A 461,373-nucleotide genomic window follows, 5' to 3' on the forward strand; every position below is an offset into this window, starting at 1 on the left:
TTTGCGATCGTCACTCATGACTCTTGCCCTCCGTCGCGGTTATTCTGCGTCAGTGATTAGGGTGCCTACCCCGGCGTTGGTAAAGATTTCCAGCAGTACGGCGTGGGGTACCCGGCCATCGATAATATGAGCGCTGTTAACACCGCCTTTGACAGCATCCAGCGCACAGCGGATTTTCGGCAGCATGCCGCCGTAAATGGTGCCATCGGCAATCAGGCCGTCGACCTGAGCGGTGGTGAGCCCAGTCAGTACCTTGCCTTCGCTGTTCATCAGGCCTGCCACGTTGGTCAGCAGCATCAGCTTTTCGGCATTCAGCGCTTCGGCAAGCTTGCCGGCCACTAGATCAGCGTTGATGTTGTAGCTATTGCCTTTGTCATCCACGCCAATCGGCGCAATCACCGGAATAAAGTCTCGGGCGGCGAGCATTTCGATCAGGTCGGTTGAGATCGACTCTACTTCGCCCACGTGACCAATATCGATAATCTCGGGGGCGGTCATCTCCGGGCTTTGGTGCTCAACCTTCAACTGGCGGGCGCGAATTTGTGCGCCGTCTTTGCCGGTTAAACCAATCGCCTTGCCACCGCTTTGGTTAATCAGGTTGACGATGCTTTTGTTCACCAAACCGCCCAGCACCATCTCTACAACGTCCATGGTTTGCGAGTCGGTGACGCGCATGCCGTTCACAAAGCGGGATTCGATATTGAGCTTTGCCAGCAGGCTGCCAATTTGCGGGCCGCCGCCGTGTACCACCACCGGGTTAATGCCGACTTCCTTCATCAGCACGATGTTACGAGCAAATGAGTCGATCAGCGTGTCTTCGGTCATGGCGTTGCCGCCGTATTTGACCACGACGGTTTTACCGGAAAATTGCTGGATGTAGGGAAGCGCTTCTGACAGCACCTCCACAACGACCTGAGGGTCGCGGCTAGCTGAACTCATGACGATGTCCCTTTGCTCTTTTTTAATGTCTGTTGCGTCACTGTGTGCGGGCAGCAATCACAGCCTTTTTAACACGTCGCGCGTTCTAAGGGCGCGATCATGCTGTTGTGGTGGCCGGTATGGTGAGTGCAGGCGCTACGTTGTGCAGCGCTTGTTCAAAACGCTCACGAATGCGTTCCAAGGCAGCGAGATCTTTTCCCTCGAAGCGAAGGACTAGTGCAGGCGTTGTGTTGGAGGCGCGGCACAGCCCCCAGCCGTCGGCGTAGTCAACGCGGATGCCATCCAGCGTGGTTTTGATACCTTCGCCGAAGTCGCCCTCTCTGGCAAGCGTCTCGACAATGGCGAATTTTTCTTCGTCAGTGACGCTGACATTAATTTCGGGCGTACTAACATCCTGAGGAAACTGGTCAAAGAACGCATCGGCGTCGCCTGGGTACTGGGAAAGAATCTCCAGCAGTCGTGCCGCTGAGTAAAGCCCGTCATCAAAGCCGTACCAGCGCTCTTTGAAAAAGATATGACCACTCATCTCGCCGCCCAGCAGTGCGCCGGTCTCTTTCATGCGGGCTTTGATCAGCGAGTGCCCCGTGCGCCACATCTCCGGCTCGCCGCCTGCTTCGCTAATCACGCGAGCGAGATGGCCTGTGCACTTAATATCAAAAATGACCTTCGCGCCGGGGTTGCGCGACAGCATGTCGGAAGCAAACAGCATCAGCAGGTGGTCGGGGTAGATCATCCGGCCGCGGGGCGTGACCACGCCCAGGCGGTCGCCATCGCCATCAAAGGCAAGGCCGATGTCCGCTCCGCTCTGCTGCACGTGCTGAATCAAATCCTGCAGATTTTCAGGCTTGCCGGGGTCGGGGTGATGGTTGGGAAAGCGCCCATCAATCTCAGCGAACAGCGGCGTGGTCGAAACCCCCAGGCGTTCAATCAACTGCGGGCCAAGCTCGCCAGCGACGCCGTTGCCGCAATCCACTACCGCGCTTAAGGTGCGCGTTAGTTTGATGTCGCTAAGAATGCGGGCGAGGTAAATCTCCCGCAGGTCGCGGGTGTGTAAACGGCCTTCACCGTGGGTGAGGTCGTTTGCCTGAATGCGTTCATACAGGCGGGTAATGGCATCGCCCGACAGCGTTTCGCCGTTGAGAACGATTTTAAAACCGTTGTAGTCCGGTGGGTTGTGGCTGCCGGTGAGCATCACCCCTGAGCAGCTTTCGGGCTGGGTGTGAGTGGCGAAGTACAGCACCGGAGTGGGCACCATGCCAATATCGATGACATCCTGCCCAGCCGCCCGCAAACCGCGAATCAGTGCGGCCTGTAGGCGTGGCCCCGAGGTTCGACCGTCCCGCGCTACGATCACGGTGTGCTCACCTCGCGCGGCGGCTTCTGAGCCCACTGCATGGCCAATCAGTTCGGTGGTGGCTTCACTTAAGGTGTCATCCACAATGCCACGAATATCATAGGCACGAAATATCGAAGCGGGTACGGTCATTATCGATCCTTGAGCAACACGTTAGCGTAAGGCGAAGGGGGCTTATTGGCGGCCGGTGCTGCCGAAACCGCCGCTGCCGCGGGCGGAGTCGGTAAAGCTATCCACCAGCGTGAGTTCAGCCTGCACCACGGGTACCAGTACATACTGAGCGAGCCGCTCAAAAGGCGTTATTGTGAAGCTGTCCTGGCCGCGGTTCCAGACCGATATCATCAGCTCGCCCTGGTAGTCGGCGTCGATTAACCCCACCAAGTTGCCCAGCACAATGCCATGTTTATGGCCCAGGCCAGAGCGGGGCAGAATCATTCCCGCTAAACCCGGGTCTTCAATATAGATGGCAAGGCCGGTCCGTACGAGCTGGCATTCGCCGGGGGCAAGTGTTAACGGCTCATCCAGCAGCGCCCTTAAATCCATGCCCGCAGAGCCTGTCGTGGCGTAAGAGGGCAGGTAGTCGTGCAGGCGCTCATCCAAGACTTTGCACTGCAGTTGTGGGCGGGTACTGCTCATGATGAAGCTCCAGAAGAAATCAAAGAGAGTTGCGCCAGCGTCTGATGAATAATCAGCGCGGCTAGTTGCGTTTTCGGTTGCGGCGGCGCGCTAAGCTGCTCATTGCCCTGCGGCGTACGCCACAGTAGTAGCGCCGCATTATCATCGCTGCCAAAGCCCAATCCCTGTTGGGAAACATCGTTGGCGACGATCATATCGAGCCCCTTACGGGCCAGTTTATCTTGGGCGTAGCGCTCTACGTCCTGAGTTTCCGCTGCAAAGCCAACTACAAAAGGCCGCTGGCCGCTTGGCAGTGCGGCCACGTCGGCAATGATGTCGGGGTTTTTGACTAGGGTCAGCGTTAACGTATCGCGGTCGTCGGTTTTCTTGAGTTTGTGCTCTGCGGCGCTTTCCGCGCGGTAGTCGGCGACCGCGGCGCAGCCGATGAATACCGTGGCCTCAGGGGCTAAGCGCAGCGCAGTGGCGTGCATTTGTAAGGCGGTTTCTACCTCAATGCGCTCAACGCCCGGTGGTGTGGGCAGGCTTACCGGCCCGCTGATCAGCGTCACCCGAGCGCCTTGGGCGGCGGCTTCGGCTGCTAAGGCGTAGCCCATTTTCCCGGAGCTGTGATTGGATAAGTAGCGCACTGGGTCTAATGCTTCCCGGGTGGGGCCAGCAGTAATCACCACATGTGGGGCATCTTGGGAGGCAATGGGCGGTGGGGCAAAATGGCGGCGAAGCGCCTCAATGATCTCCTCAGGCTCGCTCATTCGCCCTGGGCCAACGTCGCCGCAGGCTTGATCACCGGCGGCGGGGCCGATTAACTGCCAGCCATCGGCGGCGAGCTGAGTCACATTGCGTTGGGTGGCGGGGTGGCGCCACATGGCCTGATTCATGGCAGGGGCGATCAGTCGGGGCGCTTCAGAGGCCAGGCACAGCGTGGTCAGCAGGTCGTCGGCCATGCCGTGTACTAGCCGTGCGATTAGGTCAGCGGTGGCTGGCGCAATCACAATGGCATCTGCCCAGCGGGCCAGTTCGATATGCCCCATGCCTGCTTCCGCTTCAGGGTCTAGCAGCGACGTACGCACTGGCTCACCGGAGAGTGCTTGAAGGGTGAGTGGCGTGATAAACGCCTGGGCTCCGTCGGTCATCACTACCCGCACGTCACAGCCTGCCTGCTTCAGCAAACGCACAATGAGCGCACTTTTATACGCCGCGATCCCCGCGCTGACGCCTAATAGCAGGCGTTTACCGGCCAGTGACGATAGACAAGATTGCGCTAGTGATGCCATGGGAAGAGTCCAATGTGACCAACATGAAAGGGGCTTACCATACCATTTGGCTGTTTATTTTGGCATGCTCAGGCGAGCGCTAATAAAGCTAGGTATAGTGAGGCGTGCGGTAGGCATCACTCATTAAGTGAAGAGGCAGGGAGGCGTCGATGGGAATTAATCACTGGCCTGAGGGTGAGCGGCCACGGGAAAAGCTGCTGAATATGGGCGCTCAGGCGCTTTCGGATGCGGAGCTTCTGGCTATTTTTCTTCGCGTAGGCGTGCAGGGGCGCTCTGCGGTGGATTTAGCGCGGGACCTGCTGACCAGCTTTGGTGGTTTAAGGCAGTTGCTGGAAGCCGACCAAACCCAGTTCTGTGCTGCCCGGGGGCTGGGGAGCGCTAAATTTGCGCAACTGCAGGCGACGCTTGAGCTTTCAAGACGGCATTTAGCCAGTCAGCTGGCGCGTGGCAATGCGTTAACCTCACCTGCGCTAGTGCGTCACTACCTAAGTTCACAGCTGCGTCATTTGGGGCATGAAGAGTTTGCGGTACTTTTTTTGGATACGCAGCACCGAATTATTCGCTATGAATCCCTGTTTCGCGGTACCCTAGACAGCGCATCCGTTTACCCCCGCGAAGTTGCCAAGCGTGCGCTTGAGTTACACGCTGGCGCTGTCATCCTGGCCCACAATCACCCATCGGGTGTGGCTGAGCCCAGCGATGCTGATCGACGTATCACCGAACGTTTGAAAGATGCCCTCGCACTCTTCGATGTGCGGGTACTCGATCATTTTGTGGTGGGAGACGGTGACGTGGTGTCATTTGCCGAGCGTGGCTGGCTATAGCAGTAATTTTCAGCAGCAGAAGACGTGTGCTCGACCCTCAGGTCATTGCCCTTTTTCTAAGTAAATTGTCCAAAAACGCGCTTTTTTGGCCTTTTTGGGCGGTTTCGCTTGCTGGTAGCTAGGTGCTCTGGTATAAAGTGCCACCTTTGAACTTGGGTTGAATAACGGATTTGGGTACAGCTAGGCGGTTAACTGCGTCGACTCCCTCCCTGCTCCGGTTTGCCCGACAGTTTTGAACAACTCGCCAAGCGGTTGGAGGCTCTCATGTCCAAAGTATGTCAGGTTACCGGCAAGCGTCCGGTAACTGGTAATAACGTTTCTCACTCCCAGCGTAAGACACGTCGTCGTTTCTTGCCGAACCTTCATACCCATCGTTTTTGGGTTGAATCTGAAAACCGCTTCGTCAAGCTGCGCGTTTCCTCTAAAGGAATGCGTATCATCGACAAGAAAGGTATCGAAACGGTTCTGGCTGACATCCGCAAACGCGGCGACGCTATCTAAGCCAGCTTTTTACAAAGCATTTTGGGAGAGTTAAACCATGCGCGATAAGATCAAGCTGGTGTCTAGTGCCGGTACAGGCCACTTCTACACCACTGATAAGAACAAGCGGAACACTCCGGATAAGTTCGAATTCAAGAAATACGACCCGGTTGTCCGTAAGCACGTTATCTACAAGGAAGCCAAGATCAAGTAATCGCGATTACGATGATCGGCTTTCACCGCAGGCGAGCGCCTGTTGAAAAACCCGGCCCAAAGCCGGGTTTTTGCATATCTGATCGTTAGGGTTCTACGGCGCTGGCATGCGCAGATTGGCCGTTTGGCAGTGACATGCCGGGTCGTGGGCATCCCTGTCACTGTGTCGTCATCATAGGCTTTCATCATGCCCGAATTGCCTGAAGTGGAAACCACACGGCGTGGTATCGCCCCCTATATTGAGGGCCAGGAGATCACCGAGGTGCTGGTGCGCCAGCCGCGTTTGCGCGTACCGGTGCCCGAGGATTTAGCGGAGCGCTTAGTGGGGGCTTCAATAGGTCCGCTTGCCCGCCGAGCAAAGTATCTGCAAATTCCCCTCGCGGACGGTAGTGCGACGCTATTGTGGCATTTGGGTATGTCGGGCAGCCTGCGCATTGCACGCCTTGGCGACCTGCCAAAAAAGCATGATCATGTCGATGTGGTGACCGCCAGTGGCTACGTGCTGCGCTACCATGACCCGCGCCGATTTGGATTTGTCGATTGGCAGCAAGGCGATGGCAGCAAGGACAAACGCTTAGCCCACCTAGGCCCAGAGCCGCTTGATGATGCCTTTAATGGCCAGTGGCTGTTTAACCTGTCGCGCAATAAGCGCGTGGCAGTGAAGCCCTTCTTGATGGACAACCAAGTGGTGGTGGGGGCTGGCAATATCTATGCGGCAGAGGCGCTGTTTATGGCGGGTATCGACCCACGCCGTGCTGCAGGTCGCATTTCGCTGGCGCGCTATGAAGCGCTGGCAGTAGCGGTTAAAGAGGTGTTGGCAGCGGCCATTACCCAGGGCGGCACCACGCTGCGTGATTTTGTCAGCGGGCAGGGCGAGCCGGGCTACTTTGCCCAGCAGCTCAATGTGTATGGCCGCCACGGCCAGCCCTGCTTACGCTGTGGCAGCGAGCTGCGACGTATAACACTTGGCCAGCGAGCGAGCGTGTTTTGCCCTAGCTGCCAGCGTTAATGACCGCCTTGGGCGGTGAACTGTTTTGCTTACCCTTACTGGGCCTGTGTGCTTGGTAAGCTGGCTCTTTTGGAGATTGTTGTGACCCAACGCCTGCGCTTGAATAAAAACGCTGATCGCCGCTTGAAAGCTGGCCATCTATGGATCTACTCCAACGAAGTAGACATCAAAGAAACGCCCCTGAAAAATTTCGCAGCGGGTGAGCCTGTGCTGGTAGAGGCGTCCAACGGTAAAACGTTAGGCGTTGCTTATGTTAACCCTCACTCGCTGATCTGCGGCCGCATCATGTCCCGCGACCCGGAGATGCGCCTGGATCGCTCGCTGTTTGTTCACCGTTTTAATCAGGCGCTGGCGCTGCGTCAGCGTATGTTTGATCAGCCGTTTTACCGTCTTGTTCACGGCGAAGGTGACCTGCTGCCTGGGCTGGTGATTGACCGCTTTGGCGACGTGCTGGTGGTGCAGCTCAACACCGCCGGTATGCAGGCGCTGGCAGAAGATATCGTTGATGCGCTGGAAAAAGTCGTGAAGCCTAGCGCGATTGTATTCCGCAACGATACCGGTGGCCGCCGTCAGGAGGGCCTGGAAGCCCACGTGGAAGTCGTTAAAGGTACGCTGCCCGACGAAGTGCTGCTGGTCGAAAACGGCGTGACCTTTGCGGTGCCGGTAATGAACGGCCAAAAAACGGGTTGGTTTTATGACCACCGCGTTAACCGCGCTTGGCTCAATAGCCAAGTAGCCGGTAAGCGCGTGTTGGACGTCTTTAGTTACGTAGGTGGCTGGGGCGTTCAAGCGGCGGCTAGCGGTGCGTCTGAAGTGTTGTGCGTTGACTCCTCGGGCGCTGCGCTGGAGCAGGTGGCGCGTAACGCCGAGCTCAACGGCGTCCAAGAGCAGGTAGCTGTCAGTGAAGGCGATGCGTTTGAGGCATTGGCGGCGCTGAAGGCAGATGGCGAACAGTTCGACGTAGTGATTCTGGATCCGCCCGCGTTTATTAAAAAGCGTAAGGATATCCCCAACGGTGAGCGCGCCTACTCGCGTCTTAACCGTGAGGCGATGCGTTTGCTGGGTCGCGATGGCCTGCTGCTGTCGGCCTCCTGCTCCATGCACCTTGCGACTGATCGTTTGGTCGATGTGGTGCGCGGTGCAGTGCGCCACCAGGACCGCCAGGGCCAAGTGATCTTCCAGGGCCACCAAGGGCCGGATCACCCGGTACACCCGGCCATTCCGGAAACGTCTTACCTGAAGGCGCTGGGCGTACGCGTTTTCCGTGACTAAGCACGGCCATTAGCGGTTAACGGATGCGAGGTCGTTACAGAAAGGAGATAGCCACATGGAGTGGGCGTTGCCAGACCCGTTTGTCATTGACCTAAACGTACTGCCTGAGGCGATAGACGCCTACCAGCACGTTAATAACAGCGAGTATTTGCGCTGGGTTGAGCAGATTAGCTGGGCGCACTCCGAAGCGTTGGGGCTATCCCTTGAGCGCTACCAAACCCTTGATCGGGCGATGGTGGTGCACCGCCATGAGCTGGACTATCTCGCGCCCGCCTTTGCGGGTGATGCGCTGCAGCTGGCGACGTGGATCGTGGCGTGCGACGGCCGTTTTAGCCTCACGCGCCGCTTTCAGCTCAAGCGCGTTGCGGATGGTAAAACGCTGCTGAACGCCCGCACTCGGTTTGCCTGTGTCGCGCTCTCAAGCGGCCGCCCGAAACGCCTGCCTGAAGAGTATCAGCGTATTTATGGTGGGGCAGTCGTGGTCGAGGGGTAACGCAATTCAGGGCGTTGATTTTTTCGCCTAACGCCCTTAACCGCTAGATTCTTCTGCTAAAAAACGCCTTAAGCGGCGTTTTTTTTGTTTTTCTCTCCGGGGGTGGTGGTTCTTGTTTGCTGTGCTGTAATGCACTTAGCAACGTACGACATGTGCCTGAATCAGGAGAGCCAACCATGAAAATTGCCGTCCCCAAAGAGATCAAAAACCATGAATACCGCGTTGCACTGACGCCCACCGGCGCGCGCGAGCTAACCGGGCGTGGCCATACGGTGAGCGTGCAGACTGGCGCTGGAGAAGGCGCTGGCTTTCAAGATGGCGATTACCAACTGGCAGGCGCGACTATCGAGCCAAATGTTGATGCGCTGTGGCAAAACGCCGAGCTGATCTTGAAAGTCAAAGAGCCGCAGCCAGAGGAAGTCGCGCGTCTCACCCCTGAGCATACGCTGTTTACCTATCTGCACTTAGCCGCTGAAAAGTCGCTCACCCAAGGGCTGATGGAGAGCGGTGCTACCTGCATTGCTTACGAAACCATCACCGATGCGAAAGGTGGCCTGCCGCTATTAGCCCCCATGAGCACCGTGGCGGGCCGTATGGCGGTGCAGGCAGGGGCACATAGCCTGGAAAAGGCGCAGGGCGGCTCTGGCGTGCTGTTGCCGGGCGTGCCGGGGGTAGCGCCAGGGAGTGTGACCGTCATTGGCGGCGGCGTGGTGGGTGAGAACGCGGCACGCATGGCGCTGGGCTTAGGGGCGGATGTCACGATTTTAGATAAATCGATTGCCCGGCTGGAAGTGCTGGATGACCGCTACCAGGGGCGCATCAAAACGGTTTATTCCACGGCGGATGCGCTGGATCACGCGGTAAGAACGGCAGATATGATTGTCGGTGCCGTGCTGATTCCAGGCGCCGCTACGCCGAAGCTGATTACTCGCGCCATGCTGGCGGATATGAAGCAGGGCAGCGTGCTGGTGGATGTGGCGATTGATCAGGGTGGCTGCTTTGAAACCAGCAAGCCCACCACCCACGCTGAGCCCACCTATATCGTGGATGGTATTGTGCACTACTGCGTGGCCAATATGCCCGGTGCCGTGGCGCGTACCTCTACCTTAGGGCTGACCAACGCCACGCTGCCCTTCGTGCTGGCGCTAGCGGATAAAGGCTGGCAGAAAGCATTAGCCGACGATGCACACTTCCTGCCCGGTCTTAACGTCCATAGCGGGAAGGTCACCTATCGCGCCGTGGCGGAGGCCTTTGGGCTAGAAAGCGTCGATCCGGCCAGCATCGTGAAATAGTTGGTGAAATAGTTCGTGAGGTACCCCTGCAGCGGTTAGGCGGACAAGAAGCCGCTTGCCGTGGCTTCGTGACGTGGCTTCGTGACGTGGCTTAGTAGTGAGGCGGGATGTCGTCTTCTGGGCGGAAACTACCCTGAGAATCGCCCGCCTGGAGCGCCTGATGCTGCTCGCGTAGGCGTTCGCGCATCAGCGCGCTTAGCTGCTCCAGTTTTTCCAGGCGGCGCTCTTGCTGGGCTACCGCTTGATCAAGGGTATCCAGCCAGTGCTCTTGGTAAGCCAGCCTGCTCTCCATCGATTCAAGACGTTGAGAGAGCTCAGCAGGCGATAATTCGTTTGTCATGATAACATCGTCACCTTGTGTAGTATGCTCGGTACTGTTAGGAATGGGCCTGGTAGTTCGAGTATTGTCCTTCGTCTGTTACCCATACAACAAGAGAGCTTTTACCATCTATGAACCCAAAAGTTGTTTTTCGCTGTTTCTTTATCAGTATCTTACTGGCCGCCCCCACGCCGCTTCTTCTGGCGGGGATTGTTCATTTAACCAATGCACCTCTGGCTGAACAGTGGTTAGCCGAAGCTGCTTTCAGTGTGTATGCCGCTGTCGCGGTTGGCTGTTTTATCATGTTGTTGATTGGCACGTTAGCGGCGGCTGCTCTGGCACCTCCCATGGTAGTGAAAGCCGATGTAGCACGCGTGAAACCAGCGCCGCGTCAGCCTCAAGCGGCACCTGCGGTGGAAGATGATGAAGAAGAGGAAGATATCATCGACCCCAACGATGGCCGTGAAGAGGGGGAGGTAAAGTGGTTTAACACCAATAAAGGTTATGGCTTTATTACCCGCGATAACGGTGAAGATGTGTTTGTTCACTTCCGTGCGATTCGTGGTCGTGGCCCGCGTATGCTGGCCGAAGGCCAGATTGTTCGCTATCACGTGATTAAAAATGATCGCGGTCTTCAGGCCGATGACGTCAGCATTATTGAGTAAACGCTTAGGTACTGTCGTGCGAAATTAGCTGTGATAGTGCTAAAGAAGAAAACCCCCGCGCCTGCGGGGGTTTTTGCGTTTAACGGCCTGAGTCTGGCCATTCGATGGCTTTTTCTTGGCCATCGGGCAGTACCTGCCAAAAGCGGTCCGGGTCGTCGCCAGGGTGCCAGCCACCTAACGAGCAGCGGACTTCTACCTGCAGGGCTTCAGCGGCGTGTTGGGCGCACTCTTGGTCGGTGTGCCAAGGGGTATGGCTGCTGTCGAACCAGAGGCTGGCAAAGCCATCGGCGGCTTTGTCCACCAGTAGCACCGGGACGCTATCGCCCTGGTGCTGGCCGCGGGTTTTCCACTTGCCTTTGCCAGCCGGGCTCAGGGGCGGTGCACTCAGCACATCGGCCAACCAGGCGTTAACGTCATCCAGCGTGATCTGCGCTAGATACACCTCTATATCCGGAAACCGCTCCATCATACGCTTACCTCGTCGGTGGTCAGCAGCGCTTGAAGGGTCGCTTCGTAGATACGGCTCAGCGCATCCAAGTCGCTAGCGCGCACGCGCTCGTTCACCTTGTGAATGGTGTCGTTCAGCGGGCCAAGCTCTACCACCTGCGCGCCCAGAGTGGCAATAAAACGGCCATCCGAGGTGCCGCCGCTGGTAGAAAGTGCTGGGCGTTCGCCAGTGACGGCTTCCACTCCACGAATGGCCGCCTCCACTAGCTCACCTTCGGCCGTCAGGAACGGTTCGCCGTTCAGCGTCCAGTCGATATGGTACTCAAGGCCGTGCTTGTCCAGAATCGCTTCCGTGCGCGACCGTAATTCGTCATGGGTGACTTCGGTGGAGTAGCGGAAGTTAAACACCACCTCCACGTCGCCAGGAATGACGTTAGTCGCCCCGGTACCGGCCCGCAGATTCGAGATCTGAAAACTGGTCGCAGGGAAGAAGTCGTTGCCGGCATCCCAGTGCTCGTTAACGAGCGCATCCAGGGCGGGCATCGCTTGGTGGATCGGATTGCGCGCTAAGTGAGGGTAGGCCACATGGCCTTGAATACCCTTAACATGCAGCACGCCGCCCAAAGAGCCACGACGACCATTTTTGATCACATCGCCCAGGCGTGAGGTGGATGAGGGCTCGCCAACGATGCAGTAATCCAAGCGCTCGTGACGTTCGCGCAAGTGCTCGACGACAGCACGAGTACCGTCGACGGCGGGCCCTTCCTCATCGGAGGTGATTAAAAACGCAATGCGACCATCATGATCAGGGTAGCGCGCGACAAAACGTTCCACCGCTGTGAGCATGGCGGCAAGGCTACCCTTCATATCGGCCGCGCCGCGCCCGCAGAGCATGCCTTGGTCATCGATGCAGGGCTCGAAAGGCGGAAATTCCCAGTTGGTGTGTGGCCCGCTGGGCACTACGTCGGTGTGCCCCGCAAACGCCAGCACCGGGCCGTGGTGGCCACGAATCGCCCAAAAATTCTTCACATCGCCAAACGGCAGCTGCTCAATATGGAAACCGAGCGCTGTTAAGCGCTCGATCATCAGGTCCTGGCAGCCTTCGTCGTCGGGTGTCACCGACGCCCGGCCAAGCAGCTCGAAGGCCAGCTTCAGCGTAGGCGACAGTGAGGCAGGCTCAGTTATGGGCATGCAGTGCCTCGTTCAGCGCAATGGCGCTTTTATTGGTCAGGCACTCGATGCGGCCATTTTGTGAGTTGCGGCGCAGCAGCAAGTCGTCTTGGCCCGCCAGCTCGCGGGCGGCAACGGTGTTCACTTCCTGGCCCTGGTCATCCAGCAGCGTCACTTTGGAGCCTGCGGTGATGTAGAGGCCAGCTTCCACGGTGCAGCGGTCGCCCAGCGGAATGCCGATACCGGCATTGGCACCAATTAGGCAGCCTTCACCCACTTTAATGATGATGTTGCCGCCACCCGAGAGCGTGCCCATGGTGGAGCAGCCGCCGCCCAGGTCAGAGCCTTTGCCGACCATAACACCTGCGGAAATACGGCCTTCGATCATGCCTGGGCCTTCGGTGCCTGCGTTGAAGTTAACAAACCCTTCATGCATGACCGTGGTGCCTTCACCCAGGTAAGCGCCCAGGCGCACGCGAGCGGCGTCGCCGATGCGGATGCCGGTGGGCACTACGTAATCGGTCATTTTGGGGAATTTGTCCACGCAGTCGACAGACAGCGTGCGGCCCGCTAGGCGCGCTTTCAGGCGGCGCGTGGGCAGCTCTTCGATATCGATCGCGCCTTCGTTGGTCCAGGCGATGTTACGCAGCAGGCCGAACATGCCGGTTAAGTCCAGGCCGTGAGGCTTCACTAAGCGATGCGACAGCAGGTGCAGCTTCAGGTACACCTCAGGTGCGGTTTGCGGCGGCTGGTCGCTCTCCAGGAACATCGCCACCAGCGGGCGCTGGCTAGCGGCCAGCGACTCGGCCAGGGCGGCCTGCTCGGAGTGGCCTGCCGCTTCCAGCGCTTTGGCCAGGCGGGTGCAATCTTCCGGCAGGAAGCTCACCGGTGCATTGCCTGCCGGTGCATCCAGCGCTTCCTTGGCGGCGGCGACCAGGCTCGCGTCCGGATTGAGCAGCGGGGCCGGGTAGTAGATTTCCAGCCAGTCGCCCTGGGTGTTTTGGGTGCCGATTCCAAGCGCGAAGCTCAGCATAACGCGTATTCCTTAGAGGTTAGTGAGAGAAAGTGAGTGAGAGAATGTGAGTGAGAAAGTGAGTCAGGGTTAGCCGCTTAGCTTGTCATAGTCGCCGTCGCGGTAGCCGATCTGAAGGGAGCCGTCGTCTAGCTCCAGTAGCGGCCGTTTCAGCAGCGTCGGGTAGGTGAGCAGCAGCTGGCGCGCCGAGTTGGCATCGAAATCTTTCTCTTCGTCAGAAAGATCGCGCCAGGTTTTGCTGCGCTTGTTGATCACCTCAACCAACGGTGCGCGATTCAAGATGTGTTCCAGCAGCGCCGCAGAAAGGCCATCTTTGCGCAGGTCGTGGGTTTTATACATCAGCGCTTTGTCGTCCAGCGCTTTGCGCGCTTTGCGGCAGGTGTCGCAGTTATGAATCATGTAGAGCGTCAGCATAGAGCCTCCTTTCGTCGTCTTCAGCGGCGCGTTAGCCGCGCTCGACCAGTTGGCGAAGGCGCTTGGCCGCTTCTAAGGTCGGCTCAAGCTCCGCCACTAACGCTAAGCGTAGCCGACCCGCGCCGGGGTTAAGGCCGTTTTGCCCTGGGCGACCCATCAAACTGCCGGGCAGTACGCTCACGTGCTGTTCGCTAAATAGCCGCTGGGTAAAGGCGATATCGTCGCCACCCGGCACCGCAGGCCAGAGGTAGAAGCTCGCTTCCGGAGTGGGAAAATCCATCACTGGGGCAAGCACATCCGTCACCGCGCTGAATTTTTCGCGGTAGGCGTCGCGGTTGGCGCGCACGTGGGCTTCATCCTGCCAAGCGGCAATGGAGGCGTGCTGCAGCGGCAGCGACATGGCACAGCCGTGATAGGTGCGGTAGCGCTTAAATGGGGCGAGTAGGTCGGCATCGCCTGCCACAAAGCCAGAGCGTAGGCCCGGCAGGTTGGAGCGCTTGGAGAGCGAGTGGAAGACCACGCAGCGGCGGTAGTCATCGCGGCCAAGCTCGGCGCAGGCTTGCAAAAGCCCTGGCGGTGGCGTGTTCTCGTCTAGGTAAAGCTCGGAGTAGCACTCGTCGGAGGCGATGATGAAGTCGTGCTCATCGGCCAGGGCAATCAGCTGTTTGAACTCGGCCAGCGGCGTGACGGCCCCGGTCGGGTTACCCGGCGAACAGATGAATACGATTTGCACGTCGCGCCAGGTGTCGGCGCTGACCGCTGAAAAATCGGGGCGAAAGCCGTTCTCGGCGGTGCAGTCTAGGTAGAGCGGCTCGCCGCCTGCCAGTAGCGTCGCGCCTTCGTAAATTTGGTAGAACGGGTTAGGCACGGCCACGCTGGCCGGGCGAGTACGATCTAGCGCGGCCTGCACAAAGGCGAAGATCGCTTCGCGGGTGCCGTTCACCGGCAGCACTTGGCGTTCGGCGTCCAGCCCCGCGAGGCCAAAGCGCTGGGTCGCCCAGGCGGCGATGGTGTCGCGCAGCGCGGGCAGGCCGTTGGTGGCCGGGTAGCGGGCCATTTCTAGCTGGTGAGCAATGAGAGCGTCCAGCGCGCCTTGATAGGGGGCATGTTGGGGCTCGCCAATGGTAAGCGGAATGTGCGTCAGTCCCGCCGGTGGCGTTAGGCTCGCTTTGAGAGCGGCCAGCTTTTCAAACGGATAGGGATGTAGGGCATTGAGATCAGCGTTCATGGTGCGTCCGTTGAGAGCTTAAGGGCGGGAGCGGTAGGCAAAACCATTTATAGAACCGCCGATTATAGGCAAGCCCTGGTGCAGGCTCAAACCTAACCACCAGGACGTGCCTTTATTCGAAGTTAAACCCCCAATACCTCAATCAGCCGTTCACGAAGCTGCTGCTGGCGTTCGGGGTCGGTGAGCGGTTCACCTGCTTTGGTGGTGATGAAGAAAACGTCCTCAACCCGTTCGCCTAGCGTGGCAATTTTAGCGGCTGAGAGCGAGATATCCTGCTCCATGAAAATGCGCCCCACCCGAGCCAGCAGGCCGGGGCGGTCGGGGGCGGTGAGCTCTAGCAGGGTGCGTTCATTGGCCGGGTCCTGCTCGATCACGACTTCGGTAGGCACTTTGAAGTGCTTGAGCTGGCGCGGCGTGTGCCGGGTGACGATCTCGGGGTAGTCGTCCGGGTCATCCAGCTCTTCTACCAAGTGGCTGCGCATCTCTTCGATGCGCTCTGAGTCGCGAATCGGCTGGCCGTGGCTATCCAACACAATAAACGTGTTGAGCGTCCAGTCGTTGTGCGACGTGGCGATGCGGGCATCGTGGATCGAGAGCCCGAGCTGTTCCATGGCGGCGGCAGTGGCGGCGAACAGGTCATCCACCGAGCGAGTGTGGATGAACACCTTGGTGCCGCCTTCGGCCATGTCGGCGGTGGGAGCACTGATCAGCACCAGCGGCAGCGGTGACGGCTGGTGCGCCAGAATGCCCTGGGTCTGCCAGACAATTTCGCTGGGCGCGTACTGTAGGAAGTAATCTTCCCCCAGCGACTCCCAAAGCTGGTCGATGTGCGCGCTATCGACGCCGACCGTTTGCAATAGCGAGCGCGCTTCGGTGCGGGTTTCGCGCACCCAGTCGTCCCGGTCCGGCGGATTTTTCAGCCCGCGGCGCAGGGCCCGCTTGGTTTCTGCGTGGAGCTGGCGCAGCAGCGAGGCCCGCCATCCGTTCCACAGCGTCGGGTTGGTGGCGTTGATATCGGCGACGGTGAGCACGTAGAGGTAGTCCAGGCGTGTTTCGTCGCGCACGATCAGCGCGAAGTCGCGGATCACATCCGGGTCGCTGATATCGCGCTTCTGGGCGGTCATGGACATCAGCAGGTGGTGCTCCACCAGCCAGCTGACCAAGTTGGTATCGTGCTGAGACACATGGTGGCGTTGGCAGAACTGCTCGACATCCCGCGCACCAATCTCCGAGTGGTCGCCGCCGCGCCCTTTGCCGATGTCGTGGAACAGGCCAGCAATCCACAGTAAGTCGAGCTTGGGCAGTTGGTGAATCAGCGTCGCGGCTACAGGGAAATCGCCTTTGGCATCCGGTTTGCGGAAACCGTGAAGAAACTTCAGCAGGCGCAGGGTGTGGGCATCCACCGTGTAGATATGGAACAAGTCGTGCTGCATTAGCCCCACGGCGCGGCCAAACTCCGGCAGGTACTTGCCAAGAATGCCGTAGCGGTTCATGCGGCGAAGCTGGCGAGGAACGTTGCCCGGTGCCCGCATGAGGGCCATGAACAGCCGCTGGTGGCGCGGGTCTTCCCGGTAGTGGTCGTCAATCTGGTGGCGATGATCGCGAATCAGCCGAATAGTGTCCGCACGCACGCCTTCGATTTCCGGATGCTTGGCCATCAGCAGGAACAGTTCCAGCATGGCCGCTGGGCGCTCGCGGAACAAGTGACGAGAGCGTACCTGAATATAGCCGCCTTTGGTTTCAAACCGCTCGTTCAGCTTGACGGTTTCCAGCGACTCTTTGCCGCGCAGAATCACTTCATCGAAGTGCTGCAGCAGCATGTCGTTGAGCCCGGCAAGGGCCGTCACGTGGCGGTAGTAGCGCTTCATGAATTGCTCGACCGCGAGACGTTCGGGGGTGTCCTTGAAACCAAACATTTCGGCAATGGTGCGCTGGTGATCAAACAGCAGGCGGTCTTCGGCTCGGTCGGTCAGCATGTGCAGGGCGTAGCGCACCTGCCAGAGAAACGCTTGGCCTTGGCTAAGAATGCGCAGCTCAGCGTCGTTCATAAAGCCGTTGGCGACGATGTCAGTGTACTGCTCGGTACCGAAGTGACGCTTGGCCACCCAGCCAATCATCTGGATATCCCGCAGGCCGCCGGGGGAGCTTTTTAAGTTGGGCTCCAAGTGGTACTCGGAGTTGTTGTAGCGGTAGTGACGGGTAATTTGCTCTTGCCACTTGGCTTCAAAAAAACGGTCGGCGGGCCACAGGTTCGGTGTGCTTAGGCGTTCGCGCATCTTTTCGCGCAGACTTTCCGGTCCGGCGATGAGGCGCGATTCCAGCAGGTTGGTAATCACCGTCACGTCTGCTTCGGCTTCCCGCTCGCAGTCGTTGAGCGAGCGCACGCTGTGGCCGATTTCCAGGCCGATATCCCAGAGAAAGGTGATAAAGGCGCTGAGGGGTTCTCGGTAAGGCGTGTCGTCGTCGTGCTCAAGCAGCAACAGCAGGTCGATATCCGAGTGAGGATGCAGTTCACCACGCCCGTAGCCGCCCACGGCCACCAGCGCAACGCCGTCATCGGGCCAGGCATGTTGGGCCCAGGCGATGGCGAGCAGCTGGTCAAGATACCAAGCCCTGCCGCGTACCAGGTCGCGAATATCGCTACCGGCGCGAAAGCGTTCATCCAGGCGTGCCTGGATTTCCCGCAGCGCGGCTTTAAACGGGGCGATAGGGGAGCGCAACCCGGCAAGCTCGGTGCGAAACAGGTCTAGATCATAAAGCGACGTGTCCGGCTCGAACCGGTAGTGGTGAAGGAGCATCAGGCGTTCAGAAAGCTAAAGTCTTCGTCGCTGCGTGCGGTGAGCACGTCAACGCCGGTGTCGGTGACCAGCAGGGTGTGTTCCCACTGGGCCGATAGGCTGCGGTCTTTCGTCACGGCGGTCCAACCGTCGCGCAGCACTTTGGTTTTGTAGCCGCCCACGTTAATCATCGGCTCAATGGTGAAGCACATGCCCGCTTCCAGGCGGATGTCGGCATCTGGTGCATAGCCGTCGTAGTGCAGGAACTGCGGGTCTTCGTGGAAGTCCGCGCCAATGCCGTGGCCGCAGAAATCACGCACTACTGAGTAGCCGTTCGATTCCGCATGCTGCTGAATCACACGGGCAAGCTCAGAAAGGCGCACGCCGGGTTTGACCAGCTCAATGCTTTTATACAAGCACTCTTGGGTGATGCGGCACAGGCGTTCGCCCTGAATGGTGTCGCCCACCACGAACATCACGCTGGAGTCGCCGTGGTAGCCGTCTGGCGTGCGGACAGTAATATCCAGGTTCATGATGTCGCCGTTTTTCAGCTTTTTGGCGTCATCAGGAATACCGTGGCAGACCACGTGGTTAATAGACGTGCAGGTCGCTTTGGGAAAGCCGTGGTAGTTCAGCGGTGCCGGAACAGAGCCGAGTTCGTTAACAATGTACTCGTGGCACAGACGGTCGATCTCGCCGGTACTGACACCCGCTTTAACGTGGGGAGTGATCATTTCGATAACGCTGGCCGCCTGGCGACCGGCTTCGCGCATTTTCTCGATTTCAGAAGGCGTCTTGATAGGAACGTTCATGAATTCTCGATGTGGCTTCTGGGTAAGTGATGGGTCGCAAATTAAATACCGAAACGCGGCCGCGACTTCATCTTGGCAATGATCTATGGTATAAAGCCGCGCGCTTTCCTGCAATCGCCATCCAATGCTTCTTTACTGGGCGGCGGTGCGTGAAAGGGCAACGACATTGCAATGCAGCGACGCTGTATTGCCTAACAGCAAGCCTTGAAAACACACATGCACCGGCACATGGTCCCGGGTGCCTCTGATAACGCCTAGCGCTGTCATTGGTCGGATCCATGGGGTGCGTGGAGGCCTAACCCGAGTTTCAGGAGTTTTACCATGTCTCACGTTAATATGCGTGACCTGCTGAAAGCAGGTGCTCACTTCGGTCACCAAACCAAGTACTGGAATCCGAAGATGGGTAAATTCATCTTCGGCGCGCGCAACAAGATTCACATCATCAACCTCGAACACACCCTGCCGGCGCTGAACGAAGCGATCGACGTGGTCGAGAAGATGGCGGCATCCAACAACAAAATTCTGTTTGTTGGCACCAAGCGCAGCGCTAGCAAGATCATCAAAGAAGAAGCCAACCGCGTTAACCAGCCGTTCGTCAACCATCGCTGGTTGGGCGGCATGTTGACCAACTTCAAGACCATTCGTCAGTCCATCAAGCGTCTGCGTGATCTGGAAGTGATGCGTGAAGACGGCACCTTCGAGAAGCTGACCAAGAAAGAAGTCCTGATGGCTACGCGTGAGCAAGAGAAGCTTGAGCGTTCTATCGGTGGTATCAAGAACATGGGCGGCCTGCCGGACGCACTGTTCGTGATCGACGTTGACCACGAGCGCATCGCGATCAACGAAGCCAACAAGCTGGGTATCCCGGTCATTGGCGTGGTAGATACCAACTCTAACCCAGATGGCGTTGATTACGTTATCCCGGGTAACGATGACTCCATCCGCGCTATCCAGATCTACGTGAAGGCAATTGCCGATGCGTGTGGTCGCGCGAAAGAAGGTCGTCCGGACGAGTTTGTTGAAGAGACTGAAGAAGCCGCTTCTGCCGACACTAACGCTGCTGCCGAGTAAGGCTGCAGTGGTGCGGCGGGCAGGTTGAGCCGCATCGTGTTAAGAGGGGGCCTTATGCCCCCTTTTTCCCGCTTTGGGTTCGCCCAGGCGGGCCGAACATGCCGGATCAATACCGGCAAGCGCTCTGCACAGTGATACGCAACGGTCATCTATCGTGCTTATACTCTGTAGCGCGTTAACTCTCAGTTAAAACCATTTCCGAGGTGAAATCTCATGGCAGCTATCAGCGCCTCTCAGGTTAAGGAACTGCGCGAACGTACCGGTCTTGGCATGATGGAGTGTAAAAAAGCACTCACCGAAGCCGACGGTGATATCGATGTCGCGATCGAAAACCTGCGTAAAAGCTCTGGTCTTAAAGCCGCGAAGAAAGCGGATCGTACCGCTGCAGAAGGTGCGGTGGTTACTCGCGTAGCAGAAGATGGCAGCTACGGCGTTATGGTCGAAATCAACTCTGAAACTGATTTCGTTGCCCGTGACAACAACTTCATCGACTTCTCTAACAAGATCGCTGATGCGTTCTTTGCAGCGAAGACCGAAGACGTTGCTGCCGTGATGGCAGGTGACCTTGAGTCCGCTCGTGAGCAGCTGGTTCAGAAAATCGGCGAAAACATCGGCGTGCGTCGTGCCGTTGTTGTGAATGCCGCTGAAGGTGGTCTGGTGGGCGAATACGTTCACGGCGGCCGCATCGGCGTTCTGACCGTTCTGAAAGGCGGTACCAGCGAAGCAGCCAAAGATGTTGCCATGCACGTCGCAGCCATCAATCCGGCCGTTGCGCATCCTGAAGAGATGCCGCAAGAGCAGCTGGACCAAGAGAAAGCGATCATTCTGGCCCAGCCGGACATGGCCGGTAAGCCTGAGCAGATTGCTGAGAAGATGGTTCAAGGCCGTCTGAAGAAGTACCTGGCTGAGAACAGCCTGACCGAACAGCCGTTCGTTAAAGACCCGAACCAGTCCGTTGCTGAATTTGTTAAAGCAGCTGGCGGCGAAGTGGTTAGCTTCACTCGCTTTGAAGTGGGCGAAGGCATCGAGAAAGAAGAAGTCGACTTTGCTAAAGAAGTCATGGAACAGGCTGGCCGTCGCTAAGGTCAGAGGTTCTAGCAATAAGATGGCGTGCGCGCGAGCGCACGCCTTCGTGTATCCGGCCCCTGTGAAATACAGGCGCTAGCTCGCCCACCTGTGCCCAGGTTTGCCTCAGGAGAGATGCCATGTCACGTGAGATTCAAGAGCCCACCCCTACTGCTGCCACCAAAATCGATAAGTCGAAGTCGAAATACAAACGTATTTTGCTGAAACTGTCGGGCGAAGCGCTAATGGGTGAGCACGATTTTGGTATTGATCCGAAAGTGCTGGATCGTATGGCGCTAGAGATCGGCCAACTGGTCGGTATTGGCGTACAGGTAGGTATTGTGATTGGGGGTGGTAACCTGTTCCGTGGTGCGGCGTTAAACGAAGCCGGCATGGATCGTGTTACGGGTGACCACATGGGAATGCTGGCAACGGTAATGAATGCCCTCGCTATGCGTGATGCCCTGGAGCGCTCTAATATTCGCTCACGGGTGATGTCAGCGATTCCCATGAGCGGTGTGGTGGAGCACTATGACCGCCGTACCGCCATCCGCTATTTAACGTCTGGCGACGTGGTGCTGTTCTCTGCAGGCACCGGTAACCCTTTCTTCACCACTGACTCTGCTGCCTGCTTGCGCGGCATTGAAGTGGACGTAGACGTTGTCATCAAGGCCACTAAGGTGGACGGCGTGTACAATAAGGATCCGGTGAAGTACCCCGACGCCGTGAAATATGACCAGCTTTCCTATGACGACGCTCTGGAACAGAAGCTGGGAGTAATGGATTTGACCGCAATCTGCCTGGTACGTGACCATAATATGCCGGTGCGGGTATTTGATATGAACAAGCCTGGTGCCCTGCTGAACCTCGTAGTAGGGGGCAAGGAAGGCACGCTGATAGACAGAGGGTAACAACGTGATCAACGACATCAAGAAAGATGCAGAGTCTCGCATGAAGAAGAGCGTTGAGGCGCTGCACAGCAACTTCAACAAGATCCGCACGGGTCGTGCTCACCCTAGCATCCTGGATGCAGTGACCGTTGAGTATTACGGTGGCCAAGTGCCGCTAAACCAAGTGGCTTCTGTGAACGTTGAAGATGCCCGCACCCTGGCGGTGGCTCCTTGGGAGCAGTCCATGGTGGCCAAGATCGAAAAAGCGATCATGACCTCTGACTTGGGCCTTAACCCCTCAAGCGCAGGCAACGTGATTCGTGTACCGATGCCGATGCTGACCGAAGAGACGCGCAAGGGTTACATTAAGCAAGCGCGTAGCGAAGCAGAAAATGCCCGCGTAGCCGTGCGCAATGTACGCCGTGACGCTAACGGTGATTTCAAATCCTTGCTCAAGGATAAAGACATTACTGAAGACGATCAGCGCCAGGGTGAAGACGAGATCCAGAAGCTGACCGATAAGTATATTGCTGAGATCGATAAGGCTCTTGCCGCAAAAGAACAGGATCTCATGCAGGTATAACACCTGCATTCACTTAACCACGGGCAGTGTGACTGCCCGTGGGCCATCGCTTGGCTTACTTATGACTGATCTTTGGTGCGAGAACCCATGACGTCTCCGCAGCTTCCCCAAGAGCAGCCGGGCGGCACGACGCTTTCTCGATCCGAGGAAGCATTGCCGTCCCATGTTGCTATCATTATGGATGGTAACAACCGCTGGGCGCGGGCACGTGGTCTTTCTGGCGTGCGCGGCCACCGTGCGGGTGTTGAAACCGTGCGAGCGGTGATTGAGCGTGCGGCGGAGAGAGGGATTAAGACCCTGAGCTTGTTTGCGTTCTCCAGTGAAAACTGGAAGCGCCCGGCCGCCGAGGTGAATGCGCTCATGGAGTTGTTTTTGATGGCGCTTAAGCGCGAAGTCAAAAAACTCAATGAGCGTAATATTCGCCTATCGATTATCGGCGAGCAGCGTGGGTTTTCCCATGCGATACAAAAGCATATTCAGCGTGCTGAAGGGCTTACGGCCGGTAATACCGGCATGCACCTGGTGATTGCTGCCAATTACGGCGGCCAGTGGGACATTGCCAGGGCGGCGCGTCAGTTAGCCGAGCAGGTGGCTGCCGGTGAGTTAACGCCGGATGCCATTGATGAGGCGCGCCTGGACGCGGCGATGAATACCGAGCAGGTGCCGCCCGTGGATCTGTGTATTCGTACCAGCGGCGAGCAACGGCTTTCGAACTTCATGCTCTGGCAGCTCGCTTATGCTGAGCTGCACTTTTCGCCCTTGTTATGGCCAGACTTTGATGGGGCGGCCTTCGACAAAGCGCTCGACGATTTTTGCTTACGACGTCGCCGTTTTGGAATGACCGACGAACAAATAGAGGCGCAAGGTGCTTAAACAGCGGATGATCACCGCAGCCTGGTTAGCTCCTGTCACGCTAATGGGTCTGTTTGGATTACAGGGAGGTGCCTTCGCGCTGTTTACAGCGCTGATCGTACTATTAGGTACCTGGGAATGGACGAACCTAGCGGGGGTTATCGCCACGCGCATGCGCTTGGCGTTAGTCGCCGCTATGGCGGCGCTGATGGCATTGCTGTGGTTCAGCGGTGCGGCCTTTGCGGTATGGCCGCTGTGGCTGGCCGCCGCTGGCTGGTTGCTGAATCTCTATTGGGTGACGCATTACCCAGATAGCAGCCGGCAGTGGCAAGCCTGCTCACGTCGTCTGCTGATGGGCGTTTGGGTGCTGCTGCCATGCTGGGTAGGCTTTAACGTGCTGCGCGAGAGCGGAGCGGTGTGGCTGTTGTTCGTATTATTATTGGTATGGACGGCAGACATTGGCGCTTACTTCGCCGGACGCCGCTGGGGTAAGCGCAAGCTGGCCCCGCGGGTTAGCCCAGGTAAGTCCTGGGAGGGCGTGTATGGCGGGCTTGCGGCGACAACGCTGCTAGCGCTGATATTCGCCTTTTGGCAGCCTCTTGGGCTAATGGGCGGTTTTGCGTTGGTCATTATTACCGCCGTGGTGACGCTCACCTCCGTACTGGGCGATCTGTTTGAAAGCATGCTAAAGCGCTATCGCGATATCAAAGATTCTAGCCAGCTGCTGCCGGGCCATGGCGGTGTGCTGGATCGCATCGACAGCCTCACCGCGGCTATTCCCATCTTCGCGCTGTTTTATCTACAGGTGCTGCATCTTCAGGTGAGTGCGCTATGAGCCAGCCCACGGTTCAGTTGGTTACCGTGCTGGGCGCGACGGGCTCCATTGGCAAAAGCACCTTGGATGTAATTGCTCGCCACCCTGAGCGCTACCGGGTGTATGCGCTAACAGCACACACTTCCAAAGAGGCGCTGTTGGAACAGTGCCGCACGCACTGCCCTCAATTTGCCGTGTTGGATAGCGAGGCGGATGCGCAGTGGTTACAGCAGGCACTGAACGACGCAGGACTGCCTACTGTGGCTACCGCAGGGCCGGAGGCGCTTTGTGATGTTGCCCGTGCGCCTCAAGTCGATGCTGTGATGGCGGCTATTGTAGGGGCGGCAGGCCTGTTGCCTGCACTGGCGGCGGCCGAGGCGGGTAAACGCGTGCTGCTGGCCAACAAAGAGGCCCTGGTGATGAGTGGGGCACTGTTTATGGATGCCGTGGCGCGCTCCGGTGCGACGCTTCTGCCGATTGATTCTGAACATAATGCCATTTACCAGTGTCTACCCAGCGAGCATCGTGGTGGGTTAGCCAAGCACGGCGTTCGGCAGTTGCTCCTGACGGCATCGGGTGGTCCATTTCGTGGCTGGTCAGCGGAAGAGATTGCCAGCGCCACGCCAGAACAGGCCTGCGCACATCCCAACTGGTCCATGGGTCGTAAGATCTCAGTTGACAGCGCGACGCTGATGAATAAAGGCCTTGAGCTTATTGAAGCGTGCTGGCTGTTTGACGCCACGCCCGAGCAAATTCAGGTCGTTGTACACCCGCAAAGCGTGATCCACTCCATGGCGGCCTATGACGATGGTTCCGTAATCGCCCAGTTGGGTAATCCCGATATGCGTACACCGATTGCCTATGGGCTTGCTTGGCCCGAGCGCATTGACGCGGGTGTGGAGACACTTGACCTGTTTCAAGTGGCGCGACTTGATTTTGAAGCTCCCGATGAAACGCGGTTTCCCTGCTTGCGGTTAGCGCGTGAAGCGATGCAGGCGGGCGGGGCAGCCCCGGCAGTCCTGAATGCTGCCAATGAAGTTGCCGTTGATGCTTTTTTGTCCGGTGATATTACGTTTGGTGCAATTCCAGACGTCGTAGCGAAGGTCATGGCGATGCCTTATCCCGGGCAGGCGGATTCCCTTGAACGTGTGCTTGCTGCAGACCGCTGGTCGCGAGAGCAAGCGGCACTCACCATACGCCAGTTAACCGCTTAGCTTCAGCTATCGTTGAGCAACGCGTCGTGCAAAGGAGCAACAAGTGGGCCTGATACAGAATATTTTAGCCGTCATCGTCGTGCTGGGGCTGCTGGTGACGTTTCATGAATTTGGCCACTTTTGGGTCGCACGCCGCTGCGGCGTTAAAGTACTGCGCTTTTCCGTCGGTTTCGGCAAGCCGTTATGGTCGACGGTGGATCGACACGGAACCGAGTTTGCGGTGGCGGCCATTCCGCTGGGCGGCTACGTCAAAATGCTCGATGAGCGCGAAGCGCCCGTGCCGGAAGAGCAGCTAGACCAAGCCTTTAATCGTAAAACCGTATGGCAGCGCATTGCCATTGTGGCAGCTGGCCCCATTGCCAATTTCTTGCTGGCTATTGTGGCCTACTGGGCGCTGTTTGTGGCGGGTACGACCACCGTAGCGCCGCTGGTGGGCGACATTACTCCCAGCTCGCCTGCAGCAGAAGCGGGGCTTGAGCAGGGCAGTGAAATCACCGCTATCCAGGGCGATGCGATGCGCTCCTGGGAAGAGATTAATTTAAAGCTTGTATCGATGATTGGTTTTAGCGGCGACTTAACCATTGAAGCGCTGCCTGAAGGGGCCAGCGCCTCGCGCAGCTATCAGTTGCCTCTGAGTAACTACATGGTTCGCCAGGATCCGCCGCAGCCGCTTCAGAGCCTTGGGTTCTCGCCTTGGCGTCCTGACGTCCCACCCATTTTGGGGCAAGTGGTGGCGGGGCAGGCCGCCGCAGAAGCGGGGCTTCAGGAGGGGGATCGTATACTCTCTCTCAATGGCGAATCCATCAGTGACTGGATGCAGTTTGTGGCAGTGATTCGCGATAGCGCCGGTGAGACGCTGACCGTGGGTTACCAGCGCGATAGCGAGCAAGGCTCCCTTTCGCTCACCCCAGGACGTAATACGCTGGAGAGTGGTGACGAGGTTGGGTACATTGGTGCTGGTGCACAGCCGTTTAGCTGGCCTGAGTCATTGCAGCGCGAAATCCGCTACGGGCCAATTGAGGCCGTAGGCCAGGCGCTGTCACGTACCGGAGAGATGGTACTGCTGACAGTGGATGCGATCCGCAAGATGTTGGTGGGGCTCATTTCACCCTCTAATCTGTCTGGGCCGATTACCATCGCGCAAATTTCGGGTGATTCGGCGCGCGCTGGAGTAGAAGCCTTTGTGGGCTTTCTAGCGTATCTTTCGATTAGTTTAGGTGTGCTGAATTTGCTGCCCATTCCGGTGCTCGACGGCGGTCATCTGCTTTACTATTTTGTCGAGGTATTGCGTGGGCGGCCGGTATCTGAGCAAACACAAGCGATAGGGCTGCGCATCGGGCTTGCCATGGTTGGCACCCTGATGCTGATGGCGCTCTATTTCGATTTGATGCGCCTGTGGTAATAACGCGTGTAGCGCGCAGGATGCCTTGTCATCTGCCTGCACAAATGTATATGGTGCCTGTCTCAACCGACGGGCAGACCAACGCGAGCGAACTGACTGCATGAAAATCAAGACCCTTGGAATGGCGGCACTCTTGCTGGTAGGCGCCAGCGGCGCCCAAGCACAATCTTTTGATGTTTCAGACATTCGTGTGGAAGGACTGCAGCGGGTTTCCGCCGCCTCGGTCTTTAATGCGTTCCCCGTTAGCGCTAACGACCGCGTTGACGAGCAGCAGCTAGCCGCTGCCGCTCGCGACCTGTTCGCCACCGGGCTGTTTGAAGATGTCTCATTAGCCCGGGAAGGCGACGTGCTGGTGATCCAAGTGGTCGAGCGTCCAACCATCGCGCGCTTGAACATTGAAGGCAACGACCAGATTTCCGATGAAGACCTGCGCAACGGTCTGCGCCAATCCGGCTTGTCCGAGGGCCAGGTTCTACAGCTCTCGACGCTAGAAGAGATCGAGCGTGAGCTTGAGGGCGTTTATCAGTCCCAAGGCCGCTACAGCGCCAGTATCAATGTAGAAGTCGAAGAAATTGATGAAGGCCGGGTTCAGGTCAACATCGATATCAACGAAGGTGAAGTGGCCAAAATTCGCCAAATCAACATCGTTGGTAATCAAGATTTCGATGATGACACGCTGCGAGAAGTGTTTGAGTTGAATGACCGTCCGGGTCGCATCTTTGGCTGGTTCTCAAAAGATGAGTACTCTCGTGAAGCGCTCTCCGGTGATATCGAGCGTTTGCGTTCTTTTTATCTAGATCGCGGTTATGTCAATTTTGATGTCACCTCCACTCAGGTATCTATTGGGCCTGAGAAATCAGAAATCTTCATTACTCTGAATATTGATGAAGGCAGTCAGTATCGCGTGGGTGATATTCGTTTTGCGGGCGACCTGCAGGTCAGTGAGAACGAAGCGCGTAGCCTTTTGGAAATCAATAGCGGCGATATCTTCTCCCGCGGTGACGTCAATGCCTCCACCGAAGCGCTGCGCCAGCGTTTAGGGGCTGAGGGCTTCGCGTTTGCTGAGGTGCAAGGCATTCCTGAAGTGGCGGATGACGGTGAAACCGTCGATCTTGTTATTGCCGTTAACCCAGGGCAGCGCGCTTACGTTCGCCGCATCGAATTCTATGGCAACACCACGACTCAAGATGAAGTGCTGCGCCGGGAAATGATTCAGTTAGAAGGCGCACCTGCTTCGACCGAGTCGATCACCCAGTCCCGCCAGCGTCTGGAGCGCCTAGGCTTCTTCAGTCAGGTGGAAGTGGATACACAGCCGGTACCGGGCGAGCCTGGCCTGCTGGATGTCACCTATAACGTGGAAGAGCAGCCCTCTGGTTCGGTCTCGGCCAGCGTCGGCTTCTCGCAAAGTGCGGGTGTCATCTACGGGGTTGGCCTAGCGCAGAACAATTTCTTGGGAACCGGTAACCGCGTCAATATCGGTGCTCAGCGCAGTGACACCTTTACCAGTGTCAACTTTGCCTTCACCGACCCCTACTGGACGCTGGACGGCATCTCTCGCGGGTACAACCTGTTCTACCGCGAAACCGACTACGCCGACTCCGATATCTCGACCTTCTCGACCGACGCGTACGGTGCCGGTATCAACTTTGGTTACCCCATCAGCGAGCTGTCTCGTCTGAACTTTGGTGCCAGCGTTGAAGATGTCACGGTGAAGACCTACTTCGACACTGCTTCGGAGATCCGTCGCTATGTGGAAGACCAGGGCGAGAATGCGCAAAGCCTCAAGCTGACCGCTAGCTGGACGCGTAACAACCTGAACCGCGGCATTATGCCTACCGCCGGTAACTACCAGCGCGTATCGCTGGAAACCGGCGTGCCGGGCAGCGATGCGGAGTACTACAAGCTCCAGGCCCGCGCCCAACAGCTCTTCCCGTTTAACAATGACGAAACCTGGGCGATGAAGTTTAGCGGTAACCTAGGCTACGCTGACACGCTGGGCAGTAACGACCCTTACCCGTTCTATGAAAACTTCTACGCGGGTGGTTTAGGCTCGGTACGTGGCTTTACGTCGAATACGCTGGGCCAGCGCACAACACCTGCCCGTGAAGGCGGTCGTGACCGCACTCTGGGTGGTAACGTCATCTTAGAAGGCACGGCGGAAATACTCTTCCCCATGCCGTTTGTAGAAAACCAGCGCTCGGTGCAGCCCTCGCTGTTCCTGGATGCAGGTAACACCTTCTTAAGCTCTTGCTACGACGTGTTGGAAGAAGATGCAGGTCGTCAGCAGTGCAGCTCCGGCGTAGACCTTGGCGACTTGCGCTACAGTGTAGGCATTGGCCTCTCTTGGCTGACGCCAGTGGGCCCGCTGACGTTTAGCGTGGCTGAGCCGTTGAACGACGAAAGTGGTGACGATACGCAGTTCTTCCAGTTCTCGCTGGGTCAAACGTTCTAATTTAAGGAGTAACACAATGATGCGTAAACTGACCGCCGCTGTGTGTCTGTTTGGGGCGATGACCCTACCTGCCTACGCTGCTGAAGTCGCCGTGCTGGACTGGCGCGCTGCGCTGATGAATACCCAATCGGCCCAGTCATCACTGAGCCAGTTGGAAGGTCAAATCGGTAGCCAGCAGCGAGAAGCTGAAGCGCTAGGCGGCGAGTTGCAGCAGCTGCAAACCCGCCTACAGCAGCAGGGCGAGACCATGTCTCAGTCGGAGCGTGATTCGTTGATTGCCGAACTTCAGCAGAAGGGCGGCCGCTTTGAGCAACTGCGTCGTGAAGTGCTGCAGGCACAGCAGGCCTCTGAGCAGCAGTTTCTTGAAAGTGCAGAGTCTAAGTTGGAGCAGGCGGTTGAACAGGTGCTCGAGCGTCACAACATCGATGTGCTCGTTGAGCCACAGGGCGTACTGCACTCCTCAACAGACCTGCCCAACGTGACGAACGAAGTCACTCAGATTTTTGACTCGCTGAACTAATTTAATGACTGTTGGTGCGGCTTCGCCGCACCACTGCTTCCTTGGGCTCCCATGACGCACGCTTCTCACTACCTCACCCTTGCGGACATCGCACGCCATCTGGACGTTGATTTCGAGGGCGACGCCAATCAGCCCATTCGCGGTTTGGCAACGCTCAAGGAAGCAGCGTCAGATCAGGTCGCTTTTCTCGCTAACCGTGCCTACTTAAAAGATCTGGCTACTACCAAAGCGGCGGCCGTATTGCTACATCCGGAGCATGGTAAAAACTGCCCGGTGCCGCGCCTGGAAATGAGCAATCCCTACTTAGGCTATGCCAAGCTTTCTCAGCTGTTTGATCCGCTACCTGCACGTGACGTGCCGGGCATTCACACGACCGCTGTGGTAGCTGACGGAGTCACGCTGGGGGAGGGAGTGTGTGTCCAAGCCCATGCGGTGATTGAGACAGGCGTCGTTCTGGGTGACCGTGTTGTCGTTGGTGCTGGTAGCGTCATTGGCGCTGATAGCATTATCGGCGAGGATACGCGGCTGCACGCCAATGTGACGGTATGTCACGGCGTCGTGGTGGGTAAGCGCGGGATTTTGCAAAGCGGCTGTGTGATTGGCGGTGACGGTTTTGGGTTTGCCCACGATGGCGCTGGCTGGCACAAAATTGCCCAGTTAGGCGGCGTAGTGCTTGGTGACGATGTGGAAGTGGGCAGCTGCTCCAGCATTGATCGGGGCGCGTTAGGGGATACCGTGATTGGCAACGATGTCAAAATCGATAGCCAAGTACAGATTGCCCATAACGTGACGATTGGCGACCACAGTGCCTTGGCGGGCTGTGTGGGTATTGCCGGGTCGACCAAGGTAGGCAAACACTGCATGCTGGGTGGCGGCGTGGGCCTGTCGGGCCACCTGACGATCTGTGATGGGGTTCAAGTGACGGGCATGAGCCTTGTCACCAACTCCATTCACGAACCGGGGGTTTACTCCTCGGGTACCGGTGCCATGAGCAACACGCAATGGCGTAAGAACGCGGTACGTTTTAAGCAGCTCGACGATATTGCCAAGCGGTTGGCACGCGTGGAAAAAAGCCAGCGAGAATCGTGAAGAAAGAAGGATTTCCAGAGGCAGTGGCTTGAGGCTGAATAGCAGCAGGTTATAATCCACTGCCTTTTTACCAGTAGGCATACTGGTGCGTGCCTGATACTGCTCAGGCCTTTTGTCATTTTAGAGGTCGTTACGATGGTTATGGATATCAACGAAATTCGCGAATACTTGCCCCACCGCTACCCATTTTTGCTGGTGGATCGAGTCACGCAGTTAACCGTGGGCGAATCCATCGTTGCGTATAAAAATGTGAGCATCAACGAGCCTTTTTTCAATGGCCACTTTCCTCATCACCCCATTATGCCGGGTGTGCTGGTAGTGGAGGCGTTGGCACAGGTGTGCGGTATTTTAGGCTTTAAAACCGTCAATAAACTGCCGGCTGATGGCTACGTCTATTACCTTGTGGGCAGTGACAACGTGCGCTTTAAGCGTCCTGTGATGCCTGGCGATAAGCTCACGCTGGAAGCCAACGTCATTCGTGGTAAGCGTGGTATTTGGAAATTCGCTTGTCGCGCCACGGTAGACGGTGAGCTGGCGTGTGAAGCAGAAATCATTTGTGCTGAGAGGAAGGTGGCTTGATACATCCTACTGCACTGGTTGACCCGTCGGCTCAGCTTGCTGACGACGTTGAGGTCGGCCCGTTTAGCGTGATTGGGCCCGGCGTCACGATTGGCGCTGGTTCGGTCATTGGTCCCCACGTGGTGGTGAAAGGCCCCACGGTGCTGGGTGAGCGCACGCGTATTTTTCAATTTGCCTCGGTAGGGGAAGATTGTCAGGACAAAAAGTACGCAGGCGAGCCAACGCGCCTGGTGATGGGCGACGATAACGTGATTCGTGAGGGGGTAACCCTGCATCGCGGTACCGTCCAAGACCGTAGCGAAACCACCATTGGTTCACGCAACCTGTTTATGGCCTACGTGCATGTGGGGCATGACTGCGTGATAGGCAATGACTGTATTCTCGCCAACCAAGTGACCTTGGCGGGGCACGTGACCCTGGGCGACCACGCTATTTTGGGCGGCCTGGCAGCGGTGCATCAGTTCTGTCACTTTGGCGACCACGCCATGGCAGGCGGTGGTTCGATCATCACCAAAGATACCCCCGCTTTTGTCATGATCAACGGCAACCCCGCTGAAGCCCGTGGACTTAACTTGGTCGGTTTAAAGCGTCGTGGGTTTAGCCGCGAAGCCATTGCCGGACTCACCGCGGCTTACAAGCTGGTGTACCGCCAAGGGTTAACGGTTGAGCAGGCCATCAGCGATATGCGTAGCCGCTTTGACATCCCTGAAGTCACTCTGTTTGCTGACTCTATTGAGCGCTCGACACGCGGCATTGTGCGTTAACACTTACACCTAATCGGTTTCCCCGTCACTATGACATTGCAGCGTGTATATCTTGTGGCAGGCGAGCTCTCTGGCGATATCTTAGGCGCTGGGTTAATGCGTGAGCTGCGTGCCCGTCATCCTACGGTGGAGTTTCGCGGCATGGGCGGCCCGCGTATGGAAGCGCAGGGCCTTGAAAGCCGCTTCCCGCTGGAAACCCTCTCGGTGATGGGGCTGGTGGAGGTGCTTAAGCACCTTCCTGAGCTGCTGCGCGTGCGTCGTACTCTGCGTGAGGAAGCTTTGGCTTGGCAGCCGGATATCATGATCGGTATCGATGCTCCCGACTTCAATATTGGGCTGGAAAAGCAGCTACGGGAAGCAGGGCTGAAAACGGCACATTACGTTAGCCCATCGGTATGGGCATGGCGCCAGGGGCGAGTGAAAAAAATCGCCAAGGCCGTGGATCTCATGCTCACGCTGCTGCCTTTTGAAGCCGACTTTTACCATCGCCATCAGGTGCCGGTGTCCTTTGTTGGTCATCCGCTAGCCGATGAATTGCCCCTAGAGAATGATCGCGATGGTGCTCGACAGGCGCTAGGTTTAGCACCAGATACGCCGGTGTTAGCACTGCTGCCGGGCTCCCGTGGCAATGAAATTCGCTTTATGGGCGCTACGTTTTTAGACGCGGTCACGCTGCTCTGCCTGCGCCATCCAAGCTTGCAGGTGGTCATTCCAGCGGCGACCGCGCAGCGTCATGCCGAGTTAAGCCAGCTACTGGCAAAGTATCCCGCATTAGCCCAGCAGATAACGCTTTTAGAGGGGCAAGCCCGCGAGGCGATGGTGGCCAGCGACGCAGTGCTGTTGACCTCAGGCACGGCAGCACTAGAAGCTATGTTGTGCCATCGCGGCATGCTGGTCGCGTATAAAATGGCCCCTGCCACCCACTGGCTCGCCAAGCGGCTGGTGAAAACGCAGTGGATCTCGCTGCCCAACCTGATTGCCCAGGAGAGCGTGGTGCCCGAGCTGATCCAGCATGCGGCCACCCCAGAAGCGATTGCCGAGCAAATAGGCCAGTTATTCAGCGATGCCGAGATGCGCCATGCCCTGGAAGCACGCTTTGCCGCGATGCATGCGAACCTACAGCGCTCGGCAAGTGAGCGCGCCGCGCAGGCCATTACGGCCCTGGTAGCAGGCGAACCGCTGGAGGCGACAGCCGATGGCGCTTAAGCCGAGTGATTTTCCACCGCTGGTGGTGGAGTACACGGGTGACTTCCTGGCCGGTGTTGATGAAGTCGGCCGGGGGCCGCTGGTAGGCAGCGTGGTCGCTGCCGCCGTGATACTGGACCCCAGGGCTCCCATTGACGGCTTAACAGACTCTAAAAAGCTCACTGCCCGCAGGCGCGAAGCGCTGGATGTGCAGATTCGTGAGCATGCGCTGGCCTTTGCGGTGGCAGAGGCCAGCGCAGAAGAGGTCGACTCGCTCAATATCTATCATGCAACGCATCTGGCCATGCGCCGCGCAGTAGATGCGTTAGCGCCCCAGGCGGAGTATCTGCTGGTCGATGGCAACCGGCTACCGGGACACGCGCTGCCGGGCCAAGCGGTGGTGAAGGGGGATGCCCGACATCCGGCCATTGCCGCCGCGTCTATTCTGGCGAAAGTCGTGCGTGACGCACAGATGGTGGCGCTGGATCTGCGCTATCCTGAGTATGGCTTTGCCCGCCACAAGGGCTATCCGACGAAAGAGCACCTAGCGGCCCTGCAAGCCCACGGCCCGTTGGTCGAGCACCGTAAAAGCTTTGCTCCGGTGCAGCGCCAGTTAGCGCTGCTGTAAGCTTTTTTCTATTTATCTAGCGTTTTATGCTGAGAGTCTCATGACGGTTCCGTTCGTTCATCTTCGTTTGCACAGTGAATACTCCCTGGTCGATGGCTTGGTTAAGCTCAAGTCGCTGGTCAGTACGACCGCTGAGCGCGGGATGCCAGCGCTGGCGCTCACCGACGAGACGAACCTGTTTGGTTTAGTAAAGTTCTACAAAGCCGCCCAGGGCGCAGGGCTCAAGCCCATCATCGGCAGCGATTTATGGCTCTCGAACCCTCACGATGAGGCGCACCCGTACCGTATTACGCTGCTGGCGATGAACGATGTGGGTTACCGCAATCTCACCGAGCTGATCTCTAAAGGCTGGACCGATGGGCAACGCCAGGGGCGGGCGATTCTTGATAAGCAGTGGGTGCTGGCACAAAGCGAAGGGCTCATCGCACTGTCGGGTGGTCGAGAGGGCGAGATTGGCCGCCACTTGCTCTCCGAGCATGAGCGGGAAGCACGGCTACTGCTAGAAGAGTGGCAGCAGGCCTTTCCCGACCGCTTCTATTTAGAGCTGATTCGCACCGGTCGCCCGCTGGAAGAGGACTGTGTGCATGCCAGCGTTCAACTGGCTATCGAGACGAACACGCCAGTTGTTGCCACCAACGACGTGCGCTTCCTGGAACGGGAAGACTTCTGGGCCCACGAAACCCGCGTGTCGATTGGCGAGGGCAAGGCGCTGGACGACCCCCGTCGCGAGCGCCGCTACACCGAAGAGCAGTACCTGAAAAGCCCAGAGGAGATGGCGGCGCTGTTTGCCGATATCCCCGAGGCGCTGGAAAATAGCGTGATGATTGCCGAGCGCTGCAGCGTCAATGTGCGTTTGGGAGAGATCTTCCTGCCAGAGTTCGGTATCCCCGAGGGCATGACCCAGGATGAATTCTTCCGCAAGGTCTCCCACGATGGCCTCACCGAGCGGCTCGATTTTCTGTTCCCTGCCGAGCAGTACCCTCGTGATAGCGAAGCGTTCCGCGAGATTGACCAGCGCTACCGCGACCGGCTGGAGTTCGAGCTGAACGTTATTATCCAGATGGGCTTTCCTGGCTACTTCCTGATCGTGATGGACTTTATCCAGTGGGCCAAGGATAACAACGTGCCGGTGGGGCCGGGGCGTGGCTCCGGTGCAGGCTCTTTGGTGGCCTACGCGCAAAAAATTACTGATCTAGACCCTATTGGCTACGACCTGCTGTTTGAGCGCTTTCTTAACCCCGAGCGTGTCTCCATGCCCGACTTTGACGTCGATTTCTGCATGGAGAAACGCGATAAGGTCATCGAGTACGTGGCCGACCGTTACGGCCGTAACGCAGTGTCCCAGATCGTCACGTTTGGCACCATGGCCGCGAAGGCGGTGGTGCGAGATGTGGCCCGTGCCCAGGGCAAACCCTATTCGCTGGGCGACAAGCTCTCGAAGCTGATTCCTTTTGAAGTGGGCATGACGCTGGCCAAGGCCATTGAGCAAGAGCCCGCGCTTAAAGAGTTTATTGGCAACGACGAAGAGGCCGAAGAGATCTGGGAAATGGCCCTCAAACTTGAGGGCACGACCCGTGGCACCGGTAAGCACGCGGGCGGCGTGGTGATTGCACCGACCAAGCTCACCGACTTTTCACCGCTGTTGTGCGATGAAGACGGCGCGGGCTTAGTGGTGCAGTTCGATAAAAACGATATCGAAGACGCCGGGCTGGTCAAATTCGACTTCTTGGGCCTGCGTACCCTCACCATCATCGACTGGGCGCTTGAGATGGTGGACAAGGTACGTGACGTGAACGGCCAAGGGCCGCTCAATATTGACGCCATCCCGCTGGATGACGGCAAAACCTTTGAGATGCTCAAACGGGCAGAGACCACGGCGGTCTTCCAGCTGGAATCCCGCGGTATGAAGGAGCTTATTAAGCGCCTGCTGCCCGACTCCCTGGACGATATGATCGCCCTGGTGGCGCTGTTCCGCCCTGGCCCGCTGCAGTCGGGCATGGTGGATGACTTTATCAACCGTAAGCATGGCCGGGCAGAAGTCTCTTATCCACACCCGGATTACCAGCACGACCTGTTAAAACCGGTGTTAACGCCCACCTACGGCATCATTCTCTACCAAGAGCAGGTCATGCAGATTGCTCAGGTGATGGCCGGATATACCCTGGGGCAGGCCGATATGCTGCGCCGTGCGATGGGTAAGAAGAAGCCCGAAGAGATGGCCAAGCAGCGGGCAGGCTTTATGGAGGGCTGCGCGGCCAACGGCATTGATAAAGATCTGGCCGGTAACATCTTCGACCTGGTAGAGAAGTTTGCCGGTTACGGCTTCAACAAGTCGCACTCGGCGGCCTACGCGCTGGTGTCGTATCAAACTGCGTGGCTGAAAGCCCACTATCCAGGGCCGTTTATGGCGGCGGTCATGTCCACGGAGATGGATAACCTGGACAAGGTAGTGCCGCTGATTGAAGAGTGTCGCCACCTAAAGCTCACCGTGACGCCACCCGACGTCAACGTAGGTGGCTATAAATTTACCGTGGATACGGAAGGCCGCGTGGTTTACGGCCTAGGGGCTATCCGTGGCGTTGGTGAAGGGCCGATTGGCGCGATTGTGGAAGCGCGACAAGCCGATGGCCCGTACAAAGATCTGTTCGATTTCTGCCGTCGCATCGACCCGAAGCGGATGAACAAGCGCACGTTGGAAGCGCTGATTCGCTCTGGCGCGCTGGATAACCTGGGCCCCAACCGCGCTGTGCTATTTGCGGCGATGGAAGATGCGCTCAAAGCCGCCGCTCAGAATCACGCCAACCAGAATCTGGGCATGCTGGACATGTTTGGCGATGCCTTTTCTAACGAGGAAGAGGCCAGCGATGTCTACGCCGAGTACCTACATGCGCGTGAGTGGACGGATCGTGAACGCTTATCCGGTGAAAAAGACACCCTGGGGCTGTATCTCACCGGGCATCCTATTGATGAGTATGAGCGCGAGCTGAAGCGCTTTGTCTCCACACGTATCAGCGACTTAAAACCCTCCCGCGAGCCTCAGCGTGTCGCTGGCCTCGTGGTCGCCATGCGCACGATGAAGTCCAAGCGCGGCGATACCATGGCGTTTATCACCCTGGATGACCGTACTGGTCGCATTGAAGCGTCGCTGTTTGGTGAACTCTTTGAACAACTGCGCGGCCAAATTGAATCTGATCAAGTCATCATTGTAGAGGGCGAAGTCTCCAGCGATGATTTCTCCGGTGGCCTGCGCCTGCGTGGCAAAGATGTCACGCCCATGGTGACCGCGCGGGTACGCTACGGCCAAGCCGTTGAGCTGGCCCTCGATGCCGGGCAGATTAACGGGCGTTTGGTAGAGAGCCTGCGAGATAGCCTCACCCCCTTCCGGGATGAAGCAGGCTTACCCGTTCGCCTTCAATACCGTCACCCAGATGCCGTGGCCTGGTTAGCGTTGGCCGATGAGTGGAAGGTGTCGCCCAGCGATGACCTGCTGCTGGCCCTGCGGGATGTGCAGGGCCAAGTGGGCGTGCAGCTTCGCTATCGTTAACGACGCCGCGCGAGCCCTGCCACAGGGTTCGCGCGTGAATTGAAGAGCCAGTGCCTTGCGTGGCGGGGTCAGGGTGCGATAATACCCTCCATTGAATGCTCATTTACAGGCAGAGCCGATGAATCCAAATTATCTTGATTTTGAACAGCCCGTTGCCGAACTCCAGGCAAAGATTGAAGAGCTGCGTTTGGTTAGCTCCGACAGCCAGGTGAATCTTTCTGATGAGATTTCACGCTTAGAAGAGAAGAGTCGCAAGCTAACCGAGTCGATCTTCAAAGACTTGACGCCCTGGCAGGTGTCTCAGCTGTCGCGGCACCCCCAGCGCCCCTATACGCTGGATTACCTGGAGCATGTCTTTACCGATTTTGATGAGCTTCACGGTGACCGTAATTTCGCCGATGACGCCGCCCTCGTTGGCGGCGTTGCGCGCCTAAACGATGCGCCGGTGATGGTAATTGGCCACCAAAAAGGCCGCGATGTTAAAGAAAAAGTGCGCCGTAATTTTGGCATGCCGCGCCCTGAAGGCTACCGCAAAGCGTGCCGCCTGATGGAGATGGCCGAGCGTTTTAAAATGCCCATTCTGACGTTTATCGATACGCCCGGTGCGTATCCCGGTATCGATGCGGAAGAGCGTGGCCAGTCAGAAGCCATCGCCTATAACTTGGCCGTCATGTCACGCCTGAAAACGCCGATTATCTCCACCGTGGTGGGCGAGGGCGGCTCTGGTGGCGCGCTGGCCATTGGCGTTTGTGATGAGCTGCATATGCTGCAGTACTCCACCTACTCGGTCATTTCGCCGGAAGGCTGCGCTTCGATTTTGTGGAAGAGTGCCGAAAAAGCCTCCGATGCCGCCCAGGCCATGGGGATTACCGCTGAGCGCTTAAAAGAGCTGGGCTTTGTAGACTCGCTTATCAAAGAGCCGCTGGGCGGTGCCCATCGGCATCCGGTGGATACCGCAGCGCGTGTGAAAGAGGCGCTGACGGCAAGCCTTGGCCGCCTGCAGGCGCTGGATACCGATGCCCTGCTTGAGCGTCGCTATAAGCGCTTGATGAGCTATGGCGCCCCAGCCGCCTAATCCGCTTTCAAGCCTGCTGAACGACGCCCTGGCGGAAACCCCGCCGGGGCGTCGCGTTTGGGTCGCGCTCTCCGGTGGCTTGGACTCCTCGCTGTTGTTAACGCTAGCCGCTGAGGCCTGCCAAATCAGCGGCCATCGCCTGCATGCGCTCCACGTCAATCACGGATTACAAGCCGCAGCGGCTGGCTTTGAAACCCACTGCCAGCAGCTGTGTGAGCGGCTGAGCGTACCGTTGACCACGGAGCATGTGGCGGTTGAAGTGCAGGGCGACGGCGTAGAGGGCGCGGCCCGGCGTGCCCGCTACGCTGCCTTTCAACGCCACATCGCCCTCGGGGAGGCGCTCTGGCTTGGTCAGCATCAGGATGATCAGGCGGAGACCCTCTTACTGGCAGCGCTGCGTGGTAGTGGTATTCGTGGGCTGGCAGGCATGCCGTATCGCCGTGAGTGGCAAGGCATCGTGCTGCTGCGCCCTTGGCTGAGCGTCAGCCGCCAAACCCTGGCGGATACGGCTCACGCCTTATCGCTTAGCTGGTGCGAAGACCCTACCAACCGTGATCTTGCGTTGGATCGTAACCGCTTACGCCATGACGTGCTGCCAACGCTGACTCAGCGCTGGCCGGGTGCGGTGCGCTCGCTGGCGCAGAGCGCTGGCTTGGCCGGTGAGGCCGATGCGCTGCTCGCCAGTTATGCGAGCGAGGAGCTGGCAACGCTGACGCTGAGCCATGGTTGCTTAAATGCAGCGGCGCTGGCCGCATTGCCGTTGCCCCGCCAGCGGCTGCTGATACGCACGCTCTGCCAACAGTTAGAGTTGCCCACGCCGCCCCAGGCGCGTCTTGATAGCCTGATTCGCCAGCTCATGGCGTCCCAAGATGCTCAGGTATTGGTAGAGTGGCCCGGCGTTCAGGCGCGGGTGTGGCGGCGCAGGCTGTATCTTATGACGGCGTTGGCTGCGTTGCCGGATTGGCAGACGCCTTGGAACGGAGAGCCGGGAGTGAGCACTCCGCTTGGGCCGCTGCAGCTTCGTCTGGAAGGCGGTGCGTTCCAAACAGAACCGCTCATGCTGCGTTGGCGTCAGGGTGGGGAGGTGCTTGTGCTGCCTGGCCGTGGTCGGCGCGATCTAAAGCGCTTGTTACAAGAGGGCGACATACCGCCCTGGGAGCGCGAGCGGATGATGGTAGTGATGGCGGGAGAGCGCTGTCTTGGCGTGCTCCAACCGCCTGCCAACGTGCGGTGGCAGGCGGAAGGGGCTACTTTTCAAGTTCACGTTTCAGGTTGAGCGCTAGGAGGCAGTCTCTAGGTTGAGCGTAAACCCTGCGCTGGTCATAAACGCCTGTTCCTGCTCTAAATCGGTGCTAAGCAGGGTCGGCTCTTCGCTGGGTGGCAGCGTAATGGTCAGCGCATCGCTGCTGCTGTCGGCAGCGATAGCGGGGAGGGAGGGCGCGCCTTCTGGACGTGAATGGTTGATCAAAACGGCCAAGCGTAGCAGCCGGGCCAGTTTAGCCGCGCTGTGCTGCTGAGATACGGGCAGCGCCTGCCACTCCTTCAGCGGAAATTTACGCCGGTGAGCGCGCACTAAAAACGCCAGCAAGCGCTGCTCTGGGCGGGAGAACCCGGCGAGATCCGAATGCTCTAGCAAGTAAGCCCCATGGCGATGGAACTGGCTATGGGAAATCGCCAGCCCAATTTCATGGACATGGCTCGCCCAACTGACGTAATGGCCCTGTTCAGTGGTTAAGCCCCATGGCTGCTTTACCTCGGAAAACAGCCGTTTAGCGGTTTCCGCCACGTTTTCTGCTTGGCGGGTATCGACGTCATACACCCGCTTAAGCATATCGAGGGTTTTGGAACGGGTGTCTTCGGCGCTGTTGCGCCCCGCCATGTCATACAGCACGCCTTCACGCAAAGCGCCGTCGGCAAAGCGCATCTGATGCAGGTCAAAGGCTTCAAAGATAGCGCTCAAGATCGCAATGCCTGCGGGGAATACGCGGGCACGATCTGGCTTAAGACCATCCAGCTCGACCTTATCCAACTGCTTGCACTTTAACAGCCGCTCGCGCAGCTTTTTCAGCCCGCTGCGGGTAATGACCCCTTCTTGAGGCGTGTCACCGTACGCGTAAAGCACGCTGGCGGCGGCTTTAATGGTGCCGCTGGAGCCGACGGGGTCATCCCACCCCAGGCGCTGATAAGGGCGCTGAATATTGGCAAGCTCAGAAAGCGCGGCCAGTTCGGCGCGACGCATACGCTTTTCGGTCAACTCGCCGTCGGCAAAAAAGCGCCCGGTAAAGGTGACGCAGCCCATGCGCAGGCTTTCCAGCGCCTTGGGTTCAAAGGCTTCACCGATAATGAACTCGGTGGAACCGCCGCCAATATCCACAATCAAGCGGCGACCGCTTTCCGCTAGGGCGTGGGCGGCACCTAAATAAATCAGGCGTGCCTCTTCGCGCCCGGCAATAATTTCAATGGCGTGACCAAGCTGGGCTTCTGCCCGCTCAATAAAGGCTTGGCTGTTATGGGCATCGCGCAGGGCGTTAGTGCCCACGACCCGCAGGTTGGGCCCTTCAATATCGGTTAAAAATGGCGCAAAACGGCCCAGACAATCCAGCGCACGCTGCATAGCGGCTTCGCTGAGGTAACCGTTCTCGTCAAGGCCTGCCGCCAACTGGACTTTTTCACCCATTCGAGCAACAACCTGTAAACGCTCATTTTGGTAGTTGGCAACGAGCAGGTGAAAACTGTTGGAGCCCAGGTCAATGGCGGCTAGGCGCTGCGGTTCACCGCTCTCAAACTCGGCGATGGGGGCAGCGATGGGGAGCGAAATGTCCTTGGGCATGAGCTATCCTTCAAATTGGCTACGCCAAGGTTGCGGCGCACTCTGACTATTGTCAATTGCCAAAGGCTTGCGTTTGTCGCGGGGCTTGACTACCATCGAGCTACTGGCTTGATCCGAGTTGGCTTGTTCGTCTAACAAGCGCACTGACTCGGGCGTCCCGAGCAGTACGTATCCAGATGGCATCAGCCAGATGTCCAAGTCGTCAGATTACCCGCTAAAACACTGTTTTCTGAAACACTGCTTTCTGTGCCAATCAGATTAACTAGTTTATTTGCACCCTCATGCCCAGCAGTTAACGATGCCATTTACTACGCTTTAGGCATTGTAGAGAGACTGCCAAGCACTGTTTACCTGAGCGCGTGCCTAGACGGGGTTCTGAACGCATCACTCGGCGCTTAGCCCTATTATTTAGGCCACGCCTCCTGTCTTATTCCCGGCGCTTAGCGCCTAGCTTTCATGAGCAATTTTCTAACACACCGATGAATCTCACTGAACTCAAGCAAAAAACCGTTCCCGAGCTGCTCGATATCGCCCGCGAAATGGGTATCGACAACCTCGCCCGTTCGCGCAAGCAGGACATCATTTTCGCCATCCTCAAGAAACACGCCAAAAGCGGCGAGGATATCTATGGCGACGGTGTGCTGGAAATTCTTCAGGATGGCTTCGGCTTCCTGCGTAGCGCCGACAGCTCGTACCTCGCCGGACCGGACGATATCTACGTATCGCCTTCACAGATTCGTCGTTTCAATCTGCGCAAAGGCGACTCCATTTCCGGCAAAATCCGCCCGCCGAAAGAAGGCGAGCGCTACTTTGCCCTGCTCAAAGTCAGCCAGATCAATTTTGACCGTCCGGAAAACGCCAAGCACAAGATTCTCTTTGAGAACTTAACGCCGCTGTTCCCGGACGACCGTCTGCGCATGGAAATCGGCAACGGTTCAACGGAAGATCTGACGGCTCGGATCATCGATCTGACTGCGCCGATTGGTAAAGGTCAGCGTGGCCTGCTGGTGTCTCCGCCCAAAGCGGGTAAGACGCTGATGCTGCAGAACATCGCCACGTCCATTACGCGTAACAACCCTGAGTGCCATCTGATCGTTCTACTGATCGATGAGCGCCCGGAGGAAGTCACCGAGATGTCGCGTACCGTGCGCGGTGAAGTGGTGGCCTCTACCTTCGATGAACCGCCCGCCCGTCACGTACAGGTGGCTGAAATGGTCATCGAGAAGGCCAAGCGCCTGGTAGAGCACAAGAAAGATGTCGTGATTCTGCTCGACTCGATCACTCGTCTAGCGCGTGCCTACAACACCGTGGTACCCAGCTCTGGCAAGGTGCTCACCGGTGGTGTCGATGCCCATGCGCTTGAGAAGCCGAAACGCTTCTTTGGTGCAGCGCGTAATATCGAAGAGGGCGGCAGCCTAACGATTATTGCCACCGCGCTGGTGGATACCGGCTCGAAAATGGACGAAGTCATCTTCGAAGAGTTCAAGGGCACCGGCAACATGGAAGCGCACCTTGACCGCAAGCTGGCCGAGAAGCGCGTGTTCCCGGCGATCAATATCCGCCGTAGCGGTACGCGTCGCGAAGACCTGCTGGCCTCTGAAGATGAAATGCAGCGCATGTGGATTTTGCGCAAGCTGCTTAACCCGATGGAAGACACCGCAGCGACCGAGTTCCTGATTGATCGTCTGAAAGACACCAAGACGAACCTGGAATTCTTTGAAGCGATGAAGCGCCGCTAAGGCGCTGCATTGTTGCTGCACTAGCAAGACAGCGTCTGACAGCCGGGTTAAGGAGAGTGCTTTGAAGTATAACGACTTGCGCGACTTTATTGCGGCGCTAGAGGCCCAGGGTGAGCTAAAGCGCATTAAGGCAGAAGTTGACCCCTATCTAGAAATTACCGAAATCTGCGACCGTACCCTACGTGCTGGCGGCCCTGCGCTGCTGTTTGAAAACGTGAAGGGCCATGATATGCCGCTGCTGGGCAACCTATTCGGTACGCCGAAACGGGTAGCCTTGGGGATGGGGCAGGATTCGGTGGAAGCGCTGCGAGAAGTGGGTAAGCTGCTGGCCTTCTTAAAAGAGCCGGATCCCCCCAAGGGCCTTAAAGATGCCTGGGATAAGCTGCCGATTTTCAAGCAAGTGCTCAGCATGGGGCCGAAAAACGTTAAGCGTGCGCCCGTCCAGGAAGTGGTGTACGAAGGTGATGATGTTGATCTAGGCCGACTGCCGATCCAGCACTGCTGGCCAGGCGATGCGGCACCGCTTGTCACTTGGCCGCTGGTGATTACCAAAGGCCCGCATAAAAAACGCCAGAACCTAGGGATCTATCGTCAGCAGAAAATCGGCAAAAATCGCCTGATTATGCGTTGGCTCTCCCATCGCGGCGGTGCTTTGGATTTTCTTGAGTTCCAAAAAGCTCACCCCGGCGAACCTTTCCCCGTTGCGGTGGCGCTGGGCGCTGATCCGGCGACCATTTTAGGCGCGGTGACGCCAGTACCCGATACGCTGTCGGAATATGCCTTTGCGGGCCTGCTGCGCGGTTCGCGCACCGAGCTTGTGAAGTGTGCGCATTCAGATCTTGATGTCCCCGCTTCCGCTGAAATCATTCTCGAAGGGTTTCTCTACCCCGACGACATGGCACCAGAAGGTCCCTTTGGTGACCATACCGGTTACTACAATGAGGTAGACCACTTCCCGGTGTTTACCGTCACGCGGATGACCATGCGCCGCGATGCGATCTATCACTCCACCTATACCGGCCGTCCGCCCGATGAGCCTGCCATTTTAGGTGTCGCACTGAACGAAGTGTTCGTGCCTATTTTGTGCAAGCAGTTTCCTGAAATCGTCGACTTCTACCTGCCGCCGGAAGGGTGCTCCTACCGTATGGCGGTGGTGACCATGAAGAAGCAGTACCCCGGCCACGCCAAGCGCGTGATGATGGGGGTATGGAGCTTCTTGCGTCAGTTTATGTACACCAAGTTTGTGATCGTACTGGATGACGATGTCGATGCGCGTAACTGGGAAGACGTGATGTGGGCGATTACCACGCGCATGGACCCGGCACGGGACACGGTGATGGTAGAGAACACCCCCATCGACTACCTCGACTTTGCGTCGCCGGTCTCCGGACTGGGCTCCAAAATGGGGCTGGATGCCACCAACAAGTGGCCGGGTGAAACCGACCGTGAGTGGGGCACCCCCATTGTCATGGACGACGCGGTGAAAACCCGCGTTGATGAGCGCTGGGACGAGCTGGGTATCGACATTCCGTTGCCCACACCGCGCCATAGTTAATGCGCTGTGCGGGTTGAACGATTTTCCACAAAGAGGCTTTCATGAGCGCTAGGACGTTAACGTGTAAAACGCTAACCTGCCAAGTTACCGCCGTTGAGGATCTAAATCCTGACGTGTTTATGGTAACGCTCGCTGGGCGCGCCGAGGCAATGCAGCATGCCCCTGGTCAATACCTAGAAATAAAACTAGATGACGCCACTTGGGTGCCGTTCTCGATTGCTAGCTGTGATCGCGGCGATGGCACGCTGGAGCTACAGATTCAGCACTGGCCAGAGCGGGATAACTCGCAGCGCATGCGCCAGTTGCTACAGGTGGCTAACCAGCTCACCGTGCGCCTGCCTAGTGGCGATTGTGTGCTGGATACTCAAAGCGAGCGTCCGCTGCTGTTGATTGCAGCCGGTACCGGTTTTGCCCAGATGAAAGCCATTGTTGAAGCAGCGCTGCGTGACCAACCCTCACGGCCTATTTCGCTCTGGTGGGCAAATAGAGAGCATCGCGATCTCTACGCAGAAGACCTTGCCTGTGAGTGGGCGCAGCAGCATGACCATGTTGCGTTTCATGCAGTGACAGAATTTCCGCTGACCGAGCCCTTAGCGCCGGGCGAACGTATTGCCCATCATCAGGGCCGCGTTGATCTGGTGTTAGAGAGTGAGCTTGCCAACGCCCCGGTAACGCCCAGCGACTGTGATATTTATTTATCGGGTTCCCCGGGTATGGTGTATGCCTGTGTTGATATACTGGAACGGCTTGGGGGCAGCAATGAGCGAATGTTCTCGGATGTATTTGCCTATGCCCCGCGCCCTCACTAAAATAATCCATCTCTTTTTGGCGTGCGGCGTTAGCCGTGAACACTACTGATAACGAGGAGGCTGCCATGGCCCATCACGACGACAATTTTAAAGACGAGTCAGGCATTGTGCCGATTATCGTGGGCATCGTGATCCTGGTCGGCATGAGTGCACTACCGGCGACTATTGGTTGGATTCAGGCATTTGGTAATTAATAGGCTGAGCGTCCGGCGGCTGAACCATTAATTGCTAGTTGCCATTTAGCGTTCAGGCAGGCAGGATTAAGCGAGTTCGTTGTTAACTTTTGAGGAAGTACCTATGCCACATGGCAAACACTTACCAAGCATTGATGCCAAACCGGAAACGGTGGCACGCGCTTGGGCGAGCGTGGGTGCAACTCAACACTTTTACTACGCAGCGTATTGGTTTAGCCACGGTGTGCCCCTGGCCGACGCCTAACGTCGCGCCAACAGGCACACCACCTCGGTTGCCTGCCGCACGCAAAGAAGCCTCGGTGGGTAACTCCACCGGGGCTTCTTTCGTTTTACCCATACTCATTTTCATAGGTCATTTATTAAGGAGCTGCACCATGTCTTACCGCGCCCACTTCATCGCTAGCCTCAACGTCATCCGTTATATCGGTTATGGCTATAGCTGGCGATTTAGCGACGCGCGGTTGGTGCAAGCGGCCACCTCCGACCGTGCCCGCCTGGGTGGCAAGTTGTTGATGCGATGTCACGCGTTATGTCATACGAATTCGGAGAGTTAACCTATGAATGCCCCTATCAATACCGCTTGTTCCTCTATGTCTCAGGCCGCCACGCTGATGTCTGCAACGGCGCTACCGCTACCCACTGAGTTGCGTCAACGGGTGGTGGTGAACAGCACTCTCAGCGAACAAATTGACCAGCAGCGCCAAGCAGTACAGCGTATTCTCAATGGCCAGGATGACCGCTTACTGGTGGTGGTGGGGCCGTGTTCTATCCACGACCCAGATGCTGCCCTGGAGTACGCGGATCGTCTAGCCGCTCTTAGTGATGAGATCAGTGAACAGGTTCTGCCCGTGATGCGAGTGTACGTTGAAAAGCCGCGCACCACGGTAGGTTGGAAGGGACTGGCTTACGATCCTGATCTCGATGGTAGCGGCGACATGCCGCGCGGCATCGCGCTTTGCCGTGAGCTAATGCACGCCGTCGCATCCCGTGGCCTGCCGGTAGCCACCGAACTTCTACAGCCCATGTTGGCCCCGTACCTAGATGACCTGCTGAGCTGGGTAGCCATTGGAGCGCGCACGACGGAATCCCAATTGCACCGGGAGCTGGCCAGCGACCTCAGCGCCGCCGTAGGTTTCAAAAATGCCACCAGCGGCGATGTGCAGGTCGCCATTGACGCTATGCAGGCCGCTGCTCACTCCCATCAGCGCTTCGCGATGGATAGCCAGGGCCGCCCCATCATGCAGGAGACCGCCGGCAACCCGCATACCCACGTGGTGCTGCGCGGTGGCCACGGCGAGCCCAACTACCAAGCGCACCATGTACGCAGCGCGGTCAATACGCTGCGCGAGGCGGGCCAGAATCCGCGTTTGATGGTGGACTGCAGCCACGCCAACGCCCGCAAAGATCATCGCCGCCAAAGCGAAGTGATGCTGGATGTATTAGCCCAGCGCCAAGCGGGTGATGCCAACTTGGTGGCGCTGATGCTGGAGAGCCACCTGTTCGAAGGCAAGCAAGCGCTTGCACCCAGCGCGCTACGTTACGGCGTGTCGGTGACCGATGCCTGCGTAAACTGGGAAACCACAGAGCGACTGCTGAAAACCGCCGCTGAGCGTATTGCCTAGTTTTCGCACACCTTCTAGTGCGTTGACTGCCCCGGCCAGCCCCGTATCATAAGGGTTCCCTTTGATCTTGAGGTTGGCCATGGCTTTTTCCCTTGAACAGCACGATCCTGAGACCTACCGACGTAAAGCCCGCATGATCAGCGTGGCGATGGCCGGGCAGCTGATTGTTTTTGGCCTGCTGTTTTCTATGCTGCTGACCACCACATTTGGCAGCAGTATCTGGTTGAATGCGCTAGGCGTACTGCTTGGTCTGCTTGCCACGAGCGCAATGTTTGCTGCGCTCAGAGAGCGCCCTTGGATGACCGAGATGCGCTATGTCTGGCAGCTTAAGCACCACCTGTCGCGGATTAGCAGCTACTTGCAGCCGCTGCGCCGTGCGGTGGAAGAGGATAATCGCTTAGCGCTGGATATTTTGACCTTTTACCACCAGGGCATGGCCCAGTTGGCGGAACTGAACGGCCGCACCACGGATGACGATGCCGAGCGTTTAGCGGAAAAAATGCAGGTTAAGGTCAAGCGCGAAGCGTTAGGCTTACCCAAAGAAGTGACTTCTTTCGACCCTCAGGACCTGAGTGCCTTTAAACAAAAATGATCAAGGCGCTGGGCTTATGACTGATGAGGGACACAACAGGGAGCGTGTTCAATGAGTACTAGTGTAACGTCACTACCATTCGCCACGGCGGCAGCCGCCGCTTTACTGCTGGCAGGCTGCGCAACCGGTACACCTGCCCCAGAGCAGCCGGTAAAAACTACCGTGCAGAGCAGCGCGCCGCTGCTGCCTTCGGTGCTGTTTCCCGGTAGCGCCGAGCGCTTTCAAGCCTGGAATTGCCAGCCAGCCAATCAAGACTTAGTCACGGCCATTAATGGTGAAGAGCTGCGTCTATGGTCGCTCCACGGCGCATGGCGACTGCCTCAAGCTGTGGTCGCCAGCGGTGCTCGCTACCAGGATGGGGATATCAGTTTTTGGAATCGTGGCGATCAAGCGCAAATCGAAACGCCGCGTGGGCAGCTTCAATGCCAGCAAGGCATCCAGCGTGCTATTGCGACGCGTACCAGCCACCCAGGCGTGATGTTTTTGGCGCGAGGCAACGAGCCGGGCTGGTCGATTGAGCTGGCAAATGATGCGCCGGTCATGACCTGGACGACCAACTACGGCAGAGAGACGAGCACTCTGCCCTACATGGTCAGCGTGATGGATAATGACGCGGGCAGGGTAGTGATTGAGAACGCCAACGCTGAACAGTTTTTCCGCGTCCGTATTGAGTCAGGTGCCTGCTTTGATGACATGAGCGGAGAGCCTTACCCCGCTCGTGTCACGCTTACCGTGGGAGGCGAGCAATATAAAGGGTGTGGCCAGGGCATCGCACCCTAGCCACCGTCCGTTAGCAGCGGTACAGAAACGGCTCTGCGCGCCACTGGGGTTCCACGTAATCGCTGGCGCATAGGGCCGATATATCACCACCGGCTCGGGCGGCTAGCCGCGCTAACGTCGCCAAGTGAATACCTCGCGGACTGCGTACTTCTTCGCTCATCTCTACGGGTACCCACTGATCGCCTTCTCGGGTTGCCAGGGTGAAGTTAAATGGGTGAAAACCGGGAAAGCCTAGCCGAATATCGGTGGCGATCAACGTCTCTTGCCCGTTGATATAACGTGTTTCAAAGCGTAAAAACGGCCCGGTAAACCAGGTCAGTCGCTGACCTAGTGGGCCTTCTAGCGCGCTTGCTTCCAGCGCCACGTTGCGGCGCAGCGGCTCAAGGGCGGGTAGTCGATCACGATCAAACACGCTGATTAAGCTCTCGTAGTAGCGATCCTCATCGATGACCGTAGCGCGCCACAAAGCAATGTTAAACGGCGTGGGTTGGATCAATACGGGAGCAGACTGTAAGTCAGCATCGGCCAGTGCCGGTGCCAAGCGTTGTTCAACGCTCCACTTAGCCCCTGCCGCCAGTAAAAGATAAACGCAAGAGATCGCTAGGCCAGTGCGGCAGGCGTTATGCACCTTGTGAGAGAAGCTACCAATAATCAGGGCTATCAGCAGCGGTAAGGTATAGAACGGATCAATAATAAAAATGATAGGCCAAGCTGCGGGCGGTGCATCCAGCGGCCAGAGTAACTGAGTACCATAGGTAGTGAGTGAATCAAGCAGCGGGTGGGTCACTAAAATCAGTGTAAAAAAGCACCACCAGCGTCCCAACGAAATATCTCTGGCAGGGGCAAAGCGAGCACACAGTACGGCCAGTAGTGTTGCTAAACCCGTCAGCACGAACAGCGAGTGGCTGAAGCCGCGATGCTCGGTGACATTGGCAATCGCATCGCCATAATCCAGCGCGACATCCAAATCAGGCAGGGTGCCTAACAGCGCTCCTATTAGAATAGCTTTACGGCCCAGGCGCTTACCCAGTACCGCGCCACCTACAGCAGCCCCAAGCGCCGCTTGTGTAATCGAATCCACAGACCTCTCCTCGACATGCGGGTGACTAAGCGTGTTAGCGACCAAGCACGTTTTTCCTAGGTGAACCGCCGTGACACCATTATACAGCGTTTCTATTTTCTATTTTACTGTCGCAATCTTGTCTATGTTTTAATGGTTCTATGTAGCCTGCTCGGCAACGCTCAGGCAGGAGCCGCGCGTACTTTTTACCACCCTTCAATGAAGAGGAAATGACATGCAGTTTTTACATACCATGGTTCGTGTCAACGACTTAGATGCTTCGCTTCACTTTTATTGTGACCTGCTCGGCCTGAAAGAAGTGCGCCGCAAAGAGAACGAAAAGGGCCGTTTTACGCTGGTGTTCCTGGCGGCTCCTGAAGATGAAGCGCGCTCCGAGCGTCTCACTGCACCTGAGTTAGAACTGACCTATAACTGGGACCCAGAAGAGTACACTGGGGGGCGCAACTTTGGTCACTTGGCTTATCGTGTTGACGACATTTACGCCCTTTGCCAGCATCTGCAGGATAACGGCGTGACCATCAACCGTCCTCCCCGCGATGGTCACATGGCCTTCGTTAAGTCGCCTGACGGCATCTCCGTTGAACTGCTGCAAAAAGGCGACGCGTTGTCACCACAGGAGCCCTGGGCCTCTATGGAAAACAGCGGTAGCTGGTAAGCTACTCGCGGTGGCGCTCTTTGTAGATGTCGCCACTGAACTCCATATGAAGCTCAACCGCCTCGCCATAGGGATTGATCGCCCGTAGCTCCACATGGCGAGGCTTGTACTCAACGCCTCCCAACGGTTGATAGCCTGCTTGCTCGGCACGCGCCAAGAAAAAGGCGTCACTATCTGGGCGCTCGGCCATCGAAGGGGCCGTGACAGGGGCGGATCGGTTTAAACGATTCCCCTGTAAGCGGGTGGTGTTGGGTTCGTCTATTTCGGTGAGCGTCTCGCCAGTCACTAGCCAGCGTGCTTGCATGCGTTGTCCCTCTGGCACGCCAAAGACGCCGACTTCATCGCCCACTTCCACGGTGAGTGCTGCACGCCCCTCGGGCCAGGTATCAATCAGCAATCGGCCGCTGTCATCCTCCAGAATAAAGCTAGTGCCAAACCGCTCACTGACACGACCTTTCAGGTATATTCCTGCGCTTTGCGCGGTGGCAATGGGTGTCGCGGGTGTCTCTAGGGATGGTGGGTCGGCAAACGCTGGCGATAGGTTTAGTAGACTCACCGTGAGCGTGCCGAGCAGCCATGAAGTGACGGTGCTCAACAAATATGTCCGTTTTAATGCTACGAGAGAAAAAAGCATGGGTCGGGCCTCACTTAGCGCCAATGCCATCAGTATACAATCCTAAAGCTGACGGTAACTTGAATGACCCATGACGCTGCTTGTTCAGTGAAGGTTAAGGCTCGGGCCGCTAGTCTATTGAGCTACTCTTAGATCGTAACGTTTACCAGGAGCCTTTTATGATCCTTGATCATGTTAGCAGCGTGCTACGCTGCGCTCTGCTGAGCACTCTTTTACTCTTAAGCGTTACATCTTCTGTGGTCGCCCAGGCGGTGCTGAGCGTAGATGAGGCCATCGCGGTTGTGCAGCAGCGTTACCAGGGAGAATTACTCGATATTGAAATGAAAAGTGGGCGTGGCTGGGAAAATAGCGAACAGGTGTATGAGCTGCGCCTGCTGACCGCCCAGGGAAACGTGCTCAAAATACGCATTGCCCGGGAAGATGGCCGGTTTTTAGAAATTGATGGCAGAGGCCAAATAGAGGCGCGCCTGCCGCCTCCCATTGATAATGGCGGAGCCTAATCATGCGTGTGTTAGTCGTCGAAGATGAGCAGCATCTAGCGGCTCAAATGCGTGACGCGCTGGAAGGTAACGGCTTCGTAGTGGATGTGATTCATGATGGTAACGAAGCTGTCTATATGGGCAATAACGAAACCTACGACGCGGCGGTGTTGGATTTGGGCCTACCTGGGCGAGATGGGTTAAGTGTGCTGCATGACTGGCGACACAATGGCCGCACGCTGCCAGTGGTGATTTTGACCGCGCGAGACGGCTGGAGTGAAAAGGTGCAGGGTTTCCGCGCCGGGGCGGATGACTACGTCACCAAGCCCTTTCGTATGGAGGAAGTGATCATGCGGCTGCGCGCGCTGATTCGTCGTGCGTCGGGCCATGCCGATGTGATGATTCGTAGCGGCGCGCTGGAGTACGACACCCAGCTTGGGACCTTTCATCTCGCGGGCCTGCCGTTAAAACTCACCGCCTTTGAAAACCAGCTATTGGTGTATTTGATTCATAATGCTGAGCGGGTGGTCAGCCGTACTGAACTTTCCGAGCACCTCTACTCTTACGATAACGACCGTGACCATAACTCCCTCGAAGTCATTATCAGCCGTTTGAGACGCAAAGTGGGCGCAGAGCGTATCGAGACCCTGCGCGGCCAGGGGTATCGGCTGTGTGATCGCTCGTGAATCTTTCGCTGCGGGCGCGTTTGTTAGGATCCGCTGGCCTATGGAGTGCCATTGCGCTGGTGGGGGTGGGGCTGTTTATCTACTGGCTGTTTAAAGATCATGCCGAGCGTACCTTTGACGCTCGTCTGGAGGCCAACCTACTGGGGCTGATGGCCTCTGTGGAATTTAATGAGCAGGGGCAGCTGATCAAAACCCGCGACATTGGAGGCCCTCAGTTTGACCGGGCCTACTCGGGTTGGTATTGGCAAATTGCCCACGATGGTGACGTGTTAATTGCCTCGCGCTCGCTGCTGACTGCCAGCCTGCCCACGTTGCCCCATGATACCTCCCGAGCGTTGGCGTTGATCGGACCGGAAAGCGACGTGCTACGCGCTCGAGGCCGACACTTTTCAGCACCGGGCAGTGGCCCGCCGCTCAGCATCACCGTAGCCGGGCCGCAAAGCGAGATTGATGACGCTCTGTCACGCATTGTGCTTCCTTTAGTGGCCTCATTGGCTCTACTAGGCGTGGGTCTCGCGGTGGCGGTTTGGTGGCAAGTGCGCTGGGGGCTGAAGCCGTTGACTCGGCTACGCCGTGACCTCCTCGCGGTACGTCAGGGCCAACGCGACCAGTTAGCCCATGCCACGGTGGAGGAGCTACAGCCGCTGGTGGATGAGATCAATGCCCTGGTGCAGCATAACCGCGAAGTGATTGCCCGCAGCCGTCAGCACGTGGGTAATTTGGCCCACGGGCTTAAAACGCCTCTCGCCATGCTGGCGAATAACCTATCAGCGCAGCAAGCCCATAATGCCACCATTGATGAAGCAATGACGCGCCTGCAGCGCTTGGTTGACCATCACCTGCGTCGCGCTCGGGCTGTGGGGGCGGGCTACCACATGGGCGAGCGCACTCAGGTGGCTGCAACGCTGGAAGGACTGGTGAGCGTAATGCGTCATGTGTATGCGCGTGGCCCGGCTCCCATTCGCATTAGCGTGCAGTGCGCTGACGAGCTGGCATTTCGAGGCGAGTCCCAGGATCTCGATGAGCTGTTAGGGAACCTGCTGGATAACGCCTGTAAGTGGGCGCGTCAGCAGGTGTGTATCGACGCTCACAGGGTGTCGGCTGAACAGCTGGCCGTCGTGATTACCGATGATGGCCCAGGCATGCCCGAGGCTCAGCGGCTGAAAGCCGTGGAGCGTGGGGAGCGCTTCGATGAATCCACCCCAGGCGATGGTTTGGGGCTTGCCATTGTGCATGATCTGGCGCGGCTTTATGGAGGGCACCTGGCGCTTGCCGCCAACTCCCCCAGCGGGTTACGCGTCGAGCTGACGCTACCTGTCGCCGAAAGGCCGCCAAAGGGCGACCTTTCGAACTCATTGTAACGCCGCAAGGGCAGTGAATTTACTCAGCAGGCCACGCGGGCAGGCGTTTTTCGCGGTAAACATCGCCGCGGTAATCCACGTGCAGCACGACCTGCTCTTCGGCGTCATTCTCCGCTAGCCACTCCATATGGCGGCCTTTGAAATCGGCCAGGATGGCATTGCGGTAGCCCTGCTCGCTCAGCGAGTTCTCTACATCGCTTTGGTCCAGGCCCGACAGGCTATCATCACGATGGGGACGGTCGTGTCCTGGGCGCTTGATGTGCCACTCGATAAGCTCTCCCTCAGGAGAAAAATAGCTACGTACGTCATAGCCTTCTTCGTTAATACTGGTAATGCGATAAACATCGTCGCGGCGCTTCAGCTCCACCATTTCCCCAAAGCGTCGTTCTGATAATTGGCGCTGCAGGTCTGCAACATCTGGAGCAATCACGCGGCCTTGCCGCGGAGCATTCGCTGATGATTCGCTCTCGGGGTGACGAAGCGACGAGGCGGTGACGGTATCGCCTTCCAAGCGGCCTTCCACCATAATATCGTCGCCTATTTGGAAGCGCTCCCCACTGCTTCCTTCAGGGCGAATCAGCAGACGACGATCACCTTCATCGACCACCAGCAGGTCATTGAAACGTTCAACGACTTCACCGTTGATGCGTACCTCTTCCTGTGCTGCCAGCGGTGCAGAGAGGGCGAGGGTGCAGATGGCCGCAGCCAGTGCTTTGAACGGAGTCGGTTGCATAGCGGTTTCCTCTTGTTGGCATGTTGGGGCAGGCTTGTGAAGAGATAGCCCCGCAAGTGACAATGCCAAGCCTACGCAACCGGTGCTGAACCCAGACTAAATCACTGGTTCAAGTTTGATTCAGGTTAAATACGTTGATTAGAGAGTGGAGTGGATATGAAGCAACAGGGCATGAAGTGGTTGATGGCCACCTTAGGCGTGGCCATGCTGGCAGGCTGCAGCAGTGCACCTCAGCAGGAACGAATCGACGCGCCGCAAGGTGGTACGCTCTCTGGGCCAGTGGTCGAGCAGCGCTGGAACTTGCTGTTAGTCGGTACTGATGAACGGCTATCTATGCCCGAAACGCCGTTCTTCCGCATTGGCCGCGACGGTAAGGTCAGCGGCTCGGATGGCTGTAACCAGTTCACTGGCAAGGTGAGCCTGGGCGAGAGCCAGCGCATCGAGTTTAGCGAGCTGGCCTCTACCCGCATGGCGTGCCCCAATATGGAAGATGCCAAGCGGGTCACCGATATGCTGGACACTGCCTACCGCTACCTGATCGACCACGACCGTTTGGTGTTCTTTGGGCCAGATAGTCGTGTCCTCGGCGGCTGGCGGGAAGCTAACTAAAGTAGTAGGAACGGCTTAGTCATTAAAAGGCGGATTGAAGCGGGCGATAAAGCGCGCATCAATCCGCTTTTTCCATTGCCATACCCAGCGCCCCGAAAAGCCCATGGCTCCACGGCTGGCAATCGCCCGGCCGTCGCCGGTGCCTATGAGTGCCAGCACGCGACGCGGAGGCTGCCACGGGGTGAGCGGTTTGCCGTGGCAGGCGGCCCGCAGGTTCTCTGCTAATACGGGCCCCATGCGTACCGCATAAACGCCTGCCTTAGGGAGTGGTGACGAGCGCAGCGCAGCGCAGTCGCCAGCGGCAAAGATGCCCGGTTGGCCGGTGACCTCAAGTGACGCATCCACCGGGATAAAGCCTTGCTCGTCCAGCGGCAGCGCCGTTTGCTGCAGCCACGTTTGGCCCACGGCCCCGGTCGCCCAGAGCAAGATATCCGCTTCGATGTGTTCGCCAGTGTCGGTCTGTACGCCGCCGGGTACCAAGGCGCGCCCCCGCACGCCTGTGTGGACGCGCACGCCCGCACGTGTGAGCGCTCGCGCCGTTAACCAGCGGGGCAGCCAGCCCGCGCCGGGCAGCAGCGTATCTGCGGCGCTGATCAGCTCCCCTTGCCAGTGAATGTCCGGGCGCTGTTGGTGAAGCTGTGCGAGGACGCTCATCAGCGTCTCGCAGCCTGCTGCGCCGCCGCCTACGCTCACTACGCTCTGGCGCGCGCCCGCAGGCAGTTGGGCCACCTCTTCGCGTAATGCTTGCCAGCGGTGGTGTAGCGAGCTGAGCGGGCGCATGGCCAGCAGCGTGGGCAGGGCACTCGCCCCGATACCTGCATCGCCTTGTGGGTCAATTACTTGCGGTAACGTGAGCGTCGAGCCGACGTTGAAGGAGGCCACGTCAAACGCAATCACGCTGCCATCTGCCAGCGTTACCTGGCGCTCGCTCGTGCTGAACTCCACGGCTGGGGAGGCAATAAAGCGCGCCCCCGCCCGCTGGCAGAGCGCCGCGATATCCATCTGAGTTTCCCGCAGCGTGCACTCCCCAGAGAGCCACGCAGGCACACTGCCCGAGTAGGCGGCGAAGGGGCTGTCGCTCACCACGGTGATCGACACCGTTTTATCCGGGCGCTGAGCAAACGCCTCCAGCACAAAGGCATGGGCGTGACCCGCGCCTATGAGCAGTAGCTGTCGTGTCATTGGCGCTCACCGCGCCGCCAGCGAAAGTACTTCTTCAGCAGTGCCAGCACCCGCTCCGGCTTATGGGCGTTTTTCCAAACGCCTGCGGTGGCTTTGGCCGCTTCGCCCAGCGTGGGGTAGGGGTGAATGGTGCCGAGCAGTTTATTCAGACCCAGCCCGTGCTTCATGGCGATGGTGAACTCGCCCAGCCACTCCCCAGCGTTTTCCGCCACGATCGTCGCTCCCAGAATCTTGTCTTTGCCCGGCACGGTAAGCACTTTGATAAAGCCTTCGGGAGCCCCTTCGGCAATGGCGCGGTCGCTTTCGCTCATGGCGTAGCGGGTCACTTCAAAGGCCACGCCTTTCGCGGTGGCCTCTTTTTCGTTGAGCCCCACTCGCGCTACTTCCGGCTGAACATAAGTAACGGCGGGCATAAAGCGGTAGTCCACCGCAAAGCTTTTCAGCTCGCCAAACAGTGCATTCACGGCGGCGTGCCACGCCTGATGGGCTGCCGCGTGGGTCAGTTGGTAGGGGCCCGCTAAGTCGCCGCAGGCCCAGATGTTGGGCAGGCGCGTTTGCAGCCGCTCGTTGAGGGCCAGCGTGCCGCCTTCGGTGGTGGTAATCCCTAGCGCCTCCAGTCCTAACCCTTCCACGTTGGCCTGACGACCCGCGCTCACCAGTAGATAATCAAACGCTAAGGTGCGGCGCTCACCCAAGTGTTCAATAACAAGCTGATGCTCCCCGTCGACTTGGTTTACCTCCAGCGCTTTCGCACCGGTCATCACCGTCACGCCCTCTTGGGTGAGCGTGCGCTCTACGTGCTCGCCAACTTCATTATCTTCCCGGCCCAGCAGCTGCGGAGCGCCCTCTACCAAGATGACGTGGCTACCTAAGCGGGCAAAGCTTTGGCTCAGTTCGCAGCCAATTGCGCCGCCTCCGAGCACCACCAACCGTTTGGGCAGCTCGGTGAGCGACCAGAGGTTTTCAGAGGTGAGTAGCGGCGCGTGCTCGATGCCGGGTAGAGAGGGCACGCGAGGGCGCGCCCCGGTGGCCAGCACGATATGGCGAGCGGTGAGGGTTTGATCGCCCACGCGAATTTCCCATGGTGAAACGAGGGTGGCGTGCTCTTGATATACCTCCACACCGAGCTTGGTGTAGCGCTCCACGCTGTCGTGGGGCTCGATATCACGGATCGCTTGATGCACATGCCCCATCACCTTGGCGAAATCCACGCTGGGCTCGCTGGCGCTCACGCCAAAGCGGTGCGCCGTGCGAATTTCATGGGCCGCGCGGGCCGCCCGGATTAAGGCTTTGGAAGGCACGCAGCCAGTGTTAAGGCAGTCGCCGCCCATCTTGTGCTTTTCGATGAGAGCCACCTTGGCTTTCACAGCGCTGGCGATATAGCTGGTGACCAGCCCCGCCGAGCCGCCGCCAATCACCACGATGTCGTAGTCAAAACGGCTAGGGCGCGTGAAGCCTTTATAGGCGTTGCGCTTTTGCACCATCAGCGCAATGCGCCGGGCCACCCAGGGGAACACCGCCAGCAGCGCAAACGAGGCGATGAGCCCAGGCGAGATAATGCCGCTCAGGCTTTCCAACTCGCCGAGCTGGCCGCCCGCATTCACGTACACCGCCGTGCCGGGCAGCATGCCGAGCTGGCTCACCCAGTAAAACGTGGTGGTTTTAATCCGCGTTAGGCCCATCACGAGGTTGATCATGAAAAATGGAAAAATGGGCACCAAACGCAGGGTGAACAGATAAAACGCGCCATCTTTCTCGACGCCCCGGTTCACCGTGTGGAACTGGCGGGGAAAGCGTTTTTCGATGGGCTGACGAAACAGAAAGCGGGAGAGTAGAAAGGCGAGCGTCGCGCCGATGGCGCTGGCAAACGAGATGATCACTAGCCCCCAGCCCAACCCAAACAGCGCACCGCCCAGCAGCGTTAACAGCGACGCGCCGGGCAGCGAGAGTGCAGCCATCGCCACATACACCGCAAAGAAAATGCCCGCCACCTGCCAGGGCGACTGCTGAAAAGCTGCCTGAAAATCGCTGCGGTAGGCCTGCAGGGTATCTAGAGTGAAGAACGTATGGGCGCCGCTAACGTAGAAGCCCATCACGGCCAGTAGCAGTAGGGCAATAATCAGCAGGCGCTGACGGTTCATGGCAGGCTCCTTGGGAAAAGGGATTCGTACTCAGTGCTAAAACGGAACATTTCCTTACACGCTGGCGTGACGCAACTGTTGCCAGCGCTGCCAATCTTCGGGGCGGTCGATGTCCCACATTGTGTCTGGATAGGCGGCTTCCAGGCCCAACGCCGCAAGGCGCGATTGCGTCACGCTCAGTACCTGCTCGGTGCCCCAGGGAATGCCTTCAAATAGGCTCGGGTGGTCGTGATGGCTGCCAATCAGCCCGTAGCCGCCATCCTCGGCCGGTAGAATCACCACGGCAAAGGTGCTCAAGGCCGCTCGGCAACGTTTGAGCATGGCACTGGTAATGCTGGGGCAGTCAGTGCCCATCACCATAGCGGGGCCATCGGTGCTGTTTAGCGCGTGACGAACGCGCATGCCCACATCGCCCTGCTGCTGGGCGGCCAGGGCAATGCCGTGTTGGGTCTGAAGCTCTAAAAATAGCGGGTGGTGGTGGTCTAACGAGGTCCACAGCGTGACATTCTCCGCCCCCAGCGCTTCGCAACCGGTGGCGACACAGTGGCGCACCATGGTGGCGTGGGCCTCGGCAGCGCCCTGAGCACCTAAAAACGGAATCAAACGCGTTTTAGCCTGCCCTGGCAGCGGCGCTTTGGCCAGCAGATGCAGATGGGGTGCGGTGGGCTTAACGTGCATGGCGGTACTCCTTAGCCAGTTGGTTGGCGCTGACGCCGCGCCAGTAGCGGTAGCGTAGCCGCCACATGAGGCAAATGGTGGGCCAAGCGCCAAACTCGTCCCAGCGCCTGCCCGAGCTTATCACCTTCTGGCGCAGGCAGGCGGGGGGCGAGTGTGCCTTAAGGCGTTTGCTAAGTTCGATGTCTTCCATCAGCGGCTGATCGGGAAAGCCACCCAGCGCGAAAAACGTATCGCGGCGCACAAAGATACCCTGGTCGCCGGTCGCGATACCGCTAATCCGCGAGCGCAGGTTCATCAAGCCCGCGACCACCGGCAGCCAGCGGCTTCGCCCTGCGAGCTGAATATCAAACCGCCCCCAGGCGCGGTGGGCCAGTGCCTGCTGTAGATTCGCCACCGCATGCTGCTCTTCGCCGGGGGGCAGTTGGGTATCGGCATGCAAGAAAAGCAGCGCCGGGGCGTGGGCGTGCTGCGCGCCAAGGTTCATCTGCTGCGCTCGTCCGGGGGCGCTATTCAGCACTGCATCGGCCAGTGGGGCTGCGAGATCTACGCTGGCATCGGTGCTGCCGCCATCCACGACGAGGAGTTGAACGCCTGAGGCGCGCAGTGGTTGCAGCCGCGTGAGCGTTGCCTGAATACCCGCTGATTCATTGAGCATGGGAATGACGATGCTCAATGACCAAGGCACTGGGTGTGGATTAGCCAAGGGCAATGATCTGCCCCCCTGCCGCCGTCGCATCGTCTTCGTCATGGGTAACGAGCAGGGCAGGCAGGCCCGCCTCCCGCAGTTGGCCGAAGACCAGCGTGCGCATCTCTTGGCGCAGCGCCGTATCGAGTTTGGAGAAGGGTTCATCCAGCAGCACGGCGCGGGGCTGGGAGAGCAGCAAACGCATCAACGCTACCCTGGCCTGCTGCCCGCCGGAAAGCGTGGCCGGATCACGGGCTTCAAACCCTGCAAGCCCAATCTGGTCGAGCGCTTTGGCAACCTGTGCACTCTTCTGCGGGCTTCGATGGGGCAAACCAAAGCGCAGGTTGCCGCCGACGCTCAAGTGAGGAAACAGCAGCGGGTCTTGAAACAGCAAGCCAACGCCGCGCTGCTCGGCGGGCAGGCGTAGCACGTCGGTGTCGCCAAGGCGAACCTGCCCCTGGGCGGTGAACGTGCTCTGTAAAAAACCGGCAATAAAGGCCAGCAGCGTCGACTTGCCGGAGCCCGAGGGACCCATCACGGTGAGCACGTCGCCGGGGGCCACCGTGGCATCCACATGCAGCAGCGGGCGGCCAGCTAAGTGAATCCTCACTTGCTCTAGGGTCAGGGCGTTGGCAGCGTTATTCACGGGTTTCCTTATCCACAGGGCGTCTTAACCTTGGCGTTGAACGTTGAGAGGGGCGCGGCGTGGAGCGCCTAGCCACCGGGGCAGGGCGACAGCGGCCATAAAGCCCACAAGTGGCAGACCCGCTTGTACCAGCGCCCACACGCCGATTAAGCGGCGGTTTCCTCCCGAGGCCAGCGCCACGGCTTCGGTGGTCACCGTTGAGACTCTGCCTGCGCCTAACAGTTGAGTCGGTAAATATTGGCCAATACTGACCGCCAAGCCCACCGCCACGGCGGTGAGCAGCGGTGCGATCATTAGCGGCAGCCGCACACGCCAAAACGCCCTGCGGCGAGAGACGCCCAGTGACTGCGCGATATACAGCCAGCGCGGATCTAAGCGGCGGTAGGCCTCGGCTAGCGAGAGGTACACATAAGGCAGCACGAACAGCAGGTGGCCCGCCACCACCAGCGCCAGCTGGGGGCGAATGCCCAGACGCTCGGCGGCCACCACTAGGCCATATAAAAATGCGATTTGCGGCACCAGCAGCGGCAAATAGAGCAGCCAGAGCGAGCGGGTAGGGTGAAGCTGCTGGCGCTGCTCGTTTTCAAGGGTGGCGACGACCAACACTGCCGCCAAGCCGGTCGAGAGCAGCGCAATCAGCGCGGTATTCACCAGCGGCCCGGCCAGCATGTCGGCGCTGCGCTGCCAGTGGTCGAAGGTAAACGACTGCGGCAGCAGCTCAGGAAAACGCCAAAACCCGGCCACCGAGAAAAGCCCTAATCCAACCAGCGCCGCCAGCGCGGCTAGGCTTGCCAGGGTTAACCCCGCGCGGCCTGTCACGGTGAAGAGGGCCTCCCCCCGCTGTCGGTCGCCGTTGGTCAGCCAGCGATGGCTAAGCCTGCGGGATAGCTGCTCTAACAGCCACCAGCTCAGCAGCGCGGCGAGCGTCACGCCCAGTTGCAGCACCGCGGCGGCTGATGCCATAAAGCGGCGGGTAATATCCGGGTCGTTAAACCAGCCAAGAATCGAGACGCTCAAGGTAGGCGGCAAGCGTGGCCCCAGTATCAGCGCCATATCCACCACGGAGGTCGCGTAGGCGATGACCGCATACACCGGCAGGCGAATCAGCGGATAGAGCGAAGGAAGCACCACTTTGAGCCAGGCAAGCGTGGGCGCATAGCCCAGCGACCGCGCCAGCCGCAGGCGCTGTTCCGCCTGTAACTGGGGCAGCGCCGCCAGGCTCATCAACAGCAGAAAGGGCGCTTCTTTGAGTACCAGGCCAAAGGTGAGCGCAAGCCCCCAGGGGTCGTTCACGATCAGCGCATCGGGAGGCGATTCCCAGCCGGAGAGCCAGGGGGAGATGAATCGCGCCATCAGCCCGGAAGGCGCGATCAAAAACGCAAAGCCGAACGCCACCGCCGCGTGGGGAATCGCCAGCAGGGGCGACACCAAGCGGCGCAGGCTGCGGTCCAGCCAGGTGCCTTGGCTGGCGGCTAAAAACAGCACGACGATCAACAGCGCCAGCGCCGTACTGGCCAGGCCGCTGGCAAAGCTGACCGCCACCGAGCGGCCAAGCCCCGGCTGGGCGAACAGCATTTGCCAGGCGGAGAGGTTGGCCTGCTCGCTGCCCAGCACCGGCAAGTAGCCAAAGGCGGGCAGCAGCACCATGCCGAGCCCCGCGGTAACGGGAATCACCAGCAGGGCAATGATCAGAAGAGGCGCTAGTCGCAGCATGGTTCAGTGAGTCGCATGCGGGTGTGAGTCGTGCGTTTAGTTGACACCGTAACGCTCAAGCCAGGCATCTTGTAGGGCGTTCATCCAACTGGGGTGGGGTTCAGCAAGGGTGTTGGAGAGCGCATCGGCGGGCAGCGCTGCTGGGTGGCTCTCGCCCTGCTCAAAGAGCGCCTGGTCACTCGGCTCAAGCTGCTGGATCGCTAACACGCTGCGGTCGCCCCACATGCTGAGCGACTGCTTCTGGGCCTGTGCTTCCGGGGAGAGCAGGAAGTTGGCTAGCGCCATTGCACCCGCTTTATGGGGCGAGTTATAGGGAATCGCCACGAAGTGCACGTTGCCCAGCGTGCCGTCTTCCAACACATAGCTACGCACGCTTTCCGGCAGCTCATACTCCATCACCGCCACGGCGGCATCGGTGGGGTAGAACGAGAAAGCGAGGCTGAGTTCGCCGTCGCTCATCAGCGTGCGAAGGTTAGGGCCGGATTCGGGAAAGCTGCGCCCGCTGCGCCATAAATGCGGGTGAAGCGCGTCTAAGTAGGCCCACAGCGGTGCGGTGATCTCCTCGAAGGCGGCATCCTCGACCGGCGCGTAGAGCGCTTCATCTTGATCGGTCAGCTCAATCAGCGCCTGCTTGAGGAACGTGCTGCCGGTGAAATCCGGGATGCGCGGATAGCTAAACTGGCCGGGGTGCTCTTTGGCCCAGGCGAATAGCGCCTCAATGCTTTGAGGCGGCGTGTCGGTTTGGGCGCTGTCGTAGTAGAAGGTGATTTGCGCCTTGCCCCAGGGGGACTCGTAGCCCTCGGTGGGCAGAGTGAAATCGGTGACGACTTCGGGGTTCTCTTCAGGATAGGTGAGGGCGAAGTTCGGCAGCGATTCTGCAAAAGGCCCAAATAGCAGATCTTGCTCGCGCATGGCGGCAAAGTTTTCACCGTTGATCCAAATAAGATCAATACTGCCCTCGCTGTCGTTACCCGCCTGCTGCTCACCCAGCACCCGCGCCACGGCGCTGCTGGTATCGTCGAGTTTTACGTGCTCCACGCGAACGCCATAGCTCTCCTGCATCTGCGCTGCGACCCAGGCAATATAGCGATTGGTGCGCGCATCACCGCCCCAGGCATTCCAGTACACGGTTTGGCCGTCGGCAGCCTCCAATACACTCTCCCACTCTTGCGGGTCGGGGGCTGCGACCGCCGGCGCGGTCAGGGTGATTAGAGCAAGCGCCACGGCGGTGGCCAGAGCAGAGCGTGGTTTCATCGCACACCTCATAAAATCAGTTGGTTATAGAGCAGTTTGCAGGCACTGAAGTTCACTATGAACGTGTTCAATAATAGGCAGCGAGAGGTAGTGCTCGACACGGTCGCGCACGTGGTCGATCACTAGCGCGTCGGTCAGCTCTGCGGACCAATCCTCTCCCCGGCGCTCACTATCCTGATGGTGGAGGTGCTGAGCGCGCCACTTGGCACACCAGGTGAGCGACCACAGCCAGGTGGCGCGTCGGCAAGCAATCAGCGTATCGACGCTGGGCAGCATCATATCGGGTGCGGTGGCCATGGCGGCCTGCCAGCGACGATAGAACCCAACAACCTCCTCCAGACTCAGCACCGCTTGGCTATTGAGATCCCAAGTGGTCGAGGTGTAGAGCGAGGTGTGGGCTAAATCAATGCCCGGCAGGCCATAGCGACACTTCTCAAGATCCACCAGCACCGCACGGCCATCGTCGGTGATTAAAAAGTTGCCGGGGTGGGTGTCAAAGCTAATCAGCGTAGGCGTTGCGCTATCCAGGGTGCGGGGCAGTAAATCCAGCTCCTGCTGAATACGCAGATGGATTCCGCTGGGGAGTTGAGCATCGCTCAGCCATTTAGCCTGCTGCGCCACTTCATCCACCATGGCCTGCCACGGCGCTTTAGGAGCCAGCAACGGCGGGCGCTGGCGAGGCAGCGGCTGGCGGTGCAGGCTGGCAAGCGCATCCGCAATGGCTGGCAGGTCCTGGGGGAGTTCGGCCAAGCGCCCGCGAATCGCCTCGACCAGCAGCGCGCCGCGTGGCAGCGACTCGCTGGGCGGCAGTACGCTATGCAACCGAGGTGTATGTCCGCCTTGGCTGGCCCGTTCATAGCAGGCGGCTTGATAGGCCAAGTTCTCTTCTGGCGGAAGGTTCATCTGGCTCTGTTTGGGCAGCCGCGCCACCCAGTCATCCCCGTCGCGGTGAATCCACACGTGGTCATGGGCCAGCCCGGTATCGGCCATGGGCGACAGCGATTGGTAATCAATCTCCGCTTGCTGCAGCGTGTTGTCTAACGCCTGCAGTCGAGTCTCAGAGAGGGTGGGCATAGAGCGTTCCATAGTGTGAGAAACGGGGCTGAGCGTTCAGTGTTGCTACTCAGTGGCAGAATCATGACCAACCTTACACGGTTCGTCATAAAAAACGATGACGATGGGGGCTACGGCGGTGAGTCAGGGGGTGTATGAACGACAACGGCACCCATGGGGTGCCGTTGATGCTGCAGTGAGCGTTGATTTATCTAGCGCTTACATCGCGGCAATCTTCGCCTGCTGCTCTTCGAGCAGTTTTTTGGCTGACTGGAATTCCGCCAGTTTGCCGCGCTCTTTTTCGATCACGGCGTCGGGGGCTTTGGCGATAAAACCTTCGTTGCCCAGCTTCTTCTCGATGCCGCCGATCAGCTTGTCCTGCTTCTCGATCTCTTTAGCGAGCCGCGCAAGCTCTGCGTCTTTATCGATCAGATCCGCCATCGGCACCAGCACTTCCATATCGCCGACCAGCTGGGTAGCCGAGAGCGGGGCGTCTTCTGGGTTGGCCAGCCACGTCACGCTTTCTAGTTTCGCTAGCTTGGCCAGGAAGCGGCGGTTCTGCTCCAGGCGCTCGGCGTCTTCGGGCTGGCCTTTGGTCAGCAGCACATCCAGCGGCTTACCGGGGGCAATGTTCATCTCGGCGCGGATGTTGCGCACGGCGATGATCACGCCTTTCAGCCACTCGATGTCGCGGGTGGCCTGCTCGTCGATCTTGATCTCGTCGGCTTCCGGCCACGCCTGATGCATGATAGAGGCGCCGTCGCCTACGTAGGTGCCCGCCAGCGGTGCCACGCGCTGCCAAATCTCTTCAGAGATATAGGGCATCATCGGGTGGGCCAAGCGCAGAATGGTTTCCAGTACCCGCACCAGGGTGCGGCGGGTGCCGCGTTTGGCTTCGGCGCTGGCCGCTTCGTCCCACAGTACCGGCTTGGAAAGCTCTAGGTACCAGTCGCAGTACTCGTTCCAAACAAACTCGTACAGCGCTTGGGACGCGTGGTCGAAGCGGTAGTCATCCATGGCTTTGGTGACCTGCGCTTCGGTTTTCTGTAGCTGGGAGATGATCCAGCGATCGGCTAGCGACAGCTCAACGTCTTCGCCGCTGGTGCCGCAATCTTCGCCTTCGGCATTCATCAGCACATAGCGCGAGGCGTTCCACAGCTTGTTGCAGAAGTTGCGGTAGCCGTCCAGGCGGTTCATATCAAACTTGATATCGCGCCCGGTGGTGGCTTGTGAAAGGAACGTAAAGCGCAGCGCATCGGTGCCGTGGGGCTCGATGCCGTCTTTAAACTCCTCTTTGGTGGCTTTGGCAATCGCCTTGGCCTGCTTGGGCTGCATCATGTTGCCGGTGCGCTTTTCCAGCAGGTCATCCAGCGTGATGCCATCGATTAGGTCGATGGGGTCCAGTACGTTGCCCTTGGATTTGGACATCTTCTGGCCCTGGCCGTCGCGCACCAGGCCGTGTACGTAGACGGTTTTGAAGGGCACTTCGCCGGTGAACTTCAGCGTCATCATGATCATCCGGGCGACCCAGAAAAAGATGATGTCAAAACCCGTCACCAGCACGCTGGAGGGGTGGAAGGTTTCCAGCTCCGGGGTTTTTTCCGGCCAGCCGAGGGTGCCAAATGTCCACAGGCCTGAGCTGAACCAGGTATCCAGCACGTCTTCGTCTTGAGTTAGCACGACGTCAGCGCCCAGGCCATGCTTCTCGCGGGCTTCCTCTTCGCTTCTGGCCACGTAAACATTGCCGTCGGCGTCGTACCAGGCGGGAATACGGTGGCCCCACCACAGCTGGCGAGAAATACACCAGTCCTGCAGGTCACGCATCCAGGCGAAGTACATGTTCTCGTAGTTTTTCGGCACGAACTGAATGTCGCCGTTCTCTACCGCTTCAATAGCGGGCTTGGCGAGGCTCTCCACCGCCACGAACCACTGATCAGTGAGCAGCGGCTCGATGACATCGCCGGAGCGGTCGCCGTAGGGCAGGGTGTTGTTGACGCTCTCTACCTGCACCAGCAGGCCGAGGGCATCCATATCGGCGACGATCTGTTTGCGCGCTTCGAAACGATCCAAGCCCGCGTATTTGGCCGGCAGGGTGGCGTCTTCATCAGGCTGCGGCTGACCTTTCAGGTCGAAGATTTCCGCCTGCTCAAGAATCGTCGCATCTTTGGTGAAGACGTTGATCAGCAAATGGTTCTGGCGCTTGCCGACTTCGTAGTCGTTAAAGTCGTGGGCTGGGGTGATCTTCACGCAGCCGGAGCCTTTCTCCATATCGGCGTGCTCGTCCGCCACGATAGGAATACGGCGACCCACCAGCGGCAGTTCGATGAATTTACCTACCAAGGAGGCGTAGCGCGGGTCTTCCGGGTTAACCGCCACGCCGGTATCGCCCAGCAGGGTTTCCGGGCGGGTGGTGGCGACCACCACGTAATCGTTGCCGTCGTCGGTTTTGACGCCGTCGGCCAGCGGGTAGCGGAAGTGCCAGAAGCTGCCCTGCTGCTCTTTGTTTTCCACTTCTAGGTCGGAAATGGCGGTGTGCAGGGTAGGGTCCCAGTTCACCAAGCGCTTGCCGCGATAGATGAGCTTCTCTTCATGCAGGCGCACGAAGACTTCTTGAACCGCTTTATAGAAGCCGTCGTCCATAGTGAAGCGCTCGCGGCTCCAGTCCACGCTGGCGCCCATGCGGCGCAGCTGGCGGGTAATGTGGCCGCCAGACTCTTCCTTCCACTCCCACACTTTATCGATAAACGCATCGCGGCCGAGGTCGTGGCGGGTTTTGCCCTCTTCGGCGGCAATTTTACGCTCCACCAGCATTTGCGTGGCGATACCGGCGTGGTCGGTGCCTACCTGCCACAGGGTGTTGTTGCCCTGCATCCGCTTCCAGCGCGTCAGGGTATCCATGATGGTGTCCTGGAACGCGTGGCCCATGTGCAGGCTGCCGGTCACGTTGGGCGGCGGAATCATGATCGAGAAGGGCTTGCCGCGGCCAGAGGGGGCGAAGCGGTTATCGGCTTCCCAGCGTTCGTACCAGCGGGTTTCGATCTGTTCGGGTTGGTAGGTCTTTTCCATGGGGAGTCGGCTCACGGCTTGCAAAAAATGGGGGCAAGTATAGCGCGAACGCCCCGCACTCGTCAGGGGCGTTGCGTCTTGCTGTGCGTTGGCGCTTTAGGGCATTAGTCGCGCAGGGCGCGATCGCGGACTTTCACCACGGGCTCCATCAGGTAGTCCAGCACGCTGCGCTTGCCGCTGAGAATATCGATCTCTGCCACCATGCCCGGCATGATGTCTAAGGGCTGGCTGTCAGCATCGTAAAGATAGCCGTCGGTACGCACTTCCACAGGGTACATCAGCTCGCCACTTTCCGGCATTTCTACCGCGTCGGCGGCGATGGTGACCAGCTCGCCGTCCAAACCGCCGTAGCGGGCAAAGTCGTAGGCGGTCAGTTTCACTTTGACCGGCTGGCCGGGGTAGAGAAAGGCGATATCGGACGGGCGAATATGCGCTTCCACCACCAGGGCATCATCGGCAGGCACTACTTCCACTAGCGGCTCGCCAGAGCCAGCCACGCCGCCCACCGTACTGATGTGTACCTGATTGACCACGCCATCCACCGGCGAGCGAATCGTGGTGCGGGCGACTTGGTCCGCACGCCCCGGCAGGGTTTTTTGCAGCTCAGCGACTTGAGAGGTTGCTTCGGCCAGCTGGGCTAACGCATCGGCCTCAAAGGCGTTGCGTGCCGCCACCTTGCGATCTTCGATTTCCGCAATCGACGCCTCGGCGCGCGCCACGGCGCTCTGCTGACGGGCCACTTCGCCACGCAGCTCATTGAGCGATTGGCGTACCCGCAGCAGCGAGGTTTCCGGTTCGATGCCGCGCTGGGCTAGCGGCTGGATAATCGCTAGCTCCTGTTCGGCAAGCTGTACGCCTGAGCGCGCCGTGCTGAGGGCGGCTTCCTGCTCGGCTTTCTCTTGGCGTCGCTGGTAGCCCTGCTGCTCTAGCACCTGTAGCTCTGCATTCAGCTCTAACTGCCGGCCATGAAAGAGCCGTGTTTCGCTGGCAGCCACGCTGGGGGCGGCTTGGCTCAGGGCTTCATCCAGCGCTAATGGGGTTTGGTTAATTTCTGCTTCCAGGCGCTGCAGGCGCAGCTGTAGGGAACGCAAGCGTTGGAGGCTCTCTTCGTAGTCGCCCTCTAGCGTGCCGCCGCTGAGCACCATAAGGGTATCGCCTTGGGCCACCGTATCGCCCCTGCGTACGTTAATTTCCGTGACCACACCGCCTTCCAGGCTTTCGACCACTTGCAGGCTGCGCGAGGGCACCACTTTGCCCTGGCCGCGGGTGACTTCATCGACTTCCGTGAGATAGGCCCAAATAAAGCCAATCAGCAGAAACGCGATGATCGTGAGCAGTAACAGGCTACTGCCGATAGGGCGTTTGGCACGTCCGTGTCGAACGAAGTGCTCAAAATCCAGTTGAGAGTTAGGACGGTTCACGGAGTGGTTCCTTCACGCGAGCGGTGGGGGGCGGCTTCCACAGGTCGCATGACCTGAGCTTTGGGGCCATCGGCCACAATTTGGCCCTGGTCGAGAATCACCACGCGGTCCACCAGCTCCAACAGGCTGGTGCGGTGAGTGACCACCACCAGTGTCTGCGTTTGGCTCGCGGCTTTCAGGCGCGCAATCACCTCTTTTTCGGTTTGAATATCCATGGCGCTGGTGGGTTCATCCATCAGCAGAATGGGCGGCGCGCCCAGCAGGGCGCGGGCCAGACAGATCAACTGGCGCTGACCGCCAGAGAGCCCCTCACCGCGCTCGCCAATCGGCATGTCATAGCCTTTTGGGTGGCGGGCAATAAACTCATGGGCTCCGGCGAGCTTGGCGGCGTTAAGAATCTGCTCATCGGTGGGGTGGTGGGCACCAATGGCAATGTTTTGCCGCACGGTACCGGAGAAGAGCCAAGCCTCTTGCAGAACGCTGCCAATGTTGTGGCGTAAATCCGCAGGGTCGATTTGGCGAAGGTCGGTATCGTCGACCAGGACAGCGCCCTGTTCCGGTGGGTAAATGCCCAGCAGCAGGCGTGCCAGCGTACTCTTGCCGGAGCCGACGCGGCCAAGCAGGGCGACTTTCTCGCCGGGCTCGATGGTCAGGTTGATATTCGCCAGCGCTGCGGTGGTTTGCTCGGGGTAGCGAAAGCTCACGTCCTGCAGGCGCAGCTTGCCTTCCAGCGTGGGTCGGCTGAGGTAGTGGCGGCCTGCCGGGCGCTCGGAGGGCATGTTCATCAACTGATCGAGCGCACGGTAGGAGGTACGCGCTTGGTTGATGCGGGTCATGGTTTGCGCCAGCTGTGCCAACGGCGCAAGCGCGCGCCCGGTGAGAATGACGCAGGCGATCATGGCCCCCATGGAGATCGTGCCATCGCCCACTAGAAAGACCCCGTACACCACAATGCTGACCTGAGCGGCCTGCTGGGCAAAGGCAGTGGCGTTGAGGGCGAACTGCTGAATCGCGCGCCCTTTACGCCCTACATTCGACTGTTGGTGAACGCTCTCTTCCCAGCGTTTACGAATCATCGGTGCCGCGCCGCTGGCCTTGATGGTCTCCAAGCCAGCAACGGCCTCGATCAACACGCCCTGCTTGGAGCGGCTCTCTTCAAAAGCTTGACCAGAAAGACGTTTGAGAAACGGCTGAACGGCAATGCCAATCAGCAATACGAGGGGGACGGCGATCATCGGGATGATGGCCAGCGGCCCGCCGATTAAGTAAATCACGCCAATGAACAGCAGGATAAACGGCAGGTCGACAATGGCAACCAGCGACGCCGAGGCGAAGAAGTCGCGCAGCGTCTCGAACTCTCTGAGGGTATTGGCAAAGCCGCCCGTAGAGCCACGCTTCGCGCTCATTTGCAGGTTGAGCACGTGATCAAAAATACGCCGTCCCATGCGCAAGTCCGCTTCCTGGCCAGCCCGTTCGATAAACAGCTGGCGCAGGGTTTTTACCGCAAAATCGAACAGCAGGGCGATACTCACGCCAATCGTGAGCGCCACCAGCGACTCCACCGCTTCGTTAGGCAGTACGCGGTCGTACACCACCATAATGAACAGCGACGTGGCTAGACCTAAAAAGTTGGTGAGCGCAGCGGCAATGATCACTTGGGTATACACCCAGCGATTCGAGGAGAGCGCGCTCCAGAACCAGTGGCCGCCTTGAATCGCTGGTTCGCTATGCAGGCTGACCGGGCGGTAGCGGGCGCGTACGGCAATGAGGTGGCCGATATACGCCTCTTCCAGGGCGCTCACGTCGGTTTCCACCGGCTGTTTTCCCAGGGCCGGATCAAACAGCGCAACGCGCTCCTCATTGATACGCTCGATAAGGACCACCGCGCGGCCATTTTTCAGCAGCGCCACGGCAGGCAGCAGCGAGTTACCCAGCGTGGCGAGAGTATGCTCGCCCAGTGCGGCCACCATGCCGTGGCGTTCGGCGGCATCAATAAAACCGTCTGGTGTCAGCGGTGATTCGTTGCCCACCCGGTGAGCACGCACGGCGGCTTCGGAAACGGGCAGCTCCAGGTGGGCGGCTACAAAGGTCAAGCACTGCTCTAGATCGTCCTGATAGGGCTTAGCGGCGTTCAAGGTGAATCTCCATCACATCCAACAGTTCACCAGTGACCGCAAGCTGCTGGAAAGCGGCCTGTTCCCAGCGCACCCGGCGGTTAATCAGTTCTAGCGCGGTTTGAAATAGGTCACGCTGGGCGTCGAGCAAGTCATTGATGCTGCTGCGGCCAACGGCAAACTGGTCGCGGTAGGCCAGCAGGGCCTCCTCTTCGGCGGCGAGCGTGGCAGTTTGCGCTTCCAGCTCCGCGCGTCGGGTGCGGGTATCGGTGTAGGCCGAGCGTACTTCGCGCTCCAGCTCGCGGCGCAGCGCCTGCTGCTCGTACTGGCTCTGCTGCTGGCGTTCGACCGCTTGGGCGACCCGCGAGGAGGTAGCACCGCCGCTGTAGGGGGTGTAATCCACGTTAAAGAGCAGCGCCACGTCGTTATCGGATTCGTTGAAATCGTTTACATCGAACTGGCGGCCCTCTACCGCCACGCTTAGGCTGGGCAGCCGGGCGTTCCGGGTGGCTTGTGCCTCGGCGTCGCTGGCTTCACTGGTCAGCGTTTGGCTACGCAGCGCGGCGTTTTGCGCCAGCGCTCTGTCTAGCAGCCGCTCGGCAGTGGCATCGCTTAGCAGCGCAGCGCCCTGTGGCAGCGCCAGCACATCCGGCGTGGTGAAAAACGCTTCCTGATACACGTTGATTGCGCGGGCCAGCTCGCCCTCTAATGTGACCAAGCGCGATTCAGCATCGCTCAAGCGGCTTTGCGCGCGCAAAACGTCGGCTCGTGAGCCTGCACCCGCTTCACGGCGAAGGCTCACGTCTTCAAAAATACGTTGGTGCTGCTCAAGGTTATGCTCGGCCAACTGGCGCTGGGCGGTCAGACGAGCCACATCCAGATAAGCGTTGACTGCGTAGAGGACTTCCTCTTCAACGCTGGACTGGGACTGCCAAAACGTCGCCTCGGCGCTGAGGTCGGCGGCGCGGACACGCTCACTGCTCGCACCAAAATCCAGCAGTAGCTGGCTCAGCGTAACCACGGCATCGACGCGGGAGCCTCGGTCGGGCAGTGACTCGGTACGCTGGAGGTCGTTGCGGTACTCAAGGCCCGCGTTCACTTGAGGGCGGCGCACCGCGCGCACTTCGTCAATGCGCAGCACGGATTCTCGCTCCCGAGAGCGCTGAGCCAAAATGCCGGGCTGCTGCTCGATGGCCTGTTGAATTTTTTCACGCAGCGCGACCAGCGCCACAGAGCTGCCTGCCGTTTCACTAGGCTGCCAGCGAAAGCGGTTGAGGAGCTCTTTTAGCTCGGGTGAAAAAGCCGGGCCTTCCAGAGAGGAGGCGGGCAACGGGGCCACCGCAGTTAGCGGCTCCTCCGGCATGGGTTGGGCAATCAGTGCGGGGCTTACCAGCAGTAGGCTGAGCATTAACGACCTGGTTACGTTCACGTTCATCATCTTTCCTGAATACCATCGGTACTTAGCGCGTTTAGGTAGCGCTCGGCCAGTCATATTCGGCTTCGCTGCTCAGTGCTTCTTGCCACTGGGCAAGGGGATCTGAGGGCGGCACGGACGGCTCTGCCGTCGCCTTGCGTTGCTGATAGAGCTGCAAACGGCCAAGCTGCTGTTGAGATTGCAGCTGAGCGTACACCAAAGGCACGGCGCCCAATTGCCAGAAAAGCCCTACTTGTTTGGTAGAAAGTGCCTGCCAAGCGCGCTCATCGATTTGATACAGCGGCGCGCTGCCTTGATAACCGTGTGGCTGCCAGGGAGTCAGCAGTGTCGCCTTGGCCAGCGTGGCAATACGCGTGGAAAGCCGCTGACAGCCTTGTTCACGCTGCTGTAGAAATGTAAGCACCTGGGCGGGAAAGCGGGCAAGCTCGCCGTGCTGGTTGAAAAAAGGCTCGGCATCTAAGCGTTCAACGACATAAGGCGAGTGCTGGTCAATACACAGCCTGCCAGGATAGTCAGAATGTAGGCCAAACGGGTGGCTGCGCAGCGCGGCAGGCACATAGGCTGCCCGCCAGCGTCCCTGATCGTCTACCAGAAGGTTCTGGCCGTCTTCCAACCCGTCTTCCAACCCCAGCAGCGCAACGGCCTGCCAACCTTCGTTAGTTTCCGTCAGCGCTATTGGAAAGTTCGCCGCCGCATGGCGAAGCTCAGCGTCTGCCAGTGCGACCTGGGTAGTGGTTTTCGCGAAGTGGTAGGCAGTAAAACGCTGCCACATTAAACCGCCGTGGTGCTCTTGGCTGAGTGGCACCCAGTGGGCAGCGTGAGTCATGACAGACACCTTTTTGATGCGATAAGGGCGATGATGCGATAGGGGCGAGAGAGGGCACCTTACCAAACGCAGCCGCCACCGTCAGCGGATGACCAGCCTGCGCATGGTGATTAAACCAATGATAGGCCCAGGCAGTAGCCACCAAATGACCCAATGCCCTTGGCTAGCCCATAGCGCCGTGACTAGCGCAATGGAGGGAATCGTGAGGCCAAAACCAATCGCATTCATCATGGCCAGCGCCGCGCCCAGCCGCTCGGGCGGCGCGCTGGCAGACGCCAGGGCAGAGAACTGGGCGGAGTCGGCAATCACGCTCACGCCCCATAGGGCGAGCAGCGCCAGCAGCAGCCAGGGGGAAATGCCGCCTAGCAGCGGATAAATAAGGCACAGCGTGCCAGATACCGCCAGCGCGATAAACGCGACCCGCGCGCTACCCATACGTCGGCTCCACCAACCTGCCCATACGCAGCCGGGAAGTCCCAGGGCAATCACCGCAAAGCTTAGCCACGGCTGCAGGCCCGGGGCCGCGCCTAAGCGCTCCAGCTCTCTGGCGACCAAAAAAGGCACCAGTGCCCAGAGAGCGTAAAGCTCCCAGCAGTGGCCGAAGTAACCCAGTGCGGCGGCGCGGAAGTTCTTCTCTTTAAATGCGGCCAGCCCCGCCCATGGACGACCGCCGTTGGCCTTGGCAGGCAGGTGTGGCCCAACGCCTAGCTTGAAAATCATCAGCGCTGCCAGAAGAGCAAGAGCAGAGGCCAACAGCAGTGGCCACTGCCAGGGCAGGTGCAGGGTAAGCCCGCGCAGCAGATGTGGCGAGGCAATGCCAAGGGTGAGCATACCCACCAGCCAGCCAAGCGCCGAGCCTGCGTGAGTGGGTGTCCAGCTCACCACCAGCTTCATGCCCAGCGGATAAATGCCCGCAAGACAGAGCCCGACTAAAAAACGTGCCATTGCCGCTAAGGTGACGCTATCTGCGACGCTAATAAAGGCCGCGTTAATCAGCGCACCGAGTACAGCAGACATCGCAAACAGGTGGCTGGCGCGCACGCGGTCGGCCAAGCCAGTGGTCGCAATCAGCAGGGTGCCGGTAATAAACCCCGCCTGCACGGCGATAGTCAGCAGCCCTAGGTCGCTTTCGCTAAGGCCCACGGCTTCCTGCAGCGCTAAGCCAACGCCGTTAACGCTAAACCATAGCGAGGTGCCAAATAGCTGGGCGATGACGATCGTAACAAGCGGGTAGCGCGTGAACACGTTGACGTCTCCATGAGTACAAAGGGCGCGGCTAGGTTCTGCTCATGGTAATCAACAATTTGCCGTTACGACGAATTTTTCGAAAACAGCACTGTCGGACCACATAACCCGTCAGGATTGCGTCGGGTAGGAAATACACATTTGTAAGACATTGGAGTCTTTAATGCAGTTAACAAAGCTTTTCGTCCCAGCCGTAGCCGCCCTAACGTTCAGTGTGCCCGCGATGGCTCAGCAAATGGGTGGTGGTGCCCCCAGTATTGATGACCAAGTTAACCAACTCGACGAAATGGTGAATCTGGATGAGGGGCAGAAGCAAGAGCTCACCAACCTTCTGACCCAGATGCAAAATGACATCGGTGCTAATGAGCAGGAAGCCCAGCAGCTGCAACAGCAGCTTAGTGAACACGTTCAGTCTGATTACGATGAAGCCGCCATTCGCGCGGACGCAGAGAAGCTTGGTGACCTGACGGCTGAGATGACCGCTGATAGCATCATCATACAGTCGCAAATTGAAGGCGTATTCACTCAGGAACAGCAAGACCAGCTGGATGAGGCCATGGCTCAGCGGCAGGAGCAGATGCAACAGATGCAAGAGCAGATGCAGCAGCAGATGGAGCAACAGGGAGGCTAAGGCAAAGACAGACTGCAGTGATTGCCCTACTCTTTTGATGACCCCGCTAAGTGCGGGGTTACGCGTTTATAGCGGATGATCTTTTCGCTTATTTACCCCAGCTTATGTGGCACTACTTCATGCCCCAGTGCTTTATAGCGCTGCCAGCAGGCGCGTTTAGCAACCAGCACGTGTTGGTGTTGATTGATAATTTCAGCAATCCGGGCGAAATGCTCAATACCTTCGGGAATATCGGGGTGCAGGTTCAGCAGCGCCGTCTCTTCAGTGGGCACCGGTAGCTGCTGCCAGCCTAGTGTGATGGGCACACTGTCGGCCAGCTCGCTATCTTCTAGTGCATGAGGCAGGTAAGCATCATCGCGGAACTGCCACAGCGCTTCGTCGGCCTGTTCGGCCAGTGCTTTGTCTTCGCAGTGCAGGTGCAGTCGGTACCCTTTGCGGTGGATCGTCTCGGCGAGCTTGCAGGCGAACTGTAAACGCGCTTCTAGGGTGGTATCGGGCAGAATATAAAAATCGATGCGTGCCATCGGTGGCTCCAGCGGGGTCAACGCGCTTGGCAGCCTGGCCGCTACGGTGAGTGGCGGCCAGGTGTTGAGTAACGCTAGAGGGTTATACCAAGCGGGTCAGCCAGCCGTATTTGTCTTCGCTGCGGCCATATTGAAGGTCGAGCAGGGTTTTGCGAATGCGCTTGGCCACTTCGTTGTTGCCATCACCCTGAAGACGAATACGCTCGTTTTCCGTGACCAGTTCGCCAACCGGCGTAATCACGGCAGCCGTACCGCAGGCGAACACCTCGGTAATCTCGCCGGAGGCGGCACCTTCGCGCCACTCGTCGATGCTGATCGCGCGCTCTTCTGGGGTGAGGCCCGCGTCTTTGGCCAAAGTGAGGACAGAGTTGCGGGTCACGCCTTCCAAGATGGTGTCGGTCAGGCGAGGTGTGACGATGCGGCCATCTTTGTAAACGAAGAATAGGTTCATGCCGCCCAGCTCTTCGATCCACTTGTTTTCAGCAGCGTCCAAGAAGGCGACCTGGCTGCAACCGTTGGCGGCGGCTTCTTTTTGGGCAGCCAGCGATGCGGCGTAGTTGCCACCGCACTTGGCAAAGCCGGTACCGCCAGGGGCCGCACGCTTGTAGTGGGAGGAGAGCCAGATAGAGACCGGTTCAATGCCACCTTTGAAGTAGGCCGCCGCCGGGGATGCAATCACGTAGTAGTCCACTTCGTGAGCCGGACGCACGCCAAGGAAAGCCTCAGAGGCAATCATAAACGGGCGCAGGTAGAGACTGCACTCGTCGGCGTCGCTGGCCGGGGTAGGTACCCAGGCGTGGTCTTGCGCCAGCAGCGCTTTGAGTGAACCGATGAAGTCGTCATCGGCAAGCTCGGGCAGCGCTAAGCGACGAGCACTGCGGCGGAAACGCTCGGCGTTTTTCTCTGGGCGGAAGGTCCAGATAGAGCCATCGGCATGGCGGTACGCTTTGATACCCTCAAAAATTTCCTGGCCGTAGTGCAGCACGGAAGCGGCGGGGTCCAGGGTGAGTGGGCCGTAAGGGCGTACTTGGTGGCCGTGCCAGTCGGCATCGACAGTCCAGCGCACGTGCGCCATATGGTCGGTGAAGTATTTACCAAATCCTGGGTTTTGCAGGATGTTGTCACGAATGTCATCGGCCGTCGGCTGGTTGGACGGCAGAATTTCAAAACGCGATTCAAGTTGAGCATCTGAAGCTGTGGGCACGGCGTATTCTCTCCGCTAGAGCCAAGCCCCGAAGGGCATATATAAGCGTATCGTTTGGGTAGCGTGTGCCTACCTAGCAGCGGCACACGCTCATGCTTTCAGGTTTAACGGTTGCGTTAACGAAAGGCAACCATTGTTGGCCTGTTTGTGGGGTTAGGCGTCGCTATTTTCGACTTGAGCGTCGGATTCACGATCAAGCAGATACTGGGTAAGCAGACCCACCGGGCGGCCAGTAGCGCCTTTCTGTTTGCCGGAGTGCCAAGCGGTGCCGGCAATATCAAGGTGCGCCCAGGGGAAGTGGTCGGCAAAGCGCGATAGGAAACACGCGGCGGTAATCGTACCGGCCGGACGCCCACCGATGTTGGCCAAGTCGGCAAAGTTGGAGTCCAGCTGCTCCTGATACTCATCCCATAGCGGCAGGTGCCACGCGCGGTCCCAGGCGGTTTCACCGGCATCCAGTAGATCAAGCGCTAGGTCATCGTCATTGGAGAGCAGACCGGTAGCGTGATGGCCAAGGGCAATAATGGCCGCACCCGTTAAGGTGGCGATATCGACCACGCTGGCCGGCGTAAAGCGCTCTGCGTAGGTGAGGGCGTCGCACAGCACCAGGCGGCCTTCGGCATCGGTGTTGAGCACTTCAACCGTCAGGCCTTTCAGGGTTTTAATGATGTCGCCCGGTTTGGTGGCGGCGCCGTCGGGCATGTTCTCGGCAGCGGCAACAATAAACACGGCGTTGAGCTTGGGTTTGATGGCCAGCACGGCTTTCACCGTACCGAAGACGCTGGCCGCGCCGCCCATATCAAACTTCATTTCATCCATGCCTTCGCCGGGCTTCAGCGAAATGCCGCCGGTATCGAAGGTGATGCCTTTACCTACCAGTACATGGGGCGCTTCTTCAGGGTTCTCTGCCCCCTGGTACTTCATCACGATGAGTCGTGTGGGCTCAACGCTGCCGCGGCCCACTGACAGCAGTGAATGAGCGCCGAGCGCTTCCAGTGCTTCTTCGTCTAAGATTTCAACGTCGAGCGCGCCTTGGGAATCGCGCCCCAATGCTTCTGCCTGTTCGGCTAAATAGCGCGGTGTACACACATTGCCCGGTAGGTTGCCGAGCGTGCGGGTGAAATTGATGCCCTGACCAATGGCGGTGCCAAGGGCGGCACCTTGCTTGGCCAGGGGGGCGTCGCTGGCATCGCTAACGATCAACGTGAGCTTGGCCAAGCTAGGCGCTTTGGCAGGCGATGACTTAAATTGATCAAAACGGTAAATCGCGCGTTCGGCGGCTTCCAGCGTTTTGCGTGCTTTCCAGACTGCATCGCGGCCTTCAAGCGGCACATCGGTAAAGGTGGCGCTGGCTTCATCGATGGGCAGTTTGGTCAGCGCCACCATCGCCGCATCTAGGGCTTTAATAAAGGCCGCTTCCTGGCATTTTGCGCGCTCGCCCAAGCCTACTAACAGGATGCGCTCGGCGCCTAGCCCCGGTGCGAAGGGCACGAGTTGAACGTTGCCCAGGGTGGCATCGAAGTCACCGCGCTCCAGCAGTTGGCCGATTAACCGCTCGCTGGCGTCGTCTAATTTGGCGACAGAGGGCAGTAAGTCGCTACCTTTATAGACAGGGAGAACGAGGCAAGCCGTTTCGGCTTTGGCTGGGTTCGCGGTCTGAACGGAAAATTCCATGACGTCTCCAACAAGACAAGCAACGAGTGATTCGGGATAATGCCCCGTTATTGAGTGTTTGCTACCAGTTTGATTAGTGTACCCAAGCCATGGGCGCATTGCATGGCAACCTGCACCACTAGTCGGAGAGTGCGTTGATTTTATTTCGGTACTTAACTCGCGAAGTGTTACTGACGATGTCTGCCGTGGCGGGCATTCTGCTGCTAGTCATCATGGGCAGCCGTTTTATCCGCTACTTCTCAGATGCCGCTGAGGGTGACTTTCCGGTCACGATTTTAGGCAGCCTGATGGTGTTTCACCTGCCCGGTTTTATGGAGCTGATTCTGCCGCTGTCGTTTTTTCTCGGCATCCTGCTGGCCTATGGGCAGCTCTATATGAACAGTGAAATCACCGTGATGGTGGCCTGCGGCATGAGCCCGACGCGTCTTTTTCGCGTGACGCTACTGCCTGCTTCTGTGGTGGCGGTGCTGGTGGGCCTGTGTAGTCTGTGGTTGACCCCGGCAGGAGCGCTGCAAACCGAAGCCGTGCTCGAAGAGCAGCGAAGCCGTTTAGATGTCTCGGTGCTCGCTCCTGGACGTTTCCAGGATTTTGGCGGTGGGCGCACGGCCTACATTACCGATTTCAGCAGCGACGGCACGGAAATGCAGGAAGTGCTGGTGCACGAGCAGCCCATGGCCGGGGCGGAAAAGACCCATAGCTATATCACGCGGGCGGGGTCTGGGTACCAAGAGACGCGGGTGGATACCGGTAGCCGCTTCTTGGTGTTGGAAAATGGTGAGCGCTACGGCGTGACGCCCGGGCGGCAAGATGCTGAGCGTTTAACGTTTGAGCGCTATACGCTGCGACTGGGGCTTAGCCGGGATCGTCAGGAGCTGAATTCGCTGGAGTACGCGACCACCGCGGATCTGTGGCAAAACCCCGACCCGCGCGCGCAGGCGCAGTTTCAGTGGCGGGCAGGACTACCTCTCATGGTGTTCGTCCTTGCACTCTTGGCGCAGCCACTGTCGCGGGTGAACCCGCGACAAGGACGTTTTGCCAAGCTGCTTCCGGCGGTATTTCTTTATGTCGCCTATTTAAGCCTGCTGCTCGCCGCGGTGGATGCGATTGGCAGCGGCGCGCTTGCCGTAGGATTGGGCGTGTGGCCCGTGCATGGCTTGTTCTTAGGGCTTGGATTGCTGCTGCTGTGGCACTCGCAACGTAAGGGAATGCGCTAATGCTGATCAGAATGGATCAAATGGATCGCTATATTGCTCGTAACGTACTCGCAGCGATTGTAGTGGTGCAGTTTGTACTGCTGGGGCTGGATATCACCATTGCTTATATCGGTGATTTAGGTGACACCCAAGGCGACTATAGCGCACTCGACGTGCTGATCTACCTCGGGATGCGACTCCCCTGGCGCTTTTATCAGTATGCGCCGGTGGCCGTGCTGATTGGCGCGCTGATTGGCCTGGGTAGCATGGCGTCTAGCAATGAGCTAACGGTAATGCGGGCCGCTGGCCGTTCGCTGGCGCGGATTGTGTGGGGCGTAATGAAGCCCGTACTGCTGGTCGTGGTGGTAGTGCTGCTGGTGGCAGAATTCGTCAGCCCACGGACCGAACAGTACGCCGAAGCCTGGCGCTTAGAGCAGCGCCAAGGCGAGGGAGCCATGCTCACCACGCGCAGCGGCTGGCAGTTTGAAGGCGACAGCGTCTATCGTTTTGGTGCCATTCGGGCAGATAACGTCGTGCTGGATTTAACCCGCTATCGTTTCGATGAGCGCCGTTTAATCGAAGCCACCCATGCCAACCGTGCCCATTGGGAAGAGGGCGCTTGGCTGCTGGAGGGCGTGACCACCACGCGCATCTTTGATGATCGTACCGAGTCGGACTACCAGCAAGGTGCGGCTTGGGAAACAGCGCTCACGCCGACCCAACTAGAGCGGCTACTGCGCGATATTGAAAGCCAAGCGCCTAGCGAGCTGTGGGCCTATGCCAACTTTCTACAAAGCCAAAACCTGCAGGCAGACCAGCCGCTGCTCTACTTCTGGCAGAAAGTACTGATGCCACTCACCATGGGGTCGCTGGTGCTGATTGCCGCCTCGTTTGTGTTTGGCCCGCTGCGTTCGGTGGCGGCGGGAACGCGGGTGTTTTATGGCGTGGTGACCGGCTTGGTCTTTAAGTACGTTCAGGATTTGCTAGCGCCTGCCTCTACCATTTTTGGTTTTTCACCCGTGTGGGCTGTCTTAGTGCCAACCCTTGCCTGCGCGGCAGTAGGGATTTACTTCCTGCGTCGTAATGGCTAGTGACGGCGCAGGGGTTAATAAAGAGGAAAGAAGTAGTGACGAACACGCGACGCTTTACCCAGTTAGACGACGTTTGTCCTGCAGGGCTGGCTCGCCGATTAGGTGCCATGTTGTATGACGGTTTCTTAGTCACGGCGATCTGGATTGCCGTGACGGTGGTGCACCTGGCGTTGTTCCGCTTTGTGTTTGGCCAAACAGCGGAAGAGATTGGTACCACTGCCTTTGATATCTGGAGCCTGCGGGTAATGCTGCTGTTTTTCGTTACGCTGTTCTTCGTGTATTCCTGGCGTCGTGGGGGCATGACGCTCGGCATGCAGGCGTGGCGTTTGCGTGTGCAAACACTGGATGGTCATGCGATTACGCTACAGCAGAGCCTGATTCGCTGCGCGACCGCGTGGCTCTCCCTGGCGGCATTCGGTATCGGCTATTGGTGGGTACTCTTTGACGGGCGACGCAGAAGCTGGCCTGATATCGCCTCTAAAACTGAAACCGTGGTATTGCCGAAAAAATAATTTTTTAGCGGGTAATACGAAAATAGCCGCCCAACCAACCGGTTAGCGCACACTGTAGTTGCCTTAAGGCGAATCGATACTAAAGAACAACGTTTTCTACTTGAAAAGATGTATGCGAATCATTTACATTCACCTCATGATTTTTATGAGGTGTCGCCATGTACGTATGTGTGTGCAAGGGAGTAACCGATCATCAGATTCGCCAGCAGGTTAGCGACGGAGCGCGCAGCTGGCGAGAAGTCCGCGAAGCCACCGGCTGCGCTACCCAATGCGGTAAGTGCGCCTGCTTTGCCAAATCGCTCACCCGCGAGGCCGTTCAGGCCGCTCGTGTAGAGTCTGATATGAGTCTCGCTTACGCCGTATGACGCGAATCACTCTTGTTAGGCTTATCGTTAGCAAATAATTGATTTACTTGAGTTTTAATCTCTCTGGCTGATACTCTCAACATCGTTGGGAGTTAGTCTTTTTATGACCTATACTCCTTGATTAACGTGATGGTGCTTTCCATAACAGCGCTTTGTAGAACACTAATGAAAAAACGTTCTGTGCAAGGTATGGTTAAGACGGCACGCAATTACTGTATTCAAAAGCGGTACGCAAAAAAGGTGACGGCATGAAAGGCGATCCGAAGGTACTTCAGCATCTGAATATTGCGCTGGGTAACGAGCTGGTAGCGATTAACCAGTATTTTCTACACTCCAAAATGTACAAAGATTGGGGTCTGAAAACATTAGCGAAGTGGGAATACGACGAGTCCATCGAGGAAATGCAGCACGCTGATAAGTTGATTGAGCGTATTCTGTTCCTGGAAGGTATTCCGAACCTGCAAGATCTCGGCAAGCTCCACATCGGCGAAAACGTTAAAGAGATGCTGGAGTGCGATCTTAAGATTGAGCACGACGGCCGCAACGACTACATCGAAGCCATCACCTACTGTGAGAGCGTCAAGGATTACGTGACGCGCGATCTGCTGCGTGACCTGCTGGCGGATGAGGAAGGCCACATTGATCATATCGAAACGCAGCTCAAACTGATCGAGCAAGTGGGTATCCAGAACTATCTGCAAACGCACATGGCGCTGGCCACTGACGAAGGGTAAAGCGCTGTCTGCTAGGCAGCCGCCGATTAAGGCACCTGCCAATGAAAACGGGCAACCCCTAGGGGCTGCCCGTTTTGCGTTTTAAAGCGAGGGTTTTATTAGCATTTACCGGCTGCTGGTCGCCAGCGTGGCGTCTTGATCCAGCGCGCTAGGTACTGGCTCGTCTACGCTAAAGGTCGTGCGGCTGAGGCGGCGTACGCGCTTCATAAAGAGCGCAATACAGATCAGCGTGCCGAGTGCTGCGACGATGTAGCTGGTTTGCAGCGGCAGGTTAAAGCCAATCGGTGCGTAGGCGAGGTAGGTAAAGGTCGCCATGGTCATAAACACCGCAGGAATCGAAGTGATCAAGTAAGGCTTACGCGATAGCACCAGATACATGGTGCCGGTCCAGAGCGCGATCACGGCGGTAGTTTGGTTGGCCCAGGAGAAGTAGCGCCATAGCAGCGTGAAGTCCATATGCGTTAGCGCGTAGGACGCCACAAACAGCGGCAGTGCAATCAGAATGCGCTTAACGATGGGCTTCTGCCCTACCTTCAAATAGTCGGCAATGATCATACGTGCACTGCGGAACGCCGTATCACCCGAGGTGATGGGCAGCACAATCACGCCCAGTACGGCCAACGTACCGCCCACAGCGCCTAGCATGGTGGTAGACACTTCGCTGACCACGGCGGCCGGGCCACCCGCTGCCAGCACATCAGAAAGCGACTGGTCACCGTAGAAGAGGCTCATGGCGGCGGCTGCCCAAATCATGGCAATCACGCCTTCGGCAATCATCATACCGTAGAAGATTTTGCGTCCGTTGGTCTCGTTTTCAGTGGTACGCGAAATAATCGGTGTTTGGGTGGCGTGGAAGCCAGAAAGCGCGCCGCAGGAGATGGTTAAGAACAGCAGCGGGAAGATCGGGGCGTTATCCGGGTGCATGTTCTGGAACGACAGCTCGGGAATAGGCGCGCCTGTGACGATTAAACCGATACCGATGCCAGCGGCGCTAAACAGCAGCAGCGCACCAAAGTAGGGGTAAATACGCCCAATCACTTTATCGATGGGCAGCAGCGTGGCGATCAGGTAGTAGGCAAAAATCGCCAGGATGATCAGCGTTAGCGAAAGCGAAGTCATGTTGGCCAGCAGTGCTGCCGGTGAAGTGACGAACACCGTACCGACTAACAGCAGCAGCAAAATCGCAAAGCCATTCACCACGTGCTTCATTGTTTTGCCCAGGAATTTACCCGCTAACTGGGGCAGGTGGGCACCGTGGTTACGGATAGAGATCATGCCGGTTAAGTAGTCGTGAACCGCGCCAGCGAAAATACAGCCAATCACGATCCAAACAAACGCCACCGGGCCATATAACGCACCCAGGATAGGGCCAAAAATCGGCCCCACACCGGCAATGTTAAGCAGCTGAATAAGCGAGTTGCGCGTGGAATTCATCGGCACGTAGTCGATGTCGTCGCGCATACTGAACGCCGGTGTTTGACGCTTGCGATCGGCGACAAATACGCGCTCGACAAACTTGCCGTAGGTAAAGTAACCCACGACTAATAGCACTATCGAGAGGATGAACGTAATCATGTAAGGCACTCAACTGGTCAGGGAGGGTGTAATGCGGGCCGCTGTGCCGCGAGCCACGCTTATTTAGCCGGGGTGAATGTACAGAGACGGGCCACTAAGTGCTTTACGACTTTAGTGGCCTGCGACGTTAGTCGCTGATCCGTCAGCAAAAAAATGGGCAGCCCTGAGGCTGCCCAACGCTAAAAACGGCATAAATAGAGAGTTAAGAAGACACGACGCCGCAGGCCATGCGAGCACCGCCGCCACCCAGGTGTGGCTCATCCGCGTAAGTATCGCCCCCAGCGTGAATCATTAGGCTGCGCCCAGGCATGTCTTCCATGCTGAGGCGCGGGGCCAGCACCGGCAGGTTGGCTTCGCCATCGTCATTCACGGTCATGACGGGCAGGTCACCCAAGTGGCCTTCACCGTAGGGGCCTTGGTGGGTGCCGGTTTCTTCAGGGTCGTAGTGGCCGCCTGCTGACAGCGCGGCGGTCATCTCACCGCTGTCGTTCTCAGCGGGCTCGCAGCTGCTATTTTGGTGGACGTGAAAGCCGTAAACACCAGGCTCTAAACCGGTCAGCGATGGAGTCAGTAGAACACCATGCTCGGTATGCTCAATGGCCACCGTGCCGATGGATTCTTCCACACCGTCGGCACTGACCTTATGCATCTCGACATCCAGCGACTCGTTAGCGTGAACCGCCGTGGCCAGCAGCATGCTCGCGGCAATACCGGTAAGGGGTAATGAATAGCGCATCTTGGTTGCTCCTTTCCTTATCCATGGAAGCCCTAAAAAGGGGCGCTATTACAGGGTAGCTGCCCACCGCTTAACCCGCCAACGTGAGCGTTTGGTCGCACACTTTCTCAACCAGTGCTGGGTCGTGGCTGACGAGCATCACCGCACAGGCCTGCTCGCGGGCCAGTTCCACTAGCAGGCTGAGCGTCTGCTGCTGGGTGACAGGGTCGAGCCGCGAGGTAGGCTCATCGGCAAATAGAAAGCGCGGCTTGAGCAGCAGTACGCGCAGAATGGCAAAACGCTGCAGCTCGCCACCTGAGATCTCACCCGGTCGGCGGCTCAACAGAGGCTCGTTGAGGCCCAAACGCTGCATCAAGGGGGCAATCGCGCGCTGCTCGAAGCGGTGGCGGCGCTGCAAATCCTCCAGCAGTTGGGTCAGGCTCCAGTGGGGTGAAAAGGCGGCGGGCGGGTCTTGGTAGAGCTTTTGGCGGCCAAGCCTCGGCATCTCGCGGGAGATGTCAACGCGGCCAGCATTGGGTCGTGTCACGCCGAGTAGAATATCGCCCAGCGTGCTTTTGCCACAGCCGGAGGGGCCGACAACACCGACGATTTCGCCGGGGCGCACGCTGACGGAAAGATCGCGAAACAGCTCGCGCCCGCCACGCTCTATGCGCAGCGCATCCGCACTGATCACCGGTGCCTGGGCGCTGCCCGTGAAAGAGGGCGGGTCCGGCCAGCGGCTAGGCTCCGCCCCTAATAAGCGCTGGGCATACGCCGTTTCTGGATGGTTGAGCAGCACGTTCGCCGGGCCACGTTCAACGACCTGGCCCTGACGCAGGATGATGACTTCGCCCCCTAACCGCCTGGCGACCTCGATATCGTGGGTAATCGTCAGCAGTGCACCGCCTCGGTTGGGCGTGTGGGCAAGCAGTTCGACCACTTCATCCCGGCGCGGGGCATCCAGCCCCTTCGTGGGCTCATCGGCAATCACGATGGGCGCACCTGCCGCACTGGCAGCGGCAAACGCCACCCGCTGGGCCATGCCGCCGGAAAGCTCCCCCGGCAGCTTGTTAAGCGCCTGGGCTAAGCCCAAGCGGCTCAACTCTGCGCTGGCGGCCTCGTTGGCGGCTGGCGCTGTTTTGCCCGCTACAAAACGGTGCGTTTCCGCGACTTGCGCCTGTGCGCGCATGGTGGGGTCGAGCGCATGCCAGGGCTCTTGAGGCAGCAGTGCCAGGGTTCGTCCCCATAGGGAATGGCGGGTAGCGGGTTCTGCTGCCGCAAAGCGCTTTCCGGCGATTTCCAGCGCGCCTTGGGCGCTAAGCCCAGCAGGCAGGGTGCCCATAATGGCTTGAGCAATTAGGCTCTTACCGGAGCCGGTTTCGCCTAGCAGCGTTAGGCGCTGACCGGCTTCCAAGGTAAAGCTGATAGGGGCAATGGTGACGCCGTCCCCACTGATTGCTAAATCACTCGCCTGCAGCAGCGTGGTGGTTAAGGTCATCGATGTCATCGCGGGTCCTTCCCAGCCAGTAGGTTTAAGCTCAGTACCACCACGAACAGAACGATAATCGGCTGTGCCATGGCCCAGGGGGCTTCGTGGTAGTAGGGCAGCAGTTCGATCATCATCAGGCCAAGCTCGGCGGTGGGTGGGCGCAGCCCAACACTCACAAAGCCAAGCGCCGCCATAGCAAGAATGGCGCTGGCTGCGCCAAAGGCTGCCAAGGTAAACACTTGGGGGGCCAGCTCCGGCCACAGATGGCGGCGAAACAGCATCACCGGGCCAAAGCCGAGCAGGCGGCTAGCTTCGATTTGTGGCGAGGTCACCAGCGCCTGGGTGCGGGCACGCACCACGCGGAAATACTCGATCCACAGCACCAGCGAAATGCCCACATAAAGCGCCCAGAAATTGCCGGGCGCAATGGCCACCAGCAGAAGTACTAACAGCAGGCCAGGCAGGGCGAGACAGGCATCCGCGATGCTACCCAGCACACGGTCACACCAGCCGCCTCGCCAACCGGCCATGACACCCAGCAAAACGCCAGGAATGGCAGCGGTGGCGACGCTCAGTAGCGCCATGCCCAGCGAAAGCTGAATGGCTGACGCCAAGCGTGCCAGCATGCTGCGGCCCAGGTGGTCGGTGCCGAAAGGCTCGGCCAGCGAAGGTGCCTGCAATATGCGCGTGAGCTGCTGACGGGCAGGGTCGGCATCGCTTAACCAGGGCACGAGCCAGGCAAAAGCCAGTAGCAGCAGGAGTAAGCCCGCGCCCCACCGCTGACGAACCGTGAGTGAAGTGAAGTAACGGCGCAAGGGTGATGACGCCTTACGCGACGCCGTGGAAGATGATGAGAAAGCAGGCATCATGCGCGGCGTCTCCGTGGGTCGAGTAGGTAGCAGGTAATATCCACCGCTGTATTGAGCAGCACGAACAGCAGCCCCATCACCAGCGCGGTGCCTTGAATCATCGGCACATCCCGAGCCACAATGGCGTGAACCAGGGCGTGGCCGATACCCGGCCAGGCAAACAGGGTTTCCACCACCACCACGCCTTCAATCAGGTAAACGAACTGCACGCCCAGGTACGCCACTACGGGCACCGAGGCGTTGCGCAGGCCGTGGCGCCAAAAGCTTTGCCGTGCGCTGAGGCCTTTGGTGTGAGAAAAGGCGTAGTAGGCGGAGTGGGACACTTCTGCCATGGCGTTACGCGCCACGCGGCTGGAGACGGCGGCTAAACCTAGCGCCAGCGTCAGCGCAGGAAGCACGGTGTGCGCGGTGCCGCCATGGCCTGCGGCGGGTAGCCAGCCCAGCGTGACCGCAAACAGCATGATCAGTAACAGCCCCACAGCAAAAGCGGGCAGGGCGCGCAGCACGCTGGCGGCTACTTCACTCACGCGATCCAGCACGCCACCGGGTTTACGCCCTGCGGCCAGGCCCAGCGGTGGCCCAATCAGCAGCGAGAGCAGCACCGCGATCACGGCCAGGCTGAGCGAGTGGCCTAGCTGGTGGGAAAGCTCCTGGATCACCGGGCGGCCGCTCACCAACGAGCGGCCTAAATCCAGCTGCAGCAAGTCCCACAGCCAGCCTACATACGCGCTCAGCCCCGGCTGGTCGAGCGCCAGCTCTGCTCGCACGGCTTCCGCCGCCGCTCCGTCGACCATGTCGTGACCATAGCGCCCGGCCGCAATGCGGTAGGCCATATCCCCCGGCAGGGTGCGGGTGAGAACGAAGGTCAGCGTGCCGACCAGCCACGCCACTAACCCCGCCTGAAAAAGCCGCGACAGCAGCAGGTGGCTAAGCCCTTGGTTTGCGCGTGAGATCACTCTGCCCACTCCAGTTGGTCAATGCGGTAGCTGCGCTCCAGCGGGTCGATAGAGAAGCCCTCCAACTGCTGGTTCACCGCTGCCGTTTGCTGATACCAGGCGATGGGAATGAGCGGCATTTCTTGATGCAGGCGTTCGGCCACGAGCGGCGCGAGATCTGTAAGGGCCTGCTCATCGGTGGCTTGGCGAAGGGTATCGAGCCACTGAGCAACATCCTCATCGCGCCAGTTCATGGTGCCCCAGTCGCTGCCCATGGCGTCTGGGTCGCTGCCAATATCGTCCAGCAGCGAGCCCAGCGGGTTCGGCACTAAGCCATAGTTGCGGCCCGATAGACCCACTTCCAGGCTGTCGTCGTGGTGGCCAGAGGGGATCTCGCTGGCGTTGGTTACAGCGACTTCCAACGCCACACCAATTTCCTGCCACTGGCTTTGCAGAGCCGTGGCCACCAACGGAAGCTCGGGGCGGTCGGCGTAGGTGCGCAGGGTCAGGGCGAAAGGCTCGCCATCGCGCTCCAGCATACCGTTGCTGCCCGTCTGCCAACCGAGTTCCGCCAGCAGCGCTTTGGCGCCCTCTATATCTTGGGCAGCGGTGGCCTCCAGGCCCAGGTGCCAAGGCCCTAGGCTTGCTGGAAAGAGTTCAGCCGCGGCAGCCTCTGGCGTGCGAAGCAGGCCGGCGGCAATGCCTTGCCGGTCAATCGCCATGCTCAGCGCTTGGCGGGCGCGGGCATCGTCCAGTAACGCGTGCCCTGCGTTGAGCTTCAGCATGATCGTGCGCGGCAGCGGTTCGCTATGCAGCGTTAGGCGGGCATTGCGGGAGAGCCGCGCTTGGCTGGCGGGGTCGAGGGTAAACACGATATCCGCATCGCCGCTCTCCGCCATTAACGCGCGGGTTTCACCACGGCTCACGGCGAGATAGCTGGCGCTGGCAATGGCGGGCGCGCCGCCCCAGTAGTTATCAAACCGCGTCACGGTCAGGCGCTGGGGCGGGCTTAGCTCCTCGACTTGGTAAGGGCCGCTGCCGATCATCGCGACGACATCGCCCTGCGCATCGAACGCAGCTTCCGCGAGAATCAGCGCCGTTGAGTGGGCCAGCAGCGCAGGCAGCGGTGAGAAGGGGCTATCAAGCGCGATCACCACGTCACGTCCATCCGCGCTCATCTGGCGAATGGGCGCGCTGTCGAGAATGCCGGGCTTGGCCAGCGCGGCTTCCAGGCTTGTCAGCACGGCGTTAGCCGTAACCGCGCTGCCGTCATGGAACGTTGCGCCTTCGCGAAGGGTAAAACGCCACGTCAAACCGTCGTCGGAGACCTGCCACTCAGTGGCAAGCCCAGGGGCGAGCTGGCCTTCGGCATCGGTGTCCACCAAGGTTTCCGCTACGCGCATACGGCCAAATACGTAGCCGGAGGTGGCCGGGTCGGCGCTCTTGATTTCCCAAGGGGCGACGATATCCAGCCGTTGATCAGCCGCCCAAAGCGTAGAGGCGGTCGGCAAGGCAAGCAGTAGGGTAACCCCCGCAGCGAAGGCGCGCTTCATAAGGAACTCCTGATGGATTTAAAAAGTTATCTTATAACATAACGATTGTCTTGGGTAGGTTTGTGAATGTCATTCTCATTTACCCAGTGGATGACATTAGCGCGCCAAGTCGCGACAATAGCCCGCGATTCCACATCTCTGTTTTATGCCCCTGTTTCATGTTTCTGTTTCATGTCCAAATGCTCTGCCTATGTATCAAGGAGTTCCATGCAGCCACTTAACATCCTTTATCAGGATGAGCATCTTGTAGCGGTGCATAAGCCGTCCGGCCTGTTAGTGCACCGCTCAGCGCTGGCGCGTGGGGAAACCGAGTTCCTGCTTCAGCGCCTGCGCGACCAGCTCGGCAAACGGGTCTACCCGGTGCACCGGCTGGACCGGCCTACCTCCGGCGTGATCGTGTTTGGCCTCTCCTCCGAGGCCGCCGCCCTGCTGAGCGAGAGCTTTAGCGAACGCCAGGTAGAGAAGCGCTACCTAGCGGTGGTGCGCGGCAAAGCACCGGAGCAGGAGCGGTTGGATTACCCGTTACGGGAGGAGGACGGCACGCGCCCCAAGGCGGAAATGCCCGCCATGCCCGCGATGACCGATATTCGCCGCTTGGATAGCGTAGAGCTGCCGGTACAGGTAGACCGCTATCCCGTCGCGCGCTACTCGCTGGTGGAAGCACGGCCGCTGACCGGGCGACGGCACCAAATTCGCCGCCACTTATCCCGCCGTGGCTACCCGATCATTGGCGACGCCAAGCACGGAAAAAGTGTCCACAACCGCTTTTTTGCCGAGCAGCTGGCCGCCCCGCGGCTGCTGCTTGCCGCGACCTATTTAGCGTTTGATCACCCGCTGCTGGATAAGCGTATTCAGCTCAGCTGCGCCGTGGATGAGACGATGAAAAATCTGTTCGAGCAGTTTGGCTGGCAGGGGCATCTACCCCTAGATAGCGTGCGAACGCCGCCCATTGCCACGCCTTCTGCCCTGCAAGCACTGTGAGCCTGCCCATGTCATTGAATGAATCCACGACTGCTTCTAGCGATTATGACTTCCGCTTTGGCGGTATTCGGCGCCTTTACGGCCAGCGTGCGGCGCAGGCATTTCGCCGTGCCCACGTGGTGGTGGTCGGGGTCGGAGGTGTGGGCAGCTGGACGGTCGAGGCGCTCGCCCGCTCGGGCATCGGCAAACTCACGCTGATTGATCTGGATGACGTGTGTGTCTCTAACGTCAACCGCCAGCTCCATGCGCTGGATGGCACGATTGGCCAGCCCAAAGTAGACGTGCTGGCCGAGCGCTGCCGCCTGATTGCCCCCGAGATCGAGATTGTCGCGGATACCGCCTTCGTCACGCCCACCAACCTGGCTGACCGCATTCCTGAGGATGCCGACCACGTGGTGGATGCCATTGATAGCGTAATTGCCAAGGCCGCGCTAATTGCCTGGTGCAAGCGGCGCAAAATCCCGATTACCGTCACCGGCGCGGCGGGCGGGCAAACCGACCCCACGCGCATTCAAGTGGCGGATTTAACCCGCACCGAGCACGATCCGCTGCTCTCCAAAGTGCGCTCGCGGCTGCGCCGGGACTACGGCTTCTCCCGCAACCCCAAGCGGCGCTTCTCGGTGGAGTGCGTCTACTCCGACGAGCAGCTGGTCTACCCCAGTGCTGACGGCGAAGTGTGCCTGCAAAAGCCCGGCAGCAACGAGGCTACACGGCTCGACTGCGCTTCCGGCTTTGGCGCGGCGACATTTCTCACCGGCACTTTTGGCTTCGTGGCCGCCTCCAAAGTGCTGGAGCGCCTCGCCAAGAAAGCGAATCAGCCCGCCGCCACTCAAGCCATTCAAGAGGAAAACGAATGACCACTCCCGTTCCCGGTATTTACCGCCACTACAAAGGCAGCCTGTACGAAGTGGTGGGCACCGCCCAGCACAGCGAAAGCGAAGAGCCGCTGGTGGTCTACCGCGCGCTCTACGGCGACTACGGCCTCTGGGTGCGCCCGCTAGCGATGTTCACGGAGAGCGTGACGAAAGAGGGGAACACTCAGCCGCGCTTTGCGTTGGAGAAGGCGTTTTAAGGACACACCACCCGGCCAGCGAGTGGTGTGCAAGTCATGCAGGTTAAGGAAGTGCGGCGGAACTGAGCTTTAAATGCAGCAGCTCGGCGGCACTTTTGCCAGCCACTGCGCCCAGCACCACGGCGCTCAGCAGCCCGTTGCCGGAAAGATAGCCACTGTCGTTGGAACCCGACACTCCACGCGCCGCACCACCTGCAGCAAACAGGTTGGGTAGCGCCTGGCCGTGGGTATTGAGCACGCGGGCCTTGCGGTTCACCTCTAAACCGCCCTGGGTATGGAACAGTGCCCCGGTGACGCGAATGGCGTAGTAGGGGGCTTTCAGTAGATTGGCGGGTTCGAAACGGCGGCCAAATGCATCGGCCGTTTGCTGTTGGGCATGTTGCTGCATCTGGGCGATGGTGGCTTGCAGTGCGCCAAGGGGCAGTTTCAGGCCAGTGGCCATCTCTTCCAGGGTTGAGAAGCTGCGTACTGCGCCGCTCTCCTGGGCGTTGCGGTAATCTTCAAACGCCTGGGCGGACTCATGAATGCGGGCATCATAAAGATTCCAGGCCACTTGCTCCGGCTGCGCCAGCACCTTGGCGGCCTGTTCGGAGTAGCCGCCGTGCTCATTGGAAAAGCGCTCGCCCTTGATATTGACCTGAATGCCCCCTTGCATCATGAGCGCCCAGCTAATCAGCGTTTGATGGGGCGTGGCGAGCGAGCCGTGGCCTTGGCAGGCACCTAAGTCTTTGGTGCTCGCGCCCATTTCCTGGCCCCACAGCAAGGCATCGCCCTGGTTGCCCTCGTGGCCGTAATACAGCGCGTGTTTCAGCGTGGGCAGATAGCGCTCGACCAGCTCTGGGTTGCCGCCATAGCCGTTGCAAGCCAGAACCAGCGCATCGCAACCAATGCTTTCGCGGCTGCCGTCTGGGCGCTCTAGGGTGACGCCGCGCACGCGTTGGGTGCTGTCCACGTGTAGATCCACTACCCGGGCCTGGGTCAGAATGTCGGTCCCTGCGGCTTCGGCGGCGTTAAGCAGCGCGCCCATCAGCTCTTCGCCGGTACGCCGGGGCGTGGCGTGCATGCGCAGGTGGCGGTGGCCGGGGTAGAGAAAGCCTTCCACCAGCTCGAAAGGCACACCGTGCCGGTCTGCCAGCCACTCGATGGTGGGGCCGGACTGGCTGGCCAGCAGCTCGACGATGGCCGGGTCTGCCTCAAAGCCATTCTTTTTCTGAATATCTTCCGCCATGGCCTCGGCAGAGTCTGTGACGCCCAGCTCATGCTGAAAGCGCGTATTGGCCGCGGGAATAAACCCTGACGACATCGCCGTGCTGCCACGGGGCAGGGAGTCGCGCTCTAAAACAGCCAGCTCAACGCCCGCTTCCTGGGCGGCTAAGGCCGCGACCAGCCCGCAGGCTCCCGCGCCGATAATCAGCAGCGGCAGGTGGGCATCAAAGCCGTCGTGTGTGTAGGGAATGATCGCCATTACGCCTGCTCCGCTGCTTGGTGGAAGGCATCCAGAATCTCACCCGCCGGAGCCTGCCATACGTCTGGGTGCCCGCTGATATGGGCCAGCACCTCTTCTAAGCAGGCAATCCGGTGAGGCTGGCCGACCAACCAGGGGTGCAGGTTCAAGGCAAACAGTCGCCCGCCCTGCTCGCGGGACTCTTCCAGCAGAAAATCGAAAGCGTCTTTTACCTGAGTTACCCAGGAATCTTCCGAGTGCAGGTTCTGGCTCATCACAAACTGGTCTTCGATCTCGGTGGCCAGCGGCATCATGGTCAAATTGCCTGTCTTGGTTTCACAAGAGTAAGGCAGGTCGTCGTTCACCCAGTCGGCGCAGTACGCGATGCCGTTTTCCGCCAGCAGGTCCAGGGTGTTGAAGCTCTGGTGTTTGGCGGGGCTTAGCCAGCCGCGTACGGGTTGGCCGGTCACTCGCCGCAGGGTGTCCACAGAGCGCTTGACCAGCTCGGCCTCTTCTTCGATGGGCTGGCCGCCGTAGTGCAGGTGATCCATGTTCCAGCCGTGGGCGATAAATTCACCGCCGTGCTCTTTCAAGCGCTGCACCAGATAGGGCGTCTGCTCCGCCAACTGGGCGTTAATCGCAAACGTAGGCGTGATGTTGTGCGCGGCCAGGGCTTTCAGTACGCGATAGATACCCACGCGGTTGCCGTAATCCCGCAGCGAGAAGTGGCGCAAATCTGGATAGGGCATGGTCATGCCGTTGGGCACCTTGAACGGCTCGCCGCGCTGGTTGAGCGGGTAGAACTGCAGCGAGATGTTGATCCACACCGCTAGCGTCTTGCCACCGGGCCAGCTAACGGGGGCGCGTTCACTTAGCATCGACCATTCGTAGCGGTCGTGGTCGTAGCCGTGGCGACGCAAGGGGTAGTCGAGATAGTCGTCGTTGAGCGCCATGTCTTTGGATGCCATAGGATTAGCCCTCCCTGCGTGCGGTGGCGGCCTGGGCCTGGATGCTGTCGAGGGCAGCATCGTAATAGTGTGCCAGGTAGTAATCGGCAATCTCGCGGCCCGTGGCGACCCATACATCCGGGTGCCCGGTGATGTAATCCAGTGCCTCTTCAAACGCCTTGATGCGGTGGGGGCAGCTCACTTGGTAATTGTGAGTGGGAATGCACATCACCGTGCCGGACTCCGCGCCCTCTAAATACAGGCGGTCAAAGTGGCGTTTGAGCATGGTGGCGTACTGGCGCGGCTCAACTTTGTTTACCGCATAAACGATGGTGTCGTTCATCTCCAGCGAGTAGGGCATGGAGATAAACCGCTTGCCGGAGCGAACGCTGACCGGCGTGGGTTGGTCGTCGTGGAACAGGTCGCAGGTGTAAATCCCGCCTTTGTCGCCGAATAGCTCTTCGCCCACTTCGGCAAATAGATCCAGTGTGCGCTCCGAGTGGGAGAGCGCAGGGGCCAGATAGCCCGCGCAGGCCTGGCCGGTATGGCGATGGATGGTTTCCATACTGTCGCGAATCATTGCCCGCTCTTGGGCTTCGCTCAGCCCATAGGTGTAGCGGGTGTTGTAGATGCCGTGGCTGAAGAACTCCCAGTCGCGCTCTTTGCACATCTGGATGATTTCTGGGTGGTGCTCGCAGAGCGCCACGGAAAGCGATACCGAACCACGAACTCCGTACTTATCCAGCAGGGCCATTTGGCGCTGGTGGCCCACTCGATTGCCGTAATCGCGAATGCTGTAGCCGGGTACCGAGGGGTGTGGGTGTGGCCACGGCTTGCGGCTCGGGTTCTGCGGCGGGTCGAGTTCGTAATACTCGATATTGGGGGCCACCCAGAAGGCCACCTTTGCACCGCCGGGCCAAGTGATTTTGGGGCGCTGGTCGTAGGCCCAGTAATCATAAACGCCAAGTGACTCTTTCATCGCTAGCTCCTCGCCTTATGCATCGCCCTCAAGCCACGCCAGCACGTCAGCCACGGGCATGACATCGGCGTACTTGAGGTGCAAGTCGGTCAGGTTGGCGTAGTGGTAGCTTTCGTGCTTATCGGAGACGCACTCCATTGGCACGATGGTACGGTAGCCACGGGACAGGCTCTCCACGGCGGTGGCGCGAATGCAGCCGGAGGTGGAGCCGCCGGTGATGATCACCGTATCGACCTGGTGCCATACCAGCAGGGACTGCAGCGGCGTTTCAAAAAAGGCCGAAGGCATACGCTTGGTGTAGATCACGTCGCGGTTGCGGTCGATCTCGCAGCGCTCGTCGAACTCGGCGCGCTCGGAGCCGTACTTGATGTTTTGCAGTGAATCGGGGGTATCGGTGCGGGTGCCCCACACGCCCGCATCTTCGGCAGAATCCAGAAAGGCGACGTGAGTCCATACCACCGGCCAGCCCTTCTCCCGGAAGCCGCGCGCCAACTGGTTCGTATACGCCAGCTGTTTGGGGTCGGTTTCGTAGGCGGTCTTGAAGAGATCGGTACGGGTGTAGGCCTTTTGTGGGTCCACATTGACCAACACGGCTTTCTTGCCAAAGCCAAAGGGCACCCGCTGAGGGTTGGCCATCACGTCGTGAAAGATCTCTTTTGCCGTTTTATCGGTGGTCTGCATCGTCGTCTCCTGAAGTGTCGTTATTAGTGGCTAAGCCGTCAGTGCCTGGATACGGTTTTAGCGATTGTCGTACTGCTCGCCAAGCTCCAGCATCGCCTGGGTGCCTAGGTAGTCGTTGAGCTGTTTGAAGTCGAGCATCTGGTCGCGGAAGGCATCGGTAGTGCCGTCCTGTTTCAGCGTGGCAAAGAAACGGCTGGCCATGTGGGTAATCGCCCGCACCAGGGCGCCGGGGAAAATGACCAGCGAGAAGCCTAGCTCTTCTAGCGCCTGGGCGTTCTGCAGCGGTGTGTCTCCACCCTCGACCATGTTGGCCATAATCGGCACTTTGCCTTTGAACTGGGCCATGATCTTGCTGATATCGTCGTCGCTACGAATACCTTCGATAAACAGCATGTCCACGCCCGCCTCATAGTAAGCCTGGGCGCGCTCAATGGCGCTGTCGGTGCCTTCCACGCCTAGCGCGTCGGTGCGGCCAATAATCAGCGTGCTGTCGCTTTCACGGGCATCCAATGCGGCATGCAATTTGCCAACCATTTCGCTCTTGGAGACCAGCGTTTTACCACGCAGGTGGCCGCAGCGTTTAGGGTAGGTCTGGTCTTCCAACTGAATAGCGTTAGCGCCTGCGCGCTCTAGCAGACGCACGCTGCGCATCACGTTCATGGCGTTGCCAAAGCCGGTATCGCAATCCACCACCACGGAAAGATTCGTGCGTTCGCGGATATGCGACATGGCGGTGCAAATTTCGGTAATGCTCAAAAGGCCAATATCGGGCCGCCCCAGTTGGGTGTACGCCAAGCTGGCACCCGAAAGGTAGACGGTATCAAACCCTGCCTGTTCGGCTAGCGACGCGCCGAGGGCGTCAAATACGCCAGGCGCGACCACGATAGAGGCGTCGTTCAACTGCTGTTTGAGTTGGGCGGGCTGATGCGCCGAAAGCGGTGAAGCGTGTTGTGGTGCGTCGGGTGACAACAGGTGTTGGCGTGTCATAGCGGTCTCATCATTTTTTGGGTAAGGGCCAAGTCGTTCCAAACGTCCTGACGGGCGATCAGGCCATCGATTAATACAAAGCGATCAATAAAGCGCACGCCGGATGTGGTGCTACCGTCTAGCCACTCCACGGTGAGTTCGCCGTGGCAAATAACGACGCTTTGGCAAGGAGTAATGCAGTGATCCACGCCATGAAACGTTTTGCTCACACGGAGATAGCGGCTTTGCGCCCACTCCACCACCGACTCAAGCTGATGCATGGCGGGCGCGCCAGGAAACTGCATGACGGCATCATCCGCGAGGCAGCTTTGGGCAAGGGGGAGATCACGGGATGCCATGGCCTCTAAAAAGGCCAATACGTGGCGTACGTCGCGAGGCTGCGTGTCAGGAAGTTGCGTATTATTCATGGCGCATTACTCTTGTTGATATGGCAAATGCGGTATGCTGATACGGCAGTTTATATGTATTATATTTAATACATTTTTATGTCTATTGCTGTCGCTTCGTCAAGCGCGGCGTGAAGTTTTTTTGGAATAGACCCTGAGGAGGGGCGTGAATGAGTGAGGCACAGCCCTCTGCGGTAGGCGGTACCAAGTCGCACCGGATTTATCTGCTGCTTAAAGATGCCATTCTCAGTGGGCGACTGCCTGCCGGTAATAAACTGCCGGGCGAAAACAAGTTAGCCGAGCAGCACGGTGTGTCACGAGTAACGGTACGACGGGCCATGGAGGCGCTTCAGGAGACAGGACTGGTCACGCGTAAGGCCGGCGTGGGCACCGTGGTGCTGGAGCAGCCGCTAGACGCCACCGTGATGACCGCCAGCGTGTCCAACCTGATGCCGAACATGGTCAAAATGAGTCAGGCTTCCCAAGTGCGGCTGCTGGAGTTTGCCTATGTGCCGCCCCCGGAGATGATTCGCGAGCGCCTGGGAATGGGGCACGGTAGTAAAGTTCAGCGCTCTGTTCGGGTACGCATGATCGATGGTAAGCCGTTTTCGCATTTGGTCACCCACGTGCCCGAGACCATCGCTCTGCACTACAACGAAATGGATTTAGCCAATACGCCGCTATTTGTGCTGCTAGAGCGCAGCGGGGTAAAGGTTGATCACGCTTCTCAATCTATTTCTGCCACGTTGGCCAGCCATGAAGTGGCGCAGGCATTAGACGTGGCCGTGGGCTCTCCGCTTATCTCACTTACGCGGGTGGTGTACGACGAGCAGGGGCGCGGAGTGGAGCACTTAGACGCGCTGTACCGCCCAGACCGTTACCGTTTTCAAATCGATTTAGAGCGTAATGGAAATGGCGACTCACGCTACTGGGAGCCAAAAGTGGGCGGGATGCCCACCAGCGGGAAGGATGAATAGGGCGATGGATGGCTTTTTTAATGTATTAAATTTAATACAGATATAAAATTATAAAAAATACATTTGACCTGTGTCGTGAAACTGCGCTAGTTGTATGGGGGTGATAACGACACGCCAGCCATGGCGCACCGAGGCAGTGAGCGAAGACAATGAGTTCCCCAACAACGCTATTTGACAAAGTGTGGCGTGCCCACGAAGTCCACCGCAGTGACAGCGGCCAGAGCCTTTTATGGATTGACCGCCACTTTGTCCATGAAGGCTCTTTCCATGCGTTCAATAAGTTAGGCGAACGCCAGCTGCCGGTGGCGCGGCCAGATCTCACCTTTGGCATTGCCGACCACTACGTCCCCACCCAGGCACGTGACGTTGAGCTGGTGGCAGACCCTAAAGTGCGCTCCATGATTGAGCAGCTCTCGCACAACACCCAGCAACATGGTGTGACGCTGTTTGGTCTGAGTGACCCACGCCAGGGCATCGTACATGTGCTGGGCCCCGAGCAAGGGCTTACCCAACCGGGCATGGTGATGGTCTGTGGCGATAGCCATACCGCCACCCACGGCGCATTTGGCAGCATTGCCTTTGGCATTGGTGCGTCAGAAGTGGCCCACGTGCTGGCCACGCAGACGTTGTGGCAAAGCAAGCCCAAAGTGATGCGGATCACCGTTGAGGGCCAGTTAGCTGAAGGGATCACCGCTAAAGATATCGCGCTCACTTGGATTGCTCGTTTGGGTGCCGACGGCGCACGCGGTTATGCCATTGAGTACGCGGGTGAGGCTATCCGTGCGCTCTCTATGGAAGCGCGTCTAACGCTGTGTAATCTCTCCATTGAAGGGGGTGGCCGCTGCGGCATGATTGCCCCTGATCAAACCACGTTTGATTACTTACGCAGCCGCCCCTGGAGTCCGAAAGGGGAGGCTTTTGAGCAGGCATGCGCCTACTGGTCAACGCTCTATAGCGACCCAGACGCCAGTTTTGATCTCGAAGTAACGCTGCAGGCCAGTGAGATTGCGCCCACGGTGACCTGGGGCGTCTCGCCGGAAGAAGCGTTGCCCATTGACCACGCAGTGCCCGACCCCGAGCAGCTCAGCGACCCTGCAAAAGCGCGCCAAGCGCGTGATAGCTTGGCCTACATGGGCCTAACGGCAGGGCAAAAGCTCACTGATATCACCATTAATCGGGTATTTATCGGCTCCTGCACCAATGCTCGTATTGAAGACTTGCGCGCCGCTGCCGCCGTGCTGGCAGGCCACAAAAGCCGCGTGCCCGGTATGGTGTCGCCCGGCTCAACGCTGGTGAAAACTCAGGCGGAAGCGGAAGGCTTAGACCGTATCTTTATCGACGCTGGGCTTGAGTGGCGGCACTCCGGGTGCTCCATGTGCGTAGGCATGAACGGTGACCTGGTGGCCAGCGGTGAACGCTGTGCTTCTACCACCAACCGCAACTTTAAGGGCCGCCAAGGGCCAGGGGCGCGTACGCATTTAATGTCGCCAGCCATGGTGGCAGCGGCCGCCGTGACAGGCCACTTGGCCGATGTTCGCCAACTGCCCGTGACCTCGTTAACTCAGCTAGGAGTGCGCTCATGAAACCGATGACGGTGGTGACATCGCTCGGCGTGGCCTTGCCTGCAGCGAATGTCGATACTGATCAACTGATCCCGGCACGTTTTATGAAAGAGCCGCGCAGCGTGGGTTACGGTCAGTTTTTGCTTTACGACCTTCGCCACGATGCACAAGGCGAGCCTAAGGCGGACTTTATTCTCCATCACCCCGAGGCGGGTAAAGCAGAAGTGATGGTGAGCCGCCGTAACTTCGGCGCAGGCTCCTCCCGCGAGGCAGCGGTGTATGCCCTAGTCGATGACGGCTTTCGCTGTGTGGTTGCGCCGAGCTTTGGCGACATTTTTGCTTCTAACGCCGTGAATAACGGCTTGTTACCGGCCGTTGTGACGGAAGAAGACGCCGAGCAACTGCTCGCGGCGCTTGGCAGTACTCCCGGTGCCATCACGGTAGACCTGGAAGCTCTCACGGTGAGCGTTGGCGCTGTCAGCGTGCCGTTTACCCTGTCACCCGTATGGCGAACGAAGCTGCTTAACGGTTGGGACGATATTGATATGACACGCCAGCATACGGATGCCATCGCTACATTTGCGCACCAGTACGCCGAGCAGTTTCCTTGGAGTGCCCCGTTTCCGCCGGATGCCGCGCTGATTGGCAAAGGGTAGTTGTGAAAGAGACGGACAATGAAAGAGACGGCCGCGTTGGCCATGCCATTCGCTCGGCATGCCAGCGACAAAAGGCCAAAACAATAACAGCACGCACGCTTGCATCAATGGGTTTTAACACGCGATCTACACAACAACCGCTACAACAGATCACCTTGTGCAGGAGATACATAAATGAAAAAAGTAACGCTTACTCTGGGTATGCTCACGGCGCTGGCCTCTACGCACGTCTTGGCGGTTGATCAAATCAATGCCGTCCACGCCTTTCCTCCGTCCTTAATTTACACCCAAAGCTTTTTGGAATTTGTGGATAAGGTGAATGAGCGCGGTGAGGGCGTTGTGCAGATTAATGTGCGCGGTGGCCCTGAAGTCATTGGCCTATCTGAACAGCCCGACGCGGTGCGTAACGGCGTGGTGGATATGGCGTACACCGCCGCTAGTTTCTATGCCGGTGCGGTGCCTGAGCGCGACGCGATGGTGGCTTCTAATACCAACGCCATCTATGCCCGCGAGAATGGCGGGATCGATCTGCTCAACCAAATCCATCAGGAAAAGATGGGCACCTACTATTTGGGCTGGTTCGATAGCGGGGTGAGTTACAACCTCTACACCATCAATGAACCGTCGATTGATGCAGAAGGCAACCTGAGCGTGTCGGGTCTACGGCTGCGCAGTAACCCGGTTTACGATGCGTTTTTTCAGGACTATTTAGGCGCGCAGCCGATCAGCTTACCCACCACTGATGTTTACGCCGCGCTAGAGCGTAGCGTGGTGAATGCAACCGGTTGGACGCAAATTGGCTTAAAAGATCTTAACTGGGATCGCTTTCTTAACTACCGTGTCGACCCTGCCTTTTTCTCCACGGATATGGGCGTGATCGTTAACCTAGATAAGTGGAACCAGCTAAGCGCCGAGTCGCAGCAAATTTTGCAGGAAGTCGCTATTGAGCATGAGCGTGACAGCGCCGAGAAGCTGGCTGCGCTCTCAGAAGAGCAGCAGGCAGCGTTAGAAGCCGATGGGATGCAAGTGATTACGTTAGAAGGCGAAGTAGGCGAGCGCTATGCCGAAGCCGCCCGCGATGCCACGTGGGAACGGATGCGTCGCCAAATGGAGCGTCACCCCATGGGGCTTGAGCACTACGAGACGTTGATCGAAAAGTTCAACGACCTGTAAGGCCGACGTTCCCAACAGGGCGGGCGCTGTCGATCACGATAATGCCCGCGCTACCTGGCTTTCATCACTAGGGCTTTCTATGCGTTACGCACAACGTGGCTATTTGCTGCTGCTCAATGGCATGGCACTGCTCGCCGCTATCATGTTGGTATGGCTGATGGTAGCGGTAGTGCTCTCTGTGGTTATTCGTAATTTAGGGCTTCAGCCGTCGGCGTGGTTTTTCCTTTCGACGGAATACGCCATGTTTTATCTCACGCTCTTAGGGGCTCCTTGGCTGGTGCGCCAAAAAGGGCATGTGCATATTGAGCTTTTAACCTCTGTGTTGCCGCCGCCTGTGCTGAATATTCTCAGTCGAGGAGTATCGCTGCTGTGTGTCGTGGTATGTGCAGTGCTGGCGTGGAAAGGGCTTGATTTGGTGATGCTCAATATCGAGCGCAGCGACTATGACGTGCGCGCTTTTTTTGTGCCGAGATGGATACTGACCATCGTGTTTCCCATCAGCTTTACGCTAATGGCAATTGAGTTTGGCCGCTTTGTGGTCGGCCAAGAGATTCTTCACAGTGGCGAAGCGGGGATTAAAGAATAATGGAATGGTACTTTGCGCTCGCCTTTTTACTCTCGCTCATCCTCATTTTTATGGCGATTGGCACGCCCATTGCCCTGGCATTTTTAGCGGCGAATGTGATTGGCGCTTGGCACTTTATGGGTGGCCAAGCGGGCATTATGCAAATGCTGAACAATGGCTTTGGTGCTCTATCAAGCTTTAATCTAGTGCCTATTCCGCTGTTTTTGCTGATGGGTGAGCTGTTTTTCCGCACCGGCCTTGGCATGAAAATGTTCAATGCGGTGGACCAGTTATTGGGTAAAGTGCCAGGGCGTTTGTCCTATGTGACGGTGGTGGGTGGCACCGCGTTTTCGACCCTAAGCGGTTCCTCCATGGGGTCAACAGCGCTAATGGGGTCGCTGCTGGTGCCGGAAATGGAGCGCCGGGGCTATAAGAAGAAAATGGCCATCGGGCCCATTCTAGGCACCGGTGGGTTAGCGATCATTATTCCACCGTCGGCGCTGGCAGTGCTGCTAGCAACATTGGCGAAAGTGGATATTGGTGCGCTGTTGATTGCGGGTATTTTGCCGGGTTTAACCCTGGCGGTCTTTTACATCGTCACCATTTTTATTCAAACCAAACTAGACCCTGAGGCAGCACCTGCCTATGAGCTAGAGCCGGTTCCACTGAAAGCCAAGTTGAAGCTCATCGTGACCGATATTTTACCCATGCTCAGCGTCATGGTGATTATTGTCGCGCTCATGCTGATTGGTTTTGCCACGCCTTCAGAGGCGGCTGCCTTTGGGGCGTTAGGGGTTATTATTTTGGCTTTCTTCTTCCGCTGCATGACCTGGGAGGCATTTAAGCTCTCGGTGACTGGGGCGCTGAAAGTCACCCTGATGGCCTATTTAATTGTGTTTGGCTCGGCCACGTTTAGCCAGTTATTAGGATTTTCAGGTGCGTCAGGCGGTTTGATTGGCTGGGCAACGGGGTTTGATCTTTCGCCGATTCTTATGCTGTTGGCGATGTTTGCGGTGCTGCTGGTGCTGGGTACGTTTATGGAGCAGATCTCCATCATGATGCTCACCGTGCCTATCTTCTTTCCGCTGGCGCAAGCGCTTGGTTTTGACCTGATCTGGTTCGGCGTGATCGTGCTGCTGGCATTGGAAATTAGCTTCTCGACACCGCCGTTAGGCCTGCTGCTATTTGTGATGAAGGGCGTCGCGCCAGTCGGTACGACGATGCGTGAAATATATTCTGCGGCAATTCCCTACATTCTCTGCTCGATGCTATTAGTCGCTCTGCTGATTGTGTTTCCCAGCCTCGCAACGTGGCTACCCAGCATGCTGCAATAGCGCTTTATCAGAGCATAAAAACAAGAGAGGCCGAGGCCTCTCTTTTACTTTGCAAACACGCTGGCATGAAGGCGATGAGCCGTCGCTTATTCCCAAGCCGGGAAGGGGTCAGGTAGCGACTTCCAGGCTTCCTTGCCCTCTAGTAACTCGCCTTCGCTGAGCAAACAGTCGTCCAACGCTTCACGCATTCTCGCTTGGTCCAGGTTTTGGCCGATAAACACCAGCTCTTGGCGCATATCGCCAAACGGCTCCTGCCACTTTTCCATAATGAACTGGCGGTACTCCGGTTCTTCCGGCCAGTCGGTTTCTGGAATGGCCTTCCAGAACACCCCGGCCGGGCCGTGATGGGCAATGCCGCCTGCTTGGCTCCACTGGCCCGCATAGCGTGGGCGGGTGGCCAGCCAGAAGAAACCTTTCGAGCGCAGCAGGCCTTTACCAAACCACTCCGCATTCAGCAGGTCGTGGAATTTCTGCGGGTGGAAAGGGCGGCGAGCATGATAGGCAAAGCTGCCAATGCCGTACTCCTCGGTTTCCGGTACGTGTTCACCGCGCATCTCTTTGAGCCAGCCGGGGGCCTGTTGGGCACGTTCAAAGTTGAATCTGCCGGTATCCAGCACTTTATCTAGCGGAACGCCGCCCTGAGAAATCGGTACCAGCTCTGCGTCCGGGTTGAGCGAGCGCAGAATCGCTTTCAGTGACTCAAGTTCGCTATCGCTGATCAGGTCGGTCTTGCTGATCAGTAGCACATCGCAAAATTCGATCTGATCCACCAGCAGGTCAGCGACATTGCGCTCGTCATCTTCACCTAAGCTCTCTCCTGCTTCGGCAAGGCTTTGCGCCTCTTGGTACTGGGCCAAGAAGTTCGCACCATCGACCACCGTAACCAGGGTGTCTAGCCGGGCAACGTGGGAAAGGCTCTGTCCGCTCTCATCTTCAAAGGTGAACGTTTCGGCAACAGGCAGCGGTTCAGAAATACCGGTCGACTCGATCACCAGGTAATCAAACTTGCCTTCACGGGCTAGCTGGCTGACCTCGACCAACAGATCTTCACGCAGGGTGCAGCAGATGCAGCCATTGCTCATTTCTACCAAGCGCTCCTCAGAGCGGTTCAATGCCACGTCACTGTCCAGCGTTGGTTCGCCGGGGCCGCCACGCACCAGCGCACCGTCAATATTCACCTCGCTCATGTCGTTCACAATTACCGCCACTCGGCGGCCTTCACGGTTCGCCAGAATATGATTGAGCACGGTGGTTTTACCGGCACCTAAAAAGCCGGAAAGCACGGTCACGGGTAAGGGGGAGAACGCGGACATAGTGACGAGCACCTCTAAACAGTTAATGTTATGTGATAATATAACAATTAGGAGGCGTTGAAAATATGTCACGTCGCAAGGCAGCGAGTGCTCAGGTGCTTGCTGTTAACGTTTGTACTGTGTTGGGCAGTAGCCGCGCAGCACGTCAGGGGAGCGAAGTGCGGTATGTTTTGTTGAACGCCCTGTCACGCGCTGCCGCCATAGACGAAACGAGGCGGGCTTAAGCTGGTGGCGCATGACGTCGATCACATCAGGCTCGCCAAGGCCGAAGAGTCGTTCGATGGCTTCAAACGGCGTGCGGTCTTCCCAAGCCATTTCAATCACCCGCGACTGTTCATCGTCAGGCAAGCAGCGAAAGCGTTTTACAGCAGCTTTTGGCATCAGGGCTTCCTTCTTAAAGGTACACAGGTAATGGATTGGGCCATTAGGTTTAAATTGTACCAGTGTTAGACAGGAGAAAGTATGCGTACTGACTGTGGGAAAGTAGGTGACTTTATTTACCGGCTAGAAGTGCGCGAAAAAGCCCATTCATCAGTACAGGCTCGTCGTGACGGATGCGAAAGCCCGCCTGTTGAAGCAAGGGCGTTGCTTGCCGAGTGATGTCTGTTGCGATAAACGAGGTCATGACATTGGCCGCTCGTCGCATAGCGCCAGCCGGTTGATAATCGGGCTGAAATTTATCCATCACGCACAGCTGGCCGTTAGGTTTGAGCACACGATAGGCTTCTGCGAGCCCCTGCTCAGGGTCGGGCATTACGGCCAAAATAAGGTGCATGATAACGACATCAAAGTGTTCATCGGCGTACGTTAGCGCGCTTGCATCCATGACCTGGCAATGGACGTCGCGCTGGTAGCGTTCGGCACGGGCGTTAGCACGCTTCACCATGGCCGGGGTCAGGTCGGTTAGGTGAATTTCCAGCTCACGAGGAAGAAAGGGGAGGTCAAGACCTGTCCCAGCGCCTACTAGCAGCACGCGCATGCCGGGTTCCCAGTCGACGTGTCCAAGCGCAATACGGCGCGGTCTGCGCAGCGCACGTGACACCACAACATCATAGAGAGGGGCATAAGCACTATAACGAAAGCGATTCCAGGCGGTAGTGTTTAGCATAAGCCCTCACAGGGGGAAGTCGAGCGGCGGCGCAGTCATGGCGTCGTGGTTAGTACCTGTCGTGGTGACTACCTTTCATGGTTAGTACCTATAGCATGAAGCGCTCAGAAGCTCCAAGGTAGGAAGGGAAAACACCAGCCAAGCGAGCTGGGTAATAAAAGAGAGATATTCGGAAAATTCGCCAGCGGACTAGCTAATCGATCTACTCTTCGGGAGATGCGTCTTGCTGAAAACGAAGAGCCAAACGCTCAATAAGTTCTAGCATGAGTTGTCGGTCATGTTGCTTTAAAGGGGCTAATATAGATTTAATTCGGTGAGTCTGGTCATCTACATGAACACTTGCCTGGCCTAATAGCTCCGCAGCTTCGCAATTGAATATCTCGGCTAATTCTAATAAGCGTACGATGTTGGGGATGACCCGCCCCCGCTCGATTCGAGAAACGGCTTCATTGCCAACCCCGAGGCGCTCAGCGACTTCCTCTTGGGTTAACTGGCTGCGTATTCGCTGTTTGGCGATGGCTCTGCCGATGTTGCTAGCTAGCCGTTTCTGTTCAATTTTATTCACACTATCCTCCATATAGCCCTGAATGGTTGGGGAACGGCCTATTGACATGAAGGACTGTTTAGGTTGAATATCATCCTGATAGGTTGATAATGAGCGGCATGAACTGTTTTTTTGACGTCGCATGCGGCAATGAAATAATTAACGCAGTTAAATCTATTTAAATTGGTCATTTAAAATAAGTTGAATGATTATTCATTAGGGTTTAATAGAAGTTTAGTTGGGTGGTTAAGTGAGCAAGCGTGTGGAGTGTTAATGCTCGGTTTAACGAATGTTTGATTGATAAAGCGTTTATTTAAACTGTTAAGTGCATAGCATAAGTGTTACGTGCTTAATCACGTCGAGCGATGCCATCTTAAACCAGCCAATACGTGGTGATTATAGACAGCCACTTACCATTGTTAGTGGCAACAAGGGCGGGCGATGCTTTTAACGGAGTTTTGCTCAGTCGCAACAGAGACTATCACTGTATGGCTCAAGGATGATCACACAGCGGTCAATTCGGCTTTGATCAAGGCGTTTGGCTTGCCAACGTGGCTTACCTTTCAAACCCGAAGGCGCTTAATATCATGTCTCCCACGACGGCACCAGAAATTTTCCAGCAGCTTGCCGATGGATTGTCCCGCGTCAATAAAGGCGGATTCTTCCATCACTTAGCACAAATATTAGCTAACTTGTTGAATGTTGATCATACCTTGGTGGCCAGCATTGATCGCACTGGTACGGCGACACCCTTAGCGATGTGGTCGCAAGGTGAGTTTGTGGATGCCGATCCTTATGCCTTACAAGAAACGCCCTGCGAGCAAGTAAAGGAGCACGCCTGTTTCTACATCGCGTCTCAGGCACAAGCCTGTTTTCCCAACGATGCACGGCTATCCTCATTATCCGTCGAGAGCTATTTGGGAGTGCCCATGACGGATGCGGCAGGGCGCTGCCAAGGCATTATTGTCCTGATGCATTCTCGCCCTTTAGCCTTGCCTCAATATGCCAATGAAGTGATGAGAATTATTGCGTCTCTGGCAGGTATTGAGCTTTCCCGTCAGTTAGTCGGTAGGCAGGCTGATCAACGCATGGCCAGCAAGCAGCGGGAGCTTCGGCTGTTAAGTAGAGGGAATGATGCCCGCTTCCATGCCCGCGATGAGGCATCGTTACTTCAATCAGCCTGCCGGGTAGCCGTTGAAGTAGGCGGCTATACGGCGGCTTGGGTGCATCAGGTGTTACCAGGAGCGGGGGCCAATCCAGACGGCGCACTTCACGCCTGTGCCGACATAGAGGGGGATGTTTTAGGATGGTTAAGCCCAAAACAACTGCTCATTGCAGGCTATAGTCGCGATATCATCTGCCAAGCGCTAACGCGTCAAGCTCCTGTGGTATTGATACCGCAAAGCACTCCTGCCGCCTCAGGCCTGGATACCACCCTGCTGGCATTAGAGGTCTGTGCCTTAATTGCGCTGCCGTTGATTTACCGAGGCCAATCGCTGGGTGTGATAACGCTTTATCAGAGTGATGATGCGCCCATTACCTCTGCTGAGGTGCGCCTTTTAAGCGAGCTTGCCGATGATATTGCGTTTGGCATTGATAGCCTGCGCCACCGTAAAGCAGAGCAGCGTATTCAACACGCGGTGGCTCAAGTAGCGACCGCGGTGTCTGCCCAGCACGGCCACGCTTTTTTGACCCAGCTCACCGACCATATGGCCAATGCGCTGGCCGCGGAAGTAGGGTTTATCGCCACGCTAGACGAGCAGAATCCCAATGTTGCCAACGTCCTGGCGCTGTACGTTAACGGTGTACGCCAGACCGCGTTTAGTTACCATCTTGAGGGTGTGCCTTGTCAGGACGTATTAACTCAGCGTGAGTGCATAGTGCATGAAGGTGCGGGCATTCGATTGCCGATAGAGTCTAACGGAGCACTGGAGTGGGTAAATGCCTATGTGGGGCGTCGGCTGGATGACGCAAAGGGCCAGCCTATTGGCATTATTGGCGTGATGTTTAAGGCACCGCTGTTTGATACCCAAATCGTTACGACGGTACTGCAAATATTCGCCGCGAGGGCGGCATCAGAGCTTGGTCGACAGCGGGATGAAGCGCGTATCCGCCAGCTCGCGTTTCGTGATGCGGGCACGCAGCTACCTAACCGCACAGATTTTATGCAGTACCTTGACGAGTGCGTGAGCGATGGTAGCAACGTGCCTTTCGCGCTACTGTTGCTCGATCTTAATCACTTTAAAGAGATTAATGACACGGCGGGCCATGATATTGGCGATTTAGTGCTTAAAGAGGTAGCGCAGCGCTTTCGCCGTGTCTTACCTCAAGAAGATTACTTAGCCCGGTTGGGTGGGGACGAGTTTGTAGTGATCTGCCGAGGCACTGGCGACGAGATAGGTGCCATGCAAACCGCTGACACGCTATGTGTTAGCCTGAATAAGCCAATTGTTATAGAGCAGCACTCATCCGAGCTTTCTGTCAGCGTCGGTATTTCTCTTTACCCTGCCCATGGGCAAACGGCGCAGTCGCTATTAAAGCATGCCGATATTGCCATGTACCAAGCAAAGCGCCAGAAGCTGACCACCCGAACGTTTGAGCACTGGATGGGGCAAGCCGTCGCCCAGCAGCTACATATTGCTAAACGCTTGGCGATCGCGATTGCCGATACCTCGCTCTACTTACATTTTCAGCCCCAAGTGGATATGCGCAGCGGCCAATTGATTGGCGCTGAAGCGCTGTGTCGTTGGTGTGATGAAGAGTTAGGGGAGGTTCCTCCTGGGCAATTTATTGCCATTGCCGAAGAGCGCGGCATGATCTCAGCGTTAGGCAACTGTGTGATTGATCAAGCCTGCCGACAGTTAGCCGATTGGCAGCGACAAGGACTTCAGCTCAATGGCCAGTTGGCGATTAATATTGCGGCTGATCAGTTCGAGGATGACGATTTAATTGCCACGCTCTTGGCAAGTTGCCATGAACATGCCGTATCCCCTAACGCCTTGAGCCTCGAAATTACGGAGAGCGGTATCATGACGCATCCCGATGATGCCATTGCTATCACTGAGGTGCTAAAAAGCCATGGCATGGGCCTGTCGATTGACGATTTTGGCACCGGTTATTCGTCTCTAGCGTATTTAAAGCGCTTTTCGGCGGACAAAATTAAGATCGATATCTCCTTTGTGCGCGATATGCTTACCAGCGATAACGACCGAGTGATTGTGGCTACCATTATTGCCATGGCGAATACACTAGGGCTGCAAACCATTGCCGAAGGCATCGAGTGCAAGGCGCAAAGTGATGCCTTATTAATGATGGGATGTACCCAGGCGCAAGGGTATTACTATGACCGCCCGCTGGCTGCGGAAAAGTTCGCTCAGCGGTGGTTAGCGTAGCGCTCCAGGGGGTTGATATAACGTTTGTGAAGGACACTCACCAAACTGCTGTTTATAGTCGTGGGCGAACTGCCCTAAATGCCAAAACCCCCAGTAGGTCGCAATCTCGGTCACTGTTTGTGGCGGTTCGGCAGCGCGCAGGGCGCGCCGCACTCGGTTAAGACGCGTCAGCCTTAAAAACTGCAGTGGGCTAATGCCTAAAATCGTCGTAAAGCTATATTGCAGCGTGCGTCGGCTAACGTGCGTTAGCTCGCATAACGCCTCCATGGTAATAGGGGCGTCTAAATCCTCGTCGATATGCCGCTTGACCCGATCAACCACGGCTTTGCGGTGAGCGTAGCTAGGAGGTAGCTCGCCGCTAGGCTGTTGGGCATCCAATAGCTCTAGCAGGCCGGTTAACAGAATATCCTGATGCAGCTTCTCGGCAATCGCACCCTGCTGTTGGCCTAACATCCGCTCCAATAGAAACAGTAAGGCGCGCAGCGTAGCAGGGGTAGCATGTCGGCGGGGCGCGGTCATCCACTGCTCATCCAGTGTGATGCCTTGGCGTTCGGCAGCGGCATGTAATGCCGGTAGACGTATCACTAGCCCGTAAATATCGAAGGCCTCCGGAGTCACCAATTCAAAATCGCGCCCGCCGGGCCGGCACATCACTTCCTGGGCTTCTAGCGGCTGACCGTTGATGCGCGACCCCTGTGGGTGGGTAGGAATGCCCAGCCATAAAGAATCTTCCCACACCCGGCAATCCTGGCGCAGCGCTTGGCCGGTGTGCTCTTTGAAGACCTGAATCGCAGGCAGCGCAATTTCATCCAGCCGCCCATAAAAACGCCCTGGGGTCAGCTGGTCATACTGCTGCTGCCAACGGGTGAGGTTTTGCGCATGCTCATCAGCATCGAACGCTTCCTGAATGCACTTTTTTGGTGCGGTTTCTAAGGGCGTCAAGGTCATCACCAGCTCCTGGCGGCGTGAATGAAAGGCGTCCGCGCCTTGTTGTCGTTATTAACCCACTGTTTATGATTGGTTTTTATGGCCTTGGTGTGTTTTGCCAAAACTCGATACTCCCCGTTAAGTGATAGCGCTATTGTGAGAACAAGCAAGTTTTGTTCCTCAACGCGCATACCGCGCCTTGAGTATTGAACAGGTAAGAGAAGGGAAGGCCCATGGCGCAGACCTATCACACCACGGTGGGGAGCCGCCGCTATCGCTTTAGCGGGCTCGCCGAACTGATGGCCAAAGCCACGCCGCCGCGCTCGGGCGACCGCCTCGCTGGGGTGATGGCAGAGTCCGCAGAAGAGCGAGTCGTCGCCCAAATGGTGCTGGCGGAGCTACCGCTCACCACCTTTTTGAACGACGCGCTGATCCCCTACGAGCAGGACGAAATCACCCGCCTGATCATCGACGACCACGATGCAAAGGCGTTTGCGCCGCTGAAGCACCTGACCGTAGGCGATTTTCGCAATTGGCTACTCTCGGACTACGCGACCAGTGAAGCCCTGGCCGCTGCAAGGCCCGGCATTACGCCGGAAATGGCCGCGGCGGTGAGTAAGCTGATGCGCAACCAGGACCTCATGCTGGTGGCGAAGAAATGCCAAGTGACCACGGCGTTTCGCAATACCATTGGGCTGCCGGGGCGGCTTTCGACCCGGTTACAGCCCAACCACCCCACCGATGACGTCACCGGCATCGCGGCGAGTATTCTCGATGGCCTGCTGTATGGCAGCGGCGATGCGGTGATTGGTATCAACCCGGCTACCGATAACGTCGCCCAGAGCATCAAGCTGATGCGCTTGATGGACGACGTGATCCAGAAATACGAGATCCCTACGCAATCCTGCGTACTGACTCACGTGACCAATACGCTAGAAGCCATCGAACAAGGCGCGCCGGTGGATCTGGTGTTTCAGTCCATTGGCGGCACCGAAGCCACCAACCGCAGCTTTGGGTTTGATTTGAGCACCCTGGCGGAAGCCGAAGCTGCCGCGCAAACGCTCAATCGCGGCACGGTGGGTCGCAACGTGATGTATTTTGAAACCGGCCAAGGCAGCTCGCTCTCTGCCGATGCTCACCACGGGCTGGATCAGCAAACCTGCGAAGCCCGGGCCTACGCCGTAGCGCGCAAGTTCAATCCGCTGCTGGTCAATACGGTGGTGGGGTTTATCGGCCCTGAGTATCTTTACGATGGCAAGGAGATCACCCGAGCCGGGCTTGAAGACCACTTCTGCGGCAAGCTCTTAGGCGTGCCGATGGGGTGCGACGTGTGCTACACCAACCACGCCAACGCCGATCAAAACGATATGGATAACCTGCTGACGCTGCTGGGTGTGGCGGGCTGCAACTTCGTGATGGGCATCCCCGGTTCTGACGACATCATGCTCAACTATCAAACCACCTCGTTTCACGATGCGCTCTATGCCCGCCGGGTGCTGGGGCTAAAAGCCGCGCCGGAATTTGAGCAGTGGCTGGCTAAGATGCAGATCTTCCAAGATGTGAGCACCCATCGTCTTAACGACCAGCTCCCCGCCGCCTTTGCTAACAGCCTGCGCCACTTGCCGAAGGGGAGCGACTAAGATGCCTAAGCAACCCACGCAGGAAACCACTGCGCCTATCGTCATTGAAAACCCCTGGGAGCGTCTGCGCGCCTTTACCGACGCGCGCATTGGGCTGGGGCGTGCGGGGGTGAGCCTTCCCACCAAGCAGCTGCTCGCGTTTCAGCTTGCCCATGCCCAGGCCCAAGATGCGGTTCACTGCCCGCTAGAGTGCCAGGCGCTGGCCGATGAGCTGACCCAAGCGCTTGGCTTAAACACCGCGCCGCTTTCAGCACACAGCCGAGCAGAGGACCGTGCGATCTACCTGCAGCGGCCCGACTACGGCCGACGGCTCAATGAACACTCCCGGCAGACGCTGCAGCAGGCGGCAGATAGCGGCCAACGGTTCGATTTGGCGATGGTGATCGTCGATGGCCTCTCGGCGCTGGCGGTACAGCAGAACAGCGCCCCGTTTCTCACTGCGCTGTATGACGCACTCGGGCGCGACAAGAACGAATGGCAGCTCGCACCGCTGACACTGGTGGAACAAGGGCGCGTGGCGATTGGCGACGAAGTAGGCGCGCTGCTCAATGCGGATGCGGTGCTGGTCATGATTGGTGAGCGCCCCGGCCTTAGCTCCCCAGATAGTTTGGGGCTGTACATGACCTGGGGCCCCGAAGTGGGGTTAAAAGATGACCGGCGTAACTGTATCTCCAACGTACGCCCGGCCGGGCTTGCGTATGAAGAGGCGGCCCGGCGTTTGCTGCTGCTGTTAACCGAGGCGCGGGAGCGCAAGCTCTCCGGCGTGACGTTAAAAGACCGCAGCGAAGACAGCGTCTTGGAGGGCGGCAGCAGTTCAACTCGGAATTTCCTGGTGGCTGATTGACGGTAGCAGCACAAAAACGCTGACGACGTTTTCAATAACAACGCTAACGACATTTTCCATAACACCGCTGACGACTCTCCCAATAACAAGACGGAACCAGGAACACAGCACGCCGCTGACACCCATTGCGTTCCACACTAAAAAGGGCAAAACGATGACACAACCAACGGTTGATCAGGCGTATCTGGCCAAGCGCCAGCTGCGTAAAGGGACGGCAGGCTGGATGCTGCTCGCGGGCCTTGGGGTCTCCTATGTGATTTCTGGTGATTTTGCGGGCTGGAACTTTGGCATTGCCGAAGCGGGTTGGGGCGGCTTTGCGATTGCTGCCTGTTTGATGGCGCTGATGTACCTCGCGCTAGTGCTGGCGCTGGCAGAAATGTCCGCCGCCATTCCTGCCGCAGGGGGTGGCTATAGCTTTGCTCGCCAAGCCATGGGGCCTGCGGGCGGTTATTTGACCGGGCTTGCCGTGTTGATCGAGTACGCGCTGGCCCCGGCGGCCATCGTGATTTTTATCGGCTCGGCGGTGGAAGCTTTATTGGGCGTGAACGGCCCGCTGGTGTATCTGCTGTTTTATGCGGTGTTCATCGGTATTCACCTGGCGGGCGTGGGGGAAGCGCTGAAAGTGATGATGGTGATTAGCGGTTTGGCGGTCTTTGCCATTTTGGCCACCGCCGTGGCGCTGATCGGCGATTTCGATTCGGCCAACCTGTTTGATATCGCACCCACCGATGCGGCGGGGGCGAGCACCTTTATGCCTTTCGGCTGGTACGGTATTTGGGCGGCACTGCCTTTTGGCATGTGGCTGTTCCTGGCCGTTGAAGGGGTGCCGCTGGCAGCCGAAGAGGCGAAGGACCCCGCTCGCGATATGCCCAAAGGCATCATCGGTGCAATGCTGTTTTTGCTGTTTACAGCACTGTTGGTGGTGCTGCTGCTGGCAGGGGCGACCAGCGCTGAGATGATTGGCCAAAGCGGCGTGCCGCTGGTGGATGCGCTGAATGCGGCGGGTAATCCTACGCTGGCTACCCTGGTCAACGTGCTGGGCTTGGCTGGTTTGATCGCCTCATTCTTCTCGATTATTTATGGCTATAGCCGTCTGGTATTCGCGCTTTCTCGGGCTGGCTATTTACCCAAACAGCTGTCGCTGACCAGCGGTCGTAAAGTGCCTTACTTAGCGCTGATTGTGCCCGGTATCTTTGGCTTTCTGGCGTCGCTGAGCGGGGAAGGCGATCTGATGTTAGGCATGGCGGTCGTTGGTGCGACCATCTCCTATGCGCTGATGGCGTTCAGCCATATCTGGCTGCGTCTTAAACAGCCTGACCTGCCACGCCCTTATAAAACGCCCGGCGGTATTGTCACCTCATCAATTGCGCTAGTCCTGTCGCTGGTCGCGATGACCGGTGTGTACGCCTTCGACCCTCGCGCCTTCAACTACACCATCGTGCTGTTCATTGCCGGAGCGGCTTACTACTTCCTCTACAGCAAACACCATCTGGTGGCGAAAACCGCGGAAGAAGAGTTCGCGCTGGTGACCGCCTCGCCGGAGGAGGTCGACCCTGCCGCGTCGGTCGCTGCCTCCGTAAAGCTGTAATCACGGCGGCGAATCGCCTAGTCTGAACGATAGCAGTACGCCTCTGGGCCCTGGCGCAGAGGCGTTTTTATTGAGCAGGCAACATAGGGACGCTGTGATGACGCTTAATTTTACTGATACAAGCATGGCCGAGGCAGAGCAGCAGCGCTGGTACGCGGTGGACGATGGCGTGATGGGCGGCGTGTCCCAAAGTGGCTTTCGCGTGGAAGAGGGCGCTGGCTGCTTTTGTGGCGAGGTATCGCTGGAAAACGGCGGCGGCTTTGCCTCGGTGCGACGTGAGCCCAACGGCTTTGAGCCGACCCTCGCACACAGCCAAGGGATTACGCTGCGCGTGCGTGGCGATGGTCGCATCTATCAGCTAAGGCTCAAAAGCAGCGCGTTGGACGAAGCAAGCGCTTACCGCGTCGCCTTCACACCTACGGCTCACCAGTGGGAAACGCATCGGTTCACCTGGGCGCAGTTTGAGGCGGTGCGCCGGGGCACGCTGCTTTCCAGCGCGCCGCCTCTCGACCCACACACTATTCACCAGCTCGGTTTCTTGATTGCCGACCGCACCGCCGGGCCGTTTCGCCTGGAGGTCGCCTCTATTGCGCTGTACCCACAAGATTCACACTCACAGGGCTGACACTGACAGGTCTGACACTTACAGTACTAAGGTCGTCTCGTATGTAGTGTGCCGTTCACGGAATCTGGGAAGCCCTCTTACGACGTGAGCCAGCGTGATGAAACACTCCCCCGCGTATCGCCTAGCGGCCACTGTGCTGCACGGTTTCGATGAGTACCGTGCCCGCTTTAAGCAGATTACCTCGGATGCTAGCCGCCGCTTTCGCGACGCCGCCTGGCGTGAAGCGCAGCAGGCCTCCGCCGCGCGGATCAACCTATACGGTGAAAAGGTCGAGGAGACACTGGGCCGGTTGCAGCGCACCTTTGCCGCAGATGTACTGGCCCATTGTGAGACGTGGCGGGAAGCACGAGGGCACTACGCTCAATTGATTAGCCAGCGGCTGGATTACGAGCTGGCGGAAACCTTTTTCAACTCGCTGTTCTGCTCGGTGTTTCAGCATCGCCATATTCGCAACGACTGGATGTTTGTGTACAGCTCCCGGGAAGACGCAGCGCACCGCTCGGGCATTGAGCTGTGCCGCAGGCATTGCGTCAACGGCGACTGGGCGGGGGCGCTTGCCTGGGCGCTGCAGGAGGCGCCGTTTGATTCCCCGTTTAGCGATTTAGCCAGCGATAGCCAGCTCGGCGCGGGCTTGCTGGAAGCTCAGCTCCCCGCCGCGATTTGGCAGGCGGAGGATGCCCATGTGGAGCTTCTCAACAGCGTGTTCTACCGCAATAAAGGGGCGTACCTCGTCGGGCGTATTTTAGGCGGTGGCGAGCAGGTGCCGCTGGTGCTGCCCGTTCTGCATGGCGAAGGGTACGGCGAGCAGCAGGGCGGCGACCCCTGCCTGCATTTGGACACGGTTCTCACCGAAACCGATGAAGTGTCGATCATCTTCTCGTTCACCCGCGCCTATTTTCAGGTAGACGTGCCGGTGCCGGGGGAATTTGTCGGTTACCTAAAACAGCTTATGCCCCACAAGCCGGAGGGCGAGCTGTACGCGGCTATCGGGTTTTTTAAACACGGCAAAACCGAGTTTTTCCGCGCACTCAACCAGCAGGTGGCTAAACGCGAAGAGCAGTTCATCATCGCGCCGGGCGTGCGGGGCATGGTGATGGCGGTGTTTGTGCTACCCAGCTTTCGCACCGTGTTCAAAATCATCAAGGATAAGTTCGACCCCGCCAAAGAGGTTACCCCCGCGATCGTGCGAGAGAAGTATCGGCTGGTAAAGCGCCATGACCGAGTAGGGCGCATGGCCGATACCCAGGAGTTCTCCAACTTTATTGTCCGCCAGGATCATTTTGATCCAGAGTGTCTGGCGCACTTATTAGAGGTCGCCCCCTCCACGGTATCGCTGAAAGGCGACAAGGTGATCATCAAACACTGCTACACCGAACGAATGATGACGCCGCTGAATATCTACCTGGAGCAGTGCAGCGCCGATGAACGAGTCATGGTGCTGAAAGATTACGGCAACGCCATCAAGCAGATGGCGGCGGCGAATATTTTCCCTGGCGATATGCTGCTGAAGAATTTTGGCGTCACTCGCCACGGGCGGGTGATTTTCTACGACTACGACGAGGTAAGCTATCTCACCGAGTGTCGCTTCCGCCATATTCCCAAATCCCAGGGGTACAACAGTTACATGGATGGCGGGGCTAGCTTTTCCATTGGCCCCAACGATATCTTCCCCGAAGAGTTTGGCCCGTTTATGTTTGCCAACCCGGAACTACGCGCACTGTTTACAGAGCAGCACCCGGAGCTGTTCGACCCGGACTACTGGCTGGCGCTACAGCGGGCGATTCTTGATGGACGGGTGATTGACGTTTACCCGTATCGCAACAAGCAGCGGTTCGCGGGGACCGTGGGGCAACTGGTACATTAGGCGTTTACTGGACGACGTAAGCCGAGGTCAGCATGACATCAGCCCCGCACTTGGTGGTATTTACCGGATCGGGAATCAGCGCGGAGAGCGGCATTCAAACCTTTCGCGCCAGCGATGGCCTCTGGGAGGACCACCCGGTGGAAGAGGTCGCCACGCCGCAAGGGTGGCGGCAAGACCCAGAGCGTGTGCTGGCGTTCTATAACCAGCGCCGTGAGCAGATCCGCCGTGCAAAGCCCAACGCCGCCCATAAAGCGCTGGCGGCGCTGGAGCAGGATGGCTTTCAGGTTAGCGTGATTACCCAGAACATTGACGACTTGCACGAACGAGCAGGCTCCCGCCAGGTGCTGCACCTGCACGGCGAGATTTTGAAGGCGCGCTCATCGGTGGATGCGCGGCTGCGCTACCCGTTGGCGAAGGGTGGGATTGCCCTGGGCGATGTGTGCGATAAGGGCAGCCAGCTGCGCCCAGACGTGGTGTGGTTTGGCGAGGCGGTGCCGCTGTTCGAAGAGGCCTGCGAGCTGGTGAGTCAGGCGGATTTCTTGCTTGTGGTGGGCACCTCGCTGGCAGTCATGCCCGCCGCATCGCTGCTCAGCTATATCGATTACGACACCCCCTGCGCGCTGGTAGACCCCGACGCCGATGAGCTAAGCCCACCCGGCGTGCTGGCGATCAATACCACGGCCGGGGAAGGCGTGCCGGCGCTTGTACACCAGTGGCGTAAGCAGGGGAATTTGATTTTACCTTGATATAACGATTGGGGAGGTTCGCTCAACCCTAGGCGGGGGCGCTGTGAACCCCTCCATGGGCGCTACTTTCGCCATCTGACCGCCATGGATGGCGGGAATGCCGGGATTGTTGGGAACATTGACCGGCCCTGGCGAAAGACCCCCGCTACGGGTTGATCGAACCGGCCGATAGCACACTAGAGGCGCTATTCCAAAAACCACGCTTTCATGACTCCGGTAATCTGGGTGAGCTCGGCATCTGTCGCGATATAAGCGGGCATGGTGTAAAGCCAGCGGCCAATGGGGCGCAGCCACACGCCCCGCGCTCGGGCAAACGCGGCAACGCCTTTCAGCGCCTCGCTGCTGTGGGCTTCGATCACCGCCGTTGCGCCTAATACGCGCACATCCGCTACGGCTGGATGCGCCCGTAGCGCTACGTCTTCTAATAGCTCGCGCTGTAACGTTTGGCTGAGCGCGGCAATTTTCTCTAAGTAGTGCTCCTCCTCGAACACCCTCAGGCTCTCCAGCGCCACGCGGCAGGCCAGCGGGTTGCCCATAAACGTGGGGCCGTGCATGAAAGCGTGGTGCGCACTGTCGCCAATAAACGCCCTGTGAACCCGGTCGGTAGCCAGCGTGGCCGCATGGCCCAAGTAGCCGCCGGTCAGCCCTTTGGAAAGCACCATGATGTCTGGCGTGACGCCCGCGTGGTCGGCGGCAAACAGCTTGCCGGTACGGCCAAAGCCGGTAGCGACTTCATCAAAAATCAGCAGCACGCCAAACTCATCGCACAGCGCCCGTGCGCCGCGCAGGTAGTGGGGCGAGGTCATGTTCAGCCCGCCCGCCGCTTGCAGCAACGGCTCCATCAAGAGCGCAGCAATCTCATGGTGGTGGCGCGCTAGCACCTCCCGCAGCGCGGCGAGGTCTCGCTCAACCTGCTCTGGCGTCGCGTCGAACGGGGCCGTGGGGGCCGGGGCGAAGTGGTGCTGGGGTAGCAGGCTGGCGAACAGGCTGTGCATGCCCTCTTCGGGGTCGCACACCGCCATGCAGCCGGTGGTATCGCCGTGGTACGCCTTCATGAGCGAGAGCATTTTGCGCTTGCTGGGATGGCCGCTCAGCACTTGATACTGCAGCGCCATCTTCATGGCCACTTCCATACCCACCGAGCCGCTATCGGAGAAGAACACATGGTTCAGCCCCGCTGGGGTAATACGCACCAGCGCCCTTGCCAGCTGATCGGCGGGGTCGTGGGTCAGGCCACCCAGCATCACATGGCAAAGCTCCCCGGCCTGCTCGCGAATGGCGGCGACGAGGCGCGGATGGCCGTAGCCGTGAATCATGCACCACCAGGAGCAGGTGGCATCCAGCAGGCGCTCGCCGCTGTCCAGCGTAAAGTAGCTGCCGTTGCCGCCGACCACCTTGGGCGCGGATGTTTGGGTTTTGAGATGGGCGTAGGGGTGCCAAACGGGAGAGTTCATGGCGTTGCCTCCTGGGCGGCGGTGGAGAGAAGCGCATCAAGGAAGATAAAGCGCTGCGCGGTGGAGGCATCTGCCTGTGCCAAATGGGGAATGAGCCCTAAGCAGGGAGCGGGCAGGGCGCGTTTTAACAGCGACACATTAGCTGCAAAACGTGCGCTATCTCTGGCAAAGGCGGGGTCTACCACGCTGCCCACCCAGCCTGCCAGCGTTACGCCATCGGCGACGATGGCCTCGGCGGTGAGCCGGGCATGGTTAAGGCAGCCCAATTTCAGCCCAACCACTAGAATCACCGGCAGCCTGAGCGCGCGGGGCAGGTCGGAAAAGTCCTCCTCCTCGTTCAGCGGCACCCGCCAGCCGCCTGCGCCTTCGATCAGCGTCAGATCCCGTGGCGTGCCGGTTAACGTGTCGCTGAGCGCCTGAGTAACGCTGGCCACGTTAAGCATGGCACCTGCTTCCAGAGCGGCGAGATGCGGCGCAATGGCGGGAGCAAAGGCCCAGAGGTTGACCGTTGGGTACTCCACCGGCGGGAAGCTTTGCGCCTGTAGCGCCAGGGCGTCGCGGTTGCGCAAGCCGCTGGGCGTGGCCTCGCTGCCGGAGGCAATCGGTTTTAACCCCAGGGTGGTGAGCTGGCGCTGGTGGGCGGCGCACAGCAGCGCGCTGGTGGCCAGGGTTTTGCCTGCGTCAGTGTCGGTACCGGTGACAAAATAGGTGTGGTTCATCGCGCGCTTTCCAGTTGTAGCGTTAGGCAGTGGTAGCTCACCGGCAGCCCCTGCGGCGTGCGTAGCGACTCATAGCGGGCCTGGGCGGTGGCAAGCGCTTGGCGGTTCAGCCGAGCGTTGGGTCTGGCCACTTGGGCACCCACGCCTTTGATAGAGGCCATCACGGCGTTCAGGTCGGGGTAAAAAAAGCGCCGCTGATTGCAGGCGTGCTGGGTGAGGTGCAGGCCGCTTTGCTGAATCGCCCGCTGTACGGCGCTGGCATCCGGCGTTTGCAGCAGCGCCTCGGGCCGCTGCCAGGCGGTGGCAACTTCGCTCAGCGTGCCGGGCAGCAGGGTGGTGATCCGCGCTTGCCCGCCAGGGGAGAGCACCCGTGCCAACTCCCGCATCACTGCACCGATATCCGGGCACCACTGAATGGCTAGGTTAGAGAACACAAGATCCACGCTTGCGTCGTTCAGCGGCAGCGCGGCGGCGTCCCCCTGTTGCCAGCGTATGGCATCGCCATACTGCGCCTGGGCGTGGGCGAGCATGCCCGGCGCCAGGTCTAGCCCGGTGGTGGTGGCGTTTGGGTAGTGGCTCGCCAGTTGTTGGGTCCAGTAGCCGGTGCCGCAGCCAAGGTCGAGCACGTGTTGAGCGCTTTCCGGCAGCGTTTGCCAGAGCGCCTCGCCAATGTCACGCTGGGCGATAGCGAGGGCATCGTAGCGTGGTGCCGCCCGAGAAAAAGCGTGGGCAACACGCTCCTGCCAGTGGGGCAGTGGCAGCGAGGTGGCCGGTGTGTTCATCGCGGCTCCTGGGGCGAGCGCGTGGCCTGCTCGGCCAGCCGTGCCGCCAGTTGGGCAGGCTGTGAGAGCATGGGGCAGTGCCCTGCGGCTTCCAGCGGTAGTGCCTGTACCCGGGTGCTGCGGGGTAGCAGTGGATCGTATGCTCCCGCCAATAAGTGGATAGGGCAGGGAGGGTGAGCGAGCAGTGCCCGGTTATCCAGCGTTTCAAGCCACATGAGCCCTTGCGCGAGCGTGTCGGTATCGGCTTGGGGAGTTTCGCCTAACTGTGCTCGTAGCTGGCGGTGAGCCTCGCGGGCATTGGGTTCGCCTTGGGCCTGCCAGCGCAGAAAGTGCCGCCATGTGGTAACTGGGTCACGGTGGAAGGCGCGCTGAAAGCTGGCAAGCTCGTCGCTCCTCACACCGCCATCACTCTCAGCGTCACTACAAAAACGGCTGCCTGCGCCCAGCAGCAGCAAGGCCTTGGGTGACGGCAGGTGATTTAATAGCGCTGTGGCCAGCAACCCACCCAGCGACCAGCCCACCCAGACGGCATCGCTGGGTAGCTCGGGTGCCATCCGTTCGGCCAGTGCGTCAATGCTCGTGGGGGTAGGTAGCGCAGGAGATTCGCCGTAGCCGGGCCACTCCACTGCGCTGGGCTCGACAGTGTTGGGCCAGTACTCCGAAAGCGTCTGCCATACACGGCGGTCGACGCCCCAGCCCGAGAGCAGGATCAGCTTCATCGCTGCTCCTCGTGTAGGCAGGCAGCGGCAACCTCCAAGAGCCGGTCGATATCGCTCTGGGTATGGCGGGCGCTTAGGGTGATTCGCAGTCGCGCCTCGCCGTTAGGCACCGTGGGCGGTCGAATTGCCCCAACCTGAATGTTGTTCTGATCGCACTTGGCTGCCCAGGCCAGGGTGCGCTGCTCGCTGCCCAGCAGCAGCGGTTGAATCGGCGTGTGGGAGTGGCCAAGCGGTAGCCCTAAGGCGATAGCCTGCTGGCGGAAGTAGTCAATATGGCGAGCGAGCCGTTGGCGGTGCTCCGGCTCCCGCTGCACGATGGTGAGCGCTTCCAGGGTGGCGGCGGCAATCGCGGGCGGTTGGGCGGTGGTGTACACATAGCTACGGGAAAACTGAATCAAGTGCTCAATCAGCGCAGCGTCCCCCGCCACAAACGCGCCTGCGGTGCCCAGCGCTTTGCCCAGGGTGCCGACTAAAATCGGCACGGCTTGGCTGTTAAACCCCTCCACGCAGCCCGCGCCGTTTTCTCCGAGCACGCCGAGCCCGTGGGCATCGTCGATCATCAGCCAGGCGTTGTGCTGTTGGCTAATGCGGGCGAGTTCGCCGACGTCAGCGATATCGCCATCCATACTGAACACGCCGTCGCTGACCACCAGCTTGTGAGTGGCCGTGCTGCGCGCAAGCAAACGCTGTAAGTCGTGACCGTCGCGGTGGTGGTAGCGCCGGGAGCGTGCGCCGCTTAAGGCGGCACCGTCGAGTAGCGAGGCGTGATTAAGGCGGTCCTGAAATATCGCGGTGTTCGAATCCGCCAGCGCTTGCAGCACGCCCAAGTTCGCCATATAGCCCGTGGAGAACAGTAGCGCTCTCTCGCGTCCGGTCCATTCGGCCAGCGCCTCTTCCAGGGCATCGTGAATGCCCAGGTGCCCGCTGACCAAGTGCGATGCCCCTGCCCCTGCGCCAAAGCGTTTCGCGCCTTCGGCCTGGGCCGCCTGAACCCGTGGGTCTTGGGCAAGGCCCAGGTAGTCGTTGCCTGCAAAGTCCAGCGCTTGCTGAGAAAACACCCGGCGGCTGCGCCAGCGCTGTAAACGCTCGCGCTCGTCGCGGGCTGCCGCTAAGCGCTGGTGCCACACCTCAGACACTGGCATCCACCGCAAGCGCCGCAGCGCGTTCGGCTTGGGCGTTACGCTGAGCCTGTTGGGCCAGTCGCTCGGTATGCTGCGTGTCGTCTTCGCAGGTATCGCGGCGCTCGGGGTGTAGGCCCAGTTTGGCAAACAGCGCACGGTCGCGCTCTGCCTGGGGGTTGCTGGTGGTCAGCAGCTTGTCACCGTAGAAGATGGAGTTAGCACCGGCCAGGAAGGCGAGCGCTTGGGTGGATTCGCTCATCTGCTCGCGGCCTGCGGAGAGTCGCACGTGGCTCTGGGGCATCATGATGCGCGCCACGGCAATGGCACGGATAAACTCCAGTGGGTCTAAATCTTCCACGTTCTCCAGCGGCGTTCCCGGTACTTTAACCAGCATGTTGATAGGCACCGATTCAGGATGCGGAGAGAGCTTAGCCAACTGCTGCAGCAGCGCGCTGCGATCCTGCGCGCCTTCACCCATGCCTAAAATGCCGCCGGAGCACACTTTCATACCGGCGTTGCGAACGGTGGCCAGGGTTTCTAAGCGGTCGCTGTAAGTGCGGGTGGTGATGATTTCGCCGTAGTAATCGGGGGAGGTGTCGAGGTTGTGGTTGTAGTAGTCCAGTCCGGCAGCGGCCAGCCGGGTGGCCTGTTCGCCGTCGACCATACCCAGCGTCATGCAGGTCTCAAGCCCCAGCGCTTTCACCTGGCGCACCATCTCTTCCACCACCACTAAATCTTTATCCCGCGGGCTGCGCCACGCGGCCCCCATGCAGAAGCGGCTAGCGCCGGCCTCTTTGGCCGCCTGGGCCTGGGCTACTACCTTCTCAATTTCCAGCAGCTTCTCTTTTTCCAGTTGAGTGTTGTAGTGGCCCGACTGCGGGCAGTATTTGCAGTCTTCCGGGCAGGCCCCGGTTTTAATCGACAGCAGAGTAGAGACCTGCACCGCGTTGGCATCGAAATGCGCCCGATGCACCTGCTGGGCGTGAAACAGCAGGTCGTTAAAGGGCAGCGCAAACAGCGCGTTGATCTCGTCAAGCGTCCAGTCGTGGCGCGGTGCGGCATCCGTCGCATGAGAAGCAGTCGAATTAGCGGTCACGGGTAAACCTATATTCTTTTGAAAGTTGACAGGACTCTAGCGGGGCTGCGCTGAGGGTGTCAACTTTTTAGATAGTTTTGGTTTACCATGAATAGTTTGCTTTAGGGAGTATTCGTCAGGATGTATGGCCTGCTTTATACTCTGCGCCCTTTGACGACCCACTGGAGCGCAGATGCCTGACGCGACCTCGCTGCCCCCTGAGCACGATGCATTGACCGACCGCGACCCGGCCACCGGGCATCCGCGCCCGCCTCGGCGTGAATTCAAAGCGCGGGGCAGCTTCGTCAAGCGCTGCGAAGGCTGCAATCTGCCCGAGCTGAACTGCCTCTGCCCGTATCAGGTCAAGGCGGAGAGCGACGCTCAGGTGTGGCTGTTAACTCACTCCATCGAGCACTACAAACCGACCAATACCGGGCGTTTGATTGGCGATGTGCTGACCAACACCCGCGTGTTTACCTGGTATCGCACCGCGCCGGACGACACGCTGGCGGCGCTTCTGGCAGACCCGCGCTACGCGCCGTTTGTGATTTTTCCTGACGATCAGCCGGATTACGCCGACCGCGTGGTGGACATTGGCGCGGTACACGCAGCCAAGCAGCAGGCGCGCATACCGGTGTTTATTATTTTGGATGGCACGTGGCGTCAGGCGCGGCGTATGTTCCGCAAAAGCCCTTACCTAGATACGCTACCGGTACTGCCGCTGCGCACCGAGCGTGAAACCCGCTATCGGCTGCGCAAACCCGCCTCTAAAGCGCATCTGTGCACCGCCGAGGTAGCCATTGAGCTGCTGCGCCAAAGCGGTGATGAAACAGCGGCAGGCGTGTTGGATGATTACTTTGACGTGTTCAACGATAGCTATGCGGAAAGCCGCTACTATCGCAAGATTGCCGAGCCTACCCCTGCTATGCAGCGGCTGTTAGACAGGCAACAGCCGGAACGCTAAGGGGTTTGGCCCGGCAGCCAGCGTAGCAGTACTTTGCGTACCCAGTACCAGCGGTTAATCAGCAGCGCGGCGAAAATCAGGCTGCAGCCCAACAGCTGAAGTAGAGTCATGGTTTCGCTAAACCACCACGCGGCTAGCAGCGCAGTCCATACCGCTTCTAACATCAAAATGACCGCTGCATGGCTTGGAGTGGTCATGCTCTGAGCTTTAATTTGCAAGAAAAAGCGCAGTGAGCTCGCCAGCAGGACGCTGGCTATAAACCAGCCGAGAATGGAGGTGTTCATGGCCAGCGGTTGGTGCTCCACCACCAGCGATAGCCCTGTCAGCACCACGCCAACAGAAATAAGCTGAAGCGTGGTGAGCGGTAAGGCAGGGACGTTGCGCACCACGCGGGTATTCACATTGATCAGCAGGGCAAAGCAGAGGGCGGCGCAGGCCATCAGCAGCTGGCTGGCTTCGATATTAAAGCCTGCATTGAGCGATAGTAGGGCAAACCCGAGCAGCGCCACGGGTAGCGCGACCCAGGTGGAGCGAGGCGGGCGGTCGCCAAACAGCAGCCGTGCCACCACCGGTACCAATAAGATACCGAGGCTATTAATAAACGCGCTTTCGCCTAAATGGTTGGAGTGGTGCAGCCCTAATACCCAAAACGCAATGGCGGCACTAAATAACACGCCCACCAGCAGCCCGCGCTGTATCCGACGAACGGGCATCTGGCGCAGCGCTGGCCAGGCAAATCCCAGTAGTATCAACCCTGCCAGTAAAAAGCGCGTACCTATAAACAGTAAGGGTGGCATGCCTGCCAGCGCTTCTTTAGAAAATATCCAGCCCCCAGCAGCCAAGGCGGTGACGAGCAGAAGCAGTGCATCTGCCTGCCAGGGGGCTTGTTTCACGCTATTCACGCCGCGCCGCTGCCAAACAGAGCCCCTGCGATTCTAAAGCCAGCCACCCAGGTACCAATCGCAGAACCCACGGTGGCTAGGATAAACACCAGCAGAGTGCGAGAAACGCGGTTCTTCCACCAGCCTTTTAACTGCGTCACGTCGTGGCGCAGGGTCGAAAAGTCGCGCACTTTGGGTTTGCGCATATACAGTTCCACCCCCGCCGCTACAAAGCCCGCACCAATGGTGGGGTTAAGCGAGGTGAGCGGTGCCGCGAAGAAGGTGGCAATCACCGTGACCGGGTGAGCCAGCGCCGCAATGGTCGCGCCGCCGGATAAAATACCGTTAATCAAAAACCACTCAATGACGAGCTGCCAGCCAAGGTCGGTATTGCGTGAAAACCCCACTACAAAACCGGTGAGTACCAAGGCAGTAATCAGCCATGGGGCGGCCTTCCACAGCTTGGAGGGCGGCGGTGAGGCTTCGAGTGATTCACGCTCAACTTTGGGATTTTCCGGCAGCGGCGTTTCTAAGTGCTCACTGGTGCCTTTTAGGTGACCAGCACCCAATACCACCAGCACATGTTGGTAGCGTCCTGGCGGCGCTTCTTCCGCCAAACGTAGCGCCATATAGCGGTCGCGCTCGCGAATTAAGGGCGTGTAGAGGGCTTCCGATTCAGCAGCAAACTCGCTGAAGGTGGCCTCTAACATGTCGCCCTCTTTGAGCTTTTCGATGTCCTCTTTGGAGACATCCTGGCGAGAAAGCACGCTGCCAATCAGTCCTGAGAAGAGCGAGAAGCGCTGCCACCAGGGTACGTTGCGATAAATGCGCTTTAAGGTGATGCCAACATCTCGGTCTACCAGCAGCAGCGGCAGATTGCGCGTACGGCACTCTTCCACCGCCGCGCGCATTTCAGCCCCCGGTTGAATGCCGGACTGCTCGGCAATTCGCTGCTGAAAGGCACCGAGCGCCAGGCTCGCCGCCACCATGCCGGCCTTGCCTTGCTTGAACACCTGAAACAGGTCTTGTTCGCCCATGGCGTCTGGGTTGTCCATGCTGTGGTGACGGGCGTCACACAGCTCAATGGCAACGGCGTCGAAGTGGCCGCTGTCGATCAGCTGGCGAACATCGTTGGCGCTTTCCGCTGAAACGTGGGCGGTACCCAGTAGGGTGTAGTGGGTGCCACCTACGGCGATAGTTTTCATCGGGCCGCTGGTCGTCGGCAGCGCATTGGGTGCCTGTGTCAGCGGGGTAGTGTCATCTTGGGTCATGAATAAGTCTCAATAAAAGTAACGTGGGCACTGGTTTAGCGACGCCAAAAAGCGGGAGTAAAGAGTACCAGTACCGTAAAAATTTCCAGGCGGCCCAGCAGCATGGCAAGGACTAAAATCCACTTGGCAAGGCTGGGTAGGTCGCCGTAATGGCTGCTGGCTTCACCCAGAGCTGGGCCTAAGTTATTGAGCGCTGAACCGACGGTGGACCAAGCGGTGACCTGATCAACACCGGTGGCCATGACGCCCACCAGCATCAAGAAAAACAGCATGACATAGGCCGAGAAGAAGCCCCACACGGCTTGGGCAATGCTGTCCGGCACGCTGACTTTGCCCACTTTGACTGCAATCACCGCATTGGGATGAATCAGCCGCATGACTTCGCGCATGCCCTGCTTCAAAATCAAGATAATGCGGATGACCTTCATGCCGCCCGCCGTAGAGCCAGAACAGCCACCAACAAACGCGGCCACAAACAGTAAAAACGGCAGTGCGCCTGGCCAGCCAGAGAAATCGGCAACGGCGAAACCTGCGGTAGTGGCTACAGACACCACTTCAAACAGCGCATGGCGTAGGCCAACGATATCGTCGTAGGTGTCGGTCAGCCACAGGGTGATGACGGCAATGGTGGTGAGGCCCGCTAAAAACAGCATCAAAAAGCGCGCTTCTGGATCCTCAAAGTAATGCAGCAGGCGCTTTTCCCGCCAGGCAATAAAATGGAGGCTGAAACTAACCGCTGAAATGAGCATGAAGCTAATGCAAATCAGCTCTATGGCGGCGCTATCAAAGTGGCCAATGCTGGTGTCGTAGGTAGAAAATCCGCCAATCGCGACGGTAGAGAAACTGTGGCCGAGGGCATCAAACCAGCTCATGCCTGCCAGCATATAAGCCACAAAACAGGCAAACGTAAGCGTGGCGTAAATATACCAAAGCGCTTTAGCCGTTTCGGTAATACGCGGGGTGAGCTTGGAATCTTTGAGCGGGCCTGGAATCTCGGTGCGGTACAGGGCCATACCCCCGACCCCTAAGGTAGGCAAAATGGCTACGGCCAGTACCACAATCCCCATGCCACCCAGCCACTGCAGCTGCTGACGATAGTAGCGCACGGATTCAGGTAAAAAGTCGATGCCGGTAATCACCGTAGCACCGGTGGTGGTGAGGCCCGAAAAGGATTCAAAAACGGCGTCGGTAATGCTTAGCGAACCTTCCCCAAACAGCATGAGCGGTAGCGAACCAAACAGCGCTAGTACCGTCCAGAACATCGCCGCAATAATAAAACCGTCGCGAATACGCAGCTCTTTACGCGCTTTGCGGTTAGGCAAGTACAGCAGCAGGCCGGTCATCACGCTAATGGCAATGCCGCTCATAAACGCATGCCAAACACCATCGCGAAACCACAGTGACATCAGCATGGGCGGCAGCATTGTTAAGCTGAAGAGCATCAGTAGCAGGCCCAGAATACGTAAAATGACCCGCAAGCTCATAGTGTTAGCTGTCTCATCACGCTGGTACGATCCTTAGAAAAACGTTAAGCCCACTTGGAACAGGCGCTCCACATCGCGGATGCGGCGTTTATCGATCACAAACAAAATCAGGTGGTCGCCGCTCTCTACCAGCACATCGCCATGGGCGATAATGACTTCCTTGCCCCGAACAATGGCACCGATGGTAGTGCCTTCAGGCAAATTGATTTCGGCAATCGTGCGTCCTACGACTTTGGATGATTGCTTATCCCCGTGGGCGATGGCCTCAATGGCCTCTGCCGCCCCCCGGCGCAGCGAGTGCACGTTGACGATATCGCCCCGGCGAACGTGAGTCAGCAGGCTGCCGATGGTGGCCTGCTGGGGGGAAATCGCAATATCGATATCGCCACCCTGGACCAAGTCCACATAGGCAGCGTTGTTGATGAGGGTAAGCACCTTCTTCGCCCCCAGCCGTTTCGCCAGCAGCGATGACATAATATTCACTTCATCGTCGTTGGTGAGCGCACAGAAGATATCGCAATCTTCAATGTTCTCCTCTTCCAGCAGCCGTTTGCTGGTGGCGCTGCCGTGGAGCACCACAGTGCGGTCTAGCCGCTCGGAAAGCGCAGTGCAGCGCTCCAGGCTGTGCTCAATAATCTTGACCTGATGGCTGTGCTCTAAGTGCTCCGCCAGCCGCTCACCAATGTTGCCGCCCCCGGCAATCACCACGCGGCGAAAATCCCGCTCGACCTTGCGCAGCTCGCTCATCACCGCGCGAATATCCCGCCGGGCGGCCAGGAAAAACACCTCGTCGTCCGCTTCAATCACCGTGTCGCCACGGGGAATGATGGGCCGGTTGCGGCGGTAAATCGCTGCCACGCGGGTTTCCACGTTCGGCATATGCTTGCCCAAAAATGCCAAATCCTGCCCCACTAGCGGGCCGCCGTAGAAAGCTTTGACCGCCACCAGCTGCACCAACCCACCGGCAAACTCCAGCACCTGCAGCGCACCGGGGTGCTCAATCAAGCGGCGCACGTGATCCGTCACCACCTGCTCGGGGCTGATCAGCACGTCGATGGGAATGGCTTCGTGGGCAAACAGGCCCTTACGGGTGAGGTAGGCGGTGGAGCGCACGCGGGCGATTTTGGTCGGGGTGCGAAACAGCGTATGGGCCACCTGACAGGCGATCATATTGATCTCGTCGGTGTTGGTCACCGCGATCAGCATGTCGGCGTCTTCACAACCCGCTTGGCGCAGCACAATGGGGTAGGAGCCCGCGCCGGTCACCGTGCGGATATCCAGCTTGGTGTGCAGTTCGCGCAGTTTTGCGCCGTCGGTATCGACGACGGTGATGTCGTTCTCCTCGCGGGCGAGGTGCTCCGCTAGGGTGCCGCCGACCTGGCCGGCGCCAAGAATGATGATTTTCATTGCTGAGCATCGGTTCCGTTATAAGCGCCAGCGCATTCTCGGCAGGAGGTGTGCGCTGCAATAAAGACGGCGGCCAGTGTAAACCAGCCGCCGTCGAAAAGCAGGTAGGGATTACTCCATCGTAAAGCCGACTTTCACCGTTACCTGCCAGTGGGCGACACGGCCATCTTCAATATGACCACGGGTGTCGGTGACTTCGAGCCAGCGCATGTTGTGAACGCTTTCTGATGCTTTCGCGAGTGCGTTCTGTACGGCTTCCTCAATACCTTTCTCGGAAGACCCGGTAAGCTCAATATGTTTGTACGTGTGATGACTCATGTTTGCTCCATCCTTGTCATGAATTCACTGCCGGGCAACTGCCTAGGCAGTGCGCTTTTCTAGTCTGGCATAAAAAAAGCCATCGTGACTGCTTTGGGCCGGAAACAGTTGGCGACCATGCCCGCTTGGCTCACCCCACGCCACATCATGGGGCGTGGTGACCAGCGCATCCGGTGTGCGGGCCACAAAGGCATCGATTTGAGCGGCGTTCTCTTCGGGCAGCACCGAGCAGGTGGCGTACAGCAGCGTGCCGCCGGGGCGCAGCAGCGTCCACAGGTTGTCCAGCAGCTGACGCTGCAGCTTAGCCAACTGGCGAATGTCTTCTTTACGGCGCAGCGCTTTAATATCCGGATGGCGACGAATCACGCCGGTACCAGAGCAGGGCGCGTCTAGCAAGATAGCGTCAAACGGCGTGCCGCCCCACCAGTCGTGGGTAGTCGCATCGGCATGTTTCAGCTCGGCGCTAAGCCCTAGGCGGTTAAGCGTATCGTCCACCCGCGCCAGCCGCAGGTTGTCGCTATCAAGCGCGGTTAGCGCGATATCAAACTGCTCTAACAAATGGGCGGTTTTGCCGCCAGGAGCGCAGCAGGCGTCCAGCACGTGAGCGCCGGGGCGAGGAGCCAGGGCAGGCCCAAGCAGCGCGGCCGACAGCTGAGCGGCTTCATCTTGAACGCTCACGTGGCCCTGTTCAAAACCGGGCAGCACCGCCACATCGCAGGGGGTGGCCAAGGTAATGCCATCGGGGGCGTGCAAGCAGAGATGACCCTCTAAGCCCTGCTCGGTGAGCTGCTGCAGGTAGGCTTCGCGGTCGTTATGGCGCTGATTGACGCGCAGCGTCATCGGCCCGGGTTCATTATTGGCCTGGGCAATCGCACGCCACTGTTCGGGCCAAGCAGCGCGCAGGGCGTCCAGCAGCCAGGGTGGGTGCTCAAGAGCCACGCTTTCATCACGATCAACGACCGCTTGCAGCGCCTCGGCTTCACGCTGTAGGCGGCGCAGGCAGCCATTAAGCACTCGTGTGGCCCACTCTTTACCCAGCAGGCGGGCAGCGCCAGCGGTTTCACCCACCGCCGCGTGGGCAGGGATACGCATGTAGAGCAGCTGATAGATGCCCACTAACAGCAGGGCGTGAACATCCGCATCGCGCTTTTTGAACGGCTGCTTAAGCAGCTGATTCGCCAGCGCCTGCAAGCGCGGTAAGCGGCGGCAAGTGCCGTAGCAGAGCTCTTTTAACAGGCTGCGGTCACGGGCCACGACGCTATGCTCATCTAGCCCAGCGAGTGAGCCCTTATCGGTGAGCACCGGGACGAGGCTGCGGGCGGCCGCTGCGCGAACATCGATGCCGCTGCCGCCTTTGGCTGGGCGTTGCTGGCTCATGGGTGAGCTCCTTGTGAGGATGAGGGTTGCCCGAGCCGAGTGCCAACGGTGAGAGGCGTTTGGCGGGCGTTTAATAAGTCGCGTACGGCCATGGCTTTGCCGCCGGGCAGTTGAGCGCGGCTAACGCACAGTACTTGCTGGCCCTGTTCGCCGCAGGCAATGCGCAGGTGCTCATCGCCATGCGCCAGCAGCGCGCCGGGGGGCGAAGGCGGCTGTTCGCCGTCTTCTACGCTGGCCATTAAAAGCCGCAGGCGGTCGCTGCCTAGCGTGCACCAGGCCACCGGCCACGGGTTAAAGGCGCGGATTTTACGCGCCAGCTGCTCGGCGGGCTGGGTAAAGTCTAGCTCGGCCTCGGCTTTGCTGAGTTTGGTGGCGTAGGTGACCCCTTCGTTTGGCTGCGGCGTGGCCGCTAGGCTGTCGCTGTCTAACTGATCCAGCACGTTCACCAGCGCATTGGCACCTTGAATGGCCAACCGGTCATGCAGGTCGCCGCCCGTGGTGCGGGAGGTGATCGGAGTGCGTACTTCGTACAGCATGGCACCGGTATCCAGCCCCGCATCCATTTGCATAATCGTGACGCCTGACGCGCTGTCACCGGCTTCAATGGCACGCTGAATCGGCGCCGCGCCGCGCCAGCGGGGCAGCAGCGACGCATGTACGTTAATGCAGCCTAAACGCGGCGTGTCGAGCACTGCTTGCGGCAGCAGTAGACCGTAGGCAACAACGACCATTACATCGGCGTTCAACGCGGCAAGCTCTGCTTGGGCGTCGGTATCTTTTAGGCTAGCAGGTTGGTACACCGGCAGCCCATGTTCTTGAGCCAGCTGTTTAACCGGGCTTGGGGTGAGCTTACGCCCACGGCCTGCGGGGCGGTCTGGCTGAGTGTAAACCGCCACCACTTCGTGCTCGCTGTCGAGCACAGCAGCAAGGCTTGAGGCGGCGAAGTCTGGCGTGCCAGCAAAAACAACGCGTAACGGTGACATGGTGGTGAGCCCTTAAGTGCGAGAGGATGACAATAAAAAGATGCCGGGTATGAAACGCATAAAGGCCGAGAGGCAGCGCTGTGGCCCGCAGAGAAAAGCCTGTGGGTGTCAGCGTGTCAGCTCGGCCAGTCGCCCTATGGCAAACGTGGATTAGGCGTCGTTAATCAGCTTGTGGCGTTTTTGCATTTTTTTCATTACCCGGTCGCGCTTGAGCGGCGAGAGGTAATCCACAAACAGTACGCCTTCCAGGTGGTCGTACTCATGTTGAATGCAATGGGCCAGCAGGCCATCCGCTTCCAGCTCGTAGGGCTCACCGTTACGGTCCAGCGCATTGAGCTTCACTTTCAGATAGCGCGGCACTTCAGCGTAGTACTCAGGGATCGACAGGCAGCCCTCAGAGAGCGGCTCTTTGGCATCGCCAATGGGCTCATAACGTGGGTTGATCAATACCAGCGGCTGGGAGTTATCGTCGCTGACATCCATCACCACCACGCGGCGATGTACGTCGATTTGCGTCGCTGCAAGGCCAATGCCTCGTGCGTCGTACATGGTCTCCAACATATCGTCGACGAGCTGGCGGACCTCGTCGTCAACGGTTTCCACCGGTACCGCCTTGGTGCGCAGGCGCTCGTCGGGGAATTCGAGAATAGGAAGCTTGGCCATGGCGTTACAATCACCGTTATGCTGAGTCTTTAAGATGAGCAGGCTGGCCTGGGTCAGCGAGCCTAACTGCTTTACTATTAACCACTATATCATGCTGACAGCGTTCCTGGGCACGCGCAACGCCGTGCCGTGCCTTGAAACCGCTTCACCAACGACTGCCTGGGGAGAACCGGATGGTGGCTCGAAAGCCTCTTTATTATAGCGTCTTTGGCGCGCTCTTAATGTGGGTGGTGCTGGTCAGCCCATCAGCCTCCGCCTGGGAGCAGCTACGCAGCGATGCGCCAGAGCGCTATGAGGTAGTGCCAGGCGATACGCTTTGGGGCATCTCCTCGCGCTACCTACACTCGCCTTGGCAGTGGCCTTCGCTGTGGCAGGCAAATCCGCATATTCGCAATCCCCATCTCATTTATCCTGGCGACGTGCTGGTATTAGGCAACTGCCAAGGGCAGCCGTGTTTAAGCTTGGAGCGCGGCCAAGGCATCGTCAAACTCTCGCCACAAATGCGTACCGTGCCGGAGCGCGAAGCCATCACGCCGATTCCGATGGAAGTGGTGCGCTCTTTCCTGCGCGAGCATCGGGTGGTCGAACCAGGCGAAAACCTGCAGGAGCTGGCGTATGTGGTCGGTGGTGATAATCAGCGCTTAATTAGCGGTGCGGGCGATACCTTGTATGTCCGCGGGCAGGTGCCAGCAAGAACGCCACTGGGTATTTACCGCCCAGGTGAGCCTTATATCGCGGCCGATGGCACGCTGCTGGGCGATGAACTGATCAATATCGGTGAAGCGCGCTATGTGAGTAGCGAAGGGGATATTGCCCGTATAGAAGTGCTTAGCGCTTACCAAGAGGTGCGCAATAACGACATCTTGCTGCCGCTTGAGGACCGCGAGCTCAGCGATACCTTTATGCCCCGGGCACCGTTGAATGATGTGGCGGGTCAGATTGTTGCAGTACCCGGCGGGGTGCGATTTATTGGACGCCTGCAGATAGTAGCGTTGGATCTCGGGTCGCAAGATGGCCTTCAGCCAGGGCATGTGCTGCGTGTGAACCAGCAAGGGGAGCTGGTTAACGACCCACGCACCCAGGAATTGCTCCGGTTACCCGAAACGGAAGCTGGCTTGGTGATGGTGTTCAGGCCCTATAACCACATGAGCTACGCCTTGGTGATGCAGGCCTCGCGGGTGCTGGAGGTAGGCGACAGCGTGCGCACACCCACGCAATAGGCATCGTGACATAACAGAATATAAGGGGAACTCTATGGACGCCAAGGAGTGGCTGGCGGTAAATGCTTTGCCCGGTATGGGCGCTGCGCGCATTGCGCAACTGGTGGCGCGCAAGCCCCAATGGCCACAGGGTTGGCTAGCCGCCTTACCCAGCAATGCCTCCAATGCGTTGCGGCTGTGGCTGGCACAGCCAGAACGCAGCCCTCTGCAACAGGCGGTGGATGAAACGCTTGCCTGGCTGCAGAGAGCGCCACGCCGCCACTTGCTGCATCGCGACCATCCCGCGTGGCCCGCACTGCTCAATCAACTGCCTGACCCGCCGGTGGTGTTATGGGCCCAAGGGGATCTGAGTGCATTAGAAGGCCCTGGGCTTGCCATGGTGGGTACGCGCCGCCCAACGTCTGAAGGGAGTGGCCATGCCCAAGCGTTTGCCCGCGAGTTAGCCAATCGCGGGTGGTGCGTGGTGAGCGGTATGGCGCTGGGGGTGGATGGCGTTGCCCAGCGTGCGGCGTTAGCCGCCGGCGGACGCTCGATTGCCGTGTTGGGCTGTGGGGTCGATGTGATTTACCCTGCCCGCCATCGAGACTTACATGAGCAGTTAGGGTCGTTGCCCGGTGGCCTTTTGCTCTCAGAGCATCCACCGGGCACGGTGGCCAGGCCAGCCTTCTTTCCGCGCCGTAACCGAATTGTGACAGGCCTCTCGTTAGGCACATTAGTGGTTGAAGCCACCGAGAAAAGCGGTTCACTGGTCAGCGCGCGCCTAGCGCTTGAGCAAGGCCGCGAGCTGTTTGCGCTGCCAGGGTCGTTGCACAATGTGCAAGCCCGTGGCTGCCTACAGCTGCTGCGAACAGGGGCCACCCTAGTGCGCCATGTGGACGATATTATCGAGGAGCTGCAGCACTGGGTGCCGCACTATCTACCCACAGGGCTACCCAAAGAGCTATCCAAAGGGCTATCCAAAGAGCTAGCCACGGCGCAGCCGGTAATCAGCGCAGAGCTAACGCCTGAACTGCCCGAGGAATCATCCGATATAGAGGCTCGACCTGGTGATAGCCTGTTAAACGCCCTTGGCCCGGTGCCCACGCCGATTGATACGCTGGTTCAGCATATGGGAGTGTCCGTGAGTGAGTGCCAACAGCGGCTTCTCATGCTAGAGCTGGATGGCAAGGTGGCGCAGCAGGCGGGCGGCTGGGTGAGGCTCGCAGCGCCATGGTAAGATGCCGATTCCATTTTGTAATCGTCTAAGAGCTTATTCAGGAGCGTCTATGAAAGCGGCGGTTGACGTGAATGCAGCGGTAAATGCGCTGCGTGCAGGCGGCGTGATTGCATGCCCCACAGAAGCCGTGTGGGGGCTCAGCTGTGACCCCGATAACGATGAAGCGCTAGCACATCTCATGCGTATGAAAGAGCGCGACCCTGCCAAGGGCGTGATTCTCGTCGCGGCCAGTATTCAGCAGTTCCAGCCTTGGTTAACGCAGCTGCCGCTGTCGCTTCATGCACCGCTGGCCGCCAGCTGGCCTGGCCCGAATACATGGCTGGTGCCCGATAACGGCAGAAGCCACGGCCTAGTGCGCGGTGCTCACCAAAGCGTTGCTCTGAGAGTTACCGACCACCCGTTAATGAAGGCGCTCTGCGAAGCCTTCGGTGGGCCGCTTGTCTCCACCTCCGCCAATCGGGCTGGCGACCCTCCTGCCATGAGCGCAGAAGAAGTCGCTACCCTTTTTGGTGATGAGGTAGCCGCTATTACGGCAGGTGAGCTTGGCGGCAATGCCAAGCCCAGCACCATCAGAGATCTGGTAACGGGCAAAGTCATGCGCGCCTAGCGCTCTGCGCACTACCCGACATCACCGCCAACGACTTACGATTCATCTCACCAGGAGTTACTGTGGCTCACGAGCACCTAGACGACGTTAAAGCCTACCTTCTCGATCTGCAGGAGCGGCTGTGTGCAGGCCTTTCCGCTGCCGATAGCCGTGCCGCGTTTAAAGAGGATAGCTGGCAGCGTGAAGAGGGCGGCGGTGGGCGCTCTCGCGTTATGGTGGAGGGCGCTATTTTTGAAAAAGGCGGGGTCAACTTTTCCCATGTGTTTGGCGCTCAGTTGCCGCCTTCCGCTACGGCGGCACGGCCAGAGCTAGCCGGGCGCAGCTTTCACGCAGTGGGTGTTTCTTGGGTGATGCATCCAGAAAATCCCAACGTACCCACCAGCCACGGCAACGTTCGCTTCTTTATTGCTGAAAAAGAGGGCGAGCCCCCGGTCTGGTGGTTTGGTGGCGGCTTTGACTTAACCCCTTATTACCCCGTGTTTGAAGACGTGGTGCACTGGCACCAAGTGGCCCAAGACGCCTGCGCGCCCTTTGGTGAGGGTGTTTATGAGCGCTATAAAACCTGGTGCGATGACTACTTCTATCTAAAACATCGCGAAGAGACCCGCGGCGTCGGTGGGCTATTTTTTGATGACTTGAACGAAGGCAGCTTTGAAGAGTGCTTTGCGTTTCAGCGCGCGGTGGGCGATAGCTTTCTGGACGCTTACCTTCCCATTGTCGAGCGCCGCAAGCAGGATGCGTGGGGCGAGCGCGAGCGTGATTTTCAGCTTTACCGCCGTGGCCGCTACGTGGAGTTCAACCTAGTCTGGGACCGCGGCACGCTGTTTGGCCTGCAAAGCGGCGGGCGCACGGAGTCGATTTTGATGTCCATGCCGCCACTGGCTCGTTGGGAGTACGCGTTTACCCCTGAGCCGGGCAGCCGCGAAGCAGCGCTGCACGACTACTTGGTACCACGCGATTGGCTGGCTGAGGCTGCCCAGCAGAGCAACGCCTAAGGAGCTTCGATGACCGACCGTTACTGCGTATTTGGCAACCCAATTAAGCACTCAAAATCGCCTCTGATTCACGGCGAGTTTGCCAGCCAAACCCAGCAAGCCATGACCTACACCGCAGAGCTTGCTCCTGTGGAGGGTTTCGCTGACGCTTGGCGGGCGTTTGTCGCCCATGGGGGCCGTGGTGCGAACGTCACCGTCCCCTTTAAAAGCGATGCCTTTGCCCTATGCGATACCCTGAGCCAACGCGCCAAGCGCGCTCAGGCAGTCAATACGCTGATCGTGGGCGGCAATGGGCGTATCTACGGCGACACGACCGATGGCGTTGGGCTGGTACGGGATTTGGCTTATCACCGCGTAGCATTAGCGGGCAAGCGTGTGCTGGTGCTCGGCGCAGGCGGCGCCGTGCGTGGCATTTTAGAGCCGCTGTTAGCAGAGAATCCTCGTGAGGTGGTCGTGGCAAACCGCACCGCCGACAAAGCCGAACAGTTGGCTGAGGCATTCGCTGATCTGGGGAGTATCCAGGGCGGCGGTTTTGTTTCGGTGGAAGGCCCGTTTGATGTGGTGATTAACGGCACCAGTGCCAGCCTTTCCGGCGAGTTGCCGCCGCTGCCTGAAGCGCTGTTTGCCGAAGGCGCGTGGGCCTACGACATGATGTACGGCTCAGAGCCGACGGTGTTTCTTCAGTGGGCGGGGCCGCAAGGAGCCAAGCTGCTGGATGGTCTGGGTATGCTGGTCGAGCAGGCTGCTGAGTCGTTTTTCCTATGGCGCAATGTTCGGCCAGAGACGGCCAGCGTACGCACGCTGCTGCGACAGTCGCTCAACTATTAAATCGCTCTACTATTAAGACACTCAACTGCTAGATAAGGCGATGGGGGCGAGTGCCCCCATCGTTACTTTATCTAGCTAACTTGATCGAGTGAACCTGATCGGGCTAACGCGGCTTGGTATAAAACCCCACCATGCACATCACCAGCCCCACCACCGATAGCAGCATGCCTCCGTTGACCAGCAGTGGTGAGCGTTGTAGCCACGATACAAAAGGCTGCGGCGTGTCGTAGCAAGCTCCTTCTAGATAATTCCAGTAGCCGCCCTCCAGCTGGCAGGCGCGTACGTCGCCCAGTTCCCAAAAATAGACGCCCAGTAGCACCAGAATTGGCAGCACTAACAGCAGTAAACCCAATCGAATCATACAAGCCTCGGGTGGCCGCTACGGTCGCGGGCAGTTGGGAGTGCGGCCGCTAGAGCGGGCCTGCTCGTAGGTGGCCAGTGCCTGCTCCATATTGGCTTGCAGGCCTTGAATCCGCTGTCCTTGGCTGGGGTGCGTCGACATCCAAGCAGGGGGCGCGCCGCCGCCAGAGGCTGCCTGCATGTTTTCCCACAAAGTGACGCTCTCGCGGGGGTCAAAGCCTGCCTCGGCCATCAGCTGAAGGCCAATCACATCGGCTTCGCTCTCATGGCGGCGCGAGAAGGGTAGGGCAATGCCGTACTCAGCGCCCATGCCCAGAACGCCCATCATTTGCTGGCCTGCCGGTGTTTGCATACCCGAGGTGCTGGAAATCACTGAAAGACCCAAAGACGTAGCGCTTTGGGTAGAGGCACGCTCATTGGCGTGGCGCGCCAGCACGTGACCAATTTCATGACCGACCACCGAGGCTAACTGGTCCTGACTGGTGGCGATATCCAGCATGCCGGTATTCACACCCATGTAGCCGCCAGGAAGGGCGAAGGCGTTAGGCTGCTCAGACTCAAACACGCGAATTTGCCAGTCAAGATTGCGCTGATCGTCAGGTAGTACATCAACAATGGCATTGGTAATGCACTGCACGTAGCGATGGCTTGCCTGGTTAGCGGTAGGGATGTTCTGCTGGTACTCAGCGAAGGCCTGCTGGCCCATTTGGTTGAGCTGATCATCAGAGAGCAGCAGGAGCTGTGAGCGACCGGTGGGAGAGGTCGTACAGGCTGCGATTGAAGCGCATAGTGCCGTAACCGCTAATGGACGAAGCCAACGCATAGACAGTTTCCTTATAGACGAGTGGGGATCCTTGCACACAAGATAACCACTGACAGTGGTAAATCAACCCCTATCATAACGCACTCTGAGGATGACGATGGATGCTGAATTAAGCCAGCGCCTAGCGCGGTTACTCGATCATGTGGACCACTGGCTGCCACCTGCGCCGACCCCAGTGGAATGGGACAGCCATGTCGCAGCGATTTGGCAACGCCACCCGTTGGGCGGGCGGTTAGTGCCGGTGCCCCCAAGAGACACCATGACACTGGACGACCTGCTGGGCATTGAACGCCAGAAGCTGGCGTTGGTGGACAACACCCGCGCCTTTTTACAAGGCCTGCCTGCCAACCATGCGCTGCTTTGGGGTTCCCGTGGCAGCGGTAAGTCGTCAGTGATACGCGCGCTTCTTAATTCTCTGGCGAGCGAAGGTCTGCGGCTGATCCAGGTAGATCGCCATGACCTAGCAAGCCTACCGTTGCTGGTGGAACAGCTGCGTCATCAGCCGCACCGCTTTGTGGTGTATTGCGACGACCTGTCGTTCGAAGGCAACGACGATGCCTATAAAGCGCTTAAGAGCGTGCTGGATGGCGCGCTGACCGGGCCACCGGATAACGTGCTGCTCTATGCCACCTCGAATCGTCGCCACCTGTTGCCAGAGTCGATGGATGACAATAGCGGTTCACGCTTGGTGGGGGAGGAGCTGCATCACGGCGATGCGGTGGAGGAGAAAATCTCGCTGTCAGACCGTTTCGGCCTGTGGCTAGGTTTTCATCCGTTTAGCCAAGCGACCTACTTAGAGGTATGCGAACACTGGGTGGGGCGTATAGGCGGGAAGCAGGACTGGGATGATGCAGCGCGGGCGGAGGCGGTTCGTTTTGCTACGCTGCGCGGTGGGCGAAGCGGCCGGACGGCGTGGCAGTTTGCGGCCCAGTACGTGGGCCGCAAACGGCTGCATGAGCGCAGCGAGTAGCGCGTAAGACTTAGCGTTGGGGAATGAGCTGCCCGTCGGCGCCTACGTTCAAGCGAATGGTGGGCGTGAGCAGGCCAGAGGGCAGCGTCATACCCAGGCCGCGCAAGTCCCCTGGGGTGATGGCCAGTTCACTACCCACAGGCAGCTCCCCTTGGCTTGCCAGCTGGCTGGCTAGCTCCAGCATGGGTGTCATGCGCTGAGTGTCAGTGGCCAGAATATCAAAAGCGACGGGCAGGCGAAGATTGGCATCTTCACCTGATGTCAGGGTGACATCTTGCTGGTACTGGCCCTGCACCGGGTCCACGCCAGGCATATCCAGCGTCCAGCGAAAGCCAGACATTTCCACCGGCGGCATACCAATAGGTAAGCCAAGCCCCATGGCCAATGTGGCCTGCACTGGCAGGCTACCCGTGCCCAGGCTAGAGGCTAGCAAGCTAGAGAGGTCGCTGGTATCCAGCCCGGCATTGATGCTGTAAGGGCCAACGCGCACATCTTCAATGCCTAGCGATGTCACCGCTAGCCGAAAAGCGAAAAGGCCTGTTTGAGGCAGTGCCAAGCAGCCGGTTAGCAAGCTGGCCAGCAGCAGTAAAACTAAGCCGCGTCCGCGACGAAAAGCGTAGTGCATGTACGTCCCTCCTAAGAAGGGCAGAGTGTCTAGGTGGCGAGTGCCGAAAAGCGCCGCTATTTGAGGGCGGGCGCAGGTGTCTGTCAAGTAGATTTGTGGTCAGTAGAGCCAAGAAAAAACGCCCGCTGAATCGTCAGCGGGCGTTGAGAAGAAGGCGAGTGCTCAGCGGCGGCTTTTACGCGCTTCTTTGGTACGGTTAAGCTCGCGTTTTTTCGCTTTTTCTTTGTCGCTGGCCCCTGCCATGTGATCGAAGGGGTTGTCGCCAGAGCGGAATTCAAAGCGCATCGGCGTGCCCTGCACCTTCAACACTTTACGGAACGTGTTGGTGAGGTAGCGGCGATACGCTTCAGGTAGCGATGCCGTCTGGTTGCCATGCACCACGATAATCGGCGGATTGCTGCCACCCTGGTGAGCCATACGCAGCTTGATGCGTCGGCCATTAACCATGGGCGGCGGATGCTGGCTGACCGCATCTTGCAGCAGCGTAGTGAGGCGATTAGTCGACCAGTGTGCGTTGGCGGCGTTAAACGCCCGCTCAATGGAAGGGTACAAATCGCCCACCGCCGTGCCGTGAAGCGCGGAGATAAAGTGCAGTTCAGCGTAATCAGCAAAGCCCAAACGGCGCTTGATGTCCGAGCGCATTTTCTCTTTGGCGTCGCTTTCCAGCCCATCCCACTTATTAACCGCCAATACCAGCGCGCGGCCAGAGGTGAGTACGTAGTCCAGCAGGTGCAAATCCTGCTCGACTAAGCCGCTGCGGGCGTCCAGAACCATCACCGCCACGTGGCTCTCTTTAATCGCATCCAGCGTTTTGATGATGGAAAACTTTTCGGCGATTTCACTGACGTTTTTGCGCCGACGAATACCGGCCGTATCGATCAGTACGTAAGGCTTGCCGTTGCGCTCAAACGGAATCTCAATGGCATCACGGGTGGTGCCTGCTTCATCAAACACCACCACACGCTCTTCACCCAGCAAACGGTTGACCAGCGTGGATTTACCTACGTTCGGGCGTCCAATGACGCCAATGCGGATACCTTTAGAACCGGTATCTGCAGGAATGCTTGGGTCCCGCTCAGGGAACGGTTCAAGCACCGTATCAATCAGCAGCGATACGTTGCGTCCATGAGCGGCGGCAATCGGCCAAGGGTCGCCAAGGCCGAGTTTCCAGAAGTCGGCCATGGCCGAGTGCTCTTCCAGGCCGTCGGTCTTGTTGACCACCAGCCAGGTTTTCTTCTGATTCACCCGCAGATGATTGGCGATCGCTTCATCGGCGACGTTAAGTCCAGCTCGGGCATCCACCAAGAACAGCACAATATCGGCTTCATCAATGGCCGCGAGGGACTGCTCAGCCATCGCGGCATCAATGCCTTCTTCGTCACCGCTGATACCGCCGGTATCAATCACGGTGTACGCTTTGCCACCCAGCATACCATTACCGTATTTACGGTCGCGGGTCAGGCCAGGAAAATCTGCCACTAGCGCATCGCGCGAGCGGGTAAGGCGGTTAAACAGCGTCGATTTGCCCACATTGGGGCGACCGACTAGTGCAATGACGGGTGTCATGGAGTTACTTCCAGGGTTTCCAGGCGACCATTGTTGGCCTGGACATGAATGGTGCTGCCTTCAGTGACCGGGCGCACGCTAATACCCGAACCATCGATGCGGGTACGGCCTACCAGGTTGCCTTCACGGGCGTCGATCAGGTGAACATAGCCTTCAAAATCACCGACGACGATGCGGCCATTGGCAAAGGCCGGAGCGGTTAACCAGCGATCTTCCAGGTCATCGTTGCGCCAGACTTCCTGGCCGCTGTTGGCGTCCAGGGCCACCATATGACTGTCGTCGCTGACTACGAATAAGAAGTCGCCCACCAGAATCGGTGTGTGACGGCTTGATAACGTGGTTTCCCATAATACGCCACCACGGGTGGCTTCCAGCGCGACGACACGGCCGTTGTAGCTGGTGACAAACAAACGACCATCAGGGCTAAGCACTGGCTGACCAGAAAGGTCTACTAAGCGCTCAACATCGCTGCGCCCGCGCGGTGTGGCAATCTGCATATCCCAGAGAGCTTGGCCGCTGCGGTTATCCAGCGTGGCAAGACGGCCGTTAGCAAGGCCAACGAAGGTGACCGGGTCGATGACCATCGGGGTGCCGGTGCCGCGCAGCGTTAACGCCGGCTGAGAGCTGGTGTAAACCCACCGCTCTTGGCCGCTGGCGCGATCAAGAGCAGTCACCTGCCCGTCGACGCTTTGTACCAACAGAAGCTGCTGATTGGCTTGCGGAGCTGCCAGTACTTCGCTAGAGACACGCGAGCGCCAGGCAACGCTGCCATCGCGCTGGTCAAGAGCGATCACTTCACCGTTACGTGTGCCCAGATAAACCTGGCCTGCAATCGCGTTCAGGGCGCTGGAGATAGGCGTCTCTAGCTCGACTTCCCACTCACGCTCGCCACTATTGGCATTGAAGGCGGCCACTAAGCCATTGCTATCAGCGGCAAAGACGGTATCGCCTTCACGGGCGGGAGCGATCGGGTAGCGGGCACGGCCAAAGCCATCGCCCACGCGACGATCCCAAACGCTATCCAGCGATGAGGTTTCATCAAAGCTGCGCAGCTCTTTTGGCGTGAACGCAGGCTCACCTTTGCTAGCACAGCCAGCGAGTAGCGCTAGCGCCATGGCACCAAGGGTGGTGCGCATCAGGTGTTTGGAAAAAAGCGGTTTTGACAGGCTGGTCGTCATCACTGTGTCGCCTCCTCGGCGCCGAGATCGTCAAGCTTGAACTGCACGCCGTACAGCGGCTGGTTCTGCGTTTGGGCGAGTGACTGGGCGGTTTGCCATGCATCACGTGCTTGATCTGGCTGGTTAAGTGCTAGGTAAGCATCGCCACGCACGTTCGCTTGCTGAGCCGCTAGCGCCTCGGAAATAGGCTGATCGAGCAGGGCTAACGCAGCGTCAGGGTTGCCTTCGGCCACTTCAATGCGCGCCAGACGCAGCCAGGCCAAGCTCTGCACGTAGCGGCGAGAGGAGTTGCTGGCAACGTCTTCTAGCGCCTGCTTAGCGGCGGCGATGTCGTCCTGCTGTACCGCGAGACGAGCTTCCAGCAGCTGAGCAAGCTCAGCATACAGGGTGCTACCGTAATCATCCGTCAGCTCATCAATCAGCGTTTGTGCAGCGCTTAGCTGATCCCCTTCCAAGGTGGTGCCAGCGGTCATATTAATAAGCTGCTGGTAACGAGCGGAGGCCGCTTCTGACTTACCCTCTTGGTAGTTTTGCCATGCGTTCCAACCAAACACGCCGGCCGCTGCGAGAACGGCACCGGCAATCAGCGAGGTTCCATTCTCTTTCCACCAGCGTTTGACAACCTCTAGCTGCTCTTCTTCGCTTCTCAGCTCCGCCACGGGCGGCCTCCTATTCCATTGGTCAGCTGCTTATGCGGCTAACGAGTATTCGTCTGCCCAGATAGTGCCGGGGCAGTTCTGTTAGTGAGACGGTACGTTAGCCAGTAACGCATGAAGCGCGTCGGCCAATTTGGCCTGGGCGACCTGCTGCTGCTCGCGGTCATCGCGCAAAAACTTCAACGTAGCGGTTTGGTGAGTGAGCTCATCTTCACCCAATAGAATCGCCACGGTGGCAGCACTCTTGTCTGCCTTCTTCATGCGACTTTTGAAGCTGCCGCCGCCGCAGTGTAGCTGCAGGCGCAGGGTGGGCAGCGCGCTGCGCAGCTGCTCCGCTAGCGTGAGTGCGGCAACGGTGGCGCTGTCATCCATGGGCATGAGGTAGACATCACAGCCGCCCATGGCATCCGCCGGTACTAAATTCAGTGTTTCCAGCAGCAGCACCAGGCGCTCAATGCCCATGGCAAAACCAACCGCTGGTGTGGGCTTACCGCCAAGCTGCTCGACCAAACCATCGTAGCGGCCACCGGCACACACAGTGCCTTGGCTACCCAGGGCGGTGGTGGTCCACTCAAATACCGTGCGGCAGTAGTAGTCTAGGCCGCGCACCAAGCGTGGGTTGACCACATAAGGGATACCCGCAGCATCCAGCATTGCTTTGAGCTGTTCAAAATGCACCCGAGACTCGTCGTCCAAGTGATCCATCAGCTGTGGGGCAGCGTTAAGCATCTCTGCCATGTCGGGATTTTTTGAGTCCAAGATGCGCAGCGGGTTGCTGGTTAAGCGTCGTTTGGAGTCTTCGTCCAATACATCCTGATGTTGCTCAAAATAGCTCACCAGCTTGTCGCGATAGGCGGCCCGTGCGTCTGAAGAGCCTAAGGAGTTCAGCTCTAGAGTGACGTGCTCCATCAAGCCAAGCTCTTGCCACAGGCGTGCCGAGAGCAAAATGACTTCGGCATCGATGTCCGGGCCGTCAAAGCCATACGTCTCCACGCCGACCTGATGGAACTGACGGTAGCGGCCTTTCTGAGGGCGCTCGTGGCGGAACATCGGGCCTTGGTACCAAAGCCGCTGGGTTTGGTTATGCAGCAAGCCGTGCTCCATGGCCGCCCGAACGCAGCTGGCGGTGCCTTCAGGACGCAGCGTCAGGCTGTCACCGTTACGGTCGTCAAAGGTGTACATCTCTTTTTCGACGATATCGGTCACTTCACCAATCGAGCGGGCAAACAGCGCCGTCTGTTCCACTATTGGCGTGCGAATTTCATCGAAGCCGTAGCGGTGCATCAACTGGCGTACTTTGGCCTCAAAAAATTGCCAGCGAGGGCTGTCGCTGGGCAATAGGTCGTTCATTCCACGGATGGCTTGAATCTTTTTAGCGGCGGACTTGCTCAATGAAAACTCCTTGTAGGGGCGGCAGCACAAGAGGCGGGAGGTTCACACCGCCTTTTGTAAGCAACATAAACGTTAAACGCTGCGCGCAATCATATTCTCTTGCTGCTGCTCTTTTTGACGCACTTTGTCGCGGATCAGCTTTTCCAGATCGTCCACAAGGTGATCATTACGCAGCTTGCTGGCAGGTTTGCCGTCGATGTATACCAAGTTGGCAGGCGAGCCGCCGGTCAGGCCGATATCCGTCTCTTTCGCTTCGCCAGGGCCGTTGACCACGCAGCCAATCACTGAGACATCCAGCGGTGTCATCACATCTTCCAGGCGCTCTTCTAACTGGTTCATGGTGCTGATGACGTCAAAGTTCTGCCGCGAACAGCTTGGGCAGGCGATAAAGTTAATGCCCTTAGCGCGCAGCCTCAGGCTCTTCAGCATATCGAACCCGACCTTGATCTCTTCCACTGGGTCAGCGGCGAGCGAGACGCGGATGGTATCGCCGATACCGTCCATCAACAGCATGCCAAGGCCGATGGAGGATTTCACCGTGCCTGAACGCAGGCCGCCCGCTTCGGTAATGCCCAAGTGCAGGGGCTGCTCGATACGCGTGGCGAGATCACGGTAGGCGGCTACCGCCATAAACACATCAGACGCTTTTACGCTGACTTTAAACTCCTGGAAATCGAGACGATCCAGGTGGTCAATATGGCGCATCGCCGACTCAACCAGTGCCGCCGGCGTGGGCTCGCCGTACTTCTTCTGCAAATCTTTCTCAAGCGACCCGGCATTCACCCCGATACGAATAGGGATGCCATGGTGCCGTGCTGCGCTGACCACCGCTCGCACGCGGTCTTCGCGGCCAATGTTGCCGGGGTTGATGCGCAGGCAATCAACGCCGAGCTCAGCCACGCGCAGAGCAATTTTGTAATCAAAATGGATATCGGCAACGAGGGGGACGTCCACCCGCTGTTTGATTTTTCCAAAGGCTGCGGCGGCGTCCATATCCGGCACGGAAACACGCACGATGTCTGCCCCTGCTTTTTCCAACTGTTGGATCTGGCCGACGGTAGCGTCCACATCCAGGGTGTTGGTGTTGGTCATGCTCTGTACGGAAATCGGCGCATCGCCGCCAACGGCCACATTGCCAACATGAATTTGGCGTGACAGACGGCGTTTAATCGGAGAAGGGGCGTGCATAAGACGGGTCACTCTCCCAGGGTAAAGCGGGCAACGTTATTGGCACCGGCACGCTGGGCAAGGTTCACGACCTCACCTTGGTAGCGTAGTTCGACACCGGTGGCGTTACCGATAGTTAGACGAAAAGGCGGTTCGCCCTCAACGCTTGCGGTAGTGCCGGGGGTTTGCAGGCCGACAAACACGCGCTGGTTGTTGGCATCAAAAATCTCTGTCCAGGACTGCTCGTTAAACGTCAGCTCTAGTAAGTTCGGCGTTGCGGCAGCGGGAGCTGCTTCTGCCACTTCTTCTGTTTCTGCCGTGGACGCTTCTACCTCATCCGTGGCGGCATCGGCATCGACTGTTTGAATGGCTGTTTCGTCGCCTTCATCCATCGCTGGCTCATCACTGATCGCCGCAGGCGCGCTGCTTACGCTCTCAGCGGGCTCGCTTGTCTCATCGTTGGTTAGCTCTTCCGTGACAGCAGGCTCAGGGGTCACGGCTGGCATAGGCGCTGGAGTAGGCTCAACGTCGCTTGCGGGCGTTTCGTTCTCTTCCATGGCGGGTGAGGAGCCAATGCTGGGTGGCTCGCTGCCGCCACGGCTTTGCCACCACGCCACGGTAACGGCAATGAGGCCGACGATCACTAACACCGTGACCAGTTTAAATAGCCATGCGCCCATTTTAGACGGCGGTTTGCTGACAGAAACGGGCGCTACCTTACGTTCGTTATCGCTCACACCGTGGCGAGCTTGGTACGCCTCCAGCACGACGCGGTCATCCATGCCGAGATATTTGGCATAGGCGCGCAGGTAGCCGCGACGGTAAGCGGCTACGGGTATCTCTTCGTAATTATCTTTTTCTAATCCATCGACAACGGCAGGACGCAGGTTTAGAGCCCGGGCAGCATCGGAGATTGGAACCCCAAGGGATTCGCGTTGGCGAGAAAGCAGCTCCCCGGGAGTCGCGGTGCTGTGGGCAGTCGTAACGCTATCTTGTAACTGTGTGTCGCTCATAGCTGAGCATCCTTCAATAATGTGGTGATCAGGGCGGCAATCAGTTGTCTAGCAAGCGCTGGTAGTCGGCAGCCGCGGCGTTATCTCCGCGGGCGAGGGCGACATCAATCGCCAGTTCCAGCGCTGCTGGGTCTGGGCCTGCCAGCTGCAGATAGTTCTGCAGTGGGTCCCAGGCCTGATCATAATTGCCCTGTGAAACTTCCAGTTCGGCTAACATTAAATACCCGCGTGGGTTGCGCGGGTCGATGCTTTGCGCGCGTTGCAAACGTTCGCGCGCTTTATCAAATTCGTCTATGGCCAAGTAACACTGCCCCAGGTTGGTAAATAACTGGGCGCGATTGGCGTATTGGGCATCTTGAGATGCCAGTTCTAACTGTTCGCAGGCTTGCGCAAACTGATCCTGCTGATACAAAAACGCGGCGTAATTGTTACGCGCGCGGGTAAACGATGGCGCTGCGTTTAATGACTGCTGGAAGTAGCGATTAGCAAGATCGCTCTCTCCCTGCTGTTGATAGACCAGCGCCAGCGCTTGAAGTGCCTCCGGGTGACGCGGGTCCAGCTCAAGAGCACGATCCAGGGCATTCAGCGCGCGGGGCAGGTTATCACGCTCTAGGTAAGCGACGCCAAGCTGCGTATACGCTTCTGCAGCATCGGGGTTAGCGTCGCTAACCCCGGAGCTTGAGGTGGCGCAGCCTGCCAACAGCAGGCTGCCAGCAAGTACGGACAGCATGGGCACCCTGAAAGGGGTAATGCGCCTGCGGTGACCGATCATCTACGCCCTCTTGAGTCGATACGCTGGATACAGCCAGCAAAAACGTGTCCATCAAAGCGCTGTGTCAGATGGATGTCAAGACAGCAGCGGTTAGTCAGCGTCAAGCTGGACGGACTGAATATAGCGTGCACTACGCTTGGTGCGGTCTTTCACGCGACCGACTAACTGACCGCAGGCAGCATCAATATCGTCGCCACGGGTCACTCGTACGGTGGCGTTGTACTCTAAGTCGTACAGCCACTGTTGGAAGCGCATCACTTGGTTGCGCGACGGCTTCTCGTAACCTGAGTTAGGGAACGGGTTAAACGGAATCAAGTTGATTTTGCATGGCAGCTCTTTAAGCAAAGCGGCCAGCTGTTCGGCATGCTCCTGCTGATCATTAACATCTTTGATCAGCGTGTACTCGATGGTGACCTGACGGTTATCAGGGCACTTGGCCAAGTAACGGTGGCAGGCGTCGAGGAGTGCACGAATATTATATTTACGGTTGATGGGCACGAGCTCGTTGCGCAACTCATCGGTGGAGGCGTGCAGCGAGATCGCAAGGCTGACATCCATCTCATCGCCCAGCTTATCAATCATCGGCACGACGCCCGATGTAGAGAGCGTGACGCGGCGTTTGGAGAGCCCATAGCCGTTATCGTCGAGCATCAGCTTCATGGCAGGCACGACGTTGTCAAAATTGAGCAGCGGCTCACCCATGCCCATCATGACCACGTTGGTCACCGGGCGATTGGCGGTATCTCGGCGCGGCCCTACGCTTCGTTGAGCGACCCACACCTGGCCGATAATTTCAGCGGCGGTGAGATTGCGTTGGAAGCCTTGCTTGCCCGTAGAGCAGAAGCTGCAATCTAGCGAACAGCCTACCTGGGAAGAGACACATAGCGTGCGTCGCTTACCGTTCTCGGCGGGGATCAATACCGTTTCGACGTAGCTGCCGTCTTCAACTTCCAGTACCCATTTACGGGTGCCGTCGCTGGAGGTGCCTTCGTAGATAACGCCCGGGCCGCGAATTTCAGCCACCTGAGAAAGCTTGTCGCGCAGCGGTTTTGACAGATTGGTCATCGCCGTGAAGTCGTCGATGCCTTCCTGGTGAATCCATTTCATCATCTGAGTGGCGCGGAATTTCTTTTCACCAATCGATAAAAAGAAGGCTTCCATCTGCTCGCGGGAAAGCCCTAGCAGATTTTGCCGCGTTGGTGCCGTTTGCGGGGCAGTCTCACTATCAGTCGAAGAGTGGGGAGCAGGCGTATGTTGAGCTACGGTGGTGGTCATGGCGGTCAGCGTTCAGGAAGAGGCGGGGGCATAGGCCCCCGCGAAAATGGCCGGCAACGAAGGTTGAAACGGCAGCGCTTGGTTTAGCGCGGGCAGATTTCGTCGTTACCGAAGAAGTAGCTAATTTCACGCTCAGCACTTTCCGGAGAATCAGAACCATGGACAGCGTTGGCGTCGATTGTTTCCGCGAAGTCAGCACGGATAGTGCCCGGAGCGGCTTCTTTCGGGTTGGTAGCACCCATCAGCTCACGGTTTTTGGCGATAGCGCCTTCGCCTTCCAGTACTTGTACTACGACAGGGCCGGAAGTCATGAAGCCTACGAGGTCTTTGAAGAAAGGACGCTCTTTGTGCTCAGCGTAGAAGCCACCCGCTTTTTCTTCAGAAAGGTGCATCATTTTAGCAGCAACGACTTGCAGGCCTGCTTTTTCAAAGCGCGCAATGATGTCACCAATGGCATTTTTCGCAACGGCATCGGGCTTGATGATGGAAAGAGTACGTTCAGTCGCCATGTAAAAATCTCCTCAAAAGGGATAGCAGAAATTGCCGCACCGGAAAGCCGGGGCGGCGCAGGAAAAAGAGGTCGGCTAAGGCCGTGCGCTTCACTGGCTGCCGAGTGGGCGCGATTATAGCGCCTCCCGGGGGGGATGAATACCGGTGATAGTCGCAATAGGCGCGGATGGTGGTTTAGACCGTAAAGCTTTCACCGCAGCCGCATTGATCTTTTACATTTGGATTATTGAAGCGGAAAAAGCGATTCAGCCCTTCGCTAACATAGTCCACTTCGCTACCGTCCAGCATTTCGACGGCATCCGGAGCCACATAGACGCTTGCACCGTGAGCTTCAAAGCGTACGTCGTCATCCTGTGTTTCATCGGCAAAATCAAGCACGTAGCTATAGCCGGAGCAGCCGCTGGGTTTGACGGATACCCGCAGGCCCAGCCCTTGGCCGCGTTCGTCTAACACGCGGTGAATCTGTTCAGCTGCAGCGGGCGTAATGTTCAGTGTTGCCATGGAGCGTTCTCCTTTAAAAAGTCGTTAGCCGTGCGTCAGGAGAGCGTCAGCCGCCTAACGTGCGTTGGCACGTAGGCCGCTCACCGCGTGGCGCAGTAAAGTTAATGCGTGGTCGATCTCAGCCTCTTGGGTAAAGCGCCCAAAGCTAATGCGCAGCGATGAGAGCGCGAGCCGACGAGGCGTGCCGATCCCTAGTAAGACATAAGACGGGTCGACGCTGGCCGAGTTGCACGCGGAGCCCGTTGACACCGCTACATCGCGCAGTGCCATCAGTAAGGCCTCGCCATCGACACCGTCAAAGGCCAGGTTCAGAATGTTGGGCACCACCTTCTCCAGCGGGGAGTTGGGGATGATGCCCTCAAGGTCTGATAAGCCGCTTAAAAAGCGTTCGCGTAGCGCCGCGATGTGGGCCTGATCCGCGTCCTGCTGCTGTTGCATGACGTTAAACGCTTCGCCCATACCGGCAATTTGATGGGTAGGCAGCGTGCCGGAGCGCATGCCGCGCTCATGGCCGCCACCATGAATGAGTGCTTCGACGCGAATATCCGGGTGACGTTTGACATACAGGGCACCCACCCCTTTAGGCCCATAGGCTTTGTGGCCTGATAGCGACATCAAATCGATATGCTGAGCGACCACGTCGAGGGGAATGCGCCCTACCGCTTGGGCGGCGTCGGTGTGAAACGCCGCACCGAACTCATGGGCAACTTCCGCCAGTGCAGCAATATCGTTAATGCTGCCCAGCTCGTTATTCACTGCCATCAGCGATACTAGTGCAGTGTCATCGCGCATGGCGGTGCGTAACTGTTCGGGCGTGATACGTCCGTCGTGCTCGGGTGCCAGCCACGTGACTTCGAAGCCTTCGCTCTCCAGTGCTTTTGCCGTATCCACCACTGCTTTATGTTCGATACGCGAGGTGACGAGGTGCATGCCGCGCTCACGATTAGCTCGCATAAAGCCAATCAGCGCTAAATTGTTGGCTTCGGTGGCACCGCTGGTCCAGACGATTTCACGCGGGTCAGCGCCGATCAGGTCGGCCACTTGACGGCGCGCTTGTTCCACCACCTGCTCGGCCTGCCAGCCCAGCATATGACTGCGGGAAGCGGGGTTGGCAAATAGCTGATCAACCGTTAGGTAGCGCTGCATGACCTCCGCCACGCGGCCATCAACCGGTGTGGTGGCGGCATAATCAAGATAAATGGGCAGCGAGGGAGTAGCGGTCATCGTCATAGGTTCCAGCGTGCAGTAAAGGCCTTCAAGGGGAAGAGGCAAGGATGCCTGCATCGACCCGCTGCTTTTGGCGGGTAGCGATACGCAGCACATCGGGCCGCTGTATGAGCTGTGCCAGCGTAATATCGTCGAGAAAGCTGCGAATTTGCCCGGATAGCTCGCACCAAAGGTGGTGCGTTAAGCAGGTGTCGCCCTGTTGGCAGTCGGAAAGCCCCTGGCAGCGAGTGGCATCGACCGTTTCGTTCACCGCATCAATCACCTGGGACACGCTGATCTCTTCCGGTGGCTTGGCCAGCAAGTAGCCGCCGCCTGGCCCGCGCACGCTGCTCACTAACCCCGCCCGGCGTAGCCTGGCAAATAGCTGCTCCAGATAAGAGAGCGAAATCTCCTGGCGTTGGGAGATATCTCCCAGGCTGGTGGGGCCGCCGGGGGCGTTAAGCGCCAAATCTAACATGGCGGTAACGGCGTAACGGCCTTTTGTAGTCAAGCGCATGGCAGGTACCTCGTCGCTGAGCCTTCAGCGCGCTGGCGGCAAATGTTGCGCCATTATGGAAATCCTGAGTGCTTTGGTCAACTATTGCGGGTCTGGCTGTTTTCCGCGGATACGCTGGTACGCTCTGGAGCGGTACGCCCAAGACCAGGGCAGCCGGTATCGTTTTCGTCCAGAATATCGGCGAAGTCTTCGTCTCGTAGAGCCGGTAACTGGCCGTCGCGGTAGTTGGCATCTAGCTTGCGAAGCGTTGAGCACATCCGCTCGATACGCTCATCCACCGCATGCATATGATCCAGCATCGCTTGCATCGAGCGCGCTACCGGGTCAGGCATATCCTGGCTGACGCCATAGGCATCAAAGCCAAACTTCTGACAGATAGCTTCCCGGCGGGCAGGGTCCACGTCCAGCGCTTCTTCCACGTCTGGGTCGGCGCGTTTGACGATTTTGCCGGGAATGCCGACCACGGTAGCACCTGCTGGTACCTCTTTCGTGACGACCGCGTTAGAGCCAATCTTAGCGCCTGCCCCCACGGTAAACGGCCCCAGAATTTTGGCACCGGCACCCACAATCACACCATCTTCCAGCGTGGGGTGGCGTTTACCCTTATTCCAGCTTGTGCCGCCGAGCGTGACGCCCTGGTAAAGCGTTACGTTATCGCCCACCTGCGCGGTTTCACCAATGACCACGCCCATGCCATGGTCGATAAAGAAGCGCCGCCCAATGGTCGCGCCGGGGTGGATTTCAATGCCCGTGAGCCAGCGGGAGAAGGTCGATAGCGTCCGTGCTAACCATTTAAGGTTCTTTTTCCACATCCAGTGGCTGCAGCGGTGCAGCAGCAGGGCATGCAGGCCGGGATAGTTGGTCAGCACCTCAAGAAAGTTACGTGCCGCAGGGTCGCGGTCAAAAACGCTATTGATGTCTTCACGCAGGCGTTGAAACATGGGTGATCCTTGGGCGGTAAGGGAGGCAGCAGCAATACAGTATTGGAATATAGTGAGTGCAAAGCAGCAATTGAAAAGCCGATGTTGGGGCGAGTTGCCGTAACTTCAAGTTTAGGCCATTGCCGCTTTGCTGGCGTATCGTGTGTCCGCTATCTACTTCTCTATACGTTGTTGAGTCGCTTTCTCGGTAGCTGAGAGGATGCCGCGTAGAATGTTCATTTCCATCTTTTCAGGTCGAGCGCGTAAGTAGAGGCGGCGCAGGCGGGCCATTAGCTGGCGCGGTTGGGCGGGGTCGTGAAACTCAATGGCAATCAGCGTCCGCTCTAGGTGTTCAAAGTAGCGCTCAAGCTCTTCGTGGCTTGCCAGTTCGTCATTATCATCCGAGGTGACCACGGACTCCGCTTGGCTTAACCACGCCATACGGCACTCATACGCGATCACCTGCACGGCGGCGGCCAGGTTAAGCGAGCTGAAGTCGGCATTCGTCGGGATATGCACGTGGGCATGGCAGCGCTGCAGCTCGGCGTTGGTTAAGCCGCTGTCTTCGCGGCCAAAGACGAGCGCGACGCGGGCACTCGCTGGCTGGCATTCGCCGGGTAGGCGTTCGGCAAGCTCCCGGGGCGAGATCATCGGCCAGGGCAGCGTGCGTGAGCGAGCGCTGGCACCCACTGCCAGCGTGCAGTCCGCCACCGCCTCTTCTAACGTGGCGTGCACCGTGGCCTGATGCAGCAGATGATCCGCACCGGAGGCGCGTGAAATGCTGTCTTGAGTAATCACGTCGCAGCGGGGCGCGACCAGGGCTAAATCCGCTAAGCCCATGTTGTGCATGGCGCGTGCTACGCCGCCAATGTTGCCAGGGTGGCTGGTGCCAATTAGAACAATTCGGATGCGCTCAAGCATAGTAGGCCCGGTTCATGTGCGTAAAACGCGCAGTTTAGCATGAGTCGATGGCATGCCCGAGGGGCCTCTGTTAGAATTGTCCGCCAAAAGGCGTCCTGCGCCTGACCCGTTCTTTAACATCACTGTGACAAGGCCCGATCATGAATCCGATGGTCCAATTTACGCTGCGCGCTGCGCGTGGCGCTGTTGAACACTTTTTACGCGTTCGCGAACGTATCGAAAATGCCCATGAAGAATTTAACCTCGACCGCTTGCTAGAAGATACGGCGCGTAAAGCCGAAGCGACCATCGTTCAACAACTGCAGCGTGGTTATCCTCTCCACGGTTTCTCCGGTCGCTATACGCCCTATAAAGCGGGTGAAGGCGAAGGCGAAGAGATCGTTTGGAAAATTGAACCGCTGCATGGCTACTCCAACTTGGCAGTAGCAGGTAAGGGCTTTGCACTCTCAGTGGTGTGTCTCGTTAAAGGTCGCCCCGAGCACGCGGTGGTGATCTCTCCTTTTGGTGATGACGAATATATCGCCAGCCGTGGTCGCGGCGCTCAGCACAACGACAAGCGTATGCGGGTTAGCAAACCCACCGCGATTCCGGCGACGCGCATGGCGATGAGCCTACCGGAAACCTGGCTGCGCCCGAGCCATCTGCCCGCTTACCTGACCATTGCTCAGCAGCTTGCCCCGCAGGTAGAAACTCTGCTGGCGACCGGTAGTGGTCTGCTCGATATGTGTGAGTTAGCGACGGGACGCGTTGATAGCGTATTTGTGCTGGGCTTGGAAGAGCAGGATATGCAGGTCGGTACGCTGCTGCTAAAAGAAGCGGGCGCACTGATGGGCACTCCAGATGGCAAGCCGACCGTGAATGCCGAAGGCCAATTGATGGCTGCTGGCCCGCGTCTTTATAAGGCGCTGATTAAGCAGCTTGCTCCGCACTTTTAATCACTGGCGGCGCGATCGCGCTGCGTAGTGAATAGTGAGTAGCCAATAAAAATGGTAGTAAAAAGGCCCTGCCGGGGTTACCCGGCAGGGCCTTTTCGTGAGCCGCTTTTGCGTATTTACGGCAGCTCTTCTTCCTCTTCATCCACTTCTTTCTTGGTAGGAATGAGATCTTCCCGAGACAGCTTCAGCGGAATCAGCAGGGCGCCGGAGATGTAGATAGAGGAGAACGTACCCACCACAATACCCACCAGCAGGGCGATGGCGAAGTTCTCAATCATATCGCCGCCCAGCACCAGAAGTGCCAGCAAGACCAGTATGGTCGTACCCGACGTGGCCAGTGTGCGCGACAGCGTGGCGTTAAGCGCTTCGTTGAAAATCTGCGGCATATCGTCGATGCGCGAGGTGCGAATTGTCTCACGGATGCGGTCGTAGACCACGATGGTGTCGTTCAGCGAGTAGCCGATGACTGCCAAAATGGCGGCCAGTACCGTCAGGTCGAAGTCGAGCTGGAACAGTGCGAATACCCCTACAACGATGATGACATCGTGCAGCAGGGCCAGCAACGCGCCGAGCGCAAACTTGTACTGGAAGCGTAAGGCCACATAGAGCATGACCACGCCCAGTGCGACCAGTAGGCCTAAGCCGCTTTGGTCACGAAGCTGGTCGCCTACCTGTGCGCCGACAAACTCTGCACGCACTAGGTTGACGCTCTCGCCGTCAGCACGCAAAAGGCTGACAACTTCATTGCCCACGTCGCCATCAAATGCTTGCTGTAGGCGAATCAATACTTCGGTAGAGGCACCAAAGGTTTGTACCGATACGTCCTGGAAACCACTGTTTTCCAATAGTTGGCGAATGGCATCCAGTGACGGTGCCGCGCCATAGCGCACCTCGACTAACGTGCCGCCGGTGAAGTCCAGGCCCAGATTGAGCTGCTGGAACAAAATGGCACCAATAGAAACAATCAGCATCACGGCGGAGACGACAAACGCAAGGTTGCGCCGTCCCATAAAGTCGATGCGCAGTTGTGATAGGGGTTTCATTATCACCTCTTAAATTCTGTGCTGAGCGCGTGTTGAGATCCCATCGAAATTAGATCCACAGCTTTTTGACGGGCTTGCTGCCATAGGTCAGGTTGACCATGGAGCGCGTCACCAGCAGCGCAGTGAACATGGACGTCAGGATGCCGATAGAGAGCGTCACCGCAAAACCTTTCACCGGACCGGTACCAATCGAGAACAGAATCACCGCCACCAGTAGCGTGGTGATGTTGGCGTCCACAATGGAGGTAAAGGCGCGCTCGTAGCCCGCATAAATGGCTTGCTGAATTGATAGCCCGTTGCGCAGCTCTTCACGTATCCGCTCAAAGATCAGCACGTTGGCATCCACGGCCATACCCAGCGTTAACACGATACCGGCAATACCAGGCAGCGTGAGCGTGGCACCCAGCATCGACATCACCGCCACCAGCAGCGTCAGGTTAAGCGCCAGCGCAATATTGGCAAAGACGCCAAACACTTTGTAGCGCACGAGCATGAACAGCACGACCAGCAGCAGACCGATTTGCACTGACAGTAGGCCGCGTTCGATGTTTTCAGCACCCAGGCTTGGCCCAATGGTGCGCTCTTGCACGAAGTAAATGGGGGCAGCCAGCGAACCAGAGCGTAGCAGTAGCGAAAGCTCGGCAGCTTCGGTGGGGGAGTCTAGGCCAGTGATACGGAAGCTGTTACCCAAAGCGCTCTGAATAGTCGCAAGACTAATCAGGCCGCGTTCGGTGTAGGGCTCGCGGATGATGGTTTCTTCGCCCGTCTGTGGGTCAACTTCGATGCGGTCTTCGCTCTTATGCTCGATAAACAGCACCGCCATGTTGCGACCAATATTGGTGCGCGTGGCGCGGTTCATCAGCGTACCGCCAGTGCCGTCCAGGTTGATGTTGACCTGAGGACGACCGTTTTCATCAAAGCTATTGCTGGCGCTGGAAACGCTGTCACCGGTAATGATCACATCGCGCATCAGCTCTGCTGAGCGGGCAGGGTCATTACGGAATTCAAAGCGCTCGGTTTCCACGTCTGGCGTATCGTTACGCGCTTCCAGGCGGAACTCTAGGTTCGCTGTGGCACCAACGATCCGCTTGGCGGCCACGGTGTCCTGCACGCCGGGCAGCTCCACCACAATTTGGCTGGGGCCTTGACGCTGCACCATGGGCTCGGCAACGCCCAGTTCATTTACGCGGTTACGCAGCGTGGTCAAGTTCTGGTTGATGGCGTAGTCCTGAATCTCGCTCACCGTCATATCGCTCAGCGTCATGACAAGGCTAGAGGCGCGGCCATCGCCTTCAGAGGTGTACTCGAAATTCGGAAAATCACGGCTGATTAAGCGACGGGCGGCGTCACGATCTTCGCTGCTGGCAAAGTCGATAGAGAGCGAGCGCTCTTCAATCGTTGTGTTGCGGTAACGAATACGTTCACTGCGCAGCATTTCGCGCATGGCGCTGGCATTGACTTCAAGACGCTGTGTCAGCGCTGCTTCCATATCCACTTCCAGCAGGAAGTGAACGCCGCCGCGTAAATCCAGGCCCAGCGTCATGGGAGATGCTGAAAAGGCTTGCAGCCAGCCGGGGGTGGCATCGGCAAGGTTGAGCGCCACAGTTGCGTTGGGGCCCAATACGTCAGCGGCGATATCTCGTGCGTCTAGCTGGTCATCGTCGCTTTGCAGGCGAATTAGCCACTGACCATTGGTCTCTTCAATGGCTTTGATGGCGATATCGCGCTCGCTGAGTGCTTCTTCAACGCGGGTTATTTGCCGTTCATCAAGCGCGTTGCCTTGGGCATCGCTCACTTGAATAGCGGGATCTGCGGGGAATAAGTTGGGAAGTGAGTAGATAAGGCCAACCACCAGGACGACCAGTATCAGAAGATACTTCCACAGGGGGTAACGGTTGAGCATGCAAGCCCTGCCTTCAATTACAAACGGAATCGCTGTGCACAGACAGGCTGCGCACAGCAACGTTCACCATCGACGCTACCATGTCACCCCTGCCGGGGTGGCTGGCACTGGGTCGGCAGGGGGAGTATAGGCGTTAGATGGACTTAATAGTGCCTTTCGGCAGTACGGCAGCAACGGCATTCTTCTGCACGTTCACTTCGGTACCTTCAGAGACTTCCAGGGTCAGGAATTCGTCGCTGACTTTGGATACGCGACCAACCAAGCCGCCACCGATCACGACTTCATCGCCTTTGGCGAGACCAGAGACCAGCTGTTTGTGCTGCTTGGCACGCTTGGCTTGGGGACGCCACAGCAGGAAGTAGAAAATCAGTACGAAACCGACCAGCATGACAATTTGCGCGATGCCACCGCCAGCAGCGGCTTCTTGGGCATGGGCTGGTGAGATGAAGAAATCCAGCATTGCAGGGAACTCCTGGGTTAGAACACTCAATGGGTGAACGGGTTAAACCACCCGCCGCAGCGAGTGGCTATTATTGATTAGGTGTCAGATTCTACAAGGGGAGGCACCGGGAGGCCGCGCCTTGCATAGAAGCTTTCCACAAAGGTCGTCAATGTACCCGCTTCGATTGCCGCGCGCAAATCAGCCATCACGCGCTGGTAGTAGCGCAAGTTATGGATGGTATTGAGCATGGAACCCAGCATTTCGTTGCAGCGATCCAAGTGGTGCAGATAGCCACGAGAGAAATTCTGGCAGGTATGACAATCACACTCTTCATCCAGGGGGCGGGTGTCAAAGCGGTGCTTGGCGTTGCGGATCTTAACGGTGCCGTCTGACGTGAACAGGTGGCCGTTGCGGGCATTGCGCGTGGGCATCACGCAGTCGAACATATCCACACCGCGGCGCACGCCCTCTACTAAGTCTTCGGGTTTGCCCACACCCATTAGGTAACGCGGGGTGTCGTCCGGCATCCAGGTAGGCAGATAATCCAGTACTTTGATCATCTCCTCTTTGGGTTCGCCCACCGAGAGCCCGCCAATGGCCAAACCGTCGAAGCCAATGTCCATAAGCCCTTTCAGCGAGCGCTCACGCAGCTCAGGGTGCATGCCGCCCTGGATAATGCCGAACAGTGCAGAAGGCGAATCGCCATGGGCATCGCGAGAACGCTTAGCCCAGCGCAGCGACAGCTCCATGGATTTTTCGGCTTCTTCGAAAGTGGCTGGGTAGGGCGTGCACTCGTCAAAGATCATCACCACGTCAGAGCCCAGCGAGCGCTGCACGGCCATCGACTCTTCCGGCCCCATAAACACTTTGCTGCCATCCACGGGTGAGCGGAAATGCACGCCTTGTTCGGTGATCTTGCGCATTTCACCCAGCGAGAACACCTGGAAACCGCCGGAGTCGGTCAGAATCGGTTTATCCCACTGTGCGAAGTCGTGTAAATCGCCGTGGGCTTCAATCACATCGGTGCCGGGGCGCAGCCAAAGGTGGAACGTATTACCCAGGATGATCTCTGCGCCAATCTCTTTGACCGACTCAGGTGTCATGCCTTTTACCGTGCCGTAGGTGCCTACGGGCATAAAGGCAGGCGTTTCCACCGTGCCACGGGGAAAGTGCAGGCGGCCACGACGCGCGCGGCCATCTTCGGCTAGGCGCTCGAAGCGCATAAAGCATTCGTTTCGCATCACAATAACTCGTTAATTAGCGGGTAAGCAGCATGGCGTCGCCATAACTAAAAAAGGCGTAGCGCTCTTCTACGGCTGTACGGTAAGCCTGCATCATGTGCTCGTAGCCCGCGAACGCCGACACCAGCATTAGCAGGGTGGATTCAGGCAGGTGAAAGTTGGTGATCAGGGCATCCACGCAGCGCCACTGGTAGCCTGGGTAGATAAAGATATCGGTGTCGCCGCTGAACGGGGCAATCTCGCCGTTGCCGCTCTTCATGCAGGCGCTCTCCAGGCAGCGAACGCTGGTGGTGCCCACAGCAATAACGCGTTTGCCGGCGGCCTGGGTGTCGCGAATCTGCTGGCAAGTGGCCTCGCTCACCTCAATCCATTCGCTGTGCATATGGTGCTCAAGGATGTTGTCCACCCGCACTGGCTGAAAAGTGCCCGCGCCAACATGCAGCGTCACAAAGGCGCTGTTGATACCTTTTTCAGCCAGCGCATCCAGCAGCGGTTGGTCGAAGTGAAGCCCCGCGGTAGGTGCCGCAACGGCACCGTCGCGGCGGGCATAGACGGTTTGATAGCGCTCGCGGTCGCTCAGCTCGTCTTCCCGAGTGATATAGGGCGGCAGCGGCATATGGCCGTGCTTTTCCAGCAGCGCGATCATCGGTGTCTCGCCTAAAAAGCGCAGCTCAAACAGCGCATCACGGCGGCCTTCAACGACTGCATGGATATCGCCTTCAAAGATCAGCTCCGTGCCGGGTTTTGGCGATTTGCTGGAGCGAATATGCGCCAGCCCCCGGTGGCTATCCAGCGGGCGCTCCAGCAGCATTTCCACCTTGCCGCCGCTGGCCTTATGGCCGTGCAAGCGAGCGGGGATCACACGGGTATCGTTAAACACCAGCAGGTCGCCAGGCTCAAGCAGGTCCAGCAGGTCAGGAAAGCGGCGATGTGCCAGCGCGCCGCTTTGGCCATCGACACACAGCAAGCGACAATCGCTGCGCTGTTCGGACGGATAGCGGGCAATTAGCTCATCGGGTAGCTCGAAGTGGAAGTCCGCACGCTGCATGTGAAGAAGCTCTTTTCAGTGGTCAAACAAGCCGCCTAGGATAGCGCTTTAGATGGATAAAGTCAGTCGATGAGATTGACCTGGAGGGTTATCTCCGTATAATGCGCATCCATTGCCGGTGTGGCGGAATTGGTAGACGCAGCGGATTCAAAATCCGCCGCCTTTACGGGTGTGCCAGTTCGAGTCTGGCCACCGGCACCAAATTCAAGGGCCTAGCGTTTATCGCTAGGTCCTTTTTTTGTGCCTGTTGTTTGAGCATCAGCGCGCTTTTAGCGCTGGATGACACGCCTAATCCCGTGATGCCGTATATTACCCCGCCTTTTTACAGGTTTATTTCCTGCTTCTTTATGAAATACTTGAGCCTATTTTTCTAATCGCCTTTTGTCATCCACGATGGATGAGGGCGCTAAGGCGGCCAACGCCTGTCTTTCATAAAAACGTTTGGCGCAACGCGCTTGCGAACCTTCAGTGGAGATGTGCTCAATGGCGAAGTCATCAGCCGAAATGCTTAAGTCAACGCAGCCCGGTGTTCTAAGCGGCCACCTGCTCAATGGCGTGAGGGTGAGCCACCGGGATACCCAGAGTGATTGGGACGCCCTGGCCGAGACCCGCGGTGATGTGTTGCGTATCGACATTCCGGCCGACCCCAAAGAGCGCGCGGCGTTTGTGCGCCGCTGGATGGCCAAAAATCAAAAAACGTTGAAGCAGGGCGGCATGGCCGCCACCTTAGTGCTGCCGCTTCTGGCGCAGCAGGCGTTTGCTGACCAAATGGTGGCAGTGAACGATTTGCAAGGAGTGGCGGAGGTGATTCGCCAGCCCAACGGCAGCCTAACGCTGATCATGAATACCGGCCAGCGCATTGATATCGCGGCTGCCGATGTGGCGTTAGAAGGTGGGCGAGTCGTGGTCGATATCGACTCGCTGATGCAGCTGTTAGGCAACGAAAGCGGCCTGCTAGTGCCACTTAGTCAGCTGCCCGATGTGCAAACCTGGGAACTACTGCCCGACGGTAACGTGATGATCACCCGTACCGATGGCACGCAAATGGTGATTGAGCGCGGCGCGCTGGTGCAGCAGGGCGATTTATTTCTCATCAGCCCCAGTAACGCCCTACAGCAAGGCATTGCCGATGGCGAAGATTTCGGCAATTTGTTATTCGTTCCCAGCGCTGCTTTCACCTCCGCCAATGCGAGCGCCAGCAGCTTCCCAAGTACCGCAAGTAGCAGCAGCGCGCCGGTAAGCTCGTTTGGGGATATCCCGCCCTGGCTTTACATTGGTGGCGGTGCCCTTGCGGTGGGAGCCGCTGCTGCAGGTGGCGGTGGCGGAGGCGGCGGCGGCGGTTCTCCGCAGCCAGAACCACAGCCAGAGCCAGAGCCTCCCCTGACTATCAGTGGTTATGTCATAGATGGCTACATATCGGGTGCGACGGTCACCCGTGAATTTGACGCTAACAGTGTTACTACCAACAACAGTGGTTTCTTCACCGGTTTGCAGGGCAGCGGCATCTTAACTGCCACGGGTGGTGTGGATATTTCTACGGGACTGCCGTTTACAGGCGAGCTGCGTGCACCTGAGGGTGCTACAGTGATTACGCCGCTGACAACCATGATGGTTCAACTTGCTCAACAGTTTAGCTTGAGCGATGTGGGCGCTCAGACGGTTATTAAAACTGCGCTGGGGCTTGATCAAGATATTGATGTGGTGAAAACTGACCCGCTAGCGGAGTCTTCGCCAAGCGTAGACTTGCTTGTTGCTGGTGTTAAGGTGTCTAGCTTGTTGGCCATGGCGGCTACTGCAGGGATTAGTAACGAAGATGCGTTATCACTGTTAGCTGAGGCGTTTAATCAGGCTGATGATGTAGACAATCCGCTAAGCAATCAGGATATGGCTGATTTACTGGGTCTGCCAACTATTACAGGCCAAGTTAAGCAGGCGTTAGATGCGATCGACGCTGCTGGTGAAAATCTTAATGTAGACGCCTATCGTGAAGGGTTGCGTAACCCGTTGCGCGATGCACAGCGTGATGCCCAAAACCCTGACAGTAGCCTCTCCGACACGATTGAAGCCCGTGCAGAACTTACCTATTTGACGTTGCAGCAAGCCGTCACGCTGTCTCAAAATAATGAGTTACCCCCCCAGTATTTGCTGAACCCAAATCAGCCGTTTGCGTCAGGTAACCTTGGGCTAACAGTAGCAGCTGACCGCCTAACACTTGTACAGCGTATTCTGGAAGGCGACTATGACGCTGATAGTGCGCCCATCGCGCTGGAAGATATATATACATGGTCTATTCGTGCGCGTGTTGAAGATGTGTTGGTAACAGGCGGTCTGGAGCGCCCAGCCGTACTGGGGGCAACACGTGTTATGGTGACTAACGACACCATCAGGCCAGATCAGTTTGCAGATCTAAATACGCTAGATAATTTTGTGTTGGGTAATACGATAGTGCCTTATCGCTTAGAGCAAGCGCTTAATACACCAGAAATGCCCGCCAACTACACTCTTGATCCAGAGACATTATTAGTCAGAAATAATTTAAGCCTTCGCGAAGCAGCAGAGTTGATAGATGAAACACGCTTGTTGATTGATCGTGCAGTTAATGTAGAAGAAGATGGCTTGACGCGAGAAATGCTGCTTAATTGGACTGTTTTGGATAGTTTTCAAAACGTAATCAGTGCGTCGAGCGCCGACCCACAGTTAAATGAAGCTAATCAAGTAAGTGTGATTGAGTCAGTAATTACACCTGAGCAGTTTGAGCAGTTAATTCGGCTAGATAATTTTGACTTGGGCGTGACTGATGTTATTTATACATTGGAGAATGCCCTAGCCGTGGACACGCTTCCCGCTAACTATATTCTCAACTTGGAAGTTCCGTTAGAGGCTGGTGTTGTAACTGTTTCTCAAGCTATTGCATCGTTTGCGGATGTGTCTCGTGTTCTACAGGGTGCTAATAATCAACCGCCAATATCGTTATTTCAATGGTCTATTAGCGATGCGGCAGGTGCGATTATTAATAGCATTGAAGAAGATGCTGTAATTGGCGCTAATCTCATTGTCATCAGTGATCGCGCTATTACTGTAGAAGAGTTTAATCTTCTTAATGGATTAGAAAACTTTCAGCTAGGTGAGACTGTTGTAAGCTATACACTTGCTCAGGCTGTTAGCGCTTCGGTGATTGCTGAAAATTACGATATTTCAGATAGTGCTGTATTAAGATCTGGTGCCTTGAGCGTCGCAGACGCAGAGCAATTGCTGAGCTCTGTAGAGACGATTTTAGCAGGCGCAATGAATTCACAAGAGCTAGATGCTGATCAGCTTTTTGATTGGAGTATCTTAGATAGTGCGGCTAATATCCTGAGCGCGGGGGATGTGCCTCATCTGTTAAGAGCATCTTCAGTTAACATAAGTGATAGCGTGATTACACTAGGAGAATATGAGCGTCTTTTGAGTTTAGATAGTAACTATGTAAGAACAGACGAGATTGTTCAATATACGCTTGCAGAGGCTGTTAGTGCGGATAATAGAGGTGCACTGTTAGATAACTATGAGATCAACTTAGAGAGTGTGCTTGACGCAGGGGAGGTGACTGTGGCGGAAGCGCAGGCAGCCTATTCCCAGATTGTTGGTTTAGTAGAAGATGCTGAGAATCGTGACGATTTAAGCGAACGCATCCCCTTCAGCTGGGTGGTGGTTGATGATGCATCTGTGATCATTGAAGATCTATCCGAAAGTCACGTGGTGTTGGCTGATCAAGTACGTGTTTCCAACGCTGAAATTAGCCAGTCGCAATATGAACGACTTATAGAACTAGCCAATTTTGACTTGGATTCTACGGTTGTTCGTTACACGCTGGATGGTGCTGTGAATACAGATGTTGCGTTGCCTGATAGTTATCAGCTAGAGACTGATACCTATGCACCAGGTGAGCTTAGTGTCTCTCAGTCTCGTGTAACTCTTGAGCGTGTAGAGTTAGTTGTTAGTGAGGCCGTTAATGCTGATGGTTTAAATGTTGATGAGCTCTTTGACTGGATTGTTAGAGATAGCGCTAGTGCTATTTTAGCTGTCGATCAAGGCGTCTCTTTTATTGTTAGGGCTAGCGAGATTCGTATTACGGATCAGCAAATTACTATTGATCAGTTTGATTCTCTATCGGCTGTTGAAAATAGTAATGGTGGCTATTTACGTGGTGATGAGCAGGTCGAATATACCCTTGAGCAAGCATTTGAACGCGGCGCTGACGGGGTGGTGGCTAATTATCTTATTAATTCACAAGAGCAGCTTTCACTGGAGCTTCTGAGCGCGGAAGATGCTGTCGAGAATTTATCTCTTGTGCGCGATTTATTAGATGGTTCAGAAAATTCACCAACTTTGAGTAGCGTATACTCATGGAGTGTTTTAGATAGCTATACTGATATTCAGTCACGTTTAGGGAACTCTGCTCCTGATGGTCTCCAGCTGGCTGAAAGTGTTGAGGTGACCGACGAAACGCTGTCGGCAGCTCAGTACGAGCAACTGATTGGTGCATTAAATAATTTTAGTTTAGGGCAGGGGGTGACAGTCGTTTATGCGGACATCAACGATGCGCTTCGCGCTCAGTTAGCAGATGTGTTAGCTCCTGAGGCTCGTTTTGTCCTAGAAGACATTGCAACGCCTTTTGTAGCTACATTAAATGTTGAAGATGCATCACGTGAATTATCTAACGTACGCTCAGTTTTAGAGGCTGCGCGAGGTGTTGATGGCAGTGATGACACCGTTCAACGTTTATTTGATTGGACTGTCAGTGATACAGCAAATAATCTTATTCAGGCGATTGAGCAAGATCATATTGTCTTGGCGGATCGTGTTGAGATTACAGATGTTCAGCTAACTTTTGGCCAGTATCAGTCATTAATCCGTCTGAATAACTATGACTACAATAGTGATCCCGTCGAGATCTTATACACGCTTGAGGAGGCGTTAGAAGTCATTAATTCAGAGGGGGTGGGGGCACTAGCCAAGGGTGAAGAGGGTAACAGCCCTGGGTATCGCCTTGCTGACACTGAGCTGTCGATTGGTACGTTTACGGCTGAAGAAGTTAGGCCCATTGTAGAGAATGCAGCGCTGGCCCTCTCGGGTGCAAACGCTCCTGTGCCTGCGGTGAATGAATTGCTTAAATGGAGTGTGGTGGATTCTGCATCTGCTTTGCTAGCAATTCAATCGAATAACCAGTTCCCGCTGCATGTTACTGCTGCAGAACAGGTATCCGTCGATAATGCGATCCTTGCTATTGCAGATCTTCAGCGGCTACAAAGATTGAGCAATTTTGAACTAGGGGATACGCCTGTCAGGTTTATTTTCACCCGTAATTTGACGCTTACTGATATTGAAAATATTGCTGACAGCTATGAGATTGTTGCGAGCAGAGTGGAAATCCCTAACTTTTTACTCTCCAGCGTGCCTGACGCCGAAGTGCGTTATCAGGCCACTCAAGCTATTGTTGATGGTGCTCTTAATCGTCAGTCGGTCAGTGTTGAAGCACTGCAGACCTGGAGTATTACCAATGCTCAACCAGCGGAACTTCTAGCTGCTAGCGTTGCCCCGTGGGTCAGCGGAGCAGACATAATTGCATTGGATCTGAGTAGTAATGCATTTATTACCCCTGAGCAGTACGAGGCTTTTGTTGATTTAGAGAATGTAAACCTTGAGGGTGTCAATGTACGTTATTCGTTCGAGGAAGCGATTGCTGAAGTAAGTGCAGGTGGGGAGCTTCCTAATAATACCGAAGCTCGGCCGGGTGGCTATGAAATTAATGCTGGGCAGCCATTTGATGCAGCGTCACTAACGGTGAGTGAAGTAGAGCAGCTGCTAGTGACGGCAGAAGAGGTACTCGCCGGGGCAGAAAATGCTACGAACCTCGATCTGGGTACGCTGTTAAATTGGGTCATTGAAGACAGTATTGGGCAAATTATAAGCGCAATAGGAAGTGAGGCGTTGTCGTCTGCCAATAGTGTACGAGTGAATGTAGATGAAATTGGCTTCCAGAATTTTGAGACCCTCAGCGAGTTGTCTAACTTTGACCAGGAGGGCTTAACCGTTATTTATCCATTAGGCGCCTTGATGCAGCGCTTCCTGGATGGACGCAGCCTGCCTGAAAATTATTTCTTGAGCACTGATCAATCAGCGTTTTTTGATGCTGGGGCGTTAGATGTTCGTGCAGCAGAGCGGTTATTTGAAACGTCAACGTTGCTCTTGGAGGGTGCGGTTAATAGTGACATGTCGCTATCGTCCTTAGCTACCTGGGTAGTTCAGGATACCTATGCCAATATTTATACATTGAATGTGGCTGGTAATAATGGTGTTCCCGCTGATTTCCTAATTGATGATGCAGCAAGTATTGTTGTTATTGATGATCCTCTCGAAAGTGATGACGAGCAAGACTTGAACATTACTTTCACAGTAAACGGCTACACCCATCAGCCGGGAGCCGCACCAGGTGGTAGTGTTGCTCAACTATCTAAGGCCTTTAGCATTGACGGCCAAGCGGATGATGGTGTTGAGCTAATCACGGACTTCCGCGTTGGGAGCGACCCAGGATTTGATCAGATTTTCATTGAGCTAACGGCAGACGAATTTGACGCGCTACGCGGTGATGACCCTGATTTTGAGCGCTATGACGCCTTGACTGCGCTAGGCGAAGATATCGCCTTTGCTGTGTTTACTACAGAGGAGTTCATGGGTGGCACTGCTAGCTGGCTGAACGAGCTTAGCCTAGATAGCGGCGAAGTAGTGTACCTGTTGGCAGGCAACGGAGATACTCCCGATATCGACGATGATGCACAGCTGCTGCGTGTCTCTTATTCAGGCGAAGACTTCAACACCCAGACGTTAGCCAACTTCGAAAACCTAGACCTCAACAACTTCCTCGATGACAACTGGAACACCAACTACTCCATTACCTAATGCATGACTAAACAAACCCCCAGCAGCCGCAAGGCTGCTGGGGGTTTTTGCTGTTCTTCCCGCCCTAATAACACCCAGCCGCGCCATGTCTATTGTTGATTCCCGCCAAGCATCGTATAAATGCGGTGCTTAAGTGCACATCAACTCAATAACATACACATCTTCGCTGGAGATAACCCCATGGGCGTGACCTATCACGAAAGCAATGCGCGTATGAGCCAAGTGGCTGTTCATAACGGAACGGTCTACCTCGCGGGCCAAGTGCCAGCCGATGCCACGGTGGGTATGCGTGGCCAAACCGAGCAGGTGTTGGCGCGTATTGATGAGCTGCTGGCGCAGGCGGGCACCTCTAAAGAGCACCTGATCTCTGCTCAGGTGTGGGTGACCGACATGGCCGAGTTTGCGGAAATGAACGAAGTGTGGGAAGCCTGGGTGGTGCCGGGTCGTCCGCCGGTACGCGCAGCTCTGGAAGCTAAGCTGGCCAAGCCTGAGTGGAAAGTGGAAATTATGGTGATTGCCGCACTGCCTGACGCCTAAGCGGTGATTGGCTGTTGCGGGGTGCGTTAATGCAACGTTAACGCACCCTCGCTTTTCAATAGGGCATCGCCGTATAGTAAAGGCCCTTGTTGAGAACCAACCCAATGGTAAGTTCATGGCCCAGTTTGAGCTGCATAGCCGCAATTTGGCCCCAGAGCAGGTGGCGCACTCCCACGATTTTCACCAGCTAATCCTGGCGACGTGTGGCGTTACCGAACTTGCCATGGAAGGCCAGGGGGAGCGGGTCACCGCTCGCCGAGGCTGTTTGATCCCCTCATCGCGCCATCACGAGTACCAAGGCGATGGCAGCAATCGAACGCTGGTGCTGGATATCCCTGTGCAGCATTTAGCCACGCTGGAAAAGGGCAGTGAGATTGAGCGCTTATTCGATAAGCCGCGCTTTTTTACCGTGCCGCCCGCTTTAAATCAGCTCACCCATGCGCTTGCGCATCAGCTTGATCAGTGCCCGGCACTGCAAAATGAAATCGCCGTGCTGCTACTGCGGGCGCTCTATATGTACCTAAACGATGCGCCAAAACAGACGGCCGACCAGCTCGGGGTGCGCTGTATCAGCGAGCGGCTCGATCTAGAGCGGTTGGATGCCTGGCTAGACCAACATTTGGCAGATGAAGTGCGCGTTGAGCAGCTAGCGGCACTGTGTGCGTTAAGCCCTGGGCATTTTCATAGCTGCTTTCGTGAGCTCACCGGGGTGACGCCGCTGGCCTATGTACAGCGTAGGCGGTTAGAGCATGCGCGTACGCTGGTGCGGCATAGCACTTTGAGTCTTGGCCATATTGCCATGCTGGTTGGCTTTCGCGACCAGGGCAGCTTCTCACGCGCCTATCGGCGCTACTTCGAGATTTCCCCCTCCTCTGACCGCTGAACTCTCTGTCTGCCTGACTTACGGGCAAATTTGCCAGAGTTTCGGGCAAGCACACGCTGTTGCATCGTCGTAGTCTCAAGAGGAACCCCATTTTCCTTGGAGAGACCCCATGGGCGTGACCTATCAAGACAGCAATATCCGCATGAGCCAAGTGGCCATTCATAACGGCACAGTGTATCTCGCAGGCCAAGTGCCCACAGATTCTACCGCCGATATGCGTGGGCAAACGGAGCAGGTGCTGGCCCGAATCGATCAATTGCTGGCCCAGGCGGGGACCTCTAAAGAACATTTGGTGTCGGCACAAATTTGGGTCACCAGCATGGCGGAGTTCGACCAAATGAACCAAGCCTGGGACGCCTGGGTAGTGCCTGGCCGTCCGCCGGTACGTGCCGCTGTGGAAGCTAAGCTGGCCAAGCCTGAGTGGAAGGTGGAAATCATGGTCATCGCTGCGCTGCCGGAGGCTTGATATGCAGGTCGTCTCGGCAGCGGAAGTCGCGCAGTACCTTACTTGGCAGGGCGTCATCGACCGTTTACGGCACACCTTTGTGAACGGGGTGGAGTCGCCACCGCGCCACCATCACGCCATGCACCGGCCCGACGGCGAAGCCACCATGCTGCTGATGCCTGCCTGGGAAGCCGCTGGCTATATCGGTGTGAAAATGGTCAACGTGTTTCCGCAAAACGCAGAGCACGGCATTCCAGCGATTTCCGGGCTTTACCTGCTCAGCGAAGGCAAGCACGGCCAGCCGTTGGCCTGTATCGATGGCAGCGAATTAACCCGCCGCCGCACCGCCGCCGCCTCCGCGCTGGCCGCCCAGGCGTTAGCCAATGATGATGCTGAAACGCTGCTAGTAGTGGGCACCGGTAAGCTGGCGCCTATGGTGATTGAAGCCCACGCCAGCGTGCGCCCCATCAAGCGGGTGCTGATCTGGGGGCGACACCCCCGCAAGGCCGCCGCCATTGCCGAAGAGTACGCGGGCAGGTTCGATACCCAGGTGGTAGAGGCATTACCCACTGCGGTGGCGGAAGCCGATATCGTCAGCTGCGTGACGCTCTCCACCCAGCCCATCATCAAAGGGGAGTGGCTAACGCCCGGAACCCACGTTGACCTAATTGGCGCGTTTCGGCCGCAGATGCGGGAAACCGACGCGGCGTGTTTACACCGAGCACAGGTGTTTGTGGATACCTACGCGGGCGCAAAAGGCGAGGCGGGGGACATTCTGCAGGCCATTGAGGAGGGCGCTTTTCAGTTTGACGATATCCGTGCGGAGCTGGCTGAGGTGCTCACAGGGGCCAAGCCAGGGCGCTCGGATAAAGACGCCATCACGCTGTTTAAATCGGTAGGGGCCTCCCTGGAGGATCTTGCTGCCGCGATTGAACTATGGGAGTCACTGCCCAAGCATCACTAATAAACTCCGCTGCAGGCCTGGCCGTACAACAACAATAAAAGCCACCACGCCCGCAGCACTGCAACGCCAGTCATAACGAAGACCATGAATAACCAAAACGAGGTGTGTTATGAACGCTAATCGCTCTTTGCTCTTCACTGCCCTTGCGGCACTTCCGCTGGCAGTGGCTAGCGCCACGGCCCAAGCCCAATCCTATGAAATGGTGATCGCCACCCAGCTCCCGGAGGATATGAGCAATAACGAAATCTATCCGGCGCTGGTGCATTTTAAAAATCTCGTCGAAGCCCGTACCGACGGGGATCTTGAAGTCACTATCTTCGGCGGCGGCCAGCTCGGCTCTGAAGTAGAGAATGGCTCGGAAGTGCAGGGCGGCCGTACGCTGCAGTCCACCATTATGTCCGCCGGGGCCATGTCGTCGTTCTATGGCGACTACCAAGCGGTGACCGCGCCGTTCCTATTTACCAGCTGGCGGCAGGCCTGGACGTTCTTCGATAGCGAGTGGTTTGCCGACTTTATGTCGGGCACCGTGGATGCCGCGAGTATGCGCTATCTAGGTACCTTCGATGACGGCGGCGGCTTTGTAGCCTTCACCAATAACGTCCGTTTGATCGAAACCCTGGAGGACCTGGAAGGGCTCAATATTCGCACCGAAGAGAACCCGGCCCACGTCGCCATCATGCGCTCGTTAGGGGCCTCCGCAACGCCGCTGCCCTGGGGCGAGCTGATCACCGCGCTGGAAACCGGCTTAGCCGATGGCCAGTTCAACGCGCCGGTGCTCAACACCACCTTCAACTTCGATGCGGTCACCGACTACACCACCCTCACCGGGCATGTGTATAACAGCGCGCCTTGGGTGGTGAGCGAGTCCTGGTATCAATCGCTGCCGGAAACTCATCAGCAGGCGGTGATTAGCTCGGCGCGGGAGGCCATTCAGCTCAGCCATGGCATGTCGGGCGCGTTAGCCACCGCAAGCTGGGTCGAGTCCTGCGAACGCTTTGAAGCCTGCTACCTGATGCCCGATGCCGAACGCGAGCGCATGGCCGAAGTGGCTCGCCCCGCTTGGCAGGAGTGGATCGTCAATGACTTCGGGATGGACGAGGCGCGCGTGCAGGGCCTGCTGGATGAAGTGGAGCGCGTGGGCCAGCAGCTAGCGGAAGACGACCTGCGGATTTACGGACAATAACGGTGATCAACGCTGGGGCCATGCACCCCAGCGTGAGGAATAGCCATGGGCGTTTTAACTCCTTTACGCCGCTTAAGCGATCTGGTCAATCAGGTCGCTATCGTGGTGTGTGTGGGCTGTATTCTGGCGATGCTGGGCATCTCCTTTACCGCATTTTTGTACAAGCTAATCACGGGTAGCACGCTGAGCTGGACCTACTCGCTGGCGCGGCTGTTTTTGCCCTGGATTGGTTTTCTCTCCATGACGATTTCGCTGCGCTACGGCGAGCATGTCGCCATGACCCTACTGGTTCGCAGTTTGCCCCGCGTGATGGTGCAAGTGGCTGCCGGGCTCTGTTTGGCGGTCATTGGCCTGTTTGCGCTGATGCTGACGTGGTACGGCTGGGGCTACTTTACCAGCGCCACCCAGGTCTACATGGTCTCCGACCAAATCCGTATCCCTAGCAAGTTCACTGCCATTGTAGTGCCGATAAGCGGCGTGATTATGCTGCTGCACCTAGTGCACGGCTTTGCGCTGCTGGAGCATTTTCTGGATGAGAGCGATGTGATTGATGAACTCATAGAGACTGCTGACGGGGAGCACCGCTCATGACGCCTGCGATTATCGTATTCGTGCTGCTGCTGTTTATCGGCGCGCCGGTGGCGGTGGTGATGGCCATGTCGGGGTTGGCGGGTGGCTTTGCCATCGGGGGAGAGCGCATGCTCGGCATCATCGCCGACCGCATGTTCTCCGGCGTTTCGGGCTTTCTGCTGATCGCCGTGCCCTACTTTATTTTCACCGCTGAGCTGATGAACCAGGGCGGGCTTACCCACAAGCTGATCGCCTTCAACAATGCGCTGTTCGGCCGGGTTCGCGGGTCACTCTCCCATGTGAATATCTCGGTCTCGGTGTTTTTTGCGGGCCTCACCGGGGCGGCGGTCACCGATACTGTGGCCATCGGCAAGATCATGATTCCCGAGATGAAAAAGCAGGGCTACGATGCCGAATACGCAGCCGCAGTCACCGCGTGCTCTTCGATCATTGGGCCGATTATTCCCCCCAGCGTGGTGATGGTGGTCTACGCCACCTTGCTGCGGGATATTTCGGTCATCGATCTGTTCGCCGGTGGCATTATTCCTGGCCTGCTGATGGCCTTGGCGCTGCTAGGCGTTAGCTTCTTTTTAGCCTGGAAGCGTAACTACCCAAAACAGGCACCCACACCGTTTAAGATGGCGATCATGTCGTTTGTGCTGGCGCTGCCCGCCATGGTGGTGCCGTTGATTATTTTGGGCGGTATTCTCTCAGGCTTAACCACCATCACCGAAGCGTCGGGGTTTGCTGCGGTGTACGCTATCGTGATCGGCGTGGTGTTCTACCGGAACCTGACGTGGCGAAAAATATGGGAGGCGTTAGTCACTACCGTGCGCTTTTCTGGGGTGGTGTTTTTCCTGCTAGCCACCTCGGCGGTGCTGGGCTGGTTTGTCACCCGTTCAGGTATCGCCCGTGATGCGGCCAGCATCATCACCACCTTTAGCGACGCGGCCTTTGTGCAGCTAATGCTGGTCTGCCTGCTGTTGCTAGTGGTGGGAACGGTGATGGACGTACTGCCCGCGCTGGTGGTTATCGCGCCAGTGCTGGTGCCCGCCATGATTCAGCTTGGCTTTGATCCGCTTCACTTCGCTATTCTGATGATTGTGGTGCTCAATATCTCTAACGTCACACCGCCGGTGGGGATGACGCTAATGACCGCCGCGCGAATAGCCGAGGTGCCCTATGAACGGGCCATCGTGGCGTCGCTGCCGTTTTACGTCTCGTTCTTGGTGGTGATTGTGCTGCTGGCGGCCTTCCCGGCGCTCTCCACCTGGATACCGTCACTGCTGTGACTAGCTAAGGACTGCGACTCATGAAGTGTTTTTACCACCCTGGCCAAGCGTTGCATGCGCCCCCCACGTTTCTGCTACGCGGCCAGCCTGCGCCCTCACCAGAAGGCCCGGTGCGTGCCGAGCTGCTAACGCAGGGGTTAGCGAAGGCTGGCTTAGTGCTCACTGCGCCAGTGGAGTCAGACTCCCCCAAACTGCGTAAGCGCCTGGAGCAGATTCATACGCCGCGCTATTTGAAATTTCTGGAAACGATCTACGCCCGCTGGCAAACGCTACCCAATGCATCTGAGTTCGTCGCGCCCAATATTCACCCTTGCGGCGGCGGCCACCACTACCCCAGTCACCCGGTTGGGCAGGCGGGCTGGCACCTGCATGATATGGCCTGCCCACTGAGTGCGACCAGTTTTCAAGGCGCGCTGGCCTCGGCCGCCACCGCAGAGGCGGCAGCAGAAGCGGTGTTAGACGGAGAAGCGGTTACCTATGCGCTGTGCCGCCCGCCGGGCCACCACGCCGGGCCAGAACGCGCTGGCGGCTTTTGCTTGCTGAATAATTCGGCGCTGGCCGCTACCGTGCTGCGTGAACGCTTTGCCAAGGTGGCGATTATCGATGTAGACCTGCACCACGGTAACGGCACCCAGGATATTTTCTACGCCAGGGGCGATGTATGGACCGGTTCGCTACACGCCGATCCCAGCGATTTTTACCCGTTTTTCTGGGGCGGTGCCGATGAAGAGGGCAGCGACGAAGGCGTGGGGGCCAACGTGAATCTCCCCCTACCGGTGGGCAGCGATGGCGAGGTCTATTTAGATGCGCTGGTGATCCTGATCGACCATCTGCAGCGCTTTGAGCCGGATGCGGTAGTGGTGGCACTCGGACTAGACGCCCATAAAGAGGACCCGCTAGCGGGCCTTAATGTGGAAACCGAGGCGTTTATCGAGGTAGGCAAACGCTTGGCAGCGCTCTCGCTACCCATGGTGATTGTGCAGGAAGGTGGCTACCCCACCGAGCATTTAAGCGCCAACCTAGCGGCCTTTATGCAGGGGTTTAGCGCATGAGCAGCACCGGCTTTTACTGGCACGAACGCTGCTTTTGGCACGACCAAGGGGCCATTGGCGTGTTTTCCGCGCCCGGCGAGTTCTTGCAGCCCCAAGCCGCCTCCGAAAGCCCAGAGAGCAAGCGGCGGTTGAAAAACATTCTGGAAGTGAGTGGGCTGATTGACGAGCTTCACGTAGTGAAACCGCCCGCCGCTACGCTGGAAGACCTGCTGCGTTTTCATACCCTGCGTTATTTGGATGAACTGCAAGCAGGGGATAAAGCACGGGGCGGCAATGGCGGCGACTGCGCACCATACATGCCCGGCAGCTGGGCGGCGGCGACTCACTCAGCGGGGCTAGCCATCGCCGCTGTGGAGGCCGTGGCACTGGGCGACGTGGATAACGCCTATGCGCTATGCCGCCCGCCGGGCCACCATGCCGAAGCCGACCAGGGCCGAGGGTTCTGCCTGTTAGGCAATATTCCTGTCGCGGTGATGCGTGCCCGCGCGTTAGGCCAAGCCAAACGCGTGGCGATACTCGATTGGGACGTTCACCACGGCAACGGCCAGCAGGCGGCGTTCTATCACGACCCCGATGTCTTCACCATTTCCATACACCAAGCGGCCAACTACCCGCTGGAAACCGGTGGTTTTGACGAGCAGGGCGAAGGGGCCGGGGTAGGCGCTAACCTTAACCTGCCGCTGCCCCCAGGTTGTGGCCTGGGAGCCTACGCGTATGCCATGGAAACAGTGGTGCTGCCCGCGCTGGAAGCGTTCAAGCCCGACCTGATCGTGGTGGCCTGTGGCTATGATGCCTGCGCCAAAGACCCGCTAGGCAAGATGCTGCTTAACAGCCAAGCCTTCGCCACCATGACCGCCCAAGTTAAGGCCGTGGCAGAGCGCTGCTGCAACGGCAAGCTGGTGGTGGTGCATGAAGGCGGCTACTCCGAAGGCTATGTGCCGCTCTGCGGCCATGCGGTCATCCAAACCCTTGCGGGCAGCAACACTGCTGTATTCGATCCGCAAAACGACGAAATTGCCGCCTGGGGCTATCAAGCGCTGCAGCCCCACCAGCAGGCATTAATCGATGGCTGGCACCAACAGTGGGAGCAAACAACCCGATGACACCGCTTTATGATCGTGACGGCTGGATTTGGCAGGATGGCCAATGGCTCGCCTGGCGGGACGCCAAAGTCCATGTGTTCACCCATACGCTGCACTACGGCATGGGCTGTTTTGAAGGTGTGCGTGCTTATGCCGGGGCGCAAGGCCCGCAGCTGTTTCGGGTGGCGGAGCATATGCGCAGGCTAGTGGAAAGCGCCCACGCGCTGGATATCCCGCTGCCGTTTAGCGAAGCCGAACTGATTGATGCCCAGCGCGAAAGCCTGACTAAGAACGAGTTAAGCAGCGCTTATTTAAAGCCCACCGTTTTTCTAGGCGCGGAAGGCCTAGGGCTGCGTGCCCAAGGGCTGACTACCCATGTGATGATTGCTGCCTGGGATTTAGGGCCCTACATTTCCCCTCACGCGGCGTCCCATGGCCTGCGCGCTCTAACCTCTTCCTGGGCGCGCCACCACGTCAATATTAGCCTTTGCCGCGCTAAAACCAGCGGCCACTACGTGAATTCGATGCTGGCGCTTAACACGGCGGTAAAAGCCGGTTTTGATGAAACCATCATGCTCGACCCAGAGGGCTATGTGGCCGAGGCCTCGGCGGCGAACATCTTTTTACTGCGCGACGGCGTGCTACACACCCCGGAAGTGACCTCCTGCCTGCAGGGCATCACTCGCGATAGCGTCATTCAACTGGCCCGCGATGTGCTAGGCATTGAGGTGAAAGAGCGGCGCATTACCCGTGATGAGCTCTACACCGCCGATGAAGCCTTTTTAACCGGCACCGCCGCCGAAATTCTGCCGCTGAGGGAGCTGGATGGGCGCAGAATTGGCACTCGCGCCGGGGCACCGCCACCCAGCGAGCCGATTGCGGCTAATAGCGTGACGGCTCAGCTGCAGCATCTCTACCGCAAAGCGGTGCGCGGTGAGCTAGAGGCTTACCAGCACTGGTTAACCCCGGCATAACCTTGTAATAGGCTTGGAATAGCCCTTGAAATAGCCCTGGAAATAGCCCCGGGGCAAGCATCGCTAGCCGTGCTGCTGAATCGCCTTCTCCAGCGCGGCCAATCTGCCGGGTTCCAGCGCTGCTTCCACCGCCGTAATACGAATCACGTTGGCCAGTTCAGGGTGGGCGAGGCGGGCTACCAATACGCCCTCAGCCAGCAGCTCCTGATGAACCGCCGCTGCCAATTCCGCGCTGGAGAGCCGAATGCCGATGAAGTTAGTCGCGCTGGGGAGCACGTCGGCACCCAAGCCGATAAAGTGCAGCGCCAGCTGTTCGCGGCGGGCTTTTACCGCTTCAATGTGCTGCTGTACTTCCTCAGGGTGATCGAGCACGACTTCAGCCGCGGCCTGGGTGAACGACGACACCGCGTAGTGAATACGCACTTTCATCATCATCGCCAGCACGTCAGCCTCGGCAATCGCGTAGCCAATCCGCATCCCGGCAAGGCCGTGGGCTTTGGAGAGCGTACGCAGGCGAATCACCCCCGGCAGCGCTTTGCCGAGAAACTCGCTGCCCGCGTCGTCACGAAAATCGCCGTAGGCCTCATCCAGCAGCAGCCAGCACGCCTCCGGCAGCGCCTCGCGCAGCTTGAGAATCGCGCTATCGCTATGCAGGTGGCCGCTGGGGTTATCGGGGTTCGCTAAGTACACCAACCGCGCATCTTCTTGATGAGCCGCCGCCGCCAGCGCTTCTAAATCCGGGGCGAGTACGCCGGGGGCTTCATGGTAACTTGGCTCAACCAAGCGGCAGCCCTGGCCTAACGCAAAGTAACCGAAGGTAGGGTAGGTGCCCGCCGTGCTCACCACCGCATCGCCCGCCGTGCAGGTGGTGCGCAGCGCCAGGGCAATCAGGCTATCGGCACCGGCATCCACCAGCAGGTGCTCCAGGGTGATGTTCTGCTGCGCACTCAAGCGCTGGCGCACCCCCAGCGCTTCGGCATCGCCATAGCAGTAAACGTGCTGCGCCACCGCATCGCCAAAGTGCTCCCGCAGAGCGCGGTGGGGCATATCCAGCCCCTCGTTAGAGCCCAGCCGGTGCGGAAGCTCCCGGCCCAGTTTACGCTCTAGCACTTTGATCCCCGGAAAAGGGTTTACGGGGCCTTCGCCTGTGAGATGCTCGGGGTAGCGGGGCATAACGTCTCCAAATCAGATAGCGTAAACTGTCGCCTAACACAGTAATGAAAGCATTAACGGCAATACCAACACCAGTCCAAGGATACGGCATGGCTCACTTATTGCGAATCGTGATGATTCACGGCCACTTAAACGGGGTGGTCGAACTCAGTGTGGACGGCCACACCAATATTTGCGGCACCAACGCCTCCGGTAAAACCACGCTACAGCGGCTGGTGCCGGTGTTTTACGGCGAATTACCCAACAAGGTCGTGCCCAAAACGCGGATGAAGTTTGATGCGTTTTACCTGCCCCACCGCAACAGCTACCTGGTGTACGAGTACCGCCGCGAAGCGGGCAACATCTGCCAGGCGGTGCTGACCCGCAAGGCCGAGGGCGGGGTGGAGTACCGCTTTGTCGGCGCGCCCTACCAGCCGGAAGACTATCTGGTGGAGAGCGATGCGGGCGTGGCGGCGCTGGATTACACCCAGTGGGCCAGCGGCCTGCGGCGCAGCGGCACGCCGGTGTCGCCCAAGCTGGGCGCGACCTCTGAATTCCGCTCGGTGATCCAAAACGACTTTACCCAACTGCACGGCAACAGCCGCGACGGCCTTAAACTGCGCCAGATCGCAGCCCAGTTCAGCTTGGTGAAGCCCGAGCGGCGCATCCGCCATATCGAAAAGCTGGTCTCGGCGGTGCATGCCAAAGAGGGCAAGATGGACACCCTCAAAACCATGCTGGCGGCGATTTTCGAAGAGGATGGCGTTGAACTGCCGGTGACCCGGATTCGCAACACCAAGGCGCGGGAGTGGATTGCCCAGATGCGCCAATCCATGCGCCTGGAACCGCTGCAGGCCTCGCTTGCCCGGCTCGCCGGTATCGACCGCGAACTCGCCGACTTGGATGCCACGCTGTGGCAACTTAAGCCCCAGTTGGAAGACGACCGCCAGCAGGCAGAGCGCCGCATGGCCGATTTGGATGCCGAGCTTGCCCGACATCAGCGCGAATTCCAGCAGCGGGAGAGCGACTATGCTGAAGCACGGGATAAGCTGAACGACCGCCACAGCGAAGTGGTCAGCGATTTGCAGCAGACCCAGCGCCGCCTGAATGACCTACAAACCCAGTACGAGCACTTCGCTGATGCGGATATGCCCGCCCTGGAGCGGGATATCAACGCGCTGCCCCAGTGGCGAGAGCAGCGCGACCAGCTGCGCACCCATCTGAACGTGATGCAGGACGCGGTAAAAGAGAGCCAGGCGCGCCTGGACGGTCGGCTGCGCGAGCTTTCCGAAGCACTGGCCCGCCAGACCCGTGAATCCCAGGAACTGATCGACGCCCTGGTCGAAGAGAAAGCCCTGCGCCGGGAGCAGCAGTGGGAGTCCGAACAGCAGCTCAACGAACGCTACCAGCAGGAGCGCCAACGCCTGGAGGGCGAGTATCAGGCGCAGCTGGAACTCGGCGTCGAGCAGCTAGCCGAACTGAAAGCGCAGCTCTCGCTCTCGACCCAGACCGCTGAAGAGGCTTCCGAAGCGGAACTTGCCCAGGCGCGTTTGGATCAGGCCCAGCAGGAGCGCAATGCATCGGCCGCTACTCTTGATGGCCTGCGCCGGGAGTTTGAAACCCGCAAACGGGAACGCGACAGTGCCGAACAGCAGCTGGTGCAACTTCGCCAGCAGTTGGAGCGCGCCGAGCAGCGTTGCTATGCGCTCTATCAGCAGCGCGACCCGGAGCAGGGCAGCCTGCGCCATTTCCTGCGCTATCACCGCCCCGGCTGGGAGCAGCAGCTAGGCAAGGTGATTGCCCCGGAGCTGCTGGAGCGGCGTGATCTCGCTCCACAGCTGGCAGAAGGCGCCAGCGATGACCTGTTCGGGCTGGCGCTAGATCTTTCCGCCATTGCCCTGCCGGATTACGCCCAGGATGAAGCCAGCCTGCTGGCCGCTATCGAAGAAGCCGATAGTGCCAAACGCCGGGTGCAAACCGAGAGCCAGGCCGCCGAGAAAGCGCTCAAGCAGCATAACGAGCGGGTGCAGCAAGCCGATGAAGCGCAGGATCAGGGCCGTATGGCCCACAAGCGCGCCGAGCAGGAAGTCGAGTTTGCGATAGAGGCCCGCCGCCAGCAGCAGGAGCGCCACACCAAGCGCCAGCAGGAGCGGCGCGCCGCGCATCAAACCGCGTTAGCCAGCCAGGAGCAGGCGCAAAAGGAGTTGCGCGAAGAGAAGCAGCAGGCGCTCGCCGCCCTTAGCGAGACCCATCAAAGTCAGCTATTGGAGCTAAAAGCCGACGGCCAGAGCCAGGTGGATAGCCTGGATGCCCAGCTGCGCCAGTATAAGCAGCAGCTTACCGACGCTAACACTGAGCACCAGCGCCAGCGCGCGGAACTGGAAGAGGCCTTTAGCCAGGAGCTGGCCGAGCAGGGCGTCGACCCCGCCAAGCTAAAAGATACTAAAGAGCGGCTGGCAAGCCAGGATGAACGCATCCGCGTCACCGCCGCCCGCCAGGATGAACTCACCGAATACACCCGCTTTATGCGCGTCGAGTGGGGGCAGCATAAGCCGCAGCTGGTCGCCCAGGAGGCAGAGCTGGAGCAGGCGGAGCAAAAGCTGCAGCGGGATAAAGAGCACCTGAAAAATGACTTCCAGGCCGCCCGCAAAACCCACCAAAGCACGATCAGCACGCTGAAAACCCAGCGGGAGAGTGAATACGCCTGCCTGGAAGCCTTGAAGCCGCTACTTACCCAGCTGGAAAGCTTGGCCATTGAACCCGACAGCCAAGCGCCCGGCACGCCACTGGGCGATGTGGACGAGCGCATTGAGCGCGCTCGCCAAGCGCTGGGCAATCGCCACCAGCAAATCGAGCAACTGCGCCGTGGTTGCCTGGAGGTCGAAAGCCAACTGATCAAGGACGCCAGCAGCGGCTTCGCCGAAGCGCTGGAGAGCGAGCGCAGCAAGCTGCAGAGCGACAACCCGCGCCTACAGTTGCCGCTACTGCGCGACATGCTCAAACTGCTCGAAGATCAACAGCAGCAGCTGATTCAGGAAGGGCGCAACCTAAGCGACGACCTGGATAAGTTCTTCACCGTGTTCCGCGACTTGAACCGGCGCATCAGCGCCCAAAGCCGTCGGCTTTCCGAAGAAGTCGCCGATGACCTGCGCCTGGAAGGCATCACCAAGGCCGAAGTGCGTATCCAGTCCACCATCGATGAGCTGGGCTTTTGGGAGCCGCTAAAACTGTTCGCCCAGCGCTATAAAGAGTGGCGGGAATCCGGCCAGACGCTACCCAGCGACGACTACCTCAACGCCCTGGCGGACGTGGTCGATTTGCTGCGCAGCGACCAGCAGTACAGCTTTGAAAGCCTGCTGCGCCTGGAGCTACATCTCAACGAAGGCGGCACCGATCTGGTGATCAAGAACGACCGCCAGCTGCTGGAGTCCTCCAGCCACGGCATGGCGTATTTGATTCTGTGCAAGTTCCTGCTCGCCTTTACCCGCCTGCTGCGCGGCGATGCGGAAATCGCCATCCACTGGCCCATCGATGAGATCGGTACCCTGGCGTACCACAACGTCGAAAAACTGTTCGACGCCTGCGACAGCAACCGCATTCATATCGTCGGCGCGTTTCCCAACCCCGAGTCCGATGTGCTGCTGCTGTTCGCCAACCGCTACCTGATCGATCGCGATGAGGCCCACCCCAATAAGCGGGTGTTAAAACGCATTGAGCCACGGCTAAGCCGCCTGGCCGAACGGCTCCAGGAACGTCAGCAGGAGGTGACGGTATGATCGAACATGGCCCACTGCTAGAGCGCCTGCTGGCCGGGGAGTTTGTCTGCCCGATCAGCGATGAGAGCGGCTATCGTCATCTCACCAATGAAGAGACCCGGGAGGAGATCGATACCTACCTGCGGCCGCTTAACCGCCGTCTGGCCAGCAATGAGGATGGCAGCGTCTACTTTCTAGCCTGGCGTCAGCTCAATGACAACGCCCGGGATCAGCTCTCCCGCCAGCTGGGCGATACGCTCAATAGCCTGCTGCCGCTGCTGGAGTGGCTGCAGCTGGTTCAAGAAGCGCTGGGCCGGGATACCCTGGCTGCCCCCGGCGACGTGCTCAAACCCGCAGAATTCAGCGCCAAGTGCGAAGACAACCAAAGCCTGCGCGAACGCCTGGAACGCCTGGCCACCGATAGCTTTTTTGGCTCGCAAAGTGACCAGCTCGATGCCCAGGTAAAACAGGTCTTCAAACGCTTGAAAGAGCACGGCTACCTGCTTCAGCCCCATTCAGAGCGACAGGTATTCGTGGTCACCGGCAAGATCGACTACCTGGTGGATCTGGTGCGCTTTATTCGCGATGAAGAGAACCTGCCTATCGAAGAGGGTAGCGAGGAGGGCTCTGGCGCTCAGGAGGCCCTTCTGTGAGTGGCGGTGAGCATGCACTCGAAAGCCGTCTGCTGAAAACCGGCAGCGAACGGCTGGCGCTGCTGGGCAGGCACGCCGATGTACTGATGCAGGCCTACACCCGCGATGAAGTGCCGCTGGAATCGCTCAGCGACAGCGCGCTGCGCAAGCTGCTAGCGGCGCGCATCCTATGGCGACCGGATGAGCAGAGCGGCGTGAAGCTGGCGCCCAAGGTGCGCGAACTGATCGCCGAGATGCTCGCCGACGAGACCCGCCGCCATGTAAATGCCGACGTAGCGGAAACCCTGGAGCTGATTCGTGCCCTGGTGCACAGCTACCGGGAGGCGCGCAGCCGCGGCGAGCACTGGCGGCTGGAACAGCAGTTGATGCGCCTGCGCCAGGAAGTCGACGACCTGAACGGGCGCTTCGCCGATGCCATCGACAGCTTATGGCAGCGGTTAAATAGCGATTTTGGTTTCGTCAGCCAGCTCAACGACAAGATCCGCGAAAACGACCGCGCCCAGAAGCAGATTGCGAGGCTGCTGGATGGCCTGGCGCTGATCGACTTCGACGAGCTGATAGAGCTGGTAGGTAGCGACGGCGGCCTACGCAAACTGTTGATCAGCCAGCTTCAGCAGCAGTTAAGCCACCACTACACCAGTCTGCGCGAAGTACAGCGGCGCTTGATCGAACTAATGGCGCGCTTTCGCAAGCAGCAGGCGCGTAGCCGCCTGATCAGCGGCATGGCCGCTTTTATGCGCGAACACCCAGGCTTTGTGCCAGGCAACTACGCCCGGCGTAGCGAGGTGCCTGGGCTGGTCAATCAAGCCGCACCGCTAAGTGCCGCAGCCGCCCCAGCGCTGGATCGCAACCTGGATAGCCGGTTGCTCGCCGATCTGCTGCACCAGCTACCCCAACCGCGCCACACCACGCAAACCGTTGAAGCGGCGGCCCCTGCCCAAGCCCAAGAAAGCAGCTTAGCCGCCGCCCGCCAGCAGGCGCTAAAGCAGGATGTGGAACACTTCTATTTAAGCGTGATCGACCAGCCCCAGGCGGAGCCGGTCAGCGCCCTTGAGTACCTGCACGCAAGCCCACTGGAATGGCCGGATGAGATCTGGCTCTTCCAGGTGATTTCCGAGTATCAAGGCCTGCCACGCAGCGACCAGAAGGCGTTTCGGCTTAAACAGCAGGAGAGTCAGGCGAGCCAATTCAATCACCTGCGCCTCATCCACGATGTAGAGCTGCAGCTGGCCGTATGAACCTACCCAGCCGTGCACGCAATGGCCTAAACGGCGTCGCCCGCGAACTTCTCCGCCAGCCCACGGTGGAGAAGCCCCGCCGCCAGTGGGTAGACGACGTCGTGGCCTGGTGCCACCAGCACGACATTGACCTAGCCACGCGAATCAACAGTAAAGCGCTGCGCTTTGACGCCGCCTTGCTGGCGCAGATTAATGACGTACTCGAAAGCGCTCGCCTAGCACCACTAGGCCGCTCACTCAGCGGCCTGACCAGCAGCGCACAAGCGAAAGAGGGCGTGGAGGAAGATAAAGCCACCCGCGAAAGTCCCCGAGCACGGCGGGTGCTTGTCAGCTTTCCGCCACAGCCAATAGCGGGGCTTGCCAAGGAACCACGCGCTATTCGCGATGTGGATGTGCTGGGGTTAAAGCTAAGCGCGTTCAGCGCTCTAATCCAGGTCGAAAACCTGGACAGCTTCTATGAGTTTTCGCCGGAACTACCCGCACTAAGCGGTTACGCAAACCCGCTGGTCGTCTACCTTGGCGATAGCTATTACGGCGGTGGTTTCTCCTTGCTGGCCGAGGCTTGGTACAAAACCCATCGACCACATATCTACGTCGGTGATTTCGATCCCAAAGGCGTAAGCCAAGCAATGGATAGTAACGCCACTCACTTGCTCCTGCCCAACATCGAATGGCTCACCCAAAACGCCACGTCGCTGCACGTGCCTGCCGAGCAGTTTCCTTATCAGCGCAGGCTTCGTAAGCACCTTGCTTCGCTGCCAGCCGCACACCCATTGCGCGACTACCTGACGCTGCTGCTGGAAAAGCAGCGGGGGCTTAAGCAGCAGTGGTTTGGTGGGGAGGTGGTTTGTGTGGCGCTTAGCTAGAGTTGGGTGGAGCAAAACACGATGGCACGCGAATGTTGGCTATGTCGCCAATTTTGCTTTGCAAGCCGAAGAATCAATGGGGTAGAGTCATTTGGTTTGCTGCATAACCCCAGTCAATGTGTTTGCTCGTTCATTGAGGTTATGTGCCGTGGCGTATGATTACTGTTATACATATTAGGAACGCTTCATGCCAAAAGTTACTTTGGAAAAAGACAAGCACCTAAATGAAATTATTGATGCCCCATGCGGTGAATGTAAAAGAATCACCAAGCACAAGGTGCTAGCTGATATTGAGTTAGCCGGTAGAGAAGAGACTCATGATATCTTTATTTACGGATGGGATAATGAGTACCAAATTGTTCAGTGCCAAGGTTGCGAAACGATCATGTTTCGTAAGACGCACACGAACTCAGAGGATATGGAGCACTATCCCGGTCCAGACGGCTGGGAGGGGGAATACGTTACATTCGAAGATTATTACCCTAATCCCGAAAAAAATAGGGCTGGATTGTCGGACGATCACCTCTTGCCAGAAAAGCTTCAGAGGATTTATAACGAATCTCTGAATGTTTTGAACGGCAACAACCCTGTACTAACAGGTATTGGTCTAAGGGCAATAATAGAGACTGTATGCAAAGACCAGTCGGCAACAGGGAAGAATTTATACTCACAAATTAATAGCTTGGTGGAGCAAAGTGTTTTAACGAAAGATGGGGCTGAAATACTTCATAAGCTCAGGGTGCTAGGGAACGATGCTGCGCATGAGGTTAAGCCACACGATAATGTACAGCTAGGATTAGCGTTTGATGTTGTTGAGCACCTTCTCCAGGGAGTATATATCCTTCCTGTCCATGCCAAAAGAAAGTTCAAATAGTATAACAATTGGCTGCACGGCGATCGATTTTTCCGCCGCTTTGCGGCTCTAAATCGGCGCGTGAGCCGGGCACTATATTTCATTAAGGATTTCGATGACTGACATTTTCAAGAAAAGATTCAATGAAATTCATCAACAGATGGAGGATCTGCTTAATTCAAAGGAGTCTAAATACAATAGCTTCTTGGAGAAAAATCAGATTGAAATTGAAAGCAATTCGCTTCTTGAGTGGAAAGTTAAAGCCCGTAGTCTATTGAATAAAGCGTGTGGTGAGAACTCAGAACATTATAAAGAATTCTTGAAGAACGAAGAAACCGGTTTATATGGAACATCACTTGCTACTTTGGAACGTTTGAAGGCCATTTTTTTAGCGGCAAAAGAGGATTATGAGGGTGGCTATCTGAAAGAGACTCGTTCGTTAATTCAGGCAGAAGTGTTTGATTCTGAGCTTGAGCAGTCGATGGCGCTATATAAAGCCGGTTATAAATTACCTGCTGCGATAGTCGCAGGTGTTGTACTCGAAACAGCATTAAGAGAGCTATGTGATCGAGAGGGTATTGGTCACGGTAAATTGGATAAAATGAATTCTGATCTTGCAAAGGCAGGAACATATAACAAGTTACAACAGAAACGAATCACGGCATTAGCTGATATCAGAAATTCAGCCGCTCATGGAAAACCATCAGAGTTCAGTGATCAAGATATATTAGATATGGTGAGAGATATTGAGCGATTTTTGGGGGATCATATATAAAATGAAATATATCTAGTTGCTTCACCCGACCAAAAAAACGCGATGCGGCTTTTGTCGGGTGAGCTTCAACGTTAGCCATATCTACAAAAAAATATTTCCGTGTGGCACCTAAATTAAAGGGAGCTCAAGGTTGCGATTAGTATGGTATTTTCCGGGTTTAATAGCTTATTCGCCTTTGCTGTACAGATTGGCCGTTGGTGACGCATCTTTCGAGCTGTGGATGCTGCTACTAATTCCCTTTTTTTTTATTCTTAATTTTGTGCTCTTTCTCATAATGTTGCGGCTAGGTTGGACTGGGGCAATAGTTTGGCGAGAGATAAAAGAGGAGAAGAGCTTTTACGGGTTAGCTTATGTCCTGCTCTTCATGGTTGGTCCCTTGCTTTACTTATTCTACTGCGGGCGTTAAGAGCCAGGTGGCATGATGGTGCCGTGACTGCCAACAGATCGCGAGTTTTTACAGGGAGTTCATGACTGCTATCTGGATAAATTCGGTCAGTTCGAACGTTATAATCCAAACAATGAGATATAGTCGAAGATATACGTACCCATCGACTACGCAGCTATTTATTTGAGCAAAATCCATGAATTTACTCTTCCTAGGCACCTCCGCCGGTGTACCCACTAAAACCAGAAACGTCTCCGCAATAGCATTGCGAGATAGCAAAGGAAAGGGCTGGTACCTGATTGATTGTGGTGAGGGCACTCAGCATCAGGTGTTGCACACGAAGCTGTCGTTTCATTCTTTGAAGGCCATCTTGATTACCCACGTACACGGCGATCATTGCTATGGGCTGCCGGGCATACTGGCGAGTGCGGGAATGGGTGGCCGGAAAGCGCCGCTGACCATTGTGGCACCTGCAGGTATCAAGGAGTGGTTGGAGGCCACCTGCGAGGCCACGCAGCTATGCTTGCCCTTTGCTTTGGAGTTTATCGACTCGGACGAGCTGCCCAGCGTTGAGTTTGAGAGCATTGCGGTTACCACTCACAGGCTTTCACATCGGGCGCCGTCCTATGCTTATGGATTTACGGAGACAAAAGTCGACGCTGCCTTGGACGTGGATAAGTTAGCGCAGAAGGGCATTCCGAGAGGCCCGTTGTGGGGGCAGTTGAAGCAAGGGTTTGATGTTGAGTTTGAGGGCGAGTGGTTAAAAAGCCATGACTACCTGATCTTCAAGCACAAGCCGAGAAAAGTGGTGATTGCTGGGGACAATGACCAGCCTGACTTGTTGTTTGATGCCTGCGCGGGGGCGCAGGTGCTGGTGCATGAAGCCACCTACACCGAAGAGATGGCCCAGAAGGCCGGTGATGTGGGGCATAGCTACGCCAAGCTTGTCGCCGCGTTTGCCGAATCGGTACAGCTGCCCAACCTGGTGCTGACGCACTTTAGCCCCCGTTACCAGCTTCACCCACTTGCCTCGCCTTCCATTGAAGACATTCGTAAAGAGGCCCAGCGTGTCTATTCAGGCTCGCTTTACCTGGCGCGGGATTTTGGCGAATACACTCTGGATAAATCGGGCCACTTTTCTGAAGTGGCGGGCGAGTAGCTTTCTCGTATATGCCCTATATCGACCTAGCACTGCTGCTAGAAAGCAGTGACTTCAGCATCATTACGCCTCGCGTTCTTGTTCTTTAGGCTGCTCGCGTTTACTCATAAAGTCTTCAGTGACACTTTGGCCATCAAACCAGCTGTCCCACGCTTCACTTCGGTTACTTTTATACACCGCTGCTTTTTCCATGGCGGCCTCCTTATCAGTACTGCCGTTACTCACTATATACACGTACCATGCTCTCTCTAGTTTGATCGAATTTTGGGATATGTCGAAGGGGTAAACAAAATGCAAAAGGTAAGAATTGACCTAGTATCTGATGTGGCCTGCCCGTGGTGCGCCATTGGCTACCGGCGCTTGGAGCAGGCGTTAGAGACACTGGGTGGCGAGATCGACGTTGAGCTGGTCTGGCAGCCTTTTGAGCTGAACCGCGATATGCCGCCTGAAGGCGAGCCGATTCTGGAGCATTTGTGCCGCAAGTACGGCAAAGACGCGGCCACCATGGAGCAGTCCCAGCGCGAGATTATGGCCGCCGCCGAGGAACTTGGGCTGAATTTCCGGGGTGCCCTGGAGCGCCGGGCGAACAATACCTTCGCTGCCCACCGCGTATTGGCGTGGGCCGGAACGCAACACCAAGAGACGGCGCTTCAGTTGGCTCTATTTGAGGCCTACTTCGGTGAGGCGAAAAACCCCGCCGACCCAACGGTGCTTCGCGAGAAGGCCATTGAAGTGGGGCTTGACGGCGACACCGCCGAGGCCATCGCCCGCTCCGATCAGTACACGGATGAAGTACGTGAAGCCGAGCAGCGCTTTATGGACGCGGGAGTCAACGCCGTGCCCGCATTTATCCTCGATGGCCGCTACTTGATCTCCGGTGCTCAGCCAGCCGACGTACTGGTGGATGCGCTGCGCCAAGTGGCCGAAGAGAACGCTAGCCGTTAATCGGTGAGAAGCGCCGGCCTTACAGAGGGTTGGTATGAGCAGCATATTCCCATCCGCGCACTGAGTGCACCTTTTCGCTACATGTCGGCGTTGTTGCCGACGTTAGCTTGGGAGAGAGGTTATGGCGGCATACGTGATTGGCCACATCAGCGTGAAAGACGCTGAGAAATGGGCGGAGTACAAGCGTGGGGTTCCTGCGACGATAGTGCCCTTTGGGGGCGAGCTAGTGCTGAGGGGGCAGCGAAAGGCTGTGTTAGGCGGAGAGCATCGTCACACGGACACGGTGGTCATTCGCTTTCCCGCTATTGAGGCTGTTGATGAGTGGTTTCACTCCGATGCTTATCAGCAGCTTATTCCGCTGCGCCTCCAGGCAGCAGACGTCGATTTGATCAGTTACGAAGCAGCGTTGTAGAAGCTGCGTAACGTTAAGCATCGGTAGGGAAAACCAAGCCCAGCGGTGCTGCTTGACACTCTGACTCCCAAGAGAGCATTTATGAAAACCATCGGCTTAATCGGCGGTATGAGCTGGGAATCCACGCAGACGTATTACCGCCTCATCAACCAGCATGTGCGCACGGCGTTGGGCGCGCTGCATTCGGCCAAAGTGGTGCTGTACAGCGTCGATTTTGCCGAGATAGAGGCGCTACAGCACCAGGGCGACTGGCAGGCCACCGCTGAGATACTGGCAGCGGCGGGCAAAGCGGTCGAGGCGGCAGGGGCCGATTTTCTGGTGCTGTGTACCAACACCATGCACAAGGTTGCCGAGCCGCTGGAGGCGGCGGTCTCCATTCCGCTTTTGCATATCGCCGATGCCACGGCCCAGGTGCTGCAACAGCAGGACATTACCTGCGTGGGGCTGCTCGGCACACGGTTCACCATGGAGCAGGCGTTTTATATCGAGCGCCTGCAGCGTCAAGGCATCGAGGTGGTGGTGCCCAGCGAGCCACAGCGCGAGCGCGTGCACTCGGTGATTTACCAAGAGCTGTGCTTGGGCGTGGTGAAGGCAGATGCCAAAGCTGACTACCTAACTATCGTCGATTCGCTGGCTGAACGCGGCGCGCAGGGCGTGATTTTAGGCTGTACCGAGATCGGCCTGTTGATTCAGCAAGCCGATACGGGCGTGCCGCTGTTTGATACCACTGAGATCCACGCAGCGCAGGCGGTTCAGCGGGCGTTGAGAAGTTTTTAAAATGCCAGTGCGGAGCAAGAACATGCGAAGAATAGTCTTAGCGGTGGCAGGCCTTAGCGTTGCGGTTATGGCGATGGCGGAGGAGTCGTCGCTCGATTGTGATCATGCGATGACCACGCTCGATATTAACCAGTGTACTGCCGTGCAGTTGGAGTCTGCTCAATCGGAGCTGAGCCAGTACGTGGAGGCAAGCGTCAATCATCATGTTGATGACCCTGAGCTGCTGGCTGCTATCGAAGACTCTCAGCAAGCTTGGGAGGCCTATGCCGCTGCTCACTGTGATGCCGTGCATACACAGTGGCGTGAGGGCTCTATTCGGGGAGTGATGGCGCTCACGTGCAAAACACAGCTGACACAGCAGCGCACCCACACCGTTTGGGAATCCTTTTTAACCTATATGGATAGCACGCCACCGGTACTCCCCGAGCCAAGCCGCCTTATTAAATGATGAAGGGTTATGACGCATATGTCTGAGCAAGACAGTATCTATGAAAGTATTGCGACGCGCATGAATGGTTTTTTGTATCGCTGTCGCAATGATGAGCACTACACCATGTTGAACCTGACCGGTAGGGTGCAGGAACTGACAGGGCATACGAGTGAGGATTTAATTGGGAACCGTAAGCAGTCTTATGTTGAGCTCATTCATGGTGAGGATGCGCCTGGGCTGGATCAGGCTATCGAGCGTGCCATCGCGTCGGGCAAGAACTGGCACGCCGATTATCGACTGCGCTGTAAAGACGGTAGCTTACGCTGGGTGAGTGAGTACGGCGGCGCTGTCAAAGATGAAGAGGGTAGCGTGATTTATCTGGAGGGCGTGGTCACCGATATACAGCAACGGCGGCAAAGCGAGGAGCGGCTTGGCTCGATCAGTCGGGATATTGCACTCGAAACGGAAAAAATTGCCCACTCACTGAAGATGCTGCAGTTACTGAGTATTAATGCGGGTATCGAAGCTGCCCGAGCGGGTGAGGCCGGTAAAGGGTTTGCTGTGGTGGCCGAGCATGTGCGCCGCCTAGCGGACGATACCAACAGCTCGGCTAAGGTGATTACGGGCCTTATGACTCAGCTAAATCAATCACAGGATTGAGCGCTTGCTCGTTTTAAACAAGGTGATAGGGAATTAGCGTGACCATATCGGGCGTATATCAAAAGGGTAGGGCGCTCTCGCGAGATCGGACGCTATTTTAGTGTGGCAAGTGAAAAACAGGTGATGACCCTGTCGGTAGCGCTGGCTCCCAAAGAAGCCAGCGCTTTCTCCTTTACTGCAAAAATTCCCGCAGTGTATCGCTGGCTTGCTCGATGGAAACGACGCCATCCAGATGGCCTCGGTTGCCTTCCAGCGTTTCCAAGGTGACCTCGGTGCCGTCGGCTTCAATCAGCTCGGCGGTGCGGCGGACGCCTTCGGGGGCGAAGACCAAATCGTTCTCGCTATACAGCATCAATGTAGGGGCTTCGATGGCGGCTAGGCCTGCTTCTAATGAGTCGCCGTAGCCTGCCATAAAGGTTTGGTTGGCGCGCACTAGGTAGAGCAGGTGGTTAGCATCGGAGATCTTCGCCCGTGCGCCTGCGATGTCGTCTAAGGTTTGCTCGATGGCGTAGCGGGCGTTGATATCCTGGGCGGGGTCGCGAGCGTCATCCGCCCAATCACGGTTGAACGCTTCGTTGGCCCACTGCCAGTGGTTGGCATTGAGCGTGACCAGCTTCAGCGCCTCTTTTAGCCCCTCGGTGGGCGGTTCTCCATCGTAGTAGTCGCCCTCGTTCCAGTTAGCATCCAGGCGAATCGGCGCGGCCCAGGCGCTTAGCGTGGCCAGCAGCCATGGGTCGGCCACACCGCCACCAATCACGGGAATCAACCGCTCAACGCGTTCAGGGTAAGCGCTGGCCCACTCAATGGCCTGCAGGGCACCCATGGAAGCGCCCATCACCGCATGCAGCGATTCAATGCCCTGGCTCTCCAGCAGGGCACGCTGCACCTCGACAAAGTCACGAATAGTCACCACAGGAAAATCCATGCCCCAGGGCTCACCGGTATCAGGGTTAATGGAGGCTGGCCCGGTGGTAATAACGTTAGGGTCATTCGCCCCCAGGTTGACCAGCGTATCGGAGGAGATGATGTAGTACTCATCGGTATCTAGCGGCTTGCCGGGGCCAATAATGGCATCCCAGTAGCCGGTGGGCTCGCTATCAGCGTTATAGCGGCCTGCCGCGTGGCTGGTGCCGGAGAAGAAGTGGGTAATCAAAATCGCGTTATCGCGAGCGTCATTAAGCTCGCCGTACGCTTCCCAGCCCACCGTCACGTTTGGGATTGTCTCGCCGCCCTGAGTGGTAAAACTCCCCATCTCGAACGTTTGCTTCTCGACTATGCCATCCCATGCCCATAAGGGCGTGGCCAACAGCAGGCCAAGGCTGGTGAACGAGGCGGCCGTCATTAGCGCGAATGGTTGCTTGCGTCGCATGCGCTTTCCTTTTTTGAGGGATTATTGTGATTGTTTTAGGGCTGCCGATGGCAGCCACTCCCTCAGCATAGTCAGCGTTAGCCGATTTTAAACGGATTTAACCCATTGGCCTGCTGCATCATCATGCGTTTGGCAAACGGCACGCGCTCGGCCAAGTGCAGGCTGAGATCGCCCAGTTGGCGCAGCGGTTTGGCGCCGGTGAACAGGTGGTGGAAGCTGTCGGTGGCGGCAATCATCGCTTGGTTGGCCAGGCGGCGCTGGCATTCGAAGCGGTGCAGGCTGATGTGGTCGCCGGGGTCGCGGCCCTTGACGATCAGCTCGGCCAGGGTGTCGGCGTCGTGTAGGCCGATGTTCAACCCTTGCCCAGCCAACGGGTGCACTACGTGGGCGGCATCGCCAATCAGCGCGAGGCGTTTGCCAATGTAGCGCTTGGCGTGCTGGCGCTTAATGGGGAAGCTGGCCCGCGCCACAATACGGGTGAGCTTGCCCAGGCGTTTGGGGAAGGTGGTTTCAATAGCGTGCTGGAGTGCGTTGTCGGAGAGCTGTTCGCGGGCTTTGGTGGCTTCATCGCTGTCGTACCACACCAGCGAGGCGCGCTGACCGGGCAGTGGCAGCATGGCAATCGGCCCTTTAGGCGTAAAGCACTGCCAGCTAACATCCTGCTGGGGCAGCTCGGTCTCGACGTTAATAATCATCGCCCGCTGGTGGTAGTCGTAGCTGGTCACGCCAATGCCCGCCAGCTCGCGCAGTGTAGAGCGCGCGCCGTCGGCCCCTACAATCAGCCGGGCGCTTAGGGTTTTGCCGTTATCCAGCTCTAGCATGCGGGCGGTGGTAGCCGCCATAGTGCTCAGCGGGGCGCACTGGGTATACCAGGTCACGCTAGGAAGCGCTTCCAGGCGCTGCCACAGAGCGTATTGCAGGGCGCGGTTTTCAATAAAAATACCGAAATCGTTCATGCCGCTCTCTTCGGCGGAGAACACGGAGTGGCCGGTGCCATCCTGATTCGCCACGTCGATATGCCGGAACGGGCAGCAGCGTTCGCCGGGCAGTATCGCGCCGCTGGCTTTCACAAACGCGAGCGACCGGGCGTTGAGCGATGAAATACGCAGGTCGTAGTCGCCGCTAGCAGGTTTCGGGGCGCTACCGCGCTCGACGAGCCCTACGGAAATGCCCGCCTGGCCTAGCCTTGCCGCCAGGGCCGCGCCCACCATGCCGCCACCGACAATAATAATCTCGTGATCCCACTGCATGAGAGGCTCCTTACTCCGCTATCGAGGGCACATTGCATGTGCTTATATTGTCATACAGTATCGTTGACTTGTCGCAGTATTGCCTAGGGTGATCCATTGACGCAGGCCGTGGAAAGTACAGAAAAACGCGAGAGTAGCCAGGTGGCCGGGGAAGCACTAGCCGCTTTTATCAAACGCCACCCCAAACTCTGGGTGATTACCGGGGCGGGGATGAGTACCGACAGCGGGATTCCTGATTACCGCGATGCCGATGGCCAGTGGAAGCGCCCACCGCCGGTGCAGCACGGTGATTTCATGAGCTCCTTCGCCGTACGCCAGCGCTACTGGGCGCGGGCGCTGGTGGGCTTCAAAGCCATGCGCGAAGCCCAGGTGAGCGGGGCGCATCGGGCGTTGGCAGAGCTGGAGGCGATGGGTCATGTGGAGTTGCTGGTGACGCAAAACGTGGACCGCCTGCACCAGCGGGCGGGCTCGAAAAAGGTGATTGATCTTCACGGCAGGGCGGATGTGGTGGCCTGTATGGCCTGCGGCTATCAAATGATGCGTCACGCCATGCACAGTGAAATGGCGCGCATGAACCCAGCCTTTGCCGCGCTAGATGCCCGCCACGCGCCGGATGGCGATGCGGATCTGGAAACCGATTTCTCCACCTTTAAAGTATTGGACTGCCCGCGCTGCAAGGGCATCCTCAAACCGCAGGTGGTCTACTACGGCGATGTGGTGCCCCCGGCGCGGCGGCTGGCGGCCCAGGCGGCGCTGCAGCAAGCCGATGCGGTGCTGGCGGTGGGTACGTCGTTGATGGTCTATTCCGGCTACCGCTTCTGCCGCGATGCCCACGCTATGGGCCTACCCGTGGCATCGCTCTCGCTGGGGGTGACCCGTGCCGATGAGTTTTTGACTCACCAGTGGCGCGCGCCGCTAACGCCGGTGCTGGAACAGGCGGTGGCGTGCCTGAAGGGCGCTTAACGCGCTTTAGATACCCACGGGTTGCCCTCGCTCCATAGCCGCCAGGGAGCGTCGCGGTCGGCGGGTTGGGCGTAATCGATGCCGACTCTTGGGCCGCTGGCAATCGCGCTGGGCGGCTCGCCAGAGGTAATCCACAATCCGTTCGACTGATCGCCGTTTTGCGTCATATCGTGGCCGTAGAGGGCGTTATCGATACGCAGTGCCCGAGTCAGTTTGCCGGGGCCGTTGCTTAGATTACGCCCCGCCACACTGCGCCATGCGCGCATGGCAGGCTCGCCGATCACAGGCTCTACCGCTCGAATCAATACCGCGCAGGGGTTGCCTTCCGGCTGGGTCACCACGTTCAGCAGCCAGTGCATGCCGTACACCAAGTAGACGTAAGCGTGGCCGGGCGGGCCAAACATCGCCTCGGTGCGTGGGGTTCTGCGCCGGTGGGCATGGCAGGCGGAATCTTCCGAGCCACGGTAGGCCTCGGTTTCCACGATGCGCGCGGCCATTAGCTCGCCATCGAGCTGGCGCACCAGCCAACAGCCCAGCAGGTCTCGGGCGACTTCCAACGTATCGCGGTTGTAGAAGGCCTGGGGCAGGGGCGTGAGCGCCTCTTGCTCAATCGGTAACGTAACAGGGGTTAACGCGTCTCTATGCGGCATGCTATCGCCAATTACTTGAGTAAGCTGCTAGGGTATTCTGTAGGCCATTAATTGAAAAGCGGAGTTGCCCGTGCTGACCTTTGAACACCAGTTTGCCACGCTGCCAGAGCCCCTATGGGTGGCCTGCCAGCCCACGCCCGTGGCGCAGCCCAGCCTGATCGCGTTCAACGATGCCCTGGCTGCGCAGCTAGGCATGCAAACCCGGCCCGACGACGCCACGCTGGCCCAGTGGTTCAGCGGTAACCAGCTGCCGCCGGGTGCCGAGCCAAAAGCGCTGGGCTACGCCGGGCACCAGTTCGGCAACTTCGTGCCGCAGCTAGGCGATGGCCGCGCACTGCTGTTGGGCGAAGTGGTGGACCAGCAGGGCATACGCCGAGATGTGCAGCTAAAAGGCAGCGGCCGCACGCCGTTTTCTCGCGGTGGCGATGGCCGCTCTCCCCTTGGCCCGGTGCTGCGGGAATATCTGGTGAGTGAATTTATGGCCGCCGTGGGCGTACCCACCACTCGCGCCCTGGTTGCCGTCGCTACGGGCGAGCGCGTGGTGCGCCAAATGGCCGAGCCGGGGGCCGTGCTGACCCGTGTGGCCAGCAGCCATATTCGCGTGGGCACGTTCCAGTTTGCCGCCGTTCGCCGCGATGAAGAAGCACTCAAAGCGCTGGCCGATCATGTGATTGCCCGCCACTACCCAGAAGCGGCCAACGCTGAAGACCCGTACCTGGCACTGTTAGAAGCGGTGACCGCCCGCCAAGCGGCACTGGTGGCGCGTTGGATGAGCCTGGGCTTTATTCATGGCGTGATGAACACCGACAACTGCAGTATTGCCGGTGAGACCATCGATTACGGCCCCTGCGCCTTTATGGAACAGTTCGACCCACAGAAGGTATACAGCTCCATTGACCAGGGCAGGCGCTACGCCTTCAACAATCAGCCGGGCATTGCCCAATGGAACCTGGCCCGCTTTGCCGAAACCTTGCTGCCGCTCATGCGGGAAGAGGGCGATGCCGTGGTAGAGCAGGCCACCGAAGTGCTTCGCGGTTTTACCTCCCGCTTTAGCGCCGAGCAGCGCCGCCTGCACGCTAATAAGCTAGGCCTCGCTCCAGAAAGCGACCACGCCGCGCCGCTGATGGAAGCGCTGGAAATTCATATGCATCAAGGCCGCATGGATATGACCGCGACGTTCGACGCGCTAACGCACTATGCGCAAGCGCTGAGAAAGGACTCGTCAGCCCATTCCCAAAAAGAGGCGCTGCTAGCGCTGACCACTCAGCCCGATGGCCTGACCGCTTGGCTGGCCGACTGGGAAAACGCCCAGCAAGCGAGCCAGCAGAGTGAGCGCCTGGAGGCCATGCGCCGCGCCAACCCGGTGGTGATTCCTCGCAACCACCGCATCCAAGAGGTCATCGATGCGGCGGTAGAAGGCGATTTCGCGCCCTTCCACACGCTGCTCGCGGCGGTCACACAGCCTTTTGATGAATCCGAAGAAGCGCGCCGCTTGGCCGCCCCGGCCACGGAAAGCGAACAGGTGTTGCGCACCTTTTGTGGTACGTGATTTAGACCAGCGAATATGGGCGGAAAACTCGTAGCGGGGGTCTTTCGCCAGGGATGGCGAAAGTAGCGTCCAGGGAGGGATTCACAGCGCCCCCGCCTAGGGTTTTGCTGCTCATCAGCGCTGTAGCATACCCTGTGATAAACTGTGCTTTTTTACAGGTAATGGCGGAGGCAAGGTCGGCCTGTGCGCAAAATCATCCACTGCGACTGTGACTGCTTCTATGCGGCGGTAGAGATGCGCGATAACCCCGCGTTAACCGATATCCCCATTGCCATTGGCGGCAGTGTGGAGCAGCGCGGGGTGGTCGCTACCTGTAATTATCCGGCGCGTAAGTTCGGCATCCACTCCGCCATGCCCATGGCCCAGGCGCTCAAACGCTGCCCCCATCTCACGGTGATTCGTGGCGATATGGCGAAGTACAAAGATGTTGCCCGTCAGGTGTTTGCTATTTACCGCGATGTAACCGAACTGATCGAGCCGCTCTCGTTGGATGAAGCCTTTCTGGATGTCTCGGAGGTCACGCTCCACCACGGCAGCGCCACCCGCATGGCCGAAGCCATTCGCCATCGGGTGAAGCAGGAAGTGGGCATTACCGTCTCGGCGGGCGTGGCACCCAACAAGTTTCTCGCCAAGATCGCCAGCGACTGGCGCAAGCCTGATGGGCTGTTTGTCATTACGCCAGACGATATCGACGCCTTCGTTCAGCAGCTTCCGGTGAAAAAGATCCACGGCGTAGGGCCACGCACCGCTGAAAAGCTGGCGGAGCTGGGCATTCAGACCGGCGCGGATCTGCGCGCATGGCCACTTACCGAGCTGGTGGAGCGCTTTGGCCGCTTTGGCCATCGCCTGCATGAACTCAGCCACGGGCGCGATGAGCGCCCGGTCAAAACCCACCGCGAGCGTAAATCAATCAGCACCGAGCAAACCTACTCTCAAGATTTACCCACCCTGGAAGCCTGCCGTCGCCAGCTCCCTGAGCTGATTAGCGATTTAGAACGCCGCTACGCTCGCCTAGACCCGGCACCCGCCGTGCGCGGGGTGATGGTGAAGGTCAAATTCAACGACTTCACCCAAACCACCGTCGAACACGCCGACCCCGCACCCAACTTGGAACAGTTTGAAACCTTGCTGAACGTGGGATGGGCGCGAGGCGAGCGCCCCGTGCGCCTGCTGGGTGTCGGCTACCGCTTGGCGGAAGAGACCGCTGCCCAGCAGCTCTCGCTGTTTTAATTAGCCTGTTAACCCTTGGGTGGATTGACGGGTTTCCGTGCTCGCGTTAAAACAGACGTATGATAGATAGCGCTTCTTCCCGTTAGCCTAACCGCGAGCCTGCCATGCCTGCCATGCCTGCCGATGCCACCCAACGCCCCCGTTTAGTGTTTGCCCATGCCAACGGCTTTCCCGGTTTGAGCTACCGCAGCCTGTTAGACCCGCTGGCAGAGTCGTTCGATTTACACCCGCTAGACCGCCTGGGCCACCACCCGGATTACCCGGTGAATCACAACTGGGGCAATTTGGTGGATGAGCTGATTAGCTACCTCCCCGATACCGACGCGCCGCTGCTGGGCGTCGGGCATTCGCTGGGCGGCACGCTGATGGCCATGGCTGCGGATAAACAGCCGGAGCGCTTTGGTGGCGTGATTATGCTCGACCCACCGCTGATGCTGGGGCCGGATGCCTGGGCGATGAAAGCGGCCAAGCGGTTTGGGCTGATGGACCGCATTACGCCAGCAGGTAAAACCAAAGGGCGGCGCAGCGTGTGGCCCAGCCGTGAAGCGATGGCGAACTCGCTACGGCGGCGGGGGCTGTTTCGTGGCTTTACCCCCGAGGCGCTCAACGACTACATTGAAGCAGGCACGCGGCTTTTAGATGACGGTAGCGCCGAGCTGACCTTTGACCCGCGCATCGAGCTGGAAATTTTCCGGCACTTACCGGATCACCTCTCCAACCTGCCGCAGCGCGTATGCGTACCCATCCAACTGGTGGCGGGGCAGCAGTCGCACTTGATGACGCCTTCACGGCTCAAGCGCATCGCTCGTCGCGGGCTGCCGGTGAGTATGGTGCCCGGCACGCACATGTTCCCGATGGAACACCCAGAAGAGACGCGCTCGGCGATACTGGCCGCGTGGCAGCAGTTTCAAACAGCGTAGCCTTAGAGGTGATGCAGCCATAGAGGCGATTAAGGAGACGATATGTATCTTTCCGTACAGCTGAGCTACTACCCGCTGGCCGATGATTTTAAGCCAGTAGTCAAAGAGGTGGTCAAACGTTTAGAGGCCACCGGGCTGGAGGTTCACCCCAACCGAATGAGCACCCAGGTATTTGGCGAGTTCGATGAAGTGATGGCGGCACTAAGCGACGTGATGAAGTGGTCGTTCGAGACACATGGCAAAGCCGTGTTTACGGCTAATTTTTTAGAGGGTGACCGGCGGCCTCGGTAAATAACGCCATCGCGCGTGTGATGTTCTTCATCGCGCTAGAAACGGCTCAATAACGTGCCCAGCGTTTCCATTCCCCGTTCGCTGCGCTGGGTCCAGGGGTGGCCATAGCTTAGGCGAATGCAGTGGCGAAACTGTTGGGTTGCGGAGAAAATCGGCCCTGGCGCGAGGCTAACGCCATGGTCGAGCGCTGTGCGAAACAGCTGCAGCGAATCCACGTGTTCGGGAAACTCCACCCAAAGGAAATAACCGCCCGCAGGGCGGGTGATGCGCGTATGCGCTGGGAAGTAGCGATCTGCCGCCGCCAGCATGCTGGTTTGCTGGGCTTCTAGGGCATGGCGAAGCTTGCGCAAATGGCGGTCGTAGCCACCGTGTTGTAAATAGTCAGCAATGGCGGCCTGGGCGGGGATAGAGGGGGAAATAGTGGTCATTAGTTTTAGCCGCGAGATCTCCTGGGCATAACGGCCGCCCGCTACCCAGCCGACCCGATAGCCGGGTGCCAAGCACTTCGAGAAAGAGCTGCAGTGAATCACCAATCCCTCATCATCAAAAGCCTTAACGGGGGCGGGCGGCGTGCTGCCAAAATAGAGCTCGGCATACACGTCATCCTCTAGCATGGGCACTTGGTGCTGCTTTAATAACTGGTAAAGCACCTGCTTGCGCTCGTTGCTTAGGCTAGCGCCGACGGGGTTCTGCAGATGGCTCATAAACCAGCAGGCTTTGATGGGCAGCGTGGCTAATCGCTCTGCCAGCACTTCTAGGTCAATCCCTTCCCGAGGGTGAACCGGAATTTCCACCGCGCGTAGTTTGAGCCGCTCCAGCACCTGCAGGCTGGCATAAAAAGCAGGCGACTCAACTGCTACCAAGTCCCCCGGCTGTGTCACGCACTGTAGGGCTAGATTGAGCGCCTCCATTGCGCCATTGGTAATCACCAGTTCGTCCATCGGCAGCTGAATGCCGCCCAGCATGTAGCGCAGAGCAATCTGCCGACACAGGTCGGTATGCCCGGTGGTCATATCGGCCACCACCTGTTGGGGCGAAAGCGCCCGCAACCCTCGCGTCATACTGATACTTAAGCGAGAGAGTGGAAACAGCTCAGGGCTCGGGAAGGCCGAGCCAAAGGGCACCGTTTGATCATCCTGCAGTGAGTCCAGCACCGAAAACACTAGCTCGCTGACCTTCACTTCCGCTGGGTCGGTGGGTTGTAGCGTGACGCGGGGTTCGTTGATCAAGCGCCGCGCATGTTCACGAACAAAGTAGCCCGAGCGCGCCCGAGCACTAATAAGCCCTTGGTTTTCCAGCAAGTAGTACGCCTGAAACACCGTCGAAGGGCTAATGCCGTGATGGCGGCTCGCTTGGCGCACGGAGGGGATGCGCTCGCCTGGGCCCAGTACGCCTTGGCGAATCAGCGTGGCTATCTCATCGGCAAACTGTTCATAGCGTTTCATGGCATAAACTCGCTGGTGCTTGGCGCGGGTGCTTAGTGGGATCAACAGAATCGATATTCTCAATCAAAAGCATATCAAAACTGATACGGCTTTTTTCTCTAAAACTGAATCTGTTTTAGTGATTGGCTGGGAGGGCATAGTAGCGGCTTATTCGGTGACGCCCCTCGACCGTACAGCTCGCCACTCCCTCTTTTCTGGATATCGGTATGACGCAACGCATTCCACTGCAAGACCTAACCACCGATGCAGCCGTTGAACACCACTCGCCTAAGGCGAAACCTACGGGTCGCTCGCCCTCTAAGTCGGGGCATATCTATGTGCGAGAAATACAGGGCTTTTTTCAGCGCATAAGGCGTTATTCCAACTGGCTGCTGATAGCGCTCTATGTAGGCTTGCCGTGGATTCAGTGGGGTGACCGCCCTATGGTGTGGTTTGATCTCTCTGCCCAGGAGTTCCACCTCTTTGCGGCGACGTTTTATCCCCAAGACTTTATCTTACTGACCTGGATTCTGGTGCTGTGCGCGTTTGGTCTGTTTTTGATCACGGTGGCGGCGGGGCGAGTGTGGTGTGGCTATAGCTGCCCGCAAAGCGTATGGACGTTTCTGTTTATTTGGTTTGAGCACCGCCTGGAGGGGCCAAGGCACCGTCGGATACGCCGCGACAACGCATCTAACACGCTGGGGTCGTTATGGCGAAAAGGCGCTAAACATACCGCTTGGCTACTGATCGCATTGGTAACGGGCGTCACCTTCGTGGGCTATTTTACGCCGGTGGGTGAGCTCGTGAGGGATCTATTCAGTCTAGAGGCACACCCTTGGGCGCTGTTTTGGGTTGGTTTTTTTACCCTGTTTACCTACCTGAACGCTGGCTGGTTGCGCCATCAGGTGTGCCTGCACATGTGCCCCTATTCACGCTTTCAGTCGGCCATGTTTGATAGCCATACGCTGATTGTTTCTTACGACCCCGCCCGTGGTGAGCCGCGTCGTGGCCATCGAAAAGAGGTTGCGGAAGCGGCTGTTGGGGACTGTATTGATTGCGAACTGTGCGTTCAGGTGTGCCCCACGGGGATCGATATTCGTGATGGCCTGCAGTATGAGTGTATTGGCTGTGCGGCATGTATTGATGCCTGCGACAGCGTGATGGCGCGTATCGATAAGCCGCTGGGTCTGATTCGCTACACCACTGAGCGCGCGTTAGAGGGGAAGCCTACGCGGTTTTGGCGTCCTCAGCTGTTGGCCTATACGGTGGCGCTGCTTTCTATGGTGGTTTTGTTGATCAGTTTTTTGAATGCCCGGGTGCCTATTGATGTAGACATTGCCCGAGACCGTCAGGCGCTGTTTGAAACCACGGCCGAGGGGCGCATTATCAACTACTACACCGTGACGCTGCGCAATCAAGATTCGCAGGAACACCAATACGTGTTATCCGCCACCGGTTTGCCAGGGCTGCGTTTACAAGGTGCCAACACGTTCAGCGTGGACGCTAATGAAACGAGGCAGTTACGCGTCGCGCTCAATGCTGACGCGTCAGCGCTGACCCAGCCGAGTCACCCGGTGGTGCTGCATATCACTGCGTTAGATGAGCCTTCGATCTCCTCTAGCATTGAAACGCGGTTTTTAGGATCGACCCGTCAGTAAGAGTGGGCTAAGTAGGTGTGAGGCTACGTAGATGTGAGGATAAGTAGGAATGAGGTTAGATAAATGATCACTGTGCTGATTTTTTTGATGATATTTGTGGGCGTAACAGCCGCTTGGTATCAGATTTACCAGATGCACTTCACTATCAATACGCCTAACGATGCGAAGCTTTCGGGTCATAAAAGTAGGCAGCTGGATACGCTCACGGCCGCTCAGCAAACGTCCTCGGATGAGGCCGATGCTTCACGCTTTGAAGAGGCCGCAACGTGCATCTTTGGGCGTGGATTTAACATAGAAGCCCTTCGCATTGCGTTCTCTCAGGAGGGGCGAGAGGCCTATGCGTTGCCGCTTCTGCGACGTCAGAGAAAACTCACTCGTCCCTCGTCGCATCAGGCAGGAGAGGGCGGTGTTCGCGTACGTCATCTGGGGTTGTTTAAGACACGCTTGCCGTCTATCAATGTCAGAAGTGCGTTCATCCTGGCGGTGATCGCTAACTGTGGGTTGGTTCAGCTACTGGCGGCGATGAGTGTTTACACCATTCACTACTCAGTAGACGTATCGGCGTTCGCGTGGGTCAATCAGCCGGTGATGATCCTGTTGGCCATCTGGGGAGTGGTGCTCCTGAATGCTCTGATATTCAGATGGGATGCCTATACGCATGATCTTTATCAGATCAGACAGTTGAACCAGCAGGCCCCCCTGTTCAACTAATAAAATATGATGCGTAAAAACCACAACGCCGCCCCATGGGGCGGCGTTGTGGTTGGTGCAGAGCGCTTAGATCAGCGATTCCAGGCAGGATTCGATGATATCTAGGCCTTCGTTCAGCACGTCGTCTTCGATGGTGACGGGCATCAGGAAGCGGATGGTGTTGCCGTACATGCCGCAGGAGAGCAGGATCAGGCCCTCTTCACGGGCTTTTTTGCACAGCGCTGCTGCCAGCTCCGGGTTCGGGGTGCGGTCGGTCTTGTTGTTGACCAGTTCGAAGGCGGCCATGGCGCCCATGTTGCGCACGTGGTCGATACAATCGAACTTGCCCTGCCACTCGTTGAAGCGTGCCGCCAGCTTCTCGCCAAGGGCCTGACTCTTCTCGAGGATGTTTTCCTCTTCGAAGATTTCCATCACGGCCAGCGCCGCCGCACAGGCGGTGGGGCTGCCGGTGTAGGTGCCGCCCAGGGAGTTCGGGCCAGAGGCGTCCATCACTTTATCGGTGCCCACGATGGCAGAGATCGGCATGCCGTCGGCCATACTCTTGGCCATGGTCATCATGTCCGGCTCTACGCCGCTGTGCTCAATGGCAAACATCTTACCGGTACGGCCAAAGCCAGACTGCACTTCGTCGATGATCATCAGCATGCCGTGCTCATCGCAAATTTCGCGAATCTTCTTCAGGAAGCTGGGCGGTGCGGGGTAGAAACCACCTTCACCCAGTACTGGCTCAAGAATGATCGCTGCGGTGTCTTTCGGGTTGGCATCGGTTTTCAGCGTCATCTTCAGGCCGCGAATGGCTTCGTCTTCGCTGACACCGTGGTAAGGCACCGGGTAGGGGGCGCGGAATACGGTGCCCGGCATCGGGCCGAAATCGGTTTGGTAGGGCGCAACCTTGCCGTTCATCGCCATGGTGTAGAAAGTACGGCCGTGGTAGCCGCCGTCAAAGCAGATCACGTTAGAACGGCCGGTGGCGGCGCGGGCAATCTTCACCGCGTTTTCCAGCGCTTCAGCACCGGAGTTGGCCAGCATGACTTTGGCATGGCCACGCACGGGAACGATGTGGCTCAGCTTTTCAGCCACTTTGACGTAGCCTTCGTAGGGCATGACCGTTTGGCAGGTGTGCATCACCTTATCCAACTGGGCTTTCACGGCCGCCACGACTTTCGGGTGACGATGCCCTACGTTCAAGACGCCGATGCCGCCAGCGAAGTCGATAAAGCGGTTGCCGTCGGCGTCCCAGATCTCAGCGTTTTCGGCGCGGTCCGCAAAGGCGGTGGCGGGGCTTGCAGCGCCCGCGGCGACGTATTTCTGCTTTAGTTCGTTTAGCTCGGCATTGCTCATGACTCAGCTCCTTCAAGGATAGGGTGTTGCTTTAGCATAGTGCGCAATAGCGTTGATCACACTGATGACGATGCGATGACAATTTGGTTGCGCCCTGCTTGTTTTGCCTGATACATCGCTTTATCAGCGCGATCAAGCATTCGAGTACTCGACGCTTCAATGTAACACGCGATACCCGCCGATAGCGTCACAGTCAGCTCATGTTCCGTGTAAGGCGTTTGCTCGACCTTTTGGCGAATGCGCTCCATGGCGGTATACGCTGAATCGGCATCTACCTCCGGCATGATGACCAAAAACTCTTCGCCCCCCAGGCGTACCTGGAAGTCAGTTTCACGCAGTTGTTGATTCACCACCTGCGTGAGTTCTTGCAGCACGCTGTCGCCAGTGCTGTGGCCGTAGGTATCGTTGATGCCCTTAAAGTCATCTAAATCGAACAGCACGATACTGAGCTGATTGCCGTAACGGCGGCAGCGCTCAAGCGCCTCTTCCAGCTTGGTAAGGCCCTGGCGGCGGTTAAGTAGCCCGGTTAGCTCATCGTGATGAGCTAAATATTCCAGGCGCTCGTTAGCCTGCTTGAGCCGCTCTTCCAGCTGTTTACGCTGGGTGATATCAACGATAAACGTGACCTTGCGTGACACGCCGTCGTCCCCTTCAATGCGTGCGGCTTCGGCGATGATGGTACGGGTTTCGCCATTCTTGCAGCGTACTTCCCACTCTTGACGCAGCTCATGAGTTTCATCGCCTTGAATAAAATCATCATGAAGCTGGCGCATGTGAGGGCGGTATGCCTCTGGCACTACCAGGGTAAAATGTTGACCAATCAGCTCTTCTTCTTGGTAGCCGTAGAATTGGCAGTAGGCGGGGTTGACCATCTCAAACAGCCCGTGAGGGTCGGTAATACAGATACCTAAGGGGGCTGTCTTAATGACGTTTTCTGTATTGCGTTTGGAACGGTTTACCAACTGGTAAAGATGGTCCGTACTCATACTTGTCATTCAGCTCTCCGTGCTTAGTTGTGCTTCCGTGCGTAACGCTTCCAGCAGTGGCGTTAAACCAGTGCCCAGTGAGCCAATGGCGGGTTTGGCAAAAAAGAAGCCTTGTTGGCGGGTAATGCCAGCACGAGCCAGCCATAGTGCTTCTTCACGGGTCTCAACACCCTCAGCAATCAGTGCCATATCCAGTTCGGTGGCGAGCAAAATAATGGCATTTAACAGCGCTTGGCGTCGGGTGTCGTGGTCGCAATTCATGACCAGTTCACGATCAATTTTCAGCTTGTCGGGAGCGAGGTCGGTGAGCAGGTCCAGGTTGGCGTAGCCGTTACCAAAATCATCGAGGGCGGTTTTAAAGCCCATGGTGCGGTAGGCATCGATAATGTTGCACAGGTGCTGTCGGTCGCGTACTCGCTCGGTTTCGGTAATCTCGAAAATCAGCTTGTCCATGGGCCAGCCTACTCGCTGGGAAACTTCCAGGGTGGCCTGAATACATGCTTCTGGCTCATAGACGGCATTAGGCAGGAAGTTAATGGAAAGATCCGTTTCCATGCCCAGCTCACTGGCAAGCTCAATAGCTTTGACGCGGCAGGCTTGATCAAAGCGGTAGAGCAGGTCATCGGTGACTTGGGAAATCACGCTCCAGGCAGACTCGCCGTTGATTCCCCTCACCAACGCTTCATGGGTCACTACGCGGGCCAGCGCAACATCCACAATAGGTTGAAACGCCATCGTGAACTCAAAGGGGAGCTCTCCTTCGCAGCGTTGACACGTGCCGTTCACCCGTGCGCAGTTACCCATAACGTCTCCTGAAGTGTTTGCTCGCTTGCGTGGCGGAATTGTTTTGCACTACTTAATGAAAAAGCGTGGGTACGTTAGTGTTTTCTAAACAAATATCATGTTTAAAGGTATTAGCAGTCTAGCGCTTTGATGATTGGCTGTATAGGTTTTGTACAGAGAAGGTGGGCTATTGAAGAAAGTTTCGCTGCTATCAAAAACGCCCGGCTGGGCGTTTTGAAAGGGTGTTACCAAAAGGAGGAGGGCTTAAATAATACCCGCTTGGCGCAGTGCTATGCGCTGCTCATCGGTGATGCCGATGGCATCCAATACACTGTCGGTGTGCTCGCCGAGCGTGGGTGGTGCGGTTTTGGCACTGATGGATTCGCCGTTAATGCGAATCGGATTGGCCACTAAGTGCACTTCTCCTGCTTGGTGATGGGGCAGCGTTTGCTTAAGGCCGCGAGCTTTCACGTGGGGATCGTCGAAAACGCGATCCAGCGTATTAATCGGCCCACAGGGCACGCCTACCGTTTCAAATGCCGACAGCCAGGTGTCGGTTGGCTGCGCGGCGAGGGCGAGCTCCAGTAGCGGCACCAAGACATCACGATGCTGCACCCGGCTGCCGTTGGTCGCAAAGCGCTCATCTGTAGCAAGCTGGGGTTGATCAATGACCTGGCAGAAGCGCTTGAACTGTTCGTCGTTGCCCACCGCCACAATCATATGGCCATCCGCCGTGGCAAACGCTTGGTAGGGCACGATATTAGGATGGGCATTACCAAGCCGCTGCGGCACTTGGCCAGAGGTTAGGTAGTTCAGCGCCTGATTGGCCAGCACGCCCACCTGCACATCCATCAAGGCCAAATCAATATGGCAGCCTTCGCCACTGTCGCGGCGCTGGTAGAGCGCTGCCAGCACTGCGTTAGCGGCATACAGGCCGGTAAAAATATCGGTAAAGGCCACGCCGCTTTTTACCGGGCCACCACCGGGTTCACTGTCCGGCTTGCCGGTCAGGCTCATAATCCCGCCCATGGCCTGAATCATAAAGTCGTAGCCCGCCCGGTGGGCATAGGGGCTTTCCTGGCCAAATCCGGTAATCGAGCAGTAGATAATGCCGGGATTGATCGCCTTTAAGCTGGCGTAATCCAGGCCGTACTTCTTTAGCCCGCCGACTTTAAAGTTCTCCAGCACCACATCCGACTGGGCGGCAAGCTGTTTAATCAGCGCTTGGCCTTCGGGCTTGGCCATATCCACCGTTACCGAGCGCTTACCGCGATTGGCGCACAGATAATACGCGGATTCAGTGCTACCGGAGAGCCACGGAGGCCCCCAGTGGCGCGTATCATCGCCGCTTTGGGGGCGCTCGATTTTGATCACTTCGGCACCCATATCGGCCAGCATCTGCCCGCACCAGGGGCCTGCCAGTACACGAGAAATATCGAGTACTTTAATGCCTGCTAGTGGCTTTGCGGCTGTGCTCATCGGGTGCCTCGTTGCTAGTGATCGATTCGTTGGTATGCGTTAGTCGGTATGGATTAGAAGAAGGACTGAATGCCGGTTTGCGCGCGGCCCAGAATCAGGGCGTGCACATCGTGGGTACCTTCATAGGTATTCACGGACTCCAGGTTCACCATGTGGCGAATCACGCCGTACTCGTCAGACACGCCGTTACCGCCGTGCATATCGCGGGAAACGCGGGCGATATCCAGCGCTTTACCGCAGTTGTTGCGCTTGATCAGCGAGATCATTTCCGGTGCCCAGTTGCCGCTGTCCATCAGGCGACCCACCTGCAGGGCGGCTTGAAGGCCCAGGGTGATCTCCGTTTGCATATCGGCCAGCTTCTTCTGGATGAGCTGGTTGGCGGCCAGCGGGCGGCCAAACTGCTTGCGGTCCAGGGTGTATTGGCGGGCAGCGTGCCAGCAGAATTCGGCGGTGCCCATCACGCCCCAGGCAATGCCGTAGCGCGCTTTGTTCAAGCAGCCGAAGGGGCCTTTCAAACCGCTGACGTTGGGCAGCAGGTTCTCTTCGGGAACGAAGGCGTTGTCCAGCACGATCTCGCCGGTAATAGAGGCGCGCAGCGATACTTTGCCTTCGATTTTCGGGGTAGAGAAGCCTTCGGTGCCGCGCTCAACAATAAAGCCTTTGATTTGGTTATCGTGAGCGGCGGATTTCGCCCATACCACGGCAATATCGGCAATCGGGCTGTTGGTGATCCACATTTTCGCGCCGGTCAGGCGGTAGCCGCCATCCACTTTTTCCGCACGGGTGATCATGGAGCCCGGGTCGGAGCCGTGGTCGGGTTCGGTCAGGCCAAAGCAGCCGACCATCTCGCCACTGGCAAGCTTGGGTAGGTACTTATGCTTCTGCTCTTCAGAGCCGTAGGCTTCAATCGGGTACATCACCAGCGACGACTGCACGCTCATGGCAGAGCGGTAGCCGGAATCGACACGCTCAACTTCACGGGCAATCAGGCCGTAGGCCACGTGATTCACGCCTGCACCGCCGTACTCCGGGGAAACCGTCGCGCCCAAGAGGCCCAGTTCACCCATCTCCGACATGATGTCGCGGTCAAAACGCTCTTCACGGAAGGCGCTGAGCACGCGTGGCTGCAGGTTTTCCTGGCAGTAGTCGTGAGCCGCATCGCGGATCTGGCGCTCTTCGTCAGTGAGCTGGCTTTCTAGCAGTAGCGGGTCGTCCCAGTTGAAGCGTGTCATAGCGTGAACTCCGAAAGATGATTTTGTTGAGTCCAATGTATCGCCGTTATTTAAAAATATCTACATTTTTTTAAAACGCAGAATTTAATGGATGCCTCGCGCTTGAAGTACCCGAGTAATGATCGGCACCGGCGTCATTAGGTGGTCACGCATCAGGTTGGCGGCTTGCTCAGCATTTCGCGCCAGAATCACGTCTACCAGTGCAGCATGCTCTTGGCGTTTGGTTTCAAGGGCTTGGGGCGACATCACGGTCTCTTGCAGCCATAAGTGGCGGTAGCGCTCTACCTGATCAAACAGGGTATCGCGCATTTGCAGCAGGTGCGGCGAGTTACAGCCACTGGCGATGGCGGTGTGAAATGCTTTGTGGCGTAAATCCCAGCCGTCCAGTAGTTCATCGGGGGAGCTAACCTCGGTCACTTTGGCTAAGCGGTGGGCGGTGGCCAGCACGTTGGCTTCCCAGTCGTCATCGCCGCGCTCAATCGCTAAGCGCAAAATCAGCCCTTCTAACTGGGCGCGGGCGTCATAGATGTCGTTTAATTCGGCCAAGGACATCGCTGCCACCCGATAGCCGCGCTGGCTAATCGCCACCACTAAGCGGTCGGCCACCAGTTGAGAAAGTGCTTCGCGCAGCGGCCCTGTGCTCACTCCGTAATACTCTTTTAAGCGGCTCATTAAGAGCTTCTCTTCAGGCGCGTAGCGGCCGCGAATGATGTCGTGCTTTAACGCTTGGTAGGCGCTAATCGCGAGGTTTTGGCGCGGTGCATCGTGCTCCATGAGGACTCCTTAGAACAGTGTGTTAGACCAATGTAGGGGCGTGGCGGTCAACGTTGAATAGCGGCTATTATCAATAAATTTTGAAAATTTGGCACAGGTAACGACATTTATGTGGGATTTCATCATTGTGGGCGGCGGCATATTGGGATTTTCCACCGCGATGCAGCTGCAGCAGGCCTACCCGGATAAGCGCCTGCTGGTGATTGAGAAAGAGGCGGAGGCAGCCCAGCACCAAACCGGCCACAACAGCGGGGTGATTCACGCAGGGGTGTACTACACGCCGGGTAGCCTGAAAGCGAAGTTTTGCCTGGAAGGCAACCGCGCCACGCGTGAGTTCTGCGACCAGCACGGCGTGCGCTACGACATTTGCGGCAAGCTATTAGTCGCCACCAACGCGCTTGAGAAACAGCGCATGGAGGCATTGTGGGAGCGCACCGCCGCCAACGGGCTGGAGCGGGAGTGGTTGGAAGCCGATGCGCTTAAGGAGCGCGAGCCCAATATCACCGGCGTGGCGGGCATTTTTGTGCCCTCTAGCGGCATTGTGAACTACGCCGAGGTGACCCGTGCCATGGCGGCGGAGTTTACGCGCCTCGGTGGTGAGATCCGCTTTAACCACTGCGTTACCGGACTTGAAGAGCGCGCCGATGAAGTGGTGGTGACCACTCAGCAGGAAACGTTTACAGGCCGCTATTTGGTCTCTTGTTCTGGCCTGATGGCGGATCGGGTGATTCGCATGCTGGGCAGAGACCCTGGCTTTACGATCTGCCCCTTTCGCGGTGAATACTACCTGCTGCCCGAGCGCCACAACCAGATCGTCAACCACCTGATTTACCCCATTCCTGACCCTGCGATGCCGTTTTTGGGTGTTCACCTAACGCGCATGATTGATGGCACGGTGACCGTTGGCCCTAACGCGGTGCTGGCGCTGAAGCGCGAGGGTTACCGTAAGCAGGATATGTCGTTGAAGGATATGGGCCAGATGTTTACCCACCCCGGTATTTTGAAAGTGCTCGGTAAGCATTTAAAACCAGGGCTGTTTGAGATGAAAAACTCGCTCTATAAGCGCGGTTATCTTGAGTTGGTGCGCAAGTACTGCCCCGGCTTAACGCTTGAGGACCTTACGCCTTACCCGGCGGGGGTACGCGCTCAGGCGGTCTCCAATGACGGCAAGCTGGTGGATGATTTTCTATTTGTGAATACCAAACGCACGGTGAACGTAGGCAATGCGCCATCGCCTGCGGCAACCTCGGCGCTGCCGATTGGTGCCCATATTGTGGAGCAAGTCAAAGCACTGTTGAAATAGGGTGAAAGCGTTTTGCTGCATTAGCATCTTACGCGCCAGCCGTGCTAACTTCTGTCCACCGCCCCTGGTGCTGGCAACAGCGATAGGGGCTGGGGCTTCACACCTCCTTTACGTCAACCATACCTATAAGTCCAAGTAGGACGGAGGAAACGCTCATGCGAACTCTAAAATATACCGTAGCAGCATCCATGTTAGCCGTAGCGCTGCCTGCCAGCGCACAGCAGCTCTCGATTGCCACCGGCGGCACCGGCGGGGTGTATTACCCCATCGGCGGCGGCTTTGCTGAAATGATCAACAACCATATCGAAGGTGCCCAGGCGACCGCCGAAGTGACCGGTGCGTCTGTTGAGAATATGGGTCTGATTATGCGCGGCGATGCCGACTTAGCCCTGGTGCTGGCAGATACCGCCTACCAAGCTTATACCGGTACCGGTGACTTTGATGGCCGCCAGATTGAGAACACCCGCGCGCTCGCGTCTGTGTATCCCAATGCCGTACAGCTCGTCACCTTGGCAGAGTCTGACATTCAGAGCATTGCGGACCTAGCCGGTAAGCGTGTCTCTGTAGGCGCACCGGGTAGCGGCACCGAGCTAAACGCTCGTGCCCTGCTGGAAGCCAACGGCGTCAGCTATGAAGATTTCACTCCTCAGCGCCTGAACTTCAACGAAACCGCTGACGCGATTCGTGATGGCGATATCGATGCCGGTTTCTGGAGCGTTGGCCCGCCCACTAGCTCTATTCTGAACCTTGCCGCTACCCGTGATATTCGTCTGATTGGCCTATCGGATGAAGAGATTGCGAACGCTCAGGAAGTCGAAGCGGTATTTGCTCCTTACGAACTCGCCGCTGGCATGTACGACGGCATGGATGAAGCGGTTCAGACCATTGGTATTCCCAACGTCCTAGTGGTGAATGCCGATATGGACGAAGAGCTGGCCTACCAGCTGACCCAGCTGCTGTTTGAAAACACCGATGAGCTGATTGCCGTTCACCCGGCGGCTAACGACACCACCGTTGAATTCACCATGAACTCAACGCCCGTACCGCTGCACCCAGGCGCAGTTCGCTACTTTGAAGAAGTTGGCACCGAGATTCCGGACCGTCTGCGTCCGTAATGGATCAAGGAGCACGGCCATGCAGTGGCAGCAACGACTGATGGCGCTCTTATTGATCAGTGGTATGTACGCCGAAGCGGGGGTTACCCCCGCTTCGGCGGCTGTGTCTATGCGCTTAACGGTTGTGAGCGAGCAGGGCGAAACGCTAGTGGATGCAGCCGCGCCTGACGGTAGCCGCTGGTGCATCCAGTGGCAGCACTCTGTGGAGCACTTCACGGTGTTGGATTGTTACCGCAACGCAGGTGGCATTATGCAGCTAGAGCGAAGCCACCAGCCGGATTTTGCCGCAGGGCTTGGGCATATCTACGGGCGTGGTGAGCAGGTATCTGACGGTGAGGGCGGATACTGGATTAATGCGATTGACGAACCAGTGGCCAACAACCGCTATGTGCTGCGGGTGGGGTCAATGGCGGTCAACCATAGCGTGATATGGCCCGCCAAAGAGCACACCACGGTCAGTTTGAGTGAGCGCGCTGCGGGGCAACGCGTCACTATTGAGCTGACAGCACCCTAAGCAACATCGACTATTATTCGTTAGTAAAGCGCTTATCTCATTACGTTTTCATAAAAATTAAGTGGGTGTTAAACCCCCTAAGTTAGCTAACGCTTCCGAGGACTTCATGAACGAATCCACGCCTCCACCGGTTGTCATGCCGGGCGGTAATGCGATTCAACCCCGCTTCATTTTATGGTGTATCACCATCGTTGCAGTGGGGCTTTCGTTATTCCAACTCTATTCGGCGGGTATCCAGCCTTTAGGCCTGTTTTACCAGCGTAGTATTCACCTAGCACTGATTATGATGCTGGCATTTTTAATGTTCCCCGCCTTTGGGCCTAACCGTAAGCGCGGTGTGTTGGGGTGGGGCATTGATCTGATCTTTTTTGCCGGAGCGCTCATTACCGGTGGCTATTTAGTCTTCAATCTAGATGCGATTTTCAGCCGTGCTGGGTTCTGGAGTGAGACCGATATTCTGGTTGCCTGTATCGCCACGGTGACCGTGCTGGAAGCCAGCCGCCGTGCAGTGGGCTTCGGCATGACGGTGATTGGCCTGTTGGCCATCATCTACGCCTTTGCTGGCCCCCGGGGTGAGTTGCCCTGGCTTGGCGAGTGGATGCCAGGAATTCTAGAGCATCGGGGCTATAGCCTCGACCGTGTGGCCGGGCAGCTCTACCTGGGGCAAGAGGGTATCTTCGGCCTGCCGCTGGGGGTTGCCGCTACCTATATCTTTATTTTCGTACTGTTTGGCGCGTTTCTGGAAAGTACCGGCGCGGGTAAGTTCTTTATTGATATGGCGTATGCCGCCACTGGCCGTCAGCGGGGTGGCCCAGCCAAAGCCGCCGTATTGGCCTCGGCGGGCATGGGGTCTATCTCCGGTAGCGCTATTGCTAACGTGGTGACCACCGGTGCTTTCACTATTCCGCTGATGAAGAAGCTGGGCTACCAGCCAAAACAGGCGGGCGGCATTGAAGCAGCAGCCTCTACCGGTGGGCAAATTATGCCGCCGCTGATGGGCGCTGGCGCGTTTTTGATTGCGGAATATACCAATACGCCGTACCTGGAAATCGTCAAAATCAGTATTTTACCGGCGATCATGTACTTTGCGACGGTCTATCTGTTCGTGCACATCATCGCCTTGAAGCAGGGCATGCAGGGCTTGCCGAAAAGCGAGCTGCCGCAGATGCGCCAAGTTATGAAAGATGGCTGGCACTTCCTATTGCCGCTGGCAGTGTTGGTCTGGCTGCTCGCCATGAGCATGTCGCCCATGCGCGTTGGCTACTACGCCGTGGTGACCATGGTGACGGTGGCGGTGCTGCGCTACGCGCTGTGGTACTTCTTTGTGGCACCGAAGCAAGGCCAGCCGGTGACCGCTGAACGCACCAAAACGGTTATTTGGGCGGGGCTAGTAAAGCTGGTGCAAGGCTTAGAGCTGGGTGCGCGCAATGCGGTGGCGGTCTCTATGGCCTGTGCGGTAGCGGGCATTATCGTCGGCGTTGTTGGCCTGACTGGTCTGGGTCTGAAATTCTCCTCCATGATGCTGGCGTTCTCCGGCGGTAACCTGGTGCTGGCACTGTTGATGGTATTGCTGGCGAGCCTGATTCTGGGGATGGGCCTACCGGTGACCGCAAGCTATATCGTCCTTATCGTACTGGTGGGCCCGGCGTTGACCGCTGAGTTTGGCGTGCCGCTGTTGATTGCTCACTTGGTGGTGTTCTGGTACTCCCAGGACTCCAACGTGACGCCACCGATTGCCTTGGCAGGGTTTGCGGGGGCTGCGATTGCGGGCAGTAAACCCATGGAGACAGGCTTCCAGGCATGGAAGTTTGCCAAAGGGCTCTATCTGATTCCGCTGTTTATGGTCTTCAATCCAGAGATCATTGTCGGTGGGCCGGTGCTCGTGGTGGCCTGGAATGCGGTCATTGCTTTGCTCGCGCTATGTGCGTTTGCGGCCTCTTTAGAGGGCTACTTGTTTACGCGTATGTCCTGGTTGCCGCGCTTGGCCATTGGCGGCGCGATTTTTGGGGTGTTCTATCCAAGCCTCTGGACAGAAGTTGCCGGGGTGGTGGTGATGGTGGTGGCCATTGCTGCCAACTGGCAGGCCAGTAAGCGTGAGGCTGCGCCCGTCGCTGGTTAATCTCGCGGCGTTAGCGTAAAAGCCGCTGCATAAAAAAGCCCGGAAACCTTAGGTTTCCGGGCTTTTTCGTGAGTGGTTAGCCCGCGGGCTAGCCGATTGTTAGTGAATTAGAAGATTGACTCTGCGGTGCCTGAGCCTTGTGAACCGCTGGCTTCTTCAAGCTCTTGGCTAATCCGGCGAGCCTGGAAGTCTGGCAAGTGATCCTGGTGGAACAGCTCGGAGATACCCCCTGACTGGTCATCGTGCAGGCGTCGGCCGGTTTCCGGGTCAACGCGGGCAGTGACAATCGTGGCGGGGCGCTCGGGAATCGCAGACGGAGTGCCCGCCAGGGAGTCACCCATGAACTCAATCCAGATCGGTAGCGCCGCATTAGCACCGTACTCGGCGATGGTGTCGTTGCTGTCTTTACCGACCCATACCGTGGTGACAAGGTTGCTATTAAAGCCTGCAAACCACGCGTCACGCTGGCTGTTGGTGGTGCCGGTTTTACCTACGATGTCATCGCGATTAAGGCTCAGCGCCGCGCGTCCGGTACCCGAGGTAATAACGTCACGCAGCATATCGCGCAGGATATACACCGCCGCCGCGTCGGCAACGCGAGGTGCCACCGGGTAGGTTTTGCCATCGATCTCGACGGTTTCCTGCCCTTCGGCACAGCTTACACAAGCTACCTGCGGGGTGGCTTCATCGATAAGCTCGTTATCATCATCGCGAGTGACGCGCTCAATAAACCAGGGCGCGACCTGGAAGCCACCGTTGGCGATCACCGCGTAAGCGTTGGTCATCTCCATCGGCGTGAGGCTGGCGCTACCCAGGGCCAGTGAGAGACCACGAGGCAAGCGTTCAGAGGCAAAACCAAAGCCTTCCAGATACTCAATGGTGTGATCTAGCCCCATGGTTTGCAGTACGCGAATGGTGACCAGGTTACGCGAGCGTGCCAGGGCGGGGCGCAAGCGCATTGGGCCCTGGAAGTCACGGCTAGAGTTCACCGGACGCCACAGGGCGTTACTGCCGTCATCGAGCACGACAGGAGCGTCATTCACCACGCTAGCCGCGTTCATTTCACCATCTTGCAGCGCGGCGAGGTAGATAAACGGCTTGAAGATAGAGCCGGACTGGCGCTGGGCCTGCACGGCACGGTTGAACTTACTGGCGTTGAAATCAAAGCCGCCCTGCAGCGCCAAAATAGCCCCGGTGCGCGGGTCTTGCGCTACCAGCGAACCTTCGGCATCCGGACGCTGAGAGAGGCGCAGTGAGCCGTCATCGGCTTCAACAACACGCACCAAGTCACCGCGCTCAGCAATTTGAGCGGCACTGCTGGGCTCGGCTCCGCGGCTGCGGGGGCTCAAATAGGGGCGCGCCCAACTGAGGCCGTTCCAGGCAATGGTCTGTAGCTCGCCGCCACGCATCAGCACCTGCATTTCACGGCCACTGCTCTCTACGACGATGGCCGGTCGCAGCAGCCCATAATTGGGCGTGCGCTCTAATACTTGCAGCCAATTACTGACGTCGCCTTCAACGCCCTCTACCTCTGTTTGGCTACGCTGTGCCGCCTGACGAGCGGTTTGGCGGATTTCGGGAGACTCAGACAGCTCCTCTTCCAGGCCTTGTGTGTTGGTCTGCTCTTGCGCTTCGAGCAGGCTCGGAGCGATATCTTCTTGCTCAGCTCCGCGCCAGCCGTGGCGCAAGTCATAAGCAATCAGGCCATTGGCGAGCGCTTGACGAGCGAAGGGCTGCATTTCGCTGTCGATGGTGGTGTATATGCGGTAGCCGCCGGTGTAAGCCGTATCGCCAAAGCGCTCAATGGCGTACTGGCGCGCCATTTCTGCCACATAAGCCGCATCGACTTCGGTTTGGGTGTAATGACGGCGCGCTGTCACTGGTGCCTGCACGGCATTTTGGTAGGCCTCGTTATCGATATAGCCAAGTCCGCGCATGCGGAACAATATCCAGTTACGGCGAATCAGCGAGCGCTCAGAGTTAGCCAGCGGGTTAAACGCGGAGGGAGCTTTGGGTAACCCGGCGATCATGGCGGTTTCAGCGAGGCTCAGCTCAGCAAGCGGCTTGTCATAATACGTCTCAGCAGCCGCGGCAATACCGTAGGCGCGGTTACCTAGGAAGATCTTGTTGACGTATAGCTCGAAGATTTCCTCTTTATTGAGGATTTTCTCCATTTGCAGGGCCAGCAGAATCTCACGGATCTTCCGTGTAAAGGTCTGATCCAGGGTCAGCATGTAGTTACGCGCGACCTGCATGGTGATGGTCGAGCCGCCCGACTGGATGGTGCCGCCGCTCTGTACCAGCTCGACCATTGCACGGGCCAAACCGCGCGGGTCTACGCCTGCGTGGTCAAAATAGCTGGCATCCTCTGCTGCAATCAGCGCATTGATCATATCTTGGGGAATGTCGTCGAAATCGATCGCCATGCGGCGCTCTTCACCGAATTCGCCAATCAGCTTGCCGTCGTTAGTGAAAATACGCAGCGGTGTGTGCAGTTCAAAATCCTGCAGCTGGCGAACATCGGGTAATCCCGGCGAGAAATAGATAGCGGCACCAATCACCGCCAGTATGACCGCGCCAGACAGCGCAACAACCAGCGAAAATAGTGACAGCACAAGAGTTCGTAAAAACGTCATGAACAGTGGGCACCCGTGAAAAGAAGAGTAGGTATGGTGGTGTAACCGCCATAGCGCGCAATTGGCTGCCATTATAGGAAGGGGAAGCAGCGGCCACCAGTGTTGATATGGCGTAGAGGCATTGGCGTGTGCCTTAACTGAAAATCATGTAACCTCGAAACTCGCACGACAGGCAGGCGGAGCCGAACTCAACATGCGCTTACTAAAACCCAGTAAAGGGTTGATTGGTGTCGATATTACCTCGGCAACCGTCAAGCTACTCGAACTCAAACGGTGTAACGACAACTACCAAGTAGAGAGCTACGCTGTACGTCCATTACGCGAAGGCGCGGTAGTGGAGCGGCGTATTCGTGACATTAACGATGTAGCCAGCGTGCTTAGTCGTGCCGTTGAGCATGCCAAACCCTCCACGCGCAAGGCATCCGTCGCGGTGCCTGCCAGTGCAGCCATTACTAAAACGCTCCAATTTCCCGTCTCGTTAAGTGAAGATGAAATTGAGGAGCGCATTATCGCCGAGTCTGACCGGCATATTCCGTTTCCGTTCAGTGAAGTGGCGTTCGACTTTCACTGCCTGGGGCCTGCACCCTTTGATGAAGAGCTGCAGCAGGTCATTTTGGTAGCGTGCCGCCAGCAAGATGTCTCTCAACTCACCGAAACCCTGGAGCGCGCAGGGCTTGAGCCCGCCGCGGTAGATGTTGAAACCTTTGCCATGGAACGCTCGCTAGCCGAGCTGCGCCGCCAGTTAAAGGTCGATAATGATCCCACCGCCTGCGTAGGGCTGGTGGATATTGGCGCGAACATGAACGCCTTCCACGTGGTGCGCGGCGGCCATATTGTCTACAGCCGTGACACGGTATTTGGTGGGCGTCAGTTAACCGACGCGATTCGCGACCACTATGCCATGAGTAACGAGGAGGCCGGTTTTGCCAAAAAGCGCGGCGGTTTGCCAGAGGATTACCATGACAAAGTGCTCAACCCATTTTTAGAAACGGTGGTGCAGCAGGTAGGACGCTCGCTGCAGCTCTATTACACTGCTGGCCGTCAGCACGAGGTGCAGCATATTGTGCTGGCAGGTGGCTCCAGCGTGATTCCCGGCCTTGCTGAACGTATTGCTGAAGACAGCGGTATGTCAGTGACGATAGCCAACCCGTTTCAGCGCATGCGGGTGAACAAGCGCCTCAATATAGAAGCGTTGACGAACGATGCTCCCGCCATGCTGACCGCCGGTGGCCTAGCGATGAGGGTCGGGCTATGAGTATCAATATCAACCTGCTGCCTTGGCGGGAGGCGCGGCGAGAAAAGCGTACACGTGGCTTTTATGGAGTGGTGGGGCTGATGCTATTGGCGGGAATTGCGCTTGGCCTAGGGGTATCACAACTCTACCAGCAGCAACTGTCGGCTCAAGAGCAGCGCAATGCCTATATCACCCAAAATATAGAGCGCTTAAATAATGAAATTGCCGATGTGCAGCGCTACCAGCAAACCGCCGCGCGCTTAGGTGAGCAGCTAACGCTATTCCAAACGCTACAGGCGGAGCGAGTAAGCACTGTTCAGCTATTTAATGATATCGCTGCTAGTGTCGTCGATGGCGTGGTGTACCAGCACCTTACTCGCAGCGGTGAACAGGTGAGCTTCTCCGCCATCGCCGGCAGCGAACGTCAGGTGTCTGAACAGCTGCGCCAAATCGCCAGTATGCCGGGGTTAGGCGTGCCGCTGCTGTCGGAAGTGGCCAGTGGACAGGATGGCAACAGCCGCGTTTTCCAGTTTGAAGTGGTGCAATCCTCGGTGGTGGATGCGCGTGACAGTGAGGAGGCACCATGATCTGGGGGCGACAACGCTGGCGTGAGGAGTGGGAGCGCTTGCAAACGCTTGATTGGCAGGCGTTGGATGTAAAAGAAGCCGGAGAGTGGCCTGCGCTGCTGAAAGTGCTCTGCGGCGTGCTAGCGTTTAGTGTGGCGTTTGGCGGGTTAGGCTGGTGGCTGGTGGGAGAAAAGCGTGTGGCCCTAGAGGCAGCACAGCGCCAAGAGATGCGTCTGTTGAGTGAGTACCGCAGCAAAGTCTCTGAAGCGGCGTTCTTACCTGAGGTGAGAGACCAGCTAACCGCACTAGAGGAGCAAATGGTGACCATGCGGGCCATGCTGCCTACCAGTGCCGAGATTCCATCACTGCTGGATAGCATTAGCGATGCGGCGGTGAACAATCAGCTCAGTATTGAAACGGTTCGTCTTCGGCCAACCGTGCGTAACACCCACTATGTAGAGCACCCCTTGGACATTCAGGTGCGCGGTGGTTACCACGAACTTGCCCAGTTTGTGGCCGACATTAGCCAGCTGGCGCGTATTGTGACTCAGCACGACCTCGCCCTAGCACCTGCCGAGCAGAGCGGCGATTCGTTGAGAATGTCGCTAGTGGCACGCACCTATAGCTATATAGAAGAAGCGGAAGGGGAGGCAACAGCCCCATGAAGCGTTTACTCAGTATGGGAGTGATGGCTCTGTTAGCGGGCTGTGGTGATGCCAACCTGAGCCAGTTAGATGTTGTCATGGAAGAAATTCGGCGAACGCCGGTGGGTCAGCCACCCGTGATTATTCCGACGATTCCTGAGTATCAGCCGGTCGATTACCGTTATAGTGAGTCCAGAAGTCCTTTCCTTGCCCCCGAAAGCGTTCGCGCTAATGTGGTGGAAGTCTTTGAAAGTGCGCTTGCGCCTGACCAGCAGCGGGAAGCAGAGCCATTAGAGCAGTTTCAGCTTCAGACGCTTCGCTTAGTGGGCACGCTGCGCATGGGTGGGCAGCAGGTGGCGCTAATTAGCGCGCCAGATGGCAGTGTCACCAGCGTTCGTGAAGGCAATTACCTGGGCACCGATTATGGGCTGGTAACGGCGATTAGCCCGCAGGAAGTACAAATAACCGAGCGCGTTTTACATCAGCAGGCGGGGTGGCAGGAGCGCCAAACAGCGCTTTCGCTAGATGAGTAGCTGAATCCCTGATCATACTTATATTTACTTGTTACCGGATAACACTCTATGGCCATCACGCTTCGTCGAATTACGCTGTCACTGTTAGCCCTGATGCCCACGGTTGCGCTGGGGTCTGTGCTAACCGACCTGGATGTGCGCCAAACCAGTGGTGGTGAGGTAGAGCTAGTGCTGCAATTTAGCGGCGGCGTTGCCGAGCTACAAGGCTACCGGCTGGATGCGCCGCCACGACTAGCGCTTGATTTGGCCGACACTCAAAGCGGTTTGCCCCAGCGTCGTATTAATGTGGATAGCGCAGGTGTTGAGCGTATTACTGCGCTTGAGGGAAATGGCCGTACGCGTCTTGTGGTGGACCTGAACCAACCTCTTGAATATACCTCCCGCGTGGACGGCGAACAGCTGCGTATCACATTGAGCCCTAGTCATACTGCTTCACCGGTGGCCGCCAGTGGTGGGTTAGAAGTCGCCGAAGGCCCTCAGGTAACGAATATTGACTTTCGACGGGGAGCCGACGGTGCCGGCCGCCTATTAGTGACCTTTGACCGTGAAGGCGTGGTGACGCAGGTACGCGAGGGTAGTAATGGTGTGGTCGTGGCTGAGCTTCGCGATGTGGACATTCCTGACTCGCTCAACCAAATCTATGATGTGACCGACTTTGCCACGCCCATTACCCGTGTTACGCCGCGCTCTGGGCCGCGGTCGACGCTGCTGGAAATGCAAACCAACGGCCCTTACGCGATGATTTCGTCGCAAAGCGGCCGCACGCTGACCGTCGAGGTACAGCCGGTGAGTCAATCTACCCAGCAAGACCGCCAACAGCAGGGGGAGAGCTTTACGGGTGACCGCCTTAGCCTCAACTTCCAAGATATTGAAGTGCGGGCGGTATTAGCAACGCTGGCTGAGTTCACCGGGCTCAATCTAGTCGCGAGCGACAGCGTGACCGGCCGGGTAACGCTGAATCTTAACGATGTCCCTTGGGACCAAGCGCTGGCGCTGATTTTACAAAGCCAGGGGCTTTCCAGCCGTGAGCAGGGCAACGTGATTGTGGTCGCTCCTGCTGGCGAACTGGCGGATATTGAGCGCCAGGAAATCGAGGCGCGCAATCAGCAGCAAACCCTGGCACCGCTTGTCACTGAGTTTATTGAAGTCAAATACGCACGAGCCGAAGATTTAGCCCAACTGCTGCGTGGCGCCGAGGGTTTTGGTCTATTGACGGATCGTGGCCGTGTCAGCGTTGATCAGCGTACCAATACGCTATTGATCCAAGATACCGCGGACCAGGTGCGCGATATCATGCGCACCCTCGACCGGCTTGATGTCGCGGTGCGTCAGGTGCAAATTGAAGCACGTATTGTGATTGCACGGGACACCGCCTCCCGAGAGCTAGGCGTGAACTGGGGCGTTTCCAGTACGCGCGGTTTCTTAGAGGGTGACGACGGCACGTTTTCACGCCGCAATATCAATCCCGGTAGCATTAACCGCGCCCAGGGCGGGCTAGCGGTAGATTTAGGCTCCACGGCGGCGGCCAATACCGGTTTTAGCTTTGGCTACCTCTCTGGGGATATTCTGCTCGACTTGGAGCTGCGTGCATTGGAGAGTGAAGGCAAAAGCCAGACAATCTCCCAGCCCCGCGTGATTACCGCCAACCAGCGCACCGCTACGATTCGCCAGGGTGAAGAGCGAGCGTTCCAGAGTGTCGATGCCCAGGGCAACCCCGATACCGAGTTTAAAGAGGCGGAGCTTTCCCTTGAGGTAACGCCACAAATTACCCCGGATAATCGCATCATTATGGATTTGGTGATCAAAAACGACAGCTTCCGCGAGAGTGAGTTTGGCGGCGAGCCGCCCATTGATACCAACCAGATTGAAACCCAGGTGCTGGTGGATAACGGCCAGACGGTGGTGTTAGGCGGTATTTTGACCACAGAGCAGCTTAGCCAAATGGCCAAAACGCCGCTGCTTGGTGATCTTCCGGTGCTGGGTCGACTGTTTCGCTATACCGAAGAGAGCAATGAAAAGGTAGAGTTACTGGTCTTTATTACTCCACGACTACTTGATGATGGTTTGGCGGTTCGCTGATGCAGGATTTACCCAATCTTTTTTTAATAGGCCCCATGGGGGCCGGTAAGAGCACGATAGGCCGCCTGCTGGCGGCAGAGCTATCGCGCCCGTTTTACGATAGCGACCATGCCATTCAGGACCGCTGCGGTGCCGATATCCCCTGGATTTTTGACGTCGAGGGCGAACCCGGTTTTCGCCAGCGAGAAATTCAGATGATAGACGAGCTGACTCGGCTCTCTGACGTGGTGGTGGCCACCGGCGGCGGAGCCGTACTGCGGGAAGAGAACCGCCGGGCGTTGCGCGAGCGCGGTACGGTGGTTTACCTGATGACGACCGTTGAGCAGCAGTTAAAGCGCACGGCCAAAGACCGCAATCGTCCGCTGTTGCAGTGCGCTAACCGCGAGCAGGTGCTCAACGATATGTTTGCCGCCCGCGACCCGCTTTACCGCGCCACGTCTGATATTACGGTACGCACGGATCGACGCAGCCCGCGTGCCGTGGTGAATGAAATCCTACGGCGCGTATACCGGTTGGTTGATCCGTTAGAAGCCGTCAGCGCCCCGCATAAAAAGGTATCCCAATGACCGAGCAAGCCCACGAGCGTACGTTAACCGTTGAGCTGGGTGAGCGCAGCTACCCCATCCATATTGGCGTGGGACTGCTCAATCGCTCAGATCGCTTTGTGCCCTACCTAGCCGGTAGCCAGGTCATGATTGTGACCAATGACGCTGTGGCACCGCACTATCTCAAAGCGCTCAGCGCGAGCCTACCCGACCATCTAGACGTGCGTACTGTGGTGTTGCCCGATGGTGAGCAGTACAAAACCATTGAACAGGTTGGCCGCATTTGGGATGCGTTATTGGAAGCAGGTTTCAACCGACGCTGCACTCTGATTGCGCTGGGCGGCGGCGTGATTGGCGATATGGTGGGTTATGCGGCGGCGTCCTATCAACGCGGTGTGGCGTTTATTCAAGTGCCTACCACGCTGCTGTCACAAGTGGACTCCTCGGTGGGCGGCAAAACCGGCGTGAATCATCCGCTGGGTAAGAACATGATTGGCGCGTTTTGGCAGCCAAAAGCGGTCGTGGTAGATATTGCCACGCTCACCACGCTGCCCGCCCGAGAGCTCTCTGCTGGGTTGGCGGAAGTGGTGAAGTATGGCTTTATCCGTGATGCCGCTTTCCTGGCGTGGCTAGAGCAGAATATGGATGCCCTGCGCCGCGTTGAGCCTGATGTCATCGCAGAAGCGATTGCCAAAAGCTGCCAGATCAAAGCCGATATTGTGGCGGAAGATGAAACCGAGCAGGGCGTGCGAGCACTGCTGAATCTTGGCCACACCTTTGGCCACGCGATTGAGGCGCACCAAGGTTACGGCAACTGGCTGCACGGTGAAGCGGTGGGGGCGGGCATGGCCATGGCCGCTACGCTCTCCCACCAGCTTGGCTGGATAAGCGCTGATGCGCTTGAGCGCACCAAAAAGGTGATTGAAAGCGCAGGCCTGCCGCTGGTCGCTCCCACCGGCATGTCGAGTGATGACTTTCTGGCGCGTATGCGGCTGGACAAAAAGAACGTCGATGCGCGCTTGCGTCTTGTGCTGCTTAACGACCTGGGGGATGCCTGCGTGAGTGATGCAACGCCCACGGAAACACTTCGCCAACTGCTCGACAGCTATCCCCGAGGTAAGGGGGCTGCTTAAGGCCGCACAGATACTGTAAAACCAGCCATGGCAAACCCGCCTTTTCATCGGCGGGTTTTTTATGCGTATCAATTCAGAGGAAAAGGTCGAGTGATGTAATCCGTATGCCTTATGCGCTATCGGCATGGGGTTTTTATGCGGCATTAGACTAAAGTCTAGTTATGCGATTTCACCGTTAAAAATTCGTTCTCTTAGGCTGCAAGCTATTGAAGTGTAACTATTTTTTTATTGAACGGTAATGCAAATACAGGATTTGGCAAGGGTTTTTGGTGATTGGCGCGCATCGGGCGATTGCGCTACGCGGTGGCAAATCGCTATGCTGAGCGACCATTTTCTTGCAGCAGCGAATGCGGAAAACACCCTATTTTGGGCGGGTAACAAGACCCATAAAAAAAGAAAAACCCGCAACAATACCATAAAAACGCTGCTGACAAAATACGCTGACTAGAGGCACGCCCATGAATAGAGGTCTTCACCAGCCAGGCGAGTTTCGCGATAACTGTGGCTTCGGTCTTATTGCCCATATGGAAGGGCAGGCCAGCCACGACTTGCTGAAAACGGCTATTGAATCACTTACCTGCATGACCCACCGCGGTGGCATCGCAGCCGATGGCAAAACCGGCGACGGTTGTGGCCTGCTGTTGAAAATGCCCGCCCAGTTCATGCGTGCTGCTGCAAAAGAAGCGCTCGACGTAGAACTTGGCGAGCGCTTTGCCGTGGGGGCGGTTTTTCTGCCCAACGACGACGCGCGCGCTTCCAAGGCAAAAGAGATATTCGCCGGTGAGCTCAGTGCCCGTGGTCTTGATGTGCTGGGCTGGCGTGTTGTGCCCACGGACTCAAGCGTCTGTGGCCCCATGGCGCTAGACTGCCTGCCGCGCATTGAGCAGCTGTTTGTGGCACCCGGCAGCAGCGAAAACTTCGATGTTGATCTCTTCATGGGTCGCCGCTACGCCGAGCAGGCGCTGCGCAGCGACGAAGACTTTTACGTAGCCTCGCTCTCCACCGAGGTGGTGTCCTACAAAGGCTTGGTAATGCCGGAAGACCTACCGGCGTTTTACAAAGACCTGAACGACCCGCGTTTGGAAACGGCTATTTGCGTTTTCCACCAGCGCTTCTCGACCAACACGGCCCCTCGCTGGCCGCTGGCGCAGCCGTTCCGCCTGCTGGCACACAACGGTGAAATCAACACCATTGAAGCCAACCGCGGTTGGGCGAACTCGCGTAAGGCAAACTTCGTTAACGAGCGTTTGCCGGATATCGCTAAGCTGGATGAAATCGTCAACACCACCGGTTCCGACTCCTCCAGTATGGATAACATGCTGGAAGTGCTGCTGACCGGTGGCATGGAACTGCACCGCGCCGTGCGCATGATGGTGCCGCCCGCCTGGCAAAACGTCGAAACCATGGACGCCGAGCTGCGTGCGTTCTATGAGTACAACTCCATGCACATGGAGCCGTGGGACGGCCCGGCTGGCGTGGTGATGACCGACGGTCGCCAAGCGGTATGTATGCTGGACCGTAACGGCCTGCGCCCGGCGCGCTGGGTGATTACCAAAAACGGCTACATCACGCTGGCCTCCGAAATCGGCACCTACGGCTACAAGCCGGAAGACGTGGTGGCGAAAGGCCGCGTGGGCCCCGGCCAAATGCTCGCCGTGGATACCCAAACTGGCGAAGTGCTGCACACTCAAGATATTGATGACCGCCTGAAGTCGGCCTACCCCTACAAGCGCTGGCTGAAGCAGGAAGCGAACTACCTAGAGTCGGCGCTGACCGAACTGGCGCGCTTCCAGACCATGGACACCGATGCGCTGAACGTGCAGCAGAAGATGTTCCAGGTCACGTTCGAAGAGCGCGACCAAGTGCTGCGCCCGCTGGCAGAGAGCGGACAGGAAGCGGTGGGTTCTATGGGAGATGATACGCCCATGGCCGTGCTGTCGAGCCGCCCGCGCCTGCTTACTGATTTCTTCCGTCAGAAGTTTGCTCAGGTGACCAACCCGCCGATTGACCCGCTGCGCGAAGCGATCGTGATGTCGTTGGAAACCTGCTGTGGAGCGGAGCTCAACGTCTTTAAGGCCACGCCTGAGCACGCTCACCGCCTGATTCTGACCACGCCGGTGCTATCACCGCGTAAATTTACCGCGTTAGTGAGCCAGGATGATCCGGCCTTTGCCAGCCACATGCTGCCGCTGGGCTACGACCCGGAGCAGACCAGCTTGCAGCAGGCGATTACCGCGCTATGCCAAGAAGCCGAAGCGCAGGTGAAAGCGGGTAAAGTGATCTTGGTGCTGAGCGATGCGGAGCTTCCCAAAGGTCAGCTGCCCATTCAGGCGGCGCTGGCGGTGGGTGCCGTTCACTCTCACCTTGGCCGCTTGGCGCTGCGCCCGAATGCCAACATCGTGGTGGAAACCGGGTACGCCCGAGATGCTCACCAAATGGCTGTGCTGTTCGGTGTGGGCGCAACGGCGGTTTATCCGTGGCTGGCGTATCAGGTCATGGCCGATATGCACCGCACTGGCGAACTGACCGGCAACCCGGCAGATGCCCGCGAGAACTACCGTAAAGGCCTTCAGAAAGGGCTGTTCAAGATTCTCTCGAAGATGGGCATCTCGACGCTGGCCTCCTACCGTGGCTCTATGCTGTTTGAAGCGGTAGGCCTGTCTGATGAAATCATGGACACCTGTTTCGTGGGCATGGCCTCACGTATTCAGGGCACGGGCTTTGCCGAGCTGCAGCTGCAGCAGGAGCTGTTGGCTAAAGACGCGTGGATTCCCCGTAAAGGTATCTCCCAAGGCGGTATGCTCAAGTACGTGCACGGTCATGAGTACCATGCTTACAACCCCGATGTAGTGAAGTCGCTGCAAGCGGCGGTGCAAGAGGGTAGCTACGCCAAGTGGAAGAAGTTTGCTCAGCTGGTTAACGAGCGCCCGGTGGCCACTATTCGCGACCTGCTGAAGCTCAAGCCTGCGGAAACACCGATTTCGTTAGACGAAGTGGAGCCTATTGAAGCGCTGATTCCGCGCTTTGACAGTGCCGGTATGTCGCTGGGCGCGCTGTCGCCTGAGGCCCACGAAGCGCTGGCACAGGCTATGAACGAGGCGGGTGGTCGCTCTAACTCCGGCGAAGGCGGTGAAGATCCGGCCCGTTACGGCACCATTCGTAGCTCCAAAATCAAGCAGATCGCTTCTGGCCGATTTGGTGTGACGCCAGCTTACTTGGTGAATGCCGAAGTACTGCAGATTAAAGTGGCCCAGGGCGCGAAACCGGGCGAAGGCGGCCAGCTGCCTGGCGGTAAGGTCAATCAGCTGATTGCCCGCTTGCGCTACTCGGTGCCCGGCGTGACGCTGATTTCACCGCCGCCGCACCACGATATTTACTCTATCGAAGACTTGGCCCAGCTGATCTTTGACCTTAAGCAGGTCAACCCAGAAGCACAGGTCTCGGTAAAACTAGTCTCCGAGCCAGGGATTGGCACTATTGCGACCGGTGTCGCCAAAGCCTACGCGGATTTAATCACCGTATCGGGCTACGACGGCGGCACGGCGGCCAGCCCATTAACCTCGATCAAGCACGCCGGTTCCCCTTGGGAGTTGGGGCTGCCCGAGGTGCATCAGGCGCTGCGCATTAACGGCCTGCGGGACAAGATTCGCCTGCAAACCGACGGCGGCCTGAAGACCGGCCTGGATGTAATCAAGGCCGCAATTTTGGGCGCAGAGAGCTTTGGCTTTGGCACCGCGCCGATGGTGGCGTTGGGCTGTAAGTACCTGCGTATTTGTCACCTGAATAACTGCGCCACCGGTGTTGCCACGCAGGATGACTTCCTGCGCGGCGAGCACTTCCGCGGCACCGTGGATATGGTGAAAAACTACTTCCGCTTTATCGCCGAAGAAGTGCGCGAGCTGATGGCTATGCTGGGCGTTCGCAAATTGACCGATCTGATTGGCCGCACGGATCTGTTAGAAGTGGTGGAAGGCACTACGGCGTCTCAGCGCAAGCTGGATCTCACGCCGCTGCTGGCCAACGATTTTGTGCCCAAAGATGCGCCTCAGTTCTGCGAAGTGAGCCGCAACGTGCCCCACGATCCGGGTGCCAAAAACCAGGAAGTATTGGCGGCGCTGAAAGAGGCCATTGAGTCTCAGTCGGGTGGCACCTTCGACTTCACGATCACCAACTGCGACCGCAGCGTTGGGGCACTCACCTCCGGTGCGATTGCCAAGCGTTATGGTGAAGATGGCCTGGAAGCAGCGCCGGTCACCGCACGCTTTACCGGTGTGGCAGGCCAAAGTTTTGGGGTGTGGAACGCACGCGGCCTGAATCTTTACCTCGAAGGCGATGCTAACGACTACGTCGGTAAAGGCATGAACGGCGGTAGCATTGTGATTGTGCCGCCGAAAGTCAGCCAGTTTGAGAGCCACAAAACGGCCATTATTGGTAACACCTGCCTCTACGGGGCAACGGGCGGCACGCTGTTTGCTGCCGGTACCGCTGGCGAGCGCTTTGCCGTGCGTAACTCCGGTGCGACCGCTGTGATCGAGGGTGCTGGCGACCACTGCTGTGAGTACATGACCGGTGGTTTGGTCTGCGTGCTGGGTGAAACGGGCGTTAACTTTGGCGCGGGCATGACCGGCGGGTTTGCCTACGTGCTGGATGAAGAGCGCAGCTTTGTGGACAAGTACAACCACGAGCTGGTCGAGATCCACCGAGTCAACACCGAAGCGATGGAAGCCTATCGCCGCCACCTGCGCGAGATGATCGAGGCCTACGTGGCCGCGACGGGCTCTGCGCGCGGTGCGGCGATTCTGGAAGACTTCAGCGACTACGCGCGCCACTTCTGGCTGGTGAAGCCAAAGGCGGCAAGCCTTGGCAGTCTGCTGGATCAGTCTCGGCGTCAGCCGCAATAACCGTCAGCGCCCTACGCTTCGAGGAGAGAGATCATGGCCAACCGTTTAAATAACGATTTTCAGTTTGTCGACGTGGGTCGTAAAGACCCACAAAAAAAGCTGGCGCATACCCGTGCAAAAGAGTTCGCAGAGATTTACGAGCCCTTTAAGCCGACCGATGCCGCAAGCCAAGCGCACCGCTGTTTGCACTGTGGTAACCCTTACTGCGAGTGGAAGTGCCCAGTACATAACTACATTCCCAACTGGCTACAGCTGGTAGTGGAAGGCAATATCATTGAAGCGGCCGAGCTGTCTCACAAAACCAACTCGCTGCCGGAAGTGTGTGGCCGCGTGTGCCCGCAAGACCGCTTGTGTGAAGGCGACTGTACCCTGAACGACGGCTTCGGCGCGGTCACCATTGGCTCGGTTGAGAAGTACATTACCGACACCGCCTTTGCCATGGGCTGGCGTCCGGATATGTCCAAGGTGGTGTGGACTGATAAAAAGGTCGCGATTGTGGGCGCGGGCCCGGCGGGCCTGGGCTGTGCCGATATTCTGGCGCGCAACGGCGTCAAGCCGGTGGTCTTTGATAAGTACCCGGAAATTGGCGGCCTGCTGACCTTCGGTATTCCTGAGTTCAAGCTGGAAAAGAACGTCATGGAGCGCCGTCGTGCCGTATTTGAAGAGATGGGTATCGAATTCCGTCTGAATACTGAGATCGGCACCGACATTGAATTCGAGACGCTGTTGCAGGAGTACGATGCCGTATTCCTGGGCATGGGTACCTATAAGTACATGCAGGGCGGTTTCCCCGGTGAAGACCTGCCCGGTGTCTACAAAGCGCTGGATTTCCTGATTGCCAACGTCAATCGCCGCCTTGGTTTTGAGAAAGATCCTAACGACTTCATCTCTATGGAAGGTAAGCGTGTTGTCGTGCTGGGCGGTGGTGATACCGCGATGGACTGTAACCGTACCTCGATTCGTCAGAGTGCCTCTAGTGTGACCTGCGCATATCGTCGCGATGAAGAGAACATGCCGGGTTCGCGCCGTGAGGTGGTGAACGCACGGGAAGAGGGCGTTGAGTTTCTATTCAACCGTCAGCCCGTCGCGGTAGTGGGTGAAGAGAAAGTCGAAGGCGTGAAGGTCGTACGCACTCGCCTTGGCGAGCCAGATGAAAATGGCCGCCGCCGCCCTGAGGTGGTGCCCGGTTCTGAAGAGATCATTGCTGCTGATGCGGTGGTCGTTGCATTCGGCTTCCAGGCAAGCCCAGCACCGTGGTTCGATAGCGCCAATATCGACGTCAACGAATGGGATCTGGTCAAAGCCCCTGAGCATGGCCAGTACGCTTTCCAAACCAGCAACGAGAAAATCTTTGCCGGTGGCGATATGGTGCGCGGCTCTGATCTCGTGGTCACCGCTATTTATGAAGGGCGTCAGGCCGCCGAAGGCATTCTGGACTACCTGGGCGTTTAAGCTTGTAAAGAGGTGGCTGGTAAGGGGTGCCTGCGGCACCCCTTCGCCCGATAAATCGGCCTCCCACTGCGTATGTGCAGCCAGTGGCTAGAGTGGGGGCAGCTTTAGCTCGCGACCGAGAGCTGTCGCCATTTCAGTTCAAATTGAGCCGCAAGGCGTCTTCTGCTATTCTGTCGTCCCATCCTGGTGTGGCTTTCTGTTACGCCTTTTGATCACGTTTCGACAGGTTTTCCATGACACGATATATCTTCGTGACCGGCGGCGTTGTGTCCTCTCTTGGCAAGGGCATCGCGTCGGCCTCGCTGGCGGCGATTCTCGAGGCCCGCGGCCTTAAGGTCACCATGCTCAAGCTCGACCCGTACATCAACGTGGACCCGGGCACCATGAGTCCTTTCCAGCACGGCGAGGTGTTCGTCACCGAGGATGGCGCCGAGACGGACTTGGACTTAGGTCACTACGAGCGCTTTATTCGTACCAAAATGACTCAGGGCAACAACTTCACCACGGGGCGCGTGTACGAGCACGTACTGCGCAAAGAGCGCCGTGGCGACTACCTGGGCGGCACGGTGCAGGTGATTCCGCATATCACCGATGAAATCAAGCAGCGCGTTTATGCTGGCGGTGAGGGCTTTGACGTGGCGCTGGTAGAAATCGGCGGCACCGTGGGCGATATCGAATCGCTGCCGTTTCTTGAATCGATCCGTCAGATTCGCAGCGAGCAGGGCGCCAACCGTGCGCTGTTCATGCACCTGACGCTGGTGCCCTATATCAAGACGGCGGGCGAAACCAAAACCAAGCCCACCCAGCACAGCGTCAAAGAGCTGCGCTCTATCGGTATCCAGCCGGATATTTTGATCTGCCGCAGCGAAGTGGAGCTTGAGGAGAGCGAGCGTCGAAAGATTGCCTTGTTCACCAATGTGGAAGAGCGTGCGGTGGTCCCGTTGCAAGACGCCGATACCATCTATCGCATCCCGTTGATGCTCCACGAGCATGGCCTTGACGATATCGTCTGTGACAAGCTGCGTCTTGAAGCCGAGCCCGCCGATCTTTCTGAATGGGTGAAGGTACTGGATGCCAAGCTGAACCCGCTGAAGTCGGTCAGTATTGCCATGGTCGGCAAGTACATGGAGCTGCTGGATGCCTACAAATCGCTGAACGAAGCGCTGATCCATGCGGGCATTCAAGGCCGCATTAAGGTCAACGTCGACTACATCGACTCTGAAGACATCGAGCGTCACGGCACCGAGCGTCTGGCAGGTAAAGATGCCATTCTAGTGCCCGGCGGTTTTGGCGAGCGCGGCGTAGAAGGCAAGATTCTGACCGCCCAATATGCCCGTGAAAACAACATCCCTTACCTGGGTATTTGTTTAGGCATGCAGGTAGCGGTGATTGAGTTTGCGCGCAACGTGGCTGGCTGGAAAGACGCCAACTCCACCGAGTTCACTCACGACACCAAGCACCCGGTGGTGGGTCTGATCACCGAGTGGATCAACGCTGAAGGCAAAATCGAGCTGCGCGATGCGGCCTCTGACCTGGGCGGCACCATGCGTCTGGGCGGGCAAGTTTGCCACCTGACATCGGGTAGCAAAGCACGCGAAGCGTACGGTGCCGACGAAATCGTCGAGCGCCACCGTCATCGCTTTGAAGTCAATAACCAGTTTATTGACGACCTTGAAGCCGCTGGCTTAGTGATTTCCGGCAAGAGCGTTGACCAGTCGCTGGTTGAAGTGGTCGAGCTTGCCGACCATCCTTGGTATGTGGCGTGCCAGTTCCATCCGGAATTTACCTCCACGCCCCGCGATGGTCACCCGCTGTTCTCAGGGTTTGTGAACGCTGCGTTTGAGCATAAAGCCGCACGCACCCGTGCACACGCCGCACCTCAGGAATAAAGGGGGAAGCATGTCTTCTCAATCTCAATTCCCAGAGCATCACATTAACGTTGCCGGCTTAACCGCCGGCAATTCTTTGCCGCTCATGTTATTGGGCGGCATGAACGTGCTGGAGTCGGCGGAACTTGCTGACGAAGTGGCACAGGCCTATGTGAATGTGACGCAAAAGCTGGGTATGCCGTATGTGTTTAAGGCCAGTTTCGACAAAGCGAACCGCAGCTCGATTCACTCCTACCGCGGCCCCGGGTTGGAAAAAGGCCTGCAAATCCTGGCCGATATAAAAGCCCGCTATAACGTGCCGATCATTACGGACGTGCACGAGCCCTGGCAGGCAGCGCCTGCCGCCGAGGTCGCTGATATTATCCAGCTGCCGGCGTTTTTAGCCCGCCAAACCGATCTGGTGGTGGCAATGGCGAAAACAGGCGCGGCCATTAATATCAAAAAGCCCCAGTTTTTAGCGCCCCATGAAATGCGCCACATCCTCAATAAGTTTCAGGAAGCCGGTAACGACCGCCTGATGCTGTGCGAGCGAGGCACCAGCTTTGGTTATAACAACCTAGTGGTGGATATGCTCGGCGTGGGTGATATGAAGCAGACCGGCTACCCGGTGTTCTTTGATGTGACCCACGCGCTGCAGCGCCCTGGCGGGCGGGCAGATAGCGCAGATGGTCGCCGTGCGCAGGTAGCAGAGCTTGCGCGTGCCGGGGTGGCGGTAGGTTTGGCGGGGCTGTTTTTAGAAGCTCACCCCGACCCAGATAACGCGAAATGCGATGGCCCCTGTGCGCTGCCGCTGGACCAGTTAGAGCCGTTCTTAACACAGCTGTCGCAGTTGGATACGCTGGTGAAGGGGTTTGACTCCTTGACCATCCGTTAACTGCGCCGCTAAAACGTCGTAACCATTGGGCCTATCATCTATTAGACCGACAACCAAAGGACTCTGTCATGACCAAAATTGTTGAAATCAGTGCGCTGGAAGTGCTCGATTCGCGCGGCAACCCGACCGTTCATGCGACCGTGCGTTTAGAAAGCGGTGCGGTGGGTGAAGCCTGCGCACCGAGCGGTGCCTCAACAGGCTCCCGCGAGGCGCTTGAGCTGCGCGATGGCGACAAGGCACGCTACCTTGGCAAAGGCGTTTTGAAAGCCGTTGAGGCCGTGAATGGCAAGATCCGTGACGCGTTGTTGGGAATGGATGCACGAGACCAGCGTGGCCTGGATAACGCCATGTTGGCGCTGGATGGCACCGAAAACAAAGCCACACTGGGGGCTAACGCGATCCTGGCGGTTTCCCTGGCAGCGGCTAAAGCGGCAGCCAATGCGAAAGGCGTGCCGCTGTACGCGCACATTGCCGAGCTTTACGGCCAGCCGGGCCAGTACAGCATGCCGGTACCGATGATGAACATTATTAACGGCGGCGAGCACGCGGATAATAATGTCGATATCCAAGAGTTCATGGTGCAGCCGGTGGGTGCCGCTAACTTCCGTGAAGGCCTGCGGATGGGCGCGGAAATTTTCCACGCGCTGAAAAAGGTACTGTCCGCGAAAGGGCTGTCTACCTCCGTCGGTGACGAAGGCGGCTTTGCACCTAACTTAGCGTCTAACGCCGATGCGCTGGCGGTGATTAAGCAAGCCGTTGCCGATGCGGGCTACACCCTGGGTAGCGACGTTACGCTGGCACTGGACTGCGCCTCTTCCGAGTTCTACAAAGATGGCGAGTACAATCTCTCCGGCGAAGGCAAAAGCTTTGATGCCGCTGGTTTTACCGATTACCTGGCAGGCCTGTGTGCGGACTACCCCATCGTCTCGATTGAAGACGGTATGGATGAGTCTGATTGGGCAGGTTGGAAAGCGCTAACCGATAAGCTGGGCGATAAAGTACAGCTGGTGGGCGATGACCTGTTCGTGACCAACACCAAGATCCTCAAGCGCGGTATCGATGAGCAGATTGGTAACTCCATTCTGATCAAGTTCAACCAGATTGGCTCGCTGTCTGAAACGCTGGACGCGATCAAAATGGCCCAGGATGCGGGCTTCACGGCGGTCATTTCCCACCGTAGTGGCGAAACCGAAGACACCACCATTGCGGATTTGGCGGTGGGCACCTGTGCAGGCCAAATCAAAACGGGTTCACTGTGCCGCTCTGACCGTGTCGCGAAGTACAACCGCCTGTTGGTGATTGAAGCGGAGCTGGGTGACGTTGCCTACCCCGGGTTGAAAGCGATCAAAGGTCAGTAAGCGAAGAAAATAGCCTTCGCGTGTAAGAGATCTCTCAAAAATTTGTAAGAGATCTCTTACAAATGCCGACGACATTCGCTCTGAACCATGTAGGAAAAAGCGAATTTTTTCACTAATCTTAATTTAAGTAATTGATATTTAAGTTTTTAGTGAGAGAGAGGCGAGCCGCCAAGGCTCGCCTTTCGCGTTTAAGGCTTGCTTGAGAACTTAGCCTGTTCTGCCACAATGATCTCAGGACAAGGGGAGGCAAGGATGCTTCAGGCAGGATGCAACGGGATGCAGGTAGGTGCGCCGGGTGACACAGTGATGTGAGCCCTGGCAAGGACGTCACCTGAGGAGGTTGACACAGGGAGTGGTCAGAGGAAGTGCTTGGAGCGGGCGGCCTACGGGCCGCCTTTTTTTTATGCCCGCGATTTGCCGAATGGTCAGTATCCTATCTGCCAGCCAACAAAAAACCAGCGCGAACGCTGGTTTTTTGTTGGCTGGCGATCCGTAGAGCGATTAACGCTCCAGCTTTTCCAGCTTACCGGCTTTGCCATCCCACTCTTCAGCATCGGGCAGCGGGTCTTTCTTCTCAGCGATATTGGGCCACACGTCGGCCAGCTCCGCGTTAATCTCGATAAACTGCTCCTGACCATCGGGCAGCTCATCTTCTGAGAATATCGCCTCGGCAGGGCACTCTGGCTCACACAGCGCGCAGTCAATGCACTCATCTGGGTGAATGACCAGGAAGTTGGGGCCTTCGTAGAAACAGTCGACCGGGCACACTTCCACACAGTCGGTGTATTTGCATTGGATGCAGTTCTCGGTAACGACAAACGTCATCTTGCTATCCCTCTTGCGAGACCGAGAAGACTCTCGGTCGTGGTCAATCGTGAATGGTTATAAATCAGCGGTTTTTTATAAGATAAAAAAGTATGGGCGACATTCTAGTGGTGCCCTTACCCGGCGGCAAGCGCTCGCGCTTATCTGTTAATGCGATTGCTGCCGCTTTTTATATCCAATCTCTATAGCAGCTCGCGCCACTGATACAACAACGCCAGCGCTTCACGGGGCGATAAATCGTCAATATCGGCTTTATCGAGCGCTTCCACCACCGGATGGGGGGCGCTTGCGAACAGGTCGTTTTGCTGTGGCGTATTCATGCGGGGGGCGGGGCGCTGCTGCTCGTCCACGTCCCGTTGCTCTAACATCATCAGTTTTTCACGCGCGCGGCGAATAACATGGTTAGGCACGCCCGCCAGCTGGGCTACCTGCAAACCATAGCTTTGGCTGGCGGGGCCCGCTTCGATGCGGTGCATAAATACGATGCCGTCGCCGTGTTCCGTTGCCGTGAGGTGAATGTTGGCGACGCCCTCCGCCTGCTCGGGCAGCGCGGTCATTTCAAAATAGTGGGTCGCAAATAGCGTCAATGCCTTGGCACTGGCCAAATGCTCGGCGCTTGCCCAGGCCAAGGAGAGCCCGTCGAAGGTGCTGGTGCCACGGCCGATCTCATCCATTAACACCAGGCTGTGCTCAGTGGCATTGTGCAAAATGTTGGCGGTCTCTGTCATTTCCACCATAAACGTCGAGCGCCCGCCCGCCAGGTCATCGGAGGAGCCGATTCGAGTAAAGATCCGGTCGACCGGGCCGATTTCAGCGGCATCGGCGGGGACAAAGCTGCCGCTATGGGCCAGCAGCGCAATCAGCGCGGTTTGGCGCATATAGGTCGATTTACCGCCCATGTTGGGGCCGGTAATAATCAGCATGTGCTGCTCGGGGGTAAGCAGCACATCATTAGGCACAAACGGCTTGTCGCTGACTTGTTCCACGACCGGGTGGCGGCCTGCGGTAATCGTGATGCCAGTGGCGTCCACCAGCTGCGGGCGCACCCAGTTAAGCGCGTCGGCACGCTCTGCAAAGGCGCACAGCACATCCAGCTCGGCCAGCGCTCTTGAGGTGGCTTGCAGCGTATGCAGCTGAGCATTGAGCTCGGCCAACAGCTGGTCGTAGAGCCATTTTTCCCGGGTGAGGGCGCGGGACTTAGCGGAAAGCGCTTTATCCTCGAACTCTTTTAGCTCAGGGATGATAAAGCGTTCGGCATTTTTCAGCGTTTGGCGGCGAATGTAGTCAGCGGGGGCATGCTGGGCCTGACTGCGTGGCAGTTCAATAAAGTAGCCGTGCACCCGGTTGTAGCCCACTTTCAGATTAGCGAGCCCAGTGCGCTCGCGTTCGCGCAGTTCCAGCTGAACAAGGTAGTCGCCAGCGTTCTCGGCCATGCCACGATGTTCATCCAGCTCTTCATCAAAGCCGTTGGCGATGACGCCGCCATCACGAATCACCACGGGCGGGTTTTCCACCAGGGCGCGTGTCAGGGTGTCGGCCAGTTCTGGATAGGGGCGAATGTGCGGCTTTAGGCTATCCAGTGCGCTGCCGCTATCAATATCGTCCAGCAGTGTTTCCAGAGCAGGCAGCGTGGTTAACGCGTCCCGCAGGCGTGCTAAATCTCGTGGGCGCGCGCTATAGAGCGCCACTCGGGCAAGGATGCGCTCCACGTCGCCCACATCGCTCAGCGTATCCCGCAGGCTCATATAAGCCGCATCAATAGAGAGTAGGGCAACGCCTGCCTGGCGGCCCTCGACGATCTCACGTTGGCGCAGCGGGCGATTCAGCCAGCGCTTTAAAAGCCGCGACCCCATGGCCGTGGTGCAGGTATCAAGCACGCTGGCCAGTGTGTTGTCGCTGGTGCCCCCTAGGTTGATGTCGATTTCCAGGTTACGGCGGCTGGCGGCGTCGATCACGACGGCATCGTCGCGGTTCTCCACGCTGATGGCAGTCACGTGGGGCAGGCGCGAACGCTGGGTGTCGCGGGCGTAGTCAATCAGTACGCCTGCCGCTATCAGCGCGCTAGAGAGATGCGCGCAGCCAAAGCCACGCAGGTCGCTGACTTCAAACTGGTCGCACAGGCTGCGGGTGGCGCTCTCTAAATCAAACAACCACTCGCCCTGGCGGCGCAGGCTGCGCTTTTGTGACCACGCATCAGGTAGCGTGAGGCTCTCGGGCACCAGCAGCTCGGCAGGGGAGAGGCGGGTGAGTTCCGCCAGCATTTCCGCTTCGCTCTCTACCTCCAGCACATTAAAACGTCCGCTGGAGAGCTCTAGCCAGGCAAGCCCCCAGCTATCTTTGCCGGGGGCAACGGCCACCAAGACGTTGTCTCGGCGGGCATCCAGTAGTGCCTCATCGTGCAGCGTGCCTGGCGTGACAATGCGCACCACTTGGCGCTCTACGGGGCCTTTGCTGGTCGCCGGGTCGCCGATTTGCTCACAAATGGCGACCGACTCGCCGCCTGCTACTAAACGGGCCAAATAGCCTTCAGCGCTGTGATAGGGCACACCCGCCATTGGGATGGGCTTGCCGCCTGACTGTCCGCGCTGGGTAAGCGTGATATCCAGCAGCGCCGCGGCGCGTTTGGCGTCGTCGAAAAACAGCTCGTAAAAATCCCCCATGCGGTAAAACAGCAGTACCTCGGGGTGGTCGCGCTTAATGTTTAGATATTGCGCCATCATTGGCGTATGGGCGGGGCTGGCCTGTGACATGGGCGTCCTGATTGAGCGTGGCGCAAGCATTGGGCTTACGGCATGTTCGTTGGGCAATTTCGTTGAGAAAGCTAAACGCAGTATTCTACGCTACCCTAAGGTCTTACATGAAGGAGTCACCATGGCCCCCAGCGTTTCAAGCCTCAAGAATCTCGATTTATCGCTGCTTGCCCAGCGGCTGGGTCGGCAATGCCTTCAGCTTGGCGTCGAGGTCACCACCGCAGAATCCTGCACCGGAGGTGGTATTGCCAGTGCTATTACGTCGGTGGCCGGTAGCTCGGCCTATTTTACGGCGGGCTATGTCACCTACTCCAATGCCGCTAAAACCCGCCTGCTGGGCGTAGAGCCTGCCCTGCTTGACGCCCATGGGGCTGTCAGCGAGCAGGTGGTTAACGCCATGGTGGCGGGTGCTTGCCAGGAGAGCGGGGCAGATGTTGCTGTCGCGGTGAGCGGTGTCGCCGGGCCAGAGGGCGGCAGCGATGAAAAGCCGGTAGGCACCGTGTGGATTGCCTGGGGCTCCTGTGAGCAGCAGCAGGCCGAGTGCTTTCACTTCCCCGGCGACCGCCAAGCCGTGCGTGAACAGGCCGTACGTGAGGCGCTGGCAGGATTAGTGGCTCGTCTGAGTGCCCAGGCGAAAAAGAAATAATCGTTAAAGTTGCCGCTGAGGATTTGTTTAGCCGCTAATCTTTGGCATACTACTGGCTAATTATACAGCTTGTTATGAGGAATCTCTGCATGGCTCAGGAAGACAACCGCACAAAAGCGCTTAATGCTGCACTCAGCCAGATTGATCGCCAGTTTGGTAAAGGGACCGTTATGCGCCTTGGCGATGCGCCCCGCGTCGTCATGCCGTCTGTCTCCACCGGTTCACTGGGGCTGGATATCGCGCTCGGTATTGGTGGTCTGCCGTTTGGTCGTGTCGTCGAAATCTTTGGCCCAGAGTCGTCAGGTAAAACCACCTTGACCCTCTCGGTGATTGCGCAAGCGCAAAAGCAGGGCAAGGTGTGTGCGTTTGTTGATGCCGAGCACGCGCTGGACCCCAGCTATGCTGAGAAGCTAGGCGTGAACCTGGATGACCTGCTGGTCTCCCAGCCAGATACCGGTGAGCAAGCGCTGGAAATTACCGACATGCTGGTACGCTCCGGTGGTGTGGATGTGATTATCATCGACTCCGTTGCTGCTTTGACGCCGCGTGCAGAAATTGAAGGCGAAATGGGGGATTCCCACGTGGGCCTGCAGGCACGTTTGATGTCCCAGGCGCTGCGTAAAATCACCGGTAACATCAAAAACGCCAACTGTTTAGTGGTCTTCATCAACCAGATTCGTATGAAGATCGGCGTGATGTTCGGTAGCCCCGAAACCACCACCGGTGGTAACGCGCTGAAGTTTTATGCCAGCGTGCGTCTGGATATTCGCCGCACGGGCTCCGTGAAGTCAGGCGATGAAGTCACCGGTAACGAAACGCGCGTGAAAGTCGTCAAAAACAAGGTGGCACCGCCGTTCCGTCAGGCGGAGTTCCAGATCCTTTACGGCAAAGGTATTTACCATGCGGGCGAAGTGATCGACCTGGGCGTTCAGTGCAGCCTGGTGGATAAAGCGGGCGCTTGGTACAGCTACAAAGGCAGCAAAATTGGTCAGGGTAAAGCCAATGCAGCCCAGTACTTGGAAGAGCACCCTGAGATCATGAACGAGATCGAAACCCAGATTCGTGAGCAGCTGCTGGCCAAAGCTGAGCCGAAAAAAGAAGAAGCCCCTGCTGCCGATGTGGCCGCTGATGGTGATGATGACCTGCTCTAAGTTATGTCTATTGAGGCCTGAGCCAAGAGGAGGGCGCAATGTTCTCCTCTAATGCAGACGCCTCAACACGAGACGTGGCGATACAGCTGCTGGCTCGGCGCGAGTATTCTCGCGCCGAGCTTGCGCGTAAGCTGCAGCAAAGATCTTTTGAAGCCGATGACATTGACGCCTGCTTGGATGCCTTGGCAGAGCAGTCGCTGCAGTCGGATACGCGATTTGCTGAAAGTTTTGTGCGCTCGCGGATTGCGCGGGGGCAGGGCGTGATTCGTATTAAAGGCGAGTTGCGCCAACGGGGCGTGGATCAGGAAACGCTCTCGGAGGCGTTGGCCGCCGTTGAAGAGCGTGAGGCCATCGACTGGTTTGAACTTGCCAAAGAAACGCTGGCAAGGCGCTATGACTCCCCAGGCGAGACACCCAAAGAGCGCGCAAAGCGTGAGCGTTTTTTAGCAACACGCGGCTTTAATTTTGAGCAAATTCGCTACGCGCTCTCCTGCTTGTAGTTCCCTCTGGGCATTTTACGCTCCTCCTTAGTAGTGGTTTCTACCGATACGTGTAGCCGAATTGTTATACCTACTTCTCCCTCGTTTGCGCAGTCTGTTTGGGTTCTGCCACTAACTGCGGCTTTAGTCGTTTGACAACTGCGTTATAATGGATCCTTTGCGACCCCAGCGGGTGGCGGCGACAGCGCCCTGGGGCATCACGCTTTCTTGTTACGGATACCCTATGAAAAGCGCAGAGATCAGACAGGCCTTTTTAACGTTTTTTGAAGAGCACGGCCACACCACGGTACCGTCCAGCTCGCTAGTGCCGGGTAATGACCCGACGCTACTGTTTACCAATGCGGGCATGGTGCCCTTTAAAGATGTGTTCTTGGGTCGTGATCCGCGCCCCTATGTACGCGCCACCTCTTCCCAGCGCTGCGTCCGCGCGGGCGGTAAGCACAACGACTTAGATAACGTTGGCTACACCGCTCGCCACCACACCTTTTTCGAAATGCTGGGTAACTTCAGCTTTGGCGACTATTTCAAGCGTGACGCTATCCGCTTCGCCTGGACCTTCCTGACTGAAACCCTGGGCCTGCCCAAAGAGAAACTGTGGGTCACGGTGCATATCAGCGACGATGAAGCTGAACGCATCTGGAAAGATGAGATCGGTATTGACCCGGAGCGCTTCTCCAAGCTGGATGAAGATAACTTCTGGCAGATGGGCGACACCGGCCCCTGTGGCCCCAGCTCCGAGATCTTCTTTGATCACGGCCCTGAAGTGTGGGGTGGCCCGCCCGGAAGCCCGGAAGAGGATGGCGACCGCTACATCGAAATCTGGAACCTCGTTTTCATGCAGTTCGAGCGCGATGCCCAAGGCACCCTCAACCCGCTGCCTAAGCCCTCTATCGATACCGGTATGGGCTTAGAGCGCGTGGCGGCAGTGATGCAAGGCGTGCACTCCAACTACGAAATTGATCTGTTCCAGAATCTGCTCAAAGCGGCAGCAGAAGCCACGGGTCACAGCGATACCTCCACACCGTCGCTGCGCGTCATCGCCGACCACATTCGCTCTTGCGCCTTCTTGATTGCCGACGGCGTACTGCCCTCCAATGAAGGCCGCGGCTACGTGCTGCGCCGGATTATTCGTCGTGCTATTCGTCACGGCCACAAGCTGGGCGTGTCTGAGCCGTTCTTCCACAAGCTGGTTAGCGCGCTGGACGCCGAGATGGGCGATGCCTACCCCGAACTGCGCGATGCCAGCGACCAGATCGCCCGCGTGCTGCTAAAAGAAGAAGAGCAGTTTGCGCGCACGCTGGATCACGGCATGGGTCTGCTGAATGCCGCGCTTGAAGAGCTTCAGGGCGACGTGCTGCCCGGTGAAACCGTGTTCAAGCTCTACGATACCTACGGTTTCCCGTTCGATTTAACCGCTGATGTTTGTCGTGAGCGTGAAGTGCGCTTAGATGAGGAAGGCTTCCAGCGCGAGCTAGAAGCGCAGCGTGAGCGCGCCCGTGCGGCCAGCCAGTTTGGTGCCGACTACACAGCCTCGATTGATCTAGAGGGCGAGACCCAGTTTACCGGCTATGAGCTGCTGGCTGACCAAGCCACGGTTACCGCGCTGGTGGACAGTGAAGGCAATGCCTTAACGGCCCTGGAAGCAGGCCAAAAAGGCACGGTGGTGTTAGATCGCACGCCGTTCTACGGCGAGTCCGGCGGTCAGGTGGGCGACACCGGTTACCTGCACGTTGATGGCGGCCGTTTCCAGGTCACCGATACCCAGAAGCAGAGCGGCCACCACCTTCACCAGGGCGTGATGGTGGAGGGCGTGCTGAACGTGGGTGCTAGTGTGCGCGGTGAGGTAGATGCCAGCCTGCGCGGCGCGACCATTCGTAACCACTCCGCGACTCACCTGCTGCATAAAGCGCTGCGTATGGTGCTGGGTGACCACGTGCAGCAGAAAGGTTCGCTGGTTAACGCCGAGCGCTTGCGTTTCGACTTTAGCCACTTTGAGCCGATGACCGCCGAGCAGCTCGCTGAAGTAGAGCGTATCGTCAACGAGCAGATCCTTGCGAACGCGCCGACCAAGACTGAGCAAATGAGTTTGGCCGACGCTAAAGCCAAAGGGGCCGCCGCGCTGTTTGAGGCAAAATACGCGGATAACGTGCGCGTGTTGACCATTGGTGCTGATGACTTCTCGATCGAACTGTGTGGCGGTACGCATGTTAGCCGCAGTGGCGACATTGGCTGCTGCCACGTGGTGAGCGAAGTAGGTATTGCCTCCGGCGTGCGTCGTATTGAAGCGATCACAGGCGAAAACGCGCTGGCGTATTTCCGCGAGCAAGAAGCCCGCGTGCAGCGGATTGGCGAACGCTTAAAAACCAAGCCCGAGCAGGTGGAAGCGCGTGTTGAATCGCTTGTGGAGCGTAACCGCAGTCTGGAAAAAGAGTTAGAGCAGCTCAAAGCCAAACTCGCCAGCGCGGCAGGCAGCGACATGCTCAGCCAAGTGCAAGAAGTGGGCGGCGTAAAACTGCTGGTGACGGAGTTAGAAGGCGTCTCTGGTAAAGACCTGCGCGGCGTGCTGGATCAACTGAAAAACAAACTCGGCTCCGGCGTTATCATGCTGGGTACCTCTGATAAAGCCGCTGGTAAGGTGAGTCTGATTGCCGGGGTAACTGCTGATTTAACCAGCCGTGTGAAAGCGGGCGAGCTGGTCAACCATGTGGCCTCCCAGGTGGGCGGTAAAGGAGGCGGTCGCCCGGATATGGCGCAAGCAGGCGGCAGCCAGCCAGACGCCCTGCCGGATGCGTTGAACAGCGTACCGGCTTGGTTGGAAAACACGCTTCGCTAAATAGAGAGGCCGGTGGCATTATTTGCTACCGGCCTTTTTGCTAGTTAGGAAAGTTAGCAATAATAATATTCACCCTCCATTCCCGAACGTAAAGGAAAAACGGCATATGGCACTATACGTACAGAAGTTCGGCGGCACCTCGGTGGGCTCTGTCGACCGTATCAAGGCCGTGGCGGAAAAAGTTAAAGGCTTTCGCGACCAGGGTCATCAGGTAGTGGTGGTGGTTTCCGCCATGAGTGGCGAGACCAACCGCCTGACCGATATGGCCAACGCCCTTAACGAAGATCCAGCCCCCCGTGAAATGGATATGCTGCTCTCAACAGGGGAGCAGGTGACAATTTCCCTACTGGCCATGGCGCTGCAGCAAATCGGCGTATCGGCAACCTCTCATACCGGTGCTCAGGTAGGGATTCATACCGACAGTGCTTACACCAAAGCACGTATCCAGCGCATTGAAACCGATGACCTCAAAGCGGATCTTGATGCAGGCAAAGTGGTGGTTGTCGCCGGTTTCCAAGGGGTTGATGAAAACGGCAACATCACCACGCTGGGTCGTGGCGGCTCCGACACCACGGGTGTGGCCCTAGCGGCTGCTCTGGGTGCCGATGAGTGCCAAATCTATACCGATGTCGACGGTGTTTACACTACCGACCCACGGGTATGTTCCAAAGCGCAGCGCCTAGAAAGCATTACCGTAGAGGAGATGCTTGAACTTGCGAGCTTAGGCTCCAAAGTATTGCAAATTCGCGCTGTTGAATTCGCCGGTAAGTACAACGTGCCGCTGCGGGTACTGTCGAGTTTTGAAGACGGCCCAGGCACCCTGATTGTTGCAGACTCAGACCAAGACGAGGATTCTATGGAAGAACCGCTAATCTCCGGTATCGCATTTACCAAAAACGAAGCCAAACTCACGCTGCTGCACACCCCCGATGTGCCTGGCGTCGCGTCACGTATTTTGGGCCCCATTGCGGATGCCAATATTGAAGTGGATATGATCGTCCAGAATGTGGCTCCGGCTGGCGACTACACCGACTTCACCTTTACTGTCGCAAAAGGTGACTACAAGGCCACCAAAAAGCTGTTAGAAGAGACAGTTATTCCTGACCTGGGTGGCGGCGAGCTGCGCGGCGATGACAACATTGCCAAGGTATCGCTGGTGGGAGTAGGTATGCGCTCTCACGCGGGCGTTGCCTCTAAAATGTTCCGCGTATTGGCCGATGAAAACGTCAATATCCGTATGGTTTCTACCTCAGAAATTAAAATTTCTGTCGTGATTGACGAGAAACATATGGAACTTGCGGTTAACGCCTTACACAAAGCATTTGGTCTCGATAAGTCTGATATCGAATCTGAATAACAATTGTGTCCTAAACCTTCTACGCTGAAGGTACTCGCTGCCGTGTGGTGGTGAGCTTTCTTTCAACGGGAGGTTAAGGTGTCATAGGGGCCAAAGCTTTTGGTGGCAGGGGTCACCATGCCGCATAATGGCACGGTGACGCCACTGGCGGACACATCCCGTTGTATAAAACGTCTGAGAAGGAGATCAGCCATGCTCATCCTAACCCGCCGCGTTGGCGAAACATTGATGATCGGTGATGAAATCACCGTCACAGTGTTAGGTGTGAAAGGTAATCAAGTACGCATTGGTGTGAACGCACCTAAAGATGTCGCGGTTCACCGCGAAGAGATCTATCAGCGTATTCAGCGTGAACGTAATAGCGAAAGCGAAGCAGAGTAAATGGCCGCCTGTGTCACGCTCATTAGAGAGCGTTTAAGCGGTAATATCAGGCCGGTGCGAAAAAAAAATCGGGTTAGGGCTGGACACCAGTCATCAGAATCGGTAATATTCGCGCCGTGCCGTTGAGGAGAGGTGGCCGAGTGGCTGAAGGCGCTCCCCTGCTAAGGGAGTATAGGGTTTATAGCCCTATCGAGGGTTCGAATCCCTCTCTCTCCGCCAATTGCACCACGTAGCACCAATGCTTAAGTGGTACTAACGCTTAAAAGCATCGCAATTTGAAATGCGCCCGTAGCTCAGCTGGATAGAGTACCTGACTACGAATCAGGGGGTCGGAGGTTCGAATCCTCCCGGGCGCGCCAAGTTGCAAAGGTAAGTATTTGATGTTACAGTGTTATTCGTTGCTTGAGTGAATAAGCAATGACTGAAAAGCGCCCGTAGCTCAGCTGGATAGAGTACCTGACTACGAATCAGGGGGTCGGAGGTTCGAATCCTCCCGGGCGCGCCAGATTCTAAAAACCCGCTCTCATCGGAGAGCGGGTTTTCTGCTTTCTAGCCTGGCTATCGTGGCTCGCACGTTAGTCTTGCGATCGTGTAAAGCGCCCCCGCAATTTGCGGAAGGGCGCTTTTTTTTGGCTGGCGTTTAGGCGGGTAGTACAAAGCAGGGCTGAAGGGGGCTTGTATGGCCTCAGGCGGGCTCGTAAGGCTGTGCAGCCGTTGTGTGCGGCACTAGGCTCTCTAAAAGCATGTCGAGGTCAGTAAGGCGTTTTAAGCGCTGAAAGTGCTGGTTGGCTTCGGCATTGCCTTGGCGCATTTGTGCAAGCCACTGCTTCACCAGTGACACGACCACGCGATCAGGAAGATGCTGGCGTTGGAGGGCAGCATACTCTTGCAGCACGCTGGCGCGCATTTCCCAGGTGGTTTCCGCCAAGCGTTCGCCGGTTTGCTGCCAATGGCGAATGCGCGGGGCAAGCCAGGGGTCCGCTAATGCGCTACGCCCCAGCATGACATCGCGACAGCCAGAAAGGGTGCGTGCTTTCCAGTAGTCTTCCAGCGTCCAAATATCCCCATTAGCCACCACGGGTATCGAGACGTGGTGGCGTACCTTGCCGATCCACTCCCAGTGCGCGGGCGGGCGGTATCCTTCGTCTCGGGTGCGCCCGTGGACAACTAGTCGCGCTGCGCCGCCCGCCTCGGTGGCCTGAGCGCAGGCCACCGCGAGGCGGCGATTAGCGAACCCCAGGCGAATCTTAGCGGTCACCGGGATCTCGCCGTCGAGTGCGTCTGCTACCGCTTTAACAGCCTGATAAACGCGGTCTGGTTGGCGTAGCAGGGAAGCGCCGCCGTCATGGCGGTTTACCAGCTTTGCAGGGCAGCCAAAGTTCAGATCAACGCTGATCGCCCCGAGCGCGAGGGCTTGGCGAGCGTTATCAGCCAGCGCCTGCGGAACAGAGCCTAGGAGCTGTAGGTGAACAGGAACGCCGCTCGGGGTTGCCACCGGGCGTTCGGTCAGTTCTGGGCAGTGTTTATAAAACACGCGTGGGGGGAGGCGGGTATCCACTACCCTGACAAACTCCGTAACGGACCAGTCGAAACCGGGTTGACGGGTGAGCAGGTCGCGGGTGAGCGAATCGATAACGCCTTCCATCGGTGCGAGACCGATCTTGCCTTTATGTAGTAAATTAACAACCATGACTTCCACTATGGCGCGATTGCATTCTATCCTGAATGTGGCAGGTTAGTGTATTACCCTTATTGCGCCAAGCGCCGATAGAGGCATTTGGTGTGCCAATAACCCTATAAAACAAGGAGAGCACGCTATGCAGGGGTCGGAGTTGCTCCAAGAGGGGCTCGCTTTAATGGGCCTTGGTATGGGCTTTGTTTTTGTTTTTCTTACTGTTTTAGTCATTAGCGTAACGCTGATGTCAAAGCTGATTAACCGCTTTCAGCCTGCCCCCGTGGCGGTGCCGGCAGGTCGAAACAGTGCAAAAAAGCAGACCAATCAAGGTCAGAACGACGAAGTCGTCGCGGTGATTAGTGCTGCGGTGCATCGTTACCGTTCGTCACGCCGTCCTTAAGTCGCGCGCTTGCGCGTGTCTATTTCGCTTCAATTGCTATTTTTTTGTTAAATTTACTACAAATCCATAACGCTAAACTGTGAGCCACGACCATGAACGAAACAAAACGTCCTCTGGGAATCACTGATGTTGTCTTGCGCGATGCGCACCAATCGCTATTTGCTACGCGCCTGCGCTTAGATGACATGCTGCCCATCGCCGAAAAGCTAGATAAAGTCGGCTACTGGTCTCTGGAAACCTGGGGTGGTGCAACTTTCGATGCGTGCATTCGCTATTTAGGTGAAGACCCGTGGGAGCGTATTCGCGCCCTCAAAGAGGCGATGCCGAACACGCCCCAGGCGATGCTGCTGCGCGGCCAGAACCTGCTGGGGTATCGCCACTATGCTGATGATGTGGTCGACAAGTTTGTTGAGCGCGCCAAAACCAATGGCGTTGATGTGTTCCGCGTATTTGATGCCATGAACGACCCGCGAAATCTAGAGCGCGCCATTAAGGCCGTTCGCCAAGTAGGCGGTCATGCGCAGGGCACCATTTCGTACACGGTAAGCCCGGTACATACCCTGGATAGCTGGGTAGATCTTGCGAAAACCATTGCTGCAATGGGCGCAGATTCTCTGGCTATCAAGGATATGGCGGGGCTGCTAACGCCTTATACGGCCTATGACCTGGTCACGCGTCTGAAAAAAGAGCTTTCTATTCCGGTGCATCTGCATTGCCACGCGACCACGGGTTTGTCTACCTCAACCATTTTGAAAGCCGTGGAAGCCGGGATTGATAACGTCGACACCGCCATCTCCTCTATGTCGATGACCTACGGTCACAGCCCGACGGAGTCGGTAGTCGCCATGCTGAAAGATACCGACCGCGACACCGGGTTAGATCTGGAACTGCTGGAAGATATCGCTGGCTACTTCCGTGAAGTGCGGAAAAAGTACGCTTCTTTTGAAGGCTCGCTGCGCGGTATTGATTCGCGCATTCTGGTGGCCCAGGTTCCCGGCGGCATGCTGACCAATATGGAAAGCCAGCTTAAAGAGCAGGGCGCGGGCGATAAGCTTGACGACGTGCTGGGCGAAATCCCCCGTGTGCGGGAAGATCTTGGCTTTATTCCGCTGGTGACGCCCACCTCGCAAATCGTGGGCACCCAGGCGGTGATGAACGTCATGATGGGTGAGCGCTATAAGTCGATTTCTAAAGAGGTGCAGGCACTTTTGAAAGGTGAGTATGGCTCTGCCCCTGCGCCCTTCAACGCTGAACTGCAAAAGCGCGTTTTAGAAGGCGGCGAGCCCATCACCTGCCGCCCAGCAGACAACCTTTCTCCTGAAATGGATAAGCTCGCCACTGAGCTGAAGCAGAAAGCCAGCGCTGACAGCATCCGCCTCGCTGAAAATGAGCGAGAAATTGATGATGTGCTGACCTACGCGCTGTTCCCGCAGATTGGTCTGAAATTCCTCAAAAATCGCGATAACAAAGACGCCTTTGAGCCAGCGCCCGAAGCTGCTCAGGCGTCAGCACCTGCCAAAGTAGCGTCTGCCCCGGCTTCAGTCCCTGCGGCTACCGGTGGGCCCGAAACCTATACCGTTAAGCTCAACGGCAAAGCCTATGTGGTGGAAGTTTCTGAAGGCGGTGAGATTGGTGAGATTCAGGAACAGCCCAGTGCAAAGGCAGAGGAAGCTGCCCCAGCACCCAGCGGTGAAAGCATTGATGCGCCGCTGGCAGGTAACATCTTCAAGGTAAATGTCCGCCCAGGCGACCAGGTGGCCGAAGGCGACGTGGTAATTATTTTAGAAGCCATGAAGATGGAAACCGAAGTGCGTGCCAGCAGCGCCGGTACGGTATCGAAAGTGAACGTCAGCGAAGGCGATAGCGTCTCCGTTGGTGACGCGCTGATTGAGCTTTAAGGGCATTCGGGAATGGATAAATTAATCACCTTATGGGAGGGCTCCGGGCTTTATAACCTGGAGCTTGGCCAGGCGGCCATGATCCTGGTGGGGCTTGGTTTGCTCTATCTAGCGATCTACAAGAAGTTTGAGCCGCTGCTGTTGGTGCCGATAGGCTTTGGCGGCATTCTCGCCAATATTCCAGAAGCGGGGTTGGCGATTTCGGCGTTGGATCAAGCCATTGAAGTCGCGAAGCCTGCCGTGTTGCAGCAATTGGCGGCAGCGCTGGGCGCTACCTTAGACCCGCTGGTGGGGGTTGAGAGCTGGCGCGACACGCTGAAGGTCATTGCGCACGATACGGCCGCGCCGGACCAACTAAGGGCGGCAAAAGATGTGGCCCTGAACGTGGGTTATAACGATGGCATGCTCTACAGCTTCTATCGCGTTGCCATTGCCTCGGGCATTGCACCACTGCTGATCTTTATGGGCGTTGGGGCGATGACCGATTTCGGCCCGCTATTGGCCAACCCGCGCACGCTGTTTTTAGGTGCAGCCGCGCAGTTCGGTATTTTTGCGACGCTGTTTGGTGCGGTGCTGCTAACGTCGATGGGCGTCATGGACTTCTCGCTTAATCAGGCCGCTGCCATCGGTATTATTGGCGGGGCAGATGGCCCGACCTCTATCTATGTTTCCAGCGTGCTTGCGCCGGAGTTGCTGGGGGCCATTGCGGTTGCTGCCTATGCGTATATGGCGTTAGTGCCGCTGATTCAGCCGCCAATTATGCGTCTGCTGACCACGGAGAAAGAGCGCAAAATCACCATGACGCAGCTGCGGCCGGTGTCTAAGCTCGAAAAAGTGATTTTCCCCTTAATGTTGCTGATCGCCGTGGCGCTGTTTCTGCCGGATGCTGCGCCGCTGTTGGGGATGTTCTGTTTCGGTAACCTGATGCGTGAGTGTGGTGTGGTAGAGCGCCTCTCTGATACGGCGCAAAACGCGCTGATCAATATCGTCACTATTTTCCTGGGGCTTTCGGTGGGTTCAAAGCTGATGGCGGAGAGCTTCCTGGCGTTTGAGACACTGGGAATTTTGGGACTAGGTATCGTGGCCTTCGGTATTGGCACCGCGGCCGGTGTATTGATGGCTAAACTGATGAATGTCGTCAGTAAAATGCCTATCAATCCGCTGATTGGCGCGGCGGGCGTCTCCGCTGTTCCCATGGCGGCGCGGGTGGCCAATAAAGTAGGACTGGAAGCCAACCCGCATAACTTCCTGCTGATGCACGCCATGGGCCCGAACGTCGCGGGTGTCATTGGCTCAGCAGTAGCGGCAGGGGTCATGATTAAGTACTTGGGATAAGTGCTTGGGATAAGTGCTTGGGATAAGTGCTTGGGATAAGTGCTTGGGATAAGTGCTTGGGATAAGCGCTGTCTCGCTGCTGAGATAACGCGGTTTACCGAGTAAATTCTCGTGTAAACCGCGTTTTTTTATGGCCGCTGCGAGGGGATTAACTGTATTTCAAGCGCCGTTTTCAAACGGTTTTCCAGCCCGCTAATATCCAGTACTACATCTCTAGGCCAGCCAATGATTAAGCAAACGCCGTCGCCATCGTACTCTGCGTGTTGCACGGGCAGTGCCTGCTCCTCGCACCAGGCGCGGGTTTGTGCCTCATGGGCAAAGCCCACCCTTAATGAATAGTGATCACGCTCAACGACTTCACGAGTGGCGAGCGATTCAAGCCCAGCGTTAACGGCTTGGGCGTAGGCACGAGCTAAACCACCTGTGCCTAGCTTGGTGCCGCCAAAATAGCGAATCACCACGCAGCCAATTTCGCCTATTTGGCTACCCTGTAGCGCCTGAAACATGGGGCGTCCGGCGGTACCGCCGGGCTCGCCATCATCGGAAAAGCCGATCTGCGTTTGTTCGCCAGGAGGCCCTGCAATAAATGCAGTACAGTGATGGCTCGCGCTAGGGTGGCTAGCTTTAGCAGCCTGTACCAGCGCATCAAAGGCGGCGGTATGAGGGGTGTGGCACACCCAGGCTAAGAAGTGGCTCTTCTCAACTTCAATCTCAGCGGTGTGCCATGTGTCTGCGGCTAAATCAGGGACTCGATAACGCAAATAGGGCTCCGGGCAGGGTGGATAACCAGTTAATGGTGCCGGGCTTCCGTCGTATGGTGGGCAACGCCCATCACCATGCCCAGCACCTGGATATCACAATTATGCAGGAAGACTTCGGGCATCGCTGCATCTTCGGGCCATAAATGAATGCCTAAGCGGCTAATCGAGAGCTGTTTTAGCGCCACTTCCCGCTGATTAATGGTAGCCACAGCGGTTTCTTGGTGGGTGTCGTGCTGGTGGCGATGAATAATAATCACATCACCATCGAACAGGTTGCAGCTGTGCATCCGGTCACCGCGTATGCGAAGTGCATAGGTATTGCGCCGAGTAATCGTATGGGGCATGGAGGCTTGGCGGGTATGCAACGACGCTGGGCGTTGCCGTGAGGATGGCGTCAATGGTTGAGACAGCGTCTGAGAGGTGGCGTGAGAAGGTACGTGAGACGTTACCTGTGTGGGTAGGCAAATCGTCATAGTGTGTTCTCCCATGCAGCGCCCGTTGCCAAGGCGTTTGATTGAGTCGATAGCTGTGGTTTTATTCTGGTATGGCTATTCATACAGTGGTTACAGTATAAGCCTGTTTTTGCATACAGTGCTAGTGCTGTCTTACCCCTGTGTTTCTTAAGCGCGCATTGAGCCAGGTGACGCTGCGACCCAAGACCGCAGAGGGCGACTGGCGAGAAAGGGCCTTTCCGTGTAGAGTTCGACCCAAAATCAACGTGCCTGGAGTGTCTTTTGAGCCTGTGCCTACAAGCCCGACAATTGGCCTGTGAACGTGACGACCGTTGGCTGTTTGAAGGGCTCGATCTCGATATCCAAAGCGGCGAGATAGTGCGCATTGAAGGCCCAAACGGCAGCGGAAAAACGACGCTGCTGAAAATACTCTCCGGCCAATTAACCGATTACCGTGGCGAGCTTTACTGGAATGGCGAACCAATGCGCCAAACCCGTGAACATTTTCTCGCAAATTTACTCTACCTAGGGCATGCCCCCGGCGTGAAAGCAGGCCTTTCACCGCTTGAGAACTTAGCTTGGTATCAAGCGCTTAGCGGTGAAGAGGGCAGTGAGTCCGCACGTGAGGCAGCGCTGGCTGGCGTTGGGCTGTCTGGCTTCGAGGATATCCCCGCCGGGCAGCTGTCAGCTGGCCAGCAGCGCCGCGTGGCGTTGGCGCGATTAACGCTCACCCAGCGAGCGCTCTGGGTACTGGATGAACCCTTCACGGCGATTGACCGCCAAGGTGTCGCGGCATTAGAGGCGCAGCTGGTAGCGCATGCGCAGTCGGGAGGCTGTGTCATTGTGACGACCCACCATGCGTTAACCGAGTCACCCGTGCTTAGGCGTATTCAGCTGGGGTAAGAAGGAGACAGCGTTGCAACGTTCACACGCTCAATTGAGCACCTCAGCGGTGGCTATGCATGCCCCCCAGGGTGGCTTGCTAGTGGCCATTAAGGCGACGCTTAAACGCGACCTCACCTTGATGTTGCGTCGCCGTGGCGAAGTACTAAACCCGTTGGTGTTCTTTGCGCTGGTGATTACCCTGTTTCCCATTGGTATTTCACCCGACCCAGAATTACTGTCCGCCATCGCTCCAGGGCTTCTATGGGTTGCCGCGTTGTTGGCAGCGTTACTGTCGCTGGATAGCCTGTTTCGCAGCGATTACGACGATGGCAGCTTAGAGCAGCTGTTACTGGCACCTCAACCTTTGGCCGCTCTTGGGCTGGCCAAGGTGTCTGTGCACTGGCTACTGACGGGGCTGCCGCTGGCACTGATGGCACCGCTGCTGGGCATCATGTTGTCACTGCCTGCAGGAAGCTACGCTGTGCTGGCGATTTCGTTAGCGCTGGGTACGGCCAGTTTAAGCTTGATCGGCGCTATTGGGGCCGCGTTAACGGTGGGGCTGGCCCGTGGCGGCGTACTGCTCTCGTTGCTGGTACTGCCGCTCTATATCCCAGTACTGATCTTTGGTGCAGGCGCGGTACAGGCGGCCATTTTTGGCGAAGGCATTGCCGCGCATTTGGCGATTTTAGGGGCGTTATTAGCACTCGCGCTCATGCTAGCGCCCTGGGCGATCGCGGCATCGCTACGCATAAGTATTAACGGTTAGAGGATGGGAACACCATGTGGGCCTTTATCAATAAGCTAAGATCACCCAAGTGGTTTTATGCCATTAGCGCCAAGCTTCAGCCCCTCTTCTGGGTGGCCGCAACGCTGCTGTTAGGAGTGGGTACCGTCTGGGGCCTAGCGTTTGCGCCTGAGGATTATCAGCAGGGCAATAGCTTTCGCATTATCTATGTGCATGTTCCCGCAGCGTTTCTAGCGCAATCCATTTTTGTTTCCATGGCGGTATCTGGACTGGTCTTTATGGTCTGGAAAATCAAGGTAGCTGACATGGCGGCCACCGTGATGGCTCCTTTAGGTGCTGCAATGACCTTTGTCGCGCTGTTTTCAGGTGCTGTGTGGGGCGTACCCACCTGGGGTACCTGGTGGATGTGGGATGCGCGCCTGACCTCCATGCTGATTTTGTTATTTCTCTATTTAGGCGTTATTGCCTTGCGCGGAGCGTTCAGTAGTCGCGATAGCGGCTCCCGGGCTGCGTCAGTGCTGGCCATGGTGGGCGTCATCAATATCCCCATTATTAAGTACTCAGTGGATTGGTGGTACACCCTGCATCAGCCTGCCACCTTCACGATTACCGGCCGCGCCGCCATGACCATGGATATGTGGGCACCGCTGTTAATGATGGTAGTAGGTTTCTACTGTTTTTTTATCGCCCTCACGCTAACGCGCACGCGCAGCGAAATATTACGCAGAGAAGCGAATAAACGCTGGGTGCGCGAGCTTGCCGAGGAGGCGAACTAATGGCCTTTTCCTCGCTAAACGAATTTTTTGCCATGGGCGGCCACGCGGTTTACGTGTGGGCTGCCTGGGGAGTCACTGCGCTGTTGATGCTGGTGATTGTGTGGCATGCACGCCAGGAGCGCCGGCAGCTACTGAAGGCCGTCAAGCGCCGGGTACGTCGTGAAAACGCTCAGCACAACGCCCATTCATCGTATGCGCAGCCCCCGCAAGAGCCAGTTAACTCTGCTCAGAAGGACGTTCGCCATGACGCCTAAACGTAAACAAAAGCTGTTTGTCATCTTGGGGCTATTGTCGCTCACCGCCATTGCGGTCGGGCTTACCCTGTATGCGCTACGCGCCAACATCAACCTGTTTTTCAGTCCGGTGCAAATTGCCCAAGGCGATGCCCCCATGGAGCGCCAAATCCGCGCGGGTGGCATGGTGAAAGAGGGCTCTGTGTCTCGTGACCCGGAAAGCTTAGATGTGGAGTTTGTCGTCACTGATTATGTCGACGACCTAGAAGTCTACTACAGTGGCATTTTGCCGGACCTGTTCCGCGAAGGGCAGGGCGTGGTAGTGGTCGGCGAACTGCAGGCAGATGGCCGCCTTTACGCTGATAAAGTGTTGGCACGCCATGACGAAAACTACATGCCGCCTGAGGTTGCCCAAGCACTGGAAGAGGCTGGCTACTCTCCCGCCGATTTTCAGGCCAAAGCAGCTGAAGTTGGCAAGCGCCTAGAACAGCAGGGCGTTCCACAAGCAAGCGACTATTAACGGCTTATCGCTACTCTGCAAGTTAACAAGCGGTAAAGCCTTATGCGAATCCGGAGCGCTCATGCTAGTTAAAATGATTCCTGAAATTGGTCACTTCGCCCTGGTCATCGCGCTATTAATGGCGATTGTCCAGGCAGTGATGCCGCTCGCAGGGGCGGCGACCCGTCGCCCGCTGTGGATGGCCTATGGACGCCCGATGGCCACCGGGCAGTTTCTATTTGTGGCCATTGCCTACCTCTGTTTGACCACCAGCTACATGCTGGATGATTTTAGTGTGGCCAACGTGGCCAACAACTCCAATTCGCTGCTGCCGTGGTACTACAAATTCAGCGCGGTATGGGGAAACCATGAAGGCTCGGTACTGCTGTGGAGCTTAATGCTGGCTGGCTGGGGGTATGCGGCGTCGGTGTTCTCTGGCGATTTACCCCGAGACATGGTGGCCAGGGTGCAGGGCATTATGGGCATGGTGTGTGTGGGCTTTTTGCTCTTTATCCTCATGACATCCAACCCTTTTGAGCGCCTGCTGCCCAATATGCCTCAGGACGGCGCGGACCTTAACCCGTTGCTGCAGGATTTTGGCCTGATTGTTCACCCGCCGATGCTCTACATGGGGTATGTGGGGTTCTCTGTCGTCTTTGCCTTCGCGATTGCCGCGTTGCTGGGTGGCCGCTTAGATGCTGCCTGGACCCGTTGGGCACGCCCCTGGACCAACATTGCCTGGGCATTCTTGACCGTCGGGATCGCGTTGGGAAGCTGGTGGGCCTATTACGAGCTTGGCTGGGGCGGCTGGTGGTTCTGGGATCCGGTAGAAAACGCTTCGCTACTGCCCTGGTTAACCGGCACGGCGCTGGTGCACTCGCTGGCGGTGACGGAAAAGCGCGGCTCGTTTAAGAGCTGGACCGTACTGCTAGCGATCTCCACGTTCTCGCTGTCGTTGCTGGGCACCTTCCTCGTGCGCTCGGGCGTGCTGACCTCGGTGCATGCGTTTGCCAATGACCCCTCGCGTGGTTTCTTTATCCTGATGCTGCTGGCGATTACCGTCACGCTGTCGCTGCTGGTATTTGCCCTGCGTGCTCCACGAGTGAGCCATAAAGTAGGTTTTAACTGGCTGTCACGCGACTCACTGCTGCTGATCAACAATATTATCTTGGTGATCATGACCGTCACGGTACTGCTGGGCACCGTGTACCCGCTGATTCTCGACTCCCTTGGCCTGGGTAAAATTAGCGTGGGCCCGCCGTACTTTAATGCGCTATTTGTGCCGCTTACTGTGGTGATGTGTATCTTCATGGGGCTTGGGCCCATGGCACGTTGGAAAAGTATGAGTGGGCAAGAGCTGTGGCGTAAGTTAGGGCTCGCAGCCGCTGCCTCTCTGGTGCTGGGTATCGCCATGCCATTCCTGTATGGCGGTGAGTGGAACCTGTGGGTGTCACTGGGCATTATTTCGGCGCTGTGGATTGTACTGCCTATGGTGCGCGATTTATTTGATAAAACCCGCCACGCCAGCTCGTTTGTCGCCGGGCTTCGCAAGCTTTCACTCTCCTACTGGGGAATGGTGCTCGGCCACGTGGGCATTGCAGTGACCATTGTGGGCGTTGCCGTAGTCTCGAACTACAACATTGAGCGCAACGTACGCATGTCGCCGGGTACCACTGTGGAAGTGGCCGGCTATCAGTTCACTATGACCGAGCTCACTAACCGCCGCGGCCCGAATTTCCTGGCCGATACCTCGATTATCCAAGTTCAGCGTGGGGAGTCTGGCCGCAGCTTTGTGATGCGCCCCGAGAAGCGCCTTTACCTCGCCACCGGCATGCCCATGACCCAAGTCGCGCTGCGTCCTGGTTTGTTCCGTGACCTCTATGTGGCTATGGGCGAAGACCTGGGCGATGGCAGTTACGCCATGCGGGTGCAGTACAAGCCATTTGTGCGCTGGCTGTGGCTAGGCGGCCTGTTAATGGCCTTCGGTGGACTCTTGGCCGTGGCGGATAAACGCTACCGTCGGGTGGCCGCCCGCCAAGCGGTACCCACACGCACTGACCGCTCGACATCTCAGGAGGCCACGGTATGACGCGACGCCTGCTGCTTTTGCTGTTGCCGATTGGTTTTTTAGGCATTGCGCTGTTTCTCTATCAAGGATTAGGGCGCGACCCTTCCCATCGGGATTCAGCCCTGATGGCGCGAGACTTCCCGGCCTTTGACGCCACCACGCTGCGTGATGAAAATCGCCAAGTGGATCAAACGCTGTTCACAGGAGAAGTGACCCTGGTCAATGTATGGGGCGAATGGTGCCCTGCCTGTAAACAGGAAATGCCTCAGCTGCTGGAACTCGCCGATAACGGCATTCGCATGGTGGGTATCAACTATCGCGATACCCGTGAGAAAGGCCTGGAGTTTCTCAGCGAGTTCGGCGACCCCTTTGAAGTGAATGTTTTCGACCCCGACGGTAGCCTGGGTTTTGATCTGGGCGTATACGGCGCGCCGGAAACCTTTCTGGTAGACGCTGAGGGAGTGATTCGTTACCACCATAAAGGCTACGTCTCGCCTGAACATGTTCGCGAGCGCATCCTGCCGGAGGTGGAAAAATGGCGTTAATGCGTTGGATGTTCATAGCGCTGCTGCTCACGCTGGCAGGCAGTGCTCTGGCGGCTGGCATCGAAATTCGTGAGTTTGATGACCCTGTGATGGAGCAGCGTTACCGAGACCTCACCGCCTCCATGCGCTGCCCGCTTTGCGAGAATCAGGCCATTGATGATTCCGATGCGCCGATCTCCGGTGATATGCGCGAACGGGTCTACTTACTGCTTCAAGATGGCCAGTCGGATATCGAAATCATTAATCACATGGTGCAGCGTTTTGGAGATTACATTCTCTATAACCCGCGCCTTGAGAACCGCACTTACCTGTTATGGGGTCTGCCCATTGGGCTGGTGATACTTGGGGTTGTGGTGGTCGTGCTCATGGTACGCGCTCGCCGCAATGCCTCTGCTAAAGCGCTGAGTGCCGAAGAGCGTGCCCGCCTGGATGCCCTGATTAACCGCGAGAGGTCTTCATGACACCGCTCTGGATAGCGATTGCCTTACTGTTACTGCCTGCGCTGTGGCTGCTGATTGCCCCCATGCGTGGTGCCCGTTCCCTGCGTGACCAGCTTCACCATTTTGAAGCCAACGACACGTCTGCCGAGCAGAACGTGGCGATTTTTCAGCGCCGTATGGCCTCTTTGGAAGCTGCCCGTGAGCGTGGTGATGTTGACGAGGCCCGTTTTAGTGAAGACCGCTTAGAGCTAGAGCGTAGCCTGCTGGAAGATACCGCTACCCAAACCAAACGCCCATTAAAAGCGGTCACCGCCGGACGGCTGGTCGTGCCGTTAGTCATGGTGGCTGTGGTAGGTGCCAGCACGTTCTGGTATCAGCAAAACGGTGCAGAAGGGGACCTGACGCTCTACGCCATTCAAGAAGAGATTAGAAACGACCCAGAAGGCTCGTTGGCGATGTTTTTGGAGCGGATGGAAGCGGAAGCTGAGCGTCAGCCCAACAACCCCAACGTTTGGAGCTCGCTGTTTCCGCTCTACCGCGATACGGGGCAGCCCGATAAAGCCGCCGATGCTCTGGAGCGCTTGATTGCCATTGAAGGACGCATTCCGCCGCTGCTTGCCCAGCTAGCGCAGCTTCGCTTCTTCATGGCCGAGCGTGAGCTAACGCCCGAGGTGCAAGCGCTCGTGGATGAAACGCTTGACCTAGACCCGCGTCAGCCCACTGTGATGGGACTGCTGGGTATTCACGCCTTCGATAACGGTGATTATGAAACCGCTGTCGACCGTTGGCGTCGGGCCGTCGCTAATATTGAAGACCCCGAAACCGCCGCCTCCTTACGTGATGGCATTCGCGTTGCCCAAGAGCGCATGGGCGTCACACCTGAAGCAACTCCTGAGGCTCAAGGCCAAGGCGTGCGTGTGAACGTATCGCTGGATGAGGCGCTGGTGGGTAACGTAAGTGATGACGCCACCGTATTTATTACTGCTCGTGATATGGAAGGCGAGCTGCCGCCGCTCGCTGTGATACGCGCTCAGGTATCCGAGCTGCCCATGACCGTGGTGCTCGATGACACTGCTGCCATGTCACCCCAGGCGCAAATCTCCCAGGTGCGTGAAGTGCGCTTAGTGGTGCGTGTCTCTGAATCGGGGCAGGCAACGCCTCAGCCAGGCGACCTGTTTGGCGATTTGGAGAGCGCAAGCGTTGGCCCTATCAGCGAAGATGATGCCGCCAATGTCGTTATTAACCGCATCTTTGAATAATCTCCACGTAAGCCACCGCTGCTAAGGGTCGCAATGCGCTTAACCTCTATCCGTCTTGTTGGGTTCAAGTCCTTTGTTGATCCGGTCACCGTGCCCTTCGATGGCAATATGACGGCCATCGTTGGGCCGAACGGCTGCGGTAAATCCAATATTATTGATGCCGTGCGCTGGGTGATGGGGGAGTCCTCCGCCAAAACCCTGCGCGGCGAATCCATGGCTGACGTTATCTTTAACGGCTCCACCGGGCGTAAGCCGGTAGGGCAAGCGTCCATCGAGCTCAAGTTTGATAACCGCGACGGCGGCATGGGCGGTTTATACGCCCAGTACTCAGAAATTGCCGTTAAGCGTCTTGTGACCCGGGATGGTCAGTCCAACTACTTCTTTAACGGGCAAAAGTGCCGTCGCCGGGATATCGCCGACCTGTTCATGGGCACCGGCCTTGGCCCGCGCTCCTACGCCATCATCGGCCAGGGGATGATTTCGCGGCTGATTGAAGCCCGGCCTGACGATCTACGCGCCACCCTCGAAGAAGCGGCAGGTATCTCCAAGTACAAAGAGCGCCGCCGGGAAACCGAAAATCGCATGCGCCGTACCCAGGAGAACTTGGAGCGCCTGGACGATATTCGCGAAGAGCTGGATAAGCAGCTCGAACGCTTGAAGCGCCAAGCCGAAGCCGCCAAGCGCTATCAAGAACTCAAGCAGCAGGAGTACCGCTTAAAAGGTGAGCTGGCGCTGCTGCGCGGGCGCACCCTGCGGACTGAACAGTCCCGCCAAGAGAGTCGTGTGCGCGAGCTGGAAATCGCTGTTGAGAAAGACGTGTTTGGCGTTCGCCAGTGCGAAACCCGCCTGGAGCAAGCCCGCGAACAGCATGATGAGCTGGCCGAAGTGCTGGACCGCCACCAGCAGCAGTTTTATGAAACCACCACGCGCATTGCCCGCTTAGAGCAAGACCAGGCCCACCGCCGTAGTCGGGAGGCCCAGCTAGCCAATGATATAGCCACCGCCCGCCGGGATCTTGATGAGCAGCGCCGAGTCAGTGAGGGCGACCAAGAGCGGCTCGCGGTCATCGACGAGCGCTTTGAAGAGCTGCTGCCCGAGCATGAAGCGTTGGAAGAGCAGCTAGAAATGCTCGAGCAAACCCTGGCCGAAGCGACACCCGCCTTGGAAGCCGCTGAACAGCAGTGGTCCGATGCTGAAAACCGCTGGCGCGAGGCTAGCCGCGATGCCGACCGTAGCCAAGACCAACTGCGCGATTTAGAACAGCGTATTGCTCGGTTGCAGGCAGAGGGGCAGCGCCGCCGCCAGCAGCGCGGCGAGCTGGCCGATATGACCGCGCTGCAAAATGAGCACGCCGACTACCAAGCCCGCCTGGAGGAAGCCGACCAACGTGCCGATGCCTTCCAAGTGGAACGCGAACAGTGGCAGCAGCGCTATAGCGATGCCAAAGCGGCTTACCAACAGGCGGTCACCTCCCGTGACCAGCAGCGCGCCGCGCTCAGCCAACAGCAGGGTGAATTGGCCTCGCTGCAAGCGCTCATCGATGCCGCCCTGGCCGACCACGACCCGCAGCTGAGCGACGCGTTGGCCGCCCATGGCCTCGCTGATGCACCCCGCTTGGGGGAAGCCATTTCGGTGGCTCAGGGGTGGGAACGTGTCATTTCCTGGCTACTCGCTCCTTGGCTGAATGCCCGGCTGGTGGCAGCAGAACAGCTAAAAGCCCTGCCCGAAGCGCTGGCAACGGAGTGGTGTTTGATTGATCAAGCGCCAACGTCTCACGCCACGGCAGCGGGCTCCGGCCAGCGCCTTAGCAGCCTAGTAGAAGGCGCGGGCGCAATGGCTGAGTGGTTAGCAAGTATTCACTATGTAGATACCGCCGAGGCTGCCGAGGCGCTGTTGCCTACGCTTGCCCCCGGCGAGAGCGTGGTCAGCCAAGACGGTGTGTGGCGTGGCCGCGGCTGGCTACATCAGCAGGCCAATGGTGAAGGCGTGGATGCCTTGCTAGTTACTCGCCGACGCTTCGATGAGCTAGCATCAGAGCGAGAACGCGCGGAGGAAGCACTGGCCCTGCTGGACGAGCAGTGCGAGGCCGCTAACGAGGCGATTGAAACGTTAGAACTGACCCGTGAGCAGCAAGCGGAGCAGGAGCGTTCCCACGCCGCTACCCGCCAACAGCTAGCGGTACAAGAGCAGCGCCTTGCCCAACGCCTTGAGCATCTCTCCAGCCGTGCCACAGAACTAGACGACGAACTGGCGCAGCTGCAAGAGGATGAGGCGGAGTTAACGCTCACTTTAGAAGAGCAACGCGCCCGCTGGCGCACCGCCATGGAGCAGTTGGAAGCGGCCGCTGAGGCTCGAGAAACCAGCGTAGAGCAGCGCCATCGCCAGCGTGAACAGCGTGAGCAGCTCAACCAACAGCTCGCCCCGCTCAAAGCGCGTCAGCAGGCGCTGGCACTTGAGCGTGAACGCTTAAAAGCCGAGCGCGACAGCCTGCGCGCGCAGCAGTCCCGCTCAAGCGATACCGAAGAGCGCCTCTCGCTGCGTATTGCCGAGCTGGAAGAGTCCCGTGAGATGCTGGTAGAACCTGACGAGCTGGCCGCTGAGGAGCTTGAAGAGCTCTTGCACCAGCGCGAACAGCAGGAACGGCGGCTCAACGAGACCCGCCAACAAGCGCAGGCGCTGGCCGAGCAGCTACGCAACGACGAGTTAGCCCGCCAGCAGCACGAGCGCAACCTGGAACAGAGCCGTGAACAGCTCCAGCAGCGCCGTATGGAGGTGCAGGCGCTGGCGCTCAAAGCCGCCACCCAAGATGAACAGTTAGCGGAGCTTGGCCATAACGTCGATGAACTCGCCAGCACGTTGGCTAGCGATGCCAGCGAGCCTGAGTGGCAAGCCCGCTTGGAAAGCACGTCGGAGAAAATACGCCGCCTAGGCGCGATCAACCTTGCGGCCATCGAAGAGTACGACCAGCAGGCCGAACGGCGTAACTATCTTGAAGCTCAGCATGCCGAGCTCACCGAGGCGCTAGAGACCTTAGAGCGGGCCATCAAGCGCATTGACCAAGAAACCCGCGTGCGCTTTAAAGAAACCTTCGAGCAGGTAAACACCGGGCTACAAACCCTATTCCCCCGCGTATTTGGCGGCGGTGCCGCCTGGTTAACGCTCACCGGCGATGATTTACTGGAAACCGGCGTGGCGATCATGGCCCGCCCACCGGGCAAGAAAAACAGCACCATTCATCTGCTGTCAGGGGGCGAAAAAGCCCTGACCGCGCTGTCGCTGGTATTTGCCATCTTCCAGCTCAACCCAGCACCGTTCTGTATGTTGGATGAAGTTGATGCCCCATTAGATGATGCCAACGTGGGCCGCTACGCCAAGCTCGTGAAAGAGATGTCGGAAAGCGTGCAGTTTATCTACATCACTCACAACAAAATCGCCATGGAGGCCGCCGAGCGCCTGATGGGGGTGACCATGCAAGAGCCCGGCGTATCGCGTTTGGTCTCAGTGGGTATCGATGAGGCGGCAGAGCTGGTGGATTAACCTTCGCCCAGCTCGCGCATCACGGCATACAGTTTGGATTTGGCTTCAAAACCGACGCCGGGAATATCAGGCAGGCCAACGTAGCCATTTTCCACCTGGATGCCATCGGCAAAGCCACCAAACGGTTGGAAGACATCCGGATAGGACTCATTGCCGCCTAAATGCAGGCCTGCGGCAATGTTCAGCGACATCTGGTGGCCGCCGTGGGGCACGACCCGGCGCGATGACCAGCCAAGCTCGTCCATCACTTTCAGTGTGCGCATATACTCCACCAAGCCATAGGAAAGCGCACAGTCGAACTGTACAAAGTCTCGGTCGGCACGCATACCGCCATGGCGCAGCAGGTTACGCGCATCCTGATGAGAGAACAGGTTCTCACCCGTTGCCATAGGCAGGCTGTAGTGGTTTGCCAGCTCCGCCTGTAGCGCATAATCCAATGGGTCACCGGCTTCCTCGTACCAGAACAAGCCATAGGGTTTAAGCGCTTCGGCGTAGGCAATGGCGGTTTCTTGGTCAAAACGCCCGTTAGCATCCACCGCCAAGCGGCTGCCATCGCCAACTACCTTCAATACCGCTTCAATACGGCGCAGGTCTTCATCCAGAGGAGCTGCACCAATCTTCATCTTCACGACGTTATAGCCGCGATCTAAATAGCTGCGCATTTCATCTTGGAGCTTTGAGTGGTCTTTGCCGGGGTAGTAGTAACCGCCCGCGGCATACACCCACACTTTGTCGTCCGCCTGGCCGTTACGATAGCGGTCGGCGAGTAGGCGGTAGAGTGGCTTACCTTCGATTTTAGCCACGGCATCCCATACGGCCATGTCGATGGTGCCTACCGCGACGGAACGTTCACCGTGGCCGCCAGGCTTCTCGTTAGTCATAAGCGCTTTCCAGATCGCAAACGGATCCAGGTTGTTGTGCTCGTGATCTATTAGGCTCTCAGGGTCCGCCTCTGTAATGCGGTCTAAGAAACGGTCGCGCATCAGCGCGCCTTGCCCATAACGACCGTTTGAGTTGAACCCGTAGCCAATCACAGGCTTGCCATCACGAATCACATCGGTGACCACCGCGACCACCGAGCAGGTCATCTTGGAAAAGTCGATGTAGGCATTGGCGATGGGGGAGGCAATCGAGACGGTTTTCTCGCGAATTTCAACGATACGCATGGGTAACTCCTCAGTGAGTGATGGCTCCACGATAAGCGTGACAACCCATGGCGACCAATGCTATTACTCTCGCCTCCCATGCTGAAACGGCATTGCCTTATGGAATTGGTTTGGTTAGAAGATTTTAACGCGCTTGCTGAGCAAGGCAGCTTTGTGCGCGCCGCCCAAGCACGTCATGTCACTCAGCCCGCGTTTAGCAGGCGCATCCGCTCACTTGAGCAATGGATGGGTGTTGCGCTCTTTGTGCGTACGTCTCAGGGCACGCATTTAACGGAGGCAGGGCACTATATTCAATCCGGGGCGCTGGATGCAGTCACACGCCTTTATCGGTTAAGAAGCGATGCCCAGAACATTGCTAACAAAGCCAGCAATACGCTGCAGTTTACGGCGACACATTCGCTCTCCTTTACTTTTTTTCCGCGCTGGGTACGCCAATTAGAACAAGGCGCATTGCTACATTCGGTGCAGCTGCATTCCGACACCATGGCGGCCTGTGAACAGCTACTGCTGCAAGGCGCTGCCCAGTTTCTGCTGAGTCACCGTGACCCGGCCGTTCACTCTTTATTGGCCACTGAACAGTTTGAGACGCTCTGTATCGGCCACGACCGGTTGCTCCCATTGGTCGGCCAAGCATTGCACTGCACGTCAGATTTCCAGAAGTTTCCTTATTTGGCCTACACCGATGCCTCTGGCCTGGGCCGTATCCTGGCCCATCATTTAAATCAGCGAAAAAATGCGGCAATGAAGCTGCCACTATTAGAGCGCCCGGCGCACTTTAGCAGCCACTTGGCAGCCGTACTGATGTCGATGGCGCTTGAAAATAAAGGCATGGCGTGGATTCCTGAAAGCCTTTCGGAACAGGAAGTTGCAGAAGGGCGATTAGTGCGTGCGCTACCGCCTGAGTGGGATATACCGGTAGAAATCCAGTTGACCCGGCCTCGACAGCTCAGCAGCGGCGTGGCGGATGCTTTCTGGAAGAAACTCGCAGAAGTGCCCTATCCTCACTAACATAACGTTTAAATAAGGTGAGCTGATCGCGTATCAGCGTGTAAAAAAACCGCATTGCCAGCCTGTAAAGGCAGTGGGCAGAGCAAATTAACGCGGAAATGGCACTTTTGGTGGTTGATAAGGTCGAAAATTTCGCCTAAAAAGCCCTCATACTTGCTCAAACGTGTGAAAATTAGCAAAAATTGGCCCTTTTCGTAGCAACCGCGCTATGCTTGAGGCTAAATATCGATTCATAAGAAGGTTCCCATATTCTGGCGTTGTGACACGTACTTCGCCTAAGTAACCGGTTAGATGACCCATGGAATGCTCGACATGGAATTAAGAGAGTGGTTAATCATTCTAGGACTGGCACTGGTTTCGCTTATCGTTGTCGACGGTGTGCGTAGGCTCCAGCGTCAGCGTCGTGTGCCCCGGCTAGACCAAGCGGTAAAGGACTTACCCACCGCGAAGCTAGAAGAGTTAGACGACGAGGCGAAAGAAGCCGAAATCAATTGGGAATTGCCGAATGGCGGTGCTCGGGTAGTCAAGCCTGCGGATTACAGCGGGCTTGGCAATAAGCCCAAACTAGAGCGCCAAGAGCATCCTGGGCCCTCCAAGGTGCTGTCGGATTTCCGTCGCTCGTTTAAAAAAGCGACCACCAAATCTGCGCCCACCGCAAAAGCAGCAGAACGTGCGGAGCCTACGGATGCTTTACGTTCAAAGGACGCTGTTGCCAAAGACACGATTGGCCCCATCGCCAAAGGCCCCAGCGCAGCCCCTGTAGCAGAGAAAAGCGAGCTACCGCGTCGCGAGCCCAGCCTCTTTGCGGCGGCCGAACGGGAAGCAGACGTGGCGAAAGCGCCTGCCCAGCCGGTAGAGCAAGCGCCGGTAGCGGCAGCACGCCCAACACCGGAGCCCGCCGTCGCCGCATCGCCAGCTGCTGAAGTGGTTGAACCAGTCTCTCAGCCACTGCCACAGCCACAACAGCCAGTGCCGGAACCAGAGCTAACCTCAGCGCATAAATCTGAGCCTCAAACAGCGCCGGAACCTGCCATTCAAACGGAATCAGCCACTACGCGCGAGCCAGAAGCTCATCTAGCGTCAGAAGCGCGGCCTGAATTAGCAGCCGAGCCCACGGCGGTTAAGGTAGATGCTCCGTCTGTTGAAGAGCCGGTTCCAACGCTAGAACCCGAGCCGGTACTGCGCGCTGAGCCTGAAGATGCCGTGTTTGCCAAGCACGCGTCTGATGCGCCCAAGCGCCGCCAGCTGCGTGCCGACACGGCGGGCGACCATGAACTGGATGACGATGAAATCGACGAGTACCGCTTAGTCGATTTTGAAGGCATTGGCCGTTCTTTTAAACGTCGTATTATTGAGCGCCGTAAAGAGCGAGCGATCAAAAAAGCCGAAAAAGCAAAGCGTGCTGAAGCGGCAGCCAAGCAAAAAGCGGAGCGTAAAGCGTTAGAAGCAGAGCAGCGCCGTGAAGCTAAGCAGGCCGCCGAAGCTGAAAAAGCCCGTATCGCCCAAGAGAAAGCCCAGGCCCGCGAAGCGGCTGCCAGTGAAGCCGCTGCTAAGCGTGAAGCCATGCAGGCAATGCCCGCCGAGCCTGATCGCTATGAAGATAGTCGTGCCAGCCGCTATGAAGAGCACTATCAAGCGTTTGACGAGGACTATGAAGACGATATCGCGCCGCAAGATAACGTGGTGCGCGCGCATCCTACGTTGGAAAAAGCCCTTCGCCACGATGTGAATGGCGAACACGCCAAAGAAACGCTAGGCAACGCCGATGAAATGATCGTGATCAGCGTGCTGTCACGAGACCCAGAAGGGTTTGATGGCAGCAAGCTGCTTGAACTGATGATGGCCTGCGGGCTCCGTTACAGCCGCACTATGGGTGTATTCCACCGTTTTGAAACGGAAAGCCCGGATAGCGAGCTGCAGTTCTCCATGGTGAACGTGCTTAAGCCCGGCTCTTTCCCGATTGAAGAGATGGATGAGTTCGTGACCCCCGGCATCACTTTCTTAATGCCGCTACCCGGTGCCGTCGATAGCTCTGCTGCCTTTGAGGCGATGGTGGAAACGGCTATGGTCGTGGTTCGCCACATGGGCGGTGAGCTGAAAGATGAGAACCGTAGCGTGATGACGGCACAAACCATTGAGTTTGCGCGGCAGCGCGTGCATGAGTTTGAGCGTCGCCACCGCTTGCACCGCCATATGCAGGCCCGCTAAACGCCGCGTTGCGCGAACACCCGCCTTCCCCAAGAAGGCGGGTGTTTTTGTTACTAAATACCCGTTTTATTTATCTTCGGAATGTCTGAATGAGTCAGCCTGACCCCTCTGTATTAGAAGAAATTGGCCAACTGCGTGTCGCGCTAAACGATGCCAACTACCGCTATTACGCTCTGGATGAGCCGACGCTAACAGATGCCGACTACGACCGTCAGCTACAGCGCTTACAGCAGTTGGAGAGCGAGTATCCTGATCAGGTGGTGCCGGATTCGCCTACCCAGCGAGTGGGGTCAGCGCCGACCGAAGGATTTCCTGAAGTCGCCCATGCGATTCCCATGCTTTCTCTAGATAACGCTTTCAGCCGTGACGATATTGTGGCGTTTGCCCAGCGGGTGGCAGAGCGCTTGGAGTGTCAGGTAGATGATATCGAGTTTAGCTGCGAGCCCAAGCTCGATGGTGCTGCGGTATCGTTAGTGTACGAGCAAGGCGTATTGGTGATCGGTGCAACGCGAGGGGATGGCCGCACAGGGGAAGGCATTACTTCAAACCTGCGTACCCTGCGTTCGGTGCCGTTAAAGCTCGTCGGTGATGAGTTGCCTGCGTTGGTAGAAGTGCGCGGCGAAGTGATTATGCGCCACTCCGGCTTTGAAGCGCTCAATGAGCGTGCCAGAGAAGAGGGCAGCAAAGTATTTGCCAACCCGCGCAACGCCGCGGCTGGCAGCCTGCGCCAGCTCGACCCGCGCATTACGGCCACTCGCCCGCTAGAGTTTCATGCCTACCAAGCAGCACGCTTGGAGCCAGACTTGGGCGATACCACTCACAGTGCCCTAATGCAGCGGCTTTCCAAACTGGGCTTTCGCACCAGCACCGAGCTAACCACGATGCGCGGCCCAGAGGCCGTTGCCGACTATTGCGATCAGTTAGGTGCAAAACGCGACCAGCTGGGCTACGACATTGATGGCGTGGTGATTAAGGTGAACGACCTGCGCCACCAGCGGGAGCTGGGATTTGTGGCCCGCGCCCCGCGCTGGGCGGTAGCGTTTAAATTTCCCGCTCAAGAAGAAGTCACGACTCTAAACGATGTGGAGTTTCAGGTAGGTCGTACCGGGGCGATTACGCCGGTGGCACGCCTTGAGCCGGTCACTGTTGCCGGTGTTACCGTCTCCAACGCCACGCTGCACAATGCCGATGAGATTATCCGCTTAGGCGTAATGATTGGCGATACGGTAGCCATTCGCCGCGCAGGGGATGTGATTCCACAAGTGGTGCGTGTGGATGAAGAGAAGCGCCCGGCGGATGCCCGTGCGATTACCTTCCCCGACCACTGCCCCGTGTGCGGCTCGGATATCGAACGCTTGGAAGGCGAGGCGGTGGCGCGCTGCTCTGGCGGACTTTACTGCGCTGCCCAGCGTAAAGAGGCACTGAAACACTTTGCCAGCCGTAAAGCGCTGGATATCGACGGCCTGGGCGAGAAGCTGATTGAGCAGCTGGTGGATCAGGAGTGGGTGAAAACGCCTGCTGATCTCTTCCATCTCAGCGTGGAGCAGTTAAAGAGCTTGCCGCGTATGGGTGAAAAATCCGCCACGAACTTGGTTAATGCCCTAGAGAAGGCCAAACAGACCACGCTAGCGCGGTTTATCTACGCGCTAGGCATCCGTGAGGTAGGCGAAGCCACGGCAGCCAATGTGGCTAACCACTTCGGCACCTTGCAAGCGCTGCAAGACGCCGATCAAGCGGCGCTGGAAGCGGTGAACGACGTAGGCCCCATTGTCGCCAAGCATATCCACACGTTTTTTCGCCAGCCCCACAACCTAGAAACACTCCAAGTGCTGATTGAGGCGGGTATTACCTGGCAAGAGTCAGAAGTGACCCAAGGCCCCACGCCGTTAGAGGGCCAAACCTGGGTGCTCACCGGTGCCATGGAGAGCATGACCCGCGATGAAGGCAAAGCGCGGCTTCAGGCGCTGGGGGCCAAAGTGGCGGGCAGCGTATCGAAAAAAACCACCTGCTTAGTGGCCGGTGAAGCCGCGGGCAGTAAGCTCACTAAAGCCGAGCAGTTGGGCGTTGAAGTGATTGACGAAGCGACCTTTATTGACCGTTTAACCGCCTGGGAGCGAAGCGAATGAGCCGATTTATTGAAGTGCCTGCACGCATGCTGCCGCCTGATACGCTCACCGCGCTGCTGGAAGCATTTGTGACCCGTCAAGGCTACGACACCACCGACACCGGCGAAGGCATGAGCGGCTGGGTGGCCGAACTCAGGCAGCAGTTGGACCGTCACGAGCTGATCATTGCCCATGACCTTGAGCTTGAAATGACCGAAGTGATGACCCTCGCCCAGTGGCGCTCCTTTGGGCGAGAGTTGGCGGATGACGAAGAGGAAGGTGACTACTGAGCGCGCACCAGCGCGCTAATCACCCGCCTCCCTGGGTGTAGATGGTCGATGAGCGGCTGCTCTAGCGGCAGCGGCTCATCGCAAATGCGTGAGGCGATGACTTCCGCACATAGCGGCGCGCTGGCCAGCCCCCGCGAGCCATGGGCGGTGGATATCCACAGCCCTGGGTAGTGCTCGCCAGTAATAGGCGGCACTTTAGAAGCATCTTTACGCAGCACTGCGTAATCCCGCTGCCACGCGGCTGTGTGGGGTACTGGCCCGGCGTAAGGGGTTTTGTCGGGGCTTGCCGCGCGAACCGCTGCGCGACCTTCTAGCTGTGCCGGTGTAAGCGTCACACCGCTCGCCTCAAGCGTGGCCACCCATTCTGGCAGTGCCTGCCTCAGCTCATCAATATTGCGCTGGTGCTCTTCCTCGACCAGTTGCGTTGTGGCGTTATTGGGCACAAAGCTCGCGCCGAAGGTCAGTACGTTATCCATCGGCGGCGATACATAGCCTCCTGCGCACACCACTTTAGTGGGCACCTCAGTGCCTTCTGGCAGCGTTAACTCGCTGACCTGGCCGCGCACCTGCTGCAACGGCAGCTCGGCGGTTTGGGCAAACTGGTTAGCTAGGGATGCCGTCGCCACGACCACATGATCAGCCTGCAGCGTTTCACCGCGGGCCAGCGTGACCTGCCACTGCGCCGTTTTAGAGGCTTGCTGGGCTTGTTGCAGCTCGGTGACGTCGCCCTGCCGGAAGGTAATATTGTCGTGCTGCAACAGTTGTTCGCAGAGCTTTTTGGGCTGAACCCAGCCCGCCTGGGGATAAAAAAGCCCGTGTGCCGCTGAGACCGGCACGCCAGCTAGGCTGCTCAGCGCGTCACTCTGTGCAGACACAACCGATTCCGGTAGCGGATGATTGGCCAGAAAACACTGCTGGCGGGTTGCCTCTTTATCGCTTAGCGCTAGCTGTAACACGCCACAAGGCTGCCAAAGCGGCGGCTCCTGTGGAAAAGCGGCGGCCAGTTGCCCCAGCCAGCGCTGGCTATACAGAAGCCCCGCTAGGTAAACGCGGCTTTGGTGATTGGTTTCCACCGCGAGCTTTACATAGAGCGCCCCCTGGCGGTTGCCAGAACCGCCCGCGCCAGGGGAGTCGCGCTCAATCACCGTCACTTGCTTGCCGCGCTTAGCCAGCGCTGCCGCCACGCTGCTGCCCGCCATGCCTGCGCCGATCACCACCACGTGCTTGGCTTCATAGTGGGCAGGCGGCGTGAACCACGGCGTCGCGCTGCGCCGTCTATCCGTAGGCGGGGCCTCAATGGCGCCTGCCAACATCTCCCGCTTACGGCCAAAACCGGGCACTTTCTTCCACTGAAACCCTGCCGCCTTTAGCCCGCGCTTCACAACACCTGCACAGGTAAAGGTAGCGAAGGTAGCGCCTGGGCGTGACCGCGCTGCCATGGCCTCAAAAAGCTCGGGTTGCCACATGTCTGGGTTTTTAGAGGGCGCAAAGCCGTCTAAAAACCAAGCATCGACTTGGCCCTCCAGCAGGTTTAGCCGCTCGGTGGTGTCGCCAAAGTGCAGATCGAGGGTAACGCGCTCGCTTAGGTGCAAACGGTGGATGCCGCTCACCGCTTCCGGCCATAGCGCACACAGCACCTGTGAATAACCGGCAAGCGACGGCCACGCGCTCAGGGCGCGGGTTAGCGCTTCCCGGTCGAGGGGAAATTTTTCTGTGGATAACAGATGCAGCCGTGCGTCTTTTGGGGCGTGCTGCTCAAAGCAAGCCCAGGCGCACAGCATGTTCAACCCGGTGCCAAAGCCTGTCTCGCCAATCACGAACGCCCGCGCTTCCTGCCAAGCCGCAAACCGCTCGGGAAGCCGATTGGCCCCTAAGAAAACGTGCTCGGTTTCTGCGCGGCCATCTTCCCTGGAAAAATAGAGGTCGTCGAAAACGTCGGAATGGGGTGACGTATCGTTCCAAGAGAGCGTTGGGGCCGTTAATGCCGCGAGGGGTGGCAGGGAACTTGGGTGTTGGGCAGGGCGTTGAGTCACGCGAGCATCCGTGGTGATGAATGGTTGGTTAAAAAATGATCAATTTGTTAATCGGGGCGCTATCTCTGGCTTATAGAAAAGCGTCCGCCGGGTTTTCACAGAGTTTTCCACAGGCTCTGTGAAAAAGCGGGCGGACCCTCCACACTCGCCCCTAAGGGTCAAGGCAAAACTTTTTTGAACGGCTTAACAATTACCTTGGCATAGACCCCAGCGATGATGTATGGGTCGGCGTCTGCCCAGGCTTGGGCCTCTTCTAAACTGTCGAATTCTGCCACTACTAAGCTGCCGCTAAAGCCCGCATCGCCGGGGTTGTCGGAATCAATGGCGGGGTGCGGGCCAGCCAGAATAAGACGACCTTCATCGCGCAGTGCTTCAAGCCTTGCGAGGTGGTCAGGACGGGCTGCTAAGCGGCGTTCTAAGCTGTTAGCAACATCTTCACTGATAATGGCATAAAGCATGGGGATAACTCCTTGAAGGCAGGGGCAACGTATCGGCCGTAGCATTGACCGCACCCCGGTTAGCGCGCACCATGGCGAGCCTGTTCGTGTTCAACACGCCTATTCTGACAAACTCGCCACACGGCGTCATGCTAATGCCACTACTTCCTAATGCGCTTGCCTCAAAACTTCCCGCCGTGTTCGATGCCGACCAGCGCTACTCGGTCGACCTGCACATGCACTCGACCGCGTCCGACGGGGCGCTTTCTCCTGCTGACCTGGTGGCCTTATGCGCTGAACGTGGTGTGACCCACATGGCGCTCACCGACCACGACACCATGGACGGCGTTGAAGAAGCGAGCCACGCCGCCCAGCAGGCAGGGCTTTGCCTAGTGCCGGGGTGTGAGTTATCCACCCGCTGGCAGGGCATTAATATTCACGTGGTGGCCCTCATGCCCGGTGGGCTACAAGGGGCGATGATTGAAGGGCTTGAGCAGCAGCGCGAAGCGCGTATTAAACGTGCCGAAGTGATTGCCGAGCGGCTAGAAAAAATGGGCCTGCCTAATGCGCTGGAAAAAGCCCGCGCCCAGGCGGGCAGCGACCGCCCGCTAGGGCGGCCCGATTTTGCCCGGGCGTTAGTAGCAGAAGGCGTGGTGGCCGACTGGGCTGGCGCGTTTAAGCGCTACCTGGGCAGCGGCAAAAAAGGCGATGTTAAAGCCCATTGGCCGGAAATTAGCGAAGCAGTGGGTTGGGTCGTGGCGTCTGGCGGTGTGGCTGTGCTTGCCCATCCGCTGCGCTACGGGCTTACCCGGCGCAAGCGTGGCCTGTTGATGGATACCTTTATGGCCGCAGGTGGGCAAGGCGTGGAGCTGGTCAGCGGCCAGCAAAACCCTGACATGACCCGCGATTTGGCGCGCCAGTTGGTGGAGCGAGAACTGTACGCCTCGTTAGGCAGTGATTTCCACTTTCCTGGCAGCCATGCAGCGCCTGGCAGTATGAGCCCAGTGCCCCGTACCGCTGCGCCGCCTATTTGGCAGCATCCCCGTTTATCCCACCTGCGCGATGCCCCAAGCGGTATGCTGGGTGCTAAGCCGTTGAATCAGCTAAGCTGAAAGAGATATCGCTAAAAACCTTAGCTAACAGATGCCTACGGGCAGGAGTGAGCGATGAGCCAATATTTTCAGATTCATCCGGAAAACCCGCAAAAGCGGCTGATCGACCAAGCCACCGAGATTATTCGTAAGGGCGGAGTGGTGGCCTACCCCACGGATTCAGGCTACGCGCTGGGCTGCCATTTAGGCGAAAAGAAGGCCATCGAAAAAATCAAATGGCTGCGCTCGCTGGATGATAAGCACAACTTCACCCTGGTGTGTTCCGACCTTTCCGAAATTGGCACCTACGCTAAAGTGGATAACGCGGTGTTCCGGCTGCTGAAAGCCCACACGCCTGGCCCCTACACCTATATTCTTGATGCCACCACCGAAGTACCGCGCCTTCTGCTACACCCCAAGCGCCGCTCTATCGGCGTGCGAGTGCCAGATCATCGAATTACTCACGCGCTGCTTGAAGCGCTAGGCGGGCCGCTGATGAGCGTGACGCTAATTCCAGTAGGTGAAGCGCTGCCCATGAGCGACCCAGAAGAGATTCGTGAACGCTTTGGTGCCCATCTGGATTTGATTATTGATGGCGGAGCCTGCCATCTCGACCCCACCAGCGTGATTGATTTACGCGAGCTGCCGCCCAAAATTGTGCGCGTCGGTCGTGGAGACGTGACGCCGTTTCAAGAGTAAGCGGGGGTTGGGAATCACGAAAACGGGGGCGCTTAGCGCCCCCGTTTTCGTAGGGGCGAGGCGCTATTTATCCTCGCTGGCTGACTCATCGTCGGTACTATCCTTGTGTGCTTTTTTGCGCGGGTCTTCGCTGTTTTCGTCTAGCCACGTGCCGCAGCGCAGGCAGTAGCGGGCGCGCTTTTCATGGCGGTCGTGGCCACAACCGGGGCAGGCCTCTTCAGAGTAGCGGTCTTCACGAATCGAACGAATCACCTGGGCGGAAAACACCCCCGTCGGCACGGCGATAATCGAGTAACCAATTAACATCAGGATGACCGTGATCGCTTTGCCCAGCGGGGTGGCGGGCACAATATCCCCATACCCCACGGTCGTCATACTCACGATGGCCCAATACATCGACATGGGAATACTGGTAAAGCCCGATTCCGGTGACTCAATGGTGTACATCAACGCAGCAAATAGCGTGACTACCATTAAAATACTGCTAAAAAAGAGCAGGATCTGGCGCAGACTACGCTTGAGCGCATCCAGCAGCAGCCTGCCTTCCCCGACAAACTCCATCAGCCGCAAAATGCGGAAGATACGCAGCACCCGCAAAATCCGCACAATCACCAGCCCATGGGCACCCGGCACCAGCAGCACCAGCCAGGTAGGAATGATGGCCACCAAATCGACGATGCCATAAAAACTTTTCAAATAAACCGTGGGGCGTTCCAGGCAGTAGAGCCGTACCAGCAGTTCCAGGCTAAACAGCAGCGTAAAGGCCCACTCGATATAGAAAAAAATATGCCCGTAGCGTTCGGCATAGATCTCAATGCTGCCCAGCAAAATCACCGCAACGCTCAAAATGATCGCGATGATCAAGGCGATATCGAACGCCTTGGCACCCGGCGTATCGGACTCAAAAATAATATGAAACAGCCGGGCGCGGAGTCCTTCGGCACCAGGGGTGAGTGGAAAGCTCATCGCGTCATCCTGAAGTGGGCTTAATGAATCGTGAAAACGTGTTTAGCGTAGCGCGGTTTCGTGTGCCAAGCGACGGGCCAGCTGTAACGCCGCCACGCCATAGGCCGTGGTTGGCATGCCGGCACTATCTAATGCAGTGGGGAGTATGGCGGCATCTGCCCGGCTCGCGTCATCCAGCTCAGCGTGTGTGGCTAGCGTTGCTAGCGCCTGTTGTGCTGCGGTTAAGTGTTCAGCGTTATGGCTATCGTGATAGGCATCCAAAGCAACCGTCGCACGATGCAGCCATTCGGCGGGGTGAGTGGCGTTGGGTAGCTGCCACTGCTGGCTACCTAATGCATTACCACGAGCCGCTTTGCTGCTATCGGAAGGCCGTAGCGGCACTTGGTTGGCCAGCGCGATTGCCAGCGTCCACAAGGCCTGGGGGTCGCCTGCTTTTAGCTCTAGCTCCACTTCGCAAATGGGTACGCGTGCCTCACCGCAAACGATCTCACCCTCATCGAATACCAACTCGATATGGCTCTCTTGCCAAACAAGCTGCCAACTGCGGCGAGTAAAGTCAGTGCCTAACGTGGGACGCAACTGAGCGATGGTACCCGCCAAGGTGTCTTGAAACGGTGGCAGGTTAGCCAGAGCAGTATGGTCTAGGGTGTGTTCAGGAACTTGCCATTCCCACTCTTGTCGGCTGGAGAGCCCGCCGCCGCCATGGCCTGCGGTTTTGACTGTTTGTAGCACGCGCTCGCCCAGCCTGCGTAAGCGAACGGCGACGTTAGCGGCGGCAAGGTGGCCACTGGGTGTATCAAAATAGGTATTGGTAAGCGTTTGTTTTTCTTGTGATGCATTAGCCAATACAGGATGGCTGAGCAGGGCACCAAGCTGTGTGGGCGAAAGCGCCAACTTTAGCTCTATTTCTGTTGGCGCTGACACTTCATTCGTATTTTTCATGACAATCGCCACCTCATTGTTGTGACAGTTTGGTTAAATTTTGATGACATTATGAACTTTTCATGACGGCGGCGGACGCACTCTTTATACTGATGCCCGCCATTTCCAGGCTCCCCGAAAACAGGCTAAAGGCTATATGGTAACCTCCAACCCTTTTTCCGCGATGTTTGGCCGCTCGCCATTCCAGCCGTTGCTGGCCCACATCGTCAAGGCCAATGAATGCGCCGACCAACTGCTGCCATTCTTTGAGGCAACACTTGCCGGTGATTGGGACACCGCGGCTGAACTGCGCGAGAACGTGACGCGCTTAGAGCACGACGCCGACACCCTGAAAACAGAATTACGGCTTAACCTCCCCAATACCATGTTCTTACCGGTATCGCGCTCTGACCTGCTTGATTTGATTAGCGTACAGGACAAGATCGCCAACAAGGTACGCGACATTACCGGCATTATGCTGGGCCGTAAAATGCGCGTGCCCGATGAGCTGGCGGATCTCATGCGTGAATACATGGTCACCAGCGTGGCCTGTGTTGCTCAGGCACGCCAAGCCCTTGAAGAGCTGAAAGACCTGCTCGAATCCGGTTTTGGTCGCAACGTATCGGATGTCATGCAAAACATGATCCGCGAGTTGCACACGCTTGAGCACCAAGCCGATGACCAGCAGGTGGCTATTCGTCGCCGCTTGTTTGAGCTTGAAAGCCAGCTACCGCCGGTCGATGTGATCTTCCTTTACAAGATTATCGACTGGGTAGGCGAGCTGTCTGATCGCGCTGAACGTGTGGGCAGTCGCCTGCAGATTTTGACCGCTCGCTAAGGGGATCCCATGCAGATTATTGCCCAGCACGGCGAAATTTTTATCATCCTTGCCTGTTTGTTTGGTTTCTTCATGGCGTGGGGTGTGGGTGCTAACGATGTGGCGAACGCCATGGGCACCTCGGTGGGGTCCAAGGCGATCACCATCAAACAAGCCATTATTATCGCGGTCATTTTTGAGTTTCTAGGCGCGTGGTTGGCCGGTGGTGAAGTGACGGCCACGATTCGCGGCGGGATGCTTGATCCTGTTCTGTTAGAAGCCAATCCGCAGCTGCTGGTGTACGGCATGCTGTCCGCCCTATTGGCGGCGGCCATCTGGTTGATGATTGCTTCAGCACGGGGCTGGCCCGTGTCCACTACCCACTCCATTGTGGGGGCGATTGTGGGCTTTGGGGCCGTAGGTCTTGGCGTTGAAGCGGTGGCATGGAGCCGCGTTGGTACGATTGCCTCTAGCTGGGTTGTTTCCCCGCTGCTGGCCGGTACCATTGGTTTTGTGCTGTTTAAGTCCGTTCATCACCTGATTTTTGAAAGTAACGATCCCTTTGCGGCGGCCAAGCGATACGTGCCGGGCTATGTGTTCCTGGTCGGCTTTATTGTCTCCATGGTAACGCTGACCAAAGGCCTGACCCACGTTGGGTTGGATCTCTCTTTCGGCCAAAGCTTCCTGCTGTCGCTTCTGCTGGGTGTGGCCATCATGGGCTTGGGCGTCGTGATGCAGCGACGTATCAAGTATGAGAAAAACGCCAACGACCACTTTGGCTACGCCAACGTCGAGCGGGTGTTTGGTGTGCTCATGATCTTCACTGCGTGTGCCATGGCGTTTGCCCATGGTTCTAACGACGTGGCGAACGCCGTGGGCCCATTAGCCGCGGTGATCAGCGTGGTACGCAGCGAAGGCGTGATTGATAGCGCTGCGCTGGTGCCTTGGTGGGTACTGATTCTAGGCGGTGGTGGCATCGTATTTGGTCTGGTGACTTACGGCCACAAAGTGATTGCGACAGTAGGCACCGGCATTACCGAATTGACCCCCAGCCGTGGCTTTGCGGCCACACTGGCGGCAGCCACCACGGTAGTACTGGCTTCCGGTACCGGCTTGCCGATCTCCACGACGCACACGCTAGTCGGCGCTATTTTGGGTGTTGGTTTAGCGCGGGGTATGGCAGCACTTAACCTACGTGTCATTGGCACCATTGTGATGTCTTGGCTGATTACGCTGCCAGCGGGTGCTGGTTTGGCGATTCTGTTCTTCTTTATGTTCAAAGGCATGTTTGGCTAACCAACGCCTGCGGGCTCAGGGTTACCCAGCTTAACAGCGGCACTTTCTTTGCAACCGGTCTTGATAGGCGATCGTTGCAATAGAAGGTGCCGCTGTTTTTTATGCTCTGTTAAAGTAAGCGTGGTTACTTTCATTCACCTGCTGCCGGAGAGCGGCCCTTGGATACTCGGTTCCCCTTTGTTGATTGGTTTCGTAACGCCTCCCCGTACATTAATGCGCACCGAGGCCGAACCTTTGTCATCTTAATTGAGGGCGAAGCCATGGCGTCTGGGCGAGGGGAGCAGCTCATCCAGGATTTAGCGCTACTGCATACGCTGGGTGTGCGCTTGGTAGTGGTATTCGGTATTCGCCCCCAGGTGCACGAGGCGCTCACGGCAGCGGGCGTAGAACCCACCCGGGTAGATGGCCGCTGGGTGGCCGACCGTGCAGTGATGGCCCACGTTGAGCAGGTAGCGGCGCACCAGCGATTATGGCTGGAAGCCCGGCTTTCCCTGGGGCTGCCTAGCACGCCGCTGCACGGCGTGGAGCTCAGCGTGATTTCCGGCAACTTGGTCACCGCCAAGCCGCTTGGCGTGCGTGAAGGCGTCGATTTTGACCACAGTGGCGAAGTGCGCCGGGTGCGCGCTAGCGCCATTGAAGGGCTGCTGGAAAAAGGCTCGCTGGTGTTACTGCCCCCGTTAGGGTTTTCCAGCACCGGAGAAGTGTTTGATTTAGACGCCTCAGAAGTGGCCCAGCACGCTGCGGTGGCGCTAAAGGCCGATAAGCTGATTCTGCTGGGCGAATCGGAAGGGTTGGAGGATGAACAGGGCGCGCTATTGCGCCAGCTTTCCCCCTTTGAGGCCGAGCCACGCTTGCAACATGCCGTGCCGGGCAGCGAATTAGCACGCCATTTAAGTGCTGCCTGCACCGCTGCACGGGAGGGCGTGGCACGCACTCACTTACTCTCGTGGCGCAACCACGACGCGCTGCTGGGCGAGCTGTTTACCCGCGACGGCGTAGGCACCATGATCACCCAGCACCGCTACGAACAGCTGCGCCCTGCCACGCTTAACGATGTAGCGGGGCTACTGGAGCTGCTCGAACCGCTAGAGCGGCGCGGGATGCTGGTGGCGCGCTCCCGCGAGCGGCTAGAGCACGAAATTGATGATTACATGGTGATTGAGCGTGACGGCATGGTGATCGGCTGCGCGGCGCTGCACGTCTTCCCAGAGACCACTATCGGTGAGCTCGCCTGCGTGGCGGTGCATGGTAACTACCGAGGGGGAGAGCGGGGCGAGCGCTTGGTCGAAGCCTTGGAACGGCGCGCCCGCCAGCGCGGGCTTTCCGAAATGTTCGTACTCACCACCCACACCGCCCACTGGTTTGTAGAGCGCGGCTTCCGCGCCGCAAGCCTGGAAGACCTACCGCCTTTAAAACGCGAAGCCTATAACCACGCCCGTAAATCTAAGGTGTTAGTGAAAAATTTGGCGGGGTAAACGTTAGTGAGTGGAAAAAGGTGAAGAGTGAGTGGTAGGTTGGGGCGGCCATGCCGCCCCAGAAGGCTGGCTAAGTATTGAGAATCACGCCGCCATTTAAGTGCAGTGTTTGGCCACTCATATAAGACGACTCTTCGCTGGCCAAATAGACATACGCCGGGCCGATTTCGCTAGGCTGGCCAGGGCGTTTCATCGGCACTTGGTTGCCGAACTCCGCGACTTTATCCTCTTCAAAACTTGCTGGTATCAGCGGCGTCCAGATAGGCCCTGGGGCCACGGCGTTGACGCGAATCCCACGATCCATCAGCGACATGGCCAACGAACGTACTAAGCCCTGAATGGCACCTTTGGTGGCGGTGTAGTCAATCAGCGTGTCGTTGCCCTTGAACGCATTGATGGACGAGGTGGCAATGATTGTATCGCCCTCACTCAAATGGGGCAGCGCTGCTTTGGTCAGGTAAAAGTGGCTGAAAATATTGGTTTGGAAGGTGCGCATTAACTGCTCGTCGGGGATCTCGGTAATGTCGTCCCAGTCGTACTGTTCGGCGGCGTTATGAATCACCATATTGATCTTGCCGAAATGGCTGAGGGTGCGCTTAACAATCTCGCGGCAAAACGCCGGGGCGGCCACATCGCCTTTCAAGACCAAGCAGCGACGGCCTTCTGCTTCCACTAGCCGCTTGGTTTCCTCGGCGTCTTTGGTCTCTTTGAGATGCACGATCACGCTATCCGCCCCTTCGCGGGCGTAGTGCACGGCAACGGCGCGGCCAATACCGCTGTCTCCGCCGGTAATAATGGCCACTTTATCGAGCAGTTTTTCAGCGCCGCGATAGCTCTCGCGAATGTATTCAGGTGCTGGGCGCATGGCATGTTCATCGCCGGGCTGCTTGTTCTGATGCTGTGGGGGCTGCTGCTGGTCGCTCATGTGCGGTCACTCCTTTGTGTGCACGAATCGCTTAGTGAATAGGCAGGGCGGCCCGGTTCCTCGGGTGGCTGGCTGCCTAGCGTTGCGCCTTTAACGTAGACCAAAGGTGAAGGGTAAGGCAAATAAAGCGGGCACATCCGTTATCTGGAATAGTAAGAATTAATAAAGGCTATTTAAATAGAATATAAATAGGAGTTTATTCATTTTTGTTTTTTTAACTGGTTGTTATCAGTGTTTTATTTACACTGTAAGGCCGTCATGATGATGTTAGGGTGATTGCTTTCCATGGCAATCGCCCTGGCAGCAGCTATAGTAAGTGAGGCTTCACCCCAGTGACGATCTTGATAACCACCAAGGAGTAGGAGGTATTATGTCCCCTGATAAAAATGGCCAGAAAAAAGACCAGCGCGATGACCATCATGACGATGCAAATCCAATGCCCGACACACACCACGTTAACCGTGATGCGGACAAGAAATCGGATAAAAAGTCAGATAAGAAATAATTAAGTGAACCTTAGCTAAAGGCGCTATTGAATAGCGCCTTTTTGTTTTTTGATAGTGAGGTTTATATAGTTTTGAGTCGGGTTTTAATGTTTATTCAAGTTGTCGGTGCTATTTATTAATTCGGTCGTTTTAAATGGAAAGCTAGCGCATGCTCGCTATAGTTCTGATGAGGTTTCACTGACACGGAGAACGTCACCATGAATGATCAAGGACCGCATCACGATACCACTGACCATCACACCGGACACCACCAAACCGACTACGAAACGATGAAACAAAAAGGTCAGCAAAGCGCTGACGAGATAAAAGACGCCGCTCGCGAACAGGCTGAAAGCGTGTTTGAACGCCAGCGTGACAACGCCGCCAATCACACTCATACCCTGGGTACCGTACTAAATAACGCAGCGGATGAGTTTGACCGTCAGCAGCAACCCTTTTGTTCGGAACAGGCCAGAAAACTGGCGGGCCACACCGAGCGTTTATCTCAACATATGCGGGATAAAGACCTGCACAGCCTCTGCCGCTCAGTGGAAGACTATGGCCGCCGCGAACCCGCCATGTTTATTGGCGGTGCCATTGCCGCTGGCTTTTTGGTCACGCGCTTTCTGCGCAGCTCCCCGGTGAACGCGCCTGAGCCTGCTGCATCTTCTGAACCCCATGTTCCCGGCCAAGCGCTTTAAACAACCCTTCTAACCAAGCGCTTACATCACTCTTCATGCAGGAAGCGGGAGATTAAGAATGGAATCAGATAGCCAAAAGAGCAGCTCAGTAGGCACGCTGCTATCCACGTTACTCAACGAAGTGACCGCCCTGGTACGCGGCGAGGCAGCGCTCGCCAAAGCCGAAATGTCGGAAAAAACCCACCAAGCGATGGTGAGCGTTGGGGCCATTGCCACGGCGGGGGCCGTGCTGTTCGGCGGTTTTTTAACCCTGCTGGCAGCACTGGTGATGCTGTTAAATGAAGTGCTGCCCCCTGAAACGCGGCCCTGGTTATCGACCGTGGTGGTGGGGGCGGCGGTGACGCTGATTGGCGTAGTGATGCTCAAGGCTGGGTTAAAGAGCCTAAACGCCCAAGGACTGATGCCGAACCGCACCATGAATAGCCTGCGCACTGATAAAGCGATGGCCAAGCAGCACATCAAGGAGGAAGTGAAATGAGCGAGCACGAACATTCGCACAGCCAGGCACAGCGTGATCCGGACGAGATCGAAAAAGAGATTCATCAATCTCGCGAGCGGCTAGACGCCACGTTACATCAAATCGAAGAGCGCTTTTCGCCAGAGCAGTGGCTGCACAGCACTTACGACTACCTGCGCCACGGCGGAGCCAACGAGTTTTTTGCCAACCTAGGCACCACCGTAAAGCAAAACCCGGTGCCGACGCTGCTGACCGGCGCAGGGCTTGGCTGGTTAATGCTCAGCCAAAGTCAGCCGCAAAGCGGCCATGCCCACGGCCCTACTCACGGCTATGCCACCGATGTGCATGTCACGCCACCGCATCCTGATGAAGTGATGTACCCATCTCGTTTTAGTGCCGGGCAACACGACCCGCGTAGTGATGCGAGCAACCATGGTCACAGCATCACAGAGCGCGCCCGTCACATTAGCCATACTGCCCAAGGGGCCGCGCACCACGTGGGCGAAACAGCCCATCAAATGGGAGGTCGTATGCACGATTCCATGTCCCATGCCCAGCAGGGGGTTCATGACCGGATGGACCACATGAAAGAGCGCGCCCATCAAGCCAGCGACCGCTCCGCCGATTTTATTCAAGACCACCCGCTAGTGGTTGGCGCACTAGGGTTTGCCCTGGGGGCAGCGCTTGCCAGCATGAGCGCTATCACGCGTAAAGAGAACGAAACCCTGGGCGAGTACCGCAACCAAGCCGTGGATCAGGCGACCAAAATGGGCGAGGCGGAAGTGGATAAAGCGCAGCACGCGATTCACGACAAAGCGGAATCGGTCAAACAGCACGCCCACGAACAGCGCGAGCATCATCAGCATGAGCACGATAACCCCACTCAACATAACGCCACAGGGTTAGCGGGCTCTAACACGCCGTCGGGCAATACTCAGGGCGTAGGCACCAACACGACCACCAGTGACAATCCCGCCACACCCGGGGCGAGCATCCCCTCGCACACCTCGGAAACACGCAAACCGCCGCTGCCATAGCGGTTACTCCTGCTCATTCGCCCGTTTCTCTCATCACCCATGCCACGGCGCTACTTCTTGTAGCGCCGTTTTACTTCGACGTTGAGGCGAAGCTTTATAAGACTACCAGCGATTAAACGGATTTTTACGCTGAACCACGACCTCTAAGCCCATCAAGTCGAGTGTATCGAGCACCTTCTGCAGTTGAAGTGTAGGCTTGCCGCGCTCCAGGTCGACAATAAAACGGTTGCCGGTACCGGCAAGGCCTGCCACGTCGCTTTGCAGTAGCGCTTGGGATTGGCGCACCTGTTTTATCAGCGCGCCGAGTTCTTGTGAGGTGCGTACTAGGGTCGCAGGAGGAGTTGAAGTCGCCATTGCGAGTGCCTCTCATAAATTACCGTTCGGTAAGAATAGCCGAAAGGCAATGACCTTGCTGGCAAAATATTCCCGAACGGTAATTTTTTGCTATCTCTGTATTTAAAGGCGTCTAATGATTACCGAGCGGTAATTCAGTGCTTCTTGTAGCGCCGTTTTACTTCGACGTTGAGGCGGCCTTCGCCCAGGCGCAGTTTGAGCAGTTGGCCGGGCTGGGTGTCTTCGGCGCGGCGGATGACTTGGCCCTGCTCATCTTGGGCGATGGCGTAGCCGCGGCCGAGTACGGCCAGCGGGCTGACGGCGTTAAGCTCGCGGGCGGCGCTGTGCAGGCGTGCTTGCCGCGCTTCTAACATGCGCTGCATGGCGCTGGCCAAACGGCGCTGTAGGCTGCTGATACGCTCGCTTTCGGCGCGGTGCAGCCGGGCCATATCCTGGCTGGCCAGGCGGCGGGTGAGCTGGGCCGCTTGGGCTTTTTGCTGGGCGAGCGTTTGCTGCATGGCGCGGGTAAGGCGCTGGTGCAGCGTGGTGAGATGCTGGCGTTGGCGAGCCAGCTGCTCATCGGGGTGGCGAAGGCGGGCGCGCAGGGTATCTAGCCGCTGGCTATCCCGCTCTAACCGCGCCTGCATGCTTCGGTGCAAACGCTGTTCCGCTTGAGCGAGCTGGCGCTTTAGAGCGTGCTGGTCGGGCACTAGCCGTTCTGCGGCGGCGGATGGAGTAGGGGCGCGCATATCGGCGGCAAAATCCGCTAGGGTGACATCCACCTCGTGGCCCACCGCCGACATCACCGGCAGCCGGGAGTGAAAAATCGCCCGCGCCAGATGCTCGTTATTAAACGCCCAGAGATCTTCCAGGCTGCCGCCGCCACGGGTGATCAGCACCACATCTTGCTCGGGGTCTAGCCGCGCCTGCCGGTTGAGCAGGCCCAGGGCCGAGATCATCGCCGGGGCGGCTTCAGCGCCCTGAACCGGTACGGGAATCAGCGTCACGTCCGCCAGCGGCCAGCGGGCGGCCAATACAGCCAGCACATCGCGAATGGCCGCCCCAGTGGCGGAGCTTAAAATCAAAATCTTGCGCGGTGGAAAGGGCAGGGGGCGCGTATTGGCGAACACGCCTTCGCTTTCCAGCTGCGCTTTCAAACGCTCAAAAGCCGCCAGCAGCTCGCCAAGGCCCGCGGCCTGCACCGCCTCAGCAATAAGTTGGTAATCGCCCCGTGGTTCAAACAGTGACACCCGCCCGCGTAGCTTCACTTGGTCGCCATCGCGCATGGGAGCGGCGACAAAGCGCGCCCGCTGACGAAACAGCGCGCAGCGGATCTGCGCGCGGTCGTCTTTCAGGGTGAAATAGATATGCCCCGAGGCCGGGCGGGAGACGTTAGAAAGCTCGCCCTCTACCCACACTTCCCCCACATCGCGCTCCAGGGTTTGCTTGGCGCGTTGGTTGAGTTGGCTCACGGAGAGCGCTTTGGGAGTGGGGGATGTGCTTGTCGGTTCCATCGGTGGCCTTAATGATCATTTCTTCGGTGACACGATACCTCAAACGAGGCACTGGGTGCTCGCAAGCGGCGCATATGACCGCCACGCCACCTACGTCATTAGCAATTGGTATAAGTCTAACCGCGACTCTGCATTGCTGGGGCGGCCCTCAAAACGTTATAATAGGCGATTAACTTTTCACGCCCCATCTTCCCACTTCTCAATGGGTGTTGCCGCTATGCTACGTATGGCCCAAGAAGCGCTTACGTTCGATGACGTACTCCTCGTTCCCGGCTTCTCCGACGTTCTGCCAAAGGATGTCAGCCTCAAAACCCGCCTGACCCGCAATCTCTTTCTGAATATTCCCCTGCTTTCCGCTGCAATGGACACCGTGACCGAAGCGCGTCTAGCAATTGCGATGGCTCAGGAAGGCGGCATCGGTATCATTCACAAGAACATGACCATGGCCCAACAGGCCGCTGAAGTGCGTAAGGTGAAGAAGCACGAAAGCGTCATTGTTAAAGACCCGGTCACCGTTAGCCCCAAAGCCAAGCTGGAAGACCTGCTGGCCATGGCGCGCGAAAACGGCTTCTCCGGTTTCCCGGTGGTGGAAGGCGAAACCCTGGTAGGCATCGTGACCGAGCGTGACATGCGCTTCCAGCCCAACGTGGGCGACAGCGTTGCCGACATTATGACTCCCCGCGAGCGGCTGGTAACAGTGAAAGAAGGCACCGACCTTGAAACCAGCAAAGCCAAGATGCGCGAACACCGCATCGAGAAAATGCTGATTGTCGATGACGCCTTCCATCTGCGCGGTTTGGTGACTTTCCAAGACATCGAAAAAGCCCGCACCTACCCGATGGCCGCTAAAGACAGCGACGGCCGCCTGCTAGTAGGCGCAGCGGTAGGCACCGGCCCGGAAACCCCGGACCGCGTAGCGGCACTGGCAGAAGCAGGCGTTGACGTGATCATCGTCGACACCGCCCACGGCCACTCCCAGGGCGTGATTGACCGCGTTCGCTGGATCAAAGAGAACTTCCCACAAATTCAAGTGATTGGCGGCAACATCGCCACAGGTGCCGCTGCCAAAGCGCTGGCGGAAGCAGGCGCAGATGCTGTGAAAGTAGGCATTGGCCCCGGCTCCATCTGCACCACGCGTATTGTGGCAGGTGTAGGCGTACCGCAAATCACCGCCGTTTCTAACGTGGCCGAAGCGCTGAAAGAGTTCGACATTCCGCTGATTGCCGATGGTGGCGTTCGCTTCTCTGGCGACCTAGCCAAAGCCATTGCCGCTGGCGCAAGCGCCGTGATGGTGGGTGGCCTGCTGGCCGGTACCGAAGAAGCGCCGGGTGAAGTTGAGCTTTACCAAGGCCGTACCTACAAAGCCTACCGCGGCATGGGTTCCATGGGCGCGATGTCCCAGAACCAAGGCAGCGCCGACCGCTACTTCCAAGACAAAGATGCCGGTGCCGAAAAACTGGTACCGGAAGGCATCGAAGGTCGCGTGCCCTATAAAGGCATGATGGGCGCTATCGTCCACCAGCTGATGGGCGGCCTGCGCGCCTCCATGGGTTACACCGGCTGCCGCGATATTCAAGAAATGCGCACCAAGCCGGAATTCGTACAAATCACCGGCGCTGGCTTTAACGAGTCCCACGTTCACGACGTGCAGATCACCAAAGAAGCCCCCAACTACCGGGTGAGCTAACCAGCGCATTAAGTTACACGGCGGCGGGCATTGCCCCGCCGCTTGCTTTTTAGCCAATGCGGCCCGTTCCGCGTTATAGAGGCTCCGCCATGAGTGACATTCACGCCCATAAGATCCTGATTCTCGACTTCGGCTCCCAGTACACCCAGCTGATCGCCCGCCGGGTTCGCGAAATCGGCGTATTCTCTGAAATCCGCGCCTTCGATATCACCGAAGAAGAGATTCGCGAATACAACCCCAACGGCATCATCCTGGCCGGTGGCCCGGAATCCGTCACCGAGCTGGATTCCCCCCGCGCCCCGCAGTGCGTGTTCGAAATGGGCCTGCCGGTGTTTGGTATCTGCTACGGCATGCAAACCATGGCCGAGCAGCTGGGCGGCAAGGTAGAAGGCTCCAACCAGCGTGAGTTTGGCTACGCCCAGATTCAAATCGACGCCGAAACTGCACTGTTCAAAGACATCAAAGACCACGTAGACGCCGCCACCGGCAACGCGCTGCTGGATGTATGGATGAGCCACGGCGATAAAGTCGCCAAAGCCCCCGACACCTTCACCGTGACCGCCTCTACCCCAAGCTGCCCGATTGCGGCCATGGCCTGGGAAGAGAAGCAGTTCTACGGCGTACAGTTCCACCCGGAAGTAACCCACACCCTACAAGGCCAGCGGATTCTCGAGCACTTCGTGCTGGATATCTGTAAAGCCGAGAAGCTGTGGACGCCCGCGCAAATCATCGAAGACCAAGTACAGCGCGTACGCGAGCAAGTAGGCGACCGCCACGTACTGCTGGGCCTTTCCGGCGGTGTCGACTCTTCTGTTGTGGCCGCGCTGCTGCACAAAGCGATTGGCGACCAGCTGACCTGCGTGTTCGTCGATAACGGCCTGCTGCGTAAGAACGAAGGCGACCAAGTGATGGAAACCTTCGCCAAGCACATGGGCGTAAAGGTAATTCGCGTAGACGCCGAAGAGCTGTTCCTCGGCAAGCTGGAAGGCGAGAAAGACCCGGAAGCCAAGCGCAAAATCATCGGCAACACCTTTATCGACGTGTTCGATGAAGAAGCCAGTAAAATTGAAGGCGTGGAGTTCCTGGCCCAGGGCACCATCTACCCAGACGTGATCGAATCCGCCGCCTCGAAAACCGGCAAAGCGCACGTGATCAAATCCCACCACAACGTGGGTGGCCTGCCGGAAACCATGAAGCTCAAGCTGGTCGAGCCGCTGCGCGAACTGTTTAAAGACGAAGTGCGCAAACTCGGCCTAGAACTCGGCCTGCCCTACGATATGGTCTACCGCCACCCGTTCCCTGGCCCCGGCCTGGGCGTGCGGATTCTCGGCGAAGTGAAGAAAGAGTACGCCGACATTCTGCGCGATGCGGATGCCATCTACATCGAAGAACTGCGCGCCGCCGGTTGGTACGAAAAAACCAGCCAAGCCTTCGCCGTGTTCCTGCCGGTGAAATCGGTAGGCGTCGTAGGCGACGGCCGCCGCTACGAATGGGTCATCGCGCTACGCGCCGTCGAAACCATCGACTTCATGACCGCCCGCTGGGCGCACCTGCCCTACGAGCTGCTGGAGAAGGTTTCCAACCGAATTATCAATGAGTTGGAAGGCGTTTCGCGGGTGACCTATGATGTGAGCAGCAAGCCGCCTGCTACGATTGAGTGGGAGTGATTTTTCCCAGTTAGATGCTTTTATAGACCCGCCAATAGGCGGGTTTTTAAGTTTCATTAGCTATATTTATTCAGTAGTATGAGTGTTATGAAAAACTATAAATTCGTTAGCCTATTTTCTGGATGTGGAGGGATGGATCTAGGATTTATCCAAGCAGGTTTCACCCCCATTGCTGCATATGATATATGGGATGTGGCGGTTGAAAACTATCGAAACAATATTGGTAGCCATGCTCATATCGCCGATTTATCATTAGAAAAATTTTCTGAAAATATTCATTGTGACATCGTATTAGCAGGTTCTCCTTGCCAGGGATTTTCAACAATTGGCAAAAGAGATATAGAAGATCCGCGAAACAATTTGATAAAAAAAGCAGTTGAAATAGCCTTGAAGCTTGAACCAAAAATAATAGTGCTAGAAAATGTACTTGGTCTTCTACAAGGAAAGCATAAAAAATATTGGAATTATATAATTGATAAATTAGAAAATAGTGGCTATAGAACAATTACGCGTATTGTTGATGCAAGAGACTTTGGATTGCCGCAATCGAGGAAAAGAGTATTTGTTATTGCGAGTAAAGGGCAGAAAAATCTTGATGTCTTTAATTTTTCAATAAAAGCAAAAACTTTAGCTGAATGTATAACAGATATTGCTGATCTGCCAAATCATAATCCAGTTCAGTTAAGTAATGAAAGTAAAGATTACATAATTTCTTCAAAAATTTTGCCTGGAAAAAAATTATGTAATGTAAGAGGTGGCATTGCTTCAGTTCATACTTGGGATATACCTGAAGTATATGGTTATGTTGATGAAGTTGAGAGGGAAATACTTGAAACAATAATGAAATTACGTAGACGGAATAGGAAAAGAGATTTTGGTGATGCAGATCCAGTTGATGTAAAAAGTATCGCTTTAGAAGTAAGTTGTGATATTGAACGTTGTTTGGAAAATTTGATAGATAAGAAGTATTTAAAAAAAGTGGGCGATTTTTATGATTTGGCTAACACCTTTAATGGTAAATACCGTCGGCCCGATCCTAATGGTGTATCTTATACAGTAGATACCCGTTTTGGAGATCCTAAATGTTTTCTTCACCCTGTCGAGCATAGAGGATTTAGTGCTAGGGAAGCTGCTCGTATTCAAGGGTTTCCAGATGATTATGTTTTCTTTGGTAATGTGCGAGATCAGTTTAAAATGATAGGAAATGCAATTCCACCTGTTATGGCAAAAGGGATTGCAGAGAAGATTAAAAAAATAATTTAGGGGTGCTAAATGGATAGTGAGTTAAGTGTAATAGAAAAGCTTGAACGTAGCATGGAGTTTGATAAAGATAGGCCAATGAAAGCAGGTGCATTGCGGGCTTTATATGAAACTTTAGCAGAGCACCTCTATCATCAATATGAGCCCACTAGAGGATCTAGTAATGCTAGACTATCCAGAGATTTCATTGTCAGACTCAACGAATGGTTAAAATGTTTTCGTAGTGAAGAAGATCAGTGGATTGCTTTTAAGTCGATAGAATATTTCTTTTTTGCTGGGCAATCAGAGTTTGATGAATTATACCGTTGTGCCTTTGATCACGTAATAAAACCATGGATAATAGATGAAAATAATATTGATATTTTTTCTGCTGAATCAACAGGAATTTTAAATCAAGAGCTCGCAAAAATTTGGCCTTGTCCGATCAGTGATAGTTTGAGAATTAATAGTTTCTTACATTTAACTGGACTAAAAGGGCAAAGTCTTAGACCTGACTGGATGAGTTTAAATAGTTTAGGGGATCCTGGTAAAATAAAAGACTTTTGTGATAAAGAAAATTTAAAATATTTGGTTTTAATTGAAGATTTTATAGGGTCCGGTGGGCAGGCCGCAAGGTTGTTGAACTTTGCATTATCTGTATTTAACGGTCCTATTCTGATTATACCTTTAGTAATATGTGCACAAGGCGATAAAAAAATCAGAGGGAAGTTAGAAGCTATTGGTAGGGCTAATGTTAAGTATCAACCTGTAACTATTGTTCCTGAAGTATGTATGGTAACTGAAGAATTACAAACTCAGCAGCCAGCTTTTTTTGATCAGTTAAGAGTAGTCTTAAAAAACGGATATAATATTATTAATCAAAAAATGGATGGTGAGGAATATGGTTGGAAAAAAACTGGCAGTTTAATAGTGTTATATAGCAACTGTCCAAATAATACTCCTCCTATCTATCATAAAGTAACGGATAGCTGGAATCCTGTTTTTCCGCGATTTGACCGTGAGGCGGAGGTAAAGAGATGAATAAGTTTGATAATCCTTTTCATGACCTTTGGGTTACTGAAATATTATCTCCAGGTGAGTTTGTTAAGATGTTTAGCCCAATCGTAGCATCACATGCTGAGGATTTATTCAGTACAGGAAATGTGATTGTTAAAGGAAGGCAAGGTAGTGGTAAAAGTATGCTGCTAGGGCTTCTGAATACCAAAACAAGAGTTGCTTATGAAAGAGCTAAACAGCCTTACCCAGCCCCGAAAGGTTATAATAATCAGTTTATATCAGCAGGAGTTCATTTAATAAAAGATAATGTTCGAATTGTATCTTCCCGTGTTAATGAGTGTAAAGAAAATGTTCGAAAGGAGTGGGCCGCTGCTACTTTCTCAGATTATTTAAATTTTCTTCTTTTAAATGATCTTGTGGACAATGTTGTTTATCTTAAAGAAGAGCAAATAAAAGATAATGTCCTATCTTCTTTTTTAAAAATTTCAATAAATGAACCTGAAGAAATGGTTTTTTTGAAGTTGTTAAAAGAAAATGAAGTCTGGGAGGGGTACTTAAATGATTGTCATAGTTTTTTAGATTTGGTAAAGAAAATAAAAAATAGAATTTCTATATATCGGCGTTATTTTAATTTTAACTCAGATGAGCTTCCCCGAGAAATAGAAGCAAGTAAAACTATTATTGGAGAGCCAGTGGCAGTTTTTGCTGAAGCTCTTCGAGTGTCAGGTATTATTCCACTTAAAACGAAAGTTTTTTTAAGGATAGATCAGCACGAAGAACTTTATGAGTTAGAGAAAAGCACCGGCCACGCAGATGTATACCGAGAAGTGATTAACAGAGCTTTGGCAATGCGTGATGGTCGTGTTGCTTATAGAGTTGGAACAAGACATTATGCTTGGGGAACCAATATAAAGGTATGGGGAAGTGGTGCTCATTTAGAAAATATGAGAGATTATACCACAATTGATATCGATTATATGTTTAGGAAGCATGAGAATCCATCTTTGGGCGCTCCATTCGAAGCATTTGCTGAAGATGTATTTGTTAGAAGACTTGAAGTATATAGTGATGAGTTTAAGTCTGACAAAGTGAATGGAAGTATGCTTTCATATGTTTTTGGGAATACTTTATCTCCTCAAGAAAGAGCGAAAAAATATGTAGGACTAAAAAAACCTAGTGCTAAGTTTTTTAAAGGGCTGTCAGAAGAGTGGGTTGAATATCTTCAAGAGTTATGGGAAAACGCTCCTTTAGATGCTTGGATGTTAAGAGCATGGCTCGATCAAAAAATACAGGTCAATAAAAAAACTAGTTTATCAAGCTCTCCTGAAAATGAATTTGATGCTATTGCAAAAAAATATTGGATAAAAGAGCGCAACGAAATTGCTTTGGTACAGTTAGCTGGTGAAATGAGAGAAATGGTATATTGGAGCGGTAAACGACATATAGTTAATCTTTCTGGTTCTAATATTTTAGCTTTTATGACCATCTGTAGAGCAGTATGGTCTGCTTGGTTAAGAAGCACTTCTGATGAAGATTTGAAACGTACCTCTTTACCTAAAATTGGCGTTGATAAACAAATGATAGGTATTTATGAGGCAAGTCGCATATGGTCAGAGAAGTTGAAGGAAGGGGCTGACGGGGATAGGCGTTATGAGTTTATAAGTTTCTTAGGCTCATGGTTTTCAAAAAAGGTAAGGAATGATAAAGCCCTTTCAAATCCAGGGCATAATGGTTTTTCAATGCTGAAGTACGATTTTGAACGCAATGAACAAGATATTATTTCGTTAATTAAAAGCTGTCGTGATCAAGGAGATCTTGTTGAATCCGATCATACTTCAAAAAGTAAGGATGGCCTTTTAAGAATAAAATGGTATTTACATCCCTTGCTATGCCCCTATTTTAGAATTCCTCATATTAGAACTAAAGAACCAATTTATATATCTAGTGCTGAATTAGAGGCTAACTTTTCTACTTTTGTACATAAAAGTGATGAAAATATTTCGGAAGAAGTAAAACCAATTCAAAAAGACCTTTTTGGAGAGTGAATCGTGCCTATGATACATCCTTGGGGTAAATTTGATTGGATGTTTGACAAGTTAGATAAAAGAAATTGGCTTGTTATTTCTTCAAATTCTTTTGAAGAACGCTGCTTGGCATTACCACTGAAGTTAAAAGAAAGAAAGCTGGTCGATAAAGTCCTGTGTATTGATTTAACGTCCCCCAACGCCAAGTTTAAAGATGAGATTTCTGATGCAAAGTCGAAAAATAAAAATATATATCAACATAATTTCAAGGGAAAAATAGATTTTTTCGAAGAGGATCTGTTGGTTTCGCCTAGCTATTGGAATGATTTTTCGAATGAGATAATAAATTCTAACTGTGACTCAATTGTTATTGATATTACTGCTTTGCCTAAAAGAGTTTTCTTTTTTTTAATTAAGAAAATGGTTAGGGAAAAAGCTATTAAGAACTTAGTCGCTTGTTACACACGAGCAGGTAGTTATAAAGAGGGTAAGCTTACAGAGGATGCTGAGCCTCCAGCAGCTTTGCCTGGATTTGCTAAAACTTCTACCGACTATAAGGAGTCTTTAGTAGTAGTTAGTGTTGGTTACATGTCATTTAATTTAAATGACTATCTAGAGCAGGGGTCTGTGAAAGATGTGAAGTATATGTTTCCATTTCCTCCAGGCTCCCCTAGCTTCAGAAGAAATTGGAATTTATTGCATAAAATATCACTTACCTCAGTTGGCGAAACTAAAGCTAATAATATAAGAAGAGTGCATGCAATGGATATGTTTGCAGCTTTAGACTGGCTAAAAGAAATTAGAAAAAATGAGGTTTCAGAAAAAAGTTTTAATATGGATATGATTCCTTTAGGCCCTAAAACACATGCTCTAGCTATGGCCTTAAATTATCTCGATTATGAAGACCATTCTGAAGTTGTTTACTCGCAGCCTAGACTATATCATCCTGAATATTCTAAAGGTGTGATGCTAGATGCAGATAATATTCCCGAAATATATTCTTATTGCTTGAAGGTTAGAGGCATAAAAATGTTTTGATATCATAATTTATTATGTATTTTTTGATATGAAAAGATAAAGTTATTTTTGACCTAAACCCTGCTGATACTGAAGATGGGATGACGTCGTCTCTTTCCCATCAGAATCCACTCCCTGACTAGCCCATGAGCCGAATATAAACCATAATCGGCTCATAATATCTCTGAATAGACGGAGCGATCGGCTCATGTATATCTGGGAACAGCCACATTGGCCGCATTTTGAGTGGGACGAATCCGCGCTGCGGCCTACGTTAGATGCCGTGCGGCTGCTTCAAGGGCGCGTGTTGGGTAAAACCGAGGTAGCGCCTGGGCAGGCAGATCTGGATGTTGAGATGGATGCGCTAATCCAGAACGCGATTCGTACCAGCGAAATCGAAGGCGAACGTCTGGATGTTGGCTCTGTTAGGTCTTCCGTTGCCCGCCAGTTGGGCATCGAGCAGGCCGGTATGTCTGGCAGAACAACACCAGAATCTGAGGCGTTGGTTGAGCTATTGCTGCAATCCACGCGTCAGTTAGATGAGCCGCTGACCCATGAGCGGTTGTGCCTGTGGCAGTCCATGCTGTTTGTGCAAGGCCCTGGCCTTATTAGTCAGGTACGGGTGGGCGAGTTGCGCGGTGATCATCCCATGCAGGTAGTCTCAGGACGGCTGGATCGGCCTACCGTTCATTTCGAAGCGCCACCCCGTGAACAGTTGGATGCCGAATTAGATGCGTTTCTGACGTGGTTCAACCATCCGCCGCAGGGGCTAGATGCCTTGGTTCGTGCGGGCATTGCACATCTATGGTTGGTTACCTTGCACCCCTTTGACGATGGCAATGGGCGCGTCACCCGCGCCGTCACCGACCGTGCGCTTGCGCAGGCAGAGCGACAATCGGTGCGTTTCTACTCTCTAAGTGCGGCAATCATGGCGCGACGAAGCGCTTACTACGACTACCTCGAAAACACCCAGAAAGGCAGCCTCGATATTACGCCTTGGCTGTTGTGGTTCCTCGATACGCTAAAAGAGGCGCTTGAGCAGGCGCTGTTAAGAATTGATCGTGTGTTAGTGAAAGCGACCTTTTGGCAGCAACATGCCACTAAGGTACTGAACGAACGGCAAATTAAGGTGCTGAACCGCTTGCTGGATACCGCAGGGGAAGAATTTGCTCAGGGTATCAATGCCCGCAAGTACCAGTCGCTTGCCAAGGTGAGTAAAGCCACCGCCACGCGGGATTTGGCAGAACTAGTGGAGAAAGGCTGCCTTTCCAAGCTTCCCGGCGGCGGGCGCAGCACGCGTTACTCTGTGGAGGTGGGCTAGGGTTGCCTGTTGAGAACGATAGGTTCCAAGGAGTTAGTCAGAAACCCTATCGCAGTTGTCGTGATACAGCTTCGCATCGGTGCCTAGCGCTAGGTGCTCGGTGGCGCTGTTGTAGTAAAAGTGGCCATGCTCAACGTTGGCAAGGTAAAAATCCCCGCAAACCCCATAGCCCTTGTTGACGCGTTTTAAATGCGAGATGTCGGCCTGCGTTTGGCTGCCGAGGCGTTGCGAGATGCTTGCGGCGATGTGCGCATCACGCTGGGCCTCGGAGTAGGCTTGGCCACCGAATATCAGGCCTGCCACGATGAAAATGGCGACAACGGGAATCCATAGGTTATGCATAGCGTGCCCAGTGAGTAGGTGTGGTGTGCATGATGCCAGTAGGCGAAGTAGTTAGCAGGATAATAACGGGTTGCTGGTTTAGCTGCACTGATGGGTGTGGGCTGCGTGCGTTGCTGTTGAATGCCTCTAGCAGATTGAATAAGCTGCCTGCCGCTAGAAAGCCCTATTCAACTCTCCGCATCATCCCGAATCTCGATAAAAAATGGCGTTTACGTGCCGCCCACGGCTCCAGGGTTACTTTATGGATGAACGCAAATGACGCTTGAGCATTTGGTGGCGAATTATGGCAGCTTCGGCTTGTTCGTGGGGGCGAGCTTGGAGGGCGAAGGCATCGCGATGCTGGGCGGCATCATGTCTCATCAGCACCTGATCGGCGTTTGGCCCGCGATCATCGCCCTGGCGTTGGGCTCTTTCCTGGCGGATCAAGTGTTCTTCCTGCTTGGGCATGGAGGGCGCAATAGCGCTATCGTTCGTTCGGTGCAGGGAAGCGCAGCGGGTGGGCGTGTAGTGAACACGTTCAACGCCCACCCGGACGTTTTCGCGTTCTCCTTGCGCTTCCTTTACGGGCTACGCATGGTCGGTGCGGTGACGATTGGCACGACCGATTATCCATGGCCACGATTTATCCTGCTCAATGCTATTTCAGCGTTGCTCTGGGCGATGGCCTGGGTCACGCTCGGCTATGTGTGTGGTCTGGCCATCGCGCCACTGTTTGAGCGATTAAGCGGCCTTTCCCATTTTGTGTGGGCGGGTGTTGCCGTTGCCCTTTGCATCGCGGTAGTGGCCGTGATGGCTACCAGGCGGAGACGAACTCAGCGCTTAACGATGCGCGATTGAGCTTGATGCCTCCGCCAGAAGCGGCATTACCCTTACGTTTGTGATTCAGCACGCGCTAGGCCGGTGAGCAACACTAGAGTCAGCGCTGCCATTCCACCGGTATAGGCGATTAGCGGCCAAGCCGTGCTGCCATCCAGCACTACCACCACCGCAGTTCCTATGCCGCCGACGATCAGGCTTTGCATACAAAAGTGTAGCGCCACGGCCGTGCCAGCCATGTCGCTGAAGTTTTGTAGCGCGCCATTGGCGGTGACGGAAGTGATGAACACAATGCCCAGCGCCGCCAGCCACATGGGCACGACAAACGACCAAAGGCTTGGTGTGAAGAACATTTCTCCCAGCCCCAGCAGGCCTGCGCTGATCAGCAGAACCAACGCGCCACGCAGGGCGCAGCCTGGAATGCCCCAGCGCGTTACGAAACGTTCGGCAAAGCGCGCCGTGACGATCATAACCAGGGCTACCGTGGCAAAGGCAACGCTAAACCCCAGCTCGGTTAAACCAGCGCCTTCGATGAGCACTCTAGGGGCTGTCGAGAAGAACACGAAGAATGCCCCCATAGCGGTTCCAAACGCGACCGTATAGACCCAGAACGGAGTACTTTTAAGCACCCGCCCCACATCTATCATGCGAGTGGTGGAGGATGCCTGGCGCGATTCATGCCATCTCGGGAAGGCGCAGCTGAGTGTAAGCAGAGCCAGGATGCCCAAGGTGATAAATAGGGCGCTCCAGCCTAGATAACGGGCGATCAAAGCACCCGCAATAGGCCCCAGCGCAGGTACGACAGCCAGCATGGCATTCATTAGGCTGTAAATAACCGCGCTTTCAGGTGTGTTGGCGTAAACATCACGCACCGTAGCGAACATAGCGACGAGCATGGCGGCTGCCCCCATGGCTTGTACCAGCCTGAGTGCAACGAATAACCAGGCCATCGTTGTGAACGCTAGGGAGAATGATGCGGCCACAAATACGAGGGTGCCGCCTATTAGGATAGGGCGGCGGCCAATGCGGTCTGAGAGCGGGCCAAAGAGGATTTGGCCAGCGCCGAGCATGATCATGTAGAGCGTCAATGTAAGCTGAACGACGTCGGGTGTGGTATCCAGAATGCCCGGCATGGCGGGTACTACCGGCAGATAAATATCCATGCCGAGTGACGCGAGAAGGTTGAAAGGGGCCAGCAACGCCAGCGCGAACGGAAGGCTATACGCCCACTGTCGAGGGTTTTGAGCAGACACAAGGAAACTCCGTGCAAATACGCTTATTTGACGGCGGCCTGTCGAGTCGATTGAGTGACGGTCAGGCTGCCGCAACAACAGAAACGAGGGGTTGCTGCGGCTTATTGGTCTGCTTTTTTGGAACCCATGTGTGTGCTTTTTCAATCATGTGTTGATGGCTGATTGAGCGTAACAGAGACAACGCTTAGAAGGCTACTCCCGCTAATAGGGAGGCTCAGCGTGCTTGCCTTCTGCTGGACTTTGTTAACCCTCACCTGCATGCACGTTTCTACGATATCTTGATGAGATTCTTTTATTTGCGTTGGGATAACCCATGAAAATCGACCTCTACCAAGTAGATGCTTTCGCCTCAAAACCCTTTGAAGGCAACCCTGCAGCCGTGTGCCCGCTGGAGGCGTGGTTGGATGATGCGCTGCTGCAGGCCATTGCAGCGGAGAATAACCTGTCCGAAACCGCATTTTTCGTACCCACGGAAGTGGGCTATCACCTACGCTGGTTCACGCCTTCGGTGGAGGTGGATCTATGCGGCCACGCCACCTTAGCGGCGGCGTGGGTGGTGTTTCATGCCTTGGGAGTGGTGGCCGAGGCGGTGGCCTTTGAAACCAGGAGCGGTGTACTGACCGTTCGCCGTGAAGGCGATGTGCTGGTGATGGATTTCCCCGCAAAAACGCTCTCACCGCTAGACATGCACGCGGAAGTAGCCGCTGCCCTGGGCGGTATCAAAATCGAAGAACTGCTGATCTCGGATGACATTGTGGTGGTAGTCGAGGAGGCGAGTGTGATTGATCGCCTTGCACCGGATATGCAGCGGCTTAAACAGCTGCCAGGGCGAGGTGTGGCTGTTACTGCGAGAGGCGATGACGTGGATGTTGTGTCTCGCTGGTTTGGCCCCAAGGTCGGCGTGGAAGAAGACCCGGTAACCGGCTCGGCGCATACGTCGCTCGCACCTTACTGGGCAGCGCGTTTAGGTAAGCAAGCACTGACTGCCCGCCAGGGTGGCGCACGTCAAGGCGCGCTGAGCTGCGTGGTAGAAGGCGAGCGCGTGATGATTAAAGGCCGCGTTGCGCCTTATCTAATGGGGCAAATCACGCTGCCTGATAGCTAATGAGCATAGGCTATGGCGATGAGTCTCAGCGGGAGTATCAGGATTGAAAACAAACAAGTAAATAAGCATACCGTTCTTTTGCTTTATGAATCTGGTAATTTGTGGTCTATGGGTACACCAAATTTATATTTTTCAAAGTAGAGTGTGGTAGCTCCTTTAGTTGGATGCTACTTTGTGTCCTATGAGTACACAAAATAAATCAATATTAAAGAATCTATTAGAAGCCATACCACCTGGGTTTATGGCGGATACCGCTTGGCTTGAACGACATGGCGTTAGCCGCTTTCTGGCACGTAAATACGTCGAGAACGGCTGGCTAGAGAGGGTTAACCGAGGCGTATTTCGGCGTCCTGCGCCCAGCACAGCCATCGATTGGAAAACCTGCCTGCTCTCCATGCAGCACATCATGCGTTATGACATTCATATCGGTGGCACCACGGCACTCTCCTTGCAGGGGTATGATCATTATTTACGTTTGGGCAGCAATGCGCCTGTTTGGGTCTACGGTGATACGATCCCTAGCTGGCTCGGCAAGCTACCACTTACCGCCCCCATCAAAATCCGCAACACGTCACTGTTTTCTGATTCATCACTAGGGCTAGCTAATCAGAGAAACAGTGATGAAGACGCACTGCCATGGGAGTGGGTGCTTAATATGTCGATGCCCGAAAGGGCGGTGATGGAAGCTATGGATGAGCTGCCCGACCACGAGAGCTTTCATCACCTCGATATGCTCTTTGAGAGCTTGACGACGTTACGCCCAAAAGTGCTGTCCGTACTACTGCACAGTTGTAAGAAGATTAAGGTAAAGCGGCTATTCTTTGTCTTTGCGGATCGCCATGACCACCCTTGGCGCAAGCGTCTTGATGCCACCGCGTTCAACCTTGGCAGTGGCGATAGGGCACTCGTCAAAGGCGGTAAGATTCATCCACGCTATCGTATTATGGTGCCTGCAGAATTTACGGGGGAGGGGGCTAGCGATGGCACGTGAGATTTATGAGGCGCAGGTTGCGCTACTGGTACGTATCCTTCCATATGTTGCTAAGGAAGAGGTCTTCGCGCCCTTCACATGAGCTATTGAATTCAAACCTCATCGATCTTGATCAGCCTTATACACAAGAATTTGAGGGTATGACCAGAACTCCTGTTAGCCTCGAAGAACTGTTGAGCATACGTAAGCGATTGATTGCGGATATTCAGTCACGTTTTGATGAAAATACCAAACGCTTCTTACTGAGCCTGCATGACGGTATACCGGATTTTGATGCCATCGGCCGCCCAGAAGCAGCCAATCTGCCTGCTGTACGCTGGAAACTCATCAACCTAAAAAAACTGAAAAGCGATAACGCCTCGAAACATGCTGAGCAACGCCATGAGCTGGAGCACTTGCTGGGATAAGAGGTGCAAATCGGGATGCGAAAGAGACCGCCCGCCCCAGCCACCGTGTGCTTTACTGTCTGCAATGCTTATTCACGGAGGAAGCACCCATGGCCATTGGCGGTTTAATAGGATTACTGGACGACATTGCCGCTTTGGCGAAGTTGACCGCAGCATCACTGGATGATGTGAGCGCCGCCGCTGGTCGTGCGACGGCGAAGGCGGCTGGGGTGGTGGTGGATGATGCGGCGGTGACGCCGCAATATTTGCACGGGGTAGTGGCAGAGCGTGAGCTGGCGATTGTGAAGCAGATCGCGCTGGGTTCTATCCGCAACAAGCTGATGTTTATCCTACCGGCGGCGCTGCTGCTGAACCATTTTTTGCCCGGGCTACTGCCGATCATCCTGATGATAGGCGGTACCTACTTGGCGTTTGAGGGCGCAGAGAAGGTGTGGCATAAGCTCTCGGGCCAGCATGACGATGACAAGCCCGCGGTCGAAAAAGGGCCGGAAGCCGAGAAGAAAATCGTCAGTGGTGCCATTCGCACCGACCTGATTCTCTCTGCGGAAATTATGGTGATTGCGCTCGCGACGGTGTCTCATCAGGGGTTCTGGTCACAGCTAGTCAGCTTAGTGGTGGTCGCGTTTGTGATCACTGTTCTGGTGTATGGCGTGGTGGCGCTGTTGGTCAGGATGGACGATGTGGGCCTGAAGCTCGCCCAGCGGGATCATTCGGGCGTACAAGCCCTGGGCCGTAGCTTGGTCACGGCCATGCCCAAGGTGCTGGCGACCATCTCGGTGGTGGGCACCGTCGCCATGCTTTGGGTAGGTGGGCATATTCTGATGGTGAATTTGGGAGCCGAGGGAACGGGCTGGTTCAGCGCGCCCTATGAATGGGTACACCATATCGAGCTAGGCATTCGCGAGGCCACCGGGGCCTTAGGTGGCACGCTGGGCTGGAGTTTCAATACGCTGTGCTCGGCGGTGATTGGCTTTTTGGTGGGCTCAGTGGTGGTGGGGGTGTTGCGTTTCGTTCCTGCCAAGCGGGCGCATTCTAAATAGCGGCGCGGTACCATACACGCTTGCTAACGCCAGCCCCAAGAGGCTGGCGTTTCACTACCTGCTGAGGCTTTTGCCATGACACGCGTTGCTATCTTCGTGGATACCCAGAACGTCTATTACACCGTGCGCGAGGCCTACGGAAAACACTTCGATTACCGCCGTTTCTGGGCCAAGGTAACAGCTAACCGGGAGGTGGTGGCCGCCCGCTGCTATGCCATTGATAAGGGCGACGCTAAGCAGCGTGAGTTTCAGAATATCCTTCGCTCGATTGGTTTTGATGTCAGGCTCAAGCCCTTCATCCAGCGCGCGGATGGCTCCGCCAAGGGCGACTGGGACGTGGGCATCACCCTCGATGCCATCGAGTACGCCGAGAAAGCAGATGTGGTGGTGCTGGTCTCCGGCGATGGCGATTTTGATCTGCTAGCCCAGAAAATTCGCGAGGTGCACGGCAAACGCGTCGAGGTCTATGGCGTACCCCAGCTCACCGCCGCCTCGCTCATCAACGCCGCGAGCGAGTTTATTCCCATTGAACGCGACCTGCTGTTGGGGTGAGTGAAAGCGAGAAATAGAAGGTTGAGCCGAATAAAGAGTCTATTCGGCTCAATATATGAGCCGAATGTATCCGGTTTCATCGCCTGCTTAAAAAGCTACACTCATTGGGAGACTGCAGATGACCATTGCGCTTGTGCACTAACGGCCTGGTGATTGTGCAGGCTGATGTTTGTTTAACTTAAGCAGTAGCAGCTCAATAAGTTGGCTCATACAAACATAACAAGGAGAAACCGCATGACTTGTCGCTTATTCATAAATCGGTACACCACACCACTGACTTCAGCACTTCTGGCTGCTTCGCTAACGGCACCGGCTGTGGCTAGCGAGGCCGTCAGCATTGGCGTAGCTCCAGCCGCTTCAGGCTGGTATTTCGGTTACTCGGAGCTGTCGCGTATTGTGAGTGCTAACTCGTCAGTAGAGATATCTGTTCGCGAAACGGGTGGCTCTCGCGAGAATACAATCCGATTGGGAAACGGTGAGATTGATCTGGCGCTGGTTGATGCGCCGGGTGCTTATGAGGCATATAACGGTGAAGGCCGTTATGAGAACAATGCCATGGATCAGATGCGCATGATGCTGTGGGTAGCGCCTTCGACTATGCACTGGGCTGTGCGACAGGATAGCGGTATTAAAACCTTTGAAGAGCTCAACGGTGAACGCTTCAACCCCAGTAGTATTGGCGGCGGCGGTGAATATATTACCGAGCTTGTGTTTGATGCACTTAACATATCCCCAGATTATCAACGTATGAGTATGAGTGATGCCGCTGACTCGGTCGTTGATGGGCGCATTATCGGCTTCAGCTATAACGGTATTCCACCTATTCCTGCTTTCACCGAGGTGCACTCTGCACGGCCTCTTCATATTCTCTCACTTGACGACGAGCAAGTAGCAAAGGCTACTGAGGCGCTACCTTTCCTGTCTCGCGCAGTCATTCCTGAGGGCACTTACCGTGATGTGGGAGAGGTGAATACCCTGGGTTCCTACATTGGTATTGCTGCCACCGAAGACCTGTCAGAAGCAGCAGCTTATGACATTACCCGTGCCTACTGGGAGAATGTTGACGATTTAGGCCGCACTTTCGCCCCCGCGAAGGGCATGACTGCTGAGATATCCGTAGAGAATACAGCGACGCCATTGCATGCTGGCGCTTTGCGCTACTATCGCGAGATCGGTATCGAAGTGCCGGAAGCACTGGTGCCACCGGAAGCAAACTAGCTTTCTTTAAGTCCCCTCAATGTAAGATTGCCCATACGAATACTCTGGGTCTTCCATCATAGGAGCTCATTAACCCCCGCTTAGAGCAGCGGGGGCTTTGCCCATTAAGCCTCTTCGATGCCATCCACCAAAAAGACGCGGTAATCAGCACCCAGGAAGCGGTGCTTGCGGGCTTCTTGGTAGGCGGGGCTTTGGTACCAGGCGCGGGCGGCGGCCATGTCGGGGAAGCGTAAAATCACGGCACCCTCCATCGCGCTCCCTTCTAGCACTTCAAAATCGCCATAAAATGCCAGCGGCTGTGGGTCGTGGCCTTCGCGGGCGGCTTTGGCTTTTTCGCTGTAGCGCTGCATTTCTTCGCTGTCGTGGGTGTGTTCACGGGTTAGTACGATATAAGCGGGCATGCCTTTCTCCTACGCAGTATGAAAAGTCGCTAAAGCATACCACCGCTTAGAGGCGCTGCCCCATGAAGCGTGGCTATGGGATTCATGTCTGGGAAAGGTCAGACGTGGGGCGGTTCATCCGCTTCTATCACGCTCTCTACGTCGGCCATGTGCTCCAACTGACGCTTTTCAAGCGCGGCGAGGGCAACGTGGTAGCAGTCATCAATATGGCTATTGCCCATGTATTTCATGGCGGTAAAGCTGATGCCTCCTGCCACGGCACTGCCGATGAAAGGCACAAACTTGGAGGTGCCTTTGGCGGCAACTTTGACCCCCATCTTGCCAAGTAGCGTAAGAATGAGATTTTTGGTGATGTATCTGCCTGCCATTTTGCTGCCGGTATTGGAAATAGCGGTCATGACAAACAGCTTGTTTTCGGTGTCTAGGCTTTCGATCTGCTCCGGCGTTAGCCCAAACTTGCTGTTAATTTTGGGGATGATGCGCATCAAAATCGCGACGTCCGAGCCAATGTCCAGCCCTGGAACGGGAATGATGGCAGTGCCTGCGGAAAGGCCCGCGCTTTTGGTCACCATCGATTGGCACGACTTTTTAATGGCGTCGAGTTCTTCCCTTGTTTCAATCATGTGCTGCTCCTTTTGACGATGGAATCTCATCACCCTAGCCGAGGAGTGGCCGAAAGGCGAGCGGCATGAGCCTGGGCGGCAAGGCTGGCGTAGCAACATAGAAAAAGGGCGGCTGTTGGCCGCCCTGGAAGGTAGGGGGAGACGTTTAGGAAGGCGCTAGAACGTTTGCCAATCCAGCTCAAGCGCTTCGGTTTCCCGTTTGGCGCTGCGGGCGGGTGTGTAGGTGGCCGAAGGCGCTAGCTGCTCTTGCCGGGCGGGCGCGTAGGCAGTGATGGTAAATTTAGCGGTAATATCTGCCAACTGTTTGGCTTGGCCTTCCAGCGAGGCCGCTGCGGTGCTGGACTCTTCCACCAGCGCCGCGTTTTGCTGAGTCACTGAGTCGATTTGTGAGATGGCGATATTCACTTGATCAATGCCTCTGCTCTGCTCTTCAGAGGCTTGGGTGATCTCTGCCATCAGGGCGGACACTTTACTGACGCTTTCGGCGAGCTCGCGGATAGTGACGCCACTTTTCTGGGCTTGGCCAGAGCACTCGCCGGTTTTAGTACGGCTGATTTCCAGCATCGAGCGGATCTGGCTGGCAGATTGCGAGCTGCGGCTGGCGAGTTGGCGTACTTCGTTGGCAACCACGGCGAAGCCTCGGCCTTGTTCGCCTGCACGTGCGGCTTCTACTGAAGCGTTCAGCGCCAGTAGGTTCGTTTGGAAAGCGATACCGTCAATAATGCCGACGATCTCACCCATCTTGGTGGCGTTGTCTTCTAGCTCACGCATCATCGCCAGCATTTGTTCGCCCTCCTCTGCGGAGGTGTGGGCGGTTTTCGCTGCGGTTGAGGTGATCTTGTTGGCTTCTGCGGCGTTATCGGCGTTCATTTTGACCGTCGCGGTCAGCTCATCCAAGCTGGCGGCGGTCTCCTGTAGGGCTGAAGCCTGCTCTTCTGTACGCGATGATAAATCCTGTGTGCCAACCGAAATTTCATTGGTGCCGGTAAATAAATTATCGCTGTTTAACTTCAGGCTTTTGACGATGCTGGTCAGTTGAGACTGCATCTCTTGCAGCCCAGAGAGCAGTACGCCAATTTCATTACGTCCTAACCGCTGAATAGTTTGCGTTAAATCGCCACTGGCAATAGCAGTTAAATGCTCAACCGTATTGTTGATCGGGTTAATGATCGCTTTAACAATCACTAACCGGGCTAGCACCACCATAATGAGCGCTAATCCGACAATAATCAGTGTGGCAAATAAGCTGATTTGGCTGTTGTTTTCATCTCTTGTTAGTACTTCTTCAGTGCGTGTTTCGGCCAGTTTTACAAAATCACGAACGGTGGTCTGAAAATCCCGTCTTGTCGCCATCATAGGCAGCCACGCGCTCTGGGCAGCGCTTAATGTGGTCGCTTGCAGCACGCTGTTTAACTGGCTCGTATACGCTTGATAAATGTGGTTCGCTTCTGCTGCTAGCGCTTCTCGCTCGCTTTCGGGAGGGGAGGCGATGGTATTAAATTCTTCTATGCGCTGTTGTGCCGTGGCTAAATAAGTCTCTGTTTCTAACTTCCAGCGGTTCATTTCACTGGCAGGCTCACCGTCTTCCCAGGCTTTCAGGTATTCGCGGGTGCTGGCGTTGGCTTGGGTGAGGTTAGCTTCTGAGCGGTTGATGGCGTTCATCTGCCGCACGCCCACGTCGGCGATCTCACGGAGTGCTAGGGATCCGTTTTGGTTGATGACAATGCTCAGGGCAGAGAGCAGAAGCATAAATAAAACCAATGTGGCCATCACAATAGTGAGTGTTTTTTTGATGGAAAGGTTATGGATGAGGCTGCTCATGGCGGATTCCCTTAGTGCTTCTGCATGTGATTTTGAGTAGGGGTAGAGGGTTTATTGTGAGTGGCGGCGCGATTGTAAGCACTTAAGTTGGGTTTGTATGGTTTTGATTGTGAAACAATGTCAATTCAGTCGTCATTAATTGATATAGGTCAATTTCTGATATTCAGATTTAATCTAAATATATTCTTATGTTTTAAAGTGAGCTTTTGGGAGGGGTGAGAAAGGATGTAATGGATAAAAATTACACTCTATTGAGAGATACTTTGGTTGTTTTTTAGAGAGGTCTAATGTTTTTAAGCCATTGTTTGAGAACAGTATCTAGATATAAATGCCTAGAAGAAAAGTGATGAGCGAACGCAGATGGTGAGTGACTGCTGCGGTGCAGTAGTGGGTAATTAGCGGTAGTTACCGTGTAGGAACGGCCACGATAGAGGGCGTTCGTAACGTTAGAGGCACTGCTGCCTCGCTGCTAGCGTGGCGGGTGGCTGCGTGTTTTTCGGTAGCTCTCTGAATATAAGGGGCTAGGTATTGGGGTGTGCAATCGTTTTATTACTGCCTCGCTCGCTAACGGTGGGCTGGTGCTCGTATAGCGTTTGAATAATACGGCAGTCGGCGGCTTTGCCGCCCCGGCACTGGTGCACTACCTGGCGTAGCTCATCCGCTAGCGCCTGTAGCTTGGATATGCGGGCTTCTAGTTCAGCTAAGTGGCGGCTGGCGATGTCGTCGGCGGCGCTGCAGTCGGTGTCGGGGTGGTCGGAAAGCGTTAGCAGCTCTTGAATGCTGTGCAGGTCTAACCCCAGGTGGCGGCCATGACGAATAAAGTTGATGCGCTCAAGCGCCGCTTGGTCGTATAGGCGGTAGCCTTGCTCGCCGCGCTGAGGAGGCGTTAGCAGGCCGAGCTTTTCGTAGTGGCGAATACTCTCCGGCGAGCAGCCAGTGCGGGTGGCCACTTCTCCGATGCGATAGGCGTGTGTCATGGCTTGACCCTGTAACGATGACAGGGTTTAGGCTAGTCCTTATTTCCACCCTGGACAAGCAGGTGACGACATGACGCTACTAACCGAGCTGCTTCAAATCGCGCTAACAGCGGCCCCGTGGCTGCTAATGGGGCTAGTGATTGCTGGGTTAATCCAGGCGTGGTTGCCAGAAAGCTTGCTGCAGCGCTGGATGGGCGGGCGCGGCCTGGGAAGCATTGTGCGAGCGGCAGTGATTGGCATGCCGCTGCCGCTGTGTTCCTGCGGGGCGATTCCTACCGCCATTGCGCTTCACCGGGGCGGTGCAGGGCGTGGGCCAACCACCTCGTTTTTGATCAGCACCCCAGGCGTGGGTGTGGACTCGATTTTGCTCACCAGCGTGCTGCTTGGGCCGCTAATGGCGATGGTGCGCGTTGTCGGGGCGTTGGTGACGGCTATTGTGACAGGCTTACTCGTGGGCTTTACCCGCGAAGCAGAGGCCGTTGTGCCTGTTGCTAAGAGTGGCTGCTGTTCGTCGCATGGCTGCCATGACCACCACACTGAAGCAGGCGAACCTAGCGGCCTAAAAGCGGGGCTGCGTTACGCGTTTAGTGATCTGCTGGATGATATCAGCGCGTGGATGTTTGCCGGGCTGCTGCTGGCGGGCGTGCTAGTGACGCTGGTGCCGCCAGATACGCTGGCGCAATTTTCGGGCGGATTTTGGGCGCTTCTGCTCATGGCGGTGGTAGGCATTCCGCTCTATATCTGTGCCGCGGCCGCCACGCCGGTGGCGGCGGGGCTGCTGTTGGCCGGTATTTCGCCAGGAATGGCGCTGGTGTTCCTGCTGGCGGGGCCAATTACCAGCCTCGCCACGCTGGCCATTTTGCGCCGCGAGCTGGGTAATGCGGCGCTGGCGGTCTACTTTGCCAGCGTGCTAATCGTCACCGTGCTGGTGGGTTGGCTGTTTGATGTAGCCGTTGGAATGGCCGGTTGGAATCCGGTGGAGCAGGCCAGCCAAGTGCAAGAGCTGCTGCCACTCTGGTTAGAGTGGCTGGCTTTGGCAGCGCTGGCGCTGGTGGCTATTAGGCCGCTGCGCCGCCGTTTACTGGGGTTTTAACCTTAGCTTGAGTTTTGATCTTAAGGTTTTTAAAACGAGTTTAGCGGGTGTCTTTATAAATGCGCCCGCCTTTCATAATCATCCGCAGGTTTTGCTCTGGGTCGTGCAGAAAATCGAGATTGCGGCTGGGGTCGCCATCTACCAGCAGTAGGTCTGCCCAGGCGCCGGGTTCGATCTTGCCTAATATGCCGGGGTAGGGGTTGCGCGGGCCGGAAAGCGCCAGCAGCTCGCCATTGCGGCCGGTAGCCATGGCCAGCACGGTGAGCGGGTCGTAGAAGCGGGTGAGTTTGGCTAGCTGGCGCAGCTGGTTGGGCGTGTTTTGCGGGTTGAACAGAATGTCAGTGCCCCAGGCGGTTTTAATATCAAAGCGCTGGGCGAGTTCATAGGCGCGCACCGTGCCTTCTGCCACTTGCCGCTGAGATTCCCGGCGGGCGGCGTCGGGGTAAACGTTGGAATCTTCGTCCTGTAAAAATGGCTGTAGGCTCCACCATGCGCCTTCGCCTGCCATCATGCGGGCGGCTTCTTCATCGGCCAGTTGGCCGTGCTCAATGGATTTGACGCCTGCCCTTAGCGCTCGCTGTATGCCCCTTGAAGTGTACACATGCACCATTACGTAGGTGCCCCAGTCGTCGGCGGCATCTACGGCGGCACGCAGTTCGCGCTCGGTAAACTGGGTACTGTCGAGTGGATCGTACAGCGAGGCAACGCCGCCACCAGCCATCAGTTTGATTTGCGAAGCGCCTAACATGAGCTGCTCACGGGTGCGGCGCAGCACTTCATCTTCGCCATCGGCAATGGCGGCGACCCCTTGGCGCTCTTGTTCACTCAGTGGGGTGTTCGTGCCTCGCGGGATCTCATGGCGCATGCGGAAATCGCCGTGCCCCGAGGTTTGCGAGATCATCGCCCCGGCGGGAAAGATTCGCGGGCCATCCACAATGCCTTCGTTAATAGCGCGTTGCAGCGCAAACGAAGGCCCGCCCACATCACGTACTGACGTTACTCCGCGCATCAGCGTGCGTTTGGCTTCTTGGGCTGCCACCAGATGAATGTAGCCCACATCAGCCGTCATGGCGGTGGTTTGGGTAATGGCCGCCAGCGTGGTGTGCCAATGAGCATCAATGAGCCCCGGCATCAGTAGCCTGCCGCCACAGTCGAAGACTTCCGCCCCTTCGGCGGCGGCATCGGCGGGGAGAATGGAGTGAATCCGGCCTTCTTCAATACGTACTGAAACACCGCTTTGCACCGCACTGCCACTACCATCAAACAGCTGTAGATTGGTCAGCAGCAGCGGGCCGTTGGCTTGACGCGGCTGCGCGCTTACCACCGAGGGCGCGCTGAGCCCGGCAAACATCGCCATCACCGCAGCGGTGCCGCCCAGCACTTGGCGTCGGCTAAGGTCGGCCATGATTCGCTCATGAAATTGCTGCAGCATGGGTGAGCCACAGCAGCATGCGCCGGGCCCATGAGAAGCGTGCCCATGAGGTAGAGGCGTGTGTAGATACGGGGCGTTGAACGTCTTGGCGGCGGGCATAAACGGGCTCTCATCGGCTAGGGGCGATCATCGTTAATAAACTATAGTGAGTGCCGGTAAGCAAGAGAGCTGTGCGTTTACACTGCTATTGTTGCCCATCAGGAAGCCGTGCAGGATCGCTGGTGTACTGCCGAGGCAGGCGCTCTGCCAGAAAATCCATAAACAGCCGGGTACGCTGGGAAAGCGTGGCCTGGCGGTAGTAAACGGCATTAATTGGCTGTGTGATTAGCTCGGTGTGGTCGGGCAGGACGTCGACGAGCGTACCGTTTTGCCTGGGCGCGCGGGTCATGAAGTCCGCCAAACAAACGATCCCTTCGCCTTTGAGTGCTAGCTCCAGCAGCGTGCTGCCGCTAGAGGCGGCGAGTGTGGGCGTGATATGTAAGCGCTTACCATCGGCGCAGGTCAGCGGCCAGTGGTTTAAATGCTCCAGCTGGCTAAAGCCGAGCAGGCTGTGATGGCAAAGCTCTTCTACCTGCTGCGGCGTGCCGTGGCGGGCTAAGTAGGCGGGGCTGGCCAGCACCCGCAGCGCGCTATGGCCGAGTGGGCGAGCATGAAGCGAGGAGTCTTCCAGTGTGCCAATGCGAATGGCCAAATCGACTCGCTGCTCCAGCAAATCCACGAAGCGGTCGTGGGTATCCAGCTCTAGGGTAATGCCTGGGTAGCGGGCACGAAATTCACCAATCACCGGCACAATCACAAACTGCATAAAACTGGGGGCGGCATTCACCCGCAGCCTGCCCTGGGGCTGGTCGTGGCGGTCGAGCAGCGCTTCCTCAGCCTCTTCTACAGCGGATAGGATGCGTCGGCAGTGGCTAAGAAAGGTATCTCCCTCTTCTGTTAGTTCTAAGCGGCGGGTCGTGCGGCGCAGCAGCGTGGTACCGAGTTTCTGTTCCAGGCGATTCAACGCGCGACTCACGCCAGAAACAGTGATGCCTAACCGTTCAGCAGCAGCGGTAATGGAGCCGCAGTCCACCACGGTGATAAACGCTTGCTGCTCTTCTAAAGTGCTTTTCATTGTTGGTTTGAAATGCCTCGATAAAAGGTTGATTGTTGATTTTAACGCAAAAGTATATTGCCAAATGTTTGGTTTTTCTCTTCTGCCTTGCACTGCACAATGCTCGCCACTTAATGCCCTGCCTACCCTTGTTACGCGGGGCAACAACGATACCCGGTGAGGTTTAAGTAATGAAAATACTGTTAATCAATGGCGGTAAAGCCTTTGCCCACTCTGGCGGTGAGCTCAACAATACCCTGCATGCAGTAGCGCTTGATACGCTGAAAGAGCTGGGCCACGAGGTGCGTGAAACGGTCATCGAACAGGGCTATGAGGTCGCTACCGAAGTGCAAAACTTCCTTTGGGCGGACAGCATTGTGTATCAAATGCCCGGCTGGTGGATGGGTACCCCCTGGACCGTAAAGCGCTACATTGATGAAGTCTTCACTGAAGGTCATGGTTCCCTTTACGCCAGCGATGGCCGCACGCGCCAAGACCCGACCAAGCATTACGGCAGTGGTGGCTTGCTGCAAGGCCGCCACTACATGCTGTCATTGACCTGGAACGCGCCGATTGAGGCGTTCAACGAGCCGGATAACTTCTTTGAAGGCCGTGGCGTCGATGGCGTGTACTTCCCGTTCCATAAATCACAGGAATTTATTGGCCTTGCGGCTCAGCCGACCTTTATTGCCAACGATGTGATGAAGGTGCCAGACGTAGAGCGCGATAAAGCCGCTTACCGTACTCACCTGCGACGCGTGTTTGGTTAATTTGCCACGCTGCTCGCGAGTCCAAGCCAACGCAAACGCCCACCTTATTCGGTGGGCGTTTTGCTGAGCGGGTTTAGCGTTCTCGGCTCAAGCTCTGAACGGTTAAATCGAGCGCTTTGTACATATCGAGCCGCGCAGAGAGGCCAATATCCGGATGGTTCAGATCGTTGGCGCGCTCTGAGGGCAGGATGGGGGCGGTGAGGTCGTCGGCATCGGTGGGCTCAAAATCGTACTCTTCGCCGATGGTCATGGCGCTGCGCCTTAGCAGCATGCGTAGCTGTGCCGGGGTGAGCGCAGGGTCAATCGACATCATTGCGGCTAGCAGGCCTGCCACCAACGGCGTGGCATAAGACGTACCGCAATGCGCCTCGCCCTGCTCGTCGGCTATTAACGAGGAGCCGCGCACGCAGGCGGCGGCGGTGATATCCACACGCATATCAATATTGGAGGCGTTGCGTTTTACCGCATAACCGGGGTCGTTAACCGGCACGTCCTGTTCGCTGCGTTCGTGCCCGCCCACCACAAAGAGCTGGTCAGTGACGAACGAGGAGGGCAGGCGGTACTCGTCTCTGCTGGAAAACGACGAGGCATTCCCCGCAGAGTTGACCACCACGACGTCAGGGTGCTCCTCGCGCAGCCATAGGAAGAACTCTTCCAGCAGCTCTTCGTAACCGCTCATGGCAATACCTGAGCGCATCAGGGAATCCACCTCTTCACCGTTAACATCCATGGCTCCTACGCGATGGATGCCCCAGCTCCAGTTGAGCACGCGCACGCCGTCTTCAACCAGATTCACCGAGGCGGCAATATTAGCCGTAATGCCCGCATCCGAGTTTCGGTCAACGATCACATCAAAACCAGGGCCCACGTCGTCTAAGCCGCGCAGAAAGCCACTGTTGCCGCCTTCGTTCCAGGCCGCGGCGAAGACTCCCGCGACCGTAGTGCCATGGCCATCTGGCTTGTCGGCATCGCGGCCATAAACGCAGGTGCGTTGGGCGTCTGCTCGGCAGTCGCCCAGGTGGTCAGCGAAGTCCGGAGCGTCAAAATCGACGTTACGCTCAATCACCCCGATGCGGATCGGATGGGTGTCGATCTCATCACCCCCGCGCCCAATGCGCCGCTGATAGAAGTTCACGGCATCCAAAAAGCGGTTGGAGGCCCACTCCTGGTCATCCTCGGCGGCAGGGGGCGTGGTGATTGCTTCACGCTCTATGCTCTCTTCGGCACCGGACTCTTCAGTGACCACCGCATCGACGCTCACTTCATTGCCTAGCCGCAGCACCAGGGCATCCCGCTCATCCAGATTATTGGCAGTCAGGCGCAGCTGATACGTGTTCAGCGGTGGAATCATCCCTACTATCTCAGCGTCGTATTTATCGGCTAAGCGCTGAGCCTCATCGGCACCCTCGTAACTCTCTTCGATAATGAGGCTGACCAAGTTGATATAGGTGCTAATGCCGTCCATGTTATCGGCCACTTCCTGCGCCGTTGCCGCGACAACATGGCTGCCTTTTAGAGTGAGCCACACGGGGTTGCTGGCGTGGTCCTGCTGCTCTATCCACAGTGGGCCGCTATCGGTGCTTTCACGCTCAATGCTAACGCGCAGGAGGCCGTTGTCTTGTTGAACGTTGTCGTGGGGGAGCACTGAGCCATTGAGCTTCACTTGGAAATCACTACCCTCTAACCCTCTGACACTGATGCAAAATTCTTGAACGTCGAGGGTCAGTAAGTTGCCGCAGCGCTGTAGCTGTTCGACCCGCAGCGGTGGCTCTGCGAGCGCGCTATGGGTGACCCACACTAGGGCCAGCGCCGGTACCCAACGGCCAGCGTTCCAAGAGATGACTGCCATGTCGGTGCTCCTCACTAGGATTAAAAATGGCCTCTAGCATATCTGGATTCTCTGAATGCGGCATGAACGCCAGTGTTCGTTTCAGCTGCTCTCGTCAATATTGCCAACTAGGCTGATTAGGCATAAAGCTATTAGTCTCTTGACTTCGTTTATGCTCATTTCATAAGGAACCGTCGTGACCACGAATCGCCGTGAGTTTGTCTCGCTGGTTGAGCAAGGGTGTATTTCTCCTAAACAGGTGCCGCAGGCGCTTGTCATAGCCGGTTTATCTCCCACACCGCGCATTTGGGCCGAGCTGCTGGACAGGCTGCTGCTGTGGCTTGGTGCATTAGCGCTAGCCTTTGCTGTGCTGTTTTTCGTGGCTTATCACTGGGTGGCGATGGGGCACTGGCTGCGTTTTGGCTTGGTGCAGGCGGTGTTATTGGTAGCCGTGGGCGTGGCGGTTTGGCGGCCTGCGAATGTTTGGGTGAGCCGGGTAGCGCTCACGGCTGCCTTTGTTCTGTTGGGCGTTCTACTGGCGCTGGTGGGGCAGGTGTACCAAACCGGCGCAGACCCGTGGCAGCTCTTTTTTGCCTGGGCCGTCTTGGGCCTGCCGTGGGTATGGGCGGCGCGTTTTAGCCCGCTTTGGCTGGTGTGGGTGGGCGTGGTGAACCTAGCAATATGGCTTCACGCTAGCGTATGGGGCTGGGGAGTGAATGGCAGCTTCCTCGCTGGGGAGTCGGGTTTATGGGGGCTTTGGGTAGCCAACGTGGCGGCGCAAGCGGTGTGGGAGTGGGGCGCACAACGGCGAGCGTGGCCAGGGCGCTGGGCAATACGCGTACTGGCCTTGGGCGCGGGCGTGCCTATCACGCTGCTCATGATGAGCTGGGTGGCCGGGCTCGCCTTTGGCGTCACGCTAAGCGCGTTGCTTTACCCCCTCTGGTTGGCTGCGCTGTATGGCGTTTACCGGTGGTGGCGGTTGGATCTGTTTATGCTGGCGGGTGGCTGCGTATCGCTTATCGCAGTGCTGACGCTCTGCATGGCTCGTTTGGTGATGTGGGAGGGCCAAGGCGAAGCGGGAGGGCTGCTCATCGTCGCCGTGACGGTGTTTGCCCTGGGCGCGGCAGCCGTGGCGTGGCTAAAACGCCTACACCGTGAGGCTATCCAATGAACCAACAAGACTCACCGTTGAAGCAAACACTCACACAAGCGGGAGTGGTGCTGAACGAACGGGCCGCTGCCACTCATTCCATGCCCTGGTTTGTACGCGGCGTTCAGGCGCTTTCGGGCTGGCTGGCCGCGCTGTTTTTGCTGGGATTTATTGCCACCGGGGTGGTGTGGGTGCTGGAGAGCCCGCTCGCTGCATTACTGGTAGGCGGATTAATGGTGCTAGGCGCGTATGCGCTGCTGAGACGCTCATCCGATAGCGATGTCATGGAACATATGGCGCTGGCATTTAGCTTGGCAGGGCAGCTTTTGATGGCGTGGCCGCTAGCGGATGCGCTTAGCTTTTCTGCGGGCTTTGGCTGGGCGCTAGTGATCATGCAGGTTGTTTTGGCAGCGTGTATGCCAAGCCGCCTTCACCGTTTTGTGGCCGTGGTGTTGGCGTGCCTAGCCTTGGAATTTGCGCTTGCCGCCAGCGGTATCATGCAAGTGGCCAGTAGCCTTGTGGTATTAGCGCTGGTGGGGCTGTGGTTGAACGAGTTTCGCTGGCCGGAGCGCCTGAGCGATATGCATGCCTGGGGCGTGGGCCTGTTGGTCGGCGTGCTCATCCTGCAAGGCGTTGCCCATGCAGGGCAGGCGCTGTGGCTAGGCAGCTTTGTGGAGCTTGATGCGCTTTCCCCGATGCTCAGCCGCAGCATCAGTACGGCGTTGGCAGGCGTGGCGCTGGTTTGGGTAGTGCATACGGCGATGGGCTGCCACTCGCTTTCCCGCAGTGTAACGGGGGTGGCTTACAGTGTTGCGCTGCTGGTGGCGGTGCTCTCTTATTTTGTGCCGGGGCTGAGTAGCGGCATCGCGGTGCTGCTACTGGGCGTTGCGATTAGCCATCGGGTGTTAATGGCCAGCGGCATACTTCTGCTGCTGGCGGCAGTCAGTGCTTATTATTACTGGTTAGATGTCTCGCTACTTAACAAGGCAGCGCTGCTGTGTGTGCTGGGCAGCGTGCTGTTAGCGCTGCGCTGGGGGTTGCAACGCTGGCGCTTAGCGACAACAAAAGGACGTGAACAGCATGGCCACTAGCGTGAGGCGTTTTCGATGGGTGGTGATGTTGGCCACGCTAGCGGTTCTGGTCGTGGTCAACAGTGCTATTTGGCAGAAAGAGCGCCATATCGCCCAAGGGGACGTGGTTTATTTAGAGCTTGCCCCGGTGGACCCGCGCTCATTGATGCAGGGCGATTACATGGCGCTTAATTTTGCGCTGGCGAATCGATTGCAAAGCGAGCTGTATCAGCACACCGAGAACCTCGCTGCTTCTATGGATGGCGAGGTCGTTATTCGCATTGATAACACTCAGGTGGCCCACTTCCAGCGAATTGACGACGGCACGCCGCTACAAGCGGATGAGCGGCGCTTACACTTTCGCCTGCGCCATGGCCAGGTACGCTTTGCCACCAATGCCTTCTTCTTTCAGGAGGGCCACGCCGAGCGCTATGAAGCGGCACACTACGGTGAGTTTCGCGTTAATGAAGCAGGCAAACTGCTGCTCACCGCGCTGCACGATGAGTCGTTTCATCGTTTAGGTGAGAAATGAAAGCGCTCTTTAGAGCAGCGTGGTGCTGTTTCGGCTATACCCTAAAGGGACGCCAATTCTGACGGGAGATGTGTGATGAGCTGGATGCCTGATATCGAGCCGAGCTGCCCCGCAGCTGGCTGTTTGGAGGACATTGAAACGCTGATTGTGCCCCGTGCACGGGATATCGGCGGGTTTGAAGTGCGCCGCGCTCTGCCTGCCCCTAAACGGCAAATGGTGGGGCCGTTTATCTTTTTTGATCAAATGGGCCCAGCGGAGTTTATCCGTGAGGAGGGTATTGATGTACGCCCTCATCCTCATATTGGGTTGGGTACGGTGACTTACCTCTACCAAGGAGAGTTTCAGCACCGCGATAGCCTGGGCACTAACCAGATGATCTATCCCGGTGCGGTGAACTGGATGGTGGCAGGCAACGGCGTGACCCACTCCGAGCGCACTAGCCCCACCACCCGTGAGCAGGCGCATTCGCTGTTTGGGATTCAGACCTGGGTAGCGCTTCCCGAGGCCGACGAGGACAAGCCCGCCAGCTTTGCCCATCACGGTGAACAGACGCTGCCGCTGCTGAGTGGCGAAGGCAAAGAAGTGCGCCTGATTTTGGGCACCGCTTGGGGCGAGCGTTCTCCTGTGCAGACTTTCTCGGAGATGTTTTACGCCGATGCGGTGTTGGCCCCAGGTGCCAAACTGCCGCTGCCTGATCACCATGAGGATCGCGGGCTCTATGTGACATCAGGCGCTATTTTAGTGGCGGGAGAACGCTTTGAATCAGGGCGTATGATGGTCTTTAGGCCGGGCGATGCGATGACCGTAGTGGCCGGCGAGCAGGGCGCACGTTTGATGTTGCTGGGGGGTGAAACGCTCAACGGCCCGCGCTATATCTCGTGGAATTTTGTCGCTTCCTCCCGTGAAAAACTAGAGGCGGCCAAGCAGGCGTGGGTCGAAGGTGACTTTGAACATGGTCGGTTTCGGCTTCCTCCTGGTGATGCAGAAGAGTTCGTTCCTTTCCCTGGCCAGACCGCTCGGTAGCCCTCTTGCTTGCCTGATAGGGTAACGTGGTCTGTACTTTGACCAACCATCGACACGGATAAGCCCACGGATTTAAGTGGGCGCACGGCGTAAGCCGTTGGTTGATGGCGGGGATTGGCTCACTTTTACTAAATAAGGCAAGTATGAAAAATTACAGCTCGTGGCCCGTTTGGGGGGTGTTGGCCGTTATGCTTATGTTCTCCAGCATTGGCATGGCGCAAACGCAAGGCGATGAGAGCGAGGATCCGCGTTGGTTCACCATGGATGCGATCAATGCGGGGTTAGACGAAGTGCCTGAAGAGGCGAAACGTATGTCGCCCCGGGAGACCATTCGCAGCTTTTTAAGCTTCACCGAAGATGACAATTACGCTGGTGCGGCGCACTTATTGAATCTGGCGGATGTTGACCCCAGCGAGCAGCCAGCGCAGGGGGCGGAGTTGGCTAAGCAGCTTGCTGAGGTTTTAAGGCGTGGCGAATGGCTAAATGCTTCTAATCTGCCAGGCCGCCAGGATGCGGCTATTGAAGATCCCTCCGGTCAAAACCCTATGGCGGGCGAGCCGCGACGCAACATCGAGTTGGCTGCTTTGCAAGTGAAGGGCCAAGCCTACGATGTGAGGCTAGGCCGCTACCGGGTAGGTGACGAAGATCCCGTATGGCTAATTATGCCAGAGAGTGTTTCGTCTATCCCGGCGCTGTATGAAGAGTACGGCCCCTCCATGCTAGAGAGCTATATTCCTGAGCGGTTCAAAGCATCATTTGGCGTGCTGAAAATTTGGGAATGGCTGGCGATCCCGGTTTTTCTGATCACTATTGGCGTAGTAGGCATCGCTGCCTACTACGTGGTAGGGCTAATTGCTCGCATTTTACCCGCGGGTGTTTCCACTATTTTTGCCGACCAAATTGGCGTGCCCGTCGCGATGATTGTGGTGTCGCTGGTCACCCAGATGCTGCTTGATTACGTGGTGTCGTTTTCAGCGGTGGCCACCACCACGTTTAGAGTGCTACTGATTGCCATTATGGCCTGGGGCGCTGGCACCATCGCGCTGCGGCTGGTCGATACCATCATGCTACGTATGACGCGTCGCTTAGTGGGGGAGATTGACGATACCAAGCCTAAGGATAAGCGCCGACTGCTGACCTCGCTTTACGCGCTGCGCCGGGTGATTATCCTGATTACCGTGGTGGCGGTTTCGGTGTATGTGTTGGGGCAAATTCAGCTGTTTGAATCCTTGGGGCTTTCTATTCTGGCCTCGGCCAGCGTGCTAGCGGTACTGGTCGGTATTGCGGGACAAGCGGTGCTGGGCAACATCCTTTCATCATTTCAGCTCTCGCTGGCCAAACCCATCCGTATTGGCGATTTGGTCATCTTCGAGGGGCAGTGGTGCTATGTCGAAGGGATTTTCTATACCTTTATTCGACTGCGCTCCTGGGATGAGCGGCGGCTGATTGTCCCGGTTACGTACTTCACCTCTAAGCCGTTTGAAAACCTCTCGGTGAAAAGCACCAAGATGTACCGCTTCTTGGAGCTAACCTTGCACCTAAGCGCCGACATCTCACAAATACGCGAGAAGTTTTTAGACTTCGCCAAGGAAGAGGATAGCGTGATTGAGCATCATAAGCTGCTCTGCTATGTCACTGGCCAAACCGCCCATGCGCAAACAGTCACCTGCTACTTAATGACTTCCGACCCAATGGCAGGCTGGACCGCTGAGATGAACGTGCGTGAGAAGTTAATGGCGTATATCCGTGATGAACACCCACAATGGTGGCCTCGCGAGGTGGTGGTCATTAGCCATCATGATATTGCGCGTGGTGAGCAGCCTCGTCCGTCCGGCGGTGAACATCAACGTGCGGCTGGACAAACAAGCGACACAAGTGACGCCAGCGACCAGCCTGACGGTAGCGCTGAGTAAGCGACTAACAGGGCAGCGGCTAGACCGCTGCCCTGTGATGACTAGCGTGTCGCGCTGCCTTCTAGCGATAACTGCTCTTGAGCAAGCCGTTTAGCGCCTGCAAAATCCGCCTTACCAGATCCTAGCCGTGGAAGTTGTTCGACGGTAAACCAGTCGCTGGGGATCATTAACGCAGGCGTGCCGTGGCTGCGCAGGGTGGTTTTGATCGTTTTGGTGTCCAGCGGTTCTTCGCTCAGCATGATGATACGTTCGCCTTTGTTTGCATCGGGTAGGCTGACCGCCATCAGCGGGGTGTCGGAGTCGTCTAGGGCTTCTTTAACCGCTGTTTCGACGGCCGTTAGGCTAATCATTTCGCCGCCGATCTTGGCAAAGCGGGCGTAGCGGTCGATCAGTGTTAAAAAGCCATCTTCATCAATAAACCCTTTATCGCCAGTGACGTACCAGCGCTGGCCGTCGAAGGTTTTGAGTGCCTGCTCGGTGCGTTGGTGGTCGTTGAGATAACCCTGCATCACCTGTGGCCCGCTAATCACGATCATGCCCGGCTCGTTGGTGGGTAGCTCCTCGAAGCTCTCAGGGTCGACGACCTTAATGCTGGTGCCGGGGAGCGGCATACCCACGGTGCCGGGCTTATTGCCTTTTTGAACCTGCTGGTAGTGAACGCCTACGGCGTCGGGCAGGTTGACGGCCGCCACGGGAGCGGTTTCTGTCGCGCCATAGCCTTCATAAATCGCTTTATTGAATTTGTGCGCAAACCCTTCACGTACGCTGTCATCCAGTTTCTCTGCACCGGCCACCACAACGCGCAGGCTTTCCAGCATGGCGGGCTGTACCTTTGGGCTGCGGTTGAATAGCCGTAGCATGCTGGAGGTGCCGAACATAATGGTGGCTTTGTGCTTGGCTACTGCGTTGGCAACACCTGGGGCATCAGTAGGGTCGGCGTGACTGACCAGCGGCAGCCCTTCGATCAATGGGAGTAGCTGGGTGACGGTAAAGCCAAACGCGTGAAAGAGCGGCAGCGAGGCCATGACCACATCGTCGTGCTGGGTATTGAGCACGTCGGAGGTCTGTTTGATATTCGCCATCAGGTTGCGGTGGCTCAGCATTACGCCTTTGGGGTGCCCTTCGCTGCCGCTGGAGAACAGGATAGCCGCCGTGGCGTCGGCATCCTGGCCGTGGCAATAGAGCGTCTTTAACAGCCAAGCGGGTAGCAGGCGAACGGCAAAAAACGTACTGACGCGCTCTAGCCGGGAGATCCCCGCCTGTAGGTCTTCCAGGTAGATCACCTGTTTGCCTTCCAGCAGCGATTCCACCGCCAGCCCGCGCTGGTTCAACTTTTCCACAAAGCGGCGAGAGGTAACGACGGTGCGAATATCGGCTTGCTGCATCGCGGAGGCAAGGGCGGCTTGGCTGGCGGTGTAATTTAAGTTCACCAGCGTTTTGCCCGCGAGCAGCGTGGCCATATTGGCCAGTACCCCTGCGGTGCTGGTAGGCAGTAGTAGGCCAAGCGTCGATTCATTGAGGCTACAGTGTCGAAAGCGCTTGGCGAGCAGCAGGCTAGCGGTGAGCGCCTGACCTGCGTTGAGTGGGCGACTTAAGGCGTCGGCCAACGCTGGGGCGCTTGGGCTGCGTTTGACGCTGTTGATCCAGGCCGCAGGCAGCGAAGGCAGTTCCTCCATGGCGTGTTGCCACGAGTGGGTCGCCTGCTCGAAAATGCGCCGTTTGAGTACGTCGGCGGGAGTGTCTTTAGGCAGCGGTTTGCCAAAGGCGACTACCACCGAGCGGTGCAGCGGCGCATTGCGCAGTTCCTTGAGCTTGCTGGACGAGCGGGAGAACTGGCTGCCCCACAGGCCGCGCAGGTAAAACGGCACAATGCGTACGTCTGGGTTGGCCTGTTTACAGGCGCGTTCGTAGCCACGGCGCAGCTCACCCAGCTGGCCGTTGCGGCTAATCGCCCCTTCGGGGAACAGGCAAACCACTTCCCCTGCATTAAGCTGTTCGGCCACGGCAGCCAGGGCGTTGTCTGCCCCTGCGCCGCGCTCAATGGGAATGCAGCCCAGCGCTTTAAAGAACCAGCGTAGGTACCAGCGCTGGTAGATGTTTTTCAGCATCACAAAGCGCACCGGGCGCGGGCTGGCAATTTGCACCATCGCCCAATCTACCCAGCTAATGTGGTTGCCCAGCAGCAGCACACCGCCCTGTGCGGGCAGGTTTTCCAGACCGTGAACGTCTACGCGGTAACGGCGGGTAAGCAGGAAGCTGAGAATAAAGCGCACTAGGCTCTGGGGCAGTTTAAAAATGGTGTAGCCACCGCCCACCATCGCCACGCTGGCGACTAATAGCAGCAGGTAGTGGCTATCTACGCCCGCCAGCGCGAACAGCGCGGTGAGCACCAAAAAGCCCAGCATCGAGAGATTCTGGATCCAGTTGTTGGCGGCGAGCACGGTGCCTAGCTCGTGATCCGCCGCGTGAAACTGAATCAACGCGTTGAGCGGCACGATAAATAGCCCGCCCATCATGCCGATGAACACAAAGTTGAGCGCTTGGCTGGTGGGCGTGGTGAGGAGGGGAAGGCACCACAGCCCGACAGCGACACCGACAGCACCCAGCGGAATTAACCCGGTTTCAATACGGTTGCGGGAGAGCTTGCTAGCTAACAGCGAGCCGAGAGCAATGCCGATACCGCTGGCGGCGAGAATGGCTTGCAGCACCAGCGTGTTCTCAATGCTGAGCGCCTCTTTGGCATAGGCGGGAAAAGCGGCCAGCAGCACTTGCCCCACCGACCAGAACGTCGCCAACCCAATAATGGAGAGCCGCAGCACTGGCTGGCGGGCAAGAATACTCAGATTGTTTTTTAGCGCAGTGCCGCTGCGGTAGCGTGCCCAGGTGAGCGGGGTAGCCGCAGGCTGTGCTTCATCCAGTGGGAGCCGATAAAGGGCGACGACCTGAAGGCCGCTGTTAAGCACCAGTAGCCAGCCCAGCGGGGCGATATGGCGCAGTAGGTCGCTTGGCGTGCTGGCGCTGGGGGTGACCCAGTGTTCAAACAGGGCGGTAAACGCCACCGTGCCGGCCAGGATCGCGCCAATGGTGACCGCTTGCACTAGCCCGTTGGCTTCGGCTAGCCGGGGTTTACCAAACAGCCCTTTTACTAGGCCGTACTTGGCGGGTGAGTAGAACGCAGACTGGATGGCCAGCAGCAGCGTCATCGCAAAAGCGAGCCAGAACCAGCCCTGGTAGTAGGCGGCGGTAATGCCCAGCGACACCGCCACGGCGGCCCAGGCGGAGAGCCTTAGCACGCGAACTTTGGGGGTGCTGTCGGCAATATGGCCTGCCGGGCTGAAGAGGAGAATAAACGGCAGTAGAATCAGCCCATTCACCAGGGCGGTGAGCACGACCTGGGTCGCGCCATCGTAGCTTTTGAAAATCGTATTCTGAATGACGATTTTGTGGCCAAGATCCACGAAGGCATTGAGAAAAATGGCCATCAAGTAGGGCCAAGCGCCCGCGATGCGCAGCAAAGGTTGCATGGTGTGTCGCCTTAGAAGCCGAGAGTTAACGCACTGTCGGCAAACGGGGTGAGTGTTGCAACGCTCACCGTTCAAGTTGAGTTATATAGGCTTTCCGGTATCGTTATACGCTACTTTTAAGCGTCGGAGGCCCTGTGAGCCAAACAAGTGCGCTGGTCGATACGCTGAAGCGCCAACTGCGCGCCCAAGGCAACACGTATGCCGATGTAGCCCGGTGGCTTGGGCTTAGCGAGGCCTCGGTGAAGCGGCTGTTCGCCGATAAGCATTTTACCCTAGAGCGCCTAGAGGTGATTTGCGACCAGCTTAACCTGGAATTTGCCGAACTGGTCAATGCCATGCAGGCCGATGAGCAGCGAGTGCAGGAACTGAGCCAGGCGCAAGAGCAGCGCATCGTCGATGACCGTGAGCTGTTTTTGGTCGCAGTGTGCGTGATTAACGGCTACCGCTTTGAAGAGATTCACCACCAGTATCGGCTGAGCGAGGCGCAGTGTATCCGCCATCTGATCACGCTTGAGCAGTTAAAGCTGATCGAGCTGCTGCCGGATAATCGTATTCGCCAGCGCGTGGCGGCTAATTTTCGCTGGCGTCCTGGCGGGCCGATTCAGCAATTTTTCCAGCAGCATATTGCCACCGAGTTTTTCCAATCACGCTTTGATCGCGACACCGAAAAGCTGATGGTGTTGAATGGCTTGCTTTCCCAGGCAGGCAGCGCTGAATGGCAGCAAATCATGCAGCGCTTGGGAAACGAGTTTCACGCCCTATGCGAGCGAGAAAGCAGCCTACCGCTTCATCAGCGCTTTGGCACCACCTCGGTGCTGGCGGTTCGCCAGTGGCAATCCACCCTGTTTAAAGATGTATCCCGCGCTTCCATGCCCAACAAACGCTCCAACGAGACTTCTTTGTGATCCATCGTACCCCTTTTCAGGCTCTGGCCTGCCCGTTAGACGGCGAACCGCTCCATTTGGAAGGCGGCACTTGGCGGTGTGCGTCAAACCACAGTTTCGATGTGGCCAAACAGGGCTATATCAACCTGCTGCCCGTGCAGCAGAAGCGCTCCACCGACCCTGGTGACAGCAAAGCCATGGTGGCAGCCCGCCAGCGCTTTTTGGCAGCGGGTGATTATGCACCCATTGCGAAGGCGCTTAGCCAGGCGGTGATGCGCCACTGTGAGCAGCCAGAAACGTACAGCTGCCTGGATGCAGGCTGTGGTGAGGGTTACTACCTGCGCCAGTTGGCTCAACAGCTGCCAGACGCGCAGGCGCTTTCACTGATGGGGCTGGATATCTCTAAGTGGGCGGTGCAGTCGGCGGCGAAGCAAGAGGATAAGCACGCACCGATCAGCCGCTGGGTAGTGGGCAGCAACGCCCAATTGCCGGTGCAGTCGGCAACGCTGGATAGCGTGCTGTGTATGTTTGGCTTTCCTGTGTATAGCGAGTTTGCACGCGTGCTCAAGCCAGGCGGGCAACTGATTCAAGTAGAAGCGGGGCCGGAACATTTACGCGAGCTGCGGGAAATTATTTATCCCACCTTAAAGCCTGCCCGTGAGAAAGCGCTTGATGTACCGGAAGGGTTTAAGCACCTCGCCTCAGAGCAAGTTCGCTACTCCATCTCATTGGAAGGGGCGGAGTCTATCGGCGATTTATTGACCATGACGCCGCATTTGTACCGTGCCAGTGCACAAGGGCGCGAAAAAGCGGCTGCTTTAGAGCAGCTGACGCTCACGATAGACGCCCAGCTCACCGTATGGGAGCGGGGTTAACGCACAAACGCAAAAAGGCCCGCCGAAGCGGGCCTTTCTGTCGAACCGTTCACCTATAGGGCGAGGGTTCTAGCAAACTTTTCAGTGCTATCTAAGAAGATAGGACTTAGGAGATTTGCTTGATGTTAGAAGCCTGAAGGCCTTTCTTACCCTGGGTAACGTCGAAAGAGACGTTAGCGCCTTCCTGAAGGGTTTTGAAGCCGTCAGACTGAATTTCAGAGAAGTGTGCAAACAGGTCGTCGCCACCGTCAGAAGGAGCGATGAAACCGAAGCCTTTGGTGTCGTTAAACCATTTAACTGTGCCAGTTGCCATTGTGTAGATCCTTTGCGCTAAAGCGCCGTAATAAAGTTCCTGGTATTACCCAGATGAAGTAGCGGGTGAAACAAGGAATACAATATCAGGCTGCCGAAAAAGATCGTACACTTCTGAAACCATGCTGCTTGCTAACCAACTGACGCTACAGTGTCATGCTTCTTAGCCTAGGTCAAAGCCTTTTTGCATTTATTTTCTTGGGGGAGGGGGTGTTATGTTCGCTACTTCCAGCCCATTTTCCAGGTGCTATCGTCTTTTAATGCTTGCCACGCCAGTGTTGTCTCCCGGTGGGAGTGAACCGCTTCTAGCACCACCTCTACTACGTTTTCCTCTTCATCACGCAGTAGTTTCGTCACGATAAAGTGTTTTTCTTTATTGCGTGGCGTTACGGCGGTCCATTTGCTGTGGTGTAGCTTGTTGGGGTTGATCGTATTCATGGTGGCTCCGGTCAGTGGCGTTGAGGATGGGCACGCACTCGGCCCTCGCTAAAGTCGCCAGAGACACCATGCTAAGCTATTTCATCGGCGCGATGGAGTTCAAACAAACATCACGCTGGTTTGGCAACCCGTGATGATTCTCCATGACGTGGTTTTACCACTGCTTTACATCCACCTGATTTAAACCAACAGGGCATTCAATGACATATTTGTGGAAGCGCTATCTTCAAGCGTCGCTTATTTTGCGCGTCACCATTGCGTTGGTGCTGGGCGTGCTGGTGGGCATCGTTGGCGGTGACTGGGTGGCCGTTTGGTTGGCACCACTGGGTGATTTATTGCTGCGGCTGCTGACCTTCCTCATTGTGCCCATTGTGCTGTTTACGCTGATGGTAGGGGTGAATCAGTCGCGGGAAGGCAGTGCAGGGCGTGTTGGCGGCAAGGTGTTCATTTACTACTTAGCCTCTTCTGCATTCGCCATTGTGGTGGGCTTGACCGTGGCAACGCTATTTAGCCCAGGCAGCGGCATGACGCTCAACGACAGCGCTAGCTTCTCGGTGCCTGAGAATCCTGGCGTGGTCGATGCGCTGCTTAATATCGTACCGAGCAATATTGTCGTCGCCTTTGCGGAACTCAATATGCTGGGGATTATTTTCACGGCGCTGGTGTTCGGCATTGCGCTGTTGAAAATGCGTCAATCCGAGCAGCAGCACGCGCTTGGCGAGCAGCTTTATCAAGTCATTGAAGGGTTGAACGACGTCACCCTGAAAGTGATGTCGGGGGTGCTGCATTTTGTGCCTATTGGTGTCTTTGCCATCGTTGCCGAAACGGTGAGCCAGCAGGGGATGGAAACGCTGCTTTCGCTGGGTGACATGGTGATGGTGCTGTATATAGCTTTGGGCGCACAGCTGCTGATTTACTGCGCGGTAATGCTGCTGTTTGGCGTAAAACTGCGCACCTTTTTTGGTGAGGCGCGCACGCCGATGGCGACAGCCTTTGCCACGCAAAGCAGCTCCGGCACGCTGCCTATTACGATCAATGCCGCGCAGCGCTTGGGTATACCGAAAAGCATTTATGGCTTTAGCCTGCCGCTGGGAGCAACGCTCAATATGGATGGTGCCGCCATCCGTATTGCCATTTCAGCGGTGTTTGCAGCCAACGTGATTGGCGCGCCCCTGGACTTTATGAGCATGGTGCAGATTGTACTGATCGGCACGCTGGTGACGGTAGGCACGGCAGGTGTGCCGGGCGCGGGCATTATTATGATTGCCACCGTGTTTGCCCAAGTAGGCTTGCCCATTGAAACCGTGGCGCTACTCACCGCCATCGATGCGTTGGTAGGCATGGGGGCAACGGCGCTGAATGTAACGGGCGACTTGGTCGGCACGAACGTGATTGCCCGAAGTGAAGGGCATACGCTGGCTGAAGCGCCTGATGAAGAAGGCGGCCACGCGGTGGAGAACGGTTAATCCGTATTAAGACGATAGGAGAGAAACCATGATTTACGATCATGAGTATCGCTACTTAGAGCGCGCTGTGGCGCTGGCAGAAGAGGCGCTCAACGCCGGTGATGAACCCTTTGGCAGCGTATTAGTCAGCGCCCAGGGCGAGATACTGGCGGAAGATCGTAACCGTATTGCCGGAGGGGACGCCACACAGCACCCTGAGTTTGCGCTGGCGCGCTGGGCGGCCAATCACCTTTCACCGGAAGCGCGTGCGGCCGCCACGGTGTATACCTCTGGAGAGCACTGCCCCATGTGTGCGGCTGCCCATGGCTGGGTAGGGCTGGGGCGGATCGTTTACGTCAGCTCGACCGAGCAGTTAGGAAAGTGGCTTGCCCAGTGGGGCGTGGCACCGCCGCCTGTGGCCACGCTACCAATCAACGAGGTAGTGCCAGGGCTTGCGGTAGATGGCCCGGTGCCAGGGCTAGATGAGCAAGTACACGCGTTGCATCGCCGCCTGCATGGCAAATAGCCGCGCCGTTTCAACCAGGCTTAAAAGAGAACGCCGCCTTGCGCAAAGCAAGGCGGCGTTTGTTAAACTGGTGATGCAATGAGAGAGGCTAGTGCTTCAGTATGACGTAGAAGGCATGAATGATGCCTGGAACGAAGCCGAACAGCGTCAATAGGATGTTTAGCCAAAAGTGTCCTTTGAAACCGACCTCAAAAAACACCCCTAGTGGGGGAAAGATAACCGCAAAAATCATCTTGATCGGGTCAGTCGCGGTAAACGCCATGAAGCCTCCTTTGCTTACACCGTTAGTATAATGTTGCCCAGTCGCCAGTGTAGAACTAATCCCTACACTTGGCTAATAAGTCACTCCATCCTACGACTACCATTTTACGTAGCCGTTCCCCGATGAACGCCTTGGTGCTGAGCGTTCACTGATGATTCATCGGGATTTTTCATTGGAAAGGACGCCATGACTCGCTATCTCCCCCCTTCGTTACTGTTACTCAGCACCGCCTTTGCCGCTCCAGGGTGGGCGCAAACTAGCACAGACGCTGTACTGCCTACTGTAGAAGTCAGCGCACCGCGCTTGGCGCGCGAGCTTTATGCCACGCCTGCTGCGGTCTCGACGATAGAGCAAGACGCCATTGCTCAAGGTCAGCAGCGGGTGCGTTTGGATGAGTCGCTTAACCGGGTGCCGGGTGTTTTCTTACAGAACCGCGATAATTTTGCCCAGGGTCAGCGTATTTCGATTCGCGGCTTTGGTGCCCGTGCGCCGTTTGGAGTGCGGGGCATTACGGTGATGGTGGACGGCATTCCCTACACGCTGCCGGATGGGCAGGCCCAGCTAGACGCGATTGATTTGGATAGCGCTGAGCGCATTGAGGTCATTCGTGGGCCGTCATCGGTGCTTTACGGCAACGCCGCGGGTGGCGTGATCGACGTGACCACCGCCGATGGACGCGATAACCCCGGCACTCGGCTGCGCATGGGTGCCGGTAGCGATGGCTACCAGAAAGTGGCGCTGCAAAATGGCGGCGTGCAGGGGGATTGGTCGCACCATATTAGTCTCACTGCACTGAGCGTGGATGGCTACCGGGAGCAGAGTTCCACCGAGAAGTACCTACTCAATGCCAAGCTGCGCCGTGAGTTGGGCAGTGATCGGGCGCTCACGGCGATTATTAATCTGCTGGATAACCCCCGCTCGGAAGACCCCGGCGCGCTCAACGCCCGCGAAGTGGCCGAAGGGCGCGACCAGGCTGCACCTAACTCGCTGGCGCTGGATGCTGGCCAAAGCGTCAACCAGCAGTTGATTGGCCTGCAATACGAGGATTTATCTGCAGGAGAGGGCGAGCTTTACTTGAAAGGCTTTATCGCCCAGCGGGATTTTGAGCAGCAGCTACCGTTTGTGGGCAGCAGCCGCTTGGGCTATCAGCGCGATTACATGGGCGCTAGCGCCGAGTATCACCACGAGGTAACGCTAGGCAGCTTGCCGCTGAACTACATCGTGGGTGTGGATGCTGCGCGCCAGGAAGATGACCGCTTCCGTAACGATGTGAATCCCCAGGGGGCGGTGGGCGAGCCGCTCGCCGATGAAACCCAAACCGCGACCTCCACTGGTGTGTTTGCTCAGGGGGACTTAGCGCTGTCGGAGCAGCTTTCGCTCTCATTAGGCGCGCGGTTTGACCGGGTAGATCTCGATGTCGACGACGATTTCGCTGCCGATGGCGACCAGAGCGGCCAGCGCACCTTCAACGAATGGAGCGGCTCTGCCGGGCTGAGTTACCGCTACCGCCCGCAGCACCAGGCGTATATCAATACCGGCACCGCCTTCGAGACGCCGACGTTCTCTGAGTTTGCCAACCCCGCTGGCGGTGGCTTCAACCCCAGCGTAGAGCCGCAAAAAGCCTGGAACCGGGAAGTAGGGCTGCGTGGTTACATCGAACCGCTGGCGCTGGATTACGATGTAGCGCTCTTCTCCGTCCGTGTGCGTGATGAGCTGGTGCCCTACGACGAAGGCGGCCGCACCTTCTACCAGAACGCGGGGAACACCAACCGTGACGGGGTAGAGCTGGCGCTGGGGTGGCAGTTGGCCGACCAGTGGCGCTTGAACAGTGCGCTGACCCTGGCGCGCTATGAGTTCGACGAGTTTGCCACCCCCTCTGAGCGCTTCGATGGCAACCGCATTCCCGGCCTGCCGGAACAAACCTGGGTGAACCAGCTAACGTGGGAGAACCTCGACGAGCGCTTCGTCACACTGGAGACCGAATACGTCGGTGACTTGGTGGCCGATAACGCCAACGAGACGGCGGTGGAAAGCTACTGGCTGGTGAACCTGCGGGTAGGCGACGGCTGGCAGCTGAGCCAACAGACCCGGCTAAGCGCCTATCTGGGCTTGCGTAACCTGCTGGATGAAGAGCACTACTCCAATGTGCGCTTGAACGGCACCTTTGGACGCTTTTATGAGCCTGCCCCAGGGCGCAGCGTCTATGGCGGTGTCGAGCTGAGTTTTTAAGACTGGTTATGCTTAAAATTGCCTCAGGGGGCGGTAGTACCCGATACAAAAAGGGCGGCCTATGGCCGCCATATCAGTCAGTTAAAGTATTGATCTATCAATGACGCTTGGTAAGTCTGCTGTGGGAGGCCGCTTTAGCGGGCGAATGGCGCCGTCAGGCGCCTTGGCTAAGCCACCAGTCGCGAGCTGAAGCTCCCTCCCACAAGCGCTAGCTGACTCCTTGGAGCTAGCGGTTACTCCGGTAACGCATAGCCAATCACGTAGTCCCCCATCTTGGTGCCAAAGGTACCGTGACCACCGGCCGTGACCACTACGTACTGGCGGCCGTCGGCACCGGTATAGGTCATCGGTGTGGCCTGGCCTCCGGCGGGTAAGCGCGCTTTGTAGAGCTCTTCGCCTGTGGTGATGTCGTAACCGCGCAGGTACTGATCCAGCGTGCCGCTCAAGAAAGAGACGCCGCCAGCGGTGGTCAGCGGGCCGCCCAATGCAGGAACGCCGACGTTTAACCCAATCGGCAGACCAAAGGGCATGCTGTCGCGGGTGGTACCGTTGCGGTGTTTCCATACCACTTCTGACGCTTGCAGGTCGATACCCACCACATCGCCCCAGGAGGGCGCTTGGCAGGGCAAGCCCAATACGGAAAGCAGCGGGCCTAGCTCTACTGCATAGGGCGCGCCTTCGTTGGGCTGTAGGCCCTGCTCGCTGGCGGAGCCTTGGCCCTCTTGCACTTGGTCTCGGGGCACCAGCGTAGAAACGAACGCGAGGTACTTCGCACCGGTAAACAGCGCCTGACGCTCAGGGTCGACCGCAACGCCGCCCCAGTTCATTACCCCCACGTTACCTGGGTAAACGATGCTGCCTTCCAGCGAGGGCGGCGTGTACTGGCCTTCGTAGCGCAGCGAGCGGAACTGGATGCGACACATCATTTGATCAAACGGTGACGCGCCCCACATATCCCGCTCAGTGAGCGGCGGTGGCAGCAGGTTCAGCGCCGAGCGTGGCTGTGTCTCTGCGGTCCAGTCGCCTTCAATGGCCCCCTGCGGTGCGGGCACTTCTTCAATCGGCACGATGGGCTCGCCGGTTTCCCGGTTGAGCACGTAGAGGCTGCCCTGCTTGGTGGGCTGAATCACGGCGGGCTGGGTGCCGCTTTCAGTTGCTAGGTCGATCAAGACCGGCTGAGCAGGGGTGTCCATATCCCACAGGTCGTGGTGAACGAACTGATACACCCAGGCCACTTGGCCATCGTCTAGGTTGAGCGCCACGAGCCCGGCGCTATAGGTTTCATCGTTTTCAGAGCGGTTAGCGCCGTACTGATCTGGCGTGGCGTTGCCCATGGGCAGGTACACGAGCCCTAGTTCTTCGTCGACACTGATCGGTGCCCACACGTTGGGGGAGCCGCGGGTGTAGGTGTCGCCCTCTTCAAGCGGAGCTGTCTCTTCTGGGTTGCCGCTGTCCCAGTTCCACACCAGCTCGCCGGTGTGTACGTCGAAGGCGCGAATCACGCCAGACGGCTCGTCGATAGAGCTGTTATCGGTGACGTGGCCGCCCAAAATGACCAGCTCTTCGGTCACGGTAGCCGGTGAGGTGGAGTAGTAGCCGCCAGGGGAGAACTCGCCGATGTTATGGGTGAGATCCACTTCGCCGTTGTTGCCAAAGCTTTCGCAGCGCTCACCTGTATCGGCATTGAGGGCAATCAGGCGGGCATCGGCGGTAGGCAAGTAGAGCCTGCGCGGGCACATTACGTCCGTGGCGCTGAGCATGGCTGACGTGCCATCTTCATCGGATGGGTTGTCGCCAACGCCGCTGATAAACAGCAAAAACGCGAGATCCAGATCAAACTGGCTGCCGTCATCAAACAGAGAGCGAGCGTCAGAAACGTTGCTATCCGTGTCGCTACCGGAAGCTTCGCTGTCGGCATCGTGGTTGGCAGCATCGTAGCTAGCAGCATCATAGTAGGCGAGGCCGCGGCAGGTCATGTGCGCCCAGCCAGAGAAGTCATCTGCCCCCATGGTGCTGATGTTGGGATCAAACTCCCACAGGGTTTCGCCGGTTTCCGGTGACAGCGCCATGGCACGGCTGTGCGACGTGCAGATGTACAGGCTGTCGTTCACTTTCAGCGGGGTGTTCTGGTTGGTGATTTCTGGCGGGGCATTGGGGCCGGGTTCATCGCCGGTTTGAATGCGCCATACTTCCTCTAATTCGCCGATATTCTCAGGGGTGATTTGGCTAAGTGACGAGTAGTGGGTGCCTGCATTGGTGCCGCCGTAAGCGGGCCAGTCGTCACCTGCCACTTGTGCTGGGTTGACGGCCTCGGTGTTATTAGCAGACTCAATAGTGCCTTCCACCGTACCTGGGTCGCTAAACTGGCTGGCAATGGCCACGATGATGGCTGCGCCAATGCTGGCCAAGAGGGCTAGACTGCCACTGCGCGAGTTGAGCGGTTTGCGCCACCAGGGCAGCAGCATAATGATACCGAAAAGGCATAGAATCGCGACCCTGGGGACCAACTGCCACCAATCTAGACCTACTTCCCATAGCGCCCAGACAAGTGTGGCGAATAAAACCAGCGCATACAGCCAGAGTGCTGCGCCTTTGCGCAGAGCCAGCAGCAACCCTGTCACTAAAACGCCGAGCCCTGCGATCAAGTAGTAAGTGCTACCGCCCAGCATCAGCAGTTTACCGCCGCCTAAGACAAGCGCTATGCCTGCTAACGCTAGCAGCAATCCCAGCGCTAGGGCTGGCCATTTGCCGCGAGCACGCGTGTGGTCATCCATGAGTTAAACCCCTATTAACAACCCGTTGATGCCGCTTTACCGGAGAGGAAGAGCGGCGATTCCACAACGTGCCCTAACCCATCGGCAGGGCCGATGGGTTAAAACACACATTGGTAGCCTATTATTTTAATAATCAATTCGCTTTTGGTCGAATGATTTGCTGGCTAATTATTGATGCCAACAAAAAAAACGCGCTATTCAACATAGCGCGGCTTGACGTAGGAGTGAGCGAGATCCGATAGATTTAACCTAGCGTAATGCCATGGCACACGGCGGTATTAGTCGCCTAGTTTCACCAGCATTTTGCCGGTATTGCCGCCTTCAAACAGCGCCAGAAAGGCGTCTGGCGTGCTTTCAAGCCCTTCTTTGATCGTCTCTTTATAATCCAGTTTGCCATCAGCCACCTGAGGAGCGACTTCATTTAAGAAGTAGCCATAGCTGGCCCAGTGATCGGCCACAATAAAGCCCTGCATTTTGGCTTTGCGCACTACCAGCTGTGACAGGTTATTGGGCCCTGGCGCGGGCGTTTCGGTATTATAGCTATCAATCATGCCGCACACGGCAATGCGAGCGCCTTCGTTGAGTTGGCTAAGCGCCGCTTCAAGACAAATGCCGCCCACGTTCTCAAAATAGACATCAATGCCGTTGGGGCTTGCCAGCTTAATGGCATCGCTTAACTCTTGCGCGCTGCGGTCACGGTAGCTCACTGGCTCAACGCCTAGCGACTCCAGCCAAGCAAGCTTGTGCGCAGCACCTGCAATGCCCACCACGTGGCAACCTTTCGCTTTGGCTAGCTGCACCGCGAGCGAACCCACAGCACCACTGGCGGCACTGACTAAAACGTTATCGCCCGGCTTGCACTCGGCAATCAGGTTGAGGCCAGTCCAGGCAGTCATGCCGGGCATGCCTAGTACACCCAGGTAGGCTTGGTCGGGTACGTTGTGATTAGGCAGGGCGGTGACGCTATCGCCAGGCAGTTGGGCAATATCGCGCCAGCCGCCCATATGGCTAACCTTATCGCCTACTTGCAAATTAGGGTGGTTGGATGCGATGACTTCACCAATGGCACCGCCTCCCATCGGTTTACCAAGCTCAAACGGAGCCACATACGTTTTCACGCCTGCCATGCGGCCTCGCATGTAAGGGTCTACCGACAGCCAGTGATTGCGAATGCGTACATCGCCTTCCTCCAGGTCGGGGAGTTCTTGGCTTTCCAGTGAAAAAAGCTCCCGCTTTGGCAGTCCGGTCGGGTAGTTGGTCAGTGTATAAAAACGAGATTGCATCGCTGCCTCCTGCATTGACATAAAAATAACGTTCCTTGCAGAGTAGAGACCATTAGCACGCTTGCAAGTTCGCTCATGACACAGGCAAATAAAAAGCGGCCCGGTAAGGGGCCGCTTCACTCAGCATTTGCTGTAGCGCTGATCGTTTAAGGGGTATCACACGCTTGCGGGTGTGTTATCCGTTAATCTACCAGGGTGATCATCACAGGTGCCGTGCCTCGGCGAATCATCCCTAGTGCACGTGCTGCCCGCTTAGAAAGATCAATCACTCGCCCTTTCACAAAGGGGCCGCGGTCATTAATCAGCACTTCGACTTCTTGCCCAGTATCTGGGCGGGTGACCAACACCTTGGTGCCAAACGGTAGGCTTGGGTGTGCGGCGGTTAATGCCTGTTGGTCGAAGGGCTCGCCGCTTGCGGTGGTGGCCCCTTGGAAACGATCACTATAAAACGAAGCGACCCCTTCTTGTAACTCATTCTCTAGCCCTGTTTGGTTAGCAACTGCCTGATTCATAGTGATGAACAGCAGCAGTGCAGCCAAACAGCTCGTTCGGATAATACGGTTATAGGCTCCCATAGGAGTACCTCAGTGGTTCATAAAGCGGACGCCACATTCGTCGATGAGGTGCTTGATAGGCGTATGGATAGTAGCCTGCGATGTTGGGGTCGGCAAGCTTTAAGAAGATCGACGCAATTACCTCCACAATCACGTGTTTTGTTACTTTCTGTTATGCCCTTGTGTTTCAGTAAGTTATGCCAGCTCGATGAAAATAGTGAATGATGATTTTTGTGCACTGCAATATTTTTCATTAAACGCTCACTTTAACTCGTTAAGCGCCATATAATTCATCAACGCAATTACCGCGCTTCATTGCCAACGAACAAGGATGCACCTATGGCCAAGTCTTCTTCTCTTACTCTTTTGGTGGTGGCGGTGGGCGGCGCTGCCATTGGTTTTGTTGCCGCGCAAACACTGCCCCACCTTGCCCCTGCTGCCGCAGAGCCTGTCGCTGAAACCACCGAGACGTCTGAGCAAGACACCACGCCCACTGCACTGCAAGGGCTGGATTACCTGACGCTTGGCGAACGTACTCGCGGTGAAATCACCTCTGCCAGCGAGCTGAACGGTAAAGATGGCAGTCGCTTTACGCGCTACGCGATTAGCCTGGATGAAGAAGCGTTGGTAGAGATATCTCTGAGCGGCGCGCTGCAAGGGGTAGTGGCGTTGTACGACGACCAGCTCCAGTTGTTGGCGAACGCTGACACGGTACGCCACCGTATCGAAGAGAGCGGTGACTATATTGTCGTGGTCAGCGGTTCAGATGCGCATAGCTATGGTCCTTTCAGTGTGGATAGCCGCACCATTGAGCTTAGCGATGCGGACACGATGGCCGTAGGCACTCCCATCGACAGCTGGTTAGACAGCACCTCTCGCGAGGTCACGCTGACCATTGAAGAAGCCGGTATGTACCAAATCGAAATGCGCGCTGATGATTTCGATGCTTACCTGGAACTCTCTGGCCCCAATGGCTACTACCGTGAAGATGACGATAGCGCCGGTAATTTGAACGCCCGCATCTCTGATTTCCTTGCCCCGGGTGATTATACGCTGACAGCGCGTACCGCCTTTGGTGACGGCAGCGGCCTGTTCACCCTGACAGCGGAGCCGCGCGAGCTGCCTGGTGATGGTGAGCTTCGCAACGATGGCACCGTCGCGCCTAACGAGACACTAAGCGGCTGGTACAGCGGTCAGGATGTCATTTACCAGCTAGAAATTGACGAAGCGGGCATGTATCAAATCGATATGAGCTCCAGCGATGTAGACGCCTACTTGGTGTTAGAAGGCCCTAACGGTTACTACCGCGAAGATGACGATAGCGCGGGTAATCTGGACGCGAGAATCGCTGACTTTTTGGCCCCCGGCAGCTATCAGCTTACGGCACGTACCGCCTATGGCACCGACAGCGGCTTGTTTACTCTTTCCATTGAGCCTCGTGACCTGCCTAATGATGTAGAGCTGCGTAATGAAGGCGCATTAACCCCAGATGAAACGCTCAACGGCTGGTATAGCGGTGAAGCGCTCACTTACCAGCTAATCTTAGAAGAGAGCTCGCAAGTGACGCTGAGCATGAGCTCCAGTGACTTTGATACCTACCTTGAGCTTTACGGCGAAGGGGTATCGTACAGCGATGATGACAGTGGCGGCGGCACCAACGCCCGTTTAGAACAGGCGCTGTTGCCGGGCACTTACACGGTGAGCGCTCGGGGCTTTAGCGCCAGTGGCAGCGGTCTGTTTGAACTGCAGGTGAGTGCTGAACCCACCGAAATGCAGCCAGACACCTAAGCGCTATCGCTTTTCGCGCCATGCGTTACATCAGCGCCCTTGCTTAATCGCAGGGGCGTTGCCGTTTTACTAGGCTTCACTCATACAGGGTGAGGTATTCACAAGGAGGTTACGATGCTGCGCTTTACCACACCGCTAGGAGTAGGGATAACACTGGCCGGGGTACTACTGTTAAGTGGCTGCTTAGCCGCTGATAAATCACCTTCAAAACCATTTTCGCTGGCTGCTCTGGCGATTGAAAAGCAGTACGTTGCGCCCGATTGCCAAGACGAACAGTGCTCAACGGTGACCGTGTCGGCGTTGGAGTTTCCACAAGCACCGGCGCTAAGTGAAGCGCTACAAACACGCTTGCTGACGCTGGGTATGTCGATCAGCGAAGAGGTGGGGCAGCCTGCGCAGAGCTGGGATGGCTATGCAGAGCGTTTTTTCGATATGGCCGAAGAGGATAACCGCACGGCCCCAGGAGGCATGACCAGCGAAGCATTACTGGAGGCGACCAGCTATGCACGGCACAACGATCTTTTCGTGGTTGAGCTGAACAGCTATGTGTACCACGCGGGGCAGGCGCACGGCTTGCCGTTAACCGAGTTTATGGTGATTGACGAGCGCGAGCGGCGAGTGGTCGAGCCTGACGAGATGCTGATAGATGGGCAAGAGGCGGCGTTTGATGCGCTGCTTGTTCAGGCCCATCAGCGCTGGATTGGCGACATGGGCTTTGATGCTCAGTTTACGGTTAACTGGCCGCTGAGCCAGAGCCGCAATATCGCCCCGCTGGAGGATCATTGGGAAGTCACTTACAACGTGTATGAGATTGCGCCGTATGCGGCCGGCCAGCCAACGCTGACCATTCCGTTGGCCGCATTAGAAGGCGTTGCCAAACCGCGTTATCTCGGTCGTTAAGCTGAATGAGGGGTGAGGCCGATCTCAGCGGCCCGCTTTTAAGCAGCCAACCACGACCAGCAGCGCGGCCGTGGGCAGCCGCCAGTCAAAAGCACTCACCCCAGCCAGCACGAGCAGTAAGGCTGCCAGGATAGGCACTCCGTAGGCTAAGCTGCCCACTAGGCTTGCTTGGCCAAAGCGCAGTGCTTTATCCCAGGCCACCATGGCAATGCCATATGGACCCAAGCCCAGTGCGATACCTGCCAGCAGTGCTTCTTCACGGGGCAGGGGCGCTCCGCCCTCCCATACCAGGCTAGCAGCGCAGGTGATGGCACACGCTATCAGTAGTAAACGCGGTAAGAGAGGCGTTAAAGACACCGGAACCGCTTGACCTAACCATGAGTAAAGTGCCCAGCAGCAGGCCGCCAGCAGGGCCAAACCATAGCCGGAAGCCGCGCCGCCAAAACCACCGCTCAACGCTTGGGGCAGTAATAAAATCGCTGCGCCTGAAAAGGCAATCAGCGCACCTGCCACGCTTGCCCACTGCAAACGGCCCCAGCGGCTCCACTGGCTCATTAGCACAAACAGCACCGGCCACGTGTAGGTGATCAGCGCTGCTTCAGCGGCAGGCGCTAAGCGCATGCCAATGAAGTAGCTGCTAACGGCCCCCACGATCAGCACGGGAATACCCAGCCACACACTGATCTGCCAGCCCAGCGAACATGCTTGCATCGGCACACGGCGGCTGAGCGGCAGCGTTGCCAGTGCGCCTGCCAACAGCGTAAGTGCTGTTAGCTGCAAGGGAGCGGCGGCACGGGCAAGCTCCGCCAGTAATGGCGCAATGCTCCACAACGTCACTGCTATCAATGCGGCGCAGACGCTGAATTTCGGGGATACCACTACCGGGGAGTGAATGGGATGCATGACGCGTCTCCTGAAGCCTTCAGTGATCCAAACCTTGCAGAGGATCACCTCTTGAAATGATCCTATGCTGCGCAGCATACTCATCACTCACTCATCAAGATAACGATCTTTTATGATCAATATCATCAACAATGGTGATGTATGCGCGCACCTACGTTTGACTTAACGCTGCTGAGGACATTGGTCGCGATTGCAGATACCAGCAGCGTGACCGCTGCGGCAAAACGGCTGGCGTATACGCAGTCCACGGTAAGCATGCAGTTACAGCGGTTAGAAGCTCAGCTGGCGGTCAGCCTGCACGAGCGGGATGGACGGCGGCTGCGGTTTACCGCTGAAGGTGAGCGCTTGCTGGGCCACGCGCGAAGGTTGCTGGCGCTCAACGACGAAGCCTGGAGCGATATGCAGGCCCGCCAAATTACCGGAGATCTTACCCTCGGCATTCCTGAGGATTACGCCTCGCTACTGCCATCGGTGTTTGCCTACTTTCATCAGCTTTATCCGGCGGTGGGGTTAACCGTAAAGTGCGGTACCAGCGCTCATTTGGTTGAGCAGGTAAAAGCGTCGGAATTGGATTTAGCGCTGGTGACGCGTCAGCGTAATTCCCCCGGGGGCGATGTGATTCGCCGCGAGCCGCTGGTGTGGGCGGTGGGGGTTCACCAGCAGCCTTCATTGAGCGACCCCATTCCGCTGGCGCTCTACACGCCAGGGGCGGATGTATTCCGCGAAGTCGCCGAGCAGGCGCTGCAAGCCGCCGGGCGAGACTGGCGGGTGGCGTATACCAGCCAATCCATGGCAGGGCTAGCACCGATTGTGACAGCAGGGCTTGCGGTGGTGGTGGTCACGCGCAGCATGCTCACGCCGACGCTGCGCCCGCTGGATGAGAGTAGCGGGTTACCCGCGCTACCAATGATTGAGCTGGCGCTTCACCGCGCGCCGCACCGGCCTTCCGAGCCTGCCCGGCGGCTAGGTGAATTGATTCGTGAACAGCTAGCGGCTCCCAGCGAAGCGTTATAAGGTAGACCCTTAACTAACAATTATTTTTCTATCGCGGCATCGCTGCACTAAGCTGATGGTGACGGCGACTGGGTCAGGGAGTTTTGAATGCACGAGTTAGATCACTATATCTATCCACACCGGGTACTGCACTGGCTGGTGGCATTGGCAGTGCTGCTTTCCCTGGCGAGTGGCTTAACGCTTGGTTTTTTAGGCTATGAGCGCACCGTAGCGCTCGTTGGGAATACGCTAACCAACGTGCTGTATACCAGCCATAAGACGCTGGGTGTGACGATTTTGCTGTTAATGACGCTGCGCATTATTACCCGAGTTGCTTTTGTCGTGCCGGATCACGATCCACCCTTGACGACTTTCGAGCGTATTGCCAGCACCAGCGTGCACCATTTGCTCTATGCAGGGCTGGTGGTCATGCCGTTGTTGGGTTGGGCTGCCACCGCTTCGGGTGGTTTTCCGGTGGAGTTTTTCCAATGGCACCTACCGGGACTGCTAGGTAAGAACGAAGCGCTCTCGCAAACCCTCTTTATGTGGCACGAGCGTGTAGGCTGGGCGCTGGTGGTGTTAATTACGCTACACGTTGCGGGTGCGCTGTTTCACTGGCGCATCAAGCGCGATAACGTGATGAAGCGCATGAGTTTATTTGATTAATACCGGATAACTATCACGCCGAACCATAGCCATAAAAGCGCTTGGTTTGGCGTGCTTTATCAGCGTACATTTGCTGATCAGCGTCTCTGAGCAAGTGCGCGAGGGTGCTGTTTTCGTCGCTGCTGAGACTGATGCCCATGCTGACCCCCACGTGCACCAACGCACCATTAGGTAGCTTAATGGGGGCGCTAATGGCTTGGGCAATGCGGCTGCATATATCGTCTAGCATGCTGGGCTGCTGAACATGCTCCAGTAGCAAAATAAACTCATCTCCCCCAAAGCGTGCGCAATGATCCCCCTCTCGTGCCAGGTGCTCCAGCCGTTTGGCGACCTGCTGAAGCACAAAGTCACCTGCTTCGTGTCCGTACTGGTCATTAATAGGCTTGAAGCGGTCTAGGTCACACATAATGAGTGCCAGTGGGTCTTGCTGGCTGTTTCTGTGTGCCAGTGCCGCCTCTGCGTAACGCACTAAGCCATGACGGTTGAGTAGCCCTGTGAGCATGTCGTGGTTAGCAAGCTGTTCCAGGGCTTGGGTACGAGCGGCCACTTTCGCTTCCAGCGCCGCCTCTTGTTTCTTGAGCATGGCCACGGTGTCTGCTTGGGCACGCTCTTTTTGCCATTTCAGTTTGTTAAAACGCGCCGCTAGCGCAAAGGAGAGCAGCAGCATCTCAATGGCAGAACCGATCTGAATGCCATGGAGCGTAACGAAGTTGGCGGGCAGTACGCTCATATTACGCAGCGCAAACACGGCTGCACCGAGTAGAAAGATGGACCAGGCAGCGACAAACAAGCGGGCGCTGGGCACTCGCCGCCAGCTACAGTAAATCCCGCATACCAGAAGTAGCAGCGACGCGCTAAAACCGACCAGGTCCATCAGGCGCAGGGCGTACTGTATGGGCAGCAGCAGCGCAGCCAGCAAAGCCAGCCAGTAGACAACACGACACCCTGAAAGCATTCGATGCCAGCGTGGGCTGTAGCGCCAGGTGTTGAGAAAACTCTGCGCGAACAGCGTGGCCATGGCCGAAGCAAACGTAAATCCAATCGCGACCAGCCGTGCCGTGTGCTCGCCTAGAAAGCTCCAGAACATCAGCGTGCCGATGCCGTTAAAGGTTAAAATCGCCAGTGTGAAGCCAAAGGCAAACAGAGAGTAGTAAAGAAATACACGTTCTTTAAGGCCAAAGAACAGTAAGAGGTTGTAAATGCTCAGGGCCAGCAGCATGCCGAAATAGGTGGCGAGCCAAAAATTATGGCGATCATTTTGGGCATAAAACGCTTCTGGCGTCATGACGCTGTAATTCAATACCCTGCTACCGACCGCTGCCACTTGGCTGTACAGCGTCACCGTTTCACCGCCCTCCAGGGTGACCGGAAATACCGCCTGACGATGTGCCAGAGCACGCTCTGCAATAGGAACGGCGCTGCCACTATGCTGTACGTCGCTAAACTGGTCGCGAAGGGTGTAAAGCGTGACGTGATCTAAAAAGGGGTACTCGAACTTAACGATCCAGGTGCTCGGGCGTGGTGAGGCATTATGTAAGCGAGTGGTTAGCCATGTGTCGCCCTGGATATAGCCAAAATGTAACTCAGAAGCGCTTTCCACTGGCTGAAACTCGTGCGCATGGAGCAGTACCTCACGCAGCGAAAGGGGAGTCGCGGTATGCCAATAGTGAGTGGCGTTGTTCAGCGAGTAATGGGGATGCTCAGGAGTCATCGATAGCGTGTTAGCAGCACCCGCCTGAGCGCACCAACTGAGTAATCCGATCAGCAGGGCGATCAGAAAGTGTTTTAAACAACAGTGAGCATCCATAGCATTCGCTTTTATGATGTTTCTACTCCGTTCAGGAAACCCTGATCGCTGACGGAAGTGTGAGGGATCTGCAGTAAATCATCGCCAATAAGCTGGCGTTGACCATAAAAAGCCAATTTGAGTGTAGTCTCCTTTCGCACGCATTTGATGAGAATGATGCTAAAGCGTGAGATGGTTCAGCCTTTCTGTGAGCCGCTGAATCAGCTGCCCGCTATGACGCCAAAAATGCCAGTAGAGCGGTACGGTTAATCCGTGCCCCGGTGCAATGCTCACCAGTTGGCCTGTTTGCAGCTGCTCAGCAGCCTGCTGCTGTGGAATCATTCCGTACCCAATGCCTGCCACTGCTAACCGCACGAAGCCCTCTGAAGAGGGACACAAATGGTAGGGGAAATGCCCCCGGTAGCCGCACTGCGCCAGAAACTGGTGCTGTAGCTGGTCGTGGGGGCCAAAGACGATCGCCGGAGCTTTTTGAAAGGCCTCTGCGTTTGGGCCGTCAGGGAAAAAGCGCGCCACATAGCGTGGTGATGCCAGCGGCTGATACAGCATATCCCCCACGTGCAAGCAGCGGGCACCGGCCATTGGATGGGGTGTGGCGCATAAGCAGGCGGCCACATCGCCATCGCGCAGGCGCTTTAATCCCACGTCTTGGTCTTCGATAACCAAATCCAGCAGCACCTCTTCTGACTGACAAAGATCCGCCACGGCGTCAGCCCACCAAGTCACCACGCTATCGGCATTCACGGCAATACGCAGCCTGGGTGTAGCTTTCTCTAAGGTGGGGAGGGCTTGGTGTAAGTCACGCTCTAATAGCTGTACCTGCTGATAATGGGCCAGCAGTCGCTGCCCTGCAGGTGTAGGTGCCAAGGAGGGGTGCCGCACCAGTACTGGTTGGCCTAGCCGTACTTCCAGCGCTTTAATCCGTTGCGAAATAGCCGATTGAGAGAGGCCCATGAGATCGCCTGCCCGCTCGAAGCCACCGCACTCCACCACGGTCGCCAACGCTTGAAGAAGTTTGTAGTCCACCATGGCCGCACGCATCTCTGTTATGTGTGATGGGAGTTAATCAATCCCCCGGCGCTGAGTAAAGGTGAGACGAACACGTGATCGTAAATGAAAATCAGTCTCTTTATTTGACTTGGCAGGTAAGTGCGTCACAATTCGCCGCTTATGCGTAAAGGGGATGCATGATGGAATTATTGCGAGTGGTATTTCGTCACTATCGCTGGCCGTTTTTAGGCGCACTGGCGCTGAGTCTCGTGAGTGCCGGGCTTGGAGTGGGGGTGATTGCGTTTATTAACCAGCGGCTAATTGAGGCTGGCAGCGCGTTATCGGCACTTCCCCAGTTTTTAGGATTATTGGCGCTGCTGTTAGCGGTGACGCTGGGCACGCAGCTAGCGCTCACTTTGCTGGGTCACTATTTCGTGTTTGACCTGCGTTCTCGGTTAGTGAAAAGGATTCTGGATACCGATATCGAACGTTTAGAGCAGCTAGGTAACGCCACGCTGTTGGCAAGCCTCTCAAGCGATGTGCGCAATATCACCATTGGCTTCGTGCGCTTGCCGGAGCTGGTTCAGGGCGTGGTGCTGACCCTGGCCTCGGTGGTGTATTTAGCGTGGCTCTCGCCGCAAATGGTGGTGATTACCGTGCTGTGGATGGCCTTCACCATGGGCGTTGGCTGGGTGCTGGTGTCAAAGGTGTATCGCCACTTTCATCAGGTGCGCGAAAGCGAGGATCGTCTGTATAAGGATTATCAGTCGGCGATTGAAGGCCGCAAAGAGCTGGCGCTGAACCGCGACCGTGCGCGGCGCTTTTTTGATGAGTCATACACGGATAACGCAAAAGCATACCGCCACCATATCATTCGCGCAGACACCTACCACCTCAGCGCCAATAACTGGTCCAACATCATGATGCTGGGTGCCATTGGCGTGGTGTTCTTTATGGCCAACGTGCTGGGTTGGGCAAGCCCGGCGGTGGCCGCTACCTTTGCCTTAACCCTGCTATTTTTACGCACGCCTTTAATTCAGGCCGTGGGCGCATGGCCCACGTTAATCAGCGCCCAGGTGGCGTTCGATAAACTGGCAAGCCTGGAGCTAGCGGAGTACCAGCCGGGCTTCGATGTGGAGGATAGCTTTCACGGCTGGCAGCGCTTAACGCTCTCTAACGTGGTGTATCGTTATACGCCGCCCTCCGGTGGCGAGGGTTTCCAGGTGGGTCCACTCAACCTCACGTTGGTGCGCGGCGAGCAGGTGTTTTTAATTGGCGGCAATGGCAGCGGTAAATCAACGCTGGCGCGCCTGCTTTCAGGGCTGTATCGCCCGCAAAGTGGTCAAATCAGTGTGGATGGCAAGGAGCTTAGCCCGCAAGAGTGGGCTGCGTTTCGGGCGCGCTTTGCCAGTGTCTTTACTGACTTCCACCAGTTCGACCAAGCCATGGGGCCGGGTGGAGAAGTGGCCGACCCTGCGCTATTAGCCACGTGGCTCGAGCGGCTGCAGATGCAGCAAAAGCTTGAGTGGCAAGATGACCGAGTGGTGAATACGCAGCTCTCGCAAGGGCAGCGTAAGCGCTTGGCACTGCTGCTGGCGATTGCCGAAGAGCGAGATATTTTGCTGCTCGATGAGTGGGCGGCGGACCAGGACCCGCAGTTCAGGCGGCTGTTTTACCGTGAGCTGTTACCCCACCTGAAAGCGATGGGCAAAACTGTGTTTGCCATTAGCCACGACGACAGCTACTTCGTCCATGCGGACCGCTTATTGGAGATGTCCAAGGGGCAGTTGAGTGAGCTGACAGGTGAACAGCGGGCCCAGGCCAGTGAAGATGCAGTGGCGCAGATCAGCTCGTAATGAGCGGCTTACCCTTTGCGACGCGCCTGGCGGTCGCACCCTTCCAGCGGGCAATTACTACACACGTCAAACTCATCGAGCAGGTAGCGCAGGCAGCAGAGCTTGCGCACCCGCTTAACCTCTTCGCTGCCACTGGGCTGGTAAGTGCGCACCGGCTCAAACAGCGGGTTGCGCTGCCCATTGAGGGTACGCGATTCCAGCAGCGCGCGAGTGGCGGCCAGGGCTTCTTGGTTAACCAACGGGTGCGCTGCTAGGGCATTGACGTAGTAATCCACGTAGCCACCTGCGTTGCTCCAAAACACCCGTGGTGCGGCCCCAGAAACGGCCGAGAGGCGCTCGATGAGCGGTGCCCAGTGCTGCTCGATGAGCGTGGTAAAGCGCTCGGTGGTGTCCTGCGTGGTAAAGCGCTCGCCTTCATGGGGCAGCCAAAGCCCTTGAGCACAGCCCTCCTCATTTTGGATCACATAGAGGTCATCCAGCCCGACGGGTAGGTCGCGGTTCAGCAGCAGATGAGCGGTCAGCGTGGGAACGGTGACGGTACTGAAATGCCACTTCGACCACAGTGAGGCAATGGCGCGCTTATCTCCGCCGTCATAACGGCTGGCGTAGCGCGCCATATCTACTTCTAGTAAGGCAGTATTGCGCCAGCGAGAGGCCTTAATAGCGGCGGCTGGCACCGCGCCACCGATGAGGGGCGGGGTGAAATGCGCAAGGGACCCCTGGTAGCAATCGGCCAGGGTAAGCGCTGTGGCGGTGTCGGGCTGGCGCAAGGCGAGTGGCATAACCGAACTCCAAAACGTGATAAGAGCACGTGAACAGAACGCCAGCATAAGCGATAATGCTTATCAATTGAATAGTTAATTGAGAACGACTCTTCTTCAAACTAGCGTCGACTATTGGGCCACTGCGATACGGTGCTCGCCGTTTGGGTGCTTCATGACTTGCATCGGCAGGCCGTAAATAGCTTCAAGCGTCGTGCTTTGCATCAATGCATCGGGCGTGCCGTGGGCCAGCAGGCGGCCACTGTGAAGGGCCATCAGCTCATCGCAGTAGCGCGACGCCATATTGATATCGTGGAGCACGATGATCACCCCTAGATTCAGCTCGTCGCAGAGCTTACGAATCAGCGCCAATACTTCCATTTGGTGGGCGATATCCAGCGCTGCCAGCGGCTCATCTAGCAGTAGAAAGCGACTGCCCTGCGCGATCAGCATGGCAAGCCACACCCGCTGGCGTTCACCGCCTGAAAGCGTATCTACCAAACGGTCGGCAAAGGCTTCCGTGTGGGTAAGGGCAATGGCCCGCTCAATCGCGTCTTTATCTGTTTGATTATGACGACCCAGCAGGCCGTGCCAGGGGTAGCGTCCAAATGCTACCAGCTCGCGGCCGGTGAGATTTTCGGCGCTGGGTAGATGCTGAGGTAGGTAGGCGACCTGGCGAGCAAACTCCCGGTTGCCCCATGCCTGTAAGGGGCGTTGATCAAAGTGAATCTCGCCGTCGCTAACGGGCTGTTGCTGCGCCAGCAGCTTGATCAGAGTCGATTTGCCAGAGCCGTTATGACCAATCAGGCCATACACCTTGCCTTCTTCGAAGGTGTGATGAATGGGCTGAAGAAGGAGCTTGCCGTTAATGGCGAAGGTAGCACCCTGAACGTTAAACATGCGTCACTCCTGGCCGAGCCGACATCGCGCTAATGAAAAACGCATTGTATCGTTAATAGTTATCATTTAGAAATGTTTCGTGATGAGGGCTGCTTTGGTCATTCGCGGCAGGCGTTTGTGTGCAATGGCCATCACGATATGCCCTGTGACCAGCAGTAGAAGTAGCCAAGAGAGGGGGCTGTGCAGCAGATCCGCAGGCAGCATAAGTGCTGGGATGTCGTTCTCTGCGCCAGGAATCACTTCAATGCCATAGACCTTGAGCGGCCAACCGCCAGCGTAATTCCTGATTAACCCAAGGCCAGAGATCAGCACTAACAACACATAAAACAAACCGTGCACGCCACGAGCCAGTCGGCCACGTATCGTTTGCGGCTGCGGTGGGCGCTGACCACGCTGGCTGAACCACCATGTCAGACGCACCAAGGTGATGATTAGGAGCAGCAAGCCGATCGCTCCGTGTGGCGCTAACCTTGACAGCATGAACGTCACACTCGTTTCGCCGAACACTCGCCACATAGCCACGACAAAAAACTGAGTAAGTACTAACAGCGCAGTGAGCCAGTGCAGTAGACGGCTGATGAGGCCGTAACGTTCAGGCGTATCGCACCAGGTGTTAGACAATGCGGCAGAGTGGGGAGCTGCTTTCATAGCGATGAGGCTTATGGGTAGTGGGCGGTAGGCAAGATTGTAGTGTGAATACTTATCATTTAGAATCTCGTTCTTTGATTTATTTTCCTACACCTTCCGTTTGCCAAGGTCACGCCAATGACAATGCCTGCCCGTGTCTCTGCTGTCGTCGCTGACGGGATAGTGTCATGAGGCCGATGCGCCGTGGCGGTTCCCCCGCTCAAACCTGCTTACTGCTGAGTTTACCGTTAATGGTGCTGCTGGTGCTGAGCCTTCAGCAGCAGGGCGGTATCGCGCAGAGCGTTCAGGCGCTGCTGTTCCCTACGTTCGAGAATGTGGATGAGCTGCTGCTGCACTTTGCCTGGTGGCCGCGCTTTACGATGGCACTGTTGGCGGGGGGCGGCTTGGCGCTAGCCGGGGTGCTGATGCAGCAGGTGCTCCGCAACCCGCTGGCATCGCCCACCACCTTGGGCGTTGCCTCGGGCGCTAACTTGGCGCTGATGGCGGCCACGCTGTTGTCCCCTGGCGTGCTTGCGATGGGCGGAGAGTGGATCGCGCTGCTGGGTGGGAGCGCTGCGATAGGGCTGGTGTTTATGCTCTCTTGGCGGCGCGGGCTAGCACCCATTGCGGTGGTGCTGGCGGGTCTGGTGGTTAATCTCTATTTAGGGGCACTCTCTACCGCACTGCTGCTGTTTAACCATGAAACGCTGGCTGGGCTACTCATCTGGGGGGCAGGCTCGTTGGCGCAAAATGGCTGGGATGGCGTGGCGTCGTTGGCTCCTAGGCTTGCCATTTGCGGCGTGGCGGCGTGGCTTTTGCTGCGCCCTTTGGCGGTTTTAGAGTTAGACGACGCCAGCGCCAAAAGCCTGGGGATTTCGCTGAAGCATTTGCGCTTTGCCGGGCTAGGGCTGGCGGTGTTTATCACCGGCAGCGTGGTGAGCGTGGTAGGTATTATTGGCTTTATTGGTTTAGCGGCCCCCAATATTGTGCGCATGGCAGGGGCGCGCACGCTGGGTGCGCGCTTGCTCTGGTCGACGTTATTAGGCGCCGTGCTGCTGGCCACCACGGACCTCTTGCTGCAGCGCTTTTCGGGCATGATGGCGACGCTGATTCCCACCGGGGCCGTGACGGGGGCATTAGGCGCACCGCTGCTGATGTGGTTAATTCCGCGCCTTAAGCTGCAGGGCGACCGTCCTCCCCAGGCAACCGGCGTGGCGATCACGCACCACTCAGCGTCACATCGGTTAGCGATAGGGTTACTGCTGGCGCTGGTGGCCGCCATGGTGGTGGGCCATTTAGTGGGGCAAGGAGCCAACGGTTGGAGCATCATCGCCCCGACGAATTGGGGCGTGATCGAGTGGCGCTTTCCGCGCGTGATGGCGGCAGCGGCCAGCGGTTTGATGCTGGCAATAGCGGGCACTATTCTGCAGCGCCTTTCGGCCAACCCCATGGCGAGCCCCGAAGTGCTGGGGATTAGCGGTGGCTGCGCCATTGCGCTGATTTTAGGGATCTACCTGCTCCCCGCCCCCAGCAATGCCCTACTGGTAGCGATAGGAACGCTAGGGGCGCTGGCGGCGCTGCTTGTGCTGGTAGCGCTCAACCGTAAGAGTGGCTTTGTGCCTGAGCGTTTACTGCTCAGCGGCGTAGCGATTAGCGCGCTGTTCGATGCGGTGCGCAGCGTGCTGCTGGCGGGCGGTGACCCGCGCGGCCAGCAGGTCATTGCGTGGCTGGCAGGCTCTACTTATTACGTGGATGTCGGCAGCGCGCTGCTCGTGGGCAGTATGGCGGCGGGGCTTGCGTTAGTATCGCTGCCGTTCACCCGCTGGTTAGATATCATGCCGCTGGGTACCGCAACAGCGCGTTCGCTGGGCATTGGTCTGAACCGTGCGCGTCTAGCGCTATTACTGTTGGTCGCTTTGCTCACCGCCTGCGCCACGTTGGTGCTGGGGCCGCTCTCGTTTATTGGTTTATTGGCACCGCACATGGCTCGGCTAATGGGCTTCTCCCGCGCCCGCCAGCACTTAGTAGGCGCTGCCTTGATCGGTATGCTGTTGATGGTGCTGGCCGACTGGGTAGGCCGTCAAATCATGTTCCCTTATGAAATTCCCGCAGGCTTAGTGGCTTCGCTGATTGGTGGGGCCTACTTTATGTGGGGGCTGCGTCGCTTATAAGCACTTATATAAGTATGTATAAGCTGTGCTAATGCCCTATTAGCAAGATGATTTTTTATTATGCCAACTTACCCTTACCCTAGCGCTTTCTTAACTCAAGCATAAGGCGAGCGGCGATGTGGGAAAGCTACCTAACAGGTTTAGTGGTTTGCGGCGGCATCATCATGGCCATCGGGGCGCAGAACGCCTACGTGCTGGGGCTGGCCGTCCGTCGTGAGTACCACTGGTGGTCGGCGGGGCTGTGTATGAGCGCGGACATCATCCTGCTCACGGCGGGTATGTTTGGTGTCAGTGCGTTTTTGCTCACCATGCCCAATGCCATGGAAGCCATGCGCTGGGTGGGCGTGCTGTTCTTGGCCTGGCTAGCGGCACAAGCGTTATGGCGCGCTGCCAGTGGCCGTGAAGGTTTAAAGGCCAATAGCGCCAAAGCGCGCCGCTTGCGCGGTGTGTTACTGGCGACGCTGGCGGTCACGGTGCTTAACCCGCAAGTTTATCTCGATACGTTGCTGTTAATTCCCGCCATTGGTGCTCAGCAGGAGAGCGCCGGTGTGTTCGTTGCCGGGGCGTCAACGGCGTCGATTCTCTGGTTTAGCCTGCTGGCCTGGGGCGGGGCGGCGCTATCACCCTTGCTCTCTCGCCCTGGCGCTTGGCGCACCATCGATGGGCTGATTGGCCTGATGATGGCCGCCATCGCGGTGCACCTCGCGCTCGGCTCGGCGCTTTTGTAAGGGACAAATCGCCCGGTTAAGCCTGATCGAAGTAGCGCTTGATGATATTTAATACCTGCTCAATATCGCTGTCGCTGATATCGCGATGCACTACCATGCGCGTCGCGTAGAGCAGCTCTATCAGCACGCCATGTTCCTTGAGCCAAGCAGCTAGCGGCGCGACATGCGCTTTGTCGATCTGAACAAACACCATATTGGTGGCCTGTGAGGTTACCTCGATGGCGGGAAAGGTGGCCAAGCCTTCTGCCAAGCGGGCCGCACGACGGTGGTCATGGGCTAAGTCCGCTACGTGATGATCCAGCGCGTGCTGGCAGGCGGCGGCAATAATGCCTGCCTGACGCATCCCGCCTCCCACCATTTTACGCCAGCGCCGGGCGCGGTTGATCAGTGCCTCGGAGCCCACCAGCGCTGAACCCATGGGTGTGCCTAGCCCTTTCGAAAAGCATAGTGAAACGCTATCGAAGGGTTGGCAGAGCTGTTTGAGTGAGGTGTCTGTGGCGACAGCGGCATTGAAGAGCCGGGCGCCGTCCAAGTGAGTGGCCAACCCGTGTGTGCGGGCAAGCTCGGTGGCCTGCTGAACGTATTCGGCCGTCAGTACATTGCCGCCAATGGTGTTTTCCAGCGCCAAGAGCCGGGTTCGAGCAAAGTGAACATCGTCGGCTTTTACGGCGGCGGCGATTTTTTCGAGTGGCAGGCTGCCGTCTGGGGCGTTTTCAATGGGCTGCGGCTGAATGCTGCCCAGCACAGCGGCACCGCCACCTTCATAGCGATAGGTGTGGGCGCTCTGGCCCACGATATATTCATCGCCTCGCTCACAGTGAGCCATTAATCCCACCAGGTTGCTCTGGGTGCCGCTGGGGAACAGCAGCGCGGCTTCTTTCCCTGCGCGTTCAGCCAGCGTGGCTTGAAAGGCATTCACCGTTGGGTCGTCGCCCCACACATCGTCTCCTAGCGGTGCCGCCATCATGGCGTCTCGCATGGCGGCGGTAGGTCGTGTCACCGTATCGCTTCGTAAGTCGATCATATGAATCTCTCCCTGTTGGCCCTCCCGAACAGGGCACTATGGATATAAACAGCTATGGTTATCGCAGATGTTGTTCATGGTGATGCCCACCCCCTACCGTATAGCAACCTAGCATAGGCGATGAGATGGATCTTAAAAGTGGTTACCCGTTTTGGGCGGTTAAAAATGGTTTGTTAACGGCTTTTCCGCAGCTTACCCATGATCACCAAACGGCAACAGTGGTCATAGGTGGTGGTATCACCGGGGCGTTAATTGCTGATGAGCTAAGCCGCCATGGACATCACGTCGTCGTACTGGAGCGCCGGGATGTAGGGTGGGGCAGCTCTGCTGCCAGTACAGCGCTTCTGCAGTACGAGATTGATACTCACATGGTCCACTTGGCTGAGCAATATGGTGAAGCGAACGCAGTGATGACTTATCGTCGCTGTGCCGACGCCATTCACTCACTGGAGCGCCTCGCGGCGGAGCTTGGCAATGTGGCGTTTAGCCGCCAGGAAAGCCTCTATTTTGCCAGTCATGAAGGCGATGTTGCCGCCCTGAAATCAGAGTTTGCGATGCGTAAGCGCTATGGCTTTGAGGTGACCTGGCTTGATCGAAGAGCGATTGAAACCGGCTATGGGTTCTCGGCACCAGGGGCGATTCTTTCCTCGCTAGCTGCCAGCGTCGACCCTTACCGTATGGCGTATCACCTGCTGGAAAACGTGGTGAGGCGGGGTGGGGGTGTGTTTGATCGTACACAGGTCGAGCGGCTTAAACCGAACGACGAGGGCGTCGAGGTTGTCCTTCGCAACGGAGCGACGTTGCGCTGTGAACAGGTGATTATTGCAGCGGGTTACGAGAGCCAGTCGTGGCTACCTGAATCGGTGGCCGCCAATCGCAGCAGCTATGCGTTTGTCACCGACCCGTTGCCCCGCGATGTGCTGGGCAAGTTGGGCCATACCTTGGTGTGGGAGTCAGCACGGCCGTATCTCTACTTACGCTCTACTCAGGATGGGCGGCTGCTCATCGGCGGTGAAGACGATGAAGAGGATATTCCGGATCGCCGGGATAAACGGGTGATGGAAAAAGCCCAAACGCTGGCCGCAAAGGTAGAAGCGCTGTGGCCTAGTCTTAAAATTAATCCAACGTTTTGTTGGGGAGGAACCTTTGCGGAAACCGACGATGGTTTGCCTTATTTTGGGCCTCATGAAGCGCTGGGGCCGCGGGTGCATTTTGCCATGGCCTATGGTGGTAACGGCATTACCTACAGCATGATAGGCGCTCAGTTGCTGCGTGCGCTGATTGAGCAGCGTCCGCATCCGTTAAGTGGACTGTTCTCTTTTCAGCGATAGCGGTCTGATGCATAACTCACCCTGAATAAGACGCTACACTAAAGGTACTGACCATCGCTGGATGGGTAGGTCAGTATTGTTAGCAGTGAATAGTCTGCCTGTTGCCTAGCGTTGTGTGATTAATAAGCGAGTGTTTGTCCATGAGTCCCGCCCTATCCCTACGTGCCTTGGAGCGCAACGACCTGCGCTTTGTCCACGAGCTGAATAATAACCAGAGCATTATGTCGTACTGGTTTGAAGAGCCGTACGAGTCGTTTGATGAGCTTGAAGAGCTGTATAACAAACACATCCACGATAATGCGGAGCGGCGCTTTGTTGCTGAAGACAGCAGTGGCCGTGCCATTGGATTGGTGGAGCTGATTGAAATTGACTACATCCATCGCAGCGCCGAGTTTCAAATCATCATTACCCCAGAGCATCAGGGTAAGGGGTTTGCCCGTTCACTGATCCGTCAGGCGTTGCACTATTCGTTTACGATTTTAAATCTTCACAAGGTTTATTTGATTGTGGCGGTCCAGAACATTAAAGCGATTCATCTCTACGAGGAGAGTGGTTTTATTGAAGAAGGGCATCTGGTCCAGGAGTTTTTCATTAACGGTAAATACCGTGACGTGAAGCGAATGTATATCTTGCAAGATACCTATTTAGCACGGCTAGGCGAGCAGCCTGAAGAAGAGGGTGGTTGGGGCTAATCAATGAATGAGCACAGCGCTGCAGTGGATAGGGTAGGAATATCTACTGCAGCGCTGGAGGCACGTTATTGCTGGCGCATGTACGCAGCCAGGGCGTCAAACGCAGCGCGCTGCTGCTGTGCACGTTTTGCCCACACTTCCATGACATCGACTTCCATGACCGGTTTCTGAGTAGCGGCATTTTTCATGGCGAACACTCCTGATACAGAGGTAGAAGAATCATTTTTGTTATACACAGCTTGCGTTGTGCAATGCAGTAAAATAGCTGTGATATGAATATTATGCGCTTTCTCTGGGTCTGGCTAGTCCAAAAGATGTAAGTGATATGCCATCACCTGTAAGAAATAGCTTACAAAATGAGGGCTGAATACGGCCCTGCTTTCCTAGCTTATTGAATGGAAAAGATTTTCATAATACAAAAAAGCCGACAGGGAATGTCGGCTTTGGGTGTTATCTTTTCGTCTATAGGGGATAAAAAAGGCGAGAAAAGTGCTTTTTAGCAGTAGAAGTTGGCGAGTGCGTCATTGGCGGCGCGCTGCCACTGCGCCTGACATCGCCAAAACGCGAGCACTTCTTCGTTACGCGCCGGGATTGCAGTCATGATTGTCATCACGTGATCCTCCTGTGGGACAACATTATCAGTGTAGTCCCTTTTATGCTGCTATGCAGCATAATGCTGAGAATAGCCAGTACCCCCAGCAAAACTGCTCGTCAGCAGCTAGGCTTGAAAGGCTGATCTGTTAATTTTTCTGCGAAAGGAGTCGCATATGAGCGCAAACGTGGCTGAAATCATCGTCGATACACTGCAAAACGCTGGTGCCAAACGCTGTTATGGAGTGGTAGGCGATACGCTAAATCACTTCACGGATGCTTTACGGCAAAGCGATATCAAGTGGGTGGGCGTTCGTCATGAAGAAGTCGGTGGTTTTGCCGCCGGTGGCGAGGCGTATATGACTCAGGAGCTGGCGCTCTGCGCGGGTTCCTGTGGCCCCGGTAGCCTGCATTTTGTTAACGGGCTGTTTGATGCCCATCGTAATGGCGCACCCGTAGTGCTGATAGCCTCACAAATCGCCCTAGGCGACATCGGCAGCCAGTTCCCCCAGGAAGTCGACCAAAGCGCCATCTTCAAACAGTACAGCGTGTTTTGTGAAACCATTGCTTCCGCTGAGCAGGCGCGCCGCATGACCGCTTTAGCCGCTCAGACCGCGCTCGCCAAGCGAGGCGTCGCGGTGCTGATCGTACCAGGCGATGTAATGACCCAAACGCCAGATAATCAGTTGGGCTATCGCACCCATCAGTTTAGCTACTCGCTACGTCCAACGGCACAGGCGCTGGTGCCCGCTGTAGAGCAGCTTAATAAAGGCGGCAAGATCACCATCTTTGCTGGCGCTGGCTGCGAAGACGCTCGCGATCAGGTCATCGCGTTAGCGGAAAAGCTGCAGGCCCCGATTGCCTGGACCTCGCGCGCGAAAGATTTCATGGAGCATGACAACCCCTATCAAGTCGGTATGACGGGCGTTTATGGCTTGGAAGGGGGCTACCATGCGGTTTCCGAGTGCGACACCCTCCTGCTGCTTGGCTGCAATTTCGCGTTTAGCCAGTTCTACCCCGAACGTGCGGCGATCATTCAGGTGGACCAAGACCCCGCGCAAATTGGCAAGCGTTACCCTGTGGACGTAGGAATTGTGGGCAGTACGCGGGATACCTGCGAGGCGCTCGCTCAAGTTGTACAGGAAAATCCGCGCAGCCACTGGCTAGAGAAGTGCCGCAAACGCTACGCCAAGTCCTGGGAAAAATCGGCTCATCAAAGCCGGGATAGTCAGGTGATTCACCCACAAGAGCTGACGCTGGCCATTGACCGCCACGCGGCGGAGAACGCTCTGTTTACCGCTGATACTGGCAGCGTCAATGTATGGATGCTGCGCCATATTCAGGCCTCACAGCAGCGACGCACTCTGTCGAGCTTGCAGCACGGCACGATGGCCAATGCCTACCCCCAAGCGCTGGGTATTCAATTGGCGTACCCTCACCGTCAGGTGATCGCCATGTGCGGGGATGGCGGGCTCACCATGCTAATGGGCGACTTATTAACCCTCGTGCAGCAGAGGATTCCGCTCAAAATGGTGGTGTATAACAACAGCTCCCTAAGCTTTGTGGAGTTAGAGCAAAAAGTAGAAGGATTGCTGGATGCCTACACCGAGCTTGAGAACCCCAACTTTGGCGAGGTGGCTACCGCCATGGGGCTTTGGGGGCGCAGGGTGGAAGATGAGGCAGAGTTGGATGTGGCGATTAGCCAATGGCTTGCCCAGCCGGGGCCTGCCTTATTAGATGTGGTGGTGAACCCGATGGAGCTGGTGATGCCGCCAAAGGTGGAAGCCGGGCAGGTTGCTTCAACCGCTCTCTATTCAGCGAAAGCCGTGCTCAGTGGACGCATGGATGAAGTTGTTCATCTAGTCAAAAGCAACTTCTTAAAACGCTAGCGGCGTGCTGCATGCTATGTTGGCGGTAGCGCATCACACACCAATAACATAAGAGCCATGCGATGACGTTAACGCCTGCTATTCATTACTACGACCGCTGGGTGAGCACGCCTAGCGGCCGCCTATTTACCCGTACGTGGCAGCCGCCCAACCTACGTTCGGAAGTGCCCATTGTGCTGTTTCACGACTCTTTGGGCTGCGTGGACCTCTGGCGCAGTTTTCCTGCGGCGCTAAGCACTGCCGCCAGGCAGCCAGTGATTGCTTATGACCGGCTCGGTTTTGGCCGCTCTGATGCGTGCTCAACGCCTTTGCCGCTTAGCTTTATCGGCGATGAACCCACAAAAAATTTTGCAGCCATCTGCGATGCCTTGGAGATGACTCGCTTTATTGCTCTAGGCCACAGCGTGGGCGGTTGTATGGCGGTTCACTGCGCTGGGCATTATTCACTGCAGTGCCAGGGCTTGATTACCATCGCCGCCCAAGCGTTTAACGAAAACCGCACGCGGCAAGGGATTGAGGAGGCAAACGTTGCCTTTCAGGCACCAGAACAGTTCGCCAAACTGGCCAAGTACCACGGCGACAAAGCCCGCTGGGTACTCAACGCCTGGACAGACACCTGGCTAAGCCCTGCGTTTGCAGAGTGGTCACTCACCCCGGCGCTTGAACAGGTACAGTGCCCGACACTCGTGCTGCATGGCGAGAAAGACGAGTATGGGTCTCATCGTCAGCCTGAGCGCATTGCCCGCTATACCCAAGGCCCTGCCCACTGCGAAATGTTGCCCGGCATTGGGCATATTCCTCACCGGGAGGCCGAAGCCGTGGTGGTCGAGTTCGTCCGCCAGTTTATCGCTCGCCTTGCCTATTAACTGCCATTCAGCACCACGTGAGACCTTCTATGCGCTTAAGAGTCTTATCTGATCTTCATCTAGAGCACTTTGATGGCCACCGCGAACTCCCATCGGTAGACGCGGATGTGGTGATCTTAGCGGGGGATATTCATCGCAGGGCAGAAGGGCTGGCCTGGGCACGGCAGCAGTTTCCCGAACTGCCGATTCTCTACGTGCCGGGTAACCATGAGTTCTACGGCACTTGCATGCCGCTGCTGCGCCAAGAGCTAGCGCTTGAGGCCGAACGCTATGAGATTGAACTGCTGGATAATCGCAGTATAACCATCGGTGGAGTCCGCTTTTTCGGCACGACGCTCTGGACAGATTTTGCGCTCTATGCGGATGACCCCACCCGTAACCCTGCCGATACTGAGGCGAAAGCGCTGCGCTACATGCCCGATTTTCGCATCATTACTACCTCGCCCGGCCAAGCATTCACGCCTCAAGCCAGCCAAGACATGCACCGTGAGGCGCTGGAATGGCTCAACAGTGAGCTTCACCAGCCTTTCGATGGCCCCCGCGTCGTGGTGAGCCATCATGCGCCCTTACATCGCTGCATTCCCGAGCAGTATTTAGGCGATGCGCTCTCTCCCGCTTTTGCGTCCCACCTCCCGCAGCTGATGGGAAAGATGGATCTGTGGATTCACGGCCATGTTCACGAGCCGGTGGACATACGACACAGCGGCACGCGCGTTATCGCCAATCCTGGCGGTTATCCGGATGAGTTTGAGCCGCCGCTGTTTCGGCCTAATTGGGTGGTGACGGTGGGCGAATAAAGGCTGTGTGATGTAAGGCAGGGAGTGAGATGCGGAAAGCGCTTTGGGATAGTGGCCTGTGCCCTGACGTCACGTCTATTGGGAATGAGCGGCTAATGTCGATTAGCCGCTCTTTACGTATCAGAAAGTCAACCAGAGGATTTCTCTACCAGCAGCCCACAAGAGGGCGCTGCCCAGCGGTTGTCAGCGGTGAACACCACGTCGCATACCACGGGCGAGTAGTAGCGGCGCACTTCTTCATCGATGCGCTGGCGCAGCGCGTCTTGGTTCGCCAGGGTCGCGTTGGGGAGGTCTTTGGGGAGTACCACGTGGACGATGACGTAGAGCAGGCGGCCGGGGCGCACCATACGCACGCGCACCTCCAGGGTGTCGATATCGGCAAGGCCTCGGGCGACGGCTTGGCGCACCGGCTGGGCGACGGTTTCTTCCGGGGTTTTGTTAAGCAGCTCTCTTAATGCTTGCGACGCCATGCGCACAGGCACGCCCAGGCAGAGCACCACCACTGCAATCACCAACACGGAGTCCACGTAGGGCAAAACGGACTGCCAGCCGAGGCGTTCAAACAGCATAACTAAGCAAAACGCCGCTAACACTGCGCCTGAGATCACACTATTGACCAGCCAGTTTAGTTTATCAGCGGCCACTAAGGGGCTACTGACATGGCGCTGGCTGCGATGCATGACCCAGGCGGTAAGCGAGCAGGCGGCAGTGGCAAACAGTGCATAAATCACCGCTAGCCCTGCTGAAATTTCTCGCCCACCGGTAAGCAAAGCGGCCACGGCATCCACCAGTGCGAAGATCGATACCCCCAAAATCAGTAAACCTTTGCATAAATTAACCAGCGACTCGAAATAGCTGTAGCCAAAGGGATACGACTCGCTGTCCGGGCGGCTGGCCAGCTTGCTGACCTTGATGGTCACCAGCGCTACGCTAAAGTAGATAAGATTAAACAAGCCATCCAATAGGATGGCTTGGGAGTTCGAGGCCAGCGTGGCCACGATACCGGCACAGCCAATCAGCAACGCCATCAAGGCGGAAAAGGCTAAGGTACTGGATTCTGTCTTCACGAACGTATGGCTCCCATGCCTACTGAATCAAGAGGCTGGCAAGCATAGCAACATCGCGGTGGGCAATGTCAGTGATTTATGGCCCGTGCAGCGCTTATACCACGAAGGCACCCAAGGAGGGATGTGCAGATGCGCCATGCTAACGATGTCACCTTTCATCTGCTGACGCCGGAGGATGTCTCCGAGCTGCTGCGCTTTGAAATCGCAGAGCGTGACTGGTTCGAGCAGCATATCGAGGCCAGACCCGAATGCTTTTATACGCCGCAAGGCGTGGCTAAACATATGATTGAGTGTTTGGCGCTCAACGCTCAGCGCAAGATGAACCCACTTATTATTCGTGAGCGCGGCGTCATCATCGGGCGTGCAAACCTACGCAATATTCAGGGTGGTGACGCCAAGGCGGGTTACCGTATTGCTCAGAGTGCCTGCGGCCGAGGCATTGCTCAAATGGCACTCAAGCAATTAATGAATGAGGCTCGCTGTGTTTATGGGCTAACGCAGTTAGCAGCGGTGGTAGCGGTAGATAACGTGGCATCGCAGCGTGTGCTCGAAAAGGCGGGATTTCGCATTGTCAAACGCCTACCTCGTTACTCTACGGTCAACGGAGAGCTGAAAGATTGCAGGTTGATGGAGCAGGCAATAGGCGAATGCTGCCCCTAACACTGGGAGCGTAAGCTAGGTTGTAGGGAGCGTTTTGTATTAGCGGGCTCTTTAGTAAATGCGCCGCCTTATTGAGGCGGCGCGTATTTTTAGCGGGCGGGCAAGTGCCGCTACTCACGTTCAACCCATACCTCATCCCCTTGAAAGCCTACGCGCCAAGTGCGTAGCTGCACGCTTTCGTCTTCAAGGCACTGACCATCTTCCAAGCGAAAGTGCTGCTTATAAATAGGCGAGGCAATCACTGGGCTGCCTTTAATATCCCCAACAATACCGCGGGCGATCACGTAGGCCTTAGAGAAGGGATCTTGATGATCTAAGGCGAACAGCTCGTTACCGTGGCCGGGCAGGTAGAACAGCGCGATTTGTACGGCACCCTGTGAGGTAGTTAGCCAAGCGGCGACGCCTGAAAAGGCCACCAGGTCTGCTTTGGTACACAGCGGCTGCCTAGTGTCGGTGCTGTCCGTTGGTTTTAATGCGGTGGCGGTCATGGTGACCCTCCAATGATGATGGCTAGATTATGCAGGGCGAGGCTGGCCGCGCTCAGAGGTCATGATGATGGAGGGGTCGGGCCGTGCATCATTCACGAAACTTCTAAAGCGCTTGAGCTTTTCGGGGTCGCTGATGGCGTTGGCCCACTCGCACTGGTAGCTGTCCACCACGTGCTGCATTTGACGCTCCAGCTCATCACTGATCCCCAGGCTGTCTTCCAAAATCACCTCTTTGAGGTAGTCCAGGCCGCCTTCCAGGTTTTCCCGCCACACCGAGGTGCGCTGTAAACGGTCGGCGGTGCGTACGTAGAACATCAAAAAGCGGTCGATGGTGCGGTAGAGCTGCTCGTCATCTAAATCGGTGGCGAAGAGTTCCGCATGGCGGGGGCGCATGCCGCCGTTGCCGCATACGTAGAGGTTCCAGCCGTTTTCAGTGGCGATAATGCCGATGTCTTTACTCTGGGCTTCGGCACACTCGCGGGTACAGCCGGAAACGCCAAACTTGATCTTGTGCGGTGCGCGCAGGCCCTTGTAGCGGTTCTCCAACTGAATCGCCATGCCCACGCTGTCCTGTACGCCGTAGCGACACCATGTACTGCCCACACAGGATTTCACCGTGCGCAGCGACTTGCCGTAGGCGTGGCCGGTCTCAAAGCCAGCGTCAATCAGTTCGCCCCAAATGGCTGGCAGGTCTTCCAGCCGTGCGCCGAACAGGTCAATCCGCTGGCCGCCGGTAATCTTGGTGTAGAGCTGGTACTTCTGGGCCACTTGCCCTAGCACCACCAGCTTTTCAGGGGTAATTTCACCGCCCGCAATGCGTGGCACTACTGAGTAGGTGCCGTTTTTCTGCATATTGGCCATGAAGGTGTCGTTGGTGTCCTGCAGCGGCACGTGGGCGGCATCGGTGATCGGTTCGTTGAAGCAGGAGGCGAGAATCGAGGCCACCGCCGGTTTGCAGATATCGCAGCCGAGGCGATGCGTCTCGGCATTGCCGTGCTTCTCCATTAGCTTGCTGAATGTCTTGATGCCTTCGACACGCACGATGTCGTAAAGCCCTTGGCGGGTATGGGCGAAGTGCTCGCAGATCGATTTATCCACTTCGACGCCGCGGGCCTCTAATTCGTGATCCACTACGCTTTTGAGCAGCGCCGCGCAGCCGCCGCAGCCGGTGCTGGCTTTGGTCGCGCCTTTAACGCTGCCAAGGTCAGCCGCGCCCGCGTCGATGGCGCTGCAGATGCTGCCTTTCGTCACGTTGTGGCAGGAGCAGATCATCGCTGTTTCCGGCAGGGAATCCGGCCCCAGCGCCGGGGCGGCACCGCTTTGTTGCGGCAAAATGAGCGATGCGGGCTCCTTAGGCAGCTCAATCCCGTTGGCGTAGTACTGCAACAGCGTGTCATACACGCTGTTATCGCCCACCAGCATGGCCCCCAGCAGCTTCTTACCGTCGCTGGTCACCACCAGTTTGCGGTAAACCTGGGTGAGCGGGTCGAGGTAGCGGAACATGCGAGCGCCAGGGTTTTGGTTGCCGTGGGCATCGCCAATGGAGCCGACATCCACGCCCAGCAGTTTTAGCTTGGTGCTCATATCGGCACCGCTAAAACAGGTATCGCCCCCCGTCAGCGTGGCGACGGCCGTTTTGGCCATTTGGTAGCCAGGCGCCACGAGGCCAAAGATACTCCGATTCCACAGCGCTACTTCGCCGATGGCGAGGATATTCGGGTCGTTGGTGCGGCACTGGTCATCGATCACCACGCCGCCGCGCTCGCCAATGGTCAAGCCGCACGCCCGGGCGAGCGTATCCTGGGGGCGAATACCGGCGGAAAAGACAATCAGGTCGGTTTCCAGCACTTTGTCGTCTTGGAAGACCATCCGCAGGCGGCTGGTGTCGCCGGGTTCGATACGCTGGGTAGCCCGTTCGGTGAGTACCTGAACGCCAAGGGCCTCGATTTTCTCTTTCAGCAGCTCGCCGCCTTCGCTATCTACCTGCATGGGCATCAGGCGCGGGGCGAACTCCACCACGGCGGTGTCCAAGTTCAGCCCGCGCAGCGCGTTGGCAGCTTCCAAACCGAGCAAGCCGCCACCGACCACCACGCCGTTGGTGGCGTTTTTGGCGGCTGCCTGAATGGCGTCCAGGTCATCCAGGGTGCGGTAGACCAAGCAGCCTTCGCTGTCGTTGCCGGGGATGGGCGGCACAAAGGGGAAAGAGCCGGTGGCTAGCACCAGTTGGTCATAGGCGTAGTGGCCCTGTTCGGTCACCACCAGCTGCTGTTCGCGGTCAATCGCGGTGACCGCTTCGCCGCTGCGTAGTTGAATGCCGTGGGTGTGGTAGTAATCGCCATCGCACAGCGCCAGTGACTCCGCATCGCGGCCGCTAAAGTATTCGGATAAGTGCACGCGGTCGTAGGCACGGTGGCGCTCCTCGCCAAAAATCGTCACCTCAAACCCTGCCAGCGCGCCGCTTTCCACAAGCTGCTCGGCAAAATGGTGGCCGACCATGCCGTTACCAACAATGATCAGCTTTTGCGTGTTGGAAGACGTGGTTGGAGTAGTCATTTTGTTATTCACCATAGCTAAGCCGCCTCACGGGTGAGAGATAAAGGGGATGACAGGGTGTCGAAATGGTTATCGAGCGCTGTTTGGGCATCGGTTGCGCCAAACAGCAGCAGGTGGCGGCAGGCGGTGAGATCTGTCGCGGCCAGCGCCTGCTCGAAATACCAGGGGCCGTGGCGGGTATCGCCATACAGCACCGCGCCGATGAGGCGGCCTTGGTGGAGCAGCAGGCGGCAGTAGTCGCCGGTTTCCGGGTCTTGGTAGCGAAGCTCTTCGTGCTTGGCGGCGGCCTCGGTGGGGCCAAAGGCAAACAGGCTCACTCCGCTGACCTTGAGTTTGGTGGCGGTGGGGGCTTCTTGATACACCGCTGGCGTTTCACCACACAGCACGGCGGCCAGCACTGCTACCTGCCGCCAAATAGGTTCCACCAGCCCGTAAGTGTGCTGCTCGAACTGGCAGCATTCGCCCAGTGCATAAATGTGGTCGTCTGAGGTGGTGAGGTGCCCATCCACCACAATGGCGCGGTCGCACACGAGCCCGCTCTGCTGGCTCAGCTCCGCATTGGGGGTAATGCCCGCCGCCACGATGACGCTGTCGGCAGGTAGCTTTCGGCCATTGCTCAGTGTGACCGACTGCACCTGCCCGTGGCCGTTATCTTCCAAGGCAGCCAGCGATGCGCTGGTTTCAATGGAGATACCGCGCTCGCGCAGCGTGGCTTCCAGCAGTTGGGCGGCGGTGGTGTCTAGCTGGCGGTTCATCAACCGCTCACTGCGCTGCAAAACGCTGACGGTTAACGCACTACCGCCCCGTTTGCGCAGCCCTTCAGCGGCTTCCAATCCCAGTAAGCCGCCGCCAATCACCACGGCGTTGCCGCCTTGTTGGGCAATGGCTTCTAGGGCGTCGGCATCGCGCAGGTCACGAAACGTATGAACACCGTCAAGAGTGATGCCAGGCACCGCTGGCAGCGTGGGGCGCGAGCCAGTGGCTATCACTAATCGGTCGTAGCTTAAGGTGTCGCCGCGATGCATGATGAGCAGGCGGCGTTCGCGGTCAATAGAAGTCACTCGGTCGCCAAGCGTCAGCGTGATGTCGTTGTCGGCGTACCAGGAAGCGTCTTGCAGAGTGAGCGCTTCTGGGGCCAGCTCGCCTGCCAGTAAAGGGGAGAGCAATATACGGTTATAGGCAGGCACCGGCTCTTCTCCGATCACCGTGATACGGCGGGGGCGCTGCGGATGACGAACCAGCGCTTCGAGCAGTCGGTGGCAAGCCATGCCATTGCCGATAATGACGAGATGTTCGTTCGGTGAGCACCGGGAAGCGGTTTCCATAGGTAGCTCCTGTGGTTGAAGCATATGTGGTTGAAACATATGTGGTTGAAACATAAGGTTCAGCAAATAAAAAACGCCCCTGACACAGGCCTCTCAAGGAGGAGTGTCAGGGGCGTCGTTGCCCGTTGGCGTCGTTAATAACACACAGCAACCGCCGTTGGCTGCCGAACTGTCTTACCTTACGGTGAGCAAAAAGCCCGCCAGCTTTTGCTGCAGTGGGATTAAACGCAGTCTAATCAGCGTATTAAGCGTATTTGAGGAAGCAACAGGCCGCTAATGGTTCACCAGGCTTGCCCTATTTTGGTGCTTTGGAAGCGCCCAGTGCACTCTCTTCAAACGCTTAACGGTCAATGGCCAGCGTCCTGGCAAACGATGGGTTTTTGGAATGTTTTTTAAAATACTGTTTTTAAAATATTTTTATGGTTTTTTCGCAGCATGGGCGCAGGGTTTGCAGTTATGTCTGGTAACAAGCAATAACGGCTCAGTGCAGGGTCTTTGCCCATAACGATCACAACGACTAATTGCGTCGAACAATACTAACTGCAGCAAATCACTGATGAGTACGGCACCCGGTAAGCGGTGCCCCTGAGACAACGGCGTCCAGGCAGGCTTCTTTTAGAGGCTGGCTTGGGCGTTTTTTGCGTTTTAACGCCGGAGGAAACTGCCATGCCACAGGCCAATCGGCTCGCCCGAACCACCTGCCCCTACTGCGGCGTTGGCTGCGGCGTTACCGCCACGCTGGAGAACGGGCAGCTCATCGCCGTCGAAGGAGACCGCGAGCACCCCGCTAACTATGGCCGCCTATGCGTGAAAGGCACCGCGCTGCATGAAACCCTGGGCGAGCAGGGGCGCTTGTTGAAGCCGCGTGTGGATGGCGAGGAGGTCTCCTGGGAGCAGGCGCTCACCGCCACCGCCGAACGCTTGCAGGCGCAGCGCAGCGCCCACGGCCCGCAGTCGGTAGCGGCGTACTTATCCGGGCAACTCTTAACCGAAGATTATTACGTCGCCAACAAGCTGTTTAAAGGCTTCTTGGGCACCCCTCACCTGGATACCAACTCACGGCTCTGCATGGCGTCCGCCGTGGCGGGCTACAAGCGAGCCTTTGGTGCCGATGCAGTGCCTTGCAGTTATGAAGACCTCGAAGAGGCGGAGCTGGTGGTGTTGGTGGGGTCTAACCTTGCCTGGAATCATCCGGTGCTCTATCAGCGATTGAAGGTGGCCAAAGAGCGCAACCCGCTCATGCGGGTCGTGGTGATCGACCCCCGAGTGACCGACACCTGCGAAATTGCCGATCTCTATCTAGGCATTCGTCCTGGTAGCGATGCTTACCTGTTTAACGGGCTGTTGGCGTGGATGGCTGACCACCAGCGCCTAGATAGCGTTTACCTGGAGCGACACACCGAAGGGTTAGACGACGCGCTGAGCACTGCCAGACATAATGCAGACAGCGTGGAAGTCGTCGCCCGCGAATGTGATGTGGACGCTGAGCGTCTGGAAACTTTCTACTACTGGTTTGCCAGCCAACTACACGTGGTCACACTCTACTCCCAGGGGGTGAATCAATCCTCCAGCGGCACCGATAAGTGCAACGCGATTATCAACTGCCACCTAGCGGGCGGGAAAATCGGTTTGCCGGGGGCGGGGCCGTTTTCGATCACCGGCCAGCCCAACGCCATGGGTGGGCGCGAAGTGGGCGGGCTGGCCAATCAGCTGGCGGCGCATATGGATTACCACACGCCGGGCGCTCGCGAATTAGTCAGCCGCTTCTGGACCACACAGCATTTAACCCCGGCACTGCCTGATGCCCCGGGTTATAAGGCGGTAGAGCTATTTGATGCCATCGAGCGTGGCGAGATTACCGCCCTGTGGGTGATGGCGACCAATCCGGCGGTGAGCATGCCGGATGGGGAAAAAGTGCGCCGCGCGCTGGCAAAATGCCCGCTGGTGATTGTCTCGGAGTGCGTCGCCAATACCGACCTGCTGCCCTTTGCGGATATCGTGCTGCCCGCGTCAGGCTGGTCGGAGAAGGATGGCACGGTGACCAACTCAGAGCGGCGAATTTCTCGCCAGCGGGGGATGCTGCCTCCCCCCGGCGAGGCCAAGCACGACTGGTGGATACTCTGCGAAGTGGCGAAACGCCTAGGCGTGGGAGAAGCGTTCGATTACACCCACCCGTGGGAGATTTTCGATGAGCACGCACGCCTCTCTGGCTATGAGAATAGCGGCGATACCCAGCGGCTGTTCAATATCTCAGGGCTGGCAGGCCTGGGCCAAGCGGCTTATGATGCGCTCGCGCCGATTCAGTGGCCCGTGACTCAGCAGGCATCCCGTGGAACAGCAAGGCTGTTTGAAGATGGCCGGTTTGCTACGGCGAATGGCCGAGCCAAACTGCTGCCGATTACTCCGCGCCCGCCGGAGCAGCCGCTGAGCGACGACTACCCGCTGCGCTTGAATACCGGCCGCGTGCGGGATCAGTGGCACACCATGACCCGTACCGCCCGTGCACCGCGCTTGATGAACCACCGCGCCGAACCGTTCATCGAGCTGCACCCAGACGATGCTGCTCAGGCGGGCTTAACGGATCAAGGCCTGGCCAAGCTGACCGCTGCCGCCGGGGAGTACTGTGGGCGGGTGCGGGTCTCTAACGCCCAACGCCAAGGCGAAGTGTTCGTGCCGATGCACTGGACCGACTGCTTTACCAAACAGGGGCGTAGCGGCGCATTGATTAAAGGCTATACCGACCCGCTCTCCGGGCAGCCGGAAGCCAAGCAGGGGGCGGTGGCGGTGAGCAAACTCCCCATTGCTTGGCAGGCGACGCTGCTGCTAGCCAATGAGTTGGATATGCAAACATCGCCCTGGCGTCGCAGCGACTACTGGGCACGCATTCCGATGGCAAGCTGCACCCGCTGGCAGCTAGCGGATAGCCAGCCGGTCGCGGATTGGCTAGCGCAGGTGGAAGCGTGGTGCGGTGTTTCCGCCTCTCTGTGGTGTGACGACCCGGCAACGGGTAGGCTGCGCGCAGCGGGCGTGGTGAAAGGGCGGCTGCGCTGGTGGTTGATGGTGGGCCCACCCGACGAGCTGCCTGGGCTTGCCTGGCTTGAAGCGCGCTTCAATGACGCTACCCTGGAGACTCCGCACCGTAGACGCCTGCTGGCCGGGTGCGATGATGGTGCTGTCGATACTGGCCCGGTGGTGTGTAGTTGCCACCAAGTAGGCAAAGCCAGCATTGTGAAAGCGATTCATTCAGGCGATACCAGCGTTGAAGCGTTAGGCGCACGACTGGCCTGTGGCACCCAGTGCGGCAGCTGCCTACCCGAACTAAAAGCGATACTTGAAGAGGAGCGGCCCCATGCGCGCGCTAAGCAAACAGCTAACACAGAAGTGGCCTGAAGCGCTGTGGCGCTTGGGTCAGCGGGCGTGGGCGCCTTTTAGTCGCGACACCGCCACTCGGCTGCACTTGCCGCTAAGCGGTGCCTGCCACCCAGGAACCGTCTATTTGGTAGGTGCGGGCAGCGGCGATGTTGAACTGCTGACGTTAAAGGCCGCACGATTGCTGATGCAGGCAGACGCGGTGGTGTATGACCGCCTTGTCGGTGACGAGGTGCTGGGGCTCATTCCTCTGGGCACCGAGCGCTACTATGTTGGCAAAGCCAGCGGCCATCACAGCATGCCTCAGGCGGAGATTGGTGAGCTGATCGTCTCCCTGGCCCAGGCAGGCAAATCGGTGGTGCGCTTGAAGGGCGGCGACCCCGGCGTGTTTGGGCGCATGGGCGAGGAGCTAGCGGCTCTGGCAGAGGCCGGGCTGCCTGCGGAGATTGTGCCGGGTATTACCGCCGCCTCCGCCGCAGCGGCAGGGATGGGGATTCCACTTACCGATCGCGGTCATGCCCAGCAGGTGCGTTTTATTACGGCGCAGCTATGCCGAGAAGGCGGCATGCCCGACTGGGCGACGCTTGCGCGCCAAGATGAGACCCTGGTGTTCTATATGGGGCTTTCTAAAGTGGCCGCCATTTGCCACGGCTTGCGCCAAGCGGGGCTGCCCGATACGTGGCCCATTATGTTGGTGGCTAACGCCAGCCAGCCCGAGCAGCAGTCTTTGGTGGGCACACTTTTGGATATGCCCGCCCGTCTTGCCGCAGAGCCGCTGCCCTCGCCTTGCTTAATCATGGTGGGGAGTGTAGTGAGTATGGTGGCCCATAGCCCGGCTGGCCCAGCAGCATTAACGACGTTAACCCGGTAAAGGGAACTGTTAGGGTAAAGGATGTTCCTAGAGGCGACGGCCAAGGTGCGCCGTTTTGTTAAGTTTCTCTTAATGAACCAGGAGTAGAGTGTGAAACAGCACAAAGTTCGCGATAACGCGCTAAAAGCTCAGTTACGCACCCCCATGTTTAAAATGCAGCAGCAAACCCCTAAGAAAGGCAAAGGCAGCTATTCGCGGAAAGGGCGTAACGCTCTGAACAGCGGTAACAATAATCGCACGAGAGGGCATCGCCAAGCCGCTTAAACAAGCGCTTTGGCGATGCTTTCCCCAGGCATCACTGCAGGCAATTTTTGAGCTTGCAGACTCTCATCAGCTTGGCCGACCGCAAGGTCGGCTTTTTTATTAGTTGGCCGCCTGCTCAACGGTGGAGATACTGCACAACTCCATGCGATAGCCTGATTGGTACACGCTACGAAGTCGCAGCCCATGCCTGCCATCCAGCTCTAATTTACGGCGCAAACGGCTAACATGGGTATCTACCGTACGCGTTGAAACATCCCCTTTTATTCCCCATACCAATTCCAATAAGTGAGCGCGGCTTAACAACTCGCCCACTTTGGAAAAGAACAGGGTGGCTAGGCGATACTCACGCTCGGTTAACTCAACGGCGTGGCCATCAACGCATATGGTGTGCTCATCGGTATTGATAGAAAATGCGCTTGGGCAGGTGGCAGATGGGCGTGGTGCATCGTATCCGGCACGACGGCCAAGAGCACTCACTCGGGCGAGAAACTCTTTTGGGCGCAGCGGCTTTGCTAGAAAATCATCGGCACCTTGCTCCAGCGCCTTGACCACATCGTCTTCACCTTGGCTTGCCGTAATAAAAAGGATCGGGCCGCGCCAGCCATCGTTTTGACGTAGATGGCTCACCACATCCATTCCACAGCCATCCGGCAGACGCCAATCAATAATTAAAAAGTCGAAGCGCTGCTCTTGTGTAGCGCGTCTAAGCTCACTTGCTCTACCAAATAAAGATACCTGGTGCTCAGCAGATAAGAGGCACTGCTCAATAAATGCTTGTTGGTCGATATCATCTTCAAGCACGCCGATATGCATAGTGAGTTACCTATTTTTATCGTGTGATAAACCTCACACCGCTGGGGGGAAAGCTCATTCTTTAATTCTAGTTTAGGTTGGGGGAGCGACACAAAGGTTTACAGTTAACGCTTGAGTCGTAGCGCTATACTTCGGCTACAACTCAGGAGGTTGAAAATGAATAAGCATTTGATAAGTAAGGTTATTTTGTTTTTTGGGGGTGCCTTGATTATTCATAGCGCACAGGCGCTGGAGGCTCCCACCGGTAGCGTTATTCTAGAAGTGGCAGGCAACATAACCCAAACCAACGCCGGCAGTGAGGCACACTTTGATAAAGCCATGCTGGAAGCACTGGCGCAGCGTACTACCCAGACCAGTACTCCGTGGCATGACGGCGTGGTGAGTTTTGAAGGCCCGCTAGGTAGGGCACTTTTAGATGCGGTGGGGGCTGAAGGGGAGCAGCTAAGAGTCGTAGCGTTGAATGACTATGCCTCCACGGTGCCGATCAGTGATTTTTACGATCATGAGGTCATTTTTGCCATGCGTGCAGATGACCAGCCGCTCAGAATTCGCGATCACGGCCCACTGTTTATTATTTACCCCTTTGATGAAAACCCTTCGTTATTAAACGAAGAGATACTGACACGCTCCGTCTGGCAGGTTAAGCGAATAGAAGTCGAGTAGCGGGTGCGGTATTGCTAGGTAAACGCCATGTTGCCCATTCTAAGACACTATTTTTCGCGTCGAGTGAGGGTCGCCACGTTTTCAGCGATCCTCTTTTTTCTATCTGCCATTATTACGGGCGGCGTGATTTTCCAGCGTCAGCATGCCATTGAAAATCGCCTTTTAGAAAACCTTGTATGGACGGGGTATCAGTTTGATAGGGAAGTCCGTGAGCTTCACTTGATGCTTGTGGGTAGCCAGGTGGGGGACGCTACGGTAGATGATCTGCTGCTGCGCTTTGAAATTCTGTTTAGCCGAAAAAATCTTTTCCAACAGGGAGAAATTAATCTCGCCGTCTCGAAAATCCATGGGGTTAACACGCTAGTCGAGCAGGCTGCCGTTGTCATTAATGAGATTGATCAATTAATGGAACCGCTCTGGGACGATGCATCTGCTTTAAATGATGAGCTTATTCGTCAGGCCGTGGATGCTGCGATCACTCTGCAAAAAATCACTGGCACTATTTTAATCGAGACCAACGCGAGCGTTGCACGGCTCCGCACGCTAGAGCGCGAAAAGATGACCCAGCTTTATGGGCTGGCATTGATCCTTCTGCTCTCTTTAATGTTCTCAGGTGGCTTACTGGTTCGCGCCTTGCTGATTGAAGGAAAAATTAGCATTCGTAAAGCCCAGGCGCTGGAAGTTAAAAGCCGAGAGCTGAAAGAGACCGCCAAACGCGCCGAAATTGCCAGCCAAGCCAAATCGCAGTTTATGGCGGTGATGAGCCATGAGATTCGTACACCGCTTAACGGTGTGGTCGGCATGGCAGATTTGTTGAGTGAAGAAGTACACACGCCGAAGGCTCACGCTTACCTATCAGCGCTCAAGAGAAGTGCAGATAGCCTGCGTGCGGTCATTAACGATATTTTGGATTACACCAAAATCGAGAGTGGCCGTCTTGATTTAGATGCACGGCCCTTTGATTTGCGTGAGTGCATTGAGGCGCTATGCACGGGGTACGTGCTGCAAGAAAAGAGTAAGCCCGTCGTATTCAATTACTCCATTGATCCACTGCTGCCTCGGTTTGTTGTGGGGGATATTGCTCGTCTGCGCCAGGTCATGATGAACCTGATCAATAACGCGCTGAAATTTACCGAAGAGGGGTTTGTTAAGTTTCATGCATCGCCAGGTTCAGGCAACCGGCTGTTATTTGAGGTATATGACACAGGCTGTGGTATCGCCGCAGCTGATCAGGAGCGCCTTTTTTCTGCGTTTTCCCAGGTTGATACGTCGATTTCGCGTCGTCACGAAGGAACAGGCTTGGGACTTGCCATCTGTAAACGTCTTGTGCATGCCATGGAGGGAGATATTGGCGTGACCAGCGACGTGGGCATAGGTAGCCGTTTCTGGTTTTCAGTCACGTTACCTGAAGCACACTCGATTGATGCCTACCCGCACAGTGAGCAGCGTACGGCACTCGCCAATGAACACCACATCCTAGTGGTGGAAGATAATCCGATCAATCAGACCGTCGCCAAAGTGATGTTAGAACAGCTAGGGCAGCGCGTCACTATTGCCGATAACGGCCAATCTGCCTTAGAGCAGCTACAGGAAGAGTACTCGGCAATCGATCTTGTGTTGATGGACATGCAGATGCCCATTCTGGATGGCCCCGAAACCACGCTACGCTGGCGTGCTTTTGAGTCCGTGCATGCGTTGCCAAGGCTACCGATTGTCGCGATGACGGCTAATGTGATGCCTGAGCATCGCGAGCGCTGCTTTGAAAGCGGCATGGACGACATGATTAACAAGCCGTTCACGCGAGAAGAATTGTATCAACTGATTAGCCGGTACGTGCTCACCGCTGACATGCCGATTGACACGGTGGTACACGTTGAACTCCCTGGGAGTTCGCAAAAGGTTCTCCCGGTCGATGTGGCAACAGAGGGAGCCGGCCCTGATGTATTGGATCGTAAAATTTGTTTAGAGCTTCAGGAAGCGTTTGATCCCGCCTCGCTCAATGCTTTATTGAATGCGTTTTTAACCCGACTGGAAGAGCGTCTTATTCGCTTGCGTGCATGCTGGCTTGCGGGGGATGCCGAGTCGTTGCGTAAAGAAGCGCATTCACTCAAAGGCGCTGCTGCATCGCTAGGCTGTGCAGCGATTGCTGATCAAGCTGCCTTGTTGGAGAAAAGTGGAGGGCAGGAGGGCGGTGAAACGGTGATCGGACGGTTAGATACTCTGGAAGCGCTCAAAGTGACCACTCAGCAAGCACTGCTAGAACAAGGGTTACTGGCTATCTAGCGTTAATGCCAGCGCTACTTAAGGTAGCGCTGGAGAATCAGCTGAGGGTGAAGGGTCGGTTAGGCCCTTTTGGCCGTGGTCATTTGATGATGTAACCACTCATCAAACAGTGCTGGGGAGAGAGGGCGAGAGATAAAATAGCCTTGCCCCACGGGGCAGTTCGCTTCGGCGAGAAACGCCTGCTGCTTGGCATTTTCGATGCCCTCCGCCACGACGCTCATCCCTAGGCGCGCGCCTAGCTCGACGATGGAGAGCGTAATGGCCTGGGCGTTGGGCTCGCTATCGATCAGTGATACAAAGCTGCGATCAACTTTTAACTCATCAAACGGCAGTCGGTAGAGTTGTGTTAACGAGGAGTAACCCGTGCCGAAGTCATCAAGCGCTAATTTGCATCCCCGTTTACGTAGTTCATCCAAGATGTGTCGGGCATAGCCCAAGCACTCCACGCCGACGGATTCTGTCAACTCCAGCGTGACCTTGGTCATATCGATGGGGTACTTGCTGCATAGCGTATCGAACATCGACAGCATATTTTCAGCTTTGATGAATTCGGCAGGTACGTTAACGGCGATACTTAGCGGCAACCCACGGGAATGCCAACTGGCTAGCTGCGCAAACGAGAGCTCTAAAATGCACCAAGTCAGTGGCACCATCAGGCCGCTTCTTTCAGCCAGGGGAATAAAGTTATCAGGGTAAATGGTACCGCGCGTTGGATCTTCCCAGCGCACTAAAGCCTCTGCGCCCACAACCGCGCCTGTCGCCAGCGAGATCTTAGGCTGCAGCGCAAGGCAAATATGCTGCTGCTTGATCGCCTGGGCCAGCTCGCCTACAGAGGGTGGTTTCGGTGATGACTCAATTTGCTCGATAAACGCGCCAAGGCCGGTCATTAGTTTGGCCTTAGGCAAAAAGCCCAGCATCTTTAGCCCCTTAGATTTACCTTCGGCAATTGCGTGGGCGGCGGTTTCATCAGAGCAGCTGCTTAAGAGCAAAATAGGGGCATTCATTTTTAGATCATAGAGATAATCCAGGATATCCAGCCCGGTAAAATCGCCCAAGCCAAAATCCAGCACGATCAGGTTAGTGTTAAGTAGGGCAGGTTTACGCGCCAGCTCTCCCAAGCATCCGGCGGTGGCAACATCAAACCCATGTCGGCTTAGCAACATTTTGCCGAGTAGCTGGATATCGACGTCATCATCAATCACTAACGCACTGGGCGGCATGATATGTCCTTTCAAATAGGTACGCGCAGCGTTTTAAGTAAGTGTTATTGCCAGCGCACTGACGCAATGCCTGAGTCGGCAATGCAAAAGCGCCTTCAGGTGCCAGGGGAGGAGCCTGAAGACGCAGAGATGAATAGGGTTAAACGATTGGCTTAGTGGGCATCATCAAAAAGACTCCCATTCAGGGGTAGACTGACGAACCAAATTTCTAGGTAGCGTTGAAGCTAACTGTAGTGTGCTTTTATTAGTTTGATCAAGAGATACGTGACGCCCTGAATCAACGATGGATGGGCTATTGCTCAGTTTAAAAGAGCCCACCAATGCGCTCAGTCGATCCGCCTGTTCACGCAGCTCCGCGGCAGCGGCGCTGGACTCTTCTACCATCGATGCGTTGTGCTGCGTCATGCTATCTAGCTCGTTAACAGCGTCATTGACTTGACCAATGCCCACGCTCTGCTCTTTGGCACCTGCGCTGATTTCTGCGACCACATCGGCAACACGTTCAATACTTTGCATCATGCTGTGTAACGTATCGCTAGCTGCTTTAACCTGGGATACACCAGAGAGTGTTCGCTCAGACGAAGTACTGATTAATTCTGAAATACTCTTTGATGCTTCGCTGGTGCGGCTGGCTAGAATACGAACTTCCTGTGCGACGACGGCAAAGCCTCGGCCATGCTCTCCCGCTCGTGCCGCTTCAACCGAAGCGTTCAACGCCAAGATATTGGTTTGAAAGGCAATACCTTCAATCATGGTGACGATTTCACTAATCTGTCCTGAAGACTCACTAATGCTGCCCATAGTTTTTTGAACGCCTTGCATGGCATTCAAACCTTGATGCGCAATGTCCCGTGTCGAGAGTGCGAGCTGGTTAGCCTGCTGGGCAGACTCAGAAGCGTTGCTGACCACCGCCGCAATTTGTTCCATGGAGGCAGACGTTTGCTGGATGTTGGCCGCGGCCTGTTCCGTGCGTGACGCCAGTTCTTGGCTACCTTTAGCAATTTCTGTTGAGGCATGCTGAAGGCTGACGGTGCTGTGGCTCACTGACTGCAGCGTGTCGTCGATACGCTTGATAAAGGCATTGAACTGTGCGGCTAGCTCACCAATTTCATCTTTACGTTTACTGTCAATGCGTGCCGTTAAGTCGCCATCACCTTCAGTAATTTCTTGAATTCTTGCGCTTACTTGTTGTATTGCACTGGACATCATTTTAGGCCCCATGACTGCTACCAACATGACGAGAGCAAATACGGCTAAAGAAAAAATTAATGTAGAAATTTGTTGTAGCTTTATTCTGTCGGCTACCGCTAGCTCAGTGGCTAATACTACTGCTTCAACATTCTGTCCTGAGATGTCATACAGGGAGCGCAATTCTTCAAAGCTTTCAAGAGATGAGCCTGAAAGAACATTTAAAGCGCTATTAATATCACCTGATTGATGAAGCTCAAAAACACGGCTGCTTTCTTGTTTCCACTCATTATAAGCGTTATCAAAATTAGAGAGCTGTGCTAAAAGTTCAGGGTGAGACTGCATGCTTTGAAAGTACGTCTGCATCCGGTCATAAGCTTGTTGCGCATTTTCTTCATAGCTGGCTAGCAACTGAGCGTTTCTTGCTGATGATGCAGATGTTAAAACATATTCAATCTCAGCGACTCTTGCCTGATATAAGTCTCTGTCAGCATTTAATGTTGTTGAAATGGCCGGAATATAGCTGTTTACAAGTGTTTGGAGGCGACTCTTTACCATATTGACCAGTAAAGCATCTGCTACCACAACTGCCAGTAATGACAATGCTACAGCAATGAAAGCCATAGCATATTTAAAGCTGATTTTGTTAATCATTCTCATGTGGTGCACTCCGTACTTTAACTTTTAATTTTCGCGAATTTACTACCCTTTAGAGGTAATGGCGATAGGTTAAAGAGCGGTGTGACTTTTTTTCACTTTTTAAGTTGATAGCATGCTAATTTAAGATGTATATCATGATTAATTGTTTTTACTTATACCCCTCCGCCTGCAAATGAAACAACGACGCATAGCGGCCATTGTCTTCAAGCAGCGTTTCATGGGTGCCACGCTCAATGACTCGCCCTTGGTCGATGACGATGATTTGGTCGGCGCTGCGGACGGTCGAGAAACGATGAGAGATCAAAATCGTCATCTTGTCGCGGCTGTGGTCTCGAAAGCGAGCAAAGACATCCGCCTCGGCGGCGGCATCCATCGCGGCGGTGGGCTCATCCAGCACTAAAATATCGGCATCTTTGCGCATATAGGCGCGGGAAAGCGCTACTTTCTGCCACTGGCCGCCGGAGAGCTCCTGGCCATTTTTAAACCAGCGCCCTAGCTGGGTTTGGTAACCTTCTGGCATGCGTTTAATAAAGCTATCGGCCAGCCCATCTTTTGCCGCTTGCTGCCAGCGCTGCTGATCATCGAAGGCCGTGGTATCACCCACCCCAAGGTTTTCACCCACGGTGAGCTGGTAGCGTACAAAGTCTTGGAAGATAACGCCCACGCGTGCTCTTAATGCTTGAGTATCCCAATCGTTAAGATCACTGCCATCTAGCAAAATGCGGCCTTGGGTGGGGCGGTAGAGCCGCGTTAAGAGTTTGATCAGCGTGGTTTTACCCGAGCCGTTTTCACCCACCAGAGCAAGGCTGCTGCCGGGCACAATGTGTAGCGAAATATCGTGCAGTACCTCTTGGCCACCGGGGTAAGCGAAGCTCACTTGCTCAAAGCGCAGCCCGTCGTTGGGCACCGTGCCTTGGGTTAGGTGGCCTGCTTCGGCTTCGGTGGGCTGTTCCAGGTATTCGTACAGGTTGGAAAGGTAGAGGTTATCTTCATACATGCCGCTCACAGCGGTAAGGCTGGCGGATAGCGCACTTTGGCCCTGCTTAAACACCATTAAGTACATAGTCATTTGGCCTAGCGTGAGGGCTCCCACCACGGTTTCCACCACGACCCAGCCATAGGCGGCATAGAAAGTAAGCGTACCCAGCAGCCCTAGAATAAACCCCCAGCTCTCACGGCGTAGGGTCAGGCGGCGGTCTTCAGCAAATAGCTGGTGAAAAATAGCCCGGTAGCGCTGCAAAAACCGTTGCTCTAAGCCAAACAGCTTGACCTCTTTAATGCTGTCTTCTCGGGCCAAAACGGTTTCCAGGTACATCTGCATGCGGGTTTGCGGCGAGCGCCAGCGAAAGAGCCGGAAGGCATCGCCGGAGAATTTCGCTTCAGAAAGAAACACCGGCAGTGCCCCCACCACCAAGATCAACGGTGCCCAGGGAGAAAACTGCACCAGTAGAAATGCAAAGCTGCCAAGGGAAATCGCGTTTTGCAGCAGCCCAAAGGTTTTCGTGACCAGTGCTAGTGGGCGGGTCGAGGCTTCTCGCCTAGCGCGGGTGAGCTGGTCATAAAGCTCTGAATCTTCGAATTGGCTCAGCGACAGCGTGCCCGCCTTTTCCAAAATCATGACGTTCACTTTTTGCCCGAGCAGCGCTCTTAACAGCGACTGCTGGGCCGAGAGGCCACGCTGGGCTAACGCCATCAGGGCAATGATGCCGCCTTCCAAGGCCACTAACCCCAGCACCGGAGTGAGCGTCTCCCATAAGTCAGGGTTGCTCGCTGCCTCATAGCTTTCCATGGCCGCCAGCACCCCATCCACAATCAACTGGCCCACATAGGCGGCCACGGCGGGCAGTACGCCAGCCACTAGCGTGCAAAGCGCTAAGCCCAGCATCATCCAGCGGGAGGTTTCCCATACCAGTGCCAGGGCACGACGACTGTAGCGAAATACGCTGAAAAAGCCGCTAAAGGGGGAGAGAGAAGGCGAAGGAGCAGACGGCATCATGAGTTAGCAACATCAAGGTAAGCAAAAAGAGGCTGTCATGATGCGTGGCTTCGGCGTTGATAGCCATAGGAGATAGCGGTTGATTCCGCGAGCCTACTGCCCACCTGGGTGGGCAGTAGTGAGACAATATCAGCCGCTATAGCGGTAGCACTGCACCGTCGGTGCGTGGCTCGGTACCGCCCTGCAGCACGCCGGTATCCGGGTCGCGCAGAATAATCTGGCCACGGCCAAAGCTAATCGAATCCGCTACCTTAACGATCTTGTGGCCGCGACGGGCGAGGGCGAGCGCCAAGTGGTTAGGGAAGTCGGCTTCCACCTCAACGGTTCTGCCGGTTGTCCACTTCCAACGGGGCATATCCAGCGCTGCCTGCGGGTTGAGCTGATCCTCAATCATCGCAGTGACCACCTGCACTTGGCCCTGAGGCTGCATGTAGCCGCCCATGACGCCAAAAGGTCCTACGGCTTGATTATCTTTGGTGATAAAGCCTGGAATGATGGTGTGGTAGGTGCGCTTGCCGGGAGCCAACGCATTGGCGTGTTCAGGATCTAGCGAGAACGACCAGCCACGGTTTTGCAGGCTAATCCCGGTGCCGGGCACCACCATGCCGGAACCAAAGCCTTTAAAGTTACTTTGGATAAACGACACCATATTGCCTTCGTCGTCGGCGGTGGCCAGGTAGACGGTGCCGCCTTGCAAAGGATTGCCGTGCGCCGGGTCAACGGCCTGATCGCCGATCAGCGCCGCGCGCGATTTTAGGTAAGCCTCATCCAGCATTTGCTCAGTGGTGGGAGCCATTTCGCGGCGTTCGGTAATGTGTTTAAAGCCATCCATATAGGCAAGTTTGGTGGCTTCAATCCGGCGGTGCAGGGTTTCAACGGCATCCCCTGGGCACGGGTCTAACCGTTCCAGCATGCCGAGTGCCTGCAGCACGATCATGCCGCTGCCGTTTGGTGGAATTTCCCAAATATCATGGCCTTGGTAGCGCACGCTAATCGGGTCGACCCACTCGGGTTGGTAAGCGGCCAAATCCTCTTTACGAATTAAGCCGCCATGCTCGCGGGAGAACGCATCGATTGCCTCAGCCAGTTCACCGCGATAAAACGCCTCGGCGTTTGTGTTGGCAATCGCGGCTAAGCTTTTCGCGTGGTCAGGGGCGGACCATAGCTCGCCTGGGCGCGGTGCCCGGCCTTTGGGGGCAAAGGTATCGAACCAGGGTTGGAAGGCAGCGTCGGGGTAGGTCGCGTAGTTATGGAAAGCCTCTTCCCACATTTGGTGGATGACCGGCGTCACCGCAAAGCCCTCTTCCGCCAGCGCGATGGCAGGCGCTAGCAGATCCGCAAAGGGCAGTTTCCCAAAGCGCTCAGAGAGTGCTGCCCAGGCCGCAGGCGCGCCGGGCACGGTGACGGGCAGCATGCCATGGTTGGGCATAGCGTCATGGCCAAGCGCTTTCAAAGCCTCAATGGTGGCTGCCTGCGGGGCAGGCCCGCTGGCGTTTAAACCATGCAGCTTTCCATCGACCCACACAATCGCGAAGGCGTCGCTGCCAATGCCGTTAGAAGTAGGCTCAACCACGGTAAGCGCGGCGGCGGTGGCAATTGCCGCATCAATGGCATTGCCACCCTGCTGCAAAATAGTGATACCTACCTGGGCGGCGAGCGGCTGGGAAGTGGCCACCATACCGCGTTTGCCGAACGTGGCCATTCGACGTGAAGCGCTGGGATAATAGAGAGCGTTGTTATGCATTTAAAGTACCCTTTGTTTTAAGCAGTGATCGCTAGTTGTTGGTCGCCGGCTTTAGGCGCTTGAGTTTGCGGTCTTGATAGAGGGAGAACGCGACTGACGCGACCGCCAGTATTAAAAAGAGGGCAGAAAGTGGCCGTGTTAAAAAAGTCAGCCAGTTAGGGTCCAGTTCCAGCGCTCTAAACAATTGCCGTTCCAAATTGTTGCCCAGTACCACGCCGAGTATGAGCGGCGTAAGAGGAACACCCGCTTTCCAAAGCAAGTAGCCAATCACCCCGAAAATAAACAGCACCCAAATATCGAACAGGTTGTTATTGAGCGCATAGGCACCGATGGCGCAGAGCATCAGCACAACCGGTACTAGGATTTGTTGCGGGATTAACGAGATTTTGGCGAACCAGCGCACCAGCAGCAGATTACACAGCACCATCACTACGGCACCGATTAAGAGGCTTGCGTAGATCGCGCCCACCAGCACCGGGTTTTGTTCAAACATCATTGGGCCTGGGGTGATGCCATGAAGAATCAGCACGCCCATCATGATGGCCATAGGGAGATCCCCCGGAATGCCCAGTGCTAAAGTCGGCACGAACGCGCCGCCCGCCACTGCACTATTAGATGCCTCGGAAGCCACAATCCCACTAGGGGTGCCCGTGCCAAACGTTTCAGGGTGGCGCGAAAACTTTTTGGCTTGGTCGTAGCTCACAAAGTTGGCGACAGTACCGCCGGTGCCCGGCAGTGCGCCGATCAGGCTGCCAATTAATGATGAGCGCAGGGTGTTGAGTTTTTGACCCGCCATATCTTTCATGATCTGGCGGTAAGGAATCGACACATTCGTATCGACGCCTTTTCCGCCGTCGTTGCCGTCGCGCATTTTTTCGATATTGCCGAGCAGTTGAGAGAACGCGAAAACGCCAATCATGACGGGCAGCATCTCAAACCCTGAACTAAGTGCGGGTAAATCAAAATCAAAGCGCAGATTGCTGTTGCGGTCATAGCCCACGGTGGTGATCAGTAAGCCTAGCGCGCCGGCTAAAAGGCCTTTGAGGAGCGCGCCGTTGGATAACCCGGCCACCAGCGTGAGAGCAAAGATGATCAGCGCGGTAATTTCCCATGGGCGGAAATTCATGCTGAAGCTGGCTATCAGCGGCCCAAAAAAGACCAGCACCGCCACACTAATAATCGTGCCCAAAAAAGAGGCCATCACGCCGATGCCTAAGGCTCGGCCGGGTTCGCCCTTTTGGGCCATCGGGTAGCCATCGTAAACAGTGGTAATCGAGGAGGGCGTACCGGGGATACCCAGCATCACACCCGATACAATACCGCCCGAGTATCCGCCTACAAAGACGCCGACCATGAGCGATACGCCGCTCACCGGGTCCATGGCAAAGGTAAACGGGAAGACCACTAAAATAGCCATGGTCACGGTAAAGCCAGGAATACTGCCCCCCACAATGCCGAACAGCACACCGAGTATGATCAAACCCATGACGGAGGGGCTGCCGACCTCGCTGAGTGCTTGAAGAAAGAAATTAGACATTAGACGTTCCTCAGCATTAGGGCAGCCAGACGTTTAAGCCGTAGCGGAAAATGACAAATACCAGCGGCACAAACGTGCAGCTGATGCTCAGGTTGATCACCCATTTACGCTTAGTATCAACGCCTAATAACAAGGCAAAAGAGGCCACTAAAAAACTAATGGTGGCCACGATATAGCCCAGTAAGGGCAGCAGCGCTGCATAAAGCCCAAACATTACAAATAGCGCCACAACGGTTTTACGCCGGGTAAACCAGTCGCTGATCTCCGTTCGCCAGGACGCCACGGGAGTGACGCGGGTGAACAGGGAGCGGATGAGCATCAAGACCGATAAAAGCCCTATCGTGACGAGTAAAATGCGAGGGAACAGGGCAGACCCGTAAGGCTGCCAGCTCGTCGGCGGGCGAATGGAGCCCGACTCCACCCACATGACAGCCACCATTAAAAGCAGCGCGAGCGCCAGCGCGCGGTCTTTGGTAAGCGTTAGCATTAGCGTAGCCTCCAGGTGCTCCCAGGCGCGTTGCCCTGGGAGCATGAGCGAGAAATGACGTCGAAACGCTTAGTTTTGGAACTCGATGTTTTCGGCAGCTGCCGAAAGCGCCGCTTCGTTTTCATCTAAGAACGCTTGATAGTCATCGCCCGCCAGGAAGCGTACAACCGAGCCGAACTCATTCTCGATTCGGCTTTGAACCTGCTCATTCTCCAGCGCTTGACCATAGGCCTCTGCGACGGCGTCCACCACCTCTTGGGGAGTGCCTTTGGGCGCAAAGATACCGCGGCTGGTGGAGTGATCCATCTCAATGCCCTGTTCTCGCAGAGTGGCAACATCCGGCATGTTGTCCAGGCGCTCAGGGTGCGCGATGCCTAGGGGCTTAAAGGTGCCATCTTCATAAAAAGCGCCCCCGGAAGGCAGGTTGAACATGGCGAAGTCGACTTCTTTGGCCATCAGAGCAGACACTTGTTGGCCGGTGTCTGGGTAGCCCACTAAGCGCACATCCGCCATATCAATACCGGCTTCCTGGAAAAACTGCGCCCAGAAGAAGTGGTCGGTTGAGCTGGGGATCATGCTAAAGCGCACTTGGCCTGGGTTTTCACGCACGTAGTCGGCAATACCCGCCGCGCTTTCTACGGGGTGACCCTCGTAGGTCGTGGCGATATTGATGGTTTGTGTGAGTAGGGCGATGGGCTCAAACGCGTCGTAGGAGTAATCGACGGTGCCTGCGAGTTTTGAAAGCGCAATCGTGTCATGGCTGCCCAGCAGCGTATAGCCATCGGGCGTAGCGTCTTTAACGTTGCGTGACCCAAGCGTTGCGCCTGCCCCGGCCATATTCACCGGCACAATCGAGGCACCTAAGTGCTGCTCGGCTTCTTGTGATACCAGGCGGAAGATAATATCCGTGGCACCACCGGGCCCATAAGGGATGATTAAACGAATATCCTGCTCAGGATAGTCCGCATGTGCAGTGGAAACGAACGCCAGGCTGGAGGTCAATCCAATGGCAGCGAGGGTGGTACTTAGAGCAAGTTTAGAACGCGTCATTTTTATACACCTTTTTTGATTGAGTTGGTGTGGTGATCCGCTGCGTTAAGTAGCGGTGGGGTGAGCGCGTGGTCCCATATTGGGTTCTTATTGTCTGCAGTGAATCGTCGGTAGTGCACAACAGGTCAACCTAGCAAGAGCCCTCCATAAACCAAGGCGCCGATAACAACAAAGGCGGGGTGGGTGTTGAAACGCACAAGCGCAATCGTTGCCACAACACCAATAATCAGCGTGTGGATGATGCCGCTTGCCGCCAAACTTTCTGTGAAAAAACCAAGCGTCAGCCACGCCATCATCATGGCAATCACGGGGCGTACCCATTGGCTCATCCGCTTTACGCGAGGGGAGTCTCGGTGGCGATACAGCAGTCCCAATGCCCCAAGCATCAGTAACAGCGAGGGAACCACCGTGGCGGCCACAGCCACCACTGCACCACCAATACCAGCGACTTCATAGCCCACATACCCTGCCATTTTGGTAGCAATCGGGCTTGGGAGCGCGTTGCCGAGTGCCAGCGTTTCAGCAAAGCCCTGCGAGGTCATCCAGCCGTAGCGGCCGACTACTTCTGCTTCAATGAGCGGAATAATGGCGGGGCCACCGCCGTAGCCGATAATGTTAGGAATGAAAAACGCTAAAAAGAGATCCCAATAAATCATGCGGTGCCCTCCGCGCGTTTTTTCCGGGAAGGACGCAGTAGCGCCGCCAGTAAAATAGCGCCAATCACCCAGCCAGGATGCACGCCGAGCCAGTAAATCACCGCTCCCGCCACGGCGGCCATCACCGCACTGGCAAGCCAGCCAAGCGCTGCCTTGGATTTATCAAAAAAGTCCCAGGTGAGTTGGCCCATCATCACCATCACCACTGGAATCACTGCTTGCCCCATGCCGCGTATCCAACCAACGTCGCGGTAGCGGCTAAAAATGCCTAACATCACAATCATGGCCACGATCATCGGCAGGATGACGGCAATCACCGCCGCCGCGCAGCCGCTAATGCCCGCAACACGGTATCCAATGTAGCCGGGCATTTTGGTGGCAATAGGGCCGGGTAGCGTATTGCCAATCGCCAGCACATCGGCAAACTCTTCATCGGTTAGCCACTGGTGACGCGTCACGACTTCCGCTCTGACCAGCGGTATCATGGCGGGCCCGCCGCCAAAGCCGAAAATGCCGACGCGGAAAAAAGCCCAAAAGAGTGCGGTTTGCTTCATGCGCTCATCGCCTGCAGGGAAGACAGTACGGTCAACAGCATAAGATGTCCCTATTTATCGTTTGTAGGTTAAAAAATCGATTATTTTGTCTAAAATAGAATATAGGTGAGCCTGACAAGAGGCGTCAACACCTAGCCATGGAATCTCCATTAACCGATGCCTTGCGAAGGTACGCAAAAGGACTCCGGAATGAACAAGCACATTCAGCTCCCTGCCGGTAGCGCATCCAGCCCCATCTATGATGTGCTGCGCCGAGATTTGGTAGGTGGCCGCTTTAAGGCAGGAGAAAAACTCGCTATTAATGCTCTCAAGGAGCAGTACCAAGTGGGCCTGAGCCCACTGCGCGAGGCGCTGAACAAGCTGGCGGCTTATGGACTGCTGGTGCAGGAGAATCAGCGCGGATTTAGAGTGCCGAAACTCTCGCGTGAGGAGTTAGATGATATTGCGCGGCTGCGTACGGAGCTTGAAGGGATGGCACTGGAACGCGCCATTGCCCATGGCGATGCGGTGTGGGAGGCGGATCTTTTGGCGGCGGCACATCGCTTAAAACGTGCCGACATTACGCTAGACAAAGGCGAAGAGTGGGAGCGCCTGCATACTCAGTTTCACCGTACCCTCGTTGCTCCTTGCGGCTCAGTTTGGCTGCTGCGTTTTATTGAGCAGCTGCACGACCAGTTTGACCGTTACCGGCGTTTAGGGCCGAAAATGCCCACGATTCGCCAAGAGCTGGATGACCAGCATCATGAGCTGGTAGAACTGGCGTTAAAGCGTGACGCATCAGCGGCACGAGCACTGATGGATGATCACATTCATAAATCTTATGAAGTGGCCTTAGCGCGTTATCAGAAGCATGCCTAGCGTATTTGCGAGGGCTTGCCTGTACACTGGCGTCTAGTACGTGGCCGTCGCCACGATTTTTAAAGAGTTTAGGTGCAACGGGTATGACGCAAGCAGCAGATCAGCAGGTAGTGGCTCAAACGCTCGCATGGGTGAGCCACTTTATTGTTGGACACAACATTTGCCCTTTTGCTAAACGCGAGCTTGAGAATCACTCGATTCGTGTTGAAGTCGTGCGCTCGAAAAAGGTGGATGTGGCGCTTGAGGAGTTAGTGGCGGAACTGGAGTGGCTCAACGAGCATCCTGAAGTAGAAACCACCCTGCTGGTGTTTCCGACGCTTTTTAAAAGCTTCGACCACTATTTGGATGTCGTAGAGCTTGCCGAACAGCTGCTCGTTGAGCTGGGTTACGAAGGTATTTACCAGCTAGCGACGTTTCACCCAGACTACTGTTTTGCCGATGCAGAGCCAGACGACGCGGCGAATTACTCTAATCGCTCGCCCTATGCCATGGTGCATTTGCTGCGCGAAGCCAGCGTTGAGAAAGCCATCGCGTTTTATGGCGATACCGCCGCTATTCCTGAACGCAATATCGCTTATCTCACCGCGTTAGGTAGCGAAGCGGCTGACGCGCAGCTACAGCAGTGTCTTAACTCGACTCCCCATAAATAACCAGACGATGCTTGCCTTTGCTTTTTGCTTTGTAGAGGGCGATATCGGCTAGCTGCATCACCTGTTCTATGTCGTGGCCATGCTGTGGCCACCAGGCAGCCCCCAGGCTACAACCCACCTGTGCCTGTTGGTTGCCGGGGAGTACAACAGGGCTTGCGATACGCTGGAGCAGCCGCTGGCTCACTTCTGTGGCCAGTGCTGCGCTGTTCTCATCAGGGCTCTTGAGCACCATGACAAACTCGTCGCCTCCCAGCCGTGCTACTACGTCACCGCTGCGAAGCGTGGATTTTAGGCGCTGCGTGACTTCAATCAGCAGTAAATCCCCAGCATGGTGACCCAGTTCATCATTCACCCGTTTAAAGCCATCCAGGTCAAAGAGCAGCACAATAACGCTCTGCTGCTGGCGCTCTGCTTCAGGCAGCGTGTGCTGCAGGTATTGAGTGAGAAATGCTCGGTTAGGCAGCCCGGTGAGCGGGTCCGTATTGGCCAAGTCCTCTAAGCGGCTAATGGTCTGGCGTTGGTCAATCAAACGCTCCACCATATCGCGCATTGAGGTGGAGAGCCGCTTAAGCTCGGGTGAACCGGTTTCCAAGGTGATGGCGCAGCGGCTGGTAACCGCTTGGATGTTGTCCGCTGCGCGGGCAAGGCGAGTCAGCGGCGCGACCAACCGGGAGGCCACGATCCAGCCAATGATGGAAAACATCAGGGCAACCAGCAGACCAGTGCCTAAAATGATCTCGTAAAGTCGCTCAACCGGAGCAAAGGCGGTGGTCACGGGTTGCCTGCTAACGGCTACCCAGCCCAACCCTGGAAAATCGCCAAACCCTTGGCTGCGGGCCACTCCCGTGACATAGCGCTGCCCATCCGGCCAGGTTTCAATCGACCATTCGGGCGTTGTACTTTCCGATAAGGTGCGAATAAACGACAGCGGTTGGCCTACCAACTCATCGGGGCCAAGCAGCACGTTGCCCTGGGCCGAGAGCAAGAGCAGGTCTGTTTGCTGTTCGCGTAGCTTTGGCGAAAACATGGAGTTTTTCACCTGGGTAGCCCACTCCCAACTAAGGTGTACCCCCAGCACGCCAGTAAACGTTCCGCGTTGATTGTGAAGCGGTGCTGCGATATCCACGAACTGAATGGGCTCGCCAGTGGGGTTGGGCAACAGCTGTGCCAGCATGACGGCATCGTGGACATCCCCGACCCACAGCCCGTGCTGCCCCTCTATAAATACGGGTCGTTGGGCGATAGAGCTACCCTCCAAAATGCCCCCGGTTGATGCGACAACTGTACCGCTGGCATCGGTCACCCCAATCCAGGACACCACATCATAGTTACGCTGCAGGTGTTCAAGCTGAGCGCGCACTAAGGGGGTGTCCGTATGGTCGGCAAACGCTTTAATGCCTAAAAGCAGACGCACCTCTTTGATACGTGCATCCATACTGCGGTTGAGTTTATCCACCATTTGGTAGGCGGTATCGGCACTGTCGTAGCCTATGTTTGTTTCAAGCTGAATAGCGGCTTCCCGGGAAGCGACCCAGCTCAGCAGCAGCGTAATAGCGACCACTAACGAGGTAATCAGGCCAATGATTCTAGCGCGCAGAGAAACGCGCCGTAGCAGTGAGCAGCGAGCAGGCATATAGGGCCCAGCGAGTTATCTTCATTATGGGGGCAAATACACTATCTTAATTTTTGTCATGGCACTAATAGAGCGACTCAACGCTGATAGGTCTCGTGGCGCGGGCCACACCGGAGTGATTGACCCGCGCGGGTAACAAGTGACTGTATTAAAACGCTTCCCACTCAGGCTCTGCGGTTGGGCGCTGGCGCTGTGCCACGCTCACATTTTGTGAGGGAGCGCGTAAACGAGGGTTGGAAGCGGGCGCTGAGTGGCTGGATAGCGCAGCTTGACGGCTGGATGCGTTTAGCCGGAACGCCGCGACCAGTTCCGCTAAGCGAGCAGCTTCATCTTGCAGCGATGCGGAAGCCGTGCTGGTCTCTTCGACTAACGAGACGTTCTCCTGGGTAGCGGAGTCCATCTCGGCAATCGCGGTACTGATCTGGCTAATGCCTGATTCCTGCTCCTTAGCGGCGAGTGCCAGCTCCTGCATCATATCGTTCACGCGGATGATGGCTTGGTTGATGTCGTCCATGCTTTCGCCGTTTTTCAGGGCTTGGTCGGCTCCTTGGGCAATGCGGCTCGCGATATCCTCAATCATGGTGCGGATTTCTTTAGAGGAGTTCGAGGTTTTGGTGGCCAGTGAGCGAACTTCGCTTGCAACCACCGCAAAACCGCGACCGTGCTCACCCGCCCGCGCGGCTTCCACGGAGGCGTTCAAGGCAAGGATGTTGGTTTGGAAGGCGATGGAATCGATCACCTGAATGATTTCATTCACTTTCTGCGAGCTGGTCTCCAACTCGCGCATCAGCACGCTGGTTTGCTCAGACTCTTGCTTGCCGTGGGCCGCTTTCTTAGACGCATCTTGGGTCAGGCGCTCTGCCTGGGCAGCGGTATCCGCATTTTGACGAACGATGGATGAAATTTCATCCATGCTCGCCGCGGTTTGCTGTAGCGCAGCCGCCTGCTGCTCGGTTCTAGAGGCGAGGTCTTGGCTGCCACCGGCAATCTGGCGCGAGCTGGCGGCCACGGCGGTGCTGCTTTGGGAAAGCGTGCCCACCATGGTTTGCAGTTTGGCCTGCATCTCCTGCATCGCGCTGTAAAGGCGTCCGATTTCGTTGTTACCGCGAGACTCAATGTCACTGGTCAGGTCGCCTTGGGCGATGTTTTCACACACCTGCACAGAGCGCTGCAGTGGACGCACAATCATCCGGTTAATGCCAATTTGCACGCCAATCGACAGCGCGATGGCGAGTGCAATCAACACACCGCTAAGTATCATGGTCGTTGTGTGGCTTTGCTCTGCTTGGCCAATTTCTTCTGCGGCTAAGGCCTGTGCCCGAGTATTAAACGCGCGAATCGCATCGGTTAATGTGCCGAACTCCGCATTGAAACGTTCCCGGTGTTGAGACAACGCGGTGTAATTAGCGGCTGCCAAGTCGCTGCGAAACGCCTCGGTCACCATTTGGGGATAATAATTCACAATCGCCGCAATCAGCGGAGCGCGAACTGCCGTGGGAGGAACCTCAATGGCGGTAAACTCTGCAAAGCGTGTATCTGCCCGTTCAAGTGCAGCGCGTGCCAGTTCAAGCGCTTCTTGAGCGGATGCGCTCTCGCCAGTTTCCGTGTAAGCGGTATAGCGGGCGAGGCGAAGGCGTAACTCCATCAGGTTCACTTCTGTGCGGTTGATGGAAGCCACTTGTTGAGCAGCCACTTCATCAAGTTCACGCAGGCTATCCATTACACTAAGCTTTGACAATATACCTGTCGTTGCGATGGCCAGCAGGGCAACTAGCATCAGCCCTTGCGCGGCTGCCAACGTATGTTTGACAGATAAATTTCGCATGTTGGTTACTCTCATAGGCAGGGGAAAGTGAAGAGCATGTTGGGCAGGGAGGGGAGCCCTGCTTATACATTATCGACACAAAGCGTATGCAATTGAGAGGAGCTGAGAGGTTTTTTTAACTTTTTTTACAAAGCGTGTGGGTGAGACTTGGCGACAGCCTAATCATTCAAAAGGGCCAGCAGGCTGGCCCATGAAAAAGTGATGCTTAAAAACGTTTAAAAGGCTTCCCACTCGGGGGTAGCGGATAGCCGTGAGGGGGCCGCCGCGGCTAAGGGGGAGGCGTAGGAAGTGCGAAAGGTTTGCTGAACGGCCAGCGGAATTTGGCTAGCTTGCTGAGTTTGTGCGAGGCGTTTTAGCTTAAATTCATTCACTAACACGGCTAAACGAGCCGCTTCATCTTGAAGCGAGGCCGAGGCGGTGCTGGTTTCCTCAACAAGCGAGACGTTTTCCTGCGTAGCTGCATCCATTTGTGAAACAGCGGTACTGACTTGGCTGATACCGGAATCCTGCTCTTTAGCGGCCAGTGCTAGCTCTTGCATCATTTCGGTGACTTGCATAATAGACGTATTAATATCGGCCATGCCTTGGCCATTACGCGTGGTTTGTTCCGCTCCTTGGACGATGCGCTGTGAGATGTCTTCAATCAGCTCGCGGATCTCTTTGGAAGACGTGGATGTTTTCGTCGCCAGTGAGCGAACTTCGCTGGCCACCACGGCAAAGCCACGACCATGTTCGCCCGCTCGGGCGGCTTCCACCGACGCATTGAGCGCCAAGATATTGGTTTGGAAAGCAATCGTATCAATGACCTGAATAATGTCGTGTACCTTATGCGACGTTTCTTCTAACTCATGCATTAACTGGCTGGTGCGTTCAGAGGCCTGCTTGCCGCTGGTCGCCTTCTTGGCTGCCTCTTTCGTGAGCCGTTCAGCCTGCTCTGCGGTGTCCGCATTCTGGCGTACGATGGAAGAAATCTCGTCCATGCTCGCGGCGGTTTGCTGAAGCGCGGCCGCTTGTTGCTCCGTGCGAGAAGCTAAATCCTGGCTGCCGCCCGCAATTTGCTTTGAACTGCTAGCAACGGCTTCACTGCTTTGATTAAGCGTGCTGATCATCTCTTCAAGACGCTCCTGCATATCATCCATGGCCGCGTAGAGGCGTCCAATTTCATTGCTACCGCGGTCTTCAATGCTGCTGGTGAGATCGCCTTTGGCGATGTTTTCACAGATCTGTACCGCCCGCTGTAGCGGAGAAAGCAGAAACTTATTAATCGTTGCTTGCATCGTGATATAGATGATGACGGCCAGGAGTGCCAGAAGCCCTACTGTGATCCCAAGCACTTGGCTGTCTTGCATTGTCTCGGAGGTTTTTCTGTTGCCATACTCTAAAGCGAAGCGATTAAAGTCCCCAACGGCTTCACCAAACGCTAAAAAAGCAGCGTTAATATTTTCTTTGTAGTCGATTAGCCCCTCGTAATCAGCGTTGGCGAGCATGGTTCGAAGGTTGTCTGAGGCTGTCGCGTGATAGGTTTCATTCACTGTTGCGAGATAACCATAACGCTCATCTTCAGGTCCGGTAGAAATGCTGTTCATGGCCTCCATTCGTGTATCTGAGACGACCAAGCTCTCTTTGGCAAATGTAAGAGCACCTTCCGCTCTTTCTGTTAACCCATTTTGGTAGTATTGGGATAAGCGCTCCAGGCGCACTCGCATTTCCATCAGGTTAGTCTCAGCCCGCGCGGCAGAGCTAGATTGCAGCGCGCTAATATTATTAACATCTTGAATACTACTGGCGGCTGTTCGCTCCCCTAGGTAGCCTAAAAGCCCTACCCCCATCAGCATGATGAGTAATGCAACGAGCGCACCAGAAATCAGGGTTTTTACTGATATTTTTTGCATCGCCGTTCCCTTTATTATCCCAACACCTGAAGTGGTGTTAACGTGGGAACTTAAAGATAGCAGCGGATAACACTTGGCATACATAAGTTAATTTTCTTCTGAGCTGTTGTTTTAAACGATTGTTTTTCATAACTTACTCAGAGTTCATCAGTCAGTTGTATCGTTAAGTGACATAAGTAACGTTTAAGGTGTCTTTGAAAGCGCTAAGGACGCTGCTTTGTGCTGTTTGTGTATCCTTAGGTGATGGCGGGCGAGTCAGGGTTATTGACTAGAAACAATGTTATTTTTTGCAGCGTTGAATGCTCAGCAGGTGACTAGCCTGCTGAGGGAAAGAAAGGCTGTTTTAGTGCTTGATGAGCGCCTTATACATGACATGCGTATCCACATACCCCAGTGAGGCATGCTGATAAGCATTTGGCACAGTGCCCACAATCTCAAAGCCCAAGCGCTGCCATAGCGCGACAGCGATGTGGTTGCTGGCGACCACCGCATTAAACTGCATAGCCTTGAACCCGTGTAAGAGAGCCTCCTCCTGTGAGTGTTCGCACATGGCGCGGGCCACCCCTTTGCCACGCGCCTGTGGCGTTACCATATAGCCGCAGTTACACACGTGGCTACCGGGGCCAGCAGCATTGGCTTTTAAATAGTAGCTGCCCAATAACTGTCCCTGCTCGTCTTTCACCACCAAGCTCTTTAGTGGCGTCTTACACCATAGTGAGAAAGCATCGTCATAGGTGATATTAGGAGCTATCGCGTAGGTTTCCTGGGCGGCTACAATGGCTTGAAACGTCGGCCAGAAAAGCGCGAATTCTTCTGCTGTCATCGGTGAAAACTGAAGGGTTGGCATGCGGTGTTTTTCCGTTTATTAGGGCATAAGCTACGTTAGCATATTCTGATGCGGCTCAAAGCAGTCGGCATCCCGGTCGATGACGTCATCAAATGACCTCCAGAGGAGTTGGCAATGACCATTGAGAGCGCACTCACCTACTTTATTGCCATTTTTATCTTTGCGGTCACGCCTGGGCCGGGCATTTTTGCCCTCTTGGCAAAAGGGATGTCTGCTGGTGCTCGGCCATGCATCCCGCTAGCGCTGGGCATGACGGCCAGTGATGTGATTTATCTCTTACTCGCGTTTTATGGCTTAGCGGCACTAGCGGAAAATTGGGGGGAAGCCTTTATGCTGCTGCGCTATGCGGGGGCGGCCTATCTGTTTTATCTGGGGTGGAAAATGTGGACGGCTGAGGTCACAGATTACACGTTAGCGCCTACTCAGCAGGGCGGTGGGGGATTATCAAAGGAGGCGCTTAAGGGCTTTACCCAAGGCTTCTTGATTTCAGCTTCTAATCCAAAAGTGATTCTGTTCTATATCGCGTTTTTACCCACCTTTATAGATCTTACCGTGCTCAATCGCAGCGATATGTTTCTTGTCGTGGGTTTAACGCTGGTGGGGCTGATGATGGGCTTAATGCTAGTGGCTTCGTTCGCTTCTTCGGCCCGTCGCTTCTTTCAATCAGAGCGTGCTCAAAAGGGCACCAACCGTACCGCAGGCTCGCTGATGGTAGCGGCAGGTGCCTTTCTTATTGCGAAAGGGTGAGCACAGGGGGCTCAACGAGCGGCTTGCGCGACGATCTCATAGCTACGCAGCCGATCCGCGTGGCTATAAAAGTCGCTATTAATCATAAGCTCGTTGGCACCTGTACGCGCTTGAAACTCCTCTAACTGTGCCTTCACCGTGTCTGGGCCGCCAATAATGGCGGCACCTAAAAACTGTTCTACCTGGGCGCGCTCCATGGGTGACCAGTCCAGTGCGTCTGTGGGTGGCAGCGACTGGGTGGGTTTGCCGCGAATCAAGTTCAAGAATTTCTGCTGTGCGGTACTGGCTAAATAGTGTGCCATCTCATCACTTTCCGCTGCCATGACGGGCAGACCCACCATGGCATAGGGGGCGTCTAGGTGCTCGGACGCTCGGAAATTATCACGATACAGGCGCAGTGCTTCAAATAGGTAGCCGGGTGCAAATTGAGCAGCAAACGCAAAGGGTAGCCCCAGCTTAGCGGCTAGCTGCGCACTGTAGCCGCTGGAGCCCAGTAGCCAGATAGGCACATGGGTGCCTTGGCCGGGTACGGCTTTTACGGTTTGGCGCGGATCTGAGTCTGCGAGATATTGGCGTAGCTCCGCTAATAACTCAGGAAAGTCATCGACTCCGGCGTGTGCATGGCGGCGCATGGCACGCATGGTGGCCCCATCAGAGCCGGGTGCGCGGCCCAGGCCAAGGTCGATGCGGCCAGGGTAGAGGGTTTCCAGTGTGCCAAACTGCTCCGCGATCACAAGAGGCGGATGATTCGGTAACATAATACCGCCACTACCCACGCGAATCGTGGATGTTTGACCGGCCACATGGCCAATCAGAACAGATGTCGCTGCACTGGCAATACCGGCAATATTGTGGTGCTCGGCTAACCAGTAGCGCTGGTAACCCAGTGACTCTGCGTGCTGGGCTAACGAGACGCTGTCACGAAACGTTTCTGCAGCACTGCCGCCTTGGCGGATGGGCGCAAGGTCCAGTACGGAGAGGGCGGTCGTCGCAAGTTGGCTCATAAATCACCTGATAAACATGCATGGGCAGCGAGCCAAATTGTTAGCACGCTTCATAATGCTGCGTTTATGTGGGCAGTCGAGAGCAAATGCAAGCCATCGATAGAGCGAAGTTACGCTTTAGGAGGTGTTGGGCGTATCAGAATTTCGTTCACATCCACATGCGGTGGCTGTGAGAGCGCATAAACAACCGCATTAGCGATATCGCGATCTTCTAGCGCGTACTCGGGCGGTTCATCAAAGAAGGGCGTATCGACCATGCCGGGCTCAATGAGCGTGACTCGCATACCGGTGCCGCGTAACTCTTCGCGTAGGTTGTAGCCAATGCCCGTCACGGCCCACTTAGTGGCGCTATACATGGAGCCTGGGATCGTCGTGCGTCCAGCCGCTGAACCGGTTAATAACACATGCCCTTGGCGGCGTTTTAGCGCTGGCAAGCAGGCTTGCAGGGTAAGACCAACACCGTAAATATTGGTGAGGATCATCTCACGCCAAGCCTCATGATCCGCGCTGCTAAAGCCACCTGGCGAACCGCCGCGGCCTGCGTTGGCAAAGACGGCATCAATGTGTCCAAAGGTTTCGAGAGCGTGTTCCACCATTGCCTGCTGCTGGCTTAGGTCGGTCACATTCACTTCGCAGGTGAGGACGTTCTCAGGGCCAAGCTCCTGTGCAAGCGATGTCAGCTTATCGGCAGAGCGTGCAGCGAGCACCAGTTTGTAGCCTTCGCGGGCTGCTGCGCGGGCGGTGGCGGCCCCAATGCCGCTGGAAGCACCGGTAATGAGTAGAACGCGGTCGTGCATGGTTGGCTCTCCTTGCTCATTGTTAAAGGTGCTTTCAGCATGGCGAAAAGCCAATAAGGTTGCAAATCGTGCTCAGCGCTGCTGCTTTTCCTCTTTTCGTTGCAGCATGGCAGAAAGGTCAAGAATCGACTGCGCCATATCCGCCATGCTTTTGCTTTGATCCATCGAGGTTTTACGTAAAAAGCGGTAGGCCTCCTCCTCGCTCATGGATTGGTGGGCCATGATTAACCCTTTTGCCCGCTCAATGAGTTTGCGTTCACGCAGTGCTTTGCGCGTGTTTTCAAGCTCATCGCTTAACCCTTGCAGGCGGCTAGATTGTGCATGCGTCAGTTCAAGCAGCGAGCGGCTGAGCGGTGAGTTGAGCGCACTGGCAGTTAAATCCCCTAGCGGCTGCGTCGGGGTAAGGGCCAACAGCTGTTCACAGGGGGCAGGTAGCGGCTTTTCTGGCGTCGCCTTTGCTTGATCTAACGCTGCCTGTGCCTGGGCAATTTTATGGTGGCAAAGCGCTGTTAATTGGGTGTTCAGCGTATCTTCGACTGTTTTGATGGTATCAATGCGTAGGGTGGTGAGTTCATACCAGGTTTCGCCCAGCGTATTGCCCGATGCCGTTTGATGGTGCGAGCGCTGGCAAGCAATATCACGCAGTTGGCAGATACCTGCCAGCGTTCTGGGTGAGAGCGACTGTTGCCAAGCGATCAGCGCTTCCGGCGTGGCAAATTCTGCAAAGGTGTTAAAGCAGCGCTGCTGGGTGTCGACAAGCTGATTCAAGAGCGTGCGGTGTGCTTGATCAAAATGACCCAGCGTAAACCCGAAAGCACCGCAGGCGCGCTCTTGCCCAGCGAGTTCTTTACCCTGCATCAGGTGAAAAATAGCCACGAGAGCGCGGGTAATATCCGGGTCGACAGCGGTGTCGGCTGCCTCGAAAACAATCGCTAATAAGCCACTGATCAGGTGGTTAAACGCTTGGGTGGCGGAATCTGGCGATATGTTAAAGGTATCGATGGCGTGGCGCAGAGCGCTGAGCTCATCCAGTGCTAGCCATACGGTGGCAATGCGGCGCAGTAAGCGCGCGGTGGCCTGTGGGCGTGCTTCTTGGCTAAGCGCTTCAAGGCGCAGCCGCATGGACGCTTCAGCCGCTTGGCTATGCGCAAGGTAAGTAGTGCGTCGAGTTTTAAAACGCTTGCCTTTAGAGGCCAGATAAATGGTCGATGCTCCCCGTTCCCGCTGAAGCACATGAATAAACTGACTGATATCGCTGACAATATCAGCCGTCGTGGCTAAATGGTGAAGATTATCGATGTCGCAGCGTAGGGCGGTGAAGAGCAGCTGTTGGGCAGAAGACATGTTGATTTCCTTATTACTCGCCGCCAAAAGTGAAATCACCCCCCACAGCCTCTCGCCTGTGGGGGTGGTGTTAATTAATGTTAGCGCAATGAGAGCGCGCCTGCTCCGGTGTCATTGCCGACTGCTTCACGGTAAGCGTTGGCCTCTTCGGCTTCAGTGGCATCGCTAAAACGCACGAGTAGCACGCAAGAAGCGAGTACCAATACGGTGAGCCCCAAGTAGAAGAGCCCCTGCTGGTAGCTGAGACTTTCACTGCGGAAAAGAAAAGCCGCCGAGACAGCACCCACATTACCGCCAGCACCAACTATGCCTGCCACTGCCCCCAGCGCTTTTTTGTTGATAAAAGGCACCACGCCATAGGTGGCCCCTTCGGCCATTTGCACGAAAAGACTAAACACCAACATGATGCCAATGGCTAAGCTGAGTACGTGCATTTGGGAGAAGGCGATAAGCGCGATGCCTTCGCATACCAGAGCGATAAACAGCCAGCGTACACGCCCTTTAAGCCCGCCTTGTTTGGCAAATAGATCAGAGAACACGCCGCCCAAAGTGCGGGCAAAGATGTTCATTAAGCCGAACAGTCCCGCAATCAAACCAGCCGTGGCAAGAGTAAGGTCAAACTTATCAAAAAAGTAGATCGCGGCAATATTGTTAATGGTTAGCTCGACGCCAAAACACAGCCCGTACACCACAAACAGTGCCCACACGCGGATATCCTTCGCGGCTGCTAAAAAGCTTTGGGCAGCACCGTGCTCGCCGGTAGCAGGCGGCAGTTCACCGCGGGCGCGCAGCTCGCTGAAGTTGCCATTTGGGGCATCTTGAGTGAACAGCCAGTAAGCAATGCCGGTAAAGAACAGCACAATGCCCGGCACGACCATGGCAAGACGCCAGCCAAGTGCTTCGTTAACACCTAGCATCAGCACCCCGGCAAAAATCAGCGGCATGACAATTTGTGTGGTGCCGCCCCCAAGGTTGCCCCAGCCAGCGCTGGTGGCGTTAGCCGTGCCGACCACGTTAGGCGCAAACATCATGGTGGTGTGGTATTGGGTAATCACAAACGATGCGCCGATAGCACCAATCGCTAGGCGGGCTAGCAAGAACGTTTCAAAGCTATTCGCTAAGCCAATTCCCATCACAGGAATAGAGCCCAGCACCAGCAATCCTGTGTAGGTTTTGCGCGGGCCAATGCGGTCACACAGCACGCCAATCAGCAGGCGCACGATCACGGTAATGGCCACTGAGGCAATGATAGTGTTACCGATTTGGGTTTGGGTCAGGGCGAGGTCTTCTCGCACCACTGCCATGAGCGGAGCGATGCCGAACCAGCCAAAAAAGCAGATATGGAAAGCAAACCAAGAGAGATGAAACGCACGCATCTGCGGCGTCGAAAAATTGAGTAACCGTATACGGTTAGCTTTATTGCGTATATCCATGGGCGGCCTCACAAAGCACAGAGTGAGTGTGTCGAGACACAACGCATTAGGCGTTGCGCAGCTACGGGAACATGCCTTCACCGTCGAAGGTCAGGTTCGACGCACTCGTACCCTGTTGGGCCTGGTCCACGCCTATCACCATGGTTGGAAAATAAGCAAATACTCCGCCATTGGGTTTTTAAATCATGTGAAACAGCGTGTTAGGTGTTTTTTTGGACGTCATTGACCGTGTGCTAGTCAAGCGTTGGAAACACGCTTCGCACTCTGCCTGGGCAGAGTGCGTTAAAGGATGCGCTACGTTGGGGCAGCGTAGACGATGGAGCGGCGTTATTCGTGGAGGTAAACCGCGTCAATATCTAAGGTGGAGTGTTCGCCAATGGCATCAAAATTGGCTGCCAGCCACTGATCGGCAGCCTCTCGGCCTTGGTCAAACAGGTGGCATAGGAAGGGCCATTCGGAGTTGAGCTTACTTGAAACGGATAAACTATCGAGCGCTTGGTCGCCGCTGATGCGGTGAAACAGTGCCTGCTGATAGCAGTTTTCAATGCCTTGCTCTTCCAGCGCATGTTTCAGCAGCGCAATCATGCGGACTTCTTTAATCAGAGCGGCGTTAAAAGTAATTTCATTGAGCCGATTCATAATGGCAGAGGCGGACGTGGGTAGCTCTTCGCGGCGAATGGGATTGATCTGCACAAGAAGAATATCCCGAGCGCTACACTCTTCCATGAGCGGGAAGAGGGCAGGGTTGCCCATATAGCCGCCGTCCCAATAGGCTTCGCCATCGATTTCCACCGCTTGGAACATAAACGGCAGGCAGGCTGACGCCATCACGGCATCCACGCTCATCTCTTCACGGCGAAACACACGCTGTTTACCGGTACGCACGTTAGTGGCCGCTACAAACAGCTTGAGCTGATCGCATTGGCGTACGCGTTCGAAATCAATGTGGGCCGCGACGATATCTCTTAAGGGATTCAAATTGAGCGGGTTGAGTTGGTAGGGCGATACCAACCGTGTCATCAAATCCATCGCGATATAGCCAGGGGAGTGATCCAAGCTCCAATTGCCGGTGAGTACATCCATGGGTGAACGGCGGATAGGACTTGCCATCCCCGCGCGGCTCACTGCCTGCCAGAAGTCATGCAGCGCCTTGCGGGCGGTCTGCTTTCCTCCACGCGTCAGCGCATCTGCCATGACCACACCGTTCATGGCACCGGCGCTCGTGCCGCTGATGCCTTCAATCTCAATGCGGTCATCTTCCAGCAGGCGGTCAATCACCCCCCAGGTATACGCGCCGTGAGCACCGCCGCCCTGCAGCGCGAGATCAAGCTTTTTTATCGGTGCCATTATCATCCTTACCGTCTGCGTGTTTGGTGTCTTTAGCATGGCATAAATAGCGCCTGACGGAAGGTATAACGCGATCTCGTTTGTTTTAAGGGGCGTCTGCCAGCGGTGAAGGCCGGGTTTGTGGCAGCGGAATGTCATACACCGCGTGCTCTATTAAACGGTCTAACTGCTTGGCGAGCGCTACGCTTGCTTCCTCCATCAGTGCTAAGGAAGCCAACTGGGCGGTGTGGTCACCTTGGCGGGCGTAACGCAAGGCCTCTAATCCGCTCTCATGAAAGCGTCGGTGGGGCACAGCGAGGGCGCGGTAAGCATCACTCTGTTTGTAACGCAATCCTTCCCCCGTTAAATACCATCGGCCTAGCGTGCAGTGCTGGTGATCCGTTAAAGGGTCATCCAGGGATGCAGAAAGCAGCTGATGATAAAGACGACTTTTCCACACCGCATGCTCCAGTTTGGTCGCATGCAAACAGGCAGTTGTGGTGCTGTGATGAATCACCTTATACATATGCCGAGTTTGATCGGTGAGTTGTTCAATGACCTGCTCTGCCTCTTGGGCGGCGCTGGCCAGTGCGGTGGCTGTTTCACGTTGATGGGCGAGTACGCGGGCATCTTCTTTTAAGAGAGACGCCGTTTGTTCCACCCAGTGCTCCAACTGATGTCCCAAATGCTGCGTATGATCGGCTAGATGCTGAATGTCGCTGACAACTGCTGATAAACCGCTGTGCTCTTCATGCACATGGGCAGCCTCAAGGGCAGTGCTCATTGCTAGTGCGCGGGTATGCCCTGCGGTACGCGCTAGCTCAACGCTAATGCTGCGCAGTTCATGCAGGGCTTTGTCACTGGCCTGTGGAGCCGCGTAATGAGCATCGGCCTGCTGGTGTCGCTGGTGCTGCTGTTGAAGGCTCTGAGCCACTTTTTCCGCGTGATGAAGACGCGTAAACAGGTCGGTAAGCGTGGCGCGTTCGCTGGCTAGCTGTTCAGCGTGATGCTCTGCACCTGCATTGAGAGAGGTGAGCATATCCGCGCCTTTGGCTTGGAGCATGCTAATCGATTCTAGGGGCGTCATCAGACTGATGGTGCGGTAGCCATGAGCGCTTTTCTCCGTGGCTAGCTGAGCGTGAAGCTCGGCCACTTGCTGCTCTAAACGGCGGATCGTTTGATAGGGGTGCATAAAGGCAAACATGGCCGATACCTTCGTGATAAAACGTTTTGTGATGTTTTGTCACGAAGTATTGCAGAAGGTTTTCTTGCTTGCCCTGCCAGAATGCGCGTCGCTGATGAAAACCAACCTCTTGTCTTGGTAAAGGAGGAGGGCCTCCATACCGTTTGGTTGTCTTATTTCATCTGAGCGACATGCATAGGTGCCGGCGAGTGGCAGCGTAAAAAAGAGGAGGTCGCTAACCACTCTTCATCTGGGTAGTAAGCAAAGACGTATTGGTCCTCTTTCAGGCTATCGATCAGCGGATAGGTGATGTCTTCACGCACAGCCGGACAGCCGTGGCTTCTGCCAAGACGACCTGTTTGGGCAATGAAGTCATCGCTCACATAATCAGCACCATGAATCACAATTGCTCGTTCAAACGCCAGGTCGTTAACGTCTGGCTCTAGGCCGTCTAAACGCAGTGAGTAGCCGTTACGGCCATAGTAACTGTTCATCGTGCGAAACAGGCCAATGCTGGATTGATGGCTATCAGGCGTATTGGAAAATGCCTCGGCCACGGCATCCCCCGACCCTTGCCCATGTGAGACCAGTTCTTCAAACAGCAGCGTGTGCTGATGAAGGTCAAAGACCCACATGCGTGGCTCTGTCGATGGGAGCGAGTAATCAATCACCGCCAGGCGCTCGGCGGAAGGGTCCGCGCAGCTGAGCGCCTGGGCAGCCAGGCGCAGAGCTTCAGGAGTTGCCCCTGGCGCTAACTGAAGCAGTTGATGGTGCAGGGGAGACACCCCGGCGGGTGGTGCAGCGGCTACCTGGGAGAAAAAACTAGCCGCTTGAAGCGGATAAGAAAACAACACGATGGGTAAAGAAAACAGTACAGTAGTCATGCGTGAGCGAAAAAGCATGGGGCGTAATCCTGCCTAGAGTGACCAAAAGAGTCATTACATAGAGTCATCACGAATAAACGTAAGCGGCTATGCTAAAAAAGCGCGTCTTAGTACGGGAACCGCTGAGACGACGTTAAGCAAAAAGAGTGAAGCCACACCACAACGCTGCATAGTAACGCAAGGAGAGGCGATGAACGAGAATCAGCCACTAAGACGATGGGCGATAGGGGCAGCGCTCACTCTAACGCTGACCTGTCCACTGCTGGTCAGCGCAAACGAGTCTACTAGCCATGCCATGCAGCAAGCACTGGCTCAGCGTATTGCGCAAAGTGGGGAAGCACTACCGGTGGCTTCCTTTTACGAGTTGCGGCGTGGTGAGCCTGCTTGGCAGAGCATTCAACATGTCGAAGCGTTGGTAAACGCTTTGAGCAGCCTTGTGGATGACGGGTTAACACCGGACGATTATCAAGCCGCTTCGCTCATGGATGATTTTCAGCTTAGTCAGCAGTTAGATGACCAGGCGAAGGCGAATTTCGATATACGCGCGACCCGCTCGCTCCTGTTGGCGCTTGATCATTTATCCCTTGGTAAAGTGAATCCCAGAGAGGTGGAGCCCAACTGGGACTTGCCACGCCCTGAACGCAGCTACGCACTCCCCCGAGTGGTTCAGGCCATTGGCGAGGGTGATGTGCAAAAAGCGCTAATGGTGGCTCGTCCTGCATCGCCTGAATATGCCCAGCTGCGCGAAGCATTGGCCCACTATCGCCGCTTGGCCGAGCAGGGCAGTGTGCCTTACTTGTCGGGGCGTGATGAGTCGCTGCGCCCTGGTGATCGGGGAAATGATGTGCAAACGCTTCGCCAGCGCTTAACTCTCTGGGGTGAACCGCACCTACTGGCGGCGGACAGCGACGCTTACCCAATGATTGGCGCGCAATCTGCCAGCGGTGACCGGCGCGCTTTCGATAGCGAGGTTGAGCGGGCGGTCATGCGTTTTCAGCGGCGTCATCAGCTCCAAGAAGATGGCGTCGTGGGTGAGCGTACGCGGCTAGCACTTAACATGCCTGTGGCATCACGCGTTGATCAACTGCGGGTGAATTTGGAGCGTGCCCGGTGGATTCGGCCCTCGCTGCAGCAGGAGCCTTTCGTGTGGGTAGATATTGCGGGTTACCGCTTACACTATACTCGCCCCAACGGTGAGCACTGGGATACCCGGGTCGTCGTCGGCTCACCCAACCGCGAAACGCCGATTATCCACTCCTCTATTAGCCATTTGACCATCAATCCGAGTTGGACCATTCCGCCAACGATCATGCGTGAGGACGTGTTGCCTCGTGTGCGCCAGGATGCCGACTATCTCACGCGGCAGAATATTCAGGTCGTGAGCCTGTCTGGTGAAACGCTGGATGCCGCAACGATTGACTGGCAACGCCCTGGTGGGGTGATGCTTCGCCAGGTGGCGGGCAGCAGCAATCCTCTAGGGCGGGTGGTCGTTCGCTTCCCTAATAACGATATGATTTATCTTCACGATACACCGGCGAGAGGGCTCTTTCAGCGAGACCATCGGGCATTAAGCTCTGGGTGTGTGCGTGTTGAAGGTGTGACCGAATTTGCGCAGCTCCTGCTGCAGGATAGCGGCAGCCGTTATCAGCTTAATTCGCTGATTAACAGTGGTCGCAGCGACCGTAATATTAACTTGCCCACCCGTATCCCCGTGGCGCTGCACTACTTAACGGCTTGGCCCGATGACCAAGGAGAAGTCGTATTCAGAGAAGATATTTATCGCCGCGATGCTGCGCTATTAGCAGCACTCTCACGAGGGGCAGCTTAACCAGTTGGGCGGATAGATGTCAGAGATGACAAAGCCGCCTCAATGAGGCGGCTTTGTGAGCAACACAGCAGATTTAAAGCAAAGAGGTGGGCGGTTACTGGACGCTTTCGTCGCTTCCACTTTCGCTTTGATAGTTAGCGACACTGATGGTGCCGGTTTCACCGCTTTCAAGCGCAGCCAGCATCGGCTCTGCTTGGCGCTGAAACGCAACCAGCGTGTCACCACTGAGGCTTGTGTTTTCCGGCAGCTCAACGGTCATCGCGTTCACTGGCGTGTTATTCACAATGACTTCGTAGTGCAGGTGAGGCCCGGTGCTGCGACCGGTGTTACCAGACAATGCAATCCGTTCGCCCATCGTGACACGTTCACCCTGGCTGACCAGCGGCTGAGAGAGGTGCAGATAACGGGTGCGGTAGCCGTTATCGTGGCGCACAACAATGTAGCGTCCAGCCGCGTGGTGGTTGCCCACACGCTCTACACGCCCATTCGCTGGCGCTGTGATGGGTGTGCCAATAGGCATCGCAAAATCGGTACCGTTGTGCGGGCTAACACGGCCGGTGACGGGGTGTAGGCGGCGAGGATTGAAGTTAGAGCTCAGGCGATAGTTGCCTTCGAAGGGGCGGCGAGCAAAGGCCGGATCTAAACTGCTGCCTAGCGGCGTATAGAAATTATCATCAGTTGCGTTGCGAACAACGGTGAGGTCCATCCGCTCGCCATCGTATTTTACCGCCAGCACACGAGAGTCGAGGGTTTCGCCGTCAATCATGTCAGACTCAACTAAGACCTGAAACTGATCCCCCCTGCGGCTGTCGCGGCGGAAGTCCAGTTTCTTTTCCAGAATGCGCGTTAGCTCTGTTACTGAGCTGCTGCTTAAACCTGTGGCTTGAGCAGAGCGTGCGAAACTGCCGCTTACGCTACCGGCATAAAGGCGCTGTACGGGCTCGCCCTGACGCTCAATGGTGGTAATCGCATAATGGTCTGAGTCGCGCTCAAGCAGTATCCCGTCGCGCGTATTTTTCATCATGCGCAATGCCAGCAGGCGGCCGTCTTCATCTACCTGATAGTCAAAGCTGTGTCCTGCACGCCAGTTAGTGAGCATACGCGGGTCAGGCAGGTCTTCCAGCAGGGCTAGTACCTCGCTGTAACCCAATCCCAGCTCATTTTGCGCTAGCACAGCAAATGTTTCGCCTGACTCAACGATGTGTGTTTTCCACTCAGGAACAAACGGCTCTTCCGCTGCAAGCTCTAGCTCCAGGAAAGAGATGTCGTCGTAGAGTTCTACACCGTAATCTTCGTATGAAGTGGCATCAGCGATTTCGACGGAGTCGTCGACATTGAGCATGCCGCTTGACAGAGTGCCTACCACAATCGCCATGTGTAGCGCGCCATCATCCAATGAAGCCATGGGCTGTGTGTCAGTGGAGAGCGAGGCTTCAGCGCTGGTAATGATGTCGAGATCAACAATCTCGGTGGCCGTTAATTCACTTAAGGGGATATTTTCACGGGTGGCGTCGAGTGCGCGGGAGGCGCGGTCGATCGCCTCTGCCACTGGCGTTCGCTCTTGACGAAGCGAAGGAACACCGGGTGCAGAATCACTGGGTAGCGGAACGAGCACGCTCTCCAGCGGTGTCTGGGGTTGGTTCAAATCATGATAGGTAGTGATGAGTTTTTGTGCGCCCAACACGGTGACCATCGTGGCCACTGGTAACAGTAATAATTTATGCGTGCGGGGCAGCGAATGAAGGATTCGCAACATGGGTAAATGGACCGCCGAGTTCGTGAAATAAAAGTAACATGAAAGTAAGCAAACTCGGGAACCATACCCCAAGGAGGAGGGACTGAATAGACTGTATATCCATCCACAAAATATACTTCCGCCTAATTACGGGAATATCAGGCAGCCTAAAAAATTCATGAACACCGTTTGCTAACAAAAGTAACAAGGCGGCTGTCAGCAAGCCTCGTCAACCATCGGTGTCATTTCATTAACCATAGACCTCTTTTAAGTCTTGTAAAAGCAGAATATAACGTGCGTCTAATTAAAGAGACGTTTTGCCCGTAAATCAGTGTGTCAGCATCGTGGTAAGACCTCCAACGCTCATGTCAACCTCCCATTGATCACAGCGAGTAAAAGCACCACGACCTTTAGCGTTACCAGTCGCCATCGCTAATATTTAAAAGGTAATTTTTTGTATTTTAATGTTTCTTTAGGTTTTTTGGCGATGCGAGTGGGCGGTGCCGGTGGGTGATATTTAAGCCAATGTCGCTAAAAACAAGTACTCGACGCTATTTCCTGGCATTCTAGTGGTATTTTTTCGAAGATGAAGCGGAATGTTTCGCTGTATGGCGTCGAGGAAATCGAAATGTCTCGGGTAACACTTGCGCAGTGGCAGATGTTGGCCGCCGTGGTGGATCACGGCGGATTCGCACGAGCGGCAGAGGCGATCCATAAAAGCCCCTCAACGCTGAACCATGCGGTCCATAAATTAGAAGAGCAGTTGGGTATTCAGGTGCTTGAGCCGGTTGGTCGGCAGGTGCGCTTGACCGAAGCAGGCGAGCTGCTGCTTCGTCGTGCGCGTCAGTTAATTGAAAGCGCTGCGTCGTTGGAAGACGTGGCCTCTCGGCTTGCCGCAGGATTAGAAGCTGAAGTAGTGGTCGCGATTGATCAAATTTTCCCGGCGGCAGCCCAGGCCAAGGCGTTGGAGCGTTTCTCCAATACTTACCCTCAAGTCAGGGTGCAGCTGCATGAGAGTGTTCTAAATGGCGGTACCGAAATGCTCTACGATGGCCGGGCTGACCTCGTCGTGTCTGGTATCGAAGCCCAGGGTTTTCTGGGTGAGCCGCTGGTAAGTGTGCGTTTTGTGGCGGTCGCGCATCCACGCCATGCGCTGCACCAGTTAGGTCGTTCATTAGATTTGCGCGACCTTGCGCAACATCGCCAGTTGGTCGTGCGAGACTCGGCGCTGCGCCAATCTACCAATGCTGGCTGGTTAAAAGCGGAGCAGCGCTGGACCGTAGGGCATGTGAGTACCTCGCTGGATATGCTACGACGCGGGTTAGGGTTTGCTTGGATACCAGAGACCCGCATTGCTGATGAATTAGCCAGTGGTCAACTTAAACCGCTGCCGCTAAGTGCGGGCGGTATTCGTGAAGTGCCAGTGCAACTTATTTTCCGTGACCGTGATCGGGCAGGCCCAGCGGCGCATGCTATGGCAGCAGCATTAAAGAGCGCTGTTAAAGAAGTATGCGAGCAACGTTCGATTCCCTCGAATGAACAGCCGTAAAACATGCGCTTGAGCCTGACTCTGTCGGGGGTATGCTGAACGTCAATCACATCATAAAACGTTCAATGTAGGAGATGCCCGATGGGACTGCTTGTAAACGGTGAGTGGGTAGACCAGTGGTACGACACCAAAAAACATGGCGGAGAGTTTGTACGCGAGTCCGCTCAATTGCGTGATTGGGTGGGCAACAGTGAGGCGTCACAAGGCGACAGCTATCCAGCCCAGTCGGATCGCTACCACCTGTATGTATCGCTCGCTTGCCCATGGGCGCATCGTGCGCTGATTATGCGCAAACTCAAAGGGTTGGAACCGCTGATCGGGACTTCCCATGTAAGCCCGCTCATGCTGGATAAAGGCTGGACCTATCATCAAGACGAAGGTGCCAGCGGCGACCCGGTCAATCAGGCTGAGTTTCATTACCAGCTCTATACCATGACGGACCCCACCTACACGGGGCGTGTAACGGTACCGGTGCTGTGGGATAAACAGCGTAGCGCCATCATCAATAATGAGTCTGCTGATCTACTGCGCATTTTTAACGTGGCCTTTGATGAGCTGACTGGAAACGATTTGGACTTTTATCCCGACGACCTGCGGGGCGTGATTGATGAAGTGAACGATGACGTTTACGACCATATCAACAACGGCGTTTACAAGTCGGGGTTTGCTACCGAACAGCAGGTGTACGAGAAGCATGTCACCGCGCTGTTTGAGGCGCTGGAGCGTGTTGAAAAACGTCTGTCAGAGCATCGCTACCTAGCAGGAGAGTGGCTAACTGAAGCAGATATTCGTCTCTTTACTACGCTTATTCGCTTTGACGCGGTCTACTACGGCCACTTCAAATGCAACTTTAAGCGCATCGAGGATTACCCGAATCTTTCTCACTATGTGCGCGAGCTTTACCAGTGCCCAGGTGTGGCAGAGACCGTCAACATGGACCATATTAAACGCCACTACTATTACAGCCATGACACCATTAACCCCACACGTATCGTGCCAGCAGGGCCACTGCTAGATTTTATGCGCCCCCATGATCGTGAGCGTTTGCCAGGGCAGGGAATTCGTCGCCGCTCATCATAAGTGAGCATAAGATGCAAAAAGGGCCACCCGCTTGGGTGGCCCTTTTGACTGTGTCACAGCGTGACAGCAGGAAGGCGAATTACTCGTCAGTATTCACAGCTTCACGAGTAGACTGCCAGGCGCTCTGTGCACCCTCTTTAGTGGTTTGCCAAGCGTCTTGGGCGTTAGCTTTGGTTTGTTCCCACCAGTCGCGGTCATACGTTGGGAATGACTCAACTTCTTCAGAAGTGGCTTCCAGCATGATGCGGTGCTCGGTGTCGCCATCGCTTTCAGTGTGTGTCTCTAGCGAGAAGTGATCGGTGCCTACCACAATTTCGCGCCCGCCTAGGCCAAGTACAGAGCCGCTCTCAATCACGAGGGCAGTAATGCGCATCTCTTCGTCGAACAGGATGTCATCTACTTCACCAATCTCTTCACCCGATCCATCGGCAAAGAACACATCTGCATCAAGAATATCTTCAGCCGAATACATGCCCTGCAGCTCGGTTTGTGCGTGGACGCCAAATGCCATGCCGCCAAGCAGTGCCGTTGTAATGGCAGTAGTAAGGATTGATTTACGCATAGCTTCTCTCCATGTGGCTATAAAAGTAGCGTCTTAACGCTAATAATGAGGGGTAAGTACGTTGCAAAGAACTATGTTGTAAAGAGTTACGTTGCAAAGTAGTGACGTTAGAGCTTGTTCGCCCAATCATCGGCGCGGCGTTCTGCCTCTTCACGCTCTAGTCCGTATTTCTGTTGCAGCTTGCCGACTAGTTGATCCTTCTTGCCGCCAATTTGCGTCAATTCGTCGTCGGTCAATTCGCCCCAGCTAGCGCGAGCTTTACCCTTCATTTCGGTCCATCTGCCTTCAACTTGATCCCAGTTCATGTGCATCACTCCTTGAAGTTTGTGAACGTCATCAGGCACCTCATTAGGTTAGACGACATATGCACAAGTGCAAGTTTGAGTATTGATATGGGTTAAATTAAAAAGGCTGGTCATGAGCTATCTGCAGTGGTAGGATGCGCCCTCCTCGCATGTGTTGACCCCTCCATCACGACGATAAACGTTCCTTGCTGTCGCTGAGCACAACCAGCCACGCTAAGCAGAAACGTTTGCGAGAACATCTCATTAATTGCAGATGTTCATTGCTGTGAAGATGGCGCGCCTCCAGCATTTCACCAAACGGGTGAAATCGGCGCAGAAGGTCGCCACAGCGGTTGGCCCGCAAGAGCGGTACTGCCAGCCGAATGCTAGGTGCGACCGGCGTCTCCGACTCCACTGATGACGATATCCGCTATGCGGAGCCTTGTTCTTTTGTTGCGCACCGTTACGCACAACATAAAACTAAGAGTCAGAGACGCTTACGATGCTTTTTGCCGGTACAGCCGGCCTACCAAGGTGTGATTAATGACCTCGACTTCTGTCGCTTCGCCGAGCTTCGGCGAACTTGCTCTGTTGCCTGCCGTTCTCGCTGCTGTTGAAGCACAAGGCTACGAAATTCCTTCGCCCATCCAAGCGCAGACCATTCCTGCGTTACTGGAAGGCCGCGATATGCTGGGCCAAGCACAAACCGGCACCGGCAAAACTGCTGCATTTGCACTGCCATTATTATCGCGTTTAGAACTGACTCGTCGCGAGCCTCAAGTGCTGGTGATGGCGCCAACCCGTGAGCTTGCACAGCAGGTAGCGGCATCGTTCAGCAAATATGGCCAAAACCTTAAGGGTCTTGAAGTTGCGATCCTGTGCGGTGGCCAAGAATACCGTGAACAGCTTGGTGCGCTAAAGCGCGGTGCCCAAGTGATTGTGGGTACACCCGGCCGTATTATCGATCACCTTGATCGTGGCAGCCTGAAGCTAGACGGCCTGTCTGCGCTGGTGCTTGACGAAGCCGACGAAATGCTGCGCATGGGCTTTATCGACGACGTAAAACGCGTGGTCGCCGATACCCCGAAAGATGCACAGCGTGTGTTCTTCTCAGCAACACTGCCGACTGAAATTGAGCGCATTGTTAACCGCTACTTGGTTAACCCAGTGAAGGTGGCGATTGAGTCGCGCACTACCACTGGCGAAAACATTGAACAGCGTATTGTTCGTGTTGACGGTGGCGCTAAGCTTGAAGCCGTGGCACGTATTCTTGAAGTTGAGCCGGTCGATGCCGCGATCGTCTTCGTACGTACCCGTGCTGCTTGTACCACGCTGGTAGAGCAGCTGACAGCACGTGGCGTGAACGCCGCTGGCCTGTCGGGTGATCTGGATCAGAGCCTGCGTGAGCGCACCATTACCCGCTTGAAGCGTGGCAAAGTGGACGTGCTGATTGCGACCGACGTTGCTGCTCGTGGTCTTGACGTTCCGCGTATCACGCACGTTATCAACTACGATCTGCCGCAAGATGCTGAAGCCTACACCCACCGTATCGGTCGTACCGGTCGTGCGGGCCGTAGCGGCATCGCGATTACCTTTGCTGGCTTCCGTGAAGGCCGCAAAGTGGGCTGGATGGAGCAGGCAACCGGTCAGAAAATGACCGAAATGCCGCTACCTGACGAAGCCGCCATTCGTGCTCACCGCGACAACGTCTTCCATCACCGTGTCGTAGCGGCACTGACCAAAGGCGCAGAAGAACAGCGTGCCCTGGTTGAGCGTTTAGTGGAAGAAGGTCACGATGCGGTTGAGCTGGCCTGTGCATTTGCTGCCATGGCCCGTGCTGACGAAGCGCCGATTGGCCGTCTGCAAGCGCCGCGTAAAGAGAAGCCTATGCGTGATGGTGCACCGGGCAAGCCGGCTGGCGCTCGTCGCGAACGCTCTAGCGCGCCCAGCGAAGGTATGACCCGCTACCGCGTTTCCGTTGGCCATAAAGACGGCGTGAAGCCGGGCCAACTGGTTGGCGCACTAGCGAATGAAGGCGGTATTGAAGGTGCGCGTATCGGTCGTATCGATATCCGCAACGCTTTCTCGGTCGTTGAACTACCCAGTGGCCTGCCTTCTACTATTCTGGCGAAAATGGCGCGTGCACGTGTTGCCGGCCGCCCGCTAGAAATTAGTGAAGATAGCGCGCCTGAGCGCGCACCGCGCCGCCGTCGTGACGATGGCGACGCACCGGTTCGCCGCCGCGAACGTGCGTAACTCAGCCTTAGGCGCTTAACATCGCCTAACGTTTGAATCACGTCCATCCCCCTATGCCACTGGCCTTGTGCCAACTGGCGTAGGGGGATTTTTTTTGGCTACGCTATACGTATTCATTTGAAGAGTCACAAGGAGCACGCATGGACGCTGCACTGCATGAATGGAATCTTTCCCCCAAACAGGCGATTGCCCTGCAGTCACAGCTCGCCCAGCAGTTAGAAAGCAGTGACCGAATCGACCCGGTAACGTATATCGCAGGGGTAGATATTGGCTTTGAAGAGGGCGGGGCGGTGACAAGAGCGGCAGTGGTGGTGTTGAAGTGGTCACCAGACATGGCTCCGCAACTGCCGGTCATCGAACAAGTGGTACATCGCGAACCCACCCGCATGCCCTATATCCCAGGGCTACTGTCGTTCCGTGAAATTCCTGCCGCGCTGGGCGCGTTTGCCAAACTCACCACTCAGCCACAGCTGGTGATGGTCGATGGTCAGGGCATTGCCCATCCCCGGCGGCTGGGCGTGGCGGCGCATTTGGGACTATGGCTGGATCTACCCACCATTGGCATTGCTAAGTCACGCTTAACCGGAATCCACGCAGAGGTGGGCGAGGCGCGGGGCGATTGGGTGCCGCTGATGGCTAAGCAAGAGGTGATTGGCGCGGTACTGCGCTCGCGCACGAACGTGAAGCCCGTGTTTGTCTCGCCTGGGCATCGGCTAACGCTTGCAACGTCGCTTGAGTGGGTCATGCGCTGCCTAGGGCCCACCAAGCTGCCCGAGCCGACCCGCTTGGCGGACCGGCTGGCATCGAGACGAGATCAGAAGCGGATCAAAGAAACGCGATAAAACGCTGCAGCAGGCTGGAAGCTTCAGGCGTATCGCTGATCGCGCTGATGAGCTGGTCTGGGTCATCGCCTTGGTCGCGCAGGGCGGCCCGCTGGCGTTCAATGTAGGCGCGCATGACGGGAGGTGAGAACTCGGGGTGAAACTGCACGCTCCACTGGCGCGGCCCGTAGCGCAGCGCTTGATGCGCATCGTGGCAATTGTGGGCCAACACCGTTGTGCCATGGGGAAGCTGCATAACTGATTGGGCATGCGTGAGGTGCGCTGAAAATTGCCCAGGCAGCTGGCTGAACAGCGGATCCTGTTGGCCTGCCTGGGTTAAGCGCACCGCCCGTGTGCCTGATTCTCGCCCGGCGGGGTGGTAGTCGCTAATACCACCAAACGCCGCCGCCATCAGCTGATGGCCATAGCAAACGCCCAGCAGTGGCAGATCATCGGCTAATGCCTGTTGTAGCCAAGGTTTGAGTGCTTCGCTCCACGGAGGCTGTTCGCTCACCATGCTATGGGAGCCGGTAATCACGGCACCGGCGATATCCTCAGGAGGTGTGTCGGACAGCCGGGCATCCCACACGCTCAGGGTTAAGTGCTCGGGCAGCGCATCGCTTAGGCGTTGGATAAACAGCTGTTCAAAATCACCGTGTTGGTCGACCACTTCAGGGAAGGCGTCACCGGTTTTAATAATGACTAAAGAGGCCATGGCATACTCGTTGTGGTGTTGCGACTGAGGAGGGATAGCCGAATCAGGTCATTCCACTGTAAGCTGAAACGTCTCACTCTGTGACTGTTTTACCATACATTAGGAGCTTGATATGCAACAGATTACCCGCGCTGGGCAACCTATGGACGTAGCGGGCACGCTGCCTGCCGCTGGCCAGGCCGCTCCCGCCATGACATTGACCAATACCGACCTGGAAGATGTCACCCTGGATACCTACCAGGGCAAGCGTAAAGTGCTCAATATCATTCCCAGTGTCGATACACCGACCTGTGCGATGTCAACGCGGCGTTTTAACGAGCTGGCCTCGAGCCTCGATAATACCATCGTGCTGGTGGTGTCAGCCGACCTGCCGTTCGCCGCCAAGCGCTTTTGCGGTGCCGAAGGGCTGGATAATGTGGAAACGCTCTCTACGTTCCGGCACCGCGAGTTTCAGGAAGCTTGGGGTGTGGCGCTGAGTAACAGCGCGATGGAAGGGCTGTGTGCCCGTGCCGTGGTGGTGTTGGATGCTGACAACCACGTGTTGCACAGTGAGCTGGTGAGTGAACTGAAAAACGAACCGGATTACGACGCCGCCCTGGCAGCGTTAAACGGCTAGTTGGCTTGCATCCCTTTTTTGGCAGCTGCCACCAGCGCGCTGATTAAGCGCTGCTGGGGGCGGTTAAAAATCAGCCACTCTGGATGCCACTGTACGCCAATCAAAAAGTCGTGAGCTTCTGACTCAATCCCCTGCACCAGTCCGTCTCGATCCCGCGCCACAATCTTAATGCCGTTTCCTGCGTGATGAACGGCTTGGTGGTGAAGGCTGTTCACCCGGCACCAGGTAACACCCAGCAGTTGGTAAAGCTTGCTGCCGCCGACGATATCCACCGTTTTGCGCGGCAGTACCGTGCGCCGACGCTTCAATCCTTCGTGGGTGGTGTAAATGTCGGGGTCTAGCGTGCCGCCTAAATGCACGTTAATTAATTGAGCGCCCCGGCAGATGCCAAGTACGGGCGTATTTTGGGGGATAAACCGGTTGAGTAAGCTCAGCTCCAACTCGTCCCGAGCAGGATCAAGGCGAACGTCTAGCTGGACTTCTCCGCCGTACAAGTGGGCTTGAATATCGTCGCCACCGCCAATGATCAGCCCATCGAGATGCTGAGGCAACGGGCGAGAAGGCGAGAGGCGCAAGGGCTTACCGCCATGACGCCAAACGGCAAACCAGTCAAAACACCAGGCAAGCTGGCTTTTATGATCTGAGGTGGTGATTCCGATCAGCGGTCGAGGCATGCGGGTGGCGTCTCGTCTTTCCAGTAGGTGAACAGTACGGTCAAGAAGCGCTAAAACGCCCCAGCAGTTTGGTTTTTAAGCGTGCCCACCAGGGCTTGCTGTGCTCTGCAATATACTCATCGCAGCGTGCTCGCAGCACCTCAGTATTGGCGGCCAGCTTTTCCACTTCTACCCAGCGGTTCCACTCCACCACGGCACCCCAGCCTGGTTGTGAAAGCTGGGCATTCGGCAACCGGTAGTGAAAGGTGGGACGCGGTTTGGTGAGTTCCCCATGCAGCAGCTCGTGGGGATGCTCCGGGCATAAGTGGGCAAAGAGTGGGAGCAGATCCAATTCCCGGTTGCGGGTAGGGTTGTGACGTAGGTAGTCGTCAATAAACGTGTCTAGATCCGGCTGGTAGCGAGCATCCAGCACTTTGAGGGCGTACTCTTTATGAAACGGATTGGCATGGGGCAGCATTTCCCGGGTGATATCGACTTTGATCTCTTCACGCAGCCAGCTGGCCAGCAGCAGGTAGGCGCGCATCATGGCGAGCAGATACTCCACCTCTACATTTTCTACCTCAGGGTTAAGATGTAGACCAAAACCATAAAGTAGGCTGGCGTCGGTGCCTTTAGCGCCTTTTTCCCGCAGCGTTTCAAACAGGGTATCGAGTGTTTCAAGTTCATCCCAAGGGACCGGCGGGCAGACAATCTCGGTGGGCACAAGGCCGGTGACCATGTCGCCAATCAGCTCGCGGGTTTTTTGATGAAACTCCACCCGCCGCTGATGCTGCTGACGCGCCCACTCGCTGTCGCTTTCGTGCTGCTCTTCCAGCAGGGCCTTATCGGGATGGGCATACTGGGTATCCAGCTCAATGCCAAACTCTCCCCAGCGAGTGCCTTCTACCTGTAGCCGATGGGGGCTGACCACGTTAAGCTCCCCACCAAACAGCGTGCGCACCAACTCGGCAGTCTCGCGGGGCGGCAGCCCGGCGAACTCGATTTCAACGCCGACGCAGCGTGGCTTGCCATCTTTATTTACGCGGTTGGGTGGGGCTTGCAGCGTCATCTCGGTATCCTGGAGGTGAACGTTTGAGTCATCAGCCTATCATAATCATGCATTGAAGCTGAGTGTAATCAACGAAGTAAATGTTAATCACCGGGCCTTGTAACCGGTCTGTGTTGGGAGTGATGTGTGCGACAACACTGGATAATCAAGATCATCGTCGTTGTGATGCTCAGCATGCTGCTAAGCGCGACGGCACTGGCGCAAAGCGTTTCCTTGCCAACCTTGGCGGGGAGCGAGTCGTCAGAGCAAACAGACGTCAGCAACGAAGAGTTCCAGAGCTCGTTGAACGATGTGATCTCCATGTTAGAGAACGAGGAGCAGCGCACCGCGTTACTCACCTCGCTTCGAGAGCTGCAGGTCAGTACCGACGCCGCTGAAGAAGAGGGCGTTGTCCGGCAAGGGTTGCTCGGGGCGTTAGCCGATACGCTGACCGATATTGGTGAGCAGGCTCAGGCCGGAGACTCGCCAATTGATGAGTGGTCGCGCCAATTAGTACAAGGGGCTGAAGATTTACGTGCCTTAAACGATGGCGCGAGCCGAGGGGAAGCGCTGCGTGCGGTGGCTGATGGAGCGGTACTGGGCTTTGTATGGACCACACTGCTAGTAGTGATGATTGCCTTTGGGCGCTTGGTGGCCACGCGTCGGCACTGGCCCTTGGATCTACCTCGCGACCCTAAAGCGTGGCTGCTGGCGGTACACTTCTTACGCCGTATGCTGCCCTGGACGCTTGCCTTTGCGATGACGCTTGGAATCGGCCAAATCCTTCCCTATAGCCCCGGGCGTGCCGTGGTCTTGGTGGTGGCGTATATCTGCCTATGCGGTCGAGCTCTCTCGGTGGTGTTTGAAACCGTGATTGCTTTCTTCAGCCGTGGGCACCGTTTCCCGGCCGTGCAGGTGCTGCAGCATAAAGCGCTGCGGGGCCTGTTTGTGATCGGCGCACTGATTGCCCTAGGCGATGCGGTGAACTCTACGCGCTTAGTGGAGCTGCTGGGCGCAGAGCTTTCCAGCTTGGTATCGGTGCTGGCGAACATGCTGGCAGCGCTGTTATCGGCGCGCTTTATCTTCAAATTTCAACGCCCGGTACGCCATCTCATCTGCAACCGACCCTATAAGCAGCGCCGGGATGCCAGCGCTGCCGTTGAGATGATTCGTGCACTCGGCGGGCTTTGGCATATCCCCGCGCTCTTGATGGTGGGCGGCTCGCTGATGGCTATTTTCATCACCGTGGGCGATGTGGGCACGGCACTGGCACGCTCCATTGTCTCTGCCAGCTTGCTGGTGCTCACGTTGGTCGCCACAGGGCTGTTACGTCGCCAGTCCGAACGGCTTAACAAGCGCCGTCATCGTCGCCGCTTTAGCCAATACCGCAAGCGCTTAGAACGCTTTGGCTTTGTGCTGGCGCATATCTGCGCGTGGATGGTGTTTGCCGAGCTCTCCATGCAGGTGTGGGGTGGTTCGCTGTTTGGGCTTGGCCAGCAGGCGGTAGCCAGCGCCCGCATTGGGCAAGCGCTGGTCAGCCTGGGTGCGACGATTTTACTGGCTTGGCTGGTATGGATTTTTGCCGATACCGCTATTCAGCGAGCGCTGACCTCTTCGGCTCGCTCTCGTGGGCGGCGGGTGAATCAGGCCCGGGCACAAACCATTACGCCGATGATTCGCAACGTTATTTTTGTCACGATTTTGATCATCGCGGTAATTGCGGGGCTGGCTAATCTCGGGGTGAACGTGACGCCGCTGCTGGCGGGTGCCGGTGTGATCGGTCTGGCGATTGGTTTTGGTGCGCAAACCCTGGTGCAGGATTTAATTACCGGTATTTTTATCCTGATTGAAGACTCGCTGGCGGTGGATGACTTTGTGCAGATCAACGGCCACATGGGCACGGTTGAAGGGTTAACGCTGCGCACCGTGCGTCTGAGAGACCTCGACGGCGTGGTGCATATCATTACCTTCAGCCGGATTGAGTCGATTCATAATATGTCACGCCAGTTCGGTATCGCCCTGATGCGTATCCGTATTCCCTACGATATGAAGATTGACGATGCGATTACCCTGATGCAGGAGACGGCTCAAGAGCTGCGTAAAGATCCGATGATGCGCCACTACATTTGGTCGCCATTGGAGATGCAGGGGGTACAAGGGTTTGAAGAGGGCTGCCCAATTTTACGCATGCGCTTTCGTACCGCGCCGGAAATGCAGTGGGATGTCTCGCGTGCGTTTAACCTGCTGTTGAAGCAGCGCATGGAAGCCCAAGAGATCGACCTGGGCGTACCGCGTTTGAGTTTGAGCATGGAGGCGCGCTCAGAGTCGCGTATGCAAGATACGTCAGGCACCGATTTGAGCTTTGAACGGGGCGAAGAGAGTAGCTCCTCAAGCCAAGAGGGCCATAAAAAACCGGCACCGCCTAAGCCTGCACCGCGGCCCACCCAGGCAGAAATTCGCCAGGATGAGCGAGAGCGCCATGGCGCTTCAACCCAGGCTAAACCCCAAGCTCAAGGCAAACCCCAAAGCGAGGCCTATGCCCGCCCCCACGGCGAAGACGGTGATGAGTAACCAAGGGCCGCGCAGGCGACGCCAGCGGTTGTAAAGTGATACTGCGTGACTTACGCGGTCAACAAGCTCGTCGTGGCGGGAGATCGCGTTATCCGGCGGTAGCGAAAAATCGTTGGCCACATCCCCCTGCCAATGGGCACCGTGGGTGAGACCCAGCCGCGCGCGCAGACGTCCAATATCGCTGAGCGTATGGTGCAGGGTGTCGTAGGTTTCCCGATGTGGAGCGACGGCCAGCACGGAGGTGGCATCTTGGCGCAGGGCGCTGTTTTGGCAGCGGGCTACGGCACTGTGAATCTGGTGATCGTTCGCGTCAGGCGTTAGGGCTAGGCGTTGATACAGGTCGCGCATAATTCAGGTGAACTCCCCCAAGCGGTCACGGTTAATAGGTTTGCATCAGGTAATCATAAGCATTTTTGATGCGCTGAAAGCGTGCCGACGCCAGCGCTACCTGATGCTCACTTTCGGAGTAAAAGCGGTCTGGGTGATGTAGCTGGGCCATGCGTCGATAGGCCTTGCGAACGTCGGTTTTGCTGGCACCCGGCGTCAGCCCAAGCACCGCCAAAGCTCGGGTAGTGCGGTCAGGCGGTGGTGGGCTGCTAGTGCGGCGATAGTGGTGCTGTCTTGCCTCTTCCTGGCGGGCCTGCTCTTGACGCTGACGCTCCCGGCGCGCCTGTTCCTGACGTGCTTGTTCTGCCCTGGCTTTCTCTGCTCTGGCCTGCTCGGCGCTAGCCTGTTCAGCCCGCGCTTTCGCATGACGCTCGTGCTCTTTTTGCTGCTGTTTTTCCTGCTGCTTCTGTTTCTTTTCCTGCTGTTTATCCGCTTTGGCACGCTGTTGCTGTTCTGCCCGAGCGCGCGTCGCTTTTTCCCGCTCGGCGGCCTCGGCGGCTTCCTTTGCCTTTTGGGCGTAGTGGCCGGGGTCGTGGGCTTGCCAGTAAGCGTCGCGACTAGGGTCTTCCGGCGGGCGCAGGGGTTTACCTGTCAGTTCCTGAAACAGCGTCCCTAAGGTCGCGGGCGTCACATTTAACAAATCGGCAAGAAAACGCAGAATGTAATGATTAGCCAGCGAAATAGCGCCATCGTCGGTGGCCACGGTAATCGCTTGATGCATCACACTCAGGCTACGCTCGTGAGAACACTCTTTGCGCACCACTTCAGCGGCGAGCTGAATAGCGTGAAGATCCTGGCTATGGGCAATGCTCATCACTGGCCCCAGCTCATGCCCGTGGCGAAACTGCGCCGTCACCTGGGCCAACCGGCGTCGCCGCTGGCCTTCCGAGACGTGCTGTCGATGCACCAGTACCCAGCCCAGCAGTAGCAGTGTGGCCGTATCCACTTGGCTGCGGCTTTTGAGCAGCAGCAGCTCAAAGGGTGAAAAACGGGCGATGGACATTCCCTAGCTCCAAGGCGAAGAAGTAGACCGTAGCCTCTGCATGGCAGATCACTATGGCGAATTAACTATGGTATATCATCGTGTTTGGCAATGAAGTAGGAGATTCGTGAGGTGATCAACGTTGAGCGTAAAAATAGTTTTCAGCTGCGTCTGTCGCGGCGGCTAAAAGAAGAAACTTCCCATACGCTTGATGTGTATCTTTTTGTGCCCAAAGAGCTTGGGCTAAGCACGCATGTCATCTCCGAAGATGCATTTTATCATGGCGCGATTAGCGTCTCGCGCACCTACTACAGCGATGAGTACCACTTGCCGCTGGTGCATAGTCGGTTGGTGAGCCGCAACCAGTTGGGCAGCGACTCTTACCGGTTAAGTCTCAGTCTCTACGCCTATCAATATGTCGGTGCCTTAGAGCGCACCACCCAGGCCATGCTCTCTGATGCGCGTAAATTGCGCCGCGAACCAGGCGATGATGACCCCGCCTGGGAGGAGAAAGCCGCCGCGCTGCGCGAACAGATGGGGGAAATGAGCGACTTAAGCGAGGGGATCTTAAAACGCCTGCGGCGCAACCCGCCTAGCGACGAACGGCTCTATAAGTACTTTGCCAATATCGACAATTATCTCTCCTGGTTTACCGAACAGCAGCTATTGGCGCTGGTGGCACATATGCCCCGAGGCGGGCCATTTAGCGATATTAAACGGCGATTTATCACCCTTTGCCAACGGGAAGGGGAGTACCGTCAGGCCCAGGAGTACAACGCAGAACGAGTAAGGGAAGACCCCACTCGAATGTCGAATAAAATGCGCCTGCTGCGACGGCTGATTGAGTATCCAATCACCCTTAAGCAGCGCGCCTTAGAGCTGGGTAGCGGCGAACAGAAAGCCGTCAAAGCCTTAGCTACCGCAGTAGTGATGGCGTTTGTCTCGTTAGGCGTGCTGCACTTACGTAATGTAGTGGGGGATATCACGGCGCTGTTTGTACTGGCTATGGCGCTGTTATACGCCATGCGTGAAGTCTTTAAAGATGACCTTCGCAACACCCTGTGGCGCTGGCTGCGTCGCGGCCGCCCTAAGTGGCGGCGTCAATACATTGACCCCACTCGTAATGCCCTGGTGGGGCGGCAGCTTGAGTGGTTCGACTATAAACGCTACTCCGCGCTGGATGACGATATTCAGCAAATGCGGCGGCGCACCGTGGCCCAGCGTGACGAGGTAGTGATGCATTACCGCTCCAGCTCACGGATGTCGCCCACGCGCTTTCTCAGCGGCTACGAACACACCCGCGAAACGCTGCATATCGACCTCTCCATGCTGACGCGCTTAATGAGCAAAGAAAAACACCATATCTACCGCTTAAAAGAGGGGCAGGCGGTGCGTGAAAGCGTTGAGCGTCGCCACTTGTTCAATCTCGTGGTGCGTGAAACTGGCAGTGAAGACACGCCTTATCTGGCCCGCTGGAAAGTGGTGGTGAGCCGCTCAGGCATTGTCGATGTCGAGAAAGTATCGGAAGACAGTACGCCATCCAGTGGCAATAACCTGCGCTAGATCAACCAAACGACACTCATCTAAACCGCTGATAGCGCATCCTTAGGCGGCACACTAGTGTTAAAGAGAGTATGCACACTCTTTTCCACGCACTTGTTGCCAGGAGGTAGCCGTGCAAGCCATCGATATCATGACGTCCAAAGTGATTAGCGTCAGTCTAGACGCAGATGTGCGCGATATAGCGCAGCAACTGCTGGCTCACCGTATCAGTGCGGTGCCCGTAGTGGATGCCGACGGTAAGGTTGTCGGTATCGTTAGCGAAGGGGATCTTATGCGACGCATCACCGATACCTCTTCCGCGGCATCGTCTCATGGGGGAGCTTGGTGGCTATCGCTATTCGCAGGCGGTAAAGACGCAGGGGAGTACGTGAAGGCTAAGGGCAAAAAAGCCCGTGACGTCATGACCCCTGACCCATTGACCATTGAAGAAAATATGCCGCTACATGACATTGCGCGGCTTTTGGAAAAACACCGCATCAAGCGCGTCCCGGTGGTTCGCGAAGGCAAGCTGGTGGGCATTGTCAGCCGTGCCAATTTGCTACAAGGGATTGCCAATGCACCGGTCACGCCAGCGCCGTCGTCAATAGATGATCGCCAAGTTCGCGATACCATACTCAATGAGGTGGATGCGCAAACAGGCGTACACACAGGCAGCATCAGCATCACCGTGAACAACGGTCATGTGGAAGTATGGGGGCTCGTGGAGTCGCAGGCGCAAAAGCAGGCCGTGACCGTTGCTGCCGAGAACACCCCCGGTGTCCATTCCGTGGCGAATCATTTAGGCATCATGCCACGCGGTGCCGCCTATTTTTAAGCGGCCTCTCTAACGCCGCTCAGCCAACAACCCGCTGATGATATCAGCGGGTTTTTTTATTTCTAATGACAAACAACGGCTTCTATTTAACGACTAAAGTCCAATAAGTAAACGTTTACTATTGCTACGTAAACGTTTACTTTTCTCTCAAGCGCTAACCGGGCGGTTAGTAATGTTATCTACCTACTAGCGAGAGAGCGATGACACTCCGAGTTACCGTATGGGGCGAAAACGTCCACGAGCAAACCAACGAGGTGGTAGCACGCATTTACCCCACCGGCATGCACCAGTGCATCGCCGATGGCTTAAATGAAGCACAAGCACTCTCTGCCACTGCCGTCACGCTGCAAGACCCCGAGCAGGGGCTTAGCGAAGAGACGCTGGAAAATACCGACGTGCTGCTGTGGTGGGGCCATGCTGCCCATGGCGATGTACTAGAAGAGACCGTTGATCGCGTGCAAAAGCGCGTGCTGCAGGGCATGGGTTTGATCGTGCTGCACTCCGGCCACTACTCCAAAATCTTCAAACGGCTAATGGGCACCACCTGCTCGCTGAAATGGCGAGAAGCCGGTGAGCGTGAGCGCCTTTGGGTCGTGAATCCTGGCCACCCTATCGTGCAAGGGCTCGGCGATTACATCGAACTGCCCCACACCGAAATGTACGGCGAGCCCTTTGCGGTGCCCAACCCGGATGAGGTGATCTTTATTAGCGCCTTTGAAGGCGGCGAAGTGTTCCGTTCCGGCCTGACCTACAAACGCGGCAACGGCAAGATTTTCTACTTCCGCCCCGGCCATGAAACCTACCCGATCTACTACGACGAACAGGTAAAGCAAGTGCTCAAAAATGCCGTTGTTTGGGCGCAGCCAGAAGGCTCACGTTGGATCGATAGCTGCCCCAACGTGCCCGCCGACCAAGCGCCCAATCCGGTGGAGATCAAAGGCGAAAGCCTGCATAAACCCGGCGAGGAGGGCTTCAAATGATCCGTTTAGCGATTATTGGCGCGGGCAGCATGGCGGGCGAGCACGCTAAGCACTACGGCCGCATCGAAGGCGTTGAAGTGGTCGCCGTTTGCGACCGAGATTTCCCCAAAGCCCAAGCGTTTGCTGAGCGCCACGGCATTGCCGATGTGTATCAAGATCTGGACGCTATGCTCGCCCGCGACGATATCCACGCGGTAAGCAACGTTACCCCGGATGGCGTGCACAAGGTCACATCGCTGGCCGCCATTGCCGCAGGTAAACACATCCTGTGCGAAAAGCCCCTGGCCACCAACGCCGAGGATGCCCATGAGATGGCCGCCGCCGCCCAGGCCGCTAACGTCATCAACATGGTCAACTTGAGCTACCGGGACGCCCCTGCCATTCAGCACGCCCGTGCGCTTGTCACCGGCGGCGCGATTGGTACCGTGCGCCACGTGGACGCCAGCTACCGCCAAAGCTGGCTGGTCAGCAACGCCTGGGGCCGCTGGGACGAAGAGAGCCAGTGGCTATGGCGGCTCTCGGAAGCCCACGGCAGTAAAGGGGTGCTGGGTGATGTGGGCGTGCATATCGTCGACTTCGCCAGCTTCCCGGTGGGCGATATCACCCGCGTCAACTGCGAGCTCACCTGCTTCGATAAAGCGCCGGATAACCGCATTGGCGACTACGTGCTGGATGCTAACGACACCGCGCTGATGCGCGTGCGCTTTGCTAACGGTGCCATGGGAACGATTCAGGCGACCCGCTGGGCCACCGGCCACCATAACTCGCTAACGCTGAGCGTTCACGGTGATAAAGGCGCGATCCGTGTAGATCTGGATGCCTCCAAAGATGACGTACAGGTATGCCTGAACGATGACGTGCATCCTGCCCGCTGGACCACCGTTAAAGCGCCGCCCACGCCCAGTATTTATCAGCGCTTTATCGAAAGTATCCGCACGGGCGAGAACGACCAGCCTGACTTTGCCCGCGGTGCGGCCATTCAAACCGTGCTAGACGCCTGCTTTGTTTCCAGCCTGGAGGACCGCAGCCTGGCGATTGCCAGCTAACAAGCACGTTTCATTACGCATCTTCTAGACGCAAGACACCCAATAACAAGATGAGGACTCCACGATGCGCTACTCGCTGAGAACACCGCTGCTAATCATGACCCTGCTGCCCACAGCGCTGCCTGCCATGGCCGCCGAGATCACCGTTGCCTGCGGCGACGGTGGGGCGGCAGATTTCTGCCCTGAACTCTCCCAGCGCTGGGCCGAGGCCAACGGTCATCAGGTTAATATTGTCACCACGCCTGCTTCACCCACTGAAAAGCTCTCGCTTTATCAACAGCTGTTGGGCAGCCAATCCCAAGATGTTGATGTGCTAATGGTGGATATCGTCTGGCCGGGCCTGCTGGCAGAGCACTTGGTGGATTTGAACGACTACCTGCCACAGGGCGCAGCGGAAGGGTTTATTCCCTCGCTGATGGAGAACAATACCGTGCAAGGCAAGCTGGTCGCGCTGCCCTGGTTTACCGATGCCGGATTGCTCTACTACCGCCACGACCTGCTTGAGCAGTACGACGCTGACGTGCCGCAGACCTGGCAAGCGCTCACCGACACTGCCCGGCGCATTCAAAACGCCGAACGGGAAGCGGGCAACGAGCGCATGCATGGTTTCGTCTTCCAAGGGCGCGCCTACGAAGGGCTGACCACCAACGCGCTGGAGTGGGTGGCGAGCTACGGCGGCGGTACCTTTGTGGATGCCGAGGGGCAGGTCACGGTGAACAATCCCCAGGCGGTGGAAGCCCTAGCGCTAGCGGCTTCTTGGGTGGGTGATATTAGCCCGGAAGGCGTGCGTAACTACATGGAAGAGGAAGCGCGCGGCGTATTCCAGGCGGGCAACGCAGTGTTTATGCGCAACTGGCCCTACGTGTGGTCGCTGGGGCAAGCGGACGGCACGCCGATCCAGAACAAGTTCAGCGTAGCGCCGCTGCCCAGCGGGCCAGAAGGGCAGTCGGTGGCAACGCTAGGCGGTTGGAACTGGGCGGTGTCCCGCTACTCGGATGAGCCGCAGGCGGCCGCTGACTTGGTGGCGTACCTCACCGCTGAAGCTCAGCAAAAAGCCCACGCCATTGAGTTTGGCCGTAACCCCACGCGCCCAGCGCTCTATGAAGATGAAGACGTGCTGGCTGCGCAGCCGTTTATCGGCGAGCTGTATGAGACGGTGATGAACGGCGTGCCGCGCCCGGCCAGCATTACCGGCGATGCCTACCCGCGAGTCTCCAACGCAATCTTTAACCGCGTGCACGATACGCTGTCCGGCAGTATCACGCCGGAGCAGGCGGTACAGCAGTTGGATAGCGAATTGGCGCGACTGGGACGGCGTGGCTGGTAGCGCTGATTGCTCGGCAGGCGGTGCATTCAGCGATTTTCGGCCCCGCTTTTTGTACAATCAGGGCCCGACTGGCTGAGGCATGGCATGAAACAGAACAAACCGAGCGCGCAAACCGCCACCATTCGTGAAATCGCCCGGCGCGCCGAGGTCTCGATTGCCTCGGTAAGCCGGGCGTTGAACGGCAAGCCGGGGATCAGCGACGCGCTGCGCGACAAAATTCTCACCATCAGCCGCGAAGTGGCCTACCAGCCCAGCGCGGCGGCGCGGCAGCTCATCAGTGGCAAAGCCGCCGTGGTGGGCATTTCATTGGGGCGGCAGGATATCGAACTGCGCCCTTACTATATTCTGCTCTACCAGCACTTAACCGTAGCGCTGCACCAGCAGGGCATGGTGCCGATCTTCTTTCACCACGACCAAACCCTGGATCTGCCCGAACGGGCGGGCGCGGCGATCTTGTTAGGGGAAACGGGGGAAGACGAGCGCCCAGGCGTACTGCGCGCGGCGGGCATACCGTTTGTGCGCATTGGCAACGCGGGGAAGGGGTTTTCGGTGGCTCCGGATGATGTCTCCGGGCTATACCAAATCACTCAGCACCTGATCGAACAAGGGCGAACGCGGATTGCCTTCGTGGGCGGGGAGTTAGACGTGCCGCGCCCCCACAGCCGCCTTTCCGGTTACCAGCAAGCGATAGCCGAGGCAGCGCTTAGCGAGCAGCTGCTCAGCTTGCCCCATCGGTTTACGTCCGACTCCCTGACCAGCTACCGCCACCTTAACCGTATTCTCAACCATGACGACCCACTACCGTTCGATGCGCTGGTCTGCGCTACCGACGAGTTGGCGCTCGGCTGTGTCGCCGCGCTGGAAGATCGTGGTATCCGCGTACCCGAAGAAGTGGCCGTTACCGGTTTTGATGACCTGCCCACCTTGGCCACGGGCTTAACCACGGTGCGCCAGGATATTGCGGCGATTGCCGCGATGAGTGTCGAGCTATTAAGCGAAGCGCTGGCGGGAAAAGCGCCCCGGCACGTGTCGCTGCCGGTGGCGCTGGTGCTGCGCGCGAGTGGTTAGTGGCTACTCGTGTCAGGTCGGAAATGAATGTTGATGGCTGTGCCTAATCTGTGAAATGGTTACGGCACGCTAAAAAATAATATTGTTATTATTGCATCATAGAATTATAAGCTGAGATTCTAAAAATGTCTTTTTTTCAATTATCTGTGAATCTTTTTTAAGGTTTGATAGCATCATCATTAACAAGGTGCTTTATATTGTAAACAACCAACGCCACCCAGCAGCGCAGAACATACCCAGTGCAATTGAAACCAGCGGGCTTCTCAGTATGATTGCCACTGTTCCAGCGGCAATAGCTGCAATACGCACGCCACCGTCACCATGCACTATGATCGGCGTAATAACGGCAATCAGCACTGAACTAGACATTGCATCAATGAATCTACGAACCCGTGGGCCTAGAGGCACGCGCGCCATTATGAGTAGCCCCAGTACTCTGGAGCCGTAAGCAATGACTACCATTAATATTATGGCTATCAGCGACTGCCATACGGGCGAAAAATTCATACGGTGCTCTTCCCGAACCAGCGTTCAGGTAACAATACCGCTACCATGCCACCGATGATGGCACCCACCATCACATGCAGGTAAGGTGGCAACCACCAGTACGCCATTAATGCACTCGCCGCTGCAGCCAGCCAGGGTAGAGCCATTGCTGCTCTGGGGTTGCCACCGACAACAATCATAAGCAGAAAGCACAGCATAATTACATCAAGGCCAAAGCGTTCAGGTTGGGCAATGCCTCCACCAAAGGCTAGCCCTATTGCGGTGCCTGCGACCCAGGCTCCCCATAGCGCTATCCCTCCGCCTAGCAGAATGCCCAGGTTTCGCTCACCACGCTGATACTCTTTCAGTGCCATCGCCCAGTTGGAGTCGGTCAGCAGGATCACCATGGCGAATTGTTGGCTTCTAGGTAACGACTGGAGCCAGGGGTAGAGCGCCGCGCTCATCAGCATATGCCGAGTATGGATCGCGAGGGTGACCGCCGCCAAAGCAAGTAGTGGTAAAGGCGGATGCCACATCTCTAGGGCGGCAAACTGCGATGGCGCCGCGAATACAAACAGGCTCATTAACATCGCTTCCCAACCGGCTAGTCCTTGGTGCACTGCTGCAACGCCAAACGCTAACCCAAAAGCGATCGTAAAAACTGCCAAAGGCAGCATCATCCGAATTCCTCGCCAGGTGCCCGCTGTATCAAGTCGTGTGGGATTTTCCTTTACTTTCATTACTTAATCGTTCTCCTCAAAATTGGCTATGTTAAAAACAAACAGACCTGCTTGTTTTTTTATTATTTGAAGTCTAGATTGAATTATGTACACGCGCCACATCAGGTGACGTGTCAAAAATACCAAGCAAGAAAATAGAAAAAAAACAGCCGATTAAATCGGCCTGGGAAACTATATGAAATTCACTCGTAATACGCTGACACTTGCCGTTGCGGCTCTAGCCTTCCCTGTCGTTGCTTCTTCGGCTCATGCTGCAACCTCCTTTATTGCCAATTCTTTTTACGACCAACAGCACCCCCACTCCCTTTACGGGTATATCGAGTGGGCTGAAATGGTTAAAGAACTATCGAATGGTGAGTTACAACCTGAAGTCTATACCGGCACCGTATTGTTAGCACCCCGCGCTAACCTGCAGGGCATCCAAGATAATATTGTGCAGGTTGCTCACCATGCCGCTATTTATACGCCTTCTGAAATGCCGGTAGCAAATGCCGTGCAGGAGCTAGGCTTTAATTATGACGACCCGCTGGTTGGTATTCTCGCGGTGACAGACTTCAGCCTTAACAATCCAACCCAGCTAGCCGAGTGGGAAGAGCTGAATATAGTTTACCTGGGTGCTTACAACACACCTTCCTATGTACTGTTCTGCCGCGAACCAGTCCGCAATTTAGAAGAGCTTCGAGGTAAGCGTATCCGTACCGCAGGATCTACTGTTTCTGCATGGGTCGAGCAGGCTGGAGGAACGCCAGTTAATGTACCTTCCAGTGAGATGTACAGTGGCCTTGATCGTGGCTCACTGGACTGCGCATCTAACGCTGCTAATGACTTGATTGATCGGTCTCTGTGGGAGGTTGCAGAACATACGACGCTTTTGCCGACAGGTATGTATTGGTCTGGCCCTCAGTGGGGTTTTAACTCTGGATTTTGGGCTAGCCTAAGCGATGAAGAGCGCGATGTCTTCAAAGAAGCGACTGCTAAAGCAATGACACGCATGATTGTTCAATACTTAGGTGCTTCTGAAGCTGCTTTAGACGAAGCTGCTGCCAACGGCAATAACATATACGAGCCTGCAGACGATCTGATGGCTTCCGTGGAGGCTTTTCGCAATGAAGCCTTGACCAATGTTTACGATAAGGCGCGTGATGAGTATGGCGTTGAAGACCCAGAAGCACTAATTGATGATTTCATAGCGACCTACGAAAAGTGGCAAGCATTAGTCAGCGAAGTTGATCGTGAAGACGAACAAGCCTTGGCCGAACTGGCAATGGAAGAAATCTTCAATAAGCTTCCTACTGACTATGGAATTTATTAACGCCGTATCCTCTTGGCCGCTTCAATGAGGCGGCCATGGCCAATCAAGGGTTCTCTATGACGAAGCGACAAAACCAAGAAGAGCGTTCACGCCAAACGCAGGCACGTGTCACGCAAGCGACGATTGAATGCATTCTTGCGAAAGGTATTCGTGCCACATCAACGGTGGATGTTGCTCGTCAGGCTGGGGTTTCCCGTGGCGCTTTAGTTCACCACTATCCCTCAAAGACATTGTTGATGCAGGCGGCGTTAGAGGACTTGCTGAGTCGCGAAGTCGAAAGCGTAAGAGAGATGGCCGTAAAGGTTAAAGCGGGTGAGCTAAACTTCGATAGTCTGCTTGAAGCACTGCATGAGCACTTCAAGGGTGACCTATATATGGTGACGCTAGAATACCTCACTAATGCTCGAACCGACCCTGACATAATGAAAGTGTTGGTTCCGTTGGCTGCCAATTTCAATGACTCTTTGGAGCAGATATGGGAGCAGTTGGTTGCCAGTGCCAATCATACGTCACATCAGAATCGTATCGCTCTGAATGCCACTTTGTGCATGATGCGAGGTATGGGGGCGCAAAGTATCTGGCGCGATGACCCTGAACTCTACCGCGATATGTTGCTGTTCTGGAAAGAGACGTTATTGGAGTTGGGGTTTTCTGCCTCAGATGCAAAGAGGAGTGAGCTCGAATGATGGCCAAATATTTTGAGTTGATGAGCCAGTGGGTTGCTAAAAGTGCCATGGTAGTTGCGACACTTTTTCTGATTCTAATGGCGCTTCATGTCTCATTAGACGTTGGGCTGCGATACCTATTTGGAAAGTCATTTACCGGCACTCTGGAGTTTGTCTCTTTCTACTACATGGTCGCTGTTGTCTTTTTGCCGCTGGCCTATGTCGAACTCCAGCAAGAGCACATTAGCGTAGATGTGCTAGTAGGAAGATTCCCGCCTGTTGTTCAGCTAACGCTGTATCTGTTTGCCTGCTCGCTAGGACTGCTCTACTTCGGCATGCTCTGCTACCAGGGTTATCTTGATGCGGTACGCGCCACGGTTCGAATGGAAACTGCCATGGCCAATTTTAAATTCTACCTATGGCCCAGTCGCTGGGCGTTACCGGTTGGCTTTGCTGCAATGTGCCTTGCCATCCTCGCCAACATGATTAAGGCGCTGCAACAACGCCAAGCCCTGTAGGAGTTTCCTAATGAGTAATATCGAGATAGGTGTGGCAGGTATTGCCATCGCCTTGGCCCTTATCGCCTTGCGCGTGCCAATTGGCGTTGCACTGGGTTTAGTGTCGATCATCGGCATTGGCGAAATGACCAGCATGCGCGTTGCTTGGGGGATGATTTCTGCCACTCCCTTTGACTTTGCGGGTACGTGGGAACTGACGGCTGCGCCTATGTTTCTATTCATGGGTTATTTGTGTACCAGCACGAATATGACCCAAGGCCTGTTCCATGCCATGCGCCTTTACTTGGCGCGCTTGCCCGGTGGGCTGGCTGTTTCCAGTGTCATGGCTTCTGCCTTCTTCGCTGCAGCTTCGGGGTCTAGCGTGGCTACTTCGGCGGCTATGTCGCGTATCGCCGTCCCTGAAATGCTCAAGCATAACTACGATAAGGGGTTGGCAACTGGAACCGTCGCCGCATCGGGCACCCTCGGCTCGTTGATTCCTCCCAGCGTACTGCTGGTGCTGTATGGCGTTTACGCTCAGGTGTCGGTAGGTCAGCTGTTTATGGCGGGATTTATTCCGGGAGTGGTTTCGGCGCTTCTTTACATAGTCATGATTATGGTGAGGGTAAAGCTAAATCCAAGCCTCGCGGGTAATATTGATGTTCGATCTAGCTGGGACGAGAAATGGGATGCCTTTAAGCATATCTGGCCATTGCCATTGCTAATCGGCTCCGTTCTTGGCGGTATTTTTCTCGGTGTTTTTTCGCCTACAGAAGCGGGTGCCGTGGGCACCACTATCGCTGCACTGATCGCTTTTGCTCGGCGCACGCTAACCTTTGCTGCCATTCAGGAAGCGTTGATTCGTACGGCAGTCAGTACTGCGAGCATCTTTATTATCCTGATTGGGTCACTGTTTTTTACTCGTTTTCTCGCCATGAGCGGTGTGCCTGCTGCATTTTCTGAGTTGATTCTCGGTGTTAGCACTGAGACGTGGTGGATCATTCTCGCGGTAGCACTAATTTATCTAGTGTTAGGAATGTTCATCGATTCTATTGGCTTATTGCTACTGACGCTGCCGTTGATTCTGCCATTAGTGCATGGCGCTGACCTCAATCTGATCTGGTTCGGCATCATTGTCGTCAAGCTACTTGAAGTGGGGTTAGTCACTCCGCCGATTGGGCTCAATGTGTATGTCATCAAAGGGGCATTGGGTAATAGCGTGACTCTGGCTGAAGTCTTTAAGGGTGTTAGCTGGTTCATCGTGATGGACATTGTTGCCCTGCTGTTGATTGTGCTGATTCCAGCGCTTTCGCTCTATCTCCCCCAAAAAATGTTTTAACGCCAATATCTCACAAGGATTAACCATGACAACAACTCGTTTTATTAACGCCAACGTTATCGATACTCGCAACGGAAAAGTGCTTGCCAATCAACAGGTGCGTATTCAGGATGGCCGCATCGCTGAGGTGAGTGATTCTCCATTAGAAGGTAACGATGACCAAGTCATCGATATCCAGGGCCACTTTCTGATGCCTGGATTAGTTGACTCCCACGTCCACGTTACTGCTATCACACCAAATTTTGCACTGCTTGAGACGCTCTCCCCATTTTATGTGGGTGCCAAATCAAGCGAGCTGATGGAAGCCATGTTGATGCGTGGTTTCACCACCGTACGTGACGCTGGCGGTGCTGATTACGGACTTGCCAAAGCGGTCGATGAAGGTGCTTTGGTCGGGCCGCGCATTATGTACGCTGGGAATGCCCTCTCTCAGACGGGGGGGCACGCCGATATGCGTGGCCCTGGGCAACAAACCTTTGAGGGCTGCTTCTGCTGCGCTGGATTAGGTCGCGTTTGTGATGGTGTTAGCGAAGTACGCCGTGCTGCACGCGATGAGATCAGGAAGGGGGCTACCCAGATCAAGATTATGGCGTCGGGTGGCGTTTCGTCACCCACTGACCGTATCGACAGTACCCAGTTCTCGCTTGAAGAAATTGACGCTATTGTGGAAGAAGCAACAGCCGCCAATATTCATACCATGGCACATGCCTATACCGCGCGCGCTATCAACCGACTAATTCCACGAGGCGTCAAGACTATTGAGCACGGCAATTTAATGGACGAGGAGAGCTGTCGACTATTCCTTGAGTATGACGCTTATCTTACTCCTACTCTGTGTACCTACGACGCCTTAGCTAAAGAAGGCGTTGAGGCAGGCATGGCAGAGCATCTACAGCGTAAGGTTTATGACGTACTTGATGCTGGCGGTAAAGCTTTGGAAATGGCTCAGCGCTATGGCGTGAAGATGCTATATGGCTCTGATCTGCTTGGCCGGATGCAGCGTCATCAGCTTAATGAATTTAATTTACGTAAAGATGTTGTTCCAGCGGATGAGTTGGTTCGTGCAGCAACCAGCCATGCTGCTGATGCTTACGGCCACACCGGTGACTTCGGAGAAATCATTCCAGGGGCGAGAGGAGATGTCATAGTGCTCAAGGATAACCCTCTTGAAGATATTACTGTGCTTACGGATCCAGATTCTCAGCTTTTATTCATTATGAAAGATGGAGCTGTCTATAAAAATCAGCTTTAGTAGGGGAGATGTTAAAAAGATTAGTTTATTGAGAAAGAGGTTATTGCTTTGAAAAGGGAAGCCACGATAGCTTACTCTGTGCTTTAATTTTGATATCAAAATATATTAGCACCAACAAAACGGGCAAATAATTGCCCGTTTTGTTACAAGTGCTTGTGCATCACCGTCCCGGCAGTTGCTCCGGCCCAAAAGCGTCGGGCAGCAGGCTGTCCATGGTATAGGTTTTTAGCACCTCACCCTGCTTGGAGAGCACCATGATTTGCGTGCTGGGGGTGGCGAACTCGCGGATGCGCTGGCGGCAGTCGCCGCAGGGCGTGCAGAGGTGCTCGCCCGGGCCCATGACGTATACCTTGGCAAGCTCGCGCTGGCCTGCGGTAATCATGGCAGAGATGGCCGAGGCTTCGGCGCATAACCCTTTGTAGTGGGCCACTTCTACGTTGCTACCCGCAAACTGCTGACCGTCTGGGCACTCCATCACCGCCGCCACGGGGTGGTTGGAGTAGGGCGCGTAGGCGTTGCCCAGGGTGGTTAACAGCGTATCTACCAGTGCCTGATCCGCTTGGCTCATGGCGTTATCCTCTCAGTGGGCGCTTGATTCCAAGCGGTTAAGCGTTGGCAGCGTCGTCGCGCAGGACGGTGTCGAGCGCAATCACCATCATGTCGTTGAAGGTGGTTTGACGGTCGGCGCTGGAGAGCGAGTCGCCTTTCAGAATGTGGTCAGACACGGTGCAGATAGTCAGCGCGCGGGCACCGAACTCGGCGGCTACGCCGTACAGGCCAGCGGCTTCCATCTCAACGCCCACAATGCCGTAGCGCTTCATCAGCTCGGCCATGTCGGTTTGCGGGTTGTAGAACAGGTCCGCTGAGAAAATGTTGCCCACTTTCACGGCGACGCTCTGCGCTTTGGCGGCGGCGACGGCGTGGCTTGCCAGTTCAAAATCGGCAATGGCAGCGAAGTCGTGGTCGTTAAAGCGCATGCGGTTCACTTTGGAATCGGTGCAGGCACCCAGTCCAATCACTACGTCGCGCACGTTGACATCGTCACGTACCGCGCCGCAGGAGCCCACGCGAATGATCGACTTGACGCCGTAATCGGTAATCAGCTCTTTGGCGTAAATGGACACGGAAGGGATGCCCATGCCGTGGCCCATTACGGAAATCTCGCGGCCTTTATAGGTGCCGGTGTAGCCGAACATGCTGCGCACGTCGTTTACTTGGCGCACGTTCTCCAGGTACGTATCAGCGATGTACTTGGCGCGCAGCGGGTCGCCGGGCATCAGTACGGTATCAGCGAAATCGCCCTTCTCGGCATTGATATGTGGGGTAGCCATGGAACACTCCTTTCTAAAATGATTGGCCTGAATAACCCAGTCAGTGGCATTCAGGCCGTGCACATCAGCGTGCTAATTAGGTTGTTAGCCTTTACGCCGCGTTAGGTAAAAAGCTCTCGCCATCGGCCATGGCGTCCACGGCAAAGAACGCCGCGAGGGTTTGGCCAATGTCGGCGAAGGTGCCGCGCTCGCCCAGCGGGCCGGGGGCGAAACCTGCACCGCGTACCATGATCGGCACGTATTCGCGGGTGTGCTCGGTGCCTTCCCAGCTAGGGTCGCAGCCGTGGTCGGCGGTGAGCAGCAGCAGGTCGTCGTCGTTAAGCGCAGCCAGCAGCTCCGGCAGGCGAGCGTCGAAGTGCTCCAGCGCAGCGGCGTAGCCCGGCACATCCCGGCGGTGGCCGTAGACCGAATCGAAATCCACGAAGTTGGTCATGATCATGGTCGGACGATCACTGGTCTCTTTAGCTGTGCGCGCGACTTCCGCCAGGGTGGCTTCCATGAGCGCGTCGTGGCCGCTGGCTTTGACCTTGTGGGTAATGCCGCAGTGGGCGTAGATGTCGGCGATCTTGCCAATCGACACCACTTCACCACCGGCGGCGGCGAGCTTTTGCAGCACGGTGGGGCTGGGCGGCTCAACGCTGTAGTCGCGGCGATTGCCGGTGCGGGCAAAGCTTTCGCGGTCGTCGCCGATAAACGGGCGGGCGATCACGCGGCCAATGTTGTACGGCTCCAGCAGCTCGCGCACGGTTTCACACAGTGCGTAGAGGCGCTCTAAGCCAAAGTGCTCTTCGTGGGCCGCAATCTGGAACACGGAGTCCGCGGAGGTATACACAATCGGCTTGCCGGTGGCGATATGCTCTTCGCCCAGGCGGGCAATAATCTCGGTGCCTGAAGCGTGGCAGTTGCCAATCACGCCCGTTAAATCCGCTTCCTGAACGATGGCATCCAGCAGCTCCAGGGGGAAGCTGTCGGTTTTATCGAGAAAGTAGCCCCAGTCAAAGCGCACCGGCACTCCAGCAATTTCCCAGTGGCCGGAAGGGGTGTCTTTACCGCTGGAAATCTCTTTCGCGTGCGCATAAGCGCCCGTCAGCTGTTCGGGCAAATTAACGCCTTCCGCCACGCTGCCGGTGGCATCCCGGTGGGCGTGAAACAGGCCGAGTGCGGCCATGTTGGGCAGCGTCAACGGGCCGGAACGCTCGGTGGTATCCGCCTCGCCACGGGCGCAGGCGGCGGCGATGTGGCCTAGGGTGTCGGCACCCTGGTCGCCAAAGGTCGCGGCATCGGGCGCGCTACCAATACCAAAAGAGTCGAGCACTAAGACAATCGCACGGGGCATTAGGCTTCTCCTCGGAAGGTCTCTTGCAGCAGTGTGTCGGCGGTGGCTTCAGCGTCACCGATGGTGACCGCCGCACGTAGCTGGGCGGCGGCGCGGGCGGCGGCCTCTTCGGTGCGGGCGTGAACGATGGCTAGCGGGCGCTGGCTATCCACACGGTCGCCGATTTCGACGATCTCGCTAAAACCGACGCTGTGATCGACGCTGGCGTCGTTACGCAGGCGGCCGCCGCCCAGTTCTACAACACTCATGCCCACGGCGCGGGTATCGAAGCGCTGTACGATACCGCTCTGTTCGGGGTACACCGCTTGAATTACCGGGGCAGTGGCCAGGTAACTGTCCGAGCGCTCCATAAAGTCGGCGGGGCCGCCCAGTTCGCGCACCATGCGAGCGAAGACTTCCGCCGCCGCGCCAGAGGTGAGCGCTTTGTCCAGCTTGGTGAGGGCTTCTTCGCGGTTAGCCACCAGCTTGCCCGCAATCAGCATCTCAACGGCGAGTTCGCGAGTGACCTGCATCACGCGGCTGTTGGCACGCTCGCCGCGCAGCAGCGCCAGGGTTTCGACGATCTCTACCGCGTTACCGGCACAGGGGGCCAGCGGCTGGCTCATATCGGTGAGCAGCGCAGTGGTGGGCGTGCCCGCTTGGGTGGCAACGTTGGCGATACTTTTCGCCAGCTCGCGGGATTTTTCCGGGGTGGGCATGAACGCGCCGCTGCCGACTTTAACGTCCATCACCAGGGCATCCAGGCCAGAGGCCAGCTTCTTGCCCAAAATAGACGCGGTGATCAGCGGAATGGATTCCACGGTGGCGGTCACGTCGCGCACGCCGTAGATGCGTTTGTCCGCCGGAGCGAGGTTGCCGGTTTGGCCGATAATCGCCACGCCGGTGGATTTCACCACGTCGCTGAAGCGCTCGGGCGCGGGGTAGGGGTCGTAGCCGGGGATCGACTCCAGCTTATCCAGCGTGCCGCCGGTGTGGCCCAGGCCACGGCCAGAAATCATCGGTACAAACGCGCCGCAGGCAGCGACCCACGGGCCTAACACCAGCGATACCAAGTCACCTACGCCGCCGGTAGAGTGTTTATCCACAATGGGGCCGGGCAAATTGAGCGAATCCCACTGCATCACGTGGCCGGAGTCCCGGGTGGCGGTGGTCAGCGCGACGACTTCTTCGCGGCTCATGCCGTTTAAAAACACCGACATGGTGAAGGCGCCAATCTGCGCGTCGCTGATGCGGTCGTCAGCAATGCCTTGTACGAAGGCTTTGATCTCTTCAGCGGGCAGCGGCTGGCCGTCGCGCTTCAGGCGAATCAGTTCTTGGGGGAGCAGGGCGTGGTGAGAAGCGTTAGACGGCATTTAGTAGCCTCCATTCGTCACGGCATCAGCATTGCCGTTTAGCGTGTTCAATAAGTTATTCAGCAGGCTGGATGCACCAAACCGGAAGTGTTCAGGCGTGACCCACTGAGGACCCATAATGTCAGCGGCAAGCGCAAGGTACTCGGCGGCGTCTTCGGCGCTGCGTACGCCACCCGCGGCTTTAAAGCCAACGTCTTTGCCGCTGGCTTTAATCGCCTTGAGCATAATCTCGGCGGCTGCCAGGGTAGCGTTCACCGGCACTTTGCCAGTTGAGGTCTTGATAAAGTCCGCACCACCTTCTATGGCCAGCTCGCTAGCGCGTTGGATAAGCGCAGGCTCTTTGAGTTCGCCAGATTCGATGATGACTTTTAGCTGCGCCTGGCCACCGCAGGCGGCTTTACACATTTCAACCAGCTCGCGGCCGGTCTCTTCATCGCCTGCCATCAGCGCGCGGTAGGGGAACACCACGTCGACTTCATGGGCGCCAGACGCCACGGCTTCACGGGTTTCACGGGCGGCACCCATAATGTCGTCGCCGCCGTGGGGGAAGTTGGTCACGGTAGCGATTTTGACCTGACCATCCAGCTTGTGGGCGCTCAGCGCACGGGCAGCAGTGACAATAAACTGCGGATAAACGCAGACCGCCGCCGGGTTTCCGAAAGGCGTTTTCACCTGTTGGCACAGCGACTCAATCACGCTGTCGGTGTCGCTGTCGTTCAGGCTGGTCAAATCCATGAGGGCCAGCGCGTGACGAGCGGCTTGGATCAGTTGGGCTTGAGTGAGCTGGGGGGAGGCAGTCGCGTTCATGAATTTCTCGCAAATCAATAAAAGACAAAACGGGCACTGCGTGAAAACAGCAGCGCCCGTTGCAGAGTGTCGTGCTCGCTGCGTTAAGCGGTCATGCTGCTCAATGCTAAGAAGAAGCCTGCAATGGAGGCAGACATCAAGTTAGAGAGCGTGCCGGCCAGTACCGCTTTCACACCAAATCGGGCGATCTCTTTGCGGCGTGTAGGTGCAATGCTCCCCAAGCCGCCAAGCAAAATGGCGATAGACGACAGGTTGGCAAAGCCACACAGCGCAAAAGAGAGGATCGCCATGGTATGCGGGGTCATCAGTTGACCCGTTGCCGCCACCACCTGTTCCCCATCGATATAGGGGGCCAGGTTGATATAGGCCACGAATTCGTTGACCACCAGCTTTTGGCCGATGAACGAGCCTGCCAAGGTGGCTTCTGCCCAGGGCACGCCCAACAGGAACGCCAGGGGGGCAAACAGCCAGCCCAAAATCAGCTCAAGGCTTAGCGCATCAAAGCCAAACCAGCCGCCAACACCGCCTAAAATACCGTTAACCAGCGCAATCAGGGCGATGAAAGCGAGCAGCATGGCACCGACGTTAGCCGCTAGCTTCATGCCCGATGTGGCACCGGCAGCGGCGGCATCCAACACGTTGGCGGGCTTGTCATCCTGATCTTTAAGCTCTTCGTCGACCTTGGAGACGCTGTCGCTCTCGGTAGCGTCTTGCGTTTCCGGCATGATCAGTTTGGCAAATAAGAGACCGCCCGGAGCGGCCATAAAGGACGCTGCCACCAAGTACTCCATGGGAATGCCCAACGCGGCATAGCCCGCCAGCACCGAACCTGCCACCGATGCCAAGCCACCACACATGACCGCAAACAGCTGGGAAGGGGTCATGCGTGCAATAAATGGGCGTACGACAAGCGGAGCCTCGGTTTGGCCCACGAAGATATTGGCGGTCGCAGAGAGCGATTCGGTGCGCGACGTGCCCAGCGCTTTTTGCAGGGCACCGCCCAAGATACGAATAATCCACTGCATGATGCCGATGTAGTAGAGCACGGCAATCAGCGACGAGAAGAAAATAATGACCGGCAGTACCTTGATGGCAAACACAAAACCGACGTTATCTACATCGGCTAAGCCGCCAAACAGGAAGCCGATACCATCGTTCGCGTACACCAGCACTTGGCTAACACCGGATGAAATAGCCTGTAACACTGCCTGACCAAACGGCACATAGAGCACAAACGCACCGATACCCGCCTGGATTGCGAAGGCACCCAGCACGGTGCGTAGCCGTATTGACTTGCGGTCGTAAGAGAAGATCAGAGCGATGGCCACCAGGGTGACCATACCAACTAAGCTCATGATGAGGGTCATGGGAGTACCTTCGGATCGTGAGGAGAGTGAGCGATTACAGTAAGTTTAACTTAACTGAGTAGATCATCGCGTTTTGGTAAGCGTCCGGGGTACCCAGTTTATTCTCTGAGTAGCGGTACTGCACACCTGTCGTGATTAAGTCAGACGGGTGCCACCATAGGCTCAGTGCGCCGTTGGTACCTACGCTGCCAGCGGTGCCGTTCACATAGTTCTGTGAAAGATAGTCGCTGTCACGGCCAAAGGTTTGCTCGTGCCAGTTGGTCACGCTGAAGTTCTGATTGACGGCAGTGAAATCGTAGCCTGCTACCCAGCCCGCCATATAGCCATTCATACCCGTGTAGCCATCGCTCTGTACACGCGCGGCACCAATAAACGGTTTGAACCACAGGCCGTTATCGAAGGTTGTGCGGTAGCCAAGGCCAAGAATCTGATCCTGTTCGCGACCATTGAAGCCGTAGTCACGGAAATCATATACATGGGCGTAGAGCGACAGCGGGCTGTCGCCCAGATAAATGTGCGACGTCACTTTACCGGCAGTGCGGAAGTTGTCTTTACCGCCACTGGCTTGGTCGAACTGGTCGTTGGTGGGGTTCTCGAAATCGAAGAAGCCGTAAAATTCGCCCCAGCTAAAGCCGACGCCGCCTTCGATTTCAACAAACGTAAAGTCGCTTTTCGCCGCATTGCTGGCGGTGCGCGCTTCAGTACCGTTAGACCAATCCAGATAGTTGACTGAGACGTTGGCAAACGACCACAGGCGGTCAAGAGTTTGCGGCTGTGCATCGTCGGCAAATGCCGGCGTTGCCAAAGCAGCACTTGCCAGTAAAACGCCAGCGCCAAGCGTGACGAACGATGAAGAACGAGAATGAGTTAGAGCAGTCATGGAAGCCTCAACAGGGTTGTATCTCGGTGCCAGGGCGGCTGGCGTACCGACGTTATGGGTCGTGTGGGCTGGCGTTGATGTTAAAATTATAACATTGAGTGTTATTTTTTTAACGTTGATTTGCAAGTATTGTCACATCAACGCTGTTTAAATGTGATATGTGCATCATGCGCGGATGAGAGAGCGCATTGCAGTGGAAATAAGCAAGGGTCTGGCTCAGCATAGAGCGCCTGGCTTGGCTGACGCCGATAACAAAATGAATCATAAGGAGATGCCGGACATGAACGATCGTAGCGCACAGCGCTTGGCAATGGTGCAAGAGGCGCTGGCCAGCGGGGGAACGTTACATCTTCGTGATGCTGCCGAGCTGTGCGGAGTCTCCGAAATGACCATTCGGCGGGACCTTTCAACGCAACCTTCGCCTATTAGCCTGCTGGGCGGACGGCTAGTGATGGCCAGCTACCCCGGCGTGACGCCGGTATACGACCTAACGGAACAGCAGTCGAGCCACTATCAGGTCAAGCAGCGTCTTTGCCAGCGTGCGGCCAGCTTTATTGAAGAGGGCGATACGCTGTTTATCGACTGCGGTTCGACACTGATTCCGCTGCTCAGCCAGCTAAGCCGCTTTCGCGAATTAACCGTAGTGACCTATGCGCTGAACGTTGCCAATGCGGTGGCGGTGCTGCCTAACGTGCGCTTGGTGCTGCTGGGGGGGCTGTTCTATGCCTCCTCCCAGTCGTTTGGCAGTGACGGCATGGGCGCAGCCATCGAGCGCTTGGGCATCAACAAAGCGCTGATTTCTGCCGCTGGGGTGGATTGCGAGCGGGGCGTGAGCTGCTTTCATTTTCATGAAGTGGGGCCGAAGCAGGCGGCGATTGCCACCGCGATGCAGCGGCTGTTGATTGTCGATGCCAGCAAGTTTGGCGTGGTGCGCCCGGCCTATTTTGCCTCGCTAGAGGACTTCGATATCGTCGTCACCGACGATGAGCGTGCCCCCGGCTTGTTAGAACGCCATCCACTGCCCACGCTGAGCGTCTCGCTCGCCTAATCAAAGACCACCGTGCCCCATGCCCAAACGGGTGCGCAGGGTGCGGCATAACGTCTCTTTCTGATTGACCGAGATCAATAGAAAATACTTTAGTCTTAGTTGATGCGCGCAAGGCGCACGGCGAAGGCTCGCCACTAACCCCATGCGGTGGCGCATATTTTTCCCGGAGCAACGTAGTCGCGCTCACTGTTCTGGGAAAAGTATGGGGTGATAGTTAGCTTGCTACTTAGCTGGCTAGTTAGCCAGCCAAGCAGCGGGCTGTTTTAGACAACTCTCTAACGAGATCACACCATGCAACTACCTACCCACTGGCGCAGGCGAGGCACTTTTGTGCTCGTCGTGCTGTGCCTGTTGTTAACGGGCTGCAGTTCTGCATTGTTGGATCCCAAAGGGCAGATAGGCGTTGAGCAGCGCTCGCTGATTCTGACCTCCTTTGGGCTGATGCTGATTGTAGTCATTCCGGTGATTGTGATGACGCTACTGTTTGGCTGGCGCTATCGGCGTAGTAATAGCGTTGCCAAGTACCTGCCGGACTGGGCGCACTCCAATGCCATTGAAGCTGCCGTCTGGACCGTTCCCTGCTTAATCATTGCCGTTCTGGCCTTCCTCACCTTTAAAACCTCCCACAGCCTGGATCCCCACAAGCCGATTGAAAGCAGCGTGGAGCCCATGGAGATCCAAGCCGTTGCGCTGGATTGGAAATGGCTGTTCATCTACCCCGAACAGGGCATTGCCAGCGTCAATGAACTGGCGTTGCCGGTGGATACTCCGGTGCGCTTCAGGGTCAGCTCTGGCTCGGTAATGAACGCGTTCTTTATTCCTCATTTAGGCAGCCAAATTTATGCCATGGCAGGGATGGATAACGATGTTCATCTGATTGCCGATGAAGAGGGCGTCTACCCCGGCCGTTCCACCAACTACAGCGGCGCAGGCTTCTCCGGTATGACGTTTGATGCCCACGTGACCTCACCGGCGGAATTCGATGCCTGGGTGGAAAACGTGCGCGCAGCCGATGACACCCTGACTTTCCCTGACGGTTACGAAGCCCTAGCGCAGCCGACGGAGTATCACCCGGTGGAGTACTTCTCGGCGGTAACGCCCGAGCTGTATGAGTCGATTGTCAGCAGTTTCCACGGTGGTGAAGGCAGCGGTCATGGTGGTCACGGCGGCCATTCGAGCCACGGCGACGCCATTAGCGATGCCCACGATAGCCACGGTGAATCCAGTGAGCTTGAGAGCGCCAACGCTTCTCAGCAGCAGGCCGCTATCGGCCATGTTACCAATCAGCATGCAGGTGATGACCACGCCATAAGCGGCCATCCCACAAGCATTGAAGCGGGGGGTTAAACATGTTTGGAAAACTCACGTTAGACGCAATTCCGTATCACGAACCGATCATTATGATCGTGGCTGCCGTTATGGCGATCGGGGGTGCCGCGCTACTTGGCGCATTGACGTACTACCGTAAGTGGGGCTGGCTGTGGAACGAGTGGTTTACCTCCGTTGACCACAAAAAGCTCGGCATTATGTACTTTGTGGTGGCCTTGGTAATGCTGCTTCGCGGCTTTGCCGATGCGATTATGATGCGTACCCAATTGGCCATGGCGGCCGGTGGGGCCGCAGGTTATCTCCCTCCTGAACACTACGATCAGATTTTTACCGCCCACGGCGTGATCATGATCTTTTTCGTTGCGATGCCCATGGTCATCGGCCTGATGAACTTGGTGGTGCCCCTGCAAATTGGTGCCCGCGACGTTGCCTTCCCGTTTTTGAATAACCTGAGTTTCTGGCTGTTCGCCGTCTCGGCTATTTTGGTCAATATTTCCCTCGTGGTAGGAGAGTTCGCTAAAACCGGCTGGCTCGCTTACGCGCCGTTATCGGGGATAGAGTTTAGCCCCGGGGTGGGGGTCGATTACTGGATATGGGCACTGCAAATATCCGGGATAGGTACCACGCTCACCGGCATCAACTTCTTTGTCACGATCCTGAAAATGCGCACCAAAGGCATGACCCTGTTCCGCATGCCGATTTTTACCTGGACGTCGCTGTGCGCCAACATCTTGATTATTGCCTCTTTCCCGATTTTGACCGCGACCATCGCGCTGCTAACGCTTGACCGCTACTTCGGTATGCACTTCTTCACCAATGACTTTGGCGGCAACATGATGATGTACGTCAACCTCATTTGGGCCTGGGGTCACCCGGAAGTGTACATTCTGATTCTGCCGGCCTTTGGCGTGTTCTCTGAAGTCATCGCTACCTTCGCCCGCAAGCGCCTGTTTGGTTATAAAACCATGGTGTGGGCCACGGTGGCCATCACGCTGCTGTCGTTTATCGTGTGGCTGCACCACTTCTTCACCATGGGTGCTGGGGCCAATGTGAACGCCTTCTTCGGCATCATGACGATGATCATTGCCATCCCCACCGGGGTGAAAGTGTTCAACTGGCTGTTCACTATCTTCCGCGGCAGCCTAGAGCTGACCTCGCCGGTGCTGTGGACCCTGGGCTTTATCATTACCTTTACCCTAGGCGGTATGACCGGCGTGATGCTGGCGCTACCGGCGGCCAACTTTGTGCTGCACAACAGCCTGTTCGTGATTGCCCACTTCCACAACGTGATCATTGGCGGCGTGGTATTCGGCATGATGGCGGGCCTGACCTACTGGTTCCCCAAAGCATTCGGCTTCACGCTGAGCGAGAAGTGGGGCAAGCGCTCTTTCTGGTGCTGGTTTATCGGCTTCTACGTCGCGTTCATGCCGCTCTACGTGCTGAGCTTCTTCGGTGCCGTGCGCCGCATGCAGTCCTACGCGAATCCTGAGTGGCAACCCTGGATGATTCTGGCTTGGGTAGGTGCCGTGATCATCATGATGGGGATTGCCTGCACCATTATTCAGTTCTGGGTCAGTATCCGTGACCGCAAGCTGAATGCCGACCTGACCGGCGACCCCTGGGATGGCCGTACGCTGGAGTGGTCGACTTCTTCGCCTGCGCCGTTCTACAACTTTGCGCGCCTGCCGGAAGTCGGCGACATCGACAGCTTCTGGTCGCAAAAGCAGCGGAGCAACGAGCAGTTGGATGACGCGCCCTACACCGATATCCATATGCCCCGTAATACGGTGGCGGGTCCGGTGATTAGCTTCTTCGCGCTGATCCTGGGCTTTGCGCTGGTGTGGCATATCTGGTGGTTGGCCGCCGTGGGTGCATTGGGCGTTGTCGTCAGTTTTATCGCCCGTGTATTCAACGAAGATATCGACTACTACGTGCCCGCCGCCGAAGTGGCGCGCATCGAGCGCGAACACGAAAAGCGCAAAACCTCTGCGCCGAGCAGCGCAGCGTCTGATCGTGAACAGACCAACTATGTGGAGGCACGAGCGTAATGGCCACCGATACCTTACACCACGGCGCAACGCCTGAGCCCCATGAGCACCACGACACCACGGGCACCAAGCTCTTTGGTTTCTGGGTGTATTTGATGAGTGACTTGGTGATTTTTGGGTCACTGTTTGCCACCTACGCCGTGCTGATGAAAGGCACGGCCGCCGGGCCCACGGCGGCGGATATTTTTGAGTTGCCCTTTGTACTGGTAGAAACCTTCCTGCTGCTGTTCAGTAGTTTCACCTTTGGCATGGGCGTGCTGGCGATGAACGCTGAGCGCCTAGGCCAGGTAAAAGCGTGGCTGGGAATCACCTTTTTGCTGGGTGCGGCCTTTGTGGGCATGGAAGTGTACGAGTTTCAGCATCTGATTCATCAGGGCTACGGCCCTGACCAGAGCGCGTTTCTCTCGTCGTTCTTTACCCTGGTGGGTACTCACGGCCTGCACGTTACCGTGGGTTTAGTGTGGATTCTGGTCATGCTGGTGCAGCTTTCGACCAAAGGTCTGACGCCCATGACACGCCCACGTATTCTGTGTCTCAGCCTGTTCTGGCACTTCCTGGATATCGTGTGGATCTGCGTGTTCTCGTTCGTTTACCTGATGGGAGTACTGTGACATGAGCCATTCGTCATCACCTTTAACGTCTTCTCACGGCAGCGTTAAATCGTATGTTACTGGTCTTCTGCTATCTTTAGTGCTGACCGTGATTCCGTTTGCGGTTGTCATGGGCGGTGCGTTAAGCACCGCCACAACGGTGGTGGTCATCGCTGTAACAGCCGTGCTGCAGATTTTGGTTCAGCTGGTCATGTTTATGCATATGAATACCAAAGCCGACGAGGGCTGGAATGTTATGTCCTTCGTTTTCACACTGACGATACTCGTCCTGGTGGTAGGGGGCTCGTTATGGATCATGCAGCATCTGCATCTCAACATGATGATCGGCTGAACGTGGCACCAAGCCGCTGGCGCGATCTGCTGGCGCTTACTAAGCCGGGGATTATTGGTGGCAACCTGATTGCGACCCTAGGCGGCTATTTTTTAGCCGCCCACGGTACTTTCGATTGGGTCACCTTTGCCTCGGTGATGATGGGCATTGCCCTAGTCATTGCTTCGGGCTGTGCCTGTAACAATGTGATTGACCGGGATATTGATGCACTGATGGCGCGTACGCGCCATCGCCCGCTGGCCAAGGGGCGTATCTCGATTACCCAGGCGCTAGGTATTTCAGCGCTGTTGGGGGTAGCGGGCGTGGTGTGCCTGGCGTTGGGTACCAACGGCTTAACGGTCGCGCTAGCGGTCATTGGCTGGGGCGTTTATGTGGGGGTGTATAGCCTCTATATGAAGCGCCACTCCGAGTACGGCACGCTGGTGGGCAGCCTCTCCGGCGCGATGCCGCCGGTAGTGGGCTACTGCGCGGTGACCGGGCAGTTTGATAGCGGTGCATTTATGCTACTGGTGATTTTCTGCCTGTGGCAGATGCCGCACTCCTACGCTATCGCGATTTTCCGCTATGCGGATTACCGCCGGGCATCCATCCCCGTGCTGCCGGTGGTGCACGGCATTAAACGGGCCAAGCACCATATTCTGGGCTACATCGTGGCGTTTATTCCTGCGTCACTGGCGCTGGTGCTGGCCAGCCAAGCAGGCGCAGGCTACCTGTGCGTGGCACTCACCATGGGCGGCTACTGGCTCTATCTGGCGCTATGCGGCTACCGGTTAGATGACGACGTGCGCTGGGCGAAGAAGGTGTTCGGCGTCTCGATTCTAACTATTACCGCGATGAGCTTAGTGATGGTGTTGGAGGCGATGGTGCCCATGTGGGTGTGATGCATCCCAACGATCAAACCTGACGCAAAACCTAAAACGCCCCGAACAGTTGACTGTTTGGGGCGTTGCTTTTAGCGCGTATAGAACGCGGCGAGTTCCTATGCTTCCCGCTGGCTGGCCTGAATGGCGGTGAGGGCGATGGTGTAGACGATGTCGTCCACCAGCGCGCCGCGGGAGAGGTCGTTCACCGGCTTGTTCAGACCCTGCAGCATTGGGCCAACGCTCACTACGCGGGCGCTACGCTGCACTGCTTTGTAGGTGGTGTTGCCGGTGTTGAGGTCGGGGAACACGAACACGGTGGCCTTGCCCGCCACGGGGGAGTCGGGGGCTTTTTGCTTGCCTACGCTCTCGATGGCGGCGGCGTCGTACTGCAGTGGGCCGTCGATGGCCAGGTGCGGTGCGCGCTCTTTAGCGATGCGGGTGGCTTCGCGCACTTTATCCACATCCGCGCCGGTGCCGGAGTCGCCGGTGGAGTAGCTGATCATCGCCACGCGCGGCTCGATGCCGAACGCCTCGGCAGAGCGGGCGCTCTGTAGGGCGATCTCTGCCAGGGTTTCGGCGTCCGGGTCTGGGTTCACCGCGCAGTCGCCATACACCACCACCTGTTCCGGCAGCAGCATAAAGAAGATCGACGACACTTGGTTGTACTCAGGGGCCGTTTTGATCAGCTGAAACGCCGGGCGAACGGTGTTGGCGGTGGTGTGCACCGCGCCGGACACCAGGCCATCCACTTCATCAAGCTGCAGCATCATGGTGCCCAGCACCACGTTATCCTGAAGCTGCGCTTCGGCGGTCAGCTCGTTGAGCTTGCCGCGGCGGCGCTCGACCATCGGGCCAATGTAGCTGGCGCGGGTGCTTTCCGGGTCGATGATGGTCAGCGCATCGGGCAGTGTGAGGCCACGGTGATGGGCAACGCTCTCGATATCTTCCCGCTTGCCTAGCAATACGCAGTCAGCAATGCCGCGACGCTGGCAGATAATCGCCGCTTCGATGGTGCGCGGCTCGTCGCCTTCCGGCAGCACGATGCGTTTTTTGGCCTGCTGAGCGAGCTTAACCAGCTGGTGGCGAAACGCTGAGGGCGAAAGGCGGCGAGTGTAGCCACGGCTGAGCTTGGCTTTCAGCCACTCTAAATCCATGTGGGCAGCCACGTAGCGTGCCACCTGCTCGGCGCGCTCGAAGTCGTCCATGGGGATTTCGCTGCTGAGCTGGCTCAGGTTTTGCGCCGTGGTCAGGCTGTCGGTTTCTACCGCCAGTACCGGCAAGCCGGTTTTCAGCGCCGGGCGGCACATCTCAATCATGCTCTCATTAGGCAAGAAGCCATTGGTTAGCAGTACGCCCGCCAGCTGGGTGCCGTTCATGGTCGCCAGAGCGGAGGCCAGCACCACGTCGTCACGGTCGCCAGAGGCGACCACTAGGCTTCCAGGGGTGAAGATATGCAGCGCGTTGGCCGCACTTCGGGCGCACAGGCTGGTAGAGAGCACGCGGCGGCTGGCGGCTTCGCCTTCGTTCAGCATTTTGGCATTCAGCGCCCGGGCCACGTCTAACGTGCGCGGGGCGCTCAGGGTTTTGCTGTAGGGCACCACGCCAATCAGGTGGAAGCTGTCGGTGGCTAGCGCCGGTGAGTAGCGGCGCAGCTCGTTAAGCACTGGCTCTTCTAGCTGCGGCTTAATGGTGCCCGGTGCGGCAGAAAGATCATCCTCCTGCCCGTAGGGCAGATTCTTCATGCGCATCAGAATGCCGCCCAAGGTGCGGCTAGAGCTAACGCCGCCAAAACTGCGGGCGTGCATATCCAACTCTTCAGCCAAACGCTGGGGCTCGTTGAGATCCCCGGTGCCCACCAAAATGATGCGGGCGTTCAGCGCATCCGCCAGCTGCGCATTGGTTTGGGTGGCGTAGGTGGTGTGCTGGGTAGGTACCACGCCTTCGACGACGATCAGGTCTAGCGTGCTGCCGTCACGGTATGCCTGTTGGGATACCTGCTCGTACAGCTCGACCACGTTTTCCATCAGCTCGTCGGTTTGGTCATCGCGCAGCAGGCGCTCTAAACGCGCCTGGGAAATGGGCGAGGGCGGGCGTTGGTTTAGCGTGCGTGAGACCAGCGCCGTGGAGCGGTCAAGGCCGGGGCCGTTTAGCTCGTTCTGCATAAACGGCTTTAAAAAGCCGGCTTTCAGGCCGATGGTGTCGAGCGCTTGGATCAAACCCAGGCAAGCGGACGTTAGGCCAGCACCGACGCTGGTGGGTACCAATAGAATGGCTTGGGGTTGCTCGGGGGAGCTGTTCATTCAGGGGTCTCCACGCAGTGGCGGGTTTCCATGGCAATGCGGCCCTCTTCATCGGTGGGGATCACCCACACTTCCGGGCCGCTATGGCCAGCGCTATCCAGTTTGCCCTCTTTGCCGCGAATGGTGGCTTCGTTGGCCGCTTCATCTAAGCTGAAACCAAAGTGGGGCAACAGCGCCAGCACTTCACGGCGCACGATGGGCGAGTTTTCGCCAATGCCGCCAGTGAAGATCACGCCGTCTAGCGTGGGCAGTGCACAGGAGAGGGCGGCCAGCGATTTGGCGATGCGGTAGCAGAATACGTCAAGCGCGAGCTTGGCACCCGGGTGCCCGGCCATCGCTTGGTCTTCTACTTCGCGCATGTCGTTGGTCAGGCCGGAAAGCCCCAGCAGGCCGCTCTGCTTGTTGAGCACGTTGTCGATCTCATCCACCGACCAGCCTAGCTGGCGGTGCAGGTGAGCATGCAGGCCGGGGTCCACATCGCCGCTGCGGGTGCCCATCACCAAGCCTTCCAGCGGAGTAAGGCCCATGCTGGTATCCAGGCTCTGGTTGTTCCACACCGCCGCGGTAGAGCAGCCGTTGCCCAGGTGAGCGGTCAGCCAGCCGCCTGCACCACGGCTGCTTAGCTCGCCAGCGCGCTGGCTAACAAAGGCGTGGCTGGTACCGTGGAAACCGTAGCGGCGAATGCCGTGCTCGGTGTAAAGCGCTTCTGGCAATGCGTAGCGGTAGGCGCGGGGCGGCAGCGTTTGGTGAAAGGCGGTATCGAACACGGCTACTTGGGGCAGTTCTGGAAACACCTTGCGGGTAGCGGCAATGCCCGCCAAGTTAGCGGGGTTATGCAGCGGTGCTAAAGCCGCCGTGGTTTCGATGGCCTCGATCACGCTGTCATCAACGAGTGCAGCCTGGGTGAAGTGCTCGCCGCCATGAACAATCCGGTGGCCCACGGCACCCGGCACGCGGCCTTCCAAGCGCTGCAAAATCGCGTTCAGGGCTTCGGCATGGTCAGCATTCGGCAGCGGCTGGGTAAAGCTTTCACCGGCGCTGTTTTTACCTTTCAAACGGGCGTCGCTGCTGCCTAAGCGTTCCGCTAGTCCGGCTAAACGCGGTGCCTGAGGGTCAGAATCAATCAAAGCGTATTTAATAGAAGAAGAGCCACAGTTAATAACCAGCACCGGTGCGTTCATAACAACCTTTGTAAAGTAGTTAGGAGGTAAGGGGATAGACTTTAGTTTAACATGCTGCGACGCGGAAAATCAGCGAAGAATTTAGTTAGCCTTCTATGTAAAATGTCGGCATCCTGTTCCTTATATAACCCATCGTGAGCCGTTTTGTTCCTATGTCCTCAATTTCTAGCCCCAACCTACTACCCCGTCATCTTGCCATTCTGCTGATGATGACGGTGGCGACGATGTTCGCTGCGAACCACGTCTCAGCCCGGTTGGCGTTTGATAACGGCACGGGGCTGCTCTTGGCGGTGTTGATGCGCTCAGGCGTGGCTTGCTTGATTCTGCTTTCGCTGGTGATTCTTCAGAAAAAGCGCCTTTGGTTACCTGCCGGGGCGTGGCGCTGGCAGCTTGCAGTGGGGCTGTTGATTACGCTTCAAAGTGTCAGCCTTTACTCCGCCGTGGCGCGTTTGCCGGTGGTAATTGCGCTACTGCTAGTGAACACTTTTCCCATTCAACTGGCGCTGATCAGTTGGGCGCTGGGCGGGCCTCGTCCATCGCTGCGCAGCTGCCTGATTATGGGCACTATTCTGATTGGCCTGTTGGTGGTGTTGGATATCCCCAGCTGGGTGGCCAACGCCGATGCCATGGGGCCTGAGTGGCTGGCAGGCATTGGTTTTGGGCTATTTGCCGCGTTCGCGTTTGCCTGCGCGCTGTGGGTAACCGAACACCGCTTGGCCGGGGTGGGCAGCACGCTGCGCAGCCTGCTCACCATGCAAACTGTGTTTATCGCCATGATCATTGGTGGGCTGTTGGGCGCGGTGCCGGGTGGCATGAGCTTGCCAGAGAACAGCACGGGCTGGATTGGGCTAACGCTGCTGGCGCTGCTGTACGGCAGCGGGTTCTCGATTCTATTTATTTTCGTGCCTCGGCTGGATATGGCCCGCAACGCCCCGGTAATGAATTTCGAGCCGGTGGCGTCGCTGCTAATTGCTTATCTCGTACTGGGCCAAATGCTTAGCCCCAGCCAGCTTGTGGGCGGCGCTGTGGTGGTGGGCGGTATTGTCGTGCTTAGCCTCTCTAAAGGGCGGTAGAAAAGGCAAGAAAGTGGGCAGGAAAAAAGGAAATTGTATGCAAGCGTGAACGCACGAATTGCGTTTCACATCCGCTTGGGCCAAACTTCAAAAGCGTAAGGAAACACTGTTTTTTAACTGAGGTGACCCCCATGAAGATGACCGTCTTATCACTGACCTCCGCAGCACTTCTGGTGGGTGCAGGGTCGTTCGCGGCATCCGCCCAAGCTCAGCAATCCTTCCAATACCCACAAGGATACGTGGGTGGCGATGCCATGTTTTGGAGCCTGAACCCCGACCGTGGCTCTTCCCGTGACGATGTTGGCCTGCGCCTGCGCGGCGGCGCGCAGTTTAACGACTACTTCGCGGTAGAAGGCCATTTAGGTACAGGCGGCTCTGATCGCGGTGCCGACCTAGACCACCTGGCGGGTGCGTACGCCAAGGGCATCATCCCGATTGCTCCAGATGTGCGCCTCTATGGCCTAGCCGGTTTTACCGAAGTTGAGATCAGCAATGACCGTGAAAGCGGCTTCTCCTACGGTGCCGGTGCAGAAGTGGATATCGCTCCCAACGTCTCTGTAGGTGCCGACTACATGCGCTACCTGGATAAAACCGCCTACGATTTCGATGCGGCCAGCGTAGGCCTACGCTACCGCTTCTAATGGGCTAGCGCGCCAAGCGCCTATTCATCCATCAAGGGAATACGACCCCGCTGACTGAGCAAAGACTCGGCAGCGGGGTTTTTTTGCAACAATGATTAATTCTAGTTAATGTATTGCCGCTGTTTACGACGTTAAAAGTATTAAAACTAAGGGAATAACATGAAAACATCAGCCAAGGCGCTCGCGATTGCTTCTGCACTGTTAGTGAGCGGAGCCGTCCATGCGCAATCCTTCGACGCGGGCTATCCACAGGGGTATGTGGGCGCAGATGCCATGGCGTGGACGTTAGATTTTGACGGTGTGGATGAGAGCTTCGACTCAGTAGGCCTGCGCTTGGTGGCAGGTATGAAGCTTGATGAGTACCTTGCCGTTGAGTTTCATGGTGCAACAGGTGGATCAGATGACATTTATGGTTTAGATATTGAGCTGGATTACCTAGTGGGCGGCTTTTTGAAAGGCATTGTGCCGCTGGGCAATAACGCACGTCTGTTTGGCCTTTTGGGGTACTCGGAAGTCAAATTGACAGCAAGCGGTTTCGGTTTGAACGAGAGCGGCCGTGATGACGATGTTTCCTTCGGTGCAGGCGCAGAAGTTGATGTCACCGACACCCTGGCGATTAGCGCAGATTTCACTCGCTACCTGAGCCAAGCAGATTATGACCTAGACGCTTACAGCATTGGCCTGCGCTACCGCTTCTAAACGAGTAGCCATACCCCGCTGACTGAGCAAAGACTCAGCAGCGGGTTTTTTTAACCCATATTGTTAGCGTGCTAATAAATTTGTTAGACTAAAGTATTCCGTCTAACGCTACCCCATGCAGACGTGACGGCGTGGGGCCAGTGAGTGAGTAACGCTAATGACTCCTGATCAACGATTTACCCGCTGGGTGAAAATAGCCCTGGCGGCGTTTGTGGTGCTGTTTGTCTATTTCTTACTAGCCGATAGCTTTATGCCCATGACCCCTGAAGCACGGGCGATGCGGCCCGTGACACGGGTTGCGCCGGAGTTAAGCGCGCCGGTGAAAGACGTGGTGGTGCGTGATCACCAACAAGTAGAAGCAGGCGATGTACTGTTTCGGCTAGACCCGGCACCGTTCGAGCTTGCCCAGCAGCAGGCGGAGTTAAACCGTGAACAAGCCGAGCAGGAGAATGCCCGGCTAACCGCGGAGCTAGCGGCGGCGCGGGCCTCGCTGACATCTGCCCAGGCTACGTTTGACGAGCGCAGCGGTGAGCGCCGCCGTGCCGAGGCGTTATTGGGGCGGCAGGGCATCTCCCGCCAGCAGTATGAGCAGCAAGTGGCCGCTGAGCATACGGCCCAAGCCGCCGTAGCATCCGCTCGTGCGCAAATCGATAGCTTAGAAGTGCAGCTAGGCGAAGAGGGCGACGCCAACCTGCGTTTGCGCCAAGCCAACAATGCCTTAGAAAAAGCCGAGCTGGATGTGGCCCGTACCACGGTCAGAGCACCTGAAGCGGGCGAAGTGACCAACCTTCAGCTTCAGCCGGGAAATTATGTACAGGCAGGCCAGCCCGCCGTGGCGCTGGTAGCCAGTCAGGTGGACGTGGTCGCGGACTTTCGCGAAAAAAGCCTTCGCCATGTGGCCCCTGGCGATGAAACAAAGGTAGTGTTTGACGCGCTGCCGGGGCGTATTTTTGCAGGCCATGTGAGCGCGTTCGATGCTGGCGTGCGAGAAGGGCAGCAGGCTGCCGACGGGCAACTGGTGGATATTCCTACCTCCGACCGCTGGGTGCGCGACGCTCAGCGGGTGCGCATTCACGTTGTGTTGGATGAACCGCTGAAAGAACTCCCGCCTAGCGGCGCGCGGGCCACGGTACAACTGGTGCCCGGTGAGCACGCCTTAGCCAAGCCGTTTGCTTGGCTGCAGGCCAGTCTCATCAGCTGGCTTCATTATGTCTACTAAATCACCTCCCCATACTGAAACATCCGCCACGGGTTCAGCGCCTGCTCCCTCGGTGCTTAGTCAGAACGGGATTAGCCAGAACGGGCTTCGCCAGTGCCTGCGGGTGGCGGGCGGTGGCACGTTGGGGTTTATCATCAGCCAACTGATGGGGTGGAATTACGGCGTGTTTTTTACCGTTTTCCCGATGTTTCTTCTGGGCTTGGTGCCGGTGTTAAATGGCGCGATTATTCGCCAGTTTCTCTCCAACGTGAGCCTTAACGTGCTGGAAGTCAGCCTGGTCGTGGGGCTGTTAAAACACATGCCCGTGGTGATGACGCTGGTAGTGCTGGGCCTGTTTCTGCTGCGCTTTAACGTGATGGCTAAAGGCCCGCTGTTTCTGTTTGGTGCCAACGGGGTGCTGACGTTGAGCATTCTGCTGCACTTTGCCAGCTACCCAGGGGTGGATTTAAGCGATCTGCTGGCCAGTAATCTGATGGCCAGCGTGCTGGCGGTGTTTATCGCCATGCTGATGTATACCCTGTTTCCCGATGTGGAGCCACGCCAGCCGCCGCCCAGAGGCAGCAAAACGGCGGCGCAAATCCGTCATGAAACGCTGATTGGCGGCATCACCGCCACGCTCTCGTTTGTGGTGTTTCAGGTGTTTGACCTGCGCGATTCGCTCTCAGCGCAAATGGCCACCATCTTGATTTTGTTTACGCTGGGGTATGTTGGCGCGCAGGCATCGGCAGCAAAACGTGCGGTGGGCACGCTGCTGGGCTGTAATCTCGCGCTGGTCATGCAGCTGGCGCTCTACACCCAAAGCCACCACTTTTTATTGGTGATTCTGCTCTATTGGCTGGGGTTAATGCTGTTTGCTCGGGAGCACATCTTGGAAGGTGGCGGCTCCGGCATTGGTTTTGGTGGGCTGACCACGATGGGGATTCTGTTCGGCCAGTCGTTAGGGCCGCAGCAAGACCTAGTCTACAGCGCGCTTTACCGCTTCTCTTCTATGAGCGTGGCGTTGATTGGCACGCTGTCGGTGATGGTTTGCCTGCATTACCTACTGAACCGCTGGGAACCCACCCGCTTGCCTGAAAGAAGTTGAGGCAACTTTTTAACAAACAGCTACTCTGATTATGAGCCGCCGTTGAAGTAACGACTGATTGGGCGAGCGGCCATTTCCCTACTAACGGATTAGAGGTGTTCGTCATGGCAAGTGGCAAAGAAGATAAAGTTAAAGGTGCGGCCAACAAAGCCGCAGGCAAAGTAAAAGAAGCAGCTGGCAAGGCCACCGGCAGCGGCAAAACCGAAGCCAAAGGTAAAGCCCAGCAAGCAAAAGGCGAACTGCAAAAAGGCAAGGGCGATGCCAAGGAGAGCCTAAAGAAGAAAAAGTAATTCTTAATACGCATCACCCACAACCGGAGCCCATGGCTCCGGTTGTTGTTTTTGGCACCTTATGTGACCTAGCGCACTATTTGAGGCCGCTATTTCGCGCTTAATGGCCATGTGTCATGACTCCCTTCACTGAGGACGTGCCCCATGCCGACCATGATGAAAGCGGCGATTTTCGTTGAACCGGGCCGCATCGAAATCGACGACAAACCTATCCCTGAGATTGGCCCTAACGATGCGCTCATGCGTATCACTACCACCACCATCTGCGGCACCGATGTTCACATCTTAAAAGGCGAATACCCGGTAGAGCGCGGTTTAACCATCGGCCACGAGCCCGTGGGTGTGATTGAAAAACTCGGCGCCAACGTGAAATGCTACCAAGAAGGCCAGCGGGTGATTGCCGGAGCAATTTGCCCAAGCTTCACTTCCTACGCCTGCCAGGATGACTGCTGTTCCCAAGATGGTGGCCACCACGGCCACGGCTATAAGCCGATGGGTGGCTGGCGCTTTGGGAACACCATCGATGGTGCCCAGGCGGAGTACCTGCTGGTGCCCGATGCCCAAGCGAATCTTTCGCCCGTACCCGATGGCCTAACCGACGAACAGGTACTGATGTGCCCAGACATTATGTCGACGGGGTTTGCCGGTGCGGAATCCGCAGGCATTAAAATAGGCGATACGGTGGTGGTGTTTGCCCAAGGGCCGATTGGCCTGTGCGCCACCGCCGGCGCACGGCTGCGCGGGGCGGGCATGATTATCGCGGTAGACGGTGTCGATGAACGCCTGCACATGGCCAAGCAGATGGGCGCGGATGTGACGCTGGATTTCCGCAAGGTCGATGTGGTGGATGAGGTGCTGAAACTCACTGGTGGGCGGGGGGTAGACGTTGCTATTGAAGCGCTGGGCCTACAGCAAACTTTTGAGGCCGCGCTGCGGGTTCTCAAGCCCGGTGGCACGCTCTCAAGCCTGGGTGTCTACTCTGAAGACCTCACCATTCCGCTAGGCGCGTTTTGTGCAGGGCTAGGCGATCATAAAATCATTACCTCGCTGTGCCCTGGCGGCAAAGAGCGCATGCGCAGGCTGATGAGCATGATTGCCTCTGGCCGTTTAGACCTAGGCCCGCTGGTCACACACCGCTACGCGCTGGAGGATATTGTCGAAGCCTACGACCTCTTCTCCCACCAGCGCGATGGCGTGCTAAAAGTGGCGCTTAGCGCTGGCTAAACGCCACCGGTAGCGGGCTACACCTCTTGGTATAGCTCGCTACCTTCCCGGCGGAATTTCTCCGCCTGCTCCTGCATGCCGCGCTTCACCGCTTCGGCGTCGCTTTCGCTGGCGTTTTCTGGGGCGCGGTCGCGGTAAGTGTCGCGCACTTCCTGGCTGATCTTCATCGAGCAGAACTTCGGCCCGCACATGGAGCAGAAGTGCGCCACCTTAGCGGAGTCCTTCGGCAGGGTTTCATCGTGGAATTCCCGCGCAGTGTCGGGGTCTAGGCCCAGGTTGAACTGGTCTTCCCAGCGGAACTCGAAGCGCGCTTTAGATAGCGCGTTATCGCGCCGCTGCGACGCCGGGTGGCCCTTGGCCAAATCCGCCGCGTGGGCGGCAATCTTGTAGGTGATGATGCCGGTTTTCACGTCATCCTTATTGGGTAGGCCCAGGTGCTCTTTCGGCGTCACGTAGCAGAGCATGGCGCAGCCAAACCAACCGATCATCGCCGCCCCAATGCCAGAGGTAATGTGGTCGTAGCCGGGGGCGATATCCGTTACCAGCGGGCCCAGGGTATAGAAGGGCGCTTCATCGCAGCACTCCAGCTGCTTATCCATGTTCTCTTTCACTAAGTGCATGGGCACGTGGCCGGGGCCTTCGATCATCACCTGTACATCGTGCTTCCAAGCAATCTTCGTCAGTTCACCCAGTGTTTCGAGTTCAGCGAACTGCGCTTCATCGTTGGCATCGGCAATGGAGCCCGGGCGCAGGCCGTCGCCCAGCGAGAACGCCACATCGTACTGCTTGCAGATCTCGCAGATCTCCTCGAAGTGGGTGTACAGGAAGCTCTCCTGATGATGATACAAGCACCACTTCGCCATGATGGAGCCGCCTCGGCTGACGATGCCGGTGACGCGGTTGGCGGTGAGCGGTACATAGCGCAGCAGCACCCCCGCGTGAATGGTGAAGTAATCCACCCCCTGTTCCGCCTGCTCGATCAGCGTATCGCGGAAGATCTCCCAGGTGAGGTTTTCGGCAATGCCGTTGACCTTCTCCAGCGCCTGATAAATGGGCACCGTGCCAATCGGCACCGGCGAGTTGCGGATGATCCACTCGCGGGTTTCATGGATGTTCTGGCCGGTGGAGAGATCCATGATGGTATCCGCGCCCCAGCGGATGCCCCAGGTCATCTTGTCCACTTCCTCTTCGATGGAAGAGGTGACCGCCGAGTTGCCCAGGTTGCCGTTAATCTTCACCAGGAAGTTACGGCCAATGATCATCGGCTCGCTTTCCGGGTGGTTGATGTTGTTGGGAATAATCGCCCGCCCCCGGGCCACCTCATCGCGCACGAACTCTGGGGTAATTTCCTTGGGCAGGCTAGCGCCAAAGCTCTGGCCTGCATGCTGATGGCCCAGAATGCGCTCCACCTCGGCCGTTCCCAACGCCTGGCGGCGCTGGTTTTCCCGCAGGGCGATAAACTCCATTTCCGGCGTGATGATGCCCTGGCGGGCGTAGTGCAGCTGGGTCACGTTCTTGCCCGCTTTCGCCCGGCGGGGTGTGCGGGTTAAATCAAAGCGCAGCTGGGCAAGGGTGGGGTCGTTGGCGCGGCGGTTGCCGTATTCCGAGGTCGGGCCATCCAGAAACTCAGTGTCGTTGCGCTCTTCGATCCAGGCCCGGCGCAGCTCTGGCAGGCCCTGGCGCAAATCGATGCGGGCGTTGGGGTCGGTGTAGGGGCCGGAGGTGTCGTACACCAGCAGCGGCGGGTTCTGTTCATCCACGCCGCTGGTTTTGGTAGGCGAGAGGGTGATTTCCCGAAACGGCACGCGAATATCCGGCCGCGAGCCTTCCACGTACACCTTGCGCGAGCCGGGCAGCGGCGCCACGGCGGCGGCATCTACCTGGGCAGTTTCGGCTAAAAAGTGCGCGGTTCTGCTTTTAACGGTCTTGGTCATGACGGTTTCCTTGTTGTTGGTGATTATTCAGAAAGGTCTAAACCCATCTGCCAGAAGTCGATTTCCAGGCGGGTGGCATCGCGGAAGATTTTGCTCAGCTCAGCAAAACGGGCGGGGGTGACATCCGCCAAGCGGGCATCGAGCCACGCAAGCTCTGCCTGCATGGCGGCCTGGAATTCCTCGCCTTCGTACATAGCAATCCAAGCATCGAAGGGGTTCTGCTCACCGCGAAGGGTAGAAGGCTGTGCGTTCAGCCAGTTGGCGATTTCACCGTAGCCGACTAGGCACGGGGCCAGCGCCACGTGCAAATCCAGCAGATCGCCGCGGTTGCCGGTATCCAACACGTAGCGGGTGTAGGCCAACGTGGCGCGTGCTTCTGGGAGTTCGGCCAGCTCCTGCTCACTGATGCCCCACTCCTCGCAAAAGCCCACGTGCAGGCCCAGCTCCACATCCACGATGGCTTTCAAGCCCTCGTGGGCCTGGCGCAAATCCGCTAGGGTGGGGCTTTTGTAAGCGGCCAGCGCGTAGGCGCGGGCGAAGTGGATCAAGAACAGGTAATCCTGCTTCAGGTAGTGGCGAAACGACGCCTCAGGCATCGTAGCGTTGCCCAGCTGGCGCACGAAATCGTGCTCGATGTAAGCGCGCCAATCGTCTTGGCAAGCGGTGGTGAGATTGGTAAAGCGGTAGCCCATATTGGATGCCTCCGGTGGTACAGCGAACCGGCGCACGGGCGAAGGGAGAGTGAGTTGGGGCAAGGTATCAGGTGAACATGGCGCACCCCAACCACCGCTTGATTCCTACGCCGGTACTAGCCGGATCAGGTTCAACGGGCCCCGCCGTGACGACTTGCTGTAGCAGCCAGCCGTATAGCGATCTCAGCCGGTTCCACCGGCACCCCGTCAAGCAGTATTCAGCGCAGTGTAGGAGGCGGGTGGGGGAGATGCAAGGGTAGGCAATTTTATTGGGCGTACAGAGGTGGTCTGCTGTGAAAGCAGTGAACGACAAGAAAAGACGATGGCGTTGAGTGCTTGACCCCCATGGTTTCTTGACGCGTTCCATCAGTTTCATGGGAGGATGCCTCAATAATGCTGTTCATAAAAACAGAATTATTGAGGCGAGCAAAACGCGCAAGCCCGCGAATTTTGGCTACATCGCCAAAATTCTCTTTGCACGTTGTAGAATCAATGAGGTAGATTCAATTTGGTGGCTATGAAACCTCAGTCATTGTGATATCACGTTCATTGAGGTTTCATGGCAGGGCGTATAATCACTGTTAGATTTTTAAGAGGAAACAGCATTGCCTAGCTGGCTAAACTACACATCAGCTATTAGTTCAATTGTCGGACTGGTAGTATCTTTATTTGTTCTATATGAAGCAAAGCAGATAAGGCAGTCTTTCATGCGCCGTGCTCGTCTTCCTGAAATAGCTACAGATATGGGAAAAGTAAGTTCAAGCCTCCTCAAGAGTTTAAAAGACTGGCCCAAAGAACAACGGTTAGGGATTGCCCAAATTCATATCGCAGTTGGTTTGCTTAGAAATGCAGCCAAAAAAGTCCCTGATTCAGACCAGAAGAGAATTAATCAAGCAATTGCTAAGTTGTGTAAGCGTAAGTTCTTTCGTATGGAGCCGGTAAACGACGCGACAGTAGATGAGGCTTGGGCTTTCTACTACGAACTGTCATCTGTTAATACGTTTCTTGAACAATTAGTTAAAGATGCAAAGTGGGACTGACATGACTATCGACAGCAAGGCAACACAACTTATTCAAAAGCTTACCAGGGCGACTGTTGACAAAACCGTTAGCTGGGTTAAAGCCAATCCACCGCTTTATTTCACGCACGGTACAGAAAATATAGTCCCTCTATACTTGCAATGTGAATACAAGAAAAAGCCAATAGGTGTTTTTGAAAAAAGGTACAAATACTTTCATGATGAGCTTGAATATTCATGGAGTACATCAGTTGGTCTTTGCATTCTTGATCATTCGGGGAATTTGATTTGGGAATATGATGAGGGTAGTACCATGTTGTTTAATTTATTTGAATTGGCACGTGAACAGTCGTCAGGCATAGACGACATCTTAGATGACCTGCTAAATGACTAAATCTAACAAGGTAAGGCAGCGCGACGTAAAAACCTCCGCTTCGCTCCAGTTTTTCCGCGCCTGCTTACGGCGTTATATCTTTATGAGGCTATATGCGTACTCTTGATGAAGAAGAAAAAAACCTAATAAAAAGGATTGTCGAAGGGCAAGGCTATTCTAGAAATATCGTAAATATTCTCGATGGGCATTGTTTTCTAGAAAAGGCAATTGTCAAAATTGACGGCGCAAGAAAAAGTGGAGAGGTTCTTTATGAGAGTCATTGTAAAACTCCGTCATCTCCGTCTCAAGAAGAGCTTGATGCTCTTGCCGGACAGCAGAATGATTTACTATTGCTTTTGATAAAGTACCTAATGCTTCTCAGATACCTAGAGGATGAACATCTGGTAACCCTTTTTGATCCAGCCCTGAGTTCTAACAAAATCGTGTCCTTTGGTGATGGCCTATCCAATGTGCAGCACATCTCAATGCCAATCTACGACTCCAATCTAGTTGAGTTGCTTCTTAGGTATACGCGAAAGGAGATAATCCCTTCCCCTGCCTTGAGAGACTTTGTATCTAATAATTTTAGAACGTTAGATGAAAGACGGTTCAGCAAGCAGCATGCTGCAACATGGACCGCTATTGTGTTGAGCGCACTCATCGGTATATATGGCATTTATGATGGAAAAGCCACTTCATCTGCTCATATTGCTGAGATCCAACAGTTGCGTGCAAACCAGACGGCTCAGGCTGAAAAGATTGTAGACGATATGAAGCATCTGATAGAAGCTATCGATGAAATCGATTTATCGGAGGCACTGAACGACGGCACCAACCGCATCGTCAGGGAGTTATCAGCACTGCAAAGTTCTATTGAGAGTCTGCAAGAGGAGTAGCAGGATATAACCAAGTCATTGATTACGCGCCTCCAGCGCCGGACGTGGCTTGCAGCCCCGCCAGTTATGAACGGCGTTGAGGCATCAAACCTAATGGATACCGACATGAATGCCACCATGAACTGCGCGGACTGCGGTGCGAAGCTTCCCGATGAATGGGTAGGCTTTGCTGAGCGCGGTCCGTGCCCCGTATGTGGCTCGCGCTTGAAACGATTAACCTCAGTATCGTGGAAGAAGCGGGGCTGGAGCTTCATGACTGCATAACTGGAAAGATGAAGGACAAAAACTTCAATTCAAAGAAGAACCCGAGGTATGAGTTCTTTGAAGGGGATGACCTTCGGAAATCTGACGGCAAGTGGATGCAGAAAAGCCGGGTCATTGACAAGAGCAAAGATAAATACGTGGAAAAAGTCATTGATCCCGAAACGGGGGAAGTTGTTCACTTGTGCAAAGAGCCCTTATCGAAGCATTTTGGGCATGGATCAGCAAAGTTCAAGACTGACGAAAATGCCTAATAAGCCCATAACCCGCAGCCAAAAGCTACGCTCCTTTGTCGCTCCGCTTTCGGCTGCGGGTTATGGGCAGCGTTATATTTTCACTTACGTAAACTGTCGAGTGTAATTAAATGGAATTAATACTTTCAAAAAATAAATACACTATCTATTACGATGAATCAAACAATATGAGAAAGTTACTTCTTGCGGGTGATGAGTATAATATTGACAATGATCCAAACCAAGATGCATCTCCTATTTTTGTACTAGCTGGAATAGCGTTTGCTAATTTCAGTAAGCAAATAGATTTTGACCTCCTGAAAAAAAAGATGCATCTACAGAATGAGTGTACAGAGCTTAAATTCTCGCAGATGGTTAAAATTAGAGCCAAATACACGCCAATAGAAGCTTTTAGGTATGCACTAGGGAGTAAGCGCTTTAAAGCTCTTTTTGAATGTCTGAGCTCAAGTAAAGTATTTATTCATTATGAAATGATAAATACAGTCTATTGGTCATTTCTAGATATCATCGAAGATATTGTCTTGTGCACCAATGCTCAAGAAGACTGGATGAACCAAATCTTTTATAAAGATTGTTTATATAGGTTGATAAAGCTGGATAAAGAGAACTTTCTGTCACTAATGACAGGCTTCAACTATCCGAATATAACAAAAGAGCATTCTCTAAAGTTCTTAGAAAGACTAAATGATCTGATAATGAAGAATGTGGCTGTAAAGTTCAGCGAGGGTAGCAAAGACCAAGATTCTGAGATGTTAGTAAAACTAGGTTTTCTAGTTTATAAATGCATTAAGCTATTTAGTGAAAATATTAATTTTGAGTTAGTGTTTGATCACGACAAAGATATTCTTATAGAGGATTTCTCATTTTTTTATATTAATAGACTAAAGACATTCCCCAATTCAAAGCACATCCTAGATAAAGAATGTAAAATAGAAGAAAAAATAAATAACATTAGAATGCATGATCCTGAGTTAGATGCTGTGAATTTTTCTTTTGTCGAGTCTAAAGAGGCACAGAACTACCTTGTCCAAATTTCAGATGTAACAGCTGGCTTTATTAGGCTATATTTCAATTTTCTTGAGTATTCATCTATTGAAGATGTTAGTCTATTTATGGATTCGCTAAACCCAATACAAAAACAAACGATGTCATTATTTAAAGAGTTGCTTGATAAGTCTGCTGAGGAATGTCATATACTGCTCCATAGAGTTGTGGTGCCTATGGATGAGCATAAGGCTTCGATATTACTTAGTTAAAAAAATATAACAAGTTGCTTAAACTGACGGAAAGCAGTTGGCTTTCGCTCGTTCCTCGCAAATTATAGCCAACTATTTTGCGCCGCTTAGCAAGGCGTTAACTGTACCAAGGAGGTATCCGTGAAAGGGAGTTGTTTGTGTGGAACCATTGAGCATGAGATTGCCTCACTGGACATGCCGATTATTTTTTGTCACTGCAAAAATTGCCGCAAGGCACATGCTGCTCCTTTCGTACCCACAGCGGGTGTTCTGAGTGAAAATTTCCGTTGGATTCGTGGTGAAGAAAAACTTTCTAGCTTTGAATCTAGTCAAGGAAAGTTGAGATATTTCTGTTCAGTATGCGGAACGCATTTGGTAGCTGAAAGACCTAGCCAGCCTCATGTAATATTGCTTGTGGCTACATTGAACGAAGATCCAGGAGTTAAACCAGAAGCGCATATTTGGTCATCACATGACGTTTTCTGGTTGGAGTACGAGGATGTTCCACTCTATCAAGAGTGGCAGCCATATAGATGACAAGTACAGTTTACAAGTCGCAGCAGTTGGTGCCTGCTGCACCGTACATTCACTTCGCTCGTGCCGCTGTGCTCGGGCGTTAGGCGTAATTTGAGATCGAGGTAACATGTTAATTATTGAGAAATATAATAAAAGTCGTGATGCTGAAGTTGAAAGATTACGAGTAAAACCCGAACAAGCTCAGTTTACAGTCGATAGGCTTGGTGAATTCATCTTATCTTTAAAAGAAGATGAACATCCTCATTTGATCATAGAAAGTGATCAGGTAGTTGGCTTTTTTGTCTTAGATTTTTCTTATTCTGATACTTACAGCTTTAGTGATCCAAAGGCGCTAGGTGTTCGAGCTTTTCTGATTGATCAGAATCATCAAGGTTTAGGTGTTGCGAGTAAAGCATTGAGTTTGTTGCCAGACTATGTTGCTTCCAATTATCCAGATTTTGATCGGTTACAGTTGACAGTAAATTGTCGCAATAAAGCTGCGTACAATTGTTATCTTAAATGTGGTTTTGAAGACACAGGAAATTTGTATTTAGGTGGTCCAGTTGGTCCTCAACATATAATGCAGAGAATCGCCGGCTAACAAAGCGTTAAAAAAGGCGCAGCCAGGCTTTGGCAGGACTGGGAAAACAGACGGGGAGTAGTCAGTATGCCGCGTTTCAAGGTTTACAACTACGATCAGAACGCCATGGTGGTGATCAACGTCCAGGATCAGCTTCAGTCTGGCTCCGCTTCTCCCTGGAGCACTAGCTGAAATTTCAGAGGGCAAGGTTCCACTTGGTGCTGCTGTAGCAGTTAGTGTTTACCTCCTTGCGTTGTTTCAAATCAGCCGTACTTACAAGTCATATATAGGCGAGATCCATGTTGCGACGAATCGTCGGTTTGGCGTTGCCTCGTAACTCCTCAATTAACAAGGCGTAGCAGCTCGCGGCTTTTGGCCGCTGGACGCTCCTGAAATCGCGCAGATGTGCTCAGCGTTAAATCAGTAGTGATACCGCAGTTGGGCAACAAGCAAAGCGTCGTCCGTGACCTTGTAAACTATTCGGTGCTCTTCGTTGATTCGCCGAGACCAGTAACCCGCGAGGCTGTGTTTAAGGGGTTCTGGCTTGCCGACTCCTTCAAATGGCTCTCGCTTGATTTCTTTGATTAGCTTGTTGATTCGGTTGAGAATCTTTTTGTCAGTTTTCTGCCAGTACAAATAGTCTTCCCAGGCGTTCTCGGAAAAGATGAGCTTCATTCAAGAAGCTCCTTTTCCTGACCGCCCCCTTGCTCCAACTCGGCAACGGATTCCAGTAAACGGCGGGCGTTTTTGGGCGCGCGCAGGAGGTAGGCTGTCTCTTGCAGTGCTTCATAGTCTTCGAGAGAGATCATGACCACGGATTGCGCCTTATTGCGGGTGATGATCATAGGAGAGTGGTCTTCACAGACCTGCTCCATGGTTTTTGCTAGGTTGGTTCTAGCGGCGGTGTAGCTGATGGCATCCATAAAGGGTACTCCTGTACGCGATATTGTTAATGTACAGAATAGCGTACAGGATTGGGTTTGCCAATTGGCTTAGCCGCGTTCGGCTTTCTCCGCTTTAAAACAGCGGTTGAGCCGGTGATGCCCACGAATCGTATCCCACGCTAAGCCGTTGATAGGCGATTGCTCACACCATCATCAAGCCCTGCTTGCGTGTTGGTGGCGGATAGGCGGCATCCAGCTGTGCCAAGTCCTCATCATCGAGCCTGACCTTATCTGCATCAGCGTTCTGTTTGAGGTGGTCCAGGCTCACGGCTTTCGGAATCGCGATCACGCCGGGGTGGCGCAGTGCCCAGGCAAGCGCGATTTGCGCGGGAGTGGCGCTGTGTTTGTCAGCGATGCGTTGCAGGGTCGCGTCACGAAGTAGTGCGCCGCCTTGCCCGATGGGGCAGTAGGCCATAAGCGGCATGTTTTGCTGGGCTTGCCAGGGCAACAGGTCGTACTCTATGCCCCGGGCTTCGGGGTTGTAGAGCACCTGATTGGTGGCGCACGCGAGCGCGTTTAGCTCTTCTAGGTCGTCAACGTCGAAGTTCGACACGCCCCAGCGCAGGATCTTGCCTTGCTCGCGTAGCCGCTCAAATGCTTCTATGGTTTCGCTCAGCGGGTACTGGCCGCGCCAGTGCAGCAGGTAGAGATCAATCGTATCGGTGCCCAATCGGCGTAGGCTGCGCTCGCAGGCGGCTTGAACACCCTGGGTGCTGGCGTTGTGCGGGTAAACCTTGCTGACGAGATACACCTCATCGCGCCGCCCGCGAATGGCTTCGCCTACGATTTCTTCAGCGCCGCCCTCTGCATACATCTCGGCGGTATCAACCAGCGTCATGCCCAGGTCTAGGCCTTCACGTAGCGCCCTGATTTCAGCCTGCCGCTGCCCGGCATCCTCACCCATGTGCCAGGTGCCCTGGCCAATACGGGGTACGCTGACGCCGCCTAGCTCAATCGTCTGCATATCTCACTCTCCTAGTGTCATTCCCTGCTGTGATGTGGTTCTGACTGCCCAAGGCCATCGCCGTTCATGCTCCCATCGTAGACGATCCGCTTTGAAGGTGGTGAACGAGAGAAGATCAATGAGCACAATTCTGAGATCATGTCAGAAGCTATCCATGCCGACCCTAGTGGCAGCTTTCAATGAACCAGAGGAACCCAAATGGCCGAATACACCGCTTCCATTCAGTGGGCCCGTGGAGCCGATGAAGCCTTTCTAGATCAGCGTTATAGCCGTGGGCACGAGTGGGTGTTTGATGGCGGCGTTCGCGTGCCTGCGTCGTCATCGCCTCATGTGGTGCCGTTGCCTTATTCGGTCGAGGCCAACGTCGACCCGGAAGAGGCGTTTGTGGCCTCGCTCTCCAGTTGCCATATGCTGTTCTTCCTCGCCATTGCCGCCCAGCAGGGTTTGGTAGTGGAAAGCTACGTGGATAACGCGATGGGTGTGATGGAGAAGGGCAGCGATGGGAAGATCGCCATGACCCAAGTCACGCTGCGGCCAAAGGCGGTGTTTGCAGGGGAGCCGCCCTCAAGGAAGGCGCTTGAGCAGATTCATCACGCCGCCCATGAAAAGTGCTTTATCGCTAACTCCGTTAAGACCGATGTGGTGACCGAGATTCAGCATTAACGTCGTTAAGTCGTCGGCTTCTTGAGCGTGGTATGGCAAAACGTCATGGCAGCGGTTAGCCTAAACGGTGGGTTAATCACGCTCATTGAGCATATAGGCGTAGCCATGGAAGATACCTCTAACGTCACGCTGGCGTTGGCAGACGCATCGGCATTTGAAGCGTTCAAGCAAGAGTTAAAAGCCTCGTTTAGCGTGGCGGTGGAAGAGACGTTTGGCGCAGTGGAAGCGAGCTTGCTTCCTTCCGATGCCGATATCGACAACTCTCTTACCGCGCCAGATGCCGTGGTGCATCACATACTGCTAGACGGTGTGAAAGTGGGCGGCGCGATTGTGACCATTGACGAAGCCACTCAACACAATGCGCTGGATCTGTTCTATCTCTTACCCAGCACCCACGGTCGTGGCGTGGGCTATCGTGCCTGGCAAGCCATTGAGCAGATGTACCCGCAAACGCAGGTATGGGTGACCCACACGCCTTACTTCGAAAAGCGAAACATCCACTTTTATGTCAATAAATGCGGTTTTAAAATTGTCTCTTTTTATAACCGTTATTACCCCTTACCCGATGATGAAGAGCGGGGTAGTAAGGCGCATAAGCTTGAGTTTTTTGGCTTTGAGAAAGTCATGAGATAAGTCTCAAAAAAAGGATTTTAAAGTGACCGTAAGAGCTGCAGAAAGAACCGATATTGCCGCCATCGCTGAGGTGCATCAGGCCTGTTTCCCCCGCGAGAAAAACCACGCCAAGTGGATAGAGGCGTCGTTTAACGCCTACCCAAGGGGCGTTTACTACGTGGTCGAAGTGGAAGGCCAAGTGCGCGGTTATATCCTTTGGTGCGTGAAAAATGGCTTTCGGGAAAAGAGCATTATCGAGCTGGAACAAATCGGCATTCACCCAGATGCGGCGGGTAAGGGGCTGGGTAAACAGCTTATTGTGGAGTCGCTAGCGCCGTTCAAAACCCACGTGCGCCGCCAGGGCTGTGGCGTGGGGGCTGTGATGGTAACCACCTCGGAAGGCAACTTCGCAGAGAAACTGTATCAATCCACGCTGGGCGTCTCCCGCGCGGCGGTGATTAGTGGCTATGGCGCAGGGGATGAAGTGATCTTGTATAACGCTA

The 461,373-nt window shown here is 56.8% G+C and carries 421 protein-coding genes, 4 tRNA genes, 2 pseudogenes and 1 riboswitch (2 of these 428 running past the window's edge); of the genes and pseudogenes, 241 read left to right on the forward strand and 186 right to left on the reverse strand.

Going from position 1 to position 461,373, the window contains the following annotated elements:
- The 5 genes from slmA to coaBC form a co-directional block, all read right to left on the reverse strand.
- A protein-coding gene (gene slmA / locus IEW65_RS00290; protein ID WP_188637532.1) for a nucleoid occlusion factor SlmA crosses the window boundary here: on the reverse strand, positions 1-18 show its 5' portion. Its footprint begins 591 nt before the window's first position; 18 of the gene's 609 nt are visible here — the first part of the coding sequence; it begins with the start codon at positions 16-18; its stop codon lies off the left edge, out of view.
- A gap of 21 nt (positions 19-39) precedes the next feature.
- Positions 40-939, reverse strand: a complete 900-nt coding sequence (gene argB, locus IEW65_RS00295; RefSeq protein WP_188637533.1) for an acetylglutamate kinase — start codon at positions 937-939, stop codon at positions 40-42.
- Positions 940-1,036: 97 nt separating this feature from the next.
- The gene (locus tag IEW65_RS00300; RefSeq protein ID WP_188637534.1) at positions 1,037-2,425 is read right to left on the reverse strand and encodes a phosphomannomutase/phosphoglucomutase; all 1,389 of its coding nucleotides are present in this window, start codon (positions 2,423-2,425) and stop codon (positions 1,037-1,039) included.
- A gap of 42 nt (positions 2,426-2,467) precedes the next feature.
- Positions 2,468-2,929 carry a dUTP diphosphatase gene (gene dut / locus IEW65_RS00305; RefSeq protein ID WP_188637535.1) on the reverse strand — a complete coding sequence of 154 codons (462 nt, stop codon included), beginning with the start codon at positions 2,927-2,929 and terminating at the stop codon, positions 2,468-2,470.
- Positions 2,926-4,200: a bifunctional phosphopantothenoylcysteine decarboxylase/phosphopantothenate--cysteine ligase CoaBC gene (gene coaBC / locus IEW65_RS00310; protein ID WP_188637536.1), complete on the reverse strand. Its 1,275-nt coding sequence runs from the start codon at positions 4,198-4,200 to the stop codon at positions 2,926-2,928. Before coaBC ends, dut begins: the two co-directional genes overlap by 4 nt.
- Before the next feature lie 149 nt (positions 4,201-4,349).
- Between coaBC and radC the strand changes: the two genes are divergently transcribed.
- The 7 genes from radC to ald all read left to right on the forward strand — a co-directional run bounded on the left by radC (position 4,350) and on the right by ald (position 9,783).
- Entirely contained in the window at positions 4,350-5,024 is a 675-nt protein-coding gene (radC, locus tag IEW65_RS00315; protein WP_159340979.1) for a RadC family protein, read from the forward strand.
- Positions 5,025-5,288: 264 nt separating this feature from the next.
- Positions 5,289-5,525, forward strand: a complete 237-nt coding sequence (rpmB, locus tag IEW65_RS00320) for a 50S ribosomal protein L28 (protein WP_038481085.1) — start codon at positions 5,289-5,291, stop codon at positions 5,523-5,525.
- Positions 5,526-5,562: 37 nt separating this feature from the next.
- Entirely contained in the window at positions 5,563-5,718 is a 156-nt protein-coding gene (gene rpmG, locus IEW65_RS00325) for a 50S ribosomal protein L33 (protein ID WP_009098622.1), read from the forward strand.
- A 186-nt stretch (positions 5,719-5,904) separates the two neighbouring features.
- The gene (gene mutM, locus IEW65_RS00330) at positions 5,905-6,726 is read left to right on the forward strand and encodes a bifunctional DNA-formamidopyrimidine glycosylase/DNA-(apurinic or apyrimidinic site) lyase (RefSeq protein ID WP_188637537.1); all 822 of its coding nucleotides are present in this window, start codon (positions 5,905-5,907) and stop codon (positions 6,724-6,726) included.
- A gap of 81 nt (positions 6,727-6,807) precedes the next feature.
- Positions 6,808-7,998, forward strand: a complete 1,191-nt coding sequence (locus IEW65_RS00335) for a class I SAM-dependent rRNA methyltransferase (protein WP_188637538.1) — start codon at positions 6,808-6,810, stop codon at positions 7,996-7,998.
- 55 nt (positions 7,999-8,053) lie between these two features.
- Entirely contained in the window at positions 8,054-8,491 is a 438-nt protein-coding gene (locus IEW65_RS00340; RefSeq protein WP_188637539.1) for an acyl-CoA thioesterase, read from the forward strand.
- A gap of 176 nt (positions 8,492-8,667) precedes the next feature.
- Complete coding sequence (gene ald, locus IEW65_RS00345) at positions 8,668-9,783, forward strand: alanine dehydrogenase (RefSeq protein WP_188637540.1); 1,116 nt, start codon at positions 8,668-8,670, stop codon at positions 9,781-9,783.
- A gap of 91 nt (positions 9,784-9,874) precedes the next feature.
- On the opposite strand, the gene IEW65_RS00350 is transcribed toward ald, so the two are convergent.
- On the reverse strand, positions 9,875-10,123 hold the full coding sequence (locus IEW65_RS00350) for a SlyX family protein (RefSeq protein ID WP_188637541.1): 249 nt from the start codon (positions 10,121-10,123) through the stop codon (positions 9,875-9,877).
- Positions 10,124-10,233: 110 nt separating this feature from the next.
- Here IEW65_RS00350 and IEW65_RS17190 point away from each other — a divergent pair, with 110 nt between their 5' ends.
- Complete coding sequence (locus IEW65_RS17190) at positions 10,234-10,767, forward strand: cold-shock protein (protein WP_308421437.1); 534 nt, start codon at positions 10,234-10,236, stop codon at positions 10,765-10,767.
- Between the two features lie 79 nt (positions 10,768-10,846).
- Here the strand turns inward: IEW65_RS17190 and IEW65_RS00360 are convergent, their stop codons facing one another.
- The 7 genes from IEW65_RS00360 to map form a co-directional block, all read right to left on the reverse strand.
- A complete protein-coding gene (locus IEW65_RS00360; RefSeq protein WP_188637542.1) occupies positions 10,847-11,236 on the reverse strand; it encodes a hypothetical protein in 390 nt (129 codons plus the stop codon).
- The gene (gene dapE / locus IEW65_RS00365) at positions 11,233-12,405 is read right to left on the reverse strand and encodes a succinyl-diaminopimelate desuccinylase (RefSeq protein ID WP_188637543.1); all 1,173 of its coding nucleotides are present in this window, start codon (positions 12,403-12,405) and stop codon (positions 11,233-11,235) included. The genes IEW65_RS00360 and dapE overlap by 4 nt, the downstream gene beginning before the upstream one ends.
- Positions 12,392-13,417: a 2,3,4,5-tetrahydropyridine-2,6-dicarboxylate N-succinyltransferase gene (gene dapD, locus IEW65_RS00370; RefSeq protein WP_188637544.1), complete on the reverse strand. Its 1,026-nt coding sequence runs from the start codon at positions 13,415-13,417 to the stop codon at positions 12,392-12,394. Before dapD ends, dapE begins: the two co-directional genes overlap by 14 nt.
- Before the next feature lie 69 nt (positions 13,418-13,486).
- On the reverse strand, positions 13,487-13,831 hold the full coding sequence (locus IEW65_RS00375; RefSeq protein WP_188637545.1) for a Spx/MgsR family RNA polymerase-binding regulatory protein: 345 nt from the start codon (positions 13,829-13,831) through the stop codon (positions 13,487-13,489).
- A gap of 31 nt (positions 13,832-13,862) precedes the next feature.
- Entirely contained in the window at positions 13,863-15,059 is a 1,197-nt protein-coding gene (gene dapC / locus IEW65_RS00380; protein WP_188637546.1) for a succinyldiaminopimelate transaminase, read from the reverse strand.
- A 122-nt stretch (positions 15,060-15,181) separates the two neighbouring features.
- Positions 15,182-17,857: a [protein-PII] uridylyltransferase gene (locus IEW65_RS00385; protein ID WP_188637547.1), complete on the reverse strand. Its 2,676-nt coding sequence runs from the start codon at positions 17,855-17,857 to the stop codon at positions 15,182-15,184.
- Positions 17,857-18,648, reverse strand: coding sequence for a type I methionyl aminopeptidase (gene map, locus IEW65_RS00390; protein WP_188637548.1), 792 nt, complete (start codon positions 18,646-18,648; stop codon positions 17,857-17,859). Before map ends, IEW65_RS00385 begins: the two co-directional genes overlap by 1 nt.
- Before the next feature lie 321 nt (positions 18,649-18,969).
- Here map and rpsB point away from each other — a divergent pair, with 321 nt between their 5' ends.
- From rpsB to tilS, 18 genes are all read left to right on the forward strand, one after another.
- Positions 18,970-19,719, forward strand: coding sequence for a 30S ribosomal protein S2 (gene rpsB, locus IEW65_RS00395; RefSeq protein WP_188637549.1), 750 nt, complete (start codon positions 18,970-18,972; stop codon positions 19,717-19,719).
- Positions 19,720-19,932: 213 nt separating this feature from the next.
- Complete coding sequence (tsf, locus tag IEW65_RS00400) at positions 19,933-20,802, forward strand: translation elongation factor Ts (RefSeq protein WP_188637550.1); 870 nt, start codon at positions 19,933-19,935, stop codon at positions 20,800-20,802.
- Between the two features lie 122 nt (positions 20,803-20,924).
- Positions 20,925-21,695 (forward strand): UMP kinase, encoded by a 771-nt coding sequence (pyrH, locus tag IEW65_RS00405; protein ID WP_188637551.1) that lies wholly within the window; start codon positions 20,925-20,927, stop codon positions 21,693-21,695.
- A gap of 4 nt (positions 21,696-21,699) precedes the next feature.
- Positions 21,700-22,257 (forward strand): ribosome recycling factor, encoded by a 558-nt coding sequence (gene frr / locus IEW65_RS00410; protein WP_188637552.1) that lies wholly within the window; start codon positions 21,700-21,702, stop codon positions 22,255-22,257.
- Between the two features lie 87 nt (positions 22,258-22,344).
- The gene (gene uppS / locus IEW65_RS00415) at positions 22,345-23,130 is read left to right on the forward strand and encodes a polyprenyl diphosphate synthase (protein WP_188637553.1); all 786 of its coding nucleotides are present in this window, start codon (positions 22,345-22,347) and stop codon (positions 23,128-23,130) included.
- Complete coding sequence (locus tag IEW65_RS00420; protein ID WP_188637554.1) at positions 23,123-23,944, forward strand: phosphatidate cytidylyltransferase; 822 nt, start codon at positions 23,123-23,125, stop codon at positions 23,942-23,944. The genes uppS and IEW65_RS00420 overlap by 8 nt, the downstream gene beginning before the upstream one ends.
- Positions 23,941-25,137, forward strand: coding sequence for a 1-deoxy-D-xylulose-5-phosphate reductoisomerase (gene ispC / locus IEW65_RS00425; protein ID WP_188637555.1), 1,197 nt, complete (start codon positions 23,941-23,943; stop codon positions 25,135-25,137). The genes IEW65_RS00420 and ispC overlap by 4 nt, the downstream gene beginning before the upstream one ends.
- Before the next feature lie 43 nt (positions 25,138-25,180).
- Positions 25,181-26,539 carry an RIP metalloprotease RseP gene (gene rseP, locus IEW65_RS00430; RefSeq protein WP_188637556.1) on the forward strand — a complete coding sequence of 453 codons (1,359 nt, stop codon included), beginning with the start codon at positions 25,181-25,183 and terminating at the stop codon, positions 26,537-26,539.
- Between the two features lie 100 nt (positions 26,540-26,639).
- Positions 26,640-28,991 (forward strand): outer membrane protein assembly factor BamA, encoded by a 2,352-nt coding sequence (bamA, locus tag IEW65_RS00435; protein WP_422822586.1) that lies wholly within the window; start codon positions 26,640-26,642, stop codon positions 28,989-28,991.
- A 19-nt stretch (positions 28,992-29,010) separates the two neighbouring features.
- Positions 29,011-29,511, forward strand: coding sequence for an OmpH/Skp family outer membrane protein (locus tag IEW65_RS00440; protein ID WP_188638253.1), 501 nt, complete (start codon positions 29,011-29,013; stop codon positions 29,509-29,511).
- A gap of 51 nt (positions 29,512-29,562) precedes the next feature.
- Positions 29,563-30,600, forward strand: a complete 1,038-nt coding sequence (lpxD, locus tag IEW65_RS00445; RefSeq protein ID WP_188637557.1) for a UDP-3-O-(3-hydroxymyristoyl)glucosamine N-acyltransferase — start codon at positions 29,563-29,565, stop codon at positions 30,598-30,600.
- Between the two features lie 135 nt (positions 30,601-30,735).
- The gene (gene fabZ / locus IEW65_RS00450; RefSeq protein ID WP_188637558.1) at positions 30,736-31,179 is read left to right on the forward strand and encodes a 3-hydroxyacyl-ACP dehydratase FabZ; all 444 of its coding nucleotides are present in this window, start codon (positions 30,736-30,738) and stop codon (positions 31,177-31,179) included.
- Positions 31,176-31,943, forward strand: a complete 768-nt coding sequence (lpxA, locus tag IEW65_RS00455) for an acyl-ACP--UDP-N-acetylglucosamine O-acyltransferase (RefSeq protein WP_188637559.1) — start codon at positions 31,176-31,178, stop codon at positions 31,941-31,943. Before fabZ ends, lpxA begins: the two co-directional genes overlap by 4 nt.
- A gap of 30 nt (positions 31,944-31,973) precedes the next feature.
- Entirely contained in the window at positions 31,974-33,149 is a 1,176-nt protein-coding gene (gene lpxB / locus IEW65_RS00460; RefSeq protein WP_188637560.1) for a lipid-A-disaccharide synthase, read from the forward strand.
- Positions 33,139-33,756, forward strand: coding sequence for a ribonuclease HII (gene rnhB, locus IEW65_RS00465; RefSeq protein ID WP_188637561.1), 618 nt, complete (start codon positions 33,139-33,141; stop codon positions 33,754-33,756). Before lpxB ends, rnhB begins: the two co-directional genes overlap by 11 nt.
- A 40-nt stretch (positions 33,757-33,796) precedes the next feature.
- Complete coding sequence (gene dnaE / locus IEW65_RS00470; RefSeq protein WP_188637562.1) at positions 33,797-37,300, forward strand: DNA polymerase III subunit alpha; 3,504 nt, start codon at positions 33,797-33,799, stop codon at positions 37,298-37,300.
- A 118-nt stretch (positions 37,301-37,418) separates the two neighbouring features.
- The gene (accA, locus tag IEW65_RS00475) at positions 37,419-38,375 is read left to right on the forward strand and encodes an acetyl-CoA carboxylase carboxyl transferase subunit alpha (protein WP_188637563.1); all 957 of its coding nucleotides are present in this window, start codon (positions 37,419-37,421) and stop codon (positions 38,373-38,375) included.
- Positions 38,356-39,651 carry a tRNA lysidine(34) synthetase TilS gene (gene tilS, locus IEW65_RS00480; RefSeq protein ID WP_188637564.1) on the forward strand — a complete coding sequence of 432 codons (1,296 nt, stop codon included), beginning with the start codon at positions 38,356-38,358 and terminating at the stop codon, positions 39,649-39,651. The genes accA and tilS overlap by 20 nt, the downstream gene beginning before the upstream one ends.
- A 3-nt stretch (positions 39,652-39,654) precedes the next feature.
- Here tilS and ppx read toward each other — a convergent pair whose 3' ends face one another.
- A complete protein-coding gene (gene ppx, locus IEW65_RS00485) occupies positions 39,655-41,205 on the reverse strand; it encodes an exopolyphosphatase (protein WP_188637565.1) in 1,551 nt (516 codons plus the stop codon).
- Between the two features lie 479 nt (positions 41,206-41,684).
- Here ppx and rho point away from each other — a divergent pair, with 479 nt between their 5' ends.
- The 8 genes from rho to IEW65_RS00520 all read left to right on the forward strand — a co-directional run bounded on the left by rho (position 41,685) and on the right by IEW65_RS00520 (position 48,496).
- Complete coding sequence (rho, locus tag IEW65_RS00490) at positions 41,685-42,944, forward strand: transcription termination factor Rho (RefSeq protein WP_038481222.1); 1,260 nt, start codon at positions 41,685-41,687, stop codon at positions 42,942-42,944.
- A gap of 61 nt (positions 42,945-43,005) precedes the next feature.
- Positions 43,006-44,499 (forward strand): 4-hydroxy-3-polyprenylbenzoate decarboxylase, encoded by a 1,494-nt coding sequence (gene ubiD, locus IEW65_RS00495; protein WP_188637566.1) that lies wholly within the window; start codon positions 43,006-43,008, stop codon positions 44,497-44,499.
- A 41-nt stretch (positions 44,500-44,540) separates the two neighbouring features.
- Positions 44,541-45,308 (forward strand): NAD(P)H-flavin reductase, encoded by a 768-nt coding sequence (locus tag IEW65_RS00500; RefSeq protein ID WP_188637567.1) that lies wholly within the window; start codon positions 44,541-44,543, stop codon positions 45,306-45,308.
- Between the two features lie 65 nt (positions 45,309-45,373).
- On the forward strand, positions 45,374-45,502 hold the full coding sequence (locus IEW65_RS17125; protein WP_268234688.1) for a hypothetical protein: 129 nt from the start codon (positions 45,374-45,376) through the stop codon (positions 45,500-45,502).
- A gap of 103 nt (positions 45,503-45,605) precedes the next feature.
- A complete protein-coding gene (locus tag IEW65_RS00505; RefSeq protein WP_188637568.1) occupies positions 45,606-45,746 on the forward strand; it encodes a hypothetical protein in 141 nt (46 codons plus the stop codon).
- Positions 45,747-46,059: 313 nt separating this feature from the next.
- The gene (locus IEW65_RS00510; protein ID WP_188637569.1) at positions 46,060-47,124 is read left to right on the forward strand and encodes a 3-deoxy-7-phosphoheptulonate synthase; all 1,065 of its coding nucleotides are present in this window, start codon (positions 46,060-46,062) and stop codon (positions 47,122-47,124) included.
- Between the two features lie 79 nt (positions 47,125-47,203).
- Positions 47,204-47,716, forward strand: coding sequence for a DUF3087 family protein (locus tag IEW65_RS00515; RefSeq protein ID WP_188637570.1), 513 nt, complete (start codon positions 47,204-47,206; stop codon positions 47,714-47,716).
- Positions 47,717-47,767: 51 nt separating this feature from the next.
- Positions 47,768-48,496: an MliC family protein gene (locus tag IEW65_RS00520; RefSeq protein ID WP_188637571.1), complete on the forward strand. Its 729-nt coding sequence runs from the start codon at positions 47,768-47,770 to the stop codon at positions 48,494-48,496.
- 10 nt (positions 48,497-48,506) lie between these two features.
- On the opposite strand, the gene IEW65_RS00525 is transcribed toward IEW65_RS00520, so the two are convergent.
- Positions 48,507-49,577 (reverse strand): metal-dependent hydrolase, encoded by a 1,071-nt coding sequence (locus IEW65_RS00525; protein WP_188637572.1) that lies wholly within the window; start codon positions 49,575-49,577, stop codon positions 48,507-48,509.
- 214 nt (positions 49,578-49,791) lie between these two features.
- Here IEW65_RS00525 and gloA point away from each other — a divergent pair, with 214 nt between their 5' ends.
- The gene (gene gloA, locus IEW65_RS00530; RefSeq protein WP_188637573.1) at positions 49,792-50,232 is read left to right on the forward strand and encodes a lactoylglutathione lyase; all 441 of its coding nucleotides are present in this window, start codon (positions 49,792-49,794) and stop codon (positions 50,230-50,232) included.
- A 1-nt stretch (position 50,233) separates the two neighbouring features.
- On the opposite strand, the gene IEW65_RS00535 is transcribed toward gloA, so the two are convergent.
- Entirely contained in the window at positions 50,234-50,827 is a 594-nt protein-coding gene (locus IEW65_RS00535; RefSeq protein ID WP_188637574.1) for a hypothetical protein, read from the reverse strand.
- Positions 50,828-51,024: 197 nt separating this feature from the next.
- On the opposite strand from IEW65_RS00535, the gene IEW65_RS00540 reads away from it, so the two are divergent.
- From IEW65_RS00540 to IEW65_RS00550, 3 genes are read left to right on the forward strand one after another with little or no spacing between them, the layout of a single operon-like run.
- Complete coding sequence (locus IEW65_RS00540) at positions 51,025-51,366, forward strand: PepSY domain-containing protein (protein WP_188637575.1); 342 nt, start codon at positions 51,025-51,027, stop codon at positions 51,364-51,366.
- 2 nt (positions 51,367-51,368) lie between these two features.
- Positions 51,369-52,031 carry a response regulator transcription factor gene (locus IEW65_RS00545; RefSeq protein ID WP_188637576.1) on the forward strand — a complete coding sequence of 221 codons (663 nt, stop codon included), beginning with the start codon at positions 51,369-51,371 and terminating at the stop codon, positions 52,029-52,031.
- Positions 52,028-53,392 (forward strand): ATP-binding protein, encoded by a 1,365-nt coding sequence (locus IEW65_RS00550; protein ID WP_188637577.1) that lies wholly within the window; start codon positions 52,028-52,030, stop codon positions 53,390-53,392. The genes IEW65_RS00545 and IEW65_RS00550 overlap by 4 nt, the downstream gene beginning before the upstream one ends.
- 19 nt (positions 53,393-53,411) lie before the next feature.
- Here the strand turns inward: IEW65_RS00550 and IEW65_RS00555 are convergent, their stop codons facing one another.
- Positions 53,412-54,125, reverse strand: coding sequence for a hypothetical protein (locus tag IEW65_RS00555; RefSeq protein WP_188637578.1), 714 nt, complete (start codon positions 54,123-54,125; stop codon positions 53,412-53,414).
- Positions 54,126-54,281: 156 nt separating this feature from the next.
- Here IEW65_RS00555 and IEW65_RS00560 point away from each other — a divergent pair, with 156 nt between their 5' ends.
- Positions 54,282-54,734: an META domain-containing protein gene (locus tag IEW65_RS00560; RefSeq protein ID WP_188638254.1), complete on the forward strand. Its 453-nt coding sequence runs from the start codon at positions 54,282-54,284 to the stop codon at positions 54,732-54,734.
- Positions 54,735-54,749: 15 nt separating this feature from the next.
- On the opposite strand, the gene IEW65_RS00565 is transcribed toward IEW65_RS00560, so the two are convergent.
- The 14 genes from IEW65_RS00565 to IEW65_RS00630 all read right to left on the reverse strand — a co-directional run bounded on the left by IEW65_RS00565 (position 54,750) and on the right by IEW65_RS00630 (position 74,193).
- Entirely contained in the window at positions 54,750-55,916 is a 1,167-nt protein-coding gene (locus IEW65_RS00565; RefSeq protein ID WP_188637579.1) for an FAD-dependent oxidoreductase, read from the reverse strand.
- Positions 55,913-58,057 (reverse strand): FAD-dependent oxidoreductase, encoded by a 2,145-nt coding sequence (locus IEW65_RS00570; RefSeq protein WP_188637580.1) that lies wholly within the window; start codon positions 58,055-58,057, stop codon positions 55,913-55,915. Before IEW65_RS00570 ends, IEW65_RS00565 begins: the two co-directional genes overlap by 4 nt.
- Positions 58,058-58,111: 54 nt before the next feature.
- Complete coding sequence (locus IEW65_RS00575) at positions 58,112-58,735, reverse strand: TIGR04282 family arsenosugar biosynthesis glycosyltransferase (RefSeq protein WP_188637581.1); 624 nt, start codon at positions 58,733-58,735, stop codon at positions 58,112-58,114.
- On the reverse strand, positions 58,725-59,444 hold the full coding sequence (locus tag IEW65_RS00580) for a TIGR04283 family arsenosugar biosynthesis glycosyltransferase (RefSeq protein ID WP_422822587.1): 720 nt from the start codon (positions 59,442-59,444) through the stop codon (positions 58,725-58,727). Before IEW65_RS00580 ends, IEW65_RS00575 begins: the two co-directional genes overlap by 11 nt.
- A complete protein-coding gene (locus tag IEW65_RS00585; RefSeq protein ID WP_188637583.1) occupies positions 59,431-60,066 on the reverse strand; it encodes an ATP-binding cassette domain-containing protein in 636 nt (211 codons plus the stop codon). Before IEW65_RS00585 ends, IEW65_RS00580 begins: the two co-directional genes overlap by 14 nt.
- 24 nt (positions 60,067-60,090) lie before the next feature.
- Complete coding sequence (locus IEW65_RS00590; protein ID WP_188637584.1) at positions 60,091-61,779, reverse strand: ABC transporter permease; 1,689 nt, start codon at positions 61,777-61,779, stop codon at positions 60,091-60,093.
- A gap of 36 nt (positions 61,780-61,815) precedes the next feature.
- Positions 61,816-63,033, reverse strand: coding sequence for an ABC transporter substrate-binding protein (locus IEW65_RS00595; RefSeq protein WP_188637585.1), 1,218 nt, complete (start codon positions 63,031-63,033; stop codon positions 61,816-61,818).
- 24 nt (positions 63,034-63,057) lie between these two features.
- Positions 63,058-64,107: an aminoglycoside phosphotransferase family protein gene (locus tag IEW65_RS00600; protein WP_188637586.1), complete on the reverse strand. Its 1,050-nt coding sequence runs from the start codon at positions 64,105-64,107 to the stop codon at positions 63,058-63,060.
- Positions 64,108-64,305: 198 nt separating this feature from the next.
- Complete coding sequence (locus tag IEW65_RS00605) at positions 64,306-67,152, reverse strand: valine--tRNA ligase (RefSeq protein ID WP_188637587.1); 2,847 nt, start codon at positions 67,150-67,152, stop codon at positions 64,306-64,308.
- Between the two features lie 104 nt (positions 67,153-67,256).
- The gene (locus IEW65_RS00610) at positions 67,257-68,573 is read right to left on the reverse strand and encodes an HlyD family type I secretion periplasmic adaptor subunit (RefSeq protein WP_188637588.1); all 1,317 of its coding nucleotides are present in this window, start codon (positions 68,571-68,573) and stop codon (positions 67,257-67,259) included.
- On the reverse strand, positions 68,570-70,708 hold the full coding sequence (locus IEW65_RS00615; RefSeq protein ID WP_188637589.1) for a type I secretion system permease/ATPase: 2,139 nt from the start codon (positions 70,706-70,708) through the stop codon (positions 68,570-68,572). Before IEW65_RS00615 ends, IEW65_RS00610 begins: the two co-directional genes overlap by 4 nt.
- Positions 70,695-72,122, reverse strand: a complete 1,428-nt coding sequence (locus tag IEW65_RS00620; protein ID WP_422822588.1) for a TolC family protein — start codon at positions 72,120-72,122, stop codon at positions 70,695-70,697. The genes IEW65_RS00615 and IEW65_RS00620 overlap by 14 nt, the downstream gene beginning before the upstream one ends.
- Before the next feature lie 34 nt (positions 72,123-72,156).
- Complete coding sequence (locus IEW65_RS00625; RefSeq protein WP_188637591.1) at positions 72,157-72,948, reverse strand: SapC family protein; 792 nt, start codon at positions 72,946-72,948, stop codon at positions 72,157-72,159.
- Between the two features lie 81 nt (positions 72,949-73,029).
- The gene (locus tag IEW65_RS00630) at positions 73,030-74,193 is read right to left on the reverse strand and encodes an MFS transporter (protein WP_188637592.1); all 1,164 of its coding nucleotides are present in this window, start codon (positions 74,191-74,193) and stop codon (positions 73,030-73,032) included.
- 163 nt (positions 74,194-74,356) lie between these two features.
- Here IEW65_RS00630 and IEW65_RS00635 point away from each other — a divergent pair, with 163 nt between their 5' ends.
- Positions 74,357-74,824 (forward strand): Spy/CpxP family protein refolding chaperone, encoded by a 468-nt coding sequence (locus IEW65_RS00635; RefSeq protein WP_188637593.1) that lies wholly within the window; start codon positions 74,357-74,359, stop codon positions 74,822-74,824.
- 92 nt (positions 74,825-74,916) lie between these two features.
- Here IEW65_RS00635 and IEW65_RS00640 read toward each other — a convergent pair whose 3' ends face one another.
- The 3 genes from IEW65_RS00640 to IEW65_RS00650 form a co-directional block, all read right to left on the reverse strand.
- Complete coding sequence (locus tag IEW65_RS00640; RefSeq protein ID WP_044630655.1) at positions 74,917-75,348, reverse strand: DNA polymerase III subunit chi; 432 nt, start codon at positions 75,346-75,348, stop codon at positions 74,917-74,919.
- An 82-nt stretch (positions 75,349-75,430) separates the two neighbouring features.
- Entirely contained in the window at positions 75,431-76,552 is a 1,122-nt protein-coding gene (locus IEW65_RS00645; RefSeq protein ID WP_188637594.1) for a branched-chain amino acid aminotransferase, read from the reverse strand.
- A gap of 153 nt (positions 76,553-76,705) precedes the next feature.
- Positions 76,706-78,226, reverse strand: a complete 1,521-nt coding sequence (locus IEW65_RS00650) for a leucyl aminopeptidase (RefSeq protein ID WP_188637595.1) — start codon at positions 78,224-78,226, stop codon at positions 76,706-76,708.
- 134 nt (positions 78,227-78,360) lie between these two features.
- On the opposite strand from IEW65_RS00650, the gene lptF reads away from it, so the two are divergent.
- The 5 genes from lptF to bfr all read left to right on the forward strand — a co-directional run bounded on the left by lptF (position 78,361) and on the right by bfr (position 82,121).
- A complete protein-coding gene (lptF, locus tag IEW65_RS00655; RefSeq protein ID WP_188637596.1) occupies positions 78,361-79,440 on the forward strand; it encodes an LPS export ABC transporter permease LptF in 1,080 nt (359 codons plus the stop codon).
- Positions 79,440-80,510, forward strand: coding sequence for an LPS export ABC transporter permease LptG (gene lptG, locus IEW65_RS00660; protein ID WP_422822589.1), 1,071 nt, complete (start codon positions 79,440-79,442; stop codon positions 80,508-80,510). The genes lptF and lptG overlap by 1 nt, the downstream gene beginning before the upstream one ends.
- A gap of 35 nt (positions 80,511-80,545) precedes the next feature.
- A complete protein-coding gene (locus tag IEW65_RS00665) occupies positions 80,546-81,022 on the forward strand; it encodes an RDD family protein (protein ID WP_229755441.1) in 477 nt (158 codons plus the stop codon).
- 158 nt (positions 81,023-81,180) lie between these two features.
- On the forward strand, positions 81,181-81,387 hold the full coding sequence (locus IEW65_RS00670; RefSeq protein ID WP_188637597.1) for a (2Fe-2S)-binding protein: 207 nt from the start codon (positions 81,181-81,183) through the stop codon (positions 81,385-81,387).
- A 248-nt stretch (positions 81,388-81,635) separates the two neighbouring features.
- A complete protein-coding gene (gene bfr, locus IEW65_RS00675) occupies positions 81,636-82,121 on the forward strand; it encodes a bacterioferritin (protein ID WP_188637598.1) in 486 nt (161 codons plus the stop codon).
- Between the two features lie 105 nt (positions 82,122-82,226).
- Here bfr and IEW65_RS00680 read toward each other — a convergent pair whose 3' ends face one another.
- From IEW65_RS00680 to IEW65_RS00705, 6 genes are all read right to left on the reverse strand, one after another.
- Complete coding sequence (locus IEW65_RS00680) at positions 82,227-83,696, reverse strand: carbon starvation CstA family protein (RefSeq protein ID WP_188637599.1); 1,470 nt, start codon at positions 83,694-83,696, stop codon at positions 82,227-82,229.
- Between the two features lie 202 nt (positions 83,697-83,898).
- The gene (gene sodC, locus IEW65_RS00685; protein WP_188637600.1) at positions 83,899-84,432 is read right to left on the reverse strand and encodes a superoxide dismutase family protein; all 534 of its coding nucleotides are present in this window, start codon (positions 84,430-84,432) and stop codon (positions 83,899-83,901) included.
- Positions 84,433-84,502: 70 nt separating this feature from the next.
- Positions 84,503-85,918 carry an ABC transporter ATP-binding protein gene (locus IEW65_RS00690; RefSeq protein WP_188637601.1) on the reverse strand — a complete coding sequence of 472 codons (1,416 nt, stop codon included), beginning with the start codon at positions 85,916-85,918 and terminating at the stop codon, positions 84,503-84,505.
- Entirely contained in the window at positions 85,915-86,769 is an 855-nt protein-coding gene (locus tag IEW65_RS00695; protein ID WP_229755442.1) for an ABC transporter permease, read from the reverse strand. The genes IEW65_RS00690 and IEW65_RS00695 overlap by 4 nt, the downstream gene beginning before the upstream one ends.
- Positions 86,766-87,725, reverse strand: coding sequence for an ABC transporter permease (locus IEW65_RS00700; protein WP_308421438.1), 960 nt, complete (start codon positions 87,723-87,725; stop codon positions 86,766-86,768). The genes IEW65_RS00695 and IEW65_RS00700 overlap by 4 nt, the downstream gene beginning before the upstream one ends.
- The gene (locus tag IEW65_RS00705; protein WP_188637602.1) at positions 87,722-89,257 is read right to left on the reverse strand and encodes an ABC transporter substrate-binding protein; all 1,536 of its coding nucleotides are present in this window, start codon (positions 89,255-89,257) and stop codon (positions 87,722-87,724) included. Before IEW65_RS00705 ends, IEW65_RS00700 begins: the two co-directional genes overlap by 4 nt.
- 207 nt (positions 89,258-89,464) lie before the next feature.
- On the opposite strand from IEW65_RS00705, the gene IEW65_RS00710 reads away from it, so the two are divergent.
- Genes IEW65_RS00710 through IEW65_RS00720 form a run of 3 tightly spaced genes read left to right on the forward strand, consistent with a single transcriptional unit; the run spans position 89,465 to position 91,310 of the window.
- Entirely contained in the window at positions 89,465-90,238 is a 774-nt protein-coding gene (locus tag IEW65_RS00710) for a pseudouridine synthase (RefSeq protein WP_188637603.1), read from the forward strand.
- A gap of 8 nt (positions 90,239-90,246) precedes the next feature.
- Positions 90,247-91,095, forward strand: coding sequence for a tRNA cyclic N6-threonylcarbamoyladenosine(37) synthase TcdA (tcdA, locus tag IEW65_RS00715; protein ID WP_188637604.1), 849 nt, complete (start codon positions 90,247-90,249; stop codon positions 91,093-91,095).
- The gene (locus IEW65_RS00720) at positions 91,092-91,310 is read left to right on the forward strand and encodes a DUF1653 domain-containing protein (RefSeq protein ID WP_188637605.1); all 219 of its coding nucleotides are present in this window, start codon (positions 91,092-91,094) and stop codon (positions 91,308-91,310) included. Before tcdA ends, IEW65_RS00720 begins: the two co-directional genes overlap by 4 nt.
- A gap of 43 nt (positions 91,311-91,353) precedes the next feature.
- Here IEW65_RS00720 and IEW65_RS00725 read toward each other — a convergent pair whose 3' ends face one another.
- From IEW65_RS00725 to IEW65_RS00750, 6 genes are read right to left on the reverse strand one after another with little or no spacing between them, the layout of a single operon-like run.
- On the reverse strand, positions 91,354-92,775 hold the full coding sequence (locus IEW65_RS00725) for an FAD-dependent oxidoreductase (protein ID WP_188637606.1): 1,422 nt from the start codon (positions 92,773-92,775) through the stop codon (positions 91,354-91,356).
- Positions 92,775-93,722 (reverse strand): polysaccharide deacetylase family protein, encoded by a 948-nt coding sequence (locus IEW65_RS00730; RefSeq protein ID WP_229755443.1) that lies wholly within the window; start codon positions 93,720-93,722, stop codon positions 92,775-92,777. Before IEW65_RS00730 ends, IEW65_RS00725 begins: the two co-directional genes overlap by 1 nt.
- A 4-nt stretch (positions 93,723-93,726) precedes the next feature.
- Positions 93,727-94,680, reverse strand: coding sequence for a polysaccharide deacetylase family protein (locus tag IEW65_RS00735; RefSeq protein WP_188637607.1), 954 nt, complete (start codon positions 94,678-94,680; stop codon positions 93,727-93,729).
- A 15-nt stretch (positions 94,681-94,695) separates the two neighbouring features.
- Positions 94,696-95,361, reverse strand: coding sequence for an isochorismatase family protein (locus IEW65_RS00740; RefSeq protein ID WP_188637608.1), 666 nt, complete (start codon positions 95,359-95,361; stop codon positions 94,696-94,698).
- Between the two features lie 57 nt (positions 95,362-95,418).
- Positions 95,419-96,348, reverse strand: coding sequence for an isocitrate lyase/PEP mutase family protein (locus IEW65_RS00745; RefSeq protein WP_188637609.1), 930 nt, complete (start codon positions 96,346-96,348; stop codon positions 95,419-95,421).
- Positions 96,345-96,755, reverse strand: coding sequence for a nuclear transport factor 2 family protein (locus IEW65_RS00750; RefSeq protein WP_188637610.1), 411 nt, complete (start codon positions 96,753-96,755; stop codon positions 96,345-96,347). Before IEW65_RS00750 ends, IEW65_RS00745 begins: the two co-directional genes overlap by 4 nt.
- Before the next feature lie 149 nt (positions 96,756-96,904).
- Between IEW65_RS00750 and IEW65_RS00755 the strand changes: the two genes are divergently transcribed.
- From IEW65_RS00755 to IEW65_RS00780, 6 genes are all read left to right on the forward strand, one after another.
- Complete coding sequence (locus tag IEW65_RS00755) at positions 96,905-97,711, forward strand: GntR family transcriptional regulator (protein ID WP_188637611.1); 807 nt, start codon at positions 96,905-96,907, stop codon at positions 97,709-97,711.
- A 149-nt stretch (positions 97,712-97,860) separates the two neighbouring features.
- Complete coding sequence (leuC, locus tag IEW65_RS00760) at positions 97,861-99,294, forward strand: 3-isopropylmalate dehydratase large subunit (RefSeq protein WP_188637612.1); 1,434 nt, start codon at positions 97,861-97,863, stop codon at positions 99,292-99,294.
- A complete protein-coding gene (gene leuD / locus IEW65_RS00765; protein WP_188637613.1) occupies positions 99,291-99,929 on the forward strand; it encodes a 3-isopropylmalate dehydratase small subunit in 639 nt (212 codons plus the stop codon). Before leuC ends, leuD begins: the two co-directional genes overlap by 4 nt.
- 174 nt (positions 99,930-100,103) lie before the next feature.
- Complete coding sequence (gene dctP / locus IEW65_RS00770) at positions 100,104-101,102, forward strand: TRAP transporter substrate-binding protein DctP (protein ID WP_188637614.1); 999 nt, start codon at positions 100,104-100,106, stop codon at positions 101,100-101,102.
- 79 nt (positions 101,103-101,181) lie between these two features.
- Positions 101,182-101,688, forward strand: coding sequence for a TRAP transporter small permease (locus IEW65_RS00775; protein WP_188637615.1), 507 nt, complete (start codon positions 101,182-101,184; stop codon positions 101,686-101,688).
- A complete protein-coding gene (locus tag IEW65_RS00780) occupies positions 101,688-103,001 on the forward strand; it encodes a TRAP transporter large permease (RefSeq protein ID WP_188637616.1) in 1,314 nt (437 codons plus the stop codon). Before IEW65_RS00775 ends, IEW65_RS00780 begins: the two co-directional genes overlap by 1 nt.
- A gap of 86 nt (positions 103,002-103,087) precedes the next feature.
- Here the strand turns inward: IEW65_RS00780 and zigA are convergent, their stop codons facing one another.
- The 4 genes from zigA to IEW65_RS00800 form a co-directional block, all read right to left on the reverse strand.
- Positions 103,088-104,314, reverse strand: a complete 1,227-nt coding sequence (gene zigA, locus IEW65_RS00785) for a zinc metallochaperone GTPase ZigA (protein WP_188637617.1) — start codon at positions 104,312-104,314, stop codon at positions 103,088-103,090.
- 105 nt (positions 104,315-104,419) lie between these two features.
- Entirely contained in the window at positions 104,420-104,695 is a 276-nt protein-coding gene (locus tag IEW65_RS00790; RefSeq protein ID WP_188637618.1) for a TIGR03643 family protein, read from the reverse strand.
- 112 nt (positions 104,696-104,807) lie between these two features.
- A complete protein-coding gene (locus tag IEW65_RS00795) occupies positions 104,808-105,422 on the reverse strand; it encodes a class I SAM-dependent methyltransferase (RefSeq protein WP_188637619.1) in 615 nt (204 codons plus the stop codon).
- Positions 105,423-105,624: 202 nt separating this feature from the next.
- A complete protein-coding gene (locus tag IEW65_RS00800) occupies positions 105,625-105,987 on the reverse strand; it encodes a helix-turn-helix domain-containing protein (protein ID WP_188637620.1) in 363 nt (120 codons plus the stop codon).
- 566 nt (positions 105,988-106,553) lie between these two features.
- Between IEW65_RS00800 and IEW65_RS00805 the strand changes: the two genes are divergently transcribed.
- Positions 106,554-109,358 carry a putative bifunctional diguanylate cyclase/phosphodiesterase gene (locus IEW65_RS00805; protein ID WP_188637621.1) on the forward strand — a complete coding sequence of 935 codons (2,805 nt, stop codon included), beginning with the start codon at positions 106,554-106,556 and terminating at the stop codon, positions 109,356-109,358.
- Here the strand turns inward: IEW65_RS00805 and IEW65_RS00810 are convergent.
- Positions 109,350-110,306, reverse strand: a complete 957-nt coding sequence (locus IEW65_RS00810) for a helix-turn-helix domain-containing protein (protein WP_188637622.1) — start codon at positions 110,304-110,306, stop codon at positions 109,350-109,352. The two genes, IEW65_RS00805 and IEW65_RS00810, sit on opposite strands and share 9 nt — an antisense overlap.
- Positions 110,307-110,518: 212 nt before the next feature.
- On the opposite strand from IEW65_RS00810, the gene IEW65_RS00815 reads away from it, so the two are divergent.
- The 6 genes from IEW65_RS00815 (at position 110,519) to IEW65_RS00840 (ending at position 117,592) form a co-directional block, all read left to right on the forward strand.
- Positions 110,519-111,925, forward strand: a complete 1,407-nt coding sequence (locus tag IEW65_RS00815; protein WP_188637623.1) for an ethanolamine ammonia-lyase subunit EutB — start codon at positions 110,519-110,521, stop codon at positions 111,923-111,925.
- Position 111,926: 1 nt separating this feature from the next.
- Entirely contained in the window at positions 111,927-112,769 is an 843-nt protein-coding gene (gene eutC, locus IEW65_RS00820) for an ethanolamine ammonia-lyase subunit EutC (protein WP_188637624.1), read from the forward strand.
- A 154-nt stretch (positions 112,770-112,923) separates the two neighbouring features.
- Entirely contained in the window at positions 112,924-114,357 is a 1,434-nt protein-coding gene (gene eat, locus IEW65_RS00825; protein ID WP_188637625.1) for an ethanolamine permease, read from the forward strand.
- A gap of 97 nt (positions 114,358-114,454) precedes the next feature.
- The gene (locus tag IEW65_RS00830) at positions 114,455-114,982 is read left to right on the forward strand and encodes a CIA30 family protein (protein ID WP_188637626.1); all 528 of its coding nucleotides are present in this window, start codon (positions 114,455-114,457) and stop codon (positions 114,980-114,982) included.
- A 97-nt stretch (positions 114,983-115,079) separates the two neighbouring features.
- Positions 115,080-116,846 (forward strand): bifunctional isocitrate dehydrogenase kinase/phosphatase, encoded by a 1,767-nt coding sequence (gene aceK, locus IEW65_RS00835; protein ID WP_188637627.1) that lies wholly within the window; start codon positions 115,080-115,082, stop codon positions 116,844-116,846.
- 32 nt (positions 116,847-116,878) lie between these two features.
- Entirely contained in the window at positions 116,879-117,592 is a 714-nt protein-coding gene (locus IEW65_RS00840; RefSeq protein ID WP_188637628.1) for an SIR2 family NAD-dependent protein deacylase, read from the forward strand.
- 185 nt (positions 117,593-117,777) lie between these two features.
- Here IEW65_RS00840 and bioA read toward each other — a convergent pair whose 3' ends face one another.
- The 6 genes from bioA to bioB are packed head-to-tail and all read right to left on the reverse strand — an operon-like array spanning position 117,778 to position 123,483.
- Positions 117,778-119,046 carry an adenosylmethionine--8-amino-7-oxononanoate transaminase gene (gene bioA, locus IEW65_RS00845; RefSeq protein WP_188637629.1) on the reverse strand — a complete coding sequence of 423 codons (1,269 nt, stop codon included), beginning with the start codon at positions 119,044-119,046 and terminating at the stop codon, positions 117,778-117,780.
- Positions 119,043-119,765: a dethiobiotin synthase gene (bioD, locus tag IEW65_RS00850; RefSeq protein WP_188637630.1), complete on the reverse strand. Its 723-nt coding sequence runs from the start codon at positions 119,763-119,765 to the stop codon at positions 119,043-119,045. Before bioD ends, bioA begins: the two co-directional genes overlap by 4 nt.
- Entirely contained in the window at positions 119,762-120,547 is a 786-nt protein-coding gene (locus IEW65_RS00855) for a methyltransferase domain-containing protein (protein ID WP_188637631.1), read from the reverse strand. Before IEW65_RS00855 ends, bioD begins: the two co-directional genes overlap by 4 nt.
- The gene (locus tag IEW65_RS00860) at positions 120,544-121,266 is read right to left on the reverse strand and encodes an alpha/beta fold hydrolase (protein WP_188637632.1); all 723 of its coding nucleotides are present in this window, start codon (positions 121,264-121,266) and stop codon (positions 120,544-120,546) included. The genes IEW65_RS00855 and IEW65_RS00860 overlap by 4 nt, the downstream gene beginning before the upstream one ends.
- Positions 121,263-122,408, reverse strand: a complete 1,146-nt coding sequence (bioF, locus tag IEW65_RS00865; protein ID WP_188637633.1) for an 8-amino-7-oxononanoate synthase — start codon at positions 122,406-122,408, stop codon at positions 121,263-121,265. Before bioF ends, IEW65_RS00860 begins: the two co-directional genes overlap by 4 nt.
- A complete protein-coding gene (gene bioB / locus IEW65_RS00870) occupies positions 122,395-123,483 on the reverse strand; it encodes a biotin synthase BioB (RefSeq protein ID WP_188637634.1) in 1,089 nt (362 codons plus the stop codon). Before bioB ends, bioF begins: the two co-directional genes overlap by 14 nt.
- A 172-nt stretch (positions 123,484-123,655) precedes the next feature.
- Here bioB and IEW65_RS00875 point away from each other — a divergent pair, with 172 nt between their 5' ends.
- Positions 123,656-124,426, forward strand: a complete 771-nt coding sequence (locus IEW65_RS00875) for a tRNA-uridine aminocarboxypropyltransferase (RefSeq protein ID WP_188637635.1) — start codon at positions 123,656-123,658, stop codon at positions 124,424-124,426.
- Here IEW65_RS00875 and IEW65_RS00880 read toward each other — a convergent pair.
- The 8 genes from IEW65_RS00880 to def form a co-directional block, all read right to left on the reverse strand.
- Positions 124,423-125,328, reverse strand: a complete 906-nt coding sequence (locus tag IEW65_RS00880; RefSeq protein ID WP_188637636.1) for a DMT family transporter — start codon at positions 125,326-125,328, stop codon at positions 124,423-124,425. The two genes, IEW65_RS00875 and IEW65_RS00880, sit on opposite strands and share 4 nt — an antisense overlap.
- On the reverse strand, positions 125,325-126,578 hold the full coding sequence (locus IEW65_RS00885) for a TraB/GumN family protein (RefSeq protein ID WP_188637637.1): 1,254 nt from the start codon (positions 126,576-126,578) through the stop codon (positions 125,325-125,327). The genes IEW65_RS00880 and IEW65_RS00885 overlap by 4 nt, the downstream gene beginning before the upstream one ends.
- 35 nt (positions 126,579-126,613) lie before the next feature.
- Positions 126,614-128,062 (reverse strand): TrkH family potassium uptake protein, encoded by a 1,449-nt coding sequence (locus IEW65_RS00890; protein WP_188637638.1) that lies wholly within the window; start codon positions 128,060-128,062, stop codon positions 126,614-126,616.
- A 33-nt stretch (positions 128,063-128,095) separates the two neighbouring features.
- Entirely contained in the window at positions 128,096-129,469 is a 1,374-nt protein-coding gene (trkA, locus tag IEW65_RS00895; RefSeq protein ID WP_188637639.1) for a Trk system potassium transporter TrkA, read from the reverse strand.
- A gap of 111 nt (positions 129,470-129,580) precedes the next feature.
- Positions 129,581-129,787, reverse strand: coding sequence for a dodecin (locus IEW65_RS00900; protein WP_188637640.1), 207 nt, complete (start codon positions 129,785-129,787; stop codon positions 129,581-129,583).
- A 42-nt stretch (positions 129,788-129,829) separates the two neighbouring features.
- Positions 129,830-131,164: a 16S rRNA (cytosine(967)-C(5))-methyltransferase RsmB gene (rsmB, locus tag IEW65_RS00905; protein ID WP_188637641.1), complete on the reverse strand. Its 1,335-nt coding sequence runs from the start codon at positions 131,162-131,164 to the stop codon at positions 129,830-129,832.
- A complete protein-coding gene (fmt, locus tag IEW65_RS00910; RefSeq protein ID WP_188637642.1) occupies positions 131,161-132,147 on the reverse strand; it encodes a methionyl-tRNA formyltransferase in 987 nt (328 codons plus the stop codon). The genes rsmB and fmt overlap by 4 nt, the downstream gene beginning before the upstream one ends.
- A 150-nt stretch (positions 132,148-132,297) precedes the next feature.
- Complete coding sequence (gene def, locus IEW65_RS00915) at positions 132,298-132,810, reverse strand: peptide deformylase (protein WP_188637643.1); 513 nt, start codon at positions 132,808-132,810, stop codon at positions 132,298-132,300.
- Between the two features lie 173 nt (positions 132,811-132,983).
- On the opposite strand from def, the gene IEW65_RS00920 reads away from it, so the two are divergent.
- From IEW65_RS00920 to aroE, 5 genes are all read left to right on the forward strand, one after another.
- Positions 132,984-134,030: a LysM peptidoglycan-binding domain-containing protein gene (locus tag IEW65_RS00920; RefSeq protein ID WP_188637644.1), complete on the forward strand. Its 1,047-nt coding sequence runs from the start codon at positions 132,984-132,986 to the stop codon at positions 134,028-134,030.
- 34 nt (positions 134,031-134,064) lie between these two features.
- A complete protein-coding gene (dprA, locus tag IEW65_RS00925) occupies positions 134,065-135,246 on the forward strand; it encodes a DNA-processing protein DprA (RefSeq protein WP_188637645.1) in 1,182 nt (393 codons plus the stop codon).
- 49 nt (positions 135,247-135,295) lie between these two features.
- Positions 135,296-135,853, forward strand: coding sequence for an L-threonylcarbamoyladenylate synthase type 1 TsaC (tsaC, locus tag IEW65_RS00930; RefSeq protein ID WP_188637646.1), 558 nt, complete (start codon positions 135,296-135,298; stop codon positions 135,851-135,853).
- Between the two features lie 62 nt (positions 135,854-135,915).
- Positions 135,916-136,848, forward strand: a complete 933-nt coding sequence (hemF, locus tag IEW65_RS00935; protein ID WP_188637647.1) for an oxygen-dependent coproporphyrinogen oxidase — start codon at positions 135,916-135,918, stop codon at positions 136,846-136,848.
- Between the two features lie 9 nt (positions 136,849-136,857).
- Positions 136,858-137,676, forward strand: a complete 819-nt coding sequence (gene aroE / locus IEW65_RS00940) for a shikimate dehydrogenase (protein WP_188637648.1) — start codon at positions 136,858-136,860, stop codon at positions 137,674-137,676.
- Positions 137,677-137,779: 103 nt separating this feature from the next.
- On the opposite strand, the gene IEW65_RS00945 is transcribed toward aroE, so the two are convergent.
- Positions 137,780-138,037 carry a hypothetical protein gene (locus IEW65_RS00945; protein ID WP_044628936.1) on the reverse strand — a complete coding sequence of 86 codons (258 nt, stop codon included), beginning with the start codon at positions 138,035-138,037 and terminating at the stop codon, positions 137,780-137,782.
- 18 nt (positions 138,038-138,055) lie between these two features.
- Positions 138,056-138,859, reverse strand: a complete 804-nt coding sequence (locus IEW65_RS00950) for a M48 family metallopeptidase (protein ID WP_188637649.1) — start codon at positions 138,857-138,859, stop codon at positions 138,056-138,058.
- A 97-nt stretch (positions 138,860-138,956) separates the two neighbouring features.
- Between IEW65_RS00950 and IEW65_RS00955 the strand changes: the two genes are divergently transcribed.
- Complete coding sequence (locus tag IEW65_RS00955; protein ID WP_188637650.1) at positions 138,957-139,829, forward strand: ATP-binding protein; 873 nt, start codon at positions 138,957-138,959, stop codon at positions 139,827-139,829.
- Positions 139,830-139,839: 10 nt separating this feature from the next.
- Here IEW65_RS00955 and IEW65_RS00960 read toward each other — a convergent pair whose 3' ends face one another.
- The 15 genes from IEW65_RS00960 to trmJ all read right to left on the reverse strand — a co-directional run bounded on the left by IEW65_RS00960 (position 139,840) and on the right by trmJ (position 154,048).
- A complete protein-coding gene (locus tag IEW65_RS00960) occupies positions 139,840-140,454 on the reverse strand; it encodes a hypothetical protein (protein ID WP_188637651.1) in 615 nt (204 codons plus the stop codon).
- A gap of 162 nt (positions 140,455-140,616) precedes the next feature.
- Positions 140,617-142,020: a ribosome biogenesis GTPase Der gene (gene der, locus IEW65_RS00965; RefSeq protein ID WP_188637652.1), complete on the reverse strand. Its 1,404-nt coding sequence runs from the start codon at positions 142,018-142,020 to the stop codon at positions 140,617-140,619.
- Entirely contained in the window at positions 142,017-143,198 is a 1,182-nt protein-coding gene (gene bamB / locus IEW65_RS00970) for an outer membrane protein assembly factor BamB (protein WP_188637653.1), read from the reverse strand. Before bamB ends, der begins: the two co-directional genes overlap by 4 nt.
- Positions 143,198-143,857, reverse strand: a complete 660-nt coding sequence (locus IEW65_RS00975; protein ID WP_188637654.1) for a YfgM family protein — start codon at positions 143,855-143,857, stop codon at positions 143,198-143,200. Before IEW65_RS00975 ends, bamB begins: the two co-directional genes overlap by 1 nt.
- An 81-nt stretch (positions 143,858-143,938) precedes the next feature.
- Complete coding sequence (gene hisS, locus IEW65_RS00980; protein WP_188637655.1) at positions 143,939-145,246, reverse strand: histidine--tRNA ligase; 1,308 nt, start codon at positions 145,244-145,246, stop codon at positions 143,939-143,941.
- Between the two features lie 72 nt (positions 145,247-145,318).
- Positions 145,319-146,434, reverse strand: coding sequence for a flavodoxin-dependent (E)-4-hydroxy-3-methylbut-2-enyl-diphosphate synthase (gene ispG / locus IEW65_RS00985; RefSeq protein ID WP_188637656.1), 1,116 nt, complete (start codon positions 146,432-146,434; stop codon positions 145,319-145,321).
- A gap of 8 nt (positions 146,435-146,442) precedes the next feature.
- Positions 146,443-147,426, reverse strand: a complete 984-nt coding sequence (locus IEW65_RS00990) for a RodZ domain-containing protein (protein ID WP_188637657.1) — start codon at positions 147,424-147,426, stop codon at positions 146,443-146,445.
- 40 nt (positions 147,427-147,466) lie between these two features.
- Complete coding sequence (gene pilW / locus IEW65_RS00995; protein WP_188637658.1) at positions 147,467-148,198, reverse strand: type IV pilus biogenesis/stability protein PilW; 732 nt, start codon at positions 148,196-148,198, stop codon at positions 147,467-147,469.
- A gap of 90 nt (positions 148,199-148,288) precedes the next feature.
- Complete coding sequence (gene rlmN, locus IEW65_RS01000; RefSeq protein ID WP_188637659.1) at positions 148,289-149,473, reverse strand: dual-specificity RNA methyltransferase RlmN; 1,185 nt, start codon at positions 149,471-149,473, stop codon at positions 148,289-148,291.
- 83 nt (positions 149,474-149,556) lie between these two features.
- Positions 149,557-149,982: a nucleoside-diphosphate kinase gene (gene ndk / locus IEW65_RS01005; RefSeq protein ID WP_188637660.1), complete on the reverse strand. Its 426-nt coding sequence runs from the start codon at positions 149,980-149,982 to the stop codon at positions 149,557-149,559.
- Positions 149,983-150,157: 175 nt separating this feature from the next.
- On the reverse strand, positions 150,158-150,484 hold the full coding sequence (locus tag IEW65_RS01010) for a HesB/IscA family protein (RefSeq protein WP_188637661.1): 327 nt from the start codon (positions 150,482-150,484) through the stop codon (positions 150,158-150,160).
- Positions 150,485-150,538: 54 nt separating this feature from the next.
- On the reverse strand, positions 150,539-151,714 hold the full coding sequence (locus tag IEW65_RS01015; RefSeq protein WP_422822595.1) for an aminotransferase class V-fold PLP-dependent enzyme: 1,176 nt from the start codon (positions 151,712-151,714) through the stop codon (positions 150,539-150,541).
- A 25-nt stretch (positions 151,715-151,739) separates the two neighbouring features.
- On the reverse strand, positions 151,740-152,207 hold the full coding sequence (iscR, locus tag IEW65_RS01020; protein WP_188637662.1) for a Fe-S cluster assembly transcriptional regulator IscR: 468 nt from the start codon (positions 152,205-152,207) through the stop codon (positions 151,740-151,742).
- A 77-nt stretch (positions 152,208-152,284) separates the two neighbouring features.
- Positions 152,285-153,184 carry a serine O-acetyltransferase gene (cysE, locus tag IEW65_RS01025; protein ID WP_340162563.1) on the reverse strand — a complete coding sequence of 300 codons (900 nt, stop codon included), beginning with the start codon at positions 153,182-153,184 and terminating at the stop codon, positions 152,285-152,287.
- A 117-nt stretch (positions 153,185-153,301) separates the two neighbouring features.
- On the reverse strand, positions 153,302-154,048 hold the full coding sequence (gene trmJ / locus IEW65_RS01030) for a tRNA (cytosine(32)/uridine(32)-2'-O)-methyltransferase TrmJ (protein ID WP_188637664.1): 747 nt from the start codon (positions 154,046-154,048) through the stop codon (positions 153,302-153,304).
- Positions 154,049-154,188: 140 nt separating this feature from the next.
- Here trmJ and IEW65_RS01035 point away from each other — a divergent pair, with 140 nt between their 5' ends.
- Positions 154,189-154,983, forward strand: coding sequence for an inositol monophosphatase family protein (locus IEW65_RS01035; RefSeq protein WP_188637665.1), 795 nt, complete (start codon positions 154,189-154,191; stop codon positions 154,981-154,983).
- 116 nt (positions 154,984-155,099) lie between these two features.
- On the opposite strand, the gene secF is transcribed toward IEW65_RS01035, so the two are convergent.
- From secF to queA, 5 genes are all read right to left on the reverse strand, one after another.
- Positions 155,100-156,026, reverse strand: coding sequence for a protein translocase subunit SecF (gene secF, locus IEW65_RS01040; protein ID WP_188637666.1), 927 nt, complete (start codon positions 156,024-156,026; stop codon positions 155,100-155,102).
- A 49-nt stretch (positions 156,027-156,075) separates the two neighbouring features.
- Positions 156,076-157,929, reverse strand: a complete 1,854-nt coding sequence (gene secD, locus IEW65_RS01045; protein WP_188637667.1) for a protein translocase subunit SecD — start codon at positions 157,927-157,929, stop codon at positions 156,076-156,078.
- 133 nt (positions 157,930-158,062) lie between these two features.
- A complete protein-coding gene (gene yajC / locus IEW65_RS01050) occupies positions 158,063-158,389 on the reverse strand; it encodes a preprotein translocase subunit YajC (RefSeq protein ID WP_188637668.1) in 327 nt (108 codons plus the stop codon).
- Between the two features lie 77 nt (positions 158,390-158,466).
- Positions 158,467-159,594, reverse strand: a complete 1,128-nt coding sequence (gene tgt, locus IEW65_RS01055; RefSeq protein WP_188638261.1) for a tRNA guanosine(34) transglycosylase Tgt — start codon at positions 159,592-159,594, stop codon at positions 158,467-158,469.
- 34 nt (positions 159,595-159,628) lie between these two features.
- On the reverse strand, positions 159,629-160,660 hold the full coding sequence (queA, locus tag IEW65_RS01060) for a tRNA preQ1(34) S-adenosylmethionine ribosyltransferase-isomerase QueA (RefSeq protein WP_188637669.1): 1,032 nt from the start codon (positions 160,658-160,660) through the stop codon (positions 159,629-159,631).
- Between the two features lie 114 nt (positions 160,661-160,774).
- Between queA and IEW65_RS01065 the strand changes: the two genes are divergently transcribed.
- The 12 genes from IEW65_RS01065 (at position 160,775) to IEW65_RS01120 (ending at position 176,581) form a co-directional block, all read left to right on the forward strand.
- Positions 160,775-160,861: transfer RNA gene (locus tag IEW65_RS01065), tRNA-Leu, on the forward strand.
- 282 nt (positions 160,862-161,143) lie between these two features.
- Positions 161,144-167,599: a calcium-binding protein gene (locus IEW65_RS01070; RefSeq protein WP_188637670.1), complete on the forward strand. Its 6,456-nt coding sequence runs from the start codon at positions 161,144-161,146 to the stop codon at positions 167,597-167,599.
- A gap of 180 nt (positions 167,600-167,779) precedes the next feature.
- Entirely contained in the window at positions 167,780-168,136 is a 357-nt protein-coding gene (locus IEW65_RS01075; RefSeq protein WP_054641705.1) for a RidA family protein, read from the forward strand.
- 115 nt (positions 168,137-168,251) lie between these two features.
- Positions 168,252-169,019, forward strand: a complete 768-nt coding sequence (locus IEW65_RS01080) for a helix-turn-helix transcriptional regulator (protein ID WP_188637671.1) — start codon at positions 168,252-168,254, stop codon at positions 169,017-169,019.
- A 109-nt stretch (positions 169,020-169,128) separates the two neighbouring features.
- On the forward strand, positions 169,129-169,485 hold the full coding sequence (locus IEW65_RS01085) for a RidA family protein (RefSeq protein ID WP_188637672.1): 357 nt from the start codon (positions 169,129-169,131) through the stop codon (positions 169,483-169,485).
- Position 169,486: 1 nt separating this feature from the next.
- Positions 169,487-170,428 (forward strand): bifunctional Delta(1)-pyrroline-2-carboxylate/Delta(1)-piperideine-2-carboxylate reductase, encoded by a 942-nt coding sequence (lhpI, locus tag IEW65_RS01090; RefSeq protein ID WP_188637673.1) that lies wholly within the window; start codon positions 169,487-169,489, stop codon positions 170,426-170,428.
- Positions 170,429-170,537: 109 nt separating this feature from the next.
- Positions 170,538-171,611, forward strand: coding sequence for a TRAP transporter substrate-binding protein DctP (gene dctP, locus IEW65_RS01095; protein ID WP_188637674.1), 1,074 nt, complete (start codon positions 170,538-170,540; stop codon positions 171,609-171,611).
- Positions 171,612-171,656: 45 nt separating this feature from the next.
- Entirely contained in the window at positions 171,657-172,202 is a 546-nt protein-coding gene (locus tag IEW65_RS01100; RefSeq protein WP_188637675.1) for a TRAP transporter small permease, read from the forward strand.
- Positions 172,199-173,473 carry a TRAP transporter large permease gene (locus IEW65_RS01105; RefSeq protein ID WP_188637676.1) on the forward strand — a complete coding sequence of 425 codons (1,275 nt, stop codon included), beginning with the start codon at positions 172,199-172,201 and terminating at the stop codon, positions 173,471-173,473. The genes IEW65_RS01100 and IEW65_RS01105 overlap by 4 nt, the downstream gene beginning before the upstream one ends.
- Before the next feature lie 20 nt (positions 173,474-173,493).
- On the forward strand, positions 173,494-174,525 hold the full coding sequence (locus IEW65_RS01110) for a histone deacetylase family protein (protein ID WP_188637677.1): 1,032 nt from the start codon (positions 173,494-173,496) through the stop codon (positions 174,523-174,525).
- The gene (locus tag IEW65_RS01115) at positions 174,522-175,628 is read left to right on the forward strand and encodes a class II histone deacetylase (protein WP_188637678.1); all 1,107 of its coding nucleotides are present in this window, start codon (positions 174,522-174,524) and stop codon (positions 175,626-175,628) included. The genes IEW65_RS01110 and IEW65_RS01115 overlap by 4 nt, the downstream gene beginning before the upstream one ends.
- Entirely contained in the window at positions 175,625-176,581 is a 957-nt protein-coding gene (locus IEW65_RS01120; protein WP_188637679.1) for a branched-chain amino acid transaminase, read from the forward strand. Before IEW65_RS01115 ends, IEW65_RS01120 begins: the two co-directional genes overlap by 4 nt.
- Before the next feature lie 63 nt (positions 176,582-176,644).
- Here the strand turns inward: IEW65_RS01120 and IEW65_RS01125 are convergent, their stop codons facing one another.
- Complete coding sequence (locus IEW65_RS01125; RefSeq protein WP_188637680.1) at positions 176,645-177,754, reverse strand: pyridoxal phosphate-dependent aminotransferase; 1,110 nt, start codon at positions 177,752-177,754, stop codon at positions 176,645-176,647.
- Positions 177,755-177,843: 89 nt separating this feature from the next.
- Between IEW65_RS01125 and IEW65_RS01130 the strand changes: the two genes are divergently transcribed.
- From IEW65_RS01130 to IEW65_RS01160, 7 genes are all read left to right on the forward strand, one after another.
- The gene (locus tag IEW65_RS01130; RefSeq protein WP_188637681.1) at positions 177,844-181,509 is read left to right on the forward strand and encodes an ATP-binding protein; all 3,666 of its coding nucleotides are present in this window, start codon (positions 177,844-177,846) and stop codon (positions 181,507-181,509) included.
- Positions 181,506-182,141 carry a condensin complex protein MksE gene (locus IEW65_RS01135; RefSeq protein ID WP_179917264.1) on the forward strand — a complete coding sequence of 212 codons (636 nt, stop codon included), beginning with the start codon at positions 181,506-181,508 and terminating at the stop codon, positions 182,139-182,141. The genes IEW65_RS01130 and IEW65_RS01135 overlap by 4 nt, the downstream gene beginning before the upstream one ends.
- On the forward strand, positions 182,138-183,379 hold the full coding sequence (locus tag IEW65_RS01140) for a hypothetical protein (RefSeq protein ID WP_188637682.1): 1,242 nt from the start codon (positions 182,138-182,140) through the stop codon (positions 183,377-183,379). Before IEW65_RS01135 ends, IEW65_RS01140 begins: the two co-directional genes overlap by 4 nt.
- A complete protein-coding gene (locus IEW65_RS01145) occupies positions 183,376-184,245 on the forward strand; it encodes a DUF7281 domain-containing protein (protein ID WP_188637683.1) in 870 nt (289 codons plus the stop codon). The genes IEW65_RS01140 and IEW65_RS01145 overlap by 4 nt, the downstream gene beginning before the upstream one ends.
- A gap of 187 nt (positions 184,246-184,432) precedes the next feature.
- Positions 184,433-185,119: a DUF4145 domain-containing protein gene (locus tag IEW65_RS01150; RefSeq protein ID WP_188637684.1), complete on the forward strand. Its 687-nt coding sequence runs from the start codon at positions 184,433-184,435 to the stop codon at positions 185,117-185,119.
- Positions 185,120-185,213: 94 nt separating this feature from the next.
- Positions 185,214-185,873 (forward strand): DUF4145 domain-containing protein, encoded by a 660-nt coding sequence (locus tag IEW65_RS01155; protein WP_188637685.1) that lies wholly within the window; start codon positions 185,214-185,216, stop codon positions 185,871-185,873.
- Between the two features lie 581 nt (positions 185,874-186,454).
- A complete protein-coding gene (locus IEW65_RS01160; protein WP_188637686.1) occupies positions 186,455-187,417 on the forward strand; it encodes a ribonuclease Z in 963 nt (320 codons plus the stop codon).
- Between the two features lie 63 nt (positions 187,418-187,480).
- On the opposite strand, the gene IEW65_RS17050 is transcribed toward IEW65_RS01160, so the two are convergent.
- Complete coding sequence (locus IEW65_RS17050; protein WP_308421439.1) at positions 187,481-187,609, reverse strand: AbrB/MazE/SpoVT family DNA-binding domain-containing protein; 129 nt, start codon at positions 187,607-187,609, stop codon at positions 187,481-187,483.
- A 99-nt stretch (positions 187,610-187,708) separates the two neighbouring features.
- Between IEW65_RS17050 and IEW65_RS01165 the strand changes: the two genes are divergently transcribed.
- From IEW65_RS01165 to IEW65_RS17205, 6 genes and pseudogenes are all read left to right on the forward strand, one after another.
- Positions 187,709-188,362 carry a DsbA family oxidoreductase gene (locus IEW65_RS01165; protein WP_188637687.1) on the forward strand — a complete coding sequence of 218 codons (654 nt, stop codon included), beginning with the start codon at positions 187,709-187,711 and terminating at the stop codon, positions 188,360-188,362.
- A 121-nt stretch (positions 188,363-188,483) separates the two neighbouring features.
- Positions 188,484-188,774: a DUF1330 domain-containing protein gene (locus IEW65_RS01170; protein WP_188637688.1), complete on the forward strand. Its 291-nt coding sequence runs from the start codon at positions 188,484-188,486 to the stop codon at positions 188,772-188,774.
- Positions 188,775-188,855: 81 nt separating this feature from the next.
- Complete coding sequence (locus IEW65_RS01175; RefSeq protein WP_188637689.1) at positions 188,856-189,551, forward strand: aspartate/glutamate racemase family protein; 696 nt, start codon at positions 188,856-188,858, stop codon at positions 189,549-189,551.
- A 22-nt stretch (positions 189,552-189,573) separates the two neighbouring features.
- Positions 189,574-189,999, forward strand: coding sequence for a lysozyme inhibitor LprI family protein (locus IEW65_RS01180; protein ID WP_188637690.1), 426 nt, complete (start codon positions 189,574-189,576; stop codon positions 189,997-189,999).
- 60 nt (positions 190,000-190,059) lie between these two features.
- Positions 190,060-190,401, forward strand: a pseudogene (locus IEW65_RS17200) (PAS domain-containing protein); the annotation flags it as partial.
- Between the two features lie 30 nt (positions 190,402-190,431).
- Positions 190,432-190,573: pseudogene (locus tag IEW65_RS17205) on the forward strand (methyl-accepting chemotaxis protein); the annotation flags it as partial.
- Between the two features lie 240 nt (positions 190,574-190,813).
- On the opposite strand, the gene IEW65_RS01190 reads toward IEW65_RS17205, so the two are convergent.
- Positions 190,814-192,010: an E22 family MetX-like putative esterase gene (locus tag IEW65_RS01190; RefSeq protein ID WP_188637692.1), complete on the reverse strand. Its 1,197-nt coding sequence runs from the start codon at positions 192,008-192,010 to the stop codon at positions 190,814-190,816.
- Between the two features lie 77 nt (positions 192,011-192,087).
- Entirely contained in the window at positions 192,088-193,260 is a 1,173-nt protein-coding gene (locus IEW65_RS01195) for a UbiH/UbiF/VisC/COQ6 family ubiquinone biosynthesis hydroxylase (RefSeq protein ID WP_188637693.1), read from the reverse strand.
- A gap of 96 nt (positions 193,261-193,356) precedes the next feature.
- Here IEW65_RS01195 and IEW65_RS01200 point away from each other — a divergent pair, with 96 nt between their 5' ends.
- Positions 193,357-194,223, forward strand: coding sequence for an NAD-dependent protein deacetylase (locus tag IEW65_RS01200; RefSeq protein ID WP_188637694.1), 867 nt, complete (start codon positions 193,357-193,359; stop codon positions 194,221-194,223).
- On the opposite strand, the gene IEW65_RS01205 is transcribed toward IEW65_RS01200, so the two are convergent.
- The gene (locus tag IEW65_RS01205; RefSeq protein WP_188637695.1) at positions 194,220-194,873 is read right to left on the reverse strand and encodes a DNA-3-methyladenine glycosylase; all 654 of its coding nucleotides are present in this window, start codon (positions 194,871-194,873) and stop codon (positions 194,220-194,222) included. The two genes, IEW65_RS01200 and IEW65_RS01205, sit on opposite strands and share 4 nt — an antisense overlap.
- Positions 194,874-194,943: 70 nt before the next feature.
- Between IEW65_RS01205 and IEW65_RS01210 the strand changes: the two genes are divergently transcribed.
- The 4 genes from IEW65_RS01210 (at position 194,944) to IEW65_RS01225 (ending at position 198,863) form a co-directional block, all read left to right on the forward strand.
- Positions 194,944-196,422 (forward strand): protein adenylyltransferase SelO, encoded by a 1,479-nt coding sequence (locus IEW65_RS01210; protein WP_188637696.1) that lies wholly within the window; start codon positions 194,944-194,946, stop codon positions 196,420-196,422.
- 183 nt (positions 196,423-196,605) lie between these two features.
- Complete coding sequence (dinB, locus tag IEW65_RS01215) at positions 196,606-197,652, forward strand: DNA polymerase IV (protein WP_188637697.1); 1,047 nt, start codon at positions 196,606-196,608, stop codon at positions 197,650-197,652.
- A gap of 113 nt (positions 197,653-197,765) precedes the next feature.
- Positions 197,766-198,572 carry an alpha/beta fold hydrolase gene (locus tag IEW65_RS01220; RefSeq protein ID WP_188638262.1) on the forward strand — a complete coding sequence of 269 codons (807 nt, stop codon included), beginning with the start codon at positions 197,766-197,768 and terminating at the stop codon, positions 198,570-198,572.
- A 42-nt stretch (positions 198,573-198,614) separates the two neighbouring features.
- Complete coding sequence (locus tag IEW65_RS01225; protein WP_008958845.1) at positions 198,615-198,863, forward strand: YkoF family thiamine/hydroxymethylpyrimidine-binding protein; 249 nt, start codon at positions 198,615-198,617, stop codon at positions 198,861-198,863.
- Positions 198,864-198,898: 35 nt separating this feature from the next.
- Here the strand turns inward: IEW65_RS01225 and mapR are convergent, their stop codons facing one another.
- Entirely contained in the window at positions 198,899-200,308 is a 1,410-nt protein-coding gene (gene mapR, locus IEW65_RS01230; protein WP_188637698.1) for a GntR family transcriptional regulator MpaR, read from the reverse strand.
- Between the two features lie 206 nt (positions 200,309-200,514).
- Here mapR and ccoG point away from each other — a divergent pair, with 206 nt between their 5' ends.
- The gene (ccoG, locus tag IEW65_RS01235; protein ID WP_188637699.1) at positions 200,515-201,945 is read left to right on the forward strand and encodes a cytochrome c oxidase accessory protein CcoG; all 1,431 of its coding nucleotides are present in this window, start codon (positions 200,515-200,517) and stop codon (positions 201,943-201,945) included.
- Positions 201,946-202,008: 63 nt separating this feature from the next.
- Entirely contained in the window at positions 202,009-202,656 is a 648-nt protein-coding gene (locus tag IEW65_RS01240; RefSeq protein WP_188637700.1) for a hypothetical protein, read from the forward strand.
- Positions 202,657-202,722: 66 nt separating this feature from the next.
- Here IEW65_RS01240 and gabT read toward each other — a convergent pair whose 3' ends face one another.
- The 6 genes from gabT to csiR form a co-directional block, all read right to left on the reverse strand.
- On the reverse strand, positions 202,723-203,997 hold the full coding sequence (gabT, locus tag IEW65_RS01245; protein ID WP_188637701.1) for a 4-aminobutyrate--2-oxoglutarate transaminase: 1,275 nt from the start codon (positions 203,995-203,997) through the stop codon (positions 202,723-202,725).
- A gap of 56 nt (positions 203,998-204,053) precedes the next feature.
- On the reverse strand, positions 204,054-204,992 hold the full coding sequence (locus IEW65_RS01250; RefSeq protein WP_188637702.1) for a sensor domain-containing diguanylate cyclase: 939 nt from the start codon (positions 204,990-204,992) through the stop codon (positions 204,054-204,056).
- Positions 204,993-205,787 carry an EAL domain-containing protein gene (locus tag IEW65_RS01255; RefSeq protein ID WP_188637703.1) on the reverse strand — a complete coding sequence of 265 codons (795 nt, stop codon included), beginning with the start codon at positions 205,785-205,787 and terminating at the stop codon, positions 204,993-204,995.
- Between the two features lie 243 nt (positions 205,788-206,030).
- Entirely contained in the window at positions 206,031-207,245 is a 1,215-nt protein-coding gene (locus IEW65_RS01260; protein WP_188637704.1) for a CaiB/BaiF CoA transferase family protein, read from the reverse strand.
- Positions 207,246-207,298: 53 nt separating this feature from the next.
- On the reverse strand, positions 207,299-208,477 hold the full coding sequence (locus IEW65_RS01265) for an acyl-CoA dehydrogenase (protein WP_188637705.1): 1,179 nt from the start codon (positions 208,475-208,477) through the stop codon (positions 207,299-207,301).
- Positions 208,478-208,561: 84 nt separating this feature from the next.
- Positions 208,562-209,251, reverse strand: a complete 690-nt coding sequence (gene csiR, locus IEW65_RS01270; RefSeq protein WP_188637706.1) for a DNA-binding transcriptional regulator CsiR — start codon at positions 209,249-209,251, stop codon at positions 208,562-208,564.
- Positions 209,252-209,360: 109 nt separating this feature from the next.
- Between csiR and lhgO the strand changes: the two genes are divergently transcribed.
- From lhgO to IEW65_RS01290, 4 genes are all read left to right on the forward strand, one after another.
- A complete protein-coding gene (gene lhgO, locus IEW65_RS01275) occupies positions 209,361-210,554 on the forward strand; it encodes an L-2-hydroxyglutarate oxidase (protein ID WP_188637707.1) in 1,194 nt (397 codons plus the stop codon).
- 155 nt (positions 210,555-210,709) lie between these two features.
- Positions 210,710-211,669 (forward strand): TAXI family TRAP transporter solute-binding subunit, encoded by a 960-nt coding sequence (locus tag IEW65_RS01280; protein WP_188637708.1) that lies wholly within the window; start codon positions 210,710-210,712, stop codon positions 211,667-211,669.
- A 19-nt stretch (positions 211,670-211,688) separates the two neighbouring features.
- Positions 211,689-212,183: a DUF1850 domain-containing protein gene (locus IEW65_RS01285; RefSeq protein WP_188637709.1), complete on the forward strand. Its 495-nt coding sequence runs from the start codon at positions 211,689-211,691 to the stop codon at positions 212,181-212,183.
- A gap of 106 nt (positions 212,184-212,289) precedes the next feature.
- A complete protein-coding gene (locus IEW65_RS01290; RefSeq protein WP_188637710.1) occupies positions 212,290-214,302 on the forward strand; it encodes a TRAP transporter permease in 2,013 nt (670 codons plus the stop codon).
- A 107-nt stretch (positions 214,303-214,409) separates the two neighbouring features.
- Here IEW65_RS01290 and IEW65_RS01295 read toward each other — a convergent pair whose 3' ends face one another.
- Positions 214,410-216,938, reverse strand: a complete 2,529-nt coding sequence (locus tag IEW65_RS01295) for a penicillin-binding protein 1A (RefSeq protein ID WP_188637711.1) — start codon at positions 216,936-216,938, stop codon at positions 214,410-214,412.
- Positions 216,939-217,131: 193 nt separating this feature from the next.
- Between IEW65_RS01295 and pilM the strand changes: the two genes are divergently transcribed.
- The 13 genes from pilM to eno all read left to right on the forward strand — a co-directional run bounded on the left by pilM (position 217,132) and on the right by eno (position 234,146).
- Entirely contained in the window at positions 217,132-218,193 is a 1,062-nt protein-coding gene (pilM, locus tag IEW65_RS01300) for a type IV pilus assembly protein PilM (protein WP_188637712.1), read from the forward strand.
- On the forward strand, positions 218,190-218,759 hold the full coding sequence (locus IEW65_RS01305; protein WP_188637713.1) for a PilN domain-containing protein: 570 nt from the start codon (positions 218,190-218,192) through the stop codon (positions 218,757-218,759). Before pilM ends, IEW65_RS01305 begins: the two co-directional genes overlap by 4 nt.
- Positions 218,756-219,403, forward strand: a complete 648-nt coding sequence (locus IEW65_RS01310; RefSeq protein ID WP_188637714.1) for a type IV pilus inner membrane component PilO — start codon at positions 218,756-218,758, stop codon at positions 219,401-219,403. Before IEW65_RS01305 ends, IEW65_RS01310 begins: the two co-directional genes overlap by 4 nt.
- Entirely contained in the window at positions 219,400-219,915 is a 516-nt protein-coding gene (locus IEW65_RS01315; RefSeq protein ID WP_188637715.1) for a pilus assembly protein PilP, read from the forward strand. Before IEW65_RS01310 ends, IEW65_RS01315 begins: the two co-directional genes overlap by 4 nt.
- A gap of 48 nt (positions 219,916-219,963) precedes the next feature.
- Positions 219,964-221,994: a type IV pilus secretin PilQ gene (locus IEW65_RS01320; protein ID WP_188637716.1), complete on the forward strand. Its 2,031-nt coding sequence runs from the start codon at positions 219,964-219,966 to the stop codon at positions 221,992-221,994.
- A complete protein-coding gene (aroK, locus tag IEW65_RS01325; RefSeq protein WP_188637717.1) occupies positions 221,994-222,560 on the forward strand; it encodes a shikimate kinase AroK in 567 nt (188 codons plus the stop codon). Before IEW65_RS01320 ends, aroK begins: the two co-directional genes overlap by 1 nt.
- On the forward strand, positions 222,557-223,672 hold the full coding sequence (gene aroB, locus IEW65_RS01330) for a 3-dehydroquinate synthase (protein ID WP_188637718.1): 1,116 nt from the start codon (positions 222,557-222,559) through the stop codon (positions 223,670-223,672). Before aroK ends, aroB begins: the two co-directional genes overlap by 4 nt.
- Before the next feature lie 238 nt (positions 223,673-223,910).
- Positions 223,911-224,120, forward strand: coding sequence for a hypothetical protein (locus IEW65_RS01335; protein WP_188637719.1), 210 nt, complete (start codon positions 223,911-223,913; stop codon positions 224,118-224,120).
- Between the two features lie 10 nt (positions 224,121-224,130).
- The gene (gene gltB, locus IEW65_RS01340) at positions 224,131-228,573 is read left to right on the forward strand and encodes a glutamate synthase large subunit (protein WP_188637720.1); all 4,443 of its coding nucleotides are present in this window, start codon (positions 224,131-224,133) and stop codon (positions 228,571-228,573) included.
- Between the two features lie 33 nt (positions 228,574-228,606).
- Positions 228,607-230,025 carry an FAD-dependent oxidoreductase gene (locus IEW65_RS01345; protein ID WP_188637721.1) on the forward strand — a complete coding sequence of 473 codons (1,419 nt, stop codon included), beginning with the start codon at positions 228,607-228,609 and terminating at the stop codon, positions 230,023-230,025.
- Positions 230,026-230,258: 233 nt separating this feature from the next.
- On the forward strand, positions 230,259-231,914 hold the full coding sequence (locus IEW65_RS01350; RefSeq protein WP_188637722.1) for a CTP synthase: 1,656 nt from the start codon (positions 230,259-230,261) through the stop codon (positions 231,912-231,914).
- Positions 231,915-231,924: 10 nt separating this feature from the next.
- Positions 231,925-232,788 (forward strand): 3-deoxy-8-phosphooctulonate synthase, encoded by an 864-nt coding sequence (kdsA, locus tag IEW65_RS01355; RefSeq protein WP_188637723.1) that lies wholly within the window; start codon positions 231,925-231,927, stop codon positions 232,786-232,788.
- A 68-nt stretch (positions 232,789-232,856) separates the two neighbouring features.
- The gene (eno, locus tag IEW65_RS01360) at positions 232,857-234,146 is read left to right on the forward strand and encodes a phosphopyruvate hydratase (RefSeq protein WP_188637724.1); all 1,290 of its coding nucleotides are present in this window, start codon (positions 232,857-232,859) and stop codon (positions 234,144-234,146) included.
- A 501-nt stretch (positions 234,147-234,647) separates the two neighbouring features.
- Here eno and fdxA read toward each other — a convergent pair.
- Positions 234,648-234,971, reverse strand: coding sequence for a ferredoxin FdxA (fdxA, locus tag IEW65_RS01365; protein WP_188637725.1), 324 nt, complete (start codon positions 234,969-234,971; stop codon positions 234,648-234,650).
- 182 nt (positions 234,972-235,153) lie between these two features.
- Positions 235,154-237,721, reverse strand: coding sequence for a DNA mismatch repair protein MutS (gene mutS, locus IEW65_RS01370; RefSeq protein WP_188637726.1), 2,568 nt, complete (start codon positions 237,719-237,721; stop codon positions 235,154-235,156).
- 121 nt (positions 237,722-237,842) lie between these two features.
- Here mutS and IEW65_RS01375 point away from each other — a divergent pair, with 121 nt between their 5' ends.
- The 9 genes from IEW65_RS01375 to IEW65_RS01415 all read left to right on the forward strand — a co-directional run bounded on the left by IEW65_RS01375 (position 237,843) and on the right by IEW65_RS01415 (position 245,094).
- Positions 237,843-238,367, forward strand: coding sequence for a CinA family protein (locus tag IEW65_RS01375; RefSeq protein WP_188637727.1), 525 nt, complete (start codon positions 237,843-237,845; stop codon positions 238,365-238,367).
- Positions 238,368-238,456: 89 nt separating this feature from the next.
- Positions 238,457-239,518 (forward strand): recombinase RecA, encoded by a 1,062-nt coding sequence (recA, locus tag IEW65_RS01380; RefSeq protein ID WP_188637728.1) that lies wholly within the window; start codon positions 238,457-238,459, stop codon positions 239,516-239,518.
- Between the two features lie 38 nt (positions 239,519-239,556).
- Positions 239,557-240,018: a regulatory protein RecX gene (locus IEW65_RS01385; RefSeq protein WP_188637729.1), complete on the forward strand. Its 462-nt coding sequence runs from the start codon at positions 239,557-239,559 to the stop codon at positions 240,016-240,018.
- A gap of 223 nt (positions 240,019-240,241) precedes the next feature.
- Positions 240,242-242,851: an alanine--tRNA ligase gene (alaS, locus tag IEW65_RS01390; RefSeq protein ID WP_188637730.1), complete on the forward strand. Its 2,610-nt coding sequence runs from the start codon at positions 240,242-240,244 to the stop codon at positions 242,849-242,851.
- A 106-nt stretch (positions 242,852-242,957) separates the two neighbouring features.
- On the forward strand, positions 242,958-244,208 hold the full coding sequence (locus IEW65_RS01395) for an aspartate kinase (protein ID WP_188637731.1): 1,251 nt from the start codon (positions 242,958-242,960) through the stop codon (positions 244,206-244,208).
- Positions 244,209-244,400: 192 nt separating this feature from the next.
- Positions 244,401-244,589 carry a carbon storage regulator CsrA gene (csrA, locus tag IEW65_RS01400; protein ID WP_039180068.1) on the forward strand — a complete coding sequence of 63 codons (189 nt, stop codon included), beginning with the start codon at positions 244,401-244,403 and terminating at the stop codon, positions 244,587-244,589.
- Between the two features lie 126 nt (positions 244,590-244,715).
- Positions 244,716-244,808: transfer RNA gene (locus IEW65_RS01405), tRNA-Ser, on the forward strand.
- 63 nt (positions 244,809-244,871) lie between these two features.
- Positions 244,872-244,948, forward strand: a tRNA-Arg gene (locus IEW65_RS01410).
- A gap of 69 nt (positions 244,949-245,017) precedes the next feature.
- Positions 245,018-245,094 (forward strand) — tRNA-Arg (locus tag IEW65_RS01415).
- 180 nt (positions 245,095-245,274) lie between these two features.
- Here IEW65_RS01415 and IEW65_RS01420 read toward each other — a convergent pair.
- A complete protein-coding gene (locus IEW65_RS01420; protein WP_229755445.1) occupies positions 245,275-246,279 on the reverse strand; it encodes a tRNA dihydrouridine synthase in 1,005 nt (334 codons plus the stop codon).
- A 127-nt stretch (positions 246,280-246,406) separates the two neighbouring features.
- On the opposite strand from IEW65_RS01420, the gene IEW65_RS01425 reads away from it, so the two are divergent.
- The 3 genes from IEW65_RS01425 to IEW65_RS01435 all read left to right on the forward strand — a co-directional run bounded on the left by IEW65_RS01425 (position 246,407) and on the right by IEW65_RS01435 (position 249,897).
- Positions 246,407-246,664 carry an OadG family protein gene (locus tag IEW65_RS01425; protein WP_188637732.1) on the forward strand — a complete coding sequence of 86 codons (258 nt, stop codon included), beginning with the start codon at positions 246,407-246,409 and terminating at the stop codon, positions 246,662-246,664.
- A 92-nt stretch (positions 246,665-246,756) separates the two neighbouring features.
- A complete protein-coding gene (oadA, locus tag IEW65_RS01430; RefSeq protein ID WP_188637733.1) occupies positions 246,757-248,562 on the forward strand; it encodes a sodium-extruding oxaloacetate decarboxylase subunit alpha in 1,806 nt (601 codons plus the stop codon).
- A 12-nt stretch (positions 248,563-248,574) separates the two neighbouring features.
- Entirely contained in the window at positions 248,575-249,897 is a 1,323-nt protein-coding gene (locus IEW65_RS01435) for a sodium ion-translocating decarboxylase subunit beta (RefSeq protein WP_188637734.1), read from the forward strand.
- A 128-nt stretch (positions 249,898-250,025) separates the two neighbouring features.
- Here the strand turns inward: IEW65_RS01435 and IEW65_RS01440 are convergent, their stop codons facing one another.
- Together IEW65_RS01440 and IEW65_RS01445 are read right to left on the reverse strand one after the other, a co-directional pair.
- A complete protein-coding gene (locus IEW65_RS01440) occupies positions 250,026-250,658 on the reverse strand; it encodes an IMPACT family protein (RefSeq protein ID WP_188637735.1) in 633 nt (210 codons plus the stop codon).
- Between the two features lie 29 nt (positions 250,659-250,687).
- Positions 250,688-251,131 (reverse strand): LexA family protein, encoded by a 444-nt coding sequence (locus tag IEW65_RS01445; RefSeq protein ID WP_229755446.1) that lies wholly within the window; start codon positions 251,129-251,131, stop codon positions 250,688-250,690.
- A 261-nt stretch (positions 251,132-251,392) separates the two neighbouring features.
- On the opposite strand from IEW65_RS01445, the gene ccmA reads away from it, so the two are divergent.
- The 10 genes from ccmA (at position 251,393) to smc (ending at position 262,097) form a co-directional block, all read left to right on the forward strand.
- Entirely contained in the window at positions 251,393-252,013 is a 621-nt protein-coding gene (gene ccmA / locus IEW65_RS01450; protein ID WP_188637736.1) for a cytochrome c biogenesis heme-transporting ATPase CcmA, read from the forward strand.
- Positions 252,014-252,068: 55 nt separating this feature from the next.
- Complete coding sequence (gene ccmB / locus IEW65_RS01455) at positions 252,069-252,761, forward strand: heme exporter protein CcmB (protein WP_188638265.1); 693 nt, start codon at positions 252,069-252,071, stop codon at positions 252,759-252,761.
- Positions 252,762-252,775: 14 nt separating this feature from the next.
- A complete protein-coding gene (locus IEW65_RS01460) occupies positions 252,776-253,516 on the forward strand; it encodes a heme ABC transporter permease (RefSeq protein WP_188637737.1) in 741 nt (246 codons plus the stop codon).
- Positions 253,516-253,770 carry a heme exporter protein CcmD gene (gene ccmD, locus IEW65_RS01465; RefSeq protein ID WP_188637738.1) on the forward strand — a complete coding sequence of 85 codons (255 nt, stop codon included), beginning with the start codon at positions 253,516-253,518 and terminating at the stop codon, positions 253,768-253,770. Before IEW65_RS01460 ends, ccmD begins: the two co-directional genes overlap by 1 nt.
- A complete protein-coding gene (gene ccmE, locus IEW65_RS01470; protein ID WP_188637739.1) occupies positions 253,760-254,269 on the forward strand; it encodes a cytochrome c maturation protein CcmE in 510 nt (169 codons plus the stop codon). The genes ccmD and ccmE overlap by 11 nt, the downstream gene beginning before the upstream one ends.
- Before the next feature lie 61 nt (positions 254,270-254,330).
- Positions 254,331-256,337, forward strand: a complete 2,007-nt coding sequence (locus IEW65_RS01475; RefSeq protein ID WP_308421440.1) for a heme lyase CcmF/NrfE family subunit — start codon at positions 254,331-254,333, stop codon at positions 256,335-256,337.
- Positions 256,334-256,861, forward strand: a complete 528-nt coding sequence (locus tag IEW65_RS01480; protein ID WP_188637740.1) for a DsbE family thiol:disulfide interchange protein — start codon at positions 256,334-256,336, stop codon at positions 256,859-256,861. Before IEW65_RS01475 ends, IEW65_RS01480 begins: the two co-directional genes overlap by 4 nt.
- A complete protein-coding gene (locus tag IEW65_RS01485) occupies positions 256,852-257,322 on the forward strand; it encodes a cytochrome c-type biogenesis protein (RefSeq protein WP_188637741.1) in 471 nt (156 codons plus the stop codon). The genes IEW65_RS01480 and IEW65_RS01485 overlap by 10 nt, the downstream gene beginning before the upstream one ends.
- Entirely contained in the window at positions 257,319-258,560 is a 1,242-nt protein-coding gene (ccmI, locus tag IEW65_RS01490; protein ID WP_188637742.1) for a c-type cytochrome biogenesis protein CcmI, read from the forward strand. Before IEW65_RS01485 ends, ccmI begins: the two co-directional genes overlap by 4 nt.
- 33 nt (positions 258,561-258,593) lie before the next feature.
- Positions 258,594-262,097, forward strand: coding sequence for a chromosome segregation protein SMC (gene smc, locus IEW65_RS01495; RefSeq protein WP_188637743.1), 3,504 nt, complete (start codon positions 258,594-258,596; stop codon positions 262,095-262,097).
- Here the strand turns inward: smc and IEW65_RS01500 are convergent.
- Positions 262,094-263,263: a mandelate racemase/muconate lactonizing enzyme family protein gene (locus IEW65_RS01500; RefSeq protein ID WP_188637744.1), complete on the reverse strand. Its 1,170-nt coding sequence runs from the start codon at positions 263,261-263,263 to the stop codon at positions 262,094-262,096. The two genes, smc and IEW65_RS01500, sit on opposite strands and share 4 nt — an antisense overlap.
- A 99-nt stretch (positions 263,264-263,362) precedes the next feature.
- On the opposite strand from IEW65_RS01500, the gene IEW65_RS01505 reads away from it, so the two are divergent.
- The 4 genes from IEW65_RS01505 (at position 263,363) to IEW65_RS01520 (ending at position 268,874) form a co-directional block, all read left to right on the forward strand.
- The gene (locus IEW65_RS01505) at positions 263,363-264,271 is read left to right on the forward strand and encodes a LysR family transcriptional regulator (protein WP_188637745.1); all 909 of its coding nucleotides are present in this window, start codon (positions 263,363-263,365) and stop codon (positions 264,269-264,271) included.
- A gap of 312 nt (positions 264,272-264,583) precedes the next feature.
- On the forward strand, positions 264,584-266,479 hold the full coding sequence (gene zipA / locus IEW65_RS01510) for a cell division protein ZipA (RefSeq protein WP_188637746.1): 1,896 nt from the start codon (positions 264,584-264,586) through the stop codon (positions 266,477-266,479).
- Between the two features lie 89 nt (positions 266,480-266,568).
- Positions 266,569-268,605 (forward strand): NAD-dependent DNA ligase LigA, encoded by a 2,037-nt coding sequence (ligA, locus tag IEW65_RS01515; protein WP_188637747.1) that lies wholly within the window; start codon positions 266,569-266,571, stop codon positions 268,603-268,605.
- On the forward strand, positions 268,602-268,874 hold the full coding sequence (locus tag IEW65_RS01520) for a YheU family protein (RefSeq protein ID WP_188637748.1): 273 nt from the start codon (positions 268,602-268,604) through the stop codon (positions 268,872-268,874). Before ligA ends, IEW65_RS01520 begins: the two co-directional genes overlap by 4 nt.
- On the opposite strand, the gene mnmC is transcribed toward IEW65_RS01520, so the two are convergent.
- Complete coding sequence (gene mnmC / locus IEW65_RS01525; RefSeq protein ID WP_188637749.1) at positions 268,868-270,907, reverse strand: bifunctional tRNA (5-methylaminomethyl-2-thiouridine)(34)-methyltransferase MnmC2/FAD-dependent 5-carboxymethylaminomethyl-2-thiouridine(34) oxidoreductase MnmC1; 2,040 nt, start codon at positions 270,905-270,907, stop codon at positions 268,868-268,870. The two genes, IEW65_RS01520 and mnmC, sit on opposite strands and share 7 nt — an antisense overlap.
- Before the next feature lie 158 nt (positions 270,908-271,065).
- On the reverse strand, positions 271,066-271,365 hold the full coding sequence (locus IEW65_RS01530) for a YciI family protein (RefSeq protein WP_188637750.1): 300 nt from the start codon (positions 271,363-271,365) through the stop codon (positions 271,066-271,068).
- Between the two features lie 134 nt (positions 271,366-271,499).
- On the opposite strand from IEW65_RS01530, the gene IEW65_RS01535 reads away from it, so the two are divergent.
- Together IEW65_RS01535 and IEW65_RS01540 are read left to right on the forward strand one after the other, a co-directional pair.
- Entirely contained in the window at positions 271,500-272,456 is a 957-nt protein-coding gene (locus IEW65_RS01535; RefSeq protein ID WP_188637751.1) for a PHP domain-containing protein, read from the forward strand.
- A gap of 54 nt (positions 272,457-272,510) precedes the next feature.
- Entirely contained in the window at positions 272,511-273,134 is a 624-nt protein-coding gene (locus IEW65_RS01540) for an L-threonylcarbamoyladenylate synthase (protein ID WP_188637752.1), read from the forward strand.
- Positions 273,135-273,197: 63 nt separating this feature from the next.
- Here the strand turns inward: IEW65_RS01540 and IEW65_RS01545 are convergent, their stop codons facing one another.
- Positions 273,198-274,100 (reverse strand): ion transporter, encoded by a 903-nt coding sequence (locus IEW65_RS01545; RefSeq protein WP_188637753.1) that lies wholly within the window; start codon positions 274,098-274,100, stop codon positions 273,198-273,200.
- A 42-nt stretch (positions 274,101-274,142) separates the two neighbouring features.
- Positions 274,143-275,042 (reverse strand): CYTH domain-containing protein, encoded by a 900-nt coding sequence (locus tag IEW65_RS01550; protein ID WP_188637754.1) that lies wholly within the window; start codon positions 275,040-275,042, stop codon positions 274,143-274,145.
- A gap of 136 nt (positions 275,043-275,178) precedes the next feature.
- On the opposite strand from IEW65_RS01550, the gene IEW65_RS01555 reads away from it, so the two are divergent.
- From IEW65_RS01555 to argA, 3 genes are all read left to right on the forward strand, one after another.
- The gene (locus tag IEW65_RS01555; protein WP_188637755.1) at positions 275,179-275,859 is read left to right on the forward strand and encodes a TIGR00153 family protein; all 681 of its coding nucleotides are present in this window, start codon (positions 275,179-275,181) and stop codon (positions 275,857-275,859) included.
- 9 nt (positions 275,860-275,868) lie between these two features.
- Complete coding sequence (locus IEW65_RS01560) at positions 275,869-277,134, forward strand: inorganic phosphate transporter (protein WP_188637756.1); 1,266 nt, start codon at positions 275,869-275,871, stop codon at positions 277,132-277,134.
- Between the two features lie 158 nt (positions 277,135-277,292).
- Positions 277,293-278,609, forward strand: a complete 1,317-nt coding sequence (gene argA / locus IEW65_RS01565) for an amino-acid N-acetyltransferase (protein WP_188637757.1) — start codon at positions 277,293-277,295, stop codon at positions 278,607-278,609.
- A gap of 70 nt (positions 278,610-278,679) precedes the next feature.
- On the opposite strand, the gene IEW65_RS01570 is transcribed toward argA, so the two are convergent.
- On the reverse strand, positions 278,680-279,534 hold the full coding sequence (locus IEW65_RS01570) for an SDR family oxidoreductase (RefSeq protein ID WP_188637758.1): 855 nt from the start codon (positions 279,532-279,534) through the stop codon (positions 278,680-278,682).
- A gap of 370 nt (positions 279,535-279,904) precedes the next feature.
- On the opposite strand from IEW65_RS01570, the gene IEW65_RS17130 reads away from it, so the two are divergent.
- From IEW65_RS17130 to IEW65_RS01585, 4 genes are all read left to right on the forward strand, one after another.
- Positions 279,905-280,039, forward strand: a complete 135-nt coding sequence (locus IEW65_RS17130; protein ID WP_268234690.1) for a hypothetical protein — start codon at positions 279,905-279,907, stop codon at positions 280,037-280,039.
- Positions 280,040-280,237: 198 nt separating this feature from the next.
- On the forward strand, positions 280,238-280,720 hold the full coding sequence (locus IEW65_RS01575) for a hypothetical protein (protein WP_188637759.1): 483 nt from the start codon (positions 280,238-280,240) through the stop codon (positions 280,718-280,720).
- A gap of 58 nt (positions 280,721-280,778) precedes the next feature.
- On the forward strand, positions 280,779-281,198 hold the full coding sequence (locus IEW65_RS01580; RefSeq protein ID WP_188637760.1) for a phage holin family protein: 420 nt from the start codon (positions 280,779-280,781) through the stop codon (positions 281,196-281,198).
- Positions 281,195-282,214 (forward strand): DUF3618 domain-containing protein, encoded by a 1,020-nt coding sequence (locus IEW65_RS01585; RefSeq protein ID WP_188637761.1) that lies wholly within the window; start codon positions 281,195-281,197, stop codon positions 282,212-282,214. The genes IEW65_RS01580 and IEW65_RS01585 overlap by 4 nt, the downstream gene beginning before the upstream one ends.
- Before the next feature lie 102 nt (positions 282,215-282,316).
- On the opposite strand, the gene IEW65_RS01590 is transcribed toward IEW65_RS01585, so the two are convergent.
- A complete protein-coding gene (locus IEW65_RS01590; RefSeq protein WP_188637762.1) occupies positions 282,317-282,568 on the reverse strand; it encodes a helix-turn-helix domain-containing protein in 252 nt (83 codons plus the stop codon).
- Positions 282,569-282,702: 134 nt separating this feature from the next.
- Positions 282,703-284,061 carry an exodeoxyribonuclease VII large subunit gene (xseA, locus tag IEW65_RS01595; protein ID WP_188637763.1) on the reverse strand — a complete coding sequence of 453 codons (1,359 nt, stop codon included), beginning with the start codon at positions 284,059-284,061 and terminating at the stop codon, positions 282,703-282,705.
- A gap of 217 nt (positions 284,062-284,278) precedes the next feature.
- On the opposite strand from xseA, the gene guaB reads away from it, so the two are divergent.
- The 7 genes from guaB (at position 284,279) to IEW65_RS01630 (ending at position 294,033) form a co-directional block, all read left to right on the forward strand.
- Entirely contained in the window at positions 284,279-285,748 is a 1,470-nt protein-coding gene (gene guaB, locus IEW65_RS01600) for an IMP dehydrogenase (RefSeq protein WP_188637764.1), read from the forward strand.
- Between the two features lie 89 nt (positions 285,749-285,837).
- Positions 285,838-287,415, forward strand: a complete 1,578-nt coding sequence (gene guaA / locus IEW65_RS01605; protein WP_188637765.1) for a glutamine-hydrolyzing GMP synthase — start codon at positions 285,838-285,840, stop codon at positions 287,413-287,415.
- Positions 287,416-287,502: 87 nt separating this feature from the next.
- Positions 287,503-288,678, forward strand: a complete 1,176-nt coding sequence (locus IEW65_RS01610) for a DNA cytosine methyltransferase (RefSeq protein ID WP_188637766.1) — start codon at positions 287,503-287,505, stop codon at positions 288,676-288,678.
- A gap of 9 nt (positions 288,679-288,687) precedes the next feature.
- On the forward strand, positions 288,688-289,695 hold the full coding sequence (locus IEW65_RS01615) for a phosphoribosyltransferase-like protein (protein WP_188637767.1): 1,008 nt from the start codon (positions 288,688-288,690) through the stop codon (positions 289,693-289,695).
- Positions 289,692-291,716 (forward strand): ORC-CDC6 family AAA ATPase, encoded by a 2,025-nt coding sequence (locus IEW65_RS01620; RefSeq protein WP_188637768.1) that lies wholly within the window; start codon positions 289,692-289,694, stop codon positions 291,714-291,716. Before IEW65_RS01615 ends, IEW65_RS01620 begins: the two co-directional genes overlap by 4 nt.
- Positions 291,717-291,719: 3 nt before the next feature.
- Entirely contained in the window at positions 291,720-292,733 is a 1,014-nt protein-coding gene (locus IEW65_RS01625; RefSeq protein WP_188637769.1) for a hypothetical protein, read from the forward strand.
- 187 nt (positions 292,734-292,920) lie between these two features.
- Positions 292,921-294,033: a Fic family protein gene (locus IEW65_RS01630; RefSeq protein ID WP_188637770.1), complete on the forward strand. Its 1,113-nt coding sequence runs from the start codon at positions 292,921-292,923 to the stop codon at positions 294,031-294,033.
- A 33-nt stretch (positions 294,034-294,066) separates the two neighbouring features.
- On the opposite strand, the gene IEW65_RS01635 is transcribed toward IEW65_RS01630, so the two are convergent.
- Complete coding sequence (locus IEW65_RS01635; protein WP_188637771.1) at positions 294,067-294,375, reverse strand: hypothetical protein; 309 nt, start codon at positions 294,373-294,375, stop codon at positions 294,067-294,069.
- 255 nt (positions 294,376-294,630) lie between these two features.
- Here IEW65_RS01635 and IEW65_RS01640 point away from each other — a divergent pair, with 255 nt between their 5' ends.
- Positions 294,631-295,212 carry a DedA family protein gene (locus IEW65_RS01640; protein ID WP_188637772.1) on the forward strand — a complete coding sequence of 194 codons (582 nt, stop codon included), beginning with the start codon at positions 294,631-294,633 and terminating at the stop codon, positions 295,210-295,212.
- A gap of 32 nt (positions 295,213-295,244) precedes the next feature.
- Here the strand turns inward: IEW65_RS01640 and cml are convergent, their stop codons facing one another.
- Positions 295,245-296,444, reverse strand: a complete 1,200-nt coding sequence (cml, locus tag IEW65_RS01645) for a CmlA/FloR family chloramphenicol efflux MFS transporter (protein WP_188637773.1) — start codon at positions 296,442-296,444, stop codon at positions 295,245-295,247.
- 313 nt (positions 296,445-296,757) lie between these two features.
- Here cml and IEW65_RS01650 point away from each other — a divergent pair, with 313 nt between their 5' ends.
- The 6 genes from IEW65_RS01650 (at position 296,758) to IEW65_RS01675 (ending at position 301,757) form a co-directional block, all read left to right on the forward strand.
- Positions 296,758-297,549, forward strand: coding sequence for a PhzF family phenazine biosynthesis protein (locus tag IEW65_RS01650; RefSeq protein ID WP_188637774.1), 792 nt, complete (start codon positions 296,758-296,760; stop codon positions 297,547-297,549).
- Positions 297,550-297,730: 181 nt separating this feature from the next.
- Positions 297,731-298,540: a type IV toxin-antitoxin system AbiEi family antitoxin gene (locus tag IEW65_RS01655; RefSeq protein WP_188637775.1), complete on the forward strand. Its 810-nt coding sequence runs from the start codon at positions 297,731-297,733 to the stop codon at positions 298,538-298,540.
- Between the two features lie 140 nt (positions 298,541-298,680).
- Entirely contained in the window at positions 298,681-298,947 is a 267-nt protein-coding gene (locus tag IEW65_RS01660) for a hypothetical protein (protein ID WP_229755447.1), read from the forward strand.
- 89 nt (positions 298,948-299,036) lie between these two features.
- Positions 299,037-299,987 (forward strand): DUF808 domain-containing protein, encoded by a 951-nt coding sequence (locus IEW65_RS01665; protein ID WP_188637776.1) that lies wholly within the window; start codon positions 299,037-299,039, stop codon positions 299,985-299,987.
- A gap of 75 nt (positions 299,988-300,062) precedes the next feature.
- Positions 300,063-300,539, forward strand: a complete 477-nt coding sequence (locus IEW65_RS01670; protein WP_188637777.1) for an NYN domain-containing protein — start codon at positions 300,063-300,065, stop codon at positions 300,537-300,539.
- Between the two features lie 234 nt (positions 300,540-300,773).
- Positions 300,774-301,757 (forward strand): TAXI family TRAP transporter solute-binding subunit, encoded by a 984-nt coding sequence (locus tag IEW65_RS01675; protein WP_188637778.1) that lies wholly within the window; start codon positions 300,774-300,776, stop codon positions 301,755-301,757.
- A gap of 104 nt (positions 301,758-301,861) precedes the next feature.
- On the opposite strand, the gene IEW65_RS01680 is transcribed toward IEW65_RS01675, so the two are convergent.
- The 4 genes from IEW65_RS01680 to IEW65_RS01695 all read right to left on the reverse strand — a co-directional run bounded on the left by IEW65_RS01680 (position 301,862) and on the right by IEW65_RS01695 (position 305,579).
- Positions 301,862-302,158, reverse strand: coding sequence for a DUF1330 domain-containing protein (locus IEW65_RS01680; protein ID WP_188637779.1), 297 nt, complete (start codon positions 302,156-302,158; stop codon positions 301,862-301,864).
- 98 nt (positions 302,159-302,256) lie between these two features.
- A complete protein-coding gene (locus tag IEW65_RS01685; RefSeq protein WP_188637780.1) occupies positions 302,257-302,781 on the reverse strand; it encodes a hypothetical protein in 525 nt (174 codons plus the stop codon).
- Positions 302,782-302,937: 156 nt separating this feature from the next.
- Complete coding sequence (locus IEW65_RS01690) at positions 302,938-304,602, reverse strand: methyl-accepting chemotaxis protein (RefSeq protein WP_188637781.1); 1,665 nt, start codon at positions 304,600-304,602, stop codon at positions 302,938-302,940.
- A gap of 521 nt (positions 304,603-305,123) precedes the next feature.
- On the reverse strand, positions 305,124-305,579 hold the full coding sequence (locus tag IEW65_RS01695; protein WP_188637782.1) for a MerR family transcriptional regulator: 456 nt from the start codon (positions 305,577-305,579) through the stop codon (positions 305,124-305,126).
- Between the two features lie 70 nt (positions 305,580-305,649).
- On the opposite strand from IEW65_RS01695, the gene IEW65_RS01700 reads away from it, so the two are divergent.
- Positions 305,650-306,672, forward strand: coding sequence for an SO_0444 family Cu/Zn efflux transporter (locus IEW65_RS01700; RefSeq protein ID WP_188637783.1), 1,023 nt, complete (start codon positions 305,650-305,652; stop codon positions 306,670-306,672).
- Positions 306,673-306,712: 40 nt separating this feature from the next.
- On the opposite strand, the gene IEW65_RS01705 is transcribed toward IEW65_RS01700, so the two are convergent.
- Both IEW65_RS01705 and IEW65_RS01710 read right to left on the reverse strand, forming a co-directional pair.
- A complete protein-coding gene (locus IEW65_RS01705; RefSeq protein ID WP_229755448.1) occupies positions 306,713-308,077 on the reverse strand; it encodes a metal-dependent hydrolase family protein in 1,365 nt (454 codons plus the stop codon).
- A gap of 211 nt (positions 308,078-308,288) precedes the next feature.
- Complete coding sequence (locus tag IEW65_RS01710) at positions 308,289-309,218, reverse strand: LysR substrate-binding domain-containing protein (protein WP_188637785.1); 930 nt, start codon at positions 309,216-309,218, stop codon at positions 308,289-308,291.
- Positions 309,219-309,388: 170 nt separating this feature from the next.
- Here IEW65_RS01710 and IEW65_RS01715 point away from each other — a divergent pair, with 170 nt between their 5' ends.
- Positions 309,389-309,967: an NAD(P)H-dependent oxidoreductase gene (locus tag IEW65_RS01715; protein WP_188637786.1), complete on the forward strand. Its 579-nt coding sequence runs from the start codon at positions 309,389-309,391 to the stop codon at positions 309,965-309,967.
- 73 nt (positions 309,968-310,040) lie between these two features.
- On the opposite strand, the gene IEW65_RS01720 is transcribed toward IEW65_RS01715, so the two are convergent.
- Positions 310,041-311,816, reverse strand: coding sequence for a S8/S53 family peptidase (locus IEW65_RS01720; protein WP_188637787.1), 1,776 nt, complete (start codon positions 311,814-311,816; stop codon positions 310,041-310,043).
- Between the two features lie 175 nt (positions 311,817-311,991).
- Between IEW65_RS01720 and IEW65_RS01725 the strand changes: the two genes are divergently transcribed.
- From IEW65_RS01725 to IEW65_RS01745, 5 genes are all read left to right on the forward strand, one after another.
- A complete protein-coding gene (locus IEW65_RS01725) occupies positions 311,992-312,966 on the forward strand; it encodes a DUF2157 domain-containing protein (protein WP_188637788.1) in 975 nt (324 codons plus the stop codon).
- The gene (locus IEW65_RS01730; RefSeq protein ID WP_188637789.1) at positions 312,963-314,036 is read left to right on the forward strand and encodes a DUF4401 domain-containing protein; all 1,074 of its coding nucleotides are present in this window, start codon (positions 312,963-312,965) and stop codon (positions 314,034-314,036) included. The genes IEW65_RS01725 and IEW65_RS01730 overlap by 4 nt, the downstream gene beginning before the upstream one ends.
- Entirely contained in the window at positions 314,026-314,547 is a 522-nt protein-coding gene (locus tag IEW65_RS01735) for a GDYXXLXY domain-containing protein (RefSeq protein WP_188637790.1), read from the forward strand. Before IEW65_RS01730 ends, IEW65_RS01735 begins: the two co-directional genes overlap by 11 nt.
- 75 nt (positions 314,548-314,622) lie before the next feature.
- Positions 314,623-315,570 (forward strand): pirin family protein, encoded by a 948-nt coding sequence (locus IEW65_RS01740; protein WP_188637791.1) that lies wholly within the window; start codon positions 314,623-314,625, stop codon positions 315,568-315,570.
- A 143-nt stretch (positions 315,571-315,713) separates the two neighbouring features.
- The gene (locus tag IEW65_RS01745) at positions 315,714-317,483 is read left to right on the forward strand and encodes a mechanosensitive ion channel family protein (RefSeq protein WP_188637792.1); all 1,770 of its coding nucleotides are present in this window, start codon (positions 315,714-315,716) and stop codon (positions 317,481-317,483) included.
- Positions 317,484-317,524: 41 nt separating this feature from the next.
- On the opposite strand, the gene IEW65_RS01750 is transcribed toward IEW65_RS01745, so the two are convergent.
- Positions 317,525-321,007 (reverse strand): acyl-[ACP]--phospholipid O-acyltransferase, encoded by a 3,483-nt coding sequence (locus IEW65_RS01750; RefSeq protein WP_188637793.1) that lies wholly within the window; start codon positions 321,005-321,007, stop codon positions 317,525-317,527.
- Between the two features lie 134 nt (positions 321,008-321,141).
- On the opposite strand from IEW65_RS01750, the gene IEW65_RS01755 reads away from it, so the two are divergent.
- Together IEW65_RS01755 and IEW65_RS01760 are read left to right on the forward strand one after the other, a co-directional pair.
- The gene (locus tag IEW65_RS01755) at positions 321,142-321,912 is read left to right on the forward strand and encodes a helix-turn-helix domain-containing protein (protein ID WP_188637794.1); all 771 of its coding nucleotides are present in this window, start codon (positions 321,142-321,144) and stop codon (positions 321,910-321,912) included.
- Positions 321,912-322,766 (forward strand): putative RNA methyltransferase, encoded by an 855-nt coding sequence (locus tag IEW65_RS01760; RefSeq protein WP_188638267.1) that lies wholly within the window; start codon positions 321,912-321,914, stop codon positions 322,764-322,766. The genes IEW65_RS01755 and IEW65_RS01760 overlap by 1 nt, the downstream gene beginning before the upstream one ends.
- Positions 322,767-322,872: 106 nt before the next feature.
- Here the strand turns inward: IEW65_RS01760 and IEW65_RS01765 are convergent, their stop codons facing one another.
- Entirely contained in the window at positions 322,873-323,079 is a 207-nt protein-coding gene (locus IEW65_RS01765) for a cold-shock protein (protein WP_009095703.1), read from the reverse strand.
- 221 nt (positions 323,080-323,300) lie between these two features.
- On the reverse strand, positions 323,301-323,516 hold the full coding sequence (locus IEW65_RS01770) for a TIGR02450 family Trp-rich protein (RefSeq protein ID WP_188637795.1): 216 nt from the start codon (positions 323,514-323,516) through the stop codon (positions 323,301-323,303).
- Between the two features lie 200 nt (positions 323,517-323,716).
- Between IEW65_RS01770 and IEW65_RS01775 the strand changes: the two genes are divergently transcribed.
- Both IEW65_RS01775 and IEW65_RS01780 read left to right on the forward strand, forming a co-directional pair.
- The gene (locus IEW65_RS01775) at positions 323,717-324,982 is read left to right on the forward strand and encodes a dicarboxylate/amino acid:cation symporter (protein ID WP_188637796.1); all 1,266 of its coding nucleotides are present in this window, start codon (positions 323,717-323,719) and stop codon (positions 324,980-324,982) included.
- A 28-nt stretch (positions 324,983-325,010) separates the two neighbouring features.
- Complete coding sequence (locus IEW65_RS01780) at positions 325,011-325,487, forward strand: nucleoside deaminase (protein WP_188637797.1); 477 nt, start codon at positions 325,011-325,013, stop codon at positions 325,485-325,487.
- Positions 325,488-325,575: 88 nt separating this feature from the next.
- Here the strand turns inward: IEW65_RS01780 and IEW65_RS01785 are convergent, their stop codons facing one another.
- Positions 325,576-325,749: a YqaE/Pmp3 family membrane protein gene (locus tag IEW65_RS01785; RefSeq protein ID WP_188637798.1), complete on the reverse strand. Its 174-nt coding sequence runs from the start codon at positions 325,747-325,749 to the stop codon at positions 325,576-325,578.
- Between the two features lie 186 nt (positions 325,750-325,935).
- On the opposite strand from IEW65_RS01785, the gene IEW65_RS01790 reads away from it, so the two are divergent.
- Entirely contained in the window at positions 325,936-327,978 is a 2,043-nt protein-coding gene (locus tag IEW65_RS01790) for a TonB-dependent receptor family protein (RefSeq protein ID WP_188637799.1), read from the forward strand.
- A 233-nt stretch (positions 327,979-328,211) separates the two neighbouring features.
- Here IEW65_RS01790 and IEW65_RS01795 read toward each other — a convergent pair whose 3' ends face one another.
- The 3 genes from IEW65_RS01795 to IEW65_RS01805 form a co-directional block, all read right to left on the reverse strand.
- Positions 328,212-330,752 carry a glucose/quinate/shikimate family membrane-bound PQQ-dependent dehydrogenase gene (locus tag IEW65_RS01795; RefSeq protein ID WP_188637800.1) on the reverse strand — a complete coding sequence of 847 codons (2,541 nt, stop codon included), beginning with the start codon at positions 330,750-330,752 and terminating at the stop codon, positions 328,212-328,214.
- 278 nt (positions 330,753-331,030) lie between these two features.
- A complete protein-coding gene (locus IEW65_RS01800; protein ID WP_188637801.1) occupies positions 331,031-332,035 on the reverse strand; it encodes an NADP-dependent oxidoreductase in 1,005 nt (334 codons plus the stop codon).
- Positions 332,036-332,217: 182 nt separating this feature from the next.
- A complete protein-coding gene (locus tag IEW65_RS01805; protein ID WP_188637802.1) occupies positions 332,218-332,610 on the reverse strand; it encodes a septal ring lytic transglycosylase RlpA family protein in 393 nt (130 codons plus the stop codon).
- Positions 332,611-332,928: 318 nt separating this feature from the next.
- Between IEW65_RS01805 and IEW65_RS01810 the strand changes: the two genes are divergently transcribed.
- Both IEW65_RS01810 and IEW65_RS01815 read left to right on the forward strand, forming a co-directional pair.
- A complete protein-coding gene (locus tag IEW65_RS01810) occupies positions 332,929-334,377 on the forward strand; it encodes a hypothetical protein (RefSeq protein ID WP_188637803.1) in 1,449 nt (482 codons plus the stop codon).
- Between the two features lie 114 nt (positions 334,378-334,491).
- A complete protein-coding gene (locus IEW65_RS01815; RefSeq protein WP_188637804.1) occupies positions 334,492-335,277 on the forward strand; it encodes an RsiV family protein in 786 nt (261 codons plus the stop codon).
- A 24-nt stretch (positions 335,278-335,301) separates the two neighbouring features.
- On the opposite strand, the gene IEW65_RS01820 is transcribed toward IEW65_RS01815, so the two are convergent.
- Positions 335,302-336,180 (reverse strand): DMT family transporter, encoded by an 879-nt coding sequence (locus tag IEW65_RS01820; protein WP_188637805.1) that lies wholly within the window; start codon positions 336,178-336,180, stop codon positions 335,302-335,304.
- A gap of 141 nt (positions 336,181-336,321) precedes the next feature.
- Here IEW65_RS01820 and IEW65_RS01825 point away from each other — a divergent pair, with 141 nt between their 5' ends.
- Both IEW65_RS01825 and IEW65_RS01830 read left to right on the forward strand, forming a co-directional pair.
- Positions 336,322-337,194 (forward strand): LysR substrate-binding domain-containing protein, encoded by an 873-nt coding sequence (locus IEW65_RS01825; protein ID WP_188637806.1) that lies wholly within the window; start codon positions 336,322-336,324, stop codon positions 337,192-337,194.
- A gap of 87 nt (positions 337,195-337,281) precedes the next feature.
- The gene (locus IEW65_RS01830; protein ID WP_188637807.1) at positions 337,282-337,839 is read left to right on the forward strand and encodes a cytochrome b; all 558 of its coding nucleotides are present in this window, start codon (positions 337,282-337,284) and stop codon (positions 337,837-337,839) included.
- A gap of 13 nt (positions 337,840-337,852) precedes the next feature.
- Here the strand turns inward: IEW65_RS01830 and IEW65_RS01835 are convergent, their stop codons facing one another.
- Entirely contained in the window at positions 337,853-339,646 is a 1,794-nt protein-coding gene (locus IEW65_RS01835) for a diguanylate cyclase (protein ID WP_188637808.1), read from the reverse strand.
- A 159-nt stretch (positions 339,647-339,805) separates the two neighbouring features.
- Positions 339,806-340,672 carry a LysR family transcriptional regulator ArgP gene (locus IEW65_RS01840; protein WP_188637809.1) on the reverse strand — a complete coding sequence of 289 codons (867 nt, stop codon included), beginning with the start codon at positions 340,670-340,672 and terminating at the stop codon, positions 339,806-339,808.
- Between the two features lie 161 nt (positions 340,673-340,833).
- Here IEW65_RS01840 and IEW65_RS01845 point away from each other — a divergent pair, with 161 nt between their 5' ends.
- Positions 340,834-342,489, forward strand: a complete 1,656-nt coding sequence (locus tag IEW65_RS01845; RefSeq protein WP_188638268.1) for a multidrug ABC transporter permease/ATP-binding protein — start codon at positions 340,834-340,836, stop codon at positions 342,487-342,489.
- Positions 342,490-342,497: 8 nt separating this feature from the next.
- Here the strand turns inward: IEW65_RS01845 and fhuF are convergent, their stop codons facing one another.
- The 3 genes from fhuF to IEW65_RS01860 form a co-directional block, all read right to left on the reverse strand.
- The gene (gene fhuF / locus IEW65_RS01850; protein ID WP_188637810.1) at positions 342,498-343,271 is read right to left on the reverse strand and encodes a siderophore-iron reductase FhuF; all 774 of its coding nucleotides are present in this window, start codon (positions 343,269-343,271) and stop codon (positions 342,498-342,500) included.
- Between the two features lie 111 nt (positions 343,272-343,382).
- Positions 343,383-344,150 (reverse strand): ATP-binding cassette domain-containing protein, encoded by a 768-nt coding sequence (locus IEW65_RS01855; RefSeq protein ID WP_188637811.1) that lies wholly within the window; start codon positions 344,148-344,150, stop codon positions 343,383-343,385.
- A gap of 66 nt (positions 344,151-344,216) precedes the next feature.
- Positions 344,217-344,798, reverse strand: a complete 582-nt coding sequence (locus IEW65_RS01860; RefSeq protein WP_188637812.1) for a cytochrome b — start codon at positions 344,796-344,798, stop codon at positions 344,217-344,219.
- A gap of 167 nt (positions 344,799-344,965) precedes the next feature.
- On the opposite strand from IEW65_RS01860, the gene fhuB reads away from it, so the two are divergent.
- Together fhuB and IEW65_RS01870 are read left to right on the forward strand one after the other, a co-directional pair.
- On the forward strand, positions 344,966-346,948 hold the full coding sequence (gene fhuB / locus IEW65_RS01865) for a Fe(3+)-hydroxamate ABC transporter permease FhuB (RefSeq protein ID WP_188637813.1): 1,983 nt from the start codon (positions 344,966-344,968) through the stop codon (positions 346,946-346,948).
- Between the two features lie 116 nt (positions 346,949-347,064).
- A complete protein-coding gene (locus IEW65_RS01870) occupies positions 347,065-347,676 on the forward strand; it encodes a LysE/ArgO family amino acid transporter (RefSeq protein ID WP_188637814.1) in 612 nt (203 codons plus the stop codon).
- Between the two features lie 16 nt (positions 347,677-347,692).
- On the opposite strand, the gene ltaE is transcribed toward IEW65_RS01870, so the two are convergent.
- On the reverse strand, positions 347,693-348,700 hold the full coding sequence (ltaE, locus tag IEW65_RS01875) for a low-specificity L-threonine aldolase (RefSeq protein ID WP_188637815.1): 1,008 nt from the start codon (positions 348,698-348,700) through the stop codon (positions 347,693-347,695).
- A gap of 125 nt (positions 348,701-348,825) precedes the next feature.
- Here ltaE and IEW65_RS01880 point away from each other — a divergent pair, with 125 nt between their 5' ends.
- Positions 348,826-350,031 carry an NAD(P)/FAD-dependent oxidoreductase gene (locus IEW65_RS01880; RefSeq protein WP_188637816.1) on the forward strand — a complete coding sequence of 402 codons (1,206 nt, stop codon included), beginning with the start codon at positions 348,826-348,828 and terminating at the stop codon, positions 350,029-350,031.
- Positions 350,032-350,171: 140 nt separating this feature from the next.
- Complete coding sequence (gene speG / locus IEW65_RS01885; RefSeq protein WP_188637817.1) at positions 350,172-350,723, forward strand: spermidine N1-acetyltransferase; 552 nt, start codon at positions 350,172-350,174, stop codon at positions 350,721-350,723.
- Positions 350,724-350,788: 65 nt separating this feature from the next.
- On the opposite strand, the gene IEW65_RS17135 is transcribed toward speG, so the two are convergent.
- Positions 350,789-350,911 (reverse strand): hypothetical protein, encoded by a 123-nt coding sequence (locus tag IEW65_RS17135; RefSeq protein WP_268234691.1) that lies wholly within the window; start codon positions 350,909-350,911, stop codon positions 350,789-350,791.
- 579 nt (positions 350,912-351,490) lie between these two features.
- Between IEW65_RS17135 and IEW65_RS01890 the strand changes: the two genes are divergently transcribed.
- The 3 genes from IEW65_RS01890 to IEW65_RS01900 all read left to right on the forward strand — a co-directional run bounded on the left by IEW65_RS01890 (position 351,491) and on the right by IEW65_RS01900 (position 354,866).
- Positions 351,491-353,203, forward strand: coding sequence for a thiamine pyrophosphate-dependent enzyme (locus tag IEW65_RS01890; protein ID WP_188637818.1), 1,713 nt, complete (start codon positions 351,491-351,493; stop codon positions 353,201-353,203).
- A 62-nt stretch (positions 353,204-353,265) separates the two neighbouring features.
- A complete protein-coding gene (locus tag IEW65_RS01895) occupies positions 353,266-354,069 on the forward strand; it encodes an alpha/beta fold hydrolase (protein ID WP_188637819.1) in 804 nt (267 codons plus the stop codon).
- 29 nt (positions 354,070-354,098) lie between these two features.
- Complete coding sequence (locus tag IEW65_RS01900; RefSeq protein WP_188637820.1) at positions 354,099-354,866, forward strand: metallophosphoesterase; 768 nt, start codon at positions 354,099-354,101, stop codon at positions 354,864-354,866.
- 128 nt (positions 354,867-354,994) lie between these two features.
- Here IEW65_RS01900 and IEW65_RS01905 read toward each other — a convergent pair whose 3' ends face one another.
- Positions 354,995-355,933, reverse strand: coding sequence for a cation diffusion facilitator family transporter (locus IEW65_RS01905; RefSeq protein ID WP_188637821.1), 939 nt, complete (start codon positions 355,931-355,933; stop codon positions 354,995-354,997).
- Between the two features lie 129 nt (positions 355,934-356,062).
- Here IEW65_RS01905 and IEW65_RS01910 point away from each other — a divergent pair, with 129 nt between their 5' ends.
- On the forward strand, positions 356,063-356,593 hold the full coding sequence (locus IEW65_RS01910; RefSeq protein ID WP_188637822.1) for a GNAT family N-acetyltransferase: 531 nt from the start codon (positions 356,063-356,065) through the stop codon (positions 356,591-356,593).
- A 110-nt stretch (positions 356,594-356,703) separates the two neighbouring features.
- Here the strand turns inward: IEW65_RS01910 and nirD are convergent, their stop codons facing one another.
- The 3 genes from nirD to IEW65_RS01925 are packed head-to-tail and all read right to left on the reverse strand — an operon-like array spanning position 356,704 to position 360,959.
- Positions 356,704-357,081 carry a nitrite reductase small subunit NirD gene (gene nirD / locus IEW65_RS01915; RefSeq protein ID WP_188637823.1) on the reverse strand — a complete coding sequence of 126 codons (378 nt, stop codon included), beginning with the start codon at positions 357,079-357,081 and terminating at the stop codon, positions 356,704-356,706.
- A gap of 27 nt (positions 357,082-357,108) precedes the next feature.
- A complete protein-coding gene (gene nirB, locus IEW65_RS01920; protein ID WP_188637824.1) occupies positions 357,109-359,634 on the reverse strand; it encodes a nitrite reductase large subunit NirB in 2,526 nt (841 codons plus the stop codon).
- A gap of 17 nt (positions 359,635-359,651) precedes the next feature.
- Positions 359,652-360,959, reverse strand: coding sequence for an NAD(P)/FAD-dependent oxidoreductase (locus tag IEW65_RS01925; protein ID WP_188637825.1), 1,308 nt, complete (start codon positions 360,957-360,959; stop codon positions 359,652-359,654).
- 666 nt (positions 360,960-361,625) lie between these two features.
- On the opposite strand from IEW65_RS01925, the gene IEW65_RS01930 reads away from it, so the two are divergent.
- The 3 genes from IEW65_RS01930 to arfA all read left to right on the forward strand — a co-directional run bounded on the left by IEW65_RS01930 (position 361,626) and on the right by arfA (position 365,463).
- Positions 361,626-364,349, forward strand: coding sequence for a nitrate reductase (locus IEW65_RS01930; RefSeq protein WP_188637826.1), 2,724 nt, complete (start codon positions 361,626-361,628; stop codon positions 364,347-364,349).
- The gene (cobA, locus tag IEW65_RS01935) at positions 364,309-365,199 is read left to right on the forward strand and encodes a uroporphyrinogen-III C-methyltransferase (RefSeq protein WP_188637827.1); all 891 of its coding nucleotides are present in this window, start codon (positions 364,309-364,311) and stop codon (positions 365,197-365,199) included. The genes IEW65_RS01930 and cobA overlap by 41 nt, the downstream gene beginning before the upstream one ends.
- 90 nt (positions 365,200-365,289) lie before the next feature.
- Entirely contained in the window at positions 365,290-365,463 is a 174-nt protein-coding gene (gene arfA, locus IEW65_RS01940) for an alternative ribosome rescue factor ArfA (RefSeq protein WP_188637828.1), read from the forward strand.
- Positions 365,464-365,562: 99 nt separating this feature from the next.
- Here arfA and IEW65_RS01945 read toward each other — a convergent pair whose 3' ends face one another.
- Positions 365,563-366,276, reverse strand: coding sequence for a response regulator transcription factor (locus IEW65_RS01945; protein ID WP_188637829.1), 714 nt, complete (start codon positions 366,274-366,276; stop codon positions 365,563-365,565).
- 156 nt (positions 366,277-366,432) lie between these two features.
- Here IEW65_RS01945 and IEW65_RS01950 point away from each other — a divergent pair, with 156 nt between their 5' ends.
- Positions 366,433-366,939, forward strand: a complete 507-nt coding sequence (locus tag IEW65_RS01950; RefSeq protein WP_188637830.1) for a putative pterin-binding protein — start codon at positions 366,433-366,435, stop codon at positions 366,937-366,939.
- Between the two features lie 27 nt (positions 366,940-366,966).
- Positions 366,967-369,222 (forward strand): ATP-binding protein, encoded by a 2,256-nt coding sequence (locus IEW65_RS01955; protein WP_188637831.1) that lies wholly within the window; start codon positions 366,967-366,969, stop codon positions 369,220-369,222.
- A 59-nt stretch (positions 369,223-369,281) separates the two neighbouring features.
- On the opposite strand, the gene IEW65_RS01960 is transcribed toward IEW65_RS01955, so the two are convergent.
- The 9 genes from IEW65_RS01960 to IEW65_RS02000 all read right to left on the reverse strand — a co-directional run bounded on the left by IEW65_RS01960 (position 369,282) and on the right by IEW65_RS02000 (position 380,314).
- A complete protein-coding gene (locus IEW65_RS01960; protein ID WP_188637832.1) occupies positions 369,282-370,442 on the reverse strand; it encodes an EAL domain-containing response regulator in 1,161 nt (386 codons plus the stop codon).
- A gap of 165 nt (positions 370,443-370,607) precedes the next feature.
- Complete coding sequence (locus IEW65_RS01965; protein WP_188637833.1) at positions 370,608-372,290, reverse strand: methyl-accepting chemotaxis protein; 1,683 nt, start codon at positions 372,288-372,290, stop codon at positions 370,608-370,610.
- Positions 372,291-372,438: 148 nt separating this feature from the next.
- The gene (locus IEW65_RS01970; RefSeq protein WP_188638269.1) at positions 372,439-374,283 is read right to left on the reverse strand and encodes an ABC transporter ATP-binding protein; all 1,845 of its coding nucleotides are present in this window, start codon (positions 374,281-374,283) and stop codon (positions 372,439-372,441) included.
- A gap of 139 nt (positions 374,284-374,422) precedes the next feature.
- Positions 374,423-376,030, reverse strand: coding sequence for a gamma-glutamyltransferase family protein (locus IEW65_RS01975; protein WP_188637834.1), 1,608 nt, complete (start codon positions 376,028-376,030; stop codon positions 374,423-374,425).
- Between the two features lie 31 nt (positions 376,031-376,061).
- Positions 376,062-377,567, reverse strand: coding sequence for a tripartite tricarboxylate transporter permease (locus IEW65_RS01980; protein ID WP_188637835.1), 1,506 nt, complete (start codon positions 377,565-377,567; stop codon positions 376,062-376,064).
- Between the two features lie 16 nt (positions 377,568-377,583).
- Positions 377,584-378,054, reverse strand: a complete 471-nt coding sequence (locus IEW65_RS01985) for a tripartite tricarboxylate transporter TctB family protein (protein ID WP_188637836.1) — start codon at positions 378,052-378,054, stop codon at positions 377,584-377,586.
- Positions 378,055-378,123: 69 nt separating this feature from the next.
- Entirely contained in the window at positions 378,124-379,104 is a 981-nt protein-coding gene (locus IEW65_RS01990; protein ID WP_188637837.1) for a Bug family tripartite tricarboxylate transporter substrate binding protein, read from the reverse strand.
- A 125-nt stretch (positions 379,105-379,229) separates the two neighbouring features.
- On the reverse strand, positions 379,230-379,760 hold the full coding sequence (locus IEW65_RS01995) for a chromate transporter (RefSeq protein ID WP_188637838.1): 531 nt from the start codon (positions 379,758-379,760) through the stop codon (positions 379,230-379,232).
- Positions 379,757-380,314, reverse strand: a complete 558-nt coding sequence (locus IEW65_RS02000) for a chromate transporter (protein WP_188637839.1) — start codon at positions 380,312-380,314, stop codon at positions 379,757-379,759. Before IEW65_RS02000 ends, IEW65_RS01995 begins: the two co-directional genes overlap by 4 nt.
- 189 nt (positions 380,315-380,503) lie before the next feature.
- Here IEW65_RS02000 and IEW65_RS02005 point away from each other — a divergent pair, with 189 nt between their 5' ends.
- Both IEW65_RS02005 and IEW65_RS02010 read left to right on the forward strand, forming a co-directional pair.
- Positions 380,504-381,172, forward strand: coding sequence for a GntR family transcriptional regulator (locus IEW65_RS02005; protein ID WP_188637840.1), 669 nt, complete (start codon positions 380,504-380,506; stop codon positions 381,170-381,172).
- Positions 381,173-381,255: 83 nt separating this feature from the next.
- A complete protein-coding gene (locus IEW65_RS02010; RefSeq protein WP_188637841.1) occupies positions 381,256-381,822 on the forward strand; it encodes a DUF1415 domain-containing protein in 567 nt (188 codons plus the stop codon).
- Here IEW65_RS02010 and IEW65_RS02015 read toward each other — a convergent pair.
- From IEW65_RS02015 to IEW65_RS02030, 4 genes are all read right to left on the reverse strand, one after another.
- Positions 381,800-383,455 (reverse strand): sensor domain-containing diguanylate cyclase, encoded by a 1,656-nt coding sequence (locus IEW65_RS02015; protein ID WP_188637842.1) that lies wholly within the window; start codon positions 383,453-383,455, stop codon positions 381,800-381,802. The two genes, IEW65_RS02010 and IEW65_RS02015, sit on opposite strands and share 23 nt — an antisense overlap.
- 148 nt (positions 383,456-383,603) lie before the next feature.
- A complete protein-coding gene (locus tag IEW65_RS02020) occupies positions 383,604-385,280 on the reverse strand; it encodes a methyl-accepting chemotaxis protein (RefSeq protein ID WP_188637843.1) in 1,677 nt (558 codons plus the stop codon).
- A 215-nt stretch (positions 385,281-385,495) separates the two neighbouring features.
- On the reverse strand, positions 385,496-387,172 hold the full coding sequence (locus IEW65_RS02025) for a methyl-accepting chemotaxis protein (RefSeq protein ID WP_188637844.1): 1,677 nt from the start codon (positions 387,170-387,172) through the stop codon (positions 385,496-385,498).
- A 343-nt stretch (positions 387,173-387,515) separates the two neighbouring features.
- Positions 387,516-388,019 (reverse strand): GNAT family N-acetyltransferase, encoded by a 504-nt coding sequence (locus IEW65_RS02030; protein WP_188637845.1) that lies wholly within the window; start codon positions 388,017-388,019, stop codon positions 387,516-387,518.
- A 114-nt stretch (positions 388,020-388,133) separates the two neighbouring features.
- Here IEW65_RS02030 and IEW65_RS02035 point away from each other — a divergent pair, with 114 nt between their 5' ends.
- Positions 388,134-388,766, forward strand: a complete 633-nt coding sequence (locus IEW65_RS02035; protein WP_188637846.1) for a LysE family translocator — start codon at positions 388,134-388,136, stop codon at positions 388,764-388,766.
- Between the two features lie 11 nt (positions 388,767-388,777).
- Here the strand turns inward: IEW65_RS02035 and IEW65_RS02040 are convergent, their stop codons facing one another.
- The 7 genes from IEW65_RS02040 to IEW65_RS02070 all read right to left on the reverse strand — a co-directional run bounded on the left by IEW65_RS02040 (position 388,778) and on the right by IEW65_RS02070 (position 396,755).
- Positions 388,778-389,770 (reverse strand): LLM class flavin-dependent oxidoreductase, encoded by a 993-nt coding sequence (locus IEW65_RS02040; protein ID WP_188637847.1) that lies wholly within the window; start codon positions 389,768-389,770, stop codon positions 388,778-388,780.
- 110 nt (positions 389,771-389,880) lie between these two features.
- Positions 389,881-390,567, reverse strand: a complete 687-nt coding sequence (locus IEW65_RS02045; protein ID WP_188637848.1) for an SDR family oxidoreductase — start codon at positions 390,565-390,567, stop codon at positions 389,881-389,883.
- Between the two features lie 72 nt (positions 390,568-390,639).
- Positions 390,640-391,911: a nitrate regulatory protein gene (locus tag IEW65_RS02050; protein WP_188637849.1), complete on the reverse strand. Its 1,272-nt coding sequence runs from the start codon at positions 391,909-391,911 to the stop codon at positions 390,640-390,642.
- An 80-nt stretch (positions 391,912-391,991) separates the two neighbouring features.
- Positions 391,992-393,344: a NarK family nitrate/nitrite MFS transporter gene (locus IEW65_RS02055; RefSeq protein ID WP_188637850.1), complete on the reverse strand. Its 1,353-nt coding sequence runs from the start codon at positions 393,342-393,344 to the stop codon at positions 391,992-391,994.
- 327 nt (positions 393,345-393,671) lie between these two features.
- Positions 393,672-394,691 (reverse strand): patatin-like phospholipase family protein, encoded by a 1,020-nt coding sequence (locus tag IEW65_RS02060; RefSeq protein ID WP_188637851.1) that lies wholly within the window; start codon positions 394,689-394,691, stop codon positions 393,672-393,674.
- 85 nt (positions 394,692-394,776) lie between these two features.
- Positions 394,777-395,874 (reverse strand): CZB domain-containing protein, encoded by a 1,098-nt coding sequence (locus IEW65_RS02065; protein WP_188637852.1) that lies wholly within the window; start codon positions 395,872-395,874, stop codon positions 394,777-394,779.
- Between the two features lie 152 nt (positions 395,875-396,026).
- Complete coding sequence (locus tag IEW65_RS02070; protein ID WP_188637853.1) at positions 396,027-396,755, reverse strand: murein L,D-transpeptidase catalytic domain family protein; 729 nt, start codon at positions 396,753-396,755, stop codon at positions 396,027-396,029.
- Positions 396,756-396,927: 172 nt separating this feature from the next.
- Here IEW65_RS02070 and IEW65_RS02075 point away from each other — a divergent pair, with 172 nt between their 5' ends.
- Positions 396,928-398,565 (forward strand): L,D-transpeptidase family protein, encoded by a 1,638-nt coding sequence (locus IEW65_RS02075; protein ID WP_188637854.1) that lies wholly within the window; start codon positions 396,928-396,930, stop codon positions 398,563-398,565.
- Positions 398,566-398,659: 94 nt separating this feature from the next.
- On the opposite strand, the gene IEW65_RS02080 is transcribed toward IEW65_RS02075, so the two are convergent.
- A complete protein-coding gene (locus tag IEW65_RS02080) occupies positions 398,660-400,321 on the reverse strand; it encodes a peptidoglycan DD-metalloendopeptidase family protein (protein ID WP_188637855.1) in 1,662 nt (553 codons plus the stop codon).
- A 607-nt stretch (positions 400,322-400,928) separates the two neighbouring features.
- Here IEW65_RS02080 and IEW65_RS02085 point away from each other — a divergent pair.
- Together IEW65_RS02085 and IEW65_RS02090 are read left to right on the forward strand one after the other, a co-directional pair.
- Positions 400,929-401,849, forward strand: a complete 921-nt coding sequence (locus tag IEW65_RS02085; protein WP_188637856.1) for a LysR family transcriptional regulator — start codon at positions 400,929-400,931, stop codon at positions 401,847-401,849.
- Positions 401,850-401,930: 81 nt separating this feature from the next.
- Positions 401,931-402,929 (forward strand): glutathione S-transferase family protein, encoded by a 999-nt coding sequence (locus IEW65_RS02090; protein ID WP_188637857.1) that lies wholly within the window; start codon positions 401,931-401,933, stop codon positions 402,927-402,929.
- Positions 402,930-403,008: 79 nt separating this feature from the next.
- Here IEW65_RS02090 and IEW65_RS02095 read toward each other — a convergent pair whose 3' ends face one another.
- Positions 403,009-403,491 carry a PRC-barrel domain-containing protein gene (locus IEW65_RS02095; protein ID WP_188637858.1) on the reverse strand — a complete coding sequence of 161 codons (483 nt, stop codon included), beginning with the start codon at positions 403,489-403,491 and terminating at the stop codon, positions 403,009-403,011.
- A gap of 107 nt (positions 403,492-403,598) precedes the next feature.
- The gene (locus tag IEW65_RS02100) at positions 403,599-403,796 is read right to left on the reverse strand and encodes a CsbD family protein (RefSeq protein ID WP_188637859.1); all 198 of its coding nucleotides are present in this window, start codon (positions 403,794-403,796) and stop codon (positions 403,599-403,601) included.
- 522 nt (positions 403,797-404,318) lie between these two features.
- Between IEW65_RS02100 and IEW65_RS02105 the strand changes: the two genes are divergently transcribed.
- Positions 404,319-406,031: a DEAD/DEAH box helicase gene (locus IEW65_RS02105; RefSeq protein ID WP_188637860.1), complete on the forward strand. Its 1,713-nt coding sequence runs from the start codon at positions 404,319-404,321 to the stop codon at positions 406,029-406,031.
- A gap of 140 nt (positions 406,032-406,171) precedes the next feature.
- The gene (gene nfi / locus IEW65_RS02110) at positions 406,172-406,873 is read left to right on the forward strand and encodes a deoxyribonuclease V (RefSeq protein ID WP_188637861.1); all 702 of its coding nucleotides are present in this window, start codon (positions 406,172-406,174) and stop codon (positions 406,871-406,873) included.
- Here nfi and IEW65_RS02115 read toward each other — a convergent pair.
- Positions 406,857-407,567: a glutamine amidotransferase gene (locus tag IEW65_RS02115; RefSeq protein WP_188637862.1), complete on the reverse strand. Its 711-nt coding sequence runs from the start codon at positions 407,565-407,567 to the stop codon at positions 406,857-406,859. The two genes, nfi and IEW65_RS02115, sit on opposite strands and share 17 nt — an antisense overlap.
- A 112-nt stretch (positions 407,568-407,679) precedes the next feature.
- Between IEW65_RS02115 and tpx the strand changes: the two genes are divergently transcribed.
- Positions 407,680-408,183: a thiol peroxidase gene (tpx, locus tag IEW65_RS02120; protein ID WP_188637863.1), complete on the forward strand. Its 504-nt coding sequence runs from the start codon at positions 407,680-407,682 to the stop codon at positions 408,181-408,183.
- Here the strand turns inward: tpx and IEW65_RS02125 are convergent.
- Together IEW65_RS02125 and IEW65_RS02130 are read right to left on the reverse strand one after the other, a co-directional pair.
- Entirely contained in the window at positions 408,180-408,857 is a 678-nt protein-coding gene (locus tag IEW65_RS02125) for a gamma-glutamyl-gamma-aminobutyrate hydrolase family protein (RefSeq protein ID WP_188637864.1), read from the reverse strand. The genes tpx and IEW65_RS02125 overlap by 4 nt on opposite strands.
- Before the next feature lie 40 nt (positions 408,858-408,897).
- A complete protein-coding gene (locus IEW65_RS02130; RefSeq protein ID WP_188637865.1) occupies positions 408,898-409,905 on the reverse strand; it encodes an amidoligase family protein in 1,008 nt (335 codons plus the stop codon).
- 165 nt (positions 409,906-410,070) lie between these two features.
- Here IEW65_RS02130 and IEW65_RS02135 point away from each other — a divergent pair, with 165 nt between their 5' ends.
- Positions 410,071-412,455, forward strand: a complete 2,385-nt coding sequence (locus IEW65_RS02135) for a mechanosensitive ion channel domain-containing protein (RefSeq protein WP_422822596.1) — start codon at positions 410,071-410,073, stop codon at positions 412,453-412,455.
- Here IEW65_RS02135 and IEW65_RS02140 read toward each other — a convergent pair.
- Together IEW65_RS02140 and IEW65_RS02145 are read right to left on the reverse strand one after the other, a co-directional pair.
- Positions 412,372-412,803, reverse strand: a complete 432-nt coding sequence (locus tag IEW65_RS02140) for a hypothetical protein (protein WP_188637867.1) — start codon at positions 412,801-412,803, stop codon at positions 412,372-412,374. The two genes, IEW65_RS02135 and IEW65_RS02140, sit on opposite strands and share 84 nt — an antisense overlap.
- Positions 412,804-412,834: 31 nt before the next feature.
- Positions 412,835-413,845, reverse strand: coding sequence for a J domain-containing protein (locus IEW65_RS02145; protein WP_188637868.1), 1,011 nt, complete (start codon positions 413,843-413,845; stop codon positions 412,835-412,837).
- A 111-nt stretch (positions 413,846-413,956) separates the two neighbouring features.
- Between IEW65_RS02145 and IEW65_RS02150 the strand changes: the two genes are divergently transcribed.
- From IEW65_RS02150 to IEW65_RS02175, 6 genes are all read left to right on the forward strand, one after another.
- The gene (locus tag IEW65_RS02150; protein WP_188637869.1) at positions 413,957-415,387 is read left to right on the forward strand and encodes a hypothetical protein; all 1,431 of its coding nucleotides are present in this window, start codon (positions 413,957-413,959) and stop codon (positions 415,385-415,387) included.
- A 112-nt stretch (positions 415,388-415,499) separates the two neighbouring features.
- Complete coding sequence (locus IEW65_RS02155; protein WP_188637870.1) at positions 415,500-416,201, forward strand: CBS domain-containing protein; 702 nt, start codon at positions 415,500-415,502, stop codon at positions 416,199-416,201.
- A gap of 200 nt (positions 416,202-416,401) precedes the next feature.
- On the forward strand, positions 416,402-417,181 hold the full coding sequence (locus tag IEW65_RS02160; protein WP_188637871.1) for a ThuA domain-containing protein: 780 nt from the start codon (positions 416,402-416,404) through the stop codon (positions 417,179-417,181).
- A complete protein-coding gene (locus tag IEW65_RS02165) occupies positions 417,178-418,227 on the forward strand; it encodes a Gfo/Idh/MocA family protein (protein ID WP_188637872.1) in 1,050 nt (349 codons plus the stop codon). Before IEW65_RS02160 ends, IEW65_RS02165 begins: the two co-directional genes overlap by 4 nt.
- 64 nt (positions 418,228-418,291) lie before the next feature.
- Positions 418,292-419,554 (forward strand): ABC transporter substrate-binding protein, encoded by a 1,263-nt coding sequence (locus IEW65_RS02170; protein WP_188637873.1) that lies wholly within the window; start codon positions 418,292-418,294, stop codon positions 419,552-419,554.
- Between the two features lie 84 nt (positions 419,555-419,638).
- Positions 419,639-420,622, forward strand: a complete 984-nt coding sequence (locus tag IEW65_RS02175; protein WP_188637874.1) for a LacI family DNA-binding transcriptional regulator — start codon at positions 419,639-419,641, stop codon at positions 420,620-420,622.
- A gap of 192 nt (positions 420,623-420,814) precedes the next feature.
- Here IEW65_RS02175 and IEW65_RS02180 read toward each other — a convergent pair whose 3' ends face one another.
- Both IEW65_RS02180 and IEW65_RS02185 read right to left on the reverse strand, forming a co-directional pair.
- Entirely contained in the window at positions 420,815-421,129 is a 315-nt protein-coding gene (locus IEW65_RS02180; protein WP_188637875.1) for an AzlD family protein, read from the reverse strand.
- Complete coding sequence (locus IEW65_RS02185) at positions 421,126-421,788, reverse strand: AzlC family ABC transporter permease (protein WP_229755450.1); 663 nt, start codon at positions 421,786-421,788, stop codon at positions 421,126-421,128. The genes IEW65_RS02180 and IEW65_RS02185 overlap by 4 nt, the downstream gene beginning before the upstream one ends.
- 235 nt (positions 421,789-422,023) lie before the next feature.
- Between IEW65_RS02185 and IEW65_RS02190 the strand changes: the two genes are divergently transcribed.
- The 5 genes from IEW65_RS02190 to IEW65_RS02210 are packed head-to-tail and all read left to right on the forward strand — an operon-like array spanning position 422,024 to position 426,913.
- On the forward strand, positions 422,024-423,160 hold the full coding sequence (locus IEW65_RS02190) for a C4-dicarboxylate TRAP transporter substrate-binding protein (RefSeq protein WP_188637877.1): 1,137 nt from the start codon (positions 422,024-422,026) through the stop codon (positions 423,158-423,160).
- Between the two features lie 35 nt (positions 423,161-423,195).
- Complete coding sequence (locus tag IEW65_RS02195) at positions 423,196-423,846, forward strand: TetR/AcrR family transcriptional regulator (protein WP_229755451.1); 651 nt, start codon at positions 423,196-423,198, stop codon at positions 423,844-423,846.
- Complete coding sequence (locus IEW65_RS02200) at positions 423,843-424,343, forward strand: TRAP transporter small permease (RefSeq protein WP_188637878.1); 501 nt, start codon at positions 423,843-423,845, stop codon at positions 424,341-424,343. The genes IEW65_RS02195 and IEW65_RS02200 overlap by 4 nt, the downstream gene beginning before the upstream one ends.
- Positions 424,344-424,353: 10 nt before the next feature.
- On the forward strand, positions 424,354-425,661 hold the full coding sequence (locus tag IEW65_RS02205; RefSeq protein WP_188637879.1) for a TRAP transporter large permease: 1,308 nt from the start codon (positions 424,354-424,356) through the stop codon (positions 425,659-425,661).
- A gap of 25 nt (positions 425,662-425,686) precedes the next feature.
- Complete coding sequence (locus IEW65_RS02210; protein WP_188637880.1) at positions 425,687-426,913, forward strand: metal-dependent hydrolase family protein; 1,227 nt, start codon at positions 425,687-425,689, stop codon at positions 426,911-426,913.
- A 160-nt stretch (positions 426,914-427,073) separates the two neighbouring features.
- Here IEW65_RS02210 and cdd read toward each other — a convergent pair whose 3' ends face one another.
- From cdd to IEW65_RS02245, 7 genes are all read right to left on the reverse strand, one after another.
- Positions 427,074-427,481 carry a cytidine deaminase gene (gene cdd / locus IEW65_RS02215; RefSeq protein WP_044629006.1) on the reverse strand — a complete coding sequence of 136 codons (408 nt, stop codon included), beginning with the start codon at positions 427,479-427,481 and terminating at the stop codon, positions 427,074-427,076.
- Between the two features lie 37 nt (positions 427,482-427,518).
- Complete coding sequence (deoD, locus tag IEW65_RS02220; RefSeq protein ID WP_188637881.1) at positions 427,519-428,244, reverse strand: purine-nucleoside phosphorylase; 726 nt, start codon at positions 428,242-428,244, stop codon at positions 427,519-427,521.
- A gap of 91 nt (positions 428,245-428,335) precedes the next feature.
- Positions 428,336-429,580, reverse strand: coding sequence for a phosphopentomutase (locus tag IEW65_RS02225; protein ID WP_188637882.1), 1,245 nt, complete (start codon positions 429,578-429,580; stop codon positions 428,336-428,338).
- Positions 429,580-430,932 carry a thymidine phosphorylase gene (gene deoA / locus IEW65_RS02230; RefSeq protein ID WP_188637883.1) on the reverse strand — a complete coding sequence of 451 codons (1,353 nt, stop codon included), beginning with the start codon at positions 430,930-430,932 and terminating at the stop codon, positions 429,580-429,582. Before deoA ends, IEW65_RS02225 begins: the two co-directional genes overlap by 1 nt.
- Positions 430,933-431,739 (reverse strand): deoxyribose-phosphate aldolase, encoded by an 807-nt coding sequence (gene deoC, locus IEW65_RS02235; RefSeq protein WP_188637884.1) that lies wholly within the window; start codon positions 431,737-431,739, stop codon positions 430,933-430,935. It lies immediately after the preceding gene.
- An 83-nt stretch (positions 431,740-431,822) separates the two neighbouring features.
- Positions 431,823-433,106, reverse strand: a complete 1,284-nt coding sequence (locus IEW65_RS02240) for a NupC/NupG family nucleoside CNT transporter (RefSeq protein WP_188637885.1) — start codon at positions 433,104-433,106, stop codon at positions 431,823-431,825.
- 34 nt (positions 433,107-433,140) lie between these two features.
- Complete coding sequence (locus tag IEW65_RS02245) at positions 433,141-433,986, reverse strand: outer membrane protein OmpK (RefSeq protein WP_188637886.1); 846 nt, start codon at positions 433,984-433,986, stop codon at positions 433,141-433,143.
- 280 nt (positions 433,987-434,266) lie between these two features.
- Between IEW65_RS02245 and IEW65_RS02250 the strand changes: the two genes are divergently transcribed.
- From IEW65_RS02250 to cyoE, 6 genes are all read left to right on the forward strand, one after another.
- Positions 434,267-435,034 (forward strand): DeoR/GlpR family DNA-binding transcription regulator, encoded by a 768-nt coding sequence (locus tag IEW65_RS02250; protein ID WP_188637887.1) that lies wholly within the window; start codon positions 434,267-434,269, stop codon positions 435,032-435,034.
- 291 nt (positions 435,035-435,325) lie between these two features.
- Positions 435,326-436,381, forward strand: a complete 1,056-nt coding sequence (gene cyoA, locus IEW65_RS02255) for a ubiquinol oxidase subunit II (protein WP_188637888.1) — start codon at positions 435,326-435,328, stop codon at positions 436,379-436,381.
- Between the two features lie 2 nt (positions 436,382-436,383).
- On the forward strand, positions 436,384-438,411 hold the full coding sequence (cyoB, locus tag IEW65_RS02260) for a cytochrome o ubiquinol oxidase subunit I (protein WP_188637889.1): 2,028 nt from the start codon (positions 436,384-436,386) through the stop codon (positions 438,409-438,411).
- Positions 438,411-439,022, forward strand: coding sequence for a cytochrome o ubiquinol oxidase subunit III (gene cyoC / locus IEW65_RS02265; protein WP_188637890.1), 612 nt, complete (start codon positions 438,411-438,413; stop codon positions 439,020-439,022). The genes cyoB and cyoC overlap by 1 nt, the downstream gene beginning before the upstream one ends.
- A 1-nt stretch (position 439,023) precedes the next feature.
- Positions 439,024-439,353, forward strand: a complete 330-nt coding sequence (gene cyoD, locus IEW65_RS02270) for a cytochrome o ubiquinol oxidase subunit IV (RefSeq protein ID WP_188637891.1) — start codon at positions 439,024-439,026, stop codon at positions 439,351-439,353.
- A complete protein-coding gene (gene cyoE, locus IEW65_RS02275; protein WP_188637892.1) occupies positions 439,311-440,234 on the forward strand; it encodes a heme o synthase in 924 nt (307 codons plus the stop codon). Before cyoD ends, cyoE begins: the two co-directional genes overlap by 43 nt.
- Positions 440,235-440,332: 98 nt before the next feature.
- Here the strand turns inward: cyoE and pta are convergent, their stop codons facing one another.
- Both pta and IEW65_RS02285 read right to left on the reverse strand, forming a co-directional pair.
- Complete coding sequence (pta, locus tag IEW65_RS02280) at positions 440,333-442,516, reverse strand: phosphate acetyltransferase (protein ID WP_188637893.1); 2,184 nt, start codon at positions 442,514-442,516, stop codon at positions 440,333-440,335.
- On the reverse strand, positions 442,513-443,697 hold the full coding sequence (locus IEW65_RS02285; protein WP_188637894.1) for an acetate/propionate family kinase: 1,185 nt from the start codon (positions 443,695-443,697) through the stop codon (positions 442,513-442,515). The genes pta and IEW65_RS02285 overlap by 4 nt, the downstream gene beginning before the upstream one ends.
- A 152-nt stretch (positions 443,698-443,849) precedes the next feature.
- Between IEW65_RS02285 and IEW65_RS02290 the strand changes: the two genes are divergently transcribed.
- The 7 genes from IEW65_RS02290 (at position 443,850) to IEW65_RS02320 (ending at position 449,927) form a co-directional block, all read left to right on the forward strand.
- Positions 443,850-444,770 carry an EamA family transporter gene (locus IEW65_RS02290; protein WP_188637895.1) on the forward strand — a complete coding sequence of 307 codons (921 nt, stop codon included), beginning with the start codon at positions 443,850-443,852 and terminating at the stop codon, positions 444,768-444,770.
- A 131-nt stretch (positions 444,771-444,901) separates the two neighbouring features.
- Positions 444,902-445,411, forward strand: a complete 510-nt coding sequence (locus IEW65_RS02295; RefSeq protein ID WP_188637896.1) for a porin family protein — start codon at positions 444,902-444,904, stop codon at positions 445,409-445,411.
- Positions 445,412-445,570: 159 nt separating this feature from the next.
- On the forward strand, positions 445,571-446,110 hold the full coding sequence (locus IEW65_RS02300) for a porin family protein (protein ID WP_188637897.1): 540 nt from the start codon (positions 445,571-445,573) through the stop codon (positions 446,108-446,110).
- A 157-nt stretch (positions 446,111-446,267) separates the two neighbouring features.
- Positions 446,268-447,329 (forward strand): HlyD family secretion protein, encoded by a 1,062-nt coding sequence (locus tag IEW65_RS02305; RefSeq protein ID WP_188637898.1) that lies wholly within the window; start codon positions 446,268-446,270, stop codon positions 447,327-447,329.
- Positions 447,319-448,413, forward strand: coding sequence for a DUF2955 domain-containing protein (locus IEW65_RS02310; protein WP_188637899.1), 1,095 nt, complete (start codon positions 447,319-447,321; stop codon positions 448,411-448,413). The genes IEW65_RS02305 and IEW65_RS02310 overlap by 11 nt, the downstream gene beginning before the upstream one ends.
- A 104-nt stretch (positions 448,414-448,517) precedes the next feature.
- Positions 448,518-448,703 carry a CsbD family protein gene (locus IEW65_RS02315; RefSeq protein WP_188638271.1) on the forward strand — a complete coding sequence of 62 codons (186 nt, stop codon included), beginning with the start codon at positions 448,518-448,520 and terminating at the stop codon, positions 448,701-448,703.
- A 144-nt stretch (positions 448,704-448,847) separates the two neighbouring features.
- Positions 448,848-449,927, forward strand: coding sequence for an NAD(P)-dependent alcohol dehydrogenase (locus IEW65_RS02320; protein WP_188637900.1), 1,080 nt, complete (start codon positions 448,848-448,850; stop codon positions 449,925-449,927).
- A 17-nt stretch (positions 449,928-449,944) separates the two neighbouring features.
- Here the strand turns inward: IEW65_RS02320 and thiC are convergent, their stop codons facing one another.
- Both thiC and tenA read right to left on the reverse strand, forming a co-directional pair.
- Positions 449,945-451,861 (reverse strand): phosphomethylpyrimidine synthase ThiC, encoded by a 1,917-nt coding sequence (gene thiC, locus IEW65_RS02325; protein WP_229755452.1) that lies wholly within the window; start codon positions 451,859-451,861, stop codon positions 449,945-449,947.
- A 23-nt stretch (positions 451,862-451,884) separates the two neighbouring features.
- A complete protein-coding gene (gene tenA, locus IEW65_RS02330) occupies positions 451,885-452,553 on the reverse strand; it encodes a thiaminase II (RefSeq protein ID WP_188637901.1) in 669 nt (222 codons plus the stop codon).
- Positions 452,554-452,638: 85 nt separating this feature from the next.
- Positions 452,639-452,770: riboswitch (TPP riboswitch) on the reverse strand.
- A 490-nt stretch (positions 452,771-453,260) separates the two neighbouring features.
- Here tenA and IEW65_RS02335 point away from each other — a divergent pair.
- The 7 genes from IEW65_RS02335 to IEW65_RS02365 all read left to right on the forward strand — a co-directional run bounded on the left by IEW65_RS02335 (position 453,261) and on the right by IEW65_RS02365 (position 457,708).
- Entirely contained in the window at positions 453,261-453,593 is a 333-nt protein-coding gene (locus tag IEW65_RS02335; protein WP_188637902.1) for a hypothetical protein, read from the forward strand.
- A 1-nt stretch (position 453,594) separates the two neighbouring features.
- Entirely contained in the window at positions 453,595-453,966 is a 372-nt protein-coding gene (locus IEW65_RS02340) for a hypothetical protein (protein ID WP_188637903.1), read from the forward strand.
- 92 nt (positions 453,967-454,058) lie between these two features.
- A complete protein-coding gene (locus IEW65_RS02345; RefSeq protein WP_188637904.1) occupies positions 454,059-454,841 on the forward strand; it encodes a hypothetical protein in 783 nt (260 codons plus the stop codon).
- Between the two features lie 182 nt (positions 454,842-455,023).
- Positions 455,024-455,356 (forward strand): hypothetical protein, encoded by a 333-nt coding sequence (locus tag IEW65_RS02350; RefSeq protein ID WP_188637905.1) that lies wholly within the window; start codon positions 455,024-455,026, stop codon positions 455,354-455,356.
- A 110-nt stretch (positions 455,357-455,466) separates the two neighbouring features.
- A complete protein-coding gene (locus IEW65_RS02355; protein WP_188637906.1) occupies positions 455,467-456,612 on the forward strand; it encodes a DUF3800 domain-containing protein in 1,146 nt (381 codons plus the stop codon).
- Between the two features lie 120 nt (positions 456,613-456,732).
- Positions 456,733-457,128 (forward strand): GFA family protein, encoded by a 396-nt coding sequence (locus IEW65_RS02360; protein WP_188637907.1) that lies wholly within the window; start codon positions 456,733-456,735, stop codon positions 457,126-457,128.
- Positions 457,129-457,234: 106 nt separating this feature from the next.
- Positions 457,235-457,708, forward strand: coding sequence for a GNAT family N-acetyltransferase (locus IEW65_RS02365; RefSeq protein ID WP_188637908.1), 474 nt, complete (start codon positions 457,235-457,237; stop codon positions 457,706-457,708).
- Between the two features lie 399 nt (positions 457,709-458,107).
- Here IEW65_RS02365 and IEW65_RS02375 read toward each other — a convergent pair whose 3' ends face one another.
- The 3 genes from IEW65_RS02375 to IEW65_RS02385 all read right to left on the reverse strand — a co-directional run bounded on the left by IEW65_RS02375 (position 458,108) and on the right by IEW65_RS02385 (position 459,595).
- Positions 458,108-458,362, reverse strand: a complete 255-nt coding sequence (locus IEW65_RS02375; protein WP_016914643.1) for a Txe/YoeB family addiction module toxin — start codon at positions 458,360-458,362, stop codon at positions 458,108-458,110.
- A complete protein-coding gene (locus IEW65_RS02380; RefSeq protein WP_081195530.1) occupies positions 458,359-458,610 on the reverse strand; it encodes a type II toxin-antitoxin system Phd/YefM family antitoxin in 252 nt (83 codons plus the stop codon). Before IEW65_RS02380 ends, IEW65_RS02375 begins: the two co-directional genes overlap by 4 nt.
- Positions 458,611-458,773: 163 nt before the next feature.
- Positions 458,774-459,595: an aldo/keto reductase gene (locus tag IEW65_RS02385; protein WP_188637909.1), complete on the reverse strand. Its 822-nt coding sequence runs from the start codon at positions 459,593-459,595 to the stop codon at positions 458,774-458,776.
- Positions 459,596-459,793: 198 nt separating this feature from the next.
- Between IEW65_RS02385 and IEW65_RS02390 the strand changes: the two genes are divergently transcribed.
- The 3 genes in view from IEW65_RS02390 to IEW65_RS02400 are tightly spaced (at most 45 nt apart) and all read left to right on the forward strand, a layout consistent with a single transcriptional unit that may run on beyond the window.
- Entirely contained in the window at positions 459,794-460,258 is a 465-nt protein-coding gene (locus IEW65_RS02390; protein ID WP_188637910.1) for an OsmC family protein, read from the forward strand.
- Positions 460,259-460,303: 45 nt separating this feature from the next.
- On the forward strand, positions 460,304-460,891 hold the full coding sequence (locus IEW65_RS02395; RefSeq protein ID WP_188637911.1) for a GNAT family N-acetyltransferase: 588 nt from the start codon (positions 460,304-460,306) through the stop codon (positions 460,889-460,891).
- A 22-nt stretch (positions 460,892-460,913) separates the two neighbouring features.
- Positions 460,914-461,373, forward strand: partial view of a GNAT family N-acetyltransferase gene (locus IEW65_RS02400; protein ID WP_188637912.1) — the 5' portion only. 11 nt of this gene lie beyond the right edge of the window; only the first 460 of its 471 coding nucleotides appear in the window; it begins with the start codon at positions 460,914-460,916; its stop codon lies beyond the right edge, outside the window.

Origin of the sequence: Vreelandella lutescens (genome assembly GCF_014640815.1) — a bacterium.
Lineage (GTDB): Bacteria > Pseudomonadota > Gammaproteobacteria > Pseudomonadales > Halomonadaceae > Vreelandella > Vreelandella lutescens.

Bases quoted from the DNA above. Each gene is read 5' to 3' on its own strand.
- argB (WP_188637533.1), bottom strand. From the start codon at position 939: ATGAGTTCAGCTAGCCGCGACCCTCAGGTCGTTGTGGAGGTGCTGTCA.
- IEW65_RS00300 (WP_188637534.1), bottom strand. From the start codon at position 2,425: ATGACCGTACCCGCTTCGATATTTCGTGCCTATGATATTCGTGGCATT.
- dut (WP_188637535.1), bottom strand. From the start codon at position 2,929: ATGAGCAGTACCCGCCCACAACTGCAGTGCAAAGTCTTGGATGAGCGC.
- coaBC (WP_188637536.1), bottom strand. From the start codon at position 4,200: ATGGCATCACTAGCGCAATCTTGTCTATCGTCACTGGCCGGTAAACGC.
- radC (WP_159340979.1), top strand. From the start codon at position 4,350: ATGGGAATTAATCACTGGCCTGAGGGTGAGCGGCCACGGGAAAAGCTG.
- rpmB (WP_038481085.1), top strand. From the start codon at position 5,289: ATGTCCAAAGTATGTCAGGTTACCGGCAAGCGTCCGGTAACTGGTAAT.
- rpmG (WP_009098622.1), top strand. From the start codon at position 5,563: ATGCGCGATAAGATCAAGCTGGTGTCTAGTGCCGGTACAGGCCACTTC.
- mutM (WP_188637537.1), top strand. From the start codon at position 5,905: ATGCCCGAATTGCCTGAAGTGGAAACCACACGGCGTGGTATCGCCCCC.
- IEW65_RS00340 (WP_188637539.1), top strand. From the start codon at position 8,054: ATGGAGTGGGCGTTGCCAGACCCGTTTGTCATTGACCTAAACGTACTG.
- ald (WP_188637540.1), top strand. From the start codon at position 8,668: ATGAAAATTGCCGTCCCCAAAGAGATCAAAAACCATGAATACCGCGTT.
- IEW65_RS00350 (WP_188637541.1), bottom strand. From the start codon at position 10,123: ATGACAAACGAATTATCGCCTGCTGAGCTCTCTCAACGTCTTGAATCG.
- IEW65_RS17190 (WP_308421437.1), top strand. From the start codon at position 10,234: ATGAACCCAAAAGTTGTTTTTCGCTGTTTCTTTATCAGTATCTTACTG.
- IEW65_RS00360 (WP_188637542.1), bottom strand. From the start codon at position 11,236: ATGATGGAGCGGTTTCCGGATATAGAGGTGTATCTAGCGCAGATCACG.
- dapE (WP_188637543.1), bottom strand. From the start codon at position 12,405: ATGCCCATAACTGAGCCTGCCTCACTGTCGCCTACGCTGAAGCTGGCC.
- dapD (WP_188637544.1), bottom strand. From the start codon at position 13,417: ATGCTGAGCTTCGCGCTTGGAATCGGCACCCAAAACACCCAGGGCGAC.
- IEW65_RS00375 (WP_188637545.1), bottom strand. From the start codon at position 13,831: ATGCTGACGCTCTACATGATTCATAACTGCGACACCTGCCGCAAAGCG.
- dapC (WP_188637546.1), bottom strand. From the start codon at position 15,059: ATGAACGCTGATCTCAATGCCCTACATCCCTATCCGTTTGAAAAGCTG.
- IEW65_RS00385 (WP_188637547.1), bottom strand. From the start codon at position 17,857: ATGCTCCTTCACCACTACCGGTTCGAGCCGGACACGTCGCTTTATGAT.
- map (WP_188637548.1), bottom strand. From the start codon at position 18,648: ATGAACGTTCCTATCAAGACGCCTTCTGAAATCGAGAAAATGCGCGAA.
- rpsB (WP_188637549.1), top strand. From the start codon at position 18,970: ATGTCTCACGTTAATATGCGTGACCTGCTGAAAGCAGGTGCTCACTTC.
- tsf (WP_188637550.1), top strand. From the start codon at position 19,933: ATGGCAGCTATCAGCGCCTCTCAGGTTAAGGAACTGCGCGAACGTACC.
- pyrH (WP_188637551.1), top strand. From the start codon at position 20,925: ATGTCACGTGAGATTCAAGAGCCCACCCCTACTGCTGCCACCAAAATC.
- uppS (WP_188637553.1), top strand. From the start codon at position 22,345: ATGACGTCTCCGCAGCTTCCCCAAGAGCAGCCGGGCGGCACGACGCTT.
- ispC (WP_188637555.1), top strand. From the start codon at position 23,941: ATGAGCCAGCCCACGGTTCAGTTGGTTACCGTGCTGGGCGCGACGGGC.
- bamA (WP_422822586.1), top strand. From the start codon at position 26,640: ATGAAAATCAAGACCCTTGGAATGGCGGCACTCTTGCTGGTAGGCGCC.
- IEW65_RS00440 (WP_188638253.1), top strand. From the start codon at position 29,011: ATGCGTAAACTGACCGCCGCTGTGTGTCTGTTTGGGGCGATGACCCTA.
- lpxD (WP_188637557.1), top strand. From the start codon at position 29,563: ATGACGCACGCTTCTCACTACCTCACCCTTGCGGACATCGCACGCCAT.
- fabZ (WP_188637558.1), top strand. From the start codon at position 30,736: ATGGTTATGGATATCAACGAAATTCGCGAATACTTGCCCCACCGCTAC.
- lpxB (WP_188637560.1), top strand. From the start codon at position 31,974: ATGACATTGCAGCGTGTATATCTTGTGGCAGGCGAGCTCTCTGGCGAT.
- rnhB (WP_188637561.1), top strand. From the start codon at position 33,139: ATGGCGCTTAAGCCGAGTGATTTTCCACCGCTGGTGGTGGAGTACACG.
- dnaE (WP_188637562.1), top strand. From the start codon at position 33,797: ATGACGGTTCCGTTCGTTCATCTTCGTTTGCACAGTGAATACTCCCTG.
- accA (WP_188637563.1), top strand. From the start codon at position 37,419: ATGAATCCAAATTATCTTGATTTTGAACAGCCCGTTGCCGAACTCCAG.
- tilS (WP_188637564.1), top strand. From the start codon at position 38,356: ATGGCGCCCCAGCCGCCTAATCCGCTTTCAAGCCTGCTGAACGACGCC.
- ppx (WP_188637565.1), bottom strand. From the start codon at position 41,205: ATGCCCAAGGACATTTCGCTCCCCATCGCTGCCCCCATCGCCGAGTTT.
- rho (WP_038481222.1), top strand. From the start codon at position 41,685: ATGAATCTCACTGAACTCAAGCAAAAAACCGTTCCCGAGCTGCTCGAT.
- IEW65_RS00500 (WP_188637567.1), top strand. From the start codon at position 44,541: ATGAGCGCTAGGACGTTAACGTGTAAAACGCTAACCTGCCAAGTTACC.
- IEW65_RS17125 (WP_268234688.1), top strand. From the start codon at position 45,374: ATGGCCCATCACGACGACAATTTTAAAGACGAGTCAGGCATTGTGCCG.
- IEW65_RS00505 (WP_188637568.1), top strand. From the start codon at position 45,606: ATGCCACATGGCAAACACTTACCAAGCATTGATGCCAAACCGGAAACG.
- IEW65_RS00510 (WP_188637569.1), top strand. From the start codon at position 46,060: ATGAATGCCCCTATCAATACCGCTTGTTCCTCTATGTCTCAGGCCGCC.
- IEW65_RS00515 (WP_188637570.1), top strand. From the start codon at position 47,204: ATGGCTTTTTCCCTTGAACAGCACGATCCTGAGACCTACCGACGTAAA.
- IEW65_RS00520 (WP_188637571.1), top strand. From the start codon at position 47,768: ATGAGTACTAGTGTAACGTCACTACCATTCGCCACGGCGGCAGCCGCC.
- gloA (WP_188637573.1), top strand. From the start codon at position 49,792: ATGCAGTTTTTACATACCATGGTTCGTGTCAACGACTTAGATGCTTCG.
- IEW65_RS00540 (WP_188637575.1), top strand. From the start codon at position 51,025: ATGATCCTTGATCATGTTAGCAGCGTGCTACGCTGCGCTCTGCTGAGC.
- IEW65_RS00545 (WP_188637576.1), top strand. From the start codon at position 51,369: ATGCGTGTGTTAGTCGTCGAAGATGAGCAGCATCTAGCGGCTCAAATG.
- IEW65_RS00555 (WP_188637578.1), bottom strand. From the start codon at position 54,125: ATGCAACCGACTCCGTTCAAAGCACTGGCTGCGGCCATCTGCACCCTC.
- IEW65_RS00560 (WP_188638254.1), top strand. From the start codon at position 54,282: ATGAAGCAACAGGGCATGAAGTGGTTGATGGCCACCTTAGGCGTGGCC.
- IEW65_RS00565 (WP_188637579.1), bottom strand. From the start codon at position 55,916: ATGACACGACAGCTACTGCTCATAGGCGCGGGTCACGCCCATGCCTTT.
- IEW65_RS00570 (WP_188637580.1), bottom strand. From the start codon at position 58,057: ATGAACCGTCAGCGCCTGCTGATTATTGCCCTACTGCTACTGGCCGTG.
- IEW65_RS00575 (WP_188637581.1), bottom strand. From the start codon at position 58,735: ATGCACGTTAAGCCCACCGCACCCCATCTGCATCTGCTGGCCAAAGCG.
- IEW65_RS00590 (WP_188637584.1), bottom strand. From the start codon at position 61,779: ATGCTGCGACTAGCGCCTCTTCTGATCATTGCCCTGCTGGTGATTCCC.
- IEW65_RS00595 (WP_188637585.1), bottom strand. From the start codon at position 63,033: ATGAAACCACGCTCTGCTCTGGCCACCGCCGTGGCGCTTGCTCTAATC.
- IEW65_RS00600 (WP_188637586.1), bottom strand. From the start codon at position 64,107: ATGCCCACCCTCTCTGAGACTCGACTGCAGGCGTTAGACAACACGCTG.
- IEW65_RS00605 (WP_188637587.1), bottom strand. From the start codon at position 67,152: ATGGAAAAGACCTACCAACCCGAACAGATCGAAACCCGCTGGTACGAA.
- IEW65_RS00620 (WP_422822588.1), bottom strand. From the start codon at position 72,122: ATGAACGTGAACGTAACCAGGTCGTTAATGCTCAGCCTACTGCTGGTA.
- IEW65_RS00625 (WP_188637591.1), bottom strand. From the start codon at position 72,948: ATGACTCACGCTGCCCACTGGGTGCCACTCAGCCAAGAGCACCACGGC.
- IEW65_RS00635 (WP_188637593.1), top strand. From the start codon at position 74,357: ATGCAGTTAACAAAGCTTTTCGTCCCAGCCGTAGCCGCCCTAACGTTC.
- IEW65_RS00640 (WP_044630655.1), bottom strand. From the start codon at position 75,348: ATGGCACGCATCGATTTTTATATTCTGCCCGATACCACCCTAGAAGCG.
- IEW65_RS00650 (WP_188637595.1), bottom strand. From the start codon at position 78,226: ATGGAATTTTCCGTTCAGACCGCGAACCCAGCCAAAGCCGAAACGGCT.
- lptG (WP_422822589.1), top strand. From the start codon at position 79,440: ATGCTGATCAGAATGGATCAAATGGATCGCTATATTGCTCGTAACGTA.
- IEW65_RS00670 (WP_188637597.1), top strand. From the start codon at position 81,181: ATGTACGTATGTGTGTGCAAGGGAGTAACCGATCATCAGATTCGCCAG.
- bfr (WP_188637598.1), top strand. From the start codon at position 81,636: ATGAAAGGCGATCCGAAGGTACTTCAGCATCTGAATATTGCGCTGGGT.
- IEW65_RS00680 (WP_188637599.1), bottom strand. From the start codon at position 83,696: ATGATTACGTTCATCCTCTCGATAGTGCTATTAGTCGTGGGTTACTTT.
- sodC (WP_188637600.1), bottom strand. From the start codon at position 84,432: ATGCGCTATTCATTACCCCTTACCGGTATTGCCGCGAGCATGCTGCTG.
- IEW65_RS00690 (WP_188637601.1), bottom strand. From the start codon at position 85,918: ATGACATCGATGACCTTAACCACCACGCTGCTGCAGGCGAGTGATTTA.
- IEW65_RS00695 (WP_229755442.1), bottom strand. From the start codon at position 86,769: ATGATGCCTGCTTTCTCATCATCTTCCACGGCGTCGCGTAAGGCGTCA.
- IEW65_RS00705 (WP_188637602.1), bottom strand. From the start codon at position 89,257: ATGAAGCGCGCCTTCGCTGCGGGGGTTACCCTACTGCTTGCCTTGCCG.
- IEW65_RS00710 (WP_188637603.1), top strand. From the start codon at position 89,465: ATGCAGCCACTTAACATCCTTTATCAGGATGAGCATCTTGTAGCGGTG.
- tcdA (WP_188637604.1), top strand. From the start codon at position 90,247: ATGTCATTGAATGAATCCACGACTGCTTCTAGCGATTATGACTTCCGC.
- IEW65_RS00720 (WP_188637605.1), top strand. From the start codon at position 91,092: ATGACCACTCCCGTTCCCGGTATTTACCGCCACTACAAAGGCAGCCTG.
- IEW65_RS00725 (WP_188637606.1), bottom strand. From the start codon at position 92,775: ATGGCGATCATTCCCTACACACACGACGGCTTTGATGCCCACCTGCCG.
- IEW65_RS00730 (WP_229755443.1), bottom strand. From the start codon at position 93,722: ATGGCATCCAAAGACATGGCGCTCAACGACGACTATCTCGACTACCCC.
- IEW65_RS00735 (WP_188637607.1), bottom strand. From the start codon at position 94,680: ATGAAAGAGTCACTTGGCGTTTATGATTACTGGGCCTACGACCAGCGC.
- IEW65_RS00740 (WP_188637608.1), bottom strand. From the start codon at position 95,361: ATGCAGACCACCGATAAAACGGCAAAAGAGATCTTTCACGACGTGATG.
- IEW65_RS00745 (WP_188637609.1), bottom strand. From the start codon at position 96,348: ATGACACGCCAACACCTGTTGTCACCCGACGCACCACAACACGCTTCA.
- IEW65_RS00750 (WP_188637610.1), bottom strand. From the start codon at position 96,755: ATGAATAATACGCAACTTCCTGACACGCAGCCTCGCGACGTACGCCAC.
- IEW65_RS00755 (WP_188637611.1), top strand. From the start codon at position 96,905: ATGAGTGAGGCACAGCCCTCTGCGGTAGGCGGTACCAAGTCGCACCGG.
- leuC (WP_188637612.1), top strand. From the start codon at position 97,861: ATGAGTTCCCCAACAACGCTATTTGACAAAGTGTGGCGTGCCCACGAA.
- leuD (WP_188637613.1), top strand. From the start codon at position 99,291: ATGAAACCGATGACGGTGGTGACATCGCTCGGCGTGGCCTTGCCTGCA.
- dctP (WP_188637614.1), top strand. From the start codon at position 100,104: ATGAAAAAAGTAACGCTTACTCTGGGTATGCTCACGGCGCTGGCCTCT.
- IEW65_RS00775 (WP_188637615.1), top strand. From the start codon at position 101,182: ATGCGTTACGCACAACGTGGCTATTTGCTGCTGCTCAATGGCATGGCA.
- IEW65_RS00780 (WP_188637616.1), top strand. From the start codon at position 101,688: ATGGAATGGTACTTTGCGCTCGCCTTTTTACTCTCGCTCATCCTCATT.
- zigA (WP_188637617.1), bottom strand. From the start codon at position 104,314: ATGTCCGCGTTCTCCCCCTTACCCGTGACCGTGCTTTCCGGCTTTTTA.
- IEW65_RS00790 (WP_188637618.1), bottom strand. From the start codon at position 104,695: ATGCCAAAAGCTGCTGTAAAACGCTTTCGCTGCTTGCCTGACGATGAA.
- IEW65_RS00795 (WP_188637619.1), bottom strand. From the start codon at position 105,422: ATGCTAAACACTACCGCCTGGAATCGCTTTCGTTATAGTGCTTATGCC.
- IEW65_RS00805 (WP_188637621.1), top strand. From the start codon at position 106,554: ATGTCTCCCACGACGGCACCAGAAATTTTCCAGCAGCTTGCCGATGGA.
- IEW65_RS00810 (WP_188637622.1), bottom strand. From the start codon at position 110,306: ATGACCTTGACGCCCTTAGAAACCGCACCAAAAAAGTGCATTCAGGAA.
- IEW65_RS00815 (WP_188637623.1), top strand. From the start codon at position 110,519: ATGGCGCAGACCTATCACACCACGGTGGGGAGCCGCCGCTATCGCTTT.
- eutC (WP_188637624.1), top strand. From the start codon at position 111,927: ATGCCTAAGCAACCCACGCAGGAAACCACTGCGCCTATCGTCATTGAA.
- eat (WP_188637625.1), top strand. From the start codon at position 112,924: ATGACACAACCAACGGTTGATCAGGCGTATCTGGCCAAGCGCCAGCTG.
- IEW65_RS00830 (WP_188637626.1), top strand. From the start codon at position 114,455: ATGACGCTTAATTTTACTGATACAAGCATGGCCGAGGCAGAGCAGCAG.
- aceK (WP_188637627.1), top strand. From the start codon at position 115,080: ATGAAACACTCCCCCGCGTATCGCCTAGCGGCCACTGTGCTGCACGGT.
- IEW65_RS00840 (WP_188637628.1), top strand. From the start codon at position 116,879: ATGACATCAGCCCCGCACTTGGTGGTATTTACCGGATCGGGAATCAGC.
- bioA (WP_188637629.1), bottom strand. From the start codon at position 119,046: ATGAACTCTCCCGTTTGGCACCCCTACGCCCATCTCAAAACCCAAACA.
- bioD (WP_188637630.1), bottom strand. From the start codon at position 119,765: ATGAACCACACCTATTTTGTCACCGGTACCGACACTGACGCAGGCAAA.
- IEW65_RS00855 (WP_188637631.1), bottom strand. From the start codon at position 120,547: ATGAACACACCGGCCACCTCGCTGCCACTGCCCCACTGGCAGGAGCGT.
- IEW65_RS00860 (WP_188637632.1), bottom strand. From the start codon at position 121,266: ATGAAGCTGATCCTGCTCTCGGGCTGGGGCGTCGACCGCCGTGTATGG.
- bioF (WP_188637633.1), bottom strand. From the start codon at position 122,408: ATGCCAGTGTCTGAGGTGTGGCACCAGCGCTTAGCGGCAGCCCGCGAC.
- IEW65_RS00875 (WP_188637635.1), top strand. From the start codon at position 123,656: ATGCCTGACGCGACCTCGCTGCCCCCTGAGCACGATGCATTGACCGAC.
- IEW65_RS00885 (WP_188637637.1), bottom strand. From the start codon at position 126,578: ATGACCCAAGATGACACTACCCCGCTGACACAGGCACCCAATGCGCTG.
- IEW65_RS00890 (WP_188637638.1), bottom strand. From the start codon at position 128,062: ATGAGCTTGCGGGTCATTTTACGTATTCTGGGCCTGCTACTGATGCTC.
- trkA (WP_188637639.1), bottom strand. From the start codon at position 129,469: ATGAAAATCATCATTCTTGGCGCCGGCCAGGTCGGCGGCACCCTAGCG.
- IEW65_RS00900 (WP_188637640.1), bottom strand. From the start codon at position 129,787: ATGAGTCATCACACGTACAAACATATTGAGCTTACCGGGTCTTCCGAG.
- rsmB (WP_188637641.1), bottom strand. From the start codon at position 131,164: ATGAGCCAGCAACGCCCAGCCAAAGGCGGCAGCGGCATCGATGTTCGC.
- fmt (WP_188637642.1), bottom strand. From the start codon at position 132,147: ATGTCACCGTTACGCGTTGTTTTTGCTGGCACGCCAGACTTCGCCGCC.
- def (WP_188637643.1), bottom strand. From the start codon at position 132,810: ATGGCCAAGCTTCCTATTCTCGAATTCCCCGACGAGCGCCTGCGCACC.
- IEW65_RS00920 (WP_188637644.1), top strand. From the start codon at position 132,984: ATGGTGGCTCGAAAGCCTCTTTATTATAGCGTCTTTGGCGCGCTCTTA.
- dprA (WP_188637645.1), top strand. From the start codon at position 134,065: ATGGACGCCAAGGAGTGGCTGGCGGTAAATGCTTTGCCCGGTATGGGC.
- tsaC (WP_188637646.1), top strand. From the start codon at position 135,296: ATGAAAGCGGCGGTTGACGTGAATGCAGCGGTAAATGCGCTGCGTGCA.
- aroE (WP_188637648.1), top strand. From the start codon at position 136,858: ATGACCGACCGTTACTGCGTATTTGGCAACCCAATTAAGCACTCAAAA.
- IEW65_RS00945 (WP_044628936.1), bottom strand. From the start codon at position 138,037: ATGATTCGATTGGGTTTACTGCTGTTAGTGCTGCCAATTCTGGTGCTA.
- IEW65_RS00950 (WP_188637649.1), bottom strand. From the start codon at position 138,859: ATGCGTTGGCTTCGTCCATTAGCGGTTACGGCACTATGCGCTTCAATC.
- IEW65_RS00955 (WP_188637650.1), top strand. From the start codon at position 138,957: ATGGATGCTGAATTAAGCCAGCGCCTAGCGCGGTTACTCGATCATGTG.
- IEW65_RS00960 (WP_188637651.1), bottom strand. From the start codon at position 140,454: ATGCACTACGCTTTTCGTCGCGGACGCGGCTTAGTTTTACTGCTGCTG.
- der (WP_188637652.1), bottom strand. From the start codon at position 142,020: ATGACACCCGTCATTGCACTAGTCGGTCGCCCCAATGTGGGCAAATCG.
- bamB (WP_188637653.1), bottom strand. From the start codon at position 143,198: ATGACGACCAGCCTGTCAAAACCGCTTTTTTCCAAACACCTGATGCGC.
- ispG (WP_188637656.1), bottom strand. From the start codon at position 146,434: ATGCACGCCCCTTCTCCGATTAAACGCCGTCTGTCACGCCAAATTCAT.
- IEW65_RS00990 (WP_188637657.1), bottom strand. From the start codon at position 147,426: ATGAGCGACACACAGTTACAAGATAGCGTTACGACTGCCCACAGCACC.
- pilW (WP_188637658.1), bottom strand. From the start codon at position 148,198: ATGATCGGTCACCGCAGGCGCATTACCCCTTTCAGGGTGCCCATGCTG.
- rlmN (WP_188637659.1), bottom strand. From the start codon at position 149,473: ATGACCACCACCGTAGCTCAACATACGCCTGCTCCCCACTCTTCGACT.
- ndk (WP_188637660.1), bottom strand. From the start codon at position 149,982: ATGGCGACTGAACGTACTCTTTCCATCATCAAGCCCGATGCCGTTGCG.
- IEW65_RS01010 (WP_188637661.1), bottom strand. From the start codon at position 150,484: ATGGCAACACTGAACATTACGCCCGCTGCAGCTGAACAGATTCACCGC.
- IEW65_RS01015 (WP_422822595.1), bottom strand. From the start codon at position 151,714: ATGACGATGACCGCTACTCCCTCGCTGCCCATTTATCTTGATTATGCC.
- iscR (WP_188637662.1), bottom strand. From the start codon at position 152,207: ATGCGCTTGACTACAAAAGGCCGTTACGCCGTTACCGCCATGTTAGAT.
- trmJ (WP_188637664.1), bottom strand. From the start codon at position 154,048: ATGCTTGAGCGCATCCGAATTGTTCTAATTGGCACCAGCCACCCTGGC.
- IEW65_RS01035 (WP_188637665.1), top strand. From the start codon at position 154,189: ATGAATCCGATGGTCCAATTTACGCTGCGCGCTGCGCGTGGCGCTGTT.
- secF (WP_188637666.1), bottom strand. From the start codon at position 156,026: ATGAAACCCCTATCACAACTGCGCATCGACTTTATGGGACGGCGCAAC.
- secD (WP_188637667.1), bottom strand. From the start codon at position 157,929: ATGCTCAACCGTTACCCCCTGTGGAAGTATCTTCTGATACTGGTCGTC.
- yajC (WP_188637668.1), bottom strand. From the start codon at position 158,389: ATGCTGGATTTCTTCATCTCACCAGCCCATGCCCAAGAAGCCGCTGCT.
- tgt (WP_188638261.1), bottom strand. From the start codon at position 159,594: ATGCGCTTCGAGCGCCTAGCCGAAGATGGCCGCGCGCGTCGTGGCCGC.
- queA (WP_188637669.1), bottom strand. From the start codon at position 160,660: ATGCAGCGTGCGGACTTCCACTTCGAGCTACCCGATGAGCTAATTGCC.
- IEW65_RS01070 (WP_188637670.1), top strand. From the start codon at position 161,144: ATGGCGAAGTCATCAGCCGAAATGCTTAAGTCAACGCAGCCCGGTGTT.
- IEW65_RS01075 (WP_054641705.1), top strand. From the start codon at position 167,780: ATGGGCGTGACCTATCACGAAAGCAATGCGCGTATGAGCCAAGTGGCT.
- IEW65_RS01080 (WP_188637671.1), top strand. From the start codon at position 168,252: ATGGCCCAGTTTGAGCTGCATAGCCGCAATTTGGCCCCAGAGCAGGTG.
- IEW65_RS01085 (WP_188637672.1), top strand. From the start codon at position 169,129: ATGGGCGTGACCTATCAAGACAGCAATATCCGCATGAGCCAAGTGGCC.
- lhpI (WP_188637673.1), top strand. From the start codon at position 169,487: ATGCAGGTCGTCTCGGCAGCGGAAGTCGCGCAGTACCTTACTTGGCAG.
- dctP (WP_188637674.1), top strand. From the start codon at position 170,538: ATGAACGCTAATCGCTCTTTGCTCTTCACTGCCCTTGCGGCACTTCCG.
- IEW65_RS01100 (WP_188637675.1), top strand. From the start codon at position 171,657: ATGGGCGTTTTAACTCCTTTACGCCGCTTAAGCGATCTGGTCAATCAG.
- IEW65_RS01105 (WP_188637676.1), top strand. From the start codon at position 172,199: ATGACGCCTGCGATTATCGTATTCGTGCTGCTGCTGTTTATCGGCGCG.
- IEW65_RS01110 (WP_188637677.1), top strand. From the start codon at position 173,494: ATGAAGTGTTTTTACCACCCTGGCCAAGCGTTGCATGCGCCCCCCACG.
- IEW65_RS01115 (WP_188637678.1), top strand. From the start codon at position 174,522: ATGAGCAGCACCGGCTTTTACTGGCACGAACGCTGCTTTTGGCACGAC.
- IEW65_RS01120 (WP_188637679.1), top strand. From the start codon at position 175,625: ATGACACCGCTTTATGATCGTGACGGCTGGATTTGGCAGGATGGCCAA.
- IEW65_RS01125 (WP_188637680.1), bottom strand. From the start codon at position 177,754: ATGCCCCGCTACCCCGAGCATCTCACAGGCGAAGGCCCCGTAAACCCT.
- IEW65_RS01130 (WP_188637681.1), top strand. From the start codon at position 177,844: ATGGCTCACTTATTGCGAATCGTGATGATTCACGGCCACTTAAACGGG.
- IEW65_RS01135 (WP_179917264.1), top strand. From the start codon at position 181,506: ATGATCGAACATGGCCCACTGCTAGAGCGCCTGCTGGCCGGGGAGTTT.
- IEW65_RS01145 (WP_188637683.1), top strand. From the start codon at position 183,376: ATGAACCTACCCAGCCGTGCACGCAATGGCCTAAACGGCGTCGCCCGC.
- IEW65_RS01150 (WP_188637684.1), top strand. From the start codon at position 184,433: ATGCCAAAAGTTACTTTGGAAAAAGACAAGCACCTAAATGAAATTATT.
- IEW65_RS01155 (WP_188637685.1), top strand. From the start codon at position 185,214: ATGACTGACATTTTCAAGAAAAGATTCAATGAAATTCATCAACAGATG.
- IEW65_RS01160 (WP_188637686.1), top strand. From the start codon at position 186,455: ATGAATTTACTCTTCCTAGGCACCTCCGCCGGTGTACCCACTAAAACC.
- IEW65_RS17050 (WP_308421439.1), bottom strand. From the start codon at position 187,609: ATGGAAAAAGCAGCGGTGTATAAAAGTAACCGAAGTGAAGCGTGGGAC.
- IEW65_RS01165 (WP_188637687.1), top strand. From the start codon at position 187,709: ATGCAAAAGGTAAGAATTGACCTAGTATCTGATGTGGCCTGCCCGTGG.
- IEW65_RS01170 (WP_188637688.1), top strand. From the start codon at position 188,484: ATGGCGGCATACGTGATTGGCCACATCAGCGTGAAAGACGCTGAGAAA.
- IEW65_RS01175 (WP_188637689.1), top strand. From the start codon at position 188,856: ATGAAAACCATCGGCTTAATCGGCGGTATGAGCTGGGAATCCACGCAG.
- IEW65_RS01180 (WP_188637690.1), top strand. From the start codon at position 189,574: ATGCGAAGAATAGTCTTAGCGGTGGCAGGCCTTAGCGTTGCGGTTATG.
- IEW65_RS01190 (WP_188637692.1), bottom strand. From the start codon at position 192,010: ATGCGACGCAAGCAACCATTCGCGCTAATGACGGCCGCCTCGTTCACC.
- IEW65_RS01195 (WP_188637693.1), bottom strand. From the start codon at position 193,260: ATGCAGTGGGATCACGAGATTATTATTGTCGGTGGCGGCATGGTGGGC.
- IEW65_RS01205 (WP_188637695.1), bottom strand. From the start codon at position 194,873: ATGCCGCATAGAGACGCGTTAACCCCTGTTACGTTACCGATTGAGCAA.
- IEW65_RS01220 (WP_188638262.1), top strand. From the start codon at position 197,766: ATGCCTGCCGATGCCACCCAACGCCCCCGTTTAGTGTTTGCCCATGCC.
- IEW65_RS01225 (WP_008958845.1), top strand. From the start codon at position 198,615: ATGTATCTTTCCGTACAGCTGAGCTACTACCCGCTGGCCGATGATTTT.
- mapR (WP_188637698.1), bottom strand. From the start codon at position 200,308: ATGAAACGCTATGAACAGTTTGCCGATGAGATAGCCACGCTGATTCGC.
- ccoG (WP_188637699.1), top strand. From the start codon at position 200,515: ATGACGCAACGCATTCCACTGCAAGACCTAACCACCGATGCAGCCGTT.
- IEW65_RS01240 (WP_188637700.1), top strand. From the start codon at position 202,009: ATGATCACTGTGCTGATTTTTTTGATGATATTTGTGGGCGTAACAGCC.
- gabT (WP_188637701.1), bottom strand. From the start codon at position 203,997: ATGAGCAATGCCGAGCTAAACGAACTAAAGCAGAAATACGTCGCCGCG.
- IEW65_RS01250 (WP_188637702.1), bottom strand. From the start codon at position 204,992: ATGACAAGTATGAGTACGGACCATCTTTACCAGTTGGTAAACCGTTCC.
- IEW65_RS01255 (WP_188637703.1), bottom strand. From the start codon at position 205,787: ATGGGTAACTGCGCACGGGTGAACGGCACGTGTCAACGCTGCGAAGGA.
- IEW65_RS01260 (WP_188637704.1), bottom strand. From the start codon at position 207,245: ATGAGCACAGCCGCAAAGCCACTAGCAGGCATTAAAGTACTCGATATT.
- IEW65_RS01265 (WP_188637705.1), bottom strand. From the start codon at position 208,477: ATGACACGCTTCAACTGGGACGACCCGCTACTGCTAGAAAGCCAGCTC.
- csiR (WP_188637706.1), bottom strand. From the start codon at position 209,251: ATGGAGCACGATGCACCGCGCCAAAACCTCGCGATTAGCGCCTACCAA.
- lhgO (WP_188637707.1), top strand. From the start codon at position 209,361: ATGTGGGATTTCATCATTGTGGGCGGCGGCATATTGGGATTTTCCACC.
- IEW65_RS01280 (WP_188637708.1), top strand. From the start codon at position 210,710: ATGCGAACTCTAAAATATACCGTAGCAGCATCCATGTTAGCCGTAGCG.
- IEW65_RS01285 (WP_188637709.1), top strand. From the start codon at position 211,689: ATGCAGTGGCAGCAACGACTGATGGCGCTCTTATTGATCAGTGGTATG.
- IEW65_RS01290 (WP_188637710.1), top strand. From the start codon at position 212,290: ATGAACGAATCCACGCCTCCACCGGTTGTCATGCCGGGCGGTAATGCG.
- IEW65_RS01295 (WP_188637711.1), bottom strand. From the start codon at position 216,938: ATGACGTTTTTACGAACTCTTGTGCTGTCACTATTTTCGCTGGTTGTT.
- pilM (WP_188637712.1), top strand. From the start codon at position 217,132: ATGCGCTTACTAAAACCCAGTAAAGGGTTGATTGGTGTCGATATTACC.
- IEW65_RS01305 (WP_188637713.1), top strand. From the start codon at position 218,190: ATGAGTATCAATATCAACCTGCTGCCTTGGCGGGAGGCGCGGCGAGAA.
- IEW65_RS01310 (WP_188637714.1), top strand. From the start codon at position 218,756: ATGATCTGGGGGCGACAACGCTGGCGTGAGGAGTGGGAGCGCTTGCAA.
- IEW65_RS01315 (WP_188637715.1), top strand. From the start codon at position 219,400: ATGAAGCGTTTACTCAGTATGGGAGTGATGGCTCTGTTAGCGGGCTGT.
- IEW65_RS01320 (WP_188637716.1), top strand. From the start codon at position 219,964: ATGGCCATCACGCTTCGTCGAATTACGCTGTCACTGTTAGCCCTGATG.
- aroK (WP_188637717.1), top strand. From the start codon at position 221,994: ATGCAGGATTTACCCAATCTTTTTTTAATAGGCCCCATGGGGGCCGGT.
- aroB (WP_188637718.1), top strand. From the start codon at position 222,557: ATGACCGAGCAAGCCCACGAGCGTACGTTAACCGTTGAGCTGGGTGAG.
- IEW65_RS01335 (WP_188637719.1), top strand. From the start codon at position 223,911: ATGCAAATACAGGATTTGGCAAGGGTTTTTGGTGATTGGCGCGCATCG.
- gltB (WP_188637720.1), top strand. From the start codon at position 224,131: ATGAATAGAGGTCTTCACCAGCCAGGCGAGTTTCGCGATAACTGTGGC.
- IEW65_RS01345 (WP_188637721.1), top strand. From the start codon at position 228,607: ATGGCCAACCGTTTAAATAACGATTTTCAGTTTGTCGACGTGGGTCGT.
- IEW65_RS01350 (WP_188637722.1), top strand. From the start codon at position 230,259: ATGACACGATATATCTTCGTGACCGGCGGCGTTGTGTCCTCTCTTGGC.
- kdsA (WP_188637723.1), top strand. From the start codon at position 231,925: ATGTCTTCTCAATCTCAATTCCCAGAGCATCACATTAACGTTGCCGGC.
- eno (WP_188637724.1), top strand. From the start codon at position 232,857: ATGACCAAAATTGTTGAAATCAGTGCGCTGGAAGTGCTCGATTCGCGC.
- fdxA (WP_188637725.1), bottom strand. From the start codon at position 234,971: ATGACGTTTGTCGTTACCGAGAACTGCATCCAATGCAAATACACCGAC.
- mutS (WP_188637726.1), bottom strand. From the start codon at position 237,721: ATGTCACAGGCCAGCCCCGCCCATACGCCAATGATGGCGCAATATCTA.
- IEW65_RS01375 (WP_188637727.1), top strand. From the start codon at position 237,843: ATGGCCCCCAGCGTTTCAAGCCTCAAGAATCTCGATTTATCGCTGCTT.
- recA (WP_188637728.1), top strand. From the start codon at position 238,457: ATGGCTCAGGAAGACAACCGCACAAAAGCGCTTAATGCTGCACTCAGC.
- IEW65_RS01385 (WP_188637729.1), top strand. From the start codon at position 239,557: ATGTTCTCCTCTAATGCAGACGCCTCAACACGAGACGTGGCGATACAG.
- alaS (WP_188637730.1), top strand. From the start codon at position 240,242: ATGAAAAGCGCAGAGATCAGACAGGCCTTTTTAACGTTTTTTGAAGAG.
- IEW65_RS01395 (WP_188637731.1), top strand. From the start codon at position 242,958: ATGGCACTATACGTACAGAAGTTCGGCGGCACCTCGGTGGGCTCTGTC.
- csrA (WP_039180068.1), top strand. From the start codon at position 244,401: ATGCTCATCCTAACCCGCCGCGTTGGCGAAACATTGATGATCGGTGAT.
- IEW65_RS01420 (WP_229755445.1), bottom strand. From the start codon at position 246,279: ATGGTTGTTAATTTACTACATAAAGGCAAGATCGGTCTCGCACCGATG.
- IEW65_RS01425 (WP_188637732.1), top strand. From the start codon at position 246,407: ATGCAGGGGTCGGAGTTGCTCCAAGAGGGGCTCGCTTTAATGGGCCTT.
- oadA (WP_188637733.1), top strand. From the start codon at position 246,757: ATGAACGAAACAAAACGTCCTCTGGGAATCACTGATGTTGTCTTGCGC.
- IEW65_RS01435 (WP_188637734.1), top strand. From the start codon at position 248,575: ATGGATAAATTAATCACCTTATGGGAGGGCTCCGGGCTTTATAACCTG.
- IEW65_RS01445 (WP_229755446.1), bottom strand. From the start codon at position 251,131: ATGACGATTTGCCTACCCACACAGGTAACGTCTCACGTACCTTCTCAC.
- ccmB (WP_188638265.1), top strand. From the start codon at position 252,069: ATGCATGCCCCCCAGGGTGGCTTGCTAGTGGCCATTAAGGCGACGCTT.
- IEW65_RS01460 (WP_188637737.1), top strand. From the start codon at position 252,776: ATGTGGGCCTTTATCAATAAGCTAAGATCACCCAAGTGGTTTTATGCC.
- ccmD (WP_188637738.1), top strand. From the start codon at position 253,516: ATGGCCTTTTCCTCGCTAAACGAATTTTTTGCCATGGGCGGCCACGCG.
- ccmE (WP_188637739.1), top strand. From the start codon at position 253,760: ATGACGCCTAAACGTAAACAAAAGCTGTTTGTCATCTTGGGGCTATTG.
- IEW65_RS01475 (WP_308421440.1), top strand. From the start codon at position 254,331: ATGCTAGTTAAAATGATTCCTGAAATTGGTCACTTCGCCCTGGTCATC.
- IEW65_RS01480 (WP_188637740.1), top strand. From the start codon at position 256,334: ATGACGCGACGCCTGCTGCTTTTGCTGTTGCCGATTGGTTTTTTAGGC.
- IEW65_RS01485 (WP_188637741.1), top strand. From the start codon at position 256,852: ATGGCGTTAATGCGTTGGATGTTCATAGCGCTGCTGCTCACGCTGGCA.
- ccmI (WP_188637742.1), top strand. From the start codon at position 257,319: ATGACACCGCTCTGGATAGCGATTGCCTTACTGTTACTGCCTGCGCTG.
- smc (WP_188637743.1), top strand. From the start codon at position 258,594: ATGCGCTTAACCTCTATCCGTCTTGTTGGGTTCAAGTCCTTTGTTGAT.
- IEW65_RS01500 (WP_188637744.1), bottom strand. From the start codon at position 263,263: ATGCGTATCGTTGAAATTCGCGAGAAAACCGTCTCGATTGCCTCCCCC.
- IEW65_RS01505 (WP_188637745.1), top strand. From the start codon at position 263,363: ATGGAATTGGTTTGGTTAGAAGATTTTAACGCGCTTGCTGAGCAAGGC.
- zipA (WP_188637746.1), top strand. From the start codon at position 264,584: ATGGAATTAAGAGAGTGGTTAATCATTCTAGGACTGGCACTGGTTTCG.
- ligA (WP_188637747.1), top strand. From the start codon at position 266,569: ATGAGTCAGCCTGACCCCTCTGTATTAGAAGAAATTGGCCAACTGCGT.
- IEW65_RS01520 (WP_188637748.1), top strand. From the start codon at position 268,602: ATGAGCCGATTTATTGAAGTGCCTGCACGCATGCTGCCGCCTGATACG.
- IEW65_RS01530 (WP_188637750.1), bottom strand. From the start codon at position 271,365: ATGCTTTATGCCATTATCAGTGAAGATGTTGCTAACAGCTTAGAACGC.
- IEW65_RS01535 (WP_188637751.1), top strand. From the start codon at position 271,500: ATGCCACTACTTCCTAATGCGCTTGCCTCAAAACTTCCCGCCGTGTTC.
- IEW65_RS01540 (WP_188637752.1), top strand. From the start codon at position 272,511: ATGAGCCAATATTTTCAGATTCATCCGGAAAACCCGCAAAAGCGGCTG.
- IEW65_RS01545 (WP_188637753.1), bottom strand. From the start codon at position 274,100: ATGAGCTTTCCACTCACCCCTGGTGCCGAAGGACTCCGCGCCCGGCTG.
- IEW65_RS01550 (WP_188637754.1), bottom strand. From the start codon at position 275,042: ATGAAAAATACGAATGAAGTGTCAGCGCCAACAGAAATAGAGCTAAAG.
- IEW65_RS01555 (WP_188637755.1), top strand. From the start codon at position 275,179: ATGGTAACCTCCAACCCTTTTTCCGCGATGTTTGGCCGCTCGCCATTC.
- IEW65_RS01560 (WP_188637756.1), top strand. From the start codon at position 275,869: ATGCAGATTATTGCCCAGCACGGCGAAATTTTTATCATCCTTGCCTGT.
- IEW65_RS01570 (WP_188637758.1), bottom strand. From the start codon at position 279,534: ATGAGCGACCAGCAGCAGCCCCCACAGCATCAGAACAAGCAGCCCGGC.
- IEW65_RS17130 (WP_268234690.1), top strand. From the start codon at position 279,905: ATGTCCCCTGATAAAAATGGCCAGAAAAAAGACCAGCGCGATGACCAT.
- IEW65_RS01575 (WP_188637759.1), top strand. From the start codon at position 280,238: ATGAATGATCAAGGACCGCATCACGATACCACTGACCATCACACCGGA.
- IEW65_RS01580 (WP_188637760.1), top strand. From the start codon at position 280,779: ATGGAATCAGATAGCCAAAAGAGCAGCTCAGTAGGCACGCTGCTATCC.
- IEW65_RS01585 (WP_188637761.1), top strand. From the start codon at position 281,195: ATGAGCGAGCACGAACATTCGCACAGCCAGGCACAGCGTGATCCGGAC.
- IEW65_RS01590 (WP_188637762.1), bottom strand. From the start codon at position 282,568: ATGGCGACTTCAACTCCTCCTGCGACCCTAGTACGCACCTCACAAGAA.
- xseA (WP_188637763.1), bottom strand. From the start codon at position 284,061: ATGGAACCGACAAGCACATCCCCCACTCCCAAAGCGCTCTCCGTGAGC.
- guaB (WP_188637764.1), top strand. From the start codon at position 284,279: ATGCTACGTATGGCCCAAGAAGCGCTTACGTTCGATGACGTACTCCTC.
- guaA (WP_188637765.1), top strand. From the start codon at position 285,838: ATGAGTGACATTCACGCCCATAAGATCCTGATTCTCGACTTCGGCTCC.
- IEW65_RS01610 (WP_188637766.1), top strand. From the start codon at position 287,503: ATGAAAAACTATAAATTCGTTAGCCTATTTTCTGGATGTGGAGGGATG.
- IEW65_RS01615 (WP_188637767.1), top strand. From the start codon at position 288,688: ATGGATAGTGAGTTAAGTGTAATAGAAAAGCTTGAACGTAGCATGGAG.
- IEW65_RS01620 (WP_188637768.1), top strand. From the start codon at position 289,692: ATGAATAAGTTTGATAATCCTTTTCATGACCTTTGGGTTACTGAAATA.
- IEW65_RS01630 (WP_188637770.1), top strand. From the start codon at position 292,921: ATGTATATCTGGGAACAGCCACATTGGCCGCATTTTGAGTGGGACGAA.
- IEW65_RS01635 (WP_188637771.1), bottom strand. From the start codon at position 294,375: ATGCATAACCTATGGATTCCCGTTGTCGCCATTTTCATCGTGGCAGGC.
- IEW65_RS01640 (WP_188637772.1), top strand. From the start codon at position 294,631: ATGACGCTTGAGCATTTGGTGGCGAATTATGGCAGCTTCGGCTTGTTC.
- IEW65_RS01650 (WP_188637774.1), top strand. From the start codon at position 296,758: ATGAAAATCGACCTCTACCAAGTAGATGCTTTCGCCTCAAAACCCTTT.
- IEW65_RS01655 (WP_188637775.1), top strand. From the start codon at position 297,731: ATGAGTACACAAAATAAATCAATATTAAAGAATCTATTAGAAGCCATA.
- IEW65_RS01660 (WP_229755447.1), top strand. From the start codon at position 298,681: ATGACCAGAACTCCTGTTAGCCTCGAAGAACTGTTGAGCATACGTAAG.
- IEW65_RS01665 (WP_188637776.1), top strand. From the start codon at position 299,037: ATGGCCATTGGCGGTTTAATAGGATTACTGGACGACATTGCCGCTTTG.
- IEW65_RS01670 (WP_188637777.1), top strand. From the start codon at position 300,063: ATGACACGCGTTGCTATCTTCGTGGATACCCAGAACGTCTATTACACC.
- IEW65_RS01675 (WP_188637778.1), top strand. From the start codon at position 300,774: ATGACTTGTCGCTTATTCATAAATCGGTACACCACACCACTGACTTCA.
- IEW65_RS01680 (WP_188637779.1), bottom strand. From the start codon at position 302,158: ATGCCCGCTTATATCGTACTAACCCGTGAACACACCCACGACAGCGAA.
- IEW65_RS01685 (WP_188637780.1), bottom strand. From the start codon at position 302,781: ATGATTGAAACAAGGGAAGAACTCGACGCCATTAAAAAGTCGTGCCAA.
- IEW65_RS01690 (WP_188637781.1), bottom strand. From the start codon at position 304,602: ATGAGCAGCCTCATCCATAACCTTTCCATCAAAAAAACACTCACTATT.
- IEW65_RS01695 (WP_188637782.1), bottom strand. From the start codon at position 305,579: ATGACACACGCCTATCGCATCGGAGAAGTGGCCACCCGCACTGGCTGC.
- IEW65_RS01700 (WP_188637783.1), top strand. From the start codon at position 305,650: ATGACGCTACTAACCGAGCTGCTTCAAATCGCGCTAACAGCGGCCCCG.
- IEW65_RS01705 (WP_229755448.1), bottom strand. From the start codon at position 308,077: ATGGCCGACCTTAGCCGACGCCAAGTGCTGGGCGGCACCGCTGCGGTG.
- IEW65_RS01710 (WP_188637785.1), bottom strand. From the start codon at position 309,218: ATGAAAAGCACTTTAGAAGAGCAGCAAGCGTTTATCACCGTGGTGGAC.
- IEW65_RS01715 (WP_188637786.1), top strand. From the start codon at position 309,389: ATGAAAATACTGTTAATCAATGGCGGTAAAGCCTTTGCCCACTCTGGC.
- IEW65_RS01720 (WP_188637787.1), bottom strand. From the start codon at position 311,816: ATGGCAGTCATCTCTTGGAACGCTGGCCGTTGGGTACCGGCGCTGGCC.
- IEW65_RS01730 (WP_188637789.1), top strand. From the start codon at position 312,963: ATGAACCAACAAGACTCACCGTTGAAGCAAACACTCACACAAGCGGGA.
- IEW65_RS01735 (WP_188637790.1), top strand. From the start codon at position 314,026: ATGGCCACTAGCGTGAGGCGTTTTCGATGGGTGGTGATGTTGGCCACG.
- IEW65_RS01740 (WP_188637791.1), top strand. From the start codon at position 314,623: ATGAGCTGGATGCCTGATATCGAGCCGAGCTGCCCCGCAGCTGGCTGT.
- IEW65_RS01745 (WP_188637792.1), top strand. From the start codon at position 315,714: ATGAAAAATTACAGCTCGTGGCCCGTTTGGGGGGTGTTGGCCGTTATG.
- IEW65_RS01750 (WP_188637793.1), bottom strand. From the start codon at position 321,007: ATGCAACCTTTGCTGCGCATCGCGGGCGCTTGGCCCTACTTGATGGCC.
- IEW65_RS01765 (WP_009095703.1), bottom strand. From the start codon at position 323,079: ATGGCAACTGGCACAGTTAAATGGTTTAACGACACCAAAGGCTTCGGT.
- IEW65_RS01770 (WP_188637795.1), bottom strand. From the start codon at position 323,516: ATGAATACGATCAACCCCAACAAGCTACACCACAGCAAATGGACCGCC.
- IEW65_RS01775 (WP_188637796.1), top strand. From the start codon at position 323,717: ATGACATATTTGTGGAAGCGCTATCTTCAAGCGTCGCTTATTTTGCGC.
- IEW65_RS01780 (WP_188637797.1), top strand. From the start codon at position 325,011: ATGATTTACGATCATGAGTATCGCTACTTAGAGCGCGCTGTGGCGCTG.
- IEW65_RS01785 (WP_188637798.1), bottom strand. From the start codon at position 325,749: ATGGCGTTTACCGCGACTGACCCGATCAAGATGATTTTTGCGGTTATC.
- IEW65_RS01790 (WP_188637799.1), top strand. From the start codon at position 325,936: ATGACTCGCTATCTCCCCCCTTCGTTACTGTTACTCAGCACCGCCTTT.
- IEW65_RS01795 (WP_188637800.1), bottom strand. From the start codon at position 330,752: ATGGATGACCACACGCGTGCTCGCGGCAAATGGCCAGCCCTAGCGCTG.
- IEW65_RS01800 (WP_188637801.1), bottom strand. From the start codon at position 332,035: ATGCAATCTCGTTTTTATACACTGACCAACTACCCGACCGGACTGCCA.
- IEW65_RS01805 (WP_188637802.1), bottom strand. From the start codon at position 332,610: ATGGGAGCCTATAACCGTATTATCCGAACGAGCTGTTTGGCTGCACTG.
- IEW65_RS01810 (WP_188637803.1), top strand. From the start codon at position 332,929: ATGGCCAAGTCTTCTTCTCTTACTCTTTTGGTGGTGGCGGTGGGCGGC.
- IEW65_RS01815 (WP_188637804.1), top strand. From the start codon at position 334,492: ATGCTGCGCTTTACCACACCGCTAGGAGTAGGGATAACACTGGCCGGG.
- IEW65_RS01820 (WP_188637805.1), bottom strand. From the start codon at position 336,180: ATGCATCCCATTCACTCCCCGGTAGTGGTATCCCCGAAATTCAGCGTC.
- IEW65_RS01825 (WP_188637806.1), top strand. From the start codon at position 336,322: ATGCGCGCACCTACGTTTGACTTAACGCTGCTGAGGACATTGGTCGCG.
- IEW65_RS01830 (WP_188637807.1), top strand. From the start codon at position 337,282: ATGCACGAGTTAGATCACTATATCTATCCACACCGGGTACTGCACTGG.
- IEW65_RS01835 (WP_188637808.1), bottom strand. From the start codon at position 339,646: ATGGATGCTCACTGTTGTTTAAAACACTTTCTGATCGCCCTGCTGATC.
- IEW65_RS01840 (WP_188637809.1), bottom strand. From the start codon at position 340,672: ATGGTGGACTACAAACTTCTTCAAGCGTTGGCGACCGTGGTGGAGTGC.
- IEW65_RS01845 (WP_188638268.1), top strand. From the start codon at position 340,834: ATGGAATTATTGCGAGTGGTATTTCGTCACTATCGCTGGCCGTTTTTA.
- fhuF (WP_188637810.1), bottom strand. From the start codon at position 343,271: ATGCCACTCGCCTTGCGCCAGCCCGACACCGCCACAGCGCTTACCCTG.
- IEW65_RS01855 (WP_188637811.1), bottom strand. From the start codon at position 344,150: ATGTTTAACGTTCAGGGTGCTACCTTCGCCATTAACGGCAAGCTCCTT.
- IEW65_RS01860 (WP_188637812.1), bottom strand. From the start codon at position 344,798: ATGAAAGCAGCTCCCCACTCTGCCGCATTGTCTAACACCTGGTGCGAT.
- fhuB (WP_188637813.1), top strand. From the start codon at position 344,966: ATGAGGCCGATGCGCCGTGGCGGTTCCCCCGCTCAAACCTGCTTACTG.
- IEW65_RS01870 (WP_188637814.1), top strand. From the start codon at position 347,065: ATGTGGGAAAGCTACCTAACAGGTTTAGTGGTTTGCGGCGGCATCATC.
- ltaE (WP_188637815.1), bottom strand. From the start codon at position 348,700: ATGATCGACTTACGAAGCGATACGGTGACACGACCTACCGCCGCCATG.
- IEW65_RS01880 (WP_188637816.1), top strand. From the start codon at position 348,826: ATGGATCTTAAAAGTGGTTACCCGTTTTGGGCGGTTAAAAATGGTTTG.
- speG (WP_188637817.1), top strand. From the start codon at position 350,172: ATGAGTCCCGCCCTATCCCTACGTGCCTTGGAGCGCAACGACCTGCGC.
- IEW65_RS17135 (WP_268234691.1), bottom strand. From the start codon at position 350,911: ATGAAAAATGCCGCTACTCAGAAACCGGTCATGGAAGTCGATGTCATG.
- IEW65_RS01890 (WP_188637818.1), top strand. From the start codon at position 351,491: ATGAGCGCAAACGTGGCTGAAATCATCGTCGATACACTGCAAAACGCT.
- IEW65_RS01895 (WP_188637819.1), top strand. From the start codon at position 353,266: ATGACGTTAACGCCTGCTATTCATTACTACGACCGCTGGGTGAGCACG.
- IEW65_RS01900 (WP_188637820.1), top strand. From the start codon at position 354,099: ATGCGCTTAAGAGTCTTATCTGATCTTCATCTAGAGCACTTTGATGGC.
- IEW65_RS01910 (WP_188637822.1), top strand. From the start codon at position 356,063: ATGCGCCATGCTAACGATGTCACCTTTCATCTGCTGACGCCGGAGGAT.
- nirD (WP_188637823.1), bottom strand. From the start codon at position 357,081: ATGACCGCCACCGCATTAAAACCAACGGACAGCACCGACACTAGGCAG.
- nirB (WP_188637824.1), bottom strand. From the start codon at position 359,634: ATGACTACTCCAACCACGTCTTCCAACACGCAAAAGCTGATCATTGTT.
- IEW65_RS01925 (WP_188637825.1), bottom strand. From the start codon at position 360,959: ATGGAAACCGCTTCCCGGTGCTCACCGAACGAACATCTCGTCATTATC.
- IEW65_RS01930 (WP_188637826.1), top strand. From the start codon at position 361,626: ATGCCACAGGCCAATCGGCTCGCCCGAACCACCTGCCCCTACTGCGGC.
- cobA (WP_188637827.1), top strand. From the start codon at position 364,309: ATGCGCGCGCTAAGCAAACAGCTAACACAGAAGTGGCCTGAAGCGCTG.
- IEW65_RS01945 (WP_188637829.1), bottom strand. From the start codon at position 366,276: ATGCATATCGGCGTGCTTGAAGATGATATCGACCAACAAGCATTTATT.
- IEW65_RS01950 (WP_188637830.1), top strand. From the start codon at position 366,433: ATGAATAAGCATTTGATAAGTAAGGTTATTTTGTTTTTTGGGGGTGCC.
- IEW65_RS01955 (WP_188637831.1), top strand. From the start codon at position 366,967: ATGTTGCCCATTCTAAGACACTATTTTTCGCGTCGAGTGAGGGTCGCC.
- IEW65_RS01960 (WP_188637832.1), bottom strand. From the start codon at position 370,442: ATGCCGCCCAGTGCGTTAGTGATTGATGATGACGTCGATATCCAGCTA.
- IEW65_RS01965 (WP_188637833.1), bottom strand. From the start codon at position 372,290: ATGAGAATGATTAACAAAATCAGCTTTAAATATGCTATGGCTTTCATT.
- IEW65_RS01970 (WP_188638269.1), bottom strand. From the start codon at position 374,283: ATGCCGTCTGCTCCTTCGCCTTCTCTCTCCCCCTTTAGCGGCTTTTTC.
- IEW65_RS01975 (WP_188637834.1), bottom strand. From the start codon at position 376,030: ATGCATAACAACGCTCTCTATTATCCCAGCGCTTCACGTCGAATGGCC.
- IEW65_RS01980 (WP_188637835.1), bottom strand. From the start codon at position 377,567: ATGTCTAATTTCTTTCTTCAAGCACTCAGCGAGGTCGGCAGCCCCTCC.
- IEW65_RS01985 (WP_188637836.1), bottom strand. From the start codon at position 378,054: ATGCTAACGCTTACCAAAGACCGCGCGCTGGCGCTCGCGCTGCTTTTA.
- IEW65_RS01990 (WP_188637837.1), bottom strand. From the start codon at position 379,104: ATGACGCGTTCTAAACTTGCTCTAAGTACCACCCTCGCTGCCATTGGA.
- IEW65_RS01995 (WP_188637838.1), bottom strand. From the start codon at position 379,760: ATGATTTATTGGGATCTCTTTTTAGCGTTTTTCATTCCTAACATTATC.
- IEW65_RS02000 (WP_188637839.1), bottom strand. From the start codon at position 380,314: ATGAAGCAAACCGCACTCTTTTGGGCTTTTTTCCGCGTCGGCATTTTC.
- IEW65_RS02005 (WP_188637840.1), top strand. From the start codon at position 380,504: ATGAACAAGCACATTCAGCTCCCTGCCGGTAGCGCATCCAGCCCCATC.
- IEW65_RS02010 (WP_188637841.1), top strand. From the start codon at position 381,256: ATGACGCAAGCAGCAGATCAGCAGGTAGTGGCTCAAACGCTCGCATGG.
- IEW65_RS02015 (WP_188637842.1), bottom strand. From the start codon at position 383,455: ATGCCTGCTCGCTGCTCACTGCTACGGCGCGTTTCTCTGCGCGCTAGA.
- IEW65_RS02020 (WP_188637843.1), bottom strand. From the start codon at position 385,280: ATGCGAAATTTATCTGTCAAACATACGTTGGCAGCCGCGCAAGGGCTG.
- IEW65_RS02025 (WP_188637844.1), bottom strand. From the start codon at position 387,172: ATGCAAAAAATATCAGTAAAAACCCTGATTTCTGGTGCGCTCGTTGCA.
- IEW65_RS02030 (WP_188637845.1), bottom strand. From the start codon at position 388,019: ATGCCAACCCTTCAGTTTTCACCGATGACAGCAGAAGAATTCGCGCTT.
- IEW65_RS02035 (WP_188637846.1), top strand. From the start codon at position 388,134: ATGACCATTGAGAGCGCACTCACCTACTTTATTGCCATTTTTATCTTT.
- IEW65_RS02040 (WP_188637847.1), bottom strand. From the start codon at position 389,770: ATGAGCCAACTTGCGACGACCGCCCTCTCCGTACTGGACCTTGCGCCC.
- IEW65_RS02045 (WP_188637848.1), bottom strand. From the start codon at position 390,567: ATGCACGACCGCGTTCTACTCATTACCGGTGCTTCCAGCGGCATTGGG.
- IEW65_RS02050 (WP_188637849.1), bottom strand. From the start codon at position 391,911: ATGTCTTCTGCCCAACAGCTGCTCTTCACCGCCCTACGCTGCGACATC.
- IEW65_RS02055 (WP_188637850.1), bottom strand. From the start codon at position 393,344: ATGGATATACGCAATAAAGCTAACCGTATACGGTTACTCAATTTTTCG.
- IEW65_RS02060 (WP_188637851.1), bottom strand. From the start codon at position 394,691: ATGGCACCGATAAAAAAGCTTGATCTCGCGCTGCAGGGCGGCGGTGCT.
- IEW65_RS02065 (WP_188637852.1), bottom strand. From the start codon at position 395,874: ATGTTTGCCTTTATGCACCCCTATCAAACGATCCGCCGTTTAGAGCAG.
- IEW65_RS02070 (WP_188637853.1), bottom strand. From the start codon at position 396,755: ATGCTTTTTCGCTCACGCATGACTACTGTACTGTTTTCTTTACCCATC.
- IEW65_RS02075 (WP_188637854.1), top strand. From the start codon at position 396,928: ATGAACGAGAATCAGCCACTAAGACGATGGGCGATAGGGGCAGCGCTC.
- IEW65_RS02080 (WP_188637855.1), bottom strand. From the start codon at position 400,321: ATGTTGCGAATCCTTCATTCGCTGCCCCGCACGCATAAATTATTACTG.
- IEW65_RS02085 (WP_188637856.1), top strand. From the start codon at position 400,929: ATGTCTCGGGTAACACTTGCGCAGTGGCAGATGTTGGCCGCCGTGGTG.
- IEW65_RS02090 (WP_188637857.1), top strand. From the start codon at position 401,931: ATGGGACTGCTTGTAAACGGTGAGTGGGTAGACCAGTGGTACGACACC.
- IEW65_RS02095 (WP_188637858.1), bottom strand. From the start codon at position 403,491: ATGCGTAAATCAATCCTTACTACTGCCATTACAACGGCACTGCTTGGC.
- IEW65_RS02100 (WP_188637859.1), bottom strand. From the start codon at position 403,796: ATGAACTGGGATCAAGTTGAAGGCAGATGGACCGAAATGAAGGGTAAA.
- IEW65_RS02105 (WP_188637860.1), top strand. From the start codon at position 404,319: ATGACCTCGACTTCTGTCGCTTCGCCGAGCTTCGGCGAACTTGCTCTG.
- nfi (WP_188637861.1), top strand. From the start codon at position 406,172: ATGGACGCTGCACTGCATGAATGGAATCTTTCCCCCAAACAGGCGATT.
- IEW65_RS02115 (WP_188637862.1), bottom strand. From the start codon at position 407,567: ATGGCCTCTTTAGTCATTATTAAAACCGGTGACGCCTTCCCTGAAGTG.
- tpx (WP_188637863.1), top strand. From the start codon at position 407,680: ATGCAACAGATTACCCGCGCTGGGCAACCTATGGACGTAGCGGGCACG.
- IEW65_RS02125 (WP_188637864.1), bottom strand. From the start codon at position 408,857: ATGCCTCGACCGCTGATCGGAATCACCACCTCAGATCATAAAAGCCAG.
- IEW65_RS02130 (WP_188637865.1), bottom strand. From the start codon at position 409,905: ATGACGCTGCAAGCCCCACCCAACCGCGTAAATAAAGATGGCAAGCCA.
- IEW65_RS02135 (WP_422822596.1), top strand. From the start codon at position 410,071: ATGCTCAGCATGCTGCTAAGCGCGACGGCACTGGCGCAAAGCGTTTCC.
- IEW65_RS02140 (WP_188637867.1), bottom strand. From the start codon at position 412,803: ATGCGCGACCTGTATCAACGCCTAGCCCTAACGCCTGACGCGAACGAT.
- IEW65_RS02145 (WP_188637868.1), bottom strand. From the start codon at position 413,845: ATGTCCATCGCCCGTTTTTCACCCTTTGAGCTGCTGCTGCTCAAAAGC.
- IEW65_RS02160 (WP_188637871.1), top strand. From the start codon at position 416,402: ATGACACTCCGAGTTACCGTATGGGGCGAAAACGTCCACGAGCAAACC.
- IEW65_RS02165 (WP_188637872.1), top strand. From the start codon at position 417,178: ATGATCCGTTTAGCGATTATTGGCGCGGGCAGCATGGCGGGCGAGCAC.
- IEW65_RS02170 (WP_188637873.1), top strand. From the start codon at position 418,292: ATGCGCTACTCGCTGAGAACACCGCTGCTAATCATGACCCTGCTGCCC.
- IEW65_RS02175 (WP_188637874.1), top strand. From the start codon at position 419,639: ATGAAACAGAACAAACCGAGCGCGCAAACCGCCACCATTCGTGAAATC.
- IEW65_RS02180 (WP_188637875.1), bottom strand. From the start codon at position 421,129: ATGAATTTTTCGCCCGTATGGCAGTCGCTGATAGCCATAATATTAATG.
- IEW65_RS02185 (WP_229755450.1), bottom strand. From the start codon at position 421,788: ATGATGCTGCCTTTGGCAGTTTTTACGATCGCTTTTGGGTTAGCGTTT.
- IEW65_RS02190 (WP_188637877.1), top strand. From the start codon at position 422,024: ATGAAATTCACTCGTAATACGCTGACACTTGCCGTTGCGGCTCTAGCC.
- IEW65_RS02195 (WP_229755451.1), top strand. From the start codon at position 423,196: ATGGCCAATCAAGGGTTCTCTATGACGAAGCGACAAAACCAAGAAGAG.
- IEW65_RS02200 (WP_188637878.1), top strand. From the start codon at position 423,843: ATGATGGCCAAATATTTTGAGTTGATGAGCCAGTGGGTTGCTAAAAGT.
- IEW65_RS02205 (WP_188637879.1), top strand. From the start codon at position 424,354: ATGAGTAATATCGAGATAGGTGTGGCAGGTATTGCCATCGCCTTGGCC.
- IEW65_RS02210 (WP_188637880.1), top strand. From the start codon at position 425,687: ATGACAACAACTCGTTTTATTAACGCCAACGTTATCGATACTCGCAAC.
- cdd (WP_044629006.1), bottom strand. From the start codon at position 427,481: ATGAGCCAAGCGGATCAGGCACTGGTAGATACGCTGTTAACCACCCTG.
- deoD (WP_188637881.1), bottom strand. From the start codon at position 428,244: ATGGCTACCCCACATATCAATGCCGAGAAGGGCGATTTCGCTGATACC.
- IEW65_RS02225 (WP_188637882.1), bottom strand. From the start codon at position 429,580: ATGCCCCGTGCGATTGTCTTAGTGCTCGACTCTTTTGGTATTGGTAGC.
- deoA (WP_188637883.1), bottom strand. From the start codon at position 430,932: ATGCCGTCTAACGCTTCTCACCACGCCCTGCTCCCCCAAGAACTGATT.
- deoC (WP_188637884.1), bottom strand. From the start codon at position 431,739: ATGAACGCGACTGCCTCCCCCCAGCTCACTCAAGCCCAACTGATCCAA.
- IEW65_RS02240 (WP_188637885.1), bottom strand. From the start codon at position 433,106: ATGACCCTCATCATGAGCTTAGTTGGTATGGTCACCCTGGTGGCCATC.
- IEW65_RS02245 (WP_188637886.1), bottom strand. From the start codon at position 433,986: ATGACTGCTCTAACTCATTCTCGTTCTTCATCGTTCGTCACGCTTGGC.
- IEW65_RS02250 (WP_188637887.1), top strand. From the start codon at position 434,267: ATGAACGATCGTAGCGCACAGCGCTTGGCAATGGTGCAAGAGGCGCTG.
- cyoA (WP_188637888.1), top strand. From the start codon at position 435,326: ATGCAACTACCTACCCACTGGCGCAGGCGAGGCACTTTTGTGCTCGTC.
- cyoB (WP_188637889.1), top strand. From the start codon at position 436,384: ATGTTTGGAAAACTCACGTTAGACGCAATTCCGTATCACGAACCGATC.
- cyoC (WP_188637890.1), top strand. From the start codon at position 438,411: ATGGCCACCGATACCTTACACCACGGCGCAACGCCTGAGCCCCATGAG.
- cyoD (WP_188637891.1), top strand. From the start codon at position 439,024: ATGAGCCATTCGTCATCACCTTTAACGTCTTCTCACGGCAGCGTTAAA.
- cyoE (WP_188637892.1), top strand. From the start codon at position 439,311: ATGGATCATGCAGCATCTGCATCTCAACATGATGATCGGCTGAACGTG.
- pta (WP_188637893.1), bottom strand. From the start codon at position 442,516: ATGAACAGCTCCCCCGAGCAACCCCAAGCCATTCTATTGGTACCCACC.
- IEW65_RS02285 (WP_188637894.1), bottom strand. From the start codon at position 443,697: ATGAACGCACCGGTGCTGGTTATTAACTGTGGCTCTTCTTCTATTAAA.
- IEW65_RS02290 (WP_188637895.1), top strand. From the start codon at position 443,850: ATGTCCTCAATTTCTAGCCCCAACCTACTACCCCGTCATCTTGCCATT.
- IEW65_RS02295 (WP_188637896.1), top strand. From the start codon at position 444,902: ATGAAGATGACCGTCTTATCACTGACCTCCGCAGCACTTCTGGTGGGT.
- IEW65_RS02300 (WP_188637897.1), top strand. From the start codon at position 445,571: ATGAAAACATCAGCCAAGGCGCTCGCGATTGCTTCTGCACTGTTAGTG.
- IEW65_RS02305 (WP_188637898.1), top strand. From the start codon at position 446,268: ATGACTCCTGATCAACGATTTACCCGCTGGGTGAAAATAGCCCTGGCG.
- IEW65_RS02310 (WP_188637899.1), top strand. From the start codon at position 447,319: ATGTCTACTAAATCACCTCCCCATACTGAAACATCCGCCACGGGTTCA.
- IEW65_RS02315 (WP_188638271.1), top strand. From the start codon at position 448,518: ATGGCAAGTGGCAAAGAAGATAAAGTTAAAGGTGCGGCCAACAAAGCC.
- IEW65_RS02320 (WP_188637900.1), top strand. From the start codon at position 448,848: ATGCCGACCATGATGAAAGCGGCGATTTTCGTTGAACCGGGCCGCATC.
- thiC (WP_229755452.1), bottom strand. From the start codon at position 451,861: ATGACCAAGACCGTTAAAAGCAGAACCGCGCACTTTTTAGCCGAAACT.
- tenA (WP_188637901.1), bottom strand. From the start codon at position 452,553: ATGGGCTACCGCTTTACCAATCTCACCACCGCTTGCCAAGACGATTGG.
- IEW65_RS02335 (WP_188637902.1), top strand. From the start codon at position 453,261: ATGCGCCGTGCTCGTCTTCCTGAAATAGCTACAGATATGGGAAAAGTA.
- IEW65_RS02340 (WP_188637903.1), top strand. From the start codon at position 453,595: ATGACTATCGACAGCAAGGCAACACAACTTATTCAAAAGCTTACCAGG.
- IEW65_RS02345 (WP_188637904.1), top strand. From the start codon at position 454,059: ATGCGTACTCTTGATGAAGAAGAAAAAAACCTAATAAAAAGGATTGTC.
- IEW65_RS02355 (WP_188637906.1), top strand. From the start codon at position 455,467: ATGGAATTAATACTTTCAAAAAATAAATACACTATCTATTACGATGAA.
- IEW65_RS02365 (WP_188637908.1), top strand. From the start codon at position 457,235: ATGTTAATTATTGAGAAATATAATAAAAGTCGTGATGCTGAAGTTGAA.
- IEW65_RS02375 (WP_016914643.1), bottom strand. From the start codon at position 458,362: ATGAAGCTCATCTTTTCCGAGAACGCCTGGGAAGACTATTTGTACTGG.
- IEW65_RS02380 (WP_081195530.1), bottom strand. From the start codon at position 458,610: ATGGATGCCATCAGCTACACCGCCGCTAGAACCAACCTAGCAAAAACC.
- IEW65_RS02385 (WP_188637909.1), bottom strand. From the start codon at position 459,595: ATGCAGACGATTGAGCTAGGCGGCGTCAGCGTACCCCGTATTGGCCAG.
- IEW65_RS02390 (WP_188637910.1), top strand. From the start codon at position 459,794: ATGGCCGAATACACCGCTTCCATTCAGTGGGCCCGTGGAGCCGATGAA.
- IEW65_RS02395 (WP_188637911.1), top strand. From the start codon at position 460,304: ATGGCAGCGGTTAGCCTAAACGGTGGGTTAATCACGCTCATTGAGCAT.